Genomic DNA, 455,165 nt, shown 5'->3' with positions numbered 1-455,165 from the left:
TGCAAGATCGTCTTGCCGGGCGACCGGATGGATGGTGCCAGCCTGCAGGAGCTGATCCAGGCCGAGGGCGTGACCTTTTCGGGAGGCGTGCCAACGATCTGGACGATGTATCTCGAGCATTTGCGGCAATCGCGGCAGGACACGGGCCGACTCAATCGGATCGTCATCGGCGGCTCGGCCGTGCCACGCGCGATGGCAGACGCGTTCCGAAGCCATGGCGTCGAGGTTCGCCAATTGTGGGGCATGACCGAAACCAGCCCTTTGGGCGTGGTGGCATCGGCTACGCCCGCAATCGAAGCTCATGGCCCCGACGAGCGCGATGAGATCATCTGGACCAGGCAGGGCCGGCTTCAGTTCGGCATCGAGTTGCGCATCGTCGACGAGGAGGGATGCGAACTCCCTCATGACGGCCAGAGCCCGGGTGCCCTGTACGTCCGGGGTCCGTGGACGGTCGAACGCTATTTCAAAAGCGGGGCGAGCGCGGTCGACCAGGATGGCTGGTTCGATACGGGCGACATCGCGACGATCGACGCGGATGGCTTCATGCGGATAACCGATCGTAGCAAGGACGTGATCAAGTCCGGTGGCGAATGGGTCAGTTCGATAGATCTCGAGAATGCGGCTATGGCTTGTCCAGGCGTGAAGATCGCCGCGGTGATCGGCGCGTTTCACCCCAAGTGGGAAGAGCGGCCCGTGCTCGTCGTGGAAACCCATGCGGGAGAAAAAGTCTCCGAGGACAGGATCATGAGCCATCTGGCCGATATCGTCGTCAAATGGTGGATGCCCGATCGGATCATTTTCGATGCGATACCGCTCACGGCAACCGGCAAGGTCGCAAAGAAGGACCTTCGCGAGCGATATGCGAATTGTCTGGCGGACTGATCAGGCGGCGCACTTCAGCTTGGTAAAGCGAACCCGTCTCGTCCCCCCGCAAGCGAAGGTGAAGACGTCTTCATCGCGCATGAAGACCAGGACCCCCGAAAACATCGCGAAAGGGCCCGTCGGGACGGCTTTCCAGATCGCCGCGTTGATCGGCTGCAGCACATAATCGGTCGCACCGAGAGGCCCGGTCATCCTCAACCGGGCCTCGCCGTCGACGAGGGCGATCCTCGCACGGGCATCGACCGCGGGAGCGACATAGTCGCCGAGCCGGTCGTCGATTTCGGCACCGGCGTCCGCATCGACCGGGTCGAGCCGATCCTCGTCGCCGAAGTCGGTGAAGCGTAACCCGTCGCCATCGAGTGCGGCCGACTGGAGAATGAAGGACATGATCTCGGGCAGGCGCAACGCGCCCGCCTCGTCGGCGGTGACCGGAAGCGGGGGGCCGTTGTCGATCGCGAGCAACTGCATGTCGCCGTGCGCGGCCAGTTCGACGACGCGGCCGTCGCGCTGGGAGACGAAGACGGCGCTGTGCTTGTCGAACGGCAGGTCGTGCCGCGGCGCGAGGCCGTCGACGCAAGCATCGATGATCCGGTTGGCGAGATCGGCGCCGCTGACATCGGCGCGATTGACGGCGATCGAGATGTCCAGGCCGGCCGCCGGCACCTTGATCATCTGCGAATTGCCCGCGACGACGCCGCCGCCATGCGACACCGTCGCGACGCCGCGATAGTCGCCCATGATCAGACCGAGGCCATAGCCTGTCGACGTGCCGTTGCCGAGGCGATGGGGATTGCGCATCAGCCGCCAGCTGTCCGCCGATCCGACGACCGGCGCGTCCATGTGGCGGAGCCAGCGCAGCATGTCGTCCATCGTCGAGACCAGGCCGCCCGCGCCGCTGACCTCCATGCCCATGGCATCGCGCGAGAAGCGGCCATCGGGCGACCGGAAGTGCAGGGTGGCGCTGTTGGGCACGAAATCCGTGTCCCAGCGACGCAGCAAGGTATCGTACATGCCCAGCGGTTCGAAGATCCGCTTTCGAAGCAGCGCGTCGAGGCTTTCGCCGGCGATGCGCTCGATTGCCGCGGTCAGCAGGACATAGCCGCCATTATTGTAGCGCCAGCTCGTGCCGGGCTCGAATTCGACATCGTCGATCGTCTCGTACCAGGCGACGAGCTGCGTGTCGGTCAGGGGCGCGCGCGGGCCGTTGATCGTCATCGACAGCGCCATGACGTCACGCAGCCCGCCGGTATGTCCCATCAGCTGCCGGATGGTGACGTTGCGGCTGACGGCGTGAAGCTCGGGCAGGTACCTGCCGATCGGATCGTCGAGACCGGCGCGCCCCTCCTCGCACAGCAGGAGGAAGGCGAGCGCCGTGAAATGCTTGGTGGTCGAGCCTATCCGCATCCGCATCGCGGGCCCGAGCAGCACCGGCAATTCCATGGTCGCGAGGCCGAAGCCCTTGCGATAGACGGGCACGCCGCCGATCGCGATGGCAACCGCCGCGCCCGGCAGGTGACATTGGTCGATCCCGGCGAAGATCGCGTCGATCTCGGCCTCGTCCAGCTTCGCGACCATGGCTTGCTTCCTCATGTTTGCGGCGACCGGAAATCCCCGCGGCGCTTCCGTGCGGTTCAGAAGCGCGTCGATACGCGCAGGCCGATGGTGCGGGGACGCAGGATCAATATCTGCGCCGGACCGCCGAGCTGCGACAAGACGGTCTGCCCGGCGAGCTGGCCGAGGCTGTCGAACAGATTCTGCACGTAGACCTGGGCATCGACCGGGCCGAAGGAGAGGCCGGCGCGCAGGTCGACCGTCTCATAGCTCGGCAGCCGGTACTGGCGCAGGCTCGGACTGGCGTCGAAGCTGACCCGGCTGTCCGAAGCGAAACGCAGCGTTGCGCCGACGGTCGGCTTCAGCGGGCTGTCGAACACGGTATAGTCGACGTTCACGCTGGCGGTGACGTGCGGCGTGTTGGGCAGACGCTCGCCCTTGCGCGCGCCGAGCAAGGGCACCGCCTCGGTGAGCTTGCCATCATTATAGGCAAAGGTCCCGGTGGCGACGAAGCCCCGGTCCGGGCGCGCCGTCAGCGTCAGCTCGGCACCCTTGATATGGGCGCCGGGGCCGTTGGCGAAGTTGGTCACGCCGGCGACCGGGCTCAGCAGCTGGATGTCCTTCCAGTCGATATAATAGCCGGACAGATCGACGCCGAAGCTGCGGTCGGCGGTCTCCGCCTTGATCCCGGCCTCATAGCTGTCGAGCGAATCCGAGCGGAAGGTCGGATTCGACGGGTTGCCGGTCGCCGGGTCGATCACCCGGAAATTGGGGCCGCCCGGGCGATAGCCGGTCGCGAAGCGCGCATAGGCGGTCACATTCCTGCTGAAGCGGTAGCGGGCGTTGGCGAGATAGGTCGTGACGCTCTCGTCCGACGAGGACCCCGGCGCCGAAACCACGAATATGCCCGAAGCATCCTGGGTGAACTTCTGCTTGTTGCGGGCGTATCGGATACCCCCGGTGACGTCGAACTTGTCGGTCAGATGATAGGTCAGATCGCCGAAGACCGCATATTCCTCGTAGCTGCTGTCGATCGCAGCGGTGACGGCGTTGATGTTCGGCAGCGGCACCAGTCCGGCGCCGAAGGTGTCGGCGACCTGGCGAAGCAGGCTCTTCTCATGGGTGTAGAAACCGCCGATCTGCCATTCGAGCTTTCCGCCGGTCGGCGAGGCGAGGCGGATTTCCTGGGTGAACTTGCGCGTCCGGGCGAGCTCGTTGATCGCGACCGCCTGCGCGGGAACGCCGGCGAGGATTTGCAGATAGAGCGCATAGACCGCCGAGCCGTCGGTGCTCGCATGGGTCTTGTTCGACTGATAGCTGGTCACCGACGTCAGCGTCGCCGCGCCGAAATCATAGTCGATCGTCGCGCTGGCGAGGCGGAAGTTCGACCGGAAGGGTTCGTCGAGCGGATGGCTCTGGTCGAGCCAGCCGGCGACCGGCGTGCCGTCCAGGTTGATCGACGCATAGGCATTGCCGTCGCGACGGATATTCTGGGCGAAGCCGGTAAGGCGGATCGACAGGTCCTCGGTCGGCGCCAGCAGCGCCTCTACGCGACCACCATAGACCTTGCCCCGATCGACATTCTTCTCGCCCGTCGCGCTATTGTCGAAATAGCCGCCGTCGCGCGAATAGAAGCCGCTCGCCCGCACCGCGATCTTGTCGAGCACCAGCGGCACATTGACCACGGCCGATCCGTCATAGCTGGTGCCGCCATGGCCGGTCGACGAGATGCCCGCCTGGGCCTTGCCCTCGAACTGCGTCAGCGACGGCTTGCGCATGACATATTTCAGCACCCCGCCCATCGAGCTTGCGCCATAGAGCGTGCCCTGCGGACCGCGCAGCACCTCGACCCGGTCGAGATCGAACAGGCCGACGTCGAGCGCGCGGCGGGCGCCGTTGGCGAAGGCCGAGCTCGACCCATAGGGCACTTCGTCGACATAGATCCCGACGGTCGAGGAGACGTCGGCACCGCTGGTGACGCCGCGCATGCTGATCTGCGAGGTGCCCGCGCCCTGCGAGACATATTGGAGGCCGGGTACGGTGTTGGCGAAATCGACGAACTGCTTGGCGCCGAGCTTGGTCAGCTCGTCGCCCGAAAGCGCGGTCACCGATTGCGGGGTATCGATCAGTCGCTCGGCCCGCCTCTGCGCGGTCACGACGATCTCGGCCGAGCCACCGGTCGCATCGACGCTCTCCTGCGCCCAAAGCGGCGTGGCGATCATGGCCAGCGACGTGCCGGCCATCAGCCATAAGCGCGACGCACCGAAAGATGAGCGGTCCATCCAATTTCCCCTTTGTATCCGGCCGGTTCCACGACCAGCTTAATTGCACTCATAGCAATATCGCTGATTTTTTGCATTTCAAGCAAAAAATACGGAATGGGTGCTTCGGACGGGGAGGTGGCGGAAACGAGGGGCGGCCGGGTCAGCCGGCTTGCAGCTGCGCCCAGCTTTCCGGGGTGAAGCGCTGGGTTTCGAGCAGGCCCTGATGAGAATTGGGACCGTGGAAATAGGTCACGAGCAGTTCCACCGGCTGGTTGTTGACCGCGACGAAGCTGTGCCAGGCATCGGCGTCCATATAGATGGCGTCACCGGCTTCGAGGATGGTGGGCGGCTTGCCCTGGCAATAGACGATGGCATCGCCGGACATGACGTAGATGATCTTTTCGCCGGGATGGCGGAGGAATTCGCTATCCCAGATGCTGATCGCCTGGATGGTGCAGCGCATGCATTCGAGCGACCGATTGGCGCTGTCCTCGAACAGATATCTGGTCGCTATCTCGCGATCCTGACGCTCCAGCCGCTGCCGCTCGCGGTCGACGATCAGCCGCGGAGGGGCCTTGTGCGGGCGGGTCGCGGCCGACGGCGGCGCGCCGTCGCCGAGGCTGCGCGACACCATGTCCTCGGGCGAGACGCCGAAGGCCCTGGAGAGCAGCTCGACCTTCTCGATCGTCATGCCGAGCTGGGTGTTCTCGATCCGGGACAGCGACGAAACCGAAATACCGGTCAACTCGGACAGGCGTTCCAGCGTCATCTTCTGACGCTTGCGGAGCTTGCGCACATGCGCGCCGATCGTGTCGGGTATCGGTGCGCCGGACATGTTCGCCGCTTCCTTGGCCATCGTCGCTGCGTAACGCGCCGGCCGGCGCTTTGCTAGCGAGGTCATCGCTTCACCCCCAGAGATCGGGATCGAACCCGTGGAGGAGCCGGCCGTCATGGCGAACGCCGGCATGCGCGGCGAGCTTGACGATCAGCGGCGCATCCAGATCGACGACCTCGCAGAGCGACGCGACCATATAGGCCGGCGCCATGGCGAGGCCCGTCGCGAGCATGCAGCCGACCATCAGGCGAAAGCCCTGCTCGCGCCCCGCTTCGGCCAGGGCCAGCGCTTCGGTGAGGCCGCCGGCCTTGTCGAGCTTGATGTTGATATAGTCGAAGCGGCCCCGCAGCCGCGCGAGGTCGGATCGGTCGTGGCAGGATTCGTCGGCGCATAGCGGCAGGACGCGGCTGTAGCCGTCGAGCAGGGCATCGTCGCCGGGCGGCAGCGGCTGCTCGATCATGAACACGCCGGCCTCGGCCAGCGCCGGCGCCAGTTCGTTCAGTTGTGCGAGCGTCCAGCCTGCATTGACGTCGACGAACAATGGCGTGTCCGGCCGGGCCGCCCGAACCGCCCGCAGGCAGTCGAGATCCTGCTCGCCGCCCAGCTTGAGCTTGATCATCGCCGGCGCGTCGAGGTCCGCGGCGATGCGATACGTCTCCGCCGGAGAGGAAATGCCGATGGTGACGTCGGAGGCGACCGTCGCCGGACGGTCGAGCGCGGCGAGTTCCCACACCGAGCGGCCGGAGGTCTTGGCCTCGAGGTCCCAGAAGGCGCAGTCGAGCGCATTGCGCGCCGCGCGGGCGGGCAGCGCGCTTTGCAACGCGGTGCGGTCGATCTCTCCGCGCTCGATCGCGGGCGCGATCGCCGCGATCTCGGCCAGGGTCGATTCGGGCGTCTGGCCGTAGATGGCCATGGGACAGCATTCACCGCGCCCCACCACGCCGTCGCGTTCGATGCCGACCTCGATCGTGTCGAGCCCGGCAATGATGCCGAACGCAACCCGCACCGGCTGCTTCAGGCCGACGAACTTCTTCTCCGCGACAACGCGCATGCGATGCACCCCTAAAATTTGCATAAAATGCAATATCTGAGGACGTCGGGATTTCAAGCGAATTCAAAATGTGCGAATTTTCAGTGGGCGGAGGAAAGCATGCCCATCTGCGTGGAGCGAAGCCCGCGGGGTGGCCTCGGCCGCGGTTCAGCCCTTTCGGAGCGGCGGCAGCACCACCGTTTCCAGCAGGTCGAGCGGCATCGCGCCGTTGCCGAGGACCAGCGCGTGGAACTGGCGCAGATCGAAGCGCTTGCCCATCCGCATCTTCAGCCTGTCGCGCATCGCCAGCAGGCGGAGCTGGCCGAGCTTGTAGCCGAGCGCCTGGCCGGGCCAGGCCATGTAGCGCTCGATCTCCGCGACAATCTCGCTCATCGGCGATCCGCTGTTCGCCTGCATATAGGCGATCGCCTTCTCGCGGCTCCAGCGGAGCTGGTGGAGCCCGGTGTCGACGACGAGGCGCACGCAGCGGAACAGGTCGTCGGCCAGCCGCCCGACATCGCCTGCCGGGTCCTGCGCGTAGAGTCCCATCTCCGCCGCCAGCCGCTCGGCATAGAGGGCCCAGCCTTCCTGATAGGCGTTGAAGCTGGCGATGCGCAGCATCAGCGGCGCCTGGGGAAGGGCGAGCAGGGTCGCGCCCTGGGTATGATGGCCGGACACGCCTTCGTGATAGCTGAGCGTGGGCAGGCTGTAGCGGTGCACCCCGGCCATGTCGCGCAGGTTGATCCAGTATATGCCGGGCCGCGATCCGTCGAGCGAGGGGCCGTCATAATAGCCGCCCGGCGCCGAATCCTGCGTCGCGGGCGGCACCGCGCGGATTTCGAGCCGCTGGCTGGGGATCATCGCGCGCGGCAGGAACTGATGCTGGCGTGCTTCCATCCCGGCGACCAGCTTGCGCAGATAGTCGAGCACCTGCTCGCGCCCGGCCGGCGTATCGGGAAAGCGTTGCCGCGGATCGGCGGCGAGCGCGTCGAGCCGATCGCGCAGCGAGCCCCTGCCGAAGCCGAGTTGGCGGAGCCGCGCGTCGATCCGCCCGGTGACGAGCCTGACCTGGTCGAGCCCGATCTTGTGGATCTCCTCGGGGGACTGGTCGCTGTCGCCGACCGAGTGGACATTGGCGGCGTAGAGCGCCTCGCCGTCGGGCTGGGCCCAGACGCCGGCCTCCTCGCGCCCGTAAGGCAGCATGTCGCGCAGCCGCGCGCGCAGCTTGCCGAAGGCGGGGCGGGCGCGCTTCTCCAGCGCGGCGGTCGCGCGCAGCTCGGCGGCGGCACGCGTGCGCGCGTCGAGCCCGGCGGTAGCCATCCGCTCGCGCAGCGCGACGATCATCGGATGCCGGTCGGCCGGGCCGGCCAGGAAGTTCTCGACCACCGGCAGCGTCTTTTCGAGCAGCGCGCGCGGCGGGATGCAGCCCAGCGCCTCGTCGGCCTTCGACTTCTCGACGACCCCGGCAAAGCCTTCCGCGAAGCCGTCGAGCTTCTCGATCCAGGCGTCGACCTCGATCGGCGACGACAGCGGCTGCTGCGCGATCATCACGTTGGGGGTGTTCACCACCGGGCCGGAGATCTGGTTGATGATGTAGGGCTCGTGCCCCGAGAACCAGAAGGGGTTGGGCCGGCCATAGCCGATGGCGGCGCTGCGCGTGCCATTCTCTATCACCGCCGCGGCCATCTTCAGCCTGAGCTGGCCGAGCCGGTCATCCTCGCAGTCGATCCGCTCGATCGCGATCCCGGCCTCGCCCAGCGCGGTGCGCCAGGCCTCCTCGCCCTCGGGCGAGTAATCGTCCATCGACCGCGCGAAGGGGCCGCCCGCCGCCGATCCCGCGACGCCGCCATAGGTGGCGATCTCGGGCGTGTGGCGCAGCAGCTTCAGCGCGATCGCGTCGACCGGCGTGGTAATGGGGCAGGGGCCCGGCCGTTTCGGTGGCGCGCGTCTCGGGGCGGGCGGGGCGGCGAACGCGGCCGGAAGGACCGGGGCGATGGCGGATGCGCCGAGCAGGAGCCCGAAGCGGCGGCGCGAGAGGACGGGGTAGCGAGTTGATTCCATAGATTCTGCGTCCAGTGGTGACATTTTCGGGGCGGCGCGGCAACAGTCGGCCGATGTTCATCCTCGATTCGATAGAGGCACCGGGCGGACGCATCGCGCGGATCAGCCTCGACAAGCCGGCTTCGCGCAACTCGATCGCCATCGACCAGTGGTCCGCGCTGGCGGGGGCGGCCGAAGGCGCGGCGGCCTCGGGCGCCCGTGTGCTGATCATCCGGTCTGGCGCGCCCAACATCTTCTCCTCGGGTGCGGACCTCGGCGACCTCGCCGGGCTGGCGGCCGATCCGGCCCTGCGCACCCGCTTCCGCATCGACATGGGGCGCGCCTTCGATGCGATCGCGGGCCTGCCGATCGCGACGATCGCGGTGGTCGACGGCGGCTGCTACGGCGCCGGAGTGGCGCTGGCGATGGCCTGCGACATGCGCGTGGCGGGCGACAAGGCGCTGTTCGCGATCACCCCTGCCAAGGTCGGGATCGTCTATCCGGCGGCCGACGTCGCGCGTCTCAAGGCGCTGGTCGGTCCGGGGCAGGCGGCGCGGCTGCTGACCACCGGCATGACGATCGGCGCCGACGAGGCACTGGCGATCGGCCTGGTCGAGGAGCGGGCGAAGTCCGCCGACAAGGCGGCGCTGGCGCTGGCAGAGGCGATCGCCACCAATGCACGGTCGAGCGTCGCCGGGCTGAAGCGCATCCTGGCCGGGGACGAAGCCGCCGACCGGCTGTTCGAGGACGCCTTCGGCGGAGCCGATTTCCGCGAGGGGCTGTCGGCATTCCGGGGGCGGCGCGCGCCGGCGTTCGAGGCATGAGCGGCATCCTGCTGATCGCCGACCACGCGTCCAACCATGTTCCCGCCGACATCGACCTCGACATCGATCCGGCGCTGCTCGACCAGCACATGGCGATCGACATCGGCGTCGAGCCGCTCGGCCGCCTGCTGTGCCGACGGCTCGGCATGGACGGCATCTTCGGCCCGGTCTCGCGGCTGGTCGTCGACCTCAACCGAGAGGAGCATGCGCAAGGCCTGATCCCGACCGAAAGCGACGGCTTCGCCATAGCGGGGAACGAACTGCTCGACGCCGAAGGCCGCCGGGCGCGGATCGAGCGCTTCTGGCGGCCTTATCACCGTGGTATCGCCGATCGCATCGCGGCCGACCGGCCCCGCCTGATCGTCTCGCTGCACAGCTTCACGCCACGCCTGTCGGCCCGCCCCGGAGAGGCGCGCCCCTGGCAGGTCGGGGTGCTCTACAACCGGGACGACCGGGCGGCGTCGCTCGGTATCGCGGCGCTGCGCGCCGCCGGGATCGTGACGGGGGACAACGAACCCTATTCGGGCAAGGTGCTCAATGCGACGATGAACATGCATGCCGAGGCCAACGCCATTCCCTATCTGGGGCTGGAGGTGCGGCAGGACCTGATCGGCGACGAGGCGGGGGTGGCGGCATGGGCCGAACGGCTTGCCCCGGTGATCGCGATCGTGGCCGAGCGGCTAGGCGATCCCGCCGCCGCCTGACCGCGCGCAGCCGCATGGACGGTGCGATATGTCCATGTTAGGGGAGCCCATCGTCGGCACCGCCTTCCAAGCGCCGACGACTGAGAGACGGCGTGCTCCCACTCGTGAAGGAGCGCCGGCCATGGAAATCGATGTCTTGAACCAACCGCTACCGGTATCGCGGGCAGCCGATGGCGGTCCGCCGGGTCGCGGCGCCGGCCGCGCGGCGCCGCTGGGAGATCGAGCGGCGCTGCTGCGCGCGCATGCGACGTTATCGGCCGGATGCCGCTTCATGGCCAGCGATGCGGCCGCCTCCGGCGACGCGCCGCGCCCGCTACAGGGGGTGCATGCCCGCATGGTGGGCAACCGGTTCCGCGAGCTCGACCTGTTCCTGTCGGTCATGATCGGGGAGGTCGCGCTGGTGCTCGGCTACCCGGATCCCGATGGCCGGAAGCTCCGCCTGTTCAACACACCGAACAAGCTCCGGCGCCTGCGTCCGGTGATCGCGCTCGCGCAATGTCCCGAGGCGCGGCTGCGGGCGATCGGCCGCGTCGGGGCTTGCCTTCGCCACTGCGAGGGCCAGGTGCATCGGGCCGAAATGGGCCAGGATGTCCTGATCGCGCACGGCGAGGAACATGTGCTGCCGCCGCCGCCCGCCGCCGCCGCGAAGCGGCTCCATCTGTCGTCGCGGACGATTTCCGCCATCGCCGGATTCTATCGCTCGATCGGCGACGAACTGCTCGCCCGGACCCTCGGAGCGGGCGCTCCGACTTGACTTTTTGCGGTTTCTGCACCACATCTCGTCCCGCTAACGTCGCTTGCGGCGGAATTTGATGCCGCAGGCTGATCCTTCCTTTCTCTCGCTTCGAGCTCCGCCAGCACAGTGCCGGCGGGTTCCCAATCCTTTGAAAGGAAATCCCTATGCCGATCGGCACCGTCAAATTCTTCAATGCCGACAAGGGCTATGGCTTTATCGCTCCTGAGGGCGGCGGCGAGGACAGCTTCGTGCACATCAGCGCCGTCGAGCGCGCGGGCATGATCACGCTGAACAAGGATCAGCGCGTCAGCTACGAGGTCGAGACCGACCGTCGCGGCAAGAGCTCCGCCACCAACCTCCAGGCCGCTTAAGGTCTTGGCCAAAGAGGACCAGTTCGTCCTCAACGGCCGGATCGAAGAAATCCTTCCCGACGGGCGCTTCCGCGTTCAGTTGGAGAATGATCTTCGTATTATCGCCTATACGGCCGGCCGGATGCGGCGTTTCCGCATCCGTTCGGTCGTCGGCGATGCCGTTCAGGTTGAGATGACCCCCTATGATCTCGGCAAGGGCCGGATCATATATCGTGAGCGCACCCCAGGGCCCGCCGGGCCCGGAGGCCATCGCTCTAAACGGCGATAGCGCTCGCTTCCCAATGCACTGAGCGCCTGCGGGCGCATCAAGGATATCATGTTTTCCAAGACCCATTTCGTAAAGAAGTCGCCTTTCCACCTTCCCCTGTCGAGGGCCGAGCGCAACGCGCCGCGTACCACGCTTTCCCGCCAGGAATTGCAGCGCATCGTCGCCGACATCATCGGCTGAGGCGCGACTATCAACGCAAGGAGACGGCCATGTCGGCGACCAGCGATTTCTATCTTGCCCGCGCGGCTGAAAGTGCCCTCCAGGCGGAGACGACCAAATTGTCCAACGTGCGGGATCGCTGGCTGCGGGCCGAAACCGCATGGCGCGCCATGGCCGACAAGGTCGTGAAGAGCGAAACCGAGCGCGCCGAACTGGCTCGCGTCAAGGCGCTGCGCGTCGACCTTTGACGGAGGTGGCGGGCTGGCTGTGCGAAGCACGCCGACCCGCCCGCCTTCACCTCGACCTGTCCTTTCCGATCGTTCGATCGGCCGCCTCGAAATGATCGATCTGATCGGCTCTAGCCTTTTGGAAGGCGGTACGGCTGGTCACGCGGGCGACATAGGCCTCTGTCGCGGGCCGGTTGCCGAACGCGCGGACATCCGAAACGCGCAGCACATCCGCCATCAACAGGTCCGCTACGGTGAAGCGCCCGGCGGCGAGCCATTCTTGCTCGCTCAATACCCTTTCCACATGATCGAGGCGCTGGCCCATCCATCCGGTGAGACCGTTGTTCCCGTCGCCGCCCAGCTTCAGGAACCACCACGGTACGGTGACCATCTCGACCGAGTTGAGCGCGGCGATCGTCCATTGCAAGGTTTCCGCCTCCCCGACCGGATCGCGCGGCATCAGCGTGTCGCTCTTCCGGGCGAGGTGCAGCAGGCCGGCGCCGCTTTCGAATATCCCGACTCCGTGATCCTTGAGGAACGGAACCTGGCCGAAGGGCTGATCCGCGAGATGATTGGTTTCGCGGCCGTCGAACGGGACGGTACGCACCGCATAGTCGAGACCCGCTTCCTCGCACGCCCATCTGAGCCTCAGGTCGCGCACGAAACCGCGGGGACCCTCAGGAACCCAATCGAACGTCCAGATGGTCAGTTCGCTCACGGCGGCGCGCCCTTCCTGAATCGGCGGAGAAACGATCGGGGCGATGGTCCGATCGATCCATCCCTAGCGATTTCGCAACCCGGTTTGAAGCCGCGAGCAGCCGGGCACCCGCCGGCGGGCGGGATCAGTCGCGCTCCGCCATCGCCACATCGGCCGCGTCGCGCGCCGCAACGGCCGCGCTCTGGGCCAGCAGGTCGAGCATTCTGTCGCTGACTCGCTGGTCGAGCAGCATCTGGATACCAAGCTCGACCTTCGTCGCCCGGACGAAATCGCCCGCTTCCGCGAAGATCGTCCGCGTGGCCTTCAGGCTGCTGAGCAGCCCCCGGCGCCGCATCAAGCGGCAGACGTCGTCCGGGTTCATTCGAACCTCCTTACGCAACCATGATACTGACCCGATAACGCACCGACGCACCAGTTAGTTCAGCGGACGCCGCGGCGCGGCTGCGAACGCAGGTAGAGATGCGTCGTCATCGTCGCCCCCAGCACCGGCGCGACAAGGTTGACGAAGGGGACCAGGAACAGGGCCGTCACGATCGAGCCGATCAGCATGCGCTGGACCCGCGTCGCACCCAGCCAGGCATGCCGTTCCGTGCGGTCGCCATGCCGTGCGGCGACCATCTCGCCCAGGTCGCGGCCGAAAGCCATGCCGTTGACGGCGACGAACAGGATCAGCGGCCCGATCCCGGTGAACAGCAGGAGGACATAGAAGGGCAAGGCGACCAGATTATAGACCAGTACCCGCGCCGCCGATCGGAGGCCCAGCGCCACGGCGGCGCCCGCTCCGATCGACTTGGCCTGAGCGGCGGCCTGCGGATAATGGCGCTGCTCGACGATGGCGGCGATCCGCTCGACATAGGCGCAGACCACCCCGAGCGCGACCGCGGGAAACAGGAACCACAGGGCGAGCAGGGTAAGGGCGATCGCCCCGATCCCGCCTTCGGCCGGGCTGAGCGGGCATTCCATGTCGCCGAAGGCCGCGCAGGGATCGCTCCCCGCCAGCGCCCAGCCGAGCCCGACGCCCAACACGGCGAAGATCAGCAGGGTGACGAGCAGCGACCGGAGCAGGACGCCGAGGATGCGGGAGTCCGTGAGGTCGCCGAGGGCGCGGAAGAAGATGCCGATCATGCCGCGACTACGGTCGTGGGCGGGCGGAGTTCCGCCGGCAGCGGCCTGGAGAGGGGCAGAGGAAGGTCGGCCAGTCGCAATCCAGAATCCGGTGATGAATTTTCTATGAGAATCAAAAAACCGGATGCTCCGCAGAAAATCTGGCCGGAATCGCGGCGGTGATGGCGTAATATTTAAGGATTAGTCCATATGTACTATCCGGATTAATGTAAAAGATAGAGGCGGTATTGCCGTCGGTAATATATTGGCCGATCAAGCGGCGAGTATTGTCCGGATGGGGCGAGGATTATCGCATCAAGTGCTCATCTTGCCGCTTTTTACTTAACGTCGCCGTGAAAAACGCGCCTTGCCATCACGCCGCCGATCCGGTGGCGGCCGGCATTCGCCGAAGCTTCATTTTCGAGGGACGTTCATGGCGGTTCTAAACGGTTCGGCGCTGTCCGAAACTCTTCTGGGCACGATTCTCGACGACATGATCTATGGAGAGGCCGGCGACGACCTGATCAGGGGCGGCGCCGGCGCCGACACGATCGACGGCGGGGACGGTGCCGACACGATCGATGGCGGCGACGGCAATGATCGCATGGTCGGCGGGGCGGGCAACGATGTCTTCGATGGCCGCAAGGACGACGATTATATCGATGGCGGCGACGGTTACGACAAGCTGATCGGCGGCGCCGGCAACGACAGCCTGTTCGGCGGCGGCGGCCGCGATTATCTCGACAGCGGCGACGGCGACGACGTCATCTATGCCGGCGACGGCGACGACGGCTTCACCAACGAAATCGATCCGGCGACGGGCCTCCTCACCACCGAAGCGGTATCGGGAGGCAACGGCAACGACATCATCTATGGCGAGGGTGGCAACGACAGGCTCAAGGGCCAGTGGGGCGACGACCGGGTCTATGGCGGCCTCGGCGACGATTCGGTCGATGGCGGCGACGGCGACAATTATCTCGAGGGCAATGAGGGCAACGACATAATCGATGCCGAAGGAGGCCGCGACACGTTGATCGGCGGGGCCGGCGACGACCATATCGAGTCCGGCGGCGGCGACGACTGGGGGGACGGTGGCGACGGCGACGATGTCCTCACGGGCGAGACCGGCAACGATACGCTCATCGGCGGGGCGGGGAACGACCTGCTCGACGGTGGCGCGGGCAACGGCACGCTGGATGGCGGCGCGGGTGCGGATTACCTGATAGGCCGCGACGACCATGACGTCCTGACCGGCGGCGACGGGGCGGACACGCTGATCGGCAACGCCGGCAACGACCATCTCTATGGCCAGTCGGACAGTGGCGGGAACGATGCCGGCGACCAGATCAGCGCCGGCGCCGGAAGCGACTATGTCCAGGGCAATGCCGGCAACGACACGCTCGACGGCGGAGACGGCTCCGACCGGGTCAACGGCGGTGCCGACGACGACAAGATCACCGGCGGCGCCGGCAACGATACGATCAACGGCAACCGCGGCGACGACCGGATCGATGCCGACGACGGCAACGACTTCGTCCGCGGCGGCCAGGGCGCCGACACCATGCGCGGCAGCGACGGCGACGACGTGCTGCTGGGCGACCTCGGCGCGGACGTGATGTGGGGCGGAACCGGTGTCGACACGCTCACCGGCGGGGGAGACGCCGACATCTTCTCCTTTGCCAAGGGCGACGCGACCTTCTCATCGGCGGGCGCGGGGGCGACCGATACGATCAGCGACTTCGCCAATGGCACGGACCATATTCGTCTCGGCATCGGCGTTCCGGGCACCGTCCTGCAGGGACAGGCCTTTGCCGATCTCGCTTCGGCCGCGACGGCGGCCGGACAGATGCTCCAACCGCTGGGAGACGCCGCGGGCGTTGCGGCTCTCCGCGTCGGTCAGGATGTCTTCGTCTTCTACGAGGCACAGTCGCAGATGGAGGCGATCCGGCTCGATGGTCTTGCGGACCCGAGCCTGATCGACACGTCGGACTTCGTCTGACGGGCAACCATTCCGGCCCGTCCCGGTCGGCTGCGGGCCCCCTTTCGGGGCCCGCAATAGCCTTCAGTCCTTCTCGACCTGGCTCACGTCGCGCACCGCGCCGCGCGCCGCGTTGGTGGTGAGCGCCGCATAGGCGCGCAATGCCGGGGAGACGGCGCGCTTGCGGCCGAAGGGCTTCCATGCCTTCTTGCCGCGCTCGACCATCTCGCCGTGGCGGGCGGCGATCGTCGCATCGTCGACGTCGAGCCTGATCACGCGGTTCGGGATGTCGATCACGATCGGATCGCCGGTGGCGACCAGCGCGATCAGGCCGCCCTCGGCCGCTTCGGGCGAGACATGGCCGATCGACAGGCCGGAAGTGCCGCCCGAAAAACGCCCGTCGGTGATCAGCGCGCAGGCCTTGCCGAGGCCCTTCGATTTCAGATAGCTGGTCGGATAGAGCATCTCCTGCATGCCCGGCCCGCCCTTCGGCCCTTCATAGCGAATGACGACGACGTCGCCCTCCTTCACCTCTTTGCCGAGGATGCCCGCGACGGCCGCGTCCTGGCTTTCGTAGACGCGCGCGGTGCCGTGGAAGGTCAGGATGCTGTCGTCGACGCCGGCGGTCTTCACGATGCAGCCCTCGGGCGCGAGATTGCCGAACAGCACGGCGAGGCCGCCGTCCTTCGAGAAGGGGTTCGCGGCGCTGCGGATCACGCCCGCGTCGCGGTCGAGATCGAGGTCCTTCCAGCGGTTGCTGGTGCTGAACGCGACCGTGGTGCGCACGCCGCCGGGCGCGGCCTTGAAGAACTCGCGCACGCTCTCGCTCTCGGTGCGGCTGATGTCCCAGCGGTCGAGCGCGTCGCCCAGGGTCGGCGAATGGACGGTGGGCAGGGACGTGTCGATCAGCCCGGCTGCGTCGAGCTGGCCCAGGATCGCCATGATGCCGCCGGCGCGGTGGACGTCCTCCATGTGCACGTCCTGCTTGGCCGGGGCGACCTTGCAGAGGCAGGGGACGCGGCGCGACAGCCGGTCGATGTCGGCCATGGTGAACGGCACCTCGCCCTCATGCGCGGCGGCGAGCAGGTGGAGCACGGTGTTGGTCGACCCGCCCATGGCGATATCGAGGCTCATCGCATTTTCGAATGCCGCGAAGCTGGCGATGGTGCGCGGCAGGGCGCGGGCGTCGTCCTGCTCGTACCAGCGCTTGCACAGGTCGACGATGGTGTGCCCCGCCTCGCGGAACAGCTTCTCGCGGTCGGCATGGGTGGCGAGCACCGATCCGTTGCCGGGCAGCGAAAGGCCCAGCGCCTCGGTCAGGCAGTTCATGCTGTTGGCGGTGAACATGCCCGAGCAGGAGCCGCAGGTCGGGCAGGCCGACCGCTCGATCACCTTCACTTCCTCGTCGGTATATTTGTCGTCGGCCGCGACGACCATCGCGTCGACGAGGTCGAGCGCGACCGTCTGGCCGCGGATATCGGCCTTGCCGGCCTCCATCGGCCCGCCCGACACGAAGATCACCGGGATGTTCAGCCGCATCGCCGCCATCAGCATGCCGGGCGTGATCTTGTCGCAGTTCGAAATGCAGACGATGGCATCGGCGCAGTGCGCGTTGACCATATATTCGACGCTGTCGGCGATCAGGTCGCGGCTGGGCAGCGAATAGAGCATGCCGTCATGGCCCATCGCGATGCCGTCGTCGACCGCGATGGTGTTGAACTCCTTGGCGACGCCGCCCGCCGCCTCGATCTCCCGCGCGACCAACTGGCCGAGGTCCTTCAGGTGGACATGGCCGGGCACGAACTGGGTGAAGCTGTTGGCGATGGCGATGATCGGCTTGCCGAAATCCTCGTCGGTCATGCCGGTGGCGCGCCACAGGCCGCGGGCGCCCGCCATGTTGCGGCCATGGGTGCTGGTGCGTGAGCGATAATGGGGCATTGCGCGTCCTCGAAATCGGTCTGGGGTTCGGCAGCTGCCTTACGCCTTTCTGAAAAGGTCGGGAAATATATTGTTGTGGCGCGATAAAGTCGCATATCATATGTATAGACAATGGACCTGCGCCAGCTGCGCCACTTTCTCGCCGTCGCCGATACGCTGCACTTCGGGCGGGCGGCCGAGCGGCTGGGGATGACCCAGCCGCCGCTCAGCCAGTCGATCATGGCGTTGGAAAGGACGCTCGGCGCCGACCTGTTCGTCCGCTCGAAGCGCAGCGTCGCCCTGACCGCGTTCGGCCGGCAGTGGCTGGAGCATGTCCGGCCCGCGGTCGAAGCCGTCGCGGAACTGCCCGCCGTCGCCGAGCGGTTGCGGACGGGGGCGGCGGGGCGGCTGTCGCTCGCCTTCGTCAGCTATGCCGACTATAATATCCTTCCGGCGCTGGTCGCGCGCTATTCCTCGGCCTTCCCGGACGTCGAGCTCGAGCTGGTCGAGGCGACGAGCGACGTTCAGGTCGAGGATCTGCTGAGCGGCCGGATCAACGCCGGAATCCTGATCTCGACGCGGGCGGCCTTGCTCCCGGCGCTGGCCTATCGCCCGCTCCTGAAGGAGCCGCTCGTGGCGGCGGTGCCCGAAGCCTGGGTAGAGGACGGGCGACTGCCCATTGCCGACGGATCGCTCCGCGACGATGACTGGATGGCGCAGCCGTTGATCATCTTTCCGCGGCGGGTCTCGCCCGATTTCCACGATCTCGTCATGGGTTTCTACCGGTCGAGGGGGCACCAGCCCTCGATCCGCCAGCAAGCCATCCAGATGCAGACGATCATCAGCCTCGTCTCCGCCGGGCTCGGCATGGCGCTGGTGCCTGCGTCGCTGCGGCACCTGGCGCGGACGGGGGTGCGCTATCTCCCGCTCGCAAAAGACGCGCCCGAGCTGGAAACCGGGTTGGCGTGGCGCGAAGGGGACGACAGCGCGACCCTGGCGGCTTTCTTCGATGTCGCGTTCCGGGATCGAGCCGAGACGGGAGGGGCAGCGCCGCTCTTGCCTCCGCCATCCCCTGCGCCTAGGCACCGCCGGGACGGCGGACGTTGGTGACGATGATGTGGAAAGCTCGTCATCCTGAACATGTTTCAGGGTCCATCGCGCCACAAGGCATGGCTGTGAGGATGATGGGTGGATGCTGAAATGCGTTCAGCATGACGGTTATCGGTCGGGGCAGTCGCTTGGTCGGAGCAGTGGCCTTGCGTTCGTCCTGCTGCTTGCCGCCTGCGGTTCGGCCGACGATGCGATTCCCGGCAGCCAGCCGATCGACTGCCGCCTCGCCGACGCGAAGGCTTTCGAGCGTATCTGCACGGTGGAACGGATCGACAGCCCCGAAGGCCCGGTGCTCGTGGCGCGAGCGCCCGACGGCGGCTTCCGCCGCCTCCTGATCGTGAAGGACGGCCGCGGGGTGATCGCCGCCGACGGTGCCGAGCCGGTCGGGGTGCGTCCGGCGGGCGCCGGCCATATCGATGTGAGCGCGGGCGATATGGTCTATCGCCTGCCCGCGAAGGTGGCGGCATGACCGGCCGGCCGATCCTGACCGCCGCCGAGACGCGCGCCGCCGAGGCGGCGGTGTTCGCCACCGGCGTCACCGTGGAGCAGGCGATGGAAAGCGCCGGCGCCGCAGTGGCCGAGGCGGCGTGGCGCTATGCCGGCAGGGTGCCGACCCTGGTGCTATGCGGGCCGGGCAACAACGGCGGCGACGGCTATGTCGTCGCGCGGCTGCTGAAGGCGCGCGGGCTCAAGGTCCGCGTCGCCGCGAGCGGAGAGCCGAAGACCGCTGCGGCCCGCGCGATGCGCGGCCGCTGGGACGGGCCGGTAGAGGCGCTGGCCGAAGCCGCGGCCGCGCCGCTGCTGATCGACGCGCTGTTCGGCACCGGCCTCGCGAGGCCGCTCGATCCGCCGATCGCCGGGCCGCTCGAACGGCTGGCGGAGGGTGCGCGGCTGCGGATCGCGGTCGACCTGCCAAGTGGGGTGGGAACCGACGACGGCGCGCTGCTCGGCCCCGGCATCGCCTATGACATGACCGTGGCGCTCGCGATGCTCAAGCCCGCGCACCGGCTGCAGCCCGCCGCAGCGCTGATGGGCCGGCTGGTGGTCGGCGACATCGGCATAGCCGGCACCTCGAGGCTCGCCGAGATCGCCCGTCCGCATCTTCCCGCGCCGGGCCCCACCGATCACAAATATACCCGCGGTCATGTCGTCGTCGCCGAAGGCGCGATGCCGGGCGCGGCGCTGCTGTCCGCAATGGCGGCGCAGCGCGGAGGGGCGGGCTATGTGACGCTCGCCGGGCGCGGACGGGGCGGCCCGGCCGCGATCGTATGGCGGGATGCGCCGCTGGCCGACATCCTCGCCGACGACCGGGTCGGCACGGCGCTGGTCGGTCCGGGCCTCGGCCGCGATGCCGCGGCCCGCGCGCTGCTCGACATCGCGCTGGCATCGGGCAAGCGGCTGGTGCTCGACGCCGATGCGCTGGTGCTGCTGGCCGGGACCGGACCGCTGCACGGTACGCCCATCCTCACCCCCCACGACGGCGAGTTCGCGAAGCTGTTCGGCACGCTGCCCGGCAATCGCGTCGATCGCGCCCGTGTCGCGGCGGAGCGGGCACAGGCGGTGGTCGTCCTCAAGGGCCCCGACACGGTGGTGGCGGCGCCAGACGGCCGCGCCGCGATCGCCGCGCCCGCGCCGGGCTGGCTCGCCAGCGCGGGGACGGGCGACGTCCTCGCCGGGCTGGTCGCCGCGAACCGGGCGCGCGGGCTCGATCCGTTTGCGGCGGCCTGCGCTGCGGTGTGGCTGCATGGCCGCGCCGCCGAGCTGGCGGGGGTCGGGCTGATCGCCGACGACTTGATCGCGCACCTTCCCCAGGCGCTGGGAGAGTGCCTGTGAACGACGCCAATCCGAGTGATGTCGCCCCGAAGGACTGGGAACCGATCGTCCGCATCGCCGCGCGCGGCGAGGGGATCACCGCCGATGGCCGCCATTCGCCCTTGTCGGCGCCGGGCGACCTGCTGGCGCTCGACGGGTCGCTGAAATGGGGGCCGCACCATGTCGAGCCGCCATGCCGCCATTTCCCCAAATGCGGCGGTTGCCAGTTGCAGCAGATCGACGACGCCTCCTATGCCGATTTCCTCGCCCAGCGGATCAGCGGCGCGCTGACCCAGCAGAAAGTCGAGGTCCCGCCGCTCGCGCCCGCTATCCTCTCGGCCCCCGAAACCCGGCGTCGCGCGTCGTTGCGCGCCGAACGGCAGGGCAAGCGGATGCTGCTCGGCTTCAACGAGGAGCAGAGCCACCATATCGTCGACATCAGGATGTGCGCGGTGCTGCATCCGAGACTGTTCGCGCTGGTCGTTCCGCTGCGCGGCCTGCTTCACCCGCTGCTGCGCGACCGGCGTGCGGCGGGGGTGCAGATGACCCTGGTCGACCAGGGCGTCGACCTGCTGCTCGAGAAGGTCGAGGTCGAGGGGCTGGCGGCGATCGAGGGGCTCAACGATTTCGCACAGGCGCACGGCCTCGCCCGACTGTCGGTCGACGACGGCTACGGTCCGCAGCCGCGCTGGGAGCCCGAGCCCGCGACGGTGACGCTGGGCGGCGTGGCGGTACCCTTTCCTGCGGGCGGCTTCCTGCAGGCGACCGCCGAGGGCGAGGCGGCGTTGCTCGCCGAGGTCGAGGCGATCGTCGGCGATGCAAAGATCGTCGCGGATCTCTTTGCGGGGCTCGGCACCTTCACGCTGCCGCTGGCAAGGACGCGGCGCGTCTATGCCGCAGAAGGCGCGCGCGATGCGGTGCTGGGGCTGAAGGCGGCGGCCGACCGCGGCCAGCGCATGATCGGCGTCGACCATCGCGACCTGTTCCGTCGGGCGCTGTCGGCCGAGGAACTCGATCGCTTCGACGCGGTCGTGCTCGATCCGCCCCGCGCCGGCGCCAGGGAACAGATGGTGGCGCTCGCCGCCGCTACGAAGGTGCGACGCATCGCCTATGTCTCCTGCAACCCATCCACCTTCGCGCGCGATGCCAGGACGCTGGTGGAAGGGGGCTGGAGGCTGGAGCGGATAAGGCCGGTGGGTCAGTTCCGCTGGTCGACCCATACCGAGCTGGTGGCGGCGTTCGCGCGCTGACCGGGCTCTTTCCGGATTAGGTCACCCGCCCTCTGCTGGGCGGTGTGGTCAGGTCAAGGCCGGTACCGCTTCCGATCAGGCCGCCGGGCCGCCGAACAGCAGCAGCGCGGCGCGCAGGCTCAGCACGAACAGGACGGCCGAGGCCGCGACGAACAGGGCAAGGCGCAGCATCACCACGTTCACCGTCGCCTGAACGAGGCTATGGGCGATCCGCAAGGCCACGTAGATCCATGCCAGCGTCGCGTTGAGCCCGCCGCCCGCCGCGAGCATCGAGAGGATGATCGCGACCGCGTAGAAGATGGTCGGCTGTTCGTGGAGGTGGTTGTAGTTATCGGCCTTCCAGCGGACCCGTGGCGGAATGCGGTCCATGAAATCGCTGGCTGGCTTGTTGGGATCATAGGCGATGCCGCCCTTCACGACCGCCGGGATGCGCGTCGCATAGAGCCACAGCCACATCACGAAGGTCCAGAGCACCAGCGCGATCACCGCACATAGAATCGGCGTATGCATGCGGGCCTTCTCCCCGGCGGCGGACACCGCCCGCCAGGGGTCTACCCATTTCCCGCGACATTTACCATATTGCTTCGACCATCGGCGTAACGATCGCCAATTTCGTCAACGAATTCGTATCTTTGCTGAGTGCGTGGTACATCGCGCCGTGCGATAAGCGAGCCATGTACCAGTCGCTTATCTATGTCAGTCGCAGCCGGCTTCAGCTGCCCTCCCAAGCGGAGGAGATCGACCGCATAGTGTCCGGTTCGATCGAGCGCAATGCCCGCCTGGAGGTGCGCGGAGCCCTGATCTTCACCGAGCGCCACTTCGCCCAGCTGCTGGAAGGTCCGCCGGGCTCGATCGCCGAGCTGATGGACAGCATTCGCCGCGACTGGCGGCACGAGTCGGTGACGGTGATCGAGAACAAGCCGATCGACGGCTATCGCTTCCCGGACTGGAGCCTCGCCTATTGGGGGGATGCCAGCTACATGGACCAGCATGTCGCGCGGGTGCTCGACAAAGCCGACGCGCTCAACCGGACCCAGCAGACCACCGATCTCTACGAGCTGCTGCAGAAGCTGGCGCAGGCGAGCCACGATCAGGACGGGCCGGTCGGGCGACCGTCCTCGCACTGACCCTCAGGCGGACGGCGCCCCATCGAACGCCGACCTGTCGGCCTCGCTCCACAGCTTGCGGCCGTCCGCTCGGGCGGCCTCATGGTGGCGATGGATCCACCAGACCGCATCGCGCACCTCGCTGCGCAATGGCGTCGCCGCGTCGCCGAACATCAGCCGGTCGATGTCGAGCGCCAGCGCCTGCTCGCTCAGGTCGATCCGTAGCGCATCGTCGGCGATGAGGCGGAGCGCCGCCGCCACATAATCCTCCTCGTTCGCGGCGACCAGCCATCCGGGCAGGCCGAGCCGCCGCAGCAGCATCGCGTCGGTACGGCCATGGGGTTCGGCGCCTTCCATAGCGACGACCGGCAGCCCCTGCCGGAGCGAGTCGACCACGCTGTGGAGACCGCCGAAGGGAAAGGGGCCCAGGACGAGGTCGCACGCCGACAGGACCGCCAGATAATCGGCATAGGACAGCATGCCGTGGACCGTCGCCCCGGGCAGTGTCCGGCCGATCGCCCGCCGCCCGGCATCGAGTTCCAGGCCGGCGGCATTGGGCAGGAAGTGGAGTTCGAGCGGCCGGGGTGCGGCCGCGACGATGCGCGCGATCACCGCCAGGAAATCGGGGTTGAGCTTCAGCAGATTGCTTGGAAAGGCGATCCGCAACGGGTGCGGCGCGGCCCGTATGGCGGGGTCGCAGGGCCGGTAATGCGGCGGCCGTTCGAAGACCAGGCTTTCGTCGGGCAGCGTTATCACTGTCTCGCCGAACAGGGCCGGGTCGGACACATAGCCTTCCTCGAGCAGATAATAGTCGATCGTGTCGCAGAAGGTCGACGCGGAATGGCCGAGCGCGGTCATCTGGATCGGTGCCAGCCGGAGATTGGCGAAGAGAGGTCCCCAATGGCGCATGCCGACGCTGGGGTAGAAGATGATGTCCGGGGCGGTATCGGCGATCATCCGGTGGATCCGGTGGAGATGCTTCGCGTCCTCGCCGCGTTCGAAGGTCAGCACCCGGTCGAACAGGGCGCGGGCGGCCGGGTCCGCCTCGCGCGCTTCGGTGAGCAGGACCAGGTCGAAGCGTTCGCGCAGCTGGCGCAGATACCGGCCGAAATAGCGATACTGGACATGGGTGCCGTTGATGACCTCCGCGGCGAAGAGCAGCAGCGGCCGATCCCGTCGCGGGCGCCGTCCGGCCGGTGCGACGTCTTCCAGCTCCCAGCCGGCCGCCATGGCACGGAGGGCGGCGTTCAGCGGCGCCTTGATCGCATGCTTGTGCGGCGAGGCGGAATAGCTGCACTGCATCCAGGCCAGGCTGACGAGAACCAGATGGTCGATGTCGAGCGGGAAGATGGCGGGTGGCATCGACGCCGCCGCTTCCAGCAGCCGGCCCTTCATGGCCACGCCGCGCCGCGTGGCGATCGGCCGGGTCGCGACCAGTGCGGCCAGCACCCCCCAGCCGAGCCGGGGAGGGGCGTTCGCCAGCATCGCCGGGCGCCAGTCATATATGGAATCGAGCGATAGCAGCAGGAAGCGCTTGGCGATCTGCCCGCTCGGCGCGTCCCACGCGATATCGCCCAGCAGGCGCAGGAGAAAATCGGTCCCGCCGAACCCGGCGATGTCGAACAGCTGGCGGATCGTGCCCGAAAACAGGATCAGATCCTCGATTTCCCGCGCCGACGGCTCCACCTCCGGATCGGCCAGGACCGCGGCGAGCGCGGCCGCGAGGCGGCTGGCCATCGCTTCCATGCCGGCCGTCGTTTCCCTGCCCGGCTGCGCGCCGGGTCCGCCGGCACCGTCCGCCAGGCGCCCCGCCGCCGCCCGGCGCAGGACGGCGATCATCCGGGTCACGCGGTCGGGCGTGCGTCCGTAGGCCGCCCGCTCGAAGGCGATGAGGTCATGCATGCAAAAAGCCGCCCCTGCATCGGGAACAGGAACGGCTCTTCGATATCATGGCGTCGGGATCAATCGAACAGCTTGCCCCATGCGCGCCTGGCGCGGTTCTTCCAGTGGCCGCGATGATAGGCGTCCGACGCCAGCAGCGGGACCACCGAGCCGGCTTCGGCGAACACCATCTGCTCGATGCCGGTGTTGACCTTGCCCCAGCTCGCCGCTTCCTGGAGGGTCGAAGAGGAGCAGGCACCGTCGCGCACATCGGCGACGGTGATCTGCACCGCATATTTGTGCACCTCGACATCGTCATGGCCGAGGATCTCGGCGCACACCACGGTGTCCTGGATGAAGTTCTTCGGCACGCCGCCGCCGATCATCAGCAGACCGCTGGTGCCCGCCTTGACCTTGATGTCGGTCAGTTCGCGGAAGTCGGCGATCGCATCGAGCACCATGTAGGGCCGGCCTGCCTTCATGCAGTCGACCTGATGCTTGACGAGGCCGAAGCCCGCAGACGAGTCGACGAAGGCCGGGCAGAAGATCGGCACGTCATGCTCATAGGCGAGCTTGACGAGGCTGTTTTCCTTCTTGCCGTGCTCGACGAGATACTTGCCCATCTCGCGGATGAAGGCGCGGCTCGAATAGGCCTGCGGCGGCAGCGCATTGGCGATCTTGTTGATCGTGAAGTCGCAGTCCTGGAGCTGCTCCTCGTCGATATAGGTGTCGTAGATGCGGTCGATCAGCAGCGAGCGCAGCGTGTCGTCGTCGGGCACCTCGAGCGCCTGGTAATGCTTGTGGCCGAGGCCTTCGAAGAAATCCATGTCGACGATCGAGGCGCCGGTCGCGACGATCGCGTCGACCATGCCCGAGCGCACCAGCTCGGCATAGGCGTCCATGCAGCCGCCGGCCGAAGTCGAACCCGCGATCACCAGGAAGATGGTGCAGTCGGGATCCTCGAGCATCTGGTTGTAGATGCCGGTGGCGCGGGCGAGATCGCGGCTGGTGAAGCTCATCTTGCCCATCGCGTCGATGATCGGACGCGCGTCGAAGCTCGTGATGTCGATATGCTCGACGACGGTCGAGAGCAGCTCGGCCTTGCGCGTGTCGTTGATGGCGGACTGGGTCATATTCTTACCTCAAAACAAAAGCGTCATCCCAGCGAAGGCTGGGATCTCGGGAGAGGCACGGCGGCCGAGCCTCCTGAGATGCCAGCCTTCGCTGGCATGACGACTGCGTTAGTAGCTGGGGCCTTACAGCTTGATGACGTTCGACGAAACCGCTTCGCGGACATCTTCGTCGGCGATGTACAGGCTGGCCATCGGCTCGTCGTCCATGATCACCCTTTCGCCGGCGGTGAAGCCGTTGAAGCCGGTGCGCATCGCACAGCCATAGGCGCCGAGCATGCCGATCTCGATATAGTCGCCGGGGCCGACGTCGACGGGCAGCATGAACGGGCCGGCCATGCGATCCATGTCGTCGCAGGTCGGGCCGTAGAAGCTGAACGCCACGTCGCGGGCGTTCGAGTCAGGCTCGCGGAGCAGCTTCACCGGGAAGCGCCAGCCGATATGCGCCGCATCGAACAGGGCGCCATAGGCACCGTCGTTGATGTAGAGCTCGTCGCCGCGGCGACGCTCGACCCGCACCAGCAGGCTGGCATATTCGGCGCACAGCGCGCGGCCGGGCTCGCACCACAGTTCGGACGAATAGCTGACCGGCAGGCTCTCGAACGCCTGGTGGATCGCACCGAAATAGGCTTCGAGCGCGGGCGGTTCCATGCCCGGATAGACCGAGGGAAAGCCGCCGCCGACGTCGATCACGTCGACGGTGACCGCCGCCGAGACGATCGCCGCGCGGACGCGTTCCATCGCCTGCACATAGGCCGACGGGCTCATCGCCTGGCTGCCGACGTGGAAGCAGATGCCCAGCGCGTCGGCGACCTGGCGGGTCCGCTGCAGCAATTCCTTGGCCTCGGCCTGCTCGACCCCGAACTTCGAGGCGAGGCTGAGCTTCGACATTTCCGACGAGACGCGCAGCCGGACGCACAGCGTCAGGTCGGTCGCGCCCTCGGTGGCCCGGACGATCTTTTCCAGTTCCTCGACCGAATCGAGCGAGAAGGTGCGGACGCCATGATTGAAATAGGCCTCGGCGATCGCTTCCTCGGCCTTGACCGGGTGCATGAAGCAGAGCGTCGCTTCCGGCGCGACGCCGGCGACGAGGCGAACCTCGGCGATCGACGCCACGTCGAAATGCGTGATGCCGTTCTCCCAGAGAATCTGGATGAGATCGGGAGACGGATTCGCCTTGACCGCATACATCGACCGTCCCTGGAACTTCTCGACGAAGAACCGGGCGGCCCGCGCAGCGGCGTGGGGACGAAGGAGCGTTACCGGCTGAACCGGTCGAAGGGCGGTAGCTAGCCCCAGCGCGCTATGGTGCTTGTGCAACTCAAGGGACCTCCGGGTGTAACGTTGGCAAGAAAGCTGCCTTGCGGTGGAAGTCCCATGGGGCAGCGGAGGCGCGGATATATGGTGCACCGACCATGATGTAAAGTTTCCATCTTCACCCCATCGTCGATGGGGGGCCGATGGACCGGAAAACGGGCGGAATCCGGGACCGGCCGCGATCGGAACAGGCAGAATTACGGGTCGTGGGGACCGCGAATCGGCGCGGTGGCTTGCCTTTGGCGCGCGGCTATGGCTTGCCTGCGCCATGCGCGAGACGGAACGATAGCGGCGATGGGTTCGCATCATCACGATCATGACCATGGGACGGGCCATGGTCATGCCCATGGCGTGACCAATTACGGCCGCGCCTTCGCGATCGGAATCGCGCTCAACATCGGCTTCGTACTGATCGAGGGCGCGGCCGGCCTCGCCTCCGGCTCGCTCGCGCTGGTCGCGGATGCCGGACACAACCTGTCCGACGTGCTGGGCCTGCTGATGGCCTGGGCTGCCTATGCCTTGTCGAAGCGGCCGGCGACGGCGCGCTACACCTATGGCCTGCGTGGATCGTCGATCCTCGCTGCGCTGTTCAACGCGATCCTGCTGCTGATTGCCTGCGGAGCGATCGCGCTGGGCGCGATCCAGCGCTTCTTCGAGCCGGCGCCGGTCGAGAGCGGGATGATGATGGCGGTCGCCGCGGTCGGCATCGTCATCAACCTCGGCACCGCGCTGCTCTTCCTGCGCGGCAGCCATGACGACCTCAACATTCGCGGCGCCTTCCTTCACATGGCGGCCGACGCGGCGGTGTCGGCCGGCGTGGTCGTGGCCGGATTCGCGGTGCTGCAGACCGGGATGCTGTGGATCGATCCTGCGATCAGCCTGGTCATCGTCGCCGTCATCGTGGCGGGCACCTGGGGCCTGTTCCGCGACTCGCTGGTCATGTCGCTGCAGGGCGTGCCCGACCGGATCGATGCTACCGCCGTCACCGCGCGCCTCGGCGAACTGCCGGGGGTCGGCGCGGTCCACCACGTCCATATCTGGCCGACCAGCACGACCGAGGTGGCGCTGACCGCGCATCTCGTCATGCCCGAACCCGGCGGCGACGAGTTCCTGGCGGCGACCGCCGATCTCGTCCGCCGGGAATTCGGGATCGGCCACGCGACCTTCCAGATCGAGCAGGGCGGATGCGGCCATGAGCAGGCCGATTGCGGCCCCGCCCATGCCCATCGTGACCATGACGACCACGCCCACGCCCACTCGCACCATCACCGTCATTGAAAGGCTGGATTTGCGGATGACCGGTCCCGCCCTCGTTCATTTGATCGCCGCCGCCCGGCCCAATTTCATGAAGGTCGCGCCGCTGTGGCATGCGCTGAAGGCGACCGAGGATTTCCGGCCCGTCATCGTCCACACCGGCCAGCACTACGATGCGGCGATGTCCGACGACATCTTCGCCGACCTGGGCCTGCCGGCACCCGACCATCATCTCGGGATCGGGTCGGGCAGTCATGCCGAACAGACCGGCCGGGTGATGATCGCCTATGAGAAGCTGGCGATCGCGGAACGGCCCGATTGGCTGATCGTCGTCGGCGACGTCAATTCGACCGCGGCCGCCTCGATGGCGGCGGGCAAGCTGCGCATACCGATCGTCCATCTCGAGGCCGGGCTGCGCAGCCGCGACCGCGACATGCCCGAGGAGCTCAACCGGCTCGTCACCGACGTCCTTGCCGACGTGCTGTGGACCCCGTCGCCCGACGCCGACGAGAATCTCCGCGCCGAGGGGATTCCGGCCGAACGGATCACCCGGGTCGGCAACATCATGATGGACAGCTACGAACTGGTCCGCCCGGCGATCATGGCCGCCGACTATCCCGGCGAGCTGGGCCTGGCGCCGGGCGGCTACGGCGTGGTGACGCTGCACCGGCCGTCCAACGTCGACGTGCCCGAGCAGCTCGAAAGGCTGGTCGAGGCGCTGCTCGCGGTGCAGGCGCACCTGCCGCTGGTCTTCCCGGTCCATCCGCGCACCCGCCAGCGGCTCGGCGACGCCGGCATCGCGCGGCTGGAGGCGGCGGGAATGCGGCTGCCCGGTCCGGCCGCCTATGTCCGTTTCATGAGCCTGGTCGCGGGTGCGGCCGCGGTGATCACCGATTCGGGCGGCATCCAGGAAGAGACGACCTATCTCGGCATTCCCTGCCTGACCCTGCGCGAGAACACCGAGCGGCCGATCACGATCAGCGAGGGGACCGCCCAGCTCGTCAATGCGGGGAACCTGCTCGAACGGCTGCTGTCGGCACTCGCCCAGCCCAGGCAGGACCGCAGGCGCCCCGACTTGTGGGACGGGCGGACGGCAGGACGGTGCGTCGAGGACCTGCGACGGCGCATGCCGGGGTCAATATAGTCCAAGCGGTATGGATTCCGCGCGATATGTGTGCGGGAATAGTCGACGCCCGGTGTCCGTAGCTATCGGGACGTTGCCGGTTGCCGGAGGGCATGTGAAGGGATACCAGCCGATTGCCGATGACATAGTGGGCAGCGACGTCGCCAACGCCATATTGCGCGCGATGTTCGCCGGCACGATGGAGGTGGGCGAGGTCCGGCGGTGGGCGGCGGAACTGCGTGTCGAAGGGCATGCCGAACTCGCGACCGAGATCGAGCGTCGCCTGCCGCTGTTGAGCTGACCTGCGACGAGACGGCTCGCGAACCCAAGGCCGGGTGGCATCGGCCCCGTCATGGTCCGGTGAGGGCCGGGCCCAGATCTCGCCGGATGTGCTCGAACCTGTTGGCGTATTTCGCCAATATCTGGCGAACTGATCGCTGTTTTCCCGGCAGCTTGTGCAATGCCTTTTTTCAAGGCCTTGAAATTCAAGGAAAATTGAAATTGGCACGGCTCGTGCTCTGGATGAGCCATGGAAGCGGGCGACGGGCCCGTCAGGGATTTTGGGAAGAACGAGATGCAGAACAGTCAGACCGCAGTCTTCTGGCGCCACGACACCTTCCTCGGCGTGTGCGAGGCGCTGGGCCAGGATTTCGGCTTCAACCCGAATTGGCTCCGCGTCGCGTTCGCGCTGGGCCTGCTGCCGAGCCCGGCGATCACGCTCTCGCTCTATCTCGGTCTCGGCATCCTTGTCGCCGTCTCGCGCTTCGCCTTCCCGGCGCGCCAGAGAGCGGCTGCCGAGGCGGTTCGGGCTGCGCCGGCCGCCGACAACGATGTGGTGCCGGTCGACCTGGCGGTCGCCGCCTGACGCAAATGCACGGCGCTATCGGCGGCGCTCAATGGCCGCCGCCGATCGCCGCGATGGCCGGCTCGCCCTTCGGCCGGACGGGCGGCGCGAAGAAGCGATTGAGCCGGGCGACCCACCATTCGTCGATCCGCGCGACCGCGCAGGCCAGCATGAAGATCGCCGCCGTCGACAGCAGCAAGGCGGCTATCACCGGCCCCGGGCGATGGCCGAGCGCCAGCACGACATGGCCGCCGATCGCCGACTGTAGCGGCACATGGATCACGTAGATGGCGAAGGACAGGCGGCCGAGCTGGTGTCCGATCCAGCCGTCGGCGTCGCGCAGCCGGGCGATGCCGCGCATCCCCAGCAGCAAGGCGGTCGCGCCGACCCCGTGGATGATCCAGTCGATCCGCTGCACCTGCGTCCACATCCAGTCGTCCGCGATCATCGAATAGGGGATCGACTTGAAGGTCGAGCCCAGAACGAGCGCCGCCGCGATCAGCGCGACCGCGACCGCCGGGCGCATGTCGATCGGCCGGTCGAGCAGATATTTGGTGATGTAGACCGTCGTCACGCAGATCGCGCACAGCGCGTGGATCTTGAGCGCGGCGGCGGCGATGAGGGTGAGCAGCACCGCGTCCGCCACCGGCCGCCGGCGCGCGCCGACGATCGTCGCGCCCAGCAGCGCCAGCAGGCTGCCGAAGAGCTCATATTTCATCGTCCAGAGGGCGGAATTATATTGGCTGACCCCGTTCAGGAACAGGCGCAGCGCATCCGCCGCGGCGCCCGACAGGCTCGGATCGGGCCAGGGCGCCCAATATTTGATACCGCCGCTGCGATCGAGCCAGTCCGATCCGGTGACCTGCGCCGCCTCGTGCGTCGGCAGCAGTCCGGCGGCGAGCAGAAGGAAGGGCAGCAGCGATCCGATCAGGGTGAGCGGCAACAGCCGGGGCAGGCGTTTCGCCATCGCGGTCAGCGCGCGCGAGCGCCGACGATCCCGATCCTGGTTCGAGACGAGGCCCTTGGTCAGCACGAAGCTCGACAGGACGAAGAAGATCGCCACCATGAAATGGCCGTTGACGATCGCCAGCAGGAAGGGGCGCTCGGCGACGAGCCCGGCTTCGTCCATCGCCGCGGGCGCGCTTGCGGCCGGCACATAGGCCAGCAGGAAATGGTAAAGCGCGACGGCGAGCGCGGCATAGCCGCGGATCATGTCGACGTCGTGATATTTGGCAGGCGCGGGTCGAGTCATACCGGCTCCATGGGGCGGTTGGTGACGGGGCGCTGTGGCGAGCGATAGCGATCGGGCGACGTCTGGGGACCCCCATCGGGACAAGGCGGGCAGAAAACGCCGTGAACGCGGATCGCGGCGCGATGCCGATCGGCTAAGATAGGCGGACGGGGGCAGCGGCATGGAGACCGTCCACCGAATGCGCCCGATCGATCCCGCCACCCTCGCGAACCAGCATTTCGACACCGTCGTCGTCGGCTCGGGCTTCGGCTCGGCCTTCTTCGTCCGCAAGCTGCTGGAAAAGCGGCCGGGCCGGGTGCTGATCATCGAATGGGGCGAGCACCATCCCCATGACTGGCAGGTCGAGCACCACGCCAACAGCGCGCTGCCCGCCGACCGGACCTACCGGTCCGACAATGCCAAGCCCTGGCATTATACGGTCGCCCTCGGCGGCGGCACCAATTGCTGGTTCGGGCAGGCGCCGCGTTTCCATCCGTCGGACTTCAAGCTGCGGAGCCGCCACGGCGTCGGCAATGACTGGCCGATCGACTATGCCGATCTCGAGCCCTTCTACGGCGAGGCCGAGGCGATCATGGCGATTTCGGGCGACCCCGACATGACCGCGATCTTCCCGCGATCGACCCCCTATCCGCAGCCGCCGCACCGCCTGACCACACCCGACCGGATCATGAAGAAGGCGCAGCCCGACGCGCATTTCGCGATGCCGACCGCGCGGGCGCGGGTGGCGACCGACCAGCGCGGCGCCTGCTGCGCCTCCTTCACCTGCCAGCGTTGCCCGGCCGATGCGAAGTTCACCGCCAATAACGGGCTGATGCCGATGTTCGGCGACCCGCGCGTCACCGTCGCGCTGCGGTCGAAGGCGATTCGCTACGAGGGTGCGGGCAATGCCGTCAGCGCGCTGGTGTTCGAACATGCCGGAAAGCCGCATCGGGTGACGGGCGACCTGTTCGTGCTCGGCGCCAATGCGATTCAGAGCCCGGCGCTGCTCGAGCGTTCGGCGATGGGCGGCGGAATGACGGGAAAGGGGCTGCACGAAAGCCTGGGCACCCATGTCGAGGTGCTGCTCGACGGCATGAACAATTTCGACGGCAGCACGATCACCACGGGCCTGAACTTCGGCCTGTATGACGGCGCCTTCCGCAAGGATCATGGTGCGGCGCTGGTCTATTTCGAGAATCGCTGGACGCATGGGTTGCGCGCCGAGAAGGGGCGCTGGCGGCAGACGTTGCCGCTGATGATCGTCACCGAGGACCTGCTCGACGACCGCAACCATGTGACCGTCGACGGCAAGGGCGACGCCGTGGTCCACTTCGTGGGGCCCTCCGACTATGCCGAGCGCGGCCAGGCCGAGGCGTTCGCCAAGCTGCCCGGCCTGCTCGAACCCCTGCCGGTGGAGGACATCGTCTTCCGATCGCGGCGGCCGACCGAGTCCCACCTGCAAGGCACGCTGCGGATGGGGCGCGACCCGGCGACCTCGGTGATCGACGCCGGGATGCTCCATCATCGCTGGCGCAACCTGGTGGTGGTCGGCAGTTCGACCTTCGCCACCTGTTCCTGCGCCAATCCCAGCCTCACCGTCGCCGCGCTGTCGCTGCGCGCGGCGTCGATGGTCTAAGGAGTTCGCCATGGCCGTGACCGCATCGCGCCGCAACGTGCTGGCCGGAGCCGCCGTCGGCGCGCTGATCCTGGCCGGGGGCGGGGCCGTCGCCGTCGGATCGTCGGGCCGCGAGGACCTCGTACGGTCGGTCCTTGGCCGGCTGATCGGGCCGTTCGCCATGGCGGACGGGGACTTCGGCCAGATGGTCGCGGCGATCGACCGGCGGACCCGCTTTCCCCAGGGGTACAAGCTTCACATGGTCTCGTCGCTCGAACGCGCCGGCTGGGCGCCTGCCGCGATGGCCGTAGCGCCCACCGGCATCCGCGACGATTTCGAGGCGCTCGAACGGTCGATCCTGACCGAGTTCGTCACCAGGACGACCTTCCTGCGCGGCGACACGCCGGGGAAGGAGCCGGTCGTCTATCTCGGCGCGCAGCCCTGTTCGAGCCCCTTCGCCGAGTTCGGCATGACCTGATCAGGTCCGACGACCTGGTCTTCCGGTGCGCGCGGTCTTCCGTCGCGGTCAGTATCTGCGGAAAGGGGGCGGGCCTCGGCGGCGGGCAGGGATCGGGGCGACCTGGCGCCACGTTTCACGGGTCCGCATCCGGCCTTGGTACCCGCATTTTGTGGCTGACCGGCGCGGCCTTTCGGGTCTATGGGCACGACGTTGGGCAGGATAGTGGAGCCGGGGCAATGACCGTCATCATCAAGGAAGCCGATCTGATCGAGAGCGTCGCCGATGCGCTCCAGTATATCAGCTATTATCACCCGATGGATTATATCAAGGCGCTGGGCGTCGCCTATGAGGCCGAGCAGGGCCCGGCCGCCAAGGACGCGATCGCGCAGATCCTGACCAACAGCCGGATGTGCGCCGAGGGACATCGGCCGATTTGCCAGGATACCGGCATCGTCACCGTTTTCATCAAATGGGGCCAGCAGTGCATGCTGGACAGCGAGAAGAGCCTGCAGGAGGTCGTCGACGAAGGCGTTCGCCGCGCCTATCTCCACCCCGAGAACCGGCTGCGCGCCTCGATCCTCAAGGATCCCGCCTTCAGCCGGGTCAACACCAAGGACAACACCCCCTCGGTGATGAACGTCGAGATGGTGCCGGGCCACCATGTCGAGGTCGCGGTCGCGGCGAAGGGCGGCGGTTCGGAGAACAAGTCGAAGTTCGCGATGCTGAACCCGAGCGAGTCGATCGTCGACTGGGTGCTCGAGATGATCCCGAAGATGGGCGCCGGCTGGTGCCCGCCGGGCATGCTCGGCATCGGCATCGGCGGCACCGCCGAGAAGGCGATGACGATGGCCAAGGAATCGCTGATGGGCGACATCGACATGGCCCAGCTCAAGCAGCGCGGGCCGCAGAACGACATCGAGAAGCTGCGCATCGAGATCTTCGACAAGGTCAACGCGCTCGGCATCGGCGCGCAGGGGCTGGGCGGCCTGTCGACCATCCTGGACGTCAAGATCATGGATTATCCGACCCATGCCGCGTCGAAGCCGGTGGCGATGATCCCGAACTGCGCCGCGACCCGCCACGCGCATTTCCACCTCGACGGCTCGGGCCCGGCCTATCTCGATCCGCCGAGCCTCGACGAATGGCCCAAGGTCGAATGGGCGCCGTCGAAGGAGTCGATCCGCGTCGACCTGAACACGTTGACCCCCGAGGTGGTGGCGAGCTGGAAGCCCGGCGATCGCCTGCTGCTCAACGGCAAGATGCTCACCGGCCGCGACGCCGCACACAAGCGCATCCAGGACATGCTGGCGAAGGGCGAGGAGCTGCCGGTCGATTTCAAGGGCCGGGTGATCTATTATGTCGGCCCGGTCGATCCGGTGCGCGACGAGGTCGTCGGCCCGGCGGGCCCGACCACCGCGACCCGCATGGACAAGTTCACCGACATGATGCTGGAGAAGACCGGCCTGATCGCGATGGTCGGCAAGGCCGAGCGTGGGCCGACGGCGATCGAGGCGATCAGGAAGCACAAGGCCGCCTATCTGATGGCGGTCGGCGGCGCCGCCTATCTGGTCGCCCGCGCGATCAAGGGCGCGAAGGTCGTCGGCTTCCGTGATCTCGGCATGGAAGCGATCTACGAATTTGACGTGAAGGACATGCCGGTCACCGTCGCCGTCGACGCGACCGGCGAGAGCGTCCACCACACTGCGCCGCTGGTGTGGCGCGAGAAGATCGCGCGAGAGAAGCTGCTCGAAAACGCGTAAGATTCGTCGCCCCGGCGGCGGGCGCGGCCTCGGACGGCCGGGACGAGGTTGAGGTCGCGGACCTTTCCTGAGATCCCGGCCTTCGCCGGATGACGTTATTTTGCTGGTAACCGCCTCAGCGGGAAAGGGTCGGGCAAGCTCAGCTTTCCGCCATTTCAGCAAAGCTATGGTTGCGCCTTTATAGTCTACCAAATAGATAGTGTATAGCGATGTGGAAGAGGTGGGCTGCCCTCCACGTCGGGTGGGACCGACCGCGACGCGATGCCTGCATCCGTCGCACCGACACTCGACTGCGCATGGCGGGGACATCCGCCGGCCGTGCGCGGCAACAGGGAACAGCCCATGCCGATGCGCATCTGACACCAGACCATCTGAACCACCGGCCGCCATCGCGCCGTTGACGCCGCCCTCGCGCGGCTGACCGGCGCAGCATGACGAATCCGCGATCCGCAACGGCGGATGCGGAACGGTGGCCTCTTGTCTTCAGCAGGCTCAGCCGGCGCGCGGGGTGCGTGTTCCGGGGGGAGGCCGCGCGGCCTTCGCGCCGCGACGTCCAAAGGGAAAATCCAGTGCAAACGTCCATCACCGATATCCGTCGTCCCCTCCTGGCCGCAGGCATCGGCCTGATCGCGTTGACCGCGACGCCGCTGCGCGCCGAGCAGGCGGCCCCGGCCGCCACGACGCCCGAAGCCGAAGAGGCCGAAGGCAATGATTCCGAGATCCTCGTCACCGCGCGGCGCCGCGAGGAGCGGGCGCAGGACGTGCCGATCGCGCTCAGCGCCGTCGGCGGCGAGACGATCGAACGGGCCGGCGCCCTCAACCTGATCCAGATCGCCGACCTGACGCCGAGCTTGGTGATCCGCAACAACAACGCTCGCAACACCTTCGTCAACATCCGTGGCCTGGGCTCGAACTCCGACCAGAATGATGGGCTTGAGATCGGCGTCGGCTTCTATGTCGACGACGTCTATTACGGCCGCATCGGCTCCTCGCAGTTCGACCTGATCGACCTCGAACGGGTCGAGGTGCTGCGCGGGCCGCAGGGCACACTGTTCGGCAAGAACACCACTGCCGGCGCGATCAGCATCGCGACGCGCGCGCCGCAATATACGACCGAGTTCCGGGGCGAGGCGACGCTCGGCGAGCGCGGCTTCCACCAGGTGCGCGGATCGCTGAGCGGCCCGCTGATCGACGACAAGCTGGCCTATCGCCTGACCATATCGGACACGCACCGCGACGGCCTGCTGTACAATGTCTTCAACGGTGGCAAGGTCAACGACTATGACAATTTCTCGGTGCGCGGACAGCTTCTGGCCGAGCCGACCGACACTCTCTCGATCCGGGTGATCGGCGACTATTCGAAGCAGTCCTCCTATTCGCGCATCACCAGTGCCGTGGGAGTGTTCACCACCTTCGACAATGGCGCGCCCAACACCAACAACTTCCTCGATCGTGCCGCGCGGGCGGGTTATGTCCCGCCCTATGACCTCAACGACCCGTTCGGTAAGAAGGTCGATTTCAACGCCCCGATCCAGGCCGACATGGAAGGCTATGGCGTCTCGGGCAAGATCGACTGGGACCTCGGCAAGGTCGCGCTGACCTCGATCACCGCCTATCGCTGGTGGGACTGGTATCCGCTCAACGACCAGGACAACACCTCGCTGACGGTCAACATCCGCGGCGGCACCTCCAATCTGCAACGACAGTTCAGCCAGGAATTCCGCCTCGCCTCTCAGGGCGAGAACAAGATCGATTACGTCGCCGGCGCCTATTATTTCTGGCAGGTGGTCAAGGCGCTCGGCCAATATGCGCTAGGGCCCGACTATGCGATCTGGAACAATCCGAATGCCAACCGCACGCTCGCCAACTATGCCTATACCGGCTTCCAGTCGGATTCGGTCATCGAGCCGCGCACCAGGAGCTATGCCGCCTTCGGGCAGCTGACCTGGCACGCCACCGACGCCTTCAGCGTCACCGGCGGCCTGCGCTTCACCCATGAGGATAAGACTGGCCTGTTCGACCAGCGCACCGTCGCTGGCAACGACCTGTCGGTGCTGAACACCGCCGACCGCACCGCGGCGCAGAAGCTGCGCGACGATCTTTATCCCGAGGTGCGCTACACGACCGGGCTGAAGGACGATGCGCTCACGGGTTCGCTCAATATCGCCTATAAGGTGGCGCCCGACGTGCTGGCCTATGCCAGCTATGCGCGCGGCTCCAAGTCGGGCGGCCTCAGCCTCGGCACCCTCCCGGCGGGCGTTTCGTCGGTGGTCAAGCCCGAGACGATCGACGCCTATGAGATCGGGCTGAAAAGCCAGTTCTGGGAGCGCAGGGTCACCTTCAACGCGGCGGCCTACTGGACCGACGTGAAGAACTATCAGGCGGCGATCAGCGAGCAGATCGGCAACACCACCTCGTTCCGCCGCTATATCTCGAACATCCCCGGCGTCCGCTCGCGCGGCTTCGAGGTTGACCTGGTCGTGGCGCCGACCCGCTGGGTGCGCTTTACCGCCTCGGCCGCCTATACCGACGCGGTCTATAAGGACTATGTCAACGCTCAGGCGGCGCCGGACAAGCGCAACATCAGCCAGATCCAGGACCTGAGCGGCGTCCAGCTCGCGAACGCGCCGAAATTCCTCTATAATTTCGCGATCGATCTGTCGCAGCCGATCGGGGACGACGAGGTCTACGGCCGGATCGACTATAATCACCGCTCGTCGAACGACACCAGCGGCAGCAATTCGCAATATACCCGGATCGCCGGCTACGGCATCGCCAACCTGCGGGCCGGGGTGCGGATCGACGACAGCCGCTTCGACGTCTCGGTCTGGGCGACCAACCTGTTCGACAAGAAATATTTCACGGCGCTCTCCGCCGCGAACACCGGCCTGATCAGCGGCAATATCGGCGACCCGCAGGCGCTGGGCGTGACCCTGCGCACGCGCTTCTGATCCGGTCACCGGCGTTTTTTTTCAACAGGAGAAGATATCGATGAACCGCAAGACTTTGGCACTTTTGCTCACAGCCTCGGCGCTGCCGCTTGCCACGACCGCCTTCGCCACCCCCAAGCCCGCAGCCGCCACGGCAGCGGGCCCGGCCACCGCGCCGTCCCTGGAGAGCCTCGACGGCTTCACCCATGGGCCGATGCTGGGCAATGTCGGGCCGAACTCGATCCGGGTGTGGGCGCGGACCCGCCAGCCGGGCAGCTTCCGCGTCCTCTATTCGAAAAAGGCCGATCTGTCGGGCGGCACGCTGTCCGCGCCGGTCGTCACCGACTGGTCGCATGACGCAACCGGCTGGGTGGAACTGACCGGGCTCGAGCCGGGCACGCTCTACCATTATGCGCTGGTGCTCGACGGCAAGTTCGCCGACACCCGGGTCGACGGCGCGATCAACAGCTTCCGCACCTTGCCCTCGGCGCAGGCGGCGGTCGATCCTGTGCTCAATCCGAAAGGCGTCTTCAACTTCGCCTTCGAGATCGGCACCGGCAATGCCCAGGCCGGGCGGCCGAACATCCCGCCGACCTACATCACCATGCGCCGCAACCTGAAGGACAAGCTCGCCTTCCAGATCCAGAACGGCGACTGGGTCTATGAGGAAGGCCGCGAGACCACGGTCCAGCAATGGGCGGAGGCCAACAAGGTCGCCAAGCCGCCGCGCACCGTCACGCTCGCCAACGGGCTCACCGGCGTGTGGCAGAACTACAAGGCCTATCTCGACGGATCGGAAGCGCTGCGCGACTTCTATCGCGACGTGCCGCTGCTGATCACCCTCGACGACCACGAGATCCTCAACGACGCGATCGGATCGGGCGAGATCGGCTTCCACACCGACGCGCGGGGCAAGGGTTTCCAGACCGACATCCGCACCCGCACCGATCGCGACAGCGATGTCGAGCGCGCGGTGTTCCGCGATCCTGCCTCGGCCGGCTGGTATGATTATGTCGGCTGGGCCAACCCCGATCCCGGCAAACGCCCGCCGATCCGCTTCGGCGAGACGACGATCGCGGCGGGCAGCGACGTGCTGACCGACAACAGCGCCGACTTTTCGAAGCTCGACCCGGCCAAGGCGTCGAACCTCCACGTCCTTTGGGGCTTCGGCAACACCGGCGTCTACAAGATCGAGAAGGTGCTGGGGCCGCACAAGCTGAAGGTCAGCCCGGCCTTCACCGTCGGCGAGAAGGCGAATTATTCGATCGGCACCAACGGCTATTCGAAGTTCCGCGTCTCGAACACCGACATCTTCATGCTCGATACCCGGTCGAACCGCACGCTCCACGCAAAGAGCGGCGAGGGAACGTTGCCCAAGACGATGCTGGGCGCCGAGCAGAAGACCTGGCTCGAAACCGAGCTGCGCGAGAGCGATGCGGATTTCATCTTCATCGTCTCCTCGGTCAACCTCGCCATCCCGCACGACAATGGCGTGTGGTACGGGCAGGGCCTTGCCAGCGCGACCAAGGACGACGGCTGGACGGCGCAGCTCAAGGAGCGCGCCGAGCTGCTCGACCTCGCCGGGTCGCTCGGCAAGCCGGTCTTCTTCCTGACGGGCGACCTGCACAAGTCATTCGTCGCGCGGATCGCGCCCGGCCTCTACGACGTCGGCACCGGTCCGCACACTAGCGGTCCGCACCGGCTCGGCGATGCCGGCGGATCGCCGCCCAGCGGCTGGTATGGCTCGGGCGACCGGCTGGTGAACCTGCTGTGGAGCAGCAACCAGTATCGCAACGACAGCGAGAAGAAGCGCGGCCCGGGTCAGGATTGGCCGGTCTACACGGTCGTGAAGGTCAACAACGCTTACAACATCCCCGACAAAGCCGGGAAGGATCGTTGGATCGCCTATCCCGAGCCGCAGGTGATTTTCGAGTTCCACGACGGCTATTCGGGCGAACTGCTGTTCGCGCATTCGGTCTCTACCTCCGAGGCGAAGGCCAAGCCCGAACCGGTGAGCCCGGAGCGGGTGAAGCAGCTCGGCGGGATTGTCGCGAAATGACCATGCCGGCTTCGCTCCTCCGGCCATCGTATCCCACCGAGCCGGAGACGGCGGAGCCGGCCCAGCGCGACGATGCGGCCGCCTGCGCCGATCACCGCATCGTCGTGGCCAGTCTCGCCGTCGCGCTCGGCTATGCGACGCTGCGCTACAATGTCTTCAAGCATGTACCCTGGGCCGACTGGCCGCATTATGTCGTCAACAAGGCGCTGGCGATGGCCGGGCTGGGCCTAATCGTGCTGTCGGCGGTGCGGCTGGCCCGCCGCGGGGCGACGATCCGTCGGTTGATGGCCTGGGCGGGGGGCTTCGTCTCCGCGCATGTCCTGCTGTCGCTGGCGCTGCTGCGGCCCGATTATTTCGACAAGCTGTTCGCCGGGGGCAAGCTGACGGCGGCGGCCGGATGGTCGCTGCTGCTGGGGGCCGCCGCCTGGGCGGCGACCGAACTGGGCGCGCGGCGCGCGGCGCAATGGGACCCGGCCTCGCGCATCGAGCTGCTAGGCCTGATCGCGTTGGCGAGCGGGCTCCATGCCGCATTGCCCTCGGTCGGAAGCTGGTTCGCGCCATCGACCTGGCCGGGTGGGTTGCCGCCGATCACCCTGATCTCCTTTGCGGCCGGTCTTGCCGGCTGGCTTGCCATACGCTGGCGGCAACTGGCAGGGTCGGCGGATCAATAAGCGGAAACGGGCGTCTTCACGCCGTCCGCACGGCGCGGACGGGAAACGGAATGATCAAGCGCATCGTGACATGGGCCGGCATCGTCGTGGCCACGCTGGTCGTTGCCGGCACGGTGCTATGGTTCGCCCGGCCGCTGTTCCTCGACCGGACCTACTATCGAGGGTCGTCCAGCGCCCATTATGACGGACGGCGCTTCTTCAATCCCGAAGGCGAGGGGCCTCCGGTCGGTGCGTCGCGCGGGATCGGCGTCTCGCGGCTGTGGCGCGCGGCGACCGGGCAGCGCACCGACCAGTGGCCTGAGCGCATCGCCGTGGTGCCGTCGCGTCCGCCTGCGCGGGTCGGCGGCGCGGAGATGCGCGTCACCTGGATCGGCCACGCCACCGTGCTGGTGCAGACACAGGGCCTCAACATCCTTACCGATCCGATCTGGTCCGACGTCGCGGGGCCGTGGAACCTCGTCGGGCCGCACCGGGTGCGGGCGCCGGGCGTCCGCTTCGAGGACCTGCCGAAGATCGACCTCGTCCTGATCAGCCATAACCATTACGACCATATGGACCTGCCGACGCTCGACCGGCTGTGGACGCGGGATCGGCCTTTGATCGTCACCAGCCTGGGCAACGACACGATCCTCAAGGCGCGCGGCATCGGTGCGGTCGCGCGCGACTGGGGCGGACGGGTCGCGGTCCGCCCGGGCGTATCGGTGACCGTCGAACAGGTGCATCACTGGAGCTCGCGCTGGGGCGAGGACCGCAACCGCGCGCTGTGGAGCGGCTTCACCGTCGCGCTGCCGGGCGGCAACATCTTCTTCGCGGGGGACACCGGCTGGGGCGACGGCAGCTGGCAGCGGCTCGCCGTACGGCACGGGCCGTTCCGCCTCGCGATCCTGCCGATCGGCGCCTATCATCGGCGCGAGATCTTCGGGCGCAGCCATGTCGATCCGGGTCAGGCGGTGGAGCTGTTCCGCATGCTGGGTGCGGGTCGTGCGCTCGGCGTCCACTGGGGGACATTCCAGCTCACGGACGAGGGCGCCGATGCGCCGCCGATCGAGCTTGGGGAACGGTTGAAGGCGGCGGGCGTGGCGCCGGGGCGGTTCGTGGCGACGCGACCGGGGAAGGCTCTGCTGATCCCCTGATGCTTCCTAACGGCCGCTCAGGATCACCATGCCGGTTCGAGCAGGCGGGCGGCGCGTTCTGCGGTCTGCCGGGCAGGCTTCCGCTTGACGAAGCACCCGGCGCAGAAGTGGCCCGGGCGTCCGGCTACGCCGATGATCGGACGCTTCCAATAGGCCGAGAAGCCCGACCATGTGACAATGTAGGACTTCCGATTCATCTCCGGATTGGCAAAATCCTCATGCCAGTCCGGATGACCGATCGAGCAGTCCTCGATGGGAACGGCGATAACGAGATCGCCGGCGCGAATGTCAGTCATATCCGACCCTATCCAGCAAGCAACGGCAACGACGCGACAGGAAGGATGGTCAATCGGACCTTCACGTCACCGACTATAACGATCGGCCGGGGTCCGGGGTCCGCTACGAACGGACGATGCTGACCCGCGCGGCCGAACTTCGCAGGAAGCGCAGCGGTTTCACCGCCTCGATCCTGGGGCCGATCGCCCCGGCCAAGGCGAGGATGGCCAGGCCCGCGAACGGTGCCCCCCACGGGCTTTCCCAGGTGCCGTAGGCCAGAAGAAGCAGTGGGAAATGGATGACGTACAGCGTGTAGGAATAGCCCGCCGCTCGTTCCAGCGCGCGCCATCGCGGCAGCTTCCGGGACAACAGCGCCCGCCCCATGTGGACGATGAACCACGCCCCGAACGCAAATTCGAATATGAGCGTCGCGCCGTAGCTGTACCGTCGCGGGATGGCGACAACCAAGGCCAGCGCCGCCAATGGAAGAAGGGCTGTCAGGCGGAGGATCCTGGGCCGGAACAGGCCCAGCCGGCCATTGGCGTGGCAGATCGATACGGCTGCCCCCGCCAGCCAGATCGCGCTCCACAGGCCGAACAGCGGATTGAGGAAGGCCAGCAGCGGAAATATCGCGAGACCCGCTATGGCCATCTTTCGGCCGGTCAGGAATGCCACGAGGAACCCTGCGCAAACGTAAAGCCACACCTCGAAGCTGAGCGACCACAGCGCTCCGTTCGCCGAGACCGTCGGCGCCACGAAGCCGTTGAGCAGCGCCGCAGTCTCCCAGAGGCCGTCGAGCGATATGCTGTCCCGAACGCTAGGGTGCAGATAGGCTCGCGAACCGGAGGCAAACACCCATGGCGCGATCAGCCAGCACAGGATGGTAACGGCGAGCGCCAGAACGAAAGGCGGGACGATCCGGTCAAACCGGCCCGCTGCGAAGGAGAGCCAGTCGAACCGCCCGGTCTCGCTGCCTTTCGTGAGCGACTTGTGGATGAAGAACCCGCTCAGCCCGAAGAACGCCGCTACCGCACCGCCGGCCAAGGCCGCGAAGATCCGTTCGCCGTGGAAATAGAGCGGTACGATATGGCCCAGAAGAACGACGATGGCCGAACCGCCCCGCCACATATCGAAATAGAGCGACTGCTCCGCTTCGATCCGTTTGTGAGTCAGCAGGATCGACGGTTTTCGCACAGACGCACCTTAATCAATCGGATGGGGTTAATCCAGATTGCACGGATCAACCGGAGCGGACCGGGCGCCTCATCGTTCCGGATGATCAACGGCGCTCGCCGGCAGCGCCTCGTGCGGATGCGGGAGGCGGCGGGGGCACTCCAGCCCGGCATAATATCGATAGGTGGCGAACAGGGCCGGAGATGCCGTTTCTTCGGCGCGGTACCAGGGCTTGACGGCTATTCCGCTGTCCTCGAACGGCAGGCGATCGATCAGGGGCAGGACGCCACGATAGCCTTCCTTGTCGTCATAGTCGCCGATCAAGGCCTCGAAATGGTAGCGGTCGGCCGATTCCCGCACCGTCCGGCCCGCCATATAGCCGGCCTTGATCCAGAAGAAATTATACCAGCACCAGCCGCGCCGGGAGGGAAACAGGCCTGCCCGCGTGAGATTCGGGTTTGCCGTCAGCCGCGCGAGGTCGGCGGTCAGCCCCACTTCGGTATGCAGCCGGAACAGGCCCATCTTGCTTTCGGCAAGCTGGACGATACCCTTGCTGTGGCAATAATAGATCAGGTCGTCCGGGGCCGCCCCCTCGGCCAGCGTCCGCATCGCGCGGAAGCCGGGATATTCGAAACTGTTGCGGCGATCGGACCGGATGGAGGCGGGATCGATCCGGAATCCGTGGCGGGTGATCGCATCATGTACCTCGGCGTCCCAGGCGCGCGGCGCGACATAGGGCACCAGAACCTCGATCGGGTCCAGTGACGCTTCGATCAGGTCGGACAGCCATCGAAGTTGCCGGCGCATGAAGGCGAGCCGCTGGCCCACCACGCCGGCCTCCGTGCCCTCGTCTCCCAAATAGGCAAAGTAGACGACCGACCTGGAGATGCTCATGCCCGCTGCGTATCGCCACATCGGCCCGGCCGCAATCCGTTGGGCGTCACGGTACAGGTCGGCCGGCCCGGCAGCGACGGCGGCCGCCACCACTTCGAGGCTCGTTCGTTATGCGGGGATGGATATCGCAGACGCCCATCGCACCGCCGCGGCACAGACCAAGCTCGCAAACAGCGCCGAGACCCTTGAGGACAGCGCGCGCAGCCAGGAGGACAGCGCCGACCGCAGGACCGTCCTTGCCGCAAACCGCACCATCCTTGCGGCGGAACGGACCTATGCGGCCTGGATACGGACCGGGCTGGCCGCCCTGGCCTCGGGGATAGGGGCGCGCGCGCTGCTCGAGGGGGTCGTGCCCGGATGGCTGATCGGCGGAACCGGCACCGTTCTGGTCCTGTTCAGCGGCTTCTGTTTCCTAGCCGCCATCTGGCGCGAGCTGACGCCCGACATCGATCCCATGCCGGAAACGCGCCGGTTGCCAGCTTGGCTGCTGATCGCGGTCAACGGTTTTCTGACTCTTGTGGCGCTCGCGGCGCTGGTCGGCATCTGGATAGGGTAGTCGCCGGCCACGATCCGGCCGGCGTCAACTCGCGCCCGAAGCGATGCCCCGCCAGACGAAGGGCTGACGGCTTTCGCCCGCCATCGTGCCGTCCGCCAGGAAGCGCCGTTCGAGGAACAGCCCTCGCCCGTCCCGATCGACCGCGACGACCGAGCTGCAACGCGTGCCGTAGACCGGGTCGAGGATGAAGATCGGACTGTGGTTCGGCTCGCGCGGGACGTCCGACGGAGTGGCGGGATCGAGGCCGATGGCGGGCAGCGTCTCCTCGCGCAGGCCCGCGAACAGCAGGGCGGGGTCGTCGGCCACGCCGGTCAGCCAGTCGAGCAGCACCGACTTGAGGCGCATCGTCTTCGGCCATGGTTCGTCGAGCCGGCCGTTGGACAGGCCGTAGAGACCGGGGGCGAGCGCGCTGCGCGTCGGCGCCGGCCTATTGCTGAGGAAGTCGGCCCGCTCCTCGCCGAAGACGATCAGGTTGACCGGATTATAGGTGTCGATCGCGATGGCTTCCGGATCGCCGCCGCCGAGCAGATCGGTGACGAGCGCACCCCGCGACGGCCGGCCGGGTTCGGCCTGGCCGAAGCCGCGCAGGTTGGTGACGACGACGCAGCGCCCCCGTTCGGATACGCCCAGCCAGGTGCCGCCCGACTGCAGGTCGCGGCCGGCGATCAGGTCGGGTGTGTCGTCCCAGCGGGCGAGCGGGGCGGCGGGGCGGGCATGATATTCGTCGCGATTGCCGGCGAGGACGAGCCGCCAGCGTGGATGGGCGTTCCAGGCGGCGGCGAGGACGCACATCGATCAGGCGCTCCGCTTCGGCCGGCCGCCCGGCCAGCGGGTCTCGGGCACGAACAGCGTCGTCACCAGCGCCACGGCCATGCAGCCCGTCACATACCAGAAAAAGGCGGACTCGATCCCGGCCGCCTTGAAGCCAAGTGCCACCGACTCCGCGGTACCGCCGAAGATCGCCTGGCTGACCGCATAAGGCAGGCCGACCCCCAGCGCGCGGACATGCGGCGGGAACAGCTCGGCCTTGACGACGGCGCTGGTCGCGCTCGACCCCGAGATGATGAGATAGGCGACACACAGCAGCAGGAAGGCTTCGAAGCTACCGGTAGCGGCGCCGAGCGCGGTGAACAGCGGCACGGTCGCGACGATCCCGCCGATCCAGCACCAGTAGAGCAGCGGCTTGCGCCCGATCCGGTCGGACAGCGCGCCGAGCATCGGCTGGATGACGATGTAGAAGATCAGCGCGCCCGAACAGATCAGCGACGCCTGCTCCTTGGCGAAGCCGGCGCTCGCAACCAGATATTTCTGCATATAGGTGGTGAAGGCGTAGAAGCTGACATTGCTGCCGATCGACAGCCCGAACACCAGCGCCACCTGCTTCGGCTGCTCGCGCAGCAGGGTGACGAGCCCGCCCTTGCGGCGCTCGCCCGTCGTTTCCTCGATGAAGTCCGGGGTCTCGTCGATCCCGCGCCGCAGCCAGAAGACGCTGATGGCCAGCACCGCGCCGGTGGCGAAGGCGAGGCGCCAGCCCCAGGCTTCGAGCTGGGCTTCGTCCAGGAAGAAGAACTGCAGGGTGACGAGCAGGCCGAGCGCGAGCAGCTGGCCCGCGATCAGCGTGACATATTGGAAGCTCGACCAGAAACCGCGCTTGTCGGGCGGGGCGATCTCGGTGAGGTAGGTCGCCGCCGTCCCGAACTCGCCGCCCAGGCTGAGGCCCTGCGCCATGCGCGCGAAGGTCAGCAGGAGCGGCGCCCATATGCCGATCGAAGCATAGGTCGGCGCGCAGGTGATGATCAGCGACCCGATGCACATCAGCGTGATCGACCAGGTCAGCGCGCTCTTCCGCCCGTAGCGATCGGCGAGGATGCCGAGCAGCCAGCCGCCGAGCGGCCGCATCAGGAAGCCGATGGCGAACACGATGCTGGTCGACAGCAGCTGCGCGGTGGGATCGGCGGCGGGGAAGAAGCTCTTCGCGAAATAGAGCGAGAAGGCCGAATAGATATACCAGTCATACCATTCGACGAGATTGCCGAGCGAACCGCCGACGACCGAGCGGATGGCGTGGCGCGGGCGAGAGTCGGTCATCGCCTCACTCCGTCATTCCCGAACATTGTCCCGAAGCGTTTCTCTCCATCCGTCGTCCCGGCGAAACCCGGGATCTCCGGCTGATGGGAGACATGGACCCTGGCCTTCGCCGGGCGACGACGGAATCCGGGCGAGCCTGGTCCCCGCCAGCGGCTTTCCCGAGAAGAACGGAAGGGCGAGGCAATGCTCAATATAGGGCCAGGCCATTCACCTCGACCTCGTCGAGGACGATGCCGAAGACGAAGTTGAGCCGCAGCCGATAGGCCTTGGCGCTTTCGATTTCGGCCTCGACCTGCTGTGTGCCCGTGCGGCGGTCGTAATGGGTGCCCGTCAGCGCGGCGAAGCCGGTGGGCAGGCAGATGCTTACGACCGACAGGGTGGTGAAGCGCGTGTCGGGCCGGGTCGAGGTCCAGTGATTGGACATTTCGAGGTCGATGGGGGCGACCGGGGCGAGCGTGAAGCTGTACTGCGCGTGCCAGTCTCCGGTCGGGTCGCCCTGGCGTTCGAGCATCCAGCCATGGTCTTCGGACCTCGACAGGCGGAATGCCGCGCCGTCGGGAGAGACGACCTCCGATCCGTCGGCCAGGATCATCGGCGGCGTATAGCTGCCGCCGAAGCCCGCGTCGGCGATCCAGTCCCGCCCGTCGATCCGGACGAGGTTGAGCGTGTGGGTCCGCGGCGGCACGCCGTCGTTCGCCAGCAGCCAGACCCGGGCGAGCAGCGGCCGGGCCTCGAAGCCGAGCGCGTGAAGCGCCTGCAGGAACAGGCCGTTCTGCTCGAAGCAATAGCCGCCGCGACGCCGGTGGACGAGCTTGTCGAAGACATGGGCCGGGTCGAGGCTGATCCCCCGGCCTAGTCGCACGTCGAGATTCTCGAACGGGATGGTCAGGCGATGCGCGCGCTGCACGGCGGCGAGACCGTTGGCGTCGGCGGCCGGCGCGTCCTTCAGCGCGATGCGGGCGAGGTAGGCGTCGAGGTCGAAGGCCGGGGTCATTTCTTGCAGCTTCCGATCCGCCGACCCGTGCCGGTCGTCACGATGCGGACCGGCTCGCCATCCTTCGTGCCCGTCGACAGCGTCGAGATCGCATAGCCGTCTGGCGTGTAGCTACCCTTGGAGGCGACCAGCAGCCCCTCCGGGAAGCGCTTGTTGGTGCAGAAGGTGTCGTAGACCAGCTTGCCGCCGGTCATCGAGAAGCGCCGCAACTTGCAGACCGCGGCGTCGTCCTGGGTCAGCAGCGCCTCGGGCCGGGCGGCAAGCTCCGCGGCGCCATGGCAGCTCTTGCGGCTGCGGTTGCCGGCGAACATCTTGATCACCCATTGCGGTACGCCGGGGACCTCGGCGCTGACCGTCACCGTCCGATGCTCCCATTGGCCGGGGGCGAAGCCATCGGCCAGGGCCGGTCTCGCGGTGGCGAGAAGAAGGGCGGTCAGGGCAGCGGGGACGATGGCCGGGGGGCGAACGGAAAACATGGTGCCCCAGCGAACATGATCGGTCATCCGGCTCTTCTCCTGTGTGGCGAACCCTTAGCGCCTGGTGGTGACGGTTCAAGCCCGCTTAGCGGAAGGGGCCCAGCGGCGGGCATCGCATTTGCAGGCGGGGCGGGCCCCATTCTCGCGAAGATGTGCATATCGAGCCGGCGACGGACCTTCATCCCGGGATGAAGGTTGAAGCGGGCATGGATCGACAGACGGCCTGGCCGGATCGAACCCGGCCGGATCGAACCCGACTGGCCGCCCCGATCCTGCGAGACGAGCAGGCTCGCGCCGGTCGGACTCGTCCGGTACGAAGATAAAAGGTGAACATCGGGCTCCTCTACCCTACATGAGCAAGGCCATGACCATCCAGATCCGTACCAACCTCGAAGATGTCGACCTCGGCCAGACCTTCGTTCCGCATCGACCCGAACGGCCGGAGAAGACCGAGGGCGGCAAGAAATTCAAGCTTGTCTCGGATTACGAGCCGTCGGGCGACCAGCCGACCGCGATCGCCGAACTGGCGGCGCAGGCCGAGGCGGGCGAGCGCGACCAGGTGCTGCTGGGCGTCACCGGCTCGGGCAAGACCTTCACCATGGCCAAGGTGGTCGAGCAGCTCCAGCGGCCCGCGCTGGTGCTGGCGCCGAACAAGATCCTCGCCGCACAGCTCTACGGCGAGTTCAAGCAGTTCTTCCCGGAAAATGCGGTCGAGTTCTTCGTCAGCTATTACGACTATTACCAGCCGGAGGCCTATGTGCCCCGGTCGGACACCTATATCGAGAAGGAAAGCTCGGTGAACGAGGCGATCGACCGGATGCGCCACTCGGCCACCCGCTCGCTGCTCGAACGCGACGACGTGCTGATCGTCGCCTCGGTCTCCTGCCTCTATGGTATCGGCTCGGTCGAGACTTATTCGGCGATGATCTTCGACCTCAAGAAAGGCCAGACGGTCGACCAGCGCGAGATCATCCGCAAGCTCGTCGCGCTCCAGTACAAGCGCAACGACGCCGCCTTCTCGCGCGGCAATTTCCGGGTGCGCGGCGACAATCTGGAAATCTTCCCGTCGCATTACGAGGACAGCGCCTGGCGCATCGCCTTCTTCGGGGACGAGATCGAGGAGATCGTCGAGTTCGATCCGCTGACCGGGAAGAAAGCGGCCAGCCTCGATTCGGTCCGCGTCTTCGCCAATTCGCACTATGTGACGCCCGGGCCGACGATGAAGCAGGCGATGGAGGCGATCCGCTTCGAGCTCGTCGAGCGGCTGAAGGAACTGCACGCCGAGGGCAGGCTGCTGGAGGCGCAGCGGCTGGAACAACGCACCAATTTCGACCTGGAGATGATCGCGGCCACCGGAAGCTGCGCGGGGATCGAGAATTATTCGCGCTTCCTGACCGGGCGGATGCCGGGCGAGCCGCCGCCCACCCTGTTCGAATATCTTCCCGAGAACGCGCTGCTGTTCGTCGACGAGAGCCACCAGACGATCGGGCAGATCAACGGCATGTCGCGCGGAGACCATCGCCGCAAGATCACCCTCGCCGAATATGGCTTCCGCCTGCCGTCGTGCATCGACAACCGGCCGCTGCGCTTCTCCGAATGGCAGGTGATGCGGCCGCAGACCGTCTATGTATCGGCGACTCCGGGCAGCTGGGAGATGGAGCAGACCGGCGGCGTGTTCGCCGAGCAGGTGATCCGTCCGACCGGCCTGATCGATCCGCCCATCGAGGTGCGGCCGATCGAGAGCCAGGTCGACGATCTCGTCTACGAGGCGCGCGAGACCGCTAAGAAGGGCTACCGCACCCTCGTCACCACGCTGACCAAGCGGATGGCGGAGGACCTGACCGAATATCTGCACGAGGCCGGGCTCAAGGTCCGCTACATGCACTCCGACGTCGAGACGCTGGAGCGCATCGAGCTGATCCGCGACCTGCGGCTGGGGGTGTACGACATATTGGTCGGCATCAACCTGTTGCGCGAGGGGCTCGATATCCCCGAATGCGGGCTGGTCGCGATTCTCGACGCCGACAAGGAGGGCTTCTTGCGGTCCGAGACCTCGCTGATCCAGACGATCGGCCGCGCGGCCCGCAATGTCGACGGGCGCGTGATCCTCTATGCCGACAGCATTACGGGTTCGATGGAACGCGCGATGGCCGAGACGTCGCGCCGCCGCGAGAAGCAGGAAGCCTATAATATCGAGCATGGCATCACGCCCGAGACGATCCGGCGCAGCATCACCGACATCGTCGGCCACCTCGCCTCCAGGGACCAGGTCACCGTCGATACCGGAATCGAGGATCGGCCCCACATGGTCGGCCACAATCTGCGCGCCTATATCGAGGACCTCGAGGCCAAGATGCGCGCCGCGGCGGCCGATCTGGAGTTCGAGGAAGCGGGCCGCCTGCGCGACGAGATCCGCAAGCTCGAGCAGGAAGAACTGGGCCTTCCGGTCGAGCAGCACCGGGCGCCGGTCAAGAGCCACAGCATGAGCGGCAAGCCGGGCACGCGCACTACCAAATATGGGAAGATGCGCGCGGCGCGCGGAAAGTAGATCTTTACGCTACGGCAGCCTGGATATGCCGGTCCAGATTTTTGATGCAACCTTCCCGCGGTGGCGTATAACTGTGTCGCGCTCGTAAGACGGCGTAACAGGAGGGAAGCAATATGCACGAGAGTTTTCGTGTGCCACGGCAATTGCGAGCCCGTTCAGCGCAACTCACATCCGAAGCCTGGCATGATCTCAGTCGTTATGTCGCCGCCTCCAAGGCGGCGTCCGAACGGCGGGCCGTTCCGCCCAGTGGCGGACCGGACGACCGGAACGGATAGGAGAGGGTAAGCGCCCGAGGGCTAGGGGTAGCCCGACGGCGCGGCGTTCGCTTTTTCGACCGCCTTTGGCGGCCTGGCCGCGCTCAATCTTTTTTCGTCCGATCCGTCGGCGATCCGATCGGGTCGTGCCGGTCGCTGTGCACCCATGCCGCGGGATCGTCGCTGGCCCGCCCGGTTGGGGGCGGAACGTCGCCCTCCTCGTCGGGGCCGTTCCATTCGGGCGGAGCGGCCGGCCGGCCATCCTCCAGGGAGAGCTGCGCGCGCACCGACGCTTCGCTCCGGCCCAATCGCGGCGCGATCTCGGCGGGCGAGCGCCCGGCCGCCGCGAGGCCCCGCAGGATCTCGATTTCGCCGCTGGTCCACTCATCGGCCGGTCTGGACATGCTATCTCCCGTACCGGGAACGCATCGCCGACAGTCGCGTTCCGGGCAAGAGCGCTTGAGATCGTTCCGCATTTGTTCTATGCCCTTCGGCATCAAAAGGGGGTATCATCGAATGCAGGGGTGCGGCCAAAGGACGGAGGCGATCATGGAGCAGCGCTTCGATCTGGACCGTTTCACGACGGCGCAGGAGACCAGCTACGATGCCGCGCTGGCGGAAATCCGGCGCGGTCGCAAGCGTGGCCACTGGATGTGGTTCGTCTTTCCGCAGCTTGCGGGACTCGGGCGGAGCTCGACCGCGCAGCGCTACGCGATCGCCTCGCTCGACGAAGCGCGTGCCTACCTCGCCCACCCGGTGCTGGGCGCGCGGCTGCAGGCCTGCGTCGAGGCGCTGCAGGACCTCGAACATGGCAGCGCCGAGGCGGTGTTCGGCGACATCGACGCGCTGAAGCTCCGGTCGTCGCTGACCCTGTTCGAGCAGGCGGGCGGCGAGCGGCTGTTTGCCGCGGCGATCGAGCGCTGGTTCGACGGCCGCCGAGACGAGGCCACCTTGCGCCTGCTGGGGCGATCGGCGGCATGAGCGGCCCGGCACGCTGCCGCTGGGCCGACCGCGACCCGCTCGAGGCGGTCTATCACGACACCGAATGGGGCGTACCCGAGCGCGATCCGCGCATGCTCTGGGAAACGCTGATGCTGGAGGGTTTCCAGGCGGGCCTGTCCTGGACGATCATCCTGCGCAAGCGGGAGGGCTTCCGTACCGCCTTCGCCGGCTTCGATCCCGAGTCGGTGGCAGGCTTCGGCGAGGGCGACGTCGTCCGGCTGATGGCCGATCCGGGCATCGTCCGCGCCCGCGCCAAGATCGAGGCGACGATCGCGGGTGCGCGCATCTACCTGGCGATGCGCGAGCGGGGCGAGGATTTCGCCGACTATGCCTGGTCCTTCGCCGACGGCGTGCCGCTGCGCGGCGACGGCGTCCATGTGCCCGCGAAGACCGAGCTTTCCCAACGCATCTCGAAGGACCTCAAGAAGCGCGGGTTCAAGTTCGTCGGGCCGACGATCGTCTATGCGTGGATGCAGGCGATCGGGATGGTCAACGACCATGCCGATTACTGCTTCCGTCGCGATCTGGTCTGAAACCGCCGCGGCAGGCGGGATCACCGAAACATTGCCGGATGCCGCTGGACCTCATAGATCGTTCTGGCATCCGACGATGGGGGAGTGAATGAGCGATTGGTCGCACGGCTACGATGTTTCCGGCCTCTATACCTACAGCTTCTTTCGGGAAATGGCGCCGGACTGGCTCGATCTCTGTGCGCGGGTATCGGGCAATATGGCGCCCCGGCGCGGAGAGGGAGGAAGCTTCCGCTATCTGGAACTCGGCACGGGGCAGGGGGCGGGCCTCTGCGCGATGGCCGCGGCCAATCCGCAGGGCGAATTTCTCGGCATAGATTTCCATCCCGGCCATATCGCTCATGCGCAGGAACTGGCCGCGGCGAGCGGGCTGACCAACATTCGCTTCATCGAAGCCGATTTCGTCGCACTCGCCGCGCAGTGGCCAGCCGATTTCGGGACGTTCGACTATATCGGCCTGCACGGCATCTATAGCTGGGTGCCCGCCGATGTGCGTCGGACGGTCGTCGAATGCATCGCTCATGCCTCCCGCCCTGGGGCCCTCGTCTACAACAGCTACAATACCCAGCCGGGTTGGCTGACAACGGTTCCGTTCCAGCATGTCGCCAGCCGACTGAAGCTTGCCGCCGGCCAGGGCAGCGATGCCGCGCTCGGCAACGCTATCGCGCTGTTCGACAAGCTGGCGGCGGCCGATGGCGCGATCTTCAAGGCCATGCCGCCCTTGAAAATGCGGCTGGATTCGGTCCGGACCAAGGATCGCAGCTATCTCGCCCAGGAATATCTCCATGATAACTGGCACCCGCTGTGGCACAGCGAGGTCGCCCGTGAACTGGCGGGCGCCAAGCTGGGCTATGTCGGGTCGGCGACCATCACCGAAATGCTGCTGCCGGGCGTCCTGGGGCGTGAGATGCAGGACCTCGTCGAAGCCCAGCCGACCCCGTCGTTGCAGCAGGACGTCCAGGATATCGTCATCAACCAGACCTTCCGCCGCGATCTCTTCTGTCGGGGGCCGCGGCCGATCGTCGGCAGCGACAGGGCCGCCATCGCCGATACTATGGTGCATCTGGTGACGGTGCCCAGGTCGCAGGGGCCGCTCGTCGTCGAGGCGACCTTCGGTCAGTTGCCTATCGACCGGGAGGCCGTCGATGCGGTGGTCGCCGCGCTGGGCGAAGGCGCGAAGCCGATCGGCGAACTGGCGGCGCTTCCGAAGGTGCGAGAGAAAGTCGGGTCGCGGGGGGTTCGTACGATCCTGCTGATGATCCACAACCGGATCGCGGCCGTCGGGTCCGCCGAACCCGCCGCCGCCGCCGTCAGCGATCGCTTCAACGCGGCGATTGCGCGAGCCGGGTCGCGGGGCCAATCCTATCGTTTCCTCGCCGCAGCCCAACTGGGGTCGTCCGTCACGGTGCGCGAGATCGATCTGATGATGCTCGACGCCTGGCTCGAGTCGTCCAGGAAGGCCGACGCCGCGGCGCTGGCGGAAGGCGCCGCAAGCCGTTTGGCCGCACTCGGTCGCAAGATCGAACGCGACGGCAAGCCGCTCGACAGTGCGGAGGCAGGCCAATATCTGTCGAAGCTCTCGGCGGCCTTCCTCGATCGCCTCATCCCCACCTGGCGGCGGTTGGGCGTATTGGCCTGAACCCCTCGCTGCCTGAACCTCTCGCCCGGGGGAGCGGGATCGCCATGACAATATAGTCGGATTGTCCGCATTGCCGGAGGCCCGCAAGCGTGCTTTTCGGGGCGCATGCAGATCGCGGTTCTCACCTTCGACGGCTTCAACGAGCTCGACAGCTTCATCGCCTCGGCAATCCTGAACCGGATGCGGGACAAGGGGTGGAAGGCGCATATCGCGGCGCCGACCGAGACGGTGACGTCGATGAACGGCGTGACCGTCACGCGCCAGAAGCCGCTGGAGTTTGCTGCCGAAGCCGATGCGGTGGTGATCGGCAGCGGCATCCATAGCCGCGAAGTGGCCGGCAATCCCGATTTGCTGGCACGCATCCGCCTCGATCCCACGCGCCAGTTCATCGCCGCGCAATGTTCCGGCACTTTGCTGCTCGCGAAGCTGGGGCTGATCGGTGCGCTACCGGCCTGCACCGACCTCACCACCCGGCCCTGGGTGATCGAGGCCGGGATCGAGGTCATCGACGCGCCCTTCGTCGCACATGGCAATGTCGCGACGGCGGGCGGCTGCCTCGCCTCCCACTATCTCGCCGCCTGGCTGATCGCGCGAAGCGCGTCGGTCGAGGATGCGGCCGCGGCGATCCACTATGTCGCGCCGGTCGGCGAGAAGCAGGCCTGGATCGACCGGGCGATGGCGGTCATCGCGCCGTTCGTGGGCAGCGCGAGGGCCCAAACCTTCTAGAAATGGAGCATCGCTCCGGCGAAGGCCGGCATGACGGTTCGTGAAGCCCGCGCGATCAGTCCGTGAAGGGGTCGCGGACCAGGATCGTGTCCTCGCGCTCGGGGCTGGTCGAGACCAGCGCCACCGGGCACTGGATCAGTTCCTCGACGCGGCGGATATATTTGATCGCCTGTGCCGGCAGCTCCGCCCAGCTTCGCGCGCCGGCGGTCGACTGGCTCCAGCCCTCGATGGTCTCGTAGATCGGCTCGACCCGCGCCTGGTCCTGCGGGTGCGGCGGCAGATAGTCGTAGGTCTTGCCGTTCAGCGTGTAGCCGGTGCAGATCCTGATCTCGTCGAAGCCGTCGAGCACGTCGAGCTTGGTCAGCGCGACGCCGGTGATGCCCGAGACGGCCGCCGACTGGCGCACCAGCACGGCGTCGAACCAGCCGCACCGGCGCTTGCGGCCGGTGACCGTTCCGAACTCGTGGCCGCGCTCGCCGAGCCGCTGGCCGATCTCGTCCTCCAGTTCGGACGGGAAGGGACCCGATCCGACGCGGGTGGTGTAGGCCTTGACGATGCCGAGCACGAAACCCGTCGCCGACGGGCCGAGGCCCGAGCCGCCCGAGGCGGTGCCGGCGATCGTGTTCGACGAGGTGACGAAGGGATAGGTGCCGTGGTCGATGTCGAGCAGCACGCCCTGCGCGCCTTCGAACAGGATGCGGCGGCCCGCCTTGCGTGCTTCGTTCAGGGTGAGCCAGACCGGCTTGGCAAAGGGAAGGATGAAGCCGGCGATCTCGGCCAGCTCGGCCTTCAGCCGATCGCGGTCGATCGGCGCCTCGTTGAAGCCCGCGCGCAGCGCGTCGTGGTGGGCGCAGATGCGGTCGAGCTGCAGCTCGAGATCGTCGAGATGGGCGAGGTCGCAGACGCGGATCGCGCGGCGGCCGACCTTGTCCTCGTAGGCGGGGCCGATGCCGCGCCGGGTGGTGCCGATCTTGCCGCTGCCGCTCGCATCCTCGCGCAAGCCGTCGAGGTCGCGGTGGAAGGGCAGGATCAGCGGCGCGGTCTCGGCGATCTGAAGATTGTCGGGGGTGATGGCGACGCCCTGGCCCTGGAGCTTGGCGACCTCGTCGCGGAAGTGCCACGGGTCGAACACCACGCCGTTGCCGATCACCGACAGCGTGCCGCGGACGATACCCGAGGGCAGCAGGCTGAGCTTGTAGGTCTTGCCCGAGACGACCAGCGTGTGGCCGGCATTGTGACCGCCCTGGAAGCGCACGACGACGTCGGCCCGCTCGGCGAGCCAGTCGACGATCTTGCCCTTGCCCTCATCGCCCCACTGGGCACCGATCACCGTGACGTTGGCCATTGTTCCATCCTGTAAAAGCCGGTCCGTTCGTCCCGAGCGACGTCGAGGGACATTCGCTTGCGCAGGCGTGTCTCGACGTCGCTCGACACGAACGGGTGGAGGTCGTTCAAATCGGTTGGGGCGTGCTTCCCCGAAGAATATGCGTGCAGCCGAGCGCCGCCGCGTCGTCGGCGTCCGACAGCGCGGCGACGGTGATCCAGTCGTCGCCGCGCAACGCCGCGCCGGTCGCGGGATCGGTGCCGAGCGGCAGGAAGACGCGGCGATGCTCGACGACGCCCAGGCCGACATCGACCAGCGGATCGATGTAGATCGAGAAGCCGATCGCCTTCTCCTCCGATCCGTCGGGATGGACGATCGTGTAGCAGCCGCCCCGGCCGATCTCGCCGGTCAACCCGTGGCCGAACAGCGAGAAGCCGATCCAGGTCTGATATTCGAAGCCGTGGCGCTCGGTGGGGTCGAGCGTCAGGGTGACGCCGTCGCCGATCGCGGCGACGATGGCCTCGATCGCCTCCAGCCGCTTGTCGAGCGCCTGCGCGCCTGCGATCGCGCGCAGCTTGGCGATGGCGGGACCGACCGGGCCGGCCGCCTCGATGAACGGGAGATAGGCGCTGGCGCCGAGGGCGGCGAGCCCGCCTGCATCCTTGGCGTCGAGCATGGCGCGCGCGGCGTCGATCTTGCCGGCGGGCAGCGGCATCGCTCCCGCCGCCAGCGTCTCCACCAGGTCGGGCAAGGTGAGGTCGACGGTGATGCCGGTGACGCCCGCCACCTCGAGCGCCTCGACCGCGACGCGCAGCACCTCGATCACGGCGGCGACGCTGTCGGTGCCGATCAGCTCGGCGCCCGCCTGGGTGAGCTCGCGCTCGGGACGGAGCTGGGTGGCGCGCAGCTTGAGCACCGGGCCGCCATAAGCGAGCCGGAGCGGGCGCGGGCGATGGCCCATGCGGGTCGCGGCGATGCGGCCGACCTGCGCGGTGATATCGGGGCGGAGCGCCAGCGTGCGCTGCGAGACCGGATCGACGAACCGGAGCAGGTCGCGCGAGCCCGCCGACTTGAGCTGGCCGACCAGCCCTTCCTCGAACTCGGCGAGCGGCGGGGAGACCCGCGCATAGCCGTGCCGGCCGATGGCGACGATCACCCGATGGAGCAGCCGCGACCCCGCCTCCGCCTGCGGGGGCAGGCGATCACGAAGACCTTCGGGCAGGAGTCCGGGGGCGATGCTCATGGGACCTACTCCCTCTCCCCTCTGGGGAGAGGGCCGGGGAGAGGGGCCGTCGCGAGCGCGAGCGCGATCATCTCGGCGACACCCTCGATATTCCCCATGACCTCGGCATTGGTAAAGCGGATCACGCGATAGCCCTTCGATTCCAAACAGGCGGTTCGGGCGGCGTCATACTGCAAACTGTGCGCATGTGTATCCCCGTCTAGCTCTATCGCGATTTTTCTTGAGCGAGCGGCGAAGTCGAGGATGTACGGCTCGACGACGACCTGACGGGTGAACTTCACATGCGAGAAGCGGTGCGCGCGGAGTAAAGACCAGAGCTTCGCTTCGGCTGGTGTCTGCTCCGAGCGCATCGCGCGGGCGCGGGCTTTGAGGGTTTCGTCGGTTCTGGGCATTGCCTCAGCCTCCCGCTCTGCCCCTCTCCCAACCCTCTCCCCGGAGGGGAGAGGGCTTTTCAAGAAGGCTTAGAAGCTCAGCGCCTTGGCCGACTTCACGCCGGGGAGCTGGGCGATCTTCGCCTTGACCGCGTTGTCGACCGGGCTGTCGAGCGACAGCAGCAGCACCGCCTCGCCGCCGGCCGAGCGGCGGCCGAGGTGGAAGGTGCCGATGTTGACGTTCGCCTCGCCCAGTGCCGAGCCGAGCCGGCCGATGAAGCCGGGCGCGTCGACGTTGACGACATAGAGCATGTCGCCGGTCAGGTCGGCCTCGACCTTGACGCCGTAGATCTCGACGAGGCGCGGTTCGGCGTTGGCGAACAGCGTGCCGGCGACCGACTTGGCGCCATCGGCCGTGGTGACGGTGACGCGGACCAGGGTCGAATAATCGCCCTCGCGGTCATGACGCACCTCGCGCAGGTCGAGGCCGCGTTCCTTCGCGAGGAAGGGCGCGTTAACCATGTTCACCGTGTCCGAATAGACGCGCATCAGGCCCGCGAGCACGGCGCCGGTGATCGGCTTCTGGTTGAGCTCGGCGGCGGCACCCTCGACCTCGATCGCGACCGCCTTGATCGCGTCGCCCTCGAGCTGGCCGACCAGCGCGCCGAGATGCTCGGCCAGCGCCATGTACGGCTTCAGCTTGGGGGCTTCCTCGGCCGACAGCGACGGCATGTTGAGCGCGTTGGTGACGCCACCCGACAGCAGGAAGTCCGAGATCTGCTCGGCGACCTGGATCGCGACGTTGACCTGCGCCTCGTTGGTCGAGGCGCCGAGGTGCGGGGTGGCGATGAAGCCCGGGGTGCCGAACAGCGGGGAATCGGTCGCCGGCTCGGTGACGAACACGTCCATCGCCGCGCCCGCGACATGGCCGCTGTCGAGAGCCGCCTTGAGCGCCGCCTCGTCGATCAGGCCGCCGCGCGCGCAGTTGACGATGCGCACGCCCTTCTTGGTCTTGGCGAGATTTTCCTTCGACAGGATGTTCTTGGTCGACTCGGTCAGCGGCGTGTGCAGCGTGATGAAGTCGGCCCGGGCGAGCAGCTCGTCGAGGCTGACCTTCTCGACGCCCATCTCGACCGCGCGTTCCGGCGTCAGGAAGGGATCGAACGCGACGACCTTCATCTTGAGGCCGATCGCGCGGTCGGCGACGATCGAGCCGATGTTGCCGGCACCGATCAGGCCGAGGATCTTGTTGGTCACCTCGACGCCCATGAAGCGGTTCTTCTCCCACTTTCCGGCCTGGGTTGACTTGTCGGCCTCTGGCAGGTCGCGGGCGAGGGCGAACATCAGCGCGATCGCATGCTCGGCGGTGGTGATCGAGTTGCCGAACGGCGTGTTCATCACGACGACGCCCTTTGCCGAGGCGGCGGGGATGTCGATATTGTCGACGCCGATACCGGCGCGGCCGACGACCTTCAGGTTGGTCGCGGCGGCCAGGACCTCCTTGGTGACCTTGGTCGCCGAACGGATGGCGAGGCCGTCATACTGGCCGATCATCGCGATCAGCTCGTCCTTGGTCTTGCCGGTGATCTCGTCGACCTCGATCCCGCGATTGCGGAAGATCTGCGCGGCGAGGGGGTCCATCTTGTCGGAAATCAGTACCTTGGGCACGTTGATTCATCCTTATGTCTGAACCGTCATGCCAGCACAGGCTGGCATCCATGTCTGTCTTCTCTCGCGATGTCATTGCACGTGGAGAGAGACATGGACCCCAGCCTTCGCTGGGGTGACGCAATAGGGGGATTGGGTGGAGGAAGGGGCCGTTACGCCGCGCGGGCCTGCGCCCAGGCCCAGTCGAGCCAGGGGCCGAGCGCCTCGACGTCGGCGGTGTCGACGGTGCCGCCACACCAGACCCGCAGGCCCGGAGGGGCGTCGCGATAGCCCGCGACGTCATAGGCGGCGTCCTCGAGTTCGAGCGCGCCGGCGATCTTCTTGACGAGGGCGAGCTTCGCCTCGTCGTCGAGACCCTCGACCGCGCCGTCCGCGAACTTCAGGCACACCGAGGTATTCGAGCGCGAGGCCGGATCGGCCGCGAGATGGTCGATCCAGTCGGTCTTCTGCACCCAGGCGTCGAGCGCCGCGGCATTGGCGTCGGCGCGGGCGATCAGTTCGGCCAGGCCGCCGATCGACTTCGCCCATTCGAGGCTGTGGATATAATCCTCGATCGCCAGCATCGACGGCGTGTTGATCGTCTCGCCCTTGAAGATGCCCTCGATCAGCTTGCCGCCCTTGGTCATGCGGAAGATCTTCGGCAACGGCCAGGCCGGGACATAGCTTTCGAGCCGCTCGACCGCGCGGGGGCCGAGCACCAGGATGCCGTGCGCGCCTTCGCCGCCCAGCACCTTCTGCCAGGAGAAGGTGACGACATCGAGCTTGTCCCAGGGCAGGTCCATCGCGAAGCAGGCCGAGGTCGCATCGGCGATCGTCAGGCCCTCGCGGTCGTCCCGGATCCAGGCGCCGTCAGGGACGCGAACGCCCGAGGTGGTGCCGTTCCAGGTGAAGACGATATCGGTCGACTGGTCGAGCGCGGCGAGGTCGGGCAGGCTGCCATAAGGCGCCTTGACCACGTCGGCCTCGATCTTCAGCTGCTTGACGACATCGGTGACCCAGCCCTCGCCGAAGCTCTCCCAGGCGACCATCGTCGCCTTGCGGGCGCCGAGCATGCTCCACAGCGCCATCTCGACCGCGCCGGTATCCGATCCGGGGACGATGCCGATGCGATGGGTGGCGGGGATGCCGAGGATCTCGCGGGTCAGGTCGATCGCATGGTTGATGCGCGCCTTGCCGAGCTTCGAACGGTGCGAGCGTCCGAGCGAACCGGTAGCGAGTTTTTCGGGGGCCCAGCCCGGCGGCTTGGCGCAGGGACCGGAAGAGAAATGGGGGCGTACCGGCTTGGAGGCCGGGCGTTCAAAATCAGTCATTTAAGACTCTCCTCACAGAGAGCACGCGCTGCGTTGGGACAGCGTGGCCCGCCGCCGCTTCTAGAGATGGGGTGGGGTAAGTCAATGACCGAAAAGGGTCGGGAGTAAAATATCGACGGAGTGATGCACGGTGGAGTTAGGCACCAAATATCAGTGCGTTAGTGACCGTCTGTCATCCGCCTTCGCGGATATGGCGCTGTGGGAGGCAGGGGATCCCGCTCGCACGCTGCGCCGGACAAAGAAAAAGCCCCGGAGCGAAACCCCGGGGCTCTGTCCTGTAGCGATGCAGGTCGCTTATTTGGCGGGGGCCGCCTCGTTGCCGCCTTCGGCCGGGGCCGCGGCGTTGTCGGCTGCTCCATCTTCGGCCGCCGGGGCCGCCGCTTCGGCGGGAACCGCCGGCATCGGGCGCGGCGCGTTGCTCTGCTGGTTCAGATAGGCGATCACATTGGCGCGATCTTCGGGCTTGGAAAGGCCCGCGAAGGTCATCTTGGTGCCGGGCGCGAACGCCTTCGGGCTCTTCAGCCAGTCGCTGAGATTCTGCCAGTCCCAGGTGCCGCCCTTGGACTTGAGCGCGTCGGAGAAGGGGAAGCCGTGCGCGCCCTGGCCGACGCCCTCGCCCAGCACGCCCCACAGATTCGGGCCGAGGGCGTTCGGGCCGCCATTCGCGGCGTTGTGGCAGGCGGCGCACTTCTTGAACACGTCGGCGCCCTTCGCCGGATCTGCGCTGGCAAGGTAGAAGGCGATCGGCTTCTCGGCGGCGGCGGCGCCGCCGGCGTCACCCTCTTCCTCGACGCCCTCGACCACATAGCCCATCTTTTCCGGACGCTCGGCCTTGAAATATTCGCCGCTCAGGATCGAAAGGCCCAAGGCGGCAATGCCGCCAGCCAGCGCCCAGCCGGCAATCGTGTTCGCGCGATCGTCCATGTGCCCCTACAGCTCCCATTGGTGACGTGGGAGGGAAGAACCCACGCTGAATTCGCGCCCCCTTTATAATCGCTTCGGTGGCTCCGCAAGCGTTGGAACGCGCGAATATGTTGCGGCGCGGCTTGCGGTCGCTCCGGCGCCCGCCTAATCCGCGCGCATCATGCAGAACTATCCAGCCCCCGCCCAGGCGCTCGTCGCCGAAATGACCACCGCCGCGGAAGCCGATCCGGCCCGGGCCGTGGCCTTTCAGGGGGCGCCCGGCGCCAATTCGCACATCGCCGTGCTCGAAGCCTTTCCCAACAGCCTGCCGGTGCCTTGCTTCAGCTTCGAGGATGCGCTCGACGCGGTGCGCGACCTCCACGCCGACTGCGCCGTGATCCCGATCGAGAATTCTCTGCACGGCCGCGTCGCCGACATGCATTTCCTGCTCCCCGAGTCGGGGCTCGTCATCATCGGCGAGCACTTCCTGCATGTCAGGCATACGTTGATGGCGCTGCCCGGCCACGGCAAGATCACCCAGGTGATGAGCCATCCGCAGGCGCTGGGCCAGTGCCGGCACTGGCTGCGCGCGAACGGCATCGCGCCGGTCGCCTTCCCCGATACCGCCGGCGCCGCCGCGGCGGTCGCCGAGGCGGGCGATCCGCATGTTGCGGCGCTTGCACCGTCGATCTCGGCGGGCATCTACGGGCTCAAGGTGGTCGAGGAGAATGTCTCGGACTCGGTCGACAACACGACCCGCTTCGTGGTCCTCGCCCGCGAAGGGCGCGATGTCGCGATCGACGACGGCCCGTTGATGACCACCTTCATTTTCGCGGTGAAGAACATCCCGGCGGCGCTGTACAAGGCACTGGGCGGCTTCGCGACCAACGGCGTCAACATGACCAAGCTGGAAAGCTACCAGCGCGGGGCGTCTTTCTCGGCGACCGAATTCTACGCCGATATCGAGGGCCATCCGGACGAGCCGCACATCCGCCGCGCGCTGGAGGAGCTGGCGTTCCACACCAAATGGGTGCGGCTGCTGGGGACCTATCCCCGGGCGCGCGAACGCGGTTTCGGGTAACGCAGACGCCATTCGTCATTCCAGCGAAAAGCTGGAATCTCACTGCCTTGATATCGTTCGGTCCAGTGGACCGACGGAAGGGAGATCCCGGCTGCGCGGGATGACGTTCGATTTTCGCGGATCCGGTGGAGTCCTACGCTCCGTTCACCCAGGCGGTGAGCAGTGTATTGGCGATGGCGATCGGGAAGGGCACCCGGAACGCGCTGTCGGGATCGTCCGCCAACGCCGCGCGGACCTCGTCCCTGGTCGCCCAGAGTGCGTCGCTGAGTTCGTTGGTGTCGAGCGTCACGGCGTCGCTCTCGACCGTCGCGATGCAGGCGATCATCAGCTGCGACGGGAACGGCCAGGGCTGGCTCGTGACGTAGCGGACGGCTGTCACCACCACGCCGGCTTCCTCGTGCAACTCGCGGGCGACCGCCTCCTCGATCGACTCGCCGACCTCGAGGAAGCCGGCCAGCGCCGAGTAGAAGCCATAGGGCGCGCGGAGGTTGCGGCCGAGGAGGACGCGTCCGTCATGTTCGGCGAGCATGATCACGACCGGATCGGTGCGCGGAAAATGCTCGGTGCCGCAGCCGCCGTCCGCCGTCAGGCAGAAGCGCGCCCAGCCCGAACGTGCCACCGTGGATATCCGCCCGCAATTGGCGCAGAAGCGGTGCCGTGCATGCCAGTCGACCAGCGAGCGGGCGGCGGCATAGGTCGCGCCGTCGCCGGCCTCGGTCATCGTCCGGGCGATCGCGATCGATTCGTTGCGCTGGTCGCCGCCCAAGGGCCTACCCGCGAGCGCGACGAACCTGGGCGCGCCGTCGATCAGGCCGAGCATCGCCAGCGCGGTATCGCCGGGCGCTTCGGACATCGGACCCCAGCTCAGCCGGCCGTCCTCGTCCAGGACCGGCTTCAGCCCGTCGAGACGCAGCAGGCGCGCGGCCGGGTTGGCGAGTTGCTCCTCGAAAAAGGCCGAGGCGTCGCGCTCGATATCGAGTCGAGTCAGGGGCGAGCCGGTGAAGCCGGGGGCTGGGAAGGTGGCCATCGTCTGTTCCTTAAGCGTCGCGGCTGGCGATAGCGCGGGCGGCGGCGCGCGCGAAGAGGGTGGGAAGGCCGGCGTCCGCGATGCCGTCGATCGGCCACCATTCGCCGTCGCCGGCATGGGTGGGGTGGGCCGTGGCCATCACCCGAAGCTTCAGCGCGAAATGGGTGAAGACATGATCGACCGACCCCGCATCCCGCCACGATGCGTCGAGCGGGGCGCCCGCGAGGCCGGGATCGTCGTCGGACCAAGGGCCGCTCGGCAGCGCGCGCATGCCGCCCAGCAGGCCCTTGCCGGGTCGCCGGACCAACCAGACGCGGTCGTCGTCCTCGATCCAGAAGGCGGTGCCGAGCCGTTGCGGCTTGGCCTTCTTGGCAGCCTTGACCGGATAATCCTCGGGATTGCCGGCGATCCGCGCGTCGCAACCGTCGGTCAGCGGGCAGAGCAGACATTGTGGCGCGCGGACCGTGCAGATCGAGGAGCCGAGGTCCATCATCGCCTGGGCGAAATCGCCGGCGCGCCGGTCGGGCGTGATGCGGTCGACCAGCGCGCGCAGCGCCGGGCGCGCCTTGGGGAGTTCTCTGTCGAAGGCGAACAGCCGGCTCGCCACCCGCTCGACATTGGCGTCGACCACCACCGCTCGCCGGCCGAAGGCGATCGCGGCGATCGCGGCGGCACTGTAGTCGCCGATGCCGGGGAGGGTCCGGAGCCCCGCCTCGCTGTCGGGAAAGGCGCCGCCATGGTCGTCGGCAACGGCGCGCGCGCAGGCGACCAGGTTGCGGGCGCGGGCATAATAGCCGAGGCCCGCCCAGGCGCTCATCACATCGGCATCGTCGGCCGCGGCGAGGTCGGCCACGGTCGGCCAACGCGCGGTGAAGCGCTCGAAATAGGGTTTCACCGCCGCGACGGTGGTCTGCTGCAGCATGATCTCCGACAGCCAGACCCGGTAGGGATCGGTCGGCACCCCGCCCGGTCCCGCACGCCAGGGCAGGCGGCGATGATGGGCATCGTACCAGGCCAGCAAATTTTCAGGGACGGCATCGACGGACATGGGGCGCCTATGGCATGAAGCGCGCGATGAACGAAACCGGCAATAGAAAACTCCCCACGGCCGGCGGCAAGCCCGCCAAGCGCCCGCCGGAACCCCGGCCGCGCGGCGGCGCGGCGCGGGCCGTGGCGGATATGGTCCCCGATGTCGGCCGGGCGGCTTTCCGCCGCTTCGGCTTCGTCCAGAGCTCGGTGGTCAGCCGCTGGGCGGAGATCGTCGGCGAACGCTATGCGCGCGTCTCGATTCCCGAATCGATCCGCTTCCCGCAGGGGCGGCGCGCCGACGGCATCCTGACCCTGACGGTCGAAGGCTCGCACGGCACGATGCTCCAGCATGTCGCGCCGACGATCATCGAACGGGTAAACCGCTTCTTCGGCTATTCGGCGGTCGCGCGGATCGCGATCAAGGCCGGTGCCTGCGCCGCGCCGCCGCAACCCCCGCGCGGCCGGGTCGCGCCGCCGTCGCTCAGGCCGGTGCCCGTCGAGCTCGGCGAAAGCCTGCGCCTGGTCGGCGATCCCGAACTGCGCGCCTGCCTCGAATCGCTGGCCGGCGCGCTTGCCGCCACCAGCGGCCCTCCCGTCATCGCATCCGGAGACAGCGACCGGTGATCTCGATTCTCGTCCGGGCCGGTCTGGCACTCGCCCTGCTGTCGCCCGCCGCGCTTCCCGCGGCCACCAGGCCCGCCGCGGCGAAGCATGACTGGCTGGCCGTCACCGCGCGCACGGCGGAAGGCGCGATCGTCGTCGGCAATCCGGCGGCGAAGGTGAAGCTGGTCGAATATCTGTCGTTGACGTGCCCGCACTGCGCCGACCTGTCGACCCAGTCGATGCCGGCCCTCCAGCGCGACTATATCGCCAAGGGCCTGGTCAGCTTCGAAGTGCGCCATGCGGTGCGCGACGGTTACGACTTCGTCGCCTCGCTGTTGCTGCGCTGCGAGCCGCCGACCCGCTATCTCGAATCGCTCGAGGCGCTGTTCGCGGCCCAGTCGGACTGGATGCAGAAGGGGCTGACCGCCAAGGACATGCCGGATTTCGACAAGAAATCGGGCGACGAGAAGATGGCGGCGGTCTCCAGGGCGGCTGGCTTCGACAGCTTCTTCGCGAAGCGCGGCGTCACGCCCAAGGCCTATGCCGCCTGCATGGCCGATACCAAGGCCAAGGAACAGCTGGGGCAGATGGCCGGCTACGCTTGGCAGCGCGACCAGATTCCCGGCACGCCGCTCGTGCTGATCAACGGCACCCGGCAGGAGGGCGTCCATGCCTGGTCGGATCTCGAGCCGCTGATCAAGGCGGCGCTGAAATAGGGGACGCCAAGCGGGCGCCGGCCGGCCGCTCGGCCGATCGGGGGCTTTTGCGCCCTTGCGCGCGGCGGCGGCCCCGCTATCACTGACCCGATATCCTGCATCCGCGGCGTGGAGACGATAAGCACATGAAGAAGACGCTGGCCTTCGCGGCCCTCGGCCTGGCCATCATGGTGACGGGCTGCGGCAAGAAGGAATCCGATACCGCCGCCACCAACACCGCGGCCCCGGCCGCGCCTGCCGCGCCCTATTCCGGCCAGGACTGGACCCAGACACTCGTCAAGACGCCCGAGGGCGGCTTCCGCATGGGCAATCCCGATGCGCCGGTGAAGCTGGTCGAATATGCCTCGATCACCTGCCCGCACTGCCGCGACTTCACCAAGGTGGGCAGCGGGCCGCTGAAGGACAATTATATCCGCACCGGCAAGGTAAGCTGGGAATATCGCAACTTCGTGCTCAATCCGCTCGACGTCGCCGCGACGCTGGTCGCGCGCTGCCAGGGCGCCGAGACCTTCTTCCCGTTCGTCGAGCAGCTTTATGCCACCCAGACCGACTGGGTCGGCAAGTTCAACTCGGTCGACGAGGCGACGCTGCGCTCGGTCGGCGCGCTGCCGCAGCAGGAGCAGTTCACCAAGCTGATCGAACTGTCCGGGCTCGGCGACTTCTTCAAGGCGCGCGGCGTTCCCGCCGATCGCATCCAGGCCTGCATCTCCGACAAGGCCGCGCTCGCCGAGCTGCTCAAGATCCGCGATCACGGCGCCAACGAGGACAAGGTCGACGGCACGCCGAACTTCCTGATCAACGGCGAGCGGCAGGAAGGCGTCTACGACTGGGCCGGCCTGGAGACCAAGCTGCGCGAACGGGTGCGCTGAGGTGAAGCGCGGATGCGCGCCGGTGGAGGAAAGCTGAGCCGCCGATGCGCTTCCGCAAGCTCCGCCTGTCCGGTTTCAAGAGCTTCGTCGAGCCCGCCGAGCTGATCATCGAACGCGGGCTGACCGGCATCGTCGGTCCCAATGGCTGCGGCAAATCCAACCTGCTCGAGGCGATTCGCTGGGTGATGGGCGAATCGAGCGCCAAGTCGATGCGCGGCGGCGGCATGGAGGACGTGATCTTCGCCGGCACCACGACCCGGCCGGCGCGCGACTTCGCCGAGGTCACGCTGTTCACCGAGCGCCCCGAAGCGGAGGCCGACGAGGATCGCGAGGTCGAGGTCACCCGCCGGATCGAGCGTGGCGCCGGTTCGGCCTATCGCATGAACGGGCGCGACGTCCGCCAGAAGGACGTCGGCCTGCTGTTCGCCGACGCCGCGACCGGCGCCCATTCGCCGGCACTGGTCAGCCAGGGCCGGATCGCGGCGGTGATCGCCGCCAAGCCCGCCGAGCGGCGCCAGATGCTGGAGGAGGCGGCCGGCATCGCCGGGCTGCACGTCCGCCGCAAGGATGCCGAGCAGAAGCTGCGCGCGACCGAGACCAACCTGTCGCGGCTCGACGACCTGATCGCCGACATGGAGAACCGCACCGCGTCGCTGCGGCGGCAGGCGCGTGCGGCCGAGCGCTACAGGATGCTGAGCGAGCAGATCCGGCTGGCCGAGGCGCGGCTGATCTACGCGCGCTGGCGCGATGCCGCCGCCGCCGCCGATGCCGCCCGCAAGGAGGCCGCCGCCGCCGAGGCGAGCGTGGCGCAGGCGGCCGACGCGCAGCGGGCGATCGCCGGGCAGCAGGCGGACGCCACCCGCACGGTCGGCGATGCGCGGCAGGCGGCGCAGACCGCGCGCGAGCGGTCGACGGGGCTCTCGCACCGGCTCGCCACCCTGACCGGCGAGCTCGAGAGCGTCCGCCGCCGCATCGCCGACCTTGCGCAGTCGCGCGACACGCTGGGCCGCGACCGCGCGCGCGAGGACCGGCTGGCGATCGACGCGGCGGCCGCGCTGACGGCACTCGCCGAGGAGGAGAAGACGCTGGCCCGCCGGATCGAGCAGGCGACGGTGCGCCAGGCGGCGGTCGACTCGCAGGTCCGCGACGCCGAGACCGAGGCGCGCGAGGCCGAGCTGGCGGTCGCCAAGGCGCAGGCCGCCCACGCCGCCGAACAGGCCGACATGCGGGTGGCGCAGGCCAACCTCACCGCCGCGCGCCAGCGGCTCGACCGCGCGCAGGCCGAGCTGCAGCGCGTCGCCCGCGAGCTCGCGGCGCTGGGCGACGAGGCGCCGCTGGTCGCCCGCCGCGCCGCCGCGGTCGCCGCCCGCGAGGTCGCCGAGCGGGCGATCGCCGAGGCGATGGGCGCGATCGGCGCGGGCGAGGAGGCGCGCGCGGCCGCCGCCCAGCGCCGCGACGAGGCCGAGGCGGCGAGCGGCGCCGCGCGGGCCGCGCTGGCGGCGCTCGAATCGGAGGCCCGCTCGCTGGAGAAGGCCGCGAGCGCGGCGGGCAAGGGCGACCGCGCGATCGACCATGTCCGCGCCGCACCCGGCTATGAACGCGCGCTGGCGGCGGCGCTCGGCGACGATCTCGACGCGGCGGTCGGCGGCGACGGGCCGCTGCGCTGGTCGGGTGCGGCGGCGGCGGGCGACGACCCGGCGCTGCCCGCGGGCACCGAGCGGCTCGCCGACCATGTCCGGGGCCCGGCCGAGCTGGGCCGCCGGCTCGCCCAGGTCGCGGTGGTCGATGTGGACGACGGCTCGATCGCGCTGGCGGCCGGGCAGCGGCTCGTCACCCGCGACGGGCGGATGCGGCGCTGGGACGGCTTCTTCGCCGCGGACGTCGGGGCCGCCGCCGCCGAACGGCTGGTCCGCGCCAACCGGCTCGCCGAGCTGGAAGCGGCGCTGCCGGGCGCCCGCGCCGAGCTGGAGGCCGCGCAGGCGGCGCTGGCCGAGGCCAATGGCGCGACCCAGGCCGCACGGTTGGCGATCGACGCGGCGCGCAGCGAACAGGGCCGGGCCGAGGCCGCCCAGCGCAACGCGATCCGCGACGAGGACCAGGCGACCACCGCGATCGAGCGTCTCGCCGCGCAGCAGGCGGCGATGGCCGAGCGGCAGGCCCGCGCCAAGGCCGAGGCCGACGAGGCGGGCGGGCTGGTCGAGACGCAGATGGCGGCGATGCTCGCGCTGCCCGACGGCGAGGCGACCCGCGCCGAGGTCGACCGGCTGCGGCAGGCGAGCGAGACGGTGCGCGCCCGGCTGTTCGAGGCGCGCGGGCAGGCGATGACCCTGGCGCAGGCGGCCTCGGCCGATGCCCAGCGCCAGCAGGCGGCACGCGGCGAGGCGAAGAGCTGGAAGACCCGGGCGGGCGACGCCGCCAACCGCATCGCCGAGATGGACGCCCGTGCCGCCGCGATCGAGACCGAGAGCAAGGCGCTCGACGGGCGGCCCGAGGAGCTCGCGGCGTTGATCGCATCGGTCGGCGCCGATGCCCGCGCGGCCGAGCAGCAGGCCGAGGCGTCGCGCGAGGCCGAGCGCGTCGCCGAGAACCAGCTGCGCGCGATCGAGGCCGGAGCCGCGCAGGCGGGCGAGACGCTGGCGGCGGCGCGCGAGGCGCGGGCGGGGGCCCAGGCCCGGCTGGAGAACCAGGAGCAGCGCCGGGTCGAGATGGGCCGCATCGCGGGCGAACGCTTCGAATGCCCCGCGCCGGTGCTGCCCCAGAAGGTCGGCTTCGTCTCCGACGAGGTGGGCGAGGCGGCGGCCGAATCGGCGCGGCTCGAACGGCTGACCGCCGATCGCGAGCGGCTGGGCCCGGTCAACCTCGTCGCCGAGAGCGAACTGGCCGAGATCGAAGGCCAGCACGCCACCAGCATCTCCGAACGCGACGAGCTGTACGAGGCGATCAACCGGCTGCGCGGATCGATCGGCAGCCTGAACCGCGAGGGACGGGCGCGGCTGCTGGCGGCGTTCGAGGCGGTCAACGGCCATTTCCGGCGGCTGTTCATCACGCTGTTCGGCGGCGGCGAGGCGCATCTCGCGCTGATCGACAGCGACGATCCGCTGGAGGCGGGGCTGGAGATCATGGCGCAGCCGCCCGGCAAGAATCTCAGCTCGCTCACCCTGTTGTCCGGCGGCGAGCAGGCGCTGACCGCGGTGGCGCTGATCTTCGGGCTGTTCCTGACCAACCCGGCGCCGATCTGCGTGCTCGACGAGGTCGACGCCCCGCTCGACGATGCCAATATCGAACGCTTCTGCGACCTGCTCGTCGCGATGACCCGCGAGACCGAAACCCGCTACCTGATCGTCACCCACAATGCGGTGACGATGAGCCGCATGCACCGGCTGTTCGGCGTGACGATGGTGGAACGCGGCGTCAGCCGGCTCGTTTCGGTCGATCTGAGCGGGGCGGAGCAGCTGCTCGCGGCGGAATAGCTTCGCACCCGCGTCTTTTGGGCAGCGGCGGCACGGATGGACCGGCCGCCGCCGGCGGGGTCGAGGCGCATGCGACGGCTATTGACGGCGGTGACGATGATGGCGGCGATCGCGGCGATGGTGGCGCTGCCCGCAGGGGCAGGCGCGGGCGCGGCGGCGGCCGGACCCGCCGGTCGCGCGGTCGAGGCGCTGACCCCGGAGCGGTCGGGCGGCCTGCCCGCCCCCAAGGGCGAGCGCCGCCCCCAGGTGACGCAGCGTTTCGACGCCGAGGTCGCGGCGCTCGCGGCCCGGCCGCTGCCGGTCGACGGCGTGTCGACGCTGTTCCTGGGCAGCTCCAGCATCCGGCTGTGGGACGTGGGGATGAGCTTCCCCGCGATGCACGCGCTGAACCGCGGCTTCGGCGGCGCGACGACGGCCGACGTGCTCCATCATTATGACGAGGTCGTCGCGGGGCTGCAGCCGGCGACGGTGATCGTCTATGTCGGCGAGAACGACATCGCGGGCGGGGCCACGGCGGAAACGACCGCGACCGACGTGCTGACCCTGCTCGCCCGGCTGCGGAGCGACCTGCCGCGGGCACGGATCGCCTATCTGTCGATGAAGCCGACCCCGCTGCGCTGGGACCTCTACGCGCGGATGACCGCCGCCAACGCCGCGATCAGGGGCCAGGCGACGACGATCGGCTTCGACTATGTCGACGTCGGCGGCGCGCTGCTCGACCCCGCGGGCAAGCCCGACGCCCAATATTACAGCGTCGACGGGCTCCACCTGAACGCCCGGGGCTATCAGCGCTGGACCTCGATCATCCAGCGCTACCTCGCGCCCAAGGCGCCCATCCGCGGCGAGGAACCGGCCGGCACCTCCTGATCGCCGGCACCGGACCGCGCCGGCGGGACGGGCGTGCGGGGCGGGCGGCGGACCGCGAAATCCGGGCAACAGGATGTCCAAACCCGGGTGCATGGGGTTGCACGTTCGTTTTTTTATTTTTTTATGTCGCGCCCTCCGGACCGGGGCGATCCCGCCCGGCCGCGGGCCCGCGAAGGGCAAGCCGCCAGCCGCAAGACGGAGGTCCTCGACGACGCCAGGTCCGCAACGGGGCGCTTTCCATAACCGGTCATGAGAAGGAGGCATCGACGCCGTCGCAGGCGGATGCGCGCCGATCGGAGCAGACGGGGTCCTACATTGCAAGGCGGTCCGGCGTGGCGGGCGCTCGCCGGCGCCGCGGGACAGGCGGGCGGGGGGCTTCCTTGCCGCCGCCCGGACCTTACCCCCTGATCTGGGCAAAGCCCCGCAACGTGGCCCGCAGATTCGGATCGGGCAGCGCTTCGGTGAGCGCCTCGACCTGCGCCACCATGTCGCCCTTGCCCGTCACCGGCCCGACGATGTGCGACGCCATCGCCCAGGCGCCGAATTCGCGCCTGTCGACATGGCGACTGGACAGCCGCACCAGCGCCCGATGCCGCTTGTCCAACGCGATCCGCGAGAAGGTCGCCTCGACATGGTCGAGCGGCCCCTCGAGCACCTGCAGGAAGCGCTTGCCGTCGAAGATCAGCAGCCCGGTTATATCGTCGCGGCCGTTACGCCGGCGGGACCCTTCGAGGATCGTTTCGACGTCGAACAATATCAGCGAGGGGCTCGCGGTACTGATGTAGGTGAGTTGGAAAAGCACGATCGACCCGCATTGTTTTGTTGATACGTCTCATTGCCGGCGCGGCGCTGACAAATCGTAAAGGTGGCAATGCATGGCGCGCCAAAACGGTCCAGTTCAAGATAGACTTTAGGCGAAGCGGTGCATCGACGGGCGTTTCGGTTGGCTGCCTGCGGAGCGGGACAGGCGGGCGCGGGCTTCGTTCCGGCGCACGATGATGGGAGGGCGGCGCATGGCCATTTGCCCATGGTCCTCGTTTTTCGGATGGCCGTTTGCGCCTTAATATCAGTCGTCTCGGTCTATTCACGCACTTCCCGAGAGCGGACATGCTCGAACTATAAGAACCATATCCGCAGCGGGCACGTGATCCGGTGCGCCTGTCGGCATTCGTACGTGCGACCTCAGCCGTCCGCATACGCGCAGAGGTACGACGTCGGGGGGGGCATAGCGGTCGAAAGGCCCGAAAGGATGTCGTCCTTATGTTGCGTTGCCAGAAGCACGCCTTGTAAACGCCAGAACGAGGCGCGCGTGGAAGCCGCTTGTATAGGGGGCTCTTGTGGCTGGCGCGATGCGTGATCATTCTCTGTGTGGCTGGCGGGTGCGGAGCGCGTGGCCGCTGCCTGAGCTTCTGGCCTGGAACGGCGATGACAGGACCCCGGACATCTCGATCCGGCTGGGGCAGGTGCCCGCAGAGCTCGACGGAACGGTGCGCAAGACACCGCTGGTGCAGGTCAATGAGTGCGGCTGGCTGCGATATGCTGTCCGCAACGTTGCGACCTATCTCGTCCGTGATGGAAACGAGGTGATCATCGACACCCCCCACGCGCCTGATACCGCCGATGTCGCGCTGTTCCTGCTAGGCTCCGTCCTCGGCTTTCTCTGTCACCAGCGCGGCCTCCTGCCGCTCCACGCAAGTTGCATTGCGCTGGAAGGCAAAGTCGTTGCATTGGCGGGGCATTCGGGAGCAGGCAAATCGACACTTGCGGCACTGCTGCTTGCGCAAGGCGCGCGGTTGCTGTCCGACGACGTGACGGTGATCGATCTCCGCGCCGAGGGTGGTCCCATGGTATTGCCGACCTATCCACGGCAGAAACTGTGGCGCGACACGCTCGATACGCTGGACATCGTGCCGGGCCGCGTTCTGCGTCGCACTGTCCATCTCGAAAAGTTCGACCGCCAGGTGGCCGACCGGTTCGAGTCCGCACCGATGCGGCTCGATGGGGTGTGCCAGATCCACCTCCAGATGCGCGAGAACAGCCTGCGCCTCGCGCCGCTGGAAGGAATGTCGGCGGTGCGCATGCTGCATGAGAATGTGTACCGGCGCACCGCGGCGGGATTGCTCGGCCGATCGAACCAGGTCTTCGCCGATTGTGTCGCGCTGTCGGCGCAGTTGCCCCATCGCGCGCTGGTCCTGCCCAACGGGATCGACCGTATCACGCGGCAGGGGGGTGAGCTTGCCGCACTGTTGGCGCGGCCACAATGACGTGCGCTGCGCCGCGAGAGCATGTGTGGCTCGCATCCTATCCCAAGTCGGGCAACACCTGGATGCGGATTGCGCTGGCGGCGCTGCGTCAGGGCGACGCCGGCTTCGATCTGGCGCGCATGACCAACAATGTCGGTATTTTCCTGGCGATGCGCCACCGCCTCGACATGGCGCTCGATATCGATTCATCCGACCTGTCGGTGGACGAGCTGCATCTATTGCGACCGAAGATCTATGGCTTGATGGATACCCAGGGACGCGCCACGACGATCTGGAAGGTCCATGACCGGTGGTCGCGCACATCCGACGGCGAGGCACTGTTTCCCGCGGAGATCACCGCCGCTACAATCTACCTGGTGCGCGATCCGCGGGACGTGGCAGCATCCTTCGCGCATCATTTCGAGATGGATATCGATCGCGCGATCAATGTGATGGCCGACCCCGACTATAGCGTCGCCGCGAAGACCGATTCAGCCCATTTCCACCTGCCGCAGCATTATTCGAGCTGGCGCAATCATGTCCTGAGCTGGCTGGACGAGTCTGACCATGACCCGCTGGTCCTGCGCTATGAGGACATGGTTGCGGATCTGCGGTGTGCGCTAAGACAGATCAGCGCGACGCTCGGCTGGGCCAGCAGCGATATGGAGATCGCGGCGGCGGTGGCGGCGACGCGGTTCGACCGGTTGCGCGCCGAGGAATCGGCTGGCAATTTCCCCGAAAGCCTGCAGGGCAACCGTCCGTTCTTCCGTCGCGGCATTGCGGGCGGATGGCGCGACACGCTCAGCCCCGCCCAAGCCGCCCGGATCGAGCGCGACCATGGCGATGTGATGGCGCGGCTCGGCTATCTCTAGCCGTTCGATCCCTCTACCCAGCGGATAAACCGCCCATAATGGATGCCGCGCCCGAACAGGTCGAGCATGTCGGTGGCGCGCGCCATGGCGGCATCGGCGTCGGTCGGCCAATTCTCGGCTACTGCCCGCAGACGCGGGAGGTCGAGCATCTCCCGCGCGGCTGGCGACGCTTCCAGCCGGTCCAGTTCGGCCATGAAGACAGGGCGGAGTTGCGTCAGTCGGTAGAACCAGTCGCCATTCTGATAGCCGCGCCTATGTTCGCTCACCACCTGTTGAGGCATACGATCGCTCAGAACCTCGCGCGCAAAAGACCGCGGCCGGCCGTCGCGCTGCCAAAGCTCGATCGGGAGCGCCAGGCAGAAATCCACCAGTCGGCGATCCCCCAAGGGGTCGCGCAGATCGCATCCACCGACATAGGGAGACGCCGCCAGCCATTGGTTTTGCGACCAGTTCTTCTCTAGGAAAGCGAGGCGCAGGCGGCGGTCGCGATCGCGGCCGCTTGGGACCTCAAGCATCGTGTCGGTGATCGCGCGCGCATCGACGCATGCCGCGAGCGCGCCGGATGCGGAGGATCGAAGTTGCCAATCGTCCTGCGTGCCGCGCCAACCCCGGCTTAAGTTGCGGAGGCGGCCTGGAACGGCATAGGCGAACAGATTCTGGCGGAGCTGTGATCTCAGCCGATAACCGTTTCGGTGGAGGCCGCGAAGCTGGCGCGCGACTTCCATCAGTCGACCGGAGCGCGCGAGATCGGCGAGCAGGGCTTCGCTTTTCCACGACAAAGTGAAATTGCCCGAGGTGCCGGTGAGGACAACGGAGGCTCCGCTCGCACGCGCACGGGCATAGAGCGGCTCCCACGCCGCGAAAATCATGAAATTGCGTACCGGAAGGCCGAACTCCCAGAACAGCCGGGTCGCGTCCTCCTCGCCTGGCGTGATGTCGCCGGCGGGGACGAACTGCGCTTCGATATTCGGGTAGAGCGCCGCGGTCGCGCGGGCGTGCCCCGATTCATCGAAAAATGCGCGCGGACGCTCGGCCGGCAGAGGCGCGGTCGAATCGGGGACCGATGTGAATGTAAGAAGCCGCGACGGCGCCAGCAGGCGCGCAGCGGTCGCCGCGACGCCCGAAGAATCGAGGCCGCCAGACAACTGGCAAGCGACCGGCCCGTTCGCTCTCAGGCTCGCCGCAACGACCCGGTCCAGCAGCTCGCGGCCCGCTTCGACATAATCCCGCGGATCGCGATAACGGATCCGGCGCCCAAGGTCGGGCTGCCAGTAGCGGTGGACGGTCTGGCGGCCCTTGTGCCAGTCGAGCAATCCGGCGGGCGGGAGGCGAAACACGCCCTGAAAAGGGGTGGCACCTGCGGGCATCGCGCGGGCCAGCAGCAAATGGGCCATCGCCTCTTTGTCGATTCGCCGGTCGGCACCCGAAAGGGCAAGTACGGCGGAAGGGCGGGTCGCGAACGCGAGTCGGCTGCCGTCGTCATGCGCAAATATCGATCGACCACCGGTAGCATCGACCCCCAGCACCAGCCGCCGCTCGATATCATTCCACCAGGCGAATGCGAACGCCCCGATGAAACGAGGGCAGGCGTCGGTGCCCCAGCGTTCGAATGCAGCCATCACCAATGCGGCATCGCCGAGCCGCGCGGCGTCAGACTTGGGCAAATTGAGGGATGCGATCAGTTCGTCGCGATTGTCCAGCCGACCGTCGAACACCAACTGCGAGCTGCCGCCCATAAAGCCAGCCGGCAGCCGGTCCAGACGATCTTCCGGGGTAAACGCTTGTGGCGTCAGGACCAGCGCAGCGGTATCGCCGCGCCAGATCCTACCCTTGCCGCCGCCATAGGTGAGAGCGGCGCTGCCGAGCCGATCAATGTCCCGCCGTTCCACCGGGCCTGCGCAGGCGAGGCCAGCGAAAAACGACATGGGCGTGGGACGTCAGCTTCCCGTGGGGGACGGCGAGAAGATGTCATCGCCAGGGGGGGTGAGGCCATTGTTCGCAGTTTCGCCGACCCCAAGAACCTCGAAGTCCGGCGTCTGCCACTGCTGCTTCGCCACCTGCGTCTCCGCAGCCAGATCCGTGCCCTTGATGTCGGTCATATGGTGCGCCTCTAATATGCAAACCGGTCGGTGTCCAAGTTGTCCAATTCAGCTTTGCCCGAACCGATGCCCGCGATCAACCTAGCACGATCACGCAAAAGGATGTATGGGCGCCCGCCCGAGCGGCAACCCATGGCAAAAAGGACGATCAAGGCTGTGACCAGTCCGACGAGCCCGATCTATCGGCGCCAACCGAATGTCTTGAGCGCGGTGGTCAACGACGAATTGGTGATGATGAGCGTTCAGACGGGTCGGTATTTCAACCTGAATATGGTTGGTGCGCATATCTGGCGCCTGCTCGACTCTCCGCAGAGCCTCGACGCGATGGTGGCAATACTCACCGAAACATATGATGCGCCCGAAGCCGCGATCCGTGCGGAGGTGCTGGCCTTTCTGACACGACTGGAGCGGCAGGACATGGTTTCGTCGATCGGCGACGACGCAGGTTGATGCACCACCGGATCAGGCGGATTTGCCCAGATACCAACAATTGATGGCGAAACGGGACTGAGCGAACGCCCCGCCGGGGCACGACACAGGCCGAACCTCATGCGGTGCCCAAGCTGGGAATAGCAACAAGCGATCGTTTTGCGGCGCGACATCTACATGGGTGCTGCCATGCTCGACCGCGCGCAACGAATGGAGCCTCAATTCGCCACCGCTGAATGCGCGGGGCATGGCATGGAAATAATAGACGCCGGTCAGCACGCGATCGACGCCGGACGCGGTGCTGGCCACAAACGTGTCGATGTGCCGGTGGTAGAAATCGCCGTCGCCATGCGCTGCCAGCTCCATCGACAGACCTGTCAGCGCAAAGGGCGCAAGCCCCAGGCGTGACAGCACGGCTGGCAGCACGCTGCGAAACCGGTCTTCCAACGTGTCGTGCAACGCTCCGAAATCCTGCGTGGTCCGGGAACTGCGGATAGTCTTGCGAACCGCCTTGCCAGCGTTCCTGCCGACGGTCGCGTCGGTGAAGACTGATTCCCGTTCCAGCACGAACTCAAGGAGTTGCGCAGCCAGATCGGCACCAAATGCAGCGTCAATGAGACAATATGGGGGCAGCGCCGAAAAGGCTGTCAGCGTGCTGGACTTCATGTCCTGAACATCGGATTCAATGCCATTCGAGGGCCGACCATACTAGTCGGTCCGGATGCCACGTATCAATGCGCAAACAGCCTACGCCGCTCTTATGCGGGAATCCGGCCATCAATGAACTGTGTCTGGTCGTCCGTTAAACGCCGCCCGCCGGACGAAACCAACCATTCCGCTCACGGCCCAAAACCTGATATCCGCAAAGAGAGAAGCCTCTCCGAAATCCGGGGCGCCCATCCTCCATCCAATAACGGTCCCGATGCGACGCGGAGCCCCTACCCCTGGCCCCTCCCCCGAAGGGGCGGGGGAATGGATTGCCCGTTCCGCGGCGGCGCGGGATCAGAGGATCTCGCGGACCTTTTCGGGTGGGCGGCCGAGGCGGACGCCCTTGGGGGTTTCGACCAGCGGGCGTTCGATCAGGATCGGGTCGGCGGCCATCGCGTCGAGGATCGCGTCGTCGCTTGCGCCCTTGAGCGCCCTGGCGCCGTCCTCGGCCTTGCGCAGGCCATCGGCGGCGGTCATCCCGGCCTTCGCGTAGAGGCCGGCGAGCCGGGCGCGGCTCGGGGGGGTCTTGAGATATTCGATCAGCTCGACCTCGACGCCCGCGGTCGCCTCGAGGATCGCGAGCGTCTCGCGCGACTTGGAGCAGCGCGGGTTGTGCCAGATGGTCGCCTTCATGCCTGTTCTCCATGGGTGCCGGGTTGCCGGGAAGGATGGCCCTTCATCTGTGCGTCATTCCGGCGAAAGCCGGAATCTCCCTGACCTGGGGCTGCGGGGCAGGCGCATCTCCCGGAAAGAGAAGAGAGATCCCGGCTTTCGCCAGGATGACGGTCGGTGATTTTCGGACACGACCGCTTATGCAAAGATCCCGCGAAAGTTGGAATCCATGCTTGCTTTCCCGCCCGATGTCATCCGGGAGAGGAGGGACATGGACCCCAGCCTTCGCTGGGGTGACGTAAACAGGGGGAAGGCGATCGCCGCTCAGGCGTCGTCCTTGCCCGCCAGCCATTGTTCGAGCCACTTGATGGTATAGTCGCCCTTCTGGAAGTCGGGCTCGTCGAGCAGCGCCTGGTGGAGCGGGATGGTCGTCTTGACGCCTTCGACCACGAACTCCTCGAGCGCGCGGCGCAGGCGGCGCAGGCAGCCCTCGCGGTCGCGGCCGTAGACGATCAGCTTGGCGATCATCGAATCGTAATAAGGCGGGATGCGATAACCGGCATAGATGCCGCTATCGACGCGGACATGCATGCCGCCGGGGGCGTGGAACGCCTTCACCGTGCCGGGGCTGGGCATGAAGGTCCGCCAGTCCTCGGCATTGATCCGGCATTCGATCGCATGGCCGCGGAACTCGAGGTCCTCCTGCGCGACCGACAGCGGCTTGCCCTCGGCGATGCGGATCTGCTCGCGGACGAGGTCGAGGCCGGTGATCGCCTCGGTCACCGGATGCTCCACCTGCAGGCGGGTGTTCATCTCGATGAAGTAGAACTCGCCATTCTCGTAGAGGAACTCGATCGTGCCGGCGCCGCGATAGCCCATGTCGGCCATCGCGCGGGCGACGATCGCGCCCATCTCGTTCCGCTGGGCATGGCTGATGACGGGGGAGGGGGCCTCCTCCAGCACCTTCTGGTGGCGGCGCTGGAGCGAGCAGTCGCGCTCGCCGACATGGATGGCGTTGCCCTTGCCGTCGCCGAACACCTGGAACTCGATATGGCGCGGGTCGGAGAGATATTTCTCCATATAGACGGTGCCGTCGCCGAACGCCGCCTTCGCCTCCGAGCTGGCCTGCGCCATCGCGGTCTCGAGCTGGTTCTCCTCGGGCACGACCTTCATGCCGCGCCCGCCGCCGCCCGAGGCGGCCTTGATCAGCACCGGATAGCCGATCTGCGCCGCGATCTGCTTGGCTTCCTCGATCGAGCTGAGCGGACCCGGCGAGCCCGGGACGAGCGGCAGGCCGAGCTTCGCGGCGGTGGTCTTCGCCTCGATCTTGTCGCCCATCGTCCGGATATGCTCGGGCTTCGGACCGATCCAGATCAGGTTGTGCGATTCGACGATCTCGGCGAACAGCGCGTTTTCCGAGAGGAAGCCGTAGCCGGGATGGATCGCGTCGGCGCCCGAAATCTCGGCCGCGGCGATGATGCTCGGGATGTTGAGATAGCTGTCGGTCGCCGGCGGCGGGCCGATGCACACCGACTGGTCGGCCAGGCGGACATGCATCGCATCGGCATCGGCGGTCGAATGGACCGCGACCGTCTGGATGCCCATCTCGTGGCAGGCACGGTGGATGCGCAGCGCGATCTCGCCGCGATTGGCGATCAGGACCTTGCTTATCGCCACGCCGGCTTACTCGACGACCAGGAGCGGCTGGTCATATTCCACCGGCTGGCCGTTCTCTACCAGCAGCGCCCTGACCGTGCCCGCGCGCGGAGCCGAAATGGCGTTCATCACCTTCATCGCCTCGACGATCAGCAGCGTCTGGCCGGCGGAGACCTTGTCGCCCGGGGCGACGAAATGCTTGCCGCCCGGTTCGGACGACAGATAGACGGTGCCCACCATCGGCGACTTGACCGTGCCGGGATGGTCGGCCTCGGCAGCGGCGGGCGCGGAGACCGGCGCGGCGGCGGCAGGGGTGGCCGCGGCGGGCAGCGCCATCGCGGGCGCGGCGCCCACCATCACGTTGCGCGCGACCTTGATCCGCCGTTCGCCGTCCTGCACCTCGATCTCGGTCAGGTTGGTTTCGTCCAGCAGCTCGGCAAGCTGGCGAACCAGTTCGGGATCGACCTGCATTGCTTTCCCCTGGTTTTGATCGGCCATCGGTTGCTCTTCTGTTGTTGCGTCGTTCATTGCGTGGCGCCCGCCATTGTCAGATGCGGGCGGCGGCGTCCAGCGCCAGCATGTAGGATTGCGCGCCGAATCCCATGATCGAGCCCTTCGCCGCCCGGCCGACATAGCTGACATGACGGAAGGATTCGCGCGCGTGCGGGTTGGACAGGTGGACCTCGATCACCGGGATCGAGACGCCCTTGATCGCGTCGTGGAGGGCGATCGACGTATGGGTATAGGCACCCGGATTGATCAGCACCGCCTTCGCGCCCGAGGCGTCGGCCTCCTGGATCCAGTCGACCAGATGCCCTTCGTGGTTCGACTGGCGCATGTCGATCTCCAGCCCCAGTTCGAGGGCCCGGTCCTCCAGCATGCCGGCGATGTCGTCGAGCGTGGTCGTGCCGTAGACGTCGGGCTCGCGGGTGCCGAGCAGGTTGAGATTGGGGCCGTTGAGGACGAAGATGACCGGACGATCCGCCACGCGGCAAGCCTTTCCGTTGCGATGGTGCGACCCGGCCCCCTATATGGCCAGCCGACGCAAAGCGAAAGCGCATATGGCGATGCGCATTGGAGACCCCATGACCAATCCCGACGGCACGATCCAGGTCCGCATCAACGGCGAGCATCGCCGGATCATCGGCGGCATGACGATCGCCGATCTCGCGCTCGAGCTGGGGCTGGAACCCACCAAGGTCGCGGTCGAGCGCAACCTGGAGGTCGTGCCGCGCTCCACGCTGGGGCAGGTGCTCCTCGAAGACGGGGACGACCTGGAAATCGTGCATTTCGTCGGCGGCGGCGATCACAAGGTCGCGGTGGACGACGACAGCTGGACGGTGGCGGGGCACAGCTTCCGGTCGCGGCTGATCGTGGGCACCGGCAAGTACAAGGACTTCGCGCAGAACGCCGCGGCGGTCGAGGCGTCGGGGGCGGAGATCGTCACCGTCGCCGTCCGCCGGGTCAACGTCGCCGATCCCAAGGCGCCGATGCTGACCGACTATATCGACCCGAAGAAGATCACCTACCTGCCCAACACCGCGGGTTGCTACACCGGCGAGGAGGCGATCCGCACGCTGCGCCTGGCGCGCGAGGCGGGCGGCTGGGACCTCGTCAAGCTCGAGGTGCTGGGCGAGGCGAAGACGCTCTATCCCGACATGGTCGAGACGCTGCGCGCGACCGAGATCCTGGCCAAGGAAGGCTTCAAGCCGATGGTCTACTGCGTCGACGATCCGATCGCGGCCAAGCGGCTGGAGGATGTCGGCGCGGTCGCGATCATGCCGCTCGGCGCGCCGATCGGCTCGGGGCTGGGCATCCAGAACCGGGTGACGATCCGCCTGATCGTCGAGGGCACCAGCCTGCCGGTGCTGGTCGATGCCGGCGTCGGCACCGCCTCGGAAGCGTCGGCGGCGATGGAGCTGGGCTGCGCGGGGGTGCTGATGAACACCGCGATCGCCGAGGCGAAGAACCCGGTGATGATGGCGCGGTCGATGAAGCTCGCGGTCGAGAGCGGCCGCCTGGCCTATCGCGCGGGCCGGATGGGGCGGCGGATGTACGCCGATCCGTCGAGCCCGCTGGCGGGGCTGATCTAAGCCCCGACCGCAAGGCCCGGGGCGGCGCTGCTCTCGTTCAGACCCGTGCCGGTTCGGATCGGAGCGGGCCGGGGCCATGGCCGCCTTGCCTGCCGGCGAGGACGTCGCGGATATTGCAGATGATCGGGGCGATGCCGGGTTCCTTCTTCGCCCGGTACATCTGGCGGTCGGCCGCCTCGAGGACGTCCTCGAGACTGGCGAACTGCTGTGCGTCGATGGCGACCGCGCCGGTGCTGATCCCGATCTTCCACGGCCGTTCGCGGCACAGCGTGCGCACGGCGTCGCGGAAGGCGCTGATCAGCTGCAGCGCGGTCTCATGGTCGGTGTCGGGCATCAGGATCACGAATTCGTCGCCGGCGATGCGGCAGATCGAATCGCGATCGCGCAGCACCCGTTCGAGGCAGGTGGCGACGTCGCTCAGGCAGCGGTCCCCCTCGGCATGGCCGAAGCGGTCGTTAACCGCCTTGAACCCGTCGAGGTCGAGATAGGCGATCACGCTTTCGCCGGGCATCGCCCCGAACAGGCTGCCGAAATGTTCGGTCAGCCAGCGCCGGTTGGGCAGGCCGGTCAAGGGATCGTGCAGGGCGCGTTCCTCGGCGGTCTTGCGGCGGGTGATGTCCTCGATCACGGCGACGAAGAATTCGGGCACGCCCAGCGCGTCGCGGACGAGCGAGACCGTCAGGTTGACCCAGACGATCTGCCGGTCGGCGCGCACATAGCGCTTCTCCATGACGTAGGACACGATCTCCCCCGTGACGAGCCGGTGGACATTGTCGAGATCGCTGTCGAGATCGTCGGCATGGGTGATCTGCTGGAACCCGCCATGTATCAGCGCCTCGCGCGAATGGCCGACGATCCCGCAGAAGCGGTCGTTGACCAGCAGGAAGTCGCCGTCGGGCGCGACATGGGCGATGCCCACCGCCGCCTGGTCGAACGTCGCCTTGAAGCGCGTGGCCATCCGGTCGAGCTGGCTGTGCGCGTCGCGACGCTCCATCCGGGCGAGGCCGGTCGTGATCAGTCCCGCCAGCAGCTGGGCGATCAGCAGGTCCTGCTCGTCGAAGGCGGCGGTGCGCGGCCCGTAGAGCTTGAGCGCGCCGATCACCGCACCTTCGTAGGCGATCGGCGCCAGCAGGATTGCCGCGATGCCGACCGCGCGGCAGGCCGCGGCGTCGACATGGGGGTCATCCTGCGTGTCCGGGCAATATTGCGGGCGGCCGGTCAGCACACATTGCTCGAAAAGCGTGCCCGCGAAGCTCTCCCGCAGTCCGATGAACGGGGCGGCCATGCCGCTGCCGGCGCGATACTCTCCCTCGTTCGCGTCGCGCATCTCGACCAGTGCGCCGCCGGCATGGGGAATGACGCGCAGCGCGCCTTCGACGATCAGGTCCATGACCTGGTCGATGTCCCCCGACGTGGTCGCGATCGCGGACTGTACCCCGAGAAGCTCCTTGGACCAGTGCGCGTGGGAAGAAGGCCGCGTCATGAGACGAGCTCCGGCTAGATGATCTCCCCCGTCCCCGACTATTGGCGGAATCGGATCGGATGGAAAGACATATTCCCGCCGCCGCCCGGTCCGGCATGTCGCGCAAATGGCAGGACCCGACGAATATGTTCCGTCAATGTTCCGATTCTGCTATCGACCGGCCGTGAAGCGCGGAGCCGGTCCGCGCGCAGGAGATGTGTCGTGCCGAAGATCGACATGGATGCCGTGCCGCTCAGCGGCGGCTGCACCTATCCCCATCCGTTCAGGGAGATCTGCCTCGGGGCCGTCTGGCACAAGCTCGGCGACGCCGCCGGGCTCACCGATTTCGGGATCAACCTCGTCCGCCTGCCGCCGGGCAAATGGTCCAGCCAGCGGCATTGGCACAGCGAGGAGGACGAGTTCGTCATGGTGATCGAGGGCGAGGTCGTGGCGGTCGAGGACGATGGCGACCATGTCCTGCGCGCCGGCGATTGCATCGGCTGGAAGGCCGGGGAGACCAACGCCCATTGTCTGCAGAACCGGGGCGACCGCGACGCCGTCTATCTGGAGATCGGATCGCGGCGGCCGCAGACCGACGCCTGCCATTATCCCGACATCGACATGGACGCGCGGCCGGGCGAGCCCTTCTACCGGCACCTCGACGGGACGCCCTATCCGCCGGCGTGACGGGGCAGGAATCTATTCGGCGGCGAGGGCGAGATCCTCGCTACGGCCTTCGACGATGACCGTCAGATGCTCGACCCGCGGCGGGTTCTGGAAATAGGACCCGCACAGCCCGCGCCATTCGGAGAAGGCGTCCGAGTTGCGGAACTCGATCATATGGTCCTCGATCGTCTCCCATTCGACGAACATGCGGTAGCGGCTGGGCTGTTCCATCGAACGGTGGAGGCGGAAGGCGATGCAGCCTTTCGAGCGCAGGAACAGGTCCTTGGCGAGCACCGCCGCCTGCTCGAACGCCTGTTCGCAGCCCGGCTTGATGTCGATTTCCGCCAATTCCTTGATCATTCCCGTCTCCTGTGGGGTGGTGATTGGCCAAAGCTTGGCCGAAGGTCAACGCCCCGAAAGCATAGGTGGCTCCATGCGCCCCTACATTGCCATGCGGTTGTGGCAATAATGGCGCGCATTTTCGCGTATATTGCTGCAATGCAACATAAAATTGGCGATGGAGGCGCCGCCGGAGGGCGGCTCGTCGCGGCCGACAGGCGCTGGACCGATCCCGTTGAAGGGCAAGGACAATGATGGCCGAAGGCGTCGCGCCGGCGATCCTTCGCCCCGCGGAATATTTTTGCCGCCGGGGAGACTTCCGGCGCCGCGCCGGATGGTGCATGGCATGGGGCGAGCAGCCGTCGGGGGTTCGGGCGTTCGCCGTCCGAGCTGCTATGGCTGCCGTCCCTCCTGTCTGCTGGTTCGATCCCTGCCGTGAATCCCGACCCATCTCCGAAGTCCGATCCGAAGCCCGGCCCCAAGCCCGATCCGCGTGCGGCGCGCGAGCCGCAGGTCTCGACCGTCGTCCAGATCGAACATGGCCTTGTCATCGCCGCCGTCGTGCTGGTCGCGGTCCTGATCGCGTTCGTCGCGGCGGGCGGCTTCTACCTGCGCCGCGCGGCCCAGGATGCGCCGAGGCCGGGCGCGGAACGGCTGTCGGTCGACCTCAGCCGCATCGGTATCAGCAAGGCCGGGCCGCGCCGCATCGACTATGGCCGTCTCGACCGCCGCATGAAGATGCTCGCGGCCGAGAAGTCGGTGGTCGGCGTCGCGATCGTGACGATCGAGAATGGCGAGATCAGCTTCGCCAAGGGCTATGGGGTGACGACCGACGGCGCCGAGGGCAAGCCGGTCGACGCGCACACCGTGTTCCGCTGGGCATCGGTGTCCAAGGGCGTGGCGGCGACGCTGCTCACGAAGATGGCCGAAGAGAAGAAGCTGTCGCTGCGCGACCCGGTGTCGCGCTGGGCGCCCTCGCTCAAGCTGCCCGAGAATGCGCAGGACGTCGCGACGATCGACAATCTCCTGTCGCAGAGCCTGGGCATCTGGAAGAACGCCTATGACCGGGACCTCGAGGACGGCCGCGATCCCAAGGAGATCCGCGGCCGTCTCAACCAGATCCCGCTGCTCTGCCCGCCGGGCAAATGCTACAGCTACCAGAACATCGCCTATGACGCGGCGAGCGAGGCGGCCGAGCATGCCGGCCACAAGAGCTATGCCGCGCTCGTCCAGCAGGAACTGTTCGGGCCGCTCGGCATGCAGTCGGCGACGACGACCCGCGAGGGGCTGGAATCTTCGCCCAGCTGGGCCCGCCCGCACAGCGGGCGGCGCGAGCTGAAGGTCGCAGACGCCTATTACCGGACGCCGGCGGCGGGCGGGATCAACTCCTCGATCATCGACCTCGGCATCTGGATGCGCGCGCAGATGGGCGGCGCGCCGCGCGTCGTGTCGAAGCAGGTGCTGCGCGAGGTCCACAGCCCGCGCATCCGCACCTTCTCGATCCATCGTCAGCGTGAGCTCGACCAGTCGCTCAAGGAGGCGTCCTACGGGCTGGGCTGGCGGATCTGGCATTATCAGGGCCGGCAGGTGATCGGCCATCGCGGCGCCGTCGACGGCTATCGCTCGCTGATCCTGTTCGATCCGCTGCTGAAGGCCGGCGTCGGCATGCTGTGGAACTCGACCGCGGTCGAGCCGACCGGCATGCAGCTGGAGGTGATGGACATGCTTTACAACCAGCCGTTCAAGGACTGGATGGAGCTGGAGAAATAGGCCGGCACCGACCTGTCTCCATCGCAGCGGAAGACGGGAGATTGAGGTTTTCGCCGACATGACGGTGAGAGGGGCACAAGCCCAGCTTTCATCCCGCCTTCTCACTCTGCTTTGACTTTGCCGACACGTTGGGTAGAGCGGCGGCCATGTCCAGCAAGCCCCGCACCCTGTACGAGAAGATCTGGGACGCGCATGTCGTCGAACGTCGCGACGACGGCACCTGCCTGATCTACATCGACCGCCACCTCGTCCACGAGGTCACCAGCCCGCAGGCCTTCGAGGCGCTGCGCGTCGCCGGCCGCAAGCTGCGGCGGCCCGACCTCACCCTCGCGGTGCCGGACCACAATCTTCCGACGACCGCGCGCCGCGACGCGGAGGGCAGGCGCCTGCCGATCGCCGACGTGGAATCGGCCGGGCAGCTGGCCGCGCTCGAGCGCAACGCGCCCGAGTTCGGAGTGCCCTATATCGACGCGGTCGCCCCCGAGCAGGGCATCGTCCATGTCGTGGGACCCGAACAGGGCTTCTCGCAGCCCGGCACGACGATCGTCTGCGGCGACAGCCATACCGCGGCGCATGGCGGCCTCGGCGCGCTGGCCTTCGGCATCGGCACGTCGGAGATCGAGCATGTCATGGCGACGCAGACGCTGCTGCTCGCTCCGTCGAAGACGATGGAAGTGCGGGTCGACGGCACGCTGGGCCAGGGCGTCTCGCCCAAGGACGTCATCCTCCATATCATCGGCGTGATCGGCGCGGCCGGGGGCACCGGCTATGTCATCGAATATACCGGCAACGTCTTCCGCGAGATGTCGGTCGAGGGACGGCTGACCGTCTGCAACATGTCGATCGAGGGCGGCGCCCGCGCCGGCCTGATCGCACCCGACGAGAAGACCTTCGCCTATGTGCACGGCCGGCCGATGGCGCCGGCGGGTGCCGAATGGGACAAGGCCGTCGCCTGGTGGAAGACTCTGCCGACCGATCCGGGCGCCAGCTACGACAAGGTGGTGACCATCGACGCCGCCGATATCGCGCCGTGCCTGACCTGGGGCACCAGCCCCGAGGATATCGTCCCGATCACCGGCGTCGTGCCCGACCCGAAGAGCTTCGCCGATCCGTCGAAGCAGGTCGCCGCGCAGAAGTCGCTCGACTATATGGGCCTGGCCCCGGGCACCCGGATGCAGGACGTCGCGGTCGACAATATCTTCATCGGCAGCTGCACCAACAGCCGCATCGAGGACCTGCGTGCCGCCGCGGCGGTGGTGAAAGGCCGCAAGGTCGCCGCGAACGTCCGGCAGGCGCTGATCGTGCCGGGCTCCGGCCTGGTCAAGCGGCAGGCGGAGGAGGAAGGGCTCGACCGGATCTTCGTCGAGGCCGGCTTCGAATGGCGCGAGCCGGGCTGCTCGATGTGCCTGGCGATGAACCCGGACAAGGTGCCGCCCGGGGAACGCTGCGCCTCGACCTCGAACCGCAACTTCGTCGGCCGGCAGGGCCCCGGCGCGCGCACCCATCTCGTCTCGCCGGCGATGGCGGCGGCGGCGGCGGTGACCGGCCATCTGACCGACGTGCGCGAACTGGAGCCGGCGGCATGAAGCGGCTGATCGCCCTGACGGCGGCCCTGCTGATGGGATCCGCGGCGCAGGCGGCGCCGGGCACGGTCGACAAGCTGTGGCGGCTCGACTGCGGCCATTTCCGCGTCAACCAGCTCAACATATTCTCGGACACCCAGGCCTATGGCGGGCAGACCCGCGACCTGGTCGGCAGCTGCTACCTGATCAAGGACGGCGACGCCTATATGCTGTGGGACACGGGCGTGCCCGCCGCGATGATCGGCGCGAAGACCGACACGACCCAGCCGATCAGTCCCTCGCTGAACCGGACGATCGTCGATCAGCTTGCCGAACTCGGCATCAAGCCCCAGCAGATCGGGCTGATCGGCATCAGCCATTATCATTTCGACCATACCGGCCAGGCGGCCAGTTTCCCGAAGGCGAAGCTGGTCATCGGCGCGGGCGACCTGAAGGCCGCGCGCGCCGACAAGGACGGCATCGGCAAGCCGATCGCGCCCTGGCTGGGCGAGGGCGCCAAGGTCGAGGCGGTCGAGGGCGACAAGGACCTGTTCGGCGACGGCAGCGTGGTGATGGTCAGCCTGCCCGGCCACACCCCCGGCCATCACGGCCTGCTCGTGCGCCTGCCCAAGACCGGAGCGGTGCTGCTGTCGGGCGACGTCGCCCATTTCCACGAGAATCTGGACAGCGACGGCATCCCGACCTTCAACACCGACCGCGCCGATTCGCTGGCCGCGATGGATCGCTTCCGCAAGCTCGGCGCGTCGCTGAAGGCGGTGTCGGTCCTCCAGCACGACCCGCGCGACGTCGGCAAGCTGCCCGCTTTTCCGCAAGGAGCCGAATGATGAAGCCGATCCGCGAGATCGAAGGCCGCGCCTTCCCGCTCGGCCTGAAGAATGTCGATACCGACGTGATCATCCCGGCGGTCTATCTGAAGACGATCACCCGCAAGGGCCTCGGCCGCGGTGCGTTCGAGACGATCCGCGCGCAGCCGGGTAACGTCTTCGACGATCCCGAATATGCGGGCGCGAACATCCTTGTCGCGGGCGACAATTTCGGCTGCGGGTCGAGCCGCGAGCACGCCGCCTGGGCGCTCGGCGACCTCGGCATCGACGCGGTGATCGCGCCGAGCTTCTCCGACATCTTCTCGGGCAACGCCTTCAAGAACGGCATCCTCACGGTCGTCCTGCCGCAGGCGGCGGTCGACCGGCTGCTCGAGGTCGTCAAGACGCATCCGATCAGCATCGACCTGGAGAGCCAGACGGTCACCACGCCCTTCCAGGACCGCTTCCGCTTCGAGATCGATCCGTTCCGCAAGCATTGCCTGCTCAACGGGCTCGACGAGGTCGGGATGACCCTGGAGCGCGGCCCGGCCATCGCCGCCTTCGAAAGCCGGATGACCGCGGAGCGGCCGTGGCTTTGATCGCGCATCTTCCACGTCTGCGCTGTTGCGCAGGCCGACGGCGATGCCTATCTGAAATCCACTCTACCGGCGGACAGGGGATATAATGACGACCTTCGACGATCGCGAACAGGCCTTCGAGAACAAGTTCGCCCACGATCAGGAGATGGCGTTCCGCATCACCGCGCGCCGCAACCGCCTGGTCGGTCAATGGGCGGCGGGGCTGATGAAGCTCACCGCCGAGGAAACCGACAGCTATTCGAAGTCGGTCGTCCAGGCCGATTTCGAGGAAGCGGGCGACGAGGACGTTATCCGCAAGCTGCTCGGCGACCTGACCTCGGCCGGCGTCGACATCGACGACGCGCGCATCCGCGCCGCGCTCGAGGCGAAGACGGTCGAGGCGCGCCGCCAGCTGATGGAAGGCAAGTAAGCCATGCCGATGGCCGCCACCGACATCGAGGCGATGATCAAGGCCGCGCTGCCCGATGCGCGGGTCGAGATCACCGACCTTGCCGGCGACGGCGATCATTATGCCGCGCGCGTGGTGAGCGAGAGCTTTCGCGGGCTGAACCGGGTCAAGCAGCAGCGGCTGGTCTATGATGCTTTGGGCGGACGGATGGGTGGGGTGCTGCACGCGCTCCAGCTGTCGACCGCGACGCCCGATTGAGGAGCCAAGAGATGAGTGACGACGTTCAGGCGCGCATTGCGACCGCGGTCAATTCCGCCGGCGTTCTGCTGTTCATGAAGGGCACGCCGCTCTTCCCGCAGTGCGGCTTCTCCAGCCGCGCGATCGCGATCCTCGACCATCTCGGCGTCGAATATGCGACAGTCGACGTGCTCCAGGATCCGGGTATCCGCGCCGGCATCAAGGAATTCTCCGACTGGCCGACCATCCCGCAGCTCTATGTGAAGGGCGAATTCGTCGGGGGATCGGACATCATGATGGAGATGTACGAGGCCGGCGAGCTGCTCGACCTGCTCGAACAGAGCGGTATCGCCCACGCCTGACGGCGGCGGGTGGGCCGTCTCCTCGCCTTCGTCCTGACCGTGAGCATGGCCGGCGCGGCCCTGGCCCAGCCTGTCGTCATCGCCCATCGCGGCGCGTCGGGCGAGCGCCCCGAGCATACGCTCGCCGCCTACAGGCGCGCGATCGAGCAGGGCGCCGATTTCATCGAGCCCGACCTGGTGATGACGAAGGACGATGTCCTCGTCATCCGCCACGAGAACAACATCGCCGACACGACCGACGTCGCCGATCATCCCGAGTTCGCCGATCGTCGCACCAGCAAGACGATCGACGGCCATGAGACGGTCGGCTGGTTCACCGAGGACTTCACCCTCGCCGAACTGAAGACGCTGCACGCGCGCGAGCGGCTGCCGCAGATCCGCCCCGCCAATGCCGGCTGGCTGGAGGAGCGGATAGCGTCCTTCGACGAGGCGCTGGCGCTGGTCCGCGCGACGCCGCGCCGGCTGGGCATCTATCCCGAGACCAAGCATCCGTCCTATTTCCAGTCGATCGGCAAGCCGATGGAGAGGGCGGTCGTCGACGCGCTGGCCCGCGCCGGCTTCACCCGCGCCGACGATCCGGTGTTCATCCAGTCCTTCGAGGTGACGAACCTGAAGGCGCTGCGCGGCATGACGAAGCTGCGCCTCGTCCAGCTGATCGACGGCGAGGCGCCGCCCTACGACCAGGTCGCGGCGGGCACCGGCATGACGATCGCGGACATGGTCAGCCCGCCGGGCCTGAGGGCGATCGCCGGCTATGCCGATGCGATCGGGCCCTACAAGCTGCTGATCGAGCCGCGCGACGCCGCCGGGCAGGCGCGGGCGCCGACGACGCTGGTCGGGGATGCCCGCGCCGCCGGGTTGCTTGTCCACAGCTGGACCTTCCGCAGCGAGAACATCTTCCTGCCCGCCGGCGACCGGATCGGCGAGGACCAGGCGGCGCGGGGCGATGCGGCGGCCGAATATGCCCGGTTCCTGGGCTATGGCGTCGACGGGTTGTTCAGCGACTTCCCCGGCGAGGCGGTCAAGGCGCGCGCGGCGTTCCTGGCTAAGGCCGGGGCGGGAGCGCTTCGCTGACGGAGGGTGAGCGGCGAAAGAGGTTCCTCCACCGCAACGGCAGGAACGCCGCCGGTCGCCCGCCCGTTCTGATGGCTCCCCGCTACAGGAGCATCCCATGACCGATATCGCCAGCGCCCGCGTCCTGATCATCGCCACCGACGGCTTCGAGCAATCCGAGCTGTTCGAACCGCGCCAGGCGCTGCTCGACAAGGGCGCGCAGGTGACGCTCGCCTCGAACAAGAGCGACCCGATCCAGGGCATGAAGCATCAGGAAAAGGGCGACACGATCCGCCCCGACGCCTCGATCCACGACATCGATCCCGGCGACTATGACGCGCTGGTCATCCCCGGCGGCGTCGCCAATCCCGATACGATGCGGATGGAGGAGGATGCGCTGAGGATCGTCCGCGACTTCTTCGCGCAGGGCAAGCCGGTCGCCGCGATCTGCCACGGCCCGTGGCTGCTGGCCGAGGCCGACGTCGTCGCGGGCCGCAAGCTGACGAGCTGGCCGTCGATCCGCACCGACCTGCAGAATGCCGGCGCCAATGTCGTCGACGAGCAGGTCGTCGTCGACCGCAACCTGATCACCAGCCGGAAGCCCGACGATATCCCCGCCTTCAACAGCGCGCTGATCGAGGCGATCGAGGCCGCCTGATCATTCCAGCTCGCCGGCGACCCGCTCGAGCACGGCGCGCGGGTCGTCGGCGATCACGTCGCCGTGACTGACCACGATCCGGGCCAGCCCCGGTTCGGCGGCCCAGGCGCGGAAGGCGGACACGACGGCCTTCGTATCCTTGACGAAGAGGCGCTTGCCCAGCCAGGGCATCTTCGGCCGGTCGACGCCGAACCCCATGAGGCGGGCCATGACAAGCGCGCCCAGCCCGTGCGGATGACGGACATTGGCGAGGATGTCGTTCACCACCAGCGTGACCCGATCGCCGCGGCGGATCAGCAGCGCGGCTTCCTTGCCGCCGAATCCGGGTACCGTTTCGAAGCGGACCAAGGGATCGTCGAGGATGTCGTGGGTTGCATCGACCGGTACGACCTCCGCCACCGCGTCGCGCGCGCCCGGCGAACACAGGATCGCCGCGTCGGGATAGCGCCGCTTCCATGCCACGATATCGAGGCGATGGGCGACACCGGGCACGATCAGGACGGCAGGCGCGCCGAGCGCCTCGATCTCCTCCATCTCCGCTTCGCGCAACGGGATCGCGCTCCATATCGCCGATCGCCCGCCGCCCAGCGCCACCACCACCATCCGGCGCGGGAAATTGCCCAGCGGCATGCGGATTTCGCCCGCGACCGTGACCAGGCCTTCATCGATCCTTTCCACCGGGCCGTGCGGACCGACCGTCCATTGCGCGTTGACCTTGGGCATGATGCGTCCTCTCTTCGATCGTCGAAACCCGTGACTACGCATGTTCGATCCGCTCCAGCCCTTGCCAGACGGGCGGCGGACGGGCGAGTCCCCGGCGGTGGAGGTAGACCGGTTCGTATCCGGCCCTTCACATCGGGGCTTGCCGATGCCACATGGACCGGCATGAGCGAACAGACCGTCGGCATTGCCCAGATGCAGCATCCCCTGGTGCGTCGCCTGCTGGCCGGCAATCCCAGCCCCTTCACCTATACGGGCACCCAGACCTATCTGGTCGGCCAGCGCGAGGTGGCGGTGATCGATCCGGGCCCGGACCTGCCCGAGCATGTGGACGCGATCATGGCCGCGATCGGCGATGCGAAACTGCGCGCGATCGTCTGCACCCATACCCACCGCGACCATAGTCCGGCGGCGGCCGCGCTGAAGGCGCGCACCGGCGCCCCGATCATCGGCTGCGCGCCGCTCGCGCTCGACGACAGCGGGCCGCGCGCCGACGCCTCCTTCGACCGCGACTATACCCCCGACGAAGCGATGGCCGAAGGCGCGACGCTCGCGGGCGAGGGCTGGACGCTGCAGGCGGTGCACACGCCCGGCCACACATCCAACCATATCTGCTACGCCCTGCCCGAGGCGGGGGCGCTGTTCACCGGCGACCATGTCATGGGCTGGTCGACCAGCGTGGTCGTGCCGCCCGACGGCAATATGGGCCATTATCTCGAAAGCCTCGAACGGCTGCAGAGCCGCGACCAGGACGCGATCTATTATTCGGCGCATGGCGACCCGATCGAACGGCCGCAGCGCTTCGTGCGCGGTCTGATCGGTCATCGCAAGCAGCGCGAGGGGCAGATCCTCCGCCTGCTCGAACGCGACGTGACGCTGATCCCGGCCATGGTCCAGCAGATGTATGTCGGGGTCGACCCCCGGCTGCACGGTGCCGCCGGCCTGTCGGTGCTCGCCCATCTGATCGACCTCGAGACACGCGGTATCGTCCGCCGCGACGACACGCTATGGAGCCTCGCGGCCTGAGCCGCGCACGTGGAGAACAGACGCCATGAACGCCCCGCTGGAGAGCCTGACCGGCCTGGACCTGCGCGCCGAGATCGATCGGCTGCGCAAGGAGCGCAACGCCGTGATCCTGGCGCATTACTACCAGACGCCCGAGATCCAGGATCTCGCCGATTTCGTCGGCGACAGCCTGGACCTGTCGCGCAAGGCGGCGGCGACCGACGCCGATGTGATCGCCTTTTGCGGCGTCCGCTTCATGGCCGAGGTGGCGAAGATCCTGTCGCCCGAGAAGACCGTGATCCTGCCCGACATGGACGCGGGATGCAGCCTCGAGGACAGCTGCCCTCCCGAAGAGTTCGCCCGCTTCCGCGCGGCGCATCCCGACCATCTCGCGCTGACCTACATCAACTGCTCGGCAGCGGTGAAGGCGCATAGCGACATCATCGTCACCTCCTCCTCGGCCGAGACGATCCTGTCGCAGCTGCCGAAGGACCAGAAGATCATCTTCGCGCCCGACCGCCATCTCGGCGGTTACTTCGCGCGCAAGACGGGCCGCGACATGCTGCTCTGGGAAGGCAGCTGCATCGTCCACGAGGCCTTTTCGGAAACCGAGCTGCTCAAGCTCAAGGCGCAGCATCCCGACGCGCCGGTCGCCGCGCATCCCGAATGCCCGGTCCATATCCTCGACCATGCCGACTATGTCGGGTCGACCCGCGGCATCCTCGACTATGTGCTCAACGATCCGGCGAAGACCTTCATCGTCGCGACCGAGCCGCACATCATCCACCAGATGGAGAAGGCGGCGCCGCACAAGAGCTTCATCGGCGCGCCCGGCGCGGACGGCAACTGCAACTGCAACATGTGCCCGTACATGGCGCTGAACACGCTGGAGAAGCTCTACCTGGCGCTGCGTGACCTGACCCCGCAGATCGAGGTCGACGAGCAGACCCGCATCGCCGCGAAGCGCTCGCTCGACCGGATGCTGGAGATGACGGGGGGCCTGGCGGGTCCCGATGTCGGCCGGCCGAAGCTCTAGCATATCGTCACCCCGGCGGAGGCCGGGGTCTCGGGCGTCTCCAGCGATGCCCGGCTCTCCTGAGACCCCGGCCTCCGGCGGGGTGACGCCATAGGATCGGGAATGACGCCCTTCACCCTCCCAGATTTCGATCTCGACGCCTTCGTGCGCGCGACGCTTGCCGAGGACATGGGGCAGGGGGGCGACATCACCTCCGCCGCGACGATCCCGGCCGACGCGCTGTTCGAGGGCGAGATGGCGAGCCGCGATGCGATCAGCGTCGCCGGCCTGCCGATCGCCGAGGCCTTCTTCCGCGCGCTCGACCCCGCCGTTTCGATCGAGACGCTGGTCGCGGACGGCGCCAGGGTCGCGAAGGGCGGGGTGCTGATGCGGCTGCGCGGCAGCGCGCGCGCGCTGCTCACGGCGGAGCGGTCGGCGCTCAACACCGTCCAGCACCTGTCGGGCGTCGCGACGCTGACCAGCGCCTATGTCGACTGCATCGCGGGAACGAAGGCGACCCTGCTCGATACCCGCAAGACGATCCCCGGCCTGCGCGTGCTGGAGAAATATGCGGTGCGGATGGGCGGCGGCACCAACCACCGGATGCGGCTCGACGACGCGGCGATGATCAAGGACAACCATGTCGCCGTCGCGGGCAATATCGGCGAGGCGGTGCGCCGCGCGGTCGCCGCCGGGATCGAGCGGATCATCGTCGAGGTCGACCGGATCGACCAGATCGAGCCCGCGCTGGCGGCGGGCGCGACCCATCTGCTGCTCGACAATATGGACCCGCCGACCCTGCGCGGCGCGGTGACCCTGGTCGGCGGCCGGGTACCGACCGAGGCGTCGGGCGGGGTACGGCTCGACACGATCAAGGCGATCGCCCAGACCGGCGTCACCTATGTCTCGGTCGGGCGGCTCACCCAGTCGGCGCCCGCGGCCGACATCGGGCTGGATTTCCGTCCGCTTCGCTGACGCCGTCGGAAGGGATCCCGGTTCGCCAGGATGACGCGACGGGTGGATATTTCTAGGATGCCATGATGAGAATCGGCTTTCCCATCCTCCTCGCCGCCCTGGTGATCGCTCCCGCCTGCGCGAAGAAGGGGCCGAGCTGCGAGGTCCCCGCGACCCTGCCGCGCCCGATGCTGGAGGGGCCGACGGTCGACCAGCCGCGGCGCGTGCTGCCGATCGGCGGCTATACGCTGGCGGTAAGCTGGTCGCCGCAATATTGCGTGGGCAAGGCGAGCAGCCCCCAGGATCATATCCAGTGCGGCGGCGCGAACAGCTTCGGCTTCACCCTCCACGGGCTGTGGCCCGACGGCGAGGGCGCGCAATGGCCGCAATATTGCGAGCCGACCCGGCTGGTGCCCGACAAGGTGGTCCGCGACCATCTGTGCAGCACGCCGTCGCCGCAGCTGATCCAGCATGAATGGGAGAAGCACGGCACCTGCATGGCGAAGACCCCGGCCGACTATTTCGCGAGAAGCGGCAAGCTGTTCTCCGACCTCGTCTTCCCCGACATGAAGGACGTGAGCGGCCGCTCGATGACCGCCGCCGATTTCCAGAAGAGGTTCGCCGCCGCCAATCCGGGCATGCGACCCGAGGAGATGCGCCTCAACCTCAGCAAGACCGGCTGGCTGGAGGAGGTGTGGATCTGCCTCGACAAGCAGTTCCATCGCCAGGCCTGCCCCGCCCATCAGGGCGGCGCGGCGCCCGGCCAGGTGGTGCGGATCCGCTGAGGATCGCAGGAGGGGCTCCAGCCCGCGACTTACGCCGGCGCAGGCGGGAGCCTTGCGCGGGAAAAGAAGGGCAGATCCTGACGTTCGTCAGGATGACGGCCGGGAGATTTGCGGACGCGACCGCTTGTGCGAAGGTTCCGCCTCCACCGGGGTGACGCGGAGGGGAAGGGACCTATTCCTCGTCCGATTCGGCGTCGGCCCGTCCCTTGAACCCCTGGGCGATGACATACCATTCGGACGAATCCTTGCGGCTCGCCGGCGGCTTGGCATGCTTGACCGTCGTGAACAGCCGCTTGAGCTCGGCCACCAGCCCATGGTCGGCGCCCCCCGCCAGCACCTTGGCGACATAGGTGCCGCCGGGCCGCAGCACCTCGCTCGCGAACAGGCAGCCGGCCTCGACCAGCGCCATAGTGCGCAGATGATCGGTCTGCTGGTGGCCGACGGTGTTGGCCGCCATGTCCGACAGGACGATGTCGGCGGGGCCGCCCAGCGCCTCGGCGAGCTGGCCGGGCGCCTCGTCGGTCATGAAGTCCATCTGCAGGATGACCGCGCCGTCGATCGGATCGGTCGGCAGCAGGTCGATGCCGACGATCGTCGCCTGCGGGCAGACCCGGCGCACCACCTGCGTCCAGCCGCCGGGCGCGATGCCGAGGTCGATGACCCGCTTCGCGCCGCGCAGGAAGTGGAAGCGCTCGTCGAGCTCGATCAGCTTGTAGGCCGCGCGCGAGCGATAGCCTTCGGCCTGCGCCTTGCGGACATAGGGATCGTTGAGCTGGCGCTGGATCCATTTGATCGACGAGGCGCTGCGCCCCTTCGCGGTCTTGATGCGCTGCCGCCCGCCGTCGCCCCTGCTCACATCAGCATCCTTGCCCGGTCGCGCGCCATCAGCGAGCGGAGTATGCCTTCGCGGATACCGCGGTCGGCGACGCCGAGCCGTTCGGCCGGCCAGATGTCGAGGATCGCGTCGAGGATCGCGCAGCCCGCCACCACGAGGTCGGCGCGTTCCTGGCCGATGCAGGGCAGCTCGGCGCGCTCGGCGACGTTCATGCCCGAGAGCTTCGCGCTGATGTCGCGCATCGCCGTCACCGGCACGATCAGCCCGTCGACCAGCCGCCGGTCGTAGCTCGGCAGGTCGAGATGGACGCTGGCGAGGGTGGTGACGGTGCCGCTGGTGCCGAGCAGCCGCCCCGGCCGGGTGCCGGGTTCGAGCTTGGCGGCGAAATCGGCGAAGCTTTCGGCGACCCGCGCCCGCATCCGCGCATAGCTGGTCAGCAACCCCGCGCGATCGGGGCCGACATGCGGCTCGGTCTCGGACAGCGAGACCACGCCCCATGGCGCCGAATACCAGTCGATCACCCTGGGCGGGCTCTGGTCGGCGTCGATCAGGATCAGCTCGGTCGATCCGCCGCCGATGTCGAACACCAGCGCATTGCCCTCGCCGGGTTCGAGCAGGGCATGGCAGCCGAGCACCGCCAGCCGGGCTTCCTGCTCGGGGCTGATGATCTCGAGCGCGATGCCGGTCTCGCGGTAGACGCGCTGGACGAACTCGCGCCCGTTGGCGGCGCGGCGGCACGCTTCGGTCGCGACCGAGCGGACCAGCGAGACGCGGCGGCGGCGTAGCTTGTCGGCGCAGACCGACAGCGCGCTGACGGCACGGTCCATCGCCGTGTCGGACAGCAGCCCGGTCGCGGCCAGCCCCTCGCCGAGCCGCACGATCCGCGAGAAGGCGTCGACGACGACGAAGCCATCGTCCGACGGCCGCGCGATCAGCAGCCGGCAATTGTTGGTGCCCAGGTCGAGCGCGGCATAGCTGCTGCGCGGGGCCGAATGGTGGGACGGGGAATGCGCGCGACGCCCCCCCTCACGCGGTGGACGCGGCGCGGCCATATTGGGGCCGTGCGCCATGATGTTCGTTCTCGTCTCTCGCCATGCGCGGAAAAAATCGCATGGAACTTGAGGATGAACCTAGTGGGAGATGGCAGGGACGGCAAGGGCGGCATCCACCCCGTTGACAGGCCGCACCGCCAACCTTATGTGCGCCGCTCTGCCACTGATGCCCCGTCGTCTAAAGGTAAGTTTGTAGCACTTTCAATGATTTGAAAGGCTTAGCTCTCCCAAATCTTCCAACTTCTGCTTTAATGGGGCCTGATGTTGGAAAGCCCCTCACGCGAGGGGGGAAATCTTAAACGAGATCGTTTCGGGCGGCGGCCTTGCCATGTGTTCTTGTCTTGTTCCATTTGGGGGCATGGCTCGCAAGATCCCGTACACGATCGAAGATCTTCACCGCCGGCACCACGGGGCGATCATGGTCGAGTGTCCGACGTCGGCGTGCGGCCGCAAGCGGATCTACCACCTTGCCGATATCCATCGCTATTTTCGGTCGAAGGGCTGGGATGACCGGCTCAACAGTGTCGCCGCACGCTTCTGGTGCGTCGAATGCGGCGCGCGGCCGCAGGATATCGTTTGGGTAGGGCAGGGCTTTTCGGCGCCGCGTGGAGCTATCTGGACCTGCTTCGCGCCCTATGGGATCGACGCTCGCGCCTGGGCTCGGGCGAGCGAGACCGAACGCGCCAGGCTGATAAAACGCAGGCGCTAACCGAAGATTCGGCGGAACAGCCCCTTGGGGGTCGCGGCGTCGATCGCGTCCGCGTTGCGCTTCTCGCACATGGTCAGGATTGCACCGGCACCGGCCTTGTCGGCATTCGCCTTGTCGAGCTGGCCCGTCTGGCGATCGCCGAACGCGGCCAGTTCACCGACCGCCGGGGTCGTCGGGCGTGGGGCCCCAGGTGTCGGCTTCAGCAGGCCCGATGCTTCCACCAGCGGAGCGCATGGCGGCGCAATCCGGCTCAGACTGATACGCGGCCCGCAGGCACAGAGCATCATGCAGAGCGGAATAGACAGCAGGATCGACAGGCGCCCCGGCGCCGGCGGCCGACAGGATCGCATCTTGGTTGCTCCTCGTGAGTGCGTCGATCGCCGCCCGTTTGTCCCGGACGTCGACCGTGATGTTGAGCGCGTCGGTCGCGGCCTTGGTCGCGCCCGCCTGGATCTCGCTGTCCGCGCGTGCCTGCGCGCCCTCGCGCGCGAGCTGGGCCGGTCGCAGGAATATCCACCACAGAAGAAAGCCAGCGAGCAGGGCGGCAAGCAAATAGGGCAAAATCGCCCGGATCAGACTCGCCAGGCGCGTTTGCGGCACTATCCGCTCTATTGCCTCTGCGTCGTCAACCATGCTCATTGGCCGTCTCCGGGCAAAATTGGGCCATTCAATCCTCGCAGCCGTCTTTCTTGGGCGGGGATGGACAGAGCGCGACGATCGCCGCCACCGCGATCGCCGCATAGGACCACGGCGCCGCGAGCAGCGCGGCGGCCGGGATCGCGGCGCCGATCGCCCCCCATGTGCTGCGTTCGCGCAGCCGGCGAGCGAGATATCGGATCATTCGACCACCTCAAGCGCGCGATCCCCGCTGTTCCAGATCTGGCGTCGGACCTGTGGCGGCAGGATGATGCAGCCGTGGCTGGCATTGCCCGGATCGCGGATGCTGTCGCCGTGGATGCGGAAGGCGGAGCGCCCGAGCGTGTTGGTGCCCGGCTCCGGGTCGAGCATCAACGTGAACGGGCCGGTGTTCTTGCTGTCATAGGGCGCGCCGATCTTCCATCGGCCGCGCGGGATGGGCCCGACCGCCACCGCCGCCTGCATCGCTGGGTTGTTCTTCCCCCTCCCGCGACCGGCATAGCCTCGCGAGATGAGCTTCCCGTCGTGGTACAGTTCCCCGGCGGACTGATCCCATTTCCACATCGTCAAATCCCCCTGCTGGTCGTCGCGTTGAGCTGGTCGAGAATGCCGGTCATGTCGGCGGGAACGGCGCTGTCGGTCGGCATCTCGGGCCCGATCAGCTTGCCGACCTGGCGCAGCACAGGGCTGCCCGGTAGCCGCTCCTGCAGCTCGCCGATCGTGATGCGCAGCGCGAGCTCGTTCCGGTTGCACCGGCTTTCGATCCGGATCGCCTTGGTATTGCACTCGCGGTTTTCGTGCTCGAGCACCTCGATCCGCGCGATCGCCTGCCGCAACAGATCCGAGCCGAGCTCGCCGGCATCCTTCTTGCGCGAGACGACCGCCGGGATGAAATAGCCGAGCGCCGCGCTGAGCACGGTGTTGCCGCCCAGCAGCGGCAGCAGCCATTCGGGGAGACCGGTCATAGGAGGAGGTTGCTCCGGCACTTTTCCTTGGCGAGCACGCGCCCGCCGGAATTGTAGATCCGCAACGTCAGGATGCCCGGACCGGTGAAGTCCACTCCCCCGTTGAGCCTGAGATAGTTCGACGTGTTGAAGGTGATGTTGCCGTTGGTGCAGTCGAGCTCCACCTCGGTTCCCGGCACGAGCGGCGTATAGCTGAGCGCCAGCTCGTTGGCGGTATAGCCCGAAGCGCTAGGCGCCACGCGGACATTGCCCGACTGCGGGATGGTCAGCACCGTCCCGGACAACGCCGCCTGGGTCACCGGATTGAAAGAAGGCTGGCTCGCGAACATGCCGCGAGAGACGAACGGCATTTCATAGTCGCCGTCGATCGCGACCGTCAGCCCGAACATGCCCGAGGCGGTGGTATCGTTGATTTTCTTGGTGCCGGCGCCGGTCCAGCCCGTCCGGGGATTGTACGAAGGTCCGATGAGGTGGATGCGCGGATCCGTGCCGGCGATCTTGATGCCGCTGACTCCGGCCGTACCCGCGGTGTAGATCAGCGTGGGGTTGATGACGACCTTCGAAGGCCCGCCAAAGCCTCCGCTGCTGAGCAGGCTGATATGGGTCGCGTTGACCTTCGCGCCCATGTTGATGACGACGTCCTCGATCTTGCCGCCCGGAACGCCGGTTCCGCCGCCCTGGGTGTCGTCGATCCCGGTCAGGTAGCCCGAGTAGATCGCGCAATCGCGGACGGTGTAATATCCGCTCCTCAGGTCGATCGCGGTTCCGCCGTCGCCGCCCTCGAAATAGCCGCCGTCCAGCACCGCCTTGTTCACGTTCGCGCCGATGCGGACGCCATTATAGTTGTTCGAACATTCGAAGTTCGACAGCTTGAAGCTGTAGACGGCAGCGTTGCTGGTGGGCGCCTCGATGTTGTAGGCCAGCAGGAAGCCGCGCGAGCTGATCTTGTCCCACGTGATCAGGCCCGAAGCGGCGGCGTTGACATATTCGAAGCCAGTGCCGACCCGCGCTGCGCCGAGCCCGAAGGTCACATAGTCGCGGTTGAACGCGTAGCAGTCATGGACCTTGCCGGTCGCGCCGTAGAGCAGCTTGAAGCCGCCGGCGGTCCCCCGCTGGTACATGACGCAGTGGTGGAACGACGACGTGCCGTACATCGTGTTGAGCAACACGACGGGGTAGGACGAGGAGGTCCCGTCGAACCGGATATCGAAGATCTCGTACCCGCCGTTGGAGTTGGCCCCCGTGATCGGCATGTCGGTGAATACCGGCGCGTCACTTGTGCTCTTGAAGATCGTGCCGCCATTGTCGGTGACCGCGAACGGATTGCCGATGCCCTGCCCGAAGATCCGGATATGCTTGGCGCGGTTCGCCGTCGTCAGCGAAGCCGTGATGCCCGTGTTCCTCCACTTGCCGGCGGGAAAGAACACGTCCCGGTTGCGCGCGGCCGCTTCTGTGATCGCCTTGTTCATCTTGGCGGTCAGGTCGATCGCGCCGGTGTAGGTGATGACGTCGATGATCTCGCCGGCCGTCAGCCATTCGAAGGCGTTGACCGCGCGAAAGTTGGACAGATAGCTGTTGAGGTCGATCCCGATCGCGCCGTCGGCGTCGCGGGTGTAGAAGATGTTGCCAGAGAGTTGCTGGACCGATGCGTTGAAGCCGGCGGTGACCGCCTCCTGCAGCTGGGCCGTCGTGAAGCTGGACATCGCCAGCACGCCGCCGGCCGTAAAGGCGAGCAGCCTGCTGGCGCGCGACAGCGGAGAGGGCAGGGTCGAACCGCTGGTAGTGGGCGCTTCGCCGACAGGGAACTGGATGGAGCGGCTCGCCGTCTCCCCGTCCTCCTGGGTGATCAATATTCCCCGGTCGAGTGCCCGCTCGTGGCTTTCGGCCGGAAACCGGTCGTTGGCGACATAATCGGTCGGTTGAACCCTTGGCGTTACTCGCTGGATGATGAGCTCGGCGCCGATCGCGGCGGCGATCGTCCGCGTCACCAGACCGCCTGCCTCGGCATCGGCCCCCGAGACGCTATAGTCGCTACCGAGCGCAAGCGTCGTTTCAACGCCATTGATGCGCCGCTTCACGATGAGGTCGCTGGCCGACAGGAAACGGAAGGGAACCGGATAACCGGCCGCCGCGCTTTCGATATAGCTGGCGACGCTGCCCGTCGTTGAAACCGTCATCCGTGCCCCCATGCGCGACGGCCCGCGAAGGCGGTGCGTCGGTTATGGGAGAGGGAGAGCGGCCCTCCGTGGGCGGGCTTATAGCAGGCGCGCGAATCGCCGCCTAGCCTATTCCTCCGACGCGGTGGCGGCGTCGAGATCCGGAGCGCGCTCAGGCGCGAGCTTTCCCGGTCGCCACCAATATTGCTGCCCCTGGTCGCGCGCGCGCCGCTCCATCCGCGCGAACGCCTGCCGATAGTCGGGGTCCGTCCATTCCTGCGCGGTGTCGAGGATGATCCGCTGGAAAGCGAGGCGGCTATACCAGAGAGAAGATCCGGGGGTGTAGCGCTGCGCGAGCTTCGCCGCGTCGCGGCCGAGGTTCGGCCCCTTCGGGCGCGAGCCATCGGGATTTCGGCCGGTGAGCGCATGATAGGTACGAAACAGGTTGCCTACCGTCATGTTCGAGACGTCGACGGTCAGGCCGGCAACGGGACCGGCCGCAGTCTCGAGCGGACCACCGCCGAAGCGGCTTTCGGCCGAATTGAGAAAATCACCGAACACACCGAAGCCGCCGCCCTGCAGCATCGCTGCACCGATGAAGTCGCTGCTGTCCATCGGCCGCGGATCCTTTCCCTTGCTGATCTCCTTCGCCTGGATCGCGAGGGCGCCTAGCACGGTGGTCGTCAGCACAAGGGACGCGGCGTAGCCGGCAGCATTCGCCGGGCCGAGCGAGGCCGCCCGCGCCGCGTGTGTCATGATCATCGAGACGCCGAACGATTTGAACAGGGCGACGTTGCGCGTCACCTCGCCCCAAAAAGTGCCTGGCCGATCGGCGTTGAGGTAGGATCGCGCGCGCACCGTCGCGGTCGGCACGGCGAAATCCGTCTCCGTCTGGATCATCCGCAGCATCCGGTCCGCGACCCGCTGCTCGGCGATGTCCTGGGGCCGCAGGAAGGTCGTTCCCTCCTCCTCGTGCAGCGGCGTCGATCGGAGCGAGTTCCATTCGGTCTCGTCGAAGCCGTAGCGCTCCATCGCCCCGCGCAAAGTCGGGTCGACCTCGCTCCATCCGCGATCGAAGCTGTCCGCCAGCGCCCCTAGGAAGTCCATGCCGAACGCCCAGCGCCCGCCCTGCGTCCATGGCGACAGGCCCGACCAGCGCAGCACATTGTCGCTCAACCAGCCTGCCCATTTGTGGACCTGGCTGTCGAGCGTGTAGCGGTGCTGCGCCGCCATGATCTTGCTGGCTTCCTCCGCGATCAACCCGGCGCGCACGGCCGTTCGCCGATTGGCGCCCTTGAGCTGGCTGATATAGCCGGTCAGCGCGCGCATTTGCGGGAGCCCGTTGAAGGCGCGGATCTGGCGCTGGAAGCCGACATCGGTGATAGCCGACAGCGAAGCGGATCCGAGCATCGCCGAGGTGAGCAGCGACCGCACCGTTCCTAACCGGCGCGCCCATGTCGTGTTGACGGGCATGTTCATCGCCCCGCTGGTCGCCTCGTACAGCTTGCCGACCCGTTCGCTGGCGCCGCGCAGCCGGTCGAGCATCTTGCCGCCGCCGTCGAGTGCCGCCGTCTTGGCGAGGCCGTCCTGCAGCCATTTGACCGTCGCGGCCGGATTGGGGCCGAGGATCTCCATATGCGCGATGTCGCGGCTCATTCCCTCGAGGTGGCCCATCATCGCCTCGAAGGGCGTGCTCGCGCCGAAGCGCTGGTTATAGGCCATCCAGCCATCGGCATCGGCGAAATGCAGGAAACGGTGATCCTGGCGCTGATTGGCAAGCTTGCCGCGCCCGGTCTGCCCGCCCGGCGTGCGCTTGATCCAGCCTTCGGTCCGGATCGTGTCGAACACGTCGCGGAGCGCGCGCGCGCGTGCTTCGTCGTCGAACGGAAGGCCGGTCTCGTCGTCGATCATCCGCCGGCGGTCGAGCAGCGGCGTGATGAAGTCGCGCCAGGCGTCGAAGCCCGCCTCGCGGATCCGCAGGCTGTCATGGCCCTGCGGAAGACCCCACTTTTCGAGCTTGCCGATCGCGCCGCCGGCGGCGTTGAACCGATGCCGCAGCATCTCGGCCGCATCGGTCCACGCCTCTGCGAGCTCGGCCGCGCGACGGTTGCCGGTGCTCGTGCCGAACAGCTCGCGCACCACGTCGCCCAGGTCGGCGACATTGCGCGCCGTGCCGATCGAACTGCGCTTGAAGTGCTGCAGCACCGCGTCCATGCGGGCATGCGCCTGGCCGAGGATCGCCTTCCGCTGCGCCTCGACATTCGCATAGGGCGCGCCTTCGACATGATCGAACAGCGCGATCGCCGCACCGCCCGGATCCTTGCCGCCCTTGAAGCCGGCCATGTCGACCAGCGCGCGCTTCTGCGCCGCGATCTGCAACAACGTCTGCCGTTTCTTCTGCGCCGCCTCGCGCGCGAGCGCCTCGACCGTTCCGGTGCTCGCCATCGCCTCGGCCGCCGCCGGCCCCATGTTCCGGCGGTGCTGGCGTTCGAGCCGGCCATAGATCTCGAGCGCGCGCTCGCCTTGTTCCTGGCTGAGATGCCCGTTCTCGACGAGGCCGGGGATACAGGCTGCAAGGCTCATTCGGTCGCTCCATTCCCCGGCACCAGGCATGCGCGCATCGCCTCGGCCGCCGCCACGTCGCGGTCGAGCGCCTCGAGGATCTCGGTCGCACCGCGTTCGCCGGCGCCGTCGTCCAGCATGAACCGCTGATCTTCGCCGGCCTCGATCGCCATGCGCAGATCATGCTCGATCGACATCGCCTGCGCGATCGCCGCCTCGCCGTCGGGATCGTCCCACCGCGCGAGGCTGTCGCGCAGCTCGCCGAGCCGATCCCAATCCTCCGCTTCCATCGCGCCCTGGGCGAGATCCGCGGCGTCGTCGCCGCCTTCGGCCGAAGCCGCCATCTCGTCGCGGAACCGTGCATTGACCGCCGCGATCAGCGCATCGTCGGCGTCCTCGCCGCGCCGGATCCGGGCGATCGCCTCGTCGAGCAGTTCGCTGTCGGGTTCGATCCCCAGTTCCGCCGCCGCACTGTCCAGCATCGCGCGGATCTCGTCCTCGCCATCGTCGAGCATCCGCTCGCGCTCGGCCACCAGCGCGCGATCGTCCGGATGGAAAACGCGCCCGCGAGCGGCCTCTTCCACGAGGTCGACGATCTCGTCGAGCGTCGGTCGTTCCGATACCTGGGAAGGGCCGAACCAACCGGCTTCCCACAGCTTCTCGCCGAGCCGGTCGATGGTCAGCCCGTTGCCTTTGAGCACTTTGCCGCGGCGGGTGCGTGCGCCCTTGAGGCCGGCCGTGTTGCCGAAATCATAGCCCTCGTCGTCGCGCAGACCGCCCCAGTTCGCGATCTGGGTCAGCAGATCTTCCGGCGCGTCGGATACCATCCGCTTGCCGCTGCGGCTGCTGGCGCCTATATTGCGCGCAGCCTCGAGGGTGGGGGAGCCGTCCCATCCGTCCGCGACGACACGTCCGTCCTCCGCCGTCGCCGAGGCCTTTCCCTTCCGAAAGGCGGTGAGCAACCAGCTCTTGCTTTCGCCGTCATAGTCGAGGCGCACCTTGGCGAGATGGTCTGCGCTTTCGAGCTGTACGCGGTTTGCCGAGCTGCGCGTAACTTCCATGCCGGCGATCAGATCGGGCAGATTGTCGACGACCTCGGGGTGCTTGGCGAGGATATGCGCCAGGCCACCCTTGGCGTTCCCCCATATCACGTCGATGTCGCCGACATCGGGATGGAACAGCGCGCCCGGGACCTCGCCGGCCCGATCGTGGCTGAGCCGATCGACGGCCGCATGCCAGTCGCCGGCGATATCGCCATGACGCGGGCCGAACGCGCCGCGCTCGCCGCCGTAGAGCACTGCCTCGGCCGCGCGCCGCTCCCCCGCATCGTTGAACTGCTCTGGCCGCAGCTCCACGCCGTCGCCGAGCTCGGGGGCGAAGCCGACCTCCGTCGGCGCTTCGCCGCCCATCTGCTGGGCGGCCCACGCCTTGACCTCGCCGACCGTCTTTCCCTCGAGCACGCGCTTGTTCGCGCTGATCACGTCGGCCGGCAGGAAGCGCTTGATCTCCATGATCCCCGGCGCATGGATCAGCGCCAGGCCCCGACGCGGCCCGAGGAAATGGATCAGATAGGCGTTGTCCGCCGTGACGGGCAGTCCGGCGCGGCCGAGCACCCCGCGATATTCCTGCACGGCACGTTCGGTCATCTGCCGGCCCAGCGCCGGATCCGTCTTGAGCGCTATCAGTTGAGGGTCGCTCTTGCCGCGCGCGATCGCGGGAAACCATTTCTTGACGCCGGACAGCCATGTGCTGTCGATGAACTGGCCGAGGCCGCTCGCGCTCTGCCCGGGCACCGGATTGCGGGCACTGGCCTTGCCACCACTTTCCGCCAGGATGATCCGCGACGCGATATCGCGATTGCCGCTCGACAGCGCGGTCTGCGAGGCGAAGGCCGGCCGGCGCGCCGGCGCGAACTGCGGCGGCGCTTCCCCGGCGTTCAGCGCGTCGATCGCGGCGGCGAGGCGCTGGCCGTGGATCTTGTCGGCTTCCGGTCCCGGCTTGAACGGGCTGCTTTCCCGCACGTCCGCGTCATAGGCCAGGACGTGCATCGCCGCCTTCTCGTCCGGCGTCAGGCGATCGGCGCCCAGCAGCTCGGGGATGACCGCCGCATCGGCGCGCTGGTCGACCGTGCCCGCTTCGAGCATCCTGCGCTGGACCCCTTCGGGCAGCGCGTCGAAATAGCGCGTGATTAACCGCTCGCGCATCGCGGGCAAGGCGACTTCGGCACCCTTGGCCGCGCCGCCGATCAGCCCGCCGGTTGCCGCCGCCAGCCCGATATCGGCGGCGGTGTCGCCGATGGTGCGTTGCTCGCCGATGCGTGCGGCATCGATCCGCGTGAACGGCTCCATCGCGACCGTCATGCCGGCATTCGCCAGCGCTTCCTTGCCGGCTACGGTCAGGATCTGGCGCGCCACCGAAGCGCCGGCCGTTGCCCCTCCGCCGACCGGAATATAGCTGGCCGGATCGAGCAGCCCGGCACCGATGCCGCCGACGATCGTGCCGGCCAGCCACTCTCCTCCGCTGGCGCCGGCGAGCCGACGATCGGCGATATCGACGTCATGTTGACGCTGTTGGGTCACCCAGTTGTTGAGCGACGCGAGATCGCGGACATCGCCCATGTCGGAAAGGAATTTCGGATCGCGTTGTCGCTCGGCCGACACCGCTGACATCGTTTCGCCGAACATGTCGAGGAAGTGCTGCTGCCCCGGCAGGAGCTTTTCGCCGCGATCGAGCCGGCGCTGATAGGCCGTTACCTGCGCGAGACCGACGCTCGGCACGGTGTGCCCGCGCTCGGCGAGCGCCGCGTGGATCCGGTCCATCGCGTCATTTTCGTAGCGCCCCTGGTTCCAGCCCCAGTCAGGCCCGGCGCGGGCGCGATCGAATGACGCGTCGATCGCGCCGAACAATCCCGGATCCTCGAGCGGCGGTTCGGCCTGGGGGAGCTGGGCGAGACCGGCATCCTGCTCGAGCGCGAAACCTTTGAGCAGGCCCATCAGTCGCCTCGCAGCGTCGCGATATCGACGATCCACGGCTGCCCGTCCCGCGTCGTCACCTTGCCGTTACCGATCCGGAAGGCATAGCGGCCGTCGTCGACTGGCACGGGGACCGCCTTGCGGATTTCGCCGAGTGTGGCCGCTCGCCCCCCGATGACGGCGGATCGGCCGCGAGCCGCCTTCATCCAGTCCGCCGGCGACGCTCGAGCTAGCAGCTTCGTGAAATCTTCCTTGCCCATGTCCGCCGGGATGATCGTTGAGCTGCCGTTGATCGCGACGATCCCGCCATGGCCGTGACCATCGCCGCCGGCGGCGCGATCGAGCGCGCGCGCCCATCGTTCCTTGTCGAGGCCGGTCTGATCCATGTCCCCGGCGCGCACGCTCTCGATCGCATAGATCGACCGCGCATTCTGGTAGATCGCGGTGCCCAGCGCGGGCGCCGTGTCGAACATCGGCGAAACGCCGCGCCATGCGGCCTGCGCATCGTTCTTGACGCCGACCGGCCAGATCGTGGCGTTCGTCTTGAGGATCTGCTCGCCGGCGATCGCGTCGGCCGCCGCGCTTCGACCCGAGAGGCCGCCGGCCGAAAGGTCCGCTAGGTGGATGAAGCTCGGATCGTTCGCGACCTGGCGCGCCGCGCTGCCGGCATCGTCACCGAACAGCCGCACCCGATCGAGCACAGCCTGTTTGCCGCCCTCCGCCCGATAGATCGCCTGCATCTGCTCGATCTCGGCCGGCAGCAGCGGCTTGGTGTCGATCTGCCCATAGCGCCGCGCGGCCGCCCGCGCGGCGGTGCGGCGCCCTTCGATCGAGGCGGGATCGTTCCAGTCGATCGCGGCCGGCGGCGCCGCGCCGGTCGAATAGCTGGATGCGAGCAGCGGCGACTGTCCGAGCAGGCTGGAGACCGTCTTGCGGACATCCTGCAACCCGGATCGGAGGCTGTTCTCGCCGGCCGACAGGCCGCCATTCTTCGTCTCGAGTGCGTTGAGCTCGGCGAGCTTGCCGTCGAGCTGCGGGACCGTCAGGCCGCGATACTGGATGGCTGCGGCGGCGGAGGCGCCCTTCGCGCGCAGCGTGACCGCCTTGGACGTGTCCCCGATCGCCGCATAGCGCTCTGCCAGCGCACCCCATTCCTGCGGCTTCCCGGTGCCCGCGCTGAGCGATGCCTCGACCGTCGCGAGCTGCTCGCGTGTCTCTGCTTTCGCCTGGCTCGCCAGCGCGCGCTGTTCCGCCGCCTCGCGCCGTAGATCGACGTCCACCGAACTCTTTAGCGAGAGCATTTGCTCAGCCGAGAGCAGCGCGTCACCCTTGCCGCTTTCGAGAACCGCCTTGCCCTGTTCCGGCTTCATCCCCTTCACGAGCGAAATAAAGCCCCCCGCAATGGCATCGCGCCGCAGCTCCGCCACCTTGTCGTCGGGCAGCAGTCCCTTGAACTGGGTGAGCTGCGTATCGAGCGCCTTTTCGAACGCGTCCCAATTGTCGCCGCTGGGATCGCGGTTGAGCGTGTTGCGCCACAGGTCGACGGCGGTCGCGGTGTCGGTCGCGATCTTTTCGCTCCGCTGCCCGATCGCATAGACCTTTGCGCTGGTGATCGCCCTGGCGCGCAGCCGCGCCACATCGGGCAGGAACGCGTTGCGCACCTCGGGATCCGCCAGCTTGCTGTCCATGAACGCCTGGCTTCGCCGTTCGACCAGTTCGGCGGCCTTGGCCTCATAGGCTTCGGCGGGCGTGTCGATGCGGAGCTGTGTCAGCTCGTTGTCGATATCGCCCTGTAGCTGCGCGAAGCCCGCGCCGGCATCGGCGGCGGCGCTGGCGCGGGCGCGCTGGCGGTCGACCACCTCCACGCGCAGCATCGTCTGCCCGAGATCCGCGACCGCATCGCCGACGATCGCGCCGGGGGCCGGCCCGCGCTTCGGCTCCAGCGGCATCGCGGCCGCACGCGTGCGGCTCTCGTAGATCGGGTCCGTCACCGCAGCGTCCCCAAGCCGAACGGGCTCGATCCGACCGGCATCCGATAGGCCGCGCCGGCGGAGATCCCCGGTGCCGCGCTCGCGCCCCCGGCCGCGCCGGCGCCGGCCGCACCGCCGCCTAGCATGCTCGCCCCCATCAACACGCTGGATCCCGCGCTGATCGCGCTGCCGATCAGCGTAGCGGTCGCCTGCTTCTTGAGCTGCTTCGCCTGGCTGCGCAGATTGCCGGCCTCGCCCGCCGCCTGGTTGCGGATGTTGAGCTTGTCGAACTCTGCATTGATCGCGTTCTGGCGCAGCATTTCGAGCGCGCTGCCCGTGCCGAGCTCGATCCCGGCGCCCCCCTGCTGGGCGATCGCCTCGCCCGAAGCGGCGCGCGCATCCCGCGCGACCTGCAGCTCGTCCAGCGCGCCGGTCAGTTCCGTGCGCCGGGCATTCTCCTTCAGGATCCCGGCATTGTCCCGCATCTGGTCGGCCTGGGATATGCCGCTGTAGAGCTGGCCGGCGGCCATGGCGAACAACGCGATCGGGGCGGCAGCGGCCATCAGTCGTTCCTCTTGAAGCGTGCGAACAACAGGGCGTCGGCCCCGTCCGGCCAGACCTCGAACAGCGTGGCTTCCTGGACGAAGCCCAGTTTCCACGCCCAGTCGCGCGCGCGATCGAAGCCGCGCCGCACCATGCAATCGATCCGGCGATAGCCGCTCGCCGCGATCGCGGCCCGGCACTTCACCGTCAGCACCCCGCGCTCATAGGGCGACATCTCGGACAGCGCCGCCCACGCGGTCGCCCACCCGCTATGATTTTCGAACAGCCCGGCGCAGGCGAGAACGCGGTCCCCGCGCCACATGGTGAACGACGCGCCGCCGGCCGCCATCGCCAGCAGATAGGCCCCATCCTGTGACAAGCCGGCATCGCCGAGCTGCTCGGCCTGCACGGCGATCCTGCCGAGATCGGCCGGAGCGAAGTCGCGGATCTCGATCATCGCTCGCCCACCGTGATCGTCGGCATGATCGACAGGATCGTTGACGGCAGCGGGGCGACGCGATCGATCACGATCTGCGCGTCGCGGTCATAGTCGCCGATCGCCTCGAAGATGAAATCTCCGCTGAACAACGGCGGCCCCTGGTCCATCGGCACGAGGTCGAGGCGGTTCTCGAGCACGACATCCTCGCCGCCCTGCACCTGGATCTTGATCCCCAGCGTCTCGGAGACGCGCAGCGTCACCCGGTTGATGCGCTTTATCTTGCCCTGGCTCGTGCCGTCGTCGCCGCCGGCTTCGAACCGGAGCGTCTTGATCCGGCCTATATAGGGCAATCCGACATGGACCTTGCTCGCGGGCGCGTCGAGCGTCACCGTGCCCGCTTCCGACACGATCCGCCGGGGATGGCTGGCTCCGTCGACCAGTATATCGACCTCGGCGCCGACGAGATGCGACAGTCCGCCGACGACCGAGACCGGAGCACCCGCATAGCTCAGACCGGCATCGACGAAAAAGGCGTCGGCCTGGTCGTTGCCGCTCTGCCAGATCGGGTCCATGCGCAGGATGAAATGGTGGTCGCCATAGCTGGCGGAGATCCAGATCTGGTCGAGTTCGCCCTGCGGATCGGTGCAGCGGCAGATGCTGTTGGCGATCAGTCCGCTACCGAGAGGGCGGCGAGCCCACCCGAGCGCCTGGTCGCTCGGCTCGTATAGGCATGCGAGCAGCGATCCGGCGCCGTCTACCGCCCATAAATGCCGGTCGGGTTCCTGGGCGAAGGCGAGCTCGACGATCCGGTCCTTGCCGATGTGCTCCGCAAAGCGCGTCAGGTCGGTCGCTTCGTTGCGGTCGCGCTCGACCGCAAAATCGATCTGCTCGATCTTGCGTCGCGCCTTCTGGACGAACAGCAACCGGCCATCGGTGAGGATCGGCCGGACGATCGCGGATCCATAGGTCGATTGGGTGTCGATCCGGACATTCTTCGGCCCGAGCGCCGCAGCGGTCGATTGGGCCTTGAGCACATGCTCGGCGCGCGCCGTGCCGATCAGCAATTCGCGATCGGCCGCCAGCCACCGGATGATGTTCGGGTTCGGCACCGATACGCGGATCGCCTGGTCGGCGGTCTGCTCGCCGGTCGAGTTGATCTCTGCGAAATTCTCGTAGTCGCCGACGACCGAGGCATAGACCGTCGCATTTTTCGCGAAGGTGAGCCGCTCGTTCCAGATCGTCACATAATGCGGCCAACCGCGCCGCGATGAAAACGCGCCGAACGACCAGCGCCAGGTGGAGGTGCCCCCAGTCAGCCAGGGCAGGCGGCGAACCACCGTCGCGGTCACGGTCGTGGCGTTGGTGAAGCCGGTGATTTTGACGATCCCGTAGCGGTCGTGGATATAGGTCCACTGGACGCCATACGGCCCCTTGTCGTTGATGTCCTTGCCGGCCCCGGATCCGTCCCATTCGGTGCCCGATGGATGCACCGGCGCGACCGTGCCCGTGCGGCCGGTGCCCGCGGTATCGATGCACTGAAAGACCCGGCCGTTCCATGTCCGATATTCGCCCGTGCTGACCTCGAGCCCCGGCTCCCATGCCGCGATCCCGTTGAGATCCTCGGTCTCGATCCGGATCAGACCGTCGACATCGCCCGCCTCGAATTGCGCCGAGCTCGCGGTGATCGTCACCGATCCGGTGATGCCGTCGGCGGTCATCGTCGCCGTCTCGACGATGTTCTGATCTTCGAACGGCCCATAGGTCAGGTCGAGCGCCGCCAGCGCGAAGGTCGACGCGCCCGTCCGGCTCAATTTCTGGGGCGGATGGGCGGCATGGCAAAGATAGAGGATGTCCGCCGACTGTTCATAGGCCAGTTCGGAGAGATCGGCGTAGGGCCATGGGGTTGCGATTTCATAGGCCACGTCGGGCGCGGTCTCGATCCGGGCATCGTTGGTGAAAAACCGGAACGTCAGGTCGCTCGCTTCGATCACATAGCTTTGTGTGATGTTATATTCGAACGGGATCAGGCGGGATGCGCCTTTCGCCAGTTCGACGAACCGCGTGCCCGGCGCGGCGATCGCCGGCCCCTGCAACACGGGCAGATAACCGATCATCTCCTCGACGCCGTTGCCGTAGATGCGCTGGTCGACGCGGCCATGGAGGCGCGGCGACAGCTCGCCGCCGTTGAGGCTCGCCTGGATCGGGCTCGCCCGGCTCACCGGTTACGCGCCGCGAGCCAGCTCGAACGGCTCTGCTGGTTGAGGTCGCGATCGCCCGATGCCAGGCCGTTCTGGCGGCGTCCCTGTCGCATGGCGCGATCGGACTTGCTCGCGGCGCGATTGACGACGCCGGCGAGGGCCGACAGCGGCTCGGCGAGATCCTCGGCAAGCTGGCGGACCAGTGCCTCGACCATCGCGGGTGTCCATTTCGGAAGCTGGGTATTGAGCCAGATATAGCGGACGGGCAGCGGCCCTTCGCAGTTGGTCAGGATGAGGTCGCCTTCCTGCACCCCTTCGAAGAAATCGCGATCCTCGAGCGTCGGCGGCAGCCAGCGCAGGCAGTCCGGCGGTAGCTGGAATTGATAGGCGTAACCAAAGGCTGGCGTCGTCACCAGGCGATTGAGCATCGCGCGCTTGATCGCGGGTTTCCATGGATGCTCGGACAGGACATTCTCGACCGCGCCATCCCAGATGGCCTTTGCCGCGCTCGCGAGCGGCGTGGCTTCGTCGATATCGGCGATCTTCTTGGTGCTGCCGATCAGCGCGGCCGCGCGGTTGATCAACGCTGTCTGTGATCGCTCGCCGGCCATGTCGCGCCCCTCGTCATGTTAAAAAGCGCCGCCGGGAAAGGCTCTCCTCGAAACCGACTGGAGGCGGTCCCGAACGATCCCGGCGGCGCTCCCCCCGCTCCCGGACCTCAACGGCCGGAAGTGATCGCCCAGATCTGCAGGATGCCTGCGCCGGGAAGATCGGCGGTGCCGACCGTGAAGATGATCTCTTCCTCGGCCGACAACGGATCATCGTCGGCAGCGGATGACAGCATCACCAGCGTCGGCACATTTGCGGTCGTGAAGGTGGCGGCGGCCTTGTACTTCGCCGGCACCGCCGCCGTCCCGATCGCGATCGTCGCGCTGGCGCCCATCGTCGCCGATGCGAGAATGAGGAACGCGACCGGCTTCTCGTTTGCCGGGACCTGGCAGACGACATTGGTGTCGCCCGTCGCTTTCTTGACGCTGGCGAGCGCCAGGTCATATTTCGCCTCATATGCGCGGAGGCGTGCGCCGTAGATCCGGCCATCGGCTTTGATCGCGGGAACCTTGCTGCCGTCGATGACGCCCAGCAGAGCGGCGGGATAACCCTTCGCCATAATCGAAACTCCCTTCGTCCCTTGGGGCCTTGCGGTCCCGGTGCGGTCCTGTCGTGGACCTGATCGGCGGGTTGGGGGGCGGCCGAAACCGCCCCCCGGCTCGCGGGGTTATTCAGCGCAGAGGATCTGGTAGCACTTGTCCTCGAGCACGCGGGTCGCGGCGCCACAGGTGTAGCCGGCGATCTGCTCGCTATGGTTCTTGTCGGGGCGCAGATCCGCGTGGCCCTCGAAGTCGAGCCAGTTGCCCCAGTGCATGCCCGACCGCAGGAAGACCGGCAGCCGGCGATAGCCGCTCCCGTCGACCGTCGACCCCGCACTGAGCTTGTACGCCTTTGCGTTGCCGATCTCGGCCTGGAGGAAGTCCATGCCCATGAACGACACGACCTGGCCCGACTGCAGCACCTGCTGCGTCATCGGGTTATAGTCCTTCGACTGGATCTGCATGATGTTGAGCAGATCCTCTTCCTGCTCGGCCGTCGTGATGATGACGGGCCGCTCGATCTCGAGATCGACGAGGTTCTTGCGCATGAACTTCTTGATGCCGATCAGCTTGGCCAGGGTCAGGCCGGTCGGCGTGCCGGTGTTGCCATAGTCGACCGCCATGACGTTGGCCGACTTGAACGGCACGGCCGACAGGCTTTCCTGCTCGCCGGTATAGGCGGTGCCGTAGAAGCCCTGCAGGAACTTGTCGTCCTGGTAGCGGCGGATCGCGCGGGCGACGCCGACCGACAGGGGCGACTTGAGGCCGACCTCGGTCGACATCTGATCGTCGGGATCGAGCAGAGGCGCCACCGACGCGCGCTTCGGCTTGGCGATCCAGCGGCGCTCGACGTCGGGATCGACATTCTTGGTGTCGCCATTCCGCTCGTCGATCTCCTCGGCATAGAGGTCGCCGAAACGATCCTCGATCTGCTCGAGCTTGTTGGAATAGCTGCCCTTGCTACCGCACAGCGCGCGGAATTTGCCGGGCGTTTCGTTGAGTGCGAACTCGACGGCTTTGCGAAAGCCTACGGTACGGACGACATCAGCATAATTCTCGGCCATTGTGACCCCCTGATGAAACGACTTGCGAAGTTTCGATCGGGGAGACGGCGATCGCCGGGCCGGTCTGGCGGGATATCGACCCGTCTACTACGCCGCTGCTTTCGCGGAGAGCACCGGAGCCGTCATGGACGGGGAGGCCGGATGGGGCGGAACAATAAGCTCCGCCCCCACGTTGCGTCAAGACGCTTTGCGTTGGCGCGCAACCGCCTCCTTCCGGGCTGCGGCTTCGACGAGCCGGTTATATTCGGCATGTTCGGGCGTGCCTTTCGTGCCTGCCTTCTCGCGCCAGTTTCCATCGAGCATCTTCGCCGACAGGGTGGCATCGGGATCGCCGCCGCCGCCAAAGCCGCCGCCCGACGGTTCGCCGTCGACCCGCCGATGCTCGCCCATCTGCTCGCCGATACGCATGAACAGCTCGACCGCCTTGCGATCGCCCAGCACCTCGACCAGCTTGTCGGCGGTTTCGGGCTCGACCCCGAAGCGCCGGGCGGCATCCTGCGCGAGCTTCTCCTTCACGCCGTAATCGCTGCCCAGTTCGGCCTTGAGCGCTTCGATCGAAGCGCCCCCCTCGGCCCGCTTCGCCTCGGCGGCGGCGCTCGCCTCGCCCTGTAGGGCGGTCGCCAACTCGTTGTTCCAACCGACCAGGCCCGTCACCTGCTTCGGCGTCAAACCGAGTTGATGGGCGATCGGCCGGAACTTGTCGGCGATCGCCGCGTCGGCCCCGTCGGGGATTTCGATCTGATATTCGGCCGGATCCTTGGGACGGCCGATCGCCTCGTAGAAGCTGTTCCACGCGGCATCGTCGGCATCGTTGCCGGGCAGGATCACTCGGCTCGAGGCGAGACGTTTGGTCTCGATATGACCGCGCGCCAGCGCCTCGACGTCAGCATAGCGCGTCAGCGTCGCATCGCCGCGCAGATCCTCGGACAGGCCGGACAGCCATTCCGGACCGCCGCCGCCGCCGCCGCCACCGCCCTCGCCACCGGGCGGAACGATGATATCCGCGCCGCCGCCTTCATTTCCGTCGCTCATGCTTCATGCTCCCTCAATTCGCGCCGAAGCGCGGCCAATTTTTCACCGTCGAGTTTCAGGCTTTGCTGGATGTGCAGATAGACTTCGCGCCGCCCCTCCATCTTCGCGTGACGACGCGGATCGTCATGATAGGTGCTGGCATCCGCGCCGCAGAAAGCCGCCAGGTCGTCGAGCACATGGGCGGCCGCCGGGGTCATCTTGCCACCGGGCCGGAATACGGCCGAGTAGACCGCATGCCGGTTGCTGATCGCGCCGATCGCGCGGCGGAGTTGGGCCGCCATCCCCTTGGCGCGATCGGCGATCCTGTCGGCATCGTCACGCAGCGACACCGGCACCTCCGTTCAGCTTCGAGAGATCCGCGGCGACCTTGGAGACGACGGGCGCCGCCGCGAGCAGTTGCTGCGCCTGGCCCTGCTGCTCGATCGCCATCTTCGCGCTTTCGCGTTCGTCCTCGTCGCTTTCCCATGCCGCCGGGACCGCATTGATCCGACCGAGGCCGGCAAGCACCTTTTCGAATGGGTAACGGGTCAGGAACACGTCGGCGAGCTCGGGCTTGAGCTGCATCAGTGGCGTAACGCCCTCGAGCGTACGGTAGAACCCCGCCGCCTGATCGGCCATCTGTGCCCGGCGCAGCGGATTGTCATAGGTGAGCTGGTACAGGCCGCCGGCCTCGCGGACCTCGGGCGGCATGTCGTCGAGCAGGCCGAGTTCCCACATAAGGTCGACCTCGCGCATCGCCATCGGCGAAAACCACTCGGTCTCCTGCCGGCCGAGCGGGGCGAGCAGCACGCCCTTCTCGGACGATCGCTCGAGGATATCCGTCGCCGACACATGGGTTTTCTGTTCCATGCGGACTTGGAAGAGATCTTCCCACAGCGCCCGCTTGATCACGCCGCGCGACTGCGCGAGCAGTTCCATCGCCGGCGCGATGTCCATGCCGTCGATCAACGCCTTGAGCGCCGGATTGCCCTGAAAATCGAGGGCGCCATAGGTGATGCCGCCGGCGAAATAGCGAACGACCTGATCGAGCATGTCGTCGGTCGCGAGCAGCGGAGGCTTCGCCAGCAGCTCCACCGCCGTGATCAGATCCTTCATCATCTCCTGGGTCGCGCGGATCGCCGGCATGACGTTCATCACCGGGCCGCGCCCATAGCTTTCGGTCGGCGACTTTTCGAACCGCGAATAGATCGTCGGCATCGAGCGATACCCGCCCTCGTCGAAGATCGCTTTGTCGCCGATCGACACGTAGCGGCTCGCCACCGGCTTGCCCTTCGCGTCGGCCCGACCGGGATCCCAGTCGCGGCGCGGCGACAGCACGTGGAGATATTCATGCTTCTCCTCGGGCTTGCGATCCCGGATCGCTTTTTGCACGCATTCGGGCGCGTCATCCCTCCATTTCTGTGCCGCCTGGCGCGCGGTCAGCATGAATTTCCGGTGCGTCGTGTCCACCCGGCCATGTGCGTTCTCACGGATGTAGAGCTGGCCGATATGCTCGGAACGATAATACATGCCGGTATTGCGCCCGCGCGCGTCGAGCAGCAGCTCTGGCGTGATCGCCTGGTTGCCGAACGCCAGCAGCGACGCCGTGCTTTCGTGCGCCTGCTCGGCGAAACCCGATGCCGGCGCCGCCCGCATCGCGAAAAGCTGGGCTGTCTTGAGTTCGTACCATGCCCGCACCCGTCGGTTCTTGAGCAGCTCGTCATCGAGCGGAGCAAGGCTCTGCCAGCGCGCGCCTCGAGGCATCTGGTAGCTTTCGAACACCGCGCAGCCATGGTCGAGCGCCAGCATCGCCGTTTCGTCGTAGATCCGGCCGGTACGCTTCTGCCCTTGGCTCGATGCGAAGCCGCCCATCGGAAAGTCCGCCTGGCGGGGGAGCACGAGCTCGGCGACATCCTGCCACTGGCTCTCGAAATTCGACCGCTCGGTCTCCATCATCCCCTGGTCGCGTAGGATGTCGGTCGCATCTTCCATCATCGGAATTCCCCCATCGGAACTGGGTTTCCGCCCCTCGCATGCGCGCGGGTGCACGCGCACGCACGCGAGGGACGGTCTACATCACGCGAAAATCAGGCTGTCGGCGGCGAAGCTCGCACCCCGGCCGCCGCCCGCGACGATACCCCCCGGCACCTCGCAACACGACACCGGCTTGCCGTCGACGAGAAGCCAGGCGCAGTCGATCCGCGCGAAGCCGATCTGCGGATCGATCGCGATCTTGCGGCCGAGCAGCGCCTTGCCGTTGCTGGCGCGATAGGCCGCCGGTTCGAACTCGATCGGCCTGATGTCCTCGATCATGCCGCCGCCCTCCGAAAACACGATCGCCGTCGCACCGGTGAGCGCCGCCTCGAGGGCCGGCACCGGCGCGGCGGGCAGCTCGAGCACGATAGCGCGCTTCTTCGGCGCGCCCTTCGCCTTGGCGGTGCTGACCCCTTTGGTCTCCAAGGTCTCGATTTTCGCCGTTGCCTTCCCGAGCTGATCCTCGAGTGTCTTGGCGCGATCGGTAAGCGTGCCGATGATGACGGCCAGCGCGGCCGCGCCGTTCACTCCCTCGTCAAGTTTGCCGGGATCGAAGCCGGCCGTCTCGATCAGCGCGTCGATCTGGTCGAGTTCGATCCGCATGGCGGCGCGATCATCGCTGACGCCCTTGAGGGCAAGGACCAGCTTGTCGATGTCCGTCGCGTCCTCGGGGCCGCCATTGACCGGATAACCCAGCGCTACGAGCGCGGCCGACGCCTTCGCCAGTTCGGACTGGTCGCGATCGCGATCGCCGACGAGCAATACGATCGTCTCGCCCGCGAATGCGAGGATCGTCAGGTCGGCGGGACGATCGAACCCCTTGTCGCTCAATAGCTGACCAAGCCCGTCGATCTTGTCTTTCAGGTCGAGCGCCGCCGCCTTCCAGTCGGTTTCGCCGCCCTGATCCGGTGCGGCTGCGCCGCCTGTCAATGACTTGCCACCCATGTTCATTCTCCTTCGCTCAGTTGAAAGTCACACGCCCAGCAGCGCCTTGCCGCCGGCCGTCGCCGCCTCCGCGCCGCCGAAACCGAGCAGCACGTTCGCCCCAGCGCCGCGCCGGCGCCGGATCTCGTCGGACGCGGCGGCGTTCTCGGCCGCCATGTCCCTGGTCGCCACCGGCGTCGGCGCGGCCATCTTGGGTTTCCCGAACATCATTCCCGACATGTCATCGCCCTCCGCTGAAATAACCGCTGCCATGGTCGACGCGGGCTGCCTCGCGTGCGCGTGCACGCGCGCGACCGCGCCGGTCCGTCTTTCCAAGCACGAAATCGACCGCTCCATCGGCCTCGAGGCCGGCATATTGCTCGGCGTCGCAGACGTGGGTGTAGATCGTGTTGGCGATCTCGAGCCGGCCCCTGCTCTCGCCGTCGCCGATCGTCGCCTTCGCGTAGCGATATCCGCCAAGATGCCCTCGGATCAGGTGCTTGCACCGCGAATGGACCGCGTAGCCGTCGATCTCCGCCTGGGCCCGGTGGATCACCTCGAGGCGGGGCGTCGCCGCGTTCGTCCGCGCCGGCTTCACCTTCACGCCCCGGATGCCCAGCCCGGCCTGGAAGGCGAGCACCCACTGATGTTCGTGATCGACGCGATCGGCGGCGGCGAAGGCGGCCGGGTCGGCACGTACACGCAGCTTGTCGGGTCGCAGGTCGAAGAAATGATCGTTGAGCATCTGCCGGCACATCTGGCCGAAGGCGGTCGGCCCGATCTTCATCAGGGTCTTTCCGTCCTCGTGCATGATCACGCTCTCGGCGAGCGAGCGGAGCTGCGCCATCGGCGTGTGCTGCTGCGCGACCGCGGCTGCGAACAGCCCTTGGTCGACGCCGAGGATCAGGTCGCGCGCCGGATCCCAGTCGATCTCGCGGACATGCTGCTCATAGCTGAACCCCGGGTTGACCGGTTGCCCGAACTGTTGCGGCACGAACTTGTTGTCGACCATCCGCGCGACGTAGCTCGGCCGGTGTTTGTTCAGCGCCGCCTGGATCGCGTAATAGCCGGGCGGCAGGTTGTGGATGTTCTCCGCGCCGGGCGATCGCCCGCCTGGCTGGATGAAGGTCTCGATAAGCTTGCGATCGCCCAGCGCGGCGACGAGTTCCGCCGACAGCAGCTCGCCGAGATCGCGCTCCACCGCCAACTTGTAGACCCAATTGTCCATGTACGGCGCGTTGAGCGACAGGATGATCTGCGGATCGACGACAAGCGACGGATCGAGGTCCGAAAATCGCCCGACGCGGCCCGACAGGAAGGCGATCAGGTCCGCCGGCTGCAGATCGGCTTCGTCGATCATCACCGCGTTGACTTCCCAGCCACGACAGGCCGCCTCGACGCCCTGGTCGCCGATCGCGCGAAACTCCATTTCCAGTTCGCAGATATCGCTTGGCTGCCCGTACTCATCCTCGTCGAGGATCAGGTTCAGCCTGTGCGAGTAGGGCGCTTTCCGGCTGAAAACCCCGTCGCTTTCGGGGTGGATGCGGAACCACGAGGGGAGGGTGTTCTTCTCGATCGACGGATAGGTCTCGCGGATCACGCCACAGCGCGCCTTGCGCCGCTTCCGGCCCTTGCCGTCGAGCTTGAAGCCCTGGCGCATCCCCACCCGGCGCAGCTTCCGCAGCGCCGTCATCGTCTTCGCCGAACCCACCGGCCCGATGATCACCGACAGGAACGAACGATCGTCGAGAAACGCCTCCGAAATCGGCCCCGGCGAGTTGAGGATGCGGGTCTCGATGTTGGGATCCTCGATCATGCCGCCTCCTCGAGGAAGCTAGGCGCAGAGAATGCCAACGGAGCGGGAGCGGGCATCCGATCGGGCTCTAGCTGTAGCACCAGCAGCCCTTTCAGCGTGCAGGCGATCGGTCGGAAACCGGCGATGATGAAGCTATGGCCGGGGTCGCGCTTCTTACGCACACAAGCGGGGTCGACGAAGGTGATCATGCCGACCGTTGGCGGCTCGCCATAGTGAGCGAGGGTAGCCGCCACGGCGTCCCGGATCAGCTTCGAAGCGACGCCCGCCCCTTCGTTGCGGAAAAGCGCGCATTCCCAAGCGCCAGGCCAGGCGTGCCCGACGAAGCGCTGCACCACGGTTGCCCAAAGCGCGGCGCATCCATCGACCTCGGCGTAGAAAACCGCACAACTGCCCGCCTTGACGAACTGATCCGTGCCCGGTTTCTGCCGGCTGTAATGTCGATCGGCGAGCACCAGCGCGCGCGGATCCCGACGATGTGAGCGTGTCCAGATCATGCGTCGTCATCCAGATCGAGATCCTTGGCGACGCGGATCGGCGTGCCCTCGATCGTCGGGCCCACCGGCTTCATCTCGCCGCGCTGCTCGATCACCCGCACGCCCCGGATCGTCGCATCCACGGCGATCGGCTTCTTGCTGTTGATGTACGGCTGAACACCTTCGGACGCGCGCAAGATGAGCGACAATGCCTCACTGTAAGACATGCTTTCGGTATATGTGATTACTTGGCCGTCCTTGGTAACGCGCGTGACGGTGCGTTCGCTGTTCTTCATGAGAACTTCGGGGGCCGTGTTGGCGAGGATCATCATGTTAACGCCCGGATCCCGTCCGTGGCTGAGCAGAAGCCGGGCATAATCGTCGGTTCGCTTGTTGCGAGCGCCAGGCGGCCGACCGCGCCGGGCTTCTCGCAGCACGGCAAGATGGCCGGCCATCGGGCCGAGGCGCTCGCGTGCTTCCGCGATCTGCTCCGGACTGGGCGCGCCGAGCAGATCGAGCTGCTCGGCCTCTTCGGCCAGCGCCCGCTCATACGTCGCTTTCGCGCCGCCCACGAGGTCGCCGACCACTTTGGCGTCGCCGGTCTCAGTTGACATGGCCCCGGCCCCTACCTAGCGTTGTGCCCTTGGCGCCGATCGCGCCCTTCCCATGCCCCCGGCCCCGGTTGCGCGCTCCCGAGAGACGCGCCTCGCCCCGGCCCGTGGGGCAATGTCCCCAGCTTTCGCACCCCCGGCCCCGGCCAAACACGTCGAGGGAAGCCGCACCCCCATGGGGCCGACATGGAAGGGGGAGCGAGGGCCGGCCCAAAATCCGGAAAATCTCGTGCGCGAGCAGGAGCGGGGAGGGCGGCGCGCGATGGGGGGAACGGCCCCCCTCGGCTTCGCCGAGCCGGCCGATCGGCCCGGCCGCGTTCAGTCTGTCAGACTGACGACGCGGCCCGGAAAACGTCGCAGGATCAACGCTTTGCGCCGATCCTTCCAACATCGCCTTTCCAACATGCGCGATCAGCATCCCGGAAAACGGCGGAAATCCGCCATTCCGCATCGAGCAGCTCGCGGCCTGGTCGCGGACCTCGATCGACATCGCCAGGCGCGCCGATCGCCGCACCCCCCGCCGAAACTTTCGCCACCCACCCCGTCCAAACAGGCCCAGATCAGCACCGGCCGAGCCGGAACCTGCGTATCCACCCCATATTTTATTGGTTTTCAGTGACTTAGGATGGAAAGGCCGCGCCCGGTTCCATTGCCCGATTGAGATGGAACCGGAAATGGAACCGGAAAAGCGAGCAAGATCAGATAGATAAGAGACTGGTTCCACCGGTTCCACCGGTTCCATAGGGTTTAGTCTCACGTACGCGCATGTGTGTGTGATCGTGTCACGCGCGCGCGCGAGGAAGTGGAACCGGCGGAACCGTCCCGTTAAGCTGTTGATATCGTTGGAAAAGCCGGTTCCATTTCGGGTTCCATCGGCGTTCCATAATGGAACCGCCCCCCAGCCCGGCTGTACCGCCACCTTGAGCCCCTTTCCTGTTGGTATCAAGCGGGCCGGGGCGCGGGACGCAAAAAAAGACGGCGCGGGCCGGGGCCAGGCCAAGAGGTCGGCCGGGCGCGGGAAGGTGCAGGTGGAGCGCGATCGCACCGCGTCCGCTGCCCTCCGGGCATCGAACGCTGATCGCGCACGTTGGCCGCTTGCCACGGCGGAAAACTGCCAAATACCACGCCTCGATATTTTTTTTCTGAGAGGGATTGACAATGAAGCGTGTCTATCAAAACATAGACAGACAAGGCGACGGCAACCGGCCGCGCCGATGGTCAGAAAGGACCGATCATGAGCAACGAACCGAAGCGCTCGGCCACCATCGAAATGGGCCCCTACACTCTCGACGTAACTTTCTCCGCTGACGCGGATCTGGACGGCACTTTCGAAGCCGTCTGCAACGATACGGGCGAAATCCTCCGCATCAATGGCTGGCTGATCGAGGATATCGACTACACCGACGGCGTGGAGGCTTAACCCATGTCGAAGATCGACCTCCACCAGCAGATCACCGATCAGCTCGTCGCCGCGATCGAGGCCGGCGCCAAGCCCTGGGCCCGGCCCTGGACGGCGGCCGGCGGCTCGATCGTCCCGGTCCGCTCGAACGGCGAAGCCTATCGCGGCATCAATGTGCTGCTGCTGTGGGCCGCCGCCATGGCCAAGGGCTACGGTTCGGGCCGCTGGATGACCTTCAACCAGGCCAAGGCGTTCGGCGGCATGGTCCGCAAGGGCGAAAAGGCCACGCAGATCGTGTTCTTCAAGACCCTCGAGGTTGAGGCCGACAAGGATGGCGGCAGCGACGAGGGCGAGGGAACGCGCAAGGTCGGGATGCTGCGCGGCTACCACGTGTTCAACGTCGACCAGATCGACGGCCTGCCCGATCGCTTCGCGCCGGCGCCCGTGGCGATCGTCGCCGGCAAGGAGCGGGACGCGGCGGCCGAGGCCGCCATCCGCTCGAGCGGCGCGCGGATCGTCGAGGATGGCGGCGAGCGCGCCTATTACCATCGCGGGACGGACGACATCCACCTGCCGGCGTTCGATCGCTTCACCACCGTCGGCGGCTACCTCGCCACCATGGCGCACGAGGTCGTGCACTGGACGGGCGCGCCCCACCGGCTCGACCGGACCAAGGGCAAGGCGTTCGGCGACGCCGACTATGCGTTCGAGGAGCTGGTCGCGGAGATCGGCTCGGCGTTCGTCTGTGCCCGCCTCGGCGTCGCCGGCGAGCATATCGACAACCACGCGGCCTATGTCGGCAACTGGCTGCAGGCGCTCAAGAACGACAAGCGGGCGATCTTCCGCGCCGCCAGCCTCGCGCAGGCCGCCGCCGATATGGTGTTGGCCGAAGCGGGCCAGGGCGCGGCCGGCCAAACAGCGGCCGTGGAGCCCGTCGCGGCCGCCGAGCGGGTTCAGTTCGCCTTGGCGCTCTAAACGACCCAGGACGGCGGCAAGGGCCGGCAGGAGCGATCCCGCCGGCCCTTCGCTTGTCTGCTCCCCGCGCCGCGTCACAACGCGCCCTGCTCCGGCAGCAGCGGCCGGTCCTCGTCGTCGATCTCGAGGCTGCAGATATGCTCGAGCGGAACGAGCGTGGCGCGGTCCTTGATGCCGTCGAACTTCACGTCGACGCCCTTGATGGCATCGGGCAGCCGGCCGAAGCTCTGCCCCCACACGCCGCCGGCCCACACCGTCTTTTCGAACAGCTTGGCCAGGCCCAGCAGCCGCTTGCCGCCGATCGCGACATAAACCCGCTCGCCGAGCACCGCCGGCTTGATACCGACGACGGGTTGACCGTTTTTGTCGATCTTATCCACCTTGTTGACCAGGCGCAGGCCCACGGCCGACAACCGCGAACGGGCGCGGTTCAGCACCTGATCGTTCGTCATCATCATGCCCTTGCGGAGCACGCGCGAAATCGGCTCGAGATCCTCGCCGCCCTTGGTGTGCAGATAGCTTGACGCCAGGTGCGTCGCCGCGTCGGCCTCGTCGGCGCGATCGTCCTGTTGCTCGCTCGTCATGATGAAGCGCAGCCGCTCCGCCCATTCGGCGACGCGCGAGGGCATGACGTCCTCGGCGATCGGATCGTATTTTTCCTCGAGTAGTCCGGCCGCGCTGTCGAACATCAAGAGGTCGACGCAGGCCAGCAACGTGCCGTACTGGTCTTGCCCGCGCTGGTCGAAGCCGACCCGCATCAAGCCGAGCTGATAGGCTTCCAGCGTCTCCTGGAAGCGCGGCCATTGGTCGACCATCCGCCGGCGGAGCTGCGCGCCGTTCTGCCGCCACTCGACGGGATCGAGCCGGATTCCCGATCCGTCCTCGAGCTTCTTGAGCTCGAAGAACGTCAGTCGGCTGCGATCCTGCGCCAGCATCGGCGGCACGAGGATCGACGAGAACAGGAAGCACGTCTGCGCGGCGAATTCCTGTGCCGTATGATCCTGCGATCCGCGATGGATCTTCGAACCCGACGACGCCAGGCGCGCCAGCTTGATCACCGGGTCGCTCGCGGTGCCCTGTTCGCTCGGCTCGCGCTCGTCGAACATGATCGGCAAGGTCTGCAGCTTGGTGAGCTGGCGGATGCCGGCCTCGGTCGCGTCGGCGGTGCGGATCACGCCGTCGCCGAACATGATCGCGATCAGGCCATGCTCGCCGTTCAGCGTCGTCTTGCCGGTGCCGCGGCTGCCCGTGATCCAGCCATGCGGCCGCCATGGTAACGCCCCCGCGACGGCCATCGCACCGAGCAGGCCGAGCAACAGCCACGGATCGGTGGACGGGCGGACCCAGTTCCACGTCTTGAGCATCGCATAGGTCTTCGCCGCCGGCGCCGTGTCGGGGCTTTCCGGGGCGGGCTTGGGGATGCCGGGCTTGGTCGGATAGACATAGCCGTCGACCAGGCCGGGATCGGCCCAGCGCGTCGGCCGGCTTTCGCCGTTGACCCGTTTCAGCCCGCCGATCAGCACGCGATCGCCGCAATGCAGGATCAGCTCGCCGTCGGATCCGCGATGCGCGCCGCGCTCGCGCACCTTGCCCTCGGGGTCGAAGATGCCGGCGAAGCTCGCCGCCTGCACCATCGCCTTTTTGACATCGGCATAGACGAAACCGACGATCGGGTAATATTCCTTGCCCGTCGCCGGGTCTTTGACGGGTTTGCCGTAGCGCGGCCAATTTTGTTCGAGGAAGTTATACTGCCGACCATATAAGGTCATGATGCAGACATCGTTCCAATCCTTGGTCGACATCTTCACCATCTGGCGCGCTTCGTCGAGGAAGTAGCTCGCCGTGCCCAGTCGGCCGAGCGGCGTGACCGGGCATCCCGCCGGCAGCAGCGGCCGATCGGGCTCGCGGTCCTCGGGCCCATCGTTCGACGGCCGCAGATCCGGCGCGTCCTGTGGCTTGATGTCGGCGATGCCCATCAGCTCACCAGCTTCAAGGCGGGCTGCGCCGGTTCAAGTGCCGTTACAGCCTGCGGGTTGATCCACAGCACTTCAGTGCGCGGGGAGTTGCGATGCGCCCGAGCTGCCATCTCGACGCGTTTCCAGCCAGAAAGTGCGTCGTCATATAGGGTGTCGGGATAACCGGAGATGAGGATCATTGCTCTCGACCTCGCTGCGACGGCAAGCAGCTCCGCATGATCTTCCACAGTCATCTCATAGGCGTAGGTGTGATATCGCTCGCCAGGCCGACGTGACTTGGTCGAGCGGGTCGCCGGCAAGTAGGGCGGATCGAGATAGATCAGCGATTGATCGCCATCGAAACGGGTCAGCATTTCCAGTGCCGGCCGGCACTCGATAGTCACGCCGCGCATCCGGTCGATGACCGCTTCGAGCGCGGCGGGCAGATCTGCCCACTCGCCAGCTACGTTGGTAGTGCCGGACACGCCATCAGTGCGGAACCCGGTGGGGCGGTCGATCCGGCATCCTCCGGTGCCATGGGCGAGATGCGACCGCACAATGGCACGACGGGCGCGCTCAACTGGCTCCGTAACGAGGTCAAAGGCAGCTAAGTATTCGGCTCGAGAATACGGCGTTAGTTTAAGCAGTTTAAGAAGATCACCCGCGCGCTCGCTACGAAGAACGCCGAATAGGTTTACGAGTTCGCCATCGAGATCATTGTATGTCTCATTATAGGCGCGAGGCTTTTGCAGAAGGACCGATGCCGCTCCGCCAAACGGCTCGACGTAGATTCGATGCGCGGGAAAGTGACTGATTATCCACGGCGCAAGCCGATATTTTCCGCCTAGCCAGCGCAGGACGGGTCTCCTGATCTCGCTCACGCCACAGCCCTCCCGGCTTTGCGGCCGAAGAACCCGTCCGGATCCTTGCACAGCCATTCGTTGAAATCCTTGAACGCCGGCGCCGTGTTGAACGCGGCGGGATCCGGTGCCCCGCCGCCGCCGATCGGCGTGCGCGGCGGGTAGATGATCCGCACCTTGAACCCGCGCGCCTGCAGCTTGCCGATCTCGCGCTCGAGCGCGTCGACCGCCTTCGATCCATAGGGGTCGTTCTGCCCGACGATGATGATCGAACCGGCCTGCTCGGGGAGCTGAAGCGATCCCACCTTGGACAGGCTCACCGCCGCGATGATCCGCTTGTCGGGCATCCCCATCGCCACCGACAGCCCGTCTTCGATCCCTTCCGACACATAGATGTCGGTGCCCGGCGCGATCGTCGCCAGCTTGCCGGCGCCGTCGCCGCGCCACAGCGGAATGAACCCGCCCTTGCTCGCCCCCAGCGTCAGCTTGGGATCGGCGAGCAGCGCCTTGCCCCAGCTCCCGTCGGGCCGTTGGCTGATCCATGTCCGGTGCGTGCCGAGATGCGCGCCGTCGAGGCCGACGATCGCCGCCACCATGCACGGCAGCTTCGATCCCGCTTCCTTGTTCGTCGCATCGGGCCGGAACCGCAGCGCCCCCGGCGCGCGGCCGAGCGCGCGGCAGTCGATCGACCGGCCGCGCAGATACAGCTCGGCCGGCGTGCCCGGCAGCACCGCCGCATGCAGCCACATGTTGCGTGCCCCGTCCCGGATCTTCTGGATCTCGGCCGCGTGCTGCGCCTCGCGCGCGCTGGCGTCGCGCTCGATCGCGCGCCGCGCCCGTTCGAAGCTCGATCGGTCGCCGTTCGTGATGCCGAGGAAGTCCTTCGCCCACCCGATCGCGTCGACCTGGTTGCCGCCGCACCGCCGGATCCGGATCAGGTCCAGCATGTCGCCGTCTTCCTCGCCGGGGCGAGCGCCGCCGAAATCATGCCAATGGCCGACATACTTGCCGGTCAGGTCGACCGTCAGCGAATAGGATCCGCTTTTGACGTCATCCATATTGCTGGTTTTCCAGTGCGTCGGGCTGCCGGTCGGCGGATCGAACACCCCATTGGGAAGGAGATCGGGCGCCAGCTCGCGCGCACGCTCGTTGAGCATGCGGCAGATCGTCTTGAACTCGATCGGGTTGAAGCCGCCGGCGCCGCCATGCCTCGCGGATCCCGCCTGCCTGCGCCCCGATCCTGATCGCCCCCCGGCCATGGCTTAGAACTGTCGGAACTTCGGCGTGCCGGTGATCGCCAGGACGTAGATATTGCTCTTGGGGCCGAGATATTCCTCGATCCGCGCCGGCCCTTCCAGTGTCACCGTGTCGGCCGGCGCAGCGGGCTGGGACGTCGCGATCGTGAAGCTGATGTCGTCGCCGCTGGCCAGGTACAGCACCACGCCGCACCCGACCGCGCGATGCCCCTCGAGCAGCGCGTCGCCATTGGTCGCGTCGACCACGGCCGGCACCGCCTTGATGTTTCCGTCGATGAAATACCGCATCCCCCCGTGCTCCTTCAGCTGGGCAGTGTCGAAAGTGACCGCGCATAATGCGCGAACTGGTCGAGCCGCTCGGCCAGGCGCGTCGCCTCGTCGGGCGTCAGCACCCGCACCAGCGCGCGGTCCGGGAACGGCTGCATCGCGATCTCGCCGTGCATCAGCGACAGGATCGGCACCGGATCGTCCTCGGGCCCTTCGCGGTCCGGATCGTCGCGGTCAGGGCCATCGGGCCCCTCGGGCGCGGACGATCGCCGGCGTCCCGCACCGTGATCGTCCGCGCCGTCGGGCTCGCCGCTGCCGGAGGTCAACGGCGCACGGGGGGGCTCGGGATCCTGATAGTCCAGCCCGTCGGGCAGCGGGCCCGCCAGGCGCAGCAGCGGCCACATCACCGCCGGCTCGATATCGTTGGGGTCGTAGATCGCCCGCTCGACCGCATCGACGAAGCTCAGCGACACGCGGCCGATCATCCGCGCGGCCTGCCTCTGCGTCAGCCGCTTCGCGAACCGCCAGCTCCGCATATAGCCGGCGAACAGCAGCTTGCGGTCGGCGATCGCGAGCTGCGCGATCAGGTCGGGGGCGGGGGCGGTCACGCGCCGAGCCCTTCGGGGCGGGCCGCTTTGGGTCGGCCCGCCCCTTCGGCTATCCTGCGCGTCCCACAACACAGGAAGAACATGAACATGGCGCACAGCGTTGAAATCGAAAGCCGCCTGTCGGTGCTCGAAACCATGGTCGCGGATCTGGTCGCGCGATACATCCCGGACGAACCCACGCTGACGGCCTGGACGAGCAGCCAGTCCGAACAGGCCCGGCAAATGGCGGAGGCGCGCGGCGAAAATCCCGCTACCATCGCCTATATCCAGGCTTGGGATGAGATGCTCGCCAGCGTGCGCGTGCATTTCGCCGCGCTGCGGCCTTCCGATCGGCGCTGATCGCGTCGATCCGATCCAGCGCCGCCTCGTGGCTTTCCGCCGGATAGGGGGCCGGGGGCGGCGTCTCCGCGTCGAACGGCCAGCTTGCGCGCTGTACCCGGTCCAGCTTCGCCGCTATCCGACGCGCGCCGATCGCCGCCGCGAACAGCGCCGGCATCGCGACAAATGCGACGAACAGAGCGGCGACGGCCATGCTCATCGCGCGGCTCGCGCCCGGCGGGCGCGCCCCGCGCAACTACGTATTTTAGCATTGGTTGACAGCGGCTTAAGCCTGCCGGAGGTTTGGTCCTCCATCCGGGGGGATAGGTTATATGAGAGGTTTTGCGCGTTCATCACGCGGCTTTCTGAGGCGCCGTATATTGCGTCGGCGGGGCGAGGTCATCGAGGGTGATCTCCCCTTCGCTTAACTCCCGCATTCGCTTTGCGAAGCCCATGCCGGCCTGACGTGCCCCGCGCTCGATCGCGCTGATATACTGGACATGATAACCCGCTTGGTCGGCCAGCTCCTGCTGGGTCAGCCCGCGGTTTTCCCGCCAAGTTTTCAGCTTCGACATGAGCCTCTCTAATGATGGAGAGGGCATATAAGACTGATCGTCTTATTTCGTCAATCGACAAGACAAGAGAATTGATGCAGGGTAAGTCACAGTGTCTTATGTCATCCTCATGTTTCCGGACAATCGCATCCGTGAATTTCGCAAGAGGGCCCGCCTGTCGCAGGCGGAGCTGGGCAAGCGCGTCGGTCTGCATCAAACGCAGATCGGTAACCTCGAGAATGGCACCCGCGAACTGACGTTCGAGTGGGCGAGGCGCATTGCTGATGCACTAGGGTGTTTGTTGGCCGATCTGCTTACCGACAAGGATAACCCGGATCGGTTGAGTGAAGAGGAGCGCGAATTGGTGCGCAACTTCCGGGCGGCCAACGACTCCCAAAAGGCGCTCGTAACCCGCGTGGCTGAGCCGCTTCCAATTGCGGCCGAAGAAGATGGCAGGAAGACCGCCGCTTGATCGCGCTGGTTTTCGCAGCACTCACCTGTTTGATTGGATCTGTCGTGGCCGGCGCTCTGCGTCTGGCGCGAAGGGGCGTGTATACGCCGTCGGGTGCCATGGAAATGCTTGCGCTTGCGGCGGGGATTTTTGCGCCCCCAATCGCGATCTATCTGATCTGGCCTGTGGCGTCTTGGTGGTCCGTCGCCATCTATTTGCTACCCTCTGTGCTTGGCAGTTTTTGGGTTGGCGGCTTCGTTGCTCGTGTGCGGGAACGTGATGCCAGGGCTGCTCGCCTAGCATCCACGCTGCTTTTCGGATCGATAGTGACCTTGATCGGCTTAATGGCGACGAATTTTCTGGGCCATAAATAAGACCATTTGACATACTAAGACAAATAGACTTATACCGCCGCCGTTCACCCGAACGGAGGCACCATGTCTGTTCATCAGCTTCTCGAGGCGAGGCGTGCCGATCAGGGCGTCGGCCTCGTCTACATCGCCAGGCGGGCGAAGCTCCCGGCGGAATTGACCACCGGCGCGATCGTCAAGCGGATCCGCAAATGGGTCGCTAAGGCCAAGTTTCCGCCGCCCGTCACCCCCCGCATCTATCGCGGCGAGCTGCTCGACGGCGCCGATGCCGTCTGGGTGCATGCCCGCTGGGACAAGGCCCATGTCGACGCCTGGTTCGACAACCGCACCCCGCCCGAGCTCCGCGTCGTCGACGACGGCTATCTGCGCTCCCACGTCGCCGGCCTGCTCGACAGCCGCGCCGAGGCGATGTTCGCCGGCGGCGCGCGATGAGCCGGCCCGTGTGCTTCGACATCGACGAGGCCGACAACGCCTACGTCGATCAGGTCATCGAGCGGTACGCTGCCGTATATCTCAAGATCTTCGGTAGCGAATTGCCCCACGACGGGAGACTGTCGCATCGCATGGATCTCGTCGCGACCCACGCGAATGGCAATCCGATGGATTTCGCCAAGCTGCTGGCGGCCGATGACTTCACTTTCGCACACGATATCGGCGGCATCGACCGCCATATCGATCGGCGCACCGGCAAGTTGCTGGGGCATTTCCTGCCGCGCTGCTCGAAGCGCGAGCCCGCATCGGGAGTGGCCGCATGATCCGCGCGGGAGAAACCACACATGTTGGTGCGCCGGGGCCGTCCTCGCTGACGATCCAACTCGGCGATCGTCAGGTGCGCGCCCGTCACGCCCACGAAAGCGGTATCAACAGTTTCGAGGCCGACTGCGCCGGCTGCGGCGAGCATCATGCGATCGTTACGATCTGCTTTTCGCTCGACAGCATCGCGCCGCCGACGCGCGCCATTTATCTCTCGCTCACGCCGGACCAGGCCCGCGACTATGCCGCCTCGCTGCTCGCCGTTGCCAACGAGATGGACGGCGGCGGGGTGCGGCAATGATCCGCGCCCTCGCCATCGCCGCCGCCATCGCGGCCTGCGCCGCGCCGGCCTCGGCCCGCTCGCTCGGCGATCGCATCCGCGACATGCCCGACGAGGAATGGGTCTATCAGGGCTCGCGCGCCGTCGAGCTGGGCCTGACCGCCTATTGCGCCGCGAACGGCAAGTGCGAGGAGGTCGGCGTCCCGAAGCTCGTCTGCGGCGCCCGGCCGTCCGCCGCGTGCCTCGCCGGCTTCGGCGTCGTGACCGGGTTCCTTTCCGCCGCGATCACCTCCGCCATTCAGGACCGCGACCCTGCGGCCGCCCGCACGGTCGCCCGCGTCAAGATGTTCGTCGGCGCCGGTGTGGTGGGCTGGAACCTGTCGGTGGTCTGGTGATGCGCCCTATTCCTTGGCTTCTCGCGGCGCTGGCGATCGGCTTCCCCGTGGGGATCTCGCTGTGGGTCGCCTTCATCCGCTGGGCGATCGCGCTGTGATCGATCCCATGCCGCCCCGCCGCGACGAAGAGGGCTGGCATGGTGTCTGCCTGTTCTTCGTCGTCTTCTTCCTTCTCATGCTGTCGGGCGTCGTGCGCGCCTGGATCGGAGGCCGTTTATGAGCAATGCCGGCGACGCCGTCACCACCGCGATCCTGCGCGCCTGGCGCGACGGGCAACCGCCCGCATCCGCCACCGTCAAGGCGATCTGCGATTTCCCGTTCAACAACCGCGCCCTCGCCGACGTGCTCGCCGAACGGCTCGATCAGATCTTCGGCCACGGCTATGACGCGGTGCACGACAACTGCCATCCGGCCACCGATCTCCCTCTCGCGGCGCTGACCTATCTCGAGGACGCGCTTACCAAGATCCAGGGCGCGCCGGGCTATACCCAGCCCGTCCTGGGTGTCGCCGCCGAAGCCCCCGCGCCGTGGCCCTGGCGCGATTTCTTCCGACCCGCCGACGCGCGCACCAACATGGTCAAGGCCTGCGCGCTGCTCCTTGGCGCGATCGACCGGCTCGACGCCGGCGACGGCGCGGCGGTCGAAGAACGCGCCGCCGCCTACGGGGCGCGGTGATGGCGAGGCCGACACCGAAAAAGGCTCCGCCGCGCGAAACGATCGGCAGTCTGCGCGCCAAGCTTACCGATGAGCAGCGCTTGACGAGCCACCTTATGGATCGCGGTCGCGCGATCGATAACGATCGCCATCGGATGCAGCACCAGTCGAAAGCCGTCGCCCGCATCCTGCGAACGATCGGCTTCGCCGACCAGCGGCATCGTCACGAGCTGACAAGCGCCTGCGCCGAGATCCTCGCCGCCAACGGCCCGATCTGGCCGGGCCTCGACGACGACGTGCCGTTCTGATGTCCGACATCGGCCACAACAGCAGCATCAGCTCGGCCGCCGCGCAGGAGCTTCGCCTCTTCGTCGAGCGCCTTGAGCGCCTCGAGGAGGAGATCAAGGGCATCAATGACGACAAGAAGGACGTCTATTCCGAGCTGAAAGGCCGGGGCTATGACGCCAAGATCGTCAAGAAATTGCTCGCCATCCGCCGCAGGAAGAAGGGCGAACACGAGGAAGAGATGATGGTCCTCGAAACCTACATGACCGCATTGGGGATGATCTGAAAATGCATCTTGATCTGTTCAGAAGTCCCCAGGTGCTGGTCGCATGCGAGCGCTCCGGCATTGTACGTGACGCCTTTCTGCGTCGCGGGTTCGACGCATGGTCCTGCGATGTGGAAGCCGACGAGCGACGCAGCAATCGTCATATCCAATGCGACGTGCGCGATGTGCTCGGCGATGGCTGGGATCTGCTGATTGTCGCGCATCCGCCTTGCACGCGGCTTTGCAAGAGCGGGCTGCGCTGGCTTCACACCGCGCCGCCGGGGCGGACGCTGCCGGAGATGTGGGAGGATCTGGACCGGGCAGCGAGCCTGTTCTCGACGCTGTGGCAGGCGCCGGTGCCGTATGTGGCCATCGAAAACCCCATGATGCATAGGCATGCCCAGGTGCGGATTACCAATTATTGTCCGCCTGCGCAGGTGGCGCAGCCATGGTGGTTCGGTGATCCGGTGTTCAAAGGCATCGGGCTCTGGCTTCGGAAGTTGAGGCCTCTGCGCCCCACTCGGCAGTTACAGCCACCCGCCCGCGGCACTGACCAATGGAAGCGCTGGTCGCGCATCCACCGCATGCCGGGCAACCATAATCGGCAACGCGAGCGGTCTCGCTTCTTCCCCGGCATCGCGGCGGCCATGGCCGAGCAGTGGGGTGATCAGATCCTGTCAGCGCGGAGAAAGGGCGCATGATCCGCACCCTTTCCCGTGCCGAGCGCGATCATCTCGTGCGGATCCGTCGACAGCCTCAGGAAGCGGGGTGGCGCAATCCTCAGCTCAACCGGCTCCGCCGCGACGGCCTGGTCGACTGCACGCCCCTGACGCGCCCGTCCGGCGCCATCTCGAAATATCGCGAATGGTCGATCACCGACGCCGGCCGCGAAGCTTTGGAGAAGCTGCCATGAAGGCCTTCACCATCTGGCAGCCTTGGGCATCGCTCATCATCGCCGAGGCGAAGCCCTATGAGTTCCGGGGCTGGCGCGCGCCACGATCGTTGATCGGCCAGCGCATCGTCATCCACGCCGGCGCCAGGCGCATCGCCAAGATCGAAGTCGACGAGTTGCTGATGCCGCTCCTGATGCGCGATCGTTTTCCTGTCAGCGCTGCCGAAACCTGTCTGTTCCCGGATAAGGCGATCCCGGTCCTCTATGCCGCGCGCACCGGCCGGCTTCCGATCGCCGCCGGCATCGGCACTGCGATCGTCGGCGAGCCCCGCAACGGTCACGATATCGCCGCCGAATTCGGCGTGCCGCGCGCCAACGACAGCAGCCGCGACGAGCAGGCGAATTGGGGCTGGCCGATGCTCGAGGTTGAGGCATGGCCCGAACCTATCCCGATGAAGGGCGCGCAAGGCCTATGGAACTGTCCGACGCCGGAAAGGGCTTTTCTATGATCCTCGGCCTGTTCATCTGCACCGCCGCCGTCGCGATCGACGGCGACACCATCCGCTGTCACGAGCCGATCGGCCGTGTCCGCCTCGCCGCGATCGACGCACCCGAAATGCCCGGCCACTGCCGGCGTGGACGAAACTGCGCGCCCGGCGATCCCGTCATCGCCCGCGACGTCCTGACCTATCTGCTCGGCCAGCTCGACGGAAAGACCGTCGAATGCGAACAGGTCGACGCGGATCCGCGCCGCAAGGGTTTTCAGGACACCGATCGCTGGGGCCGCCCCGTCGCCCGCTGCATCGTCGACGGCAAGGATCTGTCCGACACGCTGCTCGGCTTCGGCCTGGTGAGGCCCTGGCCATGATCATCGTCAGCGTTCAACTCCTCTCCGCCCGCGACGGCAGCACGCAGGAACTTGCCCGCGCCTACATCTCCAACGAGGGCGGCGATGCCACTCTAGGCGACTATGGCGTCGAGATCCTGCGCGGCCGATCGAGCGAGGATTTTGCCCGCCGCACCGTCCTGAAACGCGGCAAAGTGCTACGCCATCCACGACAGCGGGAGCATGTCTGGAACCTCGTCGCCAAGGCGCTCAGCGGCTTAGGCTATGGGATAGGGCGCAAGTGATGGCCAAGCCCCCGGCGATAGACTTTGAGTTCTTTTCGCCGGCCAGCCTCCGCACGCTCGACCATGCCGAACAGGTCCGTGCCGTCCGCCGCGAGGTCGATCGCCGCCGCCGCGCCAACGCCGCCAGGATCGAGAAGGGCGATCTCCGCACCGATCACGCCGCGACCGACGAGGCGCGCTGGGACGAGATCCTCGCCGACATGACCGAGGGGCAGGGCGGCATCCGGCCGGCCCGCCGCTACCAGTTCACCTGGGCCGACAAGCTCAACGCCCTGCGCGGCGAGATCATGCGCCGCCGCCGCAGCTTCCCCAAGCTGCTCGAGCAGGGCCGGATCAACGCGGCCGACGCCGATGAGGGGATTGCCATGATGGAATGCGCCCACCGCTGGTACTGGGTCGAGGGGATGGCCTTCGGTGCCGAGTTCATCGACCCCGGCGACGCCGCCGCGACGATGAACCGCCTCCGCGAGGAGGAAGCCCGCCGCCACGCCTGGGAACACAGCGCCGGCGTCGACGTGCCCGAGCTTCTAGCCGTCATGGTCGACGGGGTGCCCGTCGCTCACCTCGCGCCGGGGCCCTTCACCGCCCAGTTCGACCGCGATCCCGCCGATCGCGGCCGCTGGCTGCCGAGCAACGTCCTCAACGCCGCCGGCGATCCGATGTTCGGCCATGATCGCCGCATCGTGCCGATGATCGAGGCGATGGAACCCGAGCAGCGCGCCCGCACCATCCTGGCGATCGCCGCCGCCTTCAACCGCCAGTGGCACGAGCGGACGCACCCGATCGAGATCGACGACGAAGCACAGCAGGAGGCAGCATGACCGAAGGTGAAGCCCTGTATCAGATCTATAAGCCGCCGCTGCGCATCAAGATCGCCCGCATGTTCGGCTTCCGGCCGGCGCGATATCCCTTTGATGACGCGTTCGACTTCGAAGGGAAGGATGCGATCTACATCCTGATGGATGTTCGTTTTTCCTTCGCTGATCGGATCCGGGTGCTTGTTTCGGGCAAGGTGTCGGTCGCGAGCATCACCCGCACGTCGTTCATCGTCGGCGAGACGCAGACCCGCTCCAACTGCACCATCCCGCTGTGGCCCGAGCGATGAGCGACCCGATCCAAGCCCGATACAGGGCCGGCATGAACGCCGTCGCTGAGATGCTGGATCAGCAGTTCAACGGCACGACGCGGCCCAAGAAGATCGCGTTCGTGCTGCTCATTAGCGAGTTCGGCGCGATCGAGGACGGCAGGGTCAACTACATCTCCAATGCGGACCGCGCCGACACGATCACGATGATGAAAGAATGGATCGCCCGCGCAGAGGGGCGCTACAGCGAGAAAGGCGGCAAGGCATGAGCATGAAGCTCGCATTGGCGGACATCCCCGCCGCTGACAAACAGCCTTGGGTGGTTGCGTTCGGCGACGATCCGCACAGCTGGAATGTCGACGAAGGCGAGGGCTCCGGATTGCCCGGAGAAGCCGTGTTGAGACATGCGCTACAGACCTTCTGCGACTGCTGGAGCGATTTCGATGCCGAGACGGCCGCCCGGATCTTCAACCTTCCGATCGGCCTTATCCAGACGATCGAGCCGCTCCGCTTTTTCGGGAGCACGTCCGAGCATGTTACCATCGACGATCTCGGTTCGTTGATCCAGGCATTGTCCGCCACGCGCACCGAGTGGGGCACCATCACCGTCGCCGACGTTGCCCGCCTGATCAATCAGCCTGTGGCGCGAGTGATCGAGGCAGTTGGTCTCCATAGCTGGATGTTTCTCGTCGGCGCCCACGATCGGCCGGATCGGCTTCTCATCGAGCACGAGGGCGAATGATGAGCGCGGCCGATAAGCGCGCCATCGACGCCGCCGTCGCCAGCTTCGTCGAAACCTACCCCGGCGACGTGCCGATGGTCGATCTTCGCTGCTACGTCCGCGAAAAGACGGGGCTCGATATTTCAGGCCCGGTGCTGGCGCATCCGCTGAAACGCCTCGGCTATCGGCGCGATGGCGAACGGAAGATCGACACATGCCCGGGCAAGACGGTTTTCTACACGAGGCGGCCATGAGCGTCGGCCCCGATGTTCCTTCGTCGAGCGATCTGTACCTTCGCGCCCGCGCGACGGAGATGGTCGAGATCGAACAGATCGACCGCGAAGAGTTCGGACGCGCGCTCATTCTGCAGGGCTATTCCGCTATCCGGGCGGCGGAGATGGCGCGCGAGCTCCCCGACAATGACGGCGCGTTGCAGATGCTCGCGCGCCATCGTCGGACCGCGCTGCCGTCCGACGTGGTTCGCCTCGTCATCGCGGCCAGGATCTATCTGTTCGAGGATGAGAGCCAGGAGGCCCGCCGCGAGCTGGACCAGGCCAGCGGAGCCTTCGCATCCCGCGTGCCGTGGGACAATGATCCGACACAGGAAGCCGCAGCATGACCCGCCGCCCGCCCGACTGGCTCCTCGCCCCGACCTTCCGTCCCGTTACCATCGCGGAGATCCTCCGCCGTCTCGAAGCCCGGAGAGCCAAATCATGACGGTAGAAGCTTGGCGTGAGATCGATGCCGAAGCGCATAAGGATATGGTCTGGCTGCTGGTCGATTACAGCGATCGCGACGCGGCCGGTCATCCGTTGGCCGACGCGACATACGCGGCAACCATCGGCTTCTGGGACGAAAACGAGGAAGAATGGAAGTTCGCGGGCTGGTGCTGGTCGCATGATCATTTCACCGAAGGTCGCGGACGCGTCGTCGCTTACAAGCCGATTGGCTTCATGCTCGAGCACACAGGTGAGTGGCCGTTGCCCGAAGGAGGGAACCTCCCGGCGGATTGTGTCACGCCTGCACTGTCGGCTGACGGCTTGGGAACGCAAGCGTGATCCCCGCTCGTATCGAAGGATGCACGCGAACCTTGGGCGCTCCGGCGGATTGGACCCCTGAAACGAGCGGGCCTTGCCGAGGATTGCCGATCCGCGATGAGATGCACGGAAGCGTTCCCGTCATGGTGTCATGCTGGGAGCCGACGCCCGCAGAGATCGCGGCGATCGCCGCCGGCGGCAAAGTCATCCTTTGCATAGTCGGTGTCGGGCACCCGGTGGTCTCGCTTGCCGCCACAGTCGAACAGGCATAGCTTTCTCAACTGCGCCGGCAGAATGGCCGCGCGAAGGTCAAGGAACAGGACCATGGACAATCTTCTACATGACGGCATCTACGATCCGGCCCGCCGCGCCTGGTTCCGCGAGGCGGTCGAGCTGCTCGGCGGCGGCCGCGAAGCTGCCCGCCAGCTCGATATCACCGAAAGCTCGATACGCCGGCTTCTCTCCGACGGAGCCAACAGCCGCGGGATCCGCGACGGCATCGTCAGGGACACTCGCGAATTGCTCCGCCGCCGCGCCGCAGCCTGCCAGGAACAGGCCGACAAGCTGATCGGGGAGGGCTGACATGGCGATCAAGATCGAGCGCCTGGTCGAGAAGGGCGGGAACTATTACTGGCAGCCCAGCAAATCGCTCCGCGACATGGGGTGGCTCGCCGAGAAGCTGGGCCGCAGCCTCGCCGGCGCGATCGAGCGGGCGAACAAGCTCAACCAGGACGTCGAGATCTGGAAGAAGGGCGGGGCGCAGCCGGTCAATGTCGAGCGCAAGCCCGAACGTGCGACCATGGCCTATGCGATCCGCCGCTACCGCGCCGAGGATCTCGCCAGCAAGGCCAAGAGCACCCGCGCCACCTATGGCAGCTATCTCGGCATGATCGAGCAGTGGGCCGACGAGGGCCGCACCCCGATCCGCCTGATCGACCGGGGCCGCTGCGTCGTGCTCAAGGATGCGCTGCTCAAGCCTCCCGAGCTCGGCGCGTTCGAGGTCAACGGCAGGAAGCTCCGCGCCGCCGGCATCGACGACGATCGCACCGCGCTATGGCTGGCCCATCACGCCGGCGTCGACGCCGCGATCGCGCTGCTCACCGCGCCGCCGCTCGCCTGGGCGAAGGATGTGGCGCCGGAGATCCTCAAGAAAGCCGCGCTCGAGGCGCTTCATGGCGAGCGGATCTACCGCGTTCGCGTCCTCGCCGGGCGCGAGGCGCGGCCCAAGCTCCACCGCGCCAACGGCCTGCTCTCGGTGCTCAAGTCGCTCATGACATTCGCGAAGGACAAGGACATGATCGACGCCAACCCGATGGCCGAGGTGACGATCCCCGAGGCGCCGCCCCGCCAGCAGACCATCCCCGCGATCGCGCGCGAGGCGATCGGCGCGATCGCGGCCGAGAAGGGCTGGCACGGCATCAAGCTCGCCATCGACCTCGGCTTCGGCATCATGCAGCGCGAGGGCGATCTGCTCCGCCTGACGACCAAGGCCTACCGACAGCTCGAGGAGCACGAGATCCCGGCCGAGGCGCGCGCCAACCTGATGGCGGCCGACGGCACCGTCATGGGCATCGACATCCTGCAGAAGAAGACGAAGAAGTGGATCGCGGTCCCCGTCGTCGGCGAGCTGCGCACCGACATTGAGGCGGCGATCGCCGCCGCCCGTGCCGCCCAGGTCGCGACGCTCCACCCGCCGATCCTGCGCGACGAAGAGACCGGCGAGGCATGGCCGCAATGGAAGCTGCAGCGCCGCTTCCGCGCATGCGTCGCCGCCGCCAGCGAACGCGCGGCCGAAGCCGGCGACATCGAGCTCGCCAACGCGCTCGCCGATATCGTCTTCCAGGATCTCCGCCGCACCGGCATGGTCCACCTGTTCGAGCTCGGCGTCCCCGATCACTTCATCGCCGCAATGAGCGGCCACACCATCGAGCGCACGAAAAAGATCCTCGAGGTCTACGGCCCCCGCAACACCCGCATGGCCGTCAGCGGCGTCGCCATGGCCGTCAGCCAACTCAAGGTCCGCGCCAAGGCCCAGGCGAAGCGCGACGGCGAACAGGAGCAGCAGGCGTGACCGATTACAAGGTGCTCGGCGACCTGATCGAGCGTATCAAAGCTGCGGCCAGCCCCGATCCGGCGCTCGATGCTGATATCGCGGAGGCGTTGGAGCTGAGGCCATTACCACGGCACGACCGGTTCTATCGGTCTGCGCGGGGAGAGGATCTTTATCTCACCAAATGGTTGCTGCCCGGCGGGCGGGCCGTGGATACCTTCGCGGGTGAATTCCCGGAATTCACCGGGTCGCTGGACATCGCCATGAGCCTCGTTCCGAAGGGTTGGTCCTACAGCCTGGGATCCATGATGGGCCTTCCCCTCGCGGAACGCTGGCGCTGTCATCTTCGCGATCACAATGATCCGAACGACAGCACCCGCCGCTGGCTCGATGTCGATGCCGCAATGCCTGCCACATCGACGACTGCGGCGTGTTTGAAAATCCGCTACCAAGATTTGCTGCAAGCGGCCATCGCGGTTAGCAGGCGGCAGCCCGCGAAGGGATGACGCCGCTGCCCGTTCTCGATTTGTCGCCGATGATCGAGCAGATCCAGCACGCCCGCGAATCGGTCGGCCGGCTGACCATGTTGGAATTCCAACATGGAAATGTTGGAAACGACCGGTTTTCGGCCGCGCAAGCAGAGCAAAAAATCGCTGCAAACCCCTTGACCAATAAGGCTTAGCGGCCTAGTTCGCCCGCCTGCCATTGATGCCCCGTCGTCTAAAGGTAAGACTACGGACTCTGACTCCGTTAATTGAGGTTCGAATCCTCACGGGGCATCCAATTTTTCCCGATCCGGCCAACCGAGCGCCGCCGGCGCGATGCCCGGAACCGGCGCTCCGCCAGCGAAAACATTCCGGCTCAGAACCTTTTTGCCGCGACCGCGTTCTCCCTTCATCGGCACATGCCGCACTGAAGGAAGAGGATCGCCATCATGAACATGCGTCGGGCAACCATCCTGGCCTGCTCCGTCCCCCTGCTGCTGGTGTCGGCCTGCCAGACGAGCGACCCCACCGCCCGCGGCGCCGCACGTGGCGCGGCGATCGGTGCCGCGGGCGGCGCGGCCGTCGGGGCGCTGGCCAACGGCGTCGGCGTGGGAGAGGGTGCCGCCATCGGCGCGGCGGCGGGCGCGGTGATCGGCGCCGCCACCGCGGACGGACGCCGCTATTACCGCGATCGGCGCGGCTGCTATTACAAGGACGGCAACCGCCGGCGCTATGTCGATCGGGACCGTTGCTAGACGACGGCGCCGCCGGGAGGCCCCCGCGCCATCGGTACGACCGTGTTTACCGGCCGCCCGTCGCAGCTTTGGGGCGGGGCCCTTGCGCCCCGCCCGCAGAGGCATAGGGTGAGGACGGAGAGGGTGCCCTGAAACAACAAGGGGGCTACCCATGCAAGACCGTCGCCAGTTCCGCCAGACCGGACGGCTCATCGCCAGGAACCACTGCTTCGCGCTGAGATGCGAGGACGGCGGGGAATATCGCCTGGAAATGGATCCCGTCCCGCAACATCTGCTCGGACAGCAGGTCCGCATCGAGGGACGCATCTACGGCTCGTCGCTGATCGCGGTGGAAGGGATCGGCCCGGCCTGACGCCGATGTCCACAGTTTTTTCGTCGACCCCTGCTGACATAGGTCGCGTGCGCCGATAATCTGCGCGTTCGATGTGGCAGCTTTATCAATTTCCGCTCTGTCCTTTCTCCCGCAAGGTTCGCCTCCAGATGGAGGAGAAGGGCATCGCCTATGACCTCGTGCGCGAGTCGCCCTGGTTGCGCCGGGACGAGTTCCTCGACCTCAATCCGGTGGGGCAGACCCCGGTCCTGGTCGATCCGGGAAGCGGCACCACGCTGATCCACAGCTGCGCGATCTCCGAATATATCGAGGAGACGGTCGAGCCGGTGCCGATGCTGCCCGGCAGCGCCGCCGCGCGTGGCGAGATCCGCCGGCTGGTCGCCTATTTCGACGAGAAATTCTACGCCGACGTGGTCGGCCCGCTGCTCTACGAGCGTGCGCTCAAGCGGATCGTCCACCGCGCACCGCCCGACGCCGGGGTGCTGCGGCAGGCGATGAAGGCGGTCAACGACCATCTCGACTATGTCGACTATCTGGTCGGCAGCCGGCGCTGGATCGGCGGCCAGCTCATCAGCCTCGCGGACCTCGCCTGCGCGGCGCATCTTTCGGTCGCCGACTATCTCGGCGGCATCGACTGGCGCGGCCATGAGGAGACCAAGCAATGGTATTCGGGCATGAAGTCGCGCCGCTCGCTGCGCGTGATCCTGGCTGAGCGCATGGAGCTGGTGAGCCCGCCCGAACATTATGAGAAGCCCGACTTCTGAGGTTCATCGAGCGAGGTCATCGCGGCGAAGGCCGGGATCTCATTATCGTCCAGTGAGGAACGACGGGAGATTCCAGCTTTCGCTGGAAGGCCGGTTAATCGTTCGACGGCTCGTCAACGGCGACGCGCGGCCTCAGCGATCGCGCGATCATGTTTCGCAGGTCATCGATGTTCGTAGCCGACATGGGCGCGGGGTACGACGCTCAGCCGCGACATCAGGATCGCGGCGCGTTTCGCCTGGAGCGGGATCGAGGCGAGGTCGACGGCTTCGCCCGGCGCATGGTCTCCGGTCGAATAAGGGCCCATGCCCGCGAAGCTGTCGACGTCCTTCGCAACGAAGCTGACGTCGCCCGCGCCGCGCTTGAGCGGGTCGAGCGGCGGCATCTCGGGCAGGCCCATGTCGCGGTTGACGCCGTTGAGCCGGTCGAGGATCGCCTGGTTGCCCGGCGTCGGCGCCATCGCCGGATAGCCGCCCTCGTCGAAGCCGATCGTCGCGCCGGTGCCCGGGAGGTGCGCGGCGACGATCGCCCGCATCTTGGCGCGGACGCGCTCGGTCTGCTCGTCGGACAGGGTGCGCAGGTCGCCGCGCGCCTCGGCGACGGGCGCGATGATGTTGGTCTTGCCGGTCGCGGTCGCGCGGATGCCGTCGGCGTCGGTCGACTGGGTCGCGCCGCCAGCGATCAGCCCGACATTATAGGTCAGGTTGGGCTCGGGCAGGTCCTGGCGGAAGCGGTCGATGATCCGCGCCAGCTCATAGACCGCGCCATAGCCGGCCTTTTCGCTGAAGATGCCGCTCGAATGGCCGGTATTGCCGGTCGCCTTCACCACCCAGCTCGACGAGGAGCGCCGCGCGATCGACCCCATGTCGCGGCCGCCGTCGCGGACCAGGCCCTCGAAGTCGAGCGCGACGTCGGCACGCCTGCCCGCCGCGATCAGGTCGGCCCGGGCGATGTCGATAGGTTCGCCGGCATCCTCCTCGTCGCCGGTCAGCACGATCTCGATATCGGCCGCCTCGAGCGTGCCCGCCGCCTTCATCGCGCGCAGCGCCGCGATCATCACGACCATTCCGCCCTTGTCGTCGCCCGCGCCGGGGCCCTCGGCCCACTCCGTGCCCTGGGCGTCCCTGCCCTTGAGCGTCCAGCGCTGGAACGGGCTGTCGGGCTCGAACACGGTGTCGAGATGGCCGATCAGCAGCATGCGCTTGCCCCGGCCGTCGCCCTTGTGGGTGGCGACGATATGGCCGGCGCGCCCGGCGGCCTCCATCGGCACCCAATTCACGGCGAAGCCGAGCGGTTCGAGCTCGGCACGGACCATGCTGCCCACCCGGGTCACGCCGGCGATGTTGCGCGAACCCGAATTGACCTCGACCAGCGTCTTCAACAATTCGACGCTGCGCGCGCGTTCGGCGTCGACCGTGCGGATCATCTGCGTCTCGCGCCCGCTCAGCGCGGCGGGGGCGGGGGAGGCTGCTGATACAAATAGGACACAGGCCGCGAGATTCCGCCAGTTTCCGGTCTTCATGCACAGCTCCGCTTGTATTCCGGCCCAAGATGGATCATATGGCGGCCTGCGTCGATGCTGTTTTGCAGCATTTGGCCGAAGCAGCGTGATCTCCTGTCCATTCCAAGGGGCAGGCCGGCTCAGGCCCGCAAAGACGCAAAACCAAGCTGAGGCTTCCCAATTCACGCGGGTCGTCATGTGAACCCGCTGTCGCATGAACGTCCGTTCGCGCGCCCGCATCTCTGAAAGTGCATTTGTGACCAAATTTTCCGAACTCGGTCTTATCGAGCCCCTGCAGCGCGCGCTGGCCGCCAAGGGCTACGACATTCCCACACCCATCCAGTCGCAGGCGATCCCGCCACTGCTGGAAGGCCGCGACCTGTGCGGCATCGCGCAGACCGGCACCGGCAAGACCGCGGCCTTCGCGCTGCCGTCGATCCACCATCTCTCCGAGACCCTCAAGCATACGCCGCCCCAGGGCTGCCGCATGCTCGTCCTCGCGCCGACCCGCGAACTGGCCAGCCAGATCGCCGAGAGCTTCGTCCAGTACGGCAAGTTCCTGCGCCTGAGCGTCGCCACGGTGTTCGGCGGCGTGCCGATCAACAAGCAGATCCGCCAGCTGCAGCGCGGCGTCGACATTCTCGTCGCCACCCCGGGCCGCCTGCTCGACCTGATCGACCAGCGCGCGCTGAGCCTGAAGTTCGTCGAGATCTTCGTCCTCGACGAGGCCGACCAGATGCTCGACCTCGGCTTCATCCACGCGCTCAAGCGGATCGACCAGCTGCTGCCGAAGAAGCGCCAGTCGCTGTTCTTCTCGGCGACCATGCCCAAGGCGATCGCGGAGCTGGGCAACCGCTTCCTGACCGATCCGGTCCGGGTGTCGGTCGCGCCGCAGTCGACCACCGCCGAGCGCGTCGAGCAGTTCGCGACCTTCTGCAATCCGACCGAGAAGCAGGCGCTGCTGACGCTGCGTATCCGCTCGGAGCCGATCGATCGCGCGCTGGTCTTCTCGCGTACCAAGCATGGCGCCGACCGGATCGTGAAGAACCTGCGCGCCGCCGGCATCGAGTCCGAGGCGATCCACGGCAACAAGAGCCAACCGCAGCGTGAGCGCGCGCTGGGCCTGTTCCGCACCGGCGACGTCAAGATCCTCGTCGCAACCGACATCGCCGCGCGCGGCATCGACGTGGGCGGGGTGAGCCATGTGTTCAACTACGAACTGCCGAACGTCGCCGAGCAATATGTCCATCGCATCGGCCGCACCGCGCGCGCCGGCGCCGCAGGGGTCGCCATCGCCTTCGTGGCCGATGACGAGCGGCCCTATCTCAAGGCGATCGAGAAGCTGACCAAGATCCAGCTCGAGATCCAGCCGCTGCCCGAGAACTTCATCGCCGAAAAGGCCAAGCTGCCCAAGCCGGCGCCGAGCGCGCCGCAGCCGCAGGGCGACCGCAACCGTCGCCACGACGGCGGCGGCCGCAATGCCGAAGGCCAGCCCAAGCGCCGCTTCGCCCGTCCGAAGGGCGCCCCCGGCGCCCACAAGGGCGCGGTCAGGCGTTTCGGCGGTGGCGGCGGCCGCTAAAGCTCAAGCCCTCTCCACGTCATGCCGGCGAAGGCCGGCATCTCGGGCGTTGGGCTATCGCGCCTCTCCCGAGACCCCAGCCTTCGCTGGGGTGACGGTCAAGGGACGATGTCGTGAAACCCTTCTCGTGTAGCCCACGAGGAGGGTTTTTCACCTCGCCAGCGTCTCCCGCATCCGCGCCAGCCGCGCGATCGCCTCGTCGAGCACCGCGTCCTCCTTGCAGTAGCAAAGGCGCAGGATGTTGGTGACCGGCGCTTCCTCGAAGAAGGCCGAGACCGGGACCGTCACGACCCCACCCTCCATCGCCAGCCGATCGGCGCAGGTCACATCGTCGAGGGCGATGCCCGAGGCGGCGAGATCGACCGAGACGAACCAGGTCGCCTGGCTCGGCAACACGACATAGCCGGCGTCCTCCAGCCCCGCGATCAGCCGGTCGCGCGACCGGGCGAAGCCGGCGCGCATCTCCTCGAACCAGGCCCGGGGCTTGCCGAGCCCCTGTGCCGCCGCCCATTGCAGGTTGGGCGGGGTCGTGAAGGTCAGGAACTGGTGCGCCTTCGCAACCTGCCCGGCGAGTGCCTCGCCCGCCACCATCCAGCCGACCTTCCACCCGGTCAGCGCGAAGATCTTGCCCGCCGATCCGATCTTGACGGTGCGGTCGCGCATGCCGGGCAGGGCGATCAGCGGGACATGGTCGCCGTCGAAGACGACATGCTCCCACACCTCGTCGCACAGCGCGACGATGTCGTGGCGGATGCAGCGATCGGCGATCATCTCCAGCGTGGCGCGATCGTACATCCGGCCGGTCGGATTGGCGGGGTTGTTGAAGACGATCAGCTTCGTCTTCCCGGTGATCGCGGCATCGAGCGCGGCCGGGTCGAGCGTCCATTCGGGCGGTTGCAGGCTGACCAGCCTCGCCACCGCGCCCGCGCGGCGGACCATCGGCAGATAAGCGTCGTAGAGCGGCTGGATCAGCACCACCTCGTCGCCCGGCGATACGAGGCTGAGGATCGCCCCGGCGATCGCCTCGGTCGCCCCCGAGGTGACGACCACCTCCTTCCGCCAGTCGAGCGACAGGCCGTGATGCTCGCCATAATGCGCGGCGATCGCCTGGCGCAGCTCGGGGATGCCGAGCATCGGCGGATATTGGTTCGACCGTTCGATCAGCGCGTCGGCGGCGGCGCGGCGAATATCCTCGGGGCCGGGCGCGTCGGGGAAGCCCTGGCCCAGATTGATCGCCCCGGTGTCGCGGGCGATCGCCGACATCTTCTCGAAGATGGTGGTGGGCAGGGCGGCGTAGACGGGATTGAGGGTCATCCGTCAGCGGATAAAGGGCGTCGGGGCCACGTACAAGCCGATGTCGATCGCCCGGCCGGCGCAACCGCCGTCAGACCGGGCGGTTTATCCCGCCGCCGTCGAGCACCTCGCGCACCTTCGTGCCGAGCTGGGTCAGGCTGAACGGCTTGGCGAGGAAGGCGACGCCGGCATCGAGCATGCCGTTATGGATGACGGCGTTGCGGGTATAGCCGGTGGTGAACAGGATCGGCAGGCCGGGGCGCAGCTCCACCGCCGCGTCGGCGAGCTGTCGACCGTTCATCTCGGGCATGACGATGTCGGTGAACAACATGCTGATCGTCGGCTGGGTGGTGAGCGCCTTGAGCGCTTCGGCCGCGTCGGCCGCGGAAATCACGACATAGCCCAGGTCGCGCAACGCATCGACCGAGAAGTGGCGGACCCGCTGCTCGTCCTCGACCACGAGGATCGTCTCGCCCGCCAGGGCACGGGGAATCTCGGTCTCGAGGATTCCCTGCCGGCTGTGCGGATCGATCGCCAGGCCGTGGCTGCGCGGCAGGTAGAGCTTCACCGTCGTACCCTGGCCGGGTTCCGAATAGATGGCGACGTGGCCGCCGGTCTGCTTGACGAAGCCGAACAGCTGGCTGAGGCCGAGCCCGGTGCCCTTTCCGACCGGCTTCGTGGTGAAGAAGGGATCGAAGGCCTTGGCGACGATCTCCGGCGTCATGCCGCTGCCGGTATCGGTGATGCTGATCATCACATATTGGCCGGGAACGACCTCGGGCCGGGTCTTGGCATATTCGTCGTCGAGATAGGCGTTGGAGGTCTCGATCGTCAGGCGGCCGCCATTGGGCATGGCGTCGCGCGCATTGACCGCCAGGTTGACGACCGCGTTCTCCAGCTGACCCGGATCGACGAAGCTGCGCCACAGGCCGCCCGCCAGCACGGTCTCGATCCGATAGGGTTCGCCGAGCGTCCGCTGGAGCAATTCGGACATGCCCGAGACGAGCTTGTTGATGTCGAGCGTGATCGGGGCCAGCGGCTGCTGGCGCGAGAAGGCGAGCAGACGGGAGGTGAGCGCGGCGGCGCGCTCCGCGCCCTCGAAGGCGTTGTCGATATTGCGCGCCAGCCGCTCGGGATCGCCGGTCAGCCGGCGGCGGGCGAGATCGAGGCTGCCGATGACGATCGCCAGCATATTGTTGAAATCATGGGCGATTCCACCCGTCAGCTGGCCGATCGACTCCATCTTCTGGAGATGGAGGATCTTCTCTTCCATTTGCGCGCGCAGCACCAGCTGCTCGCGCAGCGCCTGCTCGGCGGCGATCGCCTCGTCGCGCGCGGCGGTGATCTCGCGCTCGCGTCTACCGCTGTCGCGTATGACGAGGGCGGCGATGATCAGGACGAGCAGCACGGTCGCGACGAGGACGAGGCCAAGACCGAGGACGATTCGATCGGTCGTCTTGCGCCGCTCGTTCAGCAACCGCTCCTCTTCGGCGATCATGCGGCGCACGACGGTCAGCGCCGCGTTCATCCGCCGGGTACCTTCGCCTTCGTCGATCCGGACGATCTCCTCGCTGCGGTGGCCGGCCCGGACGGCCGCCACGCCGCGCCGCGCGAAATCGACCTTCGCGGCGATCCGGCGGCGGAGCGGCTCCATCTGGTTCAACTGGGTCGGATTGTCCCGCACTTCATATTGCAGCCGAGCCAGTGCCGGCCCCATCGCATCGACCTGCCGCGTGAAGCTCGCGCGGATGCCCGGGTTGCCGGACAGGATATAGCCGCGATGATCGGATTCGATGGCGCGGACATGATCGGTCAGCTCGGTCAGCATCACCTGGACACGCAGCGAATGCTCGGCCCAGTCGCCCGCCCGGCTCTGCGCGCGCGTCAGGAACAGAGCGGTGATCGCCGCCAGGATGGCGACGAACAGGCCGGCGAGGGCCAGATAGGGAGGACGACGCCCAGCGAGCATTCGGCCTGTCTTACGGCGTGCACCGGCGCCCGCAAGCGGAAATGCCGCGACGGGCGGACGGCATAGCCTATTTCCCCGATGTCATTGCGCGTCGGCGACGATCCGGGCCCATCCGGCCTCGTCGATCACCTCGATACCCAGGTCGGCCGCCTTCTTGAGCTTCGATCCGGCACCGGGCCCGGCGACGACGAGATCGGTCCTGGCCGAGACCGACCCGGCGACCTTGGCGCCCAGCGCCTCGGCCTGCGCCTTGGCCTCGTCGCGCGACATGGTCTCCAGCGTGCCGGTGAACACCACGGTCTTGCCGCTGACCGCCGAGGCGCGCGTCTCGTGGACCACGTCGGCGGGCGTCACCTGGTCGAGCAGGTCGGCGACCGCTTCCTGGTTGTGCGGCTCCATGAAGAAGTCGATCAGCGCGAAGGCGACCTCCGGCCCGACGCCGGGGGTTTCGACGATCGCCGCCAGTTCCTTGGCGATGCGGGCGGCGAATTTCTCGTCGGTCTCGCCCACGGCCTGGACGGCCGCCTCGCGGGCGGCGATGGCGCGGTCGATCATCGCCCTGAGATTGTCCCAGCTCCGATAGCGCCGGGCGAGGTCGCGCGCCGTCACTTCGCCGACATGCCGGATGCCGAGCGCGAACAGCAGGCGATCGAGCGGCGGGGTCCGCTTGGCGTCGATCGCGGCGATCAGGTTGCTGGCCGAGGTCTCCGCCCAGCGTTCGCGCGCGAGCAGCGTTTCCCTGGTCAGCTTGAAGATGTCGGCCGGGGACTTGACCAGCGCGTCGCGGAAGAAGCTCTCGATATGGGTCAGGCCGAGGCCCTCGATGTCGAGCGCGTGGCGCGACACGAAATGCCGCAGCCGCTCGACCCGCTGGGCCGGACAGATCAGGCCGCCGGTGCAGCGATAGTCGACTTCGCCGGGCTCGCGCTCCGCCGCCGAGCCGCATTCGGGGCAGACCTCGGGGAACGGCCAGCTGCTGCGCGCATCGTCGCGCGAGAGGTTTTCGACGATCTGCGGGATCACGTCGCCGGCGCGCTGCACCACCACGCGGTCGCCCGGCCACACGCCCAGCCGGCCGATCTCGTCGGCGTTGTGGAGCGTGGCGTTGGTGACGACGACGCCGCCGACCGTCACCGGCTCGAGCCGCGCGACCGGCGTCAGCTTGCCGGTGCGGCCGACCTGGATGTCGATCTCCCGCAGCAGGGTCTGCGCCTTCTCCGCCGGGAATTTGTGCGCGATCGCCCAGCGCGGCGCGCGCGCGACGAAGCCGAGCCGCTTCTGCCAGTCGAGCCGGTCGACCTTGTAGACGACGCCGTCGATGTCGAAGGGCAGGTCGGCGCGCCGCGCCTCGATCCCGCGATAATGCGACAGTGCCTGCGTCTCGCCGTCGACCCTGACGAGATCGTCGGACACCGGCAGGCCCCAGGCGGCGATCGCGTCCATCACGCCCTTCTGGGTATCGGCGGGCAGTTCCGACGCCTCGCCCCAGCCATGCGCGAGGAAGCGGAGCGGGCGCGACGCCGTGACCGCCGGGTCCTTCTGGCGCAGCGAGCCGGCGGCGGCGTTGCGCGGATTGGCGAACTGGCGCGCCTTGGCCGGATCCTCCGCCTCCGCGAGCAGCCGCGCGTTGAGCGCCGCGAAATCCTCCTTGGCCATGTAGACCTCGCCGCGCACCTCGAACACCGCGGGCGGGGCGGACAGCAGGTCGGCGCTCTTCAGCCGCTCGGGGATGTCGTCGATCGTGCGGACATTGGCGGTGACGTCCTCGCCGATCGCGCCGTCGCCGCGCGTCGCGGCCAGCACCAGCACGCCCTTCTCGTAGCGCAGCGAGCAGGACAGGCCGTCGATCTTGGGCTCGGCGGTCAGCGCGACGGGCGCGTCGGCGCCGAGGCTGAGATAGCGGCGCACCCGGCCGACGAAATCGACCACGTCCTCGTCGGCGAAGGCGTTGTCGAGGCTGAGCATCGGCTGCGCATGCGCCACCTTCGCGAGATGCCCGGACGGGGCCGCCCCGACCAGCCTCGACGGCGAATCGGCGCGGACGAGGTTGGGGAATTCGGCCTCCAGCGCGGCATTCTCGCGGATCAGCGCGTCATAAGCGGCGTCGCTGATCTCGGGCGCGTCGTCGCCGTGATAGAGGCTGTTGTGCCGGGCGATTTCGGCGGCGAGGAAGGCGAGCCGCTCGGCGGCCTGGGATTCGGTCGTCATGCCGCTCTTTTAGGCGGGAGCTTTGCCGATCGCCACGGTGTCTTGCGGGTGGGCGGACGGCGTCCCGGCCCGGCGCGACGCGCGTCGGATCGTTGCGATCGCGGTGCTCGATCCGGTAGCGATATTCTCCACGCCGGTCGTCCTCACGCGGCTTCGAGCAGGCGCATCGCCTGGGCGCGCGCCTCGGCGGTGATCTCGGCGCCCGACAGCATGCGGGCGATCTCCTCCTGCCGCTCGCCGGCGTCGAGCGGGCGCACGCCGGTGCGGGTGACGAGACCGTCATGGCTCTTGGCGATCAGCCAGTGGCTGGCGCCGCGCGCGGCGACCTGCGGGCTGTGGGTGACGACGAGGAGCTGGGCGCCGGTCGCCAGCCGCTTGAGCCGCTCGCCGATCGCGCTGGCGACCGCGCCGCCGACGCCACGGTCGATCTCGTCGAAGATCATCGTCGTCGCCGAGCCCTGCTCGGCCAGCGCGACCTTGAGCGCGAGGATGAAGCGCGACAGCTCGCCGCCGCTCGCGATCTTCATCAGCGGTGCGAAGGGGGCGCCGGGATTGGTGGCGATCTCGAACTCGACCCGGTCGCGGCCCGATGGCGACCAGCCGCTTTCGGGCAGGGTCTCGACCACGGTGCGGAAGCGGGCGGCATCGAGCTTGAGCGGCGCCAGTTCGGTCGCGACCGCCGCGTCGAGCCGCCCGGCGGCCTCGCGGCGTGCCTCGCCGAGCTTCCCGGCGAGCGCGAGATAGGCGTCGCGCGCGTCGCGGGCCGCGGCCTCCAGCTTCGCCAGCCCGGCGTCGCCCGCCTCGATCCGGTCGAGCCGCGCGGCGAGTTCGTCGCGAAGCTCCGCCAACCCTTCGGGATCGACCCGGTGCTTGCGGGCGAGCGCGCGCAGCTCGAACAGCCGGGTCTCGACCATGTCGAGCCGGGCGGGATCGAAGCGCATCGCCTCGGCCGCCGCGGCAAGCTTGTCCTCGGCCTCGCTCGCCTCGATCACCGCGCGGTCGAGCGCGGCGAGCGCCTCGGCCAGCAGCGGATGCTCGGGAGCGATCCGGTCGAGCCGGCGCGCGGCCTGGCGCAGCGCGGCGAGCCCGCCATCGGACCCGTCGAGATGACTGCCGACCGCGCCGAGATCGTCGGCCAGCCTGGCGCCCTTCTGCATGTCGGCGCGTTCGGCGGCGAGGATGGCGTCCTCGCCCGGCTCGGGCGCGAAGCGGTTGAGCTCCTCGACCGCATGGTCGAGCCATTCGCGGTCGCGCGCGGCATTCTCGATGTCGGTGCGGGCGGCCTCCAGCCTGTCCGCCGCCGCCCGCCAGGCGCCGTGCGCGGCGGCGACCCCGGCGACGTCGAGCCGCCCGAAGGCATCGAGCAGCGCGCGATGGCCGCGCGGATTGATCAGTCCGCGATCGTCATGCTGGCCGTGGATCTCGACCAGCATGCCGCCCAGTTCGCGCAGCGTGGCGGCGGAAGCGGGCTGATCGTTGACGAAGGCGCGGCTGCCGCCGTCGGCCTTGACCAGCCGGCGGATCACCAGCGCCTCGCCCGGTTCGGCGTCGAAGCCGTTCTCGGCGAGGAGGGCGAAGGCGGGATGGTCGGCCGGCAGGTCGAAGCCCGCCGACACCATCGCCTGGCTCGCGCCGGTGCGGACGAGGCCGCTGTCGGCGCGCATGCCGAGCGCGAGGCCGAGCGAATCGAGCAGGATCGACTTGCCCGCGCCGGTCTCGCCGGTCAGCGTGCCCAGGCCGGGCCCGAATTCGAGATCGAGCGCCTCGATCAGCACGACATCCCGGATCGCCAGCGTGGTGAGCATGGGACATCTGTAGAACAGTGGGCCGGGCGACGCCAAGGGGCTCGGTGCTTTCCTTTTTCCGGCGGCCGGTCGATAGAGGGGCGGTCTGGGGCGGCGGAGGCGGCGATGAAGCGGATATTGGTGCTGGTCGGCGCGCTTCTGCTGTGCGCCGGCATCGTCATGGCCACCCGGTACAGCAAGCAGCCGGCCGGGTCGGCGACCGTCAACATGATGGAGGCACCGGCCACCGCCGCGACGCCGTTGCCGCGCCAGCCGACCCGCTTCGGCATCAACCTGTCGACCCCGGCCTATTGGAGCGACGAGCGCGCCTTCATGAACCTCGCGGCGGGCGGATCGTGGCGCTCGATCCGGGGCGGCTGGCACGAGATGGACCCGCAGCGTATCGACCGCAACGGGACGATAACCTCGCTCCAGCCGGGCGAGCAGGCCGCGCTGTCGCTGACCCGCCCCCCGCGCAGCCGCGCCGCCGACCTGGCGATACGCTGCCGCTTCGACGGCACCGGCACGGTCAACGGGGTGGCGATGATCAGCCCGAAAGCCACCCCCGGACAGCTCGACTTCATCTGGCGCAGCGACATCAAGACGGTCCATTTCCGGATCGACGCGACCGATCCGGCCGATCCGATCCGCAACATCGACTGTCGCGAAGCCGATGCCGATCGCAAGGCGGTGTTCGATCCGGCCTTCGTCGACGGCCTGCGCGCCTATAAATCGGTGCGGTTCATGGACTGGATGCAGTCCAACGTGAACCAGGCGGGCGACTGGGAGCGGCGCACCCTGCCGACCGCGACGATCCAGGCGAACCCGCAGGGCGTGGCGGTGGAGCATATGGTGCTGCTCGCCAATCTCGCGAAGGTCGATCCCTGGTTCGTCATGCCGTGGCGCGCCGATGCCGCCTATCTCGAGAATTTCGCGCGCTATGTGCACGGCCATCTCGACCCGTCGCTGACCGCCTATGTCGAGATGGGGAACGAGATCTGGAACCTCGACTTCGCCGCCGCGCGCGACGCGCTGGCGGAGGGGCAGCGCGCCGGGCTCGGCACCAGGGACGAGGCGCGGATGCGCCGCTATGCCCAGCGCGCGACCGAGGCGTTCGTCGTCTGGGAGAAGGTCTACGCCAAGGACCGCCGCCGCCTCGTCCGGGTATTGTCGGGGCAGAATGCCTGGCCCGAGCTGATCCTCTACGCGCTCGACTACAAGGACACCGCGGCGCATGTCGATGCGCTGGCGAGTGCGCCCTATTTCGGCCAGACCCTTCTCGAGCCCGCGCCGGCGGACACCGCCGACCTCACCCCGCTCTTTCCCCGGCTCACCGGTTCGATCGACTCGACCTTCGGCGCCGCGCGCCGCTTCAAGCAGATCGCCGACGGCCGGGGCCTGCGCTTCGTCGGCTATGAAGGCGGGCAGCACGTCACCTATCGGGGCCCCGACAAGACGCTGATGGCCCGGCTCCAGCGCGATCCCCGCATGGGCGATTCCTTTCGCGCCTATCTCGACGCCTGGGACAAGGATTTCGGCGACCTTCTGCTGATCTACCATTCGACCAGCCCGATCGGCACCACCATGGATTTCGGCATCGCCGAATATAGCGGGCAACCGCTGGCGGAGACGCCGAAGCGCAAGGCGCTGCTCGACGCGATCGCGGCGACGAAGCGATAGGTGCATCAACAGCCAAAGGATTCGATCTTGTCGCAGATTTTCATCGAGCTCTACAGCTACCGGCCCGCCTGGATCGCCCTCCAGCCGGACGAGCGTGCGCGATTCAGCGACGGCGTCCAGGCGGCGCTCGTCGAGCTCACGTCCAACGGCGTGGAGGTGATCGGCTGGGGGTTCAACGACCTCGAGGCCGACCGGCGCGCGCCCTATGACTTCTTCTGCATCTACCGGGTGCCCAGCTTCGAATTCCAGCGGGCGTTCGACGACGCGGTCGCCGCATCGGGCTGGCATGATTTCTTCGAACAGCACTCCGTCAGCGGCGCGCTCGCCGCCCCGGCCGAGATCCTGGCCGCCAATGTGGCGTTGCGGCGGCCCGAGCCGCACGCCTGACCGCCGCGACGCACCGCGCGGCGCACGCCCTCAGCGTGTCGTCACCCTGCGCGCGAAGGCGGTGATGTCCGCCAGGACCGGCGCCTCGCCCCGAAAGGGCCTGGCGAGCGCAGTGACGATGCCCACATGGCCGAGGCCGCGATAGACCTTGAGTTCGGACGGCACGCCCGCCGCGCGCAGCGTGCGGTCCAGGTTGATCGAGTTTTTCGGCCAGACGGTGCCGTCCTCGTCGCCGTGGAGCAGCAGCACCGGCGGGGCCGAGGCGTCGGCATAGTGGATCGGCTGGGTCTCCACCGGCTTCGGCCAGGCGCCGAAGGCGTCGGTCACCACCGAGCCGTCGAACGGCAGGAAGTCGTAGGGGCCGGCCAGCCCAGCGAACCCCCTGATCGCGGCGCGGTCGGTGCCCAGGAATTGCGGGTCGAGCGCCAGCATCGCGGCATTGTAGGCGCCCGCCGAATGGCCGACCAGGACGATGCGGTCGGGATCGCCGCCATAGCGGGCGGCGTGCGCGCGGACCCAGCGGACGGCCGCCGCGCAATCCTGCACGAAGCCGGGGAAGCGTACCTCGGGCACCAGCCGGTAATCGGGGACGACCGTGATGAAGCCCGCCGCCGACAGCGCGCGCGCCGCGAAATGATAGCCCGCCCGGGTGCCATTGGCCCAGGAGCCGCCATAGATGAAGACGATCACGGGCAGGGGCCGCTTCTCCGCCGCGACGGGGGCATAGACGTCGAGCTGCCGGCGCGCGCCTTCGCCATAGGGGACGTCGCCCGCGACCAGGCGGCTCGCGCCGTCCTTCGGCATCACCGTGTCGAACGCGCGCAGCGGCGAGCAGGCGGCCGCCACCAGCGCCCCGGCCATCAGCACGGCAGCGGCGGCGATCGTCAGCTTTGTCATCATGTCTCCGTCATTATCGGCTATGGTGGATTACGTCAGCCGGTGGCGGCGGGTTGCATCGCACCGCGCTATCGGCCGCATTTCACGAAGGCAAGGAGAGACCACCATGATCGTGCGCAGCGCTTCGGCCCATTATTCGGGGCTCGGCAAGGACGGCAAGGGAAGCGTGTCGACCCAGTCGGGCGTGCTCGACGGCCAGCAATATGGTTTCAACACCCGGTTCGCGGACGGCAAGGGCACCAATCCCGAGGAGTTGATCGCGGCGGCGCATGCCTCGTGCTTCACCATGGCGCTCAGCTTCGCGCTTGCGAAGGCGGGCTTTGCCGAAGGCGAACTCGATACGACGGCGAAGATATCGCTCGAACAGGAAGGGGAGGGGTTCCGCGTGACGAAGTCGGCGCTGACCCTGACCGCCGCGGTGCCGGGCATCGACGAGGCGGCGTTCGGCCCCATCGCGGACGGCGCCAAGGCGAACTGCCCGATCTCGAAGCTGCTCAACGCCGAGGTCACGCTCGACTGGACATTAGGCTGACGGAAGCGGGGCTGGCCAAAAAGAAGGGGGCCCGAATTGGCCCCCTTCCCCCAGTCGGTCTTGCAACCTTGATCGATCAGCGCTGGCGATCGCGCTCGGCGGCGCCCTGGTCGGCCTGCTCGCCCTGATCGCGGCGCTGCGGCTGGCCCGGGCTCGGCTGCTGCCCGCCCTGCTGTTGCCCGCCCTGCTGGTTCTGCTGGCGGTCGACCGAGCCTTGACGCTGCTGGTCCTGCCGCTCGTTCGGATTCTGGTTCATTTCGGATGGGTTGGCGCGGTCGTTGCCGCCCTGGCGATTCTCGCCCATGGCATCTTCTCCTGCGAATATCCCTTGATTGGGACGATGGGAGAACGGCCGCCGGGACGGCATCGTTCCCGTCATTACGCCGCAAGCCTTTGAAAATACGATATTGTGATGACGAAACGAGGGGCAGTGCGCCAGCGGAGCCGCAGCCGATTGCATTCGCGTCGCCAGCGGAAGCTCTTTGCGCTTCCACCGAAAAGGATCAGGCACTAGGACGCGGGCGGTATTTCGAGAAAGGGTATCTATGCCGCAGCCGTTGAGGGTCGCGCTCGCAGGTCTTGGGACGGTCGGAGCCGGTGTCGTCAAGCTGATCGACGAGAACCGGGCGCTCATCGAACGCCGTGCCGGCCGCCCGATCGAGGTCGTCGCGGTCTCGGCGCGCGACCGGTCGCGCGATCGCGGCTTCGACCTGTCGCGCTTCGCCTGGGTCGACGACGCGACCACGCTCGCGGCCTCCGACGAGGTCGACGTGGTGGTCGAACTGGTCGGCGGGTCGGACGGCCCGGCGCTCACCCTGGCGCGCGACACGCTCGGCGCGGGCAAGCCCTTCGTCACCGCCAACAAGGCGATGATCGCGCATCACGGCCTCGAACTCGCCGAACTCGCCGAGCAGCGCGGCGTCGCGCTGAAATATGAGGCGGCGGTCGCGGGCGGCATCCCGGTCATCAAGGGGCTGCGCGAGGGCGCGGCCGCCAATGTGATCAGCCATGTCTTCGGCATCCTCAACGGCACCTGCAACTATATCCTCACCGAGATGGAGGAGAAGGGCAGCGGCTTCGACGAGGTGCTCGCCGAGGCGCAGCGGCTCGGCTATGCCGAGGCCGATCCGAGCTTCGACATCGACGGCGTCGACGCCGCGCACAAGCTGTCGATCCTCTCCAGCCTCGCCTTCGGCACCGTGGTGGATTTCGCCGCGATCGAGATCACCGGCATCCGCCACGTCATCGCCGCCGACATCGCCGAGGCGGCCGCACTGGGCTTCCGCGTCCGCCTGGTCGGCCATGGCGAGGAGAGCTCCAAGGGGCTGTTCCAGCGGGTGCATCCCTGCCTGGTGCCGCTCAGCCATCCGCTCGCCCATGTCTCGGGTTCGCTCAACGCGGTGGTGGCGCACGGCAATTTCGTCGGCCGGCTGTTCTTCCAGGGCCGCGGCGCCGGCGAAGGCCCGACCGCCTCGGCGGTCGTCGCCGACCTGATCGATATCGCGCGCGGCGAGACCGGGCCGGCCTTCGCCATGCCGGTGGCCGCGCTCGCCAAGCCCGCGACGGCGTCCGCCGGGGACCGCCGCGGCCGCGCCTATCTGCGCTTCACCGTCGCCGACCGGCCCGGCGTGCTGGCCGAGATCACCGCCGCGATGCGCGACGCGGGGGTCTCGATCGAGAGCCTGATCCAGCGCGGTGCCGCCGAGGACGGCAACGTCCTGATCGCGATGGTCACCCATGTCGGCCCCGAGCGCGCCGTCGCCGATGCGCTCGACCGTCTCGACGGGTCGCAGAGCCTCGCCGGAAGGCCCATGTTGATGCATATCCTCGACGAATAGAGGCCGCACTTCTCGACATTGTCACGCGGCTCGCTTAATCGCTTCGGCCGATCCCAAAAACACAAGAAAAGGCAGTCCCAGATGGTAAAGCCAAGCAAGGCGCTCGATCGGGTTCTCGTTCTGGAAATGGTCCGCGTCACCGAGGCCGCGGCGATCGCGGCGTCGAAGCTCGTCGGTCGCGGCGACGAGAAGGCCGCCGACCATGCCGCGGTCGAAGCGATGCGCGAAGCTTTCAACGGCCTGGACTTCGACGGTACCGTCGTGATCGGCGAGGGCGAGCGCGACGAGGCGCCGATGCTCTACATCGGCGAGAAGGTCGGCAGCGGCATCGGCACCGGCCCGAAGATCGACATCGCGCTCGATCCGCTCGAAGGCACCACCATCACCGCCAAGGCCGGCCCCAACGCGCTCGCGGTGCTGGCCATCGCCGAGGAAGGCGGCCTGCTCAACGCGCCCGATGTCTATATGGACAAGCTGGCGATCGGCCCGGGCTACGAAGCGGGCATCGTCGGCCTCGACCGCAGCCCCACCGAGAACGTCAAGGCGCTGGCCAAGGCCAAGGGCGTCGAGCCGAACGAGATCATCGCCTGCGTGCTCGACCGGCCCCGCCACGAGAAGCTGATCGCCGAGCTGCGCTCGCTCGGCTGCGGCATCATGCTGATCCCGGACGGCGACGTCGCCGGCGTGATCGCGGTGACCAACCCCGAAACGACGATCGACATCTACATGGGATCGGGCGGCGCGCCGGAGGGCGTGCTGGCGGCGGCGGCGCTCAAATGCGTCGGCGGCCAGTTCCAGGGCCGCCTGCTGTTCCGCAACGACGACGAGAAGGCCCGCGCCCGCAAGTGGGGCGTCACCGATCTCGACCGTATCTACCATCTCGACGACCTGGTGAAGGGCGACGCGATCTTCGCGGCGACCGGCGTCACCGACGGCTCGCTGCTCGAGGGCGTCAAGCGGCGCGCGGGCGGCTGCATGACGACCGAGAGCGTCGTGATGCGCGCCTCGAGCCGCACCGTCCGCTGGGTCAAGGGCGAGCACCACAAGAGCTGAGGGCCTCGGCCTGCCTGGCCCTCTCCCGCAGGCGGGAGAGGGCGTGAAAGGGAGAAGGCTTTGCAGGCCGGCTCCGCCGCCGCTACAGCCTGCCCATGCGCGCACCCGTCCTCAACGTCACCCGCTCGATCCTCGGCCAGCCCTGGCACTGGCGCGGGGGGACGGTCGACGGGATCGACGCGGGGTTCGAGCCCGACGACCTGATCACCCAGCTCCTGCTCGCGCGCGGATGCCCGCGCGACGCGGTCGAGCTGCACCGGTTGCCGACGATCCGCGGCTTCATGCCCGATCCCTCGATCTTCCGCGACATGGACGAGGCCGCCGCGCGCCTCGCCGACGCGATCCAGGATGGTGAGCCGGTCACCATCTTCGGCGACTATGACGTCGACGGCGCCACGTCGGCGGCGCTGCTGATCCGCCTGCTCCGCGACCTCGGGCTCGCGGCGGGGGCCTATATCCCCGACCGGTTGATGGAGGGCTATGGCCCGTCGGGCGAGGCGCTGCTCCGGATCGGCGAGAGCGGTACCCGGCTGATCGTCACCGTCGATTGCGGCGCGCAGGCGTTCGAGGCGCTGCAACTGGCGAGCGACGCCGGGATCGACGTGATCGTCGTCGACCACCATAAATGCGCCGCCGAGCTGCCGCGCGCCTTCGCGCTGGTCAATCCGAACCGGCTCGACGAGGACGAGGGCGCCGCGCACGGCCATCTCGCCGCGGTCGGGGTCGCCTTCCTGCTCGGCGCGGCGCTGCTGCGGGTGCTGCGCGCGCGCAACTATTTCGCGTCCCGGCCCGAGCCGAAGCTGATCGACCTGCTCGACATCGTTGCGCTCGGCACCGTCGCCGACGTCGCCTCGCTGCGCGGGCTCAACCGCGCCTTCGTCGCGCAGGGCGTCAAGGTGATGGCGGGCCGCCGCAACATCGGCCTCGCCGCGCTGATCGAGGCGTCGCGGCTCGAACGCGCGCCGACCTGCACCGATCTCGGCTTCGCGCTCGGCCCCCGCATCAACGCGGGCGGGCGGGTCGGCAAGTCCGACCTCGGCGTGCGCCTGCTCACCACCGAGGATCCCGAGGAGGCGCGCATCATCGCCGCCGAGCTCGACCGGTTGAACGAGGAACGCCGCGCGATCGAGAAGGGCGTGCAGGAGGAGGCCGAGGCGCTGTCCGCCACGCAGGGCAATCGCTCGGTCGCGATCGTCGCGGCGGGCGGATGGCATCCGGGCGTGATCGGCATCGTCGCCGGCCGGCTGAAGGAGAAGCTCGGCCGTCCGGTGATCGTCATCGCGCTCGACAAGGACGGCATCGGCAAGGGATCGGGCCGCTCGATCGGCGGGGTCGATCTCGGTGCGGCGATCCTGGCGGCCAAGGACATGGGCCTGCTCGTCGCCGGCGGCGGCCATGCGATGGCGGCGGGCGTCACCGTGGCGCCGGGCGGCATCGATGCGCTCGCCGACTTCCTCGAATCGCGGCTGGAGACCGACGTCGCCCGCGCCCGCGACGATCGGGCGTTGCTGCTCGACGCGGTGGTGGCGCCCGGCGGGGTCACGCCCTCGCTGGTCGAGGCGCTCGAGATGGGCGGCCCCTATGGCGCCGGCTGGCCGGCACCGCGCATCGCCGCCGGCGCCGTCCGCGTGATCAAGGCCGATGTCGTCGGGCAGGGGCATGTCCGCACCATCGTCTCTGGCCGCGACGGCCGCTCGATCAAGACGATCGCCTTCCGCGCCGCCGACAACGCGCTCGGCCAGGCCCTGCTGGGGGCCGGGCCGGACCGCACGCTGTGGATCGCCGGGCGCCCCAAGATCGACGACTGGGGCAGCCGCCCGGCCGCCGAACTCCATGTCGAGGACGCCGCCTGGGCCGATTGAGCGTCGTTCGGTGCAGAATATTCGTACAGGCGCCTTGACCATGCCCGGTAGCTGCCCTAATCGGCCCGCCACAGCGCTGCACGGCCCCATCGTCTAGCGGTCTAGGACGTCGCCCTTTCACGGCGAAAACACGGGTTCGAGTCCCGTTGGGGTCACCACTCTTTGTAGATCAAGGGTTTAGCGTGAAAGGTGGGGCCAGTCCGGTCCTTCTGTACCCCCGATTTCAGCCGTTTGTACCCCGGGGCCTTCGATGGACCCGATAGTCGTGCTCGCGTCGAGGCGGCTGGCGTCGTCAGCCGGGTGACGGCCGGGCGCCGTCCCAGCCGGTGACGAGCCGGAGCCTGCTCGCGAGTTCGGCAACCGCTTCGCGCACCGCTTGCGCGATCCGGCGGAGCGCCTCGGCCAGCGCCCGATCGAGGCGGGCTCCGGCCAGCGCCGCTTCGATCTTGTCGAGCAGGAAAGCTTCGCCACGGTGAAGTTCGCGCAACACCGCTTCCTCGCCATGGGAGATGGCCAGCTTCAGGTCGATGAACAGCCGGTGGGCCGAGCCGAGCAACGTACCCCCCGCATCGCCGTGCCAGCCGTGTTCGCGGATCAGCCGATCGAGGGCGCGCGCATGTTTGCCGCGCTCGATCGCCTGGTGCTCGCAATAGGCATATAGGCCGAACCCGTGCGCGCGCTCCCCGACATGAGTATATCCCGCGACGCTGTCCGCTATCGTTTCCGCTACGGACAATATGCAACGACGACTATCTTCCATGTCCCTTCCGATCTAAAATAAAAAACATGAGAATACCCGGAAAAAATATAAACATTCTCAATGAGATATCTTATATTTCTTCATAATATGCCGATGTATCCCCACGTAAATTAAGTAAAATCACAATAGAGATTGGAGATTATATTTAAAATAACTCCGAAAGAGCGACCTGGGTAGGCGGTTCTATTATAGGGCTGGTTTGCGAGGCCCATTGCTTTCCCAGGGGAGTGTAGGGGGGATCGGAATGAGCGGCCTATCGACAATTCTACTTAGTCTGCAGCTGGTCTGCCGGTCCCGCTGGCTCGGTTCGCACCGCCCGCTTCCGGCTCTTCCTGCGCGGCGGGATCATGAGCCAGCTCTATTGCGACAACGGACCGGCCGCGGTCCCCGGCTTGTCCGGAAGCCCGCTTGGCTTCCCACGCGATTCCCCCTAAGCCCGGCGGTGGCGGCGGGCATGCCCGCCTCCGACAAGATCGCGCCGGTGCCCGTAAGGGCTTGAATGGGAACGCGGTGAGGGAAGGGCGACCTTCCCGAATCCGGGGCTGTCCCTGCAACTGTAAGCGGCGAGCGCGATGCACAGGCTTCCCGTCATGGGAAGCAGCCACTGGGCCGGCCGCTCCGAGGAGCGCGACGCCTGGGAAGGCGTGCATCGAGCCGTGACCCGCGAGCCAGGAGACCTGCCGGCGCAGGGTCGCTCTTGCTTTGGTCCAGGGGATGGCCGGGGCACGGTTCCTTCCGTCTGAGCGACGAACCCTGCGGCCGGGGCCGCGCGGTCGTGCCCGGCGGCGAAAGCGCCCGCCGCCGAAGCCCGGCCGGTCGTCTGCGCGCGGCGGCTTTTCGCCCGTGCCGGCGGTCGCCCCGTCCGTCGTCGCCCGGCGCGGGGATGACCGATGATGACGATAAGGACCGAAGCCGAGCATAGCGCCCGGATGAAGAAGCTGCAGGCCGCGCAGCACAGGAAGTTCGCCACCAAGACCGTCGAGAAGGGGCTGGTGATCGTCAACACCGGGCCCGGCAAGGGCAAGTCGACCGCCGCCTTCGGCATGGCCGTCCGCGCGATCGCGCATGGCATGAAGGTCGGCATCGTCCAGTTCGTCAAGGGATCGAAGGCGATCGGCGAACGCAGCTTCTTCGCCCGCTTTCCCGACGAGATCGCGTTCACGTCGATCGGCGAGGGCTTCACCTGGGACACGCAGGACCGCGCCCGCGACATCGCGATGGCCCGCCTCGCCTGGGACGAGGTCAAGCGGATGATCGCCGATCCGAGCTATCGTCTGGTGATCGCCGACGAGCTCAACATCGTGCTGCGCTACGACTATCTGCCGGTCGACGAGGTGCTGGCGGCGCTTGCGGCGAAGCCGGCGATGACCCATGTCGCGATCACCGGCCGCAACGCGCCGCAGGCGTTGATCGACGCGGCCGACCTCGTCACCGAGATGGTGATGATCAAGCATCCGTTCCGTGACCAGAATGTGAAGGCGCAGCCCGGCATCGAATATTAGCGATGCGCGACCTCGTTCGCGGCGGGGATCCGCGCGCTCGTCCTCCGGACGAAGGCGGATTGACGCGCCGCAGCAAGCTGTCCTATCTGCGCCGCTGCGACAGGTTCCCCGGAGACGGGGATGAAAATGGGAACGGGGTTCGAGACCCCGGCTGCCCCTGCAACTGTGAGCGGCGAGCCATCGCACCACATGCCATTGGGATCGATACGGTCCTGAGAAGGCGGTGCGAACCGGCATTGACCCGCAAGCCAGGAGACCTGCCCGTCGCGGTCGTCCTTCGCGCGGACAGGGTGTGCCGAGCGGACGGGGGTAAACCCGAGTGGCGACAGGTCCGGACCGTGCTTTGCGCGGGGGACGTGTCGCGCCCGCTCGGCTTCGGCCGGACGATGTCGGCATGGCCCCCAAGCGAGCGCGATCCCCTCGTCACGGGGTACTCGCTATGTTCAAGACGACCGTTCTTCTCTCCCTGCTGCTCTCCTCGGCCGGCCATGCCGATACGCTCGACCAGCAGGCGCCGCCGCCCGACGCGGCCGCCGATGCCGACGCCGATACGATCCTCGTCACCGCCACCCGGCTGGCGACCCCGGCCGACCAGGTGCCGGCATCGGTCACCGTGCTCGACAAGCCGGCGATCGACCGCAGCCAGGATATCGGCGTGTCCGAACTGCTGCTGCGCACGCCGGGAATCAGCATGGCCCGCAACGGCGGCTATGGCACCGCGACCTCGCTGCGCATCCGCGGCGCCGAATCCGACCAGACCGTGGTCGTGATCGACGGCGTGAAGCTCAACGATCCGTCCTCGCCCGGTGGTGGCTACAATTTCGCCAACCTGCTGGTGGGCGACGCCTCGCGGATCGAGGTGCTGCGCGGGCCGCAGTCGATCCTGTGGGGCAGCCAGGCGATCGGCGGCGTCGTCAACGTCGTCACCGCGATGCCGCAAAAGGCGCTGGAAGGCAGCTTCGACATCGAGGCCGGATCGCGCCAGACCGCCAGCGCGCGCGCCGCGATCGGCGGCCGGCAGGGGCCGGTGACGTGGCGGATCGGCGGGCAGGCCTTCACCACCGACGGCATCTCCGCGATCGCCCCGGCGTTCGGCGGGCGGGAGAAGGACGGCTATACCAATCGCGGCCTCGCCGGCCGGGTCGAGGTGGCGCTGGCCGCCAATGTCACCGCCGATCTGCGCGGCTATTATTCGCGCGGCCGCACCGATATCGACGCGACCAGCGGCGACAATCCGGCCTATGGCATCAACCGCGAATTCGTCGGCTATGCCGGGCTCAACGTCGACCTGCTCGACCAGCGGTTCCGCAACCGGATCGGCTATGGCCATACCGATACCAGCCGCGACAATCTCGATCCGCGCAACCAGCGGCCGTCGACCTTCGATGCCGCCGGGCGCAACGAGCGGATCGAATATCAGGGCAGCTTCGCGATCGCCGAGGGCTGGGTGGCGCTGTTCGGGGCGGAGAATGAGCGCTCGCGCTTCCGCAGCGTCTCGCCGTCGGCCTCGCTCAGCGTGCCGGTCCCGGCGCCGACCCGCGGCAAGGCGCGGATCACCAGCTTCTACGGACAGCTCAGCGCCCGGCCGATCGACGGGCTGACCCTGACCGGGGGCATTCGCAACGACGATCACGATCGCTATGGCGGCAAGACGCTGTTCTCGGCAGGCGGCATCTGGGTGCTGCCGACCGGGACCGTGCTCCGCGCCAGCTACGGCGAAGGCTTCAAGGCGCCGACGCTCTACCAGCTCTTCTCCGAATATGGGAATGGCGGGCTGCGCCCCGAGCGGGCGGATGGCTGGGAGGCGGGCGCCGAGCAGCGGCTGTTCGGCGGCCGGCTGAGCTTCGGCGCGACCTGGTTCGAGCGGACCACCACCGACCAGATCCTGTTCAACAGCTGCGCCGCGACCTCGACCCTGCCGGACTGCTTCCAGCCGGGTACGGCCATCCGCCGCTCGGGCTATTACCGGAACGTCGCGCGCGCCGAGGCCCACGGCATCGAGGCGCAGGCGGCCGTCCGGCCGTTCGACGGCCTGACGATCGACGGCAATTACAGCTGGACGGTGGCCGAGGACCGCTCGGCCGGCGCGGCGACCTTCGGCAAATGGCTGCCGCGCCGCCCGCGCAACCAGGCCAATGCGTCGATCGGCTATGCCTGGCCCTTCGGCCTGACGACCGGCGCGGCGGTGCGCTGGTCGGGCCACAGCTTCGACAACGCGTCCAACGCGCAGCGGCTGGCGGGCTATACGCTGGTCGACCTGCGCGCCGAACTGGCGCTGTCCGGGCAGTTGCGCCTGTTCGCCCGCGTCGAGAACCTGTTCGACGACGAATATATGACGGCCTATCGCTACGGCACGCTCGGCCGCAGCATCCATGCCGGCCTCCGGGGGCGCTTCTGACGAGCGCCGCCATCCCCCGCAATCCCGCCTCTCGATCCGCCGGTCTCGTGCCGGCGGATCACCCTCGACCTCTGAAAGGACCAGCCGACCATGACGACATTTTCGAAATCGGGCGCATCCGGGCTCTGGCTGCTGCTCTTCACCGTGGCGAGCAGCGTGACGTCGTTGCTGCTCGCCTGCGCCACGCCCTTTCCGTCGCTGGCGGCGCTGGCCGCCGTGCATATGGATCGCCGCGCCGGGATCGCGCTGATGCTGCTCGCCTGGGTGGCCGCCCAGGCGGTCGGCTTCTGCGTGCTCGGCTATCCGTTCGCGGCGAGCAGCCTCGGCTGGGCGGCGGGGCTCGGAACGGCGGCGGTCGCCTCGCTGATCGGTGCGCGGCTGCTGCTGCCCCGCTTTGCCGGCGCACCCGTCTGGGCGCGGCTGGCGATCGCCTATGTCGCGGGCTTCCTGGTCTTCAAGCTGGTGGTCTTCGCCTGGGCGCTGGGGCTGGGCGGGGCGCATGCCGCCGCGGATCCGGCGGTGATGGGGCGGCAGTTCGTCCGCAACGCGGTGATCCTCGCCGGGCTCAGCGCCCTCCATCGCGGCCTGCTCGCGCTCGGCGTCCCGCCGGCGCGCGACCGGGCCGTGGCCGCCCGATGCTGACGCGCGTCGCGGGCGGGCCGGCGGTCGTCGCCTGCGGCACCTGCCGTCATTCGGCCGAGGCCCGCGACGATGCGGACGGGGTGCGCGGCGGCGCGCGCCTCGCCGCGGCGTTGCGCGCCGTCAGGGCATCCGACCCCCATTATGCGGGCGTCGACGTGCAGGAGATGCCCTGTCTGTTCGCCTGCAAGGACCATTGCACGGTGCATCTGCGCGCGCCGGGCAAGGTCAGCTACGTCCTCGGCCGCTTCGTCCCGGACGAGGCGGCCGCCCGTGCGATCCTCGATTATGCCGTCCATTATGCGGCGAGCGAGCATGGTCGCGTGCCCTTCGCCGACTGGCCGCAGGGCGTGAAGGGCCATTTCATCACCCGCTCGCCCCCCGAAGGATATGTCGCCGAATGATCTTCCGCACCATCACCGCCTTCGAGGAGGCGCTCGGCGGCCTGCCCGATCCCGACGCGGCGGCGATCGCGGCGGCGCGGGCGCGGCAGGCGCGGCTCACCAAGCCGGCGGGCTCGCTCGCCCGGCTCGAGGACATCGCGATCTTCCTCGCGGGCTGGCAGGGCCGCGAACGGCCCTCGATCGAGCGGGGCCGGGCGATCGTCTTCGCGGGCAATCACGGCGTGACGGTCCACGGCGTCAGCGCCTTTCCGCCCGCCGTCACCGCGCAGATGGTCGCCAATTTCGAGGCGGGCGGCGCCGCGATCAACGCGCTGGCGGCGGCGGCGGGGCTCGAGCTGCGGGTCGTCGCGCTCGATCTCGACCGCCCGACCGCCGATTTCACCGGCGCGGCGGCGATGGACGAGGGCGAATGCCTCGCGGCCCTGTCGACGGGCGCCGCCGCGGTCGAGCCGGGAACCGACCTGCTCGTCCTAGGCGAGATGGGCATCGGCAATTCGACCGCGGCGGCGGTGCTCGCCGCGCGCAGCTTCGGCGGCGACGCGGCGGCCTGGGTGGGGCCGGGCACCGGTATCGACGGCGACGGCATCGCCCGCAAGCTGGCGGTCGTCGATCGGGCGCTCGCCTTCCACGCCGATGCGCCGCACGGCGCCTTCGAGACGCTGCGCCGGGTCGGCGGGCGCGAGATTGCCGCGATCGCCGGCGCGGTGCTGCGCGCGCGGCAGCTGCGCGTGCCGGTGATCCTCGACGGCTTCATCTGCTGCTCGGCGATCGCCCCGCTCGCGGCCTCCGCGCCTTCGATCACGGCGCATTGCCTGGCCGGCCATGTCTCGGCCGAACCGGGCCATGGCCGCCTGCTCGACCGGCTCGGCCTCGATCCGCTGCTGCGTCTCGGCATGCGGCTGGGCGAGGGGAGCGGGGCCGCCGTCGCCGCCGCCGTGGTGCGCTCGGCACTCGCCGCGCACGGGCAGATGGCGAGCTTCGCCGAGGCGGGGGTTTCGGAGGCGGGATGAACGCCTTCCCGCTCTATCTGCTGCGCCATGGCGCGCCGGAGACGCCCGGCCTGCTGATGGGGCGGACCGACGGCCTGCCGACGACGGAGGGCATCGCCGGCTGCGTCGCCCAGGCCGCGGATCTCGATATCGAGGTGGTGATCAGCTCGGACCTGCTGCGGGCCAGCGTCGCGGCCGGTGCGATCGGACGGCGACTTGGGCGCGACGTGATGGTCGACCGGCGCTGGCGCGAGCTGGACTTCGGCGATTGGGACGGGCTGGCGCCGGCGGCGATCGACCGACAGGCGATCGGCGCCTTCTGGGACGATCCCGACGCCAACCCGCCGCCCCATGGCGAGCGCTGGTCGTCGCTTCTCGCACGGGTCTCGCGCGCGATCGGGGCGCTGGAGCCGCGGCCGACGCTCGTCGTCACCCATGGCGGGGCGATGCGCGCGGCGCTGGCCGATCTGTGCGGCTTCGCGGGTGCCCAGCTCTGGGCGCTCGACCTGTCCTATGGCGCGCTGCTCGCGCTCAGGGTCTGGCCGGGCGAGCGGGCCTCGGGGCAGGTGATCGGGCTTTGGCCGTGAATGGGCTGGCATGAAGGGGCTGGTGGTCGCGATCCAGTTCCTGACCAGGCTGCCGGGCCCTCGCATCGCGGTGTCCGACGCGGACTTCGCCCGGTCGATGCGCTGGTTTCCCGCCGTCGGCCTGATCGTCGGCGCGATCGTCGCGGGCGGCGCCCGGGCGGGGGCGCTGGTCGACCCTTGGGTCGGCGCGCTGGCGGGCCTGTTGCTCTGGGTCGGCGTCACCGGGGCGCTCCACCTCGACGGGCTGGGCGACGTCGCCGACGCGGCGGGCGCGGTCCACAAAGGCCCCGAGCGCCTGCTGGCGGTGCTCGCCGATCCGCATGTCGGCAGCTTCGGGGCGGTCGCGATCGGGCTGCAGCTGATCGCCAAGCTGATCCTGCTGCGGGTCGCGATCGATGCGGACCTGTGGCTTGCCATCGTCGCCGCGCCCTTCGCGGCGCGGATCGGTACGCTGTTGTGGACCCGGTTGCTGCCGTCGCTCCACCCGGGACTCGCCGCGCGCTTCCGCGACGGCATCGGCTGGCCGCATATCCTGTCGTGGTTCGCGCTGCTGTTCGTGGCGGCATGGTTCGTGCCGGCGCTGCTCGCCGCGCCGCTGTTCATGCTGTCGTGGGGCGGGTGGCTGCGGCGGACGATCGGCGGCATTTCGGGCGACGGCCACGGCGCCGGGATTGAACTGGTCGAAAGCGCGCTGCTGTTCGCCGCGATCATCGTCGCGAGGATCGCGTGACGGCGCGCTGGACCTGGCACGGCGGCGGGCTGACGGCGGCGCGTGCGCGGTTCGGCGTGGGGCGCGATCCGTGGATCGACCTGTCGACGGGGATCAATCCCTATGGCTGGCCGGGGGTGTCGGGCCTCGACATCGACTGGCACCGGCTGCCCGACGAAGCCGATCTCCGCGCGCTCGAACGGGCCGCCGCCGCGTATTTCGGTGCCGATCCGGCCGATGTCTGCGCCGTGCCGGGCAGCGAGATCGGGCTGCGCCTGATCGGCGAGCGGCTCGACGGGCCGGTGTTCCACCGCATCCCGTCCTATCGCACCCATGGCGCGATGGTGTCGGCTGCCGTGCCGGTCGCGGCAGACCGGCTGGCGGATGCCGACGGCGCCTCCCTGATCCTCGCCAATCCCAACAATCCCGACGGGTCGCGGCTCGACCGAGCGGCGATGCTCGACCTGCTCGACCGCCGCGGGCCGGGCTGGCTGCTCGTCGACGAGGCATTCGCCGACACCGCGGCGGCGCCGGGCATGGCCGCACAGGTCGGAGACGACCGACGGCTGATCGTCTTCCGGTCGTTCGGCAAATTCTTCGGGCTGGCGGGGTTGAGGCTCGGCTTCGTGCTGGGCCCGCGCGCGGCGATCGATCCGCTGCGCGACCGGCTCGGCGCCTGGCCGCTGTCGGCTGCGGCGATCGCGATCGGAACCGCCGCCTATGCCGACGCAGCCTGGATCGCCCGGACCCGCGCGCGCCTGAAGGAGGCGGCGTCGACGCTCGACGCGATGCTGCGCGAGGCCGGCTTCGACCCGCGCGGCGCCTGTCCGCTGTTCCGCCTGATCGAGACCGCCGATGCGATGGCGCTGTTCGAGCGGCTGGCGCGCCGCGCGATCCTGACCCGTCCGTTCGACGAGCGGCCGCAATGGTTGCGGCTCGGCCTCCCCGCCGATCGCCACGATCTCGCCCGGCTGGAGGCGGCGTTGCGCGATGGCTGATCCGATCGCGCTCGCCGCGCTGATGCTCGATGCCGCGATCGGCTGGCCCGGCGCGCTCTATCGCCGGATCGGCCATCCGGTGGGCGGCTTCGCACGGATCATCGCGGCGTGCGAGGCGCGCTGGAACCGGCCGGATCGAAGCGCGGCCGGGCGCCGGCTGTTCGGCGTCGCGACGGTGGCGATCCTGCTGACGGTCGCGGGCGGCGGCGGTTTCGTCGTCCAGGGCCTGCTGCTCCAGGCGCTGGGCGCCTCGGGCTGGATCGCCGTCGCGCTGCTCGCCTTTCCCGCGCTCGCCCAGCGCAGCCTGTTCGATCATGTTCGCCCGGTCGCCCGCGCGCTTGCCGCCGGGGACGTCGAGGGCGCGCGCCGCGCGGTCGCGATGATCGTCGGGCGCGACACCGCCGCGCTCGACCAGAGCGGCATTGCCCGTGCGGCGATCGAGAGCCTCGCCGAAAGCTTCTGCGACGGCATCGCCGCGCCGCTGTTCTGGCTGCTGCTGCTCGGCCTGCCCGGCATCTGGGCCTATAAGGCGGTCAACACCGCCGACAGCCTGATCGGCCACAGGGAGGCGCGCTGGCGCGCCTTCGGCTGGGCGGCGGCGCGGAGCGACGACCTGCTCAACCTGCTGCCCGCGCGGATTGGCGGCGCGCTGATCTGCATCGCCGGGGGCGGGGGATGGCGGGTGATGCTGCGCGACGCCCGCAACCATGCATCGCCCAATGCCGGCTGGACCGAAGCGGCGATGGCCGGCGCGCTGGGGCTGCGCCTGGCCGGTCCGATCGCCTATGACGGGGTGATGATCGACAAGCGCTGGATCGGAACGGGCCGCGCCGCGGCCGATGCGAAGGACATAGGGCGCGCGATCGCCGTCTATCGGCGCGCCTGCCTGCTGCTATGGCTGATCGCGGGAGGCTGTGCATGGGCGCTGTGATGCTGCAGGGGACCGGCTCGGACGTCGGCAAGTCGGTGCTGGTCGCGGGGCTGTGCCGCGCGCTCGTCAATCGCGGCCTCCGCGTCCGCCCGTTCAAGTCGCAGAACATGTCGAACAACGCCGCCGTCACCGTCGACGGCGGGGAAATCGGCCGCGCGCAGGCGCTCCAGGCGATCGCCTGCCGCGCCGAACCGCATAGCGACATGAATCCGGTGCTGCTGAAGCCACAGGCCGACCGGACCTCGCAGCTGATCGTCCATGGCAAGGTGCGCGGCACGCTGGGCGCCGGCAATTTCCGCGAGGCACGCGGGGCGCTACTCGACGAGGTGATGGCGAGCTACCGGCGATTGTCCGCCGATTGCGACGTCGTCGTCGTCGAGGGCGCCGGATCGCCCGCCGAGATCAACCTGCGCGCGGGCGACATCGCCAATATGGGGTTCGCCCGCGCGGCCGACGTGCCGGTGGTGCTGGTCGGCGACATCGATCGCGGCGGGGTGATCGCGGCGATCGTCGGGACGCGCACCGTCATCGACCCCGCCGACGCCGCGATGATCCGAGGCTTCCTGATCAACAAATTCCGGGGCGATCCGGCGCTGTTCGAGGACGGCTATCGCCAGATCGAGCAGCTATCGGGCTGGCGCGGCTTCGGGGTCGTCCCCTGGCTGTCCGCGACCGCGCGGCTGCCGAGCGAGGATGCGGTGATCCTCGAACGGCGTGGCGACCCGTATGAGGGCAGGGCGATCGTCGCCTGCCCGATCCTGCCGCGCATCTCGAACTTCGACGATCTCGATCCGCTCAAGCTCGAGCCGGGCGTCGAGCTGGCGATGGTCCCGCCGGGGCGGCCGATCCCGGCGGAGGCGACGCTGATCGTCCTGCCGGGTTCCAAGGCGACGATCGCCGATCTCGGCGCGCTCAGGGCCGAGGGCTGGGACATCGACATCCTCGCCCATCATCGGCGCAGAGGGGCGATCCTCGGCCTGTGCGGCGGTTTCCAGATGCTCGGGCGGCGGGTGAGCGACCCGGACGGGATCGAAGGGCCGGCGGGCGCGGCCGAGGGGCTCGGCCTGCTCGACGTCGAGACGCGCCTGTCGCCGGCCAAGACGTTGCGCCGGGTCGAGGGGGTCGCGCTCGGCGCGCGCTTCGCCGGCTATGAGATGCATATGGGCGAGACCGCCGGCGGCGACATGGCGCGGGCCTTTGCCCGTTTCGACGATGGCCGGACGGATGGCGCGATCGACGCCGGCGGCACGGTGATCGGCAGCTATGTCCACGGCGTGCTCGCGAGTGCCGATCTGCGCCGCGCCCTGCTCGCGCGGCTCGGTGTCGCGGGCGGCGGGCGGGATCATGCCGCGAGCGTCGACACCGCGCTCGACGAGATCGCCGAAGGGCTCGAACGCCATGTCGACGTCGATGCGCTAATCGCGCTCGCGGCGGAAGCGCGCTGATGGGCGGCCGCAGCCTGCTCGTCCTCGGCGGCGCCCGGTCGGGCAAGAGCCGCTACGCGCAGGCGCGGGCGGAAGCGACCGGGCTCCAGCGCCTGTTCGTCGCCACCGCGCAGGCCTTCGACGACGAGATGCGCGACCGGATCGCCCGCCACCGCGACGACCGCGACGCGGCGTGGCAGACCGTCGAGACGCCGCTCGATCTCGCCGGGACGATCGTCGCGCGGTCGCGGCCCAACATCGTCCTGCTGATCGACTGCCTGACCCTGTGGACGACCAACCTGATCCTCGGCGACCATGATTGCCGGGTCGCGACCGCCGCGCTGGTCGAAGCGATCGGCACGGCGGAGGGCCCGCTGGTCCTCGTCGCCAACGAGGTCGGCTTCGGGATCGTCCCCGACAACGCGCTCGCCCGGCGCTTCCGCGACGAGGCGGGGATCATCAACCAGCGGGTAGGCGCCGCCGTCGACGAGGTCCAGCTTGTCGCCGCCGGATTGCCGCTGAAGCTCAAATGATCCCGAGGCGGTCTCGCCGTCCCGTCCCCTGGTCTAGCGGTCGGCGAGCGCCCGGGCCGCGAGGCCCGCGCAATCGGCGTCGGTCGCGACCGGTTCCTTCTCGCCGTCGATCGCGCGCCCGATGCTCTTGAACAGCTTGCCGACCACGCCGCCCTTGCCGGGCAGGGCGACATCGGGTTCCTTCAGCGTGCCGGTGATCAGCACCGGGCCGACGAGGCGCAGTCCGGCGCCCTGCTTGGGCGTGCCCCGCATCTCGAGCGCCAGGCGTTCCTCGGCCAGCATGATCCGGCCCGTCATCTCGGTCCGGGCCCGGCTGGTGTCGACGATCATCGGATCGACGGTGGCGACGCCGCCGCTGGCGTCGAGGCGGATCGCGGCGCAGCGCAGCCGGGCCAGCTCGCTCCGGCTGCCGAAGACGCCGCCGAGCAGGTCCTGGCCGAGCAGCGCCGCGGTCCGGACGGGCAGGGTGCCGCCCTGTCCGACGATGCCGATCATGCCGCTCGACCGGCCGATCGCGGCGCGGACGGTGTCGCCCGGGCCGGTCAGCCGCATCCGCCCGGTCAGGCCGCCGTCGATCCGCGTATCGGGCGCGAAGTCGACGATGCGGCCGTTCCGCAGCATCAGGTCGAGCGACAGGACCGGACCGTCGCCGTCGCGCTGCTCGATGCGCAGCTTGCCCGCCATCGTGCCGTGGGTCAGGCCGAGCCGGAGGTCGTCGACCGTCAGCAGGCCGTGATCGAGCCGGATCGTGCCGTCGAGCGACCGGAAGGGCGAGGGGCCCGGCCACAGCAGCCGCTCGGCGTGGACGCGCAGCGTGCCATCGGTCCGGCGGACATTGTCGAGATCGATCGCCGTGTCGGGAAAGACGCGCGGGCCGAAGCGCCAGCGTTTCTCCATCGCGATCGAGCGACTGCGCGCGTCGGAGAGATCGTCGAAGTCGAACCGGCGCGCCCGCACGGTGCCGTCGATGACGTGACGGCCGGCCCGCTTCCGGATGGTCGCCTCGCCGGCGATGTCGGACCGGCCGACCGTGCCCTTGAGCCGCGTCACGGTCCAGTCGTTCCCGTCGCGCCGCGCATGGGCGCGCAGGTCGACGGGCTGGGTCCGCGGCAGGCCGGCCTCGACCACCGCATCGACATAGGAGAGGTTGTTCGCCCGGGCCCGCACATCCATGTCGAGATGGCCGACGTCGAGCGGGCGCGCCATGGCACCGTCGAGCGCCATGGTCATGGCCTTTCCGTCGATCATGACCCGGAAGGGCCAGCGTCCCGTCCCGCCGACCGGCGCGGCGCGCACGCCGATCGACACGGGGGCGCCGAGAACATCGCCCCGGCCCTCTATGGTCATGCCCTTGGGGCCGGCGACGATCGTGGCCGCCATCGTGCGGCGCCGCCGGGCGTCGCGATAGCTTATCCTGCCGTTGGCGATCGACAGGCCGTCTATGCTCGGCGGCCGTCCGCCGGACCCGGCTTCTCCGGCCGCCCGCCAGTTCTCGCGCCCGTCGGCGGTGCGAACCAGGTCGAGGGACATCCCGTCGATCCGTACCGAGTGCGCATGGAAGCCGCGCCGCAGCAGTCCTGCCAGCGGTACGGTGACGACCAACCTATCGACGCGGGCCAGATCGCCTCGACCGGCCCATGCGGCCTGCGGCACGCGCAGGTCGCGCACTTCGATCACCGGAGCGAAGGAGAAGCGGTCGATCCGCCGCAGCGTGCCGATCGTGACCGTCCGTCCGAAATGCTTCGACAGCGCGCGCTCGGCAGGTTCTCTCAACAGGCCCCAGGGAAAGGCCGCGACGAGCAGGGCGAGGAGCGCCAGGACCCCCGCCGCCAGCAAAAGCCAACGGCCGGCCCGGCGCGGCGGCGATGCCGCCGCTGCCGGGCCGGCCTCAAGGCCGGGGTCATGGCTGCTCCTCAGAAACGGACCCAAGGTGTCAGACGGCGGTGCTCTGCACCACGGCGTGGCTGCCTTCGTCGCTGGGCTTGATCTTGCCGCCGAACAGCATCTTGATCTTGCCGGCCAGCGACATGTCCGCCTCCCACAGCTCGGCCTCGTCGATGTCGAAGCGGAGCAGGGCGAGGTTGGGATCGGTCTTGCCGCCGGGGAACCAGCTTTCGACCGGCTTCGACCAGAGCTTGTCGATCATCGCGGGGTCGTTATCGATCGTCGCCTGGCCCGACAGGCACGCGAAATAGTCCTGCCCCTTCGATACGAACTGGGCCATCGCCGGGCCGCCCTTCGCCAGCCGGTTGTCGCGGCCGATGAAGAAATAGATGCGGTCGACCTGGTCCTTGTCGAGCATCGCCGTCAGCGGCTCGGAATGTTCATGAGCGGAGGTAAGGCCCATCATCAGATAGGGACCGTCGCTGAGCTTTTCCCAAAGTTTCTCTTTCAGCTTGGCGGTATCGGTCATCATGCTCTCCTCATCGGTGTGGTGGGCGTCTTGCAAGCGGTCTTGCCGAAACAACGAAGCGAGGCGGCTCGGGTTGCGTCGCTATTTCAAGGCGCCTTCGCCGGGGACGAGGCGCGATAGGCGGCAGGGCCCGACCTTGCCGAGACAGCTTCGGCAAACCCCTCTCGCCGCGCCAGCCCGACCGAAGCATCCCCGTGCGCGAGCGAAAATTCCGAAGGTCCGGACTGCGGTGACCTGCGCCGGGCGGCGTCTCTCGCCAAAGCGGGAGCGGACGAGGCATGGCGACGGGATCGATCGGGCTGGCGGAGACGGGGGTGGAGGCGTTCGCCCCGCCCGGCGTGGACCCGCTGTCCGCGGGCTCGCCCGAAACCCCCGTCGCCGATCGCCGGCAAGCGCCGCGCATCGCCTTCTTCTTCAATGCCCAACCGCACCAGATGCTGCACGGGATCACCAGTGCCGAGGAACTGGCGCTCGGCTGGCGGGCGGAGGTCGACATCCTTTCCTCGACCAGGGTCAACCTCGATCTGGCCCGCGCCGCGATCCTTCCGGAGAGCCAGCCGTTGCTGCGCTTCGAGCAGGTGGGATCGCCGCTCGTCCGCGCGCTCGCGGCGCGGCTCGGGTGGGTGGTGCCGCCCAAGCTCCCGACCCTGCTCGCGATCCGGCGCCGGATGAACGGTTATGACGCGATCGCCCTGCCCGAACGGACATCGATCCTGCTCCGTTTGCTGGGCGTCGCCCGGCCGCGCTTCATCCATATCGACCATGGCGCCGGCGACCGGGCGGCGGGCTTCGACCGGCGCATCGCGCGGTTCGATTTCGCGCTGATGGCAGGGGAGAAGCAGCGCCGCCGCATGCTCGAGGACGGGCTGGTGCGCGAGGGGCACAGCGCCATCGTCGGCTATCCCAAGTTCGAGGCGGCCGACCGGCTGCGCGACCGGAACTGGAACCCCTTCGCGGTCGAACGGCCGATCATCCTCTACAACCCGCATTTCTCGCCGACGCTCGGATCCTGGCGCAGCCACGGCTTCGAGCTGGTCCGCCGGATCGTCGATGCCGACCGCTATAATCTGATCATCGCCCCGCACATCCGGCTCTGCGACACGCGCGGCGGGCGAGCGGAGGCGGAAGCGGTGTTCGGCCCGTTCGCCACGCGGTCGCATGTCCATGTCGACTATGGCAGCGAACGATCGATCGACATGACCTACACCAGCATGGCCGACATCTATCTGGGCGACGTCAGCAGCCAGGTCTATGAATATCTACGCCGGCCGCGCCCCTGCCTGTTCGTCAACAGCAACGGTCGCATGTGGCGGGGCGATCCCAACCATGATCACTGGCGCTTCGGCCCCGTGATCGACGGTGTCGAGCAGGTGGTTCCCGCCATCGAGCAGGCGATCGTCGGCCATCGCGATTTCGCGACCGTCCAGAGGGCGGCGTTCCGCGATACGTTCGACCTGCGCGACGGCGAACGCAGTTCGCATCGCGCCGCCGCGGCGATCGCCGGCTTTCTGGGGCTCGAGCCCCGGCTGGCGGAACGCGTGGCCTATTCGCCGCTATAGGCGTCTTCGGCATAAGGATCGAACGCGCTCTTGCGCAGCTCGATGGTGAAGGTCGTGCCTTCGCCCGGCGCGCTCTCGCAATCGATCCTGCCGCCATGGCGCGCGACGACCGTGCGGACGAAGGCGAGGCCGAGCCCGACCCCTTCGCGCGGCCCCTGCTGAAAGCGCGAGAAGAGACCCGCGAGCTGCGTCTCGTCCATGCCGACGCCCCTGTCGGCGACCGCGACGCGGATATGGCCGTCCGCCTCCTCGACCGAACAGCGGACGCCCATGCCGGGATCGCTATATTTGATGGCGTTGCCGATCAGGTTGAGGACCGCGCGGGTCAGCAGCTGGCGATCGCCGTCGACCATGTGCGGATCGATCTCCGCGCCTTCGACCGTCACCTTGATCCCGCGCGCCTTCGCCACCGGCCACAGCGCGTCGGCGGCGTCGATCGCGATGTCGTTCATGTCGAGCGGTTCGTTGGCCATCGGCTTGGCCTCGGCACGGGCTAGCTGGACGAAGTCCTCGGCCAGTTCGAGCGTGCGGTTGGCCAGCCCCTCGATCCGGGTGGCGATCGCCTTCGGAACGCCGGTCTCGGGACCGCGCAGCAGCGATAGGATCGCCGACTGCGGTGCCCGCATGTCGTGGCTCAGCAGTTGCAGTGCCTCTTCCCTGTGGCGTTCGGCCTGCTTGAGGGCGCTGATGTCGACGATCCGGATGATCCAGCCGACCTGGGCGTCGGCGGCGTCGCGCTGCGCGACATAGCGGATGTCGAAGCTGCCCCCGTCCTCGGTCGCGGTCTCGGCGCCCCCCTGCACCGGGGCATCCGCGACGAAGGGCGAGAAGGAGATCCCCTCCGCCGCGCGGAAGCGATCGAGCAGGGCATGGAGATCGGCGCCGATCTCGCTCGACGCGCCGAGCCGGCGGGCGAGCCGGCGTCCTTCCGCGTTGGTCAGCGCCAGCCGGCCGTCGAGTCCGGCGACGAACAGGGCGTCGGGCAGGCGCCCGATCGCGTCGGACAGGAAGCGCCGAAGATCGCGCAGCCGGTCGATCGCCTGCAGCAGCAGCCCGGCCTGCAGCGTCACCTCGCGGTTGCTCAGCACGCGGTTGCGGCGGGGGAAGGCGTCGCCTTCGACCTCGAGCTGCCGCAGTTCGTCGTTCATGTAGCTGCCGATCGCCTGCAGCCGGCGCCAGCCCCACAGCGGATAGACGAACAGCAGCCCGATGAGCGCCGCGGACGGCGGCAGCCAGACATGGCCGAAGCGGAAGAGCAGGAAGCTGAGCAGCGGCAGCGCGATGACCAGCAGCAGGGCGAGATTCGCGTTGGCGCGGGGGCTGAGCCGCAGGAAACCGAGCAGCATGGTCCAGAGCGCGCAGAGCGCCAGCCACAATATCCAGGCCGGCGAGGCGGGGGTGATCGCGTCGCCCCGCAGCAGTGCGTCGAGCAGCTGCGCCTGGATCTCGACGCCCGCCATCTGGCTCGTCACCCCCGATGTCGGGGTGGGATAGCTGTCGCCCATGCCGTCGGCGGTGGCGCCGATGAGGACGTAGCGGCCCCTGATCAGTTCGGCGGGGACGCGGCCGTCGAGCAGGTCGACGAAGGATATGGTGCTGACATGGCCGGCGGTTCCGCCATAGGGGATCATCACCGGTCGCGCCTGCCACAGCCCCTCGCGCTCGCCGCCGGCGGCGCCGCGGGCCTGCTGGCCCGCCATCAGCGCCGACAGCTGAAGCCAGGAACGGCCGCCGCCGCCTTCTTCCAGATAGGCGGTGCGGATCACCCGGTCGTCGTCGAAGTGCAGGTTGACCTGGGCGATGCCGGCGGCGGCATCCTTCAGCGGGCCGGCGGGCAGGGCGACGTCGTAGGCCGCGCCGTTGGCGCCTGGCACGTCGATCACCATCGGCAGATAGGTGGGGCTGCGCCGCACCGCCGCGGCGAGCAGCGCGTCGTCGGCGGTGGGCTCGACGAACAGCACGTCGTAGCCGATCGCGCGCGGCTTCGCGTCGGCCAGCCGGTCGAGCGCGCGGGCGTGGATAGCGCGCGGCCAGGGCCAGCGGCCGATCGCCTGCAGGCTGCGATTGTCGATCGCGACGATCAGGATATCGGCGGGCGGCGGACGGCCCGACGCGGTCAGGACATTGTCATAGACGATATGGTCGAGCCGCTCGGTCAGGCGGCCGACCACCAGCGCGATGATCAGCAGCGTCGCGACGACCGCGACCGCGAACCATTCAGCGTAGAGGCGCTTGGACGGCGAAAGAGCGTGGCTGGATATGGCCGTGGCCGGTCATGCTGATCCGGAGCGGCCGGGGCTCGCTCCAGAGCTGGAAGGGCAGGGGTATCTCGCCTCCCGCGTCGGCGGCCGGTCCGGGCGCCGGTGCCGCGCGGCGCAGGCCGGGGGCATAGGTGCCCGGCAGGCCTTCCATCCCCGAGGCGGCGACCGCCGTCAGCCGGACGAAGAAGGTGGCGTTGGGGGGCAGCGTGAGACTGGCCCCCGGCGTATCGGTCTGCGTCTCCTCGATGATGTTGAGGAAGGCCACGTCGCTGGCGAGCTGGATTCGATAGGCCTTCGCCCCCTCGACCGGCTTGACGAGGATGTTCACGCCGCTGTCGGTCCGTTCGAGCTGCAGCAGCAGGGGCGGGGGCAGCAACGCGACCGGCGGTTCGGTTCCGGTCGGCGTGCTGACCGCGCCGAAGCCCTTCGGGACCATGACCTCGGACGGATCGGGGCCGGCCTCGACGCCCACCGTGCCGCCAACGACCTCGGTCAGCGCCGTGCCGCCGCTTTCGTCGATGCCGACCCGGAAGTCGGTGCCGCGCACGGCGGCGACCGACAGCGGCGTCGTCACCCGGAAATTGCTCGCCGGATCCTTCATCGGCGTGACGCTCGACCGCGAACGCCCCGCCTCGAGCTTGAAGTTCCGATCGAGCCCGCCGGTCAGCAGGATGCGGCGCAGCTTGTCGACGCGGATTCGGCTCTGCGAGGGCAATGCGATCGAGCTGCCGTCGGGCATGGCGATCGCGACCGAGGCGTTCGCACCGGTCTCGACGCGCATCCCCTGCCGCACCTCGCTGCCGAGCTCGGCCTGGCGGCCGTCGATCGTCACGGCGCCGCGAAAGGCGACGACCTGGGCGACGACCGGCACCGTCCGCAGCAGCCGGTCGGGAATCAGCAGCACCGAACCGATCGGAAGGCGGCGCGGGTCGGCGACCTTGTTGAGCCGCTGCACCTCCAGATAGTCGCCGCCCACGAGAAAGGCCTTGGCGAGCCCCGACAGCGTGTCGTCGGGCAGCACCGTGTAGCGGAACAACGGTTCCGCCGCCGGCTGGGCATGCGCCGGCACCGCGGCCAGCAGGGCCGCGGCGACAAGGAACAACCGGGATCGTCCGACCTGTGCCAGCGTCAACCCTCTTCGGCTTCGAGTGCCTCGAGCCGGTAGCCGTAGCTGTAGACGGGAATCAAGCGGAAGCCGCGTTCGGGACGGAGCCCGAGCTTGGCGCGGATGCGCGAGATATGCGCGTCGAGCGTGCGGGTCGGCAGGTCGGGGTTCCGGCCCCAGACGAGCTCCAGCAGATAGGAGCGCGACAATGGCCGGTGCATGTTGCGGAACAGCGTGGCCGCCAGCTCGAACTCCTTGGCGGTCAGGACGATATTCTCGCCCTCGACCGACACCATCTGCCGCGCCGGGTGCAGGACGAAGGGGCCGTAGGTCTCGTTGGCGCCCATCGCCTCGCGCGGGCCGGTGCGGCGGTGGATCGCGTTGATCCGGGCGAGCAGCACCGACGGTTGGACCGGCTTGATGACATAGTCGTCGGCGCCGGCGTCGAGCCCGGCGACGATGTCCTCGTCGCTGTTGCGGTTGGTCAGCAGCAGCGAGGGGACCGGCTTGTCCATATTCTCGCGCATCCACTTGATGATCTCGACCCCGCTCTTGTCGGGCATGTTCCAGTCGAGAATCACCAGGTCGAACGTGTCCTGCCGCAGCCGCGAGATCAGCGTCCGCGCGTTGGGAAAATCATAGCAATAATGACCGGCTTCGATCAGCGTCTGCGTGACGAACGCCAGCATAGCCGCCTCATCGTCGAGAACTGCGATGCGCATGCTATCGCCCGATGTTTTCGCGGCTGGATCGCTGGCCATGGCAGAGACCATGCCCGTCGCCACGTCCGATTCCAATAGCTGATGGCGGCGTTATGCCCATTAGTGCTCCCTCCGATTGCCCTGCGGATGGTTAGCTGTGTAGCCGCAGACGGGCGGGCACGAATGTGAGCAACTGCAAAGTTACAATTGTTTACAACGAGATCGGACCGATCGGACCCTATTGTCCGAAGCGGTGATGCCGGGTCGTCGATGATCGGGGGCGTCGGATGGGAGGGTTGCTCCCCCCTCGTCCGGCCGGTCTGCCTTGCCCTGGCAGGCCATGGAGATCACGGGCTCCGGCATCACCAACCCTCCCGTCCCATCCCCCGACGCGAATCGCGGCTCAGATGAACTGGGCGATTCCGTGCAGGCCGATGCCGATCAGGCCGCCGACGATGGTGCCGTTGACCCGGATATATTGAAGGTCGCGGCCGACCGCGTTTTCGAGCTGGCTGGTCACGGTGCCGGCGTCCCAGCTGCGGATCGTGTCCGACACCAGCTTGACGATGCCGTCGCCATAATCGGCGACGAGGCCCACCGTCATGCGCCGCGCGAAGCGGTTGACCGTCTCGCGCAGACGGGGATCGGTCTGGAGCGTGGCACCGAGCTGCTTGAGCGCCTCGCCGACCTGCCCGCTCAAGGCGGCGTTGGGGTCGCGCGCCGCCTCGATCAGGCGCAGGCGGGTGCTCTGCCACAGCGAGTCGAGCCAGGCCGCGACGGCGGGGCTCTCGATCAGCCCGGCCTTGATCCCGGCGACCTTCGCCTGCGTGTCGGGATCGTGCTGCAGCTTGCGGGCTAGATCCTCCAGCCCCTCCTGCGCCTTGAGCCGCAACGGATGATGCGGGTCGGTCGTCATGTCGTCGAGCAGCTTGTGCAGCCCTTCGACGATCGCGCCCGACAGCTTCTCGTCGAGGCCGGTCCAGCGCATCAGCTTGCCGGTCCGCGCCTGCACCATGTCGTGGATCATGCCCTCGTTGTGGAGCAGGATGCGGCTGGCCCAGCCGATCAGGCCGTCGAGCATCTCGGCATGGCGGTTCTCGACGATCGCGGCATCGAGCGAGCGGCCGAGCAGGGGGGCGACGTCGAATCCGCGCAGGCGGCTGGCCAGCGCGCCCTTCACCATCGCGCCGAGCCGGTCGTCGCCGAGCGATTCGAGGATGGTGGCGAGCGCGCGGCCGGCGCCGGCGCGGGTACGGCCGCCTTGCGGCGGGTTGGCGAGCAGCCGGCCGAGCGCGCCGGCGGCGTCGACCCGGTACATCCGGCGCGCCACCACCGACGCGGTCAGGAAGTTGACCCGCAGGAAGGCGGCGAGGCTGTCGCCGATCCGATCCTTGTTGCGCGGGATGATCGCGGTGTGCGGGATCGGCAGACCGAGCGGATGGCGGAAGAGGGCGGTGACCGCGAACCAGTCGGCCAGCCCGCCCACCATCGCCGCCTCGGCGAAGGCACGCAGATAGCCCCAGCCGGCGGCGGCACTGGGCGCCTCGTGCGAACGGGCGAGCAGGTAGAAGCCGGCCATGATGACGAGCAGCCCCGATGCGACGACGCGCATGCCGCGCACGCCACCCTGCGCGGGATTGAAGCGGTCGAGCCCGGTGGCCTGGAACAGGTTCATGCGAACAGAATGGACGGCCGGGCGGAATGTTCAACCGAAACGATCATTGCAGGTGTCATTCGCTTCGCTTCCATTCTCCCGAGATCCCCGCTCCCGCCGGATGACGCGAAGGGAAATGGGGCGCCGCAGGACGGCAGCGAGATCCCGGCTTTCGCCGGGACGACGGCAAGAGGAGAGAGCGACGGGCTAGGCCGGCCTATTCCGCCGGCTGGGTGCTGGCATCGCCCGGCTTGTGCTCCTCGTTGTTGACGAGCAGCTTGCCGAGCCGCGGCCCGATCCACTTTTCCATGTCGTCGGCCAGGGTGAAGCCCGCCGGGACGATGATGAGGGTGAGGATGGTCGACATGGCGATGCCGCCGATCACGCAGACCGCCATCGGCGCGCGCCAGCTGCCGTCGCCCGACAGGCCGATCGCGATCGGGACCATGCCCGCGATCATCGCGACCGAGGTCATCACGATTGGCTGGGCGCGTTTATGGGCGGCCTCGAGGATCGCGTCGAAGCGGTTGGCGCCGTGGCGCATCTCCTCGATCGCGAAGTCGACCAGCAGGATCGAGTTCTTGGCGACGATGCCGAACAGCATCAGCAGGCCGATATAGACCGGCATCGAGATCGGCATGCCCCAGATCCTGAGGAACAGGATGCCGCCGAGCGGCGCGAGCAGCAGCGACGCCATGTTGACGAAGGGGGGCAGGACCCGCTTGTAGAGGAGGACCAGCACCGCGAACACCAGCAGGACGCCCGAGACGACGGCGATCAGGAAGCCGGCGATGAGGTCGTCCTGGAATTCCTGCTCGCCGAACTTAACCTCGCGGACGCCCGCCGGCAGGTTCTTCATGATCGGCGTGGCATAGATATATTTATAGGCGTCGCCGCTTACCGCCCCCGGCACCAGGTCGGCACCGACGACGAGGCGGCGGACCTGGTTGTAGCGGCGGATCTTCGACGGCCCGGCGCCGAAGGTGATGTCGGCGACGACCTTCAGCGGCACGGTACCGCCGAAGCTCGTCTGCACGGGCATGTTCTCGATCGACGAAAGATCGCGGCGCGATTCCTCGCTCAGCGAGACCCGGATCGGGATCTGGCGATCGCTGAGCGAGAATTTCGCCATGTTCTGCTCGATGTCGCCCAGGGTCGCGATGCGGATCGCGTTGCTGAGCGCGGCGGTGGTGACGCCGAGATCGGCGGCGAGGTCGAGGCGCGGCTTGATGATCAGCTCGGGACGCTGGATATCGCCGTCGATGCGCGGGTCGCGGACCAGCGTGCTTTTGCGCATCTGCTCGATCAGCGCGTTCGCGCTCTGCTGGAGCTTCTCGGGATCGTCGCCCGCCAGCATGACCGTGAGGTCGCGGCCGAAGCCGCCCGACTGCGACACGAAGTTGACGCGCGCGTCGGGGATCTTGTTGAGCAGGGAGGCGGTCTCGCGCTCGAACTCGATGCTCGAACGATCGCGTTCCTTGGCGGGCTTGAGCGTGATGTAGATCGACGCGAAGCGGGTATCGCCGCCGTCGCCGATATCGGCGAAGGCCGCGGCCACCTCGGGCTGCCGGCGTAGCACCGCAATCGCCTCGTCGGCGACCTTCTGGGTGTCCTGCGCGACCCGCGCGCCGGGCGTGAGCTCGATCTTCACCTGGCTATAGTCGACGTCGAGCGCCGGCTGGAACTGCGACGGCGAGGTCGCGAACAGCCCGATGGTCAGGAGCAGGGCGAGGACACCGATGCCGATCGTCTTCCAGCGGTTGACCAGCGACCATTTGAGCAGCTGGATATATTTGTCCATCACCGGCCCGCCGCCATGTTCCTTCATGCCCTCGGCCTTCAGGAAATAGGCGGCGATCATCGGGGTGATGAGGCGCGCGACGGCGAGGCTCATCACCACCGCCACCGCGACGGTCAGGCCGAACTGTTCGAAGAACTGGCCCGGAATGCCCGGCATGAACGACACCGGCAGGAACACCGCGACGATCGACATGGTCGTCGCGACGACGGCCAGGCCGATCTCGTCGGCTGCATCCATCGACGCCTGGTAGGCGCTCTTTCCCATGCGCATGTGGCGGACGATGTTCTCGATCTCGACGATCGCGTCGTCGACGAGGATGCCCGCGACGAGGCTGAGCGCCAGCAGGCTGATCGTGTTCAGCGTGAAGCCCATCAGGTCCATGAACCAGAAGGCCGGGATCGCCGACAGCGGAATCGCCAGCGCCGAGATGAAGGTCGCCCGCCAGTCGCGCAGGAAGAAGAAGACGACGATGACCGCGAGCACCGATCCCTCGATCATCGCGTGGATCGCCGAGGTATATTGCTGCTTGGTGTAGATGACGCTGGTGTAGAGCTCGGTGAACTTGACCTTGGGGTTCTCCTTGCGGAGCTCCGCAAGCACCTTCTGCGCGGCGTCGTAGACCTTGACGTCCGAAGCGCCCTTGGCCTTCTGGATGCCGATCGACAGCACCTGACGACCGTTCATCTTCGAGATCTGGCGCTGCTCGCCATAGGAGTCGCGCACCTTCGCGATGTCGGCGAGGCGGATGGTGCGGCCGTCGCCGACCGAGATCTGGGTCTGCCCCAGCTCATAGGCCGAGGAGGCATTGCCGAGCACGCGCACCGACTGTTCGGCGCCGGCCAGTTCGGCGCGACCGCCGGCCGCGTTGAGGTTCACCGTCCGCAGGATGTTGTTGACCTGGCTCGCGGTCACGCCCTGCGCCTGCATGCGCGCGGGATCGAGGATGACGCGAATCTCGCGGGTCACGCCGCCGCTCCGGAACACCGCCGCCATGCCGTCGATCGCCTGGAGCCGCTTGATGACGGTGTTGTCGGTGAACCAGCTCAGCTGCTCCAGCGTCATGTCGACGCCCTCGACCGAATAATAGGCGATCGGGCCGCCCTCGACGTCGAGCCGCTGCACGGTCGGCTCGAGAATGCCTTCGGGCAGTTCGCCGCGGATCTTGGCGACGGCGTCGCGCACGTCGTTGACCGCGCGGTCGACCGGGGTGCCGAGGTGGAACTCGACATTGGTGCCCGACATGCCCTCGGTGACGTAGGAGGTGATCGACTTCACATTGCCGATCGAGGCCACGGCGGCCTCCACCCGGCGGGTGATCTGCGTCTCCATCTCGGTCGGTGCCGCGCCCGGCTGGGTGATCTGGACCTCGGCCGCCGGGAAGCTGATGTCCGGCATCTGGTTGATGTCCATCCGCGCGAAGCTGATCAGCCCCGCGAGGGTGAGGGCGGCGAACAGGACGATGGGCGGGATCGGGTTCTTGATCGCCCAGGCGGAGATATTACGCATGCCGGGATGCTCCGATCGATCAGCGCGCGAGCGCGTCGGGCTTGGCGAGCTGCGGCGTCACCTTGTCCCCGGGATTCAGGAAGGCGCCCGCCGACAGTACGACCTTCTCGTCGCCGCGCAGGCCCGAGAGGATGGCGATGCCCTCGTCCGAGATGCCGCCGACCTTCACGTCTTGGCGGACCACCTTCCGGTTCTTGTCCACGACGTAGACGAACGAGCCCTTGTCGTCGCTCTGTACCGCGGACTCGGGCAGGCGCGGCGCCGAGACGCGGCCGCTGGTGATCGTCGTGGTGGCGAAGCCGCCCGGGCGCAGCGCCGGATCATAGGCGAGCTGGATACGAGCGACGCCCTGGCGGGTCTGCGGATCGATGACCGGCGAGATCTGCCAGATGGTGCCGGTAAAGGATTTGCGACTACCGATGGGGGTCACTTGCGCGGTGTCGCCGACCTTGAGGCGCGCGAGGTCCTGCTCGGCGAGCTGGGCGCGGATCTCCATCTCGCCGCCTTTGGCGACGCGAAACAGGGCGCCGTTGCCGGGATTGACGACTTGGCCCGGCTCGACCGCGCGGGTCAGCACCAGGCCGGCGGCGGGCGAACGGACGTTCAGGCGACCGATCTGGGCACGCTGCTCGCCGAGCTGGGCCTGGGCGACCGCGACCCGCGCGACGGCGGCATCGCGCGTCGCGGTGCGGCGGTCGATGTCGGCCTTGGAGATGAAGCCGCGCGCCACCAGCGCCTTGGCGCGATCGAGTTCGGCCTGCGCTAGTTGGGCATCCGCGCGGGCGACCCGGACCGAGGCGGCGAGCGAATTGGCCTGCTGCGCCTGGACGGAGCGTTCGATCACGGCCAGCGTCTGGCCGGCGCCAACCCAGGCGCCGGGTTCGACGAGCACCGTCTGCACCATGCCGCCCTCGCCGGCGATGCCGACGGGCATCTCGCGCTTGGCGAACAGGGTGCCGGTCGACGAGATCGTCGAGGCGATGTCGGTACGGCCGGGGACGATCACCGTCACGCCTGGAGCGGGCGGGGCGGCCGGAGCCTCCTTCTTTCCCCCGAAGATCATCATCCCCACGACCACGGCCACGATCAGCGCGGCGACGACCCCGCCGATGATGATCCAGCGGCGGCGGCGTGCCTGCGCGTCATCATAGTCGAAGGCCGTGTAGTCGGTCTGGATGCCGGATTCGACGTTCATCCCCATAGCTTTCCATTGTCGCCCCGGCGGGGCCCTGCTGTTCGATCGAGCTGTATTATCTCAATATGTCACCTCGCTCAAGAGGAGCGATGCGAGCGCATGCGATCCCGCCGCGGGGGGCCTGGATCATTTCGCCGCCGTAAGGCGTTCATGCCCCGTGCAGCGAGGATCGTTATGCGGGGCATCTAGCAGCCGCGGCCTTCGCGGCCAAGCAGGAGCGGAACCGAAATGGGACATGAATTGCTGAAGACCGGTTTTGCCGTGCCGCTGGCGCTGGCGCTGATGGCGCCGGCTTCGGCGCAGGAACCGGCGCATGCCGGCCCGCCGGCCATCGCCGGCACCCGCCTCGATATCGTCGCGAGCGGCGAAGTGACCGCGGTGCCCGACATCGCGACCGTGGGCGCGGGCGTCGTCACCCAGGCGCCGACCGCGGCCGCGGCGATGAGCGAGAATGCCCGCCGCACCGCCGCCACCGTCGCGGCGATCCGCAAGGCGGGCGTGGCCGACCGCGACATCCAGACGACCTCGATCTCGCTGAGCCCGCAATATCGCTATGCCGACAACCAGCCCCCGGTGATCACCGGCTATCAGGCGTCGAGCCGGGTGAGCGTGCGGTTCCGCGATATCAAGAAAGCGGGACCGATTCTCGATTCGCTGGTCGCCGCCGGCGCCAACCAGATCGACGGGCCGGCGCTGTCGATCGACAAGCCCGAGCCGCTGCTCGACCAGGCGCGCCAGAAGGCGATCGTCGAGGCGCGGGCGCGGGCCGACCTCTATGCGCGTGCCGCCGGACTGTCGGTGAAGCGGATCGTCGCGATCAGCGAGGGGAGCTTCGAGCAGGCCCCGCGCCCGCCGATGATGATGATGGCCCGCGGCAAGGAGGCCGCCGACAGCTCGATCGAGGCCGGCGAGCAGAAGCTGGCGATCAGCCTGTCGGTGACGTTCGAGCTAAACTGACCGGCACGGCGCCGGTCCTTCGCGCTTCGAGGCGGTCGATGTTTCCGGCCGCCTCGAACGCGGCTAGCGGCGCGGGCCGGCCTTCCAGTCGCGATGGGGTCGGATATCCGGTCGCGGCGGCGTCCGCGTCGATCGGAAGCCGCGCTCCTTCGGGGTGGCACGGGGCCGCGGCTTGCGACGGATCAGGTCCGACAGCACGACGACGACCAGAAACGCGACGAAGAGGCCGGCGAGCAGCAGCCTGATGTGCGAACTGTCCATGGCGCATGTCTCCAAAGAACGGCTTGTTCGGAACGCTAAGCTGTTACCTGGCAAGATTGCGCTACTGGATGCACGCCGACCGGCCGCCGGGCCGGGTCGAGCCTGCGATCATAGACCTTTTCGGCAGCCCAGGCAAAGGGCCGGCCGATTCGTCCGGGATCACGGGGTATCAATCACCGCCGCCCTCGTCCCGCGCGAACGGGCGCAGGCGGATGCGGGTGCGGTGGTCGTCGGCGGCGATGCCCGATCCTTCGAGATTCTGGCCGCGATAATAATGCTTCTGCCATTTCTGAGCGGCGGCCTCGGTGTCGGGGGTGTGCAGGGTCGCGAGGAAGTTGGCGCGGCTGGCAGTCCAGGCCTCGAACTCGGCGTGCAGCTCGGGGTTGACCTCGATCGAATGGAATTCGGGCTCGAGCCGTTCGAGCTCGCCGCGTTTCGTCGGGAAGACATGGCAGAAGGGCTCGCCCGCCTCGAAGCGGATCACCGTGTTCGGGCGGGTGAACTGCCAGTTCATCGTGAAGGTGAACGGCGTCCAGTCGGTCTCGACGATGCCGGTCAGCGGCGCGATCGCGTCCTTGGGCCGGTTGATCGGCCCCTGCACCATGAGGTCGTAGCCCGGCTCGGTGCGGAACACGGCGGAGACGTGGAAGGTCATGATGCCGTAGCCGAAATGGCTGACGGCCGGCTTCTGGCCTTCCTGGTCGGGCGTGATGGCGATCGCGTCGGTAGCGAGCCGGCCGTCCCACCAGGCCGAGAATCCGGAGGTGCAGAGAATCTCCCAGCCATGCGCGTTGGCGATGGTCAGCGGCAGGCAGCGATAGGCGTAGCGCTGGTCGGTGGCGTCCATCCAATCGCGTTCGTGCGGTGCGGGCCTGATATCGAGCGGCTGCCGGGGCAGCCCATAGGCGATCAGCTTGGAACGATTGGACATTGGATGGTCGGCCCCGGCAACGATGACGCGGGAGCGGCGCGATGCGCGGCGCCCCGAGCAGGTCTAGGGCCGGGGAGCGCGCAAGAAAAGAGCCGCCGGAGCGTCTCCGGCGGCTCTACGCTTCGGTCTTTTACGGAGACGATGCGATCAGCGCATCGAGCCGCGACGCACCAGATTGACGATCGCCAGCAGGACCACCGCGCCCACGAAGGCGCTGATCCAGCCATAGATGCCGCCGCCGCCCAGCGACGGGCCGAACAGCACGCCCCCGATGAACGAGCCGATGATGCCGACGATGATGTTGAGGATGATGCCCTGTTGCGCGTCGGTGCGCATCAGGATGCTTGCCAGCCAGCCGATGATACCGCCGACGATAAGGAAAATGATCAGATTCATGGGGGTCCTCCTGTCAACTGCCGCGCCTGATCCCAGCCGAGAGCCGTTGCGGGAATTACGTTCGAGCCCGACGCTTGTTCCTTTCGTGCACGTTTGGGTGGCGGCCGTCGTCATTTCCCCAACGAAAAAGGGCCCGCCCCCGAAGGGACGGGCCTGCCAGCCACCCGCAAGGCGCGGCGGCGGTCAGTATTTCTGCTGGCGCTCGTAGAGCGACTTGTAGTGCTGGATGCGGGTCACGCGCAGGCCGGGCATGCCCGACCGCTCGACCGCGCGCTGCCACCCAGCGAATTCCTCGACGCTGAGGTCGTAGCGCTGGCAGACATCATCGACGCTCAGCAGCCCGCCGCTGACCGCCGCGACCACTTCCGCCTTGCGGCGGACGACCCAGCGGGTGGTGCCCGCCGGGGGGAGGCTGTCGAGCGTGAGTGGCTCGCCGAGGGGGCCGATGACCTGATGCGGACGGAACTTCTGATTCTCAAGCATGCGATACCTCGAACATGGTCGAACGACCTGACTGCGTTTCCCGGCGCCGGACTATCCGCCCGGTCTTCAAGGAAAGTTTGCGTTGAAGGGTAAACCGGCAGGTCACCATCTTTTCACGACCTGATGTTGAACAGCGCGGCCGCCGCGGCGTGGAAGCTGCCATGCGCTTCGCGCGCCGCAGCCGCCGCCTTCTCGGGCCCGGAGAGCAGCACGGCCATGGCGGGATGGGCGGCATGATCGGGATGGTCCCCGGCCCACTCCCCGTCGCGCGCCAGCCGCGCGGTCGGGGTGGCCGCCTGGTGCTGGGCGAGCAGGGCACGGAGCGCGTCGAAATCGAGCGTTGCCTCGGCCGGTTCGGCGCCGTCGACCCGGAACTCGTTGATGTTGATCTTCATGGTCGCGCTGCCCGTTTGCCCTGTCAGCACAAGAAACGGCCTGGCGGAGGAAATCTTTAGGAAAAAATCGAGTGATTTTGCGGGATTTGACCCAAGCTGCTATGGGCGCCCCGATGAACCCGGAATTCCAGCTCGAAAGCCGCGCGGCAGAGTCGCTCGCCGGTGCCCGCATCGTCGTCGCCATGTCGGGCGGGGTCGACTCCTCGGTGGTCGCCGCGCTCGCGGCGGCGAGCGGCGCCGAGACGATCGGCGTGACCCTCCAGCTCTACGATCATGGCGCCGCCGTCGGCCGCACCGGCAGTTGCTGCGCCGGGCAGGACATCCGCGATGCCCGCGCCGTCGCCGACAAGCTCGGCATCGCCCATTATGTCTTTGATTACGAAACCCGTTTCCGGGATTCGGTGATCGCCGACTTCGCCGACGAATATGCCGCCGGGCGCACCCCGATCCCCTGCGTGCGCTGCAACCAGGGGGTGAAGTTCACCGACCTGTTCGGCATCGCCCGCGACCTCGGCGCCGATTGCCTCGCGACAGGCCATTATGTCCGCCGCATGATCGGCGCCGGCGGCCGCGCCGAACTGCATCGCGCCGCCGATCCGGCGCGCGACCAGAGCTATTTCCTGTTCGCGACCACGGGGGACCAGCTCGACTATCTGCGCTTCCCGCTCGGCGCCATGCCCAAGCCGCGGGTCCGCGAGATCGCGGCCGAGCTCGGCCTGGGGGTGGCGGCCAAGCCCGACAGCCAGGATATCTGCTTCGTGCCCGACGGCGATTATGCGAGCATCGTCAAGCGCTTGCGCCCCGAAGCCGCCGAGGAGGGCGACATCGTCGGGCTCGACGGCCGGGTGCTCGGCCGGCATCGCGGGCTGATCCACTTCACCGTCGGCCAGCGCCGCGGGATCGAGATCGGCGGCAGCCCGGAGCCGCTCTACGTCGTGCGGCTCGAGCCGGACACGAAGCGCCTTGTCGTCGGCCCGCGCCGTGCGCTGGCGGTGTCGGCGGCGCTGCTCGACGACGTCAACTGGATCGGCGAGGGCCATGAAGGCCCGGTGACCGCCAAGGTCCGCTCGCTCGCCAAGCCGGTTCCGGCGCGGTTCGAGGGCGGCACGGTCCGCTTCGACCAGCCCGAATATGGCGTGGCGCCAGGCCAGGCCGCGGTGCTCTATGCGGGCGATCGGGTGCTGGGTGGCGGCTGGATCCGCGAGACGGTCGCCGCCGAGCTTGCCGTAGCGGCCTGAGCCTTCCTCGGAACGACGGCGGATGTGACGATCGGGATGTCATGACAGCGTGAACACCCCCTCGATCACCGTCACGCAACGGCCGCCGAGGATCACCCGGTCGCCCGCCAGCGTAACGTCGAGATACCCGCCGCGCTTCGACGCCTGATGGGCGGTGAAGGCGTCGCGGCCGAGCTGCTTCGCCCAGTAGGTCGCCAGCAGGCAGTGCGCCGATCCGGTGACGGGATCCTCGTCGATCCCGGCGCCCGGCGCGAAGGCGCGGCTGACGATGTCGGTGTCGCTGCCGGGCGCCGTGGCGATGAACAGCGTGTCGCCAAAGCTGCGCATCGCACGAAAATCCGGTTCCAGGGCGATGACTTCAGCGGCGGTCGCAAAGCGGAACAGGGCATAGCCGCCGTCGCGCCACAGCGTCTCGACCGGGGATCCGCCGAGCGCCGCCACATGATCGGGAAGAGGTTTCGGCGTCATCTGCCAGGCGGGCAGGGCGAGGCGATAGCCCTCGCCGTCGCGGGCGACCTCCAGCGGGCCGGACTGCCGCGTCATGAAGCGCACCCGCTCGACCGCCGGGTTGCGCGACAGCAGGACATGGCCGGTCGCCAGGGTCGCATGGCCGCACAGCGCGACCTCGACCTCGGGCGTGAACCAGCGCAGCTCGAAATCGGCCTCGGGCCCCGCCCAGCCGACGATGAAGGCGGTCTCGGCGAGATTGTTCTCGGCGGCGATCGCCTGCAGGGTCGCGTCGTCGAGCCAGGCCTCGAGCGGCATCACCGCGGCCGGATTGCCGGTGAAGGGGCGGTCCGCAAAGGCGTCGACCTGCTGAAACGGGATCTTCACGGGTGGTTCTCCTCGCGCCTCAAGGGTTGAAATCTCGAGTCACGGGTTTGGCCGCTCCAGCCAGATCCGATCGAGATTTGGATCGAGATGCCCCTCCGGTTCCGGATGGATGGTGATGTCGACGCCGGGAAAGGCCTTGCGCAGCTTGGCCTCGACCTCGTCCATCACGCGGTGGGCCTCGCCCAGCGTCATCGCCGGATCGACCCAGACGTGGAACTGGACGAAATCGTCGCCACCGGCGGTGCGCGTCTTCATGTTGTGGATGCCGCGCAACTCGGGATGGCGGCTCGCGATCTCGATGAAGGCGCGGCGGCGTTCCTCCGGCCATTCGCGGTCCATCAGCTGGTCGATCGCGGTGCGGGACGCGCCGTAGGCGCCGTAGAGCAGCCACAGGCCGATGCCGATGCCGGCCGCCGCGTCGACCCCGCGCACCCCGGCCATGCCGTCGATCAGCAGCGCTGCGATCACCGCGGCGTTGAGCATCAGGTCGCTCTGGTAATGCATCCGGTCGGTGCCGATCGCGAGCGAGCCGGTCCGCGCGATCACGCGCCGCTGGTAGGTGACCAGCGCCAGGGTCAGCACCAGTGCGATCGCCGAGACGGCGATGCCGGCGCCGGCCTGGGCGGGCGCGGCTCCGTCGATCAGCCGCTCGGTCGCATGGACGATGATCCAGAAGGCGGAGATGCTGATCAGCATCACCTGGAAGAAGGCGGCGATCGCCTCCGCCTTGCCGTGGCCGAAGCGGTGCTGGCGATCAGCCGGGATCGCCGCCAGCCTTACGCTCCACAGCGTGACGAGCGAGGCGATCAGGTCGAGCGTGCTGTCGGCCAGCGAACCGAGCATCGCCGCCGAGCCGGTCGCCCAGCTGGCATAGCCCTTGAGCACGATCAGGCTCAGCGCCGTCGCGACCGAGGCGATGCCCGCCCGGACATTGTGGGCCAGCGTCATGACGGGCCCGTCATGGGTAGAGCAGGCCCTCGCTCCAGCCGTCGCCGTCGCCGTTGCGGACGAACAACCGCCGCTCGTGCAGGCGATGGGCGCGATCCTGCCAGAACTCGATCCGCTCGGGCGCGACGCGGAAGCCCGACCAGTGCGGCGGGCGCGGCACCGGGCCGCCCTCGAACCGCGCGGCGGTCTCGGCATAGCGGGCCTCGAAGGTCGCGCGATCGTCGAGCGGGCGCGACTGGTCCGACGCCCAGGCGCCGAGCTGGGAATCGCGGTGGCGGGTCGCGAAATAGGCGTCGCCCTCCGCCGCGCTCACCTTGCCGACCGGGCCCTCGATCCGGACCTGGCGGCGCAGCGACTTCCAGTGGAAGAGCAGCGCGGCCCGGCCGGTCGCGAAGATCTGGGTCGCCTTGCGGCTCTCGTAATTGGTGTAGAAGACGAAGCCGCGCTCGTCATGGCCCTTGAGCAGCACCATCCGTACCGACGGCTGCCCGTCGGCGCCGACCGTGGCCACCGCCATCGCCTCGGGATCGTTGATTTCGGCCGCCTTGGCTTCGGCGAACCAGCTTTGGAACAGGCTATGCGGATCGGTCGTCATGGTTTCACTCATATCACTGCGGCGGCGGCCTCGCTCCGGTCGGAATCGAGCGCCACCGCGATGCGGTCGAGCGCGAGGCCGAGCTGGGCCCGGTCGCTCGCGATGCCGAGGCATAGGCGCACGCCGGAGATCAGGGAAGGATCGATCAGCGGCGCGGAGGGCGGAGTCAGCTCGACGCCGCCACGCATCGCCCGGGCGGCCATCCGTTCGGCCTCCAGTTCGGCCATCGGCAGCCAGACATGCGGACAGCGCGGATCGGCGGGCGGGCTGACCGCATCGCCGAGCCGGTCGAGCGCCATCCCGCCGCGCGCCAGCATCTCCTCGCGCATCTCGGCGACGATCTCGTCGGCCGATCCGTCCTCGATCCACTGGCAGGAGACCATCGCGCCGAGCGCGGCGGGCGCGTAGATCCGCGCCCGGATCAGCCACAGGATGCGTTCCAGATGATCGTCGTCGGGGGCGATCAGGAAGCCGGTGCGCAGCCCCGGCGAGAGGCATTTGGACGTGCCGTTGATGTAGAAGCAGCGCTCGGGCGCATAGGCGGAGATCGGCGGTGGGGCATTGCCGACCGCATAGGCCGAATAGAGGTCGTCCTCGATGATCCAGAGCTGGCGGCGGCGGGCGATCGCGGCGATCTCGACGCGACGCCCGTCGCCCATGATCCGTCCGGTCGGGTTCTGCAGGGTCGGCAGCGTATAGAGCACCCGGGCGCCCGCGGCGGCGGCCTCGTCGAGCGCGTCGGGCAGCAGGCCCTGCTCGTCCATCGCCAGACCCGCCAGCCGGTAGCCGCCTGCCTGCGCGATCGATCGCGCGCCGAAATAGGTCGCGGCCTCGGTCATGATCGTCTCGCCGGGGCGGCACAGCGTGTCGAACGCCAGCGTCATGGCCTGCTGCCCGCCGCTGGTGACGACGAGGCGATCGGGACGCGCATCGGCGAAGCCGGCGATCCGGCGCAGCCAGGCGGCGGCGGTGCGGCGATGCGACTCGAGCCCCGCGGGCGGCGCATAATCGAGGACGGAGGCGAGGTCGGCGCGCTTGCCCAGCCGCGCGAGGGTCGAAGCGAAACGGCGCTGGGCGGGGCCGACCGGCGGGACGTTGCGGCTCATGTCGATGATAGCGTCGTTGCGATCGGCGCGGGGCGGCGTCTCGGCGACGAAGCTGCCCCGCCCGACGGTGGCGGTAAGCAGGCCCTGGCGCGCGGCCTCGCCATAGACCGAGGTCACGGTGCCGATGCCGATGCCCAGCCGGTGGGCGAGGTCGCGATGCGGGGGCAGGCGCGTGCCGGGCGGCAGGCGCCCTTCGGCGATGTCGCGCCGCAGGGCTGCGAGCAGCCGGCCCGACACCGTGTCGGCATCGTCCAGCAGAACCGGGATCCACATCCTCACACGCCTTCGATCGTTCGAAGCGATAGTGTCACTATGACAATATGCTCTTTGACTCGCATGACAATAGGCCGCAATGACGCGCTGTCAACGCCGATCGGCGGCGTGACAAAGGCGGACAAGGATCATGAGACAGATATGGACGACGGCCCTCGCTAGTTTCCTGCTGATCGGTTTCGCGGCCGTGGTCTCGGCCACCGCGATTGCCGTGACGGCCGAACCCGATATACGCTCGCAGGGCTGGGAAATGATGGTCGAGGCCCAGTATCGACTGGCCCACGACATGAGGCGGTGACAATGAGCCCCGATATCGTCCTTGCCCTCGTGACATTCTGCATCGTCTCGTCGGTGACCCCCGGTCCGAACAACATGATGCTGCTGTCGTCGGGGGGGACCTTCGGCTTCGGCCGCACCGTCCCGCATATCCTGGGGATCAGCTTCGGGTGCGTCGTCATGGTGCTGCTGCTCGGCATCGGGCTCGCCAGCGTGATCGCCCGGGCGCCGTGGCTGTACACGGGGCTGCACATCGTCTCGATCGCCTATCTTCTCTATCTCAGCTGGCGGATCGCGACCTCGGTCGGCGTCGGCGCGACCTCGGCGCGGACGAAGCCGCTGGGCATGATCGAGGCGGCGGCGTTCCAGTGGGTGAACCCCAAGGCGTGGGCGATGTGCCTCGGGATCGCCACCGGCTTCACCCGGCCCGGCCATCTCTACGTCGACGTGCCGGTCGCCGCCGTCGTCCTGGCGATGACGGGCCTGCCCTGCATCATGCTCTGGGCCGGCGGCGGCACGATGATGCGCCGGCTGCTCACCCGGCCCGGCGCATTGCGCGTCTTCAATATCGGCATGGCGTCGCTGCTCGTCGCGTCGCTGGTCCCCGGCGTGATCGAACTCGCGCAGCGGATCTGAGCGGATCCGAAGGCATATTTCTCCTTCGGCGTCTCGACGGCGACGATGGCCTGACCCGGCCCGCAGCAACTCTTCATTGCACTGCACAACGGGATGTGCTGACACTCGCTGATGATTCAGGCAGCGCTGCATCACCAGACGGTCTACCGCTACGACCATCCGGTTCAGCTGGGCCCCCAGGTGATCCGCCTGCGGCCGGCCCCGCACAGCCGCACCGCAGTCAATAATTATGCGCTCCGCATCCTGCCGGAAAACCACTTCGTCAACTGGCAGCAGGATCCGCACGGCAACTGGCTGGCGCGGATCGTCTTTCCCGAGCGGACCGACGAATTCTCGATCACGGTCGACCTGATCGCCGATCTGGTGGTGGTCAATCCGTTCGATTTCTTCGTCGAGGACTATGCCGAGGAGCGGCCGTTCACCTATGCGCCCGCGCTCGCCGCCGATCTCGCCGCCTATTTCGAGATCGAGCCGCAGGGAGCGCTGTTCGACGAATTCGTCGCCCGGTTCGCCGGCGTCCGCGCGCGCACCATCGATTTCCTCGTCGAGCTCAACGTCGCGATCAACCAGCGGGTCGGCTATGTCATCCGCATGGAACCGGGGGTGCAGACTCCCGAGGAGACGCTGTCGATCGGCTCGGGCAGCTGCCGCGATTCGGCCTGGCTGCTGGTGCAGGCGGCCCGCCGCCTCGGTTTCGCCGCGCGTTTCGTGTCGGGCTATTCGATCCAGCTGACGCCCGACATCGTTCCCATCGACGGCCCGAAGGGCGTGGCGGCCGATGTCTGCGACCTTCATGCCTGGGCAGAGGTCTATGTGCCCGGCGCCGGCTGGATCGGCATGGACGCGACATCGGGCATGTTCGCGGGGGAGGGGCATATCCCGCTCGCCGCGACCCCGCATTTCCGCTCGGCCACGCCGATCGAGGGGGCTTTGCTCGAACCGGCCCATGTCGATTTCCACTTCGACATGACCGTCCAGCGCATCGCCGAGGCGGTGCGCATCACCAAGCCCTTCACCGATGCCCGCTGGGCGGCGCTCGACGCGCTCGGCGAGAAGGTCGATGCCGACCTGGTCGCGCAGGACGTCCGGCTGACGATGGGGGGCGAGCCGACCTTCGTCGCGCTCGACGACCCCGAGGCGCCCGAATGGAACGGCGACGCGGTCGGCCCGACCAAGGCGGGCTATGCCGACCGGCTGATCCGCAAGCTGCGCGAGCGCTATGCGCCCGGCGGCATGCTCCACCACGGCCAGGGCAAATGGTATCCGGGCGAAAGCCTGCCGCGCTGGGGCTATTCGGTGTATTGGCGCAGCGATGGCGTGCCCGTCTGGAAGGACGCCGGCCTGATCGCGGGCGGCGAGACTGGCAAGGCGGTGACCACCGACGAGGCCGGGACCTTCCTGGCCGAGATCGCCGAAAGCCTCGGTGTCGGCGGCGAGATGGTCCAGCAGGCCTATGAGGACGGCATCGAGTGGGCGGTCAAGGAAGCCCAGCTGCCCGAGAATGTCGACCCGACCGATCCGAAGATCGACGACCCCGAGGCGCGCCACCGCATGGTGAAGGCGTTCGAGCACGGGCTGAGCAAGCCGGTCGGCCATGTCCTGCCGATCCAGCGCTGGCAGGCGGCGCAGGCGCCCGAACCGCGCCGCTGGCGCTCGGAGCGGTGGCAGGTGCGGCGCGGCAAGCTGTTCGTGATGCCGGGCGACGCGTCGATCGGCTATCGCCTGCCGCTCGGTTCGCTGCCCTATGTGCCGCCGGCCGACTATCCCTATCTCCACGTCCAGGACAGCACCGAGGTTCGCGGCCCCCTTCCCGATTTTCCGGCGCGCGAGGCCGAGGCGCTGGCGCAGCGCTCGGAGGCGGTGGCGCCGGCCGCGGGCGGCATGGCCGCGCAGGACCGGCAGGAACAGAAGATCATCGAGGGCGCGGTCCGCACCGCGATGACGGCCGAATCGCGCGGCGACCATATCGCGGTCTTCCTGCCGCCGACCGAGAAGCTCGAGGATTATCTCGAGCTGGTCGCCGAGATCGAGGCGACCGCGGCGCGGACCGGCGTGCCCGTGCGGATCGAGGGCTATGGTCCGCCGCCCGACCCGCGCCTCAACGTCCTCAAGGTGACCCCGGACCCGGGCGTGATCGAAGTGAACGTCCACCCCGCCGCGAGCTGGGCCGAGACGGTCGACATCACCACCGGCCTCTACGACCTGGCGCGCGAGACCGGGCTGACCGCCGACAAGTTCATGGTCGACGGCCGCGCGATCGGCACCGGCGGCGGCAATCACATCGTCCTGGGCGGCCGGTCGGTGAACGATTCTCCGTTCATCCGCCGGCCCGACCTGCTCAAGAGCTTCATCCTCTACTGGCAGCGCCATCCCGCGCTCAGCTATCTTTTCTCGGGACTGTTCATCGGCCCGACCAGCCAGGCGCCGCGCATCGACGAGGCGCGCCATGACGGCCTCTACGAACTCGAGATCGCGCTGGCGCAGGTGCCGGCGCCGGGCGAGGGCGCGGCGCCGCCGCCCTGGGTGGTCGACCGGCTGTTCCGCAACCTCCTGGTCGACGTCACCGGCAACACCCACCGCACCGAGATATGTATAGACAAAATGTTCTCGCCGGACGGACCGACCGGACGGCTGGGGCTGCTCGAGTTCCGTGGCTTCGAAATGCCGCCCGAGCCCAAGATGAGCCTCGCCCAGCAATTGCTGCTGCGCGCGCTCACCGCCTGGTTCTGGCGCCAGCCGCAAAAGGGCGGGCTGGTCCGCTGGGGAACCGCGCTCCACGACCGCTTCCTGCTGCCGCATTTCGTCTGGGCCGATTTCATGGAGGTGCTGTCGGACCTTCGCCATGTCGGCTATGATTTCGACCCCGCCTGGTTCGAGGCGCAGCGCCAGTTCCGCTTCCCGGTCCATGGCACCGTCTCGGCGGGCGGCGTGACGCTCGAGGTCGCGCATGCGCTGGAGCCCTGGCATGTGCTGGGCGAGACCGGGGCGATCGGGGGCACCGTGCGCTATGTCGACAGCTCGACCGAGCGGCTCCAGGTCAAGGTCTCGGGGCTGGTGCCCGGCCGCCATGTCGTCGCGGTCAACGGCCGCGCGATGCCGATGACGCCGACCGGCGTGCCCGGCGAGGCGGTCGGCGGGGTGCGCTACAAGGCGTGGAAGCCGGCCAATTGCCTCCATCCGCTGCTCGACGCCGATGCGCCGCTGACCATCGAGGTTCTCGACAAGTGGAACGAACGTTCGCTAGGCGGGTGCGTCTATCATGTCGCGCATCCGGGGGGACGCAGTTATGACACCGTTCCGGTCAACGATCTCGAAGCCGAGGCACGGCGGCGGGCACGGTTCCAGGACCATGGCCATACGCCGGGTCCGATGACGATTCCGATGCCGGAACGCGCCAGCGAGTTTCCGATGACGCTCGACCTGCGCGCCCCGCCGGGCTGGTAGCACCGTCATGCAGGGGGACATGATGGCGGAATTGCCGGGCATGCCGAGCCTGGGCGAAGGCTGGCTCCACTCCTACATCGCCAAGGCGGGAACCGCCGACGCGCTGCGCGGCGACGTGGGGCGCGGCGCCAAATGGTGGAACGCGCTGTTCGAGGGGATCGGGCGGCTCAGCGAGGGCCGCCTCGACCTGCTCCAGCAGCGCATGGCGCGGCAGGTGCAGGAACTGGGCACCGCCTTCCGCCTGCCCGGCGAGGAACGCGAGCGGCCCTGGCCGGTCTCGGCGGTGCCGCTGCTGATCGGCGAGGACGACTGGGCGATCATCGCCGCCGGCGTCGCCCAGCGCGCCGAACTGCTCGAACGGCTGCTCGACGACATCTTCGGCGAACAGACGATCGTGTCCAGAGGCGCGGTCCCCGCCGCGCTGGTCACCGGCAGCCGTGCCTTCTGGCGCTCGCAGATCGGAATCAAGCCGCCCGGCGGCTATCATCTCCACATCTACGCGGTCGACCTGGGCCGCGACCCGAGCGGCGAGTGGCGGGTGCTCGACGACCATGTCCGCGCGCCGGTCGGCGCCGGCTATGCGCTGGAGAACCGGCTGGCCTCCACCCGCCTGATGGGGGGACTCCAGACCCGTCTCCACGTCGAGCGGCTCGCCCCCTTCTTCTCGGCGTTCCGCGAGGGCCTGGCGGCGGTGTGCCGTCGCTCCGACCCGCGCATCGGCCTGCTGACGCCGGGCCGCTACAACCAGAGCTATGCCGAACAGGCGCATCTCGCCCGCTATCTGGGCCTGCTGCTGGTCGAGGGCAGCGACCTCGCGGTGCGCGAGGACGGGCTGTTCGTCCGCACGATCGAGGGGCTGAAGCGGGTCGACGCCCTGTGGCGCCGGATCGATTCGCGCTATCTCGATCCGCTGGCCTTCGACGCCACCTCGGCGATCGGCGTGCCGGGGCTGATGGACGCGATGGCGGCGGGGCAGGCGGTGATCGCCAACAGCCCCGGCGCGGGCGCGGTCGAATCGACCGCGATGGCGGCCTTCCTGCCCGCGCTTGCGCAGCGCCTGCTGGGCGAGCACCTGATCCTCCCCAACATCGCCACCTGGTGGTGCGGGCAGGATGGGCCGCGCGCACAGGTCGAGGCGCGCCTCGACGAGCTGTTGATCGCGCCGGCCTTCACCGATGCGCCGGTCGGCCTGCCGCGCGGCCGTCCGGTGCTCGCCTCGACCCTGAGCCGGGCGGAGCGCGAAGCCCTGCTCGCCGACATGCGCAACCGGCCGACCGACTATGCGGCGATGGAGGACGTCCATCTGTCGACGACGCCGGCCGTGCTCGACGGCCAGCTTGTGCCGCGGCCCTTCACCCTCCGGGTGTTCGCGGCGCGCGACGGCGAGGGCAAGTGGACGGTGATGCCCGGCGGCTTCGCCCGCATCGGCGACGACAGCGACGCGCGCGTCACGGTGATGGGCGAGGGCGCCTTTTCGGCCGATGTCTGCGTGGTCGGCACCAAGGCGGTCGATCCCGTCTCGCTGCTGCCGCAGAAGGTGCCGATCCGCCGCAACCCCGGCACCCTGCCGAGCCGCGCGGCCGACAATCTCTACTGGCTCGGCCGCTATCTGGAGCGCGGCGAGGCGACCCTGCGGCTCGTCCGCGCGACCCTGGGGGGCTCGATCGTCGCCGACGGCGGCGCGGCGCTGTTCCCGCTGACCCTCGACCGGCTCGGCACGATGCTGATCGCTTCGGGGGCCGCCACGATCGAGAAACCCGAGCAGGAGGAGGGCGAGGAAGCGGAGGAGGATTCCGGCGAAACCCACGACCTGCGCGAGCTGGCCTTGCTCGCGCTCGACGGGGACGGCCCGGCGAGCATCGCGAGCCTGATGCGCCACGCCCGCCTGATCGCCAGCGGCACCCGCGATCGCCTGTCGGGCGACGTCTGGCGCCTCGTCGACGCGCCGCTGCCCAAGGCACTGTCCGACGATGCCGAGGCGACCCTGGCGCGTGCGGTGGACCTGCAGGAGCGCTTCTCCGCGCTTGCCGGCCTGTCGGCCGAGAATATGGGCCGGACCGCAGGCTGGCGCTTCCACGACATGGGGCGGCGGATCGAACGCGCGCTGTGGGGATGCCGGCAGGTCCGGATCTTCGGCGGCAAGGACGCGTCGGCGGACGACCTGACGACCCTGCTCGACCTGTTCGACAGCCAGATCAGCTACCGGGCGCGCTATCTCGCCGGGCTGGCGCTCGAGCCGGTGCGCGACCTCGTCGCGCTCGATCCCTATAATCCGCGCTCGGTCGCCTTCCAGATGGCGCGTATCGCCGAACATCTCGCCGAGCTGCCGCCGCTGCGCGACGACGGCATGGCGGAAGCGCATGTGATGATCTTCTACCGGATCGAATCCGCGATCCGCACCGCGACCGCGGAGACGCTCGACGGCACGATGGTGCTCGGGCTGGAGAATATGTTGTCCGAACTGTCCAACGCGATCAGCGCGCGCTTTTTCCTGCAAGGCAGCGAAGGGTTGCGCATGTCCGGCATGACCCTGGCCTGATCGAACGCCCGCGATGCTCTATCAGGTCCGCCACCGCACGCTGTTCCGCTACGCCTATCCGGTCAGCTTCGCCCGCTGCAACCTGCGGCTGCAGCCGGCCGAATGGGCGGGACAGCGGCTGGAAAGCTTCGCGCTGGACCTGTCGCCCACCGCGCGGATCACGGGCACGCCGCCGATCGGCTATATCGGCCACGTCGCGCGGATGGTGGTGGAGAAGCCATCGCGCGAGCTGGCGATCGAGAGTCGCTTCCGCATCCGGGTCGACCGCCCCGTGCCGCTGCCGCTGCCCGGCGATCCGACCGTGGCCGAGGTCGCCGCCGCCGGACGCACCACGCTCGACATCGGGGTCGAGAGCCCGGCCAACTATATCTATCCCTCGCCGTCGATCCCGCTCAGCGCGGCGATCACCGCCTGGTGTTCCGAACTGCTCGACCCCGGCCGGGGCATCGTCGAGGCGGGGCTCGCGCTGGCGACGCGCATCCACGATCGTTTCACCTATGACGGCAGCGCGACGACGGTCGACACCAGCCCGATCGAGGCGTTCGAGAAGCGCCACGGCGTCTGCCAGGATTTCGCGCAGATCATGATCGCCGGACTGCGCGGCGTCGGCGTGCCCGCCGCCTATGTGTCGGGCTATCTGCGCACCATCCCGCCACCCGGCAAGCCACGGCTGGTGGGCGCCGACGCGACCCACGCCTGGGTGGTGATCTGGTGCGGCGCCGAGCGCGGCTGGCTGGGCTTCGACCCGACCAACGCCTGCATGGTGGGCAGCGACCATATCGTCACGGCCATGGGCCGCGACTATGCCGACGTCGCGCCGATCGACGGGGTCTTCACCGGCCAGGAAGGGCAGAAGATCGACGTTGCGGTCGATGTGGAGCCGCTGGAATAGGGGCGCTCGAAGGGCCATTGGCAACGGCCACTTACTGAAGCTAAGCCCTCGGGGCCATTCAAGTTGGAGGAACAATGCAGCGGTCCGATGTCGTCCAGGCTATTCTCGATCTGTACGAGGCCCCCTCCTATCTCGAAATAGGGGTGGAGACCGGCGAAACCTTCCACGCGATCCGTGCCGCGCGCAAGGTGGCGGTCGACGTCAAATTCGCGTTCGACCTCGACGCTGCCCGCACCGCCGTCGCCGGACAGGACGTCCACTTCCACGAATGCCCCAGCGACGGCTATTTCGAGCGGATCGCCGAAGACGATCGTTTCGATGTCGTCTTCATCGACGGCCTGCATACCTTCGACCAGACCTTGCGCGACCTGCTCAACGCGATCCAGCATCTGCGAGACGATGGCGTGATCGTGATCGACGACGTGCTGCCGCCGAGCTACGCGGCATCGCTGCCCTCGCTCGAACAGAATATCGCCTTCCGAAAGGCGCGCGGAATCCAGCCCATCGACTGGATGGGCGACGTCTACCGGCTGGTCTTCTTCATTCGCGACTATCTGCCGGGCTTCAGTTTCGCGACGCTTGTCGAAAACCACGGCGAAACCGTCCTGTGGCGGGGAACCCGCGCCCTGGACGCCGCGCCGCGATCGGTCGAGCAGATCAGCCGCATGAGCTTCGCGGACTGCCAGTTCCATCGCGACGACTTCAACATCACGTCGTTCGACGAGATCATGAAACGGCTGCGCGGCCGCTGAAAGGTGTCCGGGCGGACCGCCCGGATCCCGTTCGGGAGGTTCAGCGCCAGCCGCGGTGGGTGGCGCGCGGGGCCTGCCGCCAGTCGGGCCGGCGGACGCGTTCGCGTTGCTGCTGCGCCATCGACTTCATGTTGCGGAAGCCGCGCGCGCGGCGGCGGTGCTGCTTCTCGCGCCAGTGAAGGCCGAGGTTGACGATCAGCGATCCCAGCATGATCGAGCCGACGACGGCGATGGCGCCCCATTGTATCGCCTGTTCCTGCACGGGCTTCTCCTTCCGGTACCGGATCATGCTTTACCAGTTTCCGGGTTGAGCCGGCGTTAACAAGTGCAACGCGCGCGGGCCCGCACGGCGCCAGGGTCTCGCGATCGCCCGCGACGGAGCGGGATGCGCCGATCGGCGCTGGCCAACCGCCCGACTTTTATCTAGCTGCGCGCTCCACGATGATGCCGCGCCGGATCGCCCATTCCCTGTCCTGCCTTGCGCTGGCGGCCGCCTCGCCGGCGCTGGCCGACGACGGGCGGCTGAGCCTCGTCGGCGAGATGCGGCTGCGCGCCGAGGCGATCGACGGGCAGGCGCGCGCGGGCTTCGACAGCCGGGACACGCTGCTCAGCCTGCGGACCAGGCTGCGCGCCGACTATGACGCGGGCGCGGTGCGCTTCGGCGCCGAGATGTTCGACAGCCGCGCCTATGGCGCCGATCCGGGCACGCCGCTGTCGACCAGCGAGGTCAATACGTTCGAGCTGGTCCAGGCCTATATCGCCGGGGACATCGACGAGCCCTGGGGCGAGGGGACGCGCCTGTCGCTGACGGCCGGACGCATGATGCTCAACCTCGGCTCGCGCCGGATCGTCGCCGCCGACGATTATCGCAACACCACCAGCGGCTATACCGGGATGCGGGCGGACCTGACCGCGCCGAAGGGCATCAGGGCGAGCTTCATCTACACGCTGCCGCAGATGCGCCGTCCCGACGATCCCGCGGACCTGCGCGACAACCGGCCGAAGATCGACCGCGAGAGTTTCGACGCGGTGCTGTGGGGCGGACTGATCAGTCGCGACGCCATGATCGGCCGGGCGATGCTGGAAATCAGCTTCTACCATTTCGGCGAGCGCGATTCGCCGCGGCTGGCGACGCGGGACCGGTCGCTCGACAGCTTCGGCGGGCGGCTCATCGCCGAGCCGGCGCCGGGGCGCGTCGACTATGAGGTCGAACTGCTCGGCCAGCGCGGATCGATCAGCCGGTCGCTCGCCGCCGATGCCGGCCGGCAGGCGGTGCGGGCGAGCTTCGTCCACGCCGATATCGGCTACAGCTTCCGCACCGCCTGGAAACCACGCCTGGCGATCGAGTTCGACCGGGCGAGCGGCGACCGGGCCGGGGGGCGCTATGGCCGGTTCGATACCCTGTTCGGCATGCGCCGCGCCGATCTGGCGCCCTCGGGCATCTACGCCGCGATCGGCCGCGCCAATATCGTGACGCCGGGCATCCGCCTCGAAGCCGCGCCCAGCCGCCGGCTCGACGGGTTCGTGGTCTATCGGCCGATGTGGCTGGCGGCCGACCAGGACGCCTTTTCCACGACGGGGGTCCGCGATCCGGCCGGCCGGTCGGGGGACTTCGCCGGCCATCAGGTCGAGGGGCGGCTGCGCTATACGCTGGTGCCGGAGCGGCTGCGGCTGGAGGTCGACGCTGTGCTGCTCGCCAAGGGCCGCTTCCTGCGGGAGGCCCCCAACGCCACGCGGAAACGCTGGACGCGCTACGGCTCGTTCAACCTGACCGCCAGCTTCTGATTTCTTTTTGTTTCCGGGCTTGTTCCGGCGCCGGACCGCCCTATCTCGAAGGTGCGGGCCGGGCCCCTCTGGCGTTCCTTCGGGAACGTGATGTCGGACCGCATCGGGTAGACCGGTGCAGGTTCGTCTTTCCTACCTCGCCGCCGGCACACCCGATCGATGCAACCATCGAAGGGAATGAGCCATGACTGCCATGACGTACCGCCTCTCCGTGATCCACCACCGGTTGGACACCGAGATCCGCCGCGAGCTCAAGCGCCGGATCCCGGACAGCATCCGCCTGCTGCGGCTCAAGAAGCTGCGGCTGATGGTGAAGGATCGCCTCGCCGGCAATTACCGTACCGCGTTCTCGGGCTGAGGCTCGGGCGTCGGGCGGGCCGATGCGGCGGCGGGGCGTGCTGCCCCGCCGTCCCTGGCCCTGGCCGCGAGCCGGTTCACATAGTCGATCTTGGCGGTGATCGCCGGCGACAGCCGGAAGGGATAGAGATCGGGCTGGCCCATGCTGCGGTTGACCGTGTTGAGCGCGAAGCTCCACGGCACCATCTGCGCGGCCAACAGGTCTGTGGGCGCCCGGTAGGGATCGAAGTCCACGGCCGGGCCGGCCTCGCCTTCCGGGCCCGGAAAGGGCGCCATCCGCATGTCGAAGCCGGCGAGCGTCGCCAGCGTGTCGACCATGTGGAGATAATGGGCGAAGGTCTCTGCAAAGTCCTCCCAGGGGTGGGCGGTCGCGTAGAAGCTCACATAATCATCGGTCCACACCTTGTCGCTGTTCGGGCCGTAATGATCGGCCAGCGCCTGGGCATAGTCGATCGTCTCGTCGCCGAAGACCTCGCGGAACGCAGCCAGCTCGGCAGGGTCCGTCTCGACGAGGCGCGCCCAGTAGTGATGACCGACCTCATGCCGGAAATGGCCGAGCAGGGTGCGATAGGGTTCGCCCATCGCGCGCCGCGCCTTTTCGCGCTCGACATCGTCCGCCTCGATCAGGTTGAGCGTCACCACCCCGCCGTCGTGGCCGGTGGTGATCTGTGCGGTGCCCTGTTGCTCGGCCGAGGGGTCGTAGAGAAAATCGAAGGCGAGTCCCTGGATGTTGTCGGCTTCCTCGGCCTTCGTCTCCAGCGGCAGGCCGAGCTTGATCAGCGTGTGGAACATGCGCCGCTTGGCCTCCTCGATCCTGGCCCAGCGCGGCGGCACCGACGGAACCGACAGGTCGGGAATCGTCCGGTTGTGCCGGCAGGCGCGGCAATAGGGCGTGCTGTCGTCGGTCGCGACCAGCCAGTTGCAGACGCCGTGATGGTCGTTGTTCGCGCAGACCGCCACGTCGTGGGGCTGGCCGTCGCCGTCGCGCCAGGTGGTGGCGCCGTCGCCGAGGAACAGGAACCCGTCCGAGGCGGGGTCATAGCCCAGCGTGAAGGCGCAGGCGGGGCAGACGCGCGCCTCGAAATGCAACAGGCGCGCGCAATTGGGGCAGGGATAAGGTGCCATGGATGGCCAACTCGCTTGTAGTTCGTTGATTTAGGTATCAGAACGCGGGGCGCCTCCGGCGGGTTGCCCGCCGAAGACACCAAATTTTCACTTGCGGAATGGCAAGCCGGTACACATCTCGCATGTTGCATATTTGCAACAGGTGCGACGGCAGGATGACGACGACAACGATGGCGGACCTCTATTCGAAGCTGGGCGTGAAGCGGGGGGCGGACGAGGCCGAGATCAAGAAGGCCTATCGCAAGCTCGCCAAGGAGCTGCACCCCGACCGCAACCAGGACAAGCCCAATGCGGCGGAGCGCTTCGCGGAGCTGACCTCGGCCTACGACCTGCTGTCCGATCGCGACAAGCGCGCCCAATATGATCGCGGCGAGATCGACGAGCAGGGCAATCCGAAAGGGCCGTTCGGCTTCGGCGGCCGTGGCGGCGGCGGCTTCAATCCCGGCGCGGGGCCCGGCGGCGCGAGCTTCGAATTCGGCGAGGGCGCCGACTTCGGCGATATCTTCGAGGGCATTTTCGGGCGCTCGCGCGGTGGCGGCGGGCCGGGCGCCGGCGCTGGCGCCGGCCGGCGCGGCGGCTTCGGCGGCTTCGGAACCCAGGGCGGCACCCGGCCGGCAAAGGGTGCCGACATTTCCTATCGCCTCGCCGTCCCGTTCGAGGACGCGGCGGCGCTCACGCCGCAGCGCATAACCCTGGCCAATGGCAAGACGATCGACGTCAAGCTTCCCAACGGGGTCGAATCGGGCACGCAGATGCGCCTGGCCGGGCAGGGCGAGGACGGCCCGGGCGGCAAGGGCGACGCGATCGTCACCGTCGACGTGCGGCCGCACCGCTTCTTCCGCCGCGACGAGGACGATGTCCGGCTCGACCTGCCCGTCGCGATCGACGAGGCGGTGGCCGGCGCCAAGGTGAAGGTGCCGACGGTCGACGGCGCGGTGATGCTGGCGATCCCCAAGGGCACCAGCTCGGGCAAGACGCTGCGGCTCAAGGGACGGGGCTTCCACCGCAAGGACGGCAGCCGCGGCGACCAGCTCGTCACGGTGATGATCGACATTCCGGCGGACGATGCCGAACTCGAGGCCTTCATCGAAAAATGGTCCGGGAAGGGCCAGCGCAACCCGCGGGCCAATCTGGGCGTTTAGGAAAGAGATAGTCATCACAAAGGGATAGGAGCGATGCGCTTTGGTGACGGATGAATCCCCCGAAGCGCGCCGCCGGCGACCCTTCGAAAAGCATCTGAACGAGATGCGCCCCGGCGGGCGGATCTACACGGTGGTCCGCCGGGCCGCGATCGGCGTCTACACCGACGGCTTCATCCATGCCGGCAATATCGCCTATCTGGCGCTGCTGACGATGTTTCCCTTCTTCATCGTCATGGCGGCGCTGGCGCAGCTGTTCGGGCGTACCCCGGACGTCCAGCATGCGGTGTACGGCTTCCTCGCCACGGTGCCGCCCTCGGTCCGCCAGCTCGTCGCCCAGCCGATCAACGACGTGCTGGCGGCGAACAACAAGGGCGCGCTGCTGTGGCTCGGCGCGCTGGTCGGGCTGTGGACGGTCGGCAGCTTCATCGAGACGATCCGCGACATTCTGTACCGCGCCTACGGCACCAAGCCGAGCAGGAGCTTCTGGCATTATCGCGCCGGATCGATGCTGCTCATCGTCGCGTCGGTGATCCTGGCGATGTCGGCGTTCAGCGCGCAGGTGGTGCTCACCGGCGTCGAGCAGCTGGTCTGGCGGCTGCTGCCCTTCGCGAGCGACCTGCAGCCGCTGTTCAACCTGTCGCGGCTGGCACCGCTGCTGATGCTGGCGGGGGCGCTCTATGCGATGTTCGTCACCTTGACTCCGCTCAAATACCGCGTGGCGGCCTGCCCGAAATGGCCGGGGGCGCTTTTCACGGCGGTCTGGTGGATGGCGGTGACGATGCTGTTGCCGGTCGTGGTCGGGGCCTTTGGCGGTTATGGCCGCACCTATGGCGGCCTTGCAGGGGTGATCGTGACCCTATTGTTCTTCTGGCTGGTCGGCCTCGGGCTAGTTTTCGGGGCACATCTCAATGCGGCTCTAGCCGAAACCCCGGAAACGTCTGTAAAGGAACCCTCGCCGCCCAAGGAGTAAGGGAGATATCGTGGCCGGGTTGATGCAGGGGAAGCGCGGGCTGATCATGGGGCTCGCCAATGATCGCTCGCTGGCGTGGGGGATTGCCAAGGCGCTCCACGAACATGGCGCGGAAATGGCCTTCAGCTATCAGGGCGAGGCGCTGGAACGGCGCGTCAGGCCGCTGGCCGAGCAGGTCGGGTCCGATTTCCTGATCGAGTGCGACGTGTCCGACGACGCGGCGATGGATGTCGCCTTCGGCACGCTGGCCGAGCGCTGGCCGACGATCGACTTCCTCGTCCATGCCATCGGCTTCTCGGACAAGAACGAGCTGCGCGGCCTCTACGTCGACACCAGCCTCGAGAATTTCCTGCTGACGATGAATATCTCGGCCTACAGCCTGGTCGCGGTGACCAAGCGTGCCCGCCCGCTGATGCCCAATGGCGGATCGGTCCTGACGCTCAGCTATTACGGCGCCGAGAAGGTCGTGCCGCACTATAACGTCATGGGCGTCGCCAAGGCCGCGCTGGAGACCAGCGTCAAATATCTGGCGATGGATCTCGGCCCCGAGAATATCCGCGTCAACGCGATCTCGGCGGGCCCGATCAAGACGCTTGCGGCCAGCGGCATCGGCGACTTCCGCTACATCCTGAAGTGGAACGAGCTCAACTCGCCGCTCCGCCGCAACGTGACGATCGAGGATGTCGGCGGCGCGGGCCTCTACATGCTGTCCGACCTGGCGAGCGGCGTGACCGGCGAGATCCATCATGTCGACGCCGGCTACAACGTCATCGGCATGAAGGCCGAGGACGCCCCGGATATCGCGTTGGCCTAAGCAACCCGGGACAGGGAGGGACGGGTGCTTCTCTCCGGGTAGGAATGGACAGGGCCTTGCACTGCCGCTTGGCAAAAGATGGGTTTCGCGTCCCCCGCTTCTGGAACAATGACGGGCTGACGAATCTGGACGGGGTAGTGACTGTGATCAGGCGTGCGTTGACCGAAGGGCCCCCGCTTTCCCTCTCCCTCGGGGAGAGGGGGAAGTGAGCTTCAACAGCTTTGGCCGCGTCTTCCGTTTCTCCACCTGGGGGGAGAGCCATGGGCCCGCCATCGGCGCGGTGGTCGATGGTTGCCCGCCGGGGCTGGCGCTGGGCGAGGCCGACATCCAGCCCTGGCTCGACAAGCGGCGGCCAGGGACCTCGCGCTTCACGACCCAGCGGCAGGAGCCCGACCGGGTCCGCATCCTGTCGGGCGTGTTCGAGGGCCGGACCACGGGCACGCCGATCAGCCTGATGATCGAGAATGTCGACCAGCGCTCGAAGGATTATTCGGAGGTCGCACTCGCCTATCGGCCCGGCCATGCCGACTATGCCTATGACGCCAAATATGGTTTCCGCGACCATCGCGGCGGCGGCCGGTCCTCGGCGCGCGAGACGGCGTCGCGGGTCGCCGCCGGCGCCGTCGCGCGGCTGGTGATACCCGACGTCCGGATCCGGGCCTATCTCGTCGAACTCGGCGGCGACCGGATCGACCCGGTGGCGTTCGACGACGGCGCGATCGACGAAAACCCCTTCTTCTGCCCGGATCGCGCGGCGGCCGTCCGCTGGGAGGCGATCGTCGACGACGCGCGCAAGGCGGGCTCCTCGGTCGGCGCGGTCGTCGAATGCGTGGCCGAAGGCGTGCCCGCCGGCTGGGGCGCCCCGCTCTACGCCAAGCTCGACAGCGAACTGGCGGCCGCCTGCATGTCGATCAACGCGGTCAAGGGCGTCGAGATCGGCGACGGCTTCGCGGCGGCGCGGCTGACCGGCGAGACCAATGCCGATCCGATGCGCCCCGGCAACGACGGCAAGCCGGTCTTCCTCGCCAACCATGCCGGCGGGATCGCGGGCGGGATCGCGACGGGGCAGCCGGTGGTGGTGCGAATCGCGCTCAAGCCGACCTCGTCGATCCTGACCCCGGTCGAGACGATCGGCCGCGACGGACAGGCCGCCGACATCCGCACCAAGGGCCGCCACGACCCGTGCGTCGGCATCCGCGCCGCGCCGGTGCTGGAGGCGATGGTCGCGCTGGTGCTGGCCGACCAGAAGCTGCTCCACCGGGCGCAGGTCGGATGAGCGCCGTCGCCGACCAGGATGGCGGACGGGACCGGATCGCCCGCCGCATCCATGTGCAGGGCAAGGTCCAAGGCGTCTTCTTCCGCGCCTGGACGGTCGAGCAGGCGACCGGCCTCGGCCTCGACGGCTGGGTGCGCAACCGCCACGACGGATCGGTCGAGGCGGTCGCGGTGGGCCCGGCCGACAAGGTCGAGGAACTGATCGCGCGCTGCCGGCGCGGCTCGCCCGCGTCGACGGTCGAGGCGGTGACCGTCGAGGATATGCCGGGCATCGTCGACCCCGGCTTCAGCCAGAAGCCGACGCTATGAGCGTGCGGCCGATCCGGGTCGAGGCGCTGGCGGCGCTGCCGCACGGCTTCCTCGGCCGCGAAGGGGGCGTCTCCGAAGGCATCCATGCCGGGCTGAACGTCGGCCTCGGTTCGGACGACGACCGCGCCGCGATCGATGAGAATCGCCGCCGGGCGGTCGAAGCGGTGGCACCGGGTCATCGGCTCGTCACGCTCCACCAGGTCCATTCGGCGGACACGGTCGCGGTGACGGAGCCCTTCGCCGACGAGGCGCGCCCGCATGCCGATGCGCTGGCGACCGACCGGCCGGGCCTGTTGCTCGGCATCCTGACCGCCGATTGCGTGCCGGTGCTGTTCGCCGATCCGCAGGCGGGCGTGGTGGGCGCGGCGCATGCCGGCTGGAAGGGCGCGATCACGGGGGTGACCGATACGGCGCTGGCCGCGATGGAGCAGCTGGGCGCCGATCGTTCGCGGATCGTGGCGGCGATCGGCCCCTGCATCGCGCGGGCGAGCTATGAGGTCGACGCGGGCTTCGTCCGGCGCTTCGAGGCCGACGATCCCGCCAATGAACGCTTCTTCGCCGACGGCCGCCGTCCCGGCCATGCCCAGTTCGATATCGAGGCCTATGTCGCACACCGGCTGGCGACCGCAGGGGTGGGGCGGGTGATCGCGCTGGGCGAGGACACCTATGCCCAGCCCGATCGCTTCTTCAGCTTCCGCCGCGCGACGCATCGCGGCGAGCCCGGCTATGGGCGGCAGATCTCGCTGATCGGCCTTCCGGCCTGATGGCGGCCACGGGCTGAGCCGGGCCGCCCTTTCGCCTCAGAAGGGAACGATCTTCGATTTGCGGGTGAAGTTCATATAGCCGACATTGACGCCGAGCCGCCAACCGACGCCGAGCCGGATCGGGATCATCACCACGTCGCCGCGGCGCAGATAGGTCGCGGTGAAGCCGCCGACGATATAGGCCGTTCCCTCGACCCCCGGGAAGCGATGGAAGGCATCGGCGCTGTCGAACAGGTTGTAGACCAGCACGAAGCTCTTGGATCCGTTGGCGCCGAGGTCGAAGCCGACCGAGGGGCCCGTCCAGTAGATCGGCATCTGTCCCTCGACCTTGTGGAACAGCGTGCCCGATCCATAGCGCACGCCGATGACGATCGCGCCGCCGGCCTCGCGTCCAGCGATATAGGCATTGGGCTTACCCTGCTCGGCGAAGATCTTCTCGATCAGCTTGGCGAGGCCTTCGGCGCCCTTGCCGAACACGCCCTCGGCGGCGGCCAGCACGTCGTCCTGCTCATAGGTGGCGTTGGCCGATGCGTCGGCGGCCTGGGCGCGGACGGGCATCGGGCCTTGCACCGCCACGGGTTCGGTGGCCGCGACGTCGCCCGGCTGCGGGTTGATCGCGGTCGCATCGCCTTCGTCGGCCGATGGCGGCGGGGCGACCTTCGTGCCGTACGTCGCCTCGCTCGCCGGAACCGGAGCGAGATCGCTCGCGGCATTGGGGTCGACGGTCCGCATCTGCGCCTGTGCCGCGCCCGAAAGCGCCAGCGCAAACGCGCCCGCCAAGCCGAGCCCCATCCCCTTCAACATAGCTACTCTCCGCAAAGCGCTTCGCCTCTGACCTGATAAAGCCTCTTTTGCCCGACGCCGCAATGAATCGGACCTGAATATTGATGGCGGATTTTTGCGCAGCGAAGTTGTTGATCCGGTCGCACCTGCTCGCTATAGCGCGGCTCTGCCTCGCCGGAGACGTGGGTGAGTGGCTGAAACCAGCGGTTTGCTAAACCGCCGTAGGGGGATTACTCCTACCGAGGGTTCGAATCCCTCCGTCTCCGCCAGGTGCTGCTCGAAGCTTGCGCTCATGCGATTGCGGCCCGCCTCGAATGCGTGGGAACGATCCCGATCCCGATTTCGAGCGCGCGGTGCCGACCCTGGCCGCTTTGACAGCCCTTTTGCGCCCTTTTCAGCTTCCCTCCAGACCTGTCATGAACAGGCGATAAAGCTCGGCGAACGCTTTGCTGTAGCTGAGACCCGCCTGCGCAAGAAAGGCGGGATCATTGATTTTCTCGATGCCCGCCAGGCACACGCTGGCGACGAGGCGCGGGTGGATGTTCCGGAATACCCCTGCCTGGACGCCGTCCTCCAAGATGGTGGTCAGGTGGGTCATGCGGATGCGCTGGTGGTTGTCGAGGATGGCTTGCGCGGCGGGCAGTTCCCGCACATCGGTAAGAAATGCCGCGGAGATGCCAAGGGTCTGGCTGACGCCCGGCTCCAGATATGCCGCCAGCTTCCGGCGGGGATCGGACTCTACGGCCTCTGCCTCCAGACCGAGCCGGCGCAAGCGCTGCGCCCAGGCATCGACGATCAGTGCGAAAAGGGCTTTCCGGCTGGGCGCAAGTTCGTAAAGCGTCCGCTTCGAGCATTTCAGCTCTTGCGCCAGATCGCTCATGGTCGCGACGCGATAGCCATGCGAGAAGAAGAACCGCTCCAGCTGCGCAAGCAATTCCTGCTGGCGCGGGCGCAACGCCTGGGCCTGGTCTGCGGCCGATATCGCCATTCCGTGCTCCATCGCGTGTCGATACCCGATCCGAGGCGAATTGACATCGGGCCGGTCGGTGGTACATTTTCTTGAGAATACGTACCATATGCGATGGTGGCGTCAGGAGAGGTCGATGGACGGGTATATCGTAGGCTGGGGTCACACGGCGTTCGGCAAGTTCGATGCCCTGACCTTGGAGGACCTGATAAAGGATGCCGCCACTGCCGCGCTTTCCGATGCCGGGATAACCGGTGAAGATATCGACGGCGTGTGGTTGGGCAATTTCAATTCTGGTCTCGTGCCCGACGGCTTCTGTTCCTCGATGGTGCTGCACGCCGACCCGGGCTTGCGTTTCAAGCCGGCGGTACGATGCGAAAATGCATGTGCGTCAGGTAGCGCGGCGATCTTTTCCGCACTGGATGCAGTGAACAGCGGTCGTTGCGGCGTGGCGCTGGTCGTCGGCGCGGAGAAGATGACCTCGCTGGATACCGCGGGCGTGACCAGAGCGCTCAGCGGCGCCAGCTATCAACGGGAAGAAAGCGGGATGAGCTTCCCGCAGATATTCGCTTGCTTCGCACAGGCCTATGGCGAAGTTTTCGAAGATCCGACCGAGGCGATGGCCCGCATCGCCGTCAAGAACCACGCCAACGCCATGCATAATCCGCTGGCTCATATGCGCCGGCTGGTAGATCTGGATTATTGCCTGACGCCTTCGGACCGCAATCCCATCATCGCACCCCCCCTTAAACTGAGCGATTGCTCTCTGATTTCCGACGGGGCGGCCGCGCTGGTCATCGCGCATCGATCCCGTCTGCCCGAATTTCGCCGCGCCGTGGGTTTTCGCGCCATTCAGATGGTCAGCGACTATCTGCCGCTGTCGGCCAAGAAGCCCGAGCGCTTCGAAGGTCCAACGATGGCCGTCCAGCGCGCCTATCGGGCGGCGGGCGTAGGCGTCGACGATATCCATCTTGCAGAGGTGCATGATTGCTTCACGATCGCGGAACTTCAATCCGTCGAGGCGCTTGGCCTCGCGCCTCAGGGCCAAGGCTCCGCTGTCATTCGCGAAGGTCAGACGGAGCGTGGCGGGCGATTGCCGATCAATCTGTCAGGCGGCCTCAAAGCCAAAGGGCATCCGGTCGGCGCGACCGGCGTCTCGATGCATGTGATGGTTGCGCGTCAGTTGCTTGGTGAAGCCGAAGAGATGCAGCTTGCTCGCCAGCCTGAACTGGGGCTGTGCCTGAACATGGGGGGAGGCGCCGTGAACAGCGCTGTCTCCATTCTCGAACCGATCAAGGCTTGAGGGCCATGACGACCGCATCTGTCCGATGCTCGAACCGCGCTTAAGGATTTGTCGCGCGACGGCATAAGCCCGTGTGTCGGTGGTTTCGCCTTGGGCAGGCTCCCGAAAGGTTGATCGACGCATCGCTCGCATCGGGCGTTAAGGACCTTATCGTCGTTGCGGACATGCCGGCAGTGATGGCGTGGGCCTGGGCAGGCGGTTGCGCAGACGCCCGATCAAGTTGATGCCGCGTCCATGCCGGCGAAAAAGAGGCGTTCGAAAGGCACGCTGTCCCGACGGGACAGGCGCCGTGGTCACCGACATGGCGGTATTCGAACGTCCGGCGAGGGGCACGTCGTCGCGGCTGGCGGAGCGGCCGACGGCATGGCCGCCAAAGCGCTGAATCCTTGCAGCGAAGGGCGCCGGAGCCTCATCCCTTTGCGCCCTCCTCCAGCTTTTCAACACTTCGCTGCCCCCTCCTCAGGCCCCCCGGCGAGGGGGGCTGATTGCACAAGCGCTCTTCGTCACTTTGCGACGACTCCTTCCAGGAGGGCAATTCATTCATTGTGCGCCAGGGCAAAAGTCGGGTGCGTCGAAAGGGGAGAACCTGATGAGCAGATATCTGAGGTGCGGCATTTTGCTGGTTTCGGCATGCGCGGCCAGCACGGCCTGGGCCCAGCAGGCGCCCGCGGAGCCGGCTCAGGCGGCCGCCGCCGACGCCCCGGCCGGCGGCATCGGCGACATCATCGTCACCGCGCAGAAGCGCGCCGAGAACGTGCAGGACATTCCGCTCGCTATCACCGCCGTCAGCGGCAGCATGCTGGCGCAGCGGCAGGTGACCTCGGTAGACCAGCTGTCGACCGTCGCCCCAAGCGTCAATTTCGGCACCTATGGCGGCGCGGCCCGCATCGCCGTGCGCGGCATCGGATTCGACACTGTCAATCCCGGCGCGGAAGGCCGGATCGCCTATCATGTCGACGGCGTCTATATCAGCCGCCCCGGCGCGCAGCTCGGCACCTTCTTCGACGTCGAGCGGGTCGAGGTGCTGCGCGGGCCGCAGGGGACGCTTTATGGCCGCAACGCCACCGGCGGCTCGATCAACGTCATCACTCGCGCGCCGACCACCAACCCCTCGGGTTATGCCAACATCACCGTCGGGAACTACGGCCGGGTCGCGGTGGAAGCGGCGCTCAGCGGTCCGATCACCGACGGGCTCGAGGCGCGGCTGGCGGTGACCAGCAACAATCGGGGTGGCTATGGCAAGAACCTCTACACCGGCAACGGCATCGATGACGCAAACCAGCGCGGCGCGCGGGCGATGCTGCGCCTTCATCCCGCCGATACGCTGACCGTCGACCTGGCCGCGGATTATTATCGCGAAAACGACAATGCCTACGGCCTCCATTATTTCGGCCAGTACAACCCGGCCGTGCCGCTGCGCGGCGCCGCTTTGGGCGGCACCCCGACGACGCGGACGCGTGACATCAATTCGGAGTTCGATCCGACCAACAAGCGCGAACTCTACGGCTTCGCCGGCACCGTGACCCTGGACCTTGGCGACGTCACGCTGAAGTCGCTGACCGCCTACCGCCATTCCGACTATCGGGTGCTGACCGACCTGGACCTGACCCAGCTCAACCTGTCCTATTTCCCCTTCTTCGAGCGCGCGCACCAGTTCAGCGAGGAGCTGCAGCTATCGGGCGGCTGGGGCGACAGCAAGTGGATCGTCGGCGGCTATTATTTCCGCGAGAAGATCTTCGGTGGATCGCAGGTGACCCGCAACCTGCTGCTGACCGGCGGCGCCAACCGGATGACGAACGGATATCGCGCCGAAGGCACGACCAATACCGAGGCGCTCGCGGTCTTCGGCCAGCTCGACCTGGCGGTGAGCGATGCGTTCAAGGTCATCGTCGGCGGCCGTTACGGGCACGAGACGATCCGGATCGCCGACACCTTCCAGCTCGACTTCGCGCGCGACTATTCGCCCACCGCTGCGGTGCTGCCGCTGCCCGGCTTTCCACGGACGGCGCGCACATCGGCCAACGCCTTCACCCCGAAGGTCGGCGTCGAATACGGCCTGGCGGACGATGCGCTGCTGTATGCGACCGTATCGCGCGGCTTCAAGAGCGGCGGCTTCAACCTGGGCGTCAACGTCCCCGCCTTCGATCCGGAGAAGATCTGGGCCTATGAGGCAGGCTTGAAGTTCACCACCGCCGATCGAGGCCTGCGCGCGAACCTCGCGACCTTCTATTATGACTATTCGAACCTGCAGGTGTCGAAGGTCATCAACAGCTCCGTCGTGACCGAGAATGCCGCCTCGGCCGACCTCTACGGCGGCGAGCTGGAACTGACCGCGATCCCGGCCGAGGGCGTTCAGTTCGACGGCACCATGTCCTATCTGTTCAGCAAGTATAAGGACTTCAGCTCGCTCGATCCGGCGCGGCCGGCTCTTGGCGTCCTCGACCTGGAAGGCAATCGCCTGACCCAGGCGCCGAAATGGACGATCAACGCGGGCGCTCAGTATAGCTGGCCGATGGCCGGCGGGGAGCTGACCGTCCGAGGCGAGCTGAACTATGTCTCGCGCGTCTTCTTCACCGCCTTCAACGTGAATTCGGTCGGTCAGAAGGGCAACAGCAAGTTCAACGCCTACCTGAACTTCGCCGACGACGACAACCACTGGTCCGCCTCGCTGTTCGTCCGCAACATCACCGATAAAGTGACCTTCGCCAACGGCCTGGTCAGTTCCGCCGTGTTCGGATCGCCGATCACCGGATCGGTGAGCCCGCCGCGCACCTTTGGCGCCATGGTCGGCTATCGCTTCTAGGGAGACGCCTCGCTTTATGCATGACCTTTTCTCGAAGGACCGCCCCGCGCCGGCCAGGCATCCAGTCCACCTGGTCGGTACGGTGCCGCTCGGGTCGACCGACGCGGTGTTCGACCTGCTGGCGCAGACCATCGCGCCGTTAATGCCCCGTATTCCGGACGGGGAAACCGGCGTCCGATCCTATTGGGTGTCCAGCCAGGCGCGGGTGCTGCACGAAAGTCCCCTGTTCGAACCGGACGGCCATGATTGGGCGCCGGGGCGGGAAATGCCGGAACTCGGTGCGCCGAAATATCGGCTGAAGGCGGGTGTCGATCCGGCAACGGTCGAGATCGGCAGCTTCGGCTATGGCGCATTCGCGCAGGAGTCCTATGCGAGCTTTCGCGCGATGAAGGCGGAAGGGCGCCTGCCCGCCGACGCCAGATTCCAGGTCGGGCTGCCGACCCCGCTCGGCTTCTACACCGCGATCGTGGCACCGGTCAGCCAAGCCGATGTCGCACATGCATTCGAAGCGCGGATGGCGCAGGAATTGAAGGACGTGATGGCGGCGGTGCCGGCGGATGAGCTGGCGATCCAGTGGGACTGCTGCCTGGAGATCTTCGTCTGGGAGGGTATTCGCACGCTGCCGGTCGACGACGACCGGCAGGAGGTGATTGCTTCGATGGTCCGCCTCGGCAATCTGGTGCCCGAACCCGTCCAGCTCGGCTATCATCTGTGCTACGGCGATTTCCGCCACAAGCACGGGGTCGAGCCGAAGGACACCGCCAACATGGTGACCATCGCCAACGCCCTTACGCAGGGCGTGGCGCGCGCCATCGACTGGATCCACATGCCGGTTCCCCGCGAGCGGAACGACGACGCTTATTTCGCGCCGCTGCGCGATCTGGCGCTGCGTCCGGAAACCGGTCTTTTCCTGGGCCTGGTCCATTATACCGACGGCGAGGAGGGCACCCGGCGCCGGATGGCGACGGCCGAGAGGTTCGTCGCATCCTACGGCATCGCGACCGAATGCGGTCTCGGCCGCCGCGATCCCACGACGATCCCCGATCTGCTGAAGATCCATGCCTGCTGCGCAGACTGAGGCACAGGACGGCAGCGGCTAATCGATCAGCGCCAGTTCCCGCGCCCGCAGCACCACATTGCCGCGGTCGTGGACGTCCAGCTTATTGAAGACGTTCTTGAGGTGCCATTTCACCGTTTCGACCGAGATCAGCAGCGCTTGGGCGATCTGCTTGTTGGGCACACCCGCGGCCAGGAGTTCGAGCACTTCGCGCTCCTTGGAGGTGAGTAGCACGGCCTTCGCCCCCGTGGCCGCCGGCGTCGGGCGGCGCTGGGCCAGGGCGACGCCGGCATCGAGATCGCGTTGCAGCGTCTCCCAGTCGCGCGGCCCAACCAGAGCTGCCGGATCGGCGGCCGTCGAGCCGGGGACCCGTGCCCGAAGCAGCAGCAGGTCGGCCTCGACATAGGTCCGGCCGAGTTGGCGCGCGATCGCCAGCCCCGTCTGTAGCGAAGCCTCCGCCGCCGGCCAGTCCGCGTCCGCGAGTAACGCGCCGGCCAGGCCGAGATGCCCGTATAGCCGGACCAGCCGGGCGCGGATCGGCCCGAAGCCGTCGGCCTCGTCCAGCAGGGCGCGCAGGCGCGACACGCGCGGTCGCACCGTATCGGGGAGCTCGCAGGTGATGCCCAGCCTGATGCCCTCGGTCAGGGCCATTGCCCGGATCCGATAAAAGCGCCGAGCCACCGCGATTTGCTCGATCTGCTCGATCAGCGCGAAGGCTTCGGCAACGTCGCCCATGTCGCGGGCCAGCCGCGCCCGGGTCGCGAAGGCCAGCCAAAGCGCGGAAGGGATCGCCCAACTCGCGCCCGACACCAGGTTCGTGCCGAGCGCCGCCGCGGCGCTGGGGTTGTCGCCAGCCTGACGATGGGCGGCGGCAAGGACGGAGGACAGGATTGCCGTGGCCGCGGCCCTGGGCCCCAATTCCTGCCTGGCGCGCCGTTCAACCGGCACCAGCATCTCCACCGCCTCCAGCGCCTGGCCCTTGTCGAGCGCGGTCTCGGCGTCGCGGAACGCGGCAAGGACGAAGCTGTAGAACTGGCGGGGCGAGCGCCGCGCGTCGCCTTGTGCCAGGCCGGGGGCCACCCGGGTCGGCCCTTCGCCACGCTGCTGGTTTACCCAGCGCAGAATATTCTGCCGCACCGCTTCGAACGCCGGCTGGGCCTCGATGACGTCGGCCGCCTCCGCCGCCTTGGCGACGGCCAGGTCGGGATCGTCGGCGCCACAGGCGACCAACCCTTCGATCACGGCCTTCAAGGGCCCAGACGCGGTCGGCGGGTCGATATCCAGCCACCGCCGCATCTCGTCGGCGCGGCCGCCGATTGCCAGCGCCCAGCAGATCGCGATCCGCAGGCCCGATCGCGCCTGCAGCACCTCGTCCGGGATGCTCTCGATCCAGTCGAGCGCGGTCGCCACTCGCCCGGTCGTCACCGCGTCCATCAATTCGGCCTCGATGAGAGCGCAAGCGCGATCGTAGTCACGGACCCTGATCAGATCGCCGATGGCGGCGACCGGCCGGTGCTCGGCGAGCCAGAGGCCCGCCCGCCGATAACCTTCCTCGCGTGCGGTGTCGGAAGGCTGGGGGAAAAGGATCGGCACCAGAGGATGGATACGGCACTGGCCGTTCGTGCGCAGCCAGGCGAGCGGCGTGGCGCGCGCCAGCGCCGCCAGCAGCGCCTGCGCGTCCGTGCGGCTGGTCAGCGCCGCGACGAGGCCGGTCTCCACTTCCGGCTCGGTGAGGATGGAGACGGTCGAGAGAAGGTCGACGGTCTTCGGGTCGAATGCGGCGGAGACTTCGCTCCTCAGCCACGCCGCGACGCGGGCGACCAGGGCCCCAACCGGATCGGATGCGCCTTCCTCCAGGGTTTCCCGCGCGAACCGGACGAACAGCGGGACATTGTCGGTCAGCGTCGCGAGCATGGCGATGTGCTGGCTCGCGCCGGCCTCGGACGTTGCCGGGATCAACGATGCCATCACCTCTGGCCGCCGGAATCCGAGCGCCTGGCGGTTGACGATGCCGATGGCACCGCTGGCGGCAAGGTCGTGCCAGGTGTCGAGTAGCGTGGCGCGGGCGGCGCAGATGATCTGGGTGCCAGGTCGCAGTTCCGACACGATCCGCGTCAGCAACGCGAGCGCGTCCGGTGCGAGCCGATCAACATCGTCGATCAGCAGGGTGATCGCCCGGTCGCGCGCCGCCAGCCAGGCGGAGAGGAGCGTCGCGGTATCGTCCGGGGATCGGGGCAACCGTTCCGGTCCGTCGGGCAGCACCGAGGCCAGGCGCGCCGCGAAGGCGGCCGCATCCCAGTCGGGTTCGACCGGCAGCCAGGCGACCGATCGGCCGCTGGCGATCAGCCGCCGCCGCCAATGGGCGAGAAGATCGGACTTGCCGAACCCGGCCGGCGCGGTCAGCAGGATGAGGGCGCGACCGGCATGGCGATCGAGAATCGCATCGAGCCGCGTCTGCCGTGTCCTCAGCACGCCGATCCCGCCACCATTCTACGGTCTCGCCGCTTCGCGGTGCGTGCCGGCGGCAGCATCGACGCCGCGGCTGCGCTCGTCGGCGATCTTCTTGGCCAGCAGCCGGCGGACACGCACGGCCGCCGCATCCGTCTTCAGCAGCAGCGGGTCGAGGCTCATCAAGTCGGGGGTTCCCATCATCTCTTGCTGGGCCTCGATCATCGGCTTGTCTTCCTCGATAAACGCATGCCGCGTGGTCTGGCGGACATGCGCGTCGACGTCTTGCGATTCAATGCTGAAGTCGCGGGAGAAGGAGAAGAAGTAGAGTGTGCGGGTGTCGGAGACCGGCGTGAACAGATGCGCCGAAATTGCAGCGATCTGCCCAGGGCTGCCATGCGGCATTCCGAGCGGCAGGCATCCGACCTCCAGCACGACATGGCTGGGTGCGTCCCACTGCAGATGACTGAAGAAATCGACCGTCTTCGTGCCGTCGGGCAGGCCCGGATGCCACAGTGCCGGGGGCGGTATGTCGAGCGACCGGCGCCGGGAGGTGACCGTCTCGTCGACCACCTCCACCTTCGGATGGTAATTCTTCAGCATCTCGATCGTCGAGAGGCTGCCGGCATGCAGATACATGCCGTGGGATAGGTCCATGAGGTTGTCGTTGAGCAACTGATAGTTCGCCTCGACGACGATGCAGCCATGGAACTCCGCGCGGCCGGGCTCGGTCATGAACGCCATCGACGTCGGGATCAGGCTTTCGTCCGGCGTCTCCTCGCCCAGCCATATCCACAGCGCGCCGTACCGCTCGACCAGCGGATAGGCGGGGACCTTCGCAACCGATCGGCCTTCGGCGCCGCCATGCGGGTTTAACGAGCATCTGCCGCTGCCATCGAACTCCAGCCCGTGATAGCCGCACTGAACCGCGTCACCCAGATGCTTGCCGAGGTGCAGAGGTGCGAACCGGTGGGGGCAACGGTTGCCGATCGCCTTCGCGGTGCCGTCGGATTGCCGGAACAGCAGCACGTGCCGGTCGAGGATCGTGCGGCCGACCAGCGACCTGTCGTCGATCTCGTCTGCCCAGCCGGCGGCGTACCAAGTGTTTACCAGAGCATCCATCGTCGCTCCCCAAAAAAGCGTGTCTACGATGGGTGCATATCGCCGCGGCGACCGCGCTCCCCCTCCCCTTAGAGGGGGGCTTCGGCGAAACGGAAGTGCAGCAGGCCGAGTGCCCGCGCTCGCTCGATCGCATGAACGCGGTCCGACGCGCCCAGCTTCGCCAGCAGGTTGGCGACGTGCCATTTGACAGTCTCGGCGCCGAGGTCGAGCGCCCGGGCGATCACCTTGTTCGACAGATGCCGTTCCAGTAGCGCCAGCACCTCGCGCTCCCGCGCGGTCAGCGCCACCGGCACCCCGCTCGCGGCATCGGCCCCTTCGCCGTCGTCGGCCGCGAGCCGGCGGCGGAGCTGGGCGGCGTCTGCCGCGTCGATGTCGGGATAGGCGGAAGCGCCCGCCGACGCATCGCGCAGCAGCGCGAACTCCAGGCCGTCCAGGCGCCGCTCCAGCTTCGCGGCGAGCCGCTCCCCCTCGCGCAGCAGATCGTCCGCCTTGCGCGCCTGGCCCTCCACCTGCGCGATGCGGGCCAGCCCCTTCAACGCCTCGAGGCGGATATGTGGGCCGTTGATCGGCACGGAGCCGGCGGCGGCATAGAGTTGCGCCAGGCGTTCGCGATCGACGGCCGACGGCATTCGGCCCAGCGCGATTTCTAGCTGCACCCGTTCCGCGATCGCCAGCGCCTTGATCGCCGGGGTGTCGCGCTCGCGCGCCCGGGCCTCCATCTGCATCAGCGTCGCCAGTCCCTCCTCGGCGTCCCCGCGGGCGACTGCAAGTTGCGCCAGAACGATCACCCCGATGCTCCAGACGCCGGGGACGATGTGGCTTTCCATCTTCGTCCGGCGTCCGACCAGCACCTGCCGGGCACCGGCGAGATCGCCGCGCTGCATGCAGGCACCCGCCAAGGTCATGGCGAACAGCATCGACGGGATCGATGCCCGGCCGAACGCCGCGTCGGCATGGGCCAGCGCGGGCGTCAGCAGATCGGCGCAGCGCAGCGCCCGACCCTGCTGCAGATGCCACATCGCCTGACGGCACAGGGCATAGCTATACGCCTGGAACATGCGCAGCGATTCGCCGCTGGGGGGCTGGGGCGCCACCTCGGCATCGGCGGCCGGCCAGCGGCCCTGCTTCTGCAGCACCATCTTCTCGCAATTGCGCAGGAACATCCGCGACATTGGCGACAGGTCGTCGCGCGCCCGAATCAGCCGGCTGAGGCGATGTACCCCGTCGGGATCATCGGCATGGGTGGCGAGCAGCATCTCCAGCACATAGCGGTCGTCGCTGCTGTGATAGCGGAGATAGCGGTCAGCCTGGGCCCGGTCGCCCGAGGTCGAGAACGCCAGGGCCGCCGCGAGGCTGAGACTGGGCCGGCCCGCCACCAGTGCGGGGTCGATCGCATCGAGCCAGCCGAGGACGCGCTGGAGGTCGCCACCGGCGATCAGCGACAGGAGCGTGCGATCCAGGACCGCGCAGGCTTCGTCGGACCGCTCGCAGGCGATCAGATGGGGCACTGCGTCGACATCGCGAGCGCGCGCGACGAGCCAGTCGGCGACCCTGCGATGCAGGCGCCGTAGCTCCGCCGGCGGCGGCGCCAGGTGATGCCGGGCCAACTCGGTGACGGCGCTGCCGCGGAAAAACGGTATGGTGCGGCGGGCATGGGCGATCCGCTCGCCGGCATCGGCTCGGCCGGATGCGACTGCGGCGACGTCGGCGTCGCCGCGTTCCAGGATGGTCAGGCAGCCGACGAAGCCCGTCAGGTCTGGATCGGCCAGCCACCGCGCCCAATGACGGGCGAGCGGTCCATCGGGGGTCAGCAGCGCCCTTTCGGCGCTATCGCCGCAGGCGACCGCGGTGGCGGCTATGTTGATCGCGGGCGCCCAGCCGTCGCGCAGCGCCATGCCGACCGCCTCGTCCGGGACGGCGTTGGGATCCAGCCCACGGAACAGCGCGAGCGCGTCGGCATCGTCCAGCCGCAGCTCGTCGGCCGTCAGGACCAGGTCGGCCGGTACCGGGGCATGGCCGGTCGTCACCAGGCGAGCAGCAGGCGGCAAGGTCCGCAGCAGGTCGCGGAGCGCGACCGCGCCATGACCGGCGAGCAGCGCGTCGCAGTCGTCGATGAAGAGGATATCCGGCATCCGGGCTTCGGCCGCCAGAGCGGCCTGGACATGATCCCAGCCGAGGTCCGGCCCGCCGTTGATCCAGGTCACGGCCGTGCTCGTTTGGCGCGCACGGTGGAGCCAGTGCAGGGCCTGCTGGGTCTTCCCGTATCCGGGCGGCGCGACGAGTGCGGTCCAGCGCGCGGCATCGAACGCTTGATCGAGCGGCGGCCGGGCGATGAAATCGGGGCGGCCGAGCGGCGGTGTCACGCGGAGCAGTGCGGCCGCGACCACTGCATCCTGCGGTGTCTGGTCGGCCTTCGTCGTGCATATGACCGCCTGCTTCACCGCATCCTCTCAAATGCCCTATATCGGCCGAAAATATCACGGCGAGACGGGCTGGCAAGCAGCCCCCCGCAAAGGGGGGGCGCGTCCCACCCGGTGCGCTGGCACATCCTGGGGCAGGAGAGGCCAGACATGGTAGACGACACGAAACCTATTGCCATATTGGGGGCCGCCGGCGGAACCGGACGCCCGCTGGTGGCAGAACTGGAGCGCCGTGGAGTTCCGGTCCGCGCCGTCGTGCGGCGGCCCGAGCAGATGGCGATGTTCGCCGACGCCCGGGTCGCGGACCTGCACGACGTCGACCAGATCGCCCGCGCGATCGAGGGTGCATGCGTCGTCCATCTGATCCCGCCGGTGTTCAACGACCAGGAGCCGCTGTTCGCGGCGAACGCGATGGTCGCGGCCGAAGCGGCCGGGATTGCGCGCTTCACTTATCATTCGGTGCTGCACGCGCCGACCCCGGCGATGCCGCATCATCTGCGCAAGTCGCAGGTGGAACTCATGCTGCGTGAATCGGCGCTGGTCTGGACCATCATCCAGCCGGCGATGTATGTACAGACCTGCTTCACGTTCCTCGACCAGCGCGCTGGCGCCTTCACTCCGCCCTTTCGGCTGGACGGCCTCTACAACCCGGTCGACCTGCCCGACCTTATCGAGGCGACCGCCAATATCCTTTCCGCCGGCGACGCGCACGCTTTCGCCACCTACGAACTCGCCGGCACGGAGCGGCTGACGCCGACCGGCATGGGAACGATCCTGCAGGAGGCGCTCGATCCGGCGATCCGGACCGTACAGGCGCCGATCACGGCGTTCGCCCAGGCGCGCGCCAGCCGGCGCGGCTTAGACCAGCGCCAGACCGGCGAACTGGTCGCCATGTACCGGCATTATGACGGTTACGGCTTGCCGGGTAACGGCCATGTGCTGGAGATGATCCTTGGGCGCTCGTCCCATCGCTTCGCCGACGCGGTGCGGCGCGAATATCGTGCATCAGGCGGCGCGTCGGCCGCGCAACGGGAGAACGCATGAAGCTCGTCACCTATCTCGACGACCTCGACATGGGGGAGCGGCTGGGCGTCCTCGTCGAGGAGGACAGTCGCATTCTCGATGTCCAGTCGGCGCACCAGCGCGCCTTCGGCCGATCCAATCCCAATCTCGCCGCGATGCAGGCGCTGATCGAGGCGGGGCCGGAGGAACTCGACCTGGTCCGCGATCTGGCGACGCGGGCGGACGGCGCCGACACCATCCTAAGGCGTGACGCCGGCCAACTGCTGGCGCCGCTGCCGCGGCCCATCCAGATGCGAGATTGCCTATGTTTCGAGGAGCATCTGACCAACGCGATCGACGGCCGCAACCGCGTCGCGGGCCGGACCGAGCGCACGCCCGAGCAGCAGCGCCGGCTTGAGCTCTTCCGATCACGGCCCTTCTGGTACAAGTGCAACCGCTTCGCCTTCGCTGGACCGGACACGGTGGTGCAGTGGCCCGCCTTTTCGATCTGGATGGACTATGAGCTGGAACTCGCCGCGGTGATCGGCCGCACCGGCCGGAACATCCCAATCGAGGCGGCCGAAAGCTACATCTTCGGCTATACCATCTTCAACGATTTCAGCGCGCGCGACGTCCAGAATGACGAGATGGCCTCCCTCGGCCCTTGCCGGTCGAAGGATTTCGACAACGCCAATATCCTGGGCCCCTGCATCGTCACCGCCGACGCCTTCAACCTGGCCGATGCCAGGATGGAAGCACGGGTGAACGGCGAGCGCTGGGGCGGCGGCAGCACCGCGTCGATGAACACCAGCTTCGCCCAGTTGATCGCCTTCATCTCCGAAAGCGAGACGCTGCACGCCGGCGAGCTGTTGGGATCGGGCACGGTCGGGACTGGCTGCGGCTTGGAACTCGGCCGCCGGCTGACGTCGGGCGACGTCGTCGAGCTGGAGGTGGAGGGCATCGGCATCCTGAGGAACCAGGTCGTTGCCGGCTGATGCGCCCCCGCAGCCGGAGACCGGGCAGGGCGGCACGGCGTTGAGCCGGCCGTTTCTGACCTATGTCGTCCTGATCCTCTTCCTCACCCATGTGCTGAGCTATATCGACCGCATGGCGCTCGCGGTGCTGCTGCCCGCGATCAAGGCCGACTATCATCTGAGCGACGTTCAGCTCGGACTGCTGACCGGAATCGCCTTTACCGTCTCTTACGCGATCATCGGCATCCCGATCGCGCGGCTTGCCGACCGCAGCAACCGCCGCAACGTCATCGGTATCGCCGTCTTGGTGTGGAGCGGGATGACCGCTCTCACCGGCGTCGCCCAGCATTTCTGGCACTTGATGGCGGCGCGTCTCGGCGTCGGTGCGGGCGAAGCGGGTTGCATCCCGCCGGCCCATTCGCTGATGGGCGATATCGTGCCGGATCGGATCCGGGTCGGCGTTCTTTCCTTCTACACCGCCGGCATGCCGGTCGGATCGCTGCTCGGTTTCGCGCTGGGCGGCTGGTTGTCCGACCTCGTCGGCTGGCGCCACACCTTCTTCATCTTCGGAGCTGCCGGTGGCGTGTTGGGGCTGCTGCTGTTCCTGACCGTGCCCGAACCGCTGCGCCGGACACATCGCGATCACCCGGCGACATCCGGCCGGCCCTTTTCGCAGGAGGTGCGGCTGATCGCGCGCAATCCGGCCTTCCTGTGCCTGCTGGCGGGCCTGGGTTTCGCTGGCTTCGCCATCACCGGCCTGGTGCAGTGGCTGCCATCCTATTTCGCTCGGACCTTCAACCTCTCGATGCGAGAGATCGGCCCCAGCTTCGGCGTCGTCTACGGCCTGGGCTCGATGTGCGGCATCTTCTTCGGCGGCATGATCGCCAGCCCCTTCTTCGCCCGCGACCAGCGCTGGGCACTGTGGATTCCGGTCGGCGCCTATGTCTGCGCCTTTCCGCTGATCCTGGCCGCGATCTTCACCGGCAGCTTCCCGATTGCGATGGCGTGCCTGTTCTTCGGTTTCGCGATCCTGACCTGCGGCTTCGGCCCGGTCTACGCGCTGGTCCAGAACATCGTGCCCCGCGACATGCGGGCGCTCGCCATCTCGCTGACCCTCTTCGCCTCGAACCTGATCGGCGCCGGCCTGGGGCCGCTGCTGATCGGCTTCGCCAGCGACCAGGCGCTGGCGCACGGCGCCAGCCACCCGCTGCAGGTCGGCGTGCTGGTCGGCATGGGCTTCTTTCCCTTTCCCGCCATCTTCTATCTGATCGGTTCGCGCTTCCTGACACCCAAGGCCGAGCCGCATCTCCCCATCGCATCAGGAGCCACGAAATGACCACCGGGAGCTGGAGCTTCAGCAAGGGCCTGCACGAGGTCGGCAAGGGCGTCTGGGCCTATATCCAGCCCGACGGCAGCTGGGGCTGGAGCAATGCCGGCCTGATCACCGATGGCGAGGAGTCGCTGCTGGTCGATACCCTGTTCGACCTGAAGCTGACCGACGAGATGCTGTGCACCATGCGCGACGCGGTGCCGAGCGCGCGTGAGATCGACACGCTGGTCAACACCCATGCGAATGGCGATCACACATTCGGCAACGCGCTCGTCGCCGACGCGCGGATCATCACCACCCATGTCGTCGCCGACCGGCTGGAGGAGGATGGTGGCGACCGGCTCGTCAACATCGCCGCGAGCCTGGCGGACGGGAGCCTGGGCAAGCGTTTCATCACCGAGGTGTTCGGCCCGTTCGACCATGCCGGCATCGTTCATCCACCGGTGTCGGAAACCTTCACCGGCGAGAAATGGCTGAAGGTCGGCGACAAGGACGTCCATCTGATCGACGTCGGACCGGCCCACACCGCGAGCGACATGCTGGTGCACGTGCCCAAGGAGGGCGTCGTCTACACCGGCGACATATTGTTCGTCGGCGGCCATCCGGCGGTCTGGGCCGGCCCGATCGGCAACTGGATCGCGGCGTGCGAGATGATCCTCAAGTGGGACTCGGAGATCATCGTACCGGGTCATGGTCCGGTCTGCGGCAAGGCCGAAGTCGCCAACTTCCGCGATTATCTTCAGTATTTCTATGATGAAGGGAAGAAGCGCTACGACGCCGGCATGGGCTGGCGCGAGGCCGCCTTCGACGTCGCCTGGGGTCCGTTCAGCGAATGGGGGGAGGCCGAACGGGTGATCATCAACATGGCCACGCTGTGGCGGGAGTTGAGCGGCATCGCCGAGCCGGTGGGTTCGCCCGAATTGTGGGAGCTGATGGGCCGCTACCATTATGAGCACAAGCCGCGCATGGCCGCGGCGGCGGCATGCCCGGTCTGCGACCACTCGCATTGAGGGGATGCGGCGCTGCGGATTTCGCGGATCGCGAAATCTGACTTCGTTCTTTTCCGTCTGCCGCGCGCGCGCGGGAGGGGCCAAGACCGCCCGATGACGCATGATCCGACAGCCCCCGGCGATGATCTTTCAGACTGTATCGGCCGCCGCCGGCACCGCCACCAGGTCGCGAACCTGGAACCGATGCGAGGGCTCGCGGCCGCTTCGGTTTCGCCCAAGAATATGACGTCGAGCGCACGTTCCGCGAGACTCGCCTGTACCAGGTCGCGCCGGTCAGCACGAACCTGATCCTGTCCTATGTCGCCGAGCATGTGCTCGGCCTGCCGAGGTCCTTCTAATATGCTGCCCCTCGAAGGGATCACCGTCGTCAGCCTGGAACAGGCGATCGCCGCGCCTTTCGCGACGCGCCAACTCGCGGACCTGGGCGCCCGGGTCATCAAGGTGGAGCGGCCGGGTGCCGGGGACTTCGCCCGCGCATACGACCATCGGGTGCGCGGCCTTGCCTCCCATTTCGTCTGGTGCAACCGCTCGAAGGAAAGCGTCGCTCTGGACCTGAAGAGCGATTTCGGGATCGAGGCGCTGCGCCGGTTGGTTGGCCGGGCCGATGTGCTGGTCCAGAACCTGGTGCCGGGGGCGACCGCGCGCATGGGCTTCGACCATGCCAGCCTGAAGCATGCCCATCCGCGCCTGATCGTCTGCGATATCTCCGGCTATGGCGGCTACGGTCCCCATCGCGATCGCAAGGCATACGACCTGCTGATCCAGAGCGAGAGCGGCTTCCTGTCGGTGACCGGCACGCCGGACGCGCCGGCCAAGGCCGGCTGTTCGATCGCCGATATCGCGGCGGGCATGTACGCCTATTCCAACATCCTCGCCGCGCTGATCGAGCGCGGACGAACCGGGGTCGGCCGCCATATCGACGTGTCGATGCTGGAAGCGATGGCGGAGTGGATGAGCTACCCGCTCTATTACGCCTTCGACGGCGCGCCGCCGCCGCCTCGGGTCGGCGCCTTCCACGCCACCATCTATCCTTATGGTCCCTTTGCGACGGCCTCCGGAGAGGTCATGCTGGGCGTCCAGAACGAGCGGGAATGGGCGGGCTTTTGCGCCCAGGTGCTGGAACGGCCGGAGGTGGCCGTGGATGCGCGTTTCACGTCCAACGCCCAGCGCAATGCCCATCGCGAGGCGTTGGCCGCCATCATCGATGCGGTGTTCGGTGCCCTGCCGCGCGAAGCCGTGGTGGCGCGGCTCGACGCCGCCCGGATCGCCAACGGCAGCGTCAACGGCATGACCGATCTCTGGGCGCACGAGCAACTCGCCGCGCGGGGCCGCTGGCGCGAGGTGGACACGCCTGTCGGTCCGATCCCGGCCCTGCTGCCGCCGGGGCGCAGCGACGCGCGCATGGACCCGATCCCGGACGTCGGCGCCCACACCGCGGCGATCCTGTGCGAGATCGGCCTGTCGCCGGAGGAGGACTGCCACCATGATGCCGCCTGAAGCCATGCCGGCCGGACCGACCCGCACCCTTGCCGCCTTCGCTGCCGGGCTGACGCGCGCCGCCATTCCCGATGCGGTGTTCCGCCGAGCCGAGGATCTGTTCGTCGACTGGGCCGGATCGGCGCTGGCCGGGCGGCCGGCGCGCGCGGTGCAGGCGGTCGACCGCTTCGCCGCCGCCATGGGTCCGGGCGATGGCCCTTCGGAAGTGCTGATCTCCGGCCGCCGGACGAGTCCCTATTTCGCGGCGATGGTAAATGCGGCGGCCAGCCACGTCGCCGAGCAGGACGACGTCCACAACGGGTCGGTTTTCCACCCCGCTGCGGTGGTGTTCCCGCCGGCGCTGGCGACCGCACAGGCCATCGGCGGATCGGGCGAGGCGCTGATGGTCGCGGCCGTCGCAGGCTATGAGGTGGGCGTCCGCATCGGCGAGTATCTCGGCCGTTCGCACTACCGGATATTCCACACCACCGGCACGGTCGGCACCATCGCTGCGGCGGCAGCGGTCGGCCGATTGCTGGGCCTCGACGCCGAGGCCATGAACCACGCCTTCGGATCGGCCGGCACCCAGTCGGCGGGACTGTGGGAATTCCTGCGCGACGCGGCCGATTCCAAGCAGCTCCACACCGCTCACGCCGCTGCCGCCGGCCTTGCCTCGGCGTGGCTCGCGCGCGAAGGCTTCACTGGCGCGCGCGCGATTCTGGAGGGAGGGCAGGGTCTGGCGGCCGGCATGTCGAGCGATGCCGATCCCGCCCGGCTGACCGATGGACTGGGGTCGCGCTGGGCGACGGCCGAGACATCTTTCAAATATCATGCCTCCTGCCGTCACAGCCATCCGGCCGCCGACGCGCTGCTGAAGGCAATGCGCGACCACGACCTACGGCCCGACCAGATCGACGGCGTCACCGCGCTGGTCCACCAGGGCGCGATCGACGTGCTTGGCCAGGTGACCGTGCCAGAGACGGTCCACCAGGCGAAATTCTCGATGGGCAGCGTGCTCGGCCTGATCGCCCATGGCGGCACGGCCGACCTCGCGACCTTTGAGACCGTGCTCGATCGCCCGGAGGTCGCCGCTTTCCGGGATCGGGTCGTCATGGTTTGCGATCCGGAGGTCGATGCCGCCTATCCTCGCCGCTGGATAGGCAAGGTGGCGGTGACGACCGTCGATGGACGCCGGATCGAGGTCCGGGTCGACGAGCCCAAGGGCGATCCGGGCAACAGCCTCACCCGCGAGGAGATCAGCGCCAAGGCGACGGCGCTCGCCCGGTTCGGCGGCTTCGACAATTCCGCCGATGCGCTGGTCGCCCGATTGTGGACGGTCGCCGATGCCGAGCGGATCGGCATGTTGCTGTGAGCGCGCCCTGTCCTCGAGGGCGCAGTCACGCTGCTATTCGTGCGGGGCGACCGGCCGGGCGGGGACGACCGTCCTCGACGGCGCAATGATCGACCAGCCGGTGGTCGGAAGCGCACGGCCAATATCGAAGGTTTATCAATCGCAATTTGACGCCGCGAAGGCGAGGAAATCGGCGAGCTGACGCGTTGCGCGGCTTTGCTCGAAGCGCGGGTTCGTCACGATCAGCATCTGTCGTTCCGCCCAATCTTCGTCGAGGTCGATAAGCCGCAGCTCCATCGCGGCAGCGGAATGTCGCGCTATCATGGCGGGAAGGATGCCGACACCGAAACCGGACTGCACCATTCGGCAGACGCCGTCGAAGCTGTCGACGCGAGCGCGGACGCGCAAGGTAATGCCTCGGCTGGCCGCGATACGCAGCAGCAGGCTCGTGATGGCGGCGTCATCTTCCATCAACACGAAATCCGCGTCCACCAAATCGCGCAGGCGAATAGAATCTCCCGCGGAATTGAAGTCGCGCGGTGCAAGGAGCACCAGTCGATCGCGGCGATAGAGGCGCTGATCCAGGCCATCCATGCCAGGATTGGCGATAACGACGCCCATATCGGCAGTGCCATCCCGGACGCGCGCGGCGATGGCGCCGCTATAGGCTTCACGCAAGTCCACGCGGATGTCAGGTTGCGCAACGCCGAAAGCAGCAAGATCGGCGGGCAGCATCTGGCTGATTGCCGACGTGCTCGCGAACAGCCGGACGGTGCCGATCACGCCGCGGGCATAATCGGAAAGCTCGCGACGGGACAGGTGCACCTTTCGGAAGATGTCCGCGGCATGCTGCATGAGCGCGACGCCCGCTGGCGTGGTGATCACGCCCCGGCCGGTCCGCTGGAGCAGCCGAACATGGTAGTAGTCCTCGAGCTGGGCGATCCGCTTGCTGACCGCCGCAAGGGCCATGTTATTCCGCTCGGCTACCTTCGATAGGCTGCCATGCTCGACGGCCTGGACGAACAGCCGGAGCGACGCAAGGTCGAGCGACTGGCGATAGTTCGAATCCGCCGTCTCCTCCAACTGCAAACCCCATCTTCTCGCGGCCAGCAAGAGCGTCGCCGACCCCAGGCGGGTTAGAGCATTGTCAGACTGAAGGCTACCTGCGCGACCATCCTGACACGGGCCGACACGCCGACGGTTTCGGGCGCCAGCGTGCGTCCAACCTTCGATGGACTGCCAGCTGGGGTCGGCGCCTTTCATCCGCGGATGCGAGGATCGTAAGAAGTCCGGGCGGTTCCAAGACGTCGTGCGCCATTGCGCCGAAGCCGCGCGATGTGCGCCCTTCTGCTTGACGAAGACCGCCGCGGCCATCCATCGATGCAGGCATGGCGAACACCCGCGCGACATCGTCTCCGGTCCCCGGGGGCGCTCCACCCACAAAGCCCCGCGTGCCGGCGCGGCCGCCGCAGGCGCGCGGCGAGATGCGTCGTAACGCAATCATGGACGCGGCGGAGTCCGTGTTCGCCGAGCGCGGCTATTACGGATCGTCGCTGCGCGAAGTGTCCGCCCGGTCCCAGGCGGCGATCGGGCTGATTGCTCACCATTTCCCGACCAAGGAGCTGCTGTTTCGCGCCGTCGTCCAGCGCAAGCTCGCGCGGCTCAACGCGATTATCGAGCAAAGCCTGGTGGACGCGATGGCCACGCATGGTGCGAACGGCGGAACGGTGGGCGGGCAAGAGCTGATTCGCGCCTTCATCGCCCCGTTTCTGGCCGCCTGCGCGCAGCAGGATGCCGAGATCCGCAACTATATCCGCCTCACCTCGCATTTCATGAGCGCCTATACGGTGCCCGAAGTGCGGCCGTCACTGCAAAGCCTGCAGCCGATCTCCACATTGTTTACCCGTCGGCTGCGCGAGCAGATGCCCGACATGGCCGAGCGCGATTTCGTCATCGGAGTCTATCTGATCGAGGCGGCGCTGATCTTCATGGTGCAGGACAAGGGGTTTCTCGAGGCGCTGTCCGGCGGCACCCTGCCGATGGAGCAGATCGACAGCCTGATCGGCCCCGCAGCCACCTTCTTCGACGGCGGGATGACGGCGCTGGCGCGGCAGCGGTGACCACCTAGCCCTTTCCCTAGTAGGTCGATCGACCAGTTTAAGAGACACTCTTCTGACGGCGAACATCATAAGCGCCGATGAACGGGAGAGAATGGATGGGCTTCACGCGCTTTACGACGGTGTCCTGCCTCGCGTTGTCGATCGCCGGTGCCGCGCACGCACAGACCGCGGCCCCGGCCGACCAGGGCGCCGATTCGACCGGTTCCGCCGGCCTCGAGGAAATCGTCGTCACCGCGCAGAAGCGGGCGGAGAACCTGCAGAATGTTCCGATCGCCGTCAGCGCGATTTCGGGCGAGGCGATCGCCAATATGAAGGCGGTATCGCTGCAGGGCCTGCAGGGCACCATCCCCAACATCCAGATCAACAATTTCTCGAACACCCCGAACACGGCGGTTTTCACGATCCGCGGCATCGGCGTGATCGAGCCCGATCCTTATGCGGGCAACACGGTGTCGATCGTGGTCGACGGGGTGCCGCAGTTCTTCTCGATGGGCGCGCTGCTCGACCTGTATGACATCGATCGGGTGGAGGTGCTGCGCGGTCCGCAGGGCACGCTGTTCGGAGCGAACACGACCGGCGGTGTCGTCAATATCGTGACAGCCCAGCCCACCGGCGAATTCGGCGGCAAAGCGGAATTGAGCTACGGCAACTACAAGCGGTTCGATGCCGCGGGCGCCCTGGATTTCCGTCTCAGCGACACGCTGTCGAGCAAGATCGTCGTATCGCACAGCCAGCGCGACGGCTTCGTCACCAATGTCGTCGACGGCAGCGACATGGGCAAGCGCAACGTCACGATCCTGCGCGGCTATCTCAAATATCAATCCGGCGATTTCGACGCGACCCTGATCGGCGAATATGATCGTGCGCGCAACGGCGCCCCGATCGTCGTCAGCGGCGCGCTGCCGGGCGAGGCGATCTATGTCGCTCCCGGCACCGCAGGGATGTACGTGTCGCCCTGTACGACCCCAGGCCAGCCTTGCAACGCACCCGGTAAATTTCGGTCGGCCAACAACAGCGTTCCCGACGTCAGCGACATGAACACCTATCGCGGCACGCTGACCATGAACCTGCGCAATTCCGCGATCGGCGACATCACGGCGATCACGGGCTACAAGAAGTTCGACCTGCTCGAGTTCACCGACCAGGACGGCACGCCGCTGTTCCTCAACGACACCCGCCGTTACACCGAGGGCTGGCAGTTCAGCCAGGAAGTGCGGACCGACGTCGACCTGGGCGACATCGGCAACGTCATCCTCGGCGGCTTCTACATGAAGACCCATTATGACCATTCGCAGGATTACCGGCTGCAGTTCGCCGCACCGGGCCTGCTCCAGGTCAACACCCAGGATCAGGACAACTGGTCGGGATCGCTGTTTGCCCAGGCCTATTTCGACCTGACCGACCGGCTGCGGGCGCAGGCCGGCATCCGCTACGCTCATGAGAAGACCGACATGACAGCGGCGACGCTCGCCTCGGTCAATCTGTCGGGCAACACCGACTATGACGGCACCGGCAATATCCCCCTGCCGGCCAATTCCGCCGGCCCGATCCGCGGGGTGAAGAGCTGGAACAAGGTCGGCTGGAAGATCGGCCTCGACTACAAGCCCACCGGCGGTACCCTGATCTACGGCTATTGGGCGCGCGGCTTCAAATCGGGCGGTTTCACCGGTCGCCTCGGCCTGCCGTCCGACATCGGCCCCTATGACCCCGAGACCGTCGACACCTTCGAAGCCGGCGTCAAGGCGGACCTGCTGGATCGCCGGCTACGCGCCAACCTCTCGGGCTTCTACACCAACTACCGCGATATCCAGGTCGCCCAGATCTACTTCCTCAATACCCCGGCCGGCCCCGTTCAGGGCAACACCATCCTCAATGCGGCCAAGGCCACGATCAAGGGCTTCGAGCTGGAAATGACCGCGCTGCCCGCCGACGGGCTCACGCTGACCGGGTCGCTCGCCTATCTCGATGCCAGCTACAAGGACTTCCCCTTCATCGATCCGCTGTCAGTCAGCCCGAGCAATCCGACCGGGATCATCTCCAACCTGAAGGGGCTGCGCCTGCAGAACGCTCCCGAATGGTCGGCGACGGCGGGCGCGACCTATGCCTTCGCCCTGATGGGCGGAACGACCCGCGCGCATATTCTCTACAGCTACACGGCGCCGAAATATCTGACCGCGATCCAGGACACGCCCCGCGCGCGGATCCAGGCGACCCACCTGGTCGATGCGAATATCGACTGGAGCCCCGATGGCGCGCGGTGGACCATCGGCCTGTGGGGCCGCAACCTGCTCGACAACCGCTATCTCCAGAGCGTCTACGATTCACCCGGCTATGGCGGAATCGCGAATTACGCCTCGCCCCGCGAATATGGCGTCACCGCAAAGATCAGCTTCTGACGTCGACCATTTCGGGCGCGGCTTCGATCGACCGCGTCCTATCGAGGAGAAGGGCATGGCCCGAGTGGAAGGAAAGATCTGCGTCGTCACCGGTGCCGCCTCGGGCCTCGGCGCGGCGGATGCGCGGCGGTTGACCGAGGAGGGCGCCACCGTGGTGTTGACCGATGTCGACGAGGGCCGCGGCGCGGCGGTGGCGGGGGCACTGCCCCGCGCCGTCTTCCTCCGCCACGACGTCACCGAGGAGGCGGGCTGGGCGGCGGTGGTCGCGGAGGTCGACCGGCGCTTCGGCCGGCTCGATGTCCTCGTCAACAATGCCGGCCTGGTCCGTTTCGCCTCGGTCGAGGATTGCTCGCTGGAGGAATATCGCCTGCACCAGCGGGTGATGTCCGAAGGAAGCTTCCTCGGCTGCAAGCATGCCATCCCCCTGATGGCTCGGTCGGGGGGCGGATCGATCATCAACGTCTCCTCGGTTGCCGCGACCAAGGGCATCGGCGTGATCCCTGCCTACAGCGCGGCCAAGGGCGCGATTTTGTCGCTCTCGCGCAGCGTCGCGGTCCATTGCCAGGAGAAGGGCTATGGCATTCGCTGCAACGCGATCGTCCCCGGTGCCCACGACACGCCGATGACGGCGGCGGCGATGTCCAGCCTGCCGCAGGAGGAGGCCGGCCTCGCCCAGATCCAGGCGCAGGGCCAGGGCAAACCCGAGGACGTCGCCAATCTGGTGCTGTTCCTCGCCTCCGATGAATCCCGCCAGATCACCGGGACCCATTTCGTGATCGACAATGGCGAGACGATGAAATGACCCGCGCGATCGTCGGAGCCTGGTGGTGACGGCCGGTACCCATAGCGTTCCCGCCACGCTGTCCGCCCGCGAGATAGGCTGCCTGCGGCTGAGTGCGCTGGGCATCGGTGACGAGGAGATTTCCCATGAACTGCGGATCAGCCGCTGGACGGTGCGCTTCCACCTCCAGAATGCCTGCCGGAAGCTGCTCGCGACCAATCGGCGCCACGCCATCTACATGGCTGCCAAGCGCAGCATCATCTGACCGCGAAAGGGCGATGCGATGACCCACCTCGAAGCACTGTCCGCCATCGCCGACCGACAGGCGATCGCCACCAATCTGGCGCGGCACAGCCGGGGCGTCGACCGCAACGACCTCGCTCTGCTCCGTTCGGTCTATCATGACGACGCGGAGGTCTCCTACGGCCTGTTCGACGGGCCGGCGGCGGATATGGCCGCCTATCTCACCGGGGCGATGCTGGGCCAGCCGGTCACCCTGCACCGCACCGGCCATATGTGGATCGAAACCGAAAACGACCGGGCGCGATCGGAAAGCTACGTCATCGCCTATCTGTCGACACCGGGCGATGGCGGCGAAGGTGGTGGCGAAAGCGGCGATGGGCAGGTCCAGCGCCTGATCGGCGGCCGCTATCTCGACCGGCACGAACGCCGCGACGGCGTCTGGCGGATCGCCCACCGCACCTATGTGATGGATTGGAACAGCAACCGACCGGGCAGCGGGCCGCCGCCGTTCGGCAGCGCATCTCCACTCGCCGCCTTCGCCCCGCGCGGCGGCCAGCTCGGGCAGGACCCCGGCACCACCCTGCTCGCGCTCTGGAAGACGCGGCAGGATCAACAGACGACCGAAAGGACGACCGACATGCAGCCCCAGGACATCGACGCCGTCGTCGCCCGCGACGCGATCCACCAGCTCTCGGTCGCCTATTGCCGGGGCGTTGACCGTGCCGATGCGGCGCTGATCCGGTCGGTCTTTCACGATGATGGCAGCTTCGTCGGTGCGGGGATGAGCGGCAGTGCCGACGATTTCGCGGTCGCGACCGCAGAGCTCGTCCGCACCGCGTTCAGGACCAGCTTCCACTCGATCGCCAACGAGTGGGTCGAGGTGAAGGGCGATCATGCGATCGGCGAAATCTACGTCATCGCCTTCAGCCGCACCCAGGGCGGCGGCGAGGACGGAGCCGACCAGGACAATTTCATCGGTGGCCGCTACCTTGACCGGTACGAGCGGCGCGGCGGCGTCTGGAAGATCGCCGAACGCGTGTTCGTGCAGGACTGGATGACGACCCATGCCTCGACCCATCAGGACGACGGCATGTACGCGCAGCTGCCGACCCGCGGCGGCTTTGCGCCCGACGATCCGGTCTACGCCTTTTGGACCGCCTGACCTCCCCCGCCGCCTGACAGGACCCGCTATGATCAAGCCGCCCCTCCATCCCCTGACGCTCGACGGCCGCGACGCATCGAATCTGCGCGGCGATCCGATCACCGGCGACCGCTACACCAGCCGCGATTTCATGCAGCGCGAGTGGGACCATATGTGGACCCGCATCTGGCACGTCGCCGGCCGCACCGCCGAGCTGGAGGAGCCGGGCGACTATGTCGTCCACGATTTCATGAAGGAGAGCGTGATCTGCGTCCGCCAGGACGACGGCTCGATCCGTGCCTTCTACAATGCGTGCGGCCACCGCGGACAGCGGCTCGCCTGGAATGCTGCGAGCGTGACCGAGGGCTTCCAATGTCCGTATCATGGCTGGCTGTGGGGCAAGGACGGCGTGCTGCGGGCGGCGCAGGACCCCGAGGATTTCCCCCAAGGCAATCCCTGCGGCAAGCTGAAGCTGAAGGAGCTGCGCTGCGACGTCTGGGGCGGGATGGTCTGGTACACGATGGACCCGGACGCGCCCGCGCTCGCCGACTATCTGGCGCCGATCCCGGAGATCTACGCCCATTATCCGATGGACACGGCAGTCCGCGTCTTCTGGATGAAGATCAACCTGAATACCAACTGGAAGTTCGCGACCGACAATTTCTCGGAAAGCTACCATACCCGAACCGCGCATCCGCAGGTGCCGCCATGGATCGACCAGGACGTCGACACCGCCCGGCACGAAATGTACCCCGGCGGCCATGGCCGCACCGTCCAGCCGATGCGCCCCTCGCTCAGCGACCGCCTGCCCGAGGGGGTGCCGCATCCCTTCGATTCGATCCTGCGCCAGTGGGATATCGATCCCGGCTCGTTCCCCGATTACGAGACCAAGGCGATGCAGGGCTGGCTCGACTTGAAGGCGGCCAAGCGCCGTCTTTGGCAGGAGCGCGGCTACGTCCATTATGAGCATATGGACGACGAGGAGATCACCGACAGCCCGCACACGGTGATCTTCCCGAACGTCACCATTTCCTTCCTGCCCGACAATCTGATCTTCTTCCGCACCGAGCCGCACCCCGAAGATCCCGACAAATGCACCTTCGACCTGTGGTGCATGGCCTTTCCGGTGAAGGGGCAGAGGGTCGTCGAGTCGATCATGGCCGGCCCGCAGCCGCTGCGCGAGGCGGAGCTGGAGGTGCGCGATTTCGACAATGGCCGCGGTGTGCCCGAGATCGACGGACAGATCGTCTTCCAGGACATGATGCTCGCCGAAGGCCAGCAGCGCGGCATGTATTCGCGTGGCTACAGCGACGCCTATCTGTCAGCCCAGGAGACCCGCGTCCGCTTCTTCCACGAAGTGCTCAACGATTATCTGGAGGGGCGGCGTTAGAACGCCGTCTCGTATTCCTGATGGCGTGGAAGCAGGGCGCCGACCGATCGAACAAGGTCGTTCAACGTTCTTCGGCTTCGGCTGGCGTTATATTGCCGATGGGCTCCGGCAGTCGGCGGTGGTTGATCCTGCGCTTCTGCACATCTCCGCACGCTCGGGCGCAGGTTGAAAGCATGGTGCGCGAAGACCGGCATAGCCCCGGGCGATGGCGATATTCCGGAACAATGGGCGGGGCGACCCGTTGGTCCACGCTACCCCAGACGCTGTTGTTTGAGTGGTCCGGGTGCCGGCGCCGCGAAGGAAAAGATGCAGCTGGGAGCAGCCAATGATCGAGCGATCGCTGAAGCACGGCAGGCCGCGCAGACATGCGGCGAGCCGCGGCTCGTGTCGGGCGCCACGGCAATTGCGGTGCGTCTGATCTGGGGCACCCTGGTCATCGGCGGGGCCAGCAGGGTGGCGTTTCGCACCGCGCCCTGGCTGTGCGGCGGCGAAACCGATATCGCGCAATGAAGGCGGCGGCGATGGAGGCGGGGGGCATGACCTCGCGTTGGCGCTGGGTGGTGCGGCTGCTATTCCGCCGCATCTGGTTTCGCGCGGCGCTGTTCTCGCTATCGTCGGTCGTGCTCGCTCTGCTGGCCGCCTTCGTCGCTCCGTTCATCCCCTACGAGATCAGCACCAAGATCGGCTCGGACGCGGTCGACAACATCCTCGGGATCCTCGCCTCCTCGATGCTGGCGGTCACGACCTTCTCGCTCACGGCGATGGTTTCCGCCTTCTCCGCCGCGAGCGGCACGATCACGCCGCGCGCGACCCAGCTGCTCGTCGAGGATTCGACCGCGCAGAACGCGCTTTCAACCTTCATCGGCGCGTTCCTGTTCTCGATCGTCGGAATCTGCGCGCTATCCACCGGCATCTACGGCACGTCGGGCCGGGTCATCCTGTTCGCCGGCACCATCCTCGTCATCGCGATCATCGTCATCACCCTGCTGCGCTGGATCGGGCATCTGTCCAGCTTTGGTCGGGTCGGCGACACGATCGACCGCGTCGAGAAGGTGGCCCGGGCGGCGGCCGATCGATGCGGTTACACGGTCAGCGTCGTACCCGCCGACAGGCCGGCCACGCGCGGCCGGCGCCCCGTCCGCCCCGAGAAGATCGGCTATATCACCCATATCGATCTGAAGGCGCTCGACGAGATCGCCTCGCGCCTCGCCTGCGCGATCGACGTGGCAGCGATGCCCGGCGCATTCGTGACACCCGGCCGGGAGATCGCTTGGCTCGACCGCGGCGACGCGAAGGCCGATGCCGAGATCCGCGGCGCCTTCACCTTCGACCATCGCCGCCAGTTCGATCACGATCCGCGGCTCGGCTTGATCGTGTTGTCCGAGATCGCGTCGCGAGCCTTGTCGCCCGCGGTCAACGATGCCGGCACCGGCATCGCCGTGCTGGGATCGGGGGTGCGGGTGATGGCCGCCTTGCTGGATGAAGGCCGGACCGGCGGTACGGACAACGAGCGCGTCCGGCTTCCCGAGATCAGGATCGACGACCTGCTCGACGACCTGTTCCGGCCGATCGCGCGCGATGGTGCCGGCATCGTCGAAGTCGCGATCAAGCTTCAGCGCTCGCTCGCGGAAATCGCCGCGATGGCGCCTTCGGCGCATGGGCTGCTGGCGATACGCGCCGCGGACGCCCTCGCGCGCTGCCAGGCCGCGATGGCCGCAACGTCCGACCTCGAATGCGTGCGCGGCGTGTATCGAGCGCACTGGACCGATCAGGAGTCCGAAGCTGGAGCTTGAGCCCACCCCGGAGGTTGTCGCGTGATGGAAGCAGGCACGTTCTCGCCGATCCACATCTCCTGGGCCGAAGCGCTGCTGCGCATCGGCGCGTCGATGCTCTTGCCGCTGATGGTCGGCATCGATCGCTTTCTGCGCCGCAAGCCGATCGACTTCCGCCCGTTCATGATCGTGGCGCTGGCAGCCTGCTCGCTGGCGCTGACGATCATGGAACTCGCGGCGCGCGCCGCCGAGCCGGACATCGATCTCGGGCTCAGCCGCGTTTTTGCCGGCGTCATCACCGGGATCGGGTTCCTCGGGGCCGGCGCGATGTTTCGCGAGGACAGCTACGTCAAGGGCGCCGGCTCGGCGGCCTCGATCTGGGCGGCGGGGGCGATCGGCCTGATCTGCGGGGTCGGCCTGCTGTGGCTTGCAGGGCTGCTGGCGGTCGGCGTGCTGATGGTGCTCGTCCTCAGCGCCCCGTTCACCGGGAAATATGACGCGGAGTAGCGGCGAGGTCGGCGGGAGCGAAAGCGCGCGTGCAGCGTTCGCGTGTCATGTTCTTCGACGATCTCCAAGGCCTGCTGCGCGTTGCGGTGATCTCGCTGCTCGCCTATGCCGCGATGGTCGTCGTCCTGCGGATCGCCGGCAAGCGATCGCTCGCCAAGCTCAACGCCTTCGATCTGGTCGTGACCGTGGCGCTCGGCTCGACCCTGGCCACGGTATTGCTCAGCAAGGATGTCGCGCTCGCGGAAGGCGTCCTCGCCTTCGCCGCGCTGGCGACGCTACAATGGCTCGTCTCTCGCACCTCGGTGTCGAGCGCGTGGTTCCGGACGCTGGTGCGCGCCGAGCCGCGACTATTGCTCGAAAATGGCGCGTATCGCCGCGGCGCCATGGCCAAGGAGCGCGTGACCGAGGCCGAGATCGACGCAGCGGTGCGAAATGCCGGACATGGGCGGCTGGAAGCGATCGCCGCCGTCGTTCTGGAGACCGATGGCAGCATGAGCGTCATCGCGCGCGGCGACGACGAGGAACTGACCGCGCTATGCTCGGTGCGGCGTTGAGCCGCCGCTCCCGGTCGCATTCTGCCCCGGAACGTGAAGCGGCCGAAGCCCGCGATGCAGGGCAGGGCTGACCTCTCGGGCGGCGTCGGACCTCAACGATCCGGATGGCTACCCGCCGGCACCAGGCCGCCCAGTGCAGACAGGTCGGATCCCGCCGGCCGCTGGAACAACCGCAGTCCGAACTCGGGCATGAGAGCGATCAGGTGGTCGAAGATGTCCGCCTGTATTCCCTCATAGTGCGACCAGATGGTGGTGTTGGCGAACGCGTAGATCTGTAGCGGCAACCCGTTTTCGCTCGGCGCCAGCTGGCGCACGAGCAAGGTCTTGTCGTCATCGATATCGGGCCTGGCCTGCAGATAGGCGAGCACATAGGCCCGGAAGGTCCCGATATTGGTCAGTCGCCTTCCATTCAGGCTCGTGCCTGCGGCCTTTCTGGCGTTCCACGCCTCGAGCTCGCGGCGCTTGGCGTCGAGATAATCGCCGAGCAGCGTGAAGCGCGACATGGTCTCCAGCTTCTCGTCATCCAGGAATCGCACGCTGTTCTGGTCGATCATGAGGGATCTCATGATCCGCCGTCCCCCCGATTCCGACATTCCGCGCCAGTTGCGGAAGCTTTCCGAGATGAGACGATGGGTGGGGATCGTCGTGATCGTCTTGTCGAAATTCTGGATCTTCACGGTATGCAGGGCGATGTCGATGACGTCGCCGTCGGCGTTGAACTGCGGCATTTCGATCCAGTCGCCGACGCGCACCATGTCGTTCGACCCGATCTGCACCGACGCGACCAGCGAGAGGATCGTATCCTTGAAGACCAGCAACAGGACCGCCGCCATGGCGCCGAGGCCCGACAACAGCAACAGGGGAGACCGGTCCATCAGCGTGGCGATGATCAGGATAACGCTCGCGGCGTAGATCAGCAGCTTGGCTAGTTGCACATAGCCCTTGATCGGCCGGTTCGCCGCATGGGGGCGCCGCTGGTAAAGCTCGTTCGCGAGGGTGAGAAGCCCGCCGAACGCTATGGCGATCGTCAGGATGATGAACGCCGCGCATAGGCTACGGACGAAAAGGATCATCTCCTCGGGCAGATTCGGCACCGTGCCGATACCCAGCTGGATGACGAGCGCCGGCACGATATTCGATGCCCGCGCGACGACCTGCCCGAGATGCTCGACCTCGACGATGAAGGACAGATGCCCCAATCCGCGCAGCATCACCCTCAGCAATATCCGTTTGGCTATCCAGTTGGCGATCAAGGCCAGCAGGCCCAGCAGCAACAGCGCGCCTCCCGTCTGTATCCAGGGTTGGTCGATGAGGGCGAGCGTCTGCGACCGGATATGGTCTTCGACGGCCGAAAGCTGTTCGATCAAGCCTGCTTCTCCGTTGCGAAGGGATCGTCATACATCGAGCGACCGGCGGTCTCGGGCATGAACCGCAGCGCGAAGAGGCCCACGGCGCAGGCGAGCATCATGTAAAGCGCCGGCATCAGTTCATTTCCGGTGAGGCTGATCAGCCCGCTGCCGATCGCGGGCGCGGTCCCCCCGAAGATCGACGTGGAAATATTATAGGCGATCGCGAAACCCGCGAACCGGATCCGCGTCGGGAACAGCGCGGGGAAGGTTGCCGAGATCGTCGCGAGCTGCGGCACATAGAGCAGCCCGAGCAGCACGAAACCGGCGATCGCGCCCCAGAGGCCCGTGGCCATCAGCATGTACAGCGGCACGGCCCCGACCAGCAGCCCGACCAGCGAGATCCGCCACATCGGCCGTCGGCCGATCCTGTCCGACAGCGCGCCTGCCAGGGGGAGGAACAGCATCATCAGCAGCATGCCGATGATCGGCACGATGAGGGCTTCGTCGGGCGACAGCCCGATCCGCCGCTGCAAATAGGTCGGCATGTAGCTCAGCAAGGTATAGTTGACGACGTTGAGCGCCACGACCAGTCCACCGACGACCAGGACAGGCCTCCAATGCGCGCGCAGCAGCGGGCCAAGGCGCGGCGGGGGCGCGTGGTCGTCCGCCATCGCCGCCGCGCGGAAGACGGGCGTGTCTTCCATCTTCGACCGCAGGTACATGCCGATCAGGCCCATCGGTGCGGCGACGAGGAACGGAATGCGCCATCCCCATGCGTGCATGACCTGGTCGCCCAGCATCAGCGAGAAGCCCAGCATCAGCGATGCGCCGAGCGAAAAGCCGGCCAGCGTCCCGAATTCGAGAAAGCTGCCGTAGAAGCCGCGCCGGTCGTCGGGGGCATATTCGGCCATGAACGTGGCCGCGCCGCCATATTCGCCCCCCGTCGAGAAGCCCTGCACCATCCGCAGCAGGATCAGCAGGCCCGGCGCCCAGAAGCCGATGACCGCGTGGTCCGGAATCAATCCGACGCACAGCGTGGCACCCGACATCAGAAGGATCGTCAGCGCGAGCACCGACTTGCGCCCCAGCCGGTCGCCCAGCGGCCCCCAGAAAAGTCCGCCGAGCGGCCGTACGAGAAACGAGATGGCGAAGGTCGCCAGCGCGAACAATATGGCTTCCTCCGTCGCGCCGGGGAACAGCGCGGCGGAGATGTAGGTCACGCCATAGGCGTAGATGCCATAGTCGAACCATTCGGTCGCGTTGCCCATGGCGGATGCGGCGATGGCGCGGCGCAGGGTCGCGTCCTCGGCGGCGGGCGTCGGCGGCGGCATGGCCGCCGCGGGCGAGGTTGCGTTCATGATGCCCGTCCTTCGGTCGCGCGCGCGTCCAGCGTGTTGGGATCGAGCAGCGACGCCATGGGTGTCGTTCGCGGAACGATCTGGAACTCCTGCTGTTCATGGTCCGGCACGGGGGGCGACGCCTTTTGCCGCCACAGGCCGAAAGCCAGCGCCAGCAAGGCGCAAAGCGCGATGAACTGGAATAGTCCGCCCGTGCCCGCGAAGGTCATGAAGCCCGCCGCGCAGACCGGGCCGAGCGCCGCGCCGATCGAGTAGAGCAGCACGAGACGGCCGCTTGCCGCCACCCGCTCGCTTTCCAGGAGCCGGTCGTTGCAATGGGCGACGCAGAGCGGATAGAGCGCGAAGCAGAGCCCGCCGAACAACGCCCCCAATATCAACAGCATGCCCCCGCTCGAGCCTTGCAGCGCGAGCGCCAGGCTGATCAGTGCCGCGGCCGCGAAGCTGGCGATGATGACCCGCCGCCGGTCGTAGCGATCGGAGAGCCGGCCCAGCGGCCATTGCAGCATCACGCCGCCCAGGATCACGATCATCATGAACCGCGCGGTCTCCGCGAGATCGAGCCCCAGCCGCCGGACGTGCACGGCCGCGAGTCCGTAGAAGGCGCCCAGCATCGCGCCCGTCGCGAAGGCGCCCGTCGCCCCCAGCGGCGAGGCGCGCAGCAACGACCGGATCGTAAAGGCGCTCGCCCTGATCGGTGCCGGTGCCGAACTGCGGGTCAGGCACAGGGGAATGATCGCCAGGGAAACGAGCATGGATGCGAGCTGGAAGGGGATGGCCGGCAATGTGCCGCTGGCCCCCAGCAGCAACTGGCCGATCGCCTGCCCCGAATATAACGCGACCATATAGGCGGCCAGCACGCTGCCCCGCACGTCCGGCGCGGATCGATCGTTGAGCCAGCTTTCCAGGCACACGAACACGCCCGCGACGCAAATTCCGTCGATCAGCCGCAACCCCGTCCAGAACAGTGGATGGGCGAGCAGAGCATAGGCCAGGGTGCTGGCCGACAACAGGGCCACGAAGGCGGCGAAGGCGCGAATGTGGCCGACCCGCCGGATGACGCTGCCGGCGCGGAGAGCGCCGATGATCAGCCCGGCAAAATACGCCGTGGCGACGATTCCGATGGCGATCGTGCCCGTGCCGCGGCGCTCGAGCCGCAGGCTGATCAACGTGGCCAGGAAACCGCTGCCCGCCATCAGCATGAAGATGGAAAGCAGAAGGCTGCGCACCGGCTGGACGGCCGCGAACAGGCCGCCGCGAGCGGACAGGCTCAAGCCGCGCACCGCCTTTCCACCGCGTCTCCTCCATCCTCAACGAGCACCTCGTGGAGCGCACGGACGGCGGCGTCGTAATGCGCCACGTCGATGACGAACTGAACGTCCACGTTGCGGATCTGATGATGCATCGCCATGACGTCGATGCCTTCGCTGGCCAAGGCGCCCAGCGCGTCCGCCATCAGCGATGGCCGCGAGATGTCGCTGCCGATGGCCGAAACGATCGCGACCGGCTGGGCCGAGATCGCGGCGTCCGGGTAGCGGGACTGCAGATCGTCGATCACCCGCTTCATCATGCCCGCTTCGGCCGACAGATAGTGCGTGATCGTGTTGGCGTTGGACGATTTGCTCACGATCCAGGCGTCGTGTCGCGCTAGCGCCTCCAATATGGCGGCGTCGTAGCCTTTTACCCCCACCATGTCCTGTTCGAAGAACTGCAGCGCCTGGGCACGACGGATCCCGGTCACGATCTCGACGCGCGGGCTTTCGGAGACGTAGTCGCCGCAGATCAGCGTGCCTTCGCCTTCGCGATCGAAGGTGTTGCGCACCCGCAGGGGAATGCCCGCCTGACGCAGGCCGCGCCCGGCACCCGGATGGATCGCCTCCATCCCGAGATTGGCGAGCTGGTCGGCGACGTCGTAATTGGTTCGCCCGATCCTGCGGGTCCGGTCGGCCCCGAAGAGCTTCGGATCGGCGCTCGACAGGTGGAATTCCTTGTGGATGATCGCCTCTCGCGCCTGCGTGAGGACGGCGACGCGCGAGAAGGTTATCTCGGAATAGCCCCGGGCGTAGCGCTGCACCATGCCTTCCCTGCATCCCGTATATCCGGTGACGATCGGCAGCGTGGAGCCGAGGTCTATCGGCTTCAGCGTCTCGACGATCCGTTCGTCCAGCGTGCGGAGATCGGACTGTTCCCAGAGCGTGAAATCGACGAGCACGGCATTGACGCCCCGGCTGCGCAACAGGAGCGTCGTGTTGTGGGCGCTATGCGCTTCGCCCAGCCCGGCCAGCAACTCGCGGACCGTCAGGAGCTGCTGCTGGACGCAGAAGCGGCCGTGACGGCGAACGCGTGCCAGATCGTCGAGGCATGCCGCCAGGCCGTCGATCCGCTTGTCGACGAAGGCGTCGGCCTGTCCGAGGGTGTCCGGGGAGACGAACATCTCCGCGTTGCGCGCGTGCATGGCATCGCGGACCTCTTCCATCGCACCGCGCCATCCGTCGGCATCGTCGTCCGCGACGAAGCGGGTGTAGACGCCCGGCCTGCCGCTTTTCTTATGCTCGAGCAGAAGATCGGTCATGCCCGCATAGGCCGATACCACGAAGATGCGGCCGTAAAGCTCGGCATCCTTGCGCCCCGCGATGAGCACGTTGTCGAGCAACGTCGCGGTGGCGATCATCGACGTGCCGCCGATTTTTTCGACGCTGTGACAGCCGCTCACGGTCGCGCCTCCGTCAGTCGCCCGGCCATCGGCAGGATCGCCTGAAGCTCTCCGCGTGCCGCCACGAAGTCGGGGCGCGGCTTGTCCACGCCGAACGGATCCGCCAGCCGGTTGCTGACGGCGTTATAGACCAGGAACGCGTTGGCGCGGGGGAAGGGCGTGATGTTGCCGTTCGACCCGTGCATGATGTTGCAGTCGAAGATCACCACCGATCCGGGCTTGCCGACCGGTGCGGCGATGCCATGCCTATGCGCGAGCTCGGCAAGGCTGTCCTCGTCGGGCACGCCATATTCCTGTTTCTTGAGCGACATCCGATAATGATCCTCCGGCGTCTCGCCCACGCAGGTCAGGAAGCTGCGATGCGATCCCGGGATCAGCATCAGCGGCCCGTTATGCGGGGTGTTTTCGGCGAGCAGGACGGACATGGACAGCGCTCGCATGCGCGGCATCCCGTCTTCGACGTGCCAGGTCTCGAAATCGCTGTGCCAGTAGAATTCCTTGCCCTGGAAGCCCGCCTTATAGTTGAGGCGCGACTGATGGATGTAGACCTCGTCGTCGAGCAGGAAACGGGCGATCCCCACCAGCCGCTCGTCGGCGGCGAGGCGGGCGAGCACGTGGCTCTGCGCATGTATCGCGAAGATCGACCGCACTTCCCGGCCGTCCGGCTCGGTGATCACGGTCTCCTCCTCCAGCGCATCGGGATCGGCGAGCAGCTTGCCCGCCTCGGCCTGCAGGTAGGTCACCTCGTCCTCGGAGAATATGTCGTCGAGGGCCAGATAGCCGTCGCGATCGAACCGCAGCGCCTGCTCGCGGCTCAGCGGGGCGTCGGCGCGCCAGTCGCCATGCACGACCGGGTCGCGGCGGGCCAGGAATTCGGCCTCTGGGGCGTGGCGGGACGGGTAGATGTCTTGCAAGGGGCTTCCCCTTTCTCGTTCGGCGTCAATTCGTGAAGGCGGCCTCGCGGAGCATGTCCGCTTGGGCGGGATAGGCGCCGTTTTCATCATGGACTTCGCGCCCGGTGACGGGCGGATTGAAAACGCAGGCGCACAGGATGTCGGTCGCGGGCCGCACGACATGCTTGTCATGGGCGTTGAGCGCATACATCACCCCGGGGACCAGATCGTGCGTGATGCCGGTGCCGAGGTCCTCGATCGTGCCGGTGCCCTTCAGCACCAGCACCGCCTCGAGATGATGCTGATAGTGCATATGCAGCTCCTCCCCCGCGAACATCGTGGTCACGTGGAAGGAGAAGCCCATATCGTCGTCCTTGAGCAGCAGGCGGGCGCTTTCCCACTGCTTCGACCGGACGTTCCGGTCGGACTTGCGGATCTTGCTGAGTTTGCGAACGATCATGACGTTCTCCTTGTTCTCATTCCGCCGCGACGCCGAAGGGCACGGCCAGGGTTTCGCGGATGCGGTCTTCCAGAATGTCGAGGCCCACCGACAGAAGGGCGTCGTCGATGACGAGCGGGGCGAGCACCTTGACCACCTCGTCATGGGCGCCGCTCGTCTCGATGATGAGGCCGTGGTCGAAACAGCCGGAGGTCACCGCGCCGGCTATGTCGCCCGATCCCATGTCTATGCCCCGCATCATGCCGCGGCCACGGGTGGACAGGCCGTGCTCGGCCGCCATGGCGCCCAGCCGGCGTTCGAGCAGCAGGCTCCTGCGCGCGATATCCTCCTGGAAGCGCCCATCGCTCCAGAAGTGCCGGAGCGCCGCGGTCGCGGTGACGAAGGCGTGGTTATTGCCACGGAAAGTGCCGTTATGTTCGCCGGGCGACCATTGGTCGAGCTCGGGACGGAGCAGCGTCAGCGCGAAGGGCAGCCCCATTCCCGACAGCGATTTGGCGAGCGTGACGATGTCCGGCGTGAAGCCCATCCCCTCGAAGCTGAAGAAGCTGCCCACCCGTCCGCAGCCGGCCTGGATGTCGTCGACGATCATCAGCGCGCCATGGCGGCGGGCGATGTCCGCGATCTTGCGCAGCCAGGCGGGGGAGGCGGCATTGAGGCCGCCTTCGCCCTGGACCGTCTCCACCAGGATCGCCGCGGGGGCATCGAGACCGCTCGATGGATCGGTCAGGCGACGTTCGAGCAGGTCGGCGGAATCGACGTCCTCGCCATGATAGCCGTCATAGGGTTCATGGGCGACGTGCGACAGCGGCACGCCCGCGCCGCCGCGCTTCGTGGCGTTGCCGGTGCACGCAAGCGCGCCCAGCGTCATGCCGTGGAAACCGTTGGTGAAGGCGATCACCAGTTCGCGCCCGGTCACCTTGCGTGCGAGCTTGATCGCCGCCTCGACCGCGTTGGTGCCGGTCGGTCCGGTGAACATCGCCCGATAGTCGAGGCCGCGCGGCGCTAGGATCAAGTCCTCGAGCGCGGTCAGGAACGCCGCCTTCGCGTCGGTATGCAGGTCGAGGCCGTGGGCGATGCCGTCCGCCGCGACATAATCGAGCAGCGCCTGCTTCAGCACCGGATGATTATGACCGTAGTTCAGCGTCGAACAGCCCGACAGGAAATCGAGATACCGCCCGCCCTGACTATCGTGCATCCATACATGTTCGGCCCGGTTGAACTGGCGGGGCATCGATCGCGCATAGCTGCGCACCGCGGATTCGCGGCGCTCGTAGATCGCGGTGTCGGGTTCGGACGCGGTGGGACGCGGAAGAGTGATGGTCATGTCTGCATTTTCCTCGAAGGCACCCTGCGGTCGGCGGGGCAGTGGGCCGATACGCGCCTGCCATTCGGTGGCGTGGGCATCGGCGAAATGGATCTCGCGGTCGAACAGCACGCTCCGGGTCAGAGGCGCGCTCCACCGTCGGGCCAGCCCTTCGAACAGGGCCCAGGACGGACGGTTGTCATTGGTCACGGTGGTGATGAGGTGGGTGACGTCCGCGGCTTCCGGTCGAGCCAGAAGCGCTTCGATCATACGGCCCGCCAGACCCTTGCCCCTGGCCGTCGCGGACACCGCGACCTGCCAGACGAACAGGCTCGCCGGCTCGGATGGCGGACGATATCCCGAGACCCATCCAGCGATGGCGCCGTCCCGCTCGGCGACGACGCAATGCCCCGCGAAGTGGGAGCATTGCAGGAGGTTGCAATAGGCCGAGTTGCCATCGAGCGGCGGACAAGCGGCGATGAGCCGCGTGATCGCTGGGCCGTCGGCGGCCGTTGGTCTGCGGAACTGAAAATCGGTTTCCCCATCAGGATGCGGACGCGCGAACGTCCGTGGCGGCATCTCGGCCGCTCTTGAATTTGTTTCAGAGATTCTTCATCTCCCGTATTATATTTTGCATAACTCGTCTGGAGCCGACAAGTTTCGCCGCGTTATATGGCCATTTTGACTCGCTTTTCAACCCCTGGGGCCAAGGGGGTTGCTTCATTGGCCGAAGAAGTTTCGAAAATGCTTCGGCCGCCAAAGGAAATTTCTTGGCGTTCGGAGGCAATTTTTATATGCTCGAGGCCATGGATCCGGACATTGCGTCCCTGACGCTCCGCGCGCTGCGCCGCGTTCTGCGCGCCTCTGAAATCGGTAGTCGCCGGCTTGCCAACGCGACGGGTCTGACGCCGTCGCAGTGGCTCGTGCTGCGGGAGATCGATTCCCGGGCCTCGTCGGCCACACCGGGGGCGGTCGCCCAGGCGCTGCAGTTCAGCCAGGCGACGATCACGACGATCGTGGACCGGTTGCAGGAACTGGGCTTCGTCGGACGCCAGCGCAGCGAAAAGGACAAGCGACAGCTGATCCTGTCCATCCTGCCGGCCGGCAAGGCGGCCCTTGCCGAGGCGCCGGATCTCCTCCAGACCAGCTTCACCGAGCGGTTCATCGGTCTGCCGCAATGGGAGCAGGCTATGATCCTGGCGGCGGTCGAGCGGCTCGCCATGCTCATGGACGCGCAGCACATCGACGCGGCGCCCCTCCTGGACAGCGGCCTGATCGATCGATCCGCGCCCGCATGACCGCGCGGCCGCGCAGATATCCCGAAAACATGGCAATGCCCCCGCCATGATATTGTCATTCGCCCACCGCTTCATTTTCGTCCGTGGTCGCAAGGTGGCGGGAACCAGCCTCGAGATCGCGCTGTCGACGATCTGCGGTCCCGACGATATCATTCCCCCCATGATCGCCGTCGACGAGAGACGGCGGCAGGACATGAACGGTCGTTGCGGAAATTACAGCGATTTTCCCGCGTTCGAGGCGGCGTATCGCACCCTCGTCAGGGAGACGCCGTTCGAGCAACTGCATCGGCTGGCTCCACCCGCATCGCGCTATTCCGCCCATATGTCGCTCGCCGCGATCATTCGCGAACGGGGTGGCGCGCTCGACGGGTTCCGCGTCGTGGTGGCGCAGCGCTGCCCCTATGCGCGCGTCCTGTCCGCGCTCAACATGGTGAACGCCTTCGATGCCTATCGGCGTGGAGGAGAGATGCGCGATGATGTGGCGACACTGCCTGCGCTGTTCGACCGTGCATTGGCCCGCGGCACGCTGCACGCGCTGCGCAATATCGATCTGTATCGCGATCCGGACGGTGCGCGCACCGCGACGGTCATCCGCTACGAGCAGCTCCAAGCGGGGCTCGATGGCTTTCTCGATGAGATCGGGTATGCGGGCCGGATCACGGTGCCGCATGCGAAAAAGGGGCTGATGGCCAACGAACTAGATCCCGCCGCGCTGCTCCGGCCCGATCAGATCGCCGTGATCGGCACGCTCTTTGCCGACGAATTCGAGACGTTCGGCTATCCGCGGCTCTGACGGCTATCCGCCGGGGAGGATATTGCAGATGAGGTGGATCCGCGCGGCAGTGCCCGCATTGGCGACGGCATGGGGTCGAAAGTTGTCCACCTCGTAAACCGTGCCCGCTTGCAGGTGATAGCTGATGTCGTCGATCCGGAATCCCACGCCGGGATTGGTGACGATGGGCAGGTGGCAGCGATGGGTCTCTTCGAGCAGCGTGCCCCCGTCGCGGTGCGAGGGAATGACCTGACCGGGGCCCAGTTCCGTGAGCAGCAGGCTCTCCACGGTGCCGCCATAGGTCTCGGCCAGGCGGAGGGCGCAGGCATTGGCCGCGGCGGCCAGCGCCGCCGGCGGATAGCTGGAGGTCATCGTCGCGCGCGCACCTTCCGATTGGAGCGAAGTCCAGCGGAAGACGATCGACCGCGTGCGATCGTGCACGCGGAAACGCTGCTGCCGCACGCGGAACACGTCCCAGATCGGATCCGCCTGCGGCGGCAATGCGGCGAGGAGGTCGTCGATCGGATGGTCGAAGAGCGTCCGGATGGGGGTGGTCATGCGCATGGTGCAGTGCCTTGCAACAATGGATCCGGCGCTGTTGCGCGGGTATATCCGAGCATGTCCATGATGTCGCCATGCCGCGCCTCGATCCGCGCGATCTGGGCGGCGGTCAATTCGTCCCGCCAACCCTCGGCTTCGCCGCGGCGAAAGAAGCGCGCATCGCTCGACCGCTTCAGCGCCGACCATTCGCGAAAGCCGTGCGCCGTCTCCTGTGCGCGGAGCGTGGAAAAACCGGCCCGCGCGGCCGCCTGCTCCGCTTGCGCGGGCGAGACGGTCGCGCCCGCGAACGCCATGGCGTCGCGAAACACGCCCGCCGTGTCGCGCCTGAGATCCTCATAGCGCACGAGGTGGACCGGAACATCGGTCTGGGTCATCCAGCCGGCGACGTTCGCGCTCCAGCTCTCCACCGTCTGCGGCATGTGATGCGGCCAGGATCGCAGGCCGCGCCCGAGGGCATAATCGTCCGACGCCATGATCTCGATCGCCCGGTCCACCGTGCAGGACAGGAAGCCGGCGAGCGAAGCCGCCACCGCGCGCGGATCGCGGACCATGACGATGGCGCCCCGAGCGCCGGCGAACACCGGCTGTCCCCCAGGCGTGTATCGATACGCATCATGGACCTTCATCAGGGGCGGTGCGGGGGCGGCGGTGGGGATCGCCGGATCGCGATAGGCGCCGTCGGCCATCGCCCGGTAGGCCCCGGGTCGCAATCGGTCGGTCTCCGCCGCTGAGAGCAGCGCCGAATCGAGCAGGGTGATCGCGTCGAAGGCAAGGCGCGCGCCGGCGGAATGGCCGATCAGGTCGTTGATGTCGGGCGCCGCGTCGCCCTCCAGAGCCAGGCTCGCGGCGAGCAGCCGGAACCAGGTGTTGCCCGATCTGGGATAGGAGGCGAGCCAGATGAAACCGTTCATGCTGCCGCGCGCGCCCTTCCCAGCGCGCGCATATGCGCATCGAGCCGCCCGGCGGTTTCCGCGAGCGTGGCGAAGCTCGTCGATCGGGCGAGGCCGAACATCGGTACGCGCTGCTGCAGCGTCGCGGCCTGTTCGAACAGCGATGCGGATCCACCGGTCCGCGCCGCGAGATGGAAGCCGTGGGCGTTGCGGCGCAGGAGCATCGCCGCATCGCCGATGGGCAGGGCTACGATACCGGGGGGACCGGCCGCATCGGCTTCCCGCACCATGTAGATCGCGAGGATCGGCAACTCCGACGCGCGCGCGATGCGGTCGGGCTCGACGTGGAATTTCTGGAAGCCAGCGCGCAGCGGCGCACTGCGGCGGTCCGCCAGGCCGAGGGCATCGATGGCAGGGGCCCAGAGCCTGAGCGTGGCGCCATCGGGAGCTAGAATCGGCACACCGCGTGCGTCGGTCCGGACCGCGCACAGGTCGTCGCTGAAGAAATCATGGCCGCGGGCGACCAGGGCCGCGGCGAGCGTGGACTTGCCCACGCCGGGCGGCCCGCACAGCAGAGCCGCGACGTTTTCGACCGCGATCGCGCTCGCCCGCAGCGTCATCTGCCGCCGCTGGTGCAGCAGCACGCGCATGGCGCTGCTCTGGACGAAGCCCGCGATATCGGCTTCGGCCACGGCGGCCGCGCCTTCGACGGCGATCTCCCGGCCGCCCGTGACCAGGAAGCGGGCGACGCCGGGGATGTCCATCAGGATCCTGTCGCCTGCTACCGACCAATTCGGTCCTTGGGCCGACGCGTCCGCCAGCATCGCCGGAAGCCCGGCTTCCCGCCGGATCTGCACGTCCGGCGCGGTGCCGTCGGCTTCGAGCGATCCGGGGAGTGCGAGTGCCGAGGCGACGGTCAGCCCACCGATGCGATAATATCCTTCCGCAAGGGACGGTTCGGGGCGTGTCGTCATGACCCTCGATCGATGCTGAACATGTCCGCTTCTAACCCGGCCCGGAAAAAAGGCGAGGGTCACCGCCGCTATTCCCTCCTGCGCGGCAATGGCTGTACGACGGTGGGGACTCGGGCGCCAACGGCCTGACAGCATCGGCAGCGTGCCGGGACGGGCATCATTTGATACGGGCTTCAGCCGAAATTCGCTCCGCCGCACGATCGCTGCACCATCTGGCGCGCGCCTTCCGGCCGGTGGCGGGGCGCCGCAGCGCGGGGGCTGCCCTCCTGATCGTGGCCGGCAGCGTATTGGAGAGTGCGGGACTGGTGATGCTGATCCCGATCCTGCATGTCGCGACCGGGATCGGCGGCGGCGGTCGCCTGGAGACCTGGCTGGCGCGAATCCCGACGATGTTCGGCGCGGTCACCCCTGCCGCGCAGCTGGCGATGCTGCTGGGAGGGTTCGTGATCGTCATGCTGCTGCGCGCCGCCGTCCTCTATGCCCGCGATGCCTTGATCGACGATCTGCAGGGCGATTTCGTCGCGCGCCAGCGCAGCGATCTCCTGGGCGCGCTCGCGCGGGCGCCGTGGTCGCGGGCCGCGCGGGTGCCGCGCGCGACCATCCTCACCCTGCTGGGCACGGAGAGCGGTCGCGTGCGTGCCGCGCTGGTCGCGGTGGCCCAGGGCGCCATCGCGCTCGCGTCCCTGCTGGTGCATGGGCTTCTGGCGCTCGCGCTGGCGCCGAAAATGGCGCTGGCAGCATTGGCGATCGGCCTGCTCGCAAGCGTCGCGAGCCTTCCCGGCTTCGCGCGCACGGGTCGCGAGGAAGGGACGGGGACCGGCCGTGTCGGAACCTATCTGACCGCGATTGCCGGCAATTTCCTGGCCGGTTTGAAGCCGGCCTATGCCGAGAACGTCCGGCTGGCCTTCCTGCACGAGTTCGACGGGATCGAGGCCGAGATGCGCGACAGTGGCCGTCGTCGCCGGCGGGCGCGGATGCGGATCGCGCTGGCCATGGGATTGTTTCCGGCGATCGCCGGCGCCGGCCTGATCTGGTTCGGCCTGGAGGAACTGGCGCTGTCGCCCGCCTTGCTGATCCCGATCCTCTTCATCCTGGCCCGGATGAGCCATCCGCTCAGCCGGTTGAACCTGTCCGTTCGCCAGTTCTTCCTCAATGCGCCGGCCATCGAGGCATTTCGATCGCTCGCCGCCGACCTCGTCGCGGTTTCACCGCCGGTCTCCCCCCACAGGCCCGTCCCGGAGGGGCCGATCGCGTTTCGCGACGTGGGCTTTCGTCATCCGGGGGGCGAGGGCCTGACGGGCGTGACACTCACCCTGCCGCCCGGGAGTTTCCTTGGCGTCAAGGGCGCATCCGGCGCGGGCAAGACCACATTGGTCGACCTGCTGGCGGGAATCCTGCGGCCCCGGCAGGGAGAAATCACGGTGGGCGGCGAGCCGCTCGACGAGGCCCTTCTGCCCGCGTGGCGCGACGGTCTTGCCTATGTGATGCAGGATCCGTTGCTTTTTCATGCCACGGTCCGCGCCAACCTCCTGTGGGGCGGCCTGATCGCCGACGAGCGCGAGATCGTGGAGGCGCTGGAGCTCTCGGGTATCGCTTCGCTCGTCGCGCAGCTTCCGGAGGGGCTGGACACCGTGATCGGGGAAGGGGGGCTGGCGCTTTCCGGCGGCGAGCGGCAGCGGCTGGCCATCGCCCGCGCGCTGCTGCGCAGGCCGCGGCTGCTGATCCTGGACGAAGCGACCAATGCGATCGACATCGCGGCGGAGGCGGTGCTGCTGAAGCGGCTGTCGGCTCTCGACCCCCGTCCGACGATCATGATGGTCGCGCACCGCACAGAAAGCCTGGCATGGTGCGACCGGCATATCACCATCGCCGACGGACGCGTGGTGTCGGACGCGTTGTACGAGGAGCCCGATCATTCTGACGCTTGACGATCTGCTGACCCCGGCTGGCCGCGAACCCTTCCTGGCCGCGGTGGAGAGCAAATCCTGCTGGCATCTGCCGGTGGACCGCGCCGGCGACATGCCCGCGCTGCTGCCGTGGAGCACCATCGAAACCCTCGTGGGGCGCAATCTTATGCCCCGCGGACACTTCCGGATCGTGGTCGACGGCAATGAACTGGCGCAGGCGGTCTATTGCGATCGCGAAGGCCGGCCGCGCCCCGAATTGGTCCAGAATCTCGCCGCACAGGGGGCGACCATGGCGATCAATTCGATCGACATGCTGGTCCCCGGGATCGGACGGCTGGGCGCGGTGCTGGAGCGCGCGCTGCGCAGCCGGGTCGGCGTCAATTGCTATCTCACCTTCGGCGCGGGCTCGGCCTTTCCGCCGCATTGCGATGCGCATGACGTACTGGTCCTGCAACTCCATGGCGCCAAGCGCTGGAGCCGCTTCGGCATTCCGTTCGAATCTCCGGTGCGGGGCAGTCGCCCCGCGGTTGCCGATCCGATCTGGGAGGGAAACATGACCCCCGGCGACCTGCTGTTCCTGCCGCGCGGGGAGGTCCATTCCGCCGTTCCTCTCGGCCGTCCGTCGGTGCACCTCACCTTCGGACTCAATGAGCCGACCGGCGCGGACGTCCTACGTTGGCTTGCGACCAAAGCGGCGGACGTGGAGATATTGCGCCGGGGCGTCGGACCAACGCTGACGGGGAAAGGCCGGACCCTGCGCGAGCAGGAACTGAAGGCGGCGCTGCATGGGTTGGTCGAGGACATGACGATCGCGACCTTTCTCGCGGATCAGGATGTGGAAAGGCCGTTCCAGTCCTTTGCGCCATTGGGAATGCTTGGGCCCGAGGGCGTCACCATCGGCCCCGGGGATATGCTCGTCTCGGCATTGCGGCGGCGGCTGGATCTGGTGGCCGGAGAGGCGGGAGAAGCCCTGCTGCTGATCGGCCAGAAGCGGATCCGGCTGTCGCATCTGGCGCGCCGTGCGCTCACCGAACTGACCCTGAACGATCCCCTTCCGGCCGAGGCTCTGGCGCACGCCCTGGCGGTGGATTTTTACGACAGCGATTACGCCGGCGCGCTGGAACAGTTGGCGCGGGAGTCCCTGATATCCATAGCTATTTAGTGGCGGTGCGGGGCGTAGCGAGCACAACGACAGGATCTTCGGTGGACAGCACCGGGCCCCTATCTTAATCTCGATCAGGAACATCGAGAGGGGCGAGGCATGACGGTCAAGGACGATGATGGGGCTCCGCAATCGCCGATCGCCGATAAGGAGCCGTGGGAAACGCCACGGGTCGTTGCGGCGGCGATCAAGGAGGCCACGGCCTATTACGGGAGCGACGATCACACCCACAGTTAAGGCACTTCCCGCGTGATTCCGGACGGTTCCGGCGCACCGAAACTTGCTCCCTCCTCGGGCCGTAATCTCCTGGATTGGACGCCCGTGGCATTTGACGGGGCGGCGCAATCGCCCCTCGTCTGGGCCGATCTGCGTGGCTACGCCCGCAATGCCCCCTTTTTCAGCCGCACGACCGATGCCTGGCGCCGCCGTGGCGCGACGGATGCCGTGCGCACGGATTTGTCGGCGCTGCCGGTGCTCGATCCGGCGCTCGATCCCGATCTGATCATCGCCCATTCGTCACGCGCGGGATCGACGCTGCTGGCACGACTGGCCACCGCGGAGGAAGGCAGCATCCTCGTCTCGGAGCCCCGGATCCTGCTGAGACTGCTGGAGCATCATCTGGCGGGCATGCTGGACGCTCCGATCGGGCCGGTCCTGCAAGCCGTCGTTCGCCTGCAGGGACGCCGCCGGCCGGACGCGCAGCGCTATGTGCTCAAGTTGAACAGCCAGGCCACACGCTTCCTCCCCCAAATCCGGCGCGCCTTTCCGCGCACGCCGATCCTGTGGCTCCAGCGCCGGCCGGTGGAGGTCGTGGGATCCAATCTCGGCAGGCCCGCAGCGGGATGTCCCAAGCGGCCCGAACATATAGCGGACTGGGTGGTGCGCCGGGTCGCACTCGCTTTTCTAGGGGCGACGGCATTCGTCGATCGCGATATGCAAATCCTCGATTATCGCGACCTGCGCGAGCCCGACTGGCCCGGCCTGGCGGCGGTGCTGGGGATGGACCTGACAAGCGTGACGCTGGCGCGGATGCAGGATGTTGCCCGGCTGGATGCACGCACCGGCATTCCCTTCATGCCGCACGATCGGGCACCTGTGCCTTTGGCCGTGCAATCGATCGTGCGCGAGACGCTCGATCCGATGTACGAGGCGCTCCGCGTTCGGCGCGCCGCATAATGCAGCTGTACCGGATCAGTGGGTTGATCGTGGCCTCGGACATCATCCTGCCGGGAGCCTGGCCGCTCGACGAGGGGCTTCCCGAGGTGGTGATACGCCGCGGTGCCGTCGCGCCAGCACTGGAGCATCCGCTCGTCTCGGCCCGGCACTGGGATGCGGCAGAGGGCCGTTTCCTGCTGCGGGTCTCCGGCGTCGGGCGGTTTCTGCTCGCGGATGGCGATAGGATCACCTTTGACCGAGAGGCCGGCGCACCCGCAGCGAGGGCCGCGGCCTATCTGCAAGGCAGCGTGATGGGCATGCTGCTCCTCCAGCGCGGTTGCGTGGTGCTCCATGCCAGCGCCGCCGAGGTGGATGGCCGGGCAATGCTGTTCTGCGGCGCGTCCGGCGAGGGAAAATCGACATTGGCGGCGACGCTGTCGACCATGGGCTATCCCACGATCAGCGACGATGTCGCGTGCATCAGGTTCGACGCGACGGGATATCCCTGTGTCAGCGCCGATGCCCGCCAGCTCAAGCTGAGCGACGAGGCGATCGACGCTCTGACCCTGCGGGGACGGCAGCGCGGCGCGGTGCTCGGCGCGTCCAAGAGCTATGTAAGCCCGCCATCGCAATCGCTGGCCGATGCGCTGCCGCTGCAGGGAATCTATCTGCTGCATTCCGACGCCATAGTGCAGGATCGTATCGTGCCGCTCGAAATGCCGCAGGCACTGCGGCAGCTGAAACGCAACGCCCATCGGCCGGCGCTGGTGCGGCGGCTGGGGCAGGCGGCGCGCTATTTCGAGGCCAGCGCCAGGATCATCGGCCATGTCGGCATGTTTTCGCTGGAGCGTCGGCGCGGCATTTCGGGGCTGCGGCAGACCGCATCCATGTTAGAGGCGCATTGGGCGCAGACCGCTTCGCGCGGCGTATCGATGTGAAAGAACGACATGCTGATACACAGGCAGGGTGAGTGGCTGAGCGCCGTGATCGGTTCGCAAAGCGTGATGATGAGCACCGAGACCGGAAATTATCTGAGCCTGTCGCGGATCGGCTCGCGGATCTGGGAGCTGATCGCACAACCGATCAGCCTTTCCGCGCTGTGCGACCGCCTCATGCAGGACTTCGACGTGCACCCCGACCTTTGCCGCACGGAGGTCGAGGCATTTCTGCAAGCTTTGGTGAAACACCAGGCCGTTTCGCTTTCGTCTGCGGCTGGCTGAGCGAGGTAAACGCCGCGCTGCAAGCTGCGCGAGACTTTCCTACGGGTAATCCATTGCTTACATCTATTATGTAATCAATTGCGACGAGCTTGGTTCGGCGTACCGACAGGAAGACCCAATGACCGAGATGACGGCCACTATCGCCGATTTGGCCCCCATGGTGCAGATCGGGGATCCCGCGCCTAATTTCCAGGCGCGAACCACGATGGGTACGGTCAGCCTGTCCGACTTTCGCGGGCGCTGGCTGGTGCTGTTTTCCCATCCCGCGGATTTCACGCCGGTATGCACCAGCGAGTTTGTCGCGCTGTCGCGGGCGGTCGATCGTTTCGATGCGTTGGATTGCGCGTTGCTGGCGGTTTCCGTCGACAGCCTCTATTCGCATCTGGGCTGGATCAAGGCCATTCGCGACGCGTTCGACGTGACAGTCGGCTTCCCGATCGTCGAAGATCCCTCGCTGATCATCGGGCGCGCCTATGGCATGATCTCCGACCGGTCGCCGGACGCGGCGACGATGCGCTCGACCTATTTCATCGATCCGGAAGGAATCATCCGGGCGACGATCTGCTATCCGGCTACTATCGGCCGCTCGGTCGACGAAATGCTGCGGGTGCTCGCCGCCCTGCAACGGGTCGACACCGACAATGTCGTGACCCCCGAAGGCTGGCACCCCGGTGACGACGTCCTCCTGCCGCCGCATCCCGACCAGGCCGCACTCCTCGAGGAGGTCGAGGATCCTCGCTGGTTCCACAGGACCCGTCCCGATCGAAAGGGGGGCTGATCCCATGCGTGACCCGCTATCCGATGCGCAGATCGAGGCGATCGCGCAGGCGATGCGCACGCTCGGCCACGAGACCCGGCTGCGTCTTGTCGATACGATCTTTACCCAGGGAGAAAAATCGGTCGGCGAGCTCGAGGCGTTGACCGGCATCGGCCAACCCGGGCTCTCGCAACAACTCGCCGTCCTGCGGAAGGCCGAACTCGTCTCCACGCGCCGCGTCGCGAAGCAGGTCTATTACAGCGTCGCGGCGGACGCGCTGGACGTCGTCGTCCGATTCCTGGGCGGCCTTGCCAATCTGGCGCCGGGCGAGGCGGCGCATCGGACCGGGCAGCCGACGTCCAGGCGCGCCCGTGGGTCCGCAGCGATGTTCGCGAAGATTCTCTAGCGCGCCGGCGGATGGTGCTCCGCCACCTTGGAACCGAAATCATCGCAGAGAAATCCGATCAGGGCATCCACATGCAGGTCGGCGATGCTGTAGAAGATGGTCGTCGTCTCGCGGCGGGTCCTGACCAGTCCGCCTTCGCGCATCCTTGCCAGATGCTGGGAGACGCTCGATTGCGACAGGCCGCAGAGTTCGACCAGTTCGCCGACCGACGCCTCGCCCGCGCGCAGGCGACAGAGCAGCACCAGTCTCTGCTCGTTGGCCACGAGCTTGAGCAGCCCCGCGACCTCGGTTGCACGCTCGCGAAGGATTTCGGCGGCGTCCGAGCCCATCATCGTGTCGCGCTTTTCCCATCGTCCCGCAACACGACATAGATCGCCGGGATGACGAGAACGGTGAGCAGGGTCGAGGAAGCAAGGCCGAAAAGGAGAGAGATTGCAAGGCCCTGGAAGATCGGATCGGTCAGGATGACCGCCGCGCCGATCATCGCCGCCGCAGCCGTCAGCACGATCGGCTTGAATCGGATCGTGCCGGCTTCGATCAGCACGTCGCGCAGCGGCTTGCCCGGCGTCGCGCTGTGCCGGATGAAATCCACCAGCAGGATCGAGTTGCGCACGATGATCCCGGCGAGCGCTATGAAGCCGATCATCGAGGTGGCCGTGAAGGGCGCCGAGAACAGCATGTGCCCGATGACGATACCGACCAGCGTCAGGGGTACCGGCGTCAGGATCACCAGCGGCAGCCAGAAGTTGCGGAACTGCGCAACGACCAGGATGTAGATGGCGAGTAAGGCGACCATGAACGCCGCGCCCATGTCGCGGAAGGTGACCCAGGTGATCTCCCACTCGCCATCCCATAGTAGCGAGGCGACCGACTCGTCCTCGGGCTGGCCGTTGAGGCGGACGATCGGTTTGGCCAGGCCCTCGGACGCCCAGTCATGGGCGTCGACCGCCGTGTCGACAGCCAGCATTCCGTAGATCGGGGCCTCATATTCGCCGGCAAGCTCGGCCGTCACCATGTCCGCGAAGCGGCCATCGCGCCGGAAGATCGCCGGACTGCCCCGTTCGCTGCGCGCGTCCACGACCGCGCCGAGCTCGATCAGCTGCCCGCCCGGCGTCGCCGCGACCGGCGTGCCGGCCAGCGTCTGCGACCATCGCCGTGCCGACTGCGGCAGGGCGATGGTGATCGGCAACGGCGTGCGGCCTTGTCCGCGCGGTGCGTAGCCGACCGTTCGGTTGCCCATCAGCGCGCCGACGCTGTCGGCGACCTGACCTTCGGAGAGGCCATAATAGTCGATGCGGTCGCGCTGCGGGACCAGACGCAGTCTGGGGCGCTGCTGGCCGAAGCTGTTGTCGACATCGACGATATAGGGGACCGAGCGGAAGATCTTTTCCAGTTCGGTCGCGGTCCGCTGCCGGGTCTGCGCATCGGGTCCATATACTTCGGCCAACAGGGTCGCGAGCACGGGAGGGCCAGGAGGCGTCTCGACGACCTTGATCGACGCTCCGTCGGGCAGCTTCAGCGCCTTGATCTGCTCGCGCAGGGCAAGCGCGATCTGGTGGCTCGAGCGGTCGCGTTCGCCCTTGGGCAGCAAGGCCACCATCACGTCGCCCATCTCGGGCTTGCTGCGCAGGAAATAGTGGCGGACGAGGCCGTTGAAGTTGAACGGCGCGGACGTGCCCGCATAGGCCTCCATCGCCGTCGCCTCGGGCAGGCTGCGCGCGATGGTCGCCACATCCTCAAGCGTCCGGCCGGTCGCCTCCAGACTGGTGCCTTCGGGCATGTCGACGACGACCTGCAGCTCCGACTTGTTGTCGAAGGGCAGCAGCTTAACGGTCACGGCCTTGAAGTAGAACATCGAGCAGGCGAGCAGGGTGGCGATGCCGACCGCGATCAGGAAGTTGCGCGCCGAGGCCCGGCTGTCGATGACGCGGTGGGCGACGCGGGCATAGAGCCGGCCCAGCGCGCCGCCGCTTGCATCATGCGCGTGGCCGGCAGGCTCCGAACCATCTGCTAGGGCCTTGCGTGCGAAGCGAAGCATCAGCCAGGGCGCGATCACGACCGCGACGAAGAAGGAAAAGACCATCGCCGCCGACGCGTTGACCGGGATCGGCGCCATATAGGGCCCCATCAGGCCCGAGACGAACAGCATCGGCAGCAAGGCGGCGACCACGGTGAGCGTCGCCACCACGGTCGGGTTGCCCACTTCGGCCACCGCCTCGATCGCGGCCTGGGTGCGGCTGCGATCGTCCGGCATCGCCCAATGGCGCGCGATATTCTCGATCATGACGATGGCATCGTCGACCAGGATGCCGATCGAGAAGATCAGCGCGAACAGGCTGACGCGGTTGATCGTGTAGCCCATCAGGTTGGAGGCGAACATCGTTAGCAGGATCGTCGTGGGGATGACCACGGCGGTCACGCCGGCCTCGCGCCAGCCGATCGCAAAGCCGATCAGGACGACGATGGAGATGGTCGCGAGCGCCAGGTGGAACAGCAGTTCATTGGCCTTCTCATTCGCGGTCGCGCCATAATTGCGGGTGACCGCGACATCGACCCCGTCGGGGATGAGCTTACCCTCGAGGCTTGCGACCCTGGACAGGACGGCTTTGGAGACAAGCACGGCGTTGGCACCCGATCGCTTGGCGATGGCGATGCTGACGGCGGGCGCACTCGACCACCGGTCGCCCTGCCGCGCCCAGCGCCAGACGCGGGACTGATCCTCGCGCGGCCCCTGGCTGACGGCGGCGACGTCGCGCAGGTAGACCGGCGCGCCGTTGGCGGAGCGCACGGTGAGCATGCCCACTTCCTGCGCGGAGGAGAGGGTGCGGCCGGCCGTGACGGCGACCGCCTCGCCCCCCTGCCGGATGCTGCCTGCCGGAAAGTTGCGGTTGGCCTGGCCAGCAGCTTCGATGACGCTGCCGAGCGGCACGCCATATCGGTTGAGCTTCGCCGGGTCCGGCGCGATCCGGATCTCGTCCGGCCGGCCGCCGGTAAGAAAGGTCAGGCCGACATCGTCGACCTTGGCGATCTCGGTGCGCAGTTTCGTGGCAAGATCGTAGAGCGCCTGGTCGCTCCATCGGCCGGCCGCGCCGGGTTTGGGCGAGAGCGTGAGGACGATCGCGGGGACGTCGTCAATGCCTCGCACCGTGACCTTGGGGTCGGGAATGCCGACCGGAATCCGGTCCCAATTGGCGCGGAGTTTCTCGTCGATACGGGTCGCGGCATCCTCGGGCTCCGAGCCCACAAGGAAGCGTGCCGTGACCATCACGCCGTCATCTTCGGCCTGGGTATAGACATGCTCGACGCCATCGACGCTCTTGACGATCGTCTCGAGCGGGATGCCGACCAGTTCGACGGCGTCCGCAGCGGCAAGACCGGGCGCCATTACCTGGATGTCGACCATCGGCACGCTGATCTGCGGCTCCTCCTCGCGGGGGATCGAGACGAGCGCGAGAAGCCCGACCGCGATCGCCGCCATCAGGAACAGCGGGGTCAGTGGCGACATGATCGTGGCGCGGGTCAGCCGGCCGGAGATACCGAGGTTCATCGGCGCGCTCGCGCCAGGAAAAGTGTGTCGCCAGCCGCGACGCCGCTCAGTATCTCGATCCGGTCGGGGTCGGCAGTCGGTGCCACCTGGACGGGCACCACGCTCAGGCGGCGGTCGGTCGTCACGACATCGACCTGGTCGATGCCGTAGCGGGTCGACACGAATCGGCGGGGCACCACCAGCGCACGGTGTTGGCCGACCTCGATCGAGACGCCGACGCGCCTGCCCACGAACTGCGTCGACAGGCCGGGCACTGTCGCATCGACCCGCAACCGGCCGCCGGCGACAGCGGGATAGACCTGGGTCACCTGGCCGCGACGCGACCCATCGGGCAGATCGCCCTCGGCCACCAATATGGGCGCGCCGCTGCGCACCTGCCCGGCAAGCGATTCCGGCAGCTCGAGCCGCAAAAGGGGAGGGCCGGCGGTGATCGTCGCCACCGACATGCCCGCCGCAACGACCGATCCCGCGGGGACGTCGGCGCGCAGCACCCGGCCGCTCGCCGGCGCAAGGACCGCACCCTGGCCGACGATGCTCGCGCTTGCGCCCTGCTGCGCGCGCGCCGCAGCGACCTGCGCGTCCGCAGCACGGGACATGGCGACCGCCTGGTCAAGCCGCGCCTTCGCATAGACCTTGTTGTCGTAGAGGTCCCGGATGCGGATGAGGTCGCCGCGCGCGCGCCCCGCCTCGGCCTGCGCGGCGGCGACCTCGGCACGGTGAGCGCTGGTTTCGTAGCCGAGGCGCGCATCGACGATCATGCCGATGCGCTGGCCCTTTTCGACCATGTCGCCTTCGCGAACCGAAAGGCTGACGAGCGTCCCCGGGATCCGGGCGAGCGCCTCGGCGGAATCGCGGGTGGTGATTTCACCGCCCACCGTCTTCATGTCGGCGATGTCGCTCGCCGCGAGCTTCAGCGACTCGCCGGCGGGGAGGGGTGCGGACGCCTGGTCGGCTGCTTGCCTGTCGCCGCAGGACGCCAGGGCGAGCGATACGCCTGCAAGCAAGACCCATTTTGTCATCGCGCGCATCGCCACCCTTTCGCTCTTATCTTCTATTCGCCGGCGACGACCGGCAGGCCGGCATGTTTCCATGCGCCGATGCCGCCGCCGAGATGCGTATCGATCGCCGCGTGGGCCTGGGCGCAACGATCGAGCGCGATGCCGGATCGCTTGCCGCCCGCGCATTGAAGCACGACGGTTCGCCCGGCTGCATCCGGAACATTACGCGGTGAAAAGGCCGACAATGGGATGTTTACTGCGCCGGCGATGTGGCCCGCCGCGAATTCGTCCGGCTCGCGCACGTCGATGAGAAGCGCGGAACCGTTCGCGAGCATGTCCTTGAGTTCCACGGGCTGGATTTCGCGGTGAGACGCGGCCGTTCGAAAACCGGACATCGAAACATCTTTCAATTATGATATTGTATATATCATGTAATTATAATATTTAGTCAAGCCGGTTCCAGGCAAGCGCGAGAGGAAGGTCATGGACAAGCCGAAGATCGTGGTTCTGGGTGCCGGTCTCGGCGGGACCATCGCCGCCTACGAAATCGACGCCGCGGTAAAGGGCCGCGCCGAAGTACTGATGGTGTCCGACTCGGATACCTATTCCTTCGTGCCTTCCAACCCTTGGGTCGCAGTGCGCTGGCGAACGCCTGAGGCCATCCAGGTCCATCTGCCACCGATCTTCGCCAGGAAGAAGATCGGCTTTACGGCGGCCGGCGCGCAGCGGCTCCATGCTTCCGAAAAGCGGCTGGAGCTCAACGACGGCACATCCGTCAATTACGATTATCTCGTAATCGCAACGGGGCCAGATTTGGCCTTCGACGAAATCGAAGGCCTGGGCCCTCATGGCGGCCACACCGTCTCGATCTGCCAGACCGGCCATGCCAGCGCGGCGGCGGAGGCGTTCGACAGGTTCGTCGAAGATCCCGGTCCGATCGTGGTCGGCGCCGTCCAGGGTGCCTCCTGCTATGGTCCTGCCTATGAGTTCGCCCTGATCCTCGACACCGAGCTGCGCCGCCGGAAGATCCGCGACAGGGTGCCGATGACCTTCGTGACTGCCGAGCCCTATATCGGCCATCTCGGGCTCGACGGCGTCGGCGACACCAAGACGCTCCTCGAAAGCACGCTGCGCGAGCGGCACATCAAATGGATCACCAACGCGCGCGTCGCGAAGGTCGAGGCCGGCATGATGCATGTCGAGGAGATTTCCGAGGGCGGTGCCGTCGCCAGGACCCACGATCTCGCCTTCGCCTTTTCGATGATGTTGCCTGCGTTCAGGGGCGTGCCGGCCGTTCGCGACATCGCCGGGCTCACCAATCCGCGCGGGTTCATCCTGGTCGACAGGCATCAGCGCAATCCGGCCTTCCCCGAGATCTTCGCGCTCGGCGTCTGCGTGGCCATCCCGCCCACCGGTCCGACGCCGGTACCGGTCGGCGTGCCCAAGACCGGCTTCATGATCGAGAGCATGGTGACCGCGGTCGCGGCGAACCTCGGCATGATCCTGGACGGCGAGGAGCCGACCGCCGAAGCGACCTGGAATGCCGTGTGCCTCGCCGACTTCGGCGATGGCGGCGTCGCCTTCGTCGCCCAGCCGCAGATCCCGCCGCGCAACGTCAATTGGGCGGCGAGCGGCAAATGGGTTCACCTCGCCAAGATCGGTTTCGAGAAATATTTCCTGCGCAAGGTGCGCAGGGGGGAGAGCGAGCCCTTCTACGAGAAACTCGCGCTCCACGTCCTCGGCATCCGCAAATTGCGGATGTGACCGTCACTCTCGACAAGCAGGGAATGCGACAATGACTCTCGATCGCGCCGTCATGATCTTTGCCGGATGTGTCGTCCTTCTGGGCGTCGTCCTGTCTCTCACGATCCATCCCTGGTGGATCGCGCTCACCGCCTTTGCGGGCCTCAACATGATCCAGGCCGGCTTTACCGGTTTCTGCCCCGCCGCGATCATGTTCAGGGCGATGGGCGTCCGCCCGGGAACCGCCTTCAAGTGAACCGATCGCGCCGGCTCGTTCGCCTGACGCTGGGGGTCGCCGCTTCGCTGGCGGCGGGCACGGCGGCCGATGCCATGACGCTCGACGAAGCGATCGCCGCGGCCATGCGCCACGCCCCCGAGATCGCCGTCGCGGATGCGGAGGCCGACGCGGCCAGGGCCCGGCTCGATCAGGCCCGGTCGGGACGTCTTCCGACCGCGACGCTCAGCGGGACGATCGGCTATGGCCGTCTCGATCCCCGGAACTTCTTCGGTCTGGGCGCCGCTGACGTCACCCCGCGCGCGGCGCAGGTGACGGTTGAGCAGCCGCTCTTCACCGGCGGCCGCGTCGGCGCGGGTATCGACCGCGCGCGCGCAGGGATTGCCGGCGCGGAGGCGGGGCAAAGCGGCGCACGTGCCGAGCTCGCCATGGCCGTGACGCAAGCCTATGGAGACATCCTGACGGCGGCGCGGATGCTCACCCTCTACGAACGGCTGCTTGCCGAAACCGCCGAGATCGAGCGCCAGGCGAGGCTACGCTATCGGGCCGGGGAGAGCCCCAGCACCGATGTCGCGCAGGCCGGCGCACGCCTGGCCGAGGCTCGCGCGGGGCTGGCCCGGGCGCAGGGCATGCAGGTATCGGCTCGCGCCCATTTCGCCAATCTGACCGGGTTCGAACCCGTCGAGCTGCAGCCCTTGCCCGCCAATCCGCCCCTTCCGGGCACGCTCGACGAGGCGGTCGACGAGGCGATGCGGACCAATCCGCAGTTCGTCCAGGCCAGGGCCGGCCTGCATGCGGCACAGGCGGTCGCCCGGGGCGCGCGTGCCGAACGATTGCCGACCGTCGGCGCCTTCGCGGAAGCCGGGACGGTGCGTGACCAGTTTTTCCCCGATTATCGCGCGGACAGCGCGACGGTCGGCGTTCGCGCGCGCTGGGAATTCTTCAGCGGCGGCCGCGTATCGGGCAAGGTTTCGGAAGCGAGCAGCGAGGTTCGCGCCGCCGATGCGCGGATGCGAGCCGCCGCCATGCGGGTCGAGGAACAGGTCATATCGGCGTTTCAGGAGGTGCGCACCGCGCAGTTGGTCGAGCAGGCCGCGGGCGACCAGGCCATCTCGGCGGTGCAGGCGCTCGAGAGCGTCCGCCACGAGGTGCGGGTCGGCATGAAGCCCCAGCTCGACCTGCTCGACGCCGAGCGCGAGGCGATCGCTGCCGAGGCTGGAGCCATCCGCGCCGGGACCGACCGCATCGTCGCCGCCTATAGGCTCGCAGCGTTGTTGGGCCGCGCCCTGAAACCATAAGGACAAGCATGATGCACAAGGACTGGCCGGCAATGGCCGCCGAATTGACCGGAGCGATCAAGGAAGTGCGGCTGGGCAGCCCGGAGGTAACCAAAGCCTTCTCGGCGATGGCGCGCGCCGCGACGCAGGCGGGCGTGCTCGATACGAAGACCAAGGAACTGATCGCGCTCGCCATCTCGGTTGCGATCCGTTGTGACGGATGCGTAGCCTTCCATTCCCAGGCAGCGGTCAGGCAGGGAGCGACCCGGGACGAAATCATGGAAACGATGGGCATGGCTCTCTACATGGGCGCGGGTCCCAGCCTGATGTATGCGGCGCAGGCGGTGGAGGCGTTCGACCAATTCGCAGCGGAAGCCAGCGGAGACGGCGTGTAGCGCTGGAACCGCCGCGGGCGGACCAGCCACTTATATCGGCCGGTGGAAGGCGTCTTGGCAACGTCGGCGATTGGATGGAGCTCGGCCGCGTCGAGCGGCCGACCAGGCTGAACCCGAGGCCGACGCGCGACCAACGCACCGGTGTCACTTGCCCCGCATTGCCCAGCTTCACCGGCGTGCCGCGATCGATGGCCATGTCGCGCGAAGCAGGGGTGGCGACCCTTCCGGATTACCTCTTGCGCGGTGGCTCCAGAGCGTCCCGGATAGAGTATGGTCGCGGACGGCACATTCCTATGTGTCGTGCGGTTGCGTACTCCCCCGTTGCAACCTCACCGTGCTGACAGGCCGCACGAGCTGCCCCCCTAATGTGCGGCCTGTCACACAACCTCCCCAGACCAGATCGGTTCGCAGGCCGGATCGGTTCGCAGCCCGGGCCGGATGTGGCGCCGGTCCGAAGGGCGCGGGGCGCCGGGCGTTTGTGGCGAAGCTCAGCTGGACAGCCTGGCGCGCGGCGGCACGACCCATGCGGGGTCGTCGTCGAAGGCGATGAGGTGGTGCTGCAGCGCCCAGATCGCCGCCTGGGTCCTGTTCGCGAGTGAGAGCTTGCGAAGCATGGTCTTCACATGGACCTTCACCGTGGCTTCCGAGATGTTCAGCCGCCGTGCGATCAGCTTGTTCGTCTGGCCCTTGGCAAGGCAGAACAGGATCTCGATCTCGCGCATCGACAGCAGGCGATGGAGCTCGGTTCGCTCGTCCACCGCGGTGTCCCGCTCGAACACCGTGTAACAGGGGCTGGTCTTTCGGGCGATCCGGTCGAGCACACGCCACAAGGTATGGAGCTTGGCCGATCGCGCCACGGCGTAATCGACGCCGGCGACAGCATCCCATGCTTCGCCGATATCGTCATCGTGGAGCAGCATGATGCGGACCTCGGCCAGCTTTTTCCGGATCGCCCTGCAGGCGGCGATCCCGCTCTCGCTGTCGGCGGCGTCCACGACCACGAGTTGATTGGGGACGTCAGGAAGTCCGGCAATACAGCGCTCGAGCTGGTTCAATGGCCAGGTGGAAACCTTGAAGCCACGATCGCCCATCAGCTGTTTTAGCCCTTCTCGAGCAATCTCATATCCGAGAAGCGAAATCTGCAAGTGGTGGCTCAAGCGAACCTCCCGTACTTTACGCAGTGAACAATTAAATAGTAAAATAGAGACGGATAAATGGCAGTTTGACGAAATTTCTATCATAGATTTTGTTGAGAAAAAATTAACAAATGTTAGGCCCTGTATCGGTCGAGCTTGGGGTGAAGATTGTCTGCCATAAATCTGTTCAGGAAGTCGCAGTCTTCCGCCGAAAGTTGCTCTCGATATCCGGCGACCTTGCCGCTGCGGACCTTGTAGGATTGCGGATCTTGGACATCGCCCGGCCGCAACCGCACATGCTCCACGATCCCCGAGCGCTCCATCGTCTGCATTTTCTCGAAGGAGCAGAGTTTCAGGGCTTCGTGGAGATTTTCCGCCGAAATGCCGGTAACGCCCGCAAACTCCAGCGCAGCGGAGACCGTTTCCATCGGACGGGCATGAAGATCCTCATAGGTCAGCATCTGCACCTCCCGGAGCTTGTCCAGGTTCCGCATCCATTCGTTGAGGAAGGCGATGAGCGAGGCGAAGCCTCCGGCTTCCTGGCGGATGAACGCACTGATCGTCCCGTCATAGGCGCGGACGCGCTTCGTCATCTCGAAATAGAGCGAGACGATCGTATCGCGGGGATCGCGCACCAGCAGGATGATCTTCTTGCCGCTATATCGCTCGCCGTCCCAGCGCACCTCGCTGGGACGTGCAAGATGCGCGTTGACGTCATGGGTGAAGGCGAGGCGCGGAACCCGCGGATCGAACATCCACATATGATGGACGGAGGTCGGATCGACGGCGCGGGCGCCGAACTGAAGCTGGATCGCGGTCCCGAGGATGGTGCGGAACCAAGTCCGGCCGCTCTTGGGAAAGGATATGACATAGACGTCGGTGGTCCAGCGCCGGTAACGGTCGACGAGCCAGCTCGGCGCGATCCTTCCCGCGCTCTTGCCGAAGGAACGGTGCAGCGACCGGATGGCTTGTGCGGGCAAGAGCGATCTCCAGATCCGTTGGGGGGCCGAGGGGCCACCGCGTCTGGCGGTAAGCTATTCCAAGCGGGCGCATCCTATCGAGTGCGCCGAGGGATTACTCCGTCAGGATGAAGTCATTTCGCGCCGAGCAACAGCGTCACGTTGCGAAGCAACGGGTCCACCTGGCCCTCGGAAACGGCCTCTTCCTGCAGGACGCGGTGCAGCGTGGGCTGGATACCATAGCTGGTCAGCGCCCCCGATCCGGGCACGATCGCGACATTCTCGCAGTCGATCGGTAGCGGGAGCCAGCGACTGTTCGTCCATATCTCGGTCTTCAGATTGTACCGGTTGCCGCAGAGCGCCGAGAAATAGCGCGTATCGATGTGCGCCTTGACGATGACATGGCATCCGTCGGGAACGTCGACGCCGCCCGCTTCGGTCTGAACGGCGTGGAGGCGGGTCAGGCACCAACGGAAGAAGGGAATGAGCGACAGGAGAGCGAAGGCGTCGGAGACCCCCCGCCTCGCGAGGGGACCGCGCATCTCCTCGCGGCTACGGTCCAGCATATATCCCAGGCGCGCCCAGGGCCCCAGCGAGTTCCGGACCATGCGGAACAGCGCTTCATGCCCCGCATGGGACTCATGATATTTGAGCCTTTGCACGGCGACCCGATAGGAGTCCGGAAATTCCCTGCCGTCGCAAGTCGGGCCGAGGGCCGCCATGATCGAGCTCGCAAAAGCCCAGCAGTCGTCGATCAGGGGAGCGTTCATGGCGACGTCCTCGCCCAGGATCCGGAAGCGCTCAGGCCGCACCGCCAGCCCTGCATCGTCCATGCTGATCTCGATCTTGCGGGCGATGTAGGAATGCCGGCCCGGCTTGAAATAATAGAGATCGCCGAGCGCCTTCGTCAGATCGTCATGCGGCAGGAGATTGGCCGACAGGTCGTAGAGCGTCGAAGCCCATGGCATCGACTGCGGCTCGGCCATCAGTTGCCGCCACAGCGTGCCCACCGCGGGATCGCCTTCGACCACGACCGCGGCGGCGCCCTCCCGGAAGCATTCCCCCAGCACGCCGGGCCCGAGCGCCGACGCGGGAATATGCTTTATCGTTCGCATATCGCGGCCGGGGCGTCTCGGGTTGGCAAGGGGCTCATGGGGTGGGGGCTTCCTGGGTTCGGATGGCTTCGGGAGAGTGGGCCTGCGCGGGCGCGCGATAGATCTTCTGGTGGAAGAACCACTCATAGGGCTTCATTTCGATCGTCCTGTGAACGACGTGCGTGACGAGCAGGGTGACGGGCGTGACCGCCGCGAAGAAGAGGGTCATCGAGAGCAGGTGTTCGTCGGTGAACAGCCCCATCCGGTCGAACACCAGCCGGCCCAGATAATAGCAATAGGGATGGACGAGGTAGAGGCTGTAGCTGACCGTGCCCAGATAGCGCGCCGTCGGCGACCCCAGGCACAGATGGGTCAGGCTGCCGGGGGTTACCGCCAAAGCGAAATAGGCCAGGCTGGAAACCAGGATCTTCAGGGCCGTGGGATTGGCGAAATCGGCCGGCACATAGGCGAACCAGGACATCGACGCATAGCGGATGAAACAGGCGAGCGCGACCAGCTCGAGCGGGCGGGAAAGCCAGAGCGGCAAGGCGATGTGCCGGTCATGGAGAAGCCGGACGCCAATGCCGCCGGCGAAGAACAGCGCGATCGGGAAGACTCCAATGAACGCGATGCACAGCAACGCCGCCAGCAGCAGGCCCGTCCGGTTCGGCCGATGGACGACGAAATAGACGGCGAGGCAGGTCAGGGCGTAGAACATCACCTCGAAGGACAGGCTCCAGGCATTGGGGGTGAGCTGCTCCGTACCGACGAAGATGTTGACGAAGGTCAGGCCCGCCAGGATCGTCGGGAGGTCGTTCAGCTTCGGATAGAGGTTCGTGGCCGCATTGAGCCCGACGAAGACGAGGCTGAGCACCAGGAAGAGCGGATAGAGCCGCAGGAGGCGCCGCAGGGCGAATTGTCCCGGTCTGTAGCGAACCACGCTGGGCAATATGACGAAGCCGCTGATGACGAAGAACAGTACCACCCCCGCCGTGCCGAAATGCCAGAGGGGCTCGATGAAGCGGCCATAGGACGGATCGCCGGCATAGATATGCTTGGCGGTGCCACCGAGCAGATGCCCCCAGAACACCATCATCGCGGCGACGCCGCGCAGCCCGTGTGCGGCGGCGTTGAACTCGGTCGATCCGGCGGTGGGGCCGCGACGGCGCGTTCCGGTGTCGTTGGCGGGACGCGGCACCCCCTGCATGGCCTCACCCGGCAGCGCGAGCAAATCTCCTTCGGCCATTCCGTTCTCACCCCTCGATGCCGGTTATCGGTCGGCGACCAGCCTACGCCGGAAGCGACGTCGTGCGGATGCTATTGTGAGGAAGTGTTTCCGGGCGTTCGGAGGGGGCACCGTTCTCCCAAGGGGTTAGGCCGGATTGCCGAGTCACGTCGCGATAGACGTCGATCATGTGATCGACGCACCGGCCCCATTCATAGCGTTCGCGGACGCGCCGGCGGCCGGCGTTCCCCAGACGCGCGCGCGCGGCCTCGTCGGTCGCCAGGTCGCGCAGCGCGGCGGCCAGCTTCATCGGGGCGTTTCGCGGGATGACGAGGCCGGTCACGCCATGTTCGACGACTTCGGGCAGGCCCCCTGCATCGGATACGATGACCGGCAGGCCGCAGGCCCCGGCCTCGATGATCGCGACGCCGAAACTTTCGCTGTCGTCCCGGCTGACCGCCACGAACAGGTCGAACTCGCGCAGCAGGGCCGGTACGTCGCCATGGTCGACATGGCCTTCGAAGAAGATCCGTCCTCCGCCGATGGCGCGCGCGAGCGCCGCATATTCGGCATGGGCCTCCCCCTCGCCGGCGATGCGCAGGATCGGGTCGAGCGCGGCGAAGGCGGGATAGGCCAGAGACGCGGTGAAGCCCCGGATGAGGGTATCGATCCCATATTTGTGCTGCAGCGACTTCACCGTGCCGACGACGAGGCGCCCGTCGGTGCGGGGCGAGCGGCGCGGGGCGAACAATTTGGTGTCGACGCCGAAGGGAACGACGTCGATCCGTCCGGTGACGCCCAGCCGCCGAACCTCCTCGGCCATCACATGGCTGGTCGAGGTTATCCGCAGCGCCCCGCGCAGCGCGCCGGTGACGAGCCGCCGGTGCAGCCAGCTGCGGTGCGGAACCTCATAGACATCGCCGCCCCAGACCGAGACGAGCCTCCTGCGGATGCCGGACAGCCACGCCATGGCGCCATATCCGCCCGCATAATGGACGTGGAGCAGTTCGGCCCCGGACCGGTCGAAGAGGATACGCAGCACCGGCGCATTGAGGGCATAGGCCAGCCCCCCCCGGAAGGGCAGCATCCGGAAGGCGACGGCAGGGTGATAATCCTCGGGCCGCGGCGCCTGCTGGGTGATCAGGAGGACCTCGATGCCGCGCTCCGCGAGCGCGTTCACCCAGCGTATCGTGTGGATATTGGTCGCGACCGCGAGTACCGCGATTTTCATGCCTCGTTCCTCGTCTTGAGCCTGCGAGGGTGGGGATTCCGGACCGCGGCTGGCAAGCGGTCAGGAGGCGCCTATGCGGAATAGTCGGCGACGATCGTTCAGAGATAGGCGGCGCCGCGCATGCGATGGCGCTGCGGGCGGGCCGGCACGCCGAAGCAGACGAGCTGGTCTTCGACATCGCGATCGACGAAGGCCATACCGCCGATCACGCAATGATTGCCGATCCGGATGCCGTGACGGACGCTCGCGCCGATCCCGATGTGGCTGAAGGTGCCGACGCGGACGTCGCCTCCGGTCGAGACGCCGGGGCCGGTGGAGGCGAAGTCGCCGAAGATATTGTCGTGATCGAGCCTGGCCCCGGTGTTGATCAGGACATGCCGGCCGAGGCTGGTGTGGCAGTTGACGATGGCGCCGGCCACGATGACGCAGCCGGGGCCGATCTCGGCGCTGCGCGAGATGATCGCCGATGGGTGGACGATCGTCGCCCAGGGCAGCTCGGGGATCGATCGCTCGACGACGTCGACGACGCGCAGGCGGACCATATTGTCGCCGATCGCGACGACGGCGGCGGTCCCCGGATGCCGCGCGGCGATGGCGGGAAGCTCCGCCAGGCGGCCGAGCACCGTCTCGCCACCGATCGGCGACCCGATCGGCAGCCGGTCGTCGAGATAGCCGATCACCCGGAAGCGGCTGTCGTCGACGCAATCGCGCACGACCGCGGCATGATGGCCCGCGCCGATGATCGCCAGCGGAACCCGGTCTCCCATCGCTCAGTTCCGCACTGCGCCGATCGTGCGCAGGCCCTGCTGTATGAACGCCGGGTTCACGAGTTTCAGGCTCTCGGAGAATTTCAGCGATCGGCCGGTATTGTTGAGGGCGAGTACGGCGAAAAGGCCGATCATTCGCTTCTTGTCGCGCATCGAGCCTTCGAAGCGCGCATTCACGTTGACCGTGTCCACCCCGAAATCATGATCGAAGATGAAGGCGAGCGATTCCGAGTGGATCTCGATCGTACGGAACGGCGGCGGCTCGAGCAGCCTGATGCCGTTGATCCAGTCGAAGGAAACCGTGATCCCCCGGTCGATCAGGTGGAAGTCGACGGCGTGGATAAGGCCCAGCCGCTGGAGCGAAGTGACCAGCGCATAATTGTTCCGTCGCCGTACCCGATCCATCATCGCCTCGGCCTTGGCCTGCAGCTCGACGAAGGAGAAGCTTTCGGTCGCCTGATTCTTGGGGCGCGAAAGCGCCTCGGGATATTTGCGGGCCCACCAGTTCAGCGCGGGTCGATTGTCCTTCGGGGTCAGGCCGTCCCAGACTTCGTCGGGAATCAGCAGCACCGGCGTCGCATCGCAATTCCGCTCGATGAAGTCGACGGCATCGGCGGGCATGTTGATGTCGGCATTCATGAACGCGTTCTCGACATGGCTGAAATAGCAGAAACTGGCGAAGGGAACGACGAACTTCGGCCGGAATATGTCGCACTGGAGCGCGACGCGACGAAGCTTCTCGGCCGCGAGCAGGCGCCTTGCCTCGCGATTGTCGCGGCTGTCCTGCCAGTTCGCGTAGGAGAATTGCGTGAACAATATGTCGCATTCCGGGACATGCGGGCGGATGAGGTCGAGGCGGCCGGGGGCCTCCAAGATGCAGTCGTTGGTGTTGAGGATGCTGTATTCGGGGGTCTGGATCAGCAGCCAGCTGTCGTAGAAGGGAATCTTGCCGCAGGTCACGCGCATGCCGCCGCCGATATCCTCGTTCACCCCATGGCGGAGCTCGCGCACGGCAAACCCCAGCGCGCGGCAGAAGGACACCACCCGGCCGTCCGGCGTCTCCTGGTAGAGGATCGTGATCCCGGCCCGGCGGTTCGCCGGGATGGACCGGAGGAACGGCACTGAGAAATGGTCCGGATGCTCGTGGCTGAACCAGATATAGTCGACCTCGTCGAGCCCTTCGTGCGGCTGCTCGGCGATCAGGTTCCACGCATTGTGGAAGGCCGATCCCGCGATCCACGGGTCGCACAGCAGCGAGATGCCGTGCGACCGGACGACGAACGAGGCGTGATTGACGAAACGGATCATGAAGCGGGCTCGCTTTCCATCAGGACGGGGTGGGCCATTGGCGCGGGAGGGTGTTTCGGCGGGCTGGTTCGTCCCAGCATGGCTTCGTAGACGGCCATGATCTGATCGGCGTGGAGCGTCTCGCCGAACCGGGAGGTTGCGTCCTCCGCGGCCTTTGCGGCGATGGTCGCCGCCGCCATCGGCCAGTCGATGAGCACGACCGCGGCATTGGCCAGGGCTACCGCATTTTCGGGCGGCACCAGCACGCCGATATCCCCGTTCTTCAGGGCTTCGACGTTGCCGCCCGACGCCGTGGCGATCACCGGCGTTCCCACCAGCATCGCCTCGATCAGCGTGCGTCCGAAAGGTTCGCCCAGAGCGGGCACCATCAGCATGTCGCAGGCCGCGAGCCAGCGCGGCCCCGGCGTGCGGAAGCCCATCAGCTTCACGATGTCCGCGACATTGCGTTTGCGCGCGTGGTTGGCGAGGGCGGTTTCGGTACGACCGCCGTCATAGGCTTCGCCGAACATCAGCCCCATCACCGGCCGCGACAGGTGGCGGCCGGTGAGTTCGGCGATCGCGTCGATGAAGAGGAACGGGCGCTTGCGCCGAATGAACGCGCCGAAGAAGCCGATGAAGGCGGTGTCCGGATCGCAGCCGAGTTCCGCGACGAGCGCGGCCCGTGCGGCGACCCGGTCCTCGCTCGCTTCGGTGGCGAAGGGACTGTGTACCACCGTGCATCGGCGCGCGGCGGACCACAGGCCGGGCCGGGGGGATGCGAAGCGGGAGACCGCGACGACCCGGTTGGCCAGCAGAGGCGCCGCCAGCCGCAGCCCGATCGCACCCGGGTCCCCGCGCTGGTGCCAGAGCAGCTTTGCCCCGGAGAGGCGCGCCGCCGGTCCCCATGTCGCATGGGTCCGCCCGTCATTGCTGTGGACGATGTCGAACCCGCCTGCCCGAAGGAAATGGACCTGGGCGGGAATATCCTTGAGCAGCTGCAGCATCTTCCAGGGGCCGACGCTGCTGTCGTAGGGAAGCCGGGTCCACTGCGGCTGGATGTCCGCGAGCAGGCCGGTGGGTCGGAACAGGGCCGCGATGGCGCCGTCCGGATATTGCGGCACGATCACCGGCGTGAAGCGCGACCGGTCGAGATTGCGGACCAGTCCAAGCACCGAGAGGTGGCTGCCGCCCACCACGTCTCCGGTGAAGGGAAAGCAAATTCGTGTCGGGTTGCCCTGCATCATCGTTTTCCGCGCCCTCGAGCCCTTGCGCCGTCCGTCATGTCTTCGATTAGGAGACGGCGCGGCGCTTCACGAACGACCTTCGGGTTTATGCGCGCACTCTTTCGGGTGAGAGCCGCCCGTCAGGCCGCCTCGCGCATCGTGCGCGCGGCCTTCTCCGCCGCGATCCGGCGTCCGATGTCGTAGCTTGCCGGCCTGATCACCAGCGTCGACGACGACAGATGACGGCCGATCGCAAAGGACAGCCAGTCGAGTCCCATCAGGCGCGACCGACGGTAGCCGGTCGGTGGGGCGAGCCGCAGCAACGATCGCAGCTTGGCGATGAACAGTCCCTTGGTCAGCCCGCTCGTCACCGAAAGCGCGGCAGCGTCGCACGCGTCCGCGATCGTCCGGAAATCGCGGTAGCGCGTCCAGCATTGAATATATTGCGCGGTCTGGACGGCATGGTCGTGACGGTCGCTATGGCCGAGGATATTGCTGTGCCGCCGATAGGAACCGATGTTGAGCCGGCTCAGCAACTCGATCCAGTCGACCCGCCGGTCGAAATCGCGGATCCAGTGGGCGAACGGGGTCTGACAATGCGCCTCGACGATGCAGCTCGACAACGGGAAGACGTGGACCGACGCGCCGTTGGGCGAGAGGCAGCGCTGCAGTTCGGCCAGAAAGGTCGTCAGGTCGTCGACATGCTCGAGCACCTGGTTGGATATGGCGAGGTCGAAGAAGCCCGACGGGTAGCGCCATGGCTCGACATCCGACTGCAGGCTTATCCGTTCGCGCCACTCGATGTGCGGATGCCGGGCGGCGAGCCGTCCGATCGCGGTGTCGAACTGGTCGCCGTCATTATATCCCTGTTCCCCGATATCGAAGCCGTGCACTTCGATCGCCAGCCCGGGCAGGGCGGCGGCGAGGGCGTACTGGAGATGATCGACGAGCGCGCCATCGCCGCATCCTATGTCGAGCACGCGGAGCCTGCCGCCGCGAGGCGTGACCTGCCGTTCGCGGAGCAGCGTCATGACGGTCGCCATGATATGATCGTGGGTGACCGATGCGGACCTCCCGTTATTCCGTGAAACGATCCGCATCGGCGCCTCCCGTGGCCCTTGGCGAAACATGGATAGCCCGATAGCCGGCGCCGAAAAACGTGCCATAGGAGGCAGGGCGGCGGCTCCGATGCGCAGGAAATGCGCGACGGGATGGTTGTCCCTATCCCGAAGGATTAGTCTCGGAAGAGCCCATCGCGCCTTGTCGCGGCCGATATAGCATTTCGGCATGCAGGGCAGGGACGATTTCAAGGGGCCTCCGAGCCGCAGGATATGCTTCGTGACCGAAGCCCTGGGGCCGGGAGGCGCGGAACGGGTGATCAGCCTGCTGGCCTCGCGGTGGGTCGAGGCGGGATGGCATGTCTCGATATGCACGTTCGATACGCCGCAGGACCGGGTCTACCACTGGGTGGACGGGCGCGTCCTGTTGCTGCGGCTCGATTCCTCCCGCGGGGACGGCGCCCGCCATCGCCGCGGTTTCGAGCTGTTTCGCCGCGTCTTCCGGCTTCGGGCCGCTCTCCGGCGCGAACGTCCCGACATCGTGTTCAGCTTTCTCACCAAGATCAACGTGCTGACGCTGCTGGCGACGATCGGGACCGGGCTGAAGCTCGCGGTGTGCGAACGCAACAACCCCATGAAGCAGGCGGCGAGCCCGTTCTGGAACCGTGCCAACAGCCTGCTCCTCCACCGGGCCGACGCGATCGTGGCACAGACGATGCGAGCGATCGAAAGCGTGCCACGGGCGGCGCGCGGGCGCGTGGCGGTCATTCCCAACCCCATCGTCCCGCCGCCCGGCGTGCCGGCGCCCTATGAGGATGCGCCTGCCCCCCTGCGGCTGGTCGCGGTCGGCCGGCTGACCCACCAGAAGGGTTTCGACCTGCTCATCGAGGCCTTTGCGCGGGTGGCGGGCGACCATCCGGACTGGGTTCTCGACATCTGGGGAGAAGGCCCGGACCGGCGGGCCCTGCAGGCGGCGATCGAGGCGTCGGCGGCCGCCGGCCGCATCACGCTGCGCGGGGTGAGCGGGGTGCAGGGCGGGTGGGCGGAACAGGCTTCGGCCTTCGTGCTGCCGTCGCGCTACGAAGGTTTTCCCAACGCGCTGGGCGAGGCGATGGCCTGCGGCCTGCCGGTGGTCGCTTTCGACTGTCCCTATGGGCCGCGCGAACTGATCAAGACCGGCTATGACGGTATGCTGGTCGAGTGCGAGAATGTCGTCGCGCTGGCACGGACATTGGCCCGGCTCATGGCCAGCGCCGCGCTGCGCCGGTCGCTTGGGGAGAATGCGGGGCATTCGGCCAGGCGCTTCGCGGTCGACCGGGTCGCTCGCCAGTGGGAGACTGTGATCGACCGCATCGCGCGGCCCCGTCGCGCGCGGCCGGCGGTCGCGCCGGATGCGGCGGGTGGGTCGGCGCTGTCGCTTCGCCGGCGCCGGCAGTGACGCCTGGCTCGGCCGCCGTCGCGCGCATCCGGCCGCGAATCGACAAGGTCGGAAGGATCGCGCGCGGATGGACCGGGATTCGGCCGGCGCAGGCGGCGGGCTTCTACCGGCCCGAGATCGACGGCCTGCGCGCGATCGCCGTCGGCCTCGTCATCCTGTTCCACGCGCAGTTCCGCATCGCCGGCGTGGATCCCTTCCCCGGCGGGTTCATCGGGGTCGATATCTTCCTGGTGATCAGCGGCTATCTGATCGGCCTGATCCTGCTCCGGGAGATGGACGCGGGCAGGTTCAGCCTCCTCCGCTTCTACGAGCGGCGCGCCCGTCGCATCCTTCCGGCGCTCTACGTCGTGCTGGCGTCGACGCTGCCCATGGCGTGGTGGCTGATGCTGCCGAGCGAACTCAAGACCTATGGCGCCTCGCTGACCAGCTCGGTCGCCTCGGTCGCCAACATCTTCTTCTGGCAGGCGGGAAGCTACGACGCCGGCGACAATCTCACGACGCCGCTGATCCACATGTGGAGCCTTGGCGTGGAGGAGCAATTCTACCTGCTCTTCCCCGCACTGCTGCTGGTCGTCGGCCGATATGCCCGCAGCTGGATGATGCCGATCCTCGCCGGCCTGACCGTCGTCTCGCTCGCCGTGGCCGAGACGATGACGGCCTATGCGCCCGATGCGTCCTTCTATCTCCTGCCGTCGCGCATATGGGAGCTGGCGGTCGGCGCCATGCTGGCCCTGCACGAACTCGACGGCGGCCGGGAACGCGTGCCGTTCCGATGCCGATCGGCGCCGCTGGTCGGGCTCGCCGCGATTCTGGCCTGCGTGCCGTTCATGTCGACGCATCATCACCATCCCGGCCTGCTGACCCTGATCCCCGTCGCCGGAACCGCGCTGATCATCCGATATGCCGGCCATGGCGACATCGCGAGCCGCTGGCTCGCGTCGATGCCGATGGTGTCGATCGGGCTGATCTCCTATTCGCTCTATCTGTGGCACCAGCCCATCCTCGCCTTCGGCCGCCTGCTGCGCGTTGACGACGCGCCCACGAGCGTGAAGCTCGGCTGGATCCTGCTGGCGATCCTCGCCGCCATCGCCACCTACCACCTCGTCGAGCGTCCGACGCGCGACCGGCGGCGGGTCGGGTCGCGATCGATCTGGATCATCGCCGTCGCGGGCGGCATCGCCCTGGCGGCGGCGGGCGCCGCGCTGGTGGTGACGAATGGCGCGCCCGGCCGCTTCGCCGCGCCGCTCGATGCGATCGCCAGGGCCGAGATCGTCGACGAAGCCGGTATCATGCAGCGCGGGCTGGGCTGCATGAACTATGTGCCGGCGCGCGGACCCTGCGTCTTCCGGGGCGCCGATGCGGGGGGCTACAACCTGCTCCTGATCGGCGACTCGCACGCACGCCTGCTCAGCGGCGCGCTCATCGATCGGCTCGACATGTCGACCAGCCTCGCGAGCGTCACGCTGCTGAATCGCGGTGGCTGCCTTTTCCTGCCCGGGCTGGTCCGCGTAGACGACGGCGTGCCGAGTTGCCCCGACGCCTATAACCGCGCGCGCCTGGACTATGCGCTGCGTCAGCCGCGCGCGGTTGCCGTCATCATGATGCGGCTGCCGATCGTCGTGGAGCGGAGCCGGTTCGACAATGGCGCCGGCGGGGCCGAACCCGGCAACGCGCCGCATCTCTCGGCGGCGGACGGCCCCTATGACCGCGCGGCCAGCGAGGAGCGGATCCGCGCGCGGATCATCGGCACCGTCGAGCGGCTGATCCAGCGGGGGGTGAAGGTGGTGCTCGTCTATCCGGTGCCCGAGATGGGATGGAACATCCCGCGCAAGCTGCTGCAGCTGGCGCGCAGCGAGCCGGCGGGGGCGTGGCTCTCACCGCAGCAGGCGTCGGTCTCGCGCCGGCAATATCTGGCGCGCAGCCGGCGCAGCCATGCGATGCTCGATGCCGTGGGCGTCCATCCCGATGTCGCGCGCGTCTATCCGGAAAACCTGTTCTGCGCGGGTGCGCGTTGCTTCAGCCACGACGGCACCGCGATCTTCTACCGCGACGACAACCATCTGAGCCGTGCCGGCGCGGACCGCCTCGTCGCGGCGATCGGCGCGACGATAGACGATCGCTGGGGACCCCCCGCCGCACCGTGAGGATCACGACGGCGGGATGGCCGCCATCGCCCGCCGGTGCGCATCGTCGAGATATTCGTCGAGATTGGGAATGCCGTTGCCGTTCGCGTCCCTCCACGGGTCGGCGACGGCCGGTTGGCTTCCGTGGTCGCGCTCCCAGCTGTCCGGCATGCCGTCGCCGTCGCTGTCGCGAGGCGCCTCGGCCTGGCGGACGGCCGGGATCGTGCCGGGCATGTGCCGTATGCGGCCGGTCCTGGAACGCACCTCGGCGACGATGCGCCGATCGACGGCGTCGCGGGGAAAGGCGCCGGCCTCGTCGAGGATCCGGCTATAGGCCAGCGCGGGCGCGATCGGTCGGATCGACAGCGGACAGACGGGCCGGCCGGCGCTGATCTCCGCTATCCCCGGCGCGGCGTGGATGAAGACGCCGTCGAAGACATTGTCCTGCACGAAGATCCGCGCCGCGCCCCGGCTGCCGATCCGCTGACGATCGATGCCGATCGCCTCCGGCGAGGTGCTCGGACCGGACCTGAAGATGTTGGCGACGATGTTGGCGGTCGTGCCGCCATAGCTTTCCCAGACCTCCGCGAACTGGAACTGGGCGTCGTAGAACAGGTTGTTGATCACATCGATACAGGACCTCGGCCTGAAATTCAGGTCCGGATTGCGGTCCCCGTTGTGCGCGCAGACATTGTAGATGAAGCTCATCCGCTGCGGCTTGGTCGGATCGCTGCCGAGCAGGGCGCATTTGTCGTGGCGGGGAATCCCCTCAGCGAAGATCGACCAGCTGACCGTGACATTGTCGTTGTCGCCCTGTCCGTTGATATTCTCGTCGAGCGCCCAGCTCCCGCTGACGTGATCGATGATCACGTTGCGGCTGTTCTCGAAGGTGATGGCGTCGTTCGCGCCCGCGAAGTCGCCCTTGAGATCGGGCCGAATGCGGATATCGCGTATGATGACGTCATGGCTGTTCTTGATGAGCAGCGGGGTGAAGCCCAGCGGGCCGCCGCCATGCGCCAGGGTGATGCCGTCGCCCGGCGCGGTCTGGCCGGCGATCGTGATGTAGGGATTGGCGATGACCGGCGGCCGCTGCGTGAAGCGGATCACTCCGCTCACCCTGAAGATGCAGACGCGCGGGCCCGAACGCTCGATGCAGGCGCGCAGCGAGCCCGGCCCCGCATCGGCGAGCGTCGTCACCAGGATCACGCGGCCGCCGCGCCCGCCGGCGGACATGCGGCCATAGCCTTGCGCCCCCGGGAAGGCGGGCAGTTCCTTCTTGCGGGTCGTGGCGCCATCCCCCGAGGCGACGAGCAGCAGCAATATGACCGGAAGCACCTTGATCATGGTCAGTAGCGTATCCGGAGTTCCAGGCCCGCACGGGCGCGTTCGAACGTCTCGGCCATCGTCCTGCTGGTGCGCTTGACCAACTGGCCGACGAACGCGACCGACAGGCGGCGATTGATCAGATATTCGAGATCGACGTCGCCGCCGATCGTGGTCAACCGGTCGCTGACGCCGCGATAGCCCGTCCGCCGGACGCGGAAGGCAACGCTCGACAGGAGGTTGTGGCGGATCTCCTGCTGGATGGCGAGGCGGAGGCGGCTGTCGATCCGGCCGCTCGCGCCGTTGCGGACGGTCGCCACGTCGCCGCGGAAGACGTCGAGGATGAAGGCGATGCGATCGCGTGGCGTGTAGATCAGGGTGCCATCCACGGCGAAGCCGGAGAAGCCCTTCAGCGTGGCCGACGACGGCCGGTACCGGAAGAAGCCCACGCCGACGTCGCCCCGCAGCTTGCCGCCGGGATCGATCTGGACGCCGACGAGCCCGCCGAGGGTCCGGCCGTCCCGGTCGATCCCGCTGACGCGGTCGCGGAGCCGGAAGCTGCGCTGGTTGGCATAGGCCTGGACGAAGCCGTTGATCGCCGGCGCGACATTGTAACGCAGGCGCACGGTGCCGCGATAGCTGGTGAAGTCGCGATCGTTGTTGAAGGACGATACGAAATCATATTTCTCGACCTGTCCCTTGAGCGAAAGACCCAGTCTTCCGCGGCCCCCCTGCAGGGCGAGTTCCCCGTTCGCGACATCGAACAGCGGCGGACCGAGCGTGGGGTTCTGCCGCACTTCCGGATCGGAGCGATTCTCGACCGCGCGCCGGTAGCCGCCGCCGCCGGTTATGGTGACGGCGCTGGCGAGGTCGGCGGCGACCCTCGCGGAGGCGCCATAGCTGTCGCTGTTCTCCCGGCTGGTGGAGGCATAGCGGCGAAGCTCGGCGGACATCTGGCCGCGCCAGCGCAGGCGCCCCTCGTCGTCCTCGCCGACGATCCGGGGACGTAGCGTCGTCAGCACATCGCTGCGCCGATGGTCGTGCGCCGCGTAGATATTGCTGTCGTAGACCGCGCTGGCCTCGATCTCCGGGGTCAGCACGGTGGTGCCGATATTGACGCGTCGCGGCTGATAGCCTTCCCGCTCGAGCGTCAGGACCGATTGAAGTCGCCCGCTGTCGTCCTCGACCGACTGGGCCCCGAGCGGAGGGGCGGAAACCAGCCCGGCCAGAGCGATCGCTGCCGCCAGGGGACGGCGCGAGGCCGATGCGGCCCGGTGCCGCATGGCCTAGAACCAGCTTTCGTAGACGCGGATCGTATCGCCCGGCTGGATCAGGGACTGCTCGGTGGCCACCGCCGTGAAGCTGCCATTGGCCTGCCGACGGATGATCGCGACCTTCTTCGTCTGCGCGCGGAAGGTGTAGCCGCCGGCCATCGATATCGCGTTCAGCACCGATGTGCCCGGACGGAAGGGATATTCGCCGGGTTTCTTGACTTCCCCGACGACGAAGAAGTGCCGGTATTCGTTGACCTGCACATTGACGATCGGCGCGTTGACGATGCGCCGCTCGGTCAGTTGCCGGGCGATCGCCTGCTGGACCTGGTCGGCGGTCTTGCCGCTGGCCGGCACGTCGCCGATCAGCGGCAGCGACACCGTGCCCATGTCGCTGATCACATAGGTGCTGGAGAAGCCGTCGAGCCCGTAGGCAGTGACGCGCAGTTCGTCCCCGGCGTCGAGCAGATATTGGGTCGATGCGCTTACCGGCAACGGTTCCAGGCCAGCCATGGGAGAGCAGGCCCCCAGAGCGAAGCTCATGACGATCGCCAGGCAATTGCGCCATGGATGCACTTTCACCATCGTCTCCTCCGGCGGTTTCGATTTAACGGTTTTAGTACATTTGGCCTGCGCCCCGTGGGCGATTCCGGGGGATGCGCCCGCTCAAAAGGGGGAGCGGATCACCCGCCGTGACGACGATCCCGAGCGACAGAAGCACCGGCACCATCCACAGGCGCGCATACATATGCGGGCTGGCGATGGTGAAGATCAGGAAGACCATGATCACCGCCAGGCACAGCGACGCTTCGATGCGATGCTGCGCCAGTTTCCTGAGCGGAATCAGTATGAGCATCCCGACGATCCCCAGCCAGCCGGCCAGGGCGAGGATACCGCCCTCGGCGAGCTCGAGCATGTACATGTTGTGCACCGGCTGCCCGAACGCGCTGAACTTGCGGTACTCGTCGACGCCCATGCCGATGATCGCGGTATGCTCCGCGTGCTTCCAGGCCTCGACGATGAGATCGGCGCGGTCGTCATAGGTGCCGGCGCTGTCGAGGTTGCCCTCCTGCAGTGCCGGCGCCACCCGCTTGGCGAAGATGTCGGGCATCTGGTAGCCCGACGCGAACAGCCCCGCGACCAGCAGCGCGGCGAGCAGCAGCAGTTTCGGAGAGGGATACATCCGGCCGGCGATCGCCATCGCCGCCATGGCCATCATCGCGGCGCAGAAACCGGTGAACGATGCCGCCAGCATGAGGGCCCAGAGCAGGACGGTCGCGGCGACCAGCGCCGCCGCCGACGGGATCAGGCGCCGGCTGGCCGCATACATGACGAACGGCAGCGTCATCGCGATGACCGCCGAATTCCAGTTGGCGTCCCCGACCATCGCGCCGAGGCGGCGGCCGCCGGTGACGAAGTCGCGGCCGAAGATCTCGGTCGCCTGCTCATAGCCGCTCAGGAAATAATAGCCGGCGATGCCCACGCTCTCCATCGCCACCATCGCGATGATCAGCGTGATGATGAGCGGCCGCAGCGTGGCGCGGTCCCGGATGAGGACCATCGGCAGCAGCATGTAACTGAACAGATATTGGGCGGCGACGATCAGCCAGCGGGTCATGTCTCCATGGAAGAAGCTGCCCAGCATCAGACCCGTCAGCATGACGACCAGCGAGGCCAGCCACAGCGGCGTCAGGGCTCCGAAGGGCATGCCGTTCAGACGCGAGAGCCCGAGTTCAAGGAAGATCACCGTGACGAACAGCAGGTCGCTGAGGGTGATGTTGACGTCGCCCACGCGCCAGAGATGGAAGCAGAAGAAGAAGACCGCGACGGTCAGGACCGGGGTGATCAGCCGGCCGGCCGATCCTCGGATGTCGCCATCCTCGACCGGCGAGGCCTGCCGTTCCGGCATTGCGGAGCTGCCTTTGGGCACCATCGCGGCTAGCGCCGGTCCAGGCAGTATCGCAGCCGGTCGGCCATGCGATCCATGTCGGCGACTTCCAGCGTCGGATCGACCGGAAGCATGATGCTGGCGTCGCCGATCCGGCGGGCCACGGGCAGCGGCGCGCGTGGCTTCGAGCCATGGTCCGAGAAGGCGTCCTCCCCATAGATCTCCGGGCATGATCCGCTGCCGCACGGAACGCCGAGCGCCTGCAGCCGGCTCACCAGCGCATCGCGGGCGTCCCGCGCGCCGAGGCTGGGGCCGGTGAGGAAGCAGTAATATTTATAATAGGCATGCGCGACATGCGCCGGCGGGCGGGCGAGCCGCAGCCCCGGTACGTCGGCCAACGCCCTGTCCAGCGCCGCGGCGTTGCGCCGCCGCGCCGCGAGCCAATCCGGCAGTTTCCGGAGTTGCAGAGACCCGATCGCCGCCTGCATCTCGGTCAGGCGGTAGTTGCTGCCGAAGCCGTCATGGAGCCAGCGGAAACATCCGTTGGCCGCGCCCCGGTCCGCCAGCTTCTCCGGATTCTTGCCATGGTCCTTGTAGGACCAGGCTCGCGCCCACACCGCCGGGTCCTCGACGATCAGCATGCCGCCTTCGCCGCCCGTCGAGATGATCTTGTCGGTGCAGAAGGAGAAGGCGGCGGCATCGCCGAAGGAACCGACCTTGCGACCATGATAGAGGGCGCCCAGGGCCTGCGCGCAATCCTCGATCACCTTCAGGCCCCTGCGCCGGCACAGCGCCATGATCGGGTTCATCTCACATGGCCAGCCGGCCAGATGGACGCAGATCACCGCCTTGGTGCGGCTGGTGATCATCCGTTCGATGCCCTCGGGGTCGATATTCTGGCTGACGGGGTCGACATCGGCGAAGACAGGCGTGGCGCCCACCGCGACGATGCAGCTCACCGACGCGAAATAGCTGCGGGGCGTGACGATCACCTCGTCGCCGGCTCCGATCCCCAGGGCGCGCAGGCCGAGTTCCAGCGCGAGCGTTCCGTTGGCGACCGCGATCGCGCGAAACCCGCCGATATAGGCCGCGAATTCCTCCTCGAACCGCTGTCGGCGTTCGCCGTGCACCAGCGCATTGACGCGTCCGGAGCGAAGGATATCGGCCACCTCCGCGATCTCGTCGTCGCCATAGATCGGCCATAGCGATCGGATCGCCCCGTCGGATCCGGGCGTCGTCAGCCGTGCGCTTTCCGCCATCACCGTGCTTGCTGCAGGCGAGCGGGGGCCATGTGCGGCGTCGCCGGGGAGTCGGCCGGTCTCGGCGGTGCGGCAGGCTTTTCCTCGTGGAAATCGACGATGCTTCGCACGATCGTGCACATCGCTTCCGCATCGCCGTACCGCGCCAGATCCTCCAGCCGTTCGAACACGCCCTTGAGCACGGTGAGCGCGACCGGATGCGGTGCGGCTTCGAAGATGCCCGGCAGGGAGGACGGCAAGCGTTCCTCGCTGGAGTCGAACAGCTCCTCGAACAGCTTCTCGCCCGGGCGCAATCCGACGAACTCGATCTTCACGTCGATATCGGGTTCCAGCCCGGCCGCCCTGATGATGCGCCGCGCTATGTCGACGATCTTGATCGGCGCGCCCATGTCGAGAACGAAGATCCGGCCCCGGTCCATGCCGCCCTGCAGGGAGCCGGCGCTGCTGTGCAGGATCAGCCGCACCGCTTCATGGACGGTCATGAAATAGCGTTCGATGTCGGGATGGGTCACGGTGAGCGGGCCGCGTCGGCTGAGCTGTCGCATGAACAGCGGGATCAGCGATCCGCTCGACCCCAGCACGTTGCCGAAACGAACGGTTATGAAGCGGCATGCCCCGGCCTCGCGCGGCGAGGCGAGGTCGAGCGCCTGGCAGTAGAGCTCGCCGAGCCGCTTGGTCGCCCCCATCATGCCGATCGGGTTCACGGCCTTGTCGGTCGACACCTGGATCATGGCGCGTGCGCCGCAGGCCAGCACCGCATCGGCGACGTTGCGCGTGCCGATCACGTTGGTCAGCACGCCCGCGCAGGGATTGGCCTCGACCAGCGGCACATGTTTCAGCGCGGCGGCGTGGAACACCAGGTCGGGCCGATGCTGGCAGAACAGCTTGATCAGCGTGTCCCGCTGACGGATCGAACATAGCAGCGGGGTGCTGCGAACGGCGGGGAAGCTTTCCCGCAGCTCGAGATCGATCGCGTAGAGATTATATTCCCCATGGTCGAGGAGGAGGATCTCGCTGGCCTCGAAGGCGGCGATCTGGCGGACCAGTTCGCCGCCGATCGTCCCGCCGGCGCCCGTCACGAGGATGCGCCGCCCCTTGATCGCTTCGCGCACCAGAGCCCCGTCGAGACGCATTTCCGCACGGCCGAGCAGATCGGTCAGGTTCAGGAACTCCAGGTCAAGATTGCCGTCGCGCGAATGTTGCAATTGTCCCGGCTCCTGGGCGCGTGCCAACTCCAGCCCGAGTTGGGCGGCCCGTGTCGCCAGCTTGGCGATGCGCGGTCCGGTGAGGGCCGGGTCGCCTTGGCTGACGATCAGGTAGCTCGGGCGCCGCTTGGCGCGGGTCAACTGGCCGACCACCGCCTCGAGCTCGTCGATCGTCCCGAAGATCGGGACGCCGCGGATGTTCAGATTCCGGTCGCGGTCGTCGTGCGCCAATATGCCGACGGCCGTGACGGCGGGATTCCGGCCGTCCTTCAGGACCCGCAGGACCGTCTCCGCCCAGTCGGGTTCCCCGACGAGCAGGACGTTCTGGCGGGCCGGGCCGCGCTCCCGCGAACCTGGCGGCGCATTGACGGGGAGGGGAGGCGCCGGCCTCAACAGCTCGCGCAGGATGCGCGGGCCGGCGCGGAGCGAACCCAGCATGACCACCAGCACGAACCACTGGATGATGGGAACCGAGCGCGGGAGCCAGGGCGGCGTGGAGAAGAGCAGCAGGATCACGATGCTCGACAGGGCGACCGACAGGATCGACGCCTGACCCAGGAAGAGGAGTTCCTTGATCGAAACATGGCGCCAGCTCTGCCGATAGATACCGACGATGTGAAAGACGGCGATCGAGATGATGGCGCTGCTGATCGCGCCGAGCGCGGCGCCGGATGCGGTGCTGTCCGATATCGGGCCCTGGAGTCGCAGGCGGAGTGCGACGTGGAGCGAGAGCATGACCGCGCAGGCGTCCAGGAGCACCGCGCACGGATAGCGCAGCCTTAGTCGGCCGGCAGGCTTTCGGAGATACCCCATTTCGCTTCCCTCGGATGCGGAGCCGTCATCGTGGCAATCGACGATGGCGGCTGCGTTCGAACCTGTGAGGGGGAGGAGCCTGTCATTGAACGCGGGCCTTGTAAGCTGACCCCTTGGACATCATCCCTAAAAGACCGGGCGGTGTCCGAATTCTCGGCGCCGCTAGCCTTTCTTGCCATCGCTTCGATTTTCGAGATGCCGAAAGGCTATTAGCCTTATTCGCCACTGCGGGCCCGGCTGATGGCCGCTAGTCTTCAGCCTGCACTGCGAGGAGGGCTCCCGCAGATGAAAGGCACCCCTATGAACTCGATCGTGCTGAGCGACAGCTGTGCGGCTTCGCGACCGGTGAAGGCCGCGTGAAGATCCTGCACGTCATCACCGCTCTCAACTTCGGCGGCGCGGAGGCGATGCTTTCGAAGCTGATCTCCGAACATGGCGGCCGTGCCGGCTTCCCGGAGGCGAGCGTGCTGTCGCTGCAGACACCCGGCACGGTCGGACGCCAGATGATCGACAGCGGGGTCGAGGTCGACACGCTGCATCTGCACGCCGCACGGCAGCTGCCGGCGGCCATGGCGCGGCTGGTCCGGATCGTCCGCCGCCGGGATCCCGACATCGTCCAGGGGTGGATGTATCACGGCAATATCGTCGCGTCCGTCGCCGCGAAGCTCGCGCGCGGCCGCCCGCCGCTGCTCTGGAACATCCGGCATTCGCTGGGTGACATGAGCAGCGAGAAATGGTCGAGCCGCAAGGTCATCGAGCTGGGGGCGCTCCTGTCGAGCGGACCGCAGGCGACCATCTACAATTCGGAGGCCGCTCTCCGCCAGCATGTTGCGGTCGGCTATGATCCGGCCGGAGCGCTGGTGATCCCCAATGGCTTCAACGACCGGCATTTCCAGCCCGACGTACCCGAGGGGCGGTTGCGCGCAGGCGTCCGCCGGCAGTTCGGCATCGATCCCTCGCCGACGCTGGTCGCGGTCGTCGCGCGGCATCACCCGATGAAGGACCATGCGACCGCGATCGAAGCCGTGGGGCGGGCCCGGGAGATGGGGCACGACATCCATCTGCTGCTGGCCGGAAGCGGTACCGACGCCTTGCCCGCGCGACTGACGGAAGCATGCCGGCGCTGGCTCCCCGAGGACCGCCTGACGCTGCTCGGCGACCGTCGCGATGTCGCCGACTGGCTGCCGGGCTGCGATGTCGTCGCGCTCTCCTCCGCCTGGGGCGAAGGCTTCCCCAATATCCTTGGCGAGGCGATGGCGTCGGGCGTGCCCTGCATCGCCACAGACGTCGGCGACAGCCGAGCGATCATCGACGATGCCGGGCTCTGCGTTCCCCGCGGCAATCCCGTGGCCATGGCCGAGGCGATCGCCAAGCTCGTCGAGGCCGGTCCGGCGGGGCGGCGGCGGATGGGCGAGTGTGGTCGGACCCGCGTGCAGAACGAGTTCTCCCTGCCGATCGTCGCGCGCCGTTACGCCGATCTTTATGACGATCTGTACCGATCGTCCTTCCGGAAGCCCTCCGAACTGGAGGTGTCGCAATGTGCGGGATAAGCGGCGTGCTCGCGCAGCGTCCCCCGGCCGAGCTTCGCTCGATCGCGCGACTGATGAACGACAGCCTGCGCCATCGCGGGCCGGACATGGCGGACGAATGGACCGAAGCCGGGGCCAATGTCGCGCTGGCGCATCGCCGGCTGTCGATCGTCGATCTGTCGCCCGAGGGCCGGCAACCCATGCTGTCCGCGAGCGGGCGCTATGTGATCAGCTTCAACGGCGAAATCTATAATCATCGGGCCATGCGCGACGCGCTGGTCGCGAAGGGTCACGCCTTCCGCGGCGGGAGCGACACCGAAGTGCTGCTGGCGGCGATCGAGCAGGACGGCGTCGTCGCGGCGGTCCGTGGCTGCGCGGGCATGTTCGCCTTCGCGCTGTGGGATCGCCACCGTCGCGAGTTGCACCTCGTCCGGGACAGGCTGGGCAAGAAGCCGCTCTATTACGGCCGATGCGGCGGCTATTTCGTGTTCGCCTCGGAACTGAAGGCCATCATGGCGGTGCCCATGTTCGACGTCTCGATCGAACGCGCCGCCCTTACCAGCTATCTGCGCCATCAATATGTCCCCGCGCCGCTCTCGATCCTGCGGGGCATCCGCAAGCTGCCGGCCGGAACGCACCTTGTGGCCAGCATCGACCGAGTGGGCGAGCCGCATCCCTATTGGTCGATCGACGACGTCGCCCGCCGGGGCAGGGAGGCTCCGGCTCCCGCCGACGAGGCGGCGGCGCTCGATCATATCGACGGGCTCATCCGCCTCGCCGTGCGCGAGAGGATGGTGGCGGACGTCCCGGTCGGCTCCTTTCTCTCGGGAGGCATCGATTCCTCGCTGGTCAGCGCGATCATGCAGAGCGAGTCGCGCGAGCCGATCGACACCTTCACGATCGGGTTCGAAGAAGCCGAGTTCGACGAGTCCGCCAGCGCGGCCGCCGTCGCGAGGAGCATCGGCAGCCGGCACCATATGCTGCGCATGCGGGCCGACGATTTCCTGTCGATGGTGCCGCTTCTCCCGCAGATCTACGATGAACCCTTCGCGGATCCTTCGGCCATCCCGATGTTCTGCATCGCACGCCACGCGCGCGAGCGGGTGACGGTGTGCCTGTCCGGCGACGGCGGCGACGAATTGTTCGGCGGCTATGGACGCTATGGAATCGCGAGCAAGCTGGGCCGGGGCATCGAGATGCTGCCGGGCTGGTTGCGCGGCACGATCGCGGACGGGATCGATACGATATCGCCTACCGCCTGGGACAGGATCTTCCGCTACCTTCCCCGCAGCGCCGGCAACGGCTTGCGGGGGGATATGTCCGGAGATCGCATGCACAAGCTGGCTTCGCTGTTCCGCGCCGCCAGCGCCGCCCAACTCTACAGCAGCATGACCAGCGTTCACGACCGCCCCGAAAGGCTGGTGCTCGACGGCATCGAGAAGGATAGCCCGCCGATGTCCGATCTGGGCGACCCGCTGCGGCAGATGATGCTCGTCGACATATCGCGATACCTGCCCGACGACATTCTCGTGAAGGTGGATCGGGCGACGATGGCGGTAGGGCTGGAGGCGCGGGCTCCGCTGCTCGACCATCGGCTGGTCGAGTATAGCTGGACGCTGCCGAACGGGATGCTGTGGCGTGACGGGCAGGGCAAGCGGCCGCTGCACGCGCTGTTCCGCCGCTACCTGCCGGCCGAGCTCGCCGATCGGCCCAAGCGCGGTTTCTCGGTCCCCATCGAGGCGTGGCTGCGCGGACCGCTGCGCGACTGGGCCGATGGTCTTCTCGATCCCGATCTGCTCGCCGCCGACGGCTTTCTTGCCGCCGAACCGATCGGCCGGATGTGGGCGGAGCATCAGAGCGGCGCGCGCAACTGGGCGTTCCAGTTGTGGACGATATTGATGTTCCAGAACTGGAAGCGGCACTGGAGCGACGTGCTGTCCGCTCCACCAACACGGAGCGTCGCGGCATGAAGATCCTCATCCTGTCCAGCTTCGCCTTCTCGCTGATCAATTTTCGCGGGAAGCTGATCGAGGCGATGGTGGACGCGGGGCACGAGGTGGTCGCCTGCGCGCCCGACGACGATCCGGAGGTCGCGCGCCAGCTCGCGGCCCTCGGAGCACGCTACTGCCGCACGCCGATGTCGCGCACCGGCAGCAATCCGCTGGCCGACCTCCGGACCCTGGCGCACTATATCGGCATCATCCGGCGCGAGCGTCCGGCAGTCGTGCTCGCCTATACGCAGAAACCGATCATCTACGGTGGGATCGCGGCGCGCCTGTTCCGCGGGCCCCGCTTCTATGCCTTGATGAGCGGCCTGGGCTATGTCTTCAGTCCGGCTTCGGACCACCGCCCCGTGCTGCGCGCCATCGTCGCGCGGCTCTACCGTCTGGCGGTGGCGAGGGCGCGGGCGATCTTCGTGTTCAATGCCGACGATCGCCGCGAACTGCTTGCACACGGCATCGTGCGACCGACCGCCCCGGTGATCCAGGTTGCCGGTTCGGGGGTCGACCTTTCCCATTTCGCCGCGGTGCCGGTGCCGGAAGGGCCGGCCAGCTTCCTGATGATCGCCCGCCTGATGCGCGACAAGGGCGTCCACGAATATGCCCAGGCGGCTCGCCGGCTGAAGCGACGCTATCCCGGCGCGCGCTTCGGGCTGCTCGGCCGGCTCGACACCGAAAATCCCACGGGCATCTCCGAACGGCTCCTCGCGCAATGGACGGCGGACCAGGTCATCGATTATTTCCCCGAGACCCGGGACGTCCGCCCGCTGCTGGCGGCATCGACCGTGTTCGTCCTGCCGTCCTATTATCGCGAGGGGCTGCCACGGACGCTGCTCGAGGCGATGGCGGTCGGTCGCGCGCTGATTACGACCGATCTGCCGGGGTGCCGCGAACCGGTGCGCCTTGGCCGCAACGGGCTGCTGGTCCCGCCGCGCGACGTCGATGCGCTGTGCGATGCGATGGAGGAGTTCCTTCGCGATCCTTCCCTGGCGGCCGCCATGGGCGAGGCGTCCCGCTACCTCGCGGAAGAGATATTCGATGTCCGCAAGGTCAACCGGCAGCTGATGCAGGTGATGGAGATCGACGGCAGCGTGCGCTCCGAACATGCGGAACCCGTGCGGCCGGGCGCCGGCTACGGCGTCGCCTGATGCACCGCTCGGCCGATTGCATGCTCGCCGCCGCCGCGCTCCTGTTGTTCGCGCTCCCGATGCTCGTCATCGCCCTGTGCGTGGCGGTCTCGATGGGCACTCCGGTGCTCTTCCGGCAAGCCCGCGCAGGCCTCGGCGGCGCGCGCTTCGAGCTGATCAAATTCCGTTCGATGACCGATCGGCGCGACGCCTCCGGAGCGCTGCTGCCCGACGCCGACCGGGTGACCGCGCTGGGGCGTATTCTCCGGCGCTCGCGGCTCGACGAACTGCCCGAGCTCTGGAACATCCTGCGCGGCGACATGGCCTTCGTCGGCCCGCGGCCCCTGTTGCCCGACAGCATCTCGGACCTGGGCGCGACGGGCGCGCTGCGCTGTTCCGTCCGCCCGGGCCTCACCGGACTCGCGCAGGTCAGCGGCAACAGCCTGCTCGACATGCGCGAGAAGGTCGCGATCGACCTTCTCTATGTCCGCGAGCGATCGGCGGTTCTGGACATGAGCATCATGCTCCGCACGCCGCTGATGATGGTCGCGGGCGAGCGCATCGATCGGACCCTGTTGGAGAAGGCGCATGCGGGCAGTTGTGGTGGGTTCGGTTGAAAGCAGCCGAGTCGCAATAGATGGTATCGCCCGCGCAAAGGAATGGATGCTGCCGCTGGTCGTCAGCCTGCCATTCGAGCTGGCCCATCGGCATTCCGACTATGTCGACCTGAGCGGCGCCGCGACGGCGGCCGGCGCCGGCCTGCTGCCCGCACCGAATGCCAATGCGCCCGAGATATGCGAGGCGATCGAAGCGGTTGCGCCGGACTATGTCTTTGTGATCGGCTGGTCGCAGATCTGCCGCGCCCGACTGATGAAGGCGGCCCGGCTCGGCGTGATCGGCTATCATCCGTCCCCTTTGCCGCGCATGCGGGGGCGCGCGGTCATTCCGTGGACGATCCTCCGCGACGAGCCGATCACCGCCGGCACGCTGTTCTGGATCGACGCGGGCGTCGACACCGGTCCGATCCTGGAGCAACGCTTCTTCCACGTGGCGCCCGGCGAGACGGCGGAGACGCTGTACCGGCAGCACATGGTCGCGCTCGACGCGATGATGACCGACGCGCTGGCGGCGCTCGCCTCGGGAACGCCGCGCCGCGAGAAACAGGACGAACGCTTCGCGACCTGGGCGGCCCGGCGCACGCCGGAAAGCGGCCGGATCGACTGGAGCATGACCGCCACGGAGATAGACCGGCTGGTGCGGGCTTCGGGACGGCCCTATCCCGGCGCCCGGACCCACACCCGTTCGCGGCAGGACGAACTGATCGTCTGGCAGGCCAGGATCGCGGTCGACGGCGATCGCCATCTGGCGCGCAGCGGACAGGTGATTGTGCGATCCGATAGCAGCTTCATCGTCCGTTGCGGCAGCGGCACGGCGCTGGAGATAACCGAATGGGACGGCGGAGTCGGCGGACCGCCGGCCCTCCACGCCGTGCTGGGGGATGGCCTGTGAAAGGCACGACGGACGAGATCCGCCGGGTGTTGGTGATCGCCCCCCATCCCGATGACGAGGTGCTCGGGTGCGGCGGCACCATGATGCGCTTGGCCGACGCCGGAGCGGAGGTCCATGTCGCCATCATCACCCGGGCGGGGGTCGACCGGTTCGGTCCGCACATGGCGGAGATCGGGCGCGGCGAAGCGCGCCTCGCGCATGACCTGCTGGGTGTGACGCAGACCCATTTCCTCGATTTCCCTGCCGCCGAGCTCGACACCGTTCCGCACGCCGAGATCAATGCCGCGCTCGGAGCGGTGATGACGGCGGTCGCGCCAGACACGTTGTTCATACCTTTTCTCGGCGATATCCATCTCGACCATCAACTGGTCTTCCTGTCGTCGATGGTCGCGGCCCGTCCGCGGGGCGGCAACGGACCGGCCCGGGTCTACAGCTACGAGACCCTGTCGGAGACGAACTGGTATGCGCCCGGCGTGACGCCGACCTTCGCGCCCAACGTCTTCATCGATATCAGCGATACCATCGAGGCGAAGCTGGCGGCGTTCCGCTGCTATCGTTCGCAGGTGAAGGCCGCTCCCGACGAAAGATCTCCAGAGGTCATTCGGGCACTGGCGACGCTCAGGGGTGCTACAGTGCACATCGCCGCCGCGGAAGCATTCATACTTTTGCGCCAGATATTTTGATCTTTTCGTCAGGGCTGACGAAAAACTCGGCTAAAATCCTTAGAAATAACAATGGTATAACCAATGGTACAGCCGTGTACCCCTTAATTGCCCTAGCCTGTTCATCCCCCGGAAGGCACAGATCATCATCCTTAAAGATGACTCTGGTCGGGGGACCATGACCGAAAGGACCATGTCGATTTGGGGTGGGCGACCGTCATGAAAGGGGAACACATGTCTGATGACATCGAAGTAGCGCTGTTGAGCAGCAACGGTATCCTTCGCGAGGGACTGCGCCACATTCTTGTCGAAAGGGCGCTCAAGGTTACGTCGGCGGTAAGCGATCCTGAAAAGATAAGCTTTCCGCCGATGATGACTGATGCGATTCGTCACATCATCATCGTCGACGATGGTTTCGCCAAAGAGGGAATGCAGCTGTGTCCCAGATTGCGCGAGCAGCATCCGGGTGCGCTGCTGGTCATCCTCGCCGACCATTTCGACTTCGATTCCGTCGCCACCGCTTTCCGGTGGGGAGTCGACGGATATCTGGTGAAGGAGATCTCGTCCGAACCGCTAATCGGGGCGCTCCGCCTCGTGGCGCTGGGCGAGAAGGTGCTCCCATCCGAACTGGCCACCTGCATGGGCGAACGGCCCTACGCGTCCGGCTGGACAGTGAACCTGTCGGACGTCAACCTTTCGGAGCGCGAGATGCAGGTGCTTCAGCTGCTGATCCTGGGAAGCGCCAACAAGGTGATCGGGCGTTGCCTCGGCATATGCGAGGCGACGGTCAAGGTTCATGTGAAAGCGGCGCTTCGCAAGCTGCAGGTTTCCAATCGTACCCAGGCGGCGATCTGGGCCGTGCAGCGGGGCCTCACGGGCTATGACGGCGACACGCCGGCGCTGCCCGCGCCGGCCGGTCGTGGCGACGCGTGGAGGCCTGGGTCGATGACCGCGGCAAGCGCACCGCCGGTGCTGGCCTGAATCGGGCGAACCGGGCCTCACGGGGCCGTCCATCTTCCCGCTGCCGTCGGTGACGGCCCGGACCTTGATCGTTTCGGTCGGAGCGGCCTGAAGCGTGAATCAGGGTCTCACCATTGGACGGAGTCCGATACACGTCGCCGGCGGAACCGCACAGCGTTCCGCCGCCGACGATCCGGCTCCGGGACGAGCGCGATGGCAGTCGACGATCCAAGCATGCCTGTTGTCCCGGCGGCGGTGCACGCCGCACCGCCCGACGGGGGCCGGGCGAGGGACGACAAGGCATTCCGGCGGCGTCTGGTCAGTGTCGGCCACCTGTTGTCGGGAAACGGCATCACCGCCGTCCTGGGGCTCGTCGGCGTGGCGATCACCGCGCGTTCGCTTGGTCCGGCCGACTATGGGATACTCGCCCTCATCGTCAGCTATGTCCGCGTGTTCGACCGGCTGATGCGGTTCGAAAGCTGGCAGCCCCTCATCAAATATGCGGCCGAGACGGGCCATCCCCCCGAAGGACGCATCGAGCGCCTCCGCGCCCTCTTCGCTTTCGGCCTGTGGCTCGACGTCTCGGCCTGCACCGCCGCCGCCTTCTCGGCGATCCTGCTGGCCTGGGCGTGCGCACCCCTGTTGGGGATGAGCGCTACCCATATCGGGCTGGTCATCATCAATTGCGGCACGTTGCTGCTCAACATCAGCGGGATGCCGACCGCCGCGCTGCGTCTCGCCGGGCAGTTTCGAACCATCGCCTATGTGCAGGTCGCAAGCAGCGTCGTCCGCATCCTGTTGTGCGCGATCGGCTTCTGGTCGGGCGGCGGGCTGCTGTTTTTCGTTATCGCCTGGACCGCGAGCCAGATCATCAGTTCGCTGCTGTTCCTCGGCATCGCTTTGCTCGTCCTGCGCAGGCAGGGCATCGGATCGCTGCATCGTGTGCCCCTGCGCGGCATGACCCGCCAATTTCCCGGCATCATGGGCTTTGCCTGGTCGTCGAGCTTTTCGATCAGCATCCGATCGAGTTCGATGGAGCTCGACGTGCTCATCGTGGGCGCGCTGGCGGACACCCGGTCGGCCGGGCTCTACTTCGTGGCCAAGCAGGTCGCCAAGATGGTCCAGCAGGCCTGCGGCCAGGTCCAGGCGGTACTATATCCCGACGTGGCGCGACTGTGGGCGCAGCGCTCCTTCGTGCAATTCCGCCGGGCGATCGTGCAGGTGCAGGCCGTGCTCGACATATTCGCGGTGCTGGCGATCGCCACGCTCTTCGCCTGCGGTCGAACGCTCATCGAGCTTGGCGTCGGTCGGGCGTTCGGAGACGCCTATCCGCTCGTCCTCGTCCAGATGGTCGCGCTCGGCTTCACCATGCATGCCGCGCCGTTGCGATCGGCGCTTCTCGCCATGGGGGAACAGCGGGCCATCCTGAGGATCGTCCTGTGGTCGACGCTGCTGTTCCAGCTGCTTGCCTTCGCGCTGGTGCCGTGGATCGGCGCCATGGGGGCGAATGTGGCGCACGTCGTCCTCGCTGTGACGAGCGCGGTTGCGATGGAGCGCAGGGCGCGCCGCCGCTTCAGAATTGTGACCGCAGAAAGCGAGCCGCGGCCTGTGTCCGGTTGACCAGGCCCAGGCGTTCCATGATGGCGCGGATATGCACTTTCACCGTGCTGTCGCTGATTCCCAGTTCCTGGGCGATGGCCTTGTTGGGCATGCCTCCAGCCAGCAGGCGCAGCACTTCATATTGCCGTTTCGTCAACTTGTTGATGCCCGACCGCACCGAGCCGGCGCCCATATTCTCGTCGGCCGTGCCGACGGTCCGAAGGCTTTCGAACAGCATGGGGGGATAGACCACCATGCCGGCGTGGACGAGCCGCATGACCTCGATCGTCGAGGCCATGCTGAGCTGATCGGTGGTCAGCCCGAGAATTTCATGCTGCAGCGCCGTCAGGATATGGCGTGGCTCGGCGGTGGGAATGATCAGGATGATCGCCGCGCCCGGGAAGAGTTCGTCCAGCCGCTGCAACCGGTCGGCGACATCGGCTTCCGCAATCTCTTCCGCGATCAGCCTGAGGATGACGATGTCCGGCATGCCGCGCGCGAAGGCGGCCGGGGGGATCTGGTCGATCGCCGCGCAGGCCACGAGCCTGATGCTGCCGTCATGGTCGATGCCGGCCGAGAAGCAGCTTCGGTTCAGGGCCGATGCGTCGATGAGGAGGACGTCGAGCGGCGGCGGCTGGTCCGATGGGGGGAACTCGTCGGGCAGCTCGTCGCCGCGGTCGACCGTGTCTGCCTGGGAATCGTTCACCACCGGTCCTCAGCGGTCGCATGCCGGACGGAATCTCCGTAGCAGCCTGTCGAGAAAGGTCGGCTGAAGCAGCTCGTCGTCACGCGGATAATAGGCCCTCGAGCGGCGGAAATATTGCACCATGTCGCCATAGCGGCCCTGGGCGTGGCGACGGTAGTCGACTGCGTTGAGCACGACGCCGCTGACCGGTTCCCGGAGCGCGGCAAGGGCGCCGGCGACCTCGTCGATGCGGGTGCGGCCCCAGCGGACGACGAGCAGCGTCATCTCCGCCAGCGGCAGCATGTTCGAGGCGTCGTGCACGGCCAGCACCGGCGGGGCGTCGATGATGATCAGGTCGACGCGCTCGCGCAGCTCGTCGAACAGCCGCGCGAGCTGCGGTGATGCCAGGACGGCATTGGGGTCGCGCGTCTCCTTGTAAGCCGAGAGGACGAGGAGGGACTTGGCCGGACTGTCGGACGGGGAGGGCAGCAGCCCCTGGAGCGGCGCCAGCCCTTCGAGATAGGGGGAAAGATTGGCGGCGTCGGCCTCCAACATGCCCTCCCCGGGCGTTCGCCGGAGGTCGAGATCGATCACCACGGCGCTCCTGCCGGCGGCGATCGCGGTCGCACCCAGGCTGTGCGCCACCGCAGTCTTGCCGTCGCCAGGGAAGGGCGAGGTGATCAGCACCACCTGCGCTCCCGGGCCATGGCGTCGACGAACGATCTCGGTATGCAGCGTCCTGGCCGCCTCGGCGAAGATCGAGTTCGGATGCTCGCTGAGCATCCTTCCGGCGTCCGCCCTGGTGACTCCCGACCGCATCAGCGGGATCATGGCGAAGCTGCGAAGCCCGAAAAGGCGCCAGATCTGCTGGCCGCTGCGCAGCCGCTGGTCGGTCATCTCCAGCGCGAAGGCGCAGGCGAAGCCGAGAATGGCCGAGCCGAGCAGCATGACCATCAGCGTCTTGCGCGGCGTCGGGCTGATCGGCGTGACGGGCACGGGCGCGGTCGACTGGAGCACCAGGCCCGTTCCCGAAACCAGGGCCGAACCGAGCTGCTTCAGGCGCGCGGCGAGCCCGACATAGAGCGCGCGCTGCGTTTCCGCGGTGCGCTCCAGCTCGGCAAGTCGCACATTGCCCGCCGCATTGTCATAAGCCTTGAGCGTCAGCGCGCTGAGCGATCTCTGGAGCGCGGCCTCCCGCGCGGCGGCGTCCTGCGCGTCGCTGCGGGCCAGGTAGGTTTCGCGCGAAGTGGCCATGGCGGCTTCGGCGGCGGCGACCTGACGGACCCGGGTCCGCTCCGCCTCGAGGCTGGCCTTCACCTCCTGGATCTGCGCGAGGACATTGGCCAGCGACGGATGCCCGGGGCCGTAGAAGGAGGATAGCTCCGCCTGCCGTTGGAGCAGTTCGGCATAGCGCTGCTCCTGCATCGACAGCAGCGGCGACGTGGCATTTTCGCTGCCCGTCCGCATCCGCGCGGCGGCGCCGACGCCAGCCGCCTTGGCCGCCGCTCCGGCGCGTGCGCTGGCGGCGGCGGCGGCATCGGAGGTCAGTTGATTGAGCTGGGCGAGGTCGCCTGGGCCGGCCGCGCCCACCAGCATGTGATTGGCGCGGCGGAAATCGGCGACCTCCTGTTCGGCCTTGCGCAGCTCGTCGCCCGCCTGGCGCGTGCGCTCGGCAAGCTTGGCGATGATCTTGTCCTGCCGTTGCAGCCGATCGAGCGCGCCGTGCATCTGGCGAATCTGGACATAGCGATTGGCGACCATCGCCGCGAAGGTCGGATAGGGCGATTGCACCGAGACATTGATCAGCTGGGTATGGGGAACGCGCTGGACCTTGATCGTCGTCAGCAGCCGGTCGGCCGCCTTGTCGATGCGCGACTGCGGCGCGCGCGCGGTGCGGCCCTTGCTGATCTTGCGGCCGCTGAACGCCGGATTGTCCAGCAGTTCGAGGTCGCGGACCATCGCGCTGGCGAAATCATGCGACGCCAATGTGCGCGTTTCGGTCTCGATCTGCATCTCGCTTTCGGCGGTCGGCATGGAGCGTTCGGTGCCGTCGGTGGCAACCGGAATGTCCATCCGCAAAGTCGCCGTCGCCTCATAAAGGGGCGTCTGCATCGCGATCGAAACGATCGTGACGATCATCGTGACGGCGATCGTCCCGAGGATGAGCCATCGGCGCCGGTGAAAGACATTGGCAAGATGCGCGAGACCCACCTGCCCCGGCTGTCCCTGGATCTCATCTGCCCCCCCGGTGGGAGGAGGCAGGGCACGCGGAGCATAAGCACCGAAGTTCATGGCTGGCCCTTTGTTGTATGGACTGCGCCGGTATGCCCGACGCGTCCTTTTCGCTGGCAATCGCCTGGCCCGCATTCTGCGGTGCAAACCGTTGTGCAACAAAAGCAATTGGGTCGAGCACGAGGCGCAAAGGGGCTAGGCCATAGGCATTAGCGGTGATCGCCCTTGGGCGCCGCCGGCAGATCCGCCCCGGCCGGTAGCGACGGGGTACCGCCCTAGCCCTTAGGAGGAAGGGGTTTCCTTCGGTCGTAATGCCGACGGCCGCTCCCCGGAAGCGCGCCACGCGCCTAGGTCTGAGGCCGACGGCTCTCTTCGCGACAGCCTCGGGCGCGACAGGGAGGATATATGGCGATCTTGGTGACCGGTGCCGCGGGCTTCATCGGCTTCCACTGCTGCAAGCGGCTCCTGGAACGGGGCGAGGATGTCTTCGGCATCGACAATCTCAACGACTATTATCCGGTTAGCCTGAAGCGCGACCGGCTGGACGCTCTGAACGACGCGGGCGGCACGTTCCGCTTCGGCCAGATCGACTTCGCCGACCGCTTCGCCCTGGACTATGGCCTGGCCGGCACGGATATCGACCGGGTGCTCCATCTCGGTGCGCAGGCCGGCGTTCGCTATTCGCTGGAAAACCCGCATGCCTATGCGCAGTCCAACCTGATCGGGCATCTGAACATGCTCGAATTCGCGCGCCACCGGGACATCGGCCATTTCGTCTATGCCTCGTCCTCCTCGGTCTACGGGGCCAACCCCAGCGTTCCGTTCCGGGTCGAGGATCGCGTCGATCACCCGCTGTCCTTCTACGCCGCGACCAAGAAGTCGAACGAGCTGATGAGCGAAACCTATGCCCATCTCTACCGGATAGCCCAGACCGGGCTCCGCTTCTTCACGGTCTATGGGCCATGGGGGCGCCCCGACATGGCGATATGGATCTTCACGTCGCGGATATTGAGCGGTCAGGCCATCCCCGTCTTCAACGACGGAAACATGCGGCGGGATTTCACCTTCATCGACGATATCGTGACCGGGGTGATTGCCGCGCTCGACAACCCGCCGATCGATGACGGCTTGCCGAAAGCCGGTGGCAGCCAGTCGCCGCACCGCCTGTACAATATCGGCAATCATCGCGCCGAACGCCTGGGCCGGCTCATCGACGTGATCGAGGCGGCCTGCGGGCGGAGCGCGGTGCGCGATTATCAGCCGATGCAGCCCGGCGACGTGCCGGCCACCTATGCCGACATCAGCGTCATCGAAAGCGAGCTCGGGTTCAAGCCGACGACATCGATCGACGTGGGCGTACCGCGGTTCGTAGAATGGTACCGCGGCTATCAGGGCCGCCGGACGGAGTAGCCCTCTAAGCAAAAAGGGCAGGCCATGCTGCCGATGCACCGGAGCCACCGCTGTCGGTGACGTTTAAGCCGATCCCGGAGCGGCCGGTTCGGCCCATTTCGCTGCAAGAGGGGAATCTATGCGCATCGCGATGATCGGTACGGGATATGTCGGCCTGGTGTCAGGCGCCTGTTTCTCGGACTTCGGACATGAAGTCACATGCGTCGACAAGGACCAGGCCAAGATCGAGACGCTGCGGAGCGGGATCATGCCGATCTTCGAGCCCGGGCTAAAGGACCTGGTCCTCGGCAACGTGCAGGCGCGGCGGCTTCACTTCACGACCGACCTGCGCTCCGCCGTGGCGGGGGTGGACGCCGTGTTCATCGCGGTCGGCACGCCGTCGCGGCGTGGCGACGGCTATGCGGACCTCAGCTATGTCTATGCGGCCTGCCGCGAGCTTGCCGCGGCGCTGGTCTCTCCCTGCGTCGTCGTGGTGAAATCGACCGTGCCGGTCGGAACGGGCGACGAAGTCGAGCGCATCCTGCGCGAGAGCGCCACATGCCCGCCGATATCGGTGGTTTCCAATCCCGAATTCCTGCGTGAAGGCGCCGCCATTACCGATTTCAAGCACCCCGACCGGATCGTGATCGGCACCGACAGTCCGCAGGCGCAGGACGTGATGCGGGCGATCTATCGGCCCCTTCATGTGAACCGGTCGCCGCTGCTGTTCACCGGACGCCGCAGCGCCGAGCTGATCAAATATGCGGCGAACGCCTTCCTCGCGACCAAGATAAGCTTCATCAACGAGATCGCCGATCTGTGCGAAGCCGTCGGGGCCGACGTGCAGGATGTCGCGCATGGAATGGGATCGGACAATCGCATTGGCCCGAAATTCCTTCATGCCGGGCCAGGCTATGGCGGCTCGTGCTTTCCCAAGGATACGCTGGCGCTGCTGAAGACCGCGCGCGACAATGCCACACCGCTGCGGATCGTCGAGACCGTCGCGACGGTGAACGACTGCCGCAAGACCGCGATGGCCCGGCGCGTCATCAACGCGATGGGCGGGAACGTCCGGGGCAGGAAGGTCGCGATCCTGGGCCTCACCTTCAAACCCAATACCGACGACGTGCGCGAGGCGCCGTCCATCGCGCTCGTCCAGGGGCTGCAGGATGCCGGGGCGATCGTCGAGGTGTTCGATCCGGAAGGCATGACGCAGGCCCGCGACCATCTCGTCGGCGTCGACTATGCGGCCGACCTGCAGGCGGCGGTCCAGGGCGCGTCGGCCACGGTGATCGTCACCGAATGGGACGTCTTCCGCGCGCTCGACCTGGCGGCGATACGCGAGAACATGGCTCACCCGCTGCTTATCGACCTGAGGAACATCTATTCGGCGACCGAGGCAGCCGCAGCGGGCCTCATCTATCATTCGATCGGCCGCCCGCAGGCCTCGTATCGCGATGTGGCGGAGGCCGTCATGCCGCCTGCCGATGAAATAGCCGCCCGAGCGGTGGCGTAGACGGGGCCGATCATGTTATTGTAATTTAAGTACGTATACCGGCTGAACTGCTTATATTACTTCTATCCCGAAGCGCCAATGACACTAAAATAACTGCGGCCTATCTGGTGTCCCGGGGCTCCGGACTCGGCCGGACGGACTCCAGCCGTCGCGCCGGATGATGTCCGGCAGGCTCAAGCGGCCGTCATATACGAGGAAACTCGTCATGAATCATTGGCGAATTGCGTCGGCCGCCGCCGGCGCCGCAATCATGATTCCGCTGGGCATGGTAGCCGCTCATCCGGATGAAGCTTCGATGACGACGATCGCCTTCGCACCGTGGGCACAGCGGATCTCCGGCACGATCGGCGACCAGCTTGTTTATCCCCGGCCAATGTTCGGGCGGGAGTCGCCCAGCGGCATCGTCCAGGTGAAATTCGGGTGCAGCGAGAGCGGGGCGCCATCCGATGTCAGCATCTACAGATCGTCGAAAGACCGGAGGCTGGACAGCGAAGCCCTGAGGGCCGTGCGCAAGATCGCTTCCCTCCATCCGTTGCCGCGAGGTTTCTCGTCCGACGAACATTATGTCGCCGTCATCATCTTCGCGGACGGTGAGGCCAGCATGAAGCGCCAGATGAAGACCGTGCGCAGGGATGCCGACCAGCGCAATGCCTGGCTGACCAGGCAGGGTTCCCCCACGGCGATCGCCATGAGCATGTTCTTGCTCCCGGCGGGCTGAACGCGAATCCGGCGACGCCGCGATGCGTGACCCTCTCGTCGCGCGGAGCGGCTCGCCGGGTTTCCGTCGGGCGACAGGCGCAGCTGCCCGCCATGGGGCCACCGGATCCGCAGACCTCAGCGCTTCCTGCCGGCCAGGTTCAACGCCGCCGCCGCGCGGACGAGCGCCGTCAGCGCCTCCTCGTCGATCGTATCGCCCTCATGGACGTCGATCGCGCGCCGGACGTTGCCCTCGAGGCTGCTGTTGAACAGGCGCGCCGGGTCCTCCAGCGCGGCGCCCTTGGCGAAGGTCATCTTGACCACGCCCTTGTAGGTCTCCCCGGTGCAGATGATGCCGGCGTGCGACCATGTCGGGACGCCGCGCCACTTCCATTCCTCGACGACCTCGGGGTCGGCCGCCCGGATGATCGACCGGACGCGTGCGAGCGTCTCGCCGCGCCAGTCGGCCAGTTCCCGGATCCGGGCGTCGATCAGTTGGGAGGGGGAATCGCTCTTCTTCTGGTCCATCGTCCTCGCCTTTCCGGACCCGCCGTCCGCCATGACGGTCGATATCGCCGTTGCCGGACGGGCGTTCAACCCATCTCGCCGGTCCTGAACCAGCGCCGCAGCACCGGCATGCGCGCCAGCTCGCAGCCGCAGTGGCGGCAGCGGCCATGCTCGACGCCCTGTTCGTCGGTCCGCACCTCGGGCGCGACGACATGGCGGCCGGCGCGGCAGTTGCGCGAGATCTCGGCGATCATGCGCGGATGGCGCTTCCGGCCGCGGCTGTGGAGAAGGGAGGACTGGTCTGTCGGCATCGGAATCTCCTGGAACGCCGTCACACTGCCCGCTGGCGGCTGTGGCGGGCGTGGCGGGCGGATGAAATTTTGGTCATGCGCGGCGGCGGCGGCGTTCGGGCGGATTACGGAAAATTCATCCGCCGGGCAGCGCGCGGCCATGCGGGGTGGCGTAGGGAGGAAACATCGCCGGCTTCCCCCTCCGGCGACCCCGCCCGCGGCGTCTGGCTTCCCCTCTTCGCCAGACGCCGCATCCGCATCCGTGTCGGCACATCCTTTCGCTGGCTTCGGCGTCCCCCGTCACCACGGCTCAGGCGGCGAGGCGCGGCCGATCGGTCGAGGCCGCATCGGGCAGGGCGAGGCGCGGCGTCGTCCGCTCGGGTGAAGCGGCCATCCTCGGCCGCCCGATCAGCAGGTTGAGGTCGCGCATCGCCCGGATGAGGCCGAGGCCGTGCGGCGCGGCGATGTAACGGGGTTCCCACATCGGGGCGAACTTCTCCTTATAGGCGCGCAGGCCCCGGAAGCCGTAGAACCGCTCGCCCCGCTTGAAGATCGCGGCGGCGGCTTTCGCCCAGAGCGGCGACAGGCGATGCGCCTCGATCCCCGACAGCGGTGCGAGGCCGAGCGAGAAGCGGGCGTGGCCCTGGTCCTGGCCCCACAGGATCAGGCTGGCGAACAGATAGTCCATCACCCCCGGCGGCGATCCCGCGCCGTGACGCATCAGGTCGACCGACAGCTCGCGCCGATTGGCCGTGCGCCAGATGTTGGCGAAGGCGACGATCCGCCCGTCGACCCGGACCATGGCGCAGTCGAAGCGCGCGATATAGTCGGGATCGAAGCGGCCGAGGCTGAAGCCCTTCTCTTGCTGGCCCTTGGCTTCCAGCCATTCGTCGGAGATCGTGGCGAGATCGCGCAGGATCGCGGGGACCGCGGCGGCGGGGATGACCTCTAAGGTCGCGCCTTCGCGTTCGGCGCGGCGCACCGTCTGGCGGATCGACCGCATCCGTGGGCCGTCGAGCGAGAAGCCGGCGATGTCGACCACGGCCTCCTCGCCATATTTGACGATCTGCAGGCCCAGCGCGATCGCCAGCTCGAGCATGTCGCTGCTGATCTGGTATAGCATCAGCCGGCCCTGTGCGGCGTCCGCCATCGAACGGATCCGCCAGAGCAGATCGGCCCAGGCGGCGCGCGGGCCGACCGGATCGGCCATCACGATCCAGCTCGATCCGCGGATCTGGTACATCAGGAAGGCGTCGCCCCCGGGCGAGAGGAGGAAGCGCTTGTCGCCGGTATAGGCGAGCATCGCATCGGTGCGCTCCGCGCCCTCGATCACCGCGGCGATCTCGGCTGGAAGGGCGGTCGTGGCGCGGCGGGGGGCGGCGGGTTCGAACAGCCGCCACAGCGCGACGCCGGCGAGCAGTACGCCCATGCCGAGGCTGGCGCGCAGATAGCGCGACGCGTCGCCGTGCAGGGCGAAGTCCCACCACAGCGCGTTCTGATAGGTGACATGCTTGTAGGAGAAGAGCCCGACCCACAGGCTCAGTCCCCCGACCGCCGCGACGCAGGCCAGCCAGGTGGGCGAGAAGGCGCGCGAGACGAAGGCCGTGGTCCGGTAGAAGGCCGGGCTGGTCCATTGCAGCAGCGCGGCGATCGCCACGCAGACGATCGCTTCCTCATAGTCGATGCCCTTGGCGAGCGAGAAGATCGCCCCGGCGATCAGCAGCGCGCGGGCCGCGACGAAGGCGCCGTCGAGGCGGCGGTAGAGGCCGGGGGAGAGCAGCAGCAGCCCGGTGCCGACCAGGCTGGCGGCGAGGTGTGACGCCTCGATGAAGGGCAGCGGTACGATCGCGTGCAGCATATGGAGCCGGGCGGGGATCGACGGGGTCGAGCCCGACAGCAGCAGCACCGCCCCGCCGAGAAAGCTCGCCACGCTCATCAGCAGCGGGGCGAGGCCGTTGGCGACCAGCCGGACCCCGGCGATCGCCTGGCCGAGGCGGCGCTGGCGGCCTTCGTGCAGCACCAGCGCGACGATGCCCAGCGCGAGCGGCAGCAGATAATAGATCAGCCGATAGGCGATCAGCGCGGCGGCCAGCGCGGACTTGTCGGCCGGGATCGTCGCCAGCACGACGGCCTCGAACACGCCGATGCCGCCGGGAACATGGCTGACGAGGGCGGCGATGATGCCGAACGAATAGGCGAGGAGGAAGGTCGGCAGCAGCGCCGGATCGGCGCCCGGGATGAGGATGAACAGCGCAGCGGCGGCGGCGGCGAAGTCTATCCCCGCGATGGCGATCTGACCCAGCGCCGCGCCCGCGCTCGGCAGGGGGACCGTCCAGCCGAACAGCCCGATCGAGCGCGGACCGAGGGCGCAGGCAAGGACGAAGCCCGCTGTGCCGAGGAGGATCGCGCCGCCGACGGTCCGAGTGACGGTCCCGCCCAGCGAGAGGCCCGCCAGCGACAGGTTGCCGGGGTGGAAGGCGAGGGCGAGGCCGGTGATCGTCAGCACCCCCATCCAGAAGGTCGCCGAGGCGATCGCCACGATCCGCGCCACGTCGCCGCCGGACAGGCCGGCGCCGGTGTAGACGCGATAGCGCGCCGATCCGCCGGTTATCGGCGAGAGGCCGAGATTATGGCTGATCGTATAGCTGGTGAAGGAAGCGAGGGCTGCGGTCCGCCATGGCAGCGGCCTGCCGATGACGCGCAGCGCGAAGACGTCGTAGAAGGTCAGAGCGACGTAGCTGGCGACGGTGCAGGCGATCGCGATCGCGATCTGCCGGGGCTCGATCGCGCTGAACGCCGACGCTATGTCGCGCGGTCCCAGCGTCTCGGTGAGCCGGTGGAGCGCGGCGAGGCCGAGGCCGACCAGCAGGATGACGAGGGCGACGGACAGGGCGCCTCGCCGGTCGCGCAGCCAGGCGATGAGATTATGCATTGCGGGCCTTCTCGATGGGCTGCCAGGTCTGGAACGTGCCGGAAAAGCCGCCGATCGGGCGGTTCGGGAGCGTGATCGCGTCGGGACGGCGCCGGGCGGATCCGTCCGGAAGTTCGGGCGGCGGCGCGGCCATCGTCGCCGGGATCGGAGGCTTCATTGCACGTCCTTGCTGCTAGGGTCCGTACCGATAGGCGTGGGCGCATGCCAATCGCGTGGGCGGCATCTGAATTATTGGTAATGTTGGGCGGGGCGGGGCGGTGCGGCTGCGGGGCGATCTGCGCCGCTCTCCTCTCCGGACGATTCTCGCGACATCGGGCATCGATAATCTCGCCGACCGCGCCGATCATGCCGGACATGACGAAATGGTCATGCGATGCTCATGCTCGGGTATGATGGGCGCGCCTATCCCGGCGACGAAGGAGGCCATATGGCAAGCGAAACCCTACACGGCATGGCCGCGCGGCTACTGGGCAAGCAGGATCTCGACCCCGAGGAGGCCAATGTCCTCGCCAAGATATCGGCGCGCCAGCCGATCTCGCGCGATGCCGCCGACGTTGCCGACCTGCACGCCACCTACGGCGACCGGCTCGCCGACAGGGTCGCCGCGGTCGGCGGCAGCTGGGGCTTCATCATCTGCTTCGGCCTGGTCCTGCTCGGCTGGATGCTGCTCAACAGCGGCGTGCTGTCGCACTGGGGCCTCGCCTTCGATCCCTATCCCTTCATCTTCCTCAACCTGATGCTGTCCACACTGGCCGCGATCCAGGCGCCGGTGATCATGATGAGCCAGAACCGCCAGGCGGCGAAGGACCGGCTGGCCGCCAGTCTCGATTATGAGGTCAACCTGCGCGCCGAGCTTGAAATATTGCGGTTGCATGAGAAACTCGACCAGGCGATCACCGAACGGCTCGATCGCATCATTGCCACGGTCTGCGCCGAACGAAACGAGGCCTGATGTGACGAGAACCCTGTCCTGGATCGGCTGGTCGGCGCTGCTGTGCGCGGCCCTGGCCGCGTTCATCGTCACCCGCCAGTTCGTCCGCCCTTATCATGAGCCCGTCGTGGCCGGAGAATCGCTGCCCACGGGCGCGACGCTGGCGGTGGTCGACAATGCCGGGCATCCCCGGCTGATGGTGACGAGCCTCCAGACCGGCGGGCCCGGCGCGGAGGCGGGGCTGAAGGTCGGCGACGAGATCGAGGATGTCGACGGCCTGCCCGCGCCGAGCCTGACCGCATTCGACCGCGACGTCGCCAGCGGGTCCTATGACGTTGTCGACCTGCGGGTGTCGCGTCACGGCGCGCTGCTCGACATCCACATGCGGCGCGGCGGGGGAGGGCATCACGGATGAGCCACAAGATATTGCTGGTCGAGGACGACGCCACCACCGCCGATTTCGTCGCGACCGGCCTGACCGAACATGGCTTCGTGGTCGATCGCGCCGACAATGGCCGCGACGGCCTCTTCCATGCCACCGACGGCAGCTATGACTGCGTGATCCTCGACCGGATGCTGCCCGGGATGGATGGGATGGCGGTGCTCGGTGCGATGCGCGCGGCGGGGATCGAGACGCCGGTGATCATCCTGTCGGCGATGGGCTCGGCCGAGGATCGGGTGAAGGGGCTCGAAAGCGGTTCGGACGATTATCTGACCAAGCCCTTCGCCTTCGCCGAACTGCTTGCGCGGATCCGCCTGCTGATCCGCCACGCCCAGGGGCGCGGCGCGGCACCGGAGACTCGTCTTGCCTGCGACGACCTGGAGATGGACCTGCTGTCGCGCAAGGTGCGACGGCGCGGGCAGGCGATCGACCTGCAGCCGCGCGAGTTCCGCCTGCTCGAATTCCTGCTCCGCCATGTCGACCAGGTGGTGACGCGCACCATGCTGCTCGAAGGGGTGTGGGATTATCATTTCGATCCGGGCACCAACGTCATCGACGTGCATGTCAGCCGGCTGCGCAAGAAGATCGACGAAGGCCATGCCCGGCCGCTGCTCCACACGGTGCGCGGCTCGGGCTATCGGCTCGGTTTCGACGGCTGACGATGGGTTTCGCCCGGTCGACCTTCCTGCGCTTCGCCGCGCTCGTCTTCCTGTTGCAGATCGTCGGCGCGGCGCTGCTGCTCGCCACGGTGCACCAGCTGACCGCCGACCAGATCGGCGACGAGGCCGAGGCCCATGCCGAACAGCTGCGCGACCAGCTGCTCGGCAGCTACCGGCAAGGCGGCTTCGCGGCGCTTGGTGCGGCGGTCGCCGCCCGCACCCAGCCTGGCCGGGCACCCGGCGCGGCGGTGCTGCTGGTCGACCGCGGCGGGCGGCCGGTGGCGGGCAACATCGCCGAATGGCCGCCGTCGCTGCCCTCGTCCTCGGCTGCCGCGACCATCGACCTGTTCCGGATCGGCCATGACGAGTCCGAGCAGATCTACCTGGTCGCGACCCCGCTGGCCGGGGGCGGACGGCTGCTGACCGGCCACGTCGTCGAAAGCGAGCTGCGGTTCGCGGTCATCCTCGAGGAGGCGATGGTCAGCGCCTTCGCGGTGGCGGTGGCGCTGGCCGCCTTCGCGGCATGGAGCTCGACCCGGCTGATCCATGGCCGGCTGGCGGCGACGGTCGGCACCGCGCGCGCCGTCACCGCCGGCAATCTCGACCATCGCGTTCCGGTCGACGGCGGCGACGATGCCTTCGACGCGCTCGGCGCGACGATCAACGCGATGCTCGACCGCATCGCCGCGCTGATGGCCGAGCTGAAGATCGCCACCGACGGCCTCGCGCACGACCTGCGTTCCCCGCTCACCCGTCTGCGATCGACCCTCGAACGCGCGCTCGACGCGAGCGAGGGCGAGGAGGCGAAGGGCGCGGTCGCCCGCGCGATCGACGAGGGCGACCGATTGCTGACGATGCTCGACACGGCGCTGCGCATCAGCCGCGCCGAAGCGGGCATCGGGCGGGAAAGTTTCGTCGACACCGACCTTTCGGCGATGGTCGAGGACATGGTCGAGGTCTACGGCCCGCTCGCCGAGGATAACGGCTTCGCGATCGTCGCCGACGCGCCGGCGGGAATCCGCGGCCATGTCCACCGCGAGCTGCTCGGCCAGGCGCTCGCCAACCTGATCGACAATGCGATGAAATATGGCGCCGGGCGGATCGTCGTCGCGGCACGGCGGACCCGCGACGGGGCGGTGGTCAGCGTCGGCGACGACGGCCCGGGCATAGCCGAGAACCAGCGGCCGGAGGCGCTGCGCCGCTTCGGCCGGCTCGACGCGGCGCGCAGCAAGGCCGGGGCGGGGCTCGGCCTCGCTCTGGCTTCGGCGGTGGCGCGGTTGCACGACGGGGCGCTCGAGCTGCATGACAACGGGCCCGGGCTGAGGGTCGAGTTGCATCTGGGGCCGGGCATTTCGGCCTGAACGTCGTTCCAACCGACCGTCATCCCGGCTCGCCGGGGTGACGGGGAAGGGCGACATTACCGATGTTTAACCTCGCCCTCACGCCCGCGTCGGGAGCGCGGGCCTAGTCTCCGCGCAGGATGTCCTCCTGCGGGGGTGAAGATGCGCAGACTGTTTTCCATATTGGCCATCGTCGCGGGATCGGCCGCGATGCTCCTCTCGCCCTTCTCGTCGACCGCCACGCCCGTCGCGGCGCGGATGCCGGCGGCGCCTCGCCCGGTCGCGGCGCAGGAGGAGGCCGTCGCCACCGGCGGCTTCACCTTCGCGGGCGCGCAGGAGGTGGGCACCTATCGCCCCGTCGGCCCGGTCCGGGGCGTCGCGATCTCCTGTCGGGGGACGGCGGCTGGAATCTCGGCGTGGTCGACATGGCGAAGGCGCTCGCCGGGCAGGGCGTCGCGGTTGCCGGCATCTCGACCCCGACGCTGCTGAAGAGCCTCGACGGCAATGGCGAGGCGTGCGTCGATCCCAACTATGTCCTCCAGGCGCTGGCGCAGGACTATGAGCATCGCCTCGGCCTGCCGCGCTACGTCAAGCCGATCCTGGCCGGCTACTCCTCGGGCGCGACGATCGCCTATGCAGCGTTGGCACAGGCCCCGGCGGGGACGTGGCGGGCGGCGGTGTCGCTCGGCTTCGGTCCCGACATCGGCGGGACGAAACCCTGGTGCGCGATCCCCGGCGTGACGGTGTCGCACATCGCCAAGCCCGAGGCCGGCTGGCTGTTTTCGGCCGCGCCGCGCCTGCCGGCGCCGTGGCTGGTGCTGCAGGGCGCCGTCGACCAGGTCGTCAGCCCCGACGTCACCCGCGCCTTCGCCCGGCAGGTGCCGCAGGCGCGGCTGATCGAACTGCCCAAGGTCGGGCATGGTTTTTCGGTCCAGGCCAACTGGATGCCGCAGTTCAGGGCCGCCTTCGACCAGTTGCTGGAACCGCAAGCGAGCGCCGCCGCGCGCCCGGCCATGCTCGCCAATGTCGCAGACCTGCCGCTGACGATCGTCGCCGACCCGGCCGCGCGCCATAGCGACCTGATGGCGGTGATGTATTCGGGCGACGGCGGCTGGGCCGGAATCGACCGCGACCTTGCGGCGAAGCTCGCGGCGGCGGGCGTGCCCGTCGTCGGCGTCGACAGCCTCAGCTATTTCTGGAACGCCAGGACGCCGGCGCAGGCCGGACAGGATGCGGGGCGGATCGTCGAGCATTTCTCGCGCGCGTGGCACCGGCCGAAGGTTATCTTCGTCGGCTATTCCTTCGGCGCCGACGACCTCCCGTATATCGTCGCCGCGCTGCCGCCCACGCTTCGGCCGATGGTGGCGCGGCTCAGCATGCTCGGCCTGAGCGGCACCGCCGACTTCCAGTTCCACCTCGCCTCCTGGCTCGACATCGGCGACACCAACGCCCTGCCGACCCTGCCCGCGATCCAACGGCTGCGCGGCCTGCCGATGCAGTGCATCCGGGGCGCGGAGGAGAAGCACAGCGCCTGTCCGGACATTCCCGGCGGCCTGGTCGAACAGGTCGTGCTGCCCGGCGGCCACCACTTCAACAACGACGGCGAAGCGCTGGCCGCCGCGGTACTGCGGGGCATGTCGTGAGGCGGATCCTGACCGGCGTCGTGCTGGCGCTCGTCCTGGTCGGCGCCGGGCTGACCGCCTGGTGGGGCTGGCTCGGCTATTTCGGAGGCGATGTCTACGTCCCCGTCAAGGCGCGCCGTGCACCGTCTCCCGCGCATGCCGGGCTGGCCGCCGTGATCCTGTCGGGCGACATGGGTTTCAAGATCGGCATGGCTCGGCAGGTCGCCGACCGGCTGGCGGCGGATGGCATTCCGGTGCTCGGGGTCAATTCGCTCGTCTATTTCCGCGAGCGCCGGTCGCCGGCTGAGGTCAGGGCGCTGATCGGGGATGCGGTGCGGCGCGGGCTCGCTTTCGGGCATGCGCGGCGCCTGCTGCTGATCGGCCAGTCCTATGGCGCGGACATGGTCCATGTCGGCCTCGTCGGCCTGCCGCCCGACCTGCGCGCGAGGCTGGCGATGGTCGCGCTGGTCGTGCCGACCGACACGGTGATGTACCAGGCATCCCCTGCCGAGATGCTCGACCTCGTGCCGGCCGACGCCGCCGCGATCGATACCGGGCGCCGGCTCGACTGGGTGCCGCTGCTGTGCGTCCAGGGGCGCGACGAGACCGACAGTCTCTGTCCGATGCTCGATCAATCCAATATGCGCAGGATCGCCATGCCCGGCGGCCATCCGCTCCGCCGCGATGCCGACGGCCTCTACCGCCATCTGCTCGGGAGCATCGACGCGTTGCCGGCCCGGTGACAGGGCGCGCAGGTGGTTGCGGGTCCAACGGGCCCGGCGGCGGACATGAAAAAGGCCACCGAAGTGGCCGGCGAAGCGGGAGATGATGGGGAAGGCCCGGGAAGCGACGCCCCCGGGCCATCGTCGCCTCAGCCTTTCCGGTGTGCGCCTTTTCCAGCGGCGATCTTGTGAGCCCGGTGCGTGGCGTGACCCGTCGCGTGGCGGGCCGGAGCAGCCGGTCGGTCCATGCATTTGTCGGTGATCGTCTTCGAGCACAGCGGAACGTCGCCGGTCGGCGTGGCGGCGTTGGCGGCGCCCATCACCAGCGCGGTGCCCAGCCCGGCGATCGCGCTGGTCAGCGCCAGGAAACGGAAGACGGTTCTCAACATGGTCGCATCCTTCATTGTCTGGGAAGCACGGCGTCGTCGCCTTGCCCCGATGCGCCGAATTTGGACCGGCCAGCCGCGGAACGCACGTTAAGACACCGACAGGTGTCCATCGAGGAAATCCGAATAACATATTGGGAAAATGAACTTTTATCGACATGGTTGACGGACGGCGGAGATCCGGTGGGTTACAAATCGGTCATCATCGCGCCGGAAGCCCCGATCCCCCTGCGTGGGTCGAGCCGGCCACCCTTCCGATGCGCGGCATCGAGATGCTCGCAATCGGCCGCGCATCTGGTAGGATGATGGATATTCGCGCTGCTGGCGATCATGTTTCCGGTCCCGGATCAGGGAGAAGCCATGTCGGGAAGGGCCGGGAACCGACCGGGGAGTTGAGTGTGGCCGGCCAGACAATCGAGGAGCGCAAGGTCTGGACGCCGAGCGAGCTTCCGCTCGACCGGTGGAACCGCTTCGCCAGCACCGAGATCGACGCCGTCCACCAGCATATGGTGCATGCCTTCTGCCCCCACGACCTGTCGACCGAGGGCGGCGTGCCGCCGATCGCCTTCCGCCACAACCAGGCGACCCTGCGGTCGAGCACCTTCAATGCCACCGACTACGGCCTGCCCTATGGACGGGTGGCGGTCGCGATCCCGCCGTCCGAGCATTGCTTCCTCGTCCAGTTCGTGCTCAGCGGCCAGGCGCAGTTCGGCCATCAGGGGCATACCTTCGCGCTGCGGCCCGGCCAGATGTCGGTGCTGAGCCCGCACGAGCCGATCCGGCAGATCACCGACGCCGGGTGTCGGCACTTCACGATCAAGCTCGACCGCGCCTACCTCGAAGGCCTGCTCAACGAGGATTTCGGCCGGCGCACCAGGCCGCTGATCTTCTCGCCCGGCCCGATCACCATCGACGGGCTCGCCGCGTCCTTCGCGCAGTTCGTGCGCGCCGTCGTGGAGGACATGGACAACGACAATTCGGGCTTCGTCCATCCGCGTGCGATCGGCACGACCGAGGAGATGCTGGGTCGGCTGCTTCTCACCTCGGTGCCGCACAATTATTCGCACGATTACGCGATGGAGCCGCAGAATGTCGCGACGCCCTATTATGTGCGCCGCGCCGAGGAACTGATCCGCACCCGCTATCAGGAGCAGCTGACCCTGTCCGACCTGATCGCCGCTTCCGGGGTCAGCGGCCGGTCGCTCCATTTCGGTTTCCGGCGGTTCCGCGACGATAGCCCGATGGGCTATCTCAAGCGCTACCGGCTCGAGCGCGCACGCACGATGCTGAAGGAGTTGCAGGGGAGCGGCATGACCGTGACCGAGGTCGCCCTGGCCAACGGCTTCCTCCATCCCAGCAAATTCTCGCAGGACTATGCCCGCCGGTTCGGGGAACTGCCGTCCTTTACGCTGAAGAAGAGCTTCAGCGCCTGACCCGGCCCCTGGGCCGACCGTCGCCGCGCCGAATGCTGCCAGCACGGTAGGATGATTGCCAGTCCGGTATAGCCGCCCCCGCCGGGATCACCCAGTAATGCGTCACGACGATGGCGCGACCATATGCGCCACGCCGCAGGTAGGAAAAGCACGACGCGCCATGCGCCGCTAAACCTCGGGGGCTTTATGACCAGATCCTTTGTTTCGACCTCCTCCACCATCGCCCTGGCCTTCGCCGCCATGCTGGCAAGCGTTCCGGCCGCCGCGCAGGGCACCGCCGGCGCGCCCGCCGCCGCCGAAGCCGACGAGGGCGGCCTCGCCGAGATCGTCGTCACCGCGCAGAAGCGCGAGCAGAACCTCCAGAAGGTCGGCATCTCGGTCACGGCGGTGTCGGGCGACGAGATCCTCGAGCGCGGCGTCTCGAACAGCATCGACCTGATCACCCGCACGCCGAGCGTCGACAATTATTCACCCTACGGCCCGGGTTCGAGCGCGAACATCGTCATCCGCGGCATCGGCCTCAACGACTTCGGCGAGGGCCATGAGGCGCCGGTCACGGTCTATGTCGACGAATTCTACGTCGTGAACGTGCCGGCGGTCGACTTCGCGCTGTTCGACCTCGACCGCGCCGAAATCCTGCGCGGCCCGCAGGGCACGCTGTTCGGCCGCAACTCGACCGGCGGCCTCGTCCACTATGTCACGCGGAAGCCCTCGCAGGAGGCCGGCGGCTTCTTCAAGGCCAGCTATGCGCGCTTCAACGAGCTGAAGCTCGAAGGCGGCCTCACCGCGCCGCTCACCGACACGCTGTCGGCGCGCGTGTCCTTCCTGTCGCACCACAGCGACGGCTATATCAAGAACCTCAACCCGCAATTCTCGGACGACAAGGGCGGCCAGGCCGGCACCGACGCGGTGCGCGTCCAGCTCCGCTACGACGACGGCGACTGGGACGTGCTGCTCAAGGGCGAATATGGCCGGACCGACAAGGTCCACACCTATTATGAGCAGACCCCGAGCCTGCGCGATCCGGTGACGGGGCTGGGCTCGGCCGATCCGACCGGTGTCGACGATGCCGGCTACAACGAGGCCAATTTCGGCGCGGGCAAGCGCAACGTCGCCTATACCAGCAGCCCGCAGCGGCTGAAGTCGGAAGCCTATACGGGCCTGTTGCGTGCCGAGCGCGACTTCGGCGACATCAGCTTCACCTCGCTGACCGGCTATATGCACTTCACCCGCGACCTCAGCGAGGATTGCGACGCCAGCCCGAACACGATCTGCGCGGCGACCTTCCCCTACAGGAGCGACACCGCCACGCAGGAGTTCCGGGCGTTCGGCAAGGGCAACGGCTTCAACTGGACCGCGGGCGTCTACGGCCTCTACGCGAAGGCCCGCAACAATCCGGACGCGACCTTCAACGTTCCCGTGTCCGGGGACACCGCCGTCGATCCGGCGACCGGCCTCTACAATGGCGCCTTCTTCCCGATCAACCTGGCGGCCAACTGGAAGATGCGGACGACGTCCATCGCCGCGTTCGCCCAGGGCGAGGTCGAAGTGGCCGATCGCCTGACCTTCATCCTCGGTGGCCGCATCACCCGCGACAACAAGAGGTTCAACGAACGCGACAACGCTTCGCTGCGCAGCTGTCCCGGCTTCCCGATCCCGACCAACTGCTTCCTGCAGCCTGCCGGCCCGGGCATCGCCAACCCCTATGTCGATACCTACAAGAAGACGCTGATCTCGGGTAAGGCCGAACTCGACTTCCAGGTCAGCTCGGACCTGCTGCTGTTCGCCAGCGTGTCGCGGGGCACCAAGGCCGGCGGTTTCAACAACGGCTTCTATCCGGGCGGCGTCGCAACCTCGCAGATCCCCTATCGCGACGAGAACGTCATCGCCTACGAGATCGGCGAGAAGGCGACGCTGTTCGACCGCAAGCTGCGTTTCAACACCTCGCTGTTCTATTATGACTATAACCGCTTCCAGACCTTCAACTGGGAAGGAATCGGCGGCCTCCTGACCAACCAGGGCGCCAGCAGCTACGGCGCCGAGGTCGAGATCCAGGCCGCTCCGATCGACAATCTCGAACTGCGCTTCGGCGGCTCCTGGCTCGAGACGAAGATCAAGGACGTCCGCAACGGCGTGCCCGGCGGCACCACCTATGTCGCCGACCGCGAGATGGCGAACGCGCCGAAATGGACCGCTAACGGCGCGGTGGTCTACACGATCCCGCTCGAAAACGACCGCTCGGTCGTCCTGAACTGGGACTGGAACTATCGTTCGAGCCGCTATGCCAATAATTTCAACGATCCGTCGGTGAAGCTGCCCGGTTATTTCAAGCATAATGCTGACATCTCTTTCAACGTGAACGACTATTGGCAGCTCCAGGCCTTCGTCCGGAACATCGGCAACAAGCTGGCGGTCACCAAGGCGTTCCAGTTCAACGACCTCGGCTATGTCCAGTATATCTACTCCGAGCCGCGGGTGTTCGGCGCCAGCGTGCTCTACAAGTTCTGATCCACCCCCTGCGGAACGCTTCGGCGTTCCGCCCTCCTCAAGGGCGCAGCATGTTGAAGAGCGGGCATAGCCGGACGACCGAAGGCGGGGCGGGGGACGGGCTCGCCGCGCTCGTCACGCTCGGCACGGCGGGCGTCATGACCTTCCTGGCGATGCCGGTGATCGCCGTCGCGCTCGTCAACGTGCTGGGCGCCAGCGAACGCGACGTCGGCCTGTTCTCGACGATCCAGCTGATCACCCTGTCCTGCGGCTGCCTGCTCAGCACCTTCCTGCCGCGCGGCCGGTTCCGCCGTTTCGGCATCTCCGCGCTGGCGGTGATGATCGTCTGCGACCTGCTCTGCCTTGCCCAGCCGGGCTGGACGGCCTTCCTGGTCCTGCGCGGCATCGGCGGCGCGGCCGGCGGCGTCGCGGTGTCGCAGGCGACCGCGGCGATGGCGCGGACCCGCAACGCCGAACGCAGCTTCGGCCTGTTCCTCGCGCTCCAGACCATCCTGTCGATCGTCTGCGTCTATGCGATGCCGCCGATCATCGGCGCCTTCGGCTTCGCGGCGGCCTATGCGGTGCTGCTGGCCTTCGACATCCTGGCGCTCGCGCTCGTCGCCATCCGCCTCAGGCCGGTCGGTTCGGCGGAGGAGCATCATGGCATGCCCGGCAACGACATGGCCGGCTGGCTGCGCAGCGGCGGCGTGCTGCTCTCGATTCTCTGCTTCTTCACCGGGGTCGGCGCGCTGTGGACCTTCCTGGCGATCCTGGGGCAGGGGGTCGGCCTCGATTCCGCGCAGGTCGCGCTGGTGCTCAGCATCTCCAAGCTGGTCGCCTTCGCTGCGTCCTTCCTGCCCGGCATCGTCGGCAGCCGCTTCGGCCGCATCCCGCCGATCGTCGCGGCGGCGGCGGTCCTGGTCGCGGCGGTGCAGGTCTATGCCGTCGCCGGCAGCTTCGCCGCCTTCGTCCTGGCGACGGCGATGTTCAGCTTCGGCTGGTACGTCATCTATCCCTTCCAGCTCGGCGCGCTGGGGCAGGTCGACCGCGACGGCCGGCCGATGCTCGCCGCCGCGGCGCTGACCGGCGCGGGGTTGGGCCTCGGCCCGGCACTGACCGTGCTCGGCCCCGGCGGCCCGGCCGGCATCTACCTGATCGCGACGCTCGCCTTCCTGTGCGCCGGCGTCGCCGCGATCGTCGCGCTGATGCGCGTATCGCCCCCGCTTCCCGCAATCGCACAAGGTTCGTGATGACCCTCGCCAACGACTATAGCCTGCTGTCCGACGCCGCCCGGTCCTTTACGAGCGGCACCAAGCAGCTGTTCATCGACGGCGAATGGCGCGCACCGCGCAGCGGCCGCACCGCGCCCGTCATCGATCCGAGCCATGGCGGGGAGATCGCACGGGTCGCCGAAGCCGATGCCGCCGATGTCGACGATGCCGTCCGCGCCGCCCGCCGCGCCTTCGAGAGCGGCCCCTGGCCGACGATGCGCCCGCACGAGCGCGAGGCGCTGATGCTCAGGCTGGCCGAACTGATCGCCGCCGAGGCCGCCACCATCGCCCAGATCGAGACGGTCAACAGCGGCAAGCTGATCCAGAACACGCGGCTCTTCGACGCGGACTTCTCGGTCCACGCGCTGCGCTACATGGCCGGCTGGGCGACCAAGATCCACGGCAAGACGATGGAGCTGTCGGTCCCCTATCTGCCGGGCGCGCGCTTCTCGGGCTTCACGAAGCTGCAGCCGCTCGGCGTCGTCGCGGGGATCACCCCGTGGAACGTGCCGCTGTGCGAGGCGGTGTGGAAGCTGGCACCGGTCCTCGCTACCGGCTGCACGATCGTCCTCAAGCCGGCCGAGCAGACCCCGCTGACCACGCTGCGCCTCGCCGAACTCTGCGCGGAGGCGGGCATCCCGGCGGGCGTCGTCAACGTCGTCACCGGCAGCGGCGCGGTCGCGGGCGCCGCGCTGGTCGAGCATCCCGGCGTGGACAAGATCAACTTCACCGGATCGACCGGGGTGGGCCGCATCATCGCCGCCTCGGCCGGGCCGCGCCTCAAGAAATATAATCTCGAACTGGGCGGCAAGTCGCCGGTCGTGATCGCGGCCGATGCCGATCTCGATGCGGCCATTCCCGGCGCGGCCTGGGCGATCCTCGGCAATCATGGCCAGAATTGCTGTGCGGGGTCGCGCCTCTACGTCCACGCCAGCATCTTCGACAAGGTCGTCGAGGGCGTCGCCGCGATCGCCGCCGGGCTGAAGATCGGCCCGGGGCTCGATCCGTCGACCGGTCTCGGCCCGATGGTCAACCATGCCCACCGCGACCGGGTGCTCGGCTATGTCGAGCGCGGCGTCGCGGACGGGGGCTCGCTGTTCTTCGGCGGCGAGGCGGTCGACGATCCGGGCGCCTATCTGCGGCCCGCGATCATCGTCGGCGCGAAGCCCGGCGACGCGGTGGTGCAGGAGGAGATCTTCGGCCCGGTCCTCGTCGCCACGCCATTCGACGACTTGGACGGGGCGATGGCGCAGGTGAACGGCACCAGCTTCGGGCTGGGCGCGAGCATCTGGTCGCGCGATTTCGACCTGATCAACGATTTCGTCGATCGGGTGCAGGCCGGCACGGTCTGGATCAACAACCACAATACGCTCGACCTGGCGCTGCCCTTCGGCGGCTGGAAGCAGTCGGGCGTCGGCTATGAACTCGGCGAGGAGGGGCTGATGTCGCACCTCGCGGTCAAGGCCGGCGTGATCAGGCGCTGAGGAAGCTATGACGATCCTGAACCATCCTGCGATCATGGCGGTGGCGAAGCTCGACCGGCGCGCCTTCCTGGCGGGGACGGCGACGCTTGCCGGCCTGTCGGCGGCGGCCCTGCTGCCGATGGCGGCGGCGCGCGCCGCGATCGACGATCGTGAGATCAAGCGCCTTCAGGCGGGCGTGAAGGGCAAGGTCGTCGCGCGCGACGCCGAGCTGTACGAGCCGTGGCGTCAGAGCATGATCTGGCAGACCCAGAAATTCCCACGCCATCCCGAGATCATCGTCCAGGCCGAAAGCGTCGAGGACGTCGTCGCCGCGGTCAATCATGCGCGCGAGAACAAGCGGCGCATCACCACCCGCGCCGGCGGCCACAGCTTCTGCGGATGCTTCCTGCGCGACGACGGCATGCTCGTCGACGTGTCCCGCCTGTCGACGATCGAGATCGACGCCGCGAAGCGCGAGGCGATCGTCGGCCCGGGCGTGATCGGCCGCCGCCTCCAGGAGGAACTGGGCCGGCATGGCCTCGGCTTCCCGACCGCGCATTGCGGCATGGTGCCGGTCAGCGGCTTCCTGCTCGGCGGCGGGCTCGGCTGGAACGGCAATGCCTGGGGCGGGATGAGCACCTACAACATCCTCGAGGTCGAGATCGTCACCGCCGACGGGCAGGTGCGGACCGCCAGCGAGACCGAGAATGCCGACCTGTTCTGGGCGGTGCGCGGCGGCGGTCCTGGCCTGTTCGGCGTGGTCACCCGCTTCCGGCTGCGCGTCCACCCGGCGCCCAGGGCGATGCGCTCGCACACCTATATCTTCCCGTTCACCGCCACCGCCGACGTCGCCGCCGCGATGGAGGAGATCGGGCCGAAGCTGCCGCTCGACGTCGAGCTGATCGGCGTCATCACCGCCGCGCCGCCGGGCATGGAGAAAGCCTGCGCCGCCGCCGGTTGCGACCAGGTGTTCCTGCTGCAGAGCGTTGCCTTCGTCGACACCGAGGCCTCGGCGCTGGCCGGCATGGCGCCGTTGAAGGATCACCCGATCACCGCCAAGGCGATCGCGAAGATCGAGAACGCGCCGGAGACCTTCGAGAATCTCTATTATGGCAATGAGGTGCCGTTCCCGCAGCGCCGCTACTGCGTCGACAATATCTACGCCGACAGCCTGGAAAAGCCGATCCAGGTATTCATCAAGCATATGCCCAGATCGCCCTCGCGGGTCACCGCGCCGGTCCTGCTCTACAAGGGCCGGCCCGAGCTGCCCGACGGCGCCTGCGCGACCAAGGGCAATTTCTACGTCTCCTGCTATGCGCAGTGGGACGATCCGGCGGCCGACAAGGCCAACAAGGACTTCCTGATCGCGATGTACGAGGAGCTGCAGCCGCTCGGCACCGGCAGCTACATCAACGAGCTCAACCAAGAAGGCCGGATCCACCGCATCCGCGAATGCTATACCGCCGACGGCTGGCGGAAACTGGGCGAACTGCGCCGGACATATGACCCCGGCCTCGTCTTCCAAACTTTCTATGGGCTCGAGCCCGAACCACCCAAGGCCTGAGAGGAAACATCATGCGAGCTGCCACCGGAGTCGAGATCGTCGGCGCCTTCTTCACCGCCTTTGGCGAGGGCGACGTGCCCCGCGCCATGTCCTATCTGGCGCCGGAGGTCCGCTGGACCCTGCACGCCCATGACATTCCATGGGGCGGCACCTTCACCGGTCCCGCGGGCGTCGGCGATTTCTTCGCGAAGTTCGGCACCCATGCCGAGCCGATCGAGATGACGCCCAAGTCGATGGCCGAGGCGGAGGGCCTCGTCTATGTCCGCGGCATCGAGCGCAGCAAGGTCAAGGCGACCGGCAAGGAATATGCGGTCGAATGGGTGCATGTGATCGCCACCGACGACGGCAAGATCACCACCTTCGACGAATATCTCGACAGCGCCGCCATCGCGGCCGCGATGCGCTGACGGCGATGCGGGCGCCCGTCCTCCTCATCGGCGCGGCGGCCGTCGCTGTTGCGGCGGCGGGCTGCTCGACCGCCCATCCCGCGCCGGAGATCCCGCCGCAGGTCGCCCGCGGCCAGGCCTATTACGTGACCTGCCAGGGCTGCCACGGCAACGCCGGCGAGGGATTTTCCGGTATGAAGGCGCCGCGCCTGGCCGGCCTGGCGGCAAGCTATGTCGCGGAGCAGCTGATGCTCTATCGCAAGGATCTCCGGGGCGGCCCCGCGGACTTCCAGGGCGTGCAGATGAACGGCCGGGCCAAGGCGCTCCCGAACCAGCAGGCGGTGGCGGATGTCGCCGCCTATATCGCGACGCTGCCGGTGCCGCCCGCGCCGACGATAGCCGCGATGAAAAGCGAGGCTGGCGCCGACCTCTACCGGAGCTGTGCCGCCTGCCATGGCGAGCGGGGGGAGGGCAATGCCGCGCTCGGCTCGCCGCCGCTGGCGGGGACCGACGCCGACTATCTCGCGCGGCAGCTGCGCAACTTCAAGAAGGGCATTCGCGGGCGCGAAGGCGACGAAAAGGGACAGCAGATGGCCGCCGCCGCCGCCCTGCTTCCGGACGACGCGGCGATCGACGCGGTCGCCGCTTATGCCAGCGCGCTGAAATAGCCAGGGCCATCGTGCCGGCGGGGTGGCGTCCCCGCCAGGCGGCCGACACAACCGGGGATTTGGAAATGCAGATGGAAGGTGCCGAGTTCGACTACATCGTGGTCGGGGCGGGCTCGGCGGGTAGCGTGATCGCGGCGCGGCTGAGCGAACGCGCGGAGGTCAGCGTGCTGCTGATCGAGGCGGGGGGCCGCGACAACGGCTTCTGGCTCAAGATCCCCGTCGGCTACGGGCGGACCATCGCCGATCCCCGAGTGAACTGGAAATATATGACCGAGCCCAATCCGGCGCTCGGCGGTCGCCGGATCTACTGGCCACGCGGCAAGACGCTCGGTGGGTCGAGCAGCATCAACGGCCTGATCTACATCCGCGGCCAGGCGCAGGACTATGACCAATGGCGCCAGCTCGGCAACGAGGGGTGGAGTTATGACGATGTCCTGCCCTTCTTCCGCCGCGCCGAGGATCAGGAGAATGGCGAGGACGAATATCACGGCTCCGGCGGTCCGCTGGCCGTGACCAACCTGGTCGAGCGCAATCCGCTGTGCGACGCGCTGATCGCCAGCGCGGAAGCCAACGGCATCCCGCACAATCCCGACTTCAACGGCGCCCGGCAGGAAGGCGTCGGCTATTATCAGGCGACGATCCGCAACGGCAGGCGCTGCTCGACCTCGGTGGCCTATCTCAACCCGGTCAAGCGCCGTCCCAACCTGACGATCCTGACCGAGACCCAGGCCGAGCGCATCCTGTTCGACGGCACCCGCGCCAGCGGCCTGCGCGTGCGCAGGGGCGGGGAGAGCTTCGCCGTCGCCTGCCGGCGCGAGCTGATCCTGTCGGGTGGCTCGGTCAATTCGCCGCAGCTGCTGATGCTTTCGGGCGTCGGCGCGGCCGTCGGGCTGAAGGCTCTCGGCATCGAGCCAGTGGCCGATCTTCCCGGCGTCGGCGACAATCTGCAGGACCATTATGGCGGGCAGATCACCTGGCGGTGCAACCAGCCGATCACGATGAACGACATCATGCTCAGCAAGCGCAAGCAGCTCTTCGCCGGGCTGAACTGGCTGCTGTTCCGCGACGGGCCGCTGTCGGTGCCGGCGGGGCAGGCGGGGCTGTTCACCCGCGTCTCGCCGGGCGCCGCCACGCCCGACGTCCAATTCCTGTTCCAGACCTTCAGTGGCGGATATTATGAGGACGGCCTGTTCAAATTCTCGGGCTTCGCCAACTTCATCTGCCCGATCCGGCCGCAGAGCCGCGGCCGGCTGACCCTGGCGAGCGGCGATCCGTTCGAGGCGCCGCGCCTCGCCCCCAATTATTTCGCGCACGAAGCCGACCGGCGGATCGCGGTCGAGGGGCTCAAGCTCGCCCGTCGCATCGCCGCGACCCCGCCGCTCGCCGACTTCATCTCGGCCGAACACCTGCCGGGCGCCGATGTTCGCAGCGACGACGAGATCGAGGCCTATTTCCGCGAGACCGGCGGCTGCGTCTCGCACCAGGTCGGCACGTGCAAGATGGGCTCCGACGGGATGGCGGTGGTCGACAGCCGGCTGCGCGTCCATGGCGTCCAGGGTCTGCGCGTCGCCGACGCCTCGATCATGCCGACGCTGATATCGGGCAACACCAATGCCGCGACGATCATGATCGGCGAGAAGGCGGCGCAGATGATCGCGGAAGACGCTTGAGCCGAGGAATCGCCCTTCCGGTAAGATATTTCTCTTTGATCGGCATTCTGGGCAAATTTTGCCGACGAGCGCTCGGCGCCCGGGCGAAAGCGGCAATTTTTCGGATATGATCGCTGCTATGCTGCCGCCGAGGAGTGTTGCGATGAAATCCCCCGAATCCTGTGCCTCGGCGCCTGTCTCCCATTTCGACATCGTCGCGCGGCCCGATCCGCAGACCTTGGCGAGGCTGATCAACTATTTCGCGCAGCGTGCCCTGATTCCCCGGATGGTCGAGGCGCGCGAGGCCGACGGCATGATGCTCGTGAGGATCGAGCAGGAAGGCCTGTCGGCGCACGAGGCGGGAATCGTCGCCGACAAGATGCGCAACAACTGGCTGGTCGAGCAGGTTGGCCTGCGCTGCGGGAATGTCCACCAGCTTTCGCTGAGCGAATCGGCGGTCGCCCGCGCCGCCTGATTCTCCGGCGCTTTCCGAACGCCCCGCTTCCAGTTCTCGTCGATCGCGCTGCCGCTCCGGCCTCCGGATCGCGACGCCACGCGTTCGCGCGCGCTCCCTCCAATCCAATATTGCATCCACAGTTTTTAGGACGTATACGTCTTGTATTGCCGGTGGAGACGATGATGGTGGCGGGAGAGGTGGAACTCGAGGATCGTGCGGATGCGCAAACCGGCGTCGGCCGCCTGTGCAACTTCGTCGGCGGAGTCTTCGTCGAGGGCGGCAGGCCTTTCGAGATCTTCGATCCGGCTACCGGCCAAGTGCATGCAGTGGCCTATGAGGCCGATGCCGATATCGTCGATCGCGCGGTGGCGGCGGCGCAGGCGGCGGTCGATGGCGAATGGGGGCGGATGCCGCTGGCGCGCCGCCGGGCGATGCTGATGGCGGTGGCCGATCGGATCGAGGCGCGCTTCGACGAGTTTCTCGCGGCCGAGATCGCCGACACCGGCAAGCCGCACGATCTGGCGCATCATCTCGACATCCCGCGCGGTGCCGCCAATTTCCGTGTCTTCGCCGATGCCATCGCCAACCTGCCGTCCGAGGCGTTCGAGATGGACACGCCCGATGGCGGCCGGGCGCTCAACTATGCGGTGCGCAAGCCGATCGGCGTGGTCGGCGTGATCAGCCCCTGGAACCTGCCGCTGCTGCTGATGACCTGGAAGGTCGCCCCCGCCATGGCCTGCGGCAATGCGGTGATCGTCAAGCCGTCGGAGGAGACCCCGTCGACCACGACCCTGCTGGGCGAGGTGATGAACGAGGTCGGCATTCCGGCGGGCGCGTTCAACGTCGTCCATGGCTTCGGACCCGGATCGGCCGGCGAGTTGCTGGTCGCCCATCCCGGCGTCCGTGCGATCACCTTCACGGGCGAGACGCGCACCGGCTCCGCGATCATGGCGGCGGCGGCCCCGCGGGTGAAGGCGCTGTCCTTCGAGCTGGGCGGCAAGAACGCAGCGATCGTCTTCGCCGACGCCGATCTCGACGCGGCGGTCGCGGGGCTGGCGCGGGCCGCCTTCCTCAATACGGGGCAGGTCTGCCTCGCCCCCGAGCGCATCTACGTCCAGCGTCCCGTGCTCGACCGCTTCGTCGCGGGCATGAAGGCGAGGGCCGAGGCGCTGAAGCCGGGCCTGCCCAACGATGCCGGGGTCGATTTCGGCCCGCTGATCTCCGACGAGCATCGCCGCAAGGTGCTCGACTATTATGCGCTGGCGGTGGCCGAGGGTGCGACGGTGGTGACGGGCGGCGGGGTTCCGCCGCTGTCGGGTGCGGCGGCGGGCGGTTATTTCGTCGAGCCGACGATCTGGACCGGGCTCACCCATGGATCGCGCACCTGCCGCGAGGAGATTTTCGGCCCCTGCTGTGCGATCATCCCGTTCGACGGCGAGGAGGAGGCGATCATGCTCGCCAACGACAGCGACTATGGCCTGGCATCGTCGGTCTGGACGACCGACCTGTCGCGTGCGCACCGGGTCGGCCGGGCGATGGCGGTCGGGCTGAGCTGGGTCAATTGCTGGTTCCTGCGCGACCTGCGCACGCCGTTCGGCGGCGCCAGGATGTCGGGCATCGGCCGCGAGGGCGGCGAACATTCGATCGACTTCTATTCCGAGACGTCCAACATCTGCATCAAAGTATAGGCGGAGAGAGATCATGGCGGCTGTCACCGAGGCGGCGGATACCGAGGCGCGGCGCAATCCGCTCCAGGCGCGCTTCTATTCGCACGCGACCCTCGAATGTCTCGACATCGCGAAGACGCGTGCCTTCTTCGACGAATTTCTGGGCTTCGATACCGTCCAGATGGCCGACGTGTCCTTCTGGGCGCGGATGGGCGGCGACCAGGTAATCGTCGTCGTCAAGAGCCCCACCGGGAAGAAGGCCGACATGCCCTTCCTCAACCATAACGGCATCGACGTCGAAACCGACGCCGACGTCGATGCCGCGCATGCGATCGTCAGGCGCGACCAGGCGAAATGGGGCATCCGCAACGTCACCAGGCCGATCGTCCAGCACGGTACCTATTGCTTTTACTTCACCGACATGGACGGCAATGTCTGGGAGATATTGTCCAATCCCAAGGGCGGCTACAGTTGGGGCTTCGAGCGCGGCGACCAGGTCGGCAAGGGGCACATGACGCGCAGCTTCGCGCGGCCCGATACGACGGGCGGGGCAGGGGACTGAACCATGCCCGCGCTGCACGACATACGCTATGTTCGGATCGGTACCGACGACCTCGACACCAGCATCGCCTTCGCGCGCGACATGCTGGGCCTCGAGCTGATGGAACGCGACGCCGACGCCGCCTATCTGCGCGGCGACGATCGCGATCATAATATCTGCTACACGCGTGGTCGCGACAGTGGGCAGGTTACCGGCTGGGAGGTCGCGAGCATGGATGCGCTCGACGCCGCTGCCGCCGAGCTGGAGGCCGGCGGCGTCCGCGTCCGCGCGGGCGGCGCAGCGGAGCGCGAGCAGCGCCGCGTCCATGGCCTGCTCGTCGTCGAGGACCCGTCGGGCAACGTCATCGAGCTGGTGGCGCGTCCCGCCGCCTGCGGGCGTCGCTACTTCCCGTCGCGCGACGCCGGCATCACCTCGTTCAGCCATGTCGGCCTGCACACGCGCGACGCACGGGCCGACGAACGATTCTGGACCGATCATCTGAGCGGCAAGGTCAGCGACTGGATCGGCGACGCGGCGCTGATCCGGATCAACCAGGTCCATCATAATGTCGCACTGTTCCCGTCGACCCGTGCCGGCATCCAGCACGTCAACTTCCAGGTCGAGTCGATCGACGACATCATGCGGTCCAACTATTTCCTGCAGGACCGTAACGTGAAGATCGTGTTCGGTCCCGGCCGGCATCCGACGTCGGGCGCGCGCTTTCTGTATTTCCAGGGGCCCGACGACATCATCTACGAATATTCGACCGGCGTGCGGATGATTACCGCGGAGGACGAGAAGAGCTATGTGCCGCGATCCTTCCCGCGCGAGGGATCGAGCTTCTGCATGTGGGGATCGCGTCCCGACATTCCCGAATTCAGGACCCCCGACACCGGACCGGCTCCCGCGCGTGCAGCCTGATCCCCCCCGCCTGATGCGGCTGGCCGCCCGCGCCATGGCGCGGCATGGGCTTGTCCATGCCTATGGCCATGTCAGCATCCGGACCGGACCGGACCGGTTCCTCGTCAGCCCGGCGCAGCCGCTGGGCACGGTCGCGGCGCGCGCGCCGGGGGTGGAGGTTCCGCTCGACGGCCCCTTGCCCGCCGGCGCCCTTCCCGAGGTTCGCATCCACCGCGAGATCTATCGCAACCGGCCCGAGGTCGGCGGCGTGTGCCGGGTCCAGTCGCCCGCGGTCATGGCGCTCTCAGCACTGCGCGAGACGCCGCGGGTGATGCACGGCCTCGGCGCCTATTTCGCTCCGAAGGCCCCCTTGTGGCCCGGCGTCTCGCTGGTCCGCGACGACGAGCAGGCGGAACGGGTCGCCGCGATGCTGGGCCAGGCGGCGGCGATCGTGTTGTCGGGCAACGGATCGGTGACGGCGGCGGCCAGCCTGGAGGAGGCGGCCTGCCTCGCCTTCTTCCTCGAGGATGCGGCGCGCATCGAACTGGCGCTGCTGCCAGCGCGCGGGGCCGGACCGGCGGCGCGCGAATATAGCGCCGACGAGGCGGCGGCGCGGGCGATCAAGGCCGGCGGGCTGTTCGAGCGCATGTGGCACTATCTATGTTCGGGCGATCCGGAGTGGGAGGAGGAGCAATGACCGAGGCCGAGGTGGAGGCACAGGCGGCGGCGCTGCGCGCCTGCCATGCACAGGGCGCGCCGATGGCGCCGATCCGCCTCGCCTTCCCGCAGGCCACGATCGACGACGCCTATGCGATCCAGGCGCGCAACACCGCGCACTGGCTCGGCGAGGGGCGCCGCGCGGTCGGCGCCAAGATCGGGCTGACCGCCCGGGCGGTGCAGCAGCAGCTCGGGGTCGACCAGCCCGACTTCGGCATGCTGTTCGCCGATATGGCGGTGGAAGATGGCGACGAGGTCGTCGCGGGACGGCTGCTCCAGCCGAAGGTCGAGGCCGAGGTCGCCTTCGTCATGGCCCGGCCGCTCGATATCGGGCGGCTGACCACCGCCGAGCTGATCGACGCGGTCGCCTTCGTGCTGCCCGCGCTGGAGATCGTCGACAGCCGCATCGCCGGCTGGGACATCGGCATCGTCGACACGGTCGCGGACAATGCCTCGTCGGGGCTGTTCGTGCTCGGCACCGAGCCGCACCCGCTCGACGATCTCGACCTGAAGCTGTGCGGCATGGTGCTGGAGAAGAATGGCGAGCAGGTGTCGTTCGGCGCCGGCGCCGCCTGCCTCGGCCATCCGCTGCACGCGCTCGCCTGGCTGGCGCGCACGATGGACCGCGCCGGGCATCCGCTCGGCGAGGGCGACGTCATATTGTCGGGCGCGCTCGGCCCGATGGTCGCGGCGGGCCCGGGCGACCGTTTCGAAGCGCGGATCAACGGTCTCGGCCGGGTCGGCATGCGCTTCGCCGCTGCGGCCTGAACAGGGAAGGGGAAGACGATCATGGTCGAAATCGCCGCGATTGCCGAACGGCTCGACACCGCGATGCTGACCGCCACCGCGACGCCGCAACTGGCCGAGCCGCTGGCGATCGAGGACGCCTATGCCGTCCAGGCGGCGTCGATGGCGCGGCGCTATGCGCGCGGCGAGCGGCGCGCGGGCATCAAGATGGGATTCACCAGCCGCGCGAAGATGGTCCAGATGGGCCTCGACGAGATGATCTGGGGCCGGCTCACCGACGCGATGCTGGTCGAGGATGGCGGGACGATCGACTTCGCCCGCTTCGTCCATCCCCGCGTCGAACCCGAGATCGCCTTCGTCCTGCGCGCGGACCTGCCCGCGACGGTGACCCCGGCCAGCGCGCTGGCGGCGGTCGCGGCGGTGGCGCCCGCGCTGGAGATCATCGACAGCCGCTATCGCGACTTCAAATTCTCGTTGACCGACGTCGTCGCCGACAACAGCTCCTCATCGGCCTTCGTGGTCGGCCGCGGTGTGCCGGTCGGGCTCGACCTGTCGAACCTCGGCATGCTGCTGGAGATCGACGGAATTGCCCGGCAGATCGGTTCGAGCGCGGCGATCCTCGGCGATCCGGTGCGCTCGCTCGTCGCGGCGGCGCGGCTGGCGGCGGGGGCGGGGGAGCCGTTGCGGGCAGGAGACGTCGTGCTGGCGGGCGGCGCCACCGCCGCCGAACATCTCGCTCCCGGCCAGCATGTCCGGCTGCGCGTGCAGTCGATCGGCGCTGTGGAGTTTTCGGTGCGTCGACCATAAGCTCGCGTCACCCACGGCAGGAGACGATATCATTGGCAAAGGACAAGCTGCCCTCGGCGCTTGCACGATTCGATCTGCTGGCGGCGCCGGGGCATCTTCTGCGGCGCAATCACCAGCGTTCGTTCGATATCTTCTCCCGCCATGTCGGCAACGACCTGACCCGCCAGCAATTCGCGCTGATGCTCGCGCTCGGCCAGCGGCCGGGTGCGTCGCAGCGCGATCTGGTCGAGGCGACCGGCATCGACAAGAGCACGCTGAAGGAGATGCTGGGCCGGCTGGTGAAGCGCGGCTGGGTGGAGCGCGAGCGCGACCCGCGCGATTCGCGCGCCTGGACGATGGACCTGACCGCCGAGGGGACGGCGCTGCTGCTCGACAACCTTGCCAGGGTGCAGGATGCCCAGCGCGAGATATTGGCACCGTTGTCCCCTGACGACCAGGCGACGCTGCTACGCCTGCTGAGGATATTGCTGGGTCGCGACGGCGAAGGGGCGGCGGCCTCCGAGGAGGGATGAACCGCCGCCCAGGCCCTCACCAGGCGCGCACCCCGCCGTCCACCGCGATGTCGGTGCCCGTCACATAGGATGCGTCGTCGCTCGCCAGGAAGGCGATCGCGGCGGCGACCTCGGATGGCTGCCCCATGCGGTTCATCATCGCCCGGCCGAGCTGGACCCGGCACCAGTCCGGATCCTCGAGGATGAAGCGGGTCTGGTTGGTCTCGATCGTGCCGGGCGAGACGCTGTTCGCACGAATGCCATGATGGCGGCCTTCCATCGCCAGCTGGCGGGTGATCGACAGGACGCCCCCCTTGGCCGCGCAATGGGCGAGACCGGGCAGCAGTTCGATCCCGGCCCAGGCCGACAGGGAGGCGACGTTGACGATCGCGCCGCCCGCTTTCTTGAGCGCAGGCCAGGCGGCCCGCGTCATCAGGAAGACGAGGTCGAGCTCCTCGTTGAGCGTCTTGCGCCACATCTCGTCGGACATGTCCTCGATCCAGGCGAAATAGGCCATGGCGCCGTTGTTGAGCAGCACGTCGAGCCCGCCGAATCGCTCGACGGCCGCGGCCACCACCCGTTCGCACTGCGCCTTGTCGGTAAGGTCGGCGGGATGGATCGAGATCATCGTGCCGCCGGCCGCCTCCACCTGGCGCAGCGTCTCCTCGGCGCTTTCGGCGATGAGGTCGCAGCCGACGACGTTCGCGCCCTCGGAGGCAAATCGCAGGCAGCTTGCCCGTCCGATGCTCCCGCCCGATCCGGTGACGATGCAGGTCTTTCCGCGCAGTCGTTCGTTCATCATGTCGGTCACTCCGCGAACAGGGGCGCGAGATCGATATAGATCCACAGCCGGTCGAGCCGGCCGTCGGGGCGGCGCCGCAAATGGCTGGCGACCGGCACCGCGACGCTGCGGTCGTCGAGCCGTGTATAGGTCACGATGCTGAGTTGCATTCCGTCGCGGCCGTTAACGATCCGCTGCTGGACCTCATGGCTCATGCCCTTGATGGTCGACCAGAACTGCCGGAAGGCTTCCTCCGCGGCGGGCAGGCCGAGCATCGGCGGCATGTTGGCGATGCGCAGGTCGATATCCTCGCCGAACCAGCCGGTCAGCAACGGCAGGTCCAGCCGGTCGGCGTCGCGGAAGAAGTCGGCCAGCCAGCCTTCGTCCGTGCGTGCGGGCGGCGCGCTCCCGGTCGCGATTCCGTCCATGTCCCCTCCTTGTTTACATGTTGCGATTATCGGCCAAAGTGTATCCTCATTGTGGCGATGGTCGTCAACCCGTCCATGTGGGATATTTGCGAGTTATGCGGTATGTCCTAAGGTCGTTTCGCGATTATGCCTCGTCGCGCAATTCACTATAACTGCATCCACTATTGCGTCGTCGACCAATCCGATTAAGCAAAAGAGGCACCAGGCGAGGCGGGCGAGCCGCCAGGAGGAGGGGGCGATATGGAGAATGAGGGCAGCGATCTCGACCGGCTTTCGGAACACACCCGCGACTGGAGCTGCTATACGACCGAGCCGGCCGAGACGCTGGAGATCGTGAAGGCGGCGCGATCGCGCTGCCCGGTCGCCTACAGCCGCGAGCATGACGGCTTTTACATGCTTCTCGACTATGCCGATGTTCGCAAGGCCATGGCCGATTTCCGGACCTTTTCCTCGGAGCCGCAGGTGCTGCGGCCGATGCTGCCGCGCAAGCCGATCCCGGCACTGGAGATGGATCCGCCGCGCCATTCGGCTTGGCGGGCTATCTTCAACTCGGCGGTCAAGCCCGAGACTCCGGCGGCGATGGCTCCGTTCATCCGGCGGGATATCCGCCACCATATCGACCGCATCCGGACGATGGAACGGTGCGACATCGTCCGCGAGCTGACCGAGCCTGTGCCGGCCGAGACGATCTGTCACCTGATGGGGGTCGACGGCGACAGCGTCCCCGCGATCCGCGACGCGGCGATCGCGATGTTCGATGCGCAGGGCGACCCCGGCGAGTTCGGTCGCCGGCAGGCGGCCTTCGGGGAGTTGACGGTGCGTGAGGTCCACGAACGGCGGGCTCGCCCGCGCGCGGATTTCCTGACGTCGCTGGCGGACGTCGTGGTCGAGGGCCGGCCGCTCGACGACAACGACTATGTCGTGTTGCTCGCCGCCTTCCTGGGGGCCGGACATCACAGCACCACCTCGGCGATGACCAGCCTGATCCGGGAGGTCTTCTCGCGGCCCGAGCTCGTCGACCGGCTGCGCGCCGATCCGGCGATGATCGAGCCGGTGATCGAGGAGACGCTACGCCTGCGCCCGCCCTTCTTCGGCTTTTATCGCCGCGCGAGGAAGGATGCCGAGGTGGCGGGTGTCCCGATCGCGGCTGGGGAGGACGTCTATATGGGCTGGGCAGCCGCCAACCGCGATCCCAGGCAGTTCGAGAATCCCGAGACGTTCGACGCCGACCGGCCGAATTGCCGCCATTTCAGCTTCGGCTTCGGCATCCATATCTGCCCTGGCGCACCGCTGGCGCGGATGGAGCTCAGGGTGTTGCTGGAGGAGTTGCTGGACAGGCTGCCCGCGCTGAGCATCGCCGGCGAGGTGCCGCCCTACAAATTCGGGGGCGGGGACTATGCGACGATCCCGAGCCTGATCGTCGCCCCGAACGGCTGAGCCGAGGGGCGTTCCCTCGGCGCCGCGTCAGGGCTGCGGCGTGCCGGTCTGGATGTACCAGCGCTCTTCCCCCTCGATGCCCAGTGCGGTCAGGCAGCCGCTGGCATAGGCACCGGTGTCGATGCCGATCCGGTTGGGGCGTTCGTCGATCGACGGCGACATCGAATGGCCGTGTACCACCAGCGGGCCGTGGCTGGCGGGATGCGACAGGAACTCGCCGCGGATCCATCGCAGGTCGCTCGATGCCTGGTCGTCGAGCGGGATGCCCGGACGAACCCCGGCATGGACGAAGAAATAATCGCCCGCGCGATAGGCGTTGCGCAACCCGGCCAGCCATTCGAGATGGTCCCTGGGGATCGCCGCCCGGATCATGTCGACGATCCCGGACGTGTCGGCATAGTCGTAATCCTGCGCCGACACGCCGTAGCTGAGCAGCGTTTCGCGTCCGCCCATCTTGTGGAACAGCGCGGCGGCCCGGCGATTGCCCTCGGCCGCGGCGAGCAGCACCTCCTCATGGTTGCCCATCAGGAACACGACCTTGTCGTCGCCCAGGTCCAGCTTCATCATCAGTTCGATCACGCCGCGCGAGTTCGGCCCGCGGTCGATATAGTCGCCGAGGAAGAGGAGGCGCGTGTCGGTGGCGCCACGCTGCTCGTCGTCGCCGTCGATCACGCGGATCAGGGTGTTGAGCACGTCGCAGCAGCCGTGGACGTCGCCGATCGCATACCAGCGCTGACCGTCGGGCGCCGCATGGCGGCGGCGCGTCCAGCGGGGACGCGACAGAAGATCGCGAAGGGCCATCAACTACCTACGGACAATTCCAGCTTATGTTCGCATCCGCCCTAACGGACGATATCGCCGGTGGAAAGACGAAGCATCGGGCGGGCGATGCGCCGGGGTCGGTCGATGTCGAGGGCCGGGCGGGAAGCCGGACCCCGCAGCCGGCTATTTCGCCCCGAAGCCGGTGACGGCGATCTTGACCGTCTTGATGGCGATCAGCACGTCGATCCAGACCGAGAAGTTCCGGATATAATAGAAGTCGTACTGCAACTTGCGATGGATGGCATCGAGATCGGTCACGTGGCCCTGGTTGACCTGCGCCCAGCCAGTGATGCCGGGCCGGACGATGTGCCGGTAGAGGTAGAAGGGAATCTCCGCATCATACCATTGCGACAGCGAAATCGCTTCCGGGCGCGGGCCGATCCAGCTCATCTGACCGGCGAGGATGTTGAAGATCTGCGGCAGTTCGTCGAGCCGGGTGCGGCGCAGCCAGCGGCCCGCGCGGGTGATGCGGTCGTCGGCGACCAGCGTCACCGCGGCGTCGGCGTCGGGTTCTTCGTCGGTCTTCCGCTCGTGCATCGTGCGGAACTTGACGATGCGGAACGGCCGCCCGCCGGCGCCGACCCGCATCTGCCGGAAGAAGGCCGGACCGGGCGAATCGATCCGGATCCAGGCGGCGATCAACAGGAACAGCGGGAACAGGAAGGGCAGGAGGATCAGGGCGGACGACTGGTCCACCGCCCGCTTGGCCTTGCGCCAGGCGAGGTTGGGCATCAGCGAGCCGAAGTTGTTTTCCGACAGATGCTCGATCGAAACCCGGCCGGTCAGCGACTCGAGCACCTGCTTGCTGTGCAGGACGGTGCGGCCCTGGACGGCGGCCTCGGCCAGCATGCGATCCCATTTCGGATCATGGTCCTGCCGGAAGTCGGCGGCGATGAAGGCCGAGGGATCGTCGGGCACCGTCGGCGTCCGCATCCGGATCCATTCGACCTCCGCCGGCAGGGTGAGGCCCTGCAGGTCGAAACCCGGTACTACGTAGAAACGACGCCGGGTGCGCGGCATCAGGTAGATGCTCAGAACGAAAAAGACCGCGATGCTCGCGAGAAAGGCCGAGGCTAGATAGAAGCGGCTATACTCCAGGCGCAGCGCGAAAAGGGCCGCGAGCACCATCCCGAAGGACCCGATGAAGGAGGGAAGGATGTAGCCGAAGGTCCGGGTCCCCGGAAAGGCGGTGACGCGGCGCAGCATGATCATGCCGAGCGCCAGAGCGACCATGGCGCCGACGAAGCTGTTCGAAAAACCCGGAGCGTCGAGCGCGGTCTGGAAATCGCCGTAGCGGCCGTAAGCGGGCAGCAGCACCGCGACGCTGAAGCCGATGAGGAACTGGGCGGGAAGCGCGTTGAGGGCGCTGATCCTCGCTATCCTGACCTGGGGCTCGCGAGTCATGAGCACGATCCGTTCACTCCTTAGCAACGCAGCACGGAAGACATTCCGCGCTTCTGGCTATCGAGCGGCATGGATGCGGTGATCCAGCGCACATCGCGTGCGCCGGACGCTGCTACAGACGGATTCGGTGAATCTGATCGGAGTGCTCCCCCCTGATTGCCGAACGGCAATGAAACCAACTCGCCCTAGCGGCATTTATACCAAGGTTTGGCGCCGATTGGACAGTATAAACCGGTCCCGCGGAGGATTTTTTCGCATTGCATGTGGCCAGGGCTGTGGTTATGACAGGTCCGACCTTTTAAGGAGGCAGTAGTGAAGAGCTTTAGTAAAATTGCATCGTCGCTTGCAGTCGCTGCATTGCTGGCGGCGCCGATCGCTGCCTCGGTTCCCGAAGCGGGCACCACGTTGAGCCGTGCCGCCGTCAAGGCGATTGGTTCGAAGATGCGGGCTGGCATGGTCGTGCGTCTCAACAAGAAAGTCGCGCGCAAGAATAACGTAGAGCTGGCCCAGCTCGAGGGCGCGGCCGGTGCTGGCGCGACCGGCACGGGTGCCGGTGCCGGTGCGGGTGCTGCTGGAGCGGGCGCCGCAGGCGCTGGCGCGGCCGGCGCGGGTGCTGCTGCTGCCGGCGCGGGTGTCGCTGGCGGCCTCGGCGTTGCCGGGGCGGTCGCTGGCGTCGCGGCTGCAGCTGGCGTCGCCACGGCGGCCTCGAGCGGTGGCGGCGACAACAGCCCGTGATCGTGGCGCTGTAATCGGTAAATCGAAAGGGCGGCGTGAGCCGCCCTTTTTATTTTGCGGGTCAGCCTGTGCCGATCCCGGAACGACGTCGTCATCGGCCCGCAGCACGGCGGGGCGGGGACGCGCGTCGCGCGATAGCTCCATTTTTCCCCCATGCATTAATGGCTTGGCTGTGCGGCGAGTCACAGCGTAGGAGTGTCGCGGGGCTATGCGGGTCCCGTACCGAATGGGGATGGCGAGAGGGCGATTCGACCGTCCTTCGCATGGGGGTGACGTCGCGGCCATGGCATTGACCGGTTTCGAGGCGAATTGCGGTAATCGGGCGATCGCATGAGGATTTCGGTTGCAGGTGCACGGCGACCGGATGTCTCCTTCTGGGCGCTGGCCGCGTTGCTGCTTCTCGTCTTCCTGACCGGCGGCGGCTCGCGCTCCGACATCGCTTCGCTGGTCGTGCTAAGGCCTGCCTGCGCGCTCCTGCTGGGATTCGGCCTTTGGGGTTTCACCCGCAGCCACCTGCGGCGCTATCGTTTCGTCCATGGCATGGCGGTTGCGGTCACCGGGCTGGTCCTGCTCCACCTCGTGCCGCTGCCCCCCGCGGTCTGGCGGATGTTTCCGGGACGGGAACTGATCGCGGACATCGACGCCGCCGCCGGGCTTGGCGCGGTGTGGCGGCCGATCAGTCTGGTTCCGACGGCGACCTGGAATGCGCTGTTCGCGCTGATTCCGCCACTCGCCGCCCTGATCCTCGCGACGCGATTGAACGATCATGACCGGTGGCGTATCGCCGTGCTCGTCATCGGTATCGGCCTGCTCAGTGCGCTGGTCGCGGCCCTGCAACTCGGCGGCGATCCCGAAGGCCCCCTCTATCTGTATCGCGTGACCAACCACGGATCGGCGGTCGGGCTGTTCGCCAACCGCAACCATCAGGCCGTCTTCCTGGCCTCGCTGTTTCCGCTGCTGGCGGCGTTCGCATCGTCGGCACGGCCATCGGCGATCGATCCCCGGCTGCGCACCGTCGCCGCGCTGGCGATCGGGGCGTTCCTGCTTCCCCTCCTCCTCGTTACCGGGTCGCGCAACGGCCTGGTCACGATGGTGATCGGACTGGCGAGCATTCCCTTCCTCTACACGATGCCGGGCAGTGCCCGCGGAACCCCTCCCGGCAAGCGGGCGCGCATCGTGCCTGTGGTCGTGGGGCTGGCGATCCTCGCGCTCGTGGTGGCCACGGTCGTGGTGGGGCGCGCGGTGGCGATCGACCGGATCGTCGATCCGACCGCGGCCGAGGGTGTCCGATACCGCGCCTGGGGATCGATGTTCGCGACGGGCATGGCCTATTTTCCGGTGGGCGGAGGCTTCGGTGCGTTCGCGGACCTGTTCAGGATTCACGAACCGCACGGACTGCTCGCGACCTCGCAGTTCGCCCATGCGCACAACGACTGGCTGGAGGTGATGATCACGGGTGGATTGCCCGCGCTTCTTCTCTTGGGCATAGCGGTGATCGCGTTCTTCGCGATGGCGGTACGATGGTGGCGCGCGCGGGGCCGTCGCGGCGGCAATGTTCTGCTCGGAGGTGCGGGCCTGTGGATGGTGGCGATTTTCGGCGTGGCAAGTTTCGGCGACTATCCCTTGCGCGTACCATCCCTGATGTGCCTCTTTTGTGTCATAGTCCTATGGATAAGTTCGCTTGAGCCCGATCGGGCGGCGACAGAAGGGGTTTGAGGGGCTTGTTCTTGTTTCTTCAGCGAAAATCCTCGTCCGGCGGCTCGCGTCCCTGGCGTAAGGGGCCGGTGGCCCTCATGGCCTTGCTGATGCTGGCGAGTTGCGCCAGCACGCCCAAGATCGGCGGCGCGGCTCATCTGCAGGTGCTCGACGCGACCGAAATGCCGCCGCCCGACCGGTCCGACATGGCCGAGGCCGACCGGCCCTATATCGTCGGCCCGTTCGACAAGCTGGCGATCGACGTGTTCGGCATCGACGAACTGTCCAACCGCAAGGTCCAGGTCGATGCCAGCGGTCGCATTTCCTTCCCGCTGGTGGGCGTGCTGAACATCTCCGGCCTGACGCCGGGCGACATCGAAAAGCTGCTGCAACAGAAGCTGGCGGCGAACTATGTCCGCAATCCGCAGGTGACGGTCAATCTCGAGCAGACCGTCAGCCAGGTCGTCACGGTGGAAGGCCAGGTCAAGAAGCCGGGCCTGTTCCCGGTGATCGGCCGGATGACGTTGTTGCGCGCGGTCGCGCTGGCGGGCGGCACGGATGAATTCGCCAAGCTCAACGAGGTGGTCGTCTTCCGGACTGTGAAGGGCGAGCAATATGCGGCGCTCTACAGTCTGAAGGCCATCCGCATCGGCGCCTATGTCGATCCCGACATATATGCCAACGACGTCATCGTGGTCGGCGAATCGAAGGCACGGCGGACCTTCAAGGATATCCTCCAGGTCATGCCGTTGCTCACGACGCCGCTCATCGTTGCCGTGGACCGGCTGTAATGGATCGCGCGATCCTTGTTTGTGGAAGAATTTGATGCGTCAAGCGGCAGAAGTTGCAGGGGGCGGATCGCCGAACTCCCAGACCCCCATGGAGGGGCAGAATCCCCACGCCAATGACAGCTACGCCGTCCCGCCGATCCTCAAGCAGTATTGGCATACGGCGGTCCGCTGGCGCTGGCTGATCGGTGCGGTGATCGCCGGTGCCCTGGCGATCGGCCTGATCATCACGCTTTTGACGCCGTCGAGCTATACCGCGAAGGTACAGATCGAGATCAGCCGCGATCAGAAGAAGGTCACGAACGTGCAGGGGCTGGATTCCGCCACCGCCGATCGCGACCTCGAATTCTACGAAACTCAATATGCGCTGCTTCAGTCCCGCTCGCTGGGGCAGCGGGTCGCGAAACATCTGGGCCTTGCGCGGCGGGACGAGTTCTTCACGGCGCATGGCGTGACCTTGGACAGCGAGAAGTTCGGCGCAAGCGGTCGTTCCAACCTGACCGCGAAGCAGGTGGCCGCCCGCGAGAAGATGGCGTCCCGGTTGCTGCTCAACAATATCGAGGTCGAGCCCGTCCGCCGTTCGCGCCTGGTCAACCTCACCTATACCAGCCGCTCGCCGGGCATCTCGGCGGAGGTCGTCAACGCCTGGTCGACGCAGTTCATCGCCGCCAGCATGGATCGCCAGCTGGCATCCACCGCCGATGCCCGCAGCTTCCTGGAGGAGCGGCTCGCCAACCTGCGGGCGCGGATGGAACAGTCCGAACGCGACGTGGTGAGCTATGCGTCGCGCAACGATATCGTCACGCTCGATACGTCCCGGGGAAGCGACGGCAAGACTCAGGTCCAGCGGACCATGGTCGCAAGCGATCTCGAGGCGCTCAACGCCGCGCTGAACATGGCGCGTGCCGACCGCATCGCGGCCGAGAGCCGTCTTTCCGCCCGTGGCGGCGACGACAATGTCGAGGCGATCACCAATCCGACCATCGCCCAGATTCGGCAGAAGCGCGCGGACATCGCGTCCGAATATGCGAAGATGATCGTGCGTTTCGAGCCTAATTATCCGAGCGCCAAGGCCTTGATGATGCAGATCAAGTCGCTCGACGAGGCGATCGCCCGCGAGACGGCGCGCGTCGGCAACAGCCGTTCGCTCAGCTATCAGGAGGCAGTGAAGCGTGAGAATGACCTGCGCGACCAGGTCGCGGCGCTGAAGGGCCGTCTCGACAAGCAACAGCACGACGCCATCCAGTATAATATCTACCAGCGCGAAGCCGACACCAACCGGCAGCTCTACGATGCGCTGTTGCAGCGCTACAAGGAGATCGGCATCGCCGGCTCGGTCGGCGTCAGCAATATCGTCGTCGTCGATCAGGCCGACGTGCCGTCGGCCCCCTCGGCGCCCAGCCTGCCGAAGAACATGGCGCTGGCGCTGGTCATCGGCCTGGGCATGGCGGTCGTCGCGACGCTCGGACTCGAACAGATCGACGAAGGCGTCAGCCATCCCGGCCAGATCCAGCAACTGTTCCACTTGCCGATGCTTGGCCATGTACCCCTCACCGATGCGAGCGTCGCCGAAGGTATCGAGGACCCGAAATCCTATTTCTCGGAAGCCTATTTCACGATCCGGTCGAATCTCGCCTTCACCACCGATCATGGGCTGCCGCGATCCTTCATCGTCACCAGCACGCAGCCGGCGGAAGGCAAGTCGACGACCTCCTACGCGCTCGCCCGAATCATCGGGCGGACAGGCAAGAGCGTCCTGCTGGTCGACGGCGACATGCGTTCGCCCGACGTCCACCACCTGCTCGGGCTCGACAATGCGGCGGGTCTCAGCAATGCACTGGCCGGCGACGACAACGTCTCGGCGTTGATCCGGACCACCCCGTACAGGGGCGTATCCGTGCTCACCTCCGGGCCGACGCCGCCGAGCGCGGCCGAACTGCTGAGCAGCGATCGCATCCGGCACATCGTCAACGAACTGCAGGGCCTGTACGACCATGTCGTCATCGATGCCCCGCCTATCCTGGGCCTGTCGGATGCGCCGTTGCTCGGTCGCGCGGTCGAGGGCGCGGTGCTGGTGATCCAGGCCGAGGGGGCGGCGGTGCGCGGTATCCGGGCGGCGATCAGCCGTCTGCGCATGGTGAACACCCACATCTTCGGCACGGTGCTGACCAAGCTCAAGGCGAGCGAACTCGCTTATGGCTATGGGTACGGCTATGGTTATGGCTACAGCTATGGCGACAATGCCGAGAACAAGGCCGCCTGAAGGCGCGCGCGGGGTGGATCGACCGATTGTCAGGTCTTGGGGCAAAGCCCTGCTGGGGTTGGGCTCGCTGGGCCTGGCGCTGGCCGCGGGGATCAACGCGACCGCCAATCGGTGGCGTATCGCCGATCCCGATCTTACCCTGCGGTTACGGCCCGACGACGCCCTGTCGCTGACCTTGCGGGAGGATCAGCGACACGCCGATGTGGAGATGAACGCGGCGCGGGCCGACGCCGTGGCGGCGATCGCTCGCCGCGCCCTGCGGTCCGATCCTCTGACGGCGGCGGCGCTGCGACAGATCGCCGTGGCGGAGAGCATGGCTGGTAGGCCCCAGGCGGCCGACCGGTTGCTGGGGCTGTCGCACGACGTCACCCGCCGCGAACTCGGTACCTCCTGGCTGCTCATCGAGGCGGCGCTGGATCGCGGCGATGCGGTTGCCGTGATGCGTCACTTCGACGAAGCGCTGACGACCAGCCTCGTCGCCGGCGAACTGATGTATCCGGCGCTGTCCGCAGCGCTGTTCGACCCGGGCCTGCGTGCGGCGCTGGTACCTTATGTACGAGAGTCGCGCGACTGGGTTCCGGGCCTGATGCGCCATGCCCTGGCCGATGGCGAGGCCGGCAAATATGTCGGCGCGCTCGTCATCGCCGCCGGCGGGCTGCCGCGTTCGCCAATCTATGTCGGGCTCGATTCGAGGATATTGAGCGCGGTCGCCGCCGAGGGAGATTTCCAGCTGGCGGGCGCTTATCTACGCCAGCTTGGTGCCGCTGGCATCGCGACCGACCCCGGCTTCACCGAGACCACGACCGATCCCCGGTTCGGTTCTTTCGCCTGGTCGTTCGTCGACCGGCAGGACCTGAGCGGCCAGCGAGACGATAGCGGCCGCCTCCACGTCCGCGTCTCGACGCCGCGGCCGGGGAGGGTCGCCGTTCGGACGCTGTTGTTGCCGGCGGGACGCTACCGGTTCAGCCAGCAGGTCGAAACGCCGCAGGAGGACGTCATGGCGGCCGCGAAGTGGGAGATGATCTGCCTGCCGAGTACCATGGTCCGCCCGGTCTGGTCGCTCGAACTACCGGTGCGCAGGACATCCTCCCATTATGCCGGCCAGTTCGAGGTTCCGGCCGATTGCGCGGGACAGCAATTGTCCCTCGTCGTCGCGGGCAGTGGCGATCAGGAAGATGCGGAAATAATCGTCGACAGTCTGGAACTGGCCCGCCAGTAATGCCTGGCGGAACGGCACGCCGGCGAGGAGCGACGCCGGCATGATCGAGCGGGCTTATCGTCCTCGCCGGTGATCGCCGGGCGCGCCCAACCCGACCATGTCGATTGCCCGCTCAGGCGGATGCCGTCCCGTTCGTCACGGGGTTCCGAGCGCTTTTTCCACGAGCATGTCGGCGATTTTTCGAGCATTCTCGTCGAGATCGACGCCATATTTGGTTGATCGGCCCCCATAATAGTCGATCAGCCCCGGGCGCGATGCCGCCAGGAACGCCATGACGAACGGAAAAATCTCCCTCGCGTCGTCATATTGCCTGCCGCGGCGCATATAGACCTGTTCGCGAAGGTCGCGGATATTCCGGATCGGAACGACGAGGGGGCAGGCCGAATAGAAGGTCTTCCCGAAGGCGAAAACGGTCTTTCCCATCAGGATTGCTTCGAAACCGGCCGTGCCGGTGATCGTCATCACGCCCTGGGCCTTCTGTATCAACTGGCGTGCAGGAATATGGCTGGGCAGCAGCCGGATGTTCGGGACTTGCGTCAGCCGACGATAGTCGACCGCTTCGCGATAGCCATGATCATGTGGATGGTCCTTTACGTACAGGACAGTGCCGGCAGGAAGCTGGGCGGCGATGTTCTGGATCAGCTTGACCTGGTTCATGTAGAGGCCGTGCCCCTGATAGTAGACGCCGGCCTCCGGCTCCAGCTGGAAGCCGTAGAAATAATAGGGGACAGATGGATCGAAATCGTCGAAGTCGATGCCGGACCGGTAGGCGATGAGGTTCGACAGTTTCTGGCCGGCGACGTTCCGCCGCAGGTCCCAATAGTCGACATTGTCCACATGTCGGTCGAATTTGCGGCGGTTCAGCGCCAGGTGCAGCCTGTTGCGCACCGAGCCGGCGAAAAGCCTCGGCAAGTTCGCATTTCGCGAAATCGAGCTCCCGAGGAAAACCGAAAGGTCCTTTCGATATTCCGCTATGAAGCGGGCGCACCGATCCGCATCGACCGCGATCTCGCCGCTTCCGACCTGCCCGATCGCCCGATCGATGTCGTCGCAGGAAAAGTCGAAGCCGTGCATGGACAGATATTGAAGGCTGCCCGCTTCGGAGGGGACCATGATGTTGTAGAGATACTGGCCGCCATATTTGGCCAGGATGATCGCTGCGATGACGTTGAACAGGAGGGAAGGGGTTTCGTGAATGACGTAGTCGACGCCATTCTCCGCGACGAACCGATCCCAGAAGCGGTAATAGGCTGCAGCCAGCCGCAGGCATTCTTCATTGTCGAGCGAGACGAAGCCGCGGTCGCTCTGGATCGCGCCGTTCAGGGTGAAAGCGCCCTGGGTCTGCTCGATGATCGTGTCGTCGATCTGCTGCAGCAGGCCGGGATCGGGTACCGGCAACTCCCGCCATAACGCGCGCACCTCGTCCTTGAAGTGAACGATCGGTCCTTCGACCCCGCTCCTGCGCAGCAGGTCGACCTCGTGATCCGAATAGGCAAGGTGGATGATCTTCATCCGGTCGCCGAGATGCCGGCCGATGTCGACGTACAGGTTGGTCAGTTCGAGCCGGTGAAAGAGGACGATCGTTTTCAAGGCTGGGCTCATCGGGCGAGAGGATTGGAGGTGGTGCGTCCGGCCGCCAGTCCATGGCGATCGAGCCAGGCCGAGATTTTCGGCTCGAATGCTTCCCGCAGATCGAAGACGCGCGCATTCGCGGCTGCGGGGGAGGCCAGGAAACGGTCCGGAGCATCGAGGGCGTCCAGTGCGACGCTGGTGAGGGCGGCCGAAAAACCCGGCCGGGAAATATCGAGCGCCCGATCTGGCTGGCCCAATTCGGAATAGAGATTGGCGATCTGCGGATAGCAGTTCAGGCCGATCGTCTGCCGACCGAGGCCGATGGGACAGATATTCGCGTGGAAGCGCATGGCGAGGACGGCGTCCGACTGCTCGTAGATACGCAGCGCCCCCAGCGCCGCCCGGTTCCCGCTTCCATAGGGCGCCACGGACAGCCGGGTGCGGCGGAGCCGGTCGCCGAGATGTCCTATCACCTCGGAGATGATCTCCAGGTCGCGGAAGATGTGGGGCACCATGACGATCTCGGCCTCGGGACGGGCCGCCGCGAGGTTTTCCAGCGCATGCGCGAATTCCGCGGCGAAGGCCGACCGGCCGTCCCGATCGTCAAATTGTCCGAAACGGATGTCCGCCATGTCGCTGGCGATGTTGACGGCAAACCGGGGCGGCCTCGGCCCTTCCTCGCGCGGCGTGGGGAGCAGGCGGGCGAGGGCCGGTGCGACGAAGAAGCCGGCGTCCGGAATGGTGTCGATCGCCTCAGCATAGGCCTGGCCGACCCAGCGCGCCAGATTGGCCGATGCGCCATCGTTGCGCACGCTGACGAGATGGTTCGGGCTTGCGAGCAGCGTGTCGAGGAAGGCCCGGAAGCGGGCCAGCGCGGTCTCCGACGCCCCCTGGCCGGGATCGACGCCCAGCGCATTGAAGAAGATCGGGGTCTTGATGCGCGCGAAGGTCGCCGGGTCGATCGCGATCGAGGTGCCGGTCGGCGATGAATCCACCCAAAGCTCGAAGTAGTTTCCGCCGCCGATGACCGCCAGGTCATGCGCATTCACCTGCGCGACGAAATCGTCGTCCCACATCCGCTCCTTCCAGTAGAATTCGCGGATCTCGAGCTGGGTCCAGACGACGGGCCGGTCGACCAGCCTCTCGATCCAGGGGCGGAAGCCCATGTGATTGGCGTTGTCGCCGATATTACCCGAGAAGCTGGCGACGTGCAGAATGCGGAGCGGCGAGATGTTCGGCATCAAGCGACCTGATGCCGAAGCTTCCAGTCATTCCCTTCCCTCTCCCAGAGATGGGGGGAACGGAAGCGGTCGACGGTCTCCCAGAACTCGGCATCGGTCATGCCAACATATTCAAGGAATTGGGGATAATATTTCGACGGGAATTCCTGATCATATTTTCGGACGAGGTGAACGGCTTCCTCGCGGGTGATCTTGCCGTTCCGGACTTCCTGAGCCGCATCATAGGTGGCGCGGCCGATGCCGAACTTTATCAGCGTCGTGTAGTAATGGAACATGTCGATCTTGTCGTCGATGCTCGAATATTTCGAATAGGTACCGGGCGTACGTTCGGAATTCGCCTGAAAACCCGTATTTTCCACGGCATAATAATAGCATTCCTGCGGATCCCACCGCAGATAATATCCAAGATAATGGACGACGACGTTCTGCTTGGCCAGATAGTCCGCGCTGGGCGGGATGTAGGGCGTGAAATCGTTGATCGTGTATCCGTGATCCTTGATGATATCGGCGATGGTGACTCCGCCGAGCCTCATCGCGTAGGGATCCTGGGTGGTGAAGAACTTGGTGTCCATCGTCGGGACGTAATTGTCGTCGACGTTATTGCCATATTCGGCCTGGTTCTCGCCATACATGACCAGCTCGATCCCGAACTTCGCGGCCATGAGCGGACCGATGATCCGCTGGCCCACGATGAAGGGCTGGAACGGGTGGAGGAGATTCTTGAAGGCGAGGCTCGTCAGGAGGCGGTGAAGTTTGCCGTTCGGCGTGAAGAGGATGTTGTCGTGGCCGCCGACATGGCACCAGGCCTCGAAATTCTTCCAGCCGATGTCGGTATAAAGGTGCGGAGCCCAGGTGACGGTGAGGGGATTCATCCCATAGCGATATTTCAGGATGTGCGAGGTGAAGGCGCTGTCCTTGCCGCCGCTGCCGGGGACCACGACGTCATAGCCACCGTCGGTCCGGCGATAGCGGTCGAGCATCGCGACGAGCTGATCCTCGCGCTTCTTCCAGTCGATCGTGCCGGCCTTGACGTCCTGATATCTGCAGGCGTCGCAGATTCCGTCGTCGCTGAAGCCGATGGTCGCCTTCTTCTCATCGGATTTGTGCTTGAACTCGACCGTCGAACTGGGCCGTTGGTTCGAGATCACGCATTTTCGACAGAAGACGACATTGGCGGGAAGTCCGAAGAAGGGCTCGGGCTGGGCGGACGACATCAGGGGTTTCTCCGAACGGCTAAGCAACGAAATGGCTGAGGATGCGCAGGCCATCCGCCCCGCTCTTTTCGGGATGGAACTGCGTACCCACGATATTGTCCTGGGCGACGACGGCGGCGAAGTCGATCCCCTGATAGCGTGCGGTGGCGGCTGTTGCGGGGGAGGCGGCCGGCGCGCAGTAGGAATGCACGAAATAGAAGCGGGCTGCGGCGGGCATGTCGGCCAGCAGGCGCCGTGCGAGACCTGCCGGCGGCAGGGTCAGGTCGAGCGGGAGCCAGTTGACGTTGGGCAGCCGCCGCTTCTCGCCATCCGCCGAAGTGGCGCCTATCCGATCCACCGCGGAAGGCAGCAGGCCCAGGCCCTGCGTTGTCCCGAACTCGCTCGAGCTTTCGAGTAGGAGCTGCATGCCGAGGCAGATGCCCAGCAACGGGGTTCCCAATTCGGCGCGATCACGGATGAATCCATCGAGGCCCCGTTGCTTCAGGGCATCCATGCCGTGGGCAAAGGCTCCGACTCCCGGAAGGATGAGGCGATCGCAGCCGAGGAGCTCGGCGGGGCTCGCGGACAGGATATGCCTTGCTCCGACGGCGCGCAGCGCGTTGGCGATGCTGCGCAGGTTCCCCACGCCATAATCGATGATGCCGACGACGCTCATGAGGCCGGAACGTCCCTGTGCATGAGCCTGGCAACCTCCGACAGGAGCTGATCTACCGAGGCTTCGCGATAGTGGAGCGCGGAGGCGAAGGCGATCGCGCTGGGATCGGTCCGGTCGAACAATGCGTCGAGATGGGCGGGGGCGCCATAACCGCCGCTGACGATGATCGGCCGCGAGGTGGCGCCGTGGACGGCTTCGATCAGCGCGACGTCGAAACCGCGTTTGGTGCCCTCCTGGTCGATCGAGGTGATCAGCAGCTCGCCGATCCCGGCGTCCTCGAGTCTGCGCGCCCAGTCCATCACGTCGAGGCCCGTCGGCTCCCGGCCGTTGTCGATATAGGCTTCCCAGCCCTGCGCGGTCCGCTTCGCCTCGATCGATCCGATGATGCACTGCGAACCGAAGCGGGTGGCGATATCCGTGACCAGCTGGATGTTGCGGACGGCGCCGGTGTTGATCACGACCTTGTCGGCGCCCGCGTCGAGCGCCTTGGCCACGTCCCCGAGCGAACGAAGACCGCCGCCGATGGCGATCGGGACGAAGACATTCTCGCAGGCGCGCTCGATGATGTGGAACAGGTTGTTGCGATCATAGAGGCTGGCGACGGCGTCCATGAACATGATTTCCTGGATACCGGCGTCATAATAGGCCTTCGCCATCTCGACGGGCTCGCCGACTTTCCGGAGGCCCTCGAGATGTATCCCCTTGATCACCCATTCATTCTTGACGTCGATTCTGGCGACGACTCTCATCCGATCTTCTATCCCCACTGGTGCGATCCGTGCGGATCAAGGCTAGCGGACCCCGGAATCCGTCGCTCCATTTGCGCGCATCAGGTTTTCCATCAACACGAAATCCGACAGGATGTCGATATCTCCCGAACGTTCCGCCGGCATCTCGAACGCGCCGATTTCCGGCATCGCCAGCCCTCCGTAGCGCCGGAAGGCGGGCACCGAGATCACGTATATCGCCCCGTTCGGCCGATAGACCGCCGGGAGCTTCTGGCGGTTGGTGAAGCAATATTCCGGATGGGAGACCGCGACGAACTTGCCGTCCTCGATATAGCCATATTTCAGAATGGAGGATTCGGCCCGGGTCACCGACATGGTGAGGTCGAAGCCGCCATGCCGATGGAGCTCGACGGCCGCGCGGATGTCGGCATCGCTGCGTAGCGGGGATGTCGCCTGAAGCAGCACGACAATGTCGGTCGCATCGGCAAGCATATCGATCGCATGGGCAATGACGGGGGCCATCGGGGTGTCGTCGGCGGCAAGGTCCTCAGGGCGCTTCACGATCCGGCACCGTTCCGGAAGATCCCCCGACGACAGGATTTCGGGAATGTCGGTGGATATCACGCACCCGTCCAGCGTGCGAAGGGCCTGGTCGACGGCATGACGATAAAGAGGCTTGCCGAGAAGCGGCCTGACGTTCTTGCCGGGCAGGCCCTTAGAGCCGGCCCGCACGGGTATGATCCCGATCATGACAGGCCGACCGTCGCGTCGTCATCGAGCGGATCCTCGTGGAAATATTTCTGCAGGGGACGCGACCAGAAGCCCTCGTCCAGGAGAAGCTTCAGGAATTTTTCCCGCGATTGCCCTGCGCCGAAGGCGAGATGGCTTTCGAAGCGCTTGCCCCAATTGTCGTCCACGAAGCTGCCGATCGCATCGCGATCCAACGCCGAAGCCTTGAAGATGGAAGGGGCGGTTGCCCGGTTGGTCTGGCGGGTGCCGAGGTCGAGAGACGGGACGCCGAGAAAGGGCGCCTCGCGCACCCCCAGGCTCGAATTGCCGATCATCACCTTGGCATTCTTCAGGAGTTCCGAAAAATAGTGGAAGCGCAGTGACGGAAGAACGCGGAAGCGGGCGGCCGGCAATCGCCTGATCTCTTGCAGGATATCCTCCGAGCCGGGATCGTTGTTCGGCAGGATGACGACGAAATACCGGTTCGTCTCGGCGAGGGACGAAAAAAGCGAGGCGGCCTGTGCCCCCAAGGTCGCGACCTCCGACGTCACGGGATGGAAGATGCATATGCCGTAGTCGATGCTCGCTATCTCGTACCGTTCGATCACCTCCGTGATCGCCACGCCGGAGGGCTGGGCGTGGATGTCGATCTCGGGGGATCCGATCACCTCCACCGATCCGGCGTCCTCGCCCAAGCGGATGACGCGCTGCTTCGCCTGCTCGGAGCTGACGAGGTGGACGGCGGACAGCTTGGTGTTGCAGTGCCGGAACATCTCGTCGATGGTGCCCGACACTTCTCCGCCCTCGACATGCGCGCACAGCACATAGTTCATCGCGCAGACCAGCGCGCAGGCGAGCGCTTCCACGCGATCGCCGTGGATGATCACCAGATCGGGCTTCGCTTCCTTGAGGAAGTCGGAGAAACCGATCACGGTCTTGGCGAGGATGATGTCCTGCGGATCCCCCTGCCGCTGGTTGATATATTCGACGACGTCGAACAGGCCGCTGCGATGGACTTCCGTCTTGGTGAGGCCGTATTGTTCCATCATGTGCATGCCCGTGACGAAGAACGTCACGCCGAAGCCGTTTTCGCGGGCGGCGATGGCCAGGGGCTCGAGCTTGCCGAAATCGGCCCGCGTGCCGGTGACGAAAATGATCTTCTTGCTCACTCGGATGCCCTGTGCTGCGCTGACGGGATCAGACGAGATCCGACCAGCGGAGCTGCGTGTTCCTGGTTACGGCGCGGACCAGCCGGCGGCCCACGACGGCGTCGAATTCATAGCCGGCGATTTCTCCGTTGCCCGGACGACGAGCCCAGATATCGTCCTCGGTGAGCAGATGGTCCTGGGGCAGGTCCCGATCGGCCACGACCGATGACCGGGCGAAGCGGTAGACGGCTTCCTCGGGGACGCTGCGTGCCTTCACGTTGCGCACCGCGACGTGGATCTCGCGGGATCTGTCGACGATGTGGCGCAGTTCCGCCGGGTCCATCGAACAGGAGATGTCGGGCCCTTCCCGATAGCGGCTATCGGTGAAATGGCGTTCGATGATGCAGGCGCCGAGCGCGACGGAGGCGATGGCCATGTCGGGCCCGATGGAGTGATCGGAGAAGCCGACCACCGCGTCGGGAAATGCCGCGCGCAATTCCGATATGCCGCCCAGCGACACGATTTCGGGCGGCGAGGGATAGAGGTTCGTGCACTGGAGCAGCGCGAAGTCGACGCCATGGGAGCGCAATATCTCGACCGCGGGTCTGATCGTCTCGATGCTCTGCATGCCGGTGGAGAGGATCACCGGTTTTCCAAATCGCGCGATGTGCCGGATCAAGGGAAGATTGTCGGCCTCGCCGGATCCGATCTTGAACGCCGGTACGCCGATTTCGGCGAGGTGATTGGCCGCGGCGCGGGAGAAGGGGGTGCTGAGATAGATGAGCCCCAGAGATTCCGCATAGTCCTTGAGTTGCCTCTCCTCCTCGACGGAGAGGGCGCATCGCTCCATCACCTCCCATATCGAAACGTCGGCATTGGGCGGATAGATGTTCCGCGCCTCTTCCGTCATCTCGTCGGAGACGATGTGGAGCTGATGCTTGACGCATTCGGCGCCGGCCTTGGCGGCAGCCAGCACCATGCCGCGGGCGACGTCGAGATCGCCGCCGTGATTGATTCCGATTTCCGCAATGACCAGAGGCGGATGCTCCGGTCCGATGTCCCTGTCCCGGATTTTGAGAGATATGTTCGTCATTTCCGACATGTCCCAAGAATTACATCATAAATGAAGAATAATATTCAGGCAGAGACGGGTTATTATTATACGTATTTGAATATAAACGATAATATAAGCGGCAGACGGGGCGCGGTCTAGCATCGCCGCAGTCGGAATGTCCATAGGACGGACGGGGGGCCAAAGGGGGTGGCTTCGCAATGCGGTTAAGATAAGAGCGGCCAGCGCGAACAGGGGGATTCCGATCCGATGTGGAGCTTGCCGGCATCCTATCTGGCTTCATTGCGAGTCATTTTGCGCGGCCGGCAGGTCGCCTTCCTGACGGTGAACGTGGTCGCCAACATGATCACCCTCGTCCGCAGCTATGTGACGATGCAGGCGCTGGACCACCGCAGCCTCGGAATCATCACGGTCATGCAGACCCTTACCATGCTGGTGAGCCTGGCCCATCTGGGACTGCTCAACGGAGGATATAGGCTGCTCTGCTCGGCGGACGACGCCCAAGCCCGGCGGATCAACGATACGGCTTATGGCTTCTTCATCGTGCTGACGATCGTCACCATGGCCGCGGGTGGCGTGGCAGGCAACGGTTTCGCCGAAATCGCGACATGGGTGGTCCTTATGGGCATAGGCGCGGGCCTGCTGATGCTGGTCCGCAACTGGATGAACAATCAGATGATCGCGGAGCAGCGGCTGGATTTGCTGAACCGTGTGACGATCTGGTCGGCGATCCTGTCCCTGCTTCCCCTGGTCGCGGTGCGATCGGCTCCGCTGGAGGCCTGCATCCTTTCCATTTCCATCCAGCCGGCGATCTTCATCCTCGTCGTTCTGACCAAGGCGCCTTCGCTGCGCCCGCGCCGGCTTTCGTTCGACGTCTCGCTGTTGCGGACCATCTTCGGGACGGGCTTCCTGATCTTCCTGTCGGGTATGATGCTTCAGCTCAGCGGGCAGATGGAGCGGTGGTATGTCACGCGCTATCTTGGGTTGGAGGCGCTCGGGCATCTCTATCTCGCCCTGCTTGCCGTCAACCTGTTCGCCGTGGTTCCCAACGCGCTGCAATGGCTCCATCTGCCTCGCATCATCCAGGGTTGGGACACGGGCGAGGGGGCGGTGATCACCGAACGGATGCGGCTCCTCTTCCTGTCCAATGCCGGATATTGTCTGGCGACGCTGATGGCGGTCCTCCTGCTCGTCCGGCCTGTGATCGAGCGCTGGCTTCCCGCATATACGGGCGATCTCCTTTACGTTTATCTGATCCTGCCGGGACTGATCCTCTATACGCTGTTCTCGGCGCCCGCGGTGATCTTCAGCGTGTTGATCCGCTACCGGCTCTACTATGCCGCCTTCGGTGCAGGGACGCTGGCGACGGGACTCGCCTTTGCCGCGACTCCGCTTTTCGGCGTTCGCCTGGGGCTGGTCGAAGTGATGGTGTTGAAAAGCGCCACCTATACGCTGACGGGGGCGATCCTGCTGGCCGGCTTCTGGGCGCTCTCCCGCAAATTTCCGGCCTTCCGGTTCGGCCTCGCTTCGTCCGCAGCGCGCGAAGAATAGCCTTCAGGGCAGCGATGCAGGCCGAGGGCCGGGCAGCGTTATGGCGCGGACGACGTTCCGCTCGCCGATCCCGATCAGGCAGGGGTTGTCTTGCCGCTCGTTCGCAGCGTCGTTTCCGGATAGGGCATGATCATCGTCCCGTCGGGGGCGGCGGTGAAGGTCGTCTGGGTCGGATAGGCGAACTCGATCCCTTCCTTCGCGAAGGTCTCCAGGATGGCGATGCAGATCTCGTGGCGGACGCTGTTGAAGACTTCGACATTCTCGTCGAGCACGTCGAACAGCAGCTCATAGTCGAGCGACGAGGGAGCGAAATTGACCATGCAGCAGTGGAGGAACACGGCCTTGTCCTGCGCGGTGACGATCGCCTTGACCATCTCCGGAATCCGGCGGCAGACGTCGGGGGGCGTCTGATAGACGACGCCGAGCATCAGGGTCGCCCGCCGCCGCAGCGTGTGCGCCAGATTGCGCAACTCCTTGTTGAGCAGGTTGGTGTTCGAGATCACCACCTCCTCGCCCGTGGTCGATCGCAGGCGGGTCGTCTTCAGCCCGATCGACTCGACCGTGCCGGCGGTCTGGTCCCACTTCACGGTGTCGCCGCGCCGGAACGGCTTGTCGAAGATGATCGCGAGGCTGGCGAACAGGTCGGCGAAGATGCCTTGCGCGGCCAGGCCGATGGCGATGCCGCCGATGCCGAGGCTCGCGACGAGGCCGGTGATGTTGACCCCGACATTGTCGAGGATCAGCAGGGTCGCGACGATGAAGCAGATCGCGGTGACGAGCAGGCGGATGATACCGATCGCGGAGCCGAGGGTGGAGGAGCCGCCAACCTCCTCGCCGGCCCGATGCTCGACGATGCCGATCACCAGTTCGCGGACCCACAGCGCGGCCTGCACCGCCGTCGCGACGGTGAAGAGGAAGCCGATCGTATTCGCGACGACCGCGGGTGGGTTCGCATAGCCGCTGACCAGCCGGGCGGCGAGCATGACGATGAAGAAGAGGTTGGTGCGCGCGATCGCCCGGCCGACGATGCGCGACCAGTGGCCGAGATGCTCGCGCCGGCACATCCGCGTGCCGAGCATGCGCAGACCGTAGAGCACGGCGATGATGGTCGCCCCGATCGCACAGGCGATGGCGATGCTCAGATAGTGGCTGGAGATCCAGTCCATCGTCTGCTGCGACAACAGCTGGAGGTCGTCGAGCGACTGGATGACCGGTTTGTTTTCGACAGCGATGGCAACGTTGCCCGTCTTCGACATTCGACCTTCCACTATTTACCGTTTACCGTGCCCCAACGAGGTTGGGTGCGTCGTCGTTCCCCCGCGGCGGACAGGGGAGAAGCGGGTTCGGGCTCGGGCTCGACCGGTTCCTCCTCGGGGACCTCCTCCGCCTCGATATCGCGCCTCCGCTTTCGGAAGGGGTTCCAGGCGCGCTTCTTGATATGCATCTGAACATAGCGGTCGAAGCCGATTTCGACGGCGATGATGTAGTAGATATAGGGCTGGAAGGCGATGCCGACGAACGAACAGCCCAGCATGTAGATCAGGTGGGAGTGCTGAAGCGCCGCGGCCAGGGGCGATACCCACGCATTGGCTCCTTCCACCTTCCGATAGGTTCGTCGGATGCTCTCCATGCGGAAGATGCCGACGAGGTGGACGATCAGGAACAGGATAAGCCCCGGATAGCCCTGTTCGCCGAGCATCTCGAAGTAGGAATTGTGAAAGGCACGCCCGGCATCGTAGCCGACGACGCGCACGACGGTTCCATCGGCGGTCTTGTAGCTCATGTCGATTTCGAGCTTGTTGCTCAGATATGCGTTGAAGCCGCCGCCGAACGGATGATCCTTGGCGTAGTCGATCGTCCATTTCCACACGGCGAGCCGGGTCGATGCCGACGCATCGCCCTTATAACCCTGGATCGTGTCCATCCGTTCGGTGTAGCTCTTCGGCAGGAATGGAATGCCGGCGACGACGATCGCTGCCATGATGCCGATATAGAGCATCCTCCGCTTGGCCGCGCGCAGTTCGAGGAGGGCGGCCAGCACGATGCAGAGCAGGCCGGTGCGGGTCTGGGTACCGATCGGGATCAGCAGGCAGGCAAAGGCGAGCGCATACCAGTAGAGGCGCGAGAAAAGCGTCGGCGGGACGATCGCCGAATATTTCACAACGTAGAGGATCAGCGGGAGCGAGCAGATCGCGAATGCCGAGATGGTGCTGCTCTCATACATGCCGCTATTGTTGGCGACCATCAGGTTGAGCGTGCCGTAGCCGCCGCCGCCCGCCAGCGTCTTCGCGCCGCCGACCACGGCGATCGACGATAGGGACAGCAGCATGAACAGCAGCACGGCCTCGATGCGGACGCGGGTGTAGAGCGTGGCCGGCATGAAGATCGAGAAGACCATAGCCTTCCAGACCCAGGACCATTTCTCGGCGGCAGCCTCCGGGAAATCGGCGGTCATGGTCGTATAGCCGCACAGCAGAAGCAGGACGACCAGGACGACCTGGCGGGGCGACGGCTTGCTCAAGGTCTTGTCGTCGTTGAGCGCCCAGCCGACGAAGGCGGCGACGAACACGATCAGCGAGACCGGTATCGAGCTCAACAGATAATAGGACAGGCGCTGCGGCGAGACGATGTCGACATAGATATAGGCGAGGACGAACAGAAAGGGCCGCCGGAAGCCCGCGAGCAGGAGACCGACGAGGAAACTGATGAGAAAAAGATCACGCACGGTTCGAGCCGGGCCTCGCTTCGCCCGTTTCCACGCCCGCGCGACGAACCGGCTGCTTCTTCGGCAGCACCGGCTTGAAATGGCGGCCCGACTGTATGGGTTCCGCATTCAGGTCGGGGTGCATCAGCACCCGCACCGCGACGAAGCCGAGCAGGAAATGGGCCAGCAGCAGCGAAAGCGTATCGATCATCGGCGGCGTCCCGATCCGTTTCGGGTTGACATGACGAGCCTCTTCATGCGCGTTCGCACGGCATGAAGATCCTCCATATTCTCGATCATAGCCTGCCGATCCATAGCGGCTATACATTTCGTACACGGGCGATCCTGAAGTCCCAGATCGCCATGGGGTGGCAGGTGATGGGCGTCACCGGCCCCCGCTACAACACGCCGCGGCCCGATCCCGACGAGGAGGAAGGGCTGGTCTTCCGCCGGACCCCGGCCATCGCACCCGCGCGCGCGCCGATCGGCGAATGGCGCGAGGTGAACGCGCTTGCCCGCCGGATTGCCGAGGTTGCGGCGGAATGGAAGCCCGACATCCTGCACGCCCATTCGCCGGCGCTGGTGGGGCTGGCCGGGCTTCGCGCCGCACGTCGCCTGAAGCTCCCCTTTCTCTATGAGATCCGCGCCTTCTGGGAGGACGCAGCGGTCGGCAACGGGACGGGGCGGGAAGGATCGCCGATGTACCGGCTGACCCGCATGCTCGAGACCCATGTCGTACGCCGCGCCGATGCGGTGGCGGTGATCTGCGAGGGGCTGCGCTCCGACCTCGTCGCGCGCGGTATCGCGGCCGACAAGATCATGGTCTCGCCCAATGGCGTCGACCTGGACCTGTTCGGCGATCCGCCCCCGGCCGATACCGCGCTCGCCGCCGAACTGGGGCTGGAGGGGGCCGACGTGATCGGCTTCATCGGTTCCTTCTACGACTATGAGGGGCTCGACGACCTGATCGCGGCGATGCCGCTGCTGGTCGAGCGGCGCCCGGCCGCGGCGCTTCTGCTGGTCGGCGGCGGGCCGATGGAGGAGGCGCTGCGGGCGCAGGTGGCGGCATCCCCCGCCGCCGCGCGCATCCGCTTCACCGGGCGGGTGCCGCACCAGCAGGTCGAGCGCTATTACAGCCTGATCGACATTCTGGCCTATCCGCGCAAGTCGATGCGGCTGACCGACCTCGTGACACCGCTCAAGCCCCTGGAGGCGATGGCGCAGCGCCGGCTGGTCGCCGCGTCGGATGTCGGCGGGCATCGCGAGCTGATCGAGGACGGCGTCACCGGCACGTTGTTCGCGCCCGACGATCCGGCCGCACTGGCCGCAGCGCTCGCCGATCTGCTCGACGACCGGAAAAAATGGGACGAACGGCGCGAGGTCGCCCGGACGTTCGTGGAACGCGAACGCAGCTGGGGCGTCAATGTCGCGCGCTACCGACCCGTCTACGAAAGATTGATCGGCGGCGCTTCGGGTTAAAACATTCTTGTCAGTAATGGCCGACAAGAGCTGGAAAGTAACGGAATCCCAATTTTGCCTTATTATGGGACGACAACAGAAACATTATGAGCGTTCCCATGGTCCAAACAAAAGCGCGTCGCCGGTCGAGCCTGGTCATGGGCGCGTTGCTCGCGCTGCTGCTTGGCGTCGCGGCGGCTTTTTTCGTGCTCGCCATGCCGATCCGCATGCTGGAGACGGTGACGACCTTCACCCGCTTGTCCACCCTGATGGTGCAGGCGGAGCCGCCGATCTCGCCCAATGACCGGACCCTGCTCTCGGTTCTGGCCGGCATCCTCATCACCGGCATCGGTTGGGTTCTGGTCGACTGGCTGGTGTTCGGCCGCGCGGGGATGAGCACGCTGATCCGCACCCGCGAGGACGATTATGAGGACGAGGACGAGGATCATTTCCGTCCGACCGATCCGCTCGATCTGGTGACCCCGATCGGCACCCAGGCCGCCGAATGGCCGATGCCGTCGTCGGGCGATGCCCGCAGGCCGCTGTCCGCGCGCACCGACATCGGCGATCCGCCCCCGGCGGCGCCCGCGCTGGACGACCGCGGCTCGCCGCTGGCCGGGATCAACCCGGTCCCGCCGCCGATCGGCGGCATCCTGCCCGGCACCGTTATCGGCGCGCCGCCGCCGCTGGTGCTGCCCACGGCTTCGTCGTCCCCGTCGACCCAGGGGCCGCAGGTCGAGCGAGAGGAAAGGCCGTCGCCGTCCTGGCCCCCGTCGTCCTGGCCGGCGCATGACGAGCCGTCCGCCCCGCTACCGGAGCTTGCCGCGTCCCAGCCGGCCGAACGCGAGCAGGCGGCCCATCCTTCTGCCGAAGTGGCATCGCCGGCTGGGTTGCCAAGCTGGATGCCGGCGCCGGGCATGCGCTCCGACGGACGAACGTCCGACCCGCTTCCCGCAGCCTTCTACGAAGATCCGGCGGTGCCCGATGTCGAGCCCGTGACGATCCCCGTACCGGCCGCGCCGCCGCCGGCCGCACGCGATCCGTTCGGTTCGCCGCCGCTGGCGGACGGGCCACCGCTCGCCGCGCAGCCTTTCGACCACGCGCCGTCCGTGCCGGAGGTCGTCCAGCAACCGGCGGAACCGCCTGTGACGGCGTCGGCCCCGCCGATCGCGCAGCATCCGGTCCCGCCGCCCGCGCCGCCGTCCCAGCCCGCGCCGCCGCCGCTGCCTCCGTTGCCGGAATCCGGCTTCGATCGCGTCCGGCTCGAGGAATTGCTGGCTCGTCTCGAAAAGGGTTTGCAGCAGCGCAGGGCAGCCGTCGCCGCGGCCCGGTCCCAAGCGCAGCCAATGCAGCCGCAGCCGCAGATCCAGCCCGAGCCCCAGCAAACGGCCCAGGCGCCGGTCGCCCCGATCCCGGAGCCGGCACCGGACTCCGCTCCGCTACAGCAAGCATCGCGCGCGCCGGCTTCGATGGACGTCGCGCCGGCACCGCCGCCGGTCGAAGCATCGGTGCTGCTACCGGTCGCGGCGAATGAGTCGTCGATCGCCGCAGCTTCGCCCTATGCCCTCGGCATCCAGCCGCCTCCGGCTCCCGCGCCGGCACCCGGCTCGATCCTGCCCGTGGCTCCGCCGCCGGCCGTTCCCGGCGGCCGCAACGACGACCTGCTCGACCAGCCGCTCCATGTGACGCTGGATCTGCTGCGGAGCATGGTCAAACGCTGACGGCGAGACCGTCGGCGATGGTCAGGGCTTCCAGCCGCACCATGGCTTCGTCGGCGCGGCGGTCGAGTGCGACCAGCCTGATGTCGGCGATCAGATGTCCGTTGATGGTGAAGTCGGGCGCCGCGATCCAGCCGGGCAGGGCGTCCAGCGCCCCGTCCACGTCCTCGCCGCGCAGCCGCAGGTCGAGGCGATGGCGGCCGCCGTCGAACAGCAGGCTGTGCCAATCCTCGCTTTCGCTATGATCGAGCAGCAACTCGGCAAAGGGCTTGCAGCTGTCGTGCAGGCGCCTGGCAATGGTCCTGACGGGATCGCTCATCGGCCGGTGGCCGCGCTTTGCCGCGCCCGGACGATATAGGCCTGGACCCGTCGGACCGTGCCGTCGCGCGGCTCGCGGCCGCGGCGCAGGGTCGCGACGAAGCCCGGATCGCCCATCACCTCCCGGCCGAAGCGCGAGGCGGTGGTTCCGCTCTCGCGGAGATAGCGTTCGATCATCGACAGCAAATACATCCCGAACTCCTCGCGACTCGATTGTTCCCTTTATGTTCTAATCTCCTTTCCTACTTGTCTAGGAAAAATCCTATCGGTATTGGAGGCGAATGGCCGATGATGTCCGCAGCGCCCTCGATGCCCTGATCCGCGAGCGGGGAGAGGATTACAGCGCGATCTCGCGCCTGCTCGGACGCAATGCGGCCTATGTCCAGCAATTCATCAAGCGGGGCACGCCGCGCCGGCTGGCCGAGGAGGATCGGCTGAAGCTGGCCGCCTATTTCCGGGTTCCCGAGGCGCGGCTGGGCGGGCGGGGCGACGGACCCGCCGGCGGTCCGCCCGCTCCATCGGCGTTGGTGACGGTGCCGCGGATCGCGATCGGCGCCTCCGCCGGGCCGGGCGGGATCGCCGAGATCGAGGAGCGTGGCCGTCCGATCGCGTTCGACGATGGGCTGCTGCGCGACATGGGCGCCGGCCGCCGCTCGGCGCTGTCGATCATCCGGGTCGCGGGCGAGTCGATGGAACCGACGCTGCATGACGGCGACGACATCCTGGTCGACCGCGACGCCAGGGAGATCCGGACGGGCGGCATCTATGTGCTGCGCCTCGACGATCTGCTGATGGTCAAGCGGCTGATCCGCGACGAGCGGGGGCTCGTCGTCCACAGCGACAATCCGGCCCATGCGGCGATCACGGGTTTCGATCCGGCGACCTTGCAGGTGATCGGCCGGGTGCTCTGGTGCGGCCGGAAGCTTTAGGCCATCGGCGGCGTCAGCCGCGGAACCGATCGTTGAGGTAGAGTGCGGTCGCGATCGCTATGCCGAGGGCGGTACCGATCAGCGTCCCCAGCGACGGCTGGCCATAATGGTTGCCGCCGATCGCGCCGGCGATGATCGAGAAGGCGAGGATGGCGCCGCCCGCGCGTGAGGCTTTGCTGCTGTTCTGGTCCATGGCGGTCCCATGCCACGGGCGGGCGCGGCGCGCCAGCACCCGTCCCGCCTGTCCCGGGACGGGACGGCGTGTGCCGCAACGGGATCTGGTCAACGGCCCGTTCACCAGCCATCCGCCTGGCGCGAGGATGTTTTCCCATTCCGGCATGGTGCTTGTATGGCTGTCGGCGACGCACGAAAAGGGGCCGGGCTTGGAAGAGATTTTCTACATCGCCGATCGCAACAGCGTCGACCGGGCCGAGGAGCTGGTCCGCCAGTTCGGGATGCAGGCGATCGACGAGGCCGCGGCGCGCAGCCGCCACTATCGCGAGCTCGGCAATGCGATTCGCTTCTGCGAATGGCGCCAGATCGAGCGCTTCCTGTCGGTCCTGGCCCTGGATATGGCGGTCGGCACGGTCCACTGACCCGTCATTCGCCCTTGGCGCCCCTCATATGACCGGTTCGTTGCACTAGACTATGGCGGGCGGGGCGGGGTGTCGCTAGGGTCGCACCATGCGTGTCGCCTGTACGCCGCTCCGCGCCCGATCGATCGTCATGGGTGCCATGTTATGCGTGTCGGCCGCGGCACAGGCGCAGCCAGCGTTTCCGCCGGCGGCGTCGGCGGATCCCGTCGACCTTCCCGAGCTTGATCCATCGACCGAAATGGCGCCGTTGCCGGACATGGAGGTCGACTGGCCGATGCCGGCCGACGCCGACGGCGGACCGCCGGCCGATACCGGGACCGCGCCGGCGGCGGCATCCGATTCGGCGTCCGGCGATGCGCAGGCCGACCGGCGCTACGGTGTCGATATCACCGGCCTTTCGGGACAGGACGGTGTTCCGCCCGAGACGGAGACCGCGATCCGAGCCCGCTTTCGCCAGCTGTCCGCGCTCGAGGAGGGCAAGGGCACCGGCAATACGGCCCAGATCGACCGGCGCGCCCGGCAGGACGAGGCGGTGCTCGGCCAGTTGCTTCGTGCCGCCGGCTATTATGACGCCCGCGTCATCACGCGCATCGCGGACGAGAAGACCGGCCGGCTGGGCGTCACCCTCGTCGTGCGGCCCGGCACCCTCTACACGCTGACCGCGATCGAGCTCGCCGGGATCGACGAGGCCGGCGACATCGCCGGGCAGCTGCGCAGCGCCTTCGGCCTCGACGTGGGCCAGCCGGCCGATTCGGATCGGATCGAGGCGGCGCTGCTGGCGCTCAGGGCCGAGCTGGGCCGCGAGGGTTTCGTCTTCGCCAAGGTCGGCGAACCCAAGCTCACCGTCGACCATGAGGAGCATGCGGTGCGGCTGGCCGCGGCGGTCGAACCGGGCGATGTCCAGCGGATCGGCAGGATAACGATCGACGGCGAGCGGCTGTTCAGTGCCAAGCATCTTGGCCGTATCGCGCGCTTCCGGACCGGCGACATCTACAATGCCGCGCGGATGGAGGATTTCCGCCGGGCGCTGATTCAGACCAGCTTGGTCTCGGCGGTGACGATCAAGCCGGTGGCGACCGCCGATCCCCATGTCGTCGACGTCTCGGTCAAGCTCGAGCCGGCGCCGCCGCGCACCATCGCCGGCGCGGTCGGCTACGGCACCGGCGAGGGCTATCGGCTGGAGGCCAGCTGGCAGCATCGCAACCTGATCCGGCCCGAGGGCGCGGTCACCTTCCGTGGCGTGCTCGGCACCCAGGAACAGTCGCTGGGCGGGACTCTGCGGCGCAACAACTACAAGGCGCGCGACCGCGTGCTGACCGGTCAGGTCATCCTCAGCCATCTCGACCAGAACGCCTATGAAGCGCGCAGCATAACGCTGGGCGCCGGTCTGGAGCGCCAGACCAACATCATCTGGCAGAAGAAGTGGACCTGGTCCTACGGCGTCGAGCTGGTCGCCTCGAAGGAAGACGATACCGTCAAGGCCACCGGCGCTCCGCGCAGCCGCCAATATCTGATCGGCGCGCTGCCATCGAGCCTGTCCTACGACGGGTCCGACGACCTGCTCAACCCGACCCGCGGCTACCGTCTGGCGGCGCGGGTATCGCCCGAGATATCCCTGCAGGGCAGCGCCTTCGGCTATGTCAAGGCGCAGGTCGACGGCAGTAGCTACCTGCCGATCGGCGGACGGACGGTGGTCGCCGGCCGGGTGCGCTTCGGATCGATCATCGGCGCGGCGGCCGAACGCATCGCGCCGACCCGGCGCTTCTATGCTGGTGGCGGCGGATCGGTGCGCGGCTATGGCTATCAGAAGATCGGCCCGGTCGACATCAACGGCGATCCCGCCGGCGGCCGCAGCCTTGCCGAATTCTCGATCGAGGCGCGCGTCCGCTTCGGCGATTTCGGCGTCGTGCCGTTCATCGACGGCGGCAATCTTTATTCGGCACGGCTGCCGACCTTCCGCAACCTGCGCTACGGCGCGGGCATCGGCGTCCGCTACTATACCAGCTTCGGTCCGATCCGCGTCGATGTCGGCACGCCGCTGAACCGGCGGACCGGGGATTCGCGGATCGCCGTATACGTCTCGCTCGGCCAGGCCTTCTGATGGCCGACGAGATCGCCATGGTCGAGCAAAGGGTGGAGGTCTGGCGGCGACGCCATCCGATCCTGCGCTTCGTCGCGATCGGCCTTCTCTCGCTGCTGCTGCTGCTGTCCGCCGCGATCTGGCTGCTCGACAGCGCGCCCGGTCACCGTCTGATCATCGACCGGATAGGGGCGCTGCAGCCGTCCTCGGGGCTTCGCATCCGCATCGGCCGGATCGACGGTTCGATCTGGAACCACGCCACGCTGCGCGACCTGCGCCTCTATGACACGCAAGGCCTGTTCCTCGAAGCGCCCGAGATCGAACTCGACTGGCGCCCCGCCGCCTGGATCGCGAACAAGCTGTGGATCAGGAGCGTGGAGACCGACCTGCTGATCCTCTACCGCAAGCCGAAGCTGAAGCCGTCGCCGAAGAAGGGGCCGCTGCTGCCGGGCTTCGACATCCACGTCGGACGATTGCGGGTGGCGAAGCTTCGCCTCGAGCCGCCCGTCGCGGGGCGGCGTCACATCGCGCGGATCGAGGCGACCGCCGACATCCATGACGGCCGGGTGCTGCTGAAGCTCGACGGGACGTCGAGCGCGCGCGACAAGCTGGCGCTCCAGCTCGATTCGCAGCCCGACCGCGACCGCTTCGACCTCGATGCGCGGCTGGTCGGGCCCGCCGACGGCGTGATCGCCGGGGCCACCGGGTGGAAGAAACCGGTCGACGGCGTGATTTCCGGCGCCGGGCGCTGGTCGGCGTGGAAGGGCCGGGCGACGATGGATGTCGGCGACATCCGGCTGGTCGACCTGCGGATCTCCGCCAATCGCGGCAAATATGCGCTCGAAGGACTTCTGGCGCCGAGCAGTTTCCTGTCGGGCAAGCTGCAGCGGCTGTCCGATCCGACGATCAGGGTCGACGGGTCGGCCACGCTCGCCGACCGGCAGCTCACCGGGACGCTTGCCGTCGCGACACCGGCGCTGGAGATCAGCGCGTCGGGCACGCTCGATCTTGCCGCCTCGGCCTTCGAAGACGTGATCGTCGACGCGCGGCTGCTCCGTCCCCCCGCGATGTTCCCGAACATGACCGGCCGCAACGTCAGGCTGCATGCGACCTTCGATGGACCCTTCGGCACCGCCGATTTCGCCTATGCGCTGACTGCCGATCACGTTGCCTTCGACGACACCGGCTTCGACGGCGTCCGCGCCGAGGGCAAGGGCAAGCTGTCCGATCCGCCCGTGAAGCTGCCGGTCCGCCTGTCGGCGCGGCGGGTGACGGGTGTCGGCGACGTCGCGGGCGGCATTCTCGGCAACCTCAAGGTCGACGGCGTGCTGCTGGTGACGGCGCGGAAGGTGACCGGTGACGGACTCAAGCTCAGCTCGGACAAGCTTGGCGGCAAGCTGTCGCTCAGCCTCGATCTGCGGACCGGCGTCTACGACGTGGCTCTGGCGGGGAAGCTGCTGCGCTATTTCATTCCGGGCATCGGGATCGTCGACGTCAATTCGGAGCTGAAGGTCGTGCCTGGCGCCGGCGGGCGGGGGACGATGGTGGCCGGGCGAGGCCGCGCCTGGGTACGCCGCTTCGACAATGCCTTCCTGCGCTCGCTGGCCGGCGGCCTGCCGTCGATCGACACCCGGCTGCGGCGCGGGCCCGACGGCGTCCTCCATTTCGAACGGCTGGTGCTGACCGGACCGGGCATCCGCCTGACCGGCAACGGTTTCCGCCGCCGCGACGGCACCTTCTTCTTCAAGGGCAGCGGCACCCAGGCGCAATATGGGCCGGTCCAGCTGACCCTCGACGGCAATATCAGCCGGCCGAAGATCGACATGGTCCTTGCCGGCCCGGTGCCGGCGCTGGGCCTGGTCAATGTCGGGGTGAAGCTAGACCCCACGCCGCAGGGCTTCGATTACAGCGCGACGGGCGGCTCCTATCTCGGTCCATGGGGCAGCAGCGGCGCGATCCTGCTGCCGGCGAACCAGCCGGCCATCATCCAGGTCGCCGATTTCGCGGTCAGCGGCGCCAAGGGTAGCGGCAGCCTGCGCTCCGACCCGGCCGGGTTCACGGGGCGGATCGACCTGGCCGGCGGCACCGTCACCGGCCCGATGCTCTTCTCGGTCGAGCGCGGCCTTCAGAAGATCGAGGGCCAGCTACGCGCCCGACGCGCCACGCTGGGCGCGCCGGTGCCGTTCACCGTCAGCCGGGGTCGGCTCGACGGGACCGTGCTGCTCGATCCGGCGGGGGTAAAGATCAACGCCACCGTCGCCCTGTTCGGCACGACGATGCGCGGCGTCACCCTGGGGCGCGGGCGGGCGACGATCGCCCTCGACGGCGGCAGCGGCACGATCAGCGCCAGCCTCGCGGGTTCGCGGGGACGCGGCTTCGATCTGACGACCGTCGCCCGCCTGACCCCCGACAGCATCGGCGTGACTGCCGAGGGCACGATCGACCGTCGCCCGATCAAGCTGGAGAATCCGGCGGTGCTCCGCCGCGATGGGGATGGTTGGCGGCTCGATCCGACCACGCTCAGCTTCGCCAGCGGCAAGGCGACCCTCGCCGGCCGCTTCGGCGGCGCCGCCAACGAGATCAAGGCCGGCGTCCAGGCGATGCCGCTGTCGGTGCTCGACATCTTCTATCCGGAACTCGGCCTGTCGGGCGTCGCGACCGGCGACGTCGACTATCGGCTCCAGCGCGGCGCGCGCATCCCCACGGGCCGCGCCAACCTGAAGATTCGGGGCCTGTCGCGGTCGGGCCTGGTGCTGACCTCGCGCCCCGCCGACGTCGCGCTGGCCGGCGTGCTGACCGAGTCCGTCGCCGCCGCGCGTGCGGTGGTGTCGAGCGGCGGCAAGGTGATCGGCCGGGGACAGGCGCGCATCACGAACCTGCCGGTGGGCGGGGCACTGCCCGAACGGCTGATGAGCGGCAATCTCTTCGCGCAGCTCCGCTATGGCGGTCCGGCCGACACGCTGTGGCGCCTGTTCGGGGTGGAGACGATCGACATATCGGGGCCGGTATCGATGGGCGCCGACATCAGCGGTACCGGTGCCCATCCGGTGATCCGGGGATCGCTGCGCTCGACCCAGGCGCGGCTGGAAAGCGCGGTGACCGGCACCGTGATCACCAACATCGCCGCGACGGGGCGCTTCGATGGATCGCGCCTGCTGATCGACAAATTGTCGGGCCAGACACGCGGCGGCGGCGCGGTGAGCGGCCGGGCGGCGTTCGACTTCGCCGCCGAGAGCGGGATCGGCATGGACGTCGCGCTCGACGCGCAGAATGCTCAGCTGATCAGCCGCGACGATATCGGCGCGGTGGTGACCGGGCCGATCAAGATCACCTCGAGCACCGATGGCGGTACGATCGCGGGCGATGTCCGGCTGGTGCGCGGGCGCTTCCAGCTTGGCCGCGCCGCCGCGGTCGCCACCATCCCGCAATTCGACACGGTCGAACTCAACCGCCCCGACGACGAGGACGATGTCCGTCGGCCGCCGTCGTGGAAGCTCGATATCGACGTCGATTCGCGCAACCAGCTGGCCGTCACCGGCCTCGGCCTCGACAGCGAGTGGCGGGGCAAGCTCCACCTCGGCGGCACGATCGAGAATCCGGCGATCAACGGGCGGGTCGATCTGGTGCGCGGCGGCTATGAGTTCGCCGGCCGCCGCTTCGACCTCGACCGCGGCGCGATCCGCTTCCTCGGCGAGACCCCGCCCGATCCGCTGCTCGATATCACCGCCAAGGCCAATCTCAACGGCGTCAGCGCGACGATCGCGGTCAGCGGCACCGGCCAGAAGCCCGAGATCCATTTCAGCAGCATTCCGGCGCTGCCCGAGGACGAACTGCTGTCGCGGCTGCTGTTCGGCACCTCGATCACCAACCTTTCGGCGCCCGAGGCGCTCCAGCTCGCGGCGGCGGTCGGTTCGCTGCGGGGCGGGGGCGGGGGGCTCAACCCGATCAACGCGGTGCGCCGTGCGGCCGGGCTCGATCGGTTGCGCATCCTGCCGGCCGATCCGACGATCGGCATCGGCACCTCGATCGCCGCCGGAAAATATATCGGCCGGCGCACCTATGTCGAGGTGATCAGCGACGGCCAGGGCTATTCGGCGACGAGGGTCGAATTCCAGATCACCCGCTGGCTGTCGCTGCTGTCGAGCATCTCGACGATCGGCCGGCAGAGCGCCAGCGTGAAGGTGTCGAAGGATTATTAGGACGGAAGCCGTTAAGCCTGAGAAAAACGGTCTTTAATCTGTGTCTGTCCGAAAGATGCCGAGGTGGCCTGCCTGCCGGAAGAACGATTTCTCATCCTCTATTGCCACTGTTGACTGCCCCGTCGGCAATTGCTGTCGAAAGAGAAGCCTGATCTGATGGATCGTCCGTCCGGTTATGTCCGCGCGGAACCAACAGGAGACGGTGAATGATCAGAGCATCTCGGCTACTCGTCGCGGCAGTTGCCTTGTCGGCAAGTGCTCCGTCCCTGGCGGAAGCCTATGTCGATTATACGCCGCAGAAGGGCTATTGGCAGATCAACGCGATCGAAGTCGATCCGAACCATGTCGACGACTATCTCACCGGGTTGCGGCGTTCGCAAGTTGGCGGTTTCGAGATTCTGAAGCGGCGCGGCGTTATCGACGATTACAAATTCATGGTGAGGACCGGCTACGTCAAGGGCTCGCCGAACGTGCTCATCATGACCCATTCCGCATCCACCGCCACTCTCGACGCCGACAAGACGCGGGACCAGGCGATCGAGAAAGAGATGTTGGCGCAGTTCAGCGAGGCCGAGGGTGACAAGGCGGTTGCGGGCTACGAAAAATATCGCACCTTTATCGATGACGGCATGTGGACCGACATGGTGATGGCGAAATGAGGCGTGGCGGAGGCAGGCAGGAGTCTCCGCCATCCCTACCATCCGGTTTTCTGGCACCAGCGGCCGATGGAAGCAGCTTTCAGGCCGGTGTCGTCGGCCGGCTGTTGTGTGCCTGGAACAGGCGGCCCCGCTCGGTCGCGAACACGATCGCCAGCGCGCAGCTCGATCCGAGCAGGAAGCCCAGGGTCAGCGGCAGGGTGGTGCCGCTGAACGACTGGCCGATGACCAGGCCGATCGCCGTTCCGATCACGCTGGAAATGAAGCCCTGGATCGAGGAGGCCGAGCCGGCGATCTCGCCCATCTGTTCCATGGCCATGGCGCCGAAATTGGAACCGGTCAGGCCGAACAGGAACATCGTCATCCCCTGGAAGAGCGCGAACAGCAGCAACGTCTCCTGGCCCGACAGCACCAGGACCAGCCGGACGAGGCACAGGGCGATCATGGCGACAAGCGCGCTGTGTGAGACGAGCCGGGTTCCGAGCCGCTCGACGATGCGCGAGTTGATCAGTGCGGCGAGCGCCATCATCCCCGCGATCGCGGCGAAGCACAGCGCGAACAACTCCGGTGCATGGAAGACGTGCGCGAAGATCTGCTGCGAGCTGTTGAGGAAGCCGACCAGCCCGCCATAGATCAGCGCCGATGCGGTGCCGTAGCCGATCGAGTAGCGGTTGCTCAGCGTCGCCCAGGTCGCGTCGGCGATCGAGCGGACGCTGATCGGGCGGCGGCGTTCGGGGGCCAGCGTCTCGGGCAGGCGTAGCCATGCCCACAGGCCGACGAACAGGCTGAAGGCGCCGAGCAGGTAGAATATCCAGTGCCACGGCGCGACCAGCAGGATCAGCTCGCCGAGGCTCGGGGCCAGGATCGGTACGGCGAGGAACACCATGAAGCAGAGCGACGTCACCCGCGCCATGCGTCGGCCGGCATAGCAGTCGCGGATGATCGAGATCGACAGGACGCGCGTCGAGGCGGCGGCGAAGCCCTGAAGGCCGCGTGCGACCAGCAGCAGGTCGAAGCTGCCGGCATGCGCGGCGATGAAACTCATCAGCGCGTACACGCCCATCGTCGCGAGCAGGACCGGGCGGCGCCCATAGCGGTCGGCCAGCGGGCCATAGACCAACTGTCCAACACCGAAGGCGCCGATATAGACCGCGACCACGAGCTGCTGATGGTTCTCCACCGACACGCCCAGTTCCGCACCGATCCGTCCGAGCGCCGGCAGCATGATATCGATGCCGAGCGCATTGACCGCCATCAGCGATGCCATCAGCCCGACGAACTCGCCGAAACGCAGGCCGTGGGAGGCGTTTTCCGCCTGGATGGGTTCGGGAGCGTTCATGAGGGTATCTGCGCGGGGGATAGGCGTGGGTCCATCGACTGGCAACCAAAAGAAAAGGGCCCCGGGGCGTTTGCCCCGGAGCCCTTTCTCGAAGCGCCTTTCGGCGGATCAGTTCGAGAAGTACATGTCGAACTCGACGGGGCTCGGGGTCATCTCCCAACGGGCGACTTCCGGCCACTTGAGCTCGAGATAGGCCTCGATCTGGTCTTCGGTGAACACGCCGCCCTTGGTGAGGAAGGCATGATCGGCCGCCAGCGAGTTGAGCGCCTCGCGGAGCGAACCGCAGACGGTCGGAACCTCGGCCAGCTCTTCCGGCGGAAGATCATAGAGGTTCTTGTCCATCGCCTCGCCGGGATGGATCTTGTTCTCGATGCCGTCGAGACCGGCCATCAGCAGCGCCGAATAGCAGAGATAGGGGTTCGCCATCGCGTCCGGGAAGCGGAACTCGACGCGCTTCGCCTTGGCGCCGGTGCCGTAGGGGATGCGGCACGAAGCCGAGCGGTTGCGCGCCGAATAGGCGAGCAGCACCGGGGCCTCGTAACCCGGCACCAGACGCTTGTAGCTGTTGGTGGTCGGGTTGGTGAAGGCATTCAGCGCCTTGGCATGCTTGATCACGCCGCCGATGAAGTACAGGCAGGTGTCCGACAGGCCGGCATAGCCGTTGCCCGCGAACAGGGGCTGGCCCTTGTCCCAGATCGACATGTGGGTGTGCATGCCCGAGCCGTTGTCTTCCTTGATCGGCTTCGGCATGAAGGTGACGGTCTTGCCATAGGCCTGCGCCACCTGCCAGCAGACATATTTGTAGATCTGCATGCGGTCGGCGGTGGTGACCAGCGTGCCGAAGGTCAGGCCCAGCTCATGCTGCGCCGCGGCGACCTCATGGTGATGCTTGTCGCAGGGCAGGCCCATTTCGAGCATGGTCGAGACCATCTCGGCGCGGATGTCGACCGCGGAGTCGACCGGGGCGACCGGGAAATAGCCGCCCTTGGCGCGCGGACGATGGCCCAGGTTGCCGCCTTCCAGCGCCTTGCCGCTGTTGGTCGGCAGCTCGATGTCGTCGAGCTTGTAATAGCTGCTGTTATAGGTGTTCTCGAACTGCACGTCGTCGAACATGAAGAACTCGGCCTCGGGGCCGACATAGACCGTGTCGCCGATACCGATCGACTTCACATAGGCCTCGGCGCGCTTCGCGGTGGAGCGCGGGTCGCGGGCGTAGAGCTCGCCGGTCGACGGCTCGACGATGTCGCAGACGAGGATCAGCATCGGGGTGGCCGAGAAGGGATCGATCCAGACCGCGTCCAGGTCCGGCTTCAGGATCATGTCCGACTCGTTGATGGCCTTCCAGCCCTCGATCGACGAACCGTCGAACATGAAGCCGTCGGTCAGCTCGTCGTCGCCGACGACGCCTGCGACCATCGTCAGATGCTGCCACTTGCCCTTCGGATCGGTGAAACGAAGATCGACCCACTCGATCTCCTTGTCCTTGATCATCTTAAGAACGTCAGCGGGCTTGTTCGCCATGTGCCTTGCCTTCCCCGTGAGAATATCGATTGAAAGTTTCGGGCGTTCGTTGCGCCCAGCTTTGACGACTCCGCGCGATCAGATCGCGTCCGCGTCCCTCTCTCCAGTCCGGATGCGGACCGCACCCTCGACCGGCAGGATGAAGATCTTGCCGTCGCCGATGCGACCCGTTTGCGCCGCGGAAGCGATCGCCTCGACCACCCGGTCGGCGAGGCTGTCGTCGACGACGACCTCGAGCTTAACCTTCGGCAGGAAGTCGACCACATACTCCGCGCCGCGGTAGAGCTCGGTATGTCCCTTCTGGCGACCGAAACCCTTGGCCTCGGTCACAGTGATTCCGGAAACGCCCACCTCGTGGAGGGCTTCCTTGACCTCATCGAGCTTGAACGGCTTGATGATAGCTTCGATTTTCTTCACCTGTGCCCTCCCCGGCCAGTGCGCTTTGCGGCTCTTCAATAAGCGCGCGATCCCGCGAGTCGCAAGAAGGCTGGGCCGGAACGGGACGATATTCTGCCGCATTGCCGCAAAAGACGGCATCTATCAACGACATGCCTGGAAAATGGGCAGATTGTGCCCATGGATTGATCTTGAGGTCGCCGCCCCGGCGATCAGAGATAGGGCGGCTGGTGCAGTCCCGTCGGGCTGGCGGTGAAGATCTCGCAGCCCTCCTCGGTGATGCCGATCGAATGTTCGAACTGGGCCGAGAGAGACCGGTCGCGCGTCACCGCGGTCCAGCCGTCGTCGAGCAGCTTCACGTCGGCCCGGCCGATGTTGATCATTGGCTCGATGGTGAAGAACATGCCCGGGCGCAGCTCTGGACCGGAGCCGGGACGGCCGACATGGACCACCTCGGGCGCGTCGTGGAACACCCGGCCAAGGCCGTGGCCGCAGAAGTCGCGGACCACGCCGTAGCGGTGCTTCTCGGCATGGCGCTGGATGGCATGGCCGATATCGCCGAGATGGTTGCCGGGCTTCGCCTGCTCGATGCCCAGCATCAGGCATTCGTAGGTGACGTCCACCAGGCGCCTCGCCTTGATGCCGACATCGCCGACCAGGTACATGCGGCTGCTGTCGCCGTGCCAGCCGTCGAGCAGCGGGGTGACGTCGATATTCACGATGTCGCCGTCCCTGAGCGTCCGATCGCCGGGAATGCCGTGGCAGACGACATGGTTGATGCTGATGCAGCAGCTATGGGTGTAGCCGCGATAGTTCATCGTCGCCGGCACGGCGCCGGCGGACACGGTCATGTCGTGGACGATGCGGTCCAGTTCCTGCGTCTCGACGCCCGGCACGACATGCGGCACCAGCGCGTCGAGGATCTCGGCCGCCAGCCGGCCGGCGGCGCGCATGCCGGCGAATCCCGATGGCCCATGGAGCTTGATCGCCCCCGTGCGCGGGTGGGCGGCGGCGGCTTCGTCGGCTGTGATATAGGTGGTCATCGCGTCGATATAGGCGATCGCGGCGCTTTTTGCGAGCGCGACGGGGCATTCCGTGGAAATCCGAAGACGGATCGGTGGAGGAAGCTTTCCCCTCCGGCAAAGCCGATATATGGAGCCGCCATGATCGGCCCGGCAACAGAAGAGCGAATCTGGACGGCTGCCCTCCTCGTCATCGGCGACGAGATCCTGTCCGGGCGGACGCAGGACAAGAATGTCGCGCAGGTCGCGACCTGGCTCAACATCCAGGGGATTCGCCTCGCCGAGGTGCGTGTCGTCGCCGACGACATGTCGGCGATCGGCGAGGCGGTGCTCCAGCTCAAGGCGCGCAACGACTATCTGTTCACCACCGGCGGCATCGGCCCGACTCATGACGACATCACCGTCGATGCGATCGCGCAGGCGCTCGGCGTCCCGGTGGTCGTCCACCCCAAGGCGCGCGCCGCGCTGGACGGCTATTATGCGACGCGGGGCGGCCTGACCGAGGCCCGCCTGCGGATGGCACGCGTGCCCGACGGCGCCGAGCTGATCGAGAACGCCATGTCGGGGGCGCCGGGCATCCGCATCGGCAACATCTTCATCCTCGCCGGCGTGCCGCACATCGCCGGGCTGATGCTCGAGGCGCTGTCCAATAGGCTGGAGGGCGGCCGGCCGATGCTGTCGCGGACGATCGGCTGCTGGGTACCCGAAAGCGAGATCGCGGACCTCCTGCGCGAAACCGAGCGCGCCCATGCCGGGTCGCAGATCGGCAGCTACCCCTTCTTCCGCGAGGGCAAGGCAGGCTCCAATTTCGTCGTCCGCTCGACCGACGCCGAGACCGTCGACCGCTGCATCGCGTCGATCGGCGATGGTCTCGCCCAGCTGGGATATGTCCCGGTCGTCGACGGGATCTGACCGGCCACCCGGTGCATTCGAGCCGTCTGCTCGTCCAGCACTCTTCCGTCATTCGAGCGAAAACGGGACCTTTGCGTAACGGCCCGTGTCCGCCCTCTCCGGGATGAAGGCCTGGGATGAGCCCGGGCTGCTTCTCCCGCTGGCCTATCTCCATCAAGCGTGGCAGAACAATCCCATATAACATTCGTCATGAACGAAAATGGGAGAGTCCTATGCCGCAGCTTCTGCCGACCTCGCTGGTCGGCTCCTACGCGCAGCCCGACTGGCTGATCGACCGCGCCCGGCTCAAGGACCGCTTCCCGCCGCGGGTGCGCGCGCAGGAATTGTGGCGGCCCGCACCCGAATATCTGGAGGAGGCGCAGGACGACGCGACGATCTGGGCGATCCACGAGCAGGAGCGCGCCGGGCTCGACATCATCACCGACGGCGAGATGCGCCGCGAAAGCTATTCGAACCGCTTCGCGACCGCGCTCGACGGGGTCGACATGGACAATCACGGCACCGCGCTCGATCGCTCGGGCCATCCCAACCCGGTGCCGCGCGTCACCGGGCCGATCCGCCGGCGGCACGCGGTGCAGGTTCGTGACGTCGAATTCCTGCGCCGCCACACCGACCGGCCGATCAAGATCACGGTGCCGGGCCCGTTCACGATGAGCCAGCAGGCGCAGGACGATCATTATGGCGATCCGGAAGCGCTCGCCATGGCCTATGCGGCGGCGGTGAATGCCGAGGTGCGGGACATGTTCTCGGCCGGCGCCGACTATGTCCAACTCGACGAGCCCTATATGCAGGCCCGGCCCGATGCCGCGCGGCTGTTCGGGCGGCAGGCGCTGGAACGCGCGCTCGAGGGCGTCACCGGCAATACCGCGCTCCACATCTGCTTCGGCTATGCCGCGATCATTCATGCGCGGCCGAGCGGCTACGACTATCTGCCCGAACTGTCCGACTGCTCGGTCCATGCCATCTCGATCGAGACGGCGCAGCAGAATCTCGACACCTCGATCCTGCGCAAGCTGCCCGGCAAGACGATCATCCTCGGCGTGCTCGACCTGTCGACCGACATGCCGGAATCGCCGGAGGTCGTCGCCGCGCGCATCCGCAAAGGTCTGGAGCATGTCGATCCCGAGCGGATCGTGGTGGCGCCCGATTGCGGTCTCAAATATCTGCCGCGCGACCTGGCCTTCGCCAAGATGAAGGCGATGGTGGAGGGCGCCGCGATCGTCCGGGCCGAACTGGAGGCGAAGGCGGTGCCGGCGTGAGCTGAGGCTCCTTCGCCGGGAAAAATCGACGCGGGCTAAGCGAGCCGCCGCTTGAGGAACCCGCCGATCGCCGCGCTGAACGCGTCGTTGCGGTCGCCGGCGACCATATGCCCCGCGCGGTCGACCGCGACGACCTCGGCATGTGGCGCCTGGCGGCGGAACGCGTCGACGGCCTGCGGGTCGACTACGTCGCTCTGCGCGCCGGAGATCAGCATCAGCGGCAGGCTGGCGGGCAGGGCGGCCAGCCGCGCGCTCAGCATGTCGGCCAGCGCCTCGGTCGGTGCGTCGCCGACCACCGCCGGATCCCAATGCCAGCGCAGCCGCCCGTCGCCGCCTTCGCGCAGCGAGCGCATCAGCCCCGAAGGGTTGTTCGACGGGGCGCGGTTCGGGTTGTAGGCGTGGACCGCCGCCGCTGCTTCCTCGACCGTCGCGAAGCCGTCGGGGTGGGCCTGCATGAAGGCGCGAACGCGCGCGACGCCTTCGGGCGCAAAGCGCGGCACGATGTCGACCAGCACCAGCGCGCGCACCATCTCGGGCGCGTCGGCGGCGGCGAACAGGGCGCTGATCCCGCCCATCGACGCGCCGACCAGCGCCGCCGGCCGTCCGACCGCGCGCAGGACGGCGACGAGGTCGCGGCCATGGGCGGGAAGCGAATAATCCTTGTCCCCCGCCCAGTCGCTGTCGCCATGGCCGCGCGCATCGTAGCTGCCGACGTCGAAGCCGGCACCGAGCAGATGGTTCGCGGTGCCGTTCCACGCGTGGCGGGTCTGCCCGCCGCCGTGGAGCAACAGGACGAACGGCGCCTCCCCGTCGCCGCGCAGGTCGCCGACGATCGCCATGCCTTCCGCGTTGGTCGCGCGGATCGGCCGGGCGGTCATGCCGGCGGACCCTTGCGCGCGGCGAAGGCGGCGAAGGCCGCCGCCGCCTCGGGGGTCTTGAGCTGCGCGACGAACGCCTTCTGGTCGGCGTCGAGCGCCGCCGCGATCGCCTCGGCGTCGCGCATCAGCCGCTTGGTGGCGATCAGCGCCGACAGCGGCTTGGCCGCCAGCGCGCGCGCGGCCGTCTCCGCCGCCGGGCCGACCTGATCGGCGGGCAGGGCGCGGTTGGCGATGCCGAGCGTCGCCGCCTCGCCGCCGCCGAGCTTCTCGCCCAGCGCGAACAGCGCGAAGGCGCGGACATGGCCGATCCGCGCCGGGATGGTCAGCGCCGAAGCCGCTTCGGGAACGAGGCCCAGGTCGATGAACGGCGTCCGCATCTCGGCGTCCTCGGCGACATAGACGAGGTCGCAGTGGAGCAGCATCGTCACGCCGATCCCGATCGCCCGGCCGGTGACGGCGGCGACCAGCGGCTTGGGGAAGGTGCTGATCGCGTTCAGGAAGGGGCCCGTGTTGGAATCGAGGATGTCCTTCGTTCCCGACGCGGCATCGGCGAACATCGATATATCGTTGCCCGCGCAGAAATCGGCGCCCTCGCCGCGGAGCAGAACGGCGCCGATCGACGGGTCCTCCGCCGCTTGCGTCAGCGCCGTGACGATGGCGCCGTACATGGCGTCGGTGATCGCGTTCTTCTTCGCCGGCCGGTCGAGCGTGATCGTCAGCACGCGGTCGGCGGTCTCAACCCGGATGTCGCTCATGTCGGTCACCCCTGCGCCGGCTGGAGGCCGCGACCGAGCGACGATCCGCCGTCGCAGTCGAGGATCGCCCCGGTGATATATTTGGCGGAGTCGCTCGCAAGGTAGATGGCGAGGTCGGCGATATCCTGCTTGGTGCCATAGTCGCGCAGGGGGATGATCGCCTTCAGCGCAGCCTCGGATTCGGGGGTGGGGGTCAGCCGCGCCATGCCCTCGGTGTCGGCGATCGGCCCGGGCGCGATCGCGTTGACCCGGATGCCGTCGGGTCCCCATTCCATCGCCAGGACCTTCGTCAGCATGTTGATCCCGGCCTTGGCGGCGCAGGCGTGGCTCTGGAACAGGGTGGCGTTGACCGCCTGGCCTGCGGTGATCGAGATCAGCGAGGCGCCGGGCTTGCGCAGATATTCGTGGCTGGCGCGCAGGACGTGGAAGGTGCCGAGCAGGTCGATGTCGATCACCGTCTTGAAGGCGTTGGCCGACATGCCCAGCACCGGTGCCAGGAAATTGCCCGCCGCGCCCGACACGACGATGTCGATCGGTCCCCAGGCGGCATGGGTGTCGCGCAGCGTCTGCTCGACCGCGGCATAGTCGCGGACGTCGGCTGCCCAGCCCAGCGCCTCCGCACCCGCCGCCTTCAGCCCGGCGACCGCCGCCTCGACCTTTTCGATCTTGCGGCTGATGATCGCGATCCGGGCGCCCGCTACCGCCAGCCCATGGGCGACGCCCAGATTGATGCCGCTCGATCCCCCCGCGATGAAGGCGGTCTTGCCCTTGAGCAGGCCGGGTGTGAATGTGGTCATGATACGTCCTTCCTTTGAATGAAGCTATCGGGCCGAGCGGGCGGCTTCGGCGCGGGAGATGATGGACCGGGCGTGGTCCGCCGAATCGCCGGCGGGCCGGACGGGGCCGGACGCCGGCACGGCGGACAACTGCCGGGCAATCGAGTCGATGCTCGGCGAAAAATCCCAGAAACCGTCGAGATCGCCAATGATCGTCCGGCTGAACCAGCCCGACATCGCCTGGATCAGCGCGCCATTCTCGGTGCAGCCGGGATGGCAGAGCCAGGCGACGGCGGGCGCGACCAGGTCGGCCGGCAGGTTGCGCTTCAGCGCCTCGGTGAATGCGGGTGGCCGCTCGCCGGCATCGACCATGCGGGTGAAGGCGCCGGGGCTGATCGCGTTGATCCCGATGTCGCTGCCGCGATGATCGGCGGCGAGCGAGGCGGTCAGTCCCTGGACCGCCGCCTTGGCGCTCGCATAGGCGGCGGTGCCCACGCCGCCATAGAGACCCTGGGTCGAGATCGTGTTGACGATGCGCCCGAAGCCCTGCGCCGCCATGTGCGGCAGCGCGGCGCGGCAGAGATTGTAGGTGCCGCCGAGATGGATGCGCCATGTCCGTTCGAAATCCGACAGGGTCGTCTCGGCGAAGGCGGCGGGCGGCAGGAAATTGCCGGCATTGTTGATCAGCGCGTCGATCCGCCCATGAACCTCGACGATCCGCGCGACCAGCGCGCCTGCTTCCCCGGGGTCGGCGACGTCGGACATATCCTCGCTGGCCATGCCGCCGGCGGCGCGGATCGCCTCGGCGACCTGGCGGGCGGGCAGCGGGGCGCGATCCGCATCGGCGATACCGGATCCCAGATCGTTGACGATGACATGCGCGCCCAGCGTGGCGAGATACCGCGCATAGCTTTCGCCCAGGCCGCGACCGGCGCCCGTGACGAGGACGACGCGCCCGTCCAGCCGTAGTTCGCCCGCAGCCATCCACCTCTCCTGTTGACCATAAACAATATGTTGTTAGGTTTTCTCTGTTGCAGGAGAATCTCGCCGATGACAACCACCCCCGTCGCTTATGCCAATGTCCGCGCCGCGGTCGATCATCCGATCGACAGGGTATGGCCGGTGATCGCCGATTTCGGCGGGCTGGCTGCCTGGGGGGCCGGCGTGACCGGCTGTACGCTGGAGGGCGAGGGGCCGGGCGCGGTGCGGTCCGTCTCGTTGGGCGACAGGATCGCCCATGAGCGGCTCGAGGCGATAGCGCCCGATCGGCACTGGCTGCGCTACCATATCGTCCCGCCGCACGCGATGCCGGCCGAGAATGTCTACAGCGATATCAGCCTAACGGCGATTGACACGAACCGGACTGAAATACTGTGGGTGTCCGAAGCGACCGGCTTCGGCATCCCGCCCGAGCAACTCGGTGCGCGGATCGAGGGTTTCTACAGCAGGTCGATCGAGGGGTTGAAGAAGCTGCTGGACGGGGCGTGAGCCTTTCGACGCGCTCGTTCAGCTCTGCACCGTCATGCCAGCGGACGCTGGCATCCATGTCTGTCCTCTCCTTGATGATGATCTTGGGTGAAGAGAGGCATGGATCCCAGCCTTCGCTGGGGCGACGCCGCTTTTACACGTCAGGCTGAACCTGTTTCAGCGTCCGCCGGGAGGTCGAGTTTTGTCCTCTGCGGTTCCTGCAGCAACGGCGGGGAAGGGCAGGGACCTCGCGCCCTAGACGTCCCTGATCCGGAACCCGCCGTCCACGTTCAGCGCCGTCCCCGTGACGAAGCTCGCCTCGCCCGAAGCCAGGAAGACCGCCGCGTCGCCGATCTCGCGCATGGTGCCGAGCCGGCCCATGATCCCCATCGCCGTCATCTTGGCGACCACGGCGGCGGGCTCGTCGGGCGCCACGGTCGCCGCATGCTGCCGCATCAGCGGCGTGTCGATGACGCCGGGGCAGATCGCGTTGCAGCGGATCGGCAGGCCGTGCTCGCCGCAGTGGAGCGCGATGCTCTCGGTCAGGCTCAGCACCGCCGCCTTGGAAGCGGAATAGGCGCATTGCGCCGCGCCCGTCCGCTGCCCGCGCGCCGAGGCGATGTTGACGATCGCGCCGCCGGTCTCCCGCATGGCCTTCACCGCCTGTTGGCAGCCGAGGAAGACGCTGAGCGCGTTGGTGTCCATCACGAAGCGCCAATCGGCCTCGCTGGCGTCCTCGATCGATCCGGTGCGACTCGTGCCGGCATTGTTGACGAGGATATCGACCCGCCCGAAGCGTTCCCGGAGCGCGCCAAACGCGGCGGCCCAGTCGTCCGCGCGGGTGACGTCGAGGCGGCGATAGAGGCTGTGCTCGCCCAGTTCCGCGTCCAACGCGCTACCGTCCTCGTCGAGGTCCGCGACCATTACCGAGGCGCCCTCCTCGAGGAAGCGCTCGACGATGCCCCGGCCGATCCCGCGCGCGCCGCCGGTGACGAGCGCGACCCGTCCGGCGAGGCGGCTCATCCCTTGCGCGGGGTGAAGCGGACCCGCAGTTCCTTGTAGCCGTAGAAGATGTAGCTCGGCACCATCTCGAACTCTTCCTGCAGGATTTCGATGTCGAAGCGGCGGAAGGCGCGGATGAAGAACTCGGTCAGCTCGGTGCGGGCGAGCATATGGCCGACGCAGAAGTGCAACCCCGGCCCGAACGCCATCGAATCGCGCAGATTGTGCCGATCCATGTCCGTGCCGAAGGGATCGTCCCAGTGGCGCGCGTCGACATTGGCGCCCGCGTGCATGATCCACAGCAGGTCGCCCTTGGCGATCTGCTGGCCATGCAGCTCGATATCCTCGCCGGCGAAGCGGGTCATGCACTTCACCGTGCCGGGATAGCGGAGCAACTCGGTCACCAGGTCGAAGGCGCGCTCCGGCGTCTCGCGCAGCGCCGCGGCAAGCTTGTCCTGACGGACGATCTGGACGAGCTGGGTCGCCAGGGTGTGGGCGGTGGTCTCGGCGCCCGCCACGACCATGCCGTGCAGCTGCGCCAGCATCTCGTCATTGTTGAGCTTGCTGAGTCCGTCGCGGGCATGGACCATCGTCGAGATCAGGTCGTCGCCGGGATTCTTCTCGCGCTCGGGGATGATCGCGTTGAACACGTCGTTCATCGTCCGGATGGTCTCGTCGAGCTTGAGCAACAGCTCGGGCGTGACGTTGGCGGCCGAGCTGGCCGAGGTGAAGTCGGACGCCAGCTTGAACAGCAGCGGCCGATATTCGTCGGGCAGCCCGAACAGGCGTTGCATCACGCGGGTCGGCAGGGCGGCGCTGACCGTCTTCATGAAATCGAACGTGCCGAGCCGCTCGCAGTCGTCGAGGATCTCGTCGATCACCTCGCCGATGAAGCCCTGCACGGTGCGGACGACGGCGGCGTCGAACGCCTTCAGCATCAGTACGCGGATGCGGGTATGGTCGCGGCCGTCGAGGCGGTTGACGATCAGGCCGGTGTAGAGGCGCACCGCCTCGAGCTGTTTCTGCAGCGCCTCGGGCATGCCGCGGAACAGCTGGTCGACGCGCGAGGCCGACAGGCGGCGATCGGCGAAGGCGGCGCGGACGTCGTCGTAGCGCGAAATGATCCAGCCGCCCTGGTTTCTGCTGAAGAAAACCGGGGCCTCCTCCTGCAGCCGGATCAGCGGCGTCCACGGATCGGCGAGGAAGGCCGGATCGGCGAAGCGGACGTCCTCGATCTCGCCGGCCAGCTCGTCCGTAGCTTCCTGTGCGCCCATGTGCCTCTCCTGGCTGTAAAGTCTTACAGCGATTGATAATGGGCTCTGTCCGATATTGGCAAGCGTTCATTTAGGACGCGCGTGCTGACCTATATTGCTGATGCCTATAAAATCATACGGCCATAGACATTCTGTCGCCGGGAGATATGCTGCCCGAAAAGGAGAGGAGAGCGTCATGCCCGATACCCTGTTGAGCCGGGTGCCCGTCGAGCAGCTGCCCGAGGATTTCCGTCGGCTGCGCGAGTCGAGCATCGCGGTCGCCGGCGATGGCGACCGGCTGGAGGTGTTCGGCAACCATCCGGCGCTCTATCGCTGGTACCAGTTCAACTTCTACGGTGCGGTCTTCCAGAACGGATCGCCGGACATGGTGCTCGACCAAAAGTGGAAGGAGTTGATCCGCCTCAAGCTGTCGCTGACCAACGGCTGCTTCGTCTGCAACGCCCACAACGTGCCCGCGGCGGCGGCGGCCGGCTACAGCCAGGCGCAGATCGATGCGATGGACGACGAGAACAGCCCGCTCTTCACGCCGCAGGAGCAGGCGGTGCTCGCGCTGGGCCGGATGTTCGCGATCGCCAACCCCGATCCGCTGCTGTCGCCCGAGCTGTACGGGCGGCTCTCGGCCTATTTCTCCGACGCCGAGATATTGGAACTCGGCTTCGTCGCGACGATCCTGAGCGGCTGGACCAAGCTGATCTTCGCCTATGACCTCGTCACGCGCGAATGCCCGATCGGCGACGCGTCGCGCACATCGACGCCGAGCCAGACGCATCTGACCTAGGGCGCGCATCATCTTTATCGTCATGCCAGCGGAGGCGGGACCTTTGCGTAAACGCCGTCCGCTTCCGTCATCCCGGCGAAAGCCGGGATCTCCCTTCTTTTTCGTCTTCTTACCAAAGGGCGGAAAGGCAGAGAGATCCCGGCTTTCGCCGGGATGACGATGAAGAGAATGCAGATGGGCTCTTACGCAAAGGGCCTAGACCCGCGTCCCCCAGGGGTGCAGCCGATAGAGCGGATCCTCGGGCTTCGGCGCGCCGCGGTTGGGCAGGTCGGCGTACCGGCCGCTGTCCCACACCGAATTGCCGGCGCGCTCATGATACCAGTCGAGCACCAGCGTCCGGTCGATGATCCGCCATTCCTCGCCGCGCTTCTCGTGCCGGTCGAGATAGCGGCCGCCGACGATCCGCTCGAGCCGTCCGCCGCCGTCCCCAGGGAAATCGTGGAAGCCCGAGAAATAGCATTCGGAGAAGGCCTTGCCCGGCCCGGTCAGGTCGACCCAGATGTTGGTGATGCGATGCTGGCTGATCACGCCGTCCATGAAGGGGAAGCTGTAGGCGATGAACGCCTCGACATTGCCCCGGAACACCGCATGGTCGTCGATCGCCTCGGGCCAGTAGACCCGGCGCATGAGATCGGCGTCGCGGCGGTCGATCGCGCGGCAATAGCCCAGCAGCACCTCGGTCACCGCCTGCTTGTCGATGAGCGCCTGGATGGCCGCGGCGGAGGGCTGGTCGGTCACTGTCTCTCCCTTTCGATTTTTGCGCTTGACCGCGCGAAGCTCTTCGTCGGATAGACAGTACCAATCACCGTTAGAAAAACAAGCGCGCCGACATGGCGCGGACCACGCGGGAGAGCAGCATGAACGCGGAAGAAACGGTGCTTGCCTTCATCGATGCCTGGAACCGGCTGGACGAGGATCGCATCTACGCCCTGATGGCCGACGACATCGTCTATCACAACATGCCGATGAAGCCGGTGACGGGCATTCCCGCGGTTCGGAAGGGCTTCGCCGCCTGGCCGGTCGATACGTGCGAATGGGTCGTCCTCAACATCGCCGCGCGCGGCAATGTCGTGCTGACCGAGCGGGTCGACCGCTTCACCCGCGGCGAGGACCGGATCACGATCCCGGTCATGGGCACGTTCGAGGTCGCCGACGGCAGGATCACCCATTGGCGCGATTATTTCGACATGGGCGCGATGAAGCCGGAGGCCCGCTAGGATGGACATGTCGGCTGGCCGGCCCCCGGAGCCCGCCTTGGCGGGGCGGGGGGAGGGCCATTATAAGTGGTATATCGCCGCGGTGCTGGGTCTCGCGCACACCGTCGCGATCATCGACCGCTTCGTGATGGTGCTGGTGACCGAGCCGATCCGCGCGGCGATGCACCTGAGCGACACCCAGCTCGGCATGCTGCAGGGCACCGGCTTCGCGCTGCTCTATTGCGGCTTCGCGATCCCGCTCGGGGCGATGGCCGATGCCACCAGCCGCCGCAACCTGATCGCCGTCGGCCTGGTCGTCTGGAGCCTCGCGACGATGGCGGCGGCGTTCACCACCTCGTTCGAGACGCTGTTCGCCACCCGCGTGCTGGTCGGGATGGGGGAGGCATGCCTGATCCCCGCCGGCATGTCGCTGCTGACCGCCTATTTCGCGCCGTCCAACCTCGCGCGCGGCACCGCGATCTTCGGGCTCGGGGCCAATTTCGGCTATGGCCTCGCCTTTCTGGGCGGCGGCGCGGTGCTCGCCGCGCTGGTGACGACGGGAGGGCTGGTGCTGCTCGGCGCCACGCTGCAGCCGTGGCAGGCGATTTTCCTGCTCGCCGGCCTGCTCGCGCTTCCCGTGCTGCTGATGCTCGCCTTCGTGCGCGAACCGCATCGCCCGCCGGTCGCCGGGCGCGGTCCCGGTCACCATGTCGCGGCCCAGCATGTCGCAGCCCAGCATGTCGCAGCGATGCGCGAGGGGCTCGGCTATATCCTCGCCCATCGGCGCAGCTATGCGCCCTTCCTGCTGGTCGGCGCGCTCACCGCCGTGACCGGCTATGCGGTGACCAGCTGGTCCTCCAGCCTGTTCGTGCGGATTCACGGCATGGCGCCCGCCGACGCGGGCAAGCTGATCGGCCTCATCGGCGTGATCGCCGGTCCGGTCGGAACGCTCACCGGGGGGTGGCTGCTCGATCGCCTGCGCGCGCGCGGCGTCGTCGGCGCGCCGATGGTGATCCTGGGCTGCGGATGCCTGATCGCGCTGAGCATGTCGGCGGCGGTCGGCTATGCCGCCAGCCTGCCGCTGGCGACGCTGTTCTTCTGCATCTTCATGTTCGGATCGACCTTCACCCTGCCGTCGCTCTACGTCGGCATGCAGATGCTGACGCCCGATCGCTATCGCGGCATCGCCGCATCGTTCAACATGATGATCTACACGCTGGCGGGGCTGGGGCTCGGCCCCACCGCGGTCGGCGCGATCAGCGACCGGTTGAGCGGCGGATCGGGCCTCGCCCACGCCGTGGTGATCGTCGAGGCGGCCATGGCGCTGCTCATCGTGCCGACCGCGTTCCTGGCCCGGCGCGCCTATCATGCTCGCTCACATGCTGTGGTCATGGCCTAACGCCTAATCACCGGTTTACATGGATAGAATCGGCCAATGGCATGAAATTACCTAATGCTGATTGACTTATAATAAATCATCGATAGGTTATTTCTCAAGGCGCTCGATTGAGGCGCCGGGACGATGCGGCTCCTTCGGGACCACGACCGCCGTTTTCGAGGGTAGGGGAGACCTGACAATGATCACCAAGACTATGCTTTTGCTGACGGTTGCCGCAGGCGCACCGTTCGCCGCCGCGCCGGCCCTCGCCCAGGTCGAGGCTCCGCAGGCCGCCGACCAGGCGGCGGACCAGGGTGGCTTCGGCGACATCATCGTCACCGCGCAGCGCCGCGAACAGCGGCTGCAGGACGTGCCCGTCTCGGTCACCGCGCTGACCGGCGAGGAACTGCAGGGCCAGGGCGTGACGTCGACTCACGACATCGCCCAGTCGATCACCGGCATGACGATCACCGAGAGCGGCGGCTATGTGCAGCCGTTCATCCGCGGCGTCGGTTCGACCGTCACCAACCTCGGCGAACCGGGCTCGGCGGCCTTCTACATCGACGGCGTCTACATGCCGACCGTCAACGGTCAGCTCTACCAGCTCGCCAATGTCGAATCGATCCAGGTCCTGAAGGGCCCGCAGGGCACGCTGTTCGGCCGCAACGCCAACACCGGCGCCATCATCATCACCACCAAGCAGCCGCAGTTCGATCCCGCCGGGTCGTTCAGCGCCAGCTATGGCAACTACAACTCGTTCATCGGCAGCGGCTTCGTGACCGGCCCGGTCAGCGACAAGATCGCCGTGTCGCTGGCGGGGAATTACGATCGCCACGATGGCTGGTTCAAGAACAGGAACCAGGCGGTGAACGGCCTGGGCAAGCGGGTCGGCGATTCCAAGCGCTGGACGGTTCGCGGCAATGTGCTGATCAGGGCGACCGACGCGCTCGACATCACCCTGTCGGCCGATGCGATGGACATCAACGATGCCAGCCCGATCATCCTGCAGCCGATCGACCGGTATCAGGGCTATGTCCCCGGTGCGGTGCTGCCGACCGGTCCCTATGATTATATCGGCAACGAGAAGATCGGCTACAAGGTCGAGCAGCAGGGCGCTTCGGCCAAGCTCGACTGGGATCTGGGCGGCATCAAGCTGGTCTCGACGACCGCCTACCGCCATTATGAAAACCACTCGATCAACTATGACTCGGACACGACCCCGTTCCGCTACTCGAAGATCGACAACAACGACGTCGGCAATAATTTCACCCAGGAACTGTTGCTGAACTCGGACAACGACAGCAATTTCTCCTGGGTGCTCGGCGGCTTCTACCTGCGCCAGAACGGCAAGCTCGATCCGCTGTACGTCCAGTCGGGTACGACGCTGACGACGATCGCCGTCCAGCAGATCACCGACGCCTATGCGGGGTTCGCCGACGGCACCCTGACGCTCGGCAAGTTCGAGCTGACCGGCGGCATCCGCTACAGCTACGAGAAGAAGGTGATCACAGGATCGCTGAACGGGATCCAGCGGCTCGATCATGTCAAGGCGAGCTGGGACGCGATCACGCCGCGCGGCGTGATCGCCTATAAGCCCAATGGCGACATCATGCTCTACGGAAGCTTCTCGAAGGGCTTCAAGAGCGGCGCCTTCAACGCCAACGCCCTGTCGCGGGTGCCGATCGATCCGGAAAAGGTCGATGCCTATGAAGTGGGCGGCAAGTTCACCCTCGGCCGCGGCTTCAACGTCAACGTCGCGGGCTTCCACTACAAGACCAAGGACCTGCAGGTGCAGGCGCTCAATCCGACCACCAACCTGATCGAGCTGCGCAACGCCGCATCGGTGAAGTCGGACGGCGTCGATCTCGACATCGTCTTCGCGCCGACGCGCAAATGGTCGATGAAGATCGGCGCCTCCTATCTAAAGGCGAAGTTCTCGCGCTTCACCAATGCGCAGCTGTTCCTGCCGGTCCCGGGCGGCGACGGCCGCAACGCCTCGACCATCATCGACGTGACCGGGCGTCGCAACGTCCGCTCGCCCGACTGGACGTTCAACTGGGCGGTCGACTACACGATCGACCTGCCGGGCGGCGGTACGCTCGTTCCCTCGGGCAACGTCTATTACTCGTCCAAGTTCTACTGGACGGTCGACAACCGCATTTCCGAGCCGCAGCATGTCGTGATCAACGCCAGCCTCACCTGGAACCTGCCCGGCGATCGTTTCTCGGTCGCGGCCTTCGGCCGGAACATCACCGACGAACTGCGCTTCCGCAATGTCTCCGCATCGGCGCAGGCCGACCGGCGCGCGGCGGACGAACCGGCGCTCTACGGCGTCCGCGTCTCGTACAAGTTCTGATCGACACGGGGCGGGGATCCCGGGGATCCCCGCCCGCCTTTTGCTGGGACGCCGGTGCGGTGAACAATTCGACACGCCCGATCGACCATCACAGCGCGGCGTTCGCGCACGACCATCTCGACCTCTATCGCGACGCGCGGGCGCATTGCCCGATACTCCGTTCGGATGCCCATGGCGGCTTCGCGATCCTGACCCGCTACGCCGACAACCGCGCCGCGCTGCGCAACCATGAAGCGTTCGCTTCGGGCCGTTTCCGCTCGGGCGAGCGGCTCGATGGCGGAGTCGCCATCCCGCCCAACGGCATGCGCATCGGCATGATCGAGATGGACGGGGATGAGGCGCGTCTGTTGCGCGCGCTGTTGCAACCCTGGTTCACCATCGCCGCGGTCGAGGCGGCCGCCCCGCGCATCGCCCAGATCTCCGCCTGGCTGATCGACCGGATAATCGCGCGCGGCGCGTGTGATGTGGTCGAGGATATCGCCAAGCCGATGCCGTCGCTGCTGATCCTCGACATCCTCGGCCTGCCGCTCGACCGCTGGCGGGATTATGGGCGGGTGCTGCACGAAGCGGTTGCGAAGAGCAGCGGTTCGATCGACGGGCTGCGCTGGCTGGCCGACGACCTGCGCACCAGCGTCGCGGAACGGCGCTGCCATCCGGAAGGCCTGATCGCCGCGCTGGCGGCGGCCGAGGTCGACGGCCGGCCGCTCGGCGACGCGATGGTCTGCGAACTGGCGATGATGCTGCTGTTCGGCGGGACCGACACGACGATCGCGGCGATCGGCCATGCGCTCCGCCACCTGACCGAGCATCCCGACGACCGCCGGCGGCTGATCGAGCGGCCCGCGCTGATTCCCGCCGCGGTAGAGGAAATATTGCGTCTCCATTCGCCGAGCACCGGCGTCGCGCGCACCGTCACCGCCCCGGTCGAGATCGGCGGCGAGCGCTTCGAGCCGGGCCAGCGTGTGCTGTGCGCGATCAATTCGGCCAATCGCGACGACGGCGTCTTCGCCGACGGCGAGGCGTTCGACCTCGATCGCCCGAAGCGCCCGCATCTCGCCTTCGGCTGGGGCGCGCATGCCTGCCTCGGGCAGAATCTCGCACGGGCCGACCTGCGTATCCTGCTGGGCGAGATACTGGCGCGCATGCCCGACTTCGCCGTCGATGTCGCGGCGAGCGAGCGCTACGCCAGCATCCCGCTGGTCAACGGCCATGCCCGGATGCCGATGCGTTTCACCCCCGGCGAGCCGCGCTCGCCTGTCGGAGACGGCCTGCCGGTCCTCACCGCAGCGCGGCTCCGGCCGGTTCCGAAGGACCATGGCCATGACGATGAGCGATGACTGGATCGAGCTGCTCGCCCTGGTCGCCCGCTATTCGCGTGGGCTCGACACCAGGGACTATGATCTGTTCCGATCCTGCTTCGTCGATCCGATCCATGTCACCTACGACGTATCGACGGCAGGGGTGCCGGCGGACCGGCTGACCTTCCGGACCATCGACCGGCTGGTGGCGGAGTCGCGCCGCATCCATGCGCCGCTGCACCGGATCATGCACCGCAACACCAACCAGAGCTTCGCGATCGAGGGCGACCGGGCGACGGGTCGGGTCTATGTCGATCTGTTCCAGGTGCGGTTGCAGGACCGGCAGCAGCCCGAGACGACCCATCATCTCGGCTGGTACGACGATGTCTACCTGCGCACCGCCGATGGCTGGAGGATCTCCGAGCGTCAGTATGTGACCAACTGGAGCGAAGGCGCCTGGATCGGCGCGGCGGCCTGAGCGGCCGGCCTCCGCCGGCATGGCGAGGAGGCCGGACGATGACAATATAAGCCGATTGTCTGGATGGCCTTCGCCCGATCATCCCGGTACGCCTCGCTCCATGAGCACGTCCGGCCACCATCATGTCCCGATCCGCCACCTGCTGCTGGCCCTCGCGGTCGTCCTGGTCTGGGGCACCAACTTCACGGTTATCCGGGTCGCGCTCGACGAACTGCCGCCGCTGCTGTTCGCGACGCTGCGCTTCCTTTTCGCCCTGCTGCCGGCCGCCTTCTTCATCCGCAAGCCGCCGGTGTCGTGGCGGTCGCTCGCGGCGTACGGCATGCTGATCGGCGTCGGCCAGTTCGGGCTGCTCTATATCGCGATGGACGGCTTCATCTCGCCGGGGCTCGCCTCGCTCGTCGTCCAGAGCCAGGTCTTCTTCACCATCGTCATGGCGATGATCTTCGGCAAGGAAAAGCTCCGTCCGTTCCAGATCGTTGCCCTGGCGCTGTCGACCCTGGGGATCGTCGTCATCGTCGAGCATGGCGACGCCAGCGCGACGCTGTTCGGCCTTTTCCTGACCCTGCTCGCGTCGATGAGCTGGGGCGTGGGCAATCACGTCGCCAAGGCGAGCGGCGCTACCAACATGCTGGCCTTCGTCGTCTGGGCCAGCCTCTTCGCGGTCCCGCCGCTGTTCGTCGCGGCGCTGGTGATGGAAGGCTGGCCCGCGATCAGCGGGGCGATCCTCCATGCCGGGCCGACCGCCTGGGCGGCGGTGCTGTGGCAGTCGGTCGGCAACACCATGTTCGGCTATGCCGCCTGGGGCTGGCTGCTGGCCCGCCATCCGGCGGCGGCGATCACCCCGACGGCGATGCTGGTACCGATCGTCGGCATGGCCACCTCGGCGCTGGTGCTGGGGGAGGCGCTGCCCGGCTGGAAGATCTGGGCGGCCGTGCTGGTGATCGGCGGCCTCGGGCTCAACGTGCTCTGGCCGCTCGCGGCCCGGCTGCCGGGTTTCCCGTGGCGGCGCGGGGCGGGCGCCTGATCCGGTCCGGCGCTACATCGCCAGCATCCAGGCGGCCATCGCCACCATCATCACATTTTCCAGCATCGACACGAAACCGAGGGGCACGTTCGACGAGCCGCCGACGCAGGCGCATTTGATCGACCGCCTGTCGATATAGACCGCCTTGAACACAGATATGGCGCCGACGCCGCCGATGAACAGCGCGACCGGCGCGGCCAGCCAGGTCAGCACACCCGCCGCCATCATCACGCCCGCCAGCCCCTCGGCGAAGGGATAGAGGCTGGCATAGGGCACCCAGCGGCGCGCCAGCAGGTCGTAATTGAGGAACATCGTCGCGAAGCGCCCGATATCCTGGAGCTTGAGCAGGGCCAGCACGCACATGCTGAAGGCGATGAACCATATCGCCGCCTGCGCCGTAAAAGGCGATCCGAAGGCGGCCATGCTCGTCGCCGCCGCCATCAGCGCGGTCATCGCGAACAGGGCGATCACCGGGCGGTAGCTGGTCGCGCCCGGCTCGGCGACCTTCAGCCCGAAATGGCGGCGCAGGTCGTCATGGCCGCCGATCCGCCGGCCGTCGATGAAGGTCTGCGGCGTCGTCTCGACGCCGTGCGCCGCCTTGAACGCGTCGGTTTCCGCGCGGGTCTCGAGCCGATGATCCTCGACGTCGAAGCCCTGGCTGCGCAGCAGGTGCAGCGCCTTCAGTCCATAGGGGCAGACATGGTCGGGCATTACCATGCGGTAGAGGACGGCGGTGGGCCGGTCGGCGGCGGTCATGGTCGTTCCTTCGGTTGATCCAGCGAGGATGCACCCCATTTAGGGGCCGTACCATGGTACGGTTGCAAGAGGTGGCGGGCGGATGGTTTCCGGGCTGACGATTTCGGGGCTGGCCGGCGCCGGCGGGGTCGGGGTCGAGACCGTCCGCTATTATCAGCGGCGCGGCTTGCTGGCCGAACCATCGCGTCCCGCCGGATCGGGCATGGCGGGCGGTATCCGCCGTTATGATGCGGAGGACGTCCGTCGGCTGCGCTTCATCCGTTCGGCCCAGGCGGCGGGCTTCACGCTCGGCGAGATCGCCGAGCTGCTCGCGCTCGATGCCGGGGAGGACCGGCACCGCGCCCGCTTCCTGGCCGAGAGGCGGATCGAGGCGATCGATGCCGAGATCGCGAAGCTGCAGCAGGCGAGAGAGGCGCTGCGCCGCTTGGCGGGCGACTGCGCGTCGACCAGCGACGGGCCGTGCCCGATCCTGACCGCGTTCGACGGCTGACCATCCTGCCATCCACTATTGAGAGGTGGCCACAAGCCCTTGTCATGACGTTGAAAGATGGCTGTCGAAACGGCCATCAGGGTTTTGTGGATCCCGTCTTCTCGACCGCCAGCTTCTCGTCGAGCAGCTGTTCGTGGCGATCGGCGTAGGCGCGGCAGGACGACCGATCGATGAAGGGATTGGGCTTCGGCTGCCGCACGAACGCACCGAAGCTGGCACCGCCGTCCGACGGTTCGGGATGGGCGCTCAGCAGAATGGTGCAGGGTTGCGCCCGCATCTTCGCGAAGCTGGCGCGGAAAGCGTCGACCGTGCCGCGGTGCGCGGGATCGGAGAAGCGATAGCCGGGCGCCGCCACCGGATTGAGACTCGACGCGAAGACGATGTCGGCGCACGCGCCGTCCTCGCAGCTCCGCCAGCGCCAGCTCATCGATCCGGCGGTGTGCCCCGGGGTCGCCACCGCCGTGACCCTCACGTCGCCCAGCCGCAATGTCTCGCCGTCGCCGACGGGGCGGACCTTCCGCACCGGCGGGAAGAAGGGAAGCCAGGCGATCTGCGGATCGTCGGCGCCGCTTCGTCCGGCGCGCAAGGCGTCGGCCGCCGGCACGCTCGCAACAATTGTGGCGCCGCTGTCGCGTTCGAGCGCGGCGAGGCCGCCGGCATGGTCGTAATGCGGCTCGGTGCTGAGGATCAGCTTCACGTCCTTGAGCGCGAAGCCGAGGCTGCGGATGTTCGCCTCGATCGCGCGCACGCCCTGTGGCACGCCGCCGTCGATCAGGATCAGGCCCGCATTGGTGTCGATCAGCGCGATGTTGAGGCCGCCGAAGCCCACCACATAGGTGTTGCCGAAGATGCGGGTGGCGGGCTGCGGGGTGAGCCAGCGCCGGGCGAAGTCGGGCTCTATCGGCGTTAGCAGCGGGTCCTCGCTCGTCACCGCTGCCATTACCATCGTCGCCGAAACCAGAGTCAGGCTCATGCCCAGCCCGATCGTCCTGTGCATCGCACCTCTCCTCCGAATGTCGGGAAAATCGAATGTCGGTGAAAAAGTGGCGGGATTTGCGCGGGTCGACAAAGCATCATTGCTCGACGGAGCCATGAATCCCATTCATGTCTTTGCCATGGAAAGAGCCCAACTGCCGCTTAACGCGCTGCGCGCCTTCGAGGCTGCGGCGCGTCACCTCAACTTTACCCGCGCCGCGATCGAGCTGTGCGTCAGCCAGGGTGCGGTCAGTCACCAGGTCGCCCAGCTCGAACGGCGGCTGGGCATGGCTCTGTTCCGACGCCTGCCGCGCGGCCTCGCGCTCACCGACGAGGGACAGGCGCTGGTGCCGGTGGTGGCGGAGGCGTTCGACCGGATGGGGGCGGTGCTCGATCGCTTCGCCGCCGGACGGATGCGCGAGGTGTTGACCGTCGGCGTGGTCGGCACCTTCGCGGGTGGCTGGCTGCTCGACCGGATATCGGGCTTCACCCAGGCGCATCCGCATGTCGATCTGCGCATCATGACCAACAACAACCGCGTCGATCTGGCGGGCGAAGGCCTCGACCTCGCGATCCGCTTCGGCGATGGCGCCTGGCATGGCATTCACGCCGATCCGGTGATGGTGACCCCGCTCACCCCGCTCTGCTCGCCGGCCATGGCCGAACGGATCGGCGGCGATCCGGCGGCGCTGGCGCGCGAGATTCTGCTCCGCTCCTATCGCGCCGACGAATGGCCGCGCTGGTTCGCGGCGGTGGGGGCGGCCTGTCCGCCGCTGCGCGGGCCGGTGTTCGATAGCTCGACCCTGATGGTCGCGGCGGCGATCGCGGGGCATGGCGTGGCGCTGGCCCCGGCGGCGATGTTCGGGAAAGACCTGCTCGACGGCCGGATCGTTCGGCCCTTCGCGGCCGAGATCGCGACCGGCCGCTATTGGCTGGCCCGGTTGATGTCGCGGCCGGACAGTCCCGCCATGGCGGCCTTCCGCGACTGGCTGCGCGCGGAGGCGAGCTGCGGGGTGGACTGAGCCGGCGGGTGCTTGACTCTCCCCCATCGGGAGAGGGTATAAGAACATAAAGAGAACATGAGTGAGTCGAACACCATCATGGCCGCCCTTCGCGCGCGTATCGGCGCGATCGAGGGGCCGAGGCCTGCCGAAGGGGCGTTGTTCGCGCTGGGCGCGAAGGGGCTCGACGCGCAGCTCGGCGGCGGCTTGCCCAGGGGGCGGCTGCACGAGCTGTTCGCGGCCGAGGCGGACGATCGCGGGGCGCTGGCCGGTATCGCTCTGATGCTGGCGATGCGCATCGGGGGCGGAGGCAAGGGCGGCCCGCTGCTCTGGCTGCGGCAGGACGGCGGGGTGAGGGCGGGGGGAGGACTCTACGGGCCGGGGCTCGCCCATCTGGGCTTCGATCCGTCACGGCTGATCGAGATCGTGGCGCCCGATGAGGCGGCCTTGCTGCGTGCGGCGGGCGATGCGGTGCGCTGTCCCGAGGTAGCGGCCCTGCTGATCGAGCCGTGGAAGGCGTCGCGCGGCCTGGACCTGACGGCCAGCCGCCGGCTCGCGGTCGCGGCGGAGAAGTCGGGGGTGACGGTGCTCCTGCTCCGTGCCGAGGCCGAGCCGGGCCCCAGCGCCGCCTATAGCCGCTGGCGGGTACGGGCGCTGGCCTCCGCGCCGCTGGAGGCGGGGGCGCCCGGCCATCCGGCGATAGGGATTGAATTGCTGCGCCATCGTGGGGGGCTCGAGGGCCTGAACGCATGGCTGGAGTGGAACCGTGACGAGCACAGCTTCCAGGACGCGCCGCTATCTGGCGCTGTTCTTCCCCTTTCTGCCGGCCGACCGGCTGGCGCGGGCGATCCGCATCGGGGGACGGGCGACGCCAGCGTCGCTGGCCGGCTTTCCGCCTGACGCGCCCTTCGCGCTGGTCGAGAAGCAGAAGGGGGCGATGCGCCTCGCCGCCGTCAACCGCGCCGCCCTCGCCCTGGGAATGGTGCCGGGCCTCAGCCTCGCCGACGCGCGCGCCCGCCTCCCCGACCTCGGTATTGCCGATCACGATCCAAGGGCCGACGCCCGCTTCCTCGAACGGATCGCCGACGGCTGCGATCGCTACACGCCGATGGTCGCGCTCGATCCGCCCGACGGGCTGCTGCTCGACATCAGCGGTTGCGCGCATCTGTTCGGCGGGGAGGCGGGACTGCATGACGATCTGGCCGGGCGGCTCGAACGCCTCGGGCTGGAGCTGCGGTCGGCGCTGGCGGATACGCCCGATGCCGCCCATGCGCTCGCGCGCCATGGCGGGGATCGTCCGATCGAAGCTCTGCCGGTCGAGGCGCTGGGCCTCGATGGGGAGGAAAGCACGGCCCTGCGCCGCGCCGGGCTCAAGCGGCTCGGCGATCTGGAGGCGCGGCCGTCGCGGCTTCTCGCCGCACGCTTCGGCGAGGAAGCGTCCGACCGGCTGGAGCGGATCGCGGGCCGGCGCGACATCCGCATCACCGCGCGCCGGCCCGAACCCGCGCTGATGCTCGAACGGCGCTTCGCCGAACCGATCGGGCGCACCGAGGCGGCGCTCGCGGCGATCGGCGACCTCGTCGGCCAGGCGGCGCGGCGGATGGAGGAGGCGCATCGCGGCGGCCGCCGTTTCGAGGCGCAGCTGTTCCGCACCGACGGCATGGTTCGCGCGCTGCGGATCGAGACGGGGCTGCCGGTCCGCGACGTCAAGCTGGTCATGCGGCTGTTCGACGAACGGCTGGAGGCGCTCGCCGATCCGGTCGATCCCGGCTTCGGCTTCGATCTGGTGCGCCTGTCGGTGCCGCTGTTCGAGCCGCTCGCACCGCTCCAGCTGTCGCTCGAAGGCGGCGCGATCGCCGAGGGAGAACTGGCGCAGCTGCTCGACCGGCTGTCGACCCGGCTGGGGCGCAACCGGGTGCGGCGGCTGGCTCCGCGCGACAGCCATGTCCCCGAGCAGGCGACTTTTCTCTTTCCCGCGATCGAGGGCGGCCCGGCGGAAGACTGGCCCGAACCGGAGCCCGACGAGCCGCCGCTGCGCCCGACCCATTTGTTCGATCCCCCCCAGCCGATCGAGGTGGTGGCGGGCGTTCCCGACGGTCCGCCGCAACGTTTCCGCTGGCGGCGCGAGCTGCACGAGGTGACCTTGGCCGAGGGGCCCGAACGGATCGGCGCGCTGTGGTGGCGGCGCACCGACAATGCCGGGCTCAGCCGTGACTATTACCGGGTCGAGGACGGCAAGGGCCGCCGTTTCTGGCTGTTCCGCCTGGGTCTCTACGGCCGCGAGGCGAAGAGCCCCGCCTGGTATATCCACGGGATGTTCGCATGAGCGCGCCGGACGCCCCCTTCGTCGAGATGGCCGCGGCGACCAACTACAGCTTCCTGCGCGGTGCCTCGCCGGCGGAGGACATGGTCGCGGCGGCGATCGCGGCGGGCCATGCGGGGATCGGCATCGCCGACCGGAACACCGTGGCGGGGGTGGTGCGGGCCTGGAAGGCGCTGCGGGATGCCCGCGAACAGGCGCGGGAGGACGGGCTTCCCGATTTCGCGTTCAAGCTGGCGACCGGGGCTCGGCTCGTCTTCGCGGACGGTACGCCCGACATCATTGCCTATCCCGCCACCCGCCACGGCTGGGGACGGCTGACCCGGCTGCTGACCGTCGGCAACCGCCGCGCGATCAAGGGCGATTGCATCCTGTTCCTCGACGACCTGCTCGGCCATCTCGACGATCTGCTGCTGATCGTGATGCCGGGCGGGGAGGGGATGACGTTGGGCGAGGAGGGCGCGCGCCTCCACCCCAGCTGGGAGGGCCCGATCAAAAAAAGTAAAAAAACGGACGAGCAACCCCATGCACCCGGAACTGACGCCGATTTTCCCCCGTCACCCCAGCGAAGGCTGGGGTCCATGGCTCTCGTCGCGATCGATGGCCTTCGGGTGGACGAGCCGTCTGCCGGCGCTTCATCCTCGGGGGCATTGCAAGCGGTAACAGGCATGGATCCCGGCCTTCGCTGGGATGACGGAGTGAAGAGGACGCTTTCTCTCCTCAAGCAAGCCGCGCCCGATCGTGTCTGGCTGGGTTTGTCCATGCCCTATTCCGGCCGCGACCGTCGCCGCCGGTCGAAGCTGGCGAGGATCGCGGCCGAACGGTCGGTCCCCCTCCTCGCGACCAACGACGTGCTGTACGCCACGCCCGACCAGCGCCCGCTCCACGACATCGTCACCTGCATCCGGCTGGGCCTGAAGATCGACCAGGCGGGGACGAAGGTCGCCGCCAATGCCGAACGCCACCTGAAACCCAGCAAGGAGATGGCACGCCTGTTCGGCGATTATCCGGAGGCGCTGGCGGAGGGTATTCGGCTGCTCGACCGGATCGGCTTCGACCTGGGCGACCTGCGCTACGAATATCCCCACGAACCGGTTCCCGAGGGCCAGACGCCCCAGGGGTGGCTCGAGCATCTGGTCCGGAAAGGCATCACCTGGCGCTATGGCGACACACCCGACCGGAAGGTGCTGGATCTCGTCGAAACCGAGCTGAAGCTCGTCCGCCGCGAGCAATATGCCTATTATTTCCTGACCGTCCACGATGTGGTGCGGCATGCACGGGATCTGAAGATCCTCTGTCAAGGTCGTGGATCTGCAGCGAATTCGGTGATCTGCTATGTGCTGGGGATCACCGAGGTAGACCCCGTCGCCAACAAGCTGCTCTTCTCGCGCTTCATCTCCGAGGATCGCAAGGAGCCGCCCGACATCGACGTCGATTTCGAGCATGAGCGGCGCGAGGAGGTGATGCAATATGTCTTCAATCGCTACGGCCGCCACCGCGCCGGCATCGCCGCGACCGTCATCCACTACCGGCCGCGCAGCGCGGTGCGCGAGATCGCGAAGGTGCTGGGGCTCAGCGAGGATGTCGCGGCCAAGCTGACCTCGACGATCTGGGGCAGCTACGCCGCCCAGATGGAGGACAAGCGCTTCCACGAGACCGGCTTCGATCCCGGCAATGTCGAGATCGGCCGGCTCAACATGCTGGTCGCGCAATTGCTGACCTTCCCGCGCCATCTGTCGCAGCATGTCGGCGGCTTCGTGCTGACCGAGGACCGGCTCGACGAGACGGTGCCGATCCACAATGCCGCGATGGAGGACCGGACCTTCATCGAATGGGACAAGGACGATATCGACGCGCTGAAGCTGATGAAGGTCGATATCCTCGCGCTCGGCATGCTGACCTGCATCCGCAAGGCCTTCGCGCTGATCGATACGCATATCGGCAGGCAATATACGCTGGCGAACATCCCGCCCGACCAGGGCGACGTCTACGACATGCTGTGCAAGGGCGACAGCATCGGCGTCTTCCAGGTCGAGAGCCGCGCCCAGATCAACATGCTGCCGCGCCTCAAGCCGCGTGAGCTCTACGATCTCGTCATCCAGGTCGCGATCGTCCGGCCGGGGCCGATCCAGGGCGGCATGGTCCACCCCTATCTGCGGCGTCGGCAGGAGCTGGAGCCGGTGGTCTACCCTTCGCCGGGACCCGATCATGACCCGGATGAACTGCGCGAGGTGCTGGGCAAGACGCTGGGCGTGCCATTGTTCCAGGAACAGGCGATGAAGCTGGCGATCGTCGCGGCGGGCTTCAGCGATGCCGAGGCCAACCAGCTACGCCGCGCGATGGCGACCTTCCGCAACGTCGGCACCATGCCGAAGTTCGAGCGCAAGATGGTCGAGGGCATGGTCGACCGCGGCTATCCGCGCGATTTTGCCGAACGCTGTTTCGAGCAGATCAAGGGCTTCGGCAGCTACGGCTTTCCCGAAAGCCACGCCCAGTCCTTCGCGCTGCTGGTCTATGCGTCCTCCTACATCAAGTGCCGCTATCCGGCGGTGTTCGCCTGCGCGCTGCTCAACGCGCAGCCGATGGGCTTCTACGCGCCCGCCCAGATCGTCCGCGACGCGCGCGAACATGGCGTCGAGGTGCGGGCGGCCGACGTCAACCGCAGCGGCTGGGACAACGGCCTGGAGGACGGGCACCCGCATCTCGCCCTGCGCATCGGCCTGCGCCAGCTCGACGGCTTCCGCGAAGCCTGGGCCGATGCGATCGTCGCGGCGCGCGGGCAGGGCGCCTTCACGAGCATCGAGGAATTGGCGCGCCGGGCGACGCTGCCGCGCCGCGCGATCCGCCTGCTCGCCGATGCCGATGCGTTCCGTTCGCTGGGGCTCGACCGGCGGACCGCGCTATGGGAGGCGCGGCGGACCCCCGATGGCGAATTGCCGCTGTTCGCCGCCGCCAAGGCGCGCGAACTGGGCGAGGAACCCGACGCGATGCTGCCGGCCATGCCGCTCTCCGAACATGTCGCGGCCGACTATCAGCTGACCCGGCTGTCGCTCAAGGGCCATCCGATGCAGTTCCTGCGCGAGACGTTTCGGCGCGAGGGGGTGCTGAGCTGCCGCGAGGTTTCGGAGGCGAGGAACGGCCGGCGGGCCAAGGTCGCCGGGGTCGTGCTGGTGCGCCAGCGGCCGGGGGAGGGCAAGGCGATCTTCATCACCCTGGAGGACGAGACCGGGATCGCCAACGTCCTGCTATGGGCGCGGACCTTCGAGGTGCAGCGGCGGCAGGTGATGGCGTCGCGGCTGATGGTGGTGGAGGGCGAGATCCAGAAGAGTCCCGAGGGGGTCGTCCACCTGATGGGCGCGATCGTCCATGACCGCACCGCCGAGCTCGACCGGCTGTCCGAGGATCATCGCGCCGAGATCGAGCTGGCGCGCGCCGATGTGTTCGAGCATCCGCAGCCGCCGCGCCACCATGTCCCGCGCGGCAGCCATCCGCGCGACGTCCGCATCCTGCCGAAGTCGCGCGATTTCCATTGAGCGCCCTTTGGGACCTGCCGTTCCGGCGAGGCGATGCTCCGGGCCGCAGCGACCGGCCGATGCCCGTGGCCGCCTATTTGCTTTCGAAGAAATCGCCCGGCGGCAGGCCGGCGCGCAGCCCCTCCGGGCTCTGCAGCCATTGCAGCGCGGCCTTGTCCCCGCCCAGCGTCGCGTACCAGAAGGCCAGGGTCGTGGCGATCACGGTGTTGCGGATATGCGGGGTGGGCTCGCCGTTGAGCGTGGTGCGGAACAGCTGGCCCGCGAACATCTCATGCGTGCCGTCCTTCAGCACCAGCAGATATTTCTCGCCCGGCGGCATCATGCGGAAGGGCTGTTGCCGCTGGAGCGCGGTGATCGGCGTGACGAAGGGCACCGCGTCGGCCGTCCCGGTGATCGACAGGAAGGGAATGTGGATCGTCGCGAAGGCGCTCTCGGGCGATCCGGTGAGCGGCGGCGAGGGGCTGAGGCCCACGGCCGCGCGCACCCGGGGATCGCTGAGCGGCGGCTCGATCCGGGTCGGGAAGCTCTGCCCCGCGATCGCCTGGACGGTCTGGGCGCCGAAGCTGTGACCGGCGACGCCGATCCGGCGCTGGTCGATCCGCTGCAGGTCGCACGGTCCCTCCAGCAGGCGCCGGCCGAGCTCGCCGATCACGAACTGGATGTCGCGCGCGCGCGCCACCAGCTGCTCGCCATTGAGCGCCGACTTGAAGCCGGGCTTGCCGAAGATCGCGCTGTCGGTGCCCTGATGCTGGATGTTGACCACGGCGAAGCCGCCCTCCGCCCAGGCATGCGCCCAGATCGTGCCCGCGTCGAGCGAGCCGCCCAGCCCATGGCTGAACAGGATGACGCCGACCTTCTCGCGCCCGGCCGGCATGCGGATGCGCACCGGGATCGACCGGCTGCGCGTGGCGTCGAGCCACACGCCTTCGCACAAGGTGATCGGCGACGCCGCATGGGCCGTGCCCATGGCGAACAATGACGTGAAGATTGCGGCGATCGACGTTCCCAGGCGCATCGTCGGCTTGGTGGCGCAAATCGGCGCGGCTGGCCAGTCCCCGAAACGAAAAAGGGGCCCCGCTTGCGCGAGGCCCCTCTCCGGGATTTTCCTGCGATCAGAAGGAGAAGCGGACGCCGACGCGGATCGCGTAGAGCGACTGGCTCGAGTAGACCGTGTCGGTCGGCTGGGTGAAGCTCGAATATTGATATTGGGCGCAGGTCTGCGTCGAGCTGGTCGCCTTGGTCCCCTGGCCGTTGGCATTGCCAGGCGTCGTCAGGCAGGCGACGCGGATCGGTGCCGAGGTGTAGGGGAAGGCATATTCGCGGATCTGGCCCCACTTCTTGTTGATCAGGTTGGTGAAGTTCTCGACGTCCGCGAAGAAGGTCACCTTCGAGTCGCCCAGCCCCGTCGGCACTTCCTGCGACAGGTGCAGGTCGAAGCGGGTGAACCATTTCGAGTTGAACTTGTTGCGCGGCGCGATCTTGCCCTGATATTTCTCCAGGCCCGATGTGCGGACGAAGTTCTCGAACGCCGCCTGGGTCGCCGCCGAGTCATAGGAGACGAGCGGATCGCCGCCGATCTTGGGCACGTAGAGCAGGTAGCGCGAACCGCTGCCGACCGTGCCGAACACCGGGCTGCGGCCCGAAGCCGGGTCGAACATGGTGTAGCTGTACGGCCGGCCGATGCGGGTTTCACCGAACAGCGATATCGTGGTCTTGTTGTCGCCGAAGAACGCCCGCTCGAACGACAGGTTGTACTTGATGTTGTACTTCACCTGGTCGTTGGAGATGCCGTAGGCGGCGCCGTTCGCGTCGAGGAAGCCGCCATTGCCATAGTTGGACGAAGCGGTCGACGAGGTCGCCGGCGCCTGGTCCTTGACGTCCTGATAGGTGAAGCGGATGCCGGCCGAGAGACCGAAATCCCAGTCCTTGTCGAGGCGGGCGACGGCGATGTAGCTGCGGCCCTTCTTTGTGTTGGTCAGATAATAGTCGGCGTTGCCGTCGTTGAAGCCGAGCAGGCCGTTATAGCGCTGGCGGCCGTCCGGGGTCAGCGAGCCGGCGACCGGCACCGAACGCAGGTCGGTGAAGAACACCTGGTTGCGGACCTTCGAATAGAGCAGGTCGACACCGAACTGCCAGTCGTCGCCGAGCGGGCCGAGTTGGGCGCGATAGTCGAACGACACGGTGGCGCGCCATTGCGACGGGATCTTGAAGTTCGGATCCAGCGCATTGGTGGTCGCGGCCGGGATGATCGAACCGTTGGCGATATACTGGTTCACCGCGTCGCGGATCATGGTGCCGTCGACACCGATCAGGGCGGCGCTGCCGACGGTCGCGGCGGCTGCGCCGGTCAGGTTGGGCACGTTGAAGCCGCCGTTATTGCTCATCCGGATCAGCTGGGTATTGCTCAGGATGCCGGTGTTGGAGAAGCTGTTCGACACGTAGACGTCGGGTGCGCCGCCGCCGAAGATGCCGCCGCCGCCGCGCACCGACAGCCGCGGCGACGGCTTCCAGTCGAAGCCGAGGCGCGGCTGCAGCAGGCTGCGGCCGTTCAGGTAGGAAATATTGTTGAAGCCGTAGCGGTTCAGGAAGTTGATGTTGAACGCCGGCCGGCTCTCACCCCCGTACAGGTCGTAGCGCAGGCCATAGGACAGGCTGAAGGTCGGATCCGGGCGCCACGTATCCTGCAGGCCGAAGGTGTAGGTCTGATAGCTGAACCGGGCGGCGGCATCGTCCGGATCGAGCGACGGGATGGCGTTCTGATATTGCAGGCTCTGGGCGTTGCCCGCCTGGAAGTCGGCGATCGAGTCGAAATAATAATTGCCGGCGGTGTTCTGCAGGAAGGCGTTGAAGACCTTCACGTTCGAATATTCGGTGAAGGCGCGGATGTCGTGGTCGCCCCTGGTCAGGCGCGCCTGGAAGGATCCGCCGAAAGTCTTGGTGTTGAGCGCGTTGGTCTGGCGCGAATTGTCCGGGCCGATCGACACGATCGGAACGCCGGCGGGGCAGCCCGTCGCCTCGGTGGTGCCGGTCGGCGAGGCGGCGGTGCCGCGATCCGAGGTCGGCGCGGTGCAGACCCGGAACTGGGCGAAGCCGCGCCCCATCAGCGGATCCTGCAGGCGGACATATTTCTTGTAGAAGCCCCGCGCTTCGGTCGAGAAATCGTCCGACCAGTCGGAGTTGAGCTGGACTACGCCGGTGTGCAGCTTGTTGCCCTGGATATAGGCGTTCGACGAGAGGCCGAGACCCGGGGCGGCGGTGCCGCTGTTGACGTTGTTCGTCAGGTAGATCTGGTCCTTCGCATAGGCGTAGGTGACCGAGAGGCGCTGCGTTTCGGACAGGTTGGCGTCGAGCTTGGCGACCAGGCGGTCGTCCTTGTCGCCATTGGTGTCGAGCACCCCGCCGGCGTCGTAATTATAGCGGTTCTTGGCGATGCTGACGACGTCGTCGACCATCGCCTGGGTCAGGTTGGGAATGGCGATGCCGGCATTGTTGTCGCTGGGCCCTTCCGAGATCGGGCGCGGCGCGCGGATGCGCTCGCCGGCAACCATGAAGAACAGCTTGTCCTTGATGATCGGACCCGACAGCTCGGCGCCGTAATTCTTGTACTTGAAGTTCGGCAGGGTGACCTTGCCGGTCGGCACGCCCGGGCCCTTCTTGGTCTTCTTGCCGCTCAGCTCGTCCGACGAATAGGCGTAGAAACCGGTGCCCTGGAAATCATTGGTGCCCGAACGCAGCACGATGTTGATCACGCCTCCCTGGAAATTGCCTTCGCGGACGTCATAGGGGGCGACCTTGGTCTGGAACTGGCCAACGGCGTCCAGCGGGATCGGCGAACGGCGGCTCGGCAAGCCGTCCGGGTTCAGGCCGAAATTGTCGGTGATCGGCACGCCGTCGACGGTGAAGCGGTTGAAGCGGGCATTCTGACCCGCGAAGGAGACGGCACGGCCGCCCGAGGGGGTGTCGTCGAGGCGGGCGAAGGGGTCGCGGCGCATCAGGTCGCGGATGTCGCGGTTGATCGTGGCGACCTGCGCGATGTCGGCGGTGGTCAGGACCGTGGCCGGACCCTGCGAGACGGTGCGGGCATTCTTGATGCTGCTCGCGGTGACGATGATTTCCTGGCCGCCCTGCTCGGCGAGCTCGACGGGCAGCGAATAGGGCTGGCCGATGACGGTGTTGATGTCGGTGACCTGCGCGGTCGGATAGCCCGGCGCCTTCACGACGACCGTGAAGGGGCCGCCGATGCGCAGGCCGTTGGCGTTGAAGCTGCCCGAGCTGTCGGTGGTCAGCGTCGACCGCGTGCCCGACGGCACATGGGTGATGGTCACGGCGGCGCCGACGACGGGCGCGCCGTTGGCGGTGACGTTGCCCTGGATCGCCGAGGTCGTTTCCTGCGCGAAGGCCGGAGCGCTCGCGACGATGGCCACGGCGATCGCACCGGCGGCGCAGCCGAGATTCAAGTTACGCATGTGTAGATCCCCTTTTTCGCACCTGGCGATAGACGTCGTTGTGCGGTGCACAAAAAACGTTGCCGATGACGCCCGTCATCGCCTTCGTCTTGTGTCCCTGGCCGTGCTGTTATGCCCCGTTCGTTACCGTTCTATGGCGGTTGGTTCAACGGAGGTTCATAGTTTCAACGATGTCAGGAAATGGCCGAAAATCGCGCTGCACTGCGGGTAAAGTACGTATGTGGAGCGAAATGAATCGGCCGGATCTGGCCACATGCGACCCGAATCGCCGGTCGCGCCGATCCCGGAACCGGCGCGACCAGGGGGCGGCGTCAGACCGCCAGCCTGGTGGTGAGCTTGACCTCTTCGAGCACGGCATAGGTCCGCGTCTCGCGCACGCCCGGCATCGCCGTCAGGATGTCGCCGAGGAAGCTGCGATAGGCGGCCATGTCCGACACGCGGACCTTGAGCAGATAGTCGAACCCGCCCGCGACCATATGGCATTCCATCACCTGCGGTACCCGCCGGACATGTTCGGAAAAGGCGGTGAAGACATCGTCGGTGGTGCGGTCGAGCAACACTTCGATGAAGATCATCAGCGCCTGGTCGAGTTTCGCCGGGTCGAGCAGCGCGGTATAGCCGGTGATGACGCCGCGCTCCCGCAGCCGCTTCACCCGGTCGAAGCAGGCGGCGGGGGAGAGGCCGCAGCGCTGGGCCAGCGCCTGGTTGGTGATTCGTCCGTCCTCCTGCAGCGCGCGCAGCAGGCGGCGATCGGTTTCGTCGATCGGAACATGCTTCGGCTCAATGCTCATCCCGGGAGGATTCCTTCGTCTGCGAGGCGAATAATATGAAGCACATTCGGCATCGATGGCAATATCATGGAGATATGTCGGCGATCATGGCCGATCTTCGGAGGATGTGATGGCCAGCCTGCTTTCCAACTGGGACATGATCGACGCCGGCAAATATGCCGACGAGAACGAGGTGATCCGCACCCTGCTCGATCGCCAGCCGCTGAGCGACCAGGAACGCGCCGCCATCGTCGCCGAGGCGACCGCGCTGGTCGACGGCGCACGGGGGGCCACGAAGAAACAGGGCGTCGTCGAGAGCTTCCTCCAGCAATTCTCCCTCGGTACGCGCGAGGGGCTGGCGCTGATGTGCCTGGCGGAGGCGTTGCTGCGCACCCCCGATGCCGACACCCGCGACCGGCTGATCGCCGAGAAGATCGGTTCGGCCGACTGGGCCAGCCATCTCGGCCAGTCCGACAGCCTGTTCGTCAATGCCTCGACCTGGGGCCTGATGCTGACTGGCAAGCTGGTCGACGTCGACGAAGAGGCGAAAAGCGACCTGGGCGGTTTCCTCAAGCGCATCACCGCGCGGGTAGGCGAGCCGGTGATCCGCCAGGCGGTCGGCGCCGCCGTCAAGATGATGGGCGAGCAGTTCGTGCTCGGCCGCACCATCGGCGATGCGCTCGCGCGGGCGCGGAAGGAGGACTATCTCTGCTCGTTCGACATGCTGGGCGAGGGCGCCCGCACCGCCGCCGACGCGGCGCGCTACGAGCGTATCTATGCCGACGCGATCGAGGCGGTCGGCAAGGCTTCCAGGGGCGCCGGGCCCGAACTGGGCCACGGCGTCTCGGTCAAGCTCTCGGCGCTGTGCCCGCGCTATGAGGCGGTGCAGGAAGCCCGCGTCTGGGAGGAGCTCTATCCCCGCGTGCTGCGGCTCGCGCTGATCGCCGCCCGCCACGACCTCAACTTCGCGATCGACGCCGAGGAGGCCGACCGGCTCGTCATCTCGCTCAAGATGATCGAACGGCTGGTGAAGGAGCCCGAGCTGGGCGACTGGAAGGGGCTGGGCGTCGTCGTCCAGGCCTATCAGAAGCGCGGCCTGGCCGTGATCGGCGCGTTGCGCGACCTGGCCGAGGCGAGCGGCCGGCGGATCATGGTCCGTCTCGTCAAGGGCGCCTATTGGGATAGCGAGATCAAGAAGGCGCAGGTCGCGGGCCGCCCCGATTATCCGGTCTTCACCACCAAGGCGGCGACCGACCTGTCCTATCTCGTCTGCGCGCGTGCGCTGATCGACGCCAGCCCGGCGCTGTATCCGCAGTTCGCCAGCCACAACGCCCATACCCTGGCGGCGGTGCGCGCCATGGCAGACGGCGCGGGCGTCACGATCGAGCACCAGCGGCTGCACGGCATGGGCGAGGCGCTCTATGCGGCGGCGGAAAAGCGCTACGGCGACTTGCGCCTGCGCGCCTATGCGCCCGTCGGCGGGCATGAGGAATTGCTGCCCTATCTGGTCCGCCGCCTGCTGGAGAACGGCGCCAACACCAGCTTCGTCCATGCCCTGCTCGACGAGCGGGTGCCGGCGGACCTGGTCGTCGCCGATCCGATCGGCGCGGTCGCGGCGCATCCGGCCCGCCACGCCCGCATCGCGCTGCCCGCCGACATTTACGGCCCATCGCGGAAGAACTCGCTCGGCCGCGACTATTCGCTGGTCGAGACTCGCGGCCAGGCGGCCAAGGCGATCGCCCTGGTCGCCGGCGAGCGCGAGACGGCGGGAGCGATCGTCGAAGGCCGGCTGGTCGCGTCGGCGTCCGCGCCGGTGAGCAGTCCGGCCGACCGGGGCCGGGTGATCGGCCATGCCTCGACCGCGACTCCGGCCGACATCGATCGCGCCGTCTCCGTGGCGCGCAAGGCCCAGCCGGCGTGGAACCGCCTTGGCGGCAGCGGCCGGGCGGGCGTACTGCGGGCGATGGGCGACGCGCTCGACGGCGAGATGGACGCGCTCGTCGCCTTATTGTCGCTGGAGGCAGGCAAGACGCTCAACGATGGCGTCGCCGAGGTGCGCGAGGCGGTCGATTTCTGCCGCTATTATGCCGATCTGGCCGAACGGCAGTTCGGCGCGCCGACGCCGCTGCCGGGCCCGGTGGGCGAGACCAACCAGCTCGAACTGCGCGGGCGCGGCGTCTTCGCCTGCATCAGCCCGTGGAACTTCCCGCTCGCGATCTTCACCGGCCAGATCGCAGCGGCCCTGGCGGCGGGCAATGCCGTGCTCGCCAAGCCCGCCGAGCAGACCCCTCTGATCGCGGCGCGCGCCGTCCGCCTGTTCCACAAGGCGGGACTCGATCCGGCGCTGCTCGCCCTGCTGCCGGGCGACGGAGCGGCCGTGGGCGGGGCGATCGTCGACCATCCGGGGATCGATGGCGTCGCCTTCACCGGCGGCACCGAGACCGCCTGGGCGATCAACCGCCAGCTCGCCGCCCGTAACGGGCCGATCATCCCGTTCATCGCCGAGACCGGCGGCCTGAACGGCATGTTCGTCGACACCACCGCCCTGCGCGAACAGGTCGTCGACGACGTCATCCTCTCGGCCTTCGGCTCGGCGGGGCAGCGCTGCTCGGCGCTGCGCCTGCTGTTCGTGCCGCATGACAGCGCCGACGAGATGATCGCCACCGTGAAGGGCGCGATGGAGGCGCTGGTGATCGGCGATCCGGCCGACTCCTCGACCGACGTCGGCCCGGTGATCGACGCCGAGGCGAAGGCCGCGCTGGCCGCCCACCGCGAGCGGCTGGCGCGCGAGGCGGTCATCCTGCATGAATGCGCGGCCCCCGAGGGCGGCGATTTCTTCGCGCCGCTGATGGCCGAGATTCCCGCCGCCGACTTCCTCGAGCGCGAGGTGTTCGGCCCGATCCTCCACGTCGTCCGCTACGACCCGGCCGACCTGGCCAAGGTCGCGGGCCGGCTCGCCGCGCGCGGCTACGGCCTGACGCTCGGCGTCCACAGCCGGATCGAGCGCTTCGCCGACGAGGTGCGCGCGCTGGTCCCGGCCGGCAACGTCTATGTGAACCGCTCGATCATCGGCGCGGTGGTCGGCGTGCAGCCGTTCGGCGGCGAGGGGCTGTCGGGCACCGGCCCCAAGGCCGGCGGACCGCATGCGCTGCTGCGCTATGCGACCGAGCGGGCGGTCTCGGTGAACATCACCGCACAGGGCGGCGATCCGGCCTTGCTCAACCTCTGACGCTCGGCTGCCGGCGCGGCCGTGTTGCGGGTGGCGAACATCAGCAGCCGGCCGAGCAGGCTCCACTGACAGCTTCCGACGTTGCGCATATGCTTCACCACTATCCTTCCGTCCGGCCCTATTGCATGAACGCATGACGGCCCCATGACAGCGGGCGGCATGGGATTCGGGACCGCAATGCTGATCGCGGCAGGCGCGCTGCTGGGGGTGATCTTCGGCAGCTTCATCGCGACGATCGTGATCCGCTGGCCGCAGGGCCGGTCGGTCGCGCGCGGCCGATCAGCGTGCGACCATTGCGGGACGGCGCTCGGCCCGGCGCGGCTGGTGCCGATCCTCAGCTATGCCGTGCAGCGCGGCCGGGCTGCCTGTTGCGGCGGCCGGATCGACCCGGTCCATCCGCTGACCGAGCTGCTCGCCGCTGCGATCGGCGTCGTGAGCGTGGTCGTGGCGCCCGATCTTCCGCAGGCGATCGTCGGCGCCCTGTTCGGTTGGCTGCTGCTGGCCCTGGCGATGCTCGATCTCCGTCATTTCTGGTTGCCGAACGCACTGACCGGAACCCTGGCAGCGGCCGGGCTCGCGGTCGGCCTCGCGGGGTTTCCACCCGATCCGATCGACAGGATGGCGGGGGGAGCGGCGGGGTTCCTGCTGCTGGAGGCGGTACGCTTCGGTTACCGGCGCCTGCGTGGCCGCGAGGGCATGGGCGGCGGCGATCCCAAGCTGTTCGGCGCGATTGGGCTGTGGCTCGGCTGGCACATGCTGCCGCTCGTTCTGCTCGGCGGGGCGCTGGCGGGGTTGGCGGCGGCGCTCCTGCTCCTGCTGGCGGGCCACCGACTGGGCGCGACCTCGCGCCTGCCCTTCGGCCCGTTCCTGGCGCTCGCAGCCTGGGGCGTGTGGATCGCCGGTGCCGCGGGAACGATCGCGGGCTGAGGCAGGCCTCCCTCATTAAGTCGTTCGATTATGGACAGGATCGCGCTTGCCCGCGCCGGCGCCTCGCCTAAACAGGGTCCGGGGCAGGAGGGCATTTCATGACCGTAAGATTCATCGCGGCCGTTCTGGCACTGGCCGCAACGGGCGCTTCGGCACAGACCGATCTCGCCACCGCCTTCGGCGCGCGCGAGCAGATCGAGCAGATCAGCCTGTCGCCCGACGGATCGCGGCTCGCCTATATCGTTCCGACGAAGGGGCAGGGATCGGCGCTGCTGACCTATGCGCCGGGCATCGACAAGGAGCCGAAGGTCGCGCTTGTGATGAACGGCGAGCCCGATCGACTGTCCGGGTGTAACTGGATTGCGAACGATCGCCTCGTCTGCGGAATATGGGGGCTCGCTCGACCGCCCCAGCTCGCCACGGCCGGCATCATACCCTATTCGCGGGTCGTCGCGATCGATGCCAATGGCGGCAATCCGCGCATGCTCAGCACGACGGGCAACAGCGCTTCGCGCGGCTTCAACCTGCGTGGCGGCGAGGTGATCGACTGGCTTCCCGACGAGGATGGCAGTGTCTTGATGACCCGGCTGCAGCTCCCCGATTCCCGGCTGGGTACCCGGCTGGGCAAGAGCGAGGGGGGCATGACCCTCGACAAGATCAATACCCGCAATCTGAACGCGGCGCGCCTGGAAACCGCCGAGGAGAATATCGCTACCTATCTCAGCGACCGGCGCGGCACGCTGAGGATCAAGGGGGTGGCGCAGCGGAATGAGGCTGGCCGGGACACTGGCGTCACGCGCTATTATTATCGGCAGACCGGCAGCAAGAAATGGGAGCCGCTGTCCGACTATAACTATGTCACCGACGCCGGCTTCGAGCCGGATTCGGTCGATTATGAGCGCAACGCGGTCTATGGCTTTCGTAAGAAGGACGGGCGCAAGGCCATCTATCGCAGGTCGCTCGACGGATCGCTGCGTGAGGAACTTGTGTTCGCCCGGCCCGATGTCGATGTCGACGGCGTGGTGCACATCGGCCGCCGCAACCGGGTGATCGGTGCCAGCTATGCCACCGACGTCCGCCAGGCCAATTATTTCGATGCCGATCTTGCCAAGCTGCGCGAATCGCTGGCCAAGGCGCTGCCAAAGCAGCCGAATGTCCGCATCGTCGATTCGAGCGTCGACGAGAAGAAGCTGCTGATCTGGGCGGGCAGCGACGATGATCCCGGGGTCTACTACATCCTCGACCGGACGACGAAGGAGATGGCGATCTTCCAGCCGGCGCGTCCGCAATTGGAGGGGGTCCGGCTGGGCGAGATGAAGCCGGTTTCCTATCCGGCCGCCGACGGCACGATGATTCCGGGCTACCTCACCCTGCCGGCCGGCAGCGCAGGCAAGAATCTCCCGACGATCGTCATGCCGCATGGCGGGCCCAGCGCGCGGGACGAATGGGGGTTCGACTGGCTTGCCCAATATTATGCGGCGCGCGGCTTCGCGGTGCTCCAGCCCAATTTCCGAGGTTCGTCGGGTTATGGTGAGGACTGGTTCCTGCAGAATGGCTTCAAGTCCTGGCCGACCGCGATCGGCGACATCGACGATGGTGCGCGCTGGTTGATTAAGCAGGGGATCGCCGATCCTAAAAAGCTCGGGGTCGTCGGCTGGTCCTATGGCGGTTATGCCGCGCTCCAGTCGGCGGTGGTCGATCCGGCCCTGTTCAAGGCGGTGGTCGCGATCGCGCCGGTCACCGACCTGCCTCTGCTCAAGGAGGATTCCCGCTGGTGGAGCGATTATCGCATCGTCAGCGATTACATCGGATCGGGCCCGCAGATCCAACAGGGGTCGCCCGCGCGCAACGCGGCGCGGATCAAGGTGCCCGTCATGCTGTTCCACGGCACGATGGACCGCAATGTCGACGTCGAACAGACGCGGGTGATGGACAAGGCGCTCACCGCGGCCGGGGTCCCGCACAAGACCGTCATCTTCGAGAACCGCGACCACCAGATCGAGGACAGCGAGATGCGCGCGCAGATGCTCCGCGAGAGCGACGCTTTCCTGCGGCAGTCGATGGGGATGTAGCGAAGCCGGCTATCCCGCGTGCGGCAAAGCGCGCCAGACTCCCTCGGTCGCCGATCCCGCCGCGGCCGCAGGTATCTCCGGCTTGCGCTCGACCCTGCGAGGCATGGCGTCGGTACTCGACGTTCCGCCGTCATCGCTGCCGTTCGATTCGGGGCCCCTGCACGGACCCGAGACGCCGGTCAGCCCGACCGGCCGCTATCTTGCGATCTTCATCTATCCGCGCGGGGACGGCTGAGCCGTCCCGTTCGCCGCCATCGCGAGATAGGCGGTATAGCCGACATGGTCCGACAGCATCGAACCGTCGGCTTCGCGGCCGAACGGGGTGGCGATGCGGCGCACGACCAGATCGGTCGCGCCGCCCGGGATCAGGAACTGCCAGTCCTTGGCGCGGCGGCGCGAGCTTCGCGCATCGGCCGACAGTCCGTCCGCGCATGCCGAAAGCACGTCGCGCGGCACCGTGCCGTGATGGCGCGCGAGCACAGCCATCACCATCGCGCGGCGCCGGGGGCTGCGGCCGATGTTGAAATCGCCCGCGACGATCATCGGCATGCCGGGAAGGTGGTTGGCGGCAAGGAACCGGTCGAGCGCCCGGACCTGTCGGCGGAAGGCCGCGTCGGCGCGGTCGATGGCGACCCCGGAGGCACGCTTCGAATTGAGGTGGAGGTTGACGACCTCCACCGGGTGGGGCTCGCCGGGCACCGCGATCACCGCCATGACGATCCCCTTGTTGGCGAGGCAGTCATAGCCCGCGCAGGCCGCGGTGGGGAAGGCGGCGCGGCGCACCGAGAGGATGGGATAGTCGGACAGGATGACGAGCCCGCTGTCGAGCAGCTTGCCGCTGCGCTCGCCTTTCAGGAAGGAGGCGTCGGCCGCGAAGGCGCGGTCGGCGGGCATCTGGGCGGGTTCCCCCGGCAGGTCGCTGGACGGACCGAAGGCGGCATAGCGATGGCCCGATGCGGTCCCGATCGCCTTGGCGTCGTCGGAAAACGCCTCCTGCAGCAGGATGACCCGGGGCTGGATCCCGGCGGCGCGCATCGCCGCCAGCCGACGGCCGATCCGGGCGAGATCGTCGCCGCGCCCGAAGCGGGCGGGCCACGGGAGGCCCTCGACATTATAGGTCATCACCGAAAGGCCGGCTTCGTCGCGTGGCGCGGCAGACGGCAGGCCGGGCTGTTCGCGGGCGGCGCCGCGCGTCGCGAGCAGCAGGAGAAGTCCGCCCAGAAAAAGCACGAACGCGCCCTGCCGACGGGACAGGCCCCGCCGTACGATCCCATCCATCGGCGACCTCCGCAAAGCTCTGTCCGCGGCACGCACCCCTCGGCCGCTGCGGTGCGCTTCCTATGCCGAAGGACGGCGAAATATTTTTGACGGCCGCGTTGCGCTTCCTGTCGGATTCGGGGTCAATTCGGCGTCCTCGGATGGCGGCGGTTGCGCGGTCCTGGCCGGGACGCGATCATGGAACCGGCCCGAAAGGAGATTGGCATGCTGTACGCGATCCTCTGCTACGATTCCGAAGAGGTGGTCGGCGCCTGGAGCGCGGAAACCGAGACGGCGGTGATGGGGCGGCTCGGCGCGGTCCAGGACAGGCTGCGCGCCGAGGGGCGGCTGGGGCCCGTCGCGCGACTGATGCCGACGAGCGCGGCGACCACCGTCCGCAAGGGCGCGGAGCCGCTGGTGCTCGACGGCCCCTTCGCCGAGACCAAGGAACAGCTGCTCGGTTTCTATGTCGTCGATTGCGACAGCCTCGACGCCGCGATCGAGGTCGCGGCCGATCTCGGTCGTGCCAGCGGCTCGGCGGGCGCGCATGAGGTACGGCCGCTGATGGTCTATCGTCCGGGCGACGCCGGCGCATCGTGACCGACCTTGCCTGGATCGATGCGGCGCTCAACTCCGCCCGGCCGCGCGCCGTCGCGGCGCTGCTGCGCTACTTCCGCGACATGGACATGGCCGAGGAGGCCTATCAGGAGGCATGCCTGCGCGCCATGACCCGCTGGCCCGAGCAGGGGCCGCCGCGCGATCCGGCCGCCTGGCTGATCCTGGTCGGCCGCAACAGCGGGATCGATGCAGTCCGCAAGGCCGCGCGGACGCAGGAACTGCCCCCCGAGGACCAGCTGTCGGACCTCGGCGATGCCGAAGCGGGCCTCGCCGACCGGCTCGACGAAGGCCAGTATCGCGACGACATCCTGCGGCTGCTGTTCGTCTGCTGTCATCCCGACCTGCCCGCGACCGGCGCGATCGCGCTGGCGCTCCGCATCGTCTCGGGCCTGACCGTCGCGCAGATCGCGCGCGCCTTCCTGGTCGGCGAGAAGGCGATGGAGCAGCGCATCACCCGCGCCAAGGCACGCATCGCCGACGGCGGCGTCCCGTTCGAGACGCCGGGCGCGATCGAGCGGGCCGAGCGGCTCGGCGCGGTCGCGGCGATGGTCTACCTGATCTTCAACGAGGGCTATTCGGCGAGCGGCGCGGAGGCCGGCGCGCGCGAGCCGCTGTGCCGCGAGGCGATCCGCCTCGGCCGGCTGCTGCTGCGCCTGTTTCCGTCCGAACCCGAGATCATGGCGTTGGTCGCGCTGATGCTGCTCCAGCATGCGCGCAGCGGCGCGCGGCTCGATGCCGACGGGCAGGTCGTCCTGCTCGAGGACCAGGATCGCGGCCGCTGGGACGACCGGATGATCGCCGAGGGGCTCGCATTGCTCGACAAGGCGATGCGGCACCGCCGGCCCGGCCCCTATCAGGTGCAGGCCGCGATCGCGGCGCTTCATGCGCGGGCGAAGCTGGCGGCGGCGACCGACTGGGCCCAGATCGAGCGGCTCTATGCGACGCTGGAACTGATGCAGCCGTCTCCGGTGGTCACGCTCAACCGCGCGGTCGCGGTCGGCAAGCTGGCGGGGCCGGAGGCCGCGCTGGACCTGCTGGCGCCGCTCGACGAGCGGCTCGACGGCTATTTCTATTATCATGGCGCACGCGGCGCCTTCCTCGACCAGCTCGGCCGGGACGAGGAGGCGCGCGCTGCGTTCGGCCGCGCGATCGGGCTGGCCGGCTCGGCGGCCGAGGCGGCCTATATCCGCCAGCAGCTCGATCGGCTGTCGCAGCCGAAATAATCGCACCATGCTGTCGGATCGCGCCGGCAGCGCCCGTCGTACCGACGCAAGACCGACAGGAGAAGCCAGATGCACGAACTGACCCTGACCCGCCTGATCGATGCCCCGCGCGACAAGCTGTTTCGCTGCTGGACCGATCCCGAGCTGATACCGCTATGGTTCTGCCCGCCGCCCTGGGGTGTCTCGAAGGCCGAGGTCGACCTGCGGCCCGGCGGTTCGAGCCTGATCGTGATGCGCGGGCCCGAGGGGCAGGAAATGCCCAATCGCGGCGTCTATCTGGAGGTGATCCCGAACGAGAAGCTGGTCTTCACCGACGCCTTCACCAGCGCCTGGGAACCCTCGGAGAAGCCTTTCATGACCGGCATCCTCACCTTCGAGGACGAGGGCGGCAAGACCCGCTACACCGCGACAGTCCGCCACTGGACGGCCGAGGACAAGGCCCAGCACGAGGCGATGGGATTCCACCAGGGGTGGGGGATCGCGACCGACCAGCTCGAGGCGCTGGCGAAGACGATCTGAACCGGCCTCGCGGCATGAGGGTGGTTTTGCAAGAAGTCGGGGGTGGGCTGCGATCGACGGCCAATGGGGGGAGACCGGATCGCGTCACGGGGCGGTGTGCCCACCCCCGGCCCCGCCGTAGGGACCGGCGGGGATTCCGGATCAGGCGAGCCGGCCGCGCCGGCCGCCCTCATCGCCGAGATAGGCGAGCAGACCTTGCGCCTGGCCGCGCGAATAGCCCGAGGCGACGAAGCTGCTGACGTCCTCGTCGGCCAGCTGGTCGGTGTGATGACGGACCATCGAAGCGAAGCGGCGCAGGCTTTCCAGCCGCGGATCGGCGAGCGGGCGGGCGAGGCGGATGCCAAGCGCCCACTCGACGAACCGGCCGAAGCGGCTGTTGGGAGCGATCTCCCGCGTCGCGTCGATGCGCTCGGCGAGACTGATCACCCTGAGTTCGGTGGACGAGAACAGCCCCGCATCGGAGGCCGTCGCCGTCCTGGTTTCCCCATCGAGGGGGGAGAAGCCGAGATAGGCCATGACAATATGTCCCCTGACCAGATGTTACAGATCGGTACGTGGTATGGATGATCACGTACCGTTCGGTCACATCGTCGTCAAGGCGAAGCTTGCCGTCCGCCCAAACTTATTCTGTCAGCCCTGACAGAAAGGCTGAAGCGGCTCAGAAATCGAGCTGGGTCCGCAGGGTCACGCTGTCGACGCCGTAGCCGTGGCGATAGCCCGACGGGAGCGCAGTGGCGAAACCCGAGAAGGCTCGCGCCGACGGCCCGCCGGAAATATCGACATGGGCATATTGGAGCATGAACTTCACATAATCCATCGGCAGCCAGATCAGGCTCGCCTCATAGGCCTTCGATGTACCGCCGTTGACATAGGTGATGTCGTTGCCGGCCAGCACCAGCCCGGGGGCGACCCGGTCGTTGAGGTCGGTGAAGTCGAAGCGGCCGTTGACCTGGAAGGCGCCCCAGCCGCCGTCGGTGATCGGACGCAGCACCTTGGTCCGGTCCCAGCGCCCGGTCTTGTAGCCGCGCGTCTCGCCGGTCAGGAAATAGCCGAGCTCGACATAGCCCGTCCGGAACTGCGGATCGCCGGCCAGGAAGTTGGTGGTGCCCGGCGCATTGTTCGTTCCGAACCCATGGTCGGCGTCGAGGCCGCGGACCCAGACATGCTGATATTCGCTCGCGAAGTGCAGCGAGCGATAGACGAAGGCGATCTCGCCGCCGAGGATATCGTCGCCCTTCGCGGCGAGGGCGCCCGTATCGATGAAGCGTTCGTTCGAGACCTGGCTGTAGGGCCGCTGGCGGTAGCGGATATTCTGCTGGTCGGTCGGCGAGACGCGGTGCTGGAACTGAAAGCCGACATGGGTCTGGAAGTCGCCCAGCTTCGGGGACGCGTAGCCGCGCACGCTCGCCTGCCAGCCGGTGCGCGCGACGTTGCCGTTGGCGACATCCTCCGAATAGACGCCCGCGGCGAGACCCCACAGGCTCGCCGGGTCGGTATAGGCCAGCGTCGCGCCGACCCGGCGGCCATAGTTGAAGGCGTCGACCGCCCCGCCGCGTTCCATGAAGCTGGTGAAGCGGTTGCTGGTCATCAGCTCGAGGCTGGACAAGGGATATTGATGGCCGAGCGTGAGGCTCCAGGGGCTTCCCGGCCGCTGGTAGCTGATGATCATGTCCTCGTAATTGACGCCGCCCTGCGAGAGTTCGAGCTCGAACTTGTAGGCGAAGCCGGCGGGCATGCTCCCTTCCATGCCGACGATCAGGCGACGCGCCCGCGTGTTCCAGCCCAGATTGTTGGTGTTGACGCCGGTGCCGGCGCTCGTGCCCGAAACCGGCACCAGTCCGGCGATCTTCCTGGGCAGCGAGACATAGCCCGCATCGAACTGGATCACGCCCTTCGGCTTGAAGCTCCAGCCGTCGTTGCCGGCCCAGCTCGGCGCGCCTTTCCAGCTCGGCTCGACCTTGCCGACCTTGGCCGACAAAGCGGCGAGCTGCGCCTGCAGGGCCTCGACCTGGGTCTTGAGCGCCGCGATCTGGGCGGCGGTTTCGGCGCTGCCTGCCGACGGCGCCGAGTCGGCCGGCGCCGCATCCTGTGCCCGTGCGGCGCCGGCGGGCGCGAACGAGGCTGCCGCCATCAGTGTAAGGGCGTGGCTAATCTTCACGGCAATCCATCCCGGCGAGGCCTGTGCTTCGATCGTCCGGACGCCCCACCTAGGATTGCCGGAGCGCGGCCCCTCGCATCGGCGGCGCGCCTGTTGCCCAGTGCTACACTTTTGTTGCAATATCGTGACGAAACATTGCTCAATATGGCCGGGATACGATGCTGCGCGGGAAGCCGTTGTAACATTGCTGTAACAGGGCGGGATTAAGCGGGCCTCGCGTCGGTGGACCCCGGCATCGGAGACTCTGCATGTTCAAGAAATTCGTCGCCTCGCTGAGCGCGAGCCTGATCCTAGCCTCGGGCGCGGTCTCTACCGCCCACGCCGCCAGCATTTCCGGCGCCGGCGCGACTTTCCCGGCGCCGCTCTATGCCAAATGGGCCGAAACCTATAAGGCGACCACCGGGATCGGCCTCAACTATCAGGCGATCGGTTCGGGCGGCGGCATCAAGCAGATCAAGGCCAAGACCGTCGATTTCGGCGCTTCGGACAAGCCGCTCAAACCCGCCGAGCTGGCGGCCGCCGGTCTCTACCAGTTCCCGACCGTGATGGGCGGTGTGGTTCCGATCGTGAACCTGCCCGGCATCAGGCCCGGGCAGATCAAGTTGACCGGCACCCTGCTCGCCGACATCTTCATGGGCCGGATCCGCAAGTGGAACGACCCGCGCATCGCGGGCCTCAACCGCGGCGTGCGGCTGCCGCCGCTGCCGATCACCGTGGTCCATCGCTCTGACGGTTCGGGCACCTCCTTCCTGTTCACCAGCTATCTGGCGATGAAGAATCCCGCCTGGGCCGCCAAGGTCGGCGCCAGCGACGCTGTATCGTGGCCAACCGGCATCGGCGGCAAGGGCAATGACGGCGTGTCGGCCTTCGTCAAGCAGACGATGGGCTCGATCGGCTATGTCGAATATGCCTATGCCAAGCAGAACCGGGCGACCTTCGTCCTGCTGCAGAACAAGTCGGGCCAGTTCATCGCCCCGGCGGCGGGCAACTTCACGGCAGCCGCGGCCGGTGCGCAATGGGCCAAGGCTCCCGGCAACTATATCCTGCTGCTCGACCAGCCGGGTGCGAAGGCCTGGCCGATCACCGGCGCGACCTTCATCCTCGTCCACCGCAATCAGCCGAACCCGGCGACTGGCGCCAGCGTGCTGAAATTCTTCGACTGGGCCTATAAGGGTGGCGACGCCGCGGCTTTGCGGCTCGACTATGTGCCGCTGCCGGCGGCCGTGAAGGCCCTGGTCCGCAAGCAATGGCTCACCAGCGTCAAGGCGGGCAACAAGCCCGTCTATGTGGCACGCTGAACCGGACCGTAGCCGATAGCTTCGGAAAAGGCGGGAGCGCGACCGGCGCTCCCGTTGCCTTGAAAGGGAAACATGGCAAGCGCTGCTCCACCTGATACCGAACGCTTCGGTTCGTCCGGCTCGGCAGGTGAAACCCTGTTCCATGCCGCCTGCCTCGGCGCGGCGACCCTGCTGCTCGTCACGCTGGGCGGGGTGGTGGTGAGCCTGGCCATCGGCGGCTGGCCCGCCATCCAGCAATTCGGCTTCGGCTTCCTCACTTCCAGCGAGTGGAATCCGGTCACCGAGGTCTACGGTGCCGCCGGGCCGATCGTCGGCACGCTCGTCACCGCGCTGCTGGCGCTGATGTTCGCGCTGCCGCTGGCGGTCGGCGTGGCGGTCTTCCTGGTCGAGTTCTGTCCGCGTCCTGTCGCTCGTCCGATCGCGATCGCGGTGGAACTGCTCGCCGGCATCCCGTCGATCGTCTACGGCATGTGGGGCCTGTTCGTCCTCGCGCCCTGGTTCGCCGAGCATGTCCAGCTGCCGCTGATCATGGAGGCCGAGCCCGGCTCCTGGCAGGAGACGCTCTTCTCCGGCGTTCCCAACGGCGCGAACATCTTCACCGCCTCGGTGATCCTGGCGATCATGATCCTTCCCTATATGGCAGCGGTGTTCCGAGAGCTGTTCATGACCATCCCGCCGCAGCTGCGCGAGGCGGCCTATGGGCTGGGCTGCACCCCGTTCGAGGTTACCCGCTCGGTCGTCATCCCCTATGTCCGTCGTGGCATGGTCGGCGTGATCATGCTCGGCCTCGGTCGGGCACTGGGCGAGACGATGGCGGTGACGTTCATCATCGGCAATGCCCATGGCTTCCCCGATTCGATCTTCGCCTCGGGCTCGACGATCGCCTCGACGATCGCCAACGAGTTCGCCGAGGCGACCAGCGACATGCACAGCGCCGCGCTCATCGCGCTGGGCCTCGTCCTCTTCCTGATCACCTTCGGGGTGCTCGCGATCGCTCGCGCGCTCCTCGGCAGCCAGCGTCACTGAGGGGATAGACATGGACCGCGCCCTCGTTCGCCGCATCTCGAACATCGCCTTCATCGTTCTGACGGCGATCGCGACCCTCATCGCGCTGACCGCGCTGGTGCTGATCCTCTGGTCGCTGCTCAGCAAGGGCATCGGCGGGATCGACAGCAAGATCTTCACCATGACCCAACCCGCGCCGGGGTCGGAAGGCGGCCTGTCGAACGCGATCATGGGATCGCTGATCATGTGCGGCATCGGCCTGGCGATCGCCGTCGTCGTCGGCGTCCTCGCCGGCACCTGGTTGTCCGAATATGGCGGCGACACGACCTATGGCCATGTCGTCCGCTTTCTCAACGACGTGCTGCTGTCGGCGCCGTCGATCCTGATCGGCCTGTTCGTTTACGAGATATTGGTGCGGCCCTTCCATGGCTTCTCGGCCTGGGCGGGTGCCATCGCCCTGGGCATCCTCGCCATGCCGATCGTGACCCGGACGACCGAGGACATCCTCAGCCTCCAGCCGAGCGCGCTGCGCGAGGCGGGCATGGCGCTGGGCGCCAGCCGCGCCTTCGTGATCCGCAAGGTCATCTGGAAGTCGGCGCGCGCGGGCCTCGTCACCGGCGCCTTGCTAGGCTTCGCGCGGATCAGCGGCGAAACCGCGCCGCTCCTCTTCACCGCGCTCGGCAACCAGTTCTTCTCGACCGAACTGACCCAGCCGATGGCCAGCCTGCCGACCACCATCTTCCAGTTCGCCCTGTCCGCCTATGACGACTGGCAGCGCCTGGCCTGGGTAGGCGCGCTGCTGATCGCCGTCGCCGTTCTTTCCGTCAACATCATCGGGCGGATCCTCGCCCGGGAGGCCCGCCCTTCATGACCGACCTTCCGTCGCACCTGTCCGAGGAAGTCCATCTCGCCTTCCCATCGCGGGATAATCTCGCGATCGAGGCGCGCAAGCTCGACTTCTTCTACGGCAAGACGCAGGCGCTCTACGGCGTCGACCTGCCCGTGGAACGGCACAAGATCACCGCGCTGATCGGTCCGTCGGGCTGCGGCAAGTCGACCTTGCTGCGCGCGCTCAACCGCATCTACGATCTCTATCCGAAGCAGCACGCGGTCGGCCGCATCCTGCTCGACGGCCACGACGTGCTCGCCGACCGGAAGAGCCTCCAGGCATTGCGCGATCGCGACGGCGGCGCGGACGACGCGACGATGGTCCGCTCGCCGGTCGACGTCGCGGGCCTGCGCGCCCGCGTCGGCATGGTCTTCCAGAAGCCGACGCCTTTCCCGATGTCGATCTACGACAATGTCGCCTTCGGCGTGCGGCTGTATCAGCGCAAGAGCCGGGCGGAGATGGACCAGATCGTCGAGAAGGCGCTGCGCCGCGCCGCGCTGTGGGACGAGGTGAAGGACAAGCTCCATTCGTCGGGGCTTGGTCTGTCGGGCGGCCAGCAGCAGCGCCTGTGCGTTGCGCGCGGTATCGCCGTGGAGCCCGACGTCCTGCTGCTCGACGAGCCGGCTTCGGCGCTCGATCCGGTATCGACCGCCAAGCTCGAGGAAACGCTGATCGAGCTGCGTCAGGATTTCACGATCGTGATCGTCACGCACAATCTTCAGCAGGCGGCACGCATCTCCAACTATACGGGCTTCATGTATCTCGGCCGGATGATGGAGTTCCAGCCGACCGAGGAGCTCTTTGCGAACCCGCGCGGCCAGCGCACCCGCGATTATGTGACGGGCAGGTTCGGCTGACATTCGACCACGGGGCTCGGCGGATCCGTCGAGCCCGAGAGTCAGCCCGCGAGCGGCACCTTGAGCTCGCAGCGCGTGCCGCGATCGGTGGTGGTGCCGCTGCTGATCTGGAGATCGGCACCGATGCCGCGCGACAGCAGATCCATCAACTTCGATCCGGTGCCGTCATTTTTCACCGGGTTATAACCGGCACCATCATCCTCGATCGTGATCAGGACATTGCCCTCAAGGTCTGGACGCACCCATACCGCGATCGCACCGAGCCCATCGGGAAAGGCGTATTTGGCGGCGTTAGTCAGGCATTCGTTGACGATCAGCGCGATCGATACGGCGGTCTGGGCGGGGACCTCGATCGGCTCGGCGTCGAAGCTGAGGTTCACGCCGGCCGGCAGCATTCCCTCGCGAATCCGCTCGCAAATCTCGCGCAGATGTTCGTGCAGCAGGACGGTCGACAGGTTCGCGCTGCTCAGCGCAAGATTAGAATAGACCGAGGCCAGCGACTGGAGTCGCCCGGCGGCAGCCTGGAGCTCGGCACGAAGGTCGGGATTCTCCTGGCCCGCCGCGCGCGACAGCAGCAGCGACGCGGCAATCTGGAAATTATTGCGGGTGCGATGGTCGACCTCGCGCAGCGCCAGCGATAGCAACTCGACATGGCGCTGCTGTTCCTCGCGGAGGCGAACGGCGGTGGCGCGGAAGGAGGCGACCGCCCATGCGGTCAGGAGAAGCGACGCCGTCGCGACGACCAGGCCGACGCCAAGCGGGAAGTCGATCGCGAAACCGCGCTGCGGCGGGATCACGAAATACCAGATGAGCATCTGGCAGAGCACGGTCACGATCACGCCCGATCGCAGGCCGGCGATCAGGCAGGCGAAGATCACCGCCGGGAAGACGAAGGCATAGGCGAGCACGCCCGGCGCGAACACGTCGACGACCACGCGTCCGGCGACGGCAAGCCCCACTGCCGCCATCGCCACTACGACGTCGGTCATCAGATCCGGTTTCCGCCCGGCCAGCCGGTGCGGAAGATCAAGGATAGCGGATATTGCCCCAGCTCCCATTTGTCCGGCGCGAGACGCCGAACGATGCCGTTTGCCCTCCGGCGACCGGCATTCTATCCGCCAATCCGATGGAACGAAAGTCATTCCGCCGGAAATGCATCCGTCTTCAGCCGCCGATCAGGCGTGCGTTGCGCAAATGGCCCATCGCCCGCTCCCGCGCGCTCGCCGCATAGCCGATCCGTTCGAGGAAACCCTCGGGATCGCCGGCGATCGCGGCGCTGCCGGTCTCGAGTTGGGACCATGCGGCCCGGGCGCGGGGAAGGTCGCCGATCATCGCATAACCGATCGCGCTGAACAGGAAGAAGCGGCCGTGCTGGCCCAGCACCGGCGGCGCCATGTGCGCCAGCGCCTCGCGCGCGACGGCCTGATCGTCGCGCGCGATGGCGAGCAACAGCAGTGGCGCGTAGAAGCGGCCTTCCGGATCGTCGTCGAGGGCGATCGCGCGGCGGATCATCGATTCGGCGCGCGGATCGTCGCAGTCGAGCAGATAGACCCCGACATCGGCGAGCAGCGTCGGATCATAAGGCTGGAGCTCGCTCGCGCGGATCGCGAAATTGATGGCCTGCGCACAGGCGTTGCCGGCCACCGCGACGCGGGCGCGGGCGGCGTTGCTCCAGGCATCGAGCGGATCGATCGAGGCGGCGATCTGGGCGTGGCGGCGGGCGGTCAACAGCAGCGCGGGCCGGTCGCGCGGATCGGTATCCGAGCTGACCATCGTTTCGATCGCAAGCTGGGCGGCGGCGGCTTGCAGTTCGGCACTGGCGGGCCCGCTCCGCAGGCTCTTCTCGATGCAGGCGCGGACATGGCGAAGCTCCTCCGTCGTCCGATCCTTGCGGTACCGGTGATAGAGCAGGAGGCAACTGTAGCCGGCGGCCTCGATGCCGCCATTTTCCTGCAGCTCGTGTGTGGCGACCAGGCCGTTGACGCGGCCGATCGTCGCGATCATCGGGGCCAGGCGCCGTTCGAGCGCCTCGCCGTCGAGCTGGCGGATATCGCCGAGGCCGATGTCGCCCGACCAGATCAGCCGATCCGGCGCCACGCGCGACAGGCGCAGAAACAAGCGGGGATGCTCGCCGTCGATCAGGTCGCCGCCGAGCCGATAGCGCGCCCGCGGTCCCTTCGCATCGGCCGGGCCGGTTCGGCGAAGCGGCCGCACGTCGAACATGCCGCTGCGTCCCAGCCCGTTGATCAGGGTGATGCGAACGAGATTGCCGAGCTGGCTGTTCCGCGCCATCGCCGTTCCGCCGATCTCGAGGACGGGGCGTTCGCGGCCGGCATCGGGCGCGATCGTCCGCATCGGCAGGACGCGGAGCAGCAACACCGTGGCCAGGCAGGCCAGCAGCAGCAGCACGGCGATATGCCATCCGAACCGGGGCGGGCGCTGGGGCAGGGGGGAGGCGGTCGCGTCGTCCGCATCCGGCCCGGGCTCGGGTTCGGCGGGTTGCAGCGCGACGCGGTAGCGACCGCTCGGGACCGTCAGGCGCAGGCCGTTGACCGGCTGATTTGCCCGATAATGATTGTCGAGCATGCGCCGCAGGCGTCCGACCTGGACGCGCGGATAGCTATCGGCGCGGGCGTCGTAATCGGGCGCGCGGCCAAGGCCGTCGACCGCCACCGAATAGGCCTTCAGCTGATCGCCGCGGCCGGCGGCGGTCTCGTTCACCAGGAAGGTCAGAAGCCGCTTCATGATCGGCGCCCGCGCGAAATCGGCGGATGCGATGACGGCGTCGAGTTCCTCGCGCATCAGATCGGCATCGCCCGCCACGGGCTTCGCGGGGCGAACGATCGCCTCCCCTTCGCCCCGATCGGCCGTCACCTCGCGCGCGTCACTCATCTCGAAAATGGGGGATAGCCCGAAAAGGCGCGCAAGTCATTCGCAGATTGAAGGGGTGCCATCATCGCGACTGTAACGGTTACAGAGACGGAGAGACACTGCCAGCCGCCAGCCGCTAGCGGTTTGGTCGTCGGCGCAGTCCGCTGCAGTCCATCGCCCTGGGTATCCATATCCTACCCCCAACGGGATGTCGGTGCTCCGGGCATGGTGAAACGGTCGATCGTCCGCTTGGCCCCCACCAACGGGCGATCGGCCTTTTTCACAGATAGCACCAACGGGCGATCGGCCTTTTTCACAGATAGCGACGAGCGCGCCTGACCGGCCGCCGCGCATGTACCGCGCCTGCGCCGCGCGACGACCCGTCACGTCCCTGATATCCGCGCCGGTGCTGTGGAGCCCTCCGCCAGCGCTTCCGTTCGCGTTCCGTCCAAAACGGTCGCGAAAATGGATCAAGCTAGGAAGTGGAGGCCCGAGCCGGAATCGAACCGGCGTGCAAGGATTTGCAGTCCTCTGCGTAACCACTCCGCCATCGGGCCGGGTGTGGGCGCGGGGAATGGCGGGAGGGCGAGGGAATGTCAACCGGCATCGATGCGGATAGGCGAAGCATGCGGGAGATCGCGCTTGGCGGCGATGAGGCGACGCGATAAAGCCTTGAAGCGCTTTCAACTGTATTGTATGTCTAAGACACTAAAGGCGGGTAGAGCCAGTGACCGAACAGAATTTTGAGCAAATGCGGCAGGCCATGGTGGTGAGCCAGCTGCGCACCACCGGCGTGAGCGATCCGCGGGTCGTCGCGGCGATGGGCGCGATCGCGCGTGAGCGCTTCGTCGGGCCCGAGATGGCCGCGGTTGCCTATGCCGATCTGCCGCTGCGGATCGCGCCGGGCCGGTCGCTCAATCCGCCTATGGTGACGGGCCGGCTGTTGACCCAGGCGCAGGTCGTGCCGGGGGACAATGTCCTCGTCGTCGGCGCGGCGACGGGCTACACGGTCGCTCTGCTCCTCAAGCTCGGCGCCAGCGTGGTCGCGGTGGAGGAGGATGCCGATCTTCTCTCCGCCGGCAAGACGGCTGTTCCCGGCGCCACCTGGGTGAAGGGGCCGCCGGCTTCGGGCAGCACGAAGGGGGCGCCCTATTCGCTGATCCTGATCGACGGCGCGGTAGAGCGGATTCCGCAGGCGTTGATCGACCAGCTCGCCGATGGCGGCCGGCTGGTCGGTGCGCTGATCGACAATGGCGTTTCCCGGCTGGTGTCCGGGGTGCGTGCGGGGAGCGGATTCGGCGTGGCGGCGTTCGCCGACGCGGACTCCGCCGTGTTGCCTGGGTTCGGGGTGCCCGCCGCATTCAGCTTCTGACAGGGATGGAATAGGTGAAACTCAAGCTTCGCGGAGCGGCCGCCGGCCGCTGGGGTGTGTCCGTTGCAGTGCTGGCGTCGGTGGGCCTCGGCACGCCGGCGGCCGCCGACACGCTGCGCGAAGCGCTGACGCGGGCCTATGAGACCAATCCGACGCTGACGGGCGCGCGGGCGGGGCTGCGCGCCACCGACGAGGATGTCGGCATCGCCCGGGCCCAGGGGCTGCCCGACGTGAGCGCCAGCGGTTCCTACAACGAGTTCGTCAAGCGCTCGGCCAACGCCTTCACCCAGCCCGAGCGCTCGCTCGGCGGTTCGGCGACGGTGTCGATACCGATCTACCAGGGCGGCTTCGTCCGCAATTCGATTCGCGCGGCAAAGGCGCGGGTCGAACAGGGCCGTGCCGGACTGCAGGCGACCGAGAGCAACGTCTTCACCCAGGCGGTGGCGGCATATATGGACGTGATCCGCGACACCGCGATCGTCGATCTCAATGCCGGCAACGTGAAGGTGCTGGAGACCAATCTCCAGGCGAGCCGCGACCGCTTCGAAGTCGGCGACCTCACCCGCACCGACGTTGCCCAGTCCGAAGCGCGTCTCGCCGGCGCCCGCGCCAATCTTCAGAGCGCGCAGGCGCAGCTCGATGCGAGCCGCCAGACCTATCTCGAGGTGGTCGGCAAGTTTCCCGATGATCTCGAACCGCCGCCGGCCCTGCCGGGGCTGCCCAGCATGTCCGAGGACGCGGTCGACATCGCGGTCGACAACAATCCCGATCTCGCCGCGGCGAAACAGGCGGCCCGCGCCGCCGAATATGATATCGGCGTGGCCGAGGCGTCGCGCATGCCGCGGCTCAACGCGGTCGGCTCGGGCGACTATGTCGACTATCGCGGTACGCTCGCGGGTGGCGCCGCCGGCGTCCGGCAGATCGACAAGACGGCGACCGTCAGCCTCCAGCTGCAGGTGCCGATCTACCAGGGCGGCGAGCCCGGCGCGCGCGTTCGCCAGGCGCAGGCGCGCAAAAGCCAGGCGATCGAGAACCAGACCGCGCTCGAGCGGGCGGTGATCGCCGACGCGCGGACCGCCTTCGCGCGCTACCAGGCCGCGCTGGGCGTGATCGATTCGTCGCAGGTCGCGGTATCGGCCAACGAACTGGCGCTCGAAGGCGTGCGGGCCGAACAGAGCGTCGGCAACCGCAACCTGCTCGACGTTCTCAACGCCGAGCAGGAACTGCTCAATTCCCGTTCGACCCTCGTCTCGGCAAAGCGCGACGCCTATGTCGCGGGCTTCGCGCTGATCGCTGCGATGGGGCGGGCCCAGGCCAAGAATCTCGGCCTCGACGGCGGGTCGCTCTACGATCCGGTCGCCAATTACCGGCGCGTCCACGGTCGTATCTGGGACTGGGACAGCGACCCAAGGCCGAAGCCGGTGGCGACCTCGACCTTCAAGGAGCCGAGCGTTTCGGCGGTGCCCTCGCACAGCCCGGTGGAAAGCCCCGCGAAATAGCTTATATTCGGCCCATGGCCGACCCGCGTCCCGAACCGTCGATGGAAGACATTCTCGCTTCCATCAAGCGCATCATCCACGACGATCCCGTGCCGCCGCGCCCCGCCGGGGCCTCCATCGAGCCGCAACCGCGTGCGCAGGTGCAGCCGGAAGCACCGCGTGCGCCCGTCGCGCCGCCGCGTGCCGCCGCCGGCGATCCGCCGCCGCCCTGGCCCCACCGAGCGACCGATCCCACCCCACCCGATTCGATCCTCGAGCTGACCGACCGGGTGCCCGAGACCTTCCAGGCGCGGACGCACGCGGCCGCTCCGCAGCCATCGGCGCCGGCGGCGGTCTTCCCGCCGCCGCCCGGACCCGGGCCATCACCCGCACCGGTGCAACGCGCCGTCGAACGGTTGCGGCAGGCCGAGTCGGACATGCCCGAGCCGGCGCAGCGCCCGGTGCCGCGCGACCTGCTGCCCCGTACGCCCGCGCCGCGCGCGACCGGCGGCGACGTCACGCTCGACGCGCTGGTGCGGGAGATGCTGCAGCCGATGCTGGCCGACTGGATCGACCGCAACCTGCCCGACATGGTCGAGCGGATCGTCCAGGCCGAGATTCGGCGGATGACCGAAAAGGGCTGATCCTGGCGAGGCGCCGATCCCGCTGTACCAGTCGGATCACACAGTCTTGGCGAGGCCGGCCCTTTGGTCTACGTCCCTGCCATGCAGAAAACATCGCTTCTGGCCATCGGCCTGATCGCGGGTCTCGGCGCCGCCGCGCAGGCTCGCCCGCTCACCATCGACGACGTCGTCTCCCTCTCGCGCATCGGCGCCGCCGACGTGTCGCCGGACGGCCGCTGGCTGGTCTGGGACCAGCGCGAGACCGACATGGCCGCGAACAAGGGGCGCACCGACCTTTGGCGGCTCGACCTGACGAAGAAAGGCGCCGTCCCCGAGAAACTTGCGGCCGATCCGGCGAAGAACGAGGCGGCGCCCGCCTTCTCCCCCGACGGCAAATGGGTCTTCTTCACCGCCGACAAGGATGGCAAGAGCGCGATCTGGCGGATCGGGATCGGCGGCGGCGCGCCCGAACTGGTCGCCGACCAGGATGTGAGCGGCTTCAAGATCGCGCCGACCGGCGACAGGCTGCTCGTCTGGGCCGACCGGCCGGTCGGCGCCCGGTCGCTCGCCGATACCAAGGCGGCCGCGACCGGCGGCAGCGCGCGCACCTATGACGGCTATTTCGTCCGCCATTGGGACACATGGAGCGACGGTCGCCGCTCGCAGATCTTCGTGCTGCCGCTCGCCGGCGGCAAGGCGGACGGCGATGGCGTGGCGGTCGGCGGCGCACTTGTCGGCGATACGCCGTCCAAGCCCTATGGCGACGGCAGCGAGATATCCTGGAGCCGGGACGGCAAGACGGTCTACTTCACCCTGCGCGAGGCAGGCACGACCGAGCCGCTGTCGACCAATCTCGACATCTTCTCGGCGCCGGCCGACGGATCGGCGGCCCCGGTCAACCTGACCGACGCGAACGATGCGACCGACACGCTGCCGACGGTCTCGCCCGACGGCAGATGGCTGGCCTATGTCGCGATGAAGCGGCCGGCCTACGAAGCCGATCGCCAGGTGATCCAGCTTCGCAACCTCGCGACCGGCGAGACCAGGGCGCTGACCGAGGGCTGGGACCGCTCGGTCGGCAGCCTCGCCTGGAGCAAGGACGGCAGGACGCTCTATGCGACCGCGCAGGACACCGGCGACGACGCGGTCTTCGCGGTCGACGTCGCGACCGGCAAGCCGACCCGGCTGACCGGCGAAGGTACGGCGTCGGGCGTCCTCGCGACGCCCAAGGGTTATGTCTATACATTAAACAGCCTGACCGCACCGTCCGACTTCTATCTGGCGAACGGCATGAAGAGCGGTGCCAAGCCGGTACGGCTGACCTGGGTCAACAAGGACAAGCTCGCCGGCATCGATATGCCGAGCGTCGAGCATATCAGCTTCAAGGGCGCCGGCGGCGACACCGTCTGGGCTTATGTGATGAAGCCTGCCGGGCTGGCCGCTGGCGTCAAGGCGCCAATGGCGTTCCTGGTCCATGGCGGTCCGCAGAGCACGTTCGGCAATGGCTGGTCCTATCGCTGGAACCCGGCGCTGTTCACCGGCGCGGGCTATGGCGCGGTGATGGTCGATTTCCACGGGTCGACCGGCTATGGCCAGGCGTTCACCGATGCGATCAACAAGGACTGGGGCGGCAAGCCGCTCGAGGACCTCAAGCTCGGCTTCGCCGCCGCGACCGCGAAATATGATTGGCTCGACGGCGGCAATGCCTGCGCGGCCGGCGGCTCCTATGGCGGCTACATGATGAACTGGATCGCGGGCAACTGGCCCGACGGGTTCAAGTGCCTCGTCACCCATGCCGGCGTCTTCGACGCGCGCGCCATGGCCTATGAGACCGAGGAGCTGTGGTTCGACGAATGGGAGCATGGCGGCCCCTATTATGAGGTCGCCGCGAATTACGAGAAGTGGAACCCGGTCAACTACGTCGCCAAGTGGAAGACGCCGATGCTGATCATCCACGGCGAGAAGGATTTCCGCATCCCCTATACCCAGGGGATCGCCGCTTTCACCGCGGCCCAGCGCCGCGGCGTGGAATCGCGGCTGGTGGTCTATCCGGACGAGAACCACTGGATCCTCAAGCCGAAGAACAGCATCCAGTGGTACACCGAGGTGCTCGGCTGGATGGACAAGCACATCAAGGGCAAGTGAGGGCCGGGCGCGCTCCCTAAAACCGTCATTCCAGCGAAGGCTGGGATCTCGGGAGAATAGGGAGCGCGGCGGCCTGCTGAGATCCAAGCCTGCGCTGGGATGACGCATTGTGGGGCGGTGTGTAAAAACGGGTGGCGCGGCCCGGCCTCTCCCCGCTAAAGCCGGCGCCATCATGACGATCGACAAAACCTTCGACCCTGCCGCCATCGAGGCGCGCTGGTATTCCCATTGGGAGGATCAGGGCCTGTTCCGCCCGGAACGGCCCGATGCCGAGCCCTACACCATCGTGATCCCGCCGCCGAACGTCACCGGCAGCCTCCATATCGGCCACGCGCTCGACGATACGCTGCAGGACGTGCTGATCCGCCACGCCCGCCTGAAGGGCAAGGACGCGCTGTGGGTGGTCGGCACCGACCATGCCGGCATCGCGACCCAGATGGTGGTCGAGCGGCAGCTCAACGCCAAGGGGCAGAAGCGCACCGATTTCACCCGTGACGAGTTCATCGCCAAGGTGTGGGAATGGAAGGAAGAGAGCGGCGGCACGATCACCCGCCAGCTTCGCCGGCTCGGCGCCTCGTGCGACTGGGAGAACGAGCGCTTCACCATGGACGAGGGCTTCTCCAGGGCCGTCCTCAAGGTGTTCGTCGATCTCTATAACCAGAAGCTGCTCTACCGCGACAAGCGGCTGGTGAACTGGGATCCCGGCCTGAAGACCGCGATCTCCGACCTCGAGGTCGAGACGAAGGAAATCCAGGGCAAATTCTGGCACTTCTCCTATCCGCTCGCCGACGGTTCGGGCGCGATCTCGGTCGCGACGACGCGGCCGGAGACGATGCTGGCCGACATGGCGGTGGCGGTGAACCCCGAGGACGGCCGCTACCGGGCGCTGATCGGCCGGCAGGTGAAGCTGCCGATCACCGGCCGCCTGATCCCGATCGTCGCCGACGAGCATGCCGATCCCGAGCTGGGCTCGGGCGCGGTGAAGATCACCCCGGGGCACGATTTCAACGATTTCGAAGTGGGCAAGCGCGCGGGCTTCAAGCCGGCGGACATGCTCAACATGCTCGATGCCGAGGCGAAGGTCGTCCAGACTGCCGACGGGCTGATCCCCGCCGACTATCTCGGGCTCGACCGGTTCGAGGCGCGTGCGAAGGTGGTTGCGGCGATCGAGGCCGCCGGCCGGCTCGAGAAGATCGAGGACCGGGTGATCCAGACGCCTTATGGCGACCGCTCGGGCGTGGTGATCGAGCCGTGGCTGACCGACCAATGGTATGTCGATGCCGAGACGCTGGCCAAGCCCGCGATCGAGGCGGTGCGGTCGGGTGCGATCAGGGTCGTGCCCGAAAGCTGGACCAAGACCTATTATAACTGGCTCGACAACATCCAGCCCTGGTGCGTCTCGCGCCAGCTCTGGTGGGGCCATCAGATCCCGGCTTGGTACGACGCCGACGGCAACGTCTTCGTCGCCGAGGACGAGGCGGCCGCGCAGGCGCAAGCCGGCAGCGGCACGGCTCTGACCCGCGATCCCGACGTGCTCGACACCTGGTTCTCCTCGGCGCTGTGGCCGTTCGGCACGATCGGCTGGCCCGACGATGCCGGGCAGCAGCCGCCGGAGGCCTATCAGTCGGGCGGCGCCGCCGGGGGCTCGAAGCTCCAGCGCCATTATCCCAACGACGTGCTGATCTCGGGCTTCGACATCCTGTTCTTCTGGGATGCCCGGATGATCATGCAGGGCATCCACTTCATGGGCGAGGTGCCGTTCAAGACGCTCTACCTGCACGGCCTGGTCCGCGCGGCGGACGGCTCGAAGATGTCGAAGTCGAAGGGCAATACGGTCGATCCGCTCGGCCTGATCGACAAATATGGCGCCGACGCGCTGCGCTTCACGCTGACCGCGATGGAAAGCCAGGGGCGCGACATCAAGCTCGACGAGAAGCGGGTCGAGGGGTATCGTAACTTCGCGACCAAGCTGTGGAATGCCGCGCGCTTCGCGCAGGGCAACGGCATCGGCGCGTCCGCGACGATCGAGGCGCCGAAGGCCGAACTCGCGGTCAACCGCTGGATCATCGCCGAGACGGTCAAGACGGTGCAGGCGCTCGACCTCGCCATCGCCGACCTGCGCTATGACGAAGCCGCGAACACGATCTACCACTTCACCTGGGCGAGCTTCTGCGACTGGTATATCGAGCTGACCAAGCCGCTGCTTGCCGAGGGTGCCGATGCGGCACAGGCCGCCGAGACCCGCGCCGTCGCGGGCTGGGCGCTCGACCAGATCCTGGTCATGCTCCACCCGTTCATGCCCTTCATCACCGAGGAGCTGTGGCACGCGCTCGGCGAACGCGACTATGACATCATCGTCGCGAAATGGCCGATGGCCGATGCGCGCGCGATCGATCCGGCGGCGCAGCAGGAGATCGACTGGCTCATCCGGCTGGTGAGCGAGGTTCGCGCGGCGCGAACCGGGCTCAACGTGCCGCCGGGCGCGCGGCTTCCCGCCCATGCGCGCGGCGCGAGCGACGAGACCCGCGCACGGCTCGCTGCGAACGGCGTCGCGATCGCGCGGCTGGCGCGGATCGACCTGGCCGAGGGCGACGGCCCCGCAGGCGGCGCCGCGCAGGTGGTGGTCGACGAGGCGACCTACGTCCTGCCGCTCGAAGGGGTGATCGACCTCGACGCCGAACGCGCTCGCCTCTCGAAGGCTATCGCCGCGGCCGAGAAGGAGCGCGACGGCCTGGCAGGCCGCCTCGGCAATCCGGCCTTCGTCGAGAAGGCGAAGCCGGAGGCGGTGGAGAAGGCGCGCGCCGACCATGCCGAGAAGAGCCTCGAGGCCGAGCAACTGAGCGCCGCGCTCGCCCGCCTGGGCTGATCGCGGTGGCGGGGGGGCCGCAGAACCTGACCGAGGGGCCGATCGGCCGGACCCTGCTGCTGTTCGCCATCCCCACCCTGGCGGCGAACGTCCTCCAGTCGCTCAACGCGTCGATCAACATGATCTGGGTCGGGCGCTTCCTGGGCGAACAGGCGCTGGCGGCGACCGCGAATGCGGGCAACATCCTCTTCATGATCTTCTCCGCGCTGTTCGGGTGCAGCATGGCGGCGATGATCCTGGTCGGCCAGCATGTCGGCCGCAAGGACATCGACGGCGCCCGGCGCGTGGTCGGCGCGGCGGCGGCGCTGCTGCTCGGCATATCCTTCGTGATGATGGCGATCGGTATCGGCCTGACCGACAAGCTGCTCCATCTGCTCGGCACGCCGCGCGACGCCGCCCCGCTGGCGTCGGCTTACCTGAAGATGATGTTCTGGGGATTGCCGTTCAGCGCGATCATGGTCCTGATGATGATGACGTTGCGCGGCATCGGCGATGCGATGACGCCGCTGTGGTTCATGATCGTCGGCATAGTCCTCGACGCCGGGCTCAATCCTTTCCTCATCGCCGGCATCGGCCCCTTTCCCGAAATGGGGATCGTCGGATCGGCGGTGGCGACGTTGATCGCCAATGCGGTCGCGATGCTCGGCATGCTGGCCGTGGTCTATTGGCGCGACCTGCCGATCCGGCTGCGCGGGCGCGAGCTCGCCTATCTCGTGCCGGGTCCCGCGCTGATCCGCCTGATCTTCGGCAAGGGCGTGATGATGGGCCTGCAGATGTTCGTGCTCACCGCGGCCGCCCTGGTGATGGTCGGGCTGGTGAACCAGGCCGGCGTGATCGTGACCGCCGCTTACGGCGTCGCCTTCCAGCTCTGGAATTATATCCAGATGCCGTCGATGGCGGTGGCGTCGGCGGTCAGCGCTATGGCGGCACAGAATATCGGTGCCGGCCGCTGGGACCGGCTCGGTTCGATCACCCGCATCGGCCTGTTCTACAATTTCCTGATGACCGGCGTGCTGATCCTGCTGCTGTCGCTGCTCGACAGGCATGTGCTGGGCCTGTTCCTGGGGGCGGCCAGCCCGGCGATCGCGGTCGCGGCGCGCATCCATCTGCTGGCCAGCTGGAGCTTCCTCTTCTCCGGCGCGACGATGGTGCTGTTCGGCACGATCCGGGCGAACGGCGTAGTGCTGATGCCGCTGATCATCATGATCATCGGCCTGTTCGGCAGTCGACTGGGCTTCGCCATATTCGCGCGGCCCTGGCTGCACGTCGATGCGCTATGGTGGGCCTTCCCGGTCGGATCGATCGTCTCCGCCACGCTGACCTGGGCCTATTTTCGGCGGGGCGGCTGGAAGAAGGCATCGCTGGTCGACCAGGCCGAACGCGCCGAACACGCCGCCGCCTGACCGGCGGATCGGAGGGCGGCCGGCCTCGTCGTCAGCCCGCGGCGCGGGGCGTCATCACGGTGACGGCCCTCGCCGCGATCCGGGCGGTGAAGGGCGTTTTCGCCAGCACCTCGCCGTCGATCGACACCTTGAGCGGTGGAACGGTTTCGACGCCGATCTTGCGACCGCGATATTCGATCGTCGTGTCCTTGCGGGCCCGCAGCCGCAGCCAGCTGGTGAACCAGCTCCAGCCGAGCTGGGCGGGCGAGCGGCCGATCACCGCCTGAACCACGATCTCCCCGCTCTGGGGATCGGCCTCGTCGACCAGCTCGACGCCGCCATGATACGGTCCGTTGGCGATCCGGACCTCGAGCACGTCGAGCTCCTCGCGGACGCCGTCGCGGGTGACGATCAGCCGGAACGACTTGAACTTCATCGACTGCCACGTCGCCCAGATCAGATAGCCGAGCCGGCCGAGGCTCTTCTTGAGGAGGGGCGGGATCTGTCCGCCGATCTTGGTGGAAAGGCCGATCGCCGCGCAGTTGCAATAATAGTCGTCGTCGATCATCCCGAGGTCGATACGCCTCGGCTCGCCGGTGGCGATCACGTCGATCGCGCCGTCGAGGTCGAGCGGTATCGCGAGCGAGCGCGCAAAGCTGTTGGCGGTGCCGAGCGGCAGCACCGCGAAGACGACGTCGGTGCCGACGAGTTCGTCGACCGTGCAGGACAGCGAGCCGTCGCCGCCGCCCATGATCAGCATCGGCGGCTTGCGGGCGACCGCGGCCGCGACGATATCCGGAAGGGTCCCGGGTTTCTCGACCGCGATGGCGTCGATCAGCTCGACACCCGCCTCCTGCAGCCGGGTGCGGGCGAGTTCGAATTGCTTGCGGCCCTGCCGCGACAGCGCGTTGATGATGAGGATCGCCGCGCGCGGGGAATGTCTATCGTCCATGGGCAAGCAGAACGTCCGAAGACTGTTTCGGCTGCATATCGGTCGCCTATTTTCTGCACGGGCCACCGGGGAGCGCGAAGAGCGTTCCAGGATACCGGAAAGCATGGGCCAGCATGTCGTTGCGGCACGGCGCTTTTAGCGACTTCTCGGCGCGTGCAGGGGATGTTCAGCCGGCCATCGCCAGCACGACCGACGCCGGGAGCAAGGCCGGCTGGTCGGAAGCGATCAGCTGCCCCGAGGAGGCCGCGTCGCGGGCGACGCTGTCGATGGTGTCGAGCATCGCCCGGTCGAACCGCAGGCCGTAGTTGAAGCAGCGGGTAGGGTCATAAGCGGGCGTCCGGGCAGACGGATCGCACATCCCGCCGAGATGCACGCCGAGCACCGCGCCCGTGCTCCGGTCGTAGTAAAGGCCGCCCGACGAGCCAGGACTGGAGTTCGCCGAGGTCGAAAACAGACGGCTGCCGTTGGAGATGCGCGAGCCGTCGATCTCGTGATCCGCGCCGAGGGCAGGGAAGCGCCGGGCCTCGCCCTGCGTGATCCGGGCGCGCTGGTCCTGGGAAACACCCGACTGGAAGGCGACGAGCTCGACCACCGGCTTCATGGTTCCGGCGGCGATCGCGACCGAGGGGATGCTGGAGACCTTCATGGCCCTGGACAGTTTCAGCACCGCGAAATCGCGGGCGCTGTCGCCGCGGAACCGGGTTTCGGCCCAGGGCGACACCGCATAGCGGACCGTGGCGATCTCGCGGATGCTCTGGTCCCGGTTGAACAGGATGAAGATGCAGTTGCCGGGATCGCGGGCGATGGTCCGCTCGCCGTTCGCGTCGGGCTTGAAGAAGGTATGGGCGGCGGTCATGACGGTATCGGCCGTGCCGACGATCCAGCCCGTCGCATGGAGCGAGACGCCTCGCGTTCCAGGCTGCAGGCATTCGATCCGGCCGACGCCTTCGAAGCGACTCTCGTCGTCCGCCGTGAGGAAAGCCGAGGCGCTGTCGCGTTCGTCGGTCCCGAGGACCATCGCCGCCGCCGGAGCGAGGGCGAGGAGCTGCGCCGTGAGGCAGGCAAGCAGGGAGAGACGGCGAAGGATGCGGCGCGCACCCCCCGTGGGGATCGAACTGGCCATGTCGGTATCCGTCAGTCAGAGGTCAGGAGCGTCGCGCCGGGGGCGCGTGGACTGAAAGCGGTCAGCCGCTTGACGGAACGGACAGGGTGCGTCGCCGCACCGCCAGCGAGATTTCATACTCCGCGGGATATCCACGATCCTGGCGCTGTTCCTGCGCGATGCGGAGGAAGTTTTGCGCGGTCTCGAGCAGCAGGGCGGTCAGGCGATTGGTCAGATCGGTGTCGTTTGGCATCACGGCCTCCTCGACTCTCGCATCGCCCCGAAGCAGACGCCAGAATGTCCCAAGTGATACGCAAAACGACTGGTACGCGATAAGCCAACTCAGCGTTGGTGAGCCAAATATCCGTGAGAATTCAGTGATATCCAACAGTCCATTCGTCCTACGTAAATGTACCTTGGCCGCGAGTGGCGATCTCTAGACGAAGGTCGAAGGGCCTGCGGGAAACCCGTAGGCCGTTCGTATCGAAATCGACGATTCCGAGCGGATTCCGCTACGGAAGACGAACCATGCCGGCGCGGGCGGGAGCCGCCGAATCGAGTCGCGGCGCGCGGGGAGGGGGGCCTTGCGGCGCGGCCGGCGACCGCTGGATCGTTCGCATCCGATCGTACCGGATCACCCCTCGAGCTTGTTGTCCTGCCGCGATCTCCGCACCGGCAGATGATTTCATCTGCTTCGAAAGCGCTCTAAAGAAGCGCGCATGACTCAGCCCATCTTTCCTGCGCTTCGCCTGCGCCGCCCCCGCCGCCATGACTGGAGCCGCGCGCTCTTCGCCGAGAATGTCCTGACGCCGTCCGACCTGATCTGGCCGCTCTTCATCGCCAATGGCGACGAGGTGGAGGCGATCGGATCGCTGCCGGGCGTCTCGCGCTGGCCGCTGGCGCAGATCGCGGCGCGCGCAAAGGAGGCGCGCGACGCGGGCATCCCCTGTCTCGCACTGTTTCCGAACACCCCGCGCGACAGGCGCAGCGACGACGGGCGCGAGGCGCTGAACCCCGACAACCTGATGTGTCGGGCGATCCGGACGATCAAGGATGCGGTGCCCGACATCGGCGTACTGACCGACGTCGCGCTCGATCCCTACACGACCCATGGCCATGACGGCCTGGTCGATACGGGCGGTCACGTCCTCAACGATCCGACCAGCGAGGTGCTGGTCGGCCAGGCGCTCGTCCAGGCCGAGGCGGGGAGCGATATCGTCGCACCGTCCGACATGATGGACGGCCGGGTCGGCGCGATCCGTACCGCGCTGGAGGCGGGTGGCCATGTCGACGTGCAGATCATGGCCTATGCGGCCAAATATGCCTCGGCCTTCTACGGTCCGTTCCGCGACGCGGTCGACACGCGTGGCCTGCTCAAGGGCGACAAGAAGGGCTATCAGATGAACCCCGCTAACGCCGAGGAGGCGCTGCGCGAGGTGGCGCTCGACCTGGCCGAGGGTGCCGACAGCGTGATGGTGAAGCCGGGCCTGCCCTATCTCGACATCGTCCGTCTCGTGAAGGAGCGGTTCGAGGTGCCGGTGTTCGCCTACCAGGTGTCGGGCGAATATGCGATGATCGAACTGGCGGTCGCCGCCGGCGCCGCCGACCGCGACGCGATGGTGCTGGAAACCTTGATGGCGTTCAAGCGCGCCGGCGCCTCGGGCGTGCTCAGCTATCATGCGCTGCACGCGGCGCGGCTGATGGGCGCATGATCGAGACCGATCGTCTGGTGCTGCGGGGCTGGCGCGACGGCGATGCCGAGCCCTTCCTCGCGATGTGCACCGATCCGGCGGTGATGGAGTATCTCGGGCCGCCACTGGCCCGCGACGATGTCGACCAGGCGATCGAGCGGCAGAACGGCTTGCTCGACACCCACGGCCATTGCTTCTGGGCGGTCGAACGGCGCGAGGACGGCGCCTTCATGGGCTTTTGCGGCCTGAAGCCGGGCGCCGCCGGAACGCCGATCGAAGGACGGATCGAGATAGGCTGGCGGCTGGCGCGGCCCTATTGGGGCAAGGGCTATGCCCGCGAGGCGGCGCAGGCGTCGCTGGACTGGGGCTGGGCCAATCTCGACGCCGACGCCATCTGGGCGATCACCGTGCCCGCCAATGTCCGTTCCTGGGGGCTGATGGAGCGGCTCGGCATGGCGCGACACCACGATCTCGACTTCGATCATCCGCAGCCGGGCCTCGAGGAACGGCTCAAGGCCCATCTCACCTACAGCATCGAAAGACCGCGATGACCCCGACCATCCTGACCTTCGAGGGGACGACCCCGATGATCGACGATACCGCCTTCTTGGCACCGGGCGCGCGGGTGATCGGCGACGTCCATGTCGGCGCGGAGTCGAGCCTGTGGTACAATGTCGTCGTGCGTGGCGACGGCAACTACATCCGCATCGGCAAGCGCACCAACGTCCAGGACGGCAGCGTCATCCATATCTCGACCGGCACCTATCCTACGGTGATCGGGGACGACGTGCTGATCGGGCATATGGCGATGGTGCATGGCTGCACCCTCCACGACCGCGCCTTCGTCGGTTTCGGCGCGGTGGTGATGGACGGCTGCGTGATCGAGTCCGACGCGATGCTGGCGGCGGGGGCGATGCTGACTCCGGGCAAGCGCATTCCCAGCGGCCAGCTGTGGAGCGGCCGCCCGGCGCGCTACATGCGAGACCTGTCGCCGGAGGAGATCGCCGGCAACCAGAAGGGCGTCGCGGCCTATGTCCGGGAAGCCGGCCGCCACCGCAAGGCGATCGCCGAGCAAGGATGACGGTGGAATGGGAGGGCGTTGCCGCGTCCCGCTCGCGCGCCTATCTTCGCCGCATATCCCCATCGAGGTTCCATTCCCATGTCCACCCATGAAGATCGGCTGAAGGCGCTCCGCGAGGAACTGGCGCGTCGCAAGCTGGACGGTTTCGTCGTGCCGCTGACCGACGAGCATATGAGCGAATATGTCGGCGCCTATGCGCAGCGGCTGGCCTGGCTGACCGGTTTCCAGGGCTCGGCCGGCTCGGCGGTGGTGCTGCCGGCGGAGGCGGCGATCTTCGTCGACGGGCGCTACACCTTGCAGGTGCGCGAGCAGGTCGACGGCGAGCATTGGAGCTATCAGTCGGTGCCGCAGACCAGCACCGCGCAGTGGCTCGAGGAACATGCCCCGAACGGTGGACGAATCGGCTATGATCCCTGGCTCCACACCAAGGGCTGGGTGACGGCGGCGCGCAAGGCGCTGGCGGCGAAGGGCGCCGAGCTGGTCGCGGTTGACACCAACCCGGTCGATACCATCTGGCCCGATCGGCCGATGCCGTCCAAGGCGCGGCTTGTGGTGCAGCCCGATGCGCTGACCGGCAAGACATCGGCAGCCAAGCGCGCCGACGTGGCCGACTGGCTGAGCGCGAAGGGTGCCGACGCGGCGGTACTGTCGGCGCTCGATTCGATCGCCTGGACCTTCAACATCCGCGGTCAGGACGTCGACCGGACCCCGGTCGCGCTCGCCTACGCCATCGTCCACGAGGATGCGACGGCGGACCTCTACGTCGCCCCCGACAAGATCGACGATGCGGTGCGCGCCCATCTCGGCAACGGCGTGCGGCTGCACGATCGGACCGCCTTCGAAGCCGCACTCAGGGCGCTCGACGGCAAGACCGTCGCGGTCGACCCCGAACGCGGCGTCGCCGCGATCTTCGAGGCGCTCGAGGCGGGCGGCGCAAAACTGATCGAGGAACGCGATCCGGTCGTGCTGGCCAAGGCGATAAAGAACCCGGTCGAGATCGCCGGGCACAAGGCTGCGCAGGCGCGCGACGGCGCCGCGCTCAGCCGCTTCCTCCACTGGCTGTCGGTCGAGGCGCCGAAGGGCGGGCTCGACGAGATCCAGGCCTCGGACAGGTTGCAGGCGTTCCGCGCCGAAGGCGGGCTGCTCAAGGACCTGTCCTTCGACACCATCTCGGGCGCGGGGGCGAACGGCGCGGTCGTCCACTATCGTGCCAGCGACGAGACCAAGCGGACGCTCGAGCCCAACTCGCTCTATCTGGTCGATTCGGGTGGGCAATATCAGGATGGCACCACCGACGTGACGCGCACCGTGGCGATCGGCACGCCGACCCGCGAGATGCGCGACCGCTACACCCGCGTGCTCAAGGGCCATGTCGCGATCGCCCGCGCCGTTTTCCCCCATGGCACGCGCGGCGGTCAGCTCGATATCCTCGCGCGGCAATATCTGTGGGCGGCAGGGCTCGACTATGCGCATGGCACCGGCCACGGCGTCGGCGCCTATCTGTCGGTGCATGAGGGGCCGCAGCGGATCGCGACCTTCGGTGGCGGCGACGAGCCGCTCCAGCCCGGCATGATCCTTTCCAATGAGCCCGGTTATTACAAGGCGGGCGAATATGGGATCAGGATCGAGAATCTGATCCTGACCGTGCCGATGGAGATCGAGGGCGCGGAGAAGGAGATGCTCGGCTTCGAGACGCTGACCTTTGCGCCTTATGAGCGTGCGCTGATCGACGTGGCGATGCTTGATGCGGGGGAGATCGCCTGGATCGACGCCTATCATGCGAAGGTCCGCGAGGTGGTCGGCCCGCAGCTCGACGGCGACAGCGCGACATGGTTGCGGGGGTCGACCGCACCGCTGCTTGAAAGCGGCGCGGCGCGCTCATAAAATCGATTGCCGGTGGGACGAGTCGAGTCTCTCTGCCGGCCGGTTTTGCCGTCCGTTGCTTGGCAGGGGGGAGTGGGCTGACGCGCGCGATGAAGCCGTTACGCCGGATCATTACGTGTCTACTCATCGCTCCGGCGGCCTGGACGGCCGCGCACGGGGCCGCCCCGCTATGGAGTCCGCAGGACCTCGGGCAGCGGCTGCTCGCCGCGCACAATGCCGAGCGCGTCCGACTCGGTATCCCGCCGCTCAAGTGGAGCGACAAGCTCGCCCGCCAGTCTCTCGAATGGGCGCGGCAGCTGACCCTGATCGACGGGCTCGAACATAGCGACACCGCCGATTATCTGGACCCGACCGACGGCGAGGAGGGCGAGAATCTCTGGCGCGGCACCAAGGGCTATTATACGCCCGAGCAGATGGTGAACCTGTGGGTCGACGAGCGGAAGATCTTCGTCAACGGCCCGTTCCCGCGCAACAGCACCACCGGCCAGTGGCGCGACGTCGGCCATTATACCCAGCTGATCTGGCGATCGACGACCGAGGTCGGCTGCGCGATCGCGGCCAGCGAGGAGGACGAGGTACTGGTCTGCCGCTATCTCGAAGGCGGCAATGTGATCGGCGAGAAGCCCTACTGATCCGAGGGTTCGGGGCGACGGCCCCGATCGGCGCCGGGTTCGTCCTGCTCGTCCAGCGCCCGCGCCTGCGCCTTGCGGCGGTGCAGATTGGCGCGCAACGCCTGCGCCAGCCGCGCGGCGCGCTCGTCATGGGGCTTGGGTTCGGCCTTCTTCATCGGCCGATCGATAGACTTATCGAAAGATGATCGGCAAGCCGCCTTGACGTAGGCCGCCGCATTGTCCATAGGCCCGCCACACCGCCGGAGACGACGTCCCCGGCATGCCCGCAAATGCTGGCAGTGCTGCCGTAGCTCAGTGGTAGAGCGCATCCTTGGTAAGGCTGAGGTCGTGAGTTCAATCCTCACCGGCAGCACCACGCACCCCCCGAAAACGGGGCGAAGAGAGAGTCTGGTGTAGCTCTCTCGAAAACCTCCGCAGTTGCGGGGGAATTTCACGCTTAGCTTTGAATTATGTGGCGGGAGACTGCCCGGTATCGGGCCATTTCTCCGGCGATTCGGAGCGCCGTCTCGGATCGCAAAAGGCCTGACCACAAATCTGGTATCGGCGAAAAGAAGAGGCGCGCCAATGGCGCGCCTCGGAAGTGCAGCATGGCGATTCCGGTGAGGTGAACACGCGAGGAAGCTCGACAGAATATGTTCGATTATATCGAGATGTTCTACAACCTGGTGCGCAAGCACGTCAGGAACGGGATGCTGCCACCCATCGAGTTCGAACGACAGCAGATTTTGAAAGCGGAAGGCGTCTAGAAAACTAGGGGCTACTCAAACATCGACACCCCAATGAGTTTTAATGTCGATCACGCCGTCTAACCGTTCTGCCTAAGCGAGCTGGCGGCTGGTCATCGGTTCAGATAATATGCCTGAATTCCAGACCTATCGTTCGAGGTGCCGAGCCATAGATTTGTCCTGTGCCCGCTGTACTCGATAGAATTCGCGCGGGTGTCCTGTCTTTCAGAATATTCCTCACGGATAAACCTACATTCCATCGTCCGTGATCGACAGAAAAGAGCCAGTCGAGGAAAAATCTGGAAGGTGTCCTCTCGAAATAGCGGTCGGTTCGGTTAAACGCGGATGTCATCCCTCCAACAAATCCCAGTTCCAGCCTCGACATGACCGATAGGTTCGTCGACAGAGGCCGGCGGTGCTGCAAGCTCGCGTGAACGGCTATATTCGGCGTGTTGGGAAGGCGGTCTCCTTTTTTTGCGATCGCCCCGTTGAAACCAATCGGGCTGTCTTGTGTCAATCGGGCATCTATGAAGCTGACCCGGCCCTGTATCGTCGTCCTGGAACGAATGGCGTAGGAGACTTCGGCTTCCGCGCCTTGGGAAATCGCACCGCCCACGTTGCTGTTATATCCGAATGCTCCGTTGCTGGTCGCGAAGGGGGTGATCATATTGAGCCAGTAGATCCGGTAGACATCGATGTTCAGAGCCATCCGATTACCGGGCGTTCGCAGTTTCATCCCAAGTTCCAGATCGATCAAGCGATCCGCTCCATAGGTCTGAATATCGTTTGTCAACGACGGTGCGATATTAACGCCGCCGGGGCGAAAGCCTTGGGAAATCTGCCCGTAAAGCAGGATGGTTTTGGCCGGCCGGTACGAGAGCAGCAACTTCAGGTTGGAACCGCTCTCGCTGGTCTCGTAACTTCCTTCCTGCAAGGCGGCAGTACCCGTGATGGGATTGGGGATATTGACCTTTGCACTCGCGCGCCGCTGGTATCGAAACAGACGGCCTCCCAGAGTAAGCGCCCAAGCGCTGTCCAATGGCCTCGTCCACTCGCCGAAAACTGCTTGTTGCGTCAGGCTGCTCCGCAGCGTTCTAAGGCCGGTGATATCGAGCGGCTGGATCAGGCTTCCATTCTTGGCTTCGGCCAGGACGGCATAGCTGTAAATATGCTCGCGCCTACGCTCCAGATATATGCCGGCAGTCCAGTTGGCAGCGTCGCTGGAGATGCGCAGTTCTCCACTCTCGCTGCCCAAGCTCATTGGCTGATACACTAATCCTGGCAGACGCGTATCTATGAACGCAGCGAAATCTCGTATCTGAGATTCAGAGCATTGGCTTTCGCCAATAAGTAAGAAGTAGTTTCGGCAAGCAATCGGGTCAATCTTCTGAGCATTTAAAATGGTGGTGTAATCCATTAGTCGGACGATGTGCCAATCATAACGGGAGGCGGACAATGTTGCAGAAATATCTCCGAGATTATACTCGAACTTAAGATTGTATACGCCTAACCTGTTGCGCTGTGGTGTTCTTGTAGATTGATTGTTAATATAATATCCTTGGTCCCGATACCAGAAGTTCGTATCGCTGACTTTGGTATGTTGATAGATGGCAGATGCGGTGATCTTGGCGCCGGCCGTTGGAGACCATTCGATCGCAATACGGCCACCTGTTTTCTCGACTTGTCCCAGATCGGTAAGGTTGAGGTGCGGGTTCCGTATCCGGCCACCGATATGACGGTTGTATATCGAGAACCGGGCAGCGAGGCGGTCGTGAACGAGGGGGGCGTTGAAAATCAGAGACGCCGAACGGCCGGGGCCGGCGCCACTACTTTGCTCAACGCCCGCCCGCGCTTCGCCATGCCAGGCAGTGGGATCCGGCCGGTTGAACAGCATTTTTATCACGCCGCCCATCGCGCTCGCGCCATAGAGCGTACCCTGGGGGCCTCGTAATATCTCCATTCTATCAACGTCCACTAGATCGAGATCCGGCGATATCGCGCCAGGGTCGAACGTCGTGCCACCCGGTCCGGCGATAGCCGTCTCGTCATAATAAACGCCAACGGTGGGTTCTCCGGAACCGACAATTCCCCGGATCGCCAGCCGCTGCTGCCCGACGGCGGAGTCCAGCACGGTCAATTCCGGGTGCCCGCGGGCCACGGTCCTGATATCGCGCATCCCCAAACTGATCATGGTCTGACCGAGCTCCACCGTCATGCTTACGGGGGTATCGGAGATGATCGTAGGGCGTTTTAACGCGGTGACGACGATTTCCGGCGCGCTGTCGTCCGGTGTCGTCGCTGGGCGGCGTGAAGCGATCGGCGATCGCGTTATCATCAGTGCATTTCGCGACAGCCACCGCACTTCGAGTTGATGGCGCATCAGGAGCTGACGCAGCAGGGCGTGCGCCGATCGGTTTTTCTGGCCCGCGGTCACATTGAGGCCCCGCACGATTTCGGGGTCCAGCAGAAGCTGCCAACCGGCTTGTCGGGCCAGCTCGGTGAGAGCGTTCTCCAGCGATCCTGCTCGAAGTGTAATCAGCGGAGCTGCGGCTATCGCGCTCGCATCATGAAGCCCGAAGATCAGCAGGGCACAGATAATCGCCGTGGAAGTCTTGCTGATAATAAGCCGCAGGCAGCCGGCGGGAAAGCGAGCGCGACAGGCGAACCGAACATTCTCACCGGCATTCACGGGACTAGGCTAGCTCCAGGGCATCAGTGCTACATTGACATAGGAAGACAGGTAAGTCTTATAAAGATTGCGTGGCGCGTCTGCCTCAGTGACGGGACGTGAAAGGCGACATAGAGGGTTGAATGTCGGCACAAGCTAAGCGGCGTGACGCGCCGGCGCACTTTCTCGGTTATCTGAGCGCGGTTCGATCGTTCCTGTCGAAGCGGGTTCATTCTAACGATGTCGACGACATGGTGCAGGACGTAGCTCTGAGGATGCACCAGCGCGCGGCGAGCGATGAGATCGACAATATCGAAGGATATGTGTTTCAGGTCGCTCGCAGCGTCATGGCCGATTATGGACGGCGCGACCAAAGTCGATCGGCGTCGCTTCACGACGGTCTTGATGATCGCAACCATCCGGTCGAACGTCGATCACCTGATCGCGTCGTCGAAGATCGCCAGCGCCTGAACCAGACCATGGACGCCTTGCGGCGGTTGCCGTCGCGGTCCCGGCAAGCCTTCGTGCTTCATCGTTTCGATGAAATGAGCTATTCGGAGATCGCTATTCACATGGGTATTTCCGTCAGCGCGGTGGAAAAGAATATCATGCGGGCAATCAGGCAGCTGGCTACCTATCAATCGCTATGAACGCTTCCCGATTCACGAACCCATCCGACCGGGCATATGATGAAGCCGCGCTTTGGTATGCGCGTCATCATTCGGGAAATATGACGGCGGAGGAGGTGTCTGCCTTCGGCGCATGGCAGGCGGAAGCTGAGGACAACCGGGCGGCTTGGCGGGCTATCGACTCGGCTCATCACGCGGCCGGCAGTGTTGCAAATTTTCCCGAAATGGCGGTATTGCTCGAAGAAGCGCGGGGGCGGAGGGGCGCGCGAGGTTTCGCGCCCTGGCAGGTCGCGGCGTCCGTGGCGCTGCTTTTGACTGGGGCGAGCGCCATCGGCCTGTACGGCTTGGCTTCGCGTCAATCGGCCGCGCCGGCATCCGCGCTGGTTCAGACCTACAGGACCGGGATCGGCGAACGAAAAACGATCACGCTGGCGGATGGCTCCGTGGTGACGCTTGATACAAGCTCGACGCTCAATGTGCTGCACTGGGCAACCGAGAGGCGTGTCTCGCTCGTAGGCGGAGAAGCCTTCTTCCGCGTAGCGAAAGATGCGGCGCGTCCCTTTATCGTGCAGACCGCGAGTGGCAATGTTCGCGCGCTCGGCACGGCTTTTTCGGTGCGGACCATCGATCGCGGCTTCCGCGTCGCGCTGACCGAAGGAAAGGTAAGGGTCGCGATCCCGGCCGAGGAGAGCCAGGAGATGCTCACCCCCGGACAGATGCTGACCTATGATGGCGCGGTGATCCGGCGGAATCTCGACGGTGCGGAGAAAGCCACGCGCTGGCTGTCGGGCGAACTCGTTTTCCAGAATGTGGCGATCGCGGATGCGATTGCCGAAATGAACCGCTATTCGACGCGCAAGCTTTTGTGGGCGGGCGACACGACAGCGGGCCAGCGGAAGCTGAGTGGGGTCTTCAAGACCGGGGATGTGCATACATTCGTCCGGGCTTTGTCGGCCTATGGAATGGCCCGGATCCAGACGGAAAATGCGGCCGAGGTCAAGCTCGTCGGCGCCTAGCCTGATCGCCGGTTCGTGCTCCGCGAAGACGGCGCGGCGACCGAGGGCCTGGGTGACCAAATATTGCGCAGCAGATCGGCTTTGCGCGGCGTAACTTGGTCTCCAACGGAATTCGAACTGATTTCTTCACCGGCTCTCCAGGGAGGCGGCGTTCAAAAGGATCGGCTTGGCCGCCTTACTCCGCAGAATAAAAATTTGCGCCGCCGAGGTGAGGTAGGTCCGCCCCGTTGCGTCTTGGTGGCCGGGTGAGATCGAAAACGGTGTGCCCGACCACATGCACATTGCACAAAGGGGCTCTATTCATGTCGCTGAAATCACTTGGCTTCGCGTTGCTTTTTACGGCCAGCATACCGGCTATTGCTTCGGCCCAGGAAGTGTCGGCCGTCGAAAACGAGGCAGTCGCTGATATCGTGGTTACGGCTTTGCGTCGCGACACCACCCTTCAGAAGACGCCGATCAGTATTTCAGCGATCAGCGGCGATACGCTGAACAAGGTTGGTGCGACGTCCATCAACGATTATTTCCGTCAGGTGCCGAACCTGCAGGTCGAGGGAAATGCTCCCGCTGCACGTCGTATCACCATCCGCGGCGTGCGCAGCACAGGTGAATCGACCGTCGGTCTCTATTTCGACGAGACGCCGCTCACCGGACCGGCGGGCGTTGCCGCGGACGCCGGATTGACGAACCCGGATATCAACCTCTTCGACGTGGAGCGCGTCGAGGTGCTGCGCGGTCCCCAGGGAACGTTGTTCGGTTCGGGCTCGATGGGCGGCACGGTCCGCATGATCTACAACAAGCCTGCCGCAACCGAGATCGCTGGCACGGTCGAAGCGCAGGGCACGGTGACCAAGGACGGCCAGCCGGGCTTCTACGTGAAGGGCATGATGAACCTGCCGATTGCGAGGGACACGCTCGCGCTCCGTGTGGTGGCGTATAAGGAAAACAGGGGCGGCTTCATCGACGTTCCGGGTCTGAACCGGAATAATGTGAACGACGTCAAATCCTATGGCGGACGGGCGATGCTCCGCTTCACCCCCGATGACCGCCTGGCGATCAACTTGAGCGCTAGCTATCAGGACAACAAGTTGGGCGGCCCCACCAATTATAACACCGCTCTCGGCGCCTATAACGCTCAGGCGGAGGCGATCGGCCCCGGCAGCGACCGGCTTCAGCTCTACAATGCGGCGGTGACCTACAAACTGCCTTTCGATGCGACATTGACGGCGACGGTCTCCCATTATGACTGGAAGATATTGCGCAACATCGACTACACGACGGCGCTGCGCTCCCTGCGGACCAACGCGACGTCATGCCGGAATTATATCGGCGTCGCGGCCTGTAACAGCAGCCAGCTGGCGACCTACACGGCCTATGCGGACAGCCTTCTTCCCAGCCTACTGCATCAGCCCTGGGATCTGAAAGCGTGGGTCTACGAGGGCCGGATCTCGGGCAGCGTTGCCGATGATCTGCTGAGCTACACGCTCGGTGTCTATCACGACAGCCGCAAGGACCATGCGGAAAGCCAAGTTGGTAAGGCAGATGTGAACGGCGATCTGATCGAGCCGATCATTTTTGCGTCGCGGCGTGTCGTGGAAACCGACGTCAAGCAGACGGCCTTCTTCGGAGAGGTTTCGGTGAAGCCCTTCGAGGCGCTCACGCTGACCGGCGGCGCGCGCCGTTTCTCCTACGACAAGAGGGTTTTCGGCCAGGTCCTGATCAGCAACTTCGTAACCCAGTCCTATGCCGGCCCGGCCACGACGGCCGATGCCAGCTCGAAGGGCTGGGTGTACAAGCTCAACGCCAGTTTCCAGCTCGATCCCAACATCATGCTGTACGGGACCGCTTCGTCGGGATTTCGTCCCGGCGGCGCGAACAACATTCCCGGCATCGCCAGCACGCTTGTCGTCTATCAGCCGGACAGTCTGTGGAATTATGAACTCGGCGCGAAGACGCAGCTCTTCGACCGGCTCCTGACGTTGAACACGGCGATCTACCGGATCGACTGGAAAGATATGCAGGTGTCCGGCCGAAGCGCCACCGGCGTGTTCTCGTACCTTACCAATGCAGGCAAGGCCCGCATCGAAGGCGCCGAGATCGAGGCGGTTCTCACGCCCATGCGCGGGCTATCCCTGAACAGCGCACTGGGTTTTGTCGATGCCAAGCTCAGCGAGGATCAGCTCAATCCCGGGCTGGCTGCTACCGGATCGACCGGCCTCAAGGGTGATCGCATCCCGAACGTCCCGAAGTTCACCTTTGCGGGCGGGATCGATTATCGCTGGGATGTGAATGATCGCGTCCGCGCTACGGTGAATGTGAACTTCACGCACAGCGCGGGCAGCTATTCGGAATTCCGTCCCACCTACGTCTATTACGAACGGAACTCGGCCTATCAGAACCTGGGCGCGCGCCTCGGGGTCGAATTCGATCGCAGTCTAACGATCCAGTTCTTCGTTCAAAACCTGCTGAACGAGAAGGATCCGATCCTGCTCACCTCCAACGCGACCGACGTGGAATCGGCTTTGACCCTCCAGCCGCGCACCTTCGGCGTCATGGCGCGCAAGACTTTCTGACGATGTGGATGTCCGGGCGCACCCGGCGCCCGGACATTCGCTTGCCAGTCGAGCGATCGGCGCAGGGCAGGCACGCTGGCAAAATGGCGGCCACCGATCTGGCCGCCCAGCATGTCGGGCACCGAAAGCTTCGGCTTGATCGAGTTCATATTGGAGTTGGCAATTGACGAACCGCCTGACCACCATGGTCCTCGCCGGCATGATCCTTGGCGTGACCGCCGGATTCATCGCGAATATGTGGTTCGGGGCAGATGAAGCGGCGGCAAAGGAAGTCGCAAGCTATTTCCACCTGCTCGCCGACATCTTCCTTCATCTCATCAAGATGATCATCGCCCCGCTGGTTTTCTCCACGCTAGTCGCCGGGATCGCCCATATGGGCGACAGCGCGGCGCTCGGTCGGATCGGCGGACGGGCGATTGCCTGGTTTGTCGTCGCCAGCCTGGTCTCGCTGGCGATCGGTCTCGTCTTCGTCAATCTGCTGGAGCCGGGCGTAGGCGTCAACCTTGTGCGCACCGGCAGCCCGGCGGGCGTGGATACCGAGGCGCTCAACTTCCAAACCTTCATTCTGAATGTGTTCCCAACGTCGATCGTCGGGGCGATGGCGGACAATTCCATCCTCCAGATCGTTGTCTTCTCGCTGTTCGTCGGCGTTGCCCTTACCGCTATCGGCGAAAAGGGAAGGCCTGTCGTCGCGCTCGTCGAGTCCATGGTCGAACTGATGCTGCAGGTGACCGGCTACGTCATGCGGATGGCGCCCTTCGCGGTGTTCGGCGCGCTCGCATCGTCGGTGACCGTACAGGGCATGGGCGTGCTGCTCACCTTCGGTCAGTTGATCGGTAAATTCTATGTCGGGGTAGGGGCGCTTTGGGTGGTGCTCGGCCTTGCCGGCTTCGCCATATTGGGCAAGCGGATGTTGATGCTGGCGGGCTACATTCGGGAACCGTTGCTGATCGCCTTCTCCACCGCTTCGTCCGAGGCGGCCTATCCGAAGATGTTGGAGCAACTCGACAAGTTCGGCGTACCGCGCCGCGTCTACAGCTTCGTGCTGCCTCTGGGCTATTCGTTCAATCTCGACGGGTCGATGATGTATGCGACCTTCGCCACGATCTTCATCGCCCAGGCTTATAATATCGACCTGAGCATCGGCACCCAGATCACCATCTTGCTGGTGCTGATGGTGACGAGCAAGGGCATCGCCGCCGTGCCGCGCGGCGGCATGGTGGTGATCGCGGCCACGCTCGCGCAATTCAACCTGCCGGTGGAAGGGGTCGCCTTCATCCTGGCCGTCGACCATTTCATGGATATGGGCCGCGCCGCGACCAATGTTGTCGGCAACGCGATCGCCACCTCGGCCATCGCCAAATGGGACGGGATGCTGGGCGATTCCAGACCGGACATCGACACCCATCCGCAGGCACCGTCGCACACCGCCGCCGGGGGACGCGCGGGGCTGGATCTGGCGCCGGACATGGTCGAGGCCCGCAGCGATAGCCGACACGGAAAATGGTGACGCCGGCGCGGCCCGAGAGAGGCAAATCGCCGCTGAATGGAGAAAGTATGTCCGACTTGATCACCGCCTTGGCGGAAGAGCTGTATGCGGCACGCGAGGCCGTTGCCGCGATCCGGCCCATCACCGACCGCCATCCCGAGCTAACCATCGACGACGCCTATCGTATCCAGCTCGCGACGGTGGAGCGTCGATGTGCGGAGGGCGGACAGCGGATCGTCGGCAGGAAGATCGGCGTGACGAGCGAGCCGGTGATGGATCTCTTCGGTGTGCGAGAGCCGGACTTCGGCGTCGTCACATCGGGCATGATGATCGATTGCGCGGGCGAGATCGAGACCGCGACGCTTATCGCGCCGAAGGTTGAGGGTGAGATCGCCTTCATACTTGGTCGCGATCTTACCGGTCCCGACATCACCGAGCAGGATGTGCTGGATGCGACCGCGCTCGTCATGCCCTGCCTGGAAATCGTCGACTCGCGGATCAGCGACTGGAAGATCAAGATCCAGGACACTGTCGCCGACAACGCGTCGGCCGCGCTCGTCGTGCTCGGCGACATGGCGCTTCCTGTAAGCTGCATCGATTTGGTGACCTGCGGAATGAGCCTGGAAATCAATGGTGAACTGCGCTCGACCGGCGCGGGCGCGGCAAGCCTTGGTCATCCAGCCAGGGCGGTCGCCTGGCTTGCAAACACGCTTGGCAGATACGGAACTCCGCTCAGGGCGGGAGAGGTGATCCTATCGGGTTCGCTGGGGGCGATGCTGCCCGTCGCACAAGGCGACCATGTGCGCATGACGCTTAGTGGGCTCGGCACTGCAGAAGCCCGTTTCTTGTAAGGATCATCTTCATGGCGCTCGATAGGGAAATCATAGAGAAGCTCGCGATCCGGCTCGATGCCGCGCAGACCGGCCGCGCGCCGATAGGCAAGATCACCGACGATCATCCGCTGATGGACTGGGCGGATGCCTATGCGATTCAGGACAGTCTGAAGACCATCCAGTCGGCGCGCGGCGTAGAGATTGCCGGACTCAAAATGGGTTTCACGTCACGGGCGAAGATGGCGCAGATGGGTGTCAAGGAGCCCATCAATGGCTTCATCACAAGGCAAGGTCGCGTGCCGCAGGGCGGCTCGCTCCATCGGGCCAAGTTCATCAATCCGCGTATCGAGGCGGAGATCGCAGTCGTCACCTCGGCTGAACTCAAAGGGCCCGGCTGCCATATCGGCGACGTCTTTCGTTCGGTCGCGCATGTGTTTCCAGCGTTGGAGGTGATCGACTCACGCTATCGCGATTTCGCGTTCGACCTGCCGAGCGTGATTGCCGACAACACTTCGGCGGCCGGCTGGATGATCGGGGATGACGGGGCCAGCCCGATCGGACGCGATCTGAAGAATATCGGCGTGGTGATGCGCAAGAACGGCCAGGTGGTTGCCACTGCTTCGGGCGCCGCGGTGCTCGGCCATCCACTCAACTCGGTCGCCATGCTCGCCAACATGCTCGCTCGCCGCGGCCTGACGATCCCGGCGGGAACGCTGATCCTCACTGGCGGTATCACGG

Annotated in this window: 434 protein-coding genes, 5 tRNA genes, 3 pseudogenes and 2 riboswitches (2 of these 444 cut by a window edge); of the genes and pseudogenes, 255 read left to right on the top strand and 187 right to left on the bottom strand. The window is 67.2% G+C overall.

Going from position 1 to position 455,165, the window contains the following annotated elements; genetic code table 11:
* Positions 1-882: the 3' portion of a long-chain fatty acid--CoA ligase gene (locus ASE22_RS04975; RefSeq protein ID WP_200933230.1), read on the top strand. The gene continues 744 nt to the left of window position 1, outside the view; only the last 882 of its 1,626 coding nucleotides appear in the window; its start codon lies beyond the left edge, outside the window; the stop codon is at positions 880-882.
* Here ASE22_RS04975 and ASE22_RS04970 read toward each other — a convergent pair whose 3' ends face one another.
* From ASE22_RS04970 to ASE22_RS04950, 5 genes are all read right to left on the bottom strand, one after another.
* A complete protein-coding gene (locus ASE22_RS04970) occupies positions 883-2,472 on the bottom strand; it encodes a serine hydrolase domain-containing protein (protein WP_082545669.1) in 1,590 nt (529 codons plus the stop codon). It abuts the gene before it with no gap.
* Between the two features lie 41 nt (positions 2,473-2,513).
* Positions 2,514-4,715, bottom strand: a complete 2,202-nt coding sequence (locus ASE22_RS04965) for a TonB-dependent receptor (RefSeq protein WP_056601675.1) — start codon at positions 4,713-4,715, stop codon at positions 2,514-2,516.
* Between the two features lie 142 nt (positions 4,716-4,857).
* Positions 4,858-5,553, bottom strand: a complete 696-nt coding sequence (locus tag ASE22_RS04960) for a helix-turn-helix domain-containing protein (RefSeq protein WP_162248258.1) — start codon at positions 5,551-5,553, stop codon at positions 4,858-4,860.
* A gap of 49 nt (positions 5,554-5,602) precedes the next feature.
* Entirely contained in the window at positions 5,603-6,583 is a 981-nt protein-coding gene (locus tag ASE22_RS04955; protein WP_056355719.1) for a dipeptide epimerase, read from the bottom strand.
* A 147-nt stretch (positions 6,584-6,730) separates the two neighbouring features.
* Positions 6,731-8,623, bottom strand: a complete 1,893-nt coding sequence (locus ASE22_RS04950) for a DUF885 domain-containing protein (protein WP_235536492.1) — start codon at positions 8,621-8,623, stop codon at positions 6,731-6,733.
* 53 nt (positions 8,624-8,676) lie between these two features.
* Here ASE22_RS04950 and ASE22_RS04945 point away from each other — a divergent pair, with 53 nt between their 5' ends.
* The 7 genes from ASE22_RS04945 (at position 8,677) to ASE22_RS04920 (ending at position 11,912) form a co-directional block, all read left to right on the top strand.
* On the top strand, positions 8,677-9,426 hold the full coding sequence (locus ASE22_RS04945; protein WP_056355715.1) for an enoyl-CoA hydratase/isomerase family protein: 750 nt from the start codon (positions 8,677-8,679) through the stop codon (positions 9,424-9,426).
* A complete protein-coding gene (locus ASE22_RS04940; RefSeq protein WP_056355713.1) occupies positions 9,423-10,130 on the top strand; it encodes an N-formylglutamate amidohydrolase in 708 nt (235 codons plus the stop codon). Before ASE22_RS04945 ends, ASE22_RS04940 begins: the two co-directional genes overlap by 4 nt.
* 121 nt (positions 10,131-10,251) lie before the next feature.
* The gene (locus tag ASE22_RS04935; RefSeq protein ID WP_235536493.1) at positions 10,252-10,884 is read left to right on the top strand and encodes a hypothetical protein; all 633 of its coding nucleotides are present in this window, start codon (positions 10,252-10,254) and stop codon (positions 10,882-10,884) included.
* 146 nt (positions 10,885-11,030) lie between these two features.
* The gene (locus ASE22_RS04930; protein ID WP_056355712.1) at positions 11,031-11,237 is read left to right on the top strand and encodes a cold-shock protein; all 207 of its coding nucleotides are present in this window, start codon (positions 11,031-11,033) and stop codon (positions 11,235-11,237) included.
* Between the two features lie 4 nt (positions 11,238-11,241).
* Positions 11,242-11,505 (top strand): translation initiation factor IF-1, encoded by a 264-nt coding sequence (gene infA / locus ASE22_RS04925; RefSeq protein WP_056355709.1) that lies wholly within the window; start codon positions 11,242-11,244, stop codon positions 11,503-11,505.
* Between the two features lie 48 nt (positions 11,506-11,553).
* On the top strand, positions 11,554-11,685 hold the full coding sequence (locus ASE22_RS27850; RefSeq protein ID WP_268796521.1) for a hypothetical protein: 132 nt from the start codon (positions 11,554-11,556) through the stop codon (positions 11,683-11,685).
* A 29-nt stretch (positions 11,686-11,714) separates the two neighbouring features.
* Positions 11,715-11,912: a hypothetical protein gene (locus tag ASE22_RS04920; protein WP_056355707.1), complete on the top strand. Its 198-nt coding sequence runs from the start codon at positions 11,715-11,717 to the stop codon at positions 11,910-11,912.
* A gap of 46 nt (positions 11,913-11,958) precedes the next feature.
* On the opposite strand, the gene ASE22_RS04915 is transcribed toward ASE22_RS04920, so the two are convergent.
* From ASE22_RS04915 to ASE22_RS04905, 3 genes are all read right to left on the bottom strand, one after another.
* Positions 11,959-12,609 carry a glutathione S-transferase family protein gene (locus ASE22_RS04915; RefSeq protein ID WP_056355705.1) on the bottom strand — a complete coding sequence of 217 codons (651 nt, stop codon included), beginning with the start codon at positions 12,607-12,609 and terminating at the stop codon, positions 11,959-11,961.
* Positions 12,610-12,733: 124 nt separating this feature from the next.
* Positions 12,734-12,970, bottom strand: coding sequence for a hypothetical protein (locus ASE22_RS04910; RefSeq protein WP_056355703.1), 237 nt, complete (start codon positions 12,968-12,970; stop codon positions 12,734-12,736).
* Positions 12,971-13,029: 59 nt separating this feature from the next.
* Positions 13,030-13,734, bottom strand: coding sequence for an EI24 domain-containing protein (locus ASE22_RS04905; protein WP_056355702.1), 705 nt, complete (start codon positions 13,732-13,734; stop codon positions 13,030-13,032).
* A 412-nt stretch (positions 13,735-14,146) separates the two neighbouring features.
* Between ASE22_RS04905 and ASE22_RS04900 the strand changes: the two genes are divergently transcribed.
* Positions 14,147-15,712, top strand: coding sequence for a calcium-binding protein (locus ASE22_RS04900; protein ID WP_056355700.1), 1,566 nt, complete (start codon positions 14,147-14,149; stop codon positions 15,710-15,712).
* A gap of 63 nt (positions 15,713-15,775) precedes the next feature.
* Here ASE22_RS04900 and ilvD read toward each other — a convergent pair whose 3' ends face one another.
* A complete protein-coding gene (gene ilvD / locus ASE22_RS04895) occupies positions 15,776-17,629 on the bottom strand; it encodes a dihydroxy-acid dehydratase (RefSeq protein WP_056355698.1) in 1,854 nt (617 codons plus the stop codon).
* 111 nt (positions 17,630-17,740) lie between these two features.
* Here ilvD and ASE22_RS04890 point away from each other — a divergent pair, with 111 nt between their 5' ends.
* The 4 genes from ASE22_RS04890 (at position 17,741) to ASE22_RS04875 (ending at position 21,780) form a co-directional block, all read left to right on the top strand.
* Positions 17,741-18,718, top strand: a complete 978-nt coding sequence (locus ASE22_RS04890) for a LysR substrate-binding domain-containing protein (RefSeq protein WP_056355696.1) — start codon at positions 17,741-17,743, stop codon at positions 18,716-18,718.
* 82 nt (positions 18,719-18,800) lie between these two features.
* Positions 18,801-19,187: a hypothetical protein gene (locus tag ASE22_RS04885; RefSeq protein WP_056355693.1), complete on the top strand. Its 387-nt coding sequence runs from the start codon at positions 18,801-18,803 to the stop codon at positions 19,185-19,187.
* Entirely contained in the window at positions 19,184-20,551 is a 1,368-nt protein-coding gene (locus tag ASE22_RS04880; protein WP_056355691.1) for a bifunctional ADP-dependent NAD(P)H-hydrate dehydratase/NAD(P)H-hydrate epimerase, read from the top strand. The genes ASE22_RS04885 and ASE22_RS04880 overlap by 4 nt, the downstream gene beginning before the upstream one ends.
* Positions 20,548-21,780 carry a class I SAM-dependent RNA methyltransferase gene (locus ASE22_RS04875; protein ID WP_056355689.1) on the top strand — a complete coding sequence of 411 codons (1,233 nt, stop codon included), beginning with the start codon at positions 20,548-20,550 and terminating at the stop codon, positions 21,778-21,780. Before ASE22_RS04880 ends, ASE22_RS04875 begins: the two co-directional genes overlap by 4 nt.
* Positions 21,781-21,855: 75 nt before the next feature.
* Here the strand turns inward: ASE22_RS04875 and ASE22_RS04870 are convergent, their stop codons facing one another.
* A complete protein-coding gene (locus tag ASE22_RS04870; protein WP_056356336.1) occupies positions 21,856-22,290 on the bottom strand; it encodes an MAPEG family protein in 435 nt (144 codons plus the stop codon).
* 164 nt (positions 22,291-22,454) lie between these two features.
* On the opposite strand from ASE22_RS04870, the gene ASE22_RS04865 reads away from it, so the two are divergent.
* Positions 22,455-22,907, top strand: coding sequence for a BLUF domain-containing protein (locus ASE22_RS04865; RefSeq protein WP_056355687.1), 453 nt, complete (start codon positions 22,455-22,457; stop codon positions 22,905-22,907).
* 3 nt (positions 22,908-22,910) lie between these two features.
* On the opposite strand, the gene ASE22_RS04860 is transcribed toward ASE22_RS04865, so the two are convergent.
* The 3 genes from ASE22_RS04860 to ASE22_RS04850 form a co-directional block, all read right to left on the bottom strand.
* Positions 22,911-24,788 carry a hypothetical protein gene (locus ASE22_RS04860; RefSeq protein ID WP_056355685.1) on the bottom strand — a complete coding sequence of 626 codons (1,878 nt, stop codon included), beginning with the start codon at positions 24,786-24,788 and terminating at the stop codon, positions 22,911-22,913.
* Between the two features lie 59 nt (positions 24,789-24,847).
* On the bottom strand, positions 24,848-25,900 hold the full coding sequence (locus tag ASE22_RS04855) for a 1,9-bis(guanidino)-5-aza-nonane synthase (protein WP_056355683.1): 1,053 nt from the start codon (positions 25,898-25,900) through the stop codon (positions 24,848-24,850).
* 123 nt (positions 25,901-26,023) lie between these two features.
* Positions 26,024-27,217: a type III PLP-dependent enzyme gene (locus tag ASE22_RS04850; RefSeq protein ID WP_082545672.1), complete on the bottom strand. Its 1,194-nt coding sequence runs from the start codon at positions 27,215-27,217 to the stop codon at positions 26,024-26,026.
* A gap of 291 nt (positions 27,218-27,508) precedes the next feature.
* On the opposite strand from ASE22_RS04850, the gene ASE22_RS04845 reads away from it, so the two are divergent.
* The 4 genes from ASE22_RS04845 (at position 27,509) to ASE22_RS27490 (ending at position 30,456) form a co-directional block, all read left to right on the top strand.
* Positions 27,509-28,492: a cation diffusion facilitator family transporter gene (locus ASE22_RS04845; RefSeq protein ID WP_056355679.1), complete on the top strand. Its 984-nt coding sequence runs from the start codon at positions 27,509-27,511 to the stop codon at positions 28,490-28,492.
* Between the two features lie 16 nt (positions 28,493-28,508).
* A complete protein-coding gene (gene wecB / locus ASE22_RS04840) occupies positions 28,509-29,612 on the top strand; it encodes a non-hydrolyzing UDP-N-acetylglucosamine 2-epimerase (protein ID WP_056355677.1) in 1,104 nt (367 codons plus the stop codon).
* A 94-nt stretch (positions 29,613-29,706) separates the two neighbouring features.
* A complete protein-coding gene (locus ASE22_RS04835) occupies positions 29,707-29,892 on the top strand; it encodes a hypothetical protein (RefSeq protein WP_056355675.1) in 186 nt (61 codons plus the stop codon).
* A 273-nt stretch (positions 29,893-30,165) separates the two neighbouring features.
* Positions 30,166-30,456: a PspC domain-containing protein gene (locus tag ASE22_RS27490; protein ID WP_235536494.1), complete on the top strand. Its 291-nt coding sequence runs from the start codon at positions 30,166-30,168 to the stop codon at positions 30,454-30,456.
* A gap of 28 nt (positions 30,457-30,484) precedes the next feature.
* On the opposite strand, the gene ASE22_RS04830 is transcribed toward ASE22_RS27490, so the two are convergent.
* A complete protein-coding gene (locus ASE22_RS04830; RefSeq protein ID WP_235536495.1) occupies positions 30,485-31,687 on the bottom strand; it encodes an acyltransferase family protein in 1,203 nt (400 codons plus the stop codon).
* Between the two features lie 160 nt (positions 31,688-31,847).
* Here ASE22_RS04830 and ASE22_RS04825 point away from each other — a divergent pair, with 160 nt between their 5' ends.
* The 7 genes from ASE22_RS04825 to ASE22_RS04795 all read left to right on the top strand — a co-directional run bounded on the left by ASE22_RS04825 (position 31,848) and on the right by ASE22_RS04795 (position 42,294).
* Positions 31,848-33,302 carry a GMC oxidoreductase gene (locus ASE22_RS04825; RefSeq protein WP_235536496.1) on the top strand — a complete coding sequence of 485 codons (1,455 nt, stop codon included), beginning with the start codon at positions 31,848-31,850 and terminating at the stop codon, positions 33,300-33,302.
* 10 nt (positions 33,303-33,312) lie between these two features.
* The gene (locus ASE22_RS04820) at positions 33,313-33,759 is read left to right on the top strand and encodes a hypothetical protein (protein ID WP_056355673.1); all 447 of its coding nucleotides are present in this window, start codon (positions 33,313-33,315) and stop codon (positions 33,757-33,759) included.
* 218 nt (positions 33,760-33,977) lie between these two features.
* Positions 33,978-35,501 (top strand): fumarate hydratase, encoded by a 1,524-nt coding sequence (locus ASE22_RS04815; protein ID WP_056355671.1) that lies wholly within the window; start codon positions 33,978-33,980, stop codon positions 35,499-35,501.
* A 569-nt stretch (positions 35,502-36,070) separates the two neighbouring features.
* The gene (locus tag ASE22_RS04810; RefSeq protein ID WP_056355670.1) at positions 36,071-38,452 is read left to right on the top strand and encodes a TonB-dependent receptor; all 2,382 of its coding nucleotides are present in this window, start codon (positions 36,071-36,073) and stop codon (positions 38,450-38,452) included.
* Positions 38,453-38,492: 40 nt separating this feature from the next.
* Positions 38,493-40,490, top strand: a complete 1,998-nt coding sequence (locus ASE22_RS04805) for an alkaline phosphatase D family protein (protein WP_056601678.1) — start codon at positions 38,493-38,495, stop codon at positions 40,488-40,490.
* A 2-nt stretch (positions 40,491-40,492) separates the two neighbouring features.
* Positions 40,493-41,161: a hypothetical protein gene (locus ASE22_RS27110; protein ID WP_056355666.1), complete on the top strand. Its 669-nt coding sequence runs from the start codon at positions 40,493-40,495 to the stop codon at positions 41,159-41,161.
* A gap of 50 nt (positions 41,162-41,211) precedes the next feature.
* On the top strand, positions 41,212-42,294 hold the full coding sequence (locus tag ASE22_RS04795; RefSeq protein ID WP_056355664.1) for an MBL fold metallo-hydrolase: 1,083 nt from the start codon (positions 41,212-41,214) through the stop codon (positions 42,292-42,294).
* Positions 42,295-42,317: 23 nt separating this feature from the next.
* Here the strand turns inward: ASE22_RS04795 and ASE22_RS04790 are convergent, their stop codons facing one another.
* The 3 genes from ASE22_RS04790 to ASE22_RS04780 all read right to left on the bottom strand — a co-directional run bounded on the left by ASE22_RS04790 (position 42,318) and on the right by ASE22_RS04780 (position 44,637).
* Complete coding sequence (locus ASE22_RS04790; RefSeq protein ID WP_056355662.1) at positions 42,318-42,590, bottom strand: hypothetical protein; 273 nt, start codon at positions 42,588-42,590, stop codon at positions 42,318-42,320.
* A gap of 103 nt (positions 42,591-42,693) precedes the next feature.
* Positions 42,694-43,764 carry an acyltransferase family protein gene (locus ASE22_RS04785; RefSeq protein WP_056355659.1) on the bottom strand — a complete coding sequence of 357 codons (1,071 nt, stop codon included), beginning with the start codon at positions 43,762-43,764 and terminating at the stop codon, positions 42,694-42,696.
* Positions 43,765-43,833: 69 nt separating this feature from the next.
* Positions 43,834-44,637, bottom strand: coding sequence for a hypothetical protein (locus ASE22_RS04780; RefSeq protein ID WP_056355657.1), 804 nt, complete (start codon positions 44,635-44,637; stop codon positions 43,834-43,836).
* A gap of 118 nt (positions 44,638-44,755) precedes the next feature.
* Here ASE22_RS04780 and ASE22_RS04775 point away from each other — a divergent pair, with 118 nt between their 5' ends.
* On the top strand, positions 44,756-45,193 hold the full coding sequence (locus ASE22_RS04775; protein WP_056355655.1) for a YidH family protein: 438 nt from the start codon (positions 44,756-44,758) through the stop codon (positions 45,191-45,193).
* A gap of 24 nt (positions 45,194-45,217) precedes the next feature.
* Here ASE22_RS04775 and ASE22_RS04770 read toward each other — a convergent pair whose 3' ends face one another.
* The 4 genes from ASE22_RS04770 to ASE22_RS04755 all read right to left on the bottom strand — a co-directional run bounded on the left by ASE22_RS04770 (position 45,218) and on the right by ASE22_RS04755 (position 48,778).
* Positions 45,218-45,985 carry an NRDE family protein gene (locus ASE22_RS04770; protein ID WP_056355653.1) on the bottom strand — a complete coding sequence of 256 codons (768 nt, stop codon included), beginning with the start codon at positions 45,983-45,985 and terminating at the stop codon, positions 45,218-45,220.
* A 3-nt stretch (positions 45,986-45,988) separates the two neighbouring features.
* On the bottom strand, positions 45,989-47,281 hold the full coding sequence (locus ASE22_RS04765) for an MFS transporter (protein WP_056355651.1): 1,293 nt from the start codon (positions 47,279-47,281) through the stop codon (positions 45,989-45,991).
* Between the two features lie 187 nt (positions 47,282-47,468).
* Positions 47,469-48,275 (bottom strand): arylamine N-acetyltransferase family protein, encoded by an 807-nt coding sequence (locus tag ASE22_RS04760; protein ID WP_056355649.1) that lies wholly within the window; start codon positions 48,273-48,275, stop codon positions 47,469-47,471.
* The gene (locus ASE22_RS04755) at positions 48,272-48,778 is read right to left on the bottom strand and encodes a DUF3617 domain-containing protein (protein WP_056355648.1); all 507 of its coding nucleotides are present in this window, start codon (positions 48,776-48,778) and stop codon (positions 48,272-48,274) included. Before ASE22_RS04755 ends, ASE22_RS04760 begins: the two co-directional genes overlap by 4 nt.
* 337 nt (positions 48,779-49,115) lie before the next feature.
* On the opposite strand from ASE22_RS04755, the gene uvrB reads away from it, so the two are divergent.
* Positions 49,116-51,299 (top strand): excinuclease ABC subunit UvrB, encoded by a 2,184-nt coding sequence (uvrB, locus tag ASE22_RS04750; RefSeq protein ID WP_056356332.1) that lies wholly within the window; start codon positions 49,116-49,118, stop codon positions 51,297-51,299.
* A 358-nt stretch (positions 51,300-51,657) separates the two neighbouring features.
* On the opposite strand, the gene ASE22_RS04745 is transcribed toward uvrB, so the two are convergent.
* Positions 51,658-51,957 carry a hypothetical protein gene (locus tag ASE22_RS04745; protein ID WP_056355645.1) on the bottom strand — a complete coding sequence of 100 codons (300 nt, stop codon included), beginning with the start codon at positions 51,955-51,957 and terminating at the stop codon, positions 51,658-51,660.
* Between the two features lie 145 nt (positions 51,958-52,102).
* Here ASE22_RS04745 and ASE22_RS04740 point away from each other — a divergent pair, with 145 nt between their 5' ends.
* The 4 genes from ASE22_RS04740 (at position 52,103) to ASE22_RS04725 (ending at position 55,450) form a co-directional block, all read left to right on the top strand.
* Positions 52,103-52,534 carry a DUF1810 domain-containing protein gene (locus ASE22_RS04740; RefSeq protein ID WP_056355644.1) on the top strand — a complete coding sequence of 144 codons (432 nt, stop codon included), beginning with the start codon at positions 52,103-52,105 and terminating at the stop codon, positions 52,532-52,534.
* On the top strand, positions 52,531-53,088 hold the full coding sequence (locus ASE22_RS04735) for a DNA-3-methyladenine glycosylase I (RefSeq protein ID WP_056355642.1): 558 nt from the start codon (positions 52,531-52,533) through the stop codon (positions 53,086-53,088). The genes ASE22_RS04740 and ASE22_RS04735 overlap by 4 nt, the downstream gene beginning before the upstream one ends.
* Before the next feature lie 88 nt (positions 53,089-53,176).
* On the top strand, positions 53,177-54,724 hold the full coding sequence (locus ASE22_RS04730; RefSeq protein ID WP_056355640.1) for a class I SAM-dependent methyltransferase: 1,548 nt from the start codon (positions 53,177-53,179) through the stop codon (positions 54,722-54,724).
* Between the two features lie 105 nt (positions 54,725-54,829).
* Entirely contained in the window at positions 54,830-55,450 is a 621-nt protein-coding gene (locus tag ASE22_RS04725; protein ID WP_056355638.1) for a DJ-1/PfpI family protein, read from the top strand.
* A gap of 55 nt (positions 55,451-55,505) precedes the next feature.
* Here ASE22_RS04725 and ASE22_RS04720 read toward each other — a convergent pair whose 3' ends face one another.
* The 6 genes from ASE22_RS04720 to ASE22_RS04695 all read right to left on the bottom strand — a co-directional run bounded on the left by ASE22_RS04720 (position 55,506) and on the right by ASE22_RS04695 (position 62,290).
* The gene (locus ASE22_RS04720) at positions 55,506-56,795 is read right to left on the bottom strand and encodes an adenylosuccinate synthase (protein ID WP_056355633.1); all 1,290 of its coding nucleotides are present in this window, start codon (positions 56,793-56,795) and stop codon (positions 55,506-55,508) included.
* Positions 56,796-56,901: 106 nt separating this feature from the next.
* The gene (locus ASE22_RS04715) at positions 56,902-58,017 is read right to left on the bottom strand and encodes an ATP phosphoribosyltransferase regulatory subunit (protein ID WP_056355631.1); all 1,116 of its coding nucleotides are present in this window, start codon (positions 58,015-58,017) and stop codon (positions 56,902-56,904) included.
* A 5-nt stretch (positions 58,018-58,022) separates the two neighbouring features.
* Complete coding sequence (locus tag ASE22_RS04710) at positions 58,023-58,409, bottom strand: endonuclease domain-containing protein (protein WP_082545675.1); 387 nt, start codon at positions 58,407-58,409, stop codon at positions 58,023-58,025.
* Between the two features lie 69 nt (positions 58,410-58,478).
* The gene (gene serA / locus ASE22_RS04705; protein ID WP_056355629.1) at positions 58,479-60,056 is read right to left on the bottom strand and encodes a phosphoglycerate dehydrogenase; all 1,578 of its coding nucleotides are present in this window, start codon (positions 60,054-60,056) and stop codon (positions 58,479-58,481) included.
* 152 nt (positions 60,057-60,208) lie between these two features.
* On the bottom strand, positions 60,209-61,366 hold the full coding sequence (locus ASE22_RS04700) for a phosphoserine transaminase (RefSeq protein ID WP_056355627.1): 1,158 nt from the start codon (positions 61,364-61,366) through the stop codon (positions 60,209-60,211).
* Between the two features lie 294 nt (positions 61,367-61,660).
* Positions 61,661-62,290: a c-type cytochrome gene (locus ASE22_RS04695; protein ID WP_056355625.1), complete on the bottom strand. Its 630-nt coding sequence runs from the start codon at positions 62,288-62,290 to the stop codon at positions 61,661-61,663.
* 160 nt (positions 62,291-62,450) lie between these two features.
* Between ASE22_RS04695 and ASE22_RS04690 the strand changes: the two genes are divergently transcribed.
* On the top strand, positions 62,451-63,350 hold the full coding sequence (locus ASE22_RS04690) for a prephenate dehydratase (protein ID WP_056355623.1): 900 nt from the start codon (positions 62,451-62,453) through the stop codon (positions 63,348-63,350).
* Positions 63,351-63,483: 133 nt separating this feature from the next.
* Here ASE22_RS04690 and nudC read toward each other — a convergent pair whose 3' ends face one another.
* Positions 63,484-64,377, bottom strand: coding sequence for an NAD(+) diphosphatase (gene nudC, locus ASE22_RS04685; RefSeq protein WP_056355621.1), 894 nt, complete (start codon positions 64,375-64,377; stop codon positions 63,484-63,486).
* 10 nt (positions 64,378-64,387) lie between these two features.
* Positions 64,388-65,425, bottom strand: coding sequence for an A/G-specific adenine glycosylase (mutY, locus tag ASE22_RS04680; RefSeq protein WP_056355619.1), 1,038 nt, complete (start codon positions 65,423-65,425; stop codon positions 64,388-64,390).
* A gap of 14 nt (positions 65,426-65,439) precedes the next feature.
* Between mutY and ASE22_RS04675 the strand changes: the two genes are divergently transcribed.
* The 5 genes from ASE22_RS04675 (at position 65,440) to ASE22_RS04655 (ending at position 71,931) form a co-directional block, all read left to right on the top strand.
* On the top strand, positions 65,440-66,030 hold the full coding sequence (locus tag ASE22_RS04675) for a DUF721 domain-containing protein (protein ID WP_056355617.1): 591 nt from the start codon (positions 65,440-65,442) through the stop codon (positions 66,028-66,030).
* Positions 66,027-66,725 (top strand): DsbA family protein, encoded by a 699-nt coding sequence (locus tag ASE22_RS04670; RefSeq protein ID WP_056355615.1) that lies wholly within the window; start codon positions 66,027-66,029, stop codon positions 66,723-66,725. The genes ASE22_RS04675 and ASE22_RS04670 overlap by 4 nt, the downstream gene beginning before the upstream one ends.
* 125 nt (positions 66,726-66,850) lie before the next feature.
* Positions 66,851-67,594 carry a thioredoxin domain-containing protein gene (locus tag ASE22_RS04665; RefSeq protein WP_056355613.1) on the top strand — a complete coding sequence of 248 codons (744 nt, stop codon included), beginning with the start codon at positions 66,851-66,853 and terminating at the stop codon, positions 67,592-67,594.
* Between the two features lie 44 nt (positions 67,595-67,638).
* A complete protein-coding gene (locus ASE22_RS04660) occupies positions 67,639-71,064 on the top strand; it encodes a chromosome segregation SMC family protein (RefSeq protein ID WP_056355611.1) in 3,426 nt (1,141 codons plus the stop codon).
* A 69-nt stretch (positions 71,065-71,133) separates the two neighbouring features.
* Complete coding sequence (locus tag ASE22_RS04655) at positions 71,134-71,931, top strand: GDSL-type esterase/lipase family protein (protein ID WP_235536497.1); 798 nt, start codon at positions 71,134-71,136, stop codon at positions 71,929-71,931.
* A gap of 397 nt (positions 71,932-72,328) precedes the next feature.
* Here the strand turns inward: ASE22_RS04655 and ASE22_RS04650 are convergent, their stop codons facing one another.
* A complete protein-coding gene (locus tag ASE22_RS04650) occupies positions 72,329-72,733 on the bottom strand; it encodes a BLUF domain-containing protein (protein WP_056355609.1) in 405 nt (134 codons plus the stop codon).
* Between the two features lie 547 nt (positions 72,734-73,280).
* Here ASE22_RS04650 and ASE22_RS04645 point away from each other — a divergent pair.
* Positions 73,281-74,195, top strand: coding sequence for a hypothetical protein (locus tag ASE22_RS04645; RefSeq protein WP_200933232.1), 915 nt, complete (start codon positions 73,281-73,283; stop codon positions 74,193-74,195).
* A 23-nt stretch (positions 74,196-74,218) separates the two neighbouring features.
* Positions 74,219-75,046 (top strand): sulfotransferase domain-containing protein, encoded by an 828-nt coding sequence (locus ASE22_RS04640; RefSeq protein WP_200933233.1) that lies wholly within the window; start codon positions 74,219-74,221, stop codon positions 75,044-75,046.
* On the opposite strand, the gene ASE22_RS04635 is transcribed toward ASE22_RS04640, so the two are convergent.
* Both ASE22_RS04635 and ASE22_RS26670 read right to left on the bottom strand, forming a co-directional pair.
* The gene (locus tag ASE22_RS04635) at positions 75,043-76,971 is read right to left on the bottom strand and encodes an asparagine synthetase B family protein (RefSeq protein ID WP_056355598.1); all 1,929 of its coding nucleotides are present in this window, start codon (positions 76,969-76,971) and stop codon (positions 75,043-75,045) included. The genes ASE22_RS04640 and ASE22_RS04635 overlap by 4 nt on opposite strands.
* Before the next feature lie 12 nt (positions 76,972-76,983).
* Complete coding sequence (locus ASE22_RS26670) at positions 76,984-77,145, bottom strand: hypothetical protein (protein WP_156397326.1); 162 nt, start codon at positions 77,143-77,145, stop codon at positions 76,984-76,986.
* Positions 77,146-77,211: 66 nt separating this feature from the next.
* Here ASE22_RS26670 and ASE22_RS04630 point away from each other — a divergent pair, with 66 nt between their 5' ends.
* Entirely contained in the window at positions 77,212-77,595 is a 384-nt protein-coding gene (locus tag ASE22_RS04630; protein ID WP_200933234.1) for a PqqD family protein, read from the top strand.
* A gap of 12 nt (positions 77,596-77,607) precedes the next feature.
* On the opposite strand, the gene ASE22_RS04625 is transcribed toward ASE22_RS04630, so the two are convergent.
* The 5 genes from ASE22_RS04625 to aroQ form a co-directional block, all read right to left on the bottom strand.
* A complete protein-coding gene (locus tag ASE22_RS04625) occupies positions 77,608-78,240 on the bottom strand; it encodes a 2OG-Fe(II) oxygenase (RefSeq protein WP_056355592.1) in 633 nt (210 codons plus the stop codon).
* A 336-nt stretch (positions 78,241-78,576) separates the two neighbouring features.
* A complete protein-coding gene (gene arsC / locus ASE22_RS04620; protein ID WP_056355589.1) occupies positions 78,577-78,915 on the bottom strand; it encodes an arsenate reductase (glutaredoxin) in 339 nt (112 codons plus the stop codon).
* 303 nt (positions 78,916-79,218) lie between these two features.
* Positions 79,219-80,571, bottom strand: coding sequence for an acetyl-CoA carboxylase biotin carboxylase subunit (gene accC, locus ASE22_RS04615; RefSeq protein ID WP_056355586.1), 1,353 nt, complete (start codon positions 80,569-80,571; stop codon positions 79,219-79,221).
* 6 nt (positions 80,572-80,577) lie between these two features.
* On the bottom strand, positions 80,578-81,048 hold the full coding sequence (accB, locus tag ASE22_RS04610; RefSeq protein WP_056355583.1) for an acetyl-CoA carboxylase biotin carboxyl carrier protein: 471 nt from the start codon (positions 81,046-81,048) through the stop codon (positions 80,578-80,580).
* Between the two features lie 49 nt (positions 81,049-81,097).
* A complete protein-coding gene (aroQ, locus tag ASE22_RS04605; protein ID WP_056355579.1) occupies positions 81,098-81,538 on the bottom strand; it encodes a type II 3-dehydroquinate dehydratase in 441 nt (146 codons plus the stop codon).
* A gap of 97 nt (positions 81,539-81,635) precedes the next feature.
* On the opposite strand from aroQ, the gene thiS reads away from it, so the two are divergent.
* Complete coding sequence (gene thiS, locus ASE22_RS04600) at positions 81,636-82,643, top strand: sulfur carrier protein ThiS (RefSeq protein ID WP_082545678.1); 1,008 nt, start codon at positions 81,636-81,638, stop codon at positions 82,641-82,643.
* A 37-nt stretch (positions 82,644-82,680) separates the two neighbouring features.
* Here the strand turns inward: thiS and ASE22_RS04595 are convergent, their stop codons facing one another.
* Positions 82,681-84,126 carry a sensor domain-containing diguanylate cyclase gene (locus ASE22_RS04595; RefSeq protein WP_056355575.1) on the bottom strand — a complete coding sequence of 482 codons (1,446 nt, stop codon included), beginning with the start codon at positions 84,124-84,126 and terminating at the stop codon, positions 82,681-82,683.
* A gap of 201 nt (positions 84,127-84,327) precedes the next feature.
* Between ASE22_RS04595 and ASE22_RS04590 the strand changes: the two genes are divergently transcribed.
* The gene (locus ASE22_RS04590) at positions 84,328-84,792 is read left to right on the top strand and encodes a cupin domain-containing protein (protein WP_056355572.1); all 465 of its coding nucleotides are present in this window, start codon (positions 84,328-84,330) and stop codon (positions 84,790-84,792) included.
* Between the two features lie 12 nt (positions 84,793-84,804).
* Here the strand turns inward: ASE22_RS04590 and ASE22_RS04585 are convergent, their stop codons facing one another.
* Positions 84,805-85,131 carry an antibiotic biosynthesis monooxygenase family protein gene (locus ASE22_RS04585; protein WP_056355570.1) on the bottom strand — a complete coding sequence of 109 codons (327 nt, stop codon included), beginning with the start codon at positions 85,129-85,131 and terminating at the stop codon, positions 84,805-84,807.
* Positions 85,132-85,545: 414 nt separating this feature from the next.
* Here ASE22_RS04585 and ASE22_RS04580 point away from each other — a divergent pair, with 414 nt between their 5' ends.
* The 9 genes from ASE22_RS04580 to ASE22_RS04540 all read left to right on the top strand — a co-directional run bounded on the left by ASE22_RS04580 (position 85,546) and on the right by ASE22_RS04540 (position 92,563).
* Positions 85,546-86,880: a serine hydrolase domain-containing protein gene (locus ASE22_RS04580; protein ID WP_056355565.1), complete on the top strand. Its 1,335-nt coding sequence runs from the start codon at positions 85,546-85,548 to the stop codon at positions 86,878-86,880.
* 146 nt (positions 86,881-87,026) lie between these two features.
* Positions 87,027-88,466 (top strand): 3-isopropylmalate dehydratase large subunit, encoded by a 1,440-nt coding sequence (leuC, locus tag ASE22_RS04575; RefSeq protein WP_056355562.1) that lies wholly within the window; start codon positions 87,027-87,029, stop codon positions 88,464-88,466.
* Complete coding sequence (locus ASE22_RS04570) at positions 88,463-89,287, top strand: N-acyl homoserine lactonase family protein (RefSeq protein WP_056355558.1); 825 nt, start codon at positions 88,463-88,465, stop codon at positions 89,285-89,287. Before leuC ends, ASE22_RS04570 begins: the two co-directional genes overlap by 4 nt.
* Entirely contained in the window at positions 89,287-89,865 is a 579-nt protein-coding gene (gene leuD / locus ASE22_RS04565) for a 3-isopropylmalate dehydratase small subunit (protein WP_056355554.1), read from the top strand. The genes ASE22_RS04570 and leuD overlap by 1 nt, the downstream gene beginning before the upstream one ends.
* An 85-nt stretch (positions 89,866-89,950) precedes the next feature.
* Positions 89,951-90,274 carry a DUF1476 domain-containing protein gene (locus ASE22_RS04560; RefSeq protein ID WP_056355551.1) on the top strand — a complete coding sequence of 108 codons (324 nt, stop codon included), beginning with the start codon at positions 89,951-89,953 and terminating at the stop codon, positions 90,272-90,274.
* A gap of 3 nt (positions 90,275-90,277) precedes the next feature.
* The gene (locus ASE22_RS04555; RefSeq protein WP_056355550.1) at positions 90,278-90,511 is read left to right on the top strand and encodes a BolA family protein; all 234 of its coding nucleotides are present in this window, start codon (positions 90,278-90,280) and stop codon (positions 90,509-90,511) included.
* Between the two features lie 11 nt (positions 90,512-90,522).
* A complete protein-coding gene (gene grxD / locus ASE22_RS04550; protein ID WP_056355547.1) occupies positions 90,523-90,852 on the top strand; it encodes a Grx4 family monothiol glutaredoxin in 330 nt (109 codons plus the stop codon).
* Positions 90,853-90,897: 45 nt separating this feature from the next.
* Positions 90,898-91,926, top strand: a complete 1,029-nt coding sequence (locus ASE22_RS04545; protein WP_056356323.1) for a glycerophosphodiester phosphodiesterase — start codon at positions 90,898-90,900, stop codon at positions 91,924-91,926.
* Between the two features lie 97 nt (positions 91,927-92,023).
* On the top strand, positions 92,024-92,563 hold the full coding sequence (locus tag ASE22_RS04540) for a type 1 glutamine amidotransferase domain-containing protein (RefSeq protein WP_056355544.1): 540 nt from the start codon (positions 92,024-92,026) through the stop codon (positions 92,561-92,563).
* Here the strand turns inward: ASE22_RS04540 and ASE22_RS04535 are convergent, their stop codons facing one another.
* Positions 92,564-93,286: a hypothetical protein gene (locus ASE22_RS04535; protein ID WP_056355542.1), complete on the bottom strand. Its 723-nt coding sequence runs from the start codon at positions 93,284-93,286 to the stop codon at positions 92,564-92,566.
* 162 nt (positions 93,287-93,448) lie between these two features.
* Between ASE22_RS04535 and ASE22_RS04530 the strand changes: the two genes are divergently transcribed.
* The 4 genes from ASE22_RS04530 (at position 93,449) to ASE22_RS04515 (ending at position 97,042) form a co-directional block, all read left to right on the top strand.
* Positions 93,449-94,309: an MBL fold metallo-hydrolase gene (locus ASE22_RS04530; RefSeq protein ID WP_200933235.1), complete on the top strand. Its 861-nt coding sequence runs from the start codon at positions 93,449-93,451 to the stop codon at positions 94,307-94,309.
* A gap of 25 nt (positions 94,310-94,334) precedes the next feature.
* Positions 94,335-95,324 (top strand): quinolinate synthase NadA, encoded by a 990-nt coding sequence (gene nadA, locus ASE22_RS04525; protein ID WP_056355539.1) that lies wholly within the window; start codon positions 94,335-94,337, stop codon positions 95,322-95,324.
* A 102-nt stretch (positions 95,325-95,426) separates the two neighbouring features.
* Positions 95,427-96,278 (top strand): carboxylating nicotinate-nucleotide diphosphorylase, encoded by an 852-nt coding sequence (gene nadC / locus ASE22_RS04520; RefSeq protein WP_056355537.1) that lies wholly within the window; start codon positions 95,427-95,429, stop codon positions 96,276-96,278.
* 65 nt (positions 96,279-96,343) lie between these two features.
* Positions 96,344-97,042 carry a ribonuclease T2 family protein gene (locus ASE22_RS04515; protein WP_156397392.1) on the top strand — a complete coding sequence of 233 codons (699 nt, stop codon included), beginning with the start codon at positions 96,344-96,346 and terminating at the stop codon, positions 97,040-97,042.
* 172 nt (positions 97,043-97,214) lie between these two features.
* Here ASE22_RS04515 and ASE22_RS04510 read toward each other — a convergent pair whose 3' ends face one another.
* Both ASE22_RS04510 and ASE22_RS04505 read right to left on the bottom strand, forming a co-directional pair.
* Positions 97,215-97,898: an RlmE family RNA methyltransferase gene (locus tag ASE22_RS04510; RefSeq protein WP_056355533.1), complete on the bottom strand. Its 684-nt coding sequence runs from the start codon at positions 97,896-97,898 to the stop codon at positions 97,215-97,217.
* Complete coding sequence (locus ASE22_RS04505; protein ID WP_056355530.1) at positions 97,895-98,947, bottom strand: Ppx/GppA phosphatase family protein; 1,053 nt, start codon at positions 98,945-98,947, stop codon at positions 97,895-97,897. The genes ASE22_RS04510 and ASE22_RS04505 overlap by 4 nt, the downstream gene beginning before the upstream one ends.
* Before the next feature lie 340 nt (positions 98,948-99,287).
* Here ASE22_RS04505 and ASE22_RS04500 point away from each other — a divergent pair, with 340 nt between their 5' ends.
* Positions 99,288-99,638: a hypothetical protein gene (locus tag ASE22_RS04500; protein WP_056355527.1), complete on the top strand. Its 351-nt coding sequence runs from the start codon at positions 99,288-99,290 to the stop codon at positions 99,636-99,638.
* A 153-nt stretch (positions 99,639-99,791) separates the two neighbouring features.
* Here ASE22_RS04500 and ASE22_RS04490 read toward each other — a convergent pair whose 3' ends face one another.
* The 22 genes from ASE22_RS04490 to ASE22_RS04390 all read right to left on the bottom strand — a co-directional run bounded on the left by ASE22_RS04490 (position 99,792) and on the right by ASE22_RS04390 (position 123,163).
* Positions 99,792-100,277 (bottom strand): hypothetical protein, encoded by a 486-nt coding sequence (locus tag ASE22_RS04490; protein WP_056355520.1) that lies wholly within the window; start codon positions 100,275-100,277, stop codon positions 99,792-99,794.
* 28 nt (positions 100,278-100,305) lie between these two features.
* Complete coding sequence (locus tag ASE22_RS26665; RefSeq protein WP_156397327.1) at positions 100,306-100,479, bottom strand: hypothetical protein; 174 nt, start codon at positions 100,477-100,479, stop codon at positions 100,306-100,308.
* Entirely contained in the window at positions 100,476-100,838 is a 363-nt protein-coding gene (locus tag ASE22_RS04485; protein WP_056355517.1) for a tlde1 domain-containing protein, read from the bottom strand. Before ASE22_RS04485 ends, ASE22_RS26665 begins: the two co-directional genes overlap by 4 nt.
* Positions 100,839-100,840: 2 nt before the next feature.
* Positions 100,841-101,239, bottom strand: a complete 399-nt coding sequence (locus ASE22_RS04480; RefSeq protein ID WP_056355513.1) for a hypothetical protein — start codon at positions 101,237-101,239, stop codon at positions 100,841-100,843.
* Positions 101,236-103,416 carry a hypothetical protein gene (locus ASE22_RS04475; protein WP_056355508.1) on the bottom strand — a complete coding sequence of 727 codons (2,181 nt, stop codon included), beginning with the start codon at positions 103,414-103,416 and terminating at the stop codon, positions 101,236-101,238. The genes ASE22_RS04480 and ASE22_RS04475 overlap by 4 nt, the downstream gene beginning before the upstream one ends.
* Positions 103,417-103,524: 108 nt before the next feature.
* Entirely contained in the window at positions 103,525-105,978 is a 2,454-nt protein-coding gene (locus ASE22_RS04470) for a hypothetical protein (protein ID WP_056355505.1), read from the bottom strand.
* Positions 105,975-108,950 (bottom strand): hypothetical protein, encoded by a 2,976-nt coding sequence (locus ASE22_RS04465; protein ID WP_056355502.1) that lies wholly within the window; start codon positions 108,948-108,950, stop codon positions 105,975-105,977. The genes ASE22_RS04470 and ASE22_RS04465 overlap by 4 nt, the downstream gene beginning before the upstream one ends.
* Positions 108,950-110,920, bottom strand: coding sequence for a hypothetical protein (locus ASE22_RS04460; RefSeq protein ID WP_056355498.1), 1,971 nt, complete (start codon positions 110,918-110,920; stop codon positions 108,950-108,952). Before ASE22_RS04460 ends, ASE22_RS04465 begins: the two co-directional genes overlap by 1 nt.
* The gene (locus tag ASE22_RS04455; RefSeq protein WP_056355495.1) at positions 110,917-111,462 is read right to left on the bottom strand and encodes a hypothetical protein; all 546 of its coding nucleotides are present in this window, start codon (positions 111,460-111,462) and stop codon (positions 110,917-110,919) included. The genes ASE22_RS04460 and ASE22_RS04455 overlap by 4 nt, the downstream gene beginning before the upstream one ends.
* Positions 111,462-111,899 (bottom strand): hypothetical protein, encoded by a 438-nt coding sequence (locus ASE22_RS04450; protein ID WP_056355493.1) that lies wholly within the window; start codon positions 111,897-111,899, stop codon positions 111,462-111,464. Before ASE22_RS04450 ends, ASE22_RS04455 begins: the two co-directional genes overlap by 1 nt.
* Positions 111,896-114,100, bottom strand: a complete 2,205-nt coding sequence (locus tag ASE22_RS04445; RefSeq protein WP_056355490.1) for a hypothetical protein — start codon at positions 114,098-114,100, stop codon at positions 111,896-111,898. Before ASE22_RS04445 ends, ASE22_RS04450 begins: the two co-directional genes overlap by 4 nt.
* Positions 114,097-114,690, bottom strand: coding sequence for a hypothetical protein (locus ASE22_RS04440; protein WP_156397328.1), 594 nt, complete (start codon positions 114,688-114,690; stop codon positions 114,097-114,099). The genes ASE22_RS04445 and ASE22_RS04440 overlap by 4 nt, the downstream gene beginning before the upstream one ends.
* Before the next feature lie 107 nt (positions 114,691-114,797).
* Positions 114,798-115,247 (bottom strand): hypothetical protein, encoded by a 450-nt coding sequence (locus ASE22_RS04435; protein ID WP_056355484.1) that lies wholly within the window; start codon positions 115,245-115,247, stop codon positions 114,798-114,800.
* A 108-nt stretch (positions 115,248-115,355) separates the two neighbouring features.
* Positions 115,356-116,291: a phage capsid protein gene (locus ASE22_RS04430; protein WP_056355481.1), complete on the bottom strand. Its 936-nt coding sequence runs from the start codon at positions 116,289-116,291 to the stop codon at positions 115,356-115,358.
* A gap of 177 nt (positions 116,292-116,468) precedes the next feature.
* Positions 116,469-117,323, bottom strand: coding sequence for a hypothetical protein (locus ASE22_RS04425; RefSeq protein WP_056355479.1), 855 nt, complete (start codon positions 117,321-117,323; stop codon positions 116,469-116,471).
* Positions 117,320-117,658, bottom strand: a complete 339-nt coding sequence (locus ASE22_RS04420) for a Bbp19 family protein (RefSeq protein ID WP_056355476.1) — start codon at positions 117,656-117,658, stop codon at positions 117,320-117,322. The genes ASE22_RS04425 and ASE22_RS04420 overlap by 4 nt, the downstream gene beginning before the upstream one ends.
* Positions 117,639-119,297, bottom strand: a complete 1,659-nt coding sequence (locus ASE22_RS04415; RefSeq protein ID WP_056355472.1) for a portal protein — start codon at positions 119,295-119,297, stop codon at positions 117,639-117,641. Before ASE22_RS04415 ends, ASE22_RS04420 begins: the two co-directional genes overlap by 20 nt.
* Before the next feature lie 81 nt (positions 119,298-119,378).
* Positions 119,379-120,281 (bottom strand): hypothetical protein, encoded by a 903-nt coding sequence (locus tag ASE22_RS04410; RefSeq protein WP_156397331.1) that lies wholly within the window; start codon positions 120,279-120,281, stop codon positions 119,379-119,381.
* A gap of 27 nt (positions 120,282-120,308) precedes the next feature.
* Positions 120,309-120,500, bottom strand: coding sequence for a hypothetical protein (locus ASE22_RS04405; RefSeq protein ID WP_056355466.1), 192 nt, complete (start codon positions 120,498-120,500; stop codon positions 120,309-120,311).
* 1 nt (position 120,501) lies between these two features.
* A complete protein-coding gene (locus ASE22_RS04400; RefSeq protein ID WP_056355463.1) occupies positions 120,502-122,076 on the bottom strand; it encodes a hypothetical protein in 1,575 nt (524 codons plus the stop codon).
* Complete coding sequence (locus tag ASE22_RS04395) at positions 122,073-122,570, bottom strand: hypothetical protein (protein WP_056355460.1); 498 nt, start codon at positions 122,568-122,570, stop codon at positions 122,073-122,075. Before ASE22_RS04395 ends, ASE22_RS04400 begins: the two co-directional genes overlap by 4 nt.
* Complete coding sequence (locus ASE22_RS04390) at positions 122,567-123,163, bottom strand: hypothetical protein (protein ID WP_156397333.1); 597 nt, start codon at positions 123,161-123,163, stop codon at positions 122,567-122,569. The genes ASE22_RS04395 and ASE22_RS04390 overlap by 4 nt, the downstream gene beginning before the upstream one ends.
* 1,231 nt (positions 123,164-124,394) lie before the next feature.
* Here ASE22_RS04390 and ASE22_RS04385 point away from each other — a divergent pair.
* A complete protein-coding gene (locus tag ASE22_RS04385) occupies positions 124,395-124,580 on the top strand; it encodes a hypothetical protein (RefSeq protein ID WP_056355453.1) in 186 nt (61 codons plus the stop codon).
* A 3-nt stretch (positions 124,581-124,583) separates the two neighbouring features.
* Positions 124,584-125,534: an ArdC family protein gene (locus ASE22_RS04380; protein WP_082545679.1), complete on the top strand. Its 951-nt coding sequence runs from the start codon at positions 124,584-124,586 to the stop codon at positions 125,532-125,534.
* A 74-nt stretch (positions 125,535-125,608) separates the two neighbouring features.
* On the opposite strand, the gene ASE22_RS04375 is transcribed toward ASE22_RS04380, so the two are convergent.
* Genes ASE22_RS04375 through ASE22_RS04355 form a run of 5 tightly spaced genes read right to left on the bottom strand, consistent with a single transcriptional unit; the run spans position 125,609 to position 130,480 of the window.
* A complete protein-coding gene (locus ASE22_RS04375) occupies positions 125,609-127,510 on the bottom strand; it encodes a hypothetical protein (RefSeq protein ID WP_056355449.1) in 1,902 nt (633 codons plus the stop codon).
* Positions 127,510-128,370: a DNA adenine methylase gene (locus ASE22_RS04370; RefSeq protein WP_056355446.1), complete on the bottom strand. Its 861-nt coding sequence runs from the start codon at positions 128,368-128,370 to the stop codon at positions 127,510-127,512. The genes ASE22_RS04375 and ASE22_RS04370 overlap by 1 nt, the downstream gene beginning before the upstream one ends.
* Entirely contained in the window at positions 128,367-129,608 is a 1,242-nt protein-coding gene (locus ASE22_RS04365) for a DUF7146 domain-containing protein (RefSeq protein ID WP_056355442.1), read from the bottom strand. The genes ASE22_RS04370 and ASE22_RS04365 overlap by 4 nt, the downstream gene beginning before the upstream one ends.
* Before the next feature lie 3 nt (positions 129,609-129,611).
* Positions 129,612-129,893, bottom strand: coding sequence for a hypothetical protein (locus ASE22_RS04360; protein WP_056355439.1), 282 nt, complete (start codon positions 129,891-129,893; stop codon positions 129,612-129,614).
* A gap of 14 nt (positions 129,894-129,907) precedes the next feature.
* Positions 129,908-130,480 carry a hypothetical protein gene (locus tag ASE22_RS04355; RefSeq protein ID WP_056355436.1) on the bottom strand — a complete coding sequence of 191 codons (573 nt, stop codon included), beginning with the start codon at positions 130,478-130,480 and terminating at the stop codon, positions 129,908-129,910.
* Positions 130,481-130,561: 81 nt separating this feature from the next.
* Here ASE22_RS04355 and ASE22_RS04350 point away from each other — a divergent pair, with 81 nt between their 5' ends.
* Positions 130,562-130,819, top strand: coding sequence for a hypothetical protein (locus ASE22_RS04350; RefSeq protein WP_056355433.1), 258 nt, complete (start codon positions 130,562-130,564; stop codon positions 130,817-130,819).
* Between the two features lie 332 nt (positions 130,820-131,151).
* Here the strand turns inward: ASE22_RS04350 and ASE22_RS04345 are convergent, their stop codons facing one another.
* Positions 131,152-131,373 (bottom strand): helix-turn-helix domain-containing protein, encoded by a 222-nt coding sequence (locus tag ASE22_RS04345; protein ID WP_056355430.1) that lies wholly within the window; start codon positions 131,371-131,373, stop codon positions 131,152-131,154.
* A 91-nt stretch (positions 131,374-131,464) separates the two neighbouring features.
* Between ASE22_RS04345 and ASE22_RS26030 the strand changes: the two genes are divergently transcribed.
* The 22 genes from ASE22_RS26030 to ASE22_RS04245 all read left to right on the top strand — a co-directional run bounded on the left by ASE22_RS26030 (position 131,465) and on the right by ASE22_RS04245 (position 139,692).
* Complete coding sequence (locus ASE22_RS26030) at positions 131,465-131,824, top strand: helix-turn-helix transcriptional regulator (protein WP_200935116.1); 360 nt, start codon at positions 131,465-131,467, stop codon at positions 131,822-131,824.
* A complete protein-coding gene (locus ASE22_RS26660) occupies positions 131,821-132,177 on the top strand; it encodes a hypothetical protein (protein WP_156397335.1) in 357 nt (118 codons plus the stop codon). The genes ASE22_RS26030 and ASE22_RS26660 overlap by 4 nt, the downstream gene beginning before the upstream one ends.
* 63 nt (positions 132,178-132,240) lie before the next feature.
* Positions 132,241-132,606: a hypothetical protein gene (locus tag ASE22_RS04335; protein ID WP_056355427.1), complete on the top strand. Its 366-nt coding sequence runs from the start codon at positions 132,241-132,243 to the stop codon at positions 132,604-132,606.
* A gap of 8 nt (positions 132,607-132,614) precedes the next feature.
* A complete protein-coding gene (locus tag ASE22_RS04330; protein WP_156397337.1) occupies positions 132,615-132,929 on the top strand; it encodes a DUF6874 family protein in 315 nt (104 codons plus the stop codon).
* A complete protein-coding gene (locus tag ASE22_RS04325; protein ID WP_056355421.1) occupies positions 132,926-133,228 on the top strand; it encodes a hypothetical protein in 303 nt (100 codons plus the stop codon). The genes ASE22_RS04330 and ASE22_RS04325 overlap by 4 nt, the downstream gene beginning before the upstream one ends.
* On the top strand, positions 133,225-133,602 hold the full coding sequence (locus ASE22_RS04320) for a hypothetical protein (RefSeq protein ID WP_056355418.1): 378 nt from the start codon (positions 133,225-133,227) through the stop codon (positions 133,600-133,602). Before ASE22_RS04325 ends, ASE22_RS04320 begins: the two co-directional genes overlap by 4 nt.
* 94 nt (positions 133,603-133,696) lie before the next feature.
* Positions 133,697-133,822 carry a hypothetical protein gene (locus ASE22_RS27845; RefSeq protein WP_268796566.1) on the top strand — a complete coding sequence of 42 codons (126 nt, stop codon included), beginning with the start codon at positions 133,697-133,699 and terminating at the stop codon, positions 133,820-133,822.
* A complete protein-coding gene (locus ASE22_RS04315; protein WP_056355416.1) occupies positions 133,819-134,277 on the top strand; it encodes a hypothetical protein in 459 nt (152 codons plus the stop codon). Before ASE22_RS27845 ends, ASE22_RS04315 begins: the two co-directional genes overlap by 4 nt.
* A gap of 80 nt (positions 134,278-134,357) precedes the next feature.
* Positions 134,358-134,564 carry a hypothetical protein gene (locus tag ASE22_RS04310; protein WP_156397339.1) on the top strand — a complete coding sequence of 69 codons (207 nt, stop codon included), beginning with the start codon at positions 134,358-134,360 and terminating at the stop codon, positions 134,562-134,564.
* The gene (locus tag ASE22_RS04305; protein WP_056355409.1) at positions 134,564-134,827 is read left to right on the top strand and encodes a DUF2312 domain-containing protein; all 264 of its coding nucleotides are present in this window, start codon (positions 134,564-134,566) and stop codon (positions 134,825-134,827) included. Before ASE22_RS04310 ends, ASE22_RS04305 begins: the two co-directional genes overlap by 1 nt.
* A gap of 2 nt (positions 134,828-134,829) precedes the next feature.
* Complete coding sequence (locus ASE22_RS04300; RefSeq protein ID WP_056355406.1) at positions 134,830-135,507, top strand: hypothetical protein; 678 nt, start codon at positions 134,830-134,832, stop codon at positions 135,505-135,507.
* Entirely contained in the window at positions 135,504-135,719 is a 216-nt protein-coding gene (locus tag ASE22_RS04295; RefSeq protein ID WP_056355403.1) for a hypothetical protein, read from the top strand. Before ASE22_RS04300 ends, ASE22_RS04295 begins: the two co-directional genes overlap by 4 nt.
* Positions 135,720-135,808: 89 nt before the next feature.
* Entirely contained in the window at positions 135,809-136,207 is a 399-nt protein-coding gene (locus ASE22_RS04290; RefSeq protein WP_156397341.1) for a hypothetical protein, read from the top strand.
* Entirely contained in the window at positions 136,204-136,566 is a 363-nt protein-coding gene (locus tag ASE22_RS04285; RefSeq protein ID WP_056355396.1) for a thermonuclease family protein, read from the top strand. The genes ASE22_RS04290 and ASE22_RS04285 overlap by 4 nt, the downstream gene beginning before the upstream one ends.
* Positions 136,563-136,829, top strand: coding sequence for a hypothetical protein (locus ASE22_RS04280; protein WP_056355395.1), 267 nt, complete (start codon positions 136,563-136,565; stop codon positions 136,827-136,829). The genes ASE22_RS04285 and ASE22_RS04280 overlap by 4 nt, the downstream gene beginning before the upstream one ends.
* Positions 136,829-137,650, top strand: a complete 822-nt coding sequence (locus ASE22_RS04275) for a hypothetical protein (protein WP_056355394.1) — start codon at positions 136,829-136,831, stop codon at positions 137,648-137,650. The genes ASE22_RS04280 and ASE22_RS04275 overlap by 1 nt, the downstream gene beginning before the upstream one ends.
* The gene (locus ASE22_RS04270) at positions 137,647-137,934 is read left to right on the top strand and encodes a hypothetical protein (protein ID WP_056355389.1); all 288 of its coding nucleotides are present in this window, start codon (positions 137,647-137,649) and stop codon (positions 137,932-137,934) included. The genes ASE22_RS04275 and ASE22_RS04270 overlap by 4 nt, the downstream gene beginning before the upstream one ends.
* Positions 137,931-138,182, top strand: coding sequence for a hypothetical protein (locus ASE22_RS04265; protein WP_056355386.1), 252 nt, complete (start codon positions 137,931-137,933; stop codon positions 138,180-138,182). Before ASE22_RS04270 ends, ASE22_RS04265 begins: the two co-directional genes overlap by 4 nt.
* Entirely contained in the window at positions 138,179-138,655 is a 477-nt protein-coding gene (locus ASE22_RS04260; protein WP_156397343.1) for a hypothetical protein, read from the top strand. The genes ASE22_RS04265 and ASE22_RS04260 overlap by 4 nt, the downstream gene beginning before the upstream one ends.
* The gene (locus ASE22_RS04255; RefSeq protein WP_056355382.1) at positions 138,655-138,888 is read left to right on the top strand and encodes a hypothetical protein; all 234 of its coding nucleotides are present in this window, start codon (positions 138,655-138,657) and stop codon (positions 138,886-138,888) included. Before ASE22_RS04260 ends, ASE22_RS04255 begins: the two co-directional genes overlap by 1 nt.
* Positions 138,885-139,253 carry a hypothetical protein gene (locus tag ASE22_RS04250; RefSeq protein WP_056355379.1) on the top strand — a complete coding sequence of 123 codons (369 nt, stop codon included), beginning with the start codon at positions 138,885-138,887 and terminating at the stop codon, positions 139,251-139,253. Before ASE22_RS04255 ends, ASE22_RS04250 begins: the two co-directional genes overlap by 4 nt.
* A 94-nt stretch (positions 139,254-139,347) precedes the next feature.
* Positions 139,348-139,692 (top strand): hypothetical protein, encoded by a 345-nt coding sequence (locus ASE22_RS04245; protein WP_056355376.1) that lies wholly within the window; start codon positions 139,348-139,350, stop codon positions 139,690-139,692.
* Between the two features lie 128 nt (positions 139,693-139,820).
* Here the strand turns inward: ASE22_RS04245 and ASE22_RS26655 are convergent, their stop codons facing one another.
* Positions 139,821-139,997, bottom strand: a complete 177-nt coding sequence (locus ASE22_RS26655) for a hypothetical protein (protein WP_156397344.1) — start codon at positions 139,995-139,997, stop codon at positions 139,821-139,823.
* On the opposite strand from ASE22_RS26655, the gene ASE22_RS04240 reads away from it, so the two are divergent.
* The 8 genes from ASE22_RS04240 (at position 139,996) to ASE22_RS04210 (ending at position 144,056) form a co-directional block, all read left to right on the top strand.
* Positions 139,996-140,253 carry a hypothetical protein gene (locus ASE22_RS04240; RefSeq protein WP_056355374.1) on the top strand — a complete coding sequence of 86 codons (258 nt, stop codon included), beginning with the start codon at positions 139,996-139,998 and terminating at the stop codon, positions 140,251-140,253. The two genes, ASE22_RS26655 and ASE22_RS04240, sit on opposite strands and share 2 nt — an antisense overlap.
* A gap of 1 nt (position 140,254) precedes the next feature.
* Entirely contained in the window at positions 140,255-141,742 is a 1,488-nt protein-coding gene (locus ASE22_RS04235) for a hypothetical protein (RefSeq protein WP_056355370.1), read from the top strand.
* Positions 141,739-142,227: a hypothetical protein gene (locus tag ASE22_RS04230; protein ID WP_056550218.1), complete on the top strand. Its 489-nt coding sequence runs from the start codon at positions 141,739-141,741 to the stop codon at positions 142,225-142,227. The genes ASE22_RS04235 and ASE22_RS04230 overlap by 4 nt, the downstream gene beginning before the upstream one ends.
* Entirely contained in the window at positions 142,224-142,403 is a 180-nt protein-coding gene (locus ASE22_RS04225) for a hypothetical protein (RefSeq protein WP_056355365.1), read from the top strand. Before ASE22_RS04230 ends, ASE22_RS04225 begins: the two co-directional genes overlap by 4 nt.
* A gap of 27 nt (positions 142,404-142,430) precedes the next feature.
* Positions 142,431-142,504: transfer RNA gene (locus tag ASE22_RS04220), tRNA-Gln, on the top strand.
* 151 nt (positions 142,505-142,655) lie between these two features.
* Positions 142,656-142,961: a hypothetical protein gene (locus tag ASE22_RS04215; RefSeq protein WP_056355362.1), complete on the top strand. Its 306-nt coding sequence runs from the start codon at positions 142,656-142,658 to the stop codon at positions 142,959-142,961.
* A gap of 151 nt (positions 142,962-143,112) precedes the next feature.
* A complete protein-coding gene (locus tag ASE22_RS26650) occupies positions 143,113-143,313 on the top strand; it encodes a DUF5818 domain-containing protein (RefSeq protein WP_056601688.1) in 201 nt (66 codons plus the stop codon).
* Positions 143,314-143,384: 71 nt separating this feature from the next.
* Positions 143,385-144,056, top strand: coding sequence for a glutathione S-transferase family protein (locus ASE22_RS04210; RefSeq protein ID WP_056355360.1), 672 nt, complete (start codon positions 143,385-143,387; stop codon positions 144,054-144,056).
* 161 nt (positions 144,057-144,217) lie between these two features.
* On the opposite strand, the gene ASE22_RS04205 is transcribed toward ASE22_RS04210, so the two are convergent.
* A complete protein-coding gene (locus ASE22_RS04205) occupies positions 144,218-145,576 on the bottom strand; it encodes a M20/M25/M40 family metallo-hydrolase (protein WP_056355357.1) in 1,359 nt (452 codons plus the stop codon).
* A 193-nt stretch (positions 145,577-145,769) separates the two neighbouring features.
* Between ASE22_RS04205 and ASE22_RS04200 the strand changes: the two genes are divergently transcribed.
* The gene (locus ASE22_RS04200) at positions 145,770-147,134 is read left to right on the top strand and encodes a DEAD/DEAH box helicase (RefSeq protein WP_056355354.1); all 1,365 of its coding nucleotides are present in this window, start codon (positions 145,770-145,772) and stop codon (positions 147,132-147,134) included.
* A 150-nt stretch (positions 147,135-147,284) separates the two neighbouring features.
* On the opposite strand, the gene ASE22_RS04195 is transcribed toward ASE22_RS04200, so the two are convergent.
* From ASE22_RS04195 to recN, 4 genes are all read right to left on the bottom strand, one after another.
* The gene (locus tag ASE22_RS04195; protein ID WP_056355350.1) at positions 147,285-148,448 is read right to left on the bottom strand and encodes an aminotransferase; all 1,164 of its coding nucleotides are present in this window, start codon (positions 148,446-148,448) and stop codon (positions 147,285-147,287) included.
* A gap of 70 nt (positions 148,449-148,518) precedes the next feature.
* Positions 148,519-150,396 carry a CHASE3 domain-containing protein gene (locus ASE22_RS04190; protein ID WP_056355348.1) on the bottom strand — a complete coding sequence of 626 codons (1,878 nt, stop codon included), beginning with the start codon at positions 150,394-150,396 and terminating at the stop codon, positions 148,519-148,521.
* Between the two features lie 81 nt (positions 150,397-150,477).
* Positions 150,478-152,604 (bottom strand): NAD-dependent DNA ligase LigA, encoded by a 2,127-nt coding sequence (gene ligA / locus ASE22_RS04185; protein ID WP_056355345.1) that lies wholly within the window; start codon positions 152,602-152,604, stop codon positions 150,478-150,480.
* Positions 152,605-152,747: 143 nt separating this feature from the next.
* Positions 152,748-154,409, bottom strand: a complete 1,662-nt coding sequence (recN, locus tag ASE22_RS04180) for a DNA repair protein RecN (RefSeq protein WP_056355342.1) — start codon at positions 154,407-154,409, stop codon at positions 152,748-152,750.
* A 105-nt stretch (positions 154,410-154,514) separates the two neighbouring features.
* Between recN and ASE22_RS04175 the strand changes: the two genes are divergently transcribed.
* Positions 154,515-156,068, top strand: a complete 1,554-nt coding sequence (locus ASE22_RS04175) for a hypothetical protein (RefSeq protein ID WP_056355339.1) — start codon at positions 154,515-154,517, stop codon at positions 156,066-156,068.
* 27 nt (positions 156,069-156,095) lie between these two features.
* Positions 156,096-156,455 carry a DUF6616 family protein gene (locus ASE22_RS04170; protein WP_156397346.1) on the top strand — a complete coding sequence of 120 codons (360 nt, stop codon included), beginning with the start codon at positions 156,096-156,098 and terminating at the stop codon, positions 156,453-156,455.
* A 30-nt stretch (positions 156,456-156,485) separates the two neighbouring features.
* On the opposite strand, the gene ASE22_RS04165 is transcribed toward ASE22_RS04170, so the two are convergent.
* The gene (locus ASE22_RS04165) at positions 156,486-157,352 is read right to left on the bottom strand and encodes an alpha/beta hydrolase (RefSeq protein WP_056356319.1); all 867 of its coding nucleotides are present in this window, start codon (positions 157,350-157,352) and stop codon (positions 156,486-156,488) included.
* A 106-nt stretch (positions 157,353-157,458) separates the two neighbouring features.
* On the opposite strand from ASE22_RS04165, the gene ASE22_RS04160 reads away from it, so the two are divergent.
* Positions 157,459-157,884: an OsmC family protein gene (locus tag ASE22_RS04160; RefSeq protein ID WP_056355334.1), complete on the top strand. Its 426-nt coding sequence runs from the start codon at positions 157,459-157,461 to the stop codon at positions 157,882-157,884.
* A gap of 76 nt (positions 157,885-157,960) precedes the next feature.
* On the opposite strand, the gene ASE22_RS04155 is transcribed toward ASE22_RS04160, so the two are convergent.
* Positions 157,961-158,188, bottom strand: coding sequence for a hypothetical protein (locus ASE22_RS04155; RefSeq protein WP_056355330.1), 228 nt, complete (start codon positions 158,186-158,188; stop codon positions 157,961-157,963).
* A 241-nt stretch (positions 158,189-158,429) separates the two neighbouring features.
* Between ASE22_RS04155 and ASE22_RS04150 the strand changes: the two genes are divergently transcribed.
* The 4 genes from ASE22_RS04150 (at position 158,430) to ASE22_RS04135 (ending at position 162,795) form a co-directional block, all read left to right on the top strand.
* Complete coding sequence (locus ASE22_RS04150) at positions 158,430-159,722, top strand: homoserine dehydrogenase (RefSeq protein ID WP_056355327.1); 1,293 nt, start codon at positions 158,430-158,432, stop codon at positions 159,720-159,722.
* An 81-nt stretch (positions 159,723-159,803) separates the two neighbouring features.
* Positions 159,804-160,775: a class II fructose-bisphosphatase gene (glpX, locus tag ASE22_RS04145; RefSeq protein ID WP_056355325.1), complete on the top strand. Its 972-nt coding sequence runs from the start codon at positions 159,804-159,806 to the stop codon at positions 160,773-160,775.
* Positions 160,776-160,870: 95 nt separating this feature from the next.
* On the top strand, positions 160,871-162,637 hold the full coding sequence (recJ, locus tag ASE22_RS04140; protein ID WP_056355320.1) for a single-stranded-DNA-specific exonuclease RecJ: 1,767 nt from the start codon (positions 160,871-160,873) through the stop codon (positions 162,635-162,637).
* An 82-nt stretch (positions 162,638-162,719) separates the two neighbouring features.
* A tRNA-Glu gene (locus ASE22_RS04135) sits at positions 162,720-162,795 on the top strand.
* A 134-nt stretch (positions 162,796-162,929) separates the two neighbouring features.
* Here the strand turns inward: ASE22_RS04135 and ASE22_RS04130 are convergent.
* Entirely contained in the window at positions 162,930-163,373 is a 444-nt protein-coding gene (locus tag ASE22_RS04130; protein ID WP_056355318.1) for a DUF2383 domain-containing protein, read from the bottom strand.
* A gap of 486 nt (positions 163,374-163,859) precedes the next feature.
* Positions 163,860-164,096, top strand: a riboswitch (cobalamin riboswitch).
* Positions 164,097-164,290: 194 nt separating this feature from the next.
* Between ASE22_RS04130 and cobO the strand changes: the two genes are divergently transcribed.
* The 11 genes from cobO to cobU all read left to right on the top strand — a co-directional run bounded on the left by cobO (position 164,291) and on the right by cobU (position 174,511).
* Positions 164,291-164,899 carry a cob(I)yrinic acid a,c-diamide adenosyltransferase gene (cobO, locus tag ASE22_RS04125; protein WP_056356317.1) on the top strand — a complete coding sequence of 203 codons (609 nt, stop codon included), beginning with the start codon at positions 164,291-164,293 and terminating at the stop codon, positions 164,897-164,899.
* Between the two features lie 84 nt (positions 164,900-164,983).
* Positions 164,984-165,178: riboswitch (cobalamin riboswitch) on the top strand.
* Between the two features lie 160 nt (positions 165,179-165,338).
* Entirely contained in the window at positions 165,339-167,297 is a 1,959-nt protein-coding gene (locus tag ASE22_RS04120) for a TonB-dependent receptor plug domain-containing protein (RefSeq protein WP_056355315.1), read from the top strand.
* A gap of 90 nt (positions 167,298-167,387) precedes the next feature.
* Positions 167,388-167,939: a hypothetical protein gene (locus ASE22_RS04115; protein ID WP_056355313.1), complete on the top strand. Its 552-nt coding sequence runs from the start codon at positions 167,388-167,390 to the stop codon at positions 167,937-167,939.
* A complete protein-coding gene (locus ASE22_RS04110; RefSeq protein WP_056355311.1) occupies positions 167,933-168,340 on the top strand; it encodes a DUF1636 domain-containing protein in 408 nt (135 codons plus the stop codon). Before ASE22_RS04115 ends, ASE22_RS04110 begins: the two co-directional genes overlap by 7 nt.
* Entirely contained in the window at positions 168,337-169,350 is a 1,014-nt protein-coding gene (gene cobT / locus ASE22_RS04105; RefSeq protein ID WP_056355307.1) for a nicotinate-nucleotide--dimethylbenzimidazole phosphoribosyltransferase, read from the top strand. The genes ASE22_RS04110 and cobT overlap by 4 nt, the downstream gene beginning before the upstream one ends.
* Positions 169,347-169,916 (top strand): histidine phosphatase family protein, encoded by a 570-nt coding sequence (locus ASE22_RS04100; protein WP_056355305.1) that lies wholly within the window; start codon positions 169,347-169,349, stop codon positions 169,914-169,916. The genes cobT and ASE22_RS04100 overlap by 4 nt, the downstream gene beginning before the upstream one ends.
* 10 nt (positions 169,917-169,926) lie before the next feature.
* A complete protein-coding gene (locus ASE22_RS04095) occupies positions 169,927-170,646 on the top strand; it encodes an adenosylcobinamide-GDP ribazoletransferase (RefSeq protein ID WP_056355302.1) in 720 nt (239 codons plus the stop codon).
* On the top strand, positions 170,643-171,623 hold the full coding sequence (locus ASE22_RS04090; RefSeq protein WP_056355298.1) for an aminotransferase class I/II-fold pyridoxal phosphate-dependent enzyme: 981 nt from the start codon (positions 170,643-170,645) through the stop codon (positions 171,621-171,623). The genes ASE22_RS04095 and ASE22_RS04090 overlap by 4 nt, the downstream gene beginning before the upstream one ends.
* Entirely contained in the window at positions 171,616-172,554 is a 939-nt protein-coding gene (gene cbiB / locus ASE22_RS04085; RefSeq protein WP_056355296.1) for an adenosylcobinamide-phosphate synthase CbiB, read from the top strand. The genes ASE22_RS04090 and cbiB overlap by 8 nt, the downstream gene beginning before the upstream one ends.
* Positions 172,542-173,999, top strand: coding sequence for a cobyric acid synthase (locus ASE22_RS04080; RefSeq protein ID WP_056355293.1), 1,458 nt, complete (start codon positions 172,542-172,544; stop codon positions 173,997-173,999). Before cbiB ends, ASE22_RS04080 begins: the two co-directional genes overlap by 13 nt.
* Positions 173,999-174,511, top strand: coding sequence for a bifunctional adenosylcobinamide kinase/adenosylcobinamide-phosphate guanylyltransferase (gene cobU, locus ASE22_RS04075; protein ID WP_056355289.1), 513 nt, complete (start codon positions 173,999-174,001; stop codon positions 174,509-174,511). Before ASE22_RS04080 ends, cobU begins: the two co-directional genes overlap by 1 nt.
* A 33-nt stretch (positions 174,512-174,544) precedes the next feature.
* Here cobU and ASE22_RS04070 read toward each other — a convergent pair whose 3' ends face one another.
* A complete protein-coding gene (locus tag ASE22_RS04070; RefSeq protein ID WP_443028905.1) occupies positions 174,545-176,440 on the bottom strand; it encodes an AsmA family protein in 1,896 nt (631 codons plus the stop codon).
* A gap of 4 nt (positions 176,441-176,444) precedes the next feature.
* Complete coding sequence (locus tag ASE22_RS04065) at positions 176,445-176,924, bottom strand: pyridoxamine 5'-phosphate oxidase family protein (protein ID WP_056356315.1); 480 nt, start codon at positions 176,922-176,924, stop codon at positions 176,445-176,447.
* A 278-nt stretch (positions 176,925-177,202) separates the two neighbouring features.
* On the opposite strand from ASE22_RS04065, the gene ASE22_RS04060 reads away from it, so the two are divergent.
* A complete protein-coding gene (locus tag ASE22_RS04060) occupies positions 177,203-178,483 on the top strand; it encodes a hypothetical protein (RefSeq protein ID WP_056355283.1) in 1,281 nt (426 codons plus the stop codon).
* Here ASE22_RS04060 and ASE22_RS04055 read toward each other — a convergent pair.
* From ASE22_RS04055 to ASE22_RS04030, 6 genes are all read right to left on the bottom strand, one after another.
* Positions 178,468-180,744: a CHASE2 domain-containing protein gene (locus ASE22_RS04055; protein WP_056355281.1), complete on the bottom strand. Its 2,277-nt coding sequence runs from the start codon at positions 180,742-180,744 to the stop codon at positions 178,468-178,470. The two genes, ASE22_RS04060 and ASE22_RS04055, sit on opposite strands and share 16 nt — an antisense overlap.
* Positions 180,701-181,846 (bottom strand): FecR domain-containing protein, encoded by a 1,146-nt coding sequence (locus ASE22_RS04050; protein ID WP_056355278.1) that lies wholly within the window; start codon positions 181,844-181,846, stop codon positions 180,701-180,703. Before ASE22_RS04050 ends, ASE22_RS04055 begins: the two co-directional genes overlap by 44 nt.
* A 26-nt stretch (positions 181,847-181,872) precedes the next feature.
* Entirely contained in the window at positions 181,873-182,571 is a 699-nt protein-coding gene (locus tag ASE22_RS04045; protein WP_056356313.1) for a response regulator transcription factor, read from the bottom strand.
* Positions 182,572-182,953: 382 nt separating this feature from the next.
* Positions 182,954-184,225: a DUF445 domain-containing protein gene (locus ASE22_RS04040; RefSeq protein ID WP_056355275.1), complete on the bottom strand. Its 1,272-nt coding sequence runs from the start codon at positions 184,223-184,225 to the stop codon at positions 182,954-182,956.
* A 196-nt stretch (positions 184,226-184,421) separates the two neighbouring features.
* A complete protein-coding gene (locus ASE22_RS04035) occupies positions 184,422-187,511 on the bottom strand; it encodes an efflux RND transporter permease subunit (protein WP_056355272.1) in 3,090 nt (1,029 codons plus the stop codon).
* A 19-nt stretch (positions 187,512-187,530) separates the two neighbouring features.
* On the bottom strand, positions 187,531-188,706 hold the full coding sequence (locus tag ASE22_RS04030) for an efflux RND transporter periplasmic adaptor subunit (RefSeq protein WP_056355269.1): 1,176 nt from the start codon (positions 188,704-188,706) through the stop codon (positions 187,531-187,533).
* 228 nt (positions 188,707-188,934) lie between these two features.
* Between ASE22_RS04030 and ASE22_RS04025 the strand changes: the two genes are divergently transcribed.
* Positions 188,935-189,663, top strand: a complete 729-nt coding sequence (locus ASE22_RS04025; RefSeq protein WP_056355266.1) for an SIMPL domain-containing protein — start codon at positions 188,935-188,937, stop codon at positions 189,661-189,663.
* A 63-nt stretch (positions 189,664-189,726) separates the two neighbouring features.
* Here ASE22_RS04025 and ASE22_RS04020 read toward each other — a convergent pair whose 3' ends face one another.
* The 5 genes from ASE22_RS04020 to ASE22_RS04000 all read right to left on the bottom strand — a co-directional run bounded on the left by ASE22_RS04020 (position 189,727) and on the right by ASE22_RS04000 (position 192,129).
* Positions 189,727-189,924, bottom strand: a complete 198-nt coding sequence (locus ASE22_RS04020; RefSeq protein ID WP_056355263.1) for a hypothetical protein — start codon at positions 189,922-189,924, stop codon at positions 189,727-189,729.
* Positions 189,925-190,093: 169 nt separating this feature from the next.
* On the bottom strand, positions 190,094-190,855 hold the full coding sequence (locus tag ASE22_RS04015) for a DUF6065 family protein (protein ID WP_056355259.1): 762 nt from the start codon (positions 190,853-190,855) through the stop codon (positions 190,094-190,096).
* Between the two features lie 147 nt (positions 190,856-191,002).
* Positions 191,003-191,251, bottom strand: coding sequence for a GlsB/YeaQ/YmgE family stress response membrane protein (locus ASE22_RS04010; protein WP_056355256.1), 249 nt, complete (start codon positions 191,249-191,251; stop codon positions 191,003-191,005).
* 183 nt (positions 191,252-191,434) lie between these two features.
* On the bottom strand, positions 191,435-191,734 hold the full coding sequence (gene sciP, locus ASE22_RS04005) for a CtrA inhibitor SciP (protein WP_056355253.1): 300 nt from the start codon (positions 191,732-191,734) through the stop codon (positions 191,435-191,437).
* Between the two features lie 113 nt (positions 191,735-191,847).
* Entirely contained in the window at positions 191,848-192,129 is a 282-nt protein-coding gene (locus ASE22_RS04000; protein ID WP_056355250.1) for a hypothetical protein, read from the bottom strand.
* A gap of 113 nt (positions 192,130-192,242) precedes the next feature.
* Here ASE22_RS04000 and mnmA point away from each other — a divergent pair, with 113 nt between their 5' ends.
* Entirely contained in the window at positions 192,243-193,367 is a 1,125-nt protein-coding gene (gene mnmA / locus ASE22_RS03995) for a tRNA 2-thiouridine(34) synthase MnmA (protein ID WP_056356311.1), read from the top strand.
* 39 nt (positions 193,368-193,406) lie between these two features.
* On the opposite strand, the gene ASE22_RS03990 is transcribed toward mnmA, so the two are convergent.
* The 4 genes from ASE22_RS03990 to ASE22_RS03975 are packed head-to-tail and all read right to left on the bottom strand — an operon-like array spanning position 193,407 to position 197,123.
* A complete protein-coding gene (locus ASE22_RS03990) occupies positions 193,407-194,201 on the bottom strand; it encodes a PhzF family phenazine biosynthesis protein (RefSeq protein WP_056355247.1) in 795 nt (264 codons plus the stop codon).
* Positions 194,202-194,240: 39 nt separating this feature from the next.
* Complete coding sequence (locus tag ASE22_RS03985; protein WP_056355244.1) at positions 194,241-195,149, bottom strand: cation diffusion facilitator family transporter; 909 nt, start codon at positions 195,147-195,149, stop codon at positions 194,241-194,243.
* A 10-nt stretch (positions 195,150-195,159) separates the two neighbouring features.
* Positions 195,160-195,756 (bottom strand): pyridoxamine 5'-phosphate oxidase, encoded by a 597-nt coding sequence (pdxH, locus tag ASE22_RS03980; RefSeq protein WP_056355240.1) that lies wholly within the window; start codon positions 195,754-195,756, stop codon positions 195,160-195,162.
* Entirely contained in the window at positions 195,753-197,123 is a 1,371-nt protein-coding gene (locus ASE22_RS03975; protein WP_056355237.1) for an aminotransferase-like domain-containing protein, read from the bottom strand. Before ASE22_RS03975 ends, pdxH begins: the two co-directional genes overlap by 4 nt.
* A gap of 130 nt (positions 197,124-197,253) precedes the next feature.
* On the opposite strand from ASE22_RS03975, the gene ASE22_RS27265 reads away from it, so the two are divergent.
* The 6 genes from ASE22_RS27265 to ASE22_RS03950 all read left to right on the top strand — a co-directional run bounded on the left by ASE22_RS27265 (position 197,254) and on the right by ASE22_RS03950 (position 205,662).
* Complete coding sequence (locus ASE22_RS27265; protein ID WP_200933237.1) at positions 197,254-197,421, top strand: hypothetical protein; 168 nt, start codon at positions 197,254-197,256, stop codon at positions 197,419-197,421.
* 2 nt (positions 197,422-197,423) lie between these two features.
* On the top strand, positions 197,424-198,035 hold the full coding sequence (locus ASE22_RS03970; RefSeq protein WP_056355235.1) for a LysE family translocator: 612 nt from the start codon (positions 197,424-197,426) through the stop codon (positions 198,033-198,035).
* Positions 198,036-198,146: 111 nt separating this feature from the next.
* A complete protein-coding gene (locus ASE22_RS03965) occupies positions 198,147-201,479 on the top strand; it encodes a transglutaminase family protein (protein ID WP_056355233.1) in 3,333 nt (1,110 codons plus the stop codon).
* A 7-nt stretch (positions 201,480-201,486) separates the two neighbouring features.
* Positions 201,487-204,018, top strand: a complete 2,532-nt coding sequence (locus ASE22_RS03960; protein ID WP_056355230.1) for a circularly permuted type 2 ATP-grasp protein — start codon at positions 201,487-201,489, stop codon at positions 204,016-204,018.
* A gap of 13 nt (positions 204,019-204,031) precedes the next feature.
* Positions 204,032-204,910 carry a transglutaminase family protein gene (locus ASE22_RS03955; RefSeq protein ID WP_056355227.1) on the top strand — a complete coding sequence of 293 codons (879 nt, stop codon included), beginning with the start codon at positions 204,032-204,034 and terminating at the stop codon, positions 204,908-204,910.
* Between the two features lie 74 nt (positions 204,911-204,984).
* Positions 204,985-205,662: a class I SAM-dependent methyltransferase gene (locus tag ASE22_RS03950; protein WP_056355224.1), complete on the top strand. Its 678-nt coding sequence runs from the start codon at positions 204,985-204,987 to the stop codon at positions 205,660-205,662.
* A 40-nt stretch (positions 205,663-205,702) separates the two neighbouring features.
* Here ASE22_RS03950 and ASE22_RS03945 read toward each other — a convergent pair whose 3' ends face one another.
* On the bottom strand, positions 205,703-205,951 hold the full coding sequence (locus ASE22_RS03945; RefSeq protein WP_235537481.1) for a hypothetical protein: 249 nt from the start codon (positions 205,949-205,951) through the stop codon (positions 205,703-205,705).
* Positions 205,952-206,103: 152 nt separating this feature from the next.
* On the opposite strand from ASE22_RS03945, the gene ASE22_RS03940 reads away from it, so the two are divergent.
* Positions 206,104-207,447: an alginate export family protein gene (locus ASE22_RS03940; RefSeq protein WP_235536504.1), complete on the top strand. Its 1,344-nt coding sequence runs from the start codon at positions 206,104-206,106 to the stop codon at positions 207,445-207,447.
* Between the two features lie 184 nt (positions 207,448-207,631).
* Positions 207,632-207,805: a DUF465 domain-containing protein gene (locus ASE22_RS26015; RefSeq protein ID WP_082545686.1), complete on the top strand. Its 174-nt coding sequence runs from the start codon at positions 207,632-207,634 to the stop codon at positions 207,803-207,805.
* Here ASE22_RS26015 and ASE22_RS03935 read toward each other — a convergent pair.
* On the bottom strand, positions 207,781-208,929 hold the full coding sequence (locus ASE22_RS03935) for a zinc-binding metallopeptidase family protein (RefSeq protein ID WP_056355221.1): 1,149 nt from the start codon (positions 208,927-208,929) through the stop codon (positions 207,781-207,783). The genes ASE22_RS26015 and ASE22_RS03935 overlap by 25 nt on opposite strands.
* Positions 208,930-209,099: 170 nt before the next feature.
* Between ASE22_RS03935 and ASE22_RS03930 the strand changes: the two genes are divergently transcribed.
* From ASE22_RS03930 to pgeF, 6 genes are all read left to right on the top strand, one after another.
* Complete coding sequence (locus tag ASE22_RS03930; protein ID WP_056355218.1) at positions 209,100-210,071, top strand: DnaJ C-terminal domain-containing protein; 972 nt, start codon at positions 209,100-209,102, stop codon at positions 210,069-210,071.
* Positions 210,072-210,114: 43 nt separating this feature from the next.
* On the top strand, positions 210,115-211,041 hold the full coding sequence (locus ASE22_RS03925; RefSeq protein WP_082545730.1) for a YihY/virulence factor BrkB family protein: 927 nt from the start codon (positions 210,115-210,117) through the stop codon (positions 211,039-211,041).
* Between the two features lie 10 nt (positions 211,042-211,051).
* Positions 211,052-211,855, top strand: a complete 804-nt coding sequence (gene fabI / locus ASE22_RS03920; RefSeq protein ID WP_056355214.1) for an enoyl-ACP reductase FabI — start codon at positions 211,052-211,054, stop codon at positions 211,853-211,855.
* Between the two features lie 205 nt (positions 211,856-212,060).
* Positions 212,061-213,131 carry a chorismate synthase gene (gene aroC, locus ASE22_RS03915; protein WP_056355212.1) on the top strand — a complete coding sequence of 357 codons (1,071 nt, stop codon included), beginning with the start codon at positions 212,061-212,063 and terminating at the stop codon, positions 213,129-213,131.
* On the top strand, positions 213,128-213,439 hold the full coding sequence (locus tag ASE22_RS03910; RefSeq protein WP_056355210.1) for an acylphosphatase: 312 nt from the start codon (positions 213,128-213,130) through the stop codon (positions 213,437-213,439). The genes aroC and ASE22_RS03910 overlap by 4 nt, the downstream gene beginning before the upstream one ends.
* Positions 213,436-214,203: a peptidoglycan editing factor PgeF gene (pgeF, locus tag ASE22_RS03905; protein WP_056355207.1), complete on the top strand. Its 768-nt coding sequence runs from the start codon at positions 213,436-213,438 to the stop codon at positions 214,201-214,203. The genes ASE22_RS03910 and pgeF overlap by 4 nt, the downstream gene beginning before the upstream one ends.
* A 36-nt stretch (positions 214,204-214,239) precedes the next feature.
* Here the strand turns inward: pgeF and ASE22_RS03900 are convergent, their stop codons facing one another.
* A complete protein-coding gene (locus ASE22_RS03900; protein WP_056355204.1) occupies positions 214,240-215,007 on the bottom strand; it encodes a DUF1134 domain-containing protein in 768 nt (255 codons plus the stop codon).
* Positions 215,008-215,162: 155 nt separating this feature from the next.
* On the opposite strand from ASE22_RS03900, the gene ASE22_RS03895 reads away from it, so the two are divergent.
* Positions 215,163-215,255 (top strand) — tRNA-Ser (locus ASE22_RS03895).
* A 125-nt stretch (positions 215,256-215,380) separates the two neighbouring features.
* Here ASE22_RS03895 and ASE22_RS03890 read toward each other — a convergent pair.
* Positions 215,381-215,974, bottom strand: a complete 594-nt coding sequence (locus tag ASE22_RS03890) for a TetR/AcrR family transcriptional regulator (protein WP_056355201.1) — start codon at positions 215,972-215,974, stop codon at positions 215,381-215,383.
* A 115-nt stretch (positions 215,975-216,089) separates the two neighbouring features.
* On the opposite strand from ASE22_RS03890, the gene ASE22_RS03885 reads away from it, so the two are divergent.
* The 3 genes from ASE22_RS03885 to ASE22_RS03875 all read left to right on the top strand — a co-directional run bounded on the left by ASE22_RS03885 (position 216,090) and on the right by ASE22_RS03875 (position 221,137).
* Positions 216,090-217,256, top strand: coding sequence for a thiolase domain-containing protein (locus ASE22_RS03885; protein WP_056355198.1), 1,167 nt, complete (start codon positions 216,090-216,092; stop codon positions 217,254-217,256).
* A 589-nt stretch (positions 217,257-217,845) separates the two neighbouring features.
* A complete protein-coding gene (locus tag ASE22_RS03880; RefSeq protein WP_056601693.1) occupies positions 217,846-220,059 on the top strand; it encodes a TonB-dependent receptor in 2,214 nt (737 codons plus the stop codon).
* Positions 220,060-220,075: 16 nt separating this feature from the next.
* The gene (locus ASE22_RS03875; protein ID WP_056355193.1) at positions 220,076-221,137 is read left to right on the top strand and encodes a hypothetical protein; all 1,062 of its coding nucleotides are present in this window, start codon (positions 220,076-220,078) and stop codon (positions 221,135-221,137) included.
* A gap of 18 nt (positions 221,138-221,155) precedes the next feature.
* On the opposite strand, the gene ASE22_RS03870 is transcribed toward ASE22_RS03875, so the two are convergent.
* The 3 genes from ASE22_RS03870 to ASE22_RS27485 form a co-directional block, all read right to left on the bottom strand.
* The gene (locus ASE22_RS03870) at positions 221,156-223,588 is read right to left on the bottom strand and encodes a LuxR C-terminal-related transcriptional regulator (RefSeq protein ID WP_056355190.1); all 2,433 of its coding nucleotides are present in this window, start codon (positions 223,586-223,588) and stop codon (positions 221,156-221,158) included.
* A gap of 18 nt (positions 223,589-223,606) precedes the next feature.
* Positions 223,607-224,686 (bottom strand): aromatic ring-hydroxylating dioxygenase subunit alpha, encoded by a 1,080-nt coding sequence (locus ASE22_RS03865; RefSeq protein ID WP_056355186.1) that lies wholly within the window; start codon positions 224,684-224,686, stop codon positions 223,607-223,609.
* 68 nt (positions 224,687-224,754) lie between these two features.
* Complete coding sequence (locus tag ASE22_RS27485) at positions 224,755-227,127, bottom strand: LuxR C-terminal-related transcriptional regulator (RefSeq protein ID WP_056355181.1); 2,373 nt, start codon at positions 227,125-227,127, stop codon at positions 224,755-224,757.
* 129 nt (positions 227,128-227,256) lie between these two features.
* Here ASE22_RS27485 and ASE22_RS27105 point away from each other — a divergent pair, with 129 nt between their 5' ends.
* From ASE22_RS27105 to ASE22_RS03830, 7 genes and pseudogenes are all read left to right on the top strand, one after another.
* The gene (locus ASE22_RS27105) at positions 227,257-228,150 is read left to right on the top strand and encodes an SDR family oxidoreductase (protein WP_162248262.1); all 894 of its coding nucleotides are present in this window, start codon (positions 227,257-227,259) and stop codon (positions 228,148-228,150) included.
* A complete protein-coding gene (locus tag ASE22_RS03850; RefSeq protein ID WP_056355172.1) occupies positions 228,147-229,103 on the top strand; it encodes a fumarylacetoacetate hydrolase family protein in 957 nt (318 codons plus the stop codon). The genes ASE22_RS27105 and ASE22_RS03850 overlap by 4 nt, the downstream gene beginning before the upstream one ends.
* Complete coding sequence (locus ASE22_RS03845) at positions 229,093-230,418, top strand: spinster family MFS transporter (protein WP_056355169.1); 1,326 nt, start codon at positions 229,093-229,095, stop codon at positions 230,416-230,418. Before ASE22_RS03850 ends, ASE22_RS03845 begins: the two co-directional genes overlap by 11 nt.
* A complete protein-coding gene (locus tag ASE22_RS03840; protein WP_082545692.1) occupies positions 230,415-231,422 on the top strand; it encodes an MBL fold metallo-hydrolase in 1,008 nt (335 codons plus the stop codon). Before ASE22_RS03845 ends, ASE22_RS03840 begins: the two co-directional genes overlap by 4 nt.
* Positions 231,423-231,610: 188 nt before the next feature.
* Positions 231,611-231,760 (top strand): annotated as a pseudogene (locus ASE22_RS27480) (acyl-CoA dehydrogenase family protein); the annotation flags it as partial.
* Between the two features lies 1 nt (position 231,761).
* A complete protein-coding gene (locus tag ASE22_RS03835; RefSeq protein ID WP_056355166.1) occupies positions 231,762-232,919 on the top strand; it encodes a CaiB/BaiF CoA transferase family protein in 1,158 nt (385 codons plus the stop codon).
* Entirely contained in the window at positions 232,906-234,270 is a 1,365-nt protein-coding gene (locus ASE22_RS03830) for an MmgE/PrpD family protein (RefSeq protein ID WP_200933238.1), read from the top strand. The genes ASE22_RS03835 and ASE22_RS03830 overlap by 14 nt, the downstream gene beginning before the upstream one ends.
* A gap of 135 nt (positions 234,271-234,405) precedes the next feature.
* On the opposite strand, the gene ASE22_RS26640 is transcribed toward ASE22_RS03830, so the two are convergent.
* Positions 234,406-235,623, bottom strand: coding sequence for a LysR family transcriptional regulator (locus ASE22_RS26640; protein WP_162248263.1), 1,218 nt, complete (start codon positions 235,621-235,623; stop codon positions 234,406-234,408).
* Positions 235,624-235,700: 77 nt separating this feature from the next.
* On the opposite strand from ASE22_RS26640, the gene ASE22_RS03820 reads away from it, so the two are divergent.
* The 10 genes from ASE22_RS03820 to ASE22_RS03775 all read left to right on the top strand — a co-directional run bounded on the left by ASE22_RS03820 (position 235,701) and on the right by ASE22_RS03775 (position 245,153).
* The gene (locus ASE22_RS03820) at positions 235,701-236,369 is read left to right on the top strand and encodes a TetR/AcrR family transcriptional regulator (RefSeq protein WP_162248264.1); all 669 of its coding nucleotides are present in this window, start codon (positions 235,701-235,703) and stop codon (positions 236,367-236,369) included.
* 95 nt (positions 236,370-236,464) lie between these two features.
* Positions 236,465-238,765: a TonB-dependent receptor gene (locus ASE22_RS03815; protein ID WP_056355159.1), complete on the top strand. Its 2,301-nt coding sequence runs from the start codon at positions 236,465-236,467 to the stop codon at positions 238,763-238,765.
* A gap of 55 nt (positions 238,766-238,820) precedes the next feature.
* Complete coding sequence (locus tag ASE22_RS03810; RefSeq protein WP_056355153.1) at positions 238,821-239,567, top strand: SDR family oxidoreductase; 747 nt, start codon at positions 238,821-238,823, stop codon at positions 239,565-239,567.
* Between the two features lie 25 nt (positions 239,568-239,592).
* A complete protein-coding gene (locus ASE22_RS03805; protein ID WP_162248265.1) occupies positions 239,593-239,811 on the top strand; it encodes a helix-turn-helix domain-containing protein in 219 nt (72 codons plus the stop codon).
* 18 nt (positions 239,812-239,829) lie between these two features.
* A complete protein-coding gene (locus tag ASE22_RS03800; protein ID WP_056355147.1) occupies positions 239,830-240,951 on the top strand; it encodes a nuclear transport factor 2 family protein in 1,122 nt (373 codons plus the stop codon).
* A gap of 28 nt (positions 240,952-240,979) precedes the next feature.
* Positions 240,980-242,320 carry an aromatic ring-hydroxylating oxygenase subunit alpha gene (locus ASE22_RS03795; RefSeq protein ID WP_056355144.1) on the top strand — a complete coding sequence of 447 codons (1,341 nt, stop codon included), beginning with the start codon at positions 240,980-240,982 and terminating at the stop codon, positions 242,318-242,320.
* Between the two features lie 306 nt (positions 242,321-242,626).
* On the top strand, positions 242,627-242,830 hold the full coding sequence (locus tag ASE22_RS03790; protein WP_056355142.1) for a hypothetical protein: 204 nt from the start codon (positions 242,627-242,629) through the stop codon (positions 242,828-242,830).
* A 26-nt stretch (positions 242,831-242,856) separates the two neighbouring features.
* Positions 242,857-244,113, top strand: a complete 1,257-nt coding sequence (locus ASE22_RS03785) for a DUF2254 domain-containing protein (RefSeq protein WP_082545732.1) — start codon at positions 242,857-242,859, stop codon at positions 244,111-244,113.
* A gap of 24 nt (positions 244,114-244,137) precedes the next feature.
* The gene (locus ASE22_RS03780; protein WP_056355139.1) at positions 244,138-244,599 is read left to right on the top strand and encodes an MgtC/SapB family protein; all 462 of its coding nucleotides are present in this window, start codon (positions 244,138-244,140) and stop codon (positions 244,597-244,599) included.
* A gap of 29 nt (positions 244,600-244,628) precedes the next feature.
* Positions 244,629-245,153, top strand: a complete 525-nt coding sequence (locus tag ASE22_RS03775) for a DUF421 domain-containing protein (protein ID WP_235536505.1) — start codon at positions 244,629-244,631, stop codon at positions 245,151-245,153.
* A 92-nt stretch (positions 245,154-245,245) separates the two neighbouring features.
* On the opposite strand, the gene ASE22_RS03770 is transcribed toward ASE22_RS03775, so the two are convergent.
* From ASE22_RS03770 to ectA, 8 genes and pseudogenes are all read right to left on the bottom strand, one after another.
* Positions 245,246-246,520, bottom strand: a complete 1,275-nt coding sequence (locus tag ASE22_RS03770) for a mechanosensitive ion channel family protein (protein ID WP_056355132.1) — start codon at positions 246,518-246,520, stop codon at positions 245,246-245,248.
* Complete coding sequence (locus tag ASE22_RS03765) at positions 246,517-247,860, bottom strand: MFS transporter (RefSeq protein ID WP_056355130.1); 1,344 nt, start codon at positions 247,858-247,860, stop codon at positions 246,517-246,519. Before ASE22_RS03765 ends, ASE22_RS03770 begins: the two co-directional genes overlap by 4 nt.
* Entirely contained in the window at positions 247,857-249,107 is a 1,251-nt protein-coding gene (locus ASE22_RS03760) for an MFS transporter (protein WP_056356304.1), read from the bottom strand. Before ASE22_RS03760 ends, ASE22_RS03765 begins: the two co-directional genes overlap by 4 nt.
* Before the next feature lie 20 nt (positions 249,108-249,127).
* Positions 249,128-250,570, bottom strand: coding sequence for an aspartate kinase (locus ASE22_RS03755; RefSeq protein WP_056355127.1), 1,443 nt, complete (start codon positions 250,568-250,570; stop codon positions 249,128-249,130).
* On the bottom strand, positions 250,567-251,484 hold the full coding sequence (gene thpD, locus ASE22_RS03750) for an ectoine hydroxylase (RefSeq protein ID WP_056355123.1): 918 nt from the start codon (positions 251,482-251,484) through the stop codon (positions 250,567-250,569). The genes ASE22_RS03755 and thpD overlap by 4 nt, the downstream gene beginning before the upstream one ends.
* A 25-nt stretch (positions 251,485-251,509) precedes the next feature.
* Positions 251,510-251,923 (bottom strand): ectoine synthase, encoded by a 414-nt coding sequence (locus ASE22_RS03745; protein ID WP_056355120.1) that lies wholly within the window; start codon positions 251,921-251,923, stop codon positions 251,510-251,512.
* Between the two features lie 16 nt (positions 251,924-251,939).
* Positions 251,940-253,247 (bottom strand): diaminobutyrate--2-oxoglutarate transaminase, encoded by a 1,308-nt coding sequence (ectB, locus tag ASE22_RS03740; RefSeq protein ID WP_056356302.1) that lies wholly within the window; start codon positions 253,245-253,247, stop codon positions 251,940-251,942.
* Between the two features lie 51 nt (positions 253,248-253,298).
* Positions 253,299-253,805: pseudogene (gene ectA, locus ASE22_RS27255) on the bottom strand (diaminobutyrate acetyltransferase); the annotation flags it as partial.
* Between the two features lie 215 nt (positions 253,806-254,020).
* Here ectA and ASE22_RS03735 point away from each other — a divergent pair.
* The gene (locus ASE22_RS03735) at positions 254,021-254,524 is read left to right on the top strand and encodes a MarR family winged helix-turn-helix transcriptional regulator (protein WP_056356299.1); all 504 of its coding nucleotides are present in this window, start codon (positions 254,021-254,023) and stop codon (positions 254,522-254,524) included.
* Positions 254,525-254,684: 160 nt separating this feature from the next.
* Complete coding sequence (locus ASE22_RS03730; RefSeq protein WP_156397352.1) at positions 254,685-255,317, top strand: hypothetical protein; 633 nt, start codon at positions 254,685-254,687, stop codon at positions 255,315-255,317.
* 3 nt (positions 255,318-255,320) lie between these two features.
* Here the strand turns inward: ASE22_RS03730 and ASE22_RS03725 are convergent, their stop codons facing one another.
* The 3 genes from ASE22_RS03725 to ASE22_RS03715 are packed head-to-tail and all read right to left on the bottom strand — an operon-like array spanning position 255,321 to position 257,721.
* On the bottom strand, positions 255,321-255,860 hold the full coding sequence (locus tag ASE22_RS03725; RefSeq protein ID WP_056355115.1) for an aspartyl/asparaginyl beta-hydroxylase domain-containing protein: 540 nt from the start codon (positions 255,858-255,860) through the stop codon (positions 255,321-255,323).
* Positions 255,851-256,768 carry a sulfotransferase domain-containing protein gene (locus ASE22_RS03720; RefSeq protein WP_056355112.1) on the bottom strand — a complete coding sequence of 306 codons (918 nt, stop codon included), beginning with the start codon at positions 256,766-256,768 and terminating at the stop codon, positions 255,851-255,853. Before ASE22_RS03720 ends, ASE22_RS03725 begins: the two co-directional genes overlap by 10 nt.
* Positions 256,765-257,721 (bottom strand): hypothetical protein, encoded by a 957-nt coding sequence (locus tag ASE22_RS03715; RefSeq protein WP_056355108.1) that lies wholly within the window; start codon positions 257,719-257,721, stop codon positions 256,765-256,767. Before ASE22_RS03715 ends, ASE22_RS03720 begins: the two co-directional genes overlap by 4 nt.
* A gap of 233 nt (positions 257,722-257,954) precedes the next feature.
* On the opposite strand from ASE22_RS03715, the gene ASE22_RS03710 reads away from it, so the two are divergent.
* From ASE22_RS03710 to ASE22_RS03680, 8 genes are all read left to right on the top strand, one after another.
* Positions 257,955-259,649, top strand: a complete 1,695-nt coding sequence (locus ASE22_RS03710; protein WP_056601698.1) for an ATP-binding cassette domain-containing protein — start codon at positions 257,955-257,957, stop codon at positions 259,647-259,649.
* A gap of 91 nt (positions 259,650-259,740) precedes the next feature.
* Positions 259,741-260,790 (top strand): JmjC domain-containing protein, encoded by a 1,050-nt coding sequence (locus ASE22_RS03705; RefSeq protein ID WP_156397355.1) that lies wholly within the window; start codon positions 259,741-259,743, stop codon positions 260,788-260,790.
* 99 nt (positions 260,791-260,889) lie between these two features.
* On the top strand, positions 260,890-261,027 hold the full coding sequence (locus ASE22_RS26635; RefSeq protein WP_156397357.1) for a hypothetical protein: 138 nt from the start codon (positions 260,890-260,892) through the stop codon (positions 261,025-261,027).
* Positions 261,028-261,039: 12 nt separating this feature from the next.
* Positions 261,040-261,966: a hypothetical protein gene (locus ASE22_RS03700; protein WP_156397359.1), complete on the top strand. Its 927-nt coding sequence runs from the start codon at positions 261,040-261,042 to the stop codon at positions 261,964-261,966.
* A complete protein-coding gene (locus tag ASE22_RS03695; RefSeq protein WP_056355097.1) occupies positions 261,966-262,883 on the top strand; it encodes a hypothetical protein in 918 nt (305 codons plus the stop codon). Before ASE22_RS03700 ends, ASE22_RS03695 begins: the two co-directional genes overlap by 1 nt.
* A gap of 9 nt (positions 262,884-262,892) precedes the next feature.
* Entirely contained in the window at positions 262,893-263,165 is a 273-nt protein-coding gene (locus ASE22_RS03690) for a PqqD family peptide modification chaperone (protein WP_056355094.1), read from the top strand.
* 127 nt (positions 263,166-263,292) lie between these two features.
* Positions 263,293-263,943 carry a peroxiredoxin gene (locus tag ASE22_RS03685; RefSeq protein ID WP_056356298.1) on the top strand — a complete coding sequence of 217 codons (651 nt, stop codon included), beginning with the start codon at positions 263,293-263,295 and terminating at the stop codon, positions 263,941-263,943.
* Positions 263,944-263,947: 4 nt separating this feature from the next.
* Positions 263,948-264,328: an ArsR/SmtB family transcription factor gene (locus ASE22_RS03680; RefSeq protein WP_056355090.1), complete on the top strand. Its 381-nt coding sequence runs from the start codon at positions 263,948-263,950 to the stop codon at positions 264,326-264,328.
* On the opposite strand, the gene ASE22_RS03675 is transcribed toward ASE22_RS03680, so the two are convergent.
* Genes ASE22_RS03675 through ASE22_RS03660 form a run of 4 tightly spaced genes read right to left on the bottom strand, consistent with a single transcriptional unit; the run spans position 264,325 to position 269,268 of the window.
* Positions 264,325-264,660 (bottom strand): ArsR/SmtB family transcription factor, encoded by a 336-nt coding sequence (locus ASE22_RS03675; protein ID WP_056355087.1) that lies wholly within the window; start codon positions 264,658-264,660, stop codon positions 264,325-264,327. The two genes, ASE22_RS03680 and ASE22_RS03675, sit on opposite strands and share 4 nt — an antisense overlap.
* The gene (locus ASE22_RS03670) at positions 264,657-267,875 is read right to left on the bottom strand and encodes an efflux RND transporter permease subunit (RefSeq protein WP_056355084.1); all 3,219 of its coding nucleotides are present in this window, start codon (positions 267,873-267,875) and stop codon (positions 264,657-264,659) included. Before ASE22_RS03670 ends, ASE22_RS03675 begins: the two co-directional genes overlap by 4 nt.
* Entirely contained in the window at positions 267,872-268,903 is a 1,032-nt protein-coding gene (locus tag ASE22_RS03665; protein WP_235536527.1) for an efflux RND transporter periplasmic adaptor subunit, read from the bottom strand. Before ASE22_RS03665 ends, ASE22_RS03670 begins: the two co-directional genes overlap by 4 nt.
* Positions 268,904-268,926: 23 nt before the next feature.
* On the bottom strand, positions 268,927-269,268 hold the full coding sequence (locus ASE22_RS03660; RefSeq protein ID WP_056355081.1) for a rhodanese-like domain-containing protein: 342 nt from the start codon (positions 269,266-269,268) through the stop codon (positions 268,927-268,929).
* A gap of 88 nt (positions 269,269-269,356) precedes the next feature.
* Between ASE22_RS03660 and ASE22_RS03655 the strand changes: the two genes are divergently transcribed.
* From ASE22_RS03655 to ASE22_RS03640, 4 genes are read left to right on the top strand one after another with little or no spacing between them, the layout of a single operon-like run.
* Positions 269,357-270,637 (top strand): NAD(P)/FAD-dependent oxidoreductase, encoded by a 1,281-nt coding sequence (locus tag ASE22_RS03655; RefSeq protein WP_056355077.1) that lies wholly within the window; start codon positions 269,357-269,359, stop codon positions 270,635-270,637.
* A gap of 31 nt (positions 270,638-270,668) precedes the next feature.
* Positions 270,669-270,872: a YgaP family membrane protein gene (locus ASE22_RS03650; protein WP_056355074.1), complete on the top strand. Its 204-nt coding sequence runs from the start codon at positions 270,669-270,671 to the stop codon at positions 270,870-270,872.
* Positions 270,869-272,149, top strand: a complete 1,281-nt coding sequence (locus ASE22_RS03645) for a TolC family protein (protein WP_235536507.1) — start codon at positions 270,869-270,871, stop codon at positions 272,147-272,149. The genes ASE22_RS03650 and ASE22_RS03645 overlap by 4 nt, the downstream gene beginning before the upstream one ends.
* An 8-nt stretch (positions 272,150-272,157) precedes the next feature.
* Entirely contained in the window at positions 272,158-272,523 is a 366-nt protein-coding gene (locus ASE22_RS03640) for a carboxymuconolactone decarboxylase family protein (RefSeq protein WP_414886677.1), read from the top strand.
* Between the two features lie 488 nt (positions 272,524-273,011).
* Here ASE22_RS03640 and ASE22_RS03635 read toward each other — a convergent pair whose 3' ends face one another.
* From ASE22_RS03635 to ASE22_RS03595, 9 genes are all read right to left on the bottom strand, one after another.
* Positions 273,012-273,614 (bottom strand): helix-turn-helix transcriptional regulator, encoded by a 603-nt coding sequence (locus tag ASE22_RS03635; protein ID WP_056355070.1) that lies wholly within the window; start codon positions 273,612-273,614, stop codon positions 273,012-273,014.
* A gap of 179 nt (positions 273,615-273,793) precedes the next feature.
* On the bottom strand, positions 273,794-274,639 hold the full coding sequence (locus tag ASE22_RS03630; RefSeq protein ID WP_056355067.1) for a sulfotransferase domain-containing protein: 846 nt from the start codon (positions 274,637-274,639) through the stop codon (positions 273,794-273,796).
* A 113-nt stretch (positions 274,640-274,752) separates the two neighbouring features.
* The gene (locus tag ASE22_RS03625) at positions 274,753-275,733 is read right to left on the bottom strand and encodes a hypothetical protein (protein WP_056355063.1); all 981 of its coding nucleotides are present in this window, start codon (positions 275,731-275,733) and stop codon (positions 274,753-274,755) included.
* 34 nt (positions 275,734-275,767) lie between these two features.
* Positions 275,768-276,958 carry an acyltransferase family protein gene (locus tag ASE22_RS03620; protein WP_056355060.1) on the bottom strand — a complete coding sequence of 397 codons (1,191 nt, stop codon included), beginning with the start codon at positions 276,956-276,958 and terminating at the stop codon, positions 275,768-275,770.
* A gap of 43 nt (positions 276,959-277,001) precedes the next feature.
* Positions 277,002-278,168, bottom strand: coding sequence for a glycosyltransferase (locus ASE22_RS03615; protein WP_056355057.1), 1,167 nt, complete (start codon positions 278,166-278,168; stop codon positions 277,002-277,004).
* Positions 278,169-278,266: 98 nt separating this feature from the next.
* Complete coding sequence (locus ASE22_RS03610) at positions 278,267-278,935, bottom strand: acetyltransferase (RefSeq protein ID WP_056355054.1); 669 nt, start codon at positions 278,933-278,935, stop codon at positions 278,267-278,269.
* 3 nt (positions 278,936-278,938) lie between these two features.
* Entirely contained in the window at positions 278,939-280,243 is a 1,305-nt protein-coding gene (locus ASE22_RS03605) for an MBL fold metallo-hydrolase (RefSeq protein WP_056355051.1), read from the bottom strand.
* Positions 280,240-281,466, bottom strand: coding sequence for a glycosyltransferase (locus ASE22_RS03600; RefSeq protein ID WP_056355049.1), 1,227 nt, complete (start codon positions 281,464-281,466; stop codon positions 280,240-280,242). The genes ASE22_RS03605 and ASE22_RS03600 overlap by 4 nt, the downstream gene beginning before the upstream one ends.
* 119 nt (positions 281,467-281,585) lie before the next feature.
* Positions 281,586-282,488, bottom strand: coding sequence for a class I SAM-dependent methyltransferase (locus ASE22_RS03595; protein WP_056355046.1), 903 nt, complete (start codon positions 282,486-282,488; stop codon positions 281,586-281,588).
* A 295-nt stretch (positions 282,489-282,783) separates the two neighbouring features.
* On the opposite strand from ASE22_RS03595, the gene ASE22_RS03590 reads away from it, so the two are divergent.
* On the top strand, positions 282,784-283,941 hold the full coding sequence (locus tag ASE22_RS03590) for a glycosyltransferase family 4 protein (RefSeq protein ID WP_235536508.1): 1,158 nt from the start codon (positions 282,784-282,786) through the stop codon (positions 283,939-283,941).
* A complete protein-coding gene (locus ASE22_RS03585) occupies positions 283,938-286,085 on the top strand; it encodes an acyltransferase family protein (protein WP_056355040.1) in 2,148 nt (715 codons plus the stop codon). The genes ASE22_RS03590 and ASE22_RS03585 overlap by 4 nt, the downstream gene beginning before the upstream one ends.
* Positions 286,086-286,088: 3 nt before the next feature.
* On the opposite strand, the gene ASE22_RS03580 is transcribed toward ASE22_RS03585, so the two are convergent.
* The 6 genes from ASE22_RS03580 to ASE22_RS03555 all read right to left on the bottom strand — a co-directional run bounded on the left by ASE22_RS03580 (position 286,089) and on the right by ASE22_RS03555 (position 293,823).
* Positions 286,089-287,408 (bottom strand): pectate lyase, encoded by a 1,320-nt coding sequence (locus ASE22_RS03580; RefSeq protein WP_056355037.1) that lies wholly within the window; start codon positions 287,406-287,408, stop codon positions 286,089-286,091.
* Positions 287,409-287,410: 2 nt separating this feature from the next.
* A complete protein-coding gene (locus ASE22_RS03575; RefSeq protein ID WP_056355034.1) occupies positions 287,411-288,670 on the bottom strand; it encodes an outer membrane beta-barrel protein in 1,260 nt (419 codons plus the stop codon).
* Between the two features lie 3 nt (positions 288,671-288,673).
* Entirely contained in the window at positions 288,674-289,171 is a 498-nt protein-coding gene (locus tag ASE22_RS03570) for a polysaccharide biosynthesis/export family protein (RefSeq protein WP_235537485.1), read from the bottom strand.
* Between the two features lie 103 nt (positions 289,172-289,274).
* Entirely contained in the window at positions 289,275-290,567 is a 1,293-nt protein-coding gene (locus tag ASE22_RS03565; RefSeq protein ID WP_056355030.1) for a hypothetical protein, read from the bottom strand.
* A 29-nt stretch (positions 290,568-290,596) separates the two neighbouring features.
* The gene (locus tag ASE22_RS03560) at positions 290,597-291,805 is read right to left on the bottom strand and encodes a DegT/DnrJ/EryC1/StrS family aminotransferase (RefSeq protein ID WP_056355027.1); all 1,209 of its coding nucleotides are present in this window, start codon (positions 291,803-291,805) and stop codon (positions 290,597-290,599) included.
* Positions 291,805-293,823 (bottom strand): nucleoside-diphosphate sugar epimerase/dehydratase, encoded by a 2,019-nt coding sequence (locus ASE22_RS03555; RefSeq protein ID WP_056355023.1) that lies wholly within the window; start codon positions 293,821-293,823, stop codon positions 291,805-291,807. The genes ASE22_RS03560 and ASE22_RS03555 overlap by 1 nt, the downstream gene beginning before the upstream one ends.
* Positions 293,824-294,179: 356 nt before the next feature.
* Here ASE22_RS03555 and ASE22_RS03550 point away from each other — a divergent pair, with 356 nt between their 5' ends.
* The 8 genes from ASE22_RS03550 (at position 294,180) to ASE22_RS03515 (ending at position 303,230) form a co-directional block, all read left to right on the top strand.
* Positions 294,180-295,373: a glycosyltransferase gene (locus tag ASE22_RS03550; protein WP_056355021.1), complete on the top strand. Its 1,194-nt coding sequence runs from the start codon at positions 294,180-294,182 to the stop codon at positions 295,371-295,373.
* Entirely contained in the window at positions 295,361-297,322 is a 1,962-nt protein-coding gene (gene asnB / locus ASE22_RS03545; RefSeq protein WP_056355018.1) for an asparagine synthase (glutamine-hydrolyzing), read from the top strand. Before ASE22_RS03550 ends, asnB begins: the two co-directional genes overlap by 13 nt.
* Positions 297,319-298,500, top strand: a complete 1,182-nt coding sequence (locus tag ASE22_RS03540) for a glycosyltransferase family 4 protein (protein ID WP_082545700.1) — start codon at positions 297,319-297,321, stop codon at positions 298,498-298,500. The genes asnB and ASE22_RS03540 overlap by 4 nt, the downstream gene beginning before the upstream one ends.
* Positions 298,500-299,096: a sugar transferase gene (locus ASE22_RS03535; protein ID WP_082545701.1), complete on the top strand. Its 597-nt coding sequence runs from the start codon at positions 298,500-298,502 to the stop codon at positions 299,094-299,096. Before ASE22_RS03540 ends, ASE22_RS03535 begins: the two co-directional genes overlap by 1 nt.
* Positions 299,097-299,142: 46 nt before the next feature.
* Positions 299,143-299,988, top strand: a complete 846-nt coding sequence (locus ASE22_RS03530; RefSeq protein ID WP_235536510.1) for a methionyl-tRNA formyltransferase — start codon at positions 299,143-299,145, stop codon at positions 299,986-299,988.
* Positions 299,985-300,671: a PIG-L deacetylase family protein gene (locus ASE22_RS03525; RefSeq protein WP_235536511.1), complete on the top strand. Its 687-nt coding sequence runs from the start codon at positions 299,985-299,987 to the stop codon at positions 300,669-300,671. The genes ASE22_RS03530 and ASE22_RS03525 overlap by 4 nt, the downstream gene beginning before the upstream one ends.
* Positions 300,672-300,884: 213 nt before the next feature.
* Positions 300,885-301,631: a response regulator transcription factor gene (locus tag ASE22_RS03520; RefSeq protein ID WP_056355012.1), complete on the top strand. Its 747-nt coding sequence runs from the start codon at positions 300,885-300,887 to the stop codon at positions 301,629-301,631.
* 213 nt (positions 301,632-301,844) lie between these two features.
* Positions 301,845-303,230, top strand: a complete 1,386-nt coding sequence (locus ASE22_RS03515) for a lipopolysaccharide biosynthesis protein (RefSeq protein ID WP_082545733.1) — start codon at positions 301,845-301,847, stop codon at positions 303,228-303,230.
* Here ASE22_RS03515 and ASE22_RS03510 read toward each other — a convergent pair.
* Together ASE22_RS03510 and ASE22_RS03505 are read right to left on the bottom strand one after the other, a co-directional pair.
* Positions 303,184-303,915 carry a helix-turn-helix transcriptional regulator gene (locus ASE22_RS03510; protein WP_056355009.1) on the bottom strand — a complete coding sequence of 244 codons (732 nt, stop codon included), beginning with the start codon at positions 303,913-303,915 and terminating at the stop codon, positions 303,184-303,186. The genes ASE22_RS03515 and ASE22_RS03510 overlap by 47 nt on opposite strands.
* 9 nt (positions 303,916-303,924) lie before the next feature.
* On the bottom strand, positions 303,925-306,105 hold the full coding sequence (locus tag ASE22_RS03505; RefSeq protein WP_056355006.1) for a GumC family protein: 2,181 nt from the start codon (positions 306,103-306,105) through the stop codon (positions 303,925-303,927).
* A gap of 426 nt (positions 306,106-306,531) precedes the next feature.
* Here ASE22_RS03505 and ASE22_RS03500 point away from each other — a divergent pair, with 426 nt between their 5' ends.
* From ASE22_RS03500 to ASE22_RS03490, 3 genes are all read left to right on the top strand, one after another.
* Positions 306,532-307,536, top strand: a complete 1,005-nt coding sequence (locus tag ASE22_RS03500; protein WP_056355003.1) for an NAD-dependent epimerase/dehydratase family protein — start codon at positions 306,532-306,534, stop codon at positions 307,534-307,536.
* A gap of 118 nt (positions 307,537-307,654) precedes the next feature.
* On the top strand, positions 307,655-309,031 hold the full coding sequence (locus tag ASE22_RS03495) for a UDP-glucose dehydrogenase family protein (protein ID WP_056355000.1): 1,377 nt from the start codon (positions 307,655-307,657) through the stop codon (positions 309,029-309,031).
* Between the two features lie 205 nt (positions 309,032-309,236).
* Positions 309,237-309,749 (top strand): energy transducer TonB family protein, encoded by a 513-nt coding sequence (locus tag ASE22_RS03490; RefSeq protein WP_056550231.1) that lies wholly within the window; start codon positions 309,237-309,239, stop codon positions 309,747-309,749.
* A gap of 116 nt (positions 309,750-309,865) precedes the next feature.
* On the opposite strand, the gene ASE22_RS03485 is transcribed toward ASE22_RS03490, so the two are convergent.
* The 4 genes from ASE22_RS03485 to ASE22_RS26625 all read right to left on the bottom strand — a co-directional run bounded on the left by ASE22_RS03485 (position 309,866) and on the right by ASE22_RS26625 (position 313,613).
* On the bottom strand, positions 309,866-310,255 hold the full coding sequence (locus ASE22_RS03485; RefSeq protein ID WP_200933239.1) for a DUF1801 domain-containing protein: 390 nt from the start codon (positions 310,253-310,255) through the stop codon (positions 309,866-309,868).
* 65 nt (positions 310,256-310,320) lie between these two features.
* Positions 310,321-310,545 (bottom strand): hypothetical protein, encoded by a 225-nt coding sequence (locus tag ASE22_RS26630; RefSeq protein WP_156397361.1) that lies wholly within the window; start codon positions 310,543-310,545, stop codon positions 310,321-310,323.
* A 289-nt stretch (positions 310,546-310,834) separates the two neighbouring features.
* Entirely contained in the window at positions 310,835-313,456 is a 2,622-nt protein-coding gene (gene mprF / locus ASE22_RS03475) for a bifunctional lysylphosphatidylglycerol flippase/synthetase MprF (RefSeq protein WP_056354987.1), read from the bottom strand.
* Positions 313,449-313,613 carry a hypothetical protein gene (locus tag ASE22_RS26625; RefSeq protein ID WP_156397363.1) on the bottom strand — a complete coding sequence of 55 codons (165 nt, stop codon included), beginning with the start codon at positions 313,611-313,613 and terminating at the stop codon, positions 313,449-313,451. The genes mprF and ASE22_RS26625 overlap by 8 nt, the downstream gene beginning before the upstream one ends.
* Before the next feature lie 270 nt (positions 313,614-313,883).
* On the opposite strand from ASE22_RS26625, the gene ASE22_RS03470 reads away from it, so the two are divergent.
* From ASE22_RS03470 to ASE22_RS03445, 7 genes are all read left to right on the top strand, one after another.
* Complete coding sequence (locus tag ASE22_RS03470; protein ID WP_056356284.1) at positions 313,884-314,408, top strand: DUF1003 domain-containing protein; 525 nt, start codon at positions 313,884-313,886, stop codon at positions 314,406-314,408.
* Position 314,409: 1 nt separating this feature from the next.
* Complete coding sequence (locus ASE22_RS03465) at positions 314,410-314,802, top strand: PDZ domain-containing protein (protein ID WP_056354984.1); 393 nt, start codon at positions 314,410-314,412, stop codon at positions 314,800-314,802.
* On the top strand, positions 314,799-315,488 hold the full coding sequence (locus ASE22_RS03460) for a winged helix-turn-helix domain-containing protein (RefSeq protein ID WP_056354981.1): 690 nt from the start codon (positions 314,799-314,801) through the stop codon (positions 315,486-315,488). The genes ASE22_RS03465 and ASE22_RS03460 overlap by 4 nt, the downstream gene beginning before the upstream one ends.
* A gap of 2 nt (positions 315,489-315,490) precedes the next feature.
* Entirely contained in the window at positions 315,491-316,849 is a 1,359-nt protein-coding gene (locus ASE22_RS03455) for a sensor histidine kinase (protein WP_056354977.1), read from the top strand.
* Positions 316,850-316,990: 141 nt separating this feature from the next.
* The gene (locus tag ASE22_RS27100; RefSeq protein ID WP_156397365.1) at positions 316,991-317,317 is read left to right on the top strand and encodes a hypothetical protein; all 327 of its coding nucleotides are present in this window, start codon (positions 316,991-316,993) and stop codon (positions 317,315-317,317) included.
* Positions 317,254-318,471: an AcvB/VirJ family lysyl-phosphatidylglycerol hydrolase gene (locus ASE22_RS03450; protein WP_156397367.1), complete on the top strand. Its 1,218-nt coding sequence runs from the start codon at positions 317,254-317,256 to the stop codon at positions 318,469-318,471. The genes ASE22_RS27100 and ASE22_RS03450 overlap by 64 nt, the downstream gene beginning before the upstream one ends.
* Positions 318,468-319,193 (top strand): AcvB/VirJ family lysyl-phosphatidylglycerol hydrolase, encoded by a 726-nt coding sequence (locus ASE22_RS03445; protein WP_056354974.1) that lies wholly within the window; start codon positions 318,468-318,470, stop codon positions 319,191-319,193. The genes ASE22_RS03450 and ASE22_RS03445 overlap by 4 nt, the downstream gene beginning before the upstream one ends.
* Positions 319,194-319,321: 128 nt before the next feature.
* On the opposite strand, the gene ASE22_RS03440 is transcribed toward ASE22_RS03445, so the two are convergent.
* Positions 319,322-319,561, bottom strand: coding sequence for a hypothetical protein (locus tag ASE22_RS03440; protein WP_056356280.1), 240 nt, complete (start codon positions 319,559-319,561; stop codon positions 319,322-319,324).
* A gap of 395 nt (positions 319,562-319,956) precedes the next feature.
* On the opposite strand from ASE22_RS03440, the gene ASE22_RS03435 reads away from it, so the two are divergent.
* From ASE22_RS03435 to ASE22_RS03360, 16 genes are all read left to right on the top strand, one after another.
* Positions 319,957-320,991 (top strand): AraC family transcriptional regulator, encoded by a 1,035-nt coding sequence (locus ASE22_RS03435; protein WP_235536513.1) that lies wholly within the window; start codon positions 319,957-319,959, stop codon positions 320,989-320,991.
* A gap of 186 nt (positions 320,992-321,177) precedes the next feature.
* Positions 321,178-323,499 (top strand): TonB-dependent receptor, encoded by a 2,322-nt coding sequence (locus ASE22_RS03430; RefSeq protein ID WP_056354970.1) that lies wholly within the window; start codon positions 321,178-321,180, stop codon positions 323,497-323,499.
* 50 nt (positions 323,500-323,549) lie between these two features.
* Entirely contained in the window at positions 323,550-324,728 is a 1,179-nt protein-coding gene (locus ASE22_RS03425) for an MFS transporter (protein ID WP_056354965.1), read from the top strand.
* On the top strand, positions 324,728-326,233 hold the full coding sequence (locus ASE22_RS03420) for an aldehyde dehydrogenase family protein (protein ID WP_056354962.1): 1,506 nt from the start codon (positions 324,728-324,730) through the stop codon (positions 326,231-326,233). Before ASE22_RS03425 ends, ASE22_RS03420 begins: the two co-directional genes overlap by 1 nt.
* A gap of 7 nt (positions 326,234-326,240) precedes the next feature.
* Positions 326,241-327,776: an FAD-binding oxidoreductase gene (locus ASE22_RS03415; RefSeq protein WP_056354959.1), complete on the top strand. Its 1,536-nt coding sequence runs from the start codon at positions 326,241-326,243 to the stop codon at positions 327,774-327,776.
* A gap of 11 nt (positions 327,777-327,787) precedes the next feature.
* The gene (locus tag ASE22_RS03410; protein ID WP_056354956.1) at positions 327,788-328,183 is read left to right on the top strand and encodes a nuclear transport factor 2 family protein; all 396 of its coding nucleotides are present in this window, start codon (positions 327,788-327,790) and stop codon (positions 328,181-328,183) included.
* A gap of 5 nt (positions 328,184-328,188) precedes the next feature.
* Positions 328,189-328,830 (top strand): c-type cytochrome, encoded by a 642-nt coding sequence (locus tag ASE22_RS03405; protein ID WP_056354952.1) that lies wholly within the window; start codon positions 328,189-328,191, stop codon positions 328,828-328,830.
* Positions 328,831-328,895: 65 nt separating this feature from the next.
* On the top strand, positions 328,896-330,500 hold the full coding sequence (locus ASE22_RS03400; RefSeq protein ID WP_056354949.1) for a GMC family oxidoreductase: 1,605 nt from the start codon (positions 328,896-328,898) through the stop codon (positions 330,498-330,500).
* Positions 330,501-330,642: 142 nt separating this feature from the next.
* Positions 330,643-330,954 carry a hypothetical protein gene (locus tag ASE22_RS03395; RefSeq protein WP_056354946.1) on the top strand — a complete coding sequence of 104 codons (312 nt, stop codon included), beginning with the start codon at positions 330,643-330,645 and terminating at the stop codon, positions 330,952-330,954.
* 164 nt (positions 330,955-331,118) lie between these two features.
* Entirely contained in the window at positions 331,119-332,624 is a 1,506-nt protein-coding gene (locus ASE22_RS03390) for a 2-hydroxymuconic semialdehyde dehydrogenase (protein WP_056356276.1), read from the top strand.
* Positions 332,625-332,637: 13 nt separating this feature from the next.
* Positions 332,638-333,165 (top strand): VOC family protein, encoded by a 528-nt coding sequence (locus tag ASE22_RS03385; RefSeq protein ID WP_056354943.1) that lies wholly within the window; start codon positions 332,638-332,640, stop codon positions 333,163-333,165.
* Between the two features lie 3 nt (positions 333,166-333,168).
* Entirely contained in the window at positions 333,169-334,065 is an 897-nt protein-coding gene (locus ASE22_RS03380) for a VOC family protein (protein ID WP_056354939.1), read from the top strand.
* Positions 334,055-334,741, top strand: a complete 687-nt coding sequence (locus ASE22_RS03375) for a class II aldolase/adducin family protein (RefSeq protein ID WP_200933240.1) — start codon at positions 334,055-334,057, stop codon at positions 334,739-334,741. Before ASE22_RS03380 ends, ASE22_RS03375 begins: the two co-directional genes overlap by 11 nt.
* Entirely contained in the window at positions 334,738-335,529 is a 792-nt protein-coding gene (locus ASE22_RS03370) for a 2-keto-4-pentenoate hydratase (RefSeq protein WP_056354933.1), read from the top strand. The genes ASE22_RS03375 and ASE22_RS03370 overlap by 4 nt, the downstream gene beginning before the upstream one ends.
* Positions 335,530-335,550: 21 nt before the next feature.
* Positions 335,551-336,315 carry a 2-keto-4-pentenoate hydratase gene (locus ASE22_RS03365; RefSeq protein ID WP_056354930.1) on the top strand — a complete coding sequence of 255 codons (765 nt, stop codon included), beginning with the start codon at positions 335,551-335,553 and terminating at the stop codon, positions 336,313-336,315.
* 32 nt (positions 336,316-336,347) lie between these two features.
* The gene (locus tag ASE22_RS03360; protein WP_056354927.1) at positions 336,348-336,827 is read left to right on the top strand and encodes a MarR family winged helix-turn-helix transcriptional regulator; all 480 of its coding nucleotides are present in this window, start codon (positions 336,348-336,350) and stop codon (positions 336,825-336,827) included.
* A 16-nt stretch (positions 336,828-336,843) separates the two neighbouring features.
* Here ASE22_RS03360 and ASE22_RS03355 read toward each other — a convergent pair whose 3' ends face one another.
* Positions 336,844-337,608 (bottom strand): SDR family NAD(P)-dependent oxidoreductase, encoded by a 765-nt coding sequence (locus tag ASE22_RS03355; RefSeq protein ID WP_235536514.1) that lies wholly within the window; start codon positions 337,606-337,608, stop codon positions 336,844-336,846.
* A 5-nt stretch (positions 337,609-337,613) separates the two neighbouring features.
* Entirely contained in the window at positions 337,614-338,015 is a 402-nt protein-coding gene (locus ASE22_RS03350) for a nuclear transport factor 2 family protein (RefSeq protein ID WP_056354921.1), read from the bottom strand.
* Positions 338,016-338,255: 240 nt separating this feature from the next.
* Here ASE22_RS03350 and ASE22_RS03345 point away from each other — a divergent pair, with 240 nt between their 5' ends.
* On the top strand, positions 338,256-339,452 hold the full coding sequence (locus ASE22_RS03345) for a cytochrome P450 (RefSeq protein WP_056354916.1): 1,197 nt from the start codon (positions 338,256-338,258) through the stop codon (positions 339,450-339,452).
* 27 nt (positions 339,453-339,479) lie between these two features.
* On the opposite strand, the gene ASE22_RS03340 is transcribed toward ASE22_RS03345, so the two are convergent.
* Both ASE22_RS03340 and ASE22_RS03335 read right to left on the bottom strand, forming a co-directional pair.
* Positions 339,480-340,253 carry a metallophosphoesterase family protein gene (locus ASE22_RS03340; protein WP_056354913.1) on the bottom strand — a complete coding sequence of 258 codons (774 nt, stop codon included), beginning with the start codon at positions 340,251-340,253 and terminating at the stop codon, positions 339,480-339,482.
* Positions 340,254-340,397: 144 nt separating this feature from the next.
* A complete protein-coding gene (locus ASE22_RS03335) occupies positions 340,398-341,678 on the bottom strand; it encodes a sugar transferase (RefSeq protein ID WP_056354909.1) in 1,281 nt (426 codons plus the stop codon).
* Positions 341,679-341,990: 312 nt separating this feature from the next.
* Between ASE22_RS03335 and ASE22_RS03330 the strand changes: the two genes are divergently transcribed.
* From ASE22_RS03330 to ASE22_RS03310, 5 genes are all read left to right on the top strand, one after another.
* Positions 341,991-342,413: a hypothetical protein gene (locus ASE22_RS03330; protein ID WP_156397369.1), complete on the top strand. Its 423-nt coding sequence runs from the start codon at positions 341,991-341,993 to the stop codon at positions 342,411-342,413.
* A gap of 330 nt (positions 342,414-342,743) precedes the next feature.
* The gene (locus tag ASE22_RS03325; RefSeq protein ID WP_056354904.1) at positions 342,744-344,129 is read left to right on the top strand and encodes an O-antigen ligase family protein; all 1,386 of its coding nucleotides are present in this window, start codon (positions 342,744-342,746) and stop codon (positions 344,127-344,129) included.
* A gap of 77 nt (positions 344,130-344,206) precedes the next feature.
* A complete protein-coding gene (locus tag ASE22_RS03320) occupies positions 344,207-344,899 on the top strand; it encodes a polysaccharide biosynthesis/export family protein (protein WP_235536529.1) in 693 nt (230 codons plus the stop codon).
* 88 nt (positions 344,900-344,987) lie between these two features.
* Positions 344,988-347,159, top strand: coding sequence for a GumC family protein (locus ASE22_RS03315; protein WP_056354900.1), 2,172 nt, complete (start codon positions 344,988-344,990; stop codon positions 347,157-347,159).
* 13 nt (positions 347,160-347,172) lie between these two features.
* On the top strand, positions 347,173-348,378 hold the full coding sequence (locus ASE22_RS03310) for a hypothetical protein (RefSeq protein ID WP_056354897.1): 1,206 nt from the start codon (positions 347,173-347,175) through the stop codon (positions 348,376-348,378).
* Between the two features lie 135 nt (positions 348,379-348,513).
* Here ASE22_RS03310 and ASE22_RS03305 read toward each other — a convergent pair whose 3' ends face one another.
* Genes ASE22_RS03305 through ASE22_RS03270 form a run of 8 tightly spaced genes read right to left on the bottom strand, consistent with a single transcriptional unit; the run spans position 348,514 to position 356,758 of the window.
* A complete protein-coding gene (locus tag ASE22_RS03305) occupies positions 348,514-349,968 on the bottom strand; it encodes a capsular polysaccharide export protein, LipB/KpsS family (RefSeq protein ID WP_056354895.1) in 1,455 nt (484 codons plus the stop codon).
* A gap of 8 nt (positions 349,969-349,976) precedes the next feature.
* Entirely contained in the window at positions 349,977-351,191 is a 1,215-nt protein-coding gene (locus ASE22_RS03300; protein ID WP_056354892.1) for a polysaccharide pyruvyl transferase family protein, read from the bottom strand.
* Positions 351,191-352,405, bottom strand: coding sequence for an N-acetyl sugar amidotransferase (locus ASE22_RS03295; RefSeq protein ID WP_056354890.1), 1,215 nt, complete (start codon positions 352,403-352,405; stop codon positions 351,191-351,193). The genes ASE22_RS03300 and ASE22_RS03295 overlap by 1 nt, the downstream gene beginning before the upstream one ends.
* A 19-nt stretch (positions 352,406-352,424) precedes the next feature.
* Positions 352,425-353,060 carry an imidazole glycerol phosphate synthase subunit HisH gene (hisH, locus tag ASE22_RS03290; RefSeq protein ID WP_056354887.1) on the bottom strand — a complete coding sequence of 212 codons (636 nt, stop codon included), beginning with the start codon at positions 353,058-353,060 and terminating at the stop codon, positions 352,425-352,427.
* Positions 353,057-353,809 carry an imidazole glycerol phosphate synthase subunit HisF gene (gene hisF / locus ASE22_RS03285; protein WP_056354884.1) on the bottom strand — a complete coding sequence of 251 codons (753 nt, stop codon included), beginning with the start codon at positions 353,807-353,809 and terminating at the stop codon, positions 353,057-353,059. Before hisF ends, hisH begins: the two co-directional genes overlap by 4 nt.
* Positions 353,810-353,851: 42 nt before the next feature.
* Complete coding sequence (locus ASE22_RS03280) at positions 353,852-354,538, bottom strand: acylneuraminate cytidylyltransferase family protein (protein ID WP_056354882.1); 687 nt, start codon at positions 354,536-354,538, stop codon at positions 353,852-353,854.
* Complete coding sequence (gene neuC, locus ASE22_RS03275; RefSeq protein WP_056354880.1) at positions 354,535-355,686, bottom strand: UDP-N-acetylglucosamine 2-epimerase; 1,152 nt, start codon at positions 355,684-355,686, stop codon at positions 354,535-354,537. The genes ASE22_RS03280 and neuC overlap by 4 nt, the downstream gene beginning before the upstream one ends.
* A 28-nt stretch (positions 355,687-355,714) precedes the next feature.
* Positions 355,715-356,758: an N-acetylneuraminate synthase family protein gene (locus tag ASE22_RS03270; protein ID WP_056356272.1), complete on the bottom strand. Its 1,044-nt coding sequence runs from the start codon at positions 356,756-356,758 to the stop codon at positions 355,715-355,717.
* Between the two features lie 273 nt (positions 356,759-357,031).
* Between ASE22_RS03270 and ASE22_RS03265 the strand changes: the two genes are divergently transcribed.
* Positions 357,032-358,288, top strand: coding sequence for a lipopolysaccharide biosynthesis protein (locus ASE22_RS03265; protein ID WP_056354877.1), 1,257 nt, complete (start codon positions 357,032-357,034; stop codon positions 358,286-358,288).
* Positions 358,289-358,362: 74 nt separating this feature from the next.
* Here the strand turns inward: ASE22_RS03265 and ASE22_RS03260 are convergent, their stop codons facing one another.
* Genes ASE22_RS03260 through ASE22_RS03250 form a run of 3 tightly spaced genes read right to left on the bottom strand, consistent with a single transcriptional unit; the run spans position 358,363 to position 361,203 of the window.
* Positions 358,363-359,544 carry a mechanosensitive ion channel family protein gene (locus ASE22_RS03260; protein WP_321163661.1) on the bottom strand — a complete coding sequence of 394 codons (1,182 nt, stop codon included), beginning with the start codon at positions 359,542-359,544 and terminating at the stop codon, positions 358,363-358,365.
* An 11-nt stretch (positions 359,545-359,555) separates the two neighbouring features.
* The gene (locus ASE22_RS03255) at positions 359,556-361,013 is read right to left on the bottom strand and encodes a putative O-glycosylation ligase, exosortase A system-associated (RefSeq protein ID WP_056354874.1); all 1,458 of its coding nucleotides are present in this window, start codon (positions 361,011-361,013) and stop codon (positions 359,556-359,558) included.
* Entirely contained in the window at positions 361,006-361,203 is a 198-nt protein-coding gene (locus ASE22_RS03250) for a hypothetical protein (RefSeq protein ID WP_056354871.1), read from the bottom strand. Before ASE22_RS03250 ends, ASE22_RS03255 begins: the two co-directional genes overlap by 8 nt.
* Before the next feature lie 62 nt (positions 361,204-361,265).
* Here ASE22_RS03250 and ASE22_RS03245 point away from each other — a divergent pair, with 62 nt between their 5' ends.
* Together ASE22_RS03245 and ASE22_RS03240 are read left to right on the top strand one after the other, a co-directional pair.
* Positions 361,266-362,471, top strand: a complete 1,206-nt coding sequence (locus ASE22_RS03245) for a TIGR04063 family PEP-CTERM/XrtA system glycosyltransferase (protein WP_056354868.1) — start codon at positions 361,266-361,268, stop codon at positions 362,469-362,471.
* A 137-nt stretch (positions 362,472-362,608) separates the two neighbouring features.
* Positions 362,609-364,171 carry a hypothetical protein gene (locus ASE22_RS03240; RefSeq protein ID WP_056354864.1) on the top strand — a complete coding sequence of 521 codons (1,563 nt, stop codon included), beginning with the start codon at positions 362,609-362,611 and terminating at the stop codon, positions 364,169-364,171.
* Here the strand turns inward: ASE22_RS03240 and ASE22_RS03235 are convergent.
* Entirely contained in the window at positions 364,161-364,487 is a 327-nt protein-coding gene (locus ASE22_RS03235) for a hypothetical protein (protein WP_056354862.1), read from the bottom strand. The genes ASE22_RS03240 and ASE22_RS03235 overlap by 11 nt on opposite strands.
* A complete protein-coding gene (locus ASE22_RS03230; protein WP_056354858.1) occupies positions 364,484-364,678 on the bottom strand; it encodes a hypothetical protein in 195 nt (64 codons plus the stop codon). The genes ASE22_RS03235 and ASE22_RS03230 overlap by 4 nt, the downstream gene beginning before the upstream one ends.
* An 89-nt stretch (positions 364,679-364,767) precedes the next feature.
* Here ASE22_RS03230 and ASE22_RS03225 point away from each other — a divergent pair, with 89 nt between their 5' ends.
* Positions 364,768-365,415, top strand: a complete 648-nt coding sequence (locus ASE22_RS03225; protein ID WP_056354857.1) for a S24 family peptidase — start codon at positions 364,768-364,770, stop codon at positions 365,413-365,415.
* A gap of 13 nt (positions 365,416-365,428) precedes the next feature.
* Here ASE22_RS03225 and ASE22_RS03220 read toward each other — a convergent pair whose 3' ends face one another.
* Complete coding sequence (locus ASE22_RS03220; protein ID WP_056354854.1) at positions 365,429-365,608, bottom strand: hypothetical protein; 180 nt, start codon at positions 365,606-365,608, stop codon at positions 365,429-365,431.
* Positions 365,609-365,735: 127 nt separating this feature from the next.
* Here ASE22_RS03220 and ASE22_RS03215 point away from each other — a divergent pair, with 127 nt between their 5' ends.
* The 4 genes from ASE22_RS03215 to ASE22_RS03200 all read left to right on the top strand — a co-directional run bounded on the left by ASE22_RS03215 (position 365,736) and on the right by ASE22_RS03200 (position 372,949).
* Positions 365,736-366,011, top strand: a complete 276-nt coding sequence (locus ASE22_RS03215; RefSeq protein ID WP_235538115.1) for a hypothetical protein — start codon at positions 365,736-365,738, stop codon at positions 366,009-366,011.
* A 130-nt stretch (positions 366,012-366,141) separates the two neighbouring features.
* Positions 366,142-368,112, top strand: coding sequence for an autotransporter assembly complex protein TamA (locus tag ASE22_RS03210; RefSeq protein ID WP_235538114.1), 1,971 nt, complete (start codon positions 366,142-366,144; stop codon positions 368,110-368,112).
* Positions 368,112-372,290, top strand: a complete 4,179-nt coding sequence (locus ASE22_RS03205) for a translocation/assembly module TamB domain-containing protein (protein WP_056354846.1) — start codon at positions 368,112-368,114, stop codon at positions 372,288-372,290. The genes ASE22_RS03210 and ASE22_RS03205 overlap by 1 nt, the downstream gene beginning before the upstream one ends.
* A gap of 206 nt (positions 372,291-372,496) precedes the next feature.
* Positions 372,497-372,949 (top strand): hypothetical protein, encoded by a 453-nt coding sequence (locus tag ASE22_RS03200; RefSeq protein ID WP_156397371.1) that lies wholly within the window; start codon positions 372,497-372,499, stop codon positions 372,947-372,949.
* Positions 372,950-373,028: 79 nt separating this feature from the next.
* Here ASE22_RS03200 and ASE22_RS03195 read toward each other — a convergent pair whose 3' ends face one another.
* From ASE22_RS03195 to map, 4 genes are all read right to left on the bottom strand, one after another.
* A complete protein-coding gene (locus ASE22_RS03195; RefSeq protein WP_056354841.1) occupies positions 373,029-374,285 on the bottom strand; it encodes a multidrug effflux MFS transporter in 1,257 nt (418 codons plus the stop codon).
* Positions 374,286-374,393: 108 nt separating this feature from the next.
* Entirely contained in the window at positions 374,394-375,806 is a 1,413-nt protein-coding gene (gene glnA, locus ASE22_RS03190; protein WP_056354838.1) for a type I glutamate--ammonia ligase, read from the bottom strand.
* Positions 375,807-375,884: 78 nt separating this feature from the next.
* Positions 375,885-376,223 carry a P-II family nitrogen regulator gene (locus ASE22_RS03185; protein WP_012051005.1) on the bottom strand — a complete coding sequence of 113 codons (339 nt, stop codon included), beginning with the start codon at positions 376,221-376,223 and terminating at the stop codon, positions 375,885-375,887.
* A gap of 191 nt (positions 376,224-376,414) precedes the next feature.
* Positions 376,415-377,245, bottom strand: coding sequence for a type I methionyl aminopeptidase (gene map, locus ASE22_RS03180; protein ID WP_056354835.1), 831 nt, complete (start codon positions 377,243-377,245; stop codon positions 376,415-376,417).
* Positions 377,246-377,365: 120 nt separating this feature from the next.
* On the opposite strand from map, the gene ASE22_RS03175 reads away from it, so the two are divergent.
* Both ASE22_RS03175 and ASE22_RS03170 read left to right on the top strand, forming a co-directional pair.
* Complete coding sequence (locus ASE22_RS03175; RefSeq protein WP_056354832.1) at positions 377,366-378,136, top strand: competence/damage-inducible protein A; 771 nt, start codon at positions 377,366-377,368, stop codon at positions 378,134-378,136.
* Between the two features lie 212 nt (positions 378,137-378,348).
* Positions 378,349-379,395 (top strand): uroporphyrinogen decarboxylase family protein, encoded by a 1,047-nt coding sequence (locus ASE22_RS03170; RefSeq protein ID WP_056354830.1) that lies wholly within the window; start codon positions 378,349-378,351, stop codon positions 379,393-379,395.
* A gap of 35 nt (positions 379,396-379,430) precedes the next feature.
* On the opposite strand, the gene ASE22_RS03165 is transcribed toward ASE22_RS03170, so the two are convergent.
* From ASE22_RS03165 to ASE22_RS03150, 4 genes are read right to left on the bottom strand one after another with little or no spacing between them, the layout of a single operon-like run.
* On the bottom strand, positions 379,431-380,273 hold the full coding sequence (locus ASE22_RS03165) for an alpha/beta fold hydrolase (protein ID WP_056354827.1): 843 nt from the start codon (positions 380,271-380,273) through the stop codon (positions 379,431-379,433).
* Positions 380,270-381,028 carry an enoyl-CoA hydratase-related protein gene (locus ASE22_RS03160; RefSeq protein WP_056356269.1) on the bottom strand — a complete coding sequence of 253 codons (759 nt, stop codon included), beginning with the start codon at positions 381,026-381,028 and terminating at the stop codon, positions 380,270-380,272. The genes ASE22_RS03165 and ASE22_RS03160 overlap by 4 nt, the downstream gene beginning before the upstream one ends.
* 5 nt (positions 381,029-381,033) lie before the next feature.
* The gene (locus ASE22_RS03155) at positions 381,034-381,825 is read right to left on the bottom strand and encodes an SDR family oxidoreductase (protein WP_056354825.1); all 792 of its coding nucleotides are present in this window, start codon (positions 381,823-381,825) and stop codon (positions 381,034-381,036) included.
* Positions 381,826-381,849: 24 nt separating this feature from the next.
* Complete coding sequence (locus tag ASE22_RS03150) at positions 381,850-382,788, bottom strand: SDR family NAD(P)-dependent oxidoreductase (protein WP_056354822.1); 939 nt, start codon at positions 382,786-382,788, stop codon at positions 381,850-381,852.
* Between the two features lie 66 nt (positions 382,789-382,854).
* On the opposite strand from ASE22_RS03150, the gene ASE22_RS03145 reads away from it, so the two are divergent.
* On the top strand, positions 382,855-383,292 hold the full coding sequence (locus ASE22_RS03145) for an SRPBCC family protein (RefSeq protein WP_056354820.1): 438 nt from the start codon (positions 382,855-382,857) through the stop codon (positions 383,290-383,292).
* Between the two features lie 234 nt (positions 383,293-383,526).
* On the opposite strand, the gene ASE22_RS03140 is transcribed toward ASE22_RS03145, so the two are convergent.
* Both ASE22_RS03140 and ASE22_RS03135 read right to left on the bottom strand, forming a co-directional pair.
* Positions 383,527-384,294 carry an SDR family NAD(P)-dependent oxidoreductase gene (locus ASE22_RS03140; protein WP_056354817.1) on the bottom strand — a complete coding sequence of 256 codons (768 nt, stop codon included), beginning with the start codon at positions 384,292-384,294 and terminating at the stop codon, positions 383,527-383,529.
* Positions 384,291-385,547: a cytochrome P450 gene (locus ASE22_RS03135; RefSeq protein ID WP_056354813.1), complete on the bottom strand. Its 1,257-nt coding sequence runs from the start codon at positions 385,545-385,547 to the stop codon at positions 384,291-384,293. Before ASE22_RS03135 ends, ASE22_RS03140 begins: the two co-directional genes overlap by 4 nt.
* A 175-nt stretch (positions 385,548-385,722) precedes the next feature.
* On the opposite strand from ASE22_RS03135, the gene ASE22_RS03130 reads away from it, so the two are divergent.
* On the top strand, positions 385,723-386,325 hold the full coding sequence (locus tag ASE22_RS03130) for a carboxymuconolactone decarboxylase family protein (RefSeq protein ID WP_056354809.1): 603 nt from the start codon (positions 385,723-385,725) through the stop codon (positions 386,323-386,325).
* 195 nt (positions 386,326-386,520) lie between these two features.
* On the opposite strand, the gene ASE22_RS03125 is transcribed toward ASE22_RS03130, so the two are convergent.
* Positions 386,521-387,063, bottom strand: coding sequence for a nuclear transport factor 2 family protein (locus ASE22_RS03125; protein ID WP_056354806.1), 543 nt, complete (start codon positions 387,061-387,063; stop codon positions 386,521-386,523).
* Positions 387,064-387,182: 119 nt separating this feature from the next.
* Here ASE22_RS03125 and ASE22_RS03120 point away from each other — a divergent pair, with 119 nt between their 5' ends.
* The 6 genes from ASE22_RS03120 to ASE22_RS03095 all read left to right on the top strand — a co-directional run bounded on the left by ASE22_RS03120 (position 387,183) and on the right by ASE22_RS03095 (position 394,055).
* Positions 387,183-387,542 carry a limonene-1,2-epoxide hydrolase family protein gene (locus ASE22_RS03120; protein ID WP_056356267.1) on the top strand — a complete coding sequence of 120 codons (360 nt, stop codon included), beginning with the start codon at positions 387,183-387,185 and terminating at the stop codon, positions 387,540-387,542.
* Between the two features lie 37 nt (positions 387,543-387,579).
* Positions 387,580-388,920, top strand: a complete 1,341-nt coding sequence (locus ASE22_RS03115) for an MFS transporter (protein WP_235536517.1) — start codon at positions 387,580-387,582, stop codon at positions 388,918-388,920.
* A 178-nt stretch (positions 388,921-389,098) separates the two neighbouring features.
* Entirely contained in the window at positions 389,099-391,255 is a 2,157-nt protein-coding gene (locus ASE22_RS03110) for a TonB-dependent receptor (RefSeq protein ID WP_056354800.1), read from the top strand.
* Between the two features lie 59 nt (positions 391,256-391,314).
* The gene (locus tag ASE22_RS03105; RefSeq protein WP_056354797.1) at positions 391,315-392,592 is read left to right on the top strand and encodes a cytochrome P450; all 1,278 of its coding nucleotides are present in this window, start codon (positions 391,315-391,317) and stop codon (positions 392,590-392,592) included.
* Complete coding sequence (locus ASE22_RS03100; protein WP_056550236.1) at positions 392,576-393,031, top strand: nuclear transport factor 2 family protein; 456 nt, start codon at positions 392,576-392,578, stop codon at positions 393,029-393,031. The genes ASE22_RS03105 and ASE22_RS03100 overlap by 17 nt, the downstream gene beginning before the upstream one ends.
* Before the next feature lie 100 nt (positions 393,032-393,131).
* On the top strand, positions 393,132-394,055 hold the full coding sequence (locus ASE22_RS03095; RefSeq protein WP_056354790.1) for an EamA family transporter: 924 nt from the start codon (positions 393,132-393,134) through the stop codon (positions 394,053-394,055).
* A 12-nt stretch (positions 394,056-394,067) separates the two neighbouring features.
* Here the strand turns inward: ASE22_RS03095 and ASE22_RS03090 are convergent, their stop codons facing one another.
* Positions 394,068-394,811, bottom strand: a complete 744-nt coding sequence (locus ASE22_RS03090) for a MauE/DoxX family redox-associated membrane protein (protein ID WP_056354787.1) — start codon at positions 394,809-394,811, stop codon at positions 394,068-394,070.
* An 82-nt stretch (positions 394,812-394,893) separates the two neighbouring features.
* Here ASE22_RS03090 and ASE22_RS03085 point away from each other — a divergent pair, with 82 nt between their 5' ends.
* Positions 394,894-395,301 (top strand): MerR family transcriptional regulator, encoded by a 408-nt coding sequence (locus ASE22_RS03085; RefSeq protein ID WP_056354785.1) that lies wholly within the window; start codon positions 394,894-394,896, stop codon positions 395,299-395,301.
* A 76-nt stretch (positions 395,302-395,377) separates the two neighbouring features.
* Here the strand turns inward: ASE22_RS03085 and bla are convergent, their stop codons facing one another.
* Complete coding sequence (gene bla, locus ASE22_RS03080) at positions 395,378-396,298, bottom strand: subclass B3 metallo-beta-lactamase (protein ID WP_056354782.1); 921 nt, start codon at positions 396,296-396,298, stop codon at positions 395,378-395,380.
* 118 nt (positions 396,299-396,416) lie between these two features.
* On the opposite strand from bla, the gene ASE22_RS03075 reads away from it, so the two are divergent.
* From ASE22_RS03075 to ASE22_RS03065, 4 genes are read left to right on the top strand one after another with little or no spacing between them, the layout of a single operon-like run.
* Positions 396,417-397,298 (top strand): LysR family transcriptional regulator, encoded by an 882-nt coding sequence (locus ASE22_RS03075; protein WP_056356266.1) that lies wholly within the window; start codon positions 396,417-396,419, stop codon positions 397,296-397,298.
* 57 nt (positions 397,299-397,355) lie between these two features.
* Entirely contained in the window at positions 397,356-398,177 is an 822-nt protein-coding gene (locus ASE22_RS26000; RefSeq protein WP_082545711.1) for an ImuA family protein, read from the top strand.
* A complete protein-coding gene (locus ASE22_RS03070; protein WP_082545734.1) occupies positions 398,077-399,603 on the top strand; it encodes a Y-family DNA polymerase in 1,527 nt (508 codons plus the stop codon). The genes ASE22_RS26000 and ASE22_RS03070 overlap by 101 nt, the downstream gene beginning before the upstream one ends.
* Entirely contained in the window at positions 399,600-403,130 is a 3,531-nt protein-coding gene (locus ASE22_RS03065) for an error-prone DNA polymerase (RefSeq protein ID WP_056354776.1), read from the top strand. The genes ASE22_RS03070 and ASE22_RS03065 overlap by 4 nt, the downstream gene beginning before the upstream one ends.
* A 73-nt stretch (positions 403,131-403,203) precedes the next feature.
* On the opposite strand, the gene ASE22_RS03060 is transcribed toward ASE22_RS03065, so the two are convergent.
* From ASE22_RS03060 to ASE22_RS03050, 3 genes are all read right to left on the bottom strand, one after another.
* Positions 403,204-404,145 carry an alpha/beta hydrolase family protein gene (locus ASE22_RS03060; protein ID WP_056354775.1) on the bottom strand — a complete coding sequence of 314 codons (942 nt, stop codon included), beginning with the start codon at positions 404,143-404,145 and terminating at the stop codon, positions 403,204-403,206.
* Between the two features lie 97 nt (positions 404,146-404,242).
* Positions 404,243-407,596 carry a TonB-dependent receptor gene (locus ASE22_RS03055; protein WP_056354772.1) on the bottom strand — a complete coding sequence of 1,118 codons (3,354 nt, stop codon included), beginning with the start codon at positions 407,594-407,596 and terminating at the stop codon, positions 404,243-404,245.
* Positions 407,597-407,907: 311 nt separating this feature from the next.
* Entirely contained in the window at positions 407,908-408,387 is a 480-nt protein-coding gene (locus ASE22_RS03050) for an Lrp/AsnC ligand binding domain-containing protein (protein WP_056354769.1), read from the bottom strand.
* A 109-nt stretch (positions 408,388-408,496) separates the two neighbouring features.
* Between ASE22_RS03050 and putA the strand changes: the two genes are divergently transcribed.
* The 4 genes from putA to ASE22_RS27840 all read left to right on the top strand — a co-directional run bounded on the left by putA (position 408,497) and on the right by ASE22_RS27840 (position 414,829).
* Positions 408,497-411,595, top strand: a complete 3,099-nt coding sequence (gene putA, locus ASE22_RS03045) for a bifunctional proline dehydrogenase/L-glutamate gamma-semialdehyde dehydrogenase PutA (RefSeq protein ID WP_056354767.1) — start codon at positions 408,497-408,499, stop codon at positions 411,593-411,595.
* Positions 411,596-411,754: 159 nt separating this feature from the next.
* The gene (locus ASE22_RS03040; protein WP_056354765.1) at positions 411,755-412,522 is read left to right on the top strand and encodes a prepilin peptidase; all 768 of its coding nucleotides are present in this window, start codon (positions 411,755-411,757) and stop codon (positions 412,520-412,522) included.
* Positions 412,523-412,620: 98 nt separating this feature from the next.
* Positions 412,621-414,594, top strand: a complete 1,974-nt coding sequence (locus ASE22_RS03035; RefSeq protein ID WP_056354762.1) for a S9 family peptidase — start codon at positions 412,621-412,623, stop codon at positions 414,592-414,594.
* A gap of 103 nt (positions 414,595-414,697) precedes the next feature.
* Complete coding sequence (locus ASE22_RS27840; RefSeq protein ID WP_268801322.1) at positions 414,698-414,829, top strand: hypothetical protein; 132 nt, start codon at positions 414,698-414,700, stop codon at positions 414,827-414,829.
* Here ASE22_RS27840 and ASE22_RS03030 read toward each other — a convergent pair.
* A complete protein-coding gene (locus ASE22_RS03030) occupies positions 414,808-415,872 on the bottom strand; it encodes a sphingomyelin phosphodiesterase (RefSeq protein WP_056354759.1) in 1,065 nt (354 codons plus the stop codon). The two genes, ASE22_RS27840 and ASE22_RS03030, sit on opposite strands and share 22 nt — an antisense overlap.
* Before the next feature lie 204 nt (positions 415,873-416,076).
* On the opposite strand from ASE22_RS03030, the gene ASE22_RS03025 reads away from it, so the two are divergent.
* The 3 genes from ASE22_RS03025 (at position 416,077) to ASE22_RS03015 (ending at position 418,211) form a co-directional block, all read left to right on the top strand.
* Positions 416,077-416,451, top strand: coding sequence for a YciI family protein (locus ASE22_RS03025; RefSeq protein ID WP_056356264.1), 375 nt, complete (start codon positions 416,077-416,079; stop codon positions 416,449-416,451).
* Positions 416,448-417,692 (top strand): RNA polymerase sigma factor, encoded by a 1,245-nt coding sequence (locus ASE22_RS03020; protein ID WP_056354757.1) that lies wholly within the window; start codon positions 416,448-416,450, stop codon positions 417,690-417,692. Before ASE22_RS03025 ends, ASE22_RS03020 begins: the two co-directional genes overlap by 4 nt.
* Positions 417,693-417,761: 69 nt before the next feature.
* Positions 417,762-418,211 (top strand): SRPBCC family protein, encoded by a 450-nt coding sequence (locus ASE22_RS03015; protein WP_056354754.1) that lies wholly within the window; start codon positions 417,762-417,764, stop codon positions 418,209-418,211.
* Positions 418,212-418,352: 141 nt separating this feature from the next.
* Here the strand turns inward: ASE22_RS03015 and ASE22_RS03010 are convergent, their stop codons facing one another.
* Positions 418,353-418,727 carry a hypothetical protein gene (locus ASE22_RS03010; RefSeq protein ID WP_056354751.1) on the bottom strand — a complete coding sequence of 125 codons (375 nt, stop codon included), beginning with the start codon at positions 418,725-418,727 and terminating at the stop codon, positions 418,353-418,355.
* 142 nt (positions 418,728-418,869) lie between these two features.
* Positions 418,870-420,342: an OprO/OprP family phosphate-selective porin gene (locus tag ASE22_RS03005; RefSeq protein ID WP_056354748.1), complete on the bottom strand. Its 1,473-nt coding sequence runs from the start codon at positions 420,340-420,342 to the stop codon at positions 418,870-418,872.
* Between the two features lie 275 nt (positions 420,343-420,617).
* Here ASE22_RS03005 and pstS point away from each other — a divergent pair, with 275 nt between their 5' ends.
* The 4 genes from pstS (at position 420,618) to ASE22_RS02985 (ending at position 424,418) form a co-directional block, all read left to right on the top strand.
* Complete coding sequence (gene pstS, locus ASE22_RS03000; protein ID WP_056354745.1) at positions 420,618-421,667, top strand: phosphate ABC transporter substrate-binding protein PstS; 1,050 nt, start codon at positions 420,618-420,620, stop codon at positions 421,665-421,667.
* A gap of 72 nt (positions 421,668-421,739) precedes the next feature.
* Complete coding sequence (gene pstC / locus ASE22_RS02995; RefSeq protein ID WP_056354742.1) at positions 421,740-422,693, top strand: phosphate ABC transporter permease subunit PstC; 954 nt, start codon at positions 421,740-421,742, stop codon at positions 422,691-422,693.
* 10 nt (positions 422,694-422,703) lie between these two features.
* The gene (gene pstA / locus ASE22_RS02990) at positions 422,704-423,543 is read left to right on the top strand and encodes a phosphate ABC transporter permease PstA (protein WP_056354739.1); all 840 of its coding nucleotides are present in this window, start codon (positions 422,704-422,706) and stop codon (positions 423,541-423,543) included.
* A complete protein-coding gene (locus tag ASE22_RS02985; protein WP_056354738.1) occupies positions 423,540-424,418 on the top strand; it encodes a phosphate ABC transporter ATP-binding protein in 879 nt (292 codons plus the stop codon). Before pstA ends, ASE22_RS02985 begins: the two co-directional genes overlap by 4 nt.
* A gap of 41 nt (positions 424,419-424,459) precedes the next feature.
* On the opposite strand, the gene ASE22_RS02980 is transcribed toward ASE22_RS02985, so the two are convergent.
* From ASE22_RS02980 to ASE22_RS02970, 3 genes are all read right to left on the bottom strand, one after another.
* Positions 424,460-425,407 (bottom strand): sensor histidine kinase, encoded by a 948-nt coding sequence (locus ASE22_RS02980; protein ID WP_235536518.1) that lies wholly within the window; start codon positions 425,405-425,407, stop codon positions 424,460-424,462.
* Between the two features lie 175 nt (positions 425,408-425,582).
* Complete coding sequence (locus tag ASE22_RS02975) at positions 425,583-427,310, bottom strand: hypothetical protein (RefSeq protein ID WP_056354735.1); 1,728 nt, start codon at positions 427,308-427,310, stop codon at positions 425,583-425,585.
* Between the two features lie 462 nt (positions 427,311-427,772).
* Positions 427,773-427,846, bottom strand: a tRNA-Cys gene (locus ASE22_RS02970).
* A 170-nt stretch (positions 427,847-428,016) separates the two neighbouring features.
* On the opposite strand from ASE22_RS02970, the gene ASE22_RS02965 reads away from it, so the two are divergent.
* The 6 genes from ASE22_RS02965 to ASE22_RS02940 all read left to right on the top strand — a co-directional run bounded on the left by ASE22_RS02965 (position 428,017) and on the right by ASE22_RS02940 (position 437,176).
* Entirely contained in the window at positions 428,017-428,661 is a 645-nt protein-coding gene (locus ASE22_RS02965; protein WP_082545713.1) for a protein-L-isoaspartate O-methyltransferase family protein, read from the top strand.
* A 14-nt stretch (positions 428,662-428,675) separates the two neighbouring features.
* Positions 428,676-430,160: a TolC family outer membrane protein gene (locus tag ASE22_RS02960; RefSeq protein ID WP_056354732.1), complete on the top strand. Its 1,485-nt coding sequence runs from the start codon at positions 428,676-428,678 to the stop codon at positions 430,158-430,160.
* Between the two features lie 14 nt (positions 430,161-430,174).
* Positions 430,175-430,783 (top strand): DUF2497 domain-containing protein, encoded by a 609-nt coding sequence (locus tag ASE22_RS27475; RefSeq protein WP_056354729.1) that lies wholly within the window; start codon positions 430,175-430,177, stop codon positions 430,781-430,783.
* Between the two features lie 81 nt (positions 430,784-430,864).
* Entirely contained in the window at positions 430,865-432,907 is a 2,043-nt protein-coding gene (locus ASE22_RS02950; protein ID WP_056354728.1) for a dipeptidyl-peptidase 5, read from the top strand.
* Positions 432,908-433,079: 172 nt separating this feature from the next.
* The gene (locus tag ASE22_RS02945) at positions 433,080-435,773 is read left to right on the top strand and encodes a valine--tRNA ligase (RefSeq protein ID WP_056354725.1); all 2,694 of its coding nucleotides are present in this window, start codon (positions 433,080-433,082) and stop codon (positions 435,771-435,773) included.
* Between the two features lie 5 nt (positions 435,774-435,778).
* Positions 435,779-437,176, top strand: coding sequence for an MATE family efflux transporter (locus ASE22_RS02940; RefSeq protein ID WP_056354722.1), 1,398 nt, complete (start codon positions 435,779-435,781; stop codon positions 437,174-437,176).
* Positions 437,177-437,207: 31 nt separating this feature from the next.
* Here ASE22_RS02940 and ASE22_RS02935 read toward each other — a convergent pair whose 3' ends face one another.
* The 3 genes from ASE22_RS02935 to ASE22_RS26620 form a co-directional block, all read right to left on the bottom strand.
* Positions 437,208-438,107 (bottom strand): diacylglycerol/lipid kinase family protein, encoded by a 900-nt coding sequence (locus ASE22_RS02935; RefSeq protein ID WP_056354720.1) that lies wholly within the window; start codon positions 438,105-438,107, stop codon positions 437,208-437,210.
* 166 nt (positions 438,108-438,273) lie between these two features.
* The gene (locus ASE22_RS02930; RefSeq protein ID WP_056354717.1) at positions 438,274-439,230 is read right to left on the bottom strand and encodes a trypsin-like serine peptidase; all 957 of its coding nucleotides are present in this window, start codon (positions 439,228-439,230) and stop codon (positions 438,274-438,276) included.
* Positions 439,231-439,291: 61 nt separating this feature from the next.
* Positions 439,292-439,462: a hypothetical protein gene (locus ASE22_RS26620; RefSeq protein WP_156397375.1), complete on the bottom strand. Its 171-nt coding sequence runs from the start codon at positions 439,460-439,462 to the stop codon at positions 439,292-439,294.
* A 466-nt stretch (positions 439,463-439,928) separates the two neighbouring features.
* On the opposite strand from ASE22_RS26620, the gene hemB reads away from it, so the two are divergent.
* The 5 genes from hemB (at position 439,929) to ASE22_RS02905 (ending at position 444,497) form a co-directional block, all read left to right on the top strand.
* A complete protein-coding gene (gene hemB, locus ASE22_RS02925; RefSeq protein WP_056354714.1) occupies positions 439,929-440,921 on the top strand; it encodes a porphobilinogen synthase in 993 nt (330 codons plus the stop codon).
* Positions 440,918-441,451, top strand: a complete 534-nt coding sequence (locus ASE22_RS02920) for a GNAT family N-acetyltransferase (RefSeq protein WP_056354713.1) — start codon at positions 440,918-440,920, stop codon at positions 441,449-441,451. Before hemB ends, ASE22_RS02920 begins: the two co-directional genes overlap by 4 nt.
* Positions 441,448-441,981, top strand: a complete 534-nt coding sequence (locus tag ASE22_RS02915; protein ID WP_056354710.1) for a gamma carbonic anhydrase family protein — start codon at positions 441,448-441,450, stop codon at positions 441,979-441,981. The genes ASE22_RS02920 and ASE22_RS02915 overlap by 4 nt, the downstream gene beginning before the upstream one ends.
* A 78-nt stretch (positions 441,982-442,059) precedes the next feature.
* A complete protein-coding gene (locus ASE22_RS02910; protein WP_056354707.1) occupies positions 442,060-443,865 on the top strand; it encodes an aminopeptidase P family protein in 1,806 nt (601 codons plus the stop codon).
* Positions 443,866-443,954: 89 nt separating this feature from the next.
* Positions 443,955-444,497: a CAP domain-containing protein gene (locus tag ASE22_RS02905; RefSeq protein WP_056354703.1), complete on the top strand. Its 543-nt coding sequence runs from the start codon at positions 443,955-443,957 to the stop codon at positions 444,495-444,497.
* On the opposite strand, the gene ASE22_RS27245 is transcribed toward ASE22_RS02905, so the two are convergent.
* Positions 444,491-444,652 carry a hypothetical protein gene (locus ASE22_RS27245; protein ID WP_200933242.1) on the bottom strand — a complete coding sequence of 54 codons (162 nt, stop codon included), beginning with the start codon at positions 444,650-444,652 and terminating at the stop codon, positions 444,491-444,493. The two genes, ASE22_RS02905 and ASE22_RS27245, sit on opposite strands and share 7 nt — an antisense overlap.
* 125 nt (positions 444,653-444,777) lie before the next feature.
* Here ASE22_RS27245 and ASE22_RS02895 point away from each other — a divergent pair.
* Together ASE22_RS02895 and ASE22_RS26615 are read left to right on the top strand one after the other, a co-directional pair.
* Positions 444,778-444,852 (top strand) — tRNA-Thr (locus tag ASE22_RS02895).
* 253 nt (positions 444,853-445,105) lie between these two features.
* Positions 445,106-445,243 (top strand): annotated as a pseudogene (locus tag ASE22_RS26615) (IS3 family transposase); the annotation flags it as partial.
* A gap of 100 nt (positions 445,244-445,343) precedes the next feature.
* Here the strand turns inward: ASE22_RS26615 and ASE22_RS02890 are convergent.
* Positions 445,344-447,911, bottom strand: a complete 2,568-nt coding sequence (locus ASE22_RS02890) for a TonB-dependent receptor (protein ID WP_056354698.1) — start codon at positions 447,909-447,911, stop codon at positions 445,344-445,346.
* A gap of 122 nt (positions 447,912-448,033) precedes the next feature.
* On the opposite strand from ASE22_RS02890, the gene ASE22_RS02885 reads away from it, so the two are divergent.
* The 6 genes from ASE22_RS02885 to ASE22_RS02860 all read left to right on the top strand — a co-directional run.
* Positions 448,034-448,540, top strand: a complete 507-nt coding sequence (locus ASE22_RS02885) for an RNA polymerase sigma factor (protein WP_082545714.1) — start codon at positions 448,034-448,036, stop codon at positions 448,538-448,540.
* Complete coding sequence (locus tag ASE22_RS02880; RefSeq protein ID WP_082545715.1) at positions 448,537-449,535, top strand: FecR family protein; 999 nt, start codon at positions 448,537-448,539, stop codon at positions 449,533-449,535. Before ASE22_RS02885 ends, ASE22_RS02880 begins: the two co-directional genes overlap by 4 nt.
* A gap of 302 nt (positions 449,536-449,837) precedes the next feature.
* Positions 449,838-452,105, top strand: a complete 2,268-nt coding sequence (locus ASE22_RS02875; protein ID WP_056354686.1) for a TonB-dependent receptor — start codon at positions 449,838-449,840, stop codon at positions 452,103-452,105.
* A gap of 163 nt (positions 452,106-452,268) precedes the next feature.
* A complete protein-coding gene (locus ASE22_RS02870; protein ID WP_056354683.1) occupies positions 452,269-453,615 on the top strand; it encodes a dicarboxylate/amino acid:cation symporter in 1,347 nt (448 codons plus the stop codon).
* Positions 453,616-453,662: 47 nt separating this feature from the next.
* The gene (locus tag ASE22_RS02865; protein WP_056354680.1) at positions 453,663-454,445 is read left to right on the top strand and encodes a fumarylacetoacetate hydrolase family protein; all 783 of its coding nucleotides are present in this window, start codon (positions 453,663-453,665) and stop codon (positions 454,443-454,445) included.
* Between the two features lie 113 nt (positions 454,446-454,558).
* Positions 454,559-455,165, top strand: the 5' portion of a protein-coding gene (locus tag ASE22_RS02860) for a fumarylacetoacetate hydrolase family protein (protein ID WP_235536520.1). The gene runs 80 nt beyond the window's last position; only the first 607 of its 687 coding nucleotides appear in the window; the start codon lies at positions 454,559-454,561; its stop codon lies off the right edge, out of view.

The organism is Sphingomonas sp. Root720 (assembly GCF_001428605.1).
Classification (GTDB): Bacteria; Pseudomonadota; Alphaproteobacteria; order Sphingomonadales; family Sphingomonadaceae; genus Rhizorhabdus.
Note: the sequence above shows the minus strand (reverse complement) of the source record. Positions and strands in the feature narration are given on the sequence as shown.

Bases quoted from the DNA above. Each gene is read 5' to 3' on its own strand.
- ASE22_RS04025 (WP_056355266.1), top strand. From the start codon at position 188,935: ATGGGACATGAATTGCTGAAGACCGGTTTTGCCGTGCCGCTGGCGCTG.
- ASE22_RS04480 (WP_056355513.1), bottom strand. From the start codon at position 101,239: ATGACCGGTCTCCCCGAATGGCTGCTGCCGCTGCTGGGCGGCAACACC.
- ASE22_RS04305 (WP_056355409.1), top strand. From the start codon at position 134,564: ATGTCCGACATCGGCCACAACAGCAGCATCAGCTCGGCCGCCGCGCAG.
- ASE22_RS03965 (WP_056355233.1), top strand. From the start codon at position 198,147: ATGATTCAGGCAGCGCTGCATCACCAGACGGTCTACCGCTACGACCAT.
- ASE22_RS04890 (WP_056355696.1), top strand. From the start codon at position 17,741: ATGGACCTGCGCCAGCTGCGCCACTTTCTCGCCGTCGCCGATACGCTG.
- nadC (WP_056355537.1), top strand. From the start codon at position 95,427: ATGACGCCCTTCACCCTCCCAGATTTCGATCTCGACGCCTTCGTGCGC.
- ASE22_RS03175 (WP_056354832.1), top strand. From the start codon at position 377,366: ATGATCGGCCCGGCAACAGAAGAGCGAATCTGGACGGCTGCCCTCCTC.
- ASE22_RS03580 (WP_056355037.1), bottom strand. From the start codon at position 287,408: ATGATCAAGGTGCTTCCGGTCATATTGCTGCTGCTCGTCGCCTCGGGG.
- ASE22_RS04830 (WP_235536495.1), bottom strand. From the start codon at position 31,687: ATGACTCGACCCGCGCCTGCCAAATATCACGACGTCGACATGATCCGC.
- ASE22_RS02910 (WP_056354707.1), top strand. From the start codon at position 442,060: ATGTCCACCCATGAAGATCGGCTGAAGGCGCTCCGCGAGGAACTGGCG.
- ASE22_RS03060 (WP_056354775.1), bottom strand. From the start codon at position 404,145: ATGCGCCTGGGAACGTCGATCGCCGCAATCTTCACGTCATTGTTCGCC.
- ASE22_RS27105 (WP_162248262.1), top strand. From the start codon at position 227,257: ATGGTAGACGACACGAAACCTATTGCCATATTGGGGGCCGCCGGCGGA.
- pgeF (WP_056355207.1), top strand. From the start codon at position 213,436: ATGAGCGTGCGGCCGATCCGGGTCGAGGCGCTGGCGGCGCTGCCGCAC.
- ASE22_RS03830 (WP_200933238.1), top strand. From the start codon at position 232,906: ATGATGCCGCCTGAAGCCATGCCGGCCGGACCGACCCGCACCCTTGCC.
- ASE22_RS03900 (WP_056355204.1), bottom strand. From the start codon at position 215,007: ATGTTGAAGGGGATGGGGCTCGGCTTGGCGGGCGCGTTTGCGCTGGCG.
- ASE22_RS03055 (WP_056354772.1), bottom strand. From the start codon at position 407,596: ATGCGTAACTTGAATCTCGGCTGCGCCGCCGGTGCGATCGCCGTGGCC.
- ASE22_RS03320 (WP_235536529.1), top strand. From the start codon at position 344,207: ATGGCCTTGCTGATGCTGGCGAGTTGCGCCAGCACGCCCAAGATCGGC.
- ASE22_RS03090 (WP_056354787.1), bottom strand. From the start codon at position 394,811: ATGACCGCCGCCGACCGGCCCACCGCCGTCCTCTACCGCATGGTAATG.
- ASE22_RS03675 (WP_056355087.1), bottom strand. From the start codon at position 264,660: ATGATGGGCTCGGACGCCGCCGAAATCCTTCGCGAGCGTGCAACCGAG.
- ASE22_RS03240 (WP_056354864.1), top strand. From the start codon at position 362,609: ATGGGCGCGTTGCTCGCGCTGCTGCTTGGCGTCGCGGCGGCTTTTTTC.
- ASE22_RS04095 (WP_056355302.1), top strand. From the start codon at position 169,927: ATGAAGGGGCTGGTGGTCGCGATCCAGTTCCTGACCAGGCTGCCGGGC.
- ASE22_RS04405 (WP_056355466.1), bottom strand. From the start codon at position 120,500: ATGTCGGGAATGATGTTCGGGAAACCCAAGATGGCCGCGCCGACGCCG.
- ASE22_RS02930 (WP_056354717.1), bottom strand. From the start codon at position 439,230: ATGGCCAGTTCGATCCCCACGGGGGGTGCGCGCCGCATCCTTCGCCGT.
- ASE22_RS03530 (WP_235536510.1), top strand. From the start codon at position 299,143: ATGCTGCCGCTGGTCGTCAGCCTGCCATTCGAGCTGGCCCATCGGCAT.
- ASE22_RS04335 (WP_056355427.1), top strand. From the start codon at position 132,241: ATGTCTGTTCATCAGCTTCTCGAGGCGAGGCGTGCCGATCAGGGCGTC.
- ASE22_RS04775 (WP_056355655.1), top strand. From the start codon at position 44,756: ATGGATATCGCAGACGCCCATCGCACCGCCGCGGCACAGACCAAGCTC.
- ASE22_RS04400 (WP_056355463.1), bottom strand. From the start codon at position 122,076: ATGATCGAGGATCCCAACATCGAGACCCGCATCCTCAACTCGCCGGGG.
- ASE22_RS03940 (WP_235536504.1), top strand. From the start codon at position 206,104: ATGATGCCGCGCCGGATCGCCCATTCCCTGTCCTGCCTTGCGCTGGCG.
- ASE22_RS04035 (WP_056355272.1), bottom strand. From the start codon at position 187,511: ATGCGTAATATCTCCGCCTGGGCGATCAAGAACCCGATCCCGCCCATC.
- ASE22_RS03945 (WP_235537481.1), bottom strand. From the start codon at position 205,951: ATGATCCGGTACCGGAAGGAGAAGCCCGTGCAGGAACAGGCGATACAA.
- ASE22_RS04395 (WP_056355460.1), bottom strand. From the start codon at position 122,570: ATGATCTGGACACGCTCACATCGTCGGGATCCGCGCGCGCTGGTGCTC.
- ASE22_RS04165 (WP_056356319.1), bottom strand. From the start codon at position 157,352: ATGACAAAGCTGACGATCGCCGCCGCTGCCGTGCTGATGGCCGGGGCG.
- ASE22_RS04300 (WP_056355406.1), top strand. From the start codon at position 134,830: ATGCATCTTGATCTGTTCAGAAGTCCCCAGGTGCTGGTCGCATGCGAG.
- ASE22_RS02865 (WP_056354680.1), top strand. From the start codon at position 453,663: ATGTCCGACTTGATCACCGCCTTGGCGGAAGAGCTGTATGCGGCACGC.
- recN (WP_056355342.1), bottom strand. From the start codon at position 154,409: ATGCTCACCACGCTGGCGATCCGGGATGTCGTGCTGATCGAGGCGCTC.
- ASE22_RS04795 (WP_056355664.1), top strand. From the start codon at position 41,212: ATGATCAAGCGCATCGTGACATGGGCCGGCATCGTCGTGGCCACGCTG.
- glnA (WP_056354838.1), bottom strand. From the start codon at position 375,806: ATGGCGAACAAGCCCGCTGACGTTCTTAAGATGATCAAGGACAAGGAG.
- ASE22_RS04745 (WP_056355645.1), bottom strand. From the start codon at position 51,957: ATGTCCAGACCGGCCGATGAGTGGACCAGCGGCGAAATCGAGATCCTG.
- ASE22_RS04765 (WP_056355651.1), bottom strand. From the start codon at position 47,281: ATGACCGACTCTCGCCCGCGCCACGCCATCCGCTCGGTCGTCGGCGGT.
- ASE22_RS04780 (WP_056355657.1), bottom strand. From the start codon at position 44,637: ATGAGCATCTCCAGGTCGGTCGTCTACTTTGCCTATTTGGGAGACGAG.
- ASE22_RS04805 (WP_056601678.1), top strand. From the start codon at position 38,493: ATGAACCGCAAGACTTTGGCACTTTTGCTCACAGCCTCGGCGCTGCCG.
- ASE22_RS03315 (WP_056354900.1), top strand. From the start codon at position 344,988: ATGGAGGGGCAGAATCCCCACGCCAATGACAGCTACGCCGTCCCGCCG.
- ASE22_RS03780 (WP_056355139.1), top strand. From the start codon at position 244,138: ATGGAAGCAGGCACGTTCTCGCCGATCCACATCTCCTGGGCCGAAGCG.
- ASE22_RS04270 (WP_056355389.1), top strand. From the start codon at position 137,647: ATGACCGAAGGTGAAGCCCTGTATCAGATCTATAAGCCGCCGCTGCGC.
- ASE22_RS04215 (WP_056355362.1), top strand. From the start codon at position 142,656: ATGAACATGCGTCGGGCAACCATCCTGGCCTGCTCCGTCCCCCTGCTG.
- ASE22_RS04755 (WP_056355648.1), bottom strand. From the start codon at position 48,778: ATGACCGATCATGTTCGCTGGGGCACCATGTTTTCCGTTCGCCCCCCG.
- ASE22_RS03015 (WP_056354754.1), top strand. From the start codon at position 417,762: ATGCACGAACTGACCCTGACCCGCCTGATCGATGCCCCGCGCGACAAG.
- ASE22_RS03220 (WP_056354854.1), bottom strand. From the start codon at position 365,608: ATGGACCAGAACAGCAGCAAAGCCTCACGCGCGGGCGGCGCCATCCTC.
- ASE22_RS04470 (WP_056355505.1), bottom strand. From the start codon at position 105,978: ATGAGCCTTGCAGCCTGTATCCCCGGCCTCGTCGAGAACGGGCATCTC.
- ASE22_RS04695 (WP_056355625.1), bottom strand. From the start codon at position 62,290: ATGGACGATCGCGCGAACACGATTGCCGGCTGGGCGCTGGCTGGCGGC.
- ASE22_RS03950 (WP_056355224.1), top strand. From the start codon at position 204,985: ATGCAGCGGTCCGATGTCGTCCAGGCTATTCTCGATCTGTACGAGGCC.
- ASE22_RS04455 (WP_056355495.1), bottom strand. From the start codon at position 111,462: ATGGCCGCTGCCGCCCCGATCGCGTTGTTCGCCATGGCCGCCGGCCAG.
- ASE22_RS03890 (WP_056355201.1), bottom strand. From the start codon at position 215,974: ATGGCGATATCGGCCGCAGACCAGGCCCAGGCGTTGCGCCCGCGCCAG.
- ASE22_RS03595 (WP_056355046.1), bottom strand. From the start codon at position 282,488: ATGGCGACCGTCATGACGCTGCTCCGCGAACGGCAGGTCACGCCTCGC.
- ASE22_RS03640 (WP_414886677.1), top strand. From the start codon at position 272,158: ATGATGCACAAGGACTGGCCGGCAATGGCCGCCGAATTGACCGGAGCG.
- ASE22_RS03885 (WP_056355198.1), top strand. From the start codon at position 216,090: ATGGACGGGTATATCGTAGGCTGGGGTCACACGGCGTTCGGCAAGTTC.
- ASE22_RS03280 (WP_056354882.1), bottom strand. From the start codon at position 354,538: ATGATCGGGATCATACCCGTGCGGGCCGGCTCTAAGGGCCTGCCCGGC.
- bla (WP_056354782.1), bottom strand. From the start codon at position 396,298: ATGCACAGGACGATCGGGCTGGGCATGAGCCTGACTCTGGTTTCGGCG.
- ASE22_RS02935 (WP_056354720.1), bottom strand. From the start codon at position 438,107: ATGGACGATAGACATTCCCCGCGCGCGGCGATCCTCATCATCAACGCG.
- ASE22_RS03025 (WP_056356264.1), top strand. From the start codon at position 416,077: ATGCTGTACGCGATCCTCTGCTACGATTCCGAAGAGGTGGTCGGCGCC.
- ASE22_RS03490 (WP_056550231.1), top strand. From the start codon at position 309,237: ATGAATCATTGGCGAATTGCGTCGGCCGCCGCCGGCGCCGCAATCATG.
- ASE22_RS03005 (WP_056354748.1), bottom strand. From the start codon at position 420,342: ATGGCGGCAGCCTCGTTCGCGCCCGCCGGCGCCGCACGGGCACAGGAT.
- ASE22_RS03010 (WP_056354751.1), bottom strand. From the start codon at position 418,727: ATGGCCTATCTCGGCTTCTCCCCCCTCGATGGGGAAACCAGGACGGCG.
- ASE22_RS03665 (WP_235536527.1), bottom strand. From the start codon at position 268,903: ATGCGCGCGATGACAAAATGGGTCTTGCTTGCAGGCGTATCGCTCGCC.
- ASE22_RS04955 (WP_056355719.1), bottom strand. From the start codon at position 6,583: ATGCGCGTTGTCGCGGAGAAGAAGTTCGTCGGCCTGAAGCAGCCGGTG.
- ASE22_RS04150 (WP_056355327.1), top strand. From the start codon at position 158,430: ATGCCGCAGCCGTTGAGGGTCGCGCTCGCAGGTCTTGGGACGGTCGGA.
- ectB (WP_056356302.1), bottom strand. From the start codon at position 253,247: ATGACCATCACTCTTCCGCGTCCCACCGCGTCCGAACCCGACACCGCG.
- ASE22_RS03725 (WP_056355115.1), bottom strand. From the start codon at position 255,860: ATGCGCATGACCACCCCCATCCGGACGCTCTTCGACCATCCGATCGAC.
- ASE22_RS03745 (WP_056355120.1), bottom strand. From the start codon at position 251,923: ATGATCGTTCGCAAACTCAGCAAGATCCGCAAGTCCGACCGGAACGTC.
- ASE22_RS03450 (WP_156397367.1), top strand. From the start codon at position 317,254: ATGGCGAAGGCGCTCGCCGGGCAGGGCGTCGCGGTTGCCGGCATCTCG.
- ASE22_RS04700 (WP_056355627.1), bottom strand. From the start codon at position 61,366: ATGACTGATTTTGAACGCCCGGCCTCCAAGCCGGTACGCCCCCATTTC.
- ASE22_RS03335 (WP_056354909.1), bottom strand. From the start codon at position 341,678: ATGACTCGCGAGCCCCAGGTCAGGATAGCGAGGATCAGCGCCCTCAAC.
- ASE22_RS03300 (WP_056354892.1), bottom strand. From the start codon at position 351,191: ATGCCGAACATCTCGCCGCTCCGCATTCTGCACGTCGCCAGCTTCTCG.
- ASE22_RS04435 (WP_056355484.1), bottom strand. From the start codon at position 115,247: ATGGCGAAGGGTTATCCCGCCGCTCTGCTGGGCGTCATCGACGGCAGC.
- ASE22_RS03155 (WP_056354825.1), bottom strand. From the start codon at position 381,825: ATGACCACATTCACACCCGGCCTGCTCAAGGGCAAGACCGCCTTCATC.
- ASE22_RS03565 (WP_056355030.1), bottom strand. From the start codon at position 290,567: ATGCCGGAACGGCAGGCCTCGCCGGTCGAGGATGGCGACATCCGAGGA.
- ASE22_RS03065 (WP_056354776.1), top strand. From the start codon at position 399,600: ATGAGCGCGCCGGACGCCCCCTTCGTCGAGATGGCCGCGGCGACCAAC.
- ASE22_RS27265 (WP_200933237.1), top strand. From the start codon at position 197,254: ATGAGACAGATATGGACGACGGCCCTCGCTAGTTTCCTGCTGATCGGT.
- ASE22_RS03520 (WP_056355012.1), top strand. From the start codon at position 300,885: ATGTCTGATGACATCGAAGTAGCGCTGTTGAGCAGCAACGGTATCCTT.
- ASE22_RS04655 (WP_235536497.1), top strand. From the start codon at position 71,134: ATGCGACGGCTATTGACGGCGGTGACGATGATGGCGGCGATCGCGGCG.
- ASE22_RS03560 (WP_056355027.1), bottom strand. From the start codon at position 291,805: ATGGCGGAAAGCGCACGGCTGACGACGCCCGGATCCGACGGGGCGATC.
- ASE22_RS02950 (WP_056354728.1), top strand. From the start codon at position 430,865: ATGCAGAAAACATCGCTTCTGGCCATCGGCCTGATCGCGGGTCTCGGC.
- ASE22_RS04040 (WP_056355275.1), bottom strand. From the start codon at position 184,225: ATGAACCTGTTCCAGGCCACCGGGCTCGACCGCTTCAATCCCGCGCAG.
- ASE22_RS04530 (WP_200933235.1), top strand. From the start codon at position 93,449: ATGAGCGAACAGACCGTCGGCATTGCCCAGATGCAGCATCCCCTGGTG.
- ASE22_RS04430 (WP_056355481.1), bottom strand. From the start codon at position 116,291: ATGGCCGAGAATTATGCTGATGTCGTCCGTACCGTAGGCTTTCGCAAA.
- ASE22_RS04690 (WP_056355623.1), top strand. From the start codon at position 62,451: ATGCAGAACTATCCAGCCCCCGCCCAGGCGCTCGTCGCCGAAATGACC.
- ASE22_RS04345 (WP_056355430.1), bottom strand. From the start codon at position 131,373: ATGTCGAAGCTGAAAACTTGGCGGGAAAACCGCGGGCTGACCCAGCAG.
- ASE22_RS03460 (WP_056354981.1), top strand. From the start codon at position 314,799: ATGAGCCACAAGATATTGCTGGTCGAGGACGACGCCACCACCGCCGAT.
- ASE22_RS04740 (WP_056355644.1), top strand. From the start codon at position 52,103: ATGGAGCAGCGCTTCGATCTGGACCGTTTCACGACGGCGCAGGAGACC.
- ASE22_RS02985 (WP_056354738.1), top strand. From the start codon at position 423,540: ATGACCGACCTTCCGTCGCACCTGTCCGAGGAAGTCCATCTCGCCTTC.
- ASE22_RS02945 (WP_056354725.1), top strand. From the start codon at position 433,080: ATGACGATCGACAAAACCTTCGACCCTGCCGCCATCGAGGCGCGCTGG.
- ASE22_RS03245 (WP_056354868.1), top strand. From the start codon at position 361,266: ATGAAGATCCTCCATATTCTCGATCATAGCCTGCCGATCCATAGCGGC.
- ASE22_RS02905 (WP_056354703.1), top strand. From the start codon at position 443,955: ATGAAGCCGTTACGCCGGATCATTACGTGTCTACTCATCGCTCCGGCG.
- ASE22_RS03215 (WP_235538115.1), top strand. From the start codon at position 365,736: ATGTTTTCCCATTCCGGCATGGTGCTTGTATGGCTGTCGGCGACGCAC.
- ASE22_RS03075 (WP_056356266.1), top strand. From the start codon at position 396,417: ATGGAAAGAGCCCAACTGCCGCTTAACGCGCTGCGCGCCTTCGAGGCT.
- putA (WP_056354767.1), top strand. From the start codon at position 408,497: ATGGCCAGCCTGCTTTCCAACTGGGACATGATCGACGCCGGCAAATAT.
- pstA (WP_056354739.1), top strand. From the start codon at position 422,704: ATGGACCGCGCCCTCGTTCGCCGCATCTCGAACATCGCCTTCATCGTT.
- ASE22_RS04030 (WP_056355269.1), bottom strand. From the start codon at position 188,706: ATGAACGTCGAATCCGGCATCCAGACCGACTACACGGCCTTCGACTAT.
- ASE22_RS03030 (WP_056354759.1), bottom strand. From the start codon at position 415,872: ATGGATGGGATCGTACGGCGGGGCCTGTCCCGTCGGCAGGGCGCGTTC.
- ASE22_RS03110 (WP_056354800.1), top strand. From the start codon at position 389,099: ATGATCACCAAGACTATGCTTTTGCTGACGGTTGCCGCAGGCGCACCG.
- ASE22_RS04855 (WP_056355683.1), bottom strand. From the start codon at position 25,900: ATGACCCAGTCCGCCATCAACGACACGCGCAAGGCCGAGCTGCTCTCG.
- ASE22_RS26650 (WP_056601688.1), top strand. From the start codon at position 143,113: ATGCAAGACCGTCGCCAGTTCCGCCAGACCGGACGGCTCATCGCCAGG.
- ASE22_RS03765 (WP_056355130.1), bottom strand. From the start codon at position 247,860: ATGAACGCAACCTCGCCCGCGGCGGCCATGCCGCCGCCGACGCCCGCC.
- ASE22_RS03735 (WP_056356299.1), top strand. From the start codon at position 254,021: ATGCTCGAGGCCATGGATCCGGACATTGCGTCCCTGACGCTCCGCGCG.
- ASE22_RS27100 (WP_156397365.1), top strand. From the start codon at position 316,991: ATGCGCAGACTGTTTTCCATATTGGCCATCGTCGCGGGATCGGCCGCG.
- ASE22_RS03415 (WP_056354959.1), top strand. From the start codon at position 326,241: ATGACGATCCTGAACCATCCTGCGATCATGGCGGTGGCGAAGCTCGAC.
- ASE22_RS04930 (WP_056355712.1), top strand. From the start codon at position 11,031: ATGCCGATCGGCACCGTCAAATTCTTCAATGCCGACAAGGGCTATGGC.
- ASE22_RS03295 (WP_056354890.1), bottom strand. From the start codon at position 352,405: ATGTCGTCCGCCCAGCCCGAGCCCTTCTTCGGACTTCCCGCCAATGTC.
- ASE22_RS03935 (WP_056355221.1), bottom strand. From the start codon at position 208,929: ATGGCACCTTATCCCTGCCCCAATTGCGCGCGCCTGTTGCATTTCGAG.
- ASE22_RS03655 (WP_056355077.1), top strand. From the start codon at position 269,357: ATGGACAAGCCGAAGATCGTGGTTCTGGGTGCCGGTCTCGGCGGGACC.
- ASE22_RS03145 (WP_056354820.1), top strand. From the start codon at position 382,855: ATGACAACCACCCCCGTCGCTTATGCCAATGTCCGCGCCGCGGTCGAT.
- ASE22_RS27490 (WP_235536494.1), top strand. From the start codon at position 30,166: ATGCAGAACAGTCAGACCGCAGTCTTCTGGCGCCACGACACCTTCCTC.
- mutY (WP_056355619.1), bottom strand. From the start codon at position 65,425: ATGTCCGTCGATGCCGTCCCTGAAAATTTGCTGGCCTGGTACGATGCC.
- ASE22_RS04425 (WP_056355479.1), bottom strand. From the start codon at position 117,323: ATGAGCGACGGAAATGAAGGCGGCGGCGCGGATATCATCGTTCCGCCC.
- nadA (WP_056355539.1), top strand. From the start codon at position 94,335: ATGAACGCCCCGCTGGAGAGCCTGACCGGCCTGGACCTGCGCGCCGAG.
- ASE22_RS04015 (WP_056355259.1), bottom strand. From the start codon at position 190,855: ATGTCCAATCGTTCCAAGCTGATCGCCTATGGGCTGCCCCGGCAGCCG.
- ASE22_RS04375 (WP_056355449.1), bottom strand. From the start codon at position 127,510: ATGGGCATCGCCGACATCAAGCCACAGGACGCGCCGGATCTGCGGCCG.
- ASE22_RS03620 (WP_056355060.1), bottom strand. From the start codon at position 276,958: ATGGCCGAAGGAGATTTGCTCGCGCTGCCGGGTGAGGCCATGCAGGGG.
- ASE22_RS03615 (WP_056355057.1), bottom strand. From the start codon at position 278,168: ATGAAAATCGCGGTACTCGCGGTCGCGACCAATATCCACACGATACGC.
- ASE22_RS04410 (WP_156397331.1), bottom strand. From the start codon at position 120,281: ATGGGTGGCAAGTCATTGACAGGCGGCGCAGCCGCACCGGATCAGGGC.
- ASE22_RS04715 (WP_056355631.1), bottom strand. From the start codon at position 58,017: ATGAGCATCGCCCCCGGACTCCTGCCCGAAGGTCTTCGTGATCGCCTG.
- ASE22_RS03100 (WP_056550236.1), top strand. From the start codon at position 392,576: ATGACGATGAGCGATGACTGGATCGAGCTGCTCGCCCTGGTCGCCCGC.
- ASE22_RS03865 (WP_056355186.1), bottom strand. From the start codon at position 224,686: ATGGATGCTCTGGTAAACACTTGGTACGCCGCCGGCTGGGCAGACGAG.
- cobU (WP_056355289.1), top strand. From the start codon at position 173,999: ATGGGCGGCCGCAGCCTGCTCGTCCTCGGCGGCGCCCGGTCGGGCAAG.
- ASE22_RS03720 (WP_056355112.1), bottom strand. From the start codon at position 256,768: ATGAACGGTTTCATCTGGCTCGCCTCCTATCCCAGATCGGGCAACACC.
- ASE22_RS04720 (WP_056355633.1), bottom strand. From the start codon at position 56,795: ATGGCCAACGTCACGGTGATCGGTGCCCAGTGGGGCGATGAGGGCAAG.
- ASE22_RS04115 (WP_056355313.1), top strand. From the start codon at position 167,388: ATGACGACATTTTCGAAATCGGGCGCATCCGGGCTCTGGCTGCTGCTC.
- ASE22_RS03660 (WP_056355081.1), bottom strand. From the start codon at position 269,268: ATGTCCGGTTTTCGAACGGCCGCGTCTCACCGCGAAATCCAGCCCGTG.
- ASE22_RS04380 (WP_082545679.1), top strand. From the start codon at position 124,584: ATGTCGAAGATCGACCTCCACCAGCAGATCACCGATCAGCTCGTCGCC.
- ASE22_RS04110 (WP_056355311.1), top strand. From the start codon at position 167,933: ATGCTGACGCGCGTCGCGGGCGGGCCGGCGGTCGTCGCCTGCGGCACC.
- ASE22_RS04485 (WP_056355517.1), bottom strand. From the start codon at position 100,838: ATGTGGAAATGGGATCAGTCCGCCGGGGAACTGTACCACGACGGGAAG.
- ASE22_RS04295 (WP_056355403.1), top strand. From the start codon at position 135,504: ATGATCCGCACCCTTTCCCGTGCCGAGCGCGATCATCTCGTGCGGATC.
- ASE22_RS04560 (WP_056355551.1), top strand. From the start codon at position 89,951: ATGACGACCTTCGACGATCGCGAACAGGCCTTCGAGAACAAGTTCGCC.
- thiS (WP_082545678.1), top strand. From the start codon at position 81,636: ATGACCAATCCCGACGGCACGATCCAGGTCCGCATCAACGGCGAGCAT.
- uvrB (WP_056356332.1), top strand. From the start codon at position 49,116: ATGACCATCCAGATCCGTACCAACCTCGAAGATGTCGACCTCGGCCAG.
- ASE22_RS03325 (WP_056354904.1), top strand. From the start codon at position 342,744: ATGAGGATTTCGGTTGCAGGTGCACGGCGACCGGATGTCTCCTTCTGG.
- ASE22_RS04080 (WP_056355293.1), top strand. From the start codon at position 172,542: ATGGGCGCTGTGATGCTGCAGGGGACCGGCTCGGACGTCGGCAAGTCG.
- ASE22_RS26000 (WP_082545711.1), top strand. From the start codon at position 397,356: ATGAGTGAGTCGAACACCATCATGGCCGCCCTTCGCGCGCGTATCGGC.
- ASE22_RS03540 (WP_082545700.1), top strand. From the start codon at position 297,319: ATGAAGATCCTCATCCTGTCCAGCTTCGCCTTCTCGCTGATCAATTTT.
- ASE22_RS04415 (WP_056355472.1), bottom strand. From the start codon at position 119,297: ATGATGGAAGATGCGACCGACATCCTACGCGACCAGGGGATGATGGAG.
- cbiB (WP_056355296.1), top strand. From the start codon at position 171,616: ATGGCTGATCCGATCGCGCTCGCCGCGCTGATGCTCGATGCCGCGATC.
- ligA (WP_056355345.1), bottom strand. From the start codon at position 152,604: ATGACGACCGAATCCCAGGCCGCCGAGCGGCTCGCCTTCCTCGCCGCC.
- ASE22_RS03235 (WP_056354862.1), bottom strand. From the start codon at position 364,487: ATGAGCGATCCCGTCAGGACCATTGCCAGGCGCCTGCACGACAGCTGC.
- ASE22_RS03380 (WP_056354939.1), top strand. From the start codon at position 333,169: ATGCCCGCGCTGCACGACATACGCTATGTTCGGATCGGTACCGACGAC.
- ASE22_RS03165 (WP_056354827.1), bottom strand. From the start codon at position 380,273: ATGACCGCCCGGCCGATCCGCGCGACCAACGCGGAAGGCATGGCGATC.
- ASE22_RS03365 (WP_056354930.1), top strand. From the start codon at position 335,551: ATGGTCGAAATCGCCGCGATTGCCGAACGGCTCGACACCGCGATGCTG.
- ASE22_RS03960 (WP_056355230.1), top strand. From the start codon at position 201,487: ATGCAGGGGGACATGATGGCGGAATTGCCGGGCATGCCGAGCCTGGGC.
- ASE22_RS04675 (WP_056355617.1), top strand. From the start codon at position 65,440: ATGAAGCGCGCGATGAACGAAACCGGCAATAGAAAACTCCCCACGGCC.
- ASE22_RS03800 (WP_056355147.1), top strand. From the start codon at position 239,830: ATGACCCACCTCGAAGCACTGTCCGCCATCGCCGACCGACAGGCGATC.
- ASE22_RS04160 (WP_056355334.1), top strand. From the start codon at position 157,459: ATGATCGTGCGCAGCGCTTCGGCCCATTATTCGGGGCTCGGCAAGGAC.
- ASE22_RS03050 (WP_056354769.1), bottom strand. From the start codon at position 408,387: ATGAGCATTGAGCCGAAGCATGTTCCGATCGACGAAACCGATCGCCGC.
- ASE22_RS04350 (WP_056355433.1), top strand. From the start codon at position 130,562: ATGAACATGGCGCACAGCGTTGAAATCGAAAGCCGCCTGTCGGTGCTC.
- ASE22_RS03880 (WP_056601693.1), top strand. From the start codon at position 217,846: ATGAGCAGATATCTGAGGTGCGGCATTTTGCTGGTTTCGGCATGCGCG.
- ASE22_RS04760 (WP_056355649.1), bottom strand. From the start codon at position 48,275: ATGACCCCGGCCTTCGACCTCGACGCCTACCTCGCCCGCATCGCGCTG.
- ASE22_RS03815 (WP_056355159.1), top strand. From the start codon at position 236,465: ATGGGCTTCACGCGCTTTACGACGGTGTCCTGCCTCGCGTTGTCGATC.
- ASE22_RS04240 (WP_056355374.1), top strand. From the start codon at position 139,996: ATGGACAATCTTCTACATGACGGCATCTACGATCCGGCCCGCCGCGCC.
- ASE22_RS27245 (WP_200933242.1), bottom strand. From the start codon at position 444,652: ATGAAGAAGGCCGAACCCAAGCCCCATGACGAGCGCGCCGCGCGGCTG.
- ASE22_RS04320 (WP_056355418.1), top strand. From the start codon at position 133,225: ATGATCCGCGCCCTCGCCATCGCCGCCGCCATCGCGGCCTGCGCCGCG.
- ASE22_RS04360 (WP_056355439.1), bottom strand. From the start codon at position 129,893: ATGCGGTATTTCATCGACGGAAACATCAAGGCGGTGCCGGCCGTGGTC.
- mprF (WP_056354987.1), bottom strand. From the start codon at position 313,456: ATGCATAATCTCATCGCCTGGCTGCGCGACCGGCGAGGCGCCCTGTCC.
- ASE22_RS04710 (WP_082545675.1), bottom strand. From the start codon at position 58,409: ATGCCCAGAACCGACGAAACCCTCAAAGCCCGCGCCCGCGCGATGCGC.
- ASE22_RS04120 (WP_056355315.1), top strand. From the start codon at position 165,339: ATGTTCAAGACGACCGTTCTTCTCTCCCTGCTGCTCTCCTCGGCCGGC.
- ASE22_RS04730 (WP_056355640.1), top strand. From the start codon at position 53,177: ATGAGCGATTGGTCGCACGGCTACGATGTTTCCGGCCTCTATACCTAC.
- ASE22_RS04535 (WP_056355542.1), bottom strand. From the start codon at position 93,286: ATGCCCAAGGTCAACGCGCAATGGACGGTCGGTCCGCACGGCCCGGTG.
- ASE22_RS04255 (WP_056355382.1), top strand. From the start codon at position 138,655: ATGAGCGCGGCCGATAAGCGCGCCATCGACGCCGCCGTCGCCAGCTTC.
- asnB (WP_056355018.1), top strand. From the start codon at position 295,361: ATGTGCGGGATAAGCGGCGTGCTCGCGCAGCGTCCCCCGGCCGAGCTT.
- ASE22_RS04945 (WP_056355715.1), top strand. From the start codon at position 8,677: ATGTTCATCCTCGATTCGATAGAGGCACCGGGCGGACGCATCGCGCGG.
- wecB (WP_056355677.1), top strand. From the start codon at position 28,509: ATGACCGGTCCCGCCCTCGTTCATTTGATCGCCGCCGCCCGGCCCAAT.
- ASE22_RS04960 (WP_162248258.1), bottom strand. From the start codon at position 5,553: ATGGCCAAGGAAGCGGCGAACATGTCCGGCGCACCGATACCCGACACG.
- ASE22_RS04325 (WP_056355421.1), top strand. From the start codon at position 132,926: ATGATCCGCGCGGGAGAAACCACACATGTTGGTGCGCCGGGGCCGTCC.
- ASE22_RS27475 (WP_056354729.1), top strand. From the start codon at position 430,175: ATGGCCGACCCGCGTCCCGAACCGTCGATGGAAGACATTCTCGCTTCC.
- ASE22_RS02875 (WP_056354686.1), top strand. From the start codon at position 449,838: ATGTCGCTGAAATCACTTGGCTTCGCGTTGCTTTTTACGGCCAGCATA.
- ASE22_RS04935 (WP_235536493.1), top strand. From the start codon at position 10,252: ATGGAAATCGATGTCTTGAACCAACCGCTACCGGTATCGCGGGCAGCC.
- ASE22_RS03035 (WP_056354762.1), top strand. From the start codon at position 412,621: ATGACCGTAAGATTCATCGCGGCCGTTCTGGCACTGGCCGCAACGGGC.
- ASE22_RS26015 (WP_082545686.1), top strand. From the start codon at position 207,632: ATGACTGCCATGACGTACCGCCTCTCCGTGATCCACCACCGGTTGGAC.
- ASE22_RS04250 (WP_056355379.1), top strand. From the start codon at position 138,885: ATGAGCGTCGGCCCCGATGTTCCTTCGTCGAGCGATCTGTACCTTCGC.
- ASE22_RS04465 (WP_056355502.1), bottom strand. From the start codon at position 108,950: ATGGGCCTGCTCAAAGGTTTCGCGCTCGAGCAGGATGCCGGTCTCGCC.
- ASE22_RS04880 (WP_056355691.1), top strand. From the start codon at position 19,184: ATGACCGGCCGGCCGATCCTGACCGCCGCCGAGACGCGCGCCGCCGAG.
- ASE22_RS03985 (WP_056355244.1), bottom strand. From the start codon at position 195,149: ATGACGCTGGCCCACAATGTCCGGGCGGGCATCGCCTCGGTCGCGACG.
- ASE22_RS04725 (WP_056355638.1), top strand. From the start codon at position 54,830: ATGCAGATCGCGGTTCTCACCTTCGACGGCTTCAACGAGCTCGACAGC.
- ASE22_RS04285 (WP_056355396.1), top strand. From the start codon at position 136,204: ATGATCCTCGGCCTGTTCATCTGCACCGCCGCCGTCGCGATCGACGGC.
- ASE22_RS03790 (WP_056355142.1), top strand. From the start codon at position 242,627: ATGCAGCTGGGAGCAGCCAATGATCGAGCGATCGCTGAAGCACGGCAG.
- sciP (WP_056355253.1), bottom strand. From the start codon at position 191,734: ATGCTTGAGAATCAGAAGTTCCGTCCGCATCAGGTCATCGGCCCCCTC.
- ASE22_RS03225 (WP_056354857.1), top strand. From the start codon at position 364,768: ATGGCCGATGATGTCCGCAGCGCCCTCGATGCCCTGATCCGCGAGCGG.
- ASE22_RS03730 (WP_156397352.1), top strand. From the start codon at position 254,685: ATGATCGCCGTCGACGAGAGACGGCGGCAGGACATGAACGGTCGTTGC.
- ASE22_RS04825 (WP_235536496.1), top strand. From the start codon at position 31,848: ATGGAGACCGTCCACCGAATGCGCCCGATCGATCCCGCCACCCTCGCG.
- ASE22_RS03385 (WP_056354943.1), top strand. From the start codon at position 332,638: ATGGCGGCTGTCACCGAGGCGGCGGATACCGAGGCGCGGCGCAATCCG.
- ASE22_RS03840 (WP_082545692.1), top strand. From the start codon at position 230,415: ATGACCACCGGGAGCTGGAGCTTCAGCAAGGGCCTGCACGAGGTCGGC.
- ASE22_RS04870 (WP_056356336.1), bottom strand. From the start codon at position 22,290: ATGCATACGCCGATTCTATGTGCGGTGATCGCGCTGGTGCTCTGGACC.
- ASE22_RS04385 (WP_056355453.1), top strand. From the start codon at position 124,395: ATGAGCAACGAACCGAAGCGCTCGGCCACCATCGAAATGGGCCCCTAC.
- ASE22_RS03340 (WP_056354913.1), bottom strand. From the start codon at position 340,253: ATGGCCCTTCGCGATCTTCTGTCGCGTCCCCGCTGGACGCGCCGCCGC.
- ASE22_RS04475 (WP_056355508.1), bottom strand. From the start codon at position 103,416: ATGACGGTTTCAACGACGGGCAGCGTCGCCAGCTATATCGAAAGCGCG.
- ASE22_RS03810 (WP_056355153.1), top strand. From the start codon at position 238,821: ATGGCCCGAGTGGAAGGAAAGATCTGCGTCGTCACCGGTGCCGCCTCG.
- ASE22_RS03610 (WP_056355054.1), bottom strand. From the start codon at position 278,935: ATGGGAGACCGGGTTCCGCTGGCGATCATCGGCGCGGGCCATCATGCC.
- ASE22_RS26625 (WP_156397363.1), bottom strand. From the start codon at position 313,613: ATGAAGCCTCCGATCCCGGCGACGATGGCCGCGCCGCCGCCCGAACTT.
- arsC (WP_056355589.1), bottom strand. From the start codon at position 78,915: ATGAAGGCGACCATCTGGCACAACCCGCGCTGCTCCAAGTCGCGCGAG.
- ASE22_RS02975 (WP_056354735.1), bottom strand. From the start codon at position 427,310: ATGAGTGACGCGCGCGAGGTGACGGCCGATCGGGGCGAAGGGGAGGCG.
- ASE22_RS03685 (WP_056356298.1), top strand. From the start codon at position 263,293: ATGACGGCCACTATCGCCGATTTGGCCCCCATGGTGCAGATCGGGGAT.
- ASE22_RS03345 (WP_056354916.1), top strand. From the start codon at position 338,256: ATGGAGAATGAGGGCAGCGATCTCGACCGGCTTTCGGAACACACCCGC.
- ASE22_RS04970 (WP_082545669.1), bottom strand. From the start codon at position 2,472: ATGAGGAAGCAAGCCATGGTCGCGAAGCTGGACGAGGCCGAGATCGAC.
- ASE22_RS03270 (WP_056356272.1), bottom strand. From the start codon at position 356,758: ATGACGAACATATCTCTCAAAATCCGGGACAGGGACATCGGACCGGAG.
- grxD (WP_056355547.1), top strand. From the start codon at position 90,523: ATGAGTGACGACGTTCAGGCGCGCATTGCGACCGCGGTCAATTCCGCC.
- ASE22_RS26655 (WP_156397344.1), bottom strand. From the start codon at position 139,997: ATGGTCCTGTTCCTTGACCTTCGCGCGGCCATTCTGCCGGCGCAGTTG.
- ASE22_RS03040 (WP_056354765.1), top strand. From the start codon at position 411,755: ATGGGATTCGGGACCGCAATGCTGATCGCGGCAGGCGCGCTGCTGGGG.
- ASE22_RS03140 (WP_056354817.1), bottom strand. From the start codon at position 384,294: ATGAGCCGCCTCGCCGGACGGGTCGCGCTCGTCACCGGCGGCGCGCGC.
- pdxH (WP_056355240.1), bottom strand. From the start codon at position 195,756: ATGAGTGAAACCATGACGACCGATCCGCATAGCCTGTTCCAAAGCTGG.
- ASE22_RS03930 (WP_056355218.1), top strand. From the start codon at position 209,100: ATGGCGGACCTCTATTCGAAGCTGGGCGTGAAGCGGGGGGCGGACGAG.
- ASE22_RS03850 (WP_056355172.1), top strand. From the start codon at position 228,147: ATGAAGCTCGTCACCTATCTCGACGACCTCGACATGGGGGAGCGGCTG.
- ASE22_RS04060 (WP_056355283.1), top strand. From the start codon at position 177,203: ATGGCGACGGGATCGATCGGGCTGGCGGAGACGGGGGTGGAGGCGTTC.
- ASE22_RS04155 (WP_056355330.1), bottom strand. From the start codon at position 158,188: ATGGGCGAGAATCGCCAGGGCGGCAACGACCGCGCCAACCCATCCGAA.
- ASE22_RS02915 (WP_056354710.1), top strand. From the start codon at position 441,448: ATGACCCCGACCATCCTGACCTTCGAGGGGACGACCCCGATGATCGAC.
- ASE22_RS03715 (WP_056355108.1), bottom strand. From the start codon at position 257,721: ATGACGACACGCCCCGAACCGTCCCTTGCGGAAGGATATTATCGCATC.
- ASE22_RS02885 (WP_082545714.1), top strand. From the start codon at position 448,034: ATGTCGGCACAAGCTAAGCGGCGTGACGCGCCGGCGCACTTTCTCGGT.
- ASE22_RS04770 (WP_056355653.1), bottom strand. From the start codon at position 45,985: ATGTGCGTCCTCGCCGCCGCCTGGAACGCCCATCCACGCTGGCGGCTC.
- ASE22_RS03420 (WP_056354962.1), top strand. From the start codon at position 324,728: ATGACCCTCGCCAACGACTATAGCCTGCTGTCCGACGCCGCCCGGTCC.
- ASE22_RS04440 (WP_156397328.1), bottom strand. From the start codon at position 114,690: ATGGCCGGCGAGCGATCACAGACAGCGTTGATCAACCGCGCGGCCGCG.
- ASE22_RS03470 (WP_056356284.1), top strand. From the start codon at position 313,884: ATGGCAAGCGAAACCCTACACGGCATGGCCGCGCGGCTACTGGGCAAG.
- ASE22_RS04490 (WP_056355520.1), bottom strand. From the start codon at position 100,277: ATGAGCATGGTTGACGACGCAGAGGCAATAGAGCGGATAGTGCCGCAA.
- ASE22_RS04860 (WP_056355685.1), bottom strand. From the start codon at position 24,788: ATGCATGACCTCATCGCCTTCGAGCGGGCGGCCTACGGACGCACGCCC.
- hemB (WP_056354714.1), top strand. From the start codon at position 439,929: ATGACTCAGCCCATCTTTCCTGCGCTTCGCCTGCGCCGCCCCCGCCGC.
- ASE22_RS04265 (WP_056355386.1), top strand. From the start codon at position 137,931: ATGAGCGACCCGATCCAAGCCCGATACAGGGCCGGCATGAACGCCGTC.
- ASE22_RS03690 (WP_056355094.1), top strand. From the start codon at position 262,893: ATGCTGATACACAGGCAGGGTGAGTGGCTGAGCGCCGTGATCGGTTCG.
- ASE22_RS04515 (WP_156397392.1), top strand. From the start codon at position 96,344: ATGAGAATCGGCTTTCCCATCCTCCTCGCCGCCCTGGTGATCGCTCCC.
- ASE22_RS03230 (WP_056354858.1), bottom strand. From the start codon at position 364,678: ATGTATTTGCTGTCGATGATCGAACGCTATCTCCGCGAGAGCGGAACC.
- ASE22_RS04545 (WP_056356323.1), top strand. From the start codon at position 90,898: ATGGCCGGCGCGGCCCTGGCCCAGCCTGTCGTCATCGCCCATCGCGGC.
- ASE22_RS03705 (WP_156397355.1), top strand. From the start codon at position 259,741: ATGCCCGCGCTGCTGCCGTGGAGCACCATCGAAACCCTCGTGGGGCGC.
- ASE22_RS04910 (WP_056355703.1), bottom strand. From the start codon at position 12,970: ATGAACCCGGACGACGTCTGCCGCTTGATGCGGCGCCGGGGGCTGCTC.
- ASE22_RS04635 (WP_056355598.1), bottom strand. From the start codon at position 76,971: ATGTCGTTTTTCGCTGGCCTCGCCTGCGCAGGCCCGGTGGAACGGCGG.
- ASE22_RS04365 (WP_056355442.1), bottom strand. From the start codon at position 129,608: ATGGCCGGGGGGCGATCAGGATCGGGGCGCAGGCAGGCGGGATCCGCG.
- ASE22_RS03350 (WP_056354921.1), bottom strand. From the start codon at position 338,015: ATGGACGGAATCGCGACCGGGAGCGCGCCGCCCGCACGCACGGACGAA.
- ASE22_RS04845 (WP_056355679.1), top strand. From the start codon at position 27,509: ATGGGTTCGCATCATCACGATCATGACCATGGGACGGGCCATGGTCAT.
- ASE22_RS26635 (WP_156397357.1), top strand. From the start codon at position 260,890: ATGACGGTCAAGGACGATGATGGGGCTCCGCAATCGCCGATCGCCGAT.
- ASE22_RS03635 (WP_056355070.1), bottom strand. From the start codon at position 273,614: ATGGGCGATCGTGGCTTCAAGGTTTCCACCTGGCCATTGAACCAGCTC.
- ASE22_RS03205 (WP_056354846.1), top strand. From the start codon at position 368,112: ATGGCCGACGAGATCGCCATGGTCGAGCAAAGGGTGGAGGTCTGGCGG.
- ASE22_RS03200 (WP_156397371.1), top strand. From the start codon at position 372,497: ATGATCAGAGCATCTCGGCTACTCGTCGCGGCAGTTGCCTTGTCGGCA.
- ASE22_RS03260 (WP_321163661.1), bottom strand. From the start codon at position 359,544: ATGTCGAAGACGGGCAACGTTGCCATCGCTGTCGAAAACAAACCGGTC.
- ASE22_RS04260 (WP_156397343.1), top strand. From the start codon at position 138,179: ATGAGCATGAAGCTCGCATTGGCGGACATCCCCGCCGCTGACAAACAG.
- ASE22_RS03400 (WP_056354949.1), top strand. From the start codon at position 328,896: ATGCAGATGGAAGGTGCCGAGTTCGACTACATCGTGGTCGGGGCGGGC.
- ASE22_RS03575 (WP_056355034.1), bottom strand. From the start codon at position 288,670: ATGCGGCACCGGGCCGCATCGGCCTCGCGCCGTCCCCTGGCGGCAGCG.
- ASE22_RS02920 (WP_056354713.1), top strand. From the start codon at position 440,918: ATGATCGAGACCGATCGTCTGGTGCTGCGGGGCTGGCGCGACGGCGAT.
- ASE22_RS04235 (WP_056355370.1), top strand. From the start codon at position 140,255: ATGGCGATCAAGATCGAGCGCCTGGTCGAGAAGGGCGGGAACTATTAC.
- ASE22_RS04190 (WP_056355348.1), bottom strand. From the start codon at position 150,396: ATGCTCGCTGGGCGTCGTCCTCCCTATCTGGCCCTCGCCGGCCTGTTC.
- ASE22_RS04045 (WP_056356313.1), bottom strand. From the start codon at position 182,571: ATGCGCATCGCAGTTCTCGACGATGAGGCGGCTATGCTGGCGTTCGTC.
- ASE22_RS03410 (WP_056354956.1), top strand. From the start codon at position 327,788: ATGCGAGCTGCCACCGGAGTCGAGATCGTCGGCGCCTTCTTCACCGCC.
- ASE22_RS04920 (WP_056355707.1), top strand. From the start codon at position 11,715: ATGTCGGCGACCAGCGATTTCTATCTTGCCCGCGCGGCTGAAAGTGCC.
- ASE22_RS03430 (WP_056354970.1), top strand. From the start codon at position 321,178: ATGACCAGATCCTTTGTTTCGACCTCCTCCACCATCGCCCTGGCCTTC.
- ASE22_RS03605 (WP_056355051.1), bottom strand. From the start codon at position 280,243: ATGATCCGTTTCGTCAATCACGCCTCGTTCGTCGTCCGGTCGCACGGC.
- ASE22_RS04630 (WP_200933234.1), top strand. From the start codon at position 77,212: ATGCCCGCGATCAACCTAGCACGATCACGCAAAAGGATGTATGGGCGC.
- ASE22_RS04000 (WP_056355250.1), bottom strand. From the start codon at position 192,129: ATGAAGATCAACATCAACGAGTTCCGGGTCGACGGCGCCGAACCGGCC.
- ASE22_RS03440 (WP_056356280.1), bottom strand. From the start codon at position 319,561: ATGTTGAGAACCGTCTTCCGTTTCCTGGCGCTGACCAGCGCGATCGCC.
- ASE22_RS03570 (WP_235537485.1), bottom strand. From the start codon at position 289,171: ATGGCTGGCCTGGAACCGTTGCCGGTAAGCGCATCGACCCAATATCTG.
- ASE22_RS26665 (WP_156397327.1), bottom strand. From the start codon at position 100,479: ATGATCCGATATCTCGCTCGCCGGCTGCGCGAACGCAGCACATGGGGG.
- ASE22_RS03970 (WP_056355235.1), top strand. From the start codon at position 197,424: ATGAGCCCCGATATCGTCCTTGCCCTCGTGACATTCTGCATCGTCTCG.
- ASE22_RS04245 (WP_056355376.1), top strand. From the start codon at position 139,348: ATGACGGTAGAAGCTTGGCGTGAGATCGATGCCGAAGCGCATAAGGAT.
- ASE22_RS04570 (WP_056355558.1), top strand. From the start codon at position 88,463: ATGAAGCGGCTGATCGCCCTGACGGCGGCCCTGCTGATGGGATCCGCG.
- ASE22_RS03695 (WP_056355097.1), top strand. From the start codon at position 261,966: ATGCAGCTGTACCGGATCAGTGGGTTGATCGTGGCCTCGGACATCATC.
- ASE22_RS03120 (WP_056356267.1), top strand. From the start codon at position 387,183: ATGAACGCGGAAGAAACGGTGCTTGCCTTCATCGATGCCTGGAACCGG.
- ASE22_RS03135 (WP_056354813.1), bottom strand. From the start codon at position 385,547: ATGGGCGCACAGGAAGCTACGGACGAGCTGGCCGGCGAGATCGAGGAC.
- ASE22_RS03425 (WP_056354965.1), top strand. From the start codon at position 323,550: ATGTTGAAGAGCGGGCATAGCCGGACGACCGAAGGCGGGGCGGGGGAC.
- ASE22_RS03085 (WP_056354785.1), top strand. From the start codon at position 394,894: ATGGTTTCCGGGCTGACGATTTCGGGGCTGGCCGGCGCCGGCGGGGTC.
- ASE22_RS02880 (WP_082545715.1), top strand. From the start codon at position 448,537: ATGAACGCTTCCCGATTCACGAACCCATCCGACCGGGCATATGATGAA.
- ASE22_RS03355 (WP_235536514.1), bottom strand. From the start codon at position 337,608: ATGATGAACGAACGACTGCGCGGAAAGACCTGCATCGTCACCGGATCG.
- cobT (WP_056355307.1), top strand. From the start codon at position 168,337: ATGATCTTCCGCACCATCACCGCCTTCGAGGAGGCGCTCGGCGGCCTG.
- ASE22_RS03390 (WP_056356276.1), top strand. From the start codon at position 331,119: ATGGTGGCGGGAGAGGTGGAACTCGAGGATCGTGCGGATGCGCAAACC.
- ASE22_RS03600 (WP_056355049.1), bottom strand. From the start codon at position 281,466: ATGATGCAGGGCAACCCGACACGAATTTGCTTTCCCTTCACCGGAGAC.
- ASE22_RS04280 (WP_056355395.1), top strand. From the start codon at position 136,563: ATGATCATCGTCAGCGTTCAACTCCTCTCCGCCCGCGACGGCAGCACG.
- ASE22_RS04660 (WP_056355611.1), top strand. From the start codon at position 67,639: ATGCGCTTCCGCAAGCTCCGCCTGTCCGGTTTCAAGAGCTTCGTCGAG.
- ASE22_RS04950 (WP_235536492.1), bottom strand. From the start codon at position 8,623: ATGGAATCAACTCGCTACCCCGTCCTCTCGCGCCGCCGCTTCGGGCTC.
- ASE22_RS04500 (WP_056355527.1), top strand. From the start codon at position 99,288: ATGGCTCGCAAGATCCCGTACACGATCGAAGATCTTCACCGCCGGCAC.
- ASE22_RS04625 (WP_056355592.1), bottom strand. From the start codon at position 78,240: ATGAAGTCCAGCACGCTGACAGCCTTTTCGGCGCTGCCCCCATATTGT.
- ASE22_RS03370 (WP_056354933.1), top strand. From the start codon at position 334,738: ATGACCGAGGCCGAGGTGGAGGCACAGGCGGCGGCGCTGCGCGCCTGC.
- ASE22_RS27840 (WP_268801322.1), top strand. From the start codon at position 414,698: ATGGCGTCGGTACTCGACGTTCCGCCGTCATCGCTGCCGTTCGATTCG.
- ASE22_RS03160 (WP_056356269.1), bottom strand. From the start codon at position 381,028: ATGAGCGACATCCGGGTTGAGACCGCCGACCGCGTGCTGACGATCACG.
- ASE22_RS03835 (WP_056355166.1), top strand. From the start codon at position 231,762: ATGCTGCCCCTCGAAGGGATCACCGTCGTCAGCCTGGAACAGGCGATC.
- ASE22_RS03555 (WP_056355023.1), bottom strand. From the start codon at position 293,823: ATGGGGTATCTCCGAAAGCCTGCCGGCCGACTAAGGCTGCGCTATCCG.
- ASE22_RS03095 (WP_056354790.1), top strand. From the start codon at position 393,132: ATGAGCACGTCCGGCCACCATCATGTCCCGATCCGCCACCTGCTGCTG.
- ASE22_RS04540 (WP_056355544.1), top strand. From the start codon at position 92,024: ATGACCGATATCGCCAGCGCCCGCGTCCTGATCATCGCCACCGACGGC.
- ASE22_RS04865 (WP_056355687.1), top strand. From the start codon at position 22,455: ATGTACCAGTCGCTTATCTATGTCAGTCGCAGCCGGCTTCAGCTGCCC.
- ASE22_RS04450 (WP_056355493.1), bottom strand. From the start codon at position 111,899: ATGATCGAGATCCGCGACTTCGCTCCGGCCGATCTCGGCAGGATCGCC.
- ASE22_RS03535 (WP_082545701.1), top strand. From the start codon at position 298,500: ATGCACCGCTCGGCCGATTGCATGCTCGCCGCCGCCGCGCTCCTGTTG.
- ASE22_RS03130 (WP_056354809.1), top strand. From the start codon at position 385,723: ATGCCCGATACCCTGTTGAGCCGGGTGCCCGTCGAGCAGCTGCCCGAG.
- ASE22_RS26670 (WP_156397326.1), bottom strand. From the start codon at position 77,145: ATGACCGACATCAAGGGCACGGATCTGGCTGCGGAGACGCAGGTGGCG.
- pstC (WP_056354742.1), top strand. From the start codon at position 421,740: ATGGCAAGCGCTGCTCCACCTGATACCGAACGCTTCGGTTCGTCCGGC.
- ASE22_RS03195 (WP_056354841.1), bottom strand. From the start codon at position 374,285: ATGAACGCTCCCGAACCCATCCAGGCGGAAAACGCCTCCCACGGCCTG.
- ASE22_RS03975 (WP_056355237.1), bottom strand. From the start codon at position 197,123: ATGTGGATCCCGGTTCTGCTGGACGATGCCGACACGGTGTCGGGCCGG.
- leuC (WP_056355562.1), top strand. From the start codon at position 87,027: ATGTCCAGCAAGCCCCGCACCCTGTACGAGAAGATCTGGGACGCGCAT.
- ASE22_RS26640 (WP_162248263.1), bottom strand. From the start codon at position 235,623: ATGGCCGCGGCGGTCTTCGTCAAGCAGAAGGGCGCACATCGCGCGGCT.
- ASE22_RS27850 (WP_268796521.1), top strand. From the start codon at position 11,554: ATGTTTTCCAAGACCCATTTCGTAAAGAAGTCGCCTTTCCACCTTCCC.
- ASE22_RS03670 (WP_056355084.1), bottom strand. From the start codon at position 267,875: ATGAACCTCGGTATCTCCGGCCGGCTGACCCGCGCCACGATCATGTCG.
- ASE22_RS03795 (WP_056355144.1), top strand. From the start codon at position 240,980: ATGATCAAGCCGCCCCTCCATCCCCTGACGCTCGACGGCCGCGACGCA.
- ASE22_RS03150 (WP_056354822.1), bottom strand. From the start codon at position 382,788: ATGGCTGCGGGCGAACTACGGCTGGACGGGCGCGTCGTCCTCGTCACG.
- ASE22_RS04735 (WP_056355642.1), top strand. From the start codon at position 52,531: ATGAGCGGCCCGGCACGCTGCCGCTGGGCCGACCGCGACCCGCTCGAG.
- ASE22_RS03650 (WP_056355074.1), top strand. From the start codon at position 270,669: ATGACTCTCGATCGCGCCGTCATGATCTTTGCCGGATGTGTCGTCCTT.
- ASE22_RS04790 (WP_056355662.1), bottom strand. From the start codon at position 42,590: ATGACTGACATTCGCGCCGGCGATCTCGTTATCGCCGTTCCCATCGAG.
- ASE22_RS04210 (WP_056355360.1), top strand. From the start codon at position 143,385: ATGTGGCAGCTTTATCAATTTCCGCTCTGTCCTTTCTCCCGCAAGGTT.
- ASE22_RS03485 (WP_200933239.1), bottom strand. From the start codon at position 310,255: ATGGACCAGAAGAAGAGCGATTCCCCCTCCCAACTGATCGACGCCCGG.
- ASE22_RS03500 (WP_056355003.1), top strand. From the start codon at position 306,532: ATGGCGATCTTGGTGACCGGTGCCGCGGGCTTCATCGGCTTCCACTGC.
- cobO (WP_056356317.1), top strand. From the start codon at position 164,291: ATGACGATAAGGACCGAAGCCGAGCATAGCGCCCGGATGAAGAAGCTG.
- ASE22_RS04665 (WP_056355613.1), top strand. From the start codon at position 66,851: ATGAAGAAGACGCTGGCCTTCGCGGCCCTCGGCCTGGCCATCATGGTG.
- glpX (WP_056355325.1), top strand. From the start codon at position 159,804: ATGGTAAAGCCAAGCAAGGCGCTCGATCGGGTTCTCGTTCTGGAAATG.
- leuD (WP_056355554.1), top strand. From the start codon at position 89,287: ATGAAGCCGATCCGCGAGATCGAAGGCCGCGCCTTCCCGCTCGGCCTG.
- ASE22_RS04595 (WP_056355575.1), bottom strand. From the start codon at position 84,126: ATGACGCGGCCTTCTTCCCACGCGCACTGGTCCAAGGAGCTTCTCGGG.
- ASE22_RS03395 (WP_056354946.1), top strand. From the start codon at position 330,643: ATGAAATCCCCCGAATCCTGTGCCTCGGCGCCTGTCTCCCATTTCGAC.
- ASE22_RS04020 (WP_056355263.1), bottom strand. From the start codon at position 189,924: ATGGACAGTTCGCACATCAGGCTGCTGCTCGCCGGCCTCTTCGTCGCG.
- ASE22_RS04205 (WP_056355357.1), bottom strand. From the start codon at position 145,576: ATGAAGACCGGAAACTGGCGGAATCTCGCGGCCTGTGTCCTATTTGTA.
- ASE22_RS04820 (WP_056355673.1), top strand. From the start codon at position 33,313: ATGGCCGTGACCGCATCGCGCCGCAACGTGCTGGCCGGAGCCGCCGTC.
- ASE22_RS04195 (WP_056355350.1), bottom strand. From the start codon at position 148,448: ATGACCCTCAATCCCGTCTACGCCGCCCTGCCCACCACCATCTTCGAG.
- accB (WP_056355583.1), bottom strand. From the start codon at position 81,048: ATGGCCGATCAAAACCAGGGGAAAGCAATGCAGGTCGATCCCGAACTG.
- ASE22_RS04585 (WP_056355570.1), bottom strand. From the start codon at position 85,131: ATGATCAAGGAATTGGCGGAAATCGACATCAAGCCGGGCTGCGAACAG.
- ASE22_RS03910 (WP_056355210.1), top strand. From the start codon at position 213,128: ATGAGCGCCGTCGCCGACCAGGATGGCGGACGGGACCGGATCGCCCGC.
- ASE22_RS03170 (WP_056354830.1), top strand. From the start codon at position 378,349: ATGCCGCAGCTTCTGCCGACCTCGCTGGTCGGCTCCTACGCGCAGCCC.
- ASE22_RS04175 (WP_056355339.1), top strand. From the start codon at position 154,515: ATGAAGCGGATATTGGTGCTGGTCGGCGCGCTTCTGCTGTGCGCCGGC.
- ASE22_RS04555 (WP_056355550.1), top strand. From the start codon at position 90,278: ATGCCGATGGCCGCCACCGACATCGAGGCGATGATCAAGGCCGCGCTG.
- ASE22_RS04010 (WP_056355256.1), bottom strand. From the start codon at position 191,251: ATGAATCTGATCATTTTCCTTATCGTCGGCGGTATCATCGGCTGGCTG.
- ASE22_RS03625 (WP_056355063.1), bottom strand. From the start codon at position 275,733: ATGCGAACGATAAAGCATATTCCCGCGTCGGCGCTCGGGCCCGGCGTG.
- recJ (WP_056355320.1), top strand. From the start codon at position 160,871: ATGCGCGCACCCGTCCTCAACGTCACCCGCTCGATCCTCGGCCAGCCC.
- ASE22_RS03250 (WP_056354871.1), bottom strand. From the start codon at position 361,203: ATGATCGATACGCTTTCGCTGCTGCTGGCCCATTTCCTGCTCGGCTTC.
- hisF (WP_056354884.1), bottom strand. From the start codon at position 353,809: ATGAGAGTCGTCGCCAGAATCGACGTCAAGAATGAATGGGTGATCAAG.
- ASE22_RS03955 (WP_056355227.1), top strand. From the start codon at position 204,032: ATGCTCTATCAGGTCCGCCACCGCACGCTGTTCCGCTACGCCTATCCG.
- ASE22_RS03680 (WP_056355090.1), top strand. From the start codon at position 263,948: ATGCGTGACCCGCTATCCGATGCGCAGATCGAGGCGATCGCGCAGGCG.
- ASE22_RS04815 (WP_056355671.1), top strand. From the start codon at position 33,978: ATGACCGTCATCATCAAGGAAGCCGATCTGATCGAGAGCGTCGCCGAT.
- ASE22_RS04065 (WP_056356315.1), bottom strand. From the start codon at position 176,924: ATGACCGATACCGCCAAGCTGAAAGAGAAACTTTGGGAAAAGCTCAGC.
- pstS (WP_056354745.1), top strand. From the start codon at position 420,618: ATGTTCAAGAAATTCGTCGCCTCGCTGAGCGCGAGCCTGATCCTAGCC.
- ASE22_RS03875 (WP_056355193.1), top strand. From the start codon at position 220,076: ATGCATGACCTTTTCTCGAAGGACCGCCCCGCGCCGGCCAGGCATCCA.
- ASE22_RS04645 (WP_200933232.1), top strand. From the start codon at position 73,281: ATGCGTGATCATTCTCTGTGTGGCTGGCGGGTGCGGAGCGCGTGGCCG.
- ASE22_RS03785 (WP_082545732.1), top strand. From the start codon at position 242,857: ATGACCTCGCGTTGGCGCTGGGTGGTGCGGCTGCTATTCCGCCGCATC.
- ilvD (WP_056355698.1), bottom strand. From the start codon at position 17,629: ATGCCCCATTATCGCTCACGCACCAGCACCCATGGCCGCAACATGGCG.
- hisH (WP_056354887.1), bottom strand. From the start codon at position 353,060: ATGAGCGTCGTCGGCATCATCGATTATGGCGTGGGGAACCTGCGCAGC.
- ASE22_RS03210 (WP_235538114.1), top strand. From the start codon at position 366,142: ATGGGTGCCATGTTATGCGTGTCGGCCGCGGCACAGGCGCAGCCAGCG.
- map (WP_056354835.1), bottom strand. From the start codon at position 377,245: ATGACCACCTATATCACAGCCGACGAAGCCGCCGCCGCCCACCCGCGC.
- ASE22_RS26630 (WP_156397361.1), bottom strand. From the start codon at position 310,545: ATGCCGACAGACCAGTCCTCCCTTCTCCACAGCCGCGGCCGGAAGCGC.
- nudC (WP_056355621.1), bottom strand. From the start codon at position 64,377: ATGGCCACCTTCCCAGCCCCCGGCTTCACCGGCTCGCCCCTGACTCGA.
- ASE22_RS26620 (WP_156397375.1), bottom strand. From the start codon at position 439,462: ATGCCAAACGACACCGATCTGACCAATCGCCTGACCGCCCTGCTGCTC.
- ASE22_RS02980 (WP_235536518.1), bottom strand. From the start codon at position 425,407: ATGACCGACGTCGTAGTGGCGATGGCGGCAGTGGGGCTTGCCGTCGCC.
- ASE22_RS04315 (WP_056355416.1), top strand. From the start codon at position 133,819: ATGAGCAATGCCGGCGACGCCGTCACCACCGCGATCCTGCGCGCCTGG.
- ASE22_RS04965 (WP_056601675.1), bottom strand. From the start codon at position 4,715: ATGGACCGCTCATCTTTCGGTGCGTCGCGCTTATGGCTGATGGCCGGC.
- ASE22_RS27110 (WP_056355666.1), top strand. From the start codon at position 40,493: ATGCCGGCTTCGCTCCTCCGGCCATCGTATCCCACCGAGCCGGAGACG.
- ASE22_RS04100 (WP_056355305.1), top strand. From the start codon at position 169,347: ATGAACGCCTTCCCGCTCTATCTGCTGCGCCATGGCGCGCCGGAGACG.
- ASE22_RS03495 (WP_056355000.1), top strand. From the start codon at position 307,655: ATGCGCATCGCGATGATCGGTACGGGATATGTCGGCCTGGTGTCAGGC.
- ASE22_RS03405 (WP_056354952.1), top strand. From the start codon at position 328,189: ATGCGGGCGCCCGTCCTCCTCATCGGCGCGGCGGCCGTCGCTGTTGCG.
- ASE22_RS04200 (WP_056355354.1), top strand. From the start codon at position 145,770: ATGAACGTCCGTTCGCGCGCCCGCATCTCTGAAAGTGCATTTGTGACC.
- ASE22_RS03515 (WP_082545733.1), top strand. From the start codon at position 301,845: ATGCCTGTTGTCCCGGCGGCGGTGCACGCCGCACCGCCCGACGGGGGC.
- ASE22_RS04225 (WP_056355365.1), top strand. From the start codon at position 142,224: ATGACGCCGCTGCCCGTTCTCGATTTGTCGCCGATGATCGAGCAGATC.
- ASE22_RS04505 (WP_056355530.1), bottom strand. From the start codon at position 98,947: ATGGCGCACGGCCCCAATATGGCCGCGCCGCGTCCACCGCGTGAGGGG.
- ASE22_RS04905 (WP_056355702.1), bottom strand. From the start codon at position 13,734: ATGATCGGCATCTTCTTCCGCGCCCTCGGCGACCTCACGGACTCCCGC.
- ASE22_RS04900 (WP_056355700.1), top strand. From the start codon at position 14,147: ATGGCGGTTCTAAACGGTTCGGCGCTGTCCGAAACTCTTCTGGGCACG.
- ASE22_RS04390 (WP_156397333.1), bottom strand. From the start codon at position 123,163: ATGTCAACTGAGACCGGCGACGCCAAAGTGGTCGGCGACCTCGTGGGC.
- ASE22_RS04885 (WP_056355693.1), top strand. From the start codon at position 18,801: ATGCTGAAATGCGTTCAGCATGACGGTTATCGGTCGGGGCAGTCGCTT.
- ASE22_RS03455 (WP_056354977.1), top strand. From the start codon at position 315,491: ATGGGTTTCGCCCGGTCGACCTTCCTGCGCTTCGCCGCGCTCGTCTTC.
- ASE22_RS04940 (WP_056355713.1), top strand. From the start codon at position 9,423: ATGAGCGGCATCCTGCTGATCGCCGACCACGCGTCCAACCATGTTCCC.
- ASE22_RS04275 (WP_056355394.1), top strand. From the start codon at position 136,829: ATGGCCAAGCCCCCGGCGATAGACTTTGAGTTCTTTTCGCCGGCCAGC.
- mnmA (WP_056356311.1), top strand. From the start codon at position 192,243: ATGAACCCGGAATTCCAGCTCGAAAGCCGCGCGGCAGAGTCGCTCGCC.